The sequence below is a fragment of the Kitasatospora sp. NPDC086791 genome (genome assembly GCF_040685975.1).
Taxonomy (GTDB): Bacteria; Actinomycetota; Actinomycetes; order Streptomycetales; family Streptomycetaceae; genus Kitasatospora.
The window spans coordinates 1-457,365 of record NZ_JBFBOC010000003.1; the positions used below are offsets into that span (position 1 = coordinate 1).

General features: G+C 73.0%; 371 protein-coding genes, 4 tRNA genes, 2 pseudogenes and 3 riboswitches. Of the genes and pseudogenes, 156 read left to right on the plus strand and 221 right to left on the minus strand.

The window, feature by feature from the left end; genetic code table 11:
- Positions 1-89: 89 nt before the first annotated feature.
- The 7 genes from AB0Q99_RS07080 to AB0Q99_RS07110 form a co-directional block, all read right to left on the minus strand.
- On the minus strand, positions 90-1,139 hold the full coding sequence (locus AB0Q99_RS07080) for a dipeptide ABC transporter ATP-binding protein (protein ID WP_363569295.1): 1,050 nt from the start codon (positions 1,137-1,139) through the stop codon (positions 90-92).
- A 34-nt stretch (positions 1,140-1,173) separates the two neighbouring features.
- On the minus strand, positions 1,174-2,244 hold the full coding sequence (locus AB0Q99_RS07085) for an ABC transporter ATP-binding protein (RefSeq protein ID WP_363569296.1): 1,071 nt from the start codon (positions 2,242-2,244) through the stop codon (positions 1,174-1,176).
- Positions 2,241-3,251, minus strand: a complete 1,011-nt coding sequence (locus AB0Q99_RS07090; protein ID WP_363569297.1) for an ABC transporter permease — start codon at positions 3,249-3,251, stop codon at positions 2,241-2,243. The genes AB0Q99_RS07085 and AB0Q99_RS07090 overlap by 4 nt, the downstream gene beginning before the upstream one ends.
- A 99-nt stretch (positions 3,252-3,350) precedes the next feature.
- On the minus strand, positions 3,351-5,120 hold the full coding sequence (locus AB0Q99_RS07095; RefSeq protein ID WP_363569298.1) for an ABC transporter substrate-binding protein: 1,770 nt from the start codon (positions 5,118-5,120) through the stop codon (positions 3,351-3,353).
- A 52-nt stretch (positions 5,121-5,172) separates the two neighbouring features.
- Positions 5,173-6,162: an ABC transporter permease gene (locus AB0Q99_RS07100; RefSeq protein ID WP_363569299.1), complete on the minus strand. Its 990-nt coding sequence runs from the start codon at positions 6,160-6,162 to the stop codon at positions 5,173-5,175.
- A gap of 497 nt (positions 6,163-6,659) precedes the next feature.
- Positions 6,660-7,601 (minus strand): enhanced serine sensitivity protein SseB C-terminal domain-containing protein, encoded by a 942-nt coding sequence (locus tag AB0Q99_RS07105; protein ID WP_363569300.1) that lies wholly within the window; start codon positions 7,599-7,601, stop codon positions 6,660-6,662.
- A 117-nt stretch (positions 7,602-7,718) separates the two neighbouring features.
- Positions 7,719-8,519 carry an enhanced serine sensitivity protein SseB C-terminal domain-containing protein gene (locus AB0Q99_RS07110; RefSeq protein WP_363569301.1) on the minus strand — a complete coding sequence of 267 codons (801 nt, stop codon included), beginning with the start codon at positions 8,517-8,519 and terminating at the stop codon, positions 7,719-7,721.
- Between the two features lie 323 nt (positions 8,520-8,842).
- A riboswitch (glycine riboswitch) is annotated at positions 8,843-8,947 on the plus strand.
- Between the two features lie 229 nt (positions 8,948-9,176).
- Between AB0Q99_RS07110 and gcvT the strand changes: the two genes are divergently transcribed.
- From gcvT to AB0Q99_RS07130, 4 genes are all read left to right on the plus strand, one after another.
- Positions 9,177-10,298, plus strand: coding sequence for a glycine cleavage system aminomethyltransferase GcvT (gcvT, locus tag AB0Q99_RS07115; RefSeq protein ID WP_363569302.1), 1,122 nt, complete (start codon positions 9,177-9,179; stop codon positions 10,296-10,298).
- 101 nt (positions 10,299-10,399) lie between these two features.
- Entirely contained in the window at positions 10,400-10,774 is a 375-nt protein-coding gene (gene gcvH / locus AB0Q99_RS07120) for a glycine cleavage system protein GcvH (protein WP_363569303.1), read from the plus strand.
- 129 nt (positions 10,775-10,903) lie between these two features.
- Positions 10,904-12,184, plus strand: a complete 1,281-nt coding sequence (gene glyA, locus AB0Q99_RS07125) for a serine hydroxymethyltransferase (protein WP_363569304.1) — start codon at positions 10,904-10,906, stop codon at positions 12,182-12,184.
- A 190-nt stretch (positions 12,185-12,374) separates the two neighbouring features.
- The gene (locus AB0Q99_RS07130) at positions 12,375-13,742 is read left to right on the plus strand and encodes an L-serine ammonia-lyase (protein ID WP_363569305.1); all 1,368 of its coding nucleotides are present in this window, start codon (positions 12,375-12,377) and stop codon (positions 13,740-13,742) included.
- A gap of 176 nt (positions 13,743-13,918) precedes the next feature.
- Here AB0Q99_RS07130 and AB0Q99_RS07135 read toward each other — a convergent pair whose 3' ends face one another.
- The 4 genes from AB0Q99_RS07135 to AB0Q99_RS07150 form a co-directional block, all read right to left on the minus strand.
- Entirely contained in the window at positions 13,919-14,902 is a 984-nt protein-coding gene (locus tag AB0Q99_RS07135) for an EamA family transporter (RefSeq protein WP_363569306.1), read from the minus strand.
- A gap of 609 nt (positions 14,903-15,511) precedes the next feature.
- A complete protein-coding gene (locus tag AB0Q99_RS07140) occupies positions 15,512-16,057 on the minus strand; it encodes an ATP-binding protein (RefSeq protein ID WP_363569307.1) in 546 nt (181 codons plus the stop codon).
- 165 nt (positions 16,058-16,222) lie between these two features.
- On the minus strand, positions 16,223-17,437 hold the full coding sequence (locus AB0Q99_RS07145) for an Ig-like domain-containing protein (RefSeq protein WP_363569308.1): 1,215 nt from the start codon (positions 17,435-17,437) through the stop codon (positions 16,223-16,225).
- A gap of 258 nt (positions 17,438-17,695) precedes the next feature.
- Entirely contained in the window at positions 17,696-18,964 is a 1,269-nt protein-coding gene (locus AB0Q99_RS07150) for an Ig-like domain-containing protein (protein ID WP_363569309.1), read from the minus strand.
- A 408-nt stretch (positions 18,965-19,372) separates the two neighbouring features.
- On the opposite strand from AB0Q99_RS07150, the gene glgX reads away from it, so the two are divergent.
- The 3 genes from glgX to AB0Q99_RS07165 all read left to right on the plus strand — a co-directional run bounded on the left by glgX (position 19,373) and on the right by AB0Q99_RS07165 (position 25,590).
- Positions 19,373-21,622: a glycogen debranching protein GlgX gene (gene glgX, locus AB0Q99_RS07155; protein ID WP_363569310.1), complete on the plus strand. Its 2,250-nt coding sequence runs from the start codon at positions 19,373-19,375 to the stop codon at positions 21,620-21,622.
- A 237-nt stretch (positions 21,623-21,859) separates the two neighbouring features.
- Positions 21,860-23,746, plus strand: a complete 1,887-nt coding sequence (locus AB0Q99_RS07160; protein ID WP_363569311.1) for an ABC transporter ATP-binding protein — start codon at positions 21,860-21,862, stop codon at positions 23,744-23,746.
- A 53-nt stretch (positions 23,747-23,799) separates the two neighbouring features.
- Entirely contained in the window at positions 23,800-25,590 is a 1,791-nt protein-coding gene (locus AB0Q99_RS07165; RefSeq protein WP_363569628.1) for an ABC transporter ATP-binding protein, read from the plus strand.
- Between the two features lie 178 nt (positions 25,591-25,768).
- On the opposite strand, the gene glgP is transcribed toward AB0Q99_RS07165, so the two are convergent.
- Positions 25,769-28,438: an alpha-glucan family phosphorylase gene (gene glgP, locus AB0Q99_RS07170; protein WP_363569312.1), complete on the minus strand. Its 2,670-nt coding sequence runs from the start codon at positions 28,436-28,438 to the stop codon at positions 25,769-25,771.
- Between the two features lie 1,166 nt (positions 28,439-29,604).
- On the opposite strand from glgP, the gene AB0Q99_RS07175 reads away from it, so the two are divergent.
- The 7 genes from AB0Q99_RS07175 (at position 29,605) to pyk (ending at position 42,753) form a co-directional block, all read left to right on the plus strand.
- Complete coding sequence (locus tag AB0Q99_RS07175) at positions 29,605-31,560, plus strand: alpha-1,4-glucan--maltose-1-phosphate maltosyltransferase (RefSeq protein ID WP_363569629.1); 1,956 nt, start codon at positions 29,605-29,607, stop codon at positions 31,558-31,560.
- A complete protein-coding gene (gene treS, locus AB0Q99_RS07180; protein ID WP_363569313.1) occupies positions 31,557-33,281 on the plus strand; it encodes a maltose alpha-D-glucosyltransferase in 1,725 nt (574 codons plus the stop codon). The genes AB0Q99_RS07175 and treS overlap by 4 nt, the downstream gene beginning before the upstream one ends.
- Positions 33,282-33,533: 252 nt before the next feature.
- Positions 33,534-35,024 (plus strand): phosphotransferase, encoded by a 1,491-nt coding sequence (locus AB0Q99_RS07185; protein WP_363569314.1) that lies wholly within the window; start codon positions 33,534-33,536, stop codon positions 35,022-35,024.
- Positions 35,025-35,144: 120 nt separating this feature from the next.
- Entirely contained in the window at positions 35,145-37,592 is a 2,448-nt protein-coding gene (gene glgB, locus AB0Q99_RS07190) for a 1,4-alpha-glucan branching enzyme (RefSeq protein WP_363569315.1), read from the plus strand.
- Positions 37,593-37,852: 260 nt separating this feature from the next.
- Positions 37,853-40,012 (plus strand): phosphate acetyltransferase, encoded by a 2,160-nt coding sequence (pta, locus tag AB0Q99_RS07195; RefSeq protein WP_363569316.1) that lies wholly within the window; start codon positions 37,853-37,855, stop codon positions 40,010-40,012.
- Positions 40,009-41,232: an acetate kinase gene (locus AB0Q99_RS07200; RefSeq protein WP_363569317.1), complete on the plus strand. Its 1,224-nt coding sequence runs from the start codon at positions 40,009-40,011 to the stop codon at positions 41,230-41,232. Before pta ends, AB0Q99_RS07200 begins: the two co-directional genes overlap by 4 nt.
- Positions 41,233-41,325: 93 nt before the next feature.
- Positions 41,326-42,753, plus strand: coding sequence for a pyruvate kinase (pyk, locus tag AB0Q99_RS07205; protein ID WP_363569318.1), 1,428 nt, complete (start codon positions 41,326-41,328; stop codon positions 42,751-42,753).
- A gap of 113 nt (positions 42,754-42,866) precedes the next feature.
- On the opposite strand, the gene AB0Q99_RS07210 is transcribed toward pyk, so the two are convergent.
- The 4 genes from AB0Q99_RS07210 to AB0Q99_RS07225 form a co-directional block, all read right to left on the minus strand.
- Entirely contained in the window at positions 42,867-44,330 is a 1,464-nt protein-coding gene (locus tag AB0Q99_RS07210) for a hypothetical protein (RefSeq protein WP_363569319.1), read from the minus strand.
- On the minus strand, positions 44,327-45,016 hold the full coding sequence (locus AB0Q99_RS07215) for a DUF6114 domain-containing protein (RefSeq protein ID WP_363569320.1): 690 nt from the start codon (positions 45,014-45,016) through the stop codon (positions 44,327-44,329). The genes AB0Q99_RS07210 and AB0Q99_RS07215 overlap by 4 nt, the downstream gene beginning before the upstream one ends.
- A gap of 155 nt (positions 45,017-45,171) precedes the next feature.
- Complete coding sequence (locus AB0Q99_RS07220; protein ID WP_363569321.1) at positions 45,172-45,843, minus strand: DUF6230 family protein; 672 nt, start codon at positions 45,841-45,843, stop codon at positions 45,172-45,174.
- 699 nt (positions 45,844-46,542) lie between these two features.
- Complete coding sequence (locus tag AB0Q99_RS07225; protein WP_363569322.1) at positions 46,543-47,535, minus strand: tetratricopeptide repeat protein; 993 nt, start codon at positions 47,533-47,535, stop codon at positions 46,543-46,545.
- 411 nt (positions 47,536-47,946) lie between these two features.
- On the opposite strand from AB0Q99_RS07225, the gene AB0Q99_RS07230 reads away from it, so the two are divergent.
- Positions 47,947-48,588, plus strand: coding sequence for a TetR/AcrR family transcriptional regulator (locus tag AB0Q99_RS07230; RefSeq protein ID WP_363569630.1), 642 nt, complete (start codon positions 47,947-47,949; stop codon positions 48,586-48,588).
- Positions 48,589-48,673: 85 nt separating this feature from the next.
- Here AB0Q99_RS07230 and AB0Q99_RS07235 read toward each other — a convergent pair whose 3' ends face one another.
- The 3 genes from AB0Q99_RS07235 to AB0Q99_RS07245 form a co-directional block, all read right to left on the minus strand.
- Positions 48,674-50,359 (minus strand): methylmalonyl-CoA mutase family protein, encoded by a 1,686-nt coding sequence (locus AB0Q99_RS07235; protein WP_363569323.1) that lies wholly within the window; start codon positions 50,357-50,359, stop codon positions 48,674-48,676.
- A 168-nt stretch (positions 50,360-50,527) separates the two neighbouring features.
- Positions 50,528-50,869: a DUF3817 domain-containing protein gene (locus tag AB0Q99_RS07240; RefSeq protein WP_363569324.1), complete on the minus strand. Its 342-nt coding sequence runs from the start codon at positions 50,867-50,869 to the stop codon at positions 50,528-50,530.
- Positions 50,870-50,945: 76 nt separating this feature from the next.
- Positions 50,946-51,482, minus strand: coding sequence for a MarR family transcriptional regulator (locus AB0Q99_RS07245; RefSeq protein ID WP_363569325.1), 537 nt, complete (start codon positions 51,480-51,482; stop codon positions 50,946-50,948).
- A gap of 497 nt (positions 51,483-51,979) precedes the next feature.
- Here AB0Q99_RS07245 and AB0Q99_RS07250 point away from each other — a divergent pair, with 497 nt between their 5' ends.
- Together AB0Q99_RS07250 and AB0Q99_RS07255 are read left to right on the plus strand one after the other, a co-directional pair.
- Positions 51,980-53,599: a M4 family metallopeptidase gene (locus tag AB0Q99_RS07250; RefSeq protein ID WP_363569326.1), complete on the plus strand. Its 1,620-nt coding sequence runs from the start codon at positions 51,980-51,982 to the stop codon at positions 53,597-53,599.
- 439 nt (positions 53,600-54,038) lie between these two features.
- Positions 54,039-55,667, plus strand: a complete 1,629-nt coding sequence (locus AB0Q99_RS07255; RefSeq protein ID WP_363569327.1) for a M4 family metallopeptidase — start codon at positions 54,039-54,041, stop codon at positions 55,665-55,667.
- 162 nt (positions 55,668-55,829) lie between these two features.
- Here AB0Q99_RS07255 and AB0Q99_RS07260 read toward each other — a convergent pair whose 3' ends face one another.
- On the minus strand, positions 55,830-56,141 hold the full coding sequence (locus AB0Q99_RS07260; RefSeq protein ID WP_363569328.1) for a DUF3817 domain-containing protein: 312 nt from the start codon (positions 56,139-56,141) through the stop codon (positions 55,830-55,832).
- A gap of 343 nt (positions 56,142-56,484) precedes the next feature.
- Between AB0Q99_RS07260 and AB0Q99_RS07265 the strand changes: the two genes are divergently transcribed.
- The 5 genes from AB0Q99_RS07265 to AB0Q99_RS07285 all read left to right on the plus strand — a co-directional run bounded on the left by AB0Q99_RS07265 (position 56,485) and on the right by AB0Q99_RS07285 (position 60,277).
- Positions 56,485-57,282 carry a DUF2127 domain-containing protein gene (locus AB0Q99_RS07265; RefSeq protein ID WP_363569329.1) on the plus strand — a complete coding sequence of 266 codons (798 nt, stop codon included), beginning with the start codon at positions 56,485-56,487 and terminating at the stop codon, positions 57,280-57,282.
- An 80-nt stretch (positions 57,283-57,362) separates the two neighbouring features.
- Positions 57,363-58,001 carry an AIM24 family protein gene (locus AB0Q99_RS07270; RefSeq protein ID WP_363569330.1) on the plus strand — a complete coding sequence of 213 codons (639 nt, stop codon included), beginning with the start codon at positions 57,363-57,365 and terminating at the stop codon, positions 57,999-58,001.
- The gene (locus AB0Q99_RS07275; protein WP_363569331.1) at positions 58,001-58,651 is read left to right on the plus strand and encodes an AIM24 family protein; all 651 of its coding nucleotides are present in this window, start codon (positions 58,001-58,003) and stop codon (positions 58,649-58,651) included. Before AB0Q99_RS07270 ends, AB0Q99_RS07275 begins: the two co-directional genes overlap by 1 nt.
- A 260-nt stretch (positions 58,652-58,911) precedes the next feature.
- Positions 58,912-59,721 carry an AIM24 family protein gene (locus AB0Q99_RS07280; RefSeq protein ID WP_363569631.1) on the plus strand — a complete coding sequence of 270 codons (810 nt, stop codon included), beginning with the start codon at positions 58,912-58,914 and terminating at the stop codon, positions 59,719-59,721.
- 40 nt (positions 59,722-59,761) lie between these two features.
- A complete protein-coding gene (locus AB0Q99_RS07285) occupies positions 59,762-60,277 on the plus strand; it encodes a MarR family transcriptional regulator (protein WP_363569332.1) in 516 nt (171 codons plus the stop codon).
- Between the two features lie 276 nt (positions 60,278-60,553).
- Here AB0Q99_RS07285 and meaB read toward each other — a convergent pair whose 3' ends face one another.
- Positions 60,554-61,510: a methylmalonyl Co-A mutase-associated GTPase MeaB gene (gene meaB / locus AB0Q99_RS07290; protein WP_363569333.1), complete on the minus strand. Its 957-nt coding sequence runs from the start codon at positions 61,508-61,510 to the stop codon at positions 60,554-60,556.
- Between the two features lie 85 nt (positions 61,511-61,595).
- Positions 61,596-62,789, minus strand: coding sequence for an acetyl-CoA C-acetyltransferase (locus AB0Q99_RS07295; RefSeq protein ID WP_363569334.1), 1,194 nt, complete (start codon positions 62,787-62,789; stop codon positions 61,596-61,598).
- A 250-nt stretch (positions 62,790-63,039) separates the two neighbouring features.
- Here AB0Q99_RS07295 and mce point away from each other — a divergent pair, with 250 nt between their 5' ends.
- The 3 genes from mce (at position 63,040) to AB0Q99_RS07310 (ending at position 69,920) form a co-directional block, all read left to right on the plus strand.
- Positions 63,040-63,480 carry a methylmalonyl-CoA epimerase gene (gene mce / locus AB0Q99_RS07300; RefSeq protein ID WP_363569335.1) on the plus strand — a complete coding sequence of 147 codons (441 nt, stop codon included), beginning with the start codon at positions 63,040-63,042 and terminating at the stop codon, positions 63,478-63,480.
- A gap of 510 nt (positions 63,481-63,990) precedes the next feature.
- Positions 63,991-68,883, plus strand: coding sequence for a hypothetical protein (locus AB0Q99_RS07305; protein WP_363569336.1), 4,893 nt, complete (start codon positions 63,991-63,993; stop codon positions 68,881-68,883).
- Positions 68,884-68,990: 107 nt separating this feature from the next.
- Entirely contained in the window at positions 68,991-69,920 is a 930-nt protein-coding gene (locus AB0Q99_RS07310) for a cellulose-binding protein (protein WP_363569337.1), read from the plus strand.
- A gap of 102 nt (positions 69,921-70,022) precedes the next feature.
- Here the strand turns inward: AB0Q99_RS07310 and AB0Q99_RS07315 are convergent, their stop codons facing one another.
- Positions 70,023-70,334, minus strand: a complete 312-nt coding sequence (locus AB0Q99_RS07315) for a hypothetical protein (protein ID WP_360254036.1) — start codon at positions 70,332-70,334, stop codon at positions 70,023-70,025.
- Positions 70,331-71,128: an alpha/beta hydrolase gene (locus AB0Q99_RS07320; RefSeq protein WP_363569338.1), complete on the minus strand. Its 798-nt coding sequence runs from the start codon at positions 71,126-71,128 to the stop codon at positions 70,331-70,333. The genes AB0Q99_RS07315 and AB0Q99_RS07320 overlap by 4 nt, the downstream gene beginning before the upstream one ends.
- Positions 71,129-71,297: 169 nt before the next feature.
- On the opposite strand from AB0Q99_RS07320, the gene AB0Q99_RS07325 reads away from it, so the two are divergent.
- Positions 71,298-72,302 (plus strand): ABC transporter ATP-binding protein, encoded by a 1,005-nt coding sequence (locus tag AB0Q99_RS07325; RefSeq protein ID WP_363569339.1) that lies wholly within the window; start codon positions 71,298-71,300, stop codon positions 72,300-72,302.
- 1 nt (position 72,303) lies between these two features.
- A complete protein-coding gene (locus AB0Q99_RS07330; protein ID WP_363569340.1) occupies positions 72,304-73,071 on the plus strand; it encodes an ABC transporter permease subunit in 768 nt (255 codons plus the stop codon).
- Between the two features lie 50 nt (positions 73,072-73,121).
- Here the strand turns inward: AB0Q99_RS07330 and AB0Q99_RS07335 are convergent, their stop codons facing one another.
- A complete protein-coding gene (locus tag AB0Q99_RS07335; protein WP_363569341.1) occupies positions 73,122-73,445 on the minus strand; it encodes an ATP/GTP-binding protein in 324 nt (107 codons plus the stop codon).
- Positions 73,446-73,835: 390 nt separating this feature from the next.
- Here AB0Q99_RS07335 and AB0Q99_RS07340 point away from each other — a divergent pair, with 390 nt between their 5' ends.
- Entirely contained in the window at positions 73,836-75,032 is a 1,197-nt protein-coding gene (locus tag AB0Q99_RS07340) for an LLM class flavin-dependent oxidoreductase (RefSeq protein WP_363569632.1), read from the plus strand.
- An 82-nt stretch (positions 75,033-75,114) separates the two neighbouring features.
- On the opposite strand, the gene AB0Q99_RS07345 is transcribed toward AB0Q99_RS07340, so the two are convergent.
- Positions 75,115-75,507, minus strand: a complete 393-nt coding sequence (locus AB0Q99_RS07345) for an SCO5389 family protein (protein WP_363569342.1) — start codon at positions 75,505-75,507, stop codon at positions 75,115-75,117.
- 481 nt (positions 75,508-75,988) lie between these two features.
- Between AB0Q99_RS07345 and nucS the strand changes: the two genes are divergently transcribed.
- Positions 75,989-76,648: an endonuclease NucS gene (gene nucS, locus AB0Q99_RS07350; protein WP_363569343.1), complete on the plus strand. Its 660-nt coding sequence runs from the start codon at positions 75,989-75,991 to the stop codon at positions 76,646-76,648.
- Between the two features lie 4 nt (positions 76,649-76,652).
- Here the strand turns inward: nucS and AB0Q99_RS07355 are convergent, their stop codons facing one another.
- From AB0Q99_RS07355 to AB0Q99_RS07375, 5 genes are all read right to left on the minus strand, one after another.
- Entirely contained in the window at positions 76,653-78,911 is a 2,259-nt protein-coding gene (locus AB0Q99_RS07355) for an ATP-binding protein (protein WP_363569344.1), read from the minus strand.
- Positions 78,912-79,086: 175 nt separating this feature from the next.
- Entirely contained in the window at positions 79,087-79,410 is a 324-nt protein-coding gene (locus AB0Q99_RS07360) for an STAS domain-containing protein (RefSeq protein ID WP_363569345.1), read from the minus strand.
- A 349-nt stretch (positions 79,411-79,759) separates the two neighbouring features.
- Positions 79,760-80,629: a 3-hydroxyacyl-CoA dehydrogenase family protein gene (locus tag AB0Q99_RS07365; RefSeq protein WP_363569346.1), complete on the minus strand. Its 870-nt coding sequence runs from the start codon at positions 80,627-80,629 to the stop codon at positions 79,760-79,762.
- A 285-nt stretch (positions 80,630-80,914) separates the two neighbouring features.
- A complete protein-coding gene (locus AB0Q99_RS07370; protein WP_363569347.1) occupies positions 80,915-81,565 on the minus strand; it encodes a response regulator transcription factor in 651 nt (216 codons plus the stop codon).
- Positions 81,562-82,764 (minus strand): histidine kinase, encoded by a 1,203-nt coding sequence (locus tag AB0Q99_RS07375; protein ID WP_363569348.1) that lies wholly within the window; start codon positions 82,762-82,764, stop codon positions 81,562-81,564. Before AB0Q99_RS07375 ends, AB0Q99_RS07370 begins: the two co-directional genes overlap by 4 nt.
- A 156-nt stretch (positions 82,765-82,920) precedes the next feature.
- Here AB0Q99_RS07375 and AB0Q99_RS07380 point away from each other — a divergent pair, with 156 nt between their 5' ends.
- Entirely contained in the window at positions 82,921-83,529 is a 609-nt protein-coding gene (locus AB0Q99_RS07380) for a hypothetical protein (protein ID WP_363569349.1), read from the plus strand.
- Here the strand turns inward: AB0Q99_RS07380 and AB0Q99_RS07385 are convergent.
- The 27 genes from AB0Q99_RS07385 to AB0Q99_RS07515 all read right to left on the minus strand — a co-directional run bounded on the left by AB0Q99_RS07385 (position 83,526) and on the right by AB0Q99_RS07515 (position 111,573).
- Positions 83,526-84,098, minus strand: a complete 573-nt coding sequence (locus AB0Q99_RS07385) for a cob(I)yrinic acid a,c-diamide adenosyltransferase (protein WP_363569350.1) — start codon at positions 84,096-84,098, stop codon at positions 83,526-83,528. The genes AB0Q99_RS07380 and AB0Q99_RS07385 overlap by 4 nt on opposite strands.
- Before the next feature lie 152 nt (positions 84,099-84,250).
- The gene (locus AB0Q99_RS07390; protein ID WP_363569351.1) at positions 84,251-84,751 is read right to left on the minus strand and encodes a DUF2550 domain-containing protein; all 501 of its coding nucleotides are present in this window, start codon (positions 84,749-84,751) and stop codon (positions 84,251-84,253) included.
- A gap of 148 nt (positions 84,752-84,899) precedes the next feature.
- The gene (locus tag AB0Q99_RS07395; RefSeq protein WP_030282045.1) at positions 84,900-85,283 is read right to left on the minus strand and encodes a F0F1 ATP synthase subunit epsilon; all 384 of its coding nucleotides are present in this window, start codon (positions 85,281-85,283) and stop codon (positions 84,900-84,902) included.
- A 186-nt stretch (positions 85,284-85,469) separates the two neighbouring features.
- The gene (gene atpD, locus AB0Q99_RS07400; RefSeq protein ID WP_363569352.1) at positions 85,470-86,915 is read right to left on the minus strand and encodes a F0F1 ATP synthase subunit beta; all 1,446 of its coding nucleotides are present in this window, start codon (positions 86,913-86,915) and stop codon (positions 85,470-85,472) included.
- Between the two features lie 2 nt (positions 86,916-86,917).
- Positions 86,918-87,832: a F0F1 ATP synthase subunit gamma gene (locus tag AB0Q99_RS07405; RefSeq protein ID WP_363569353.1), complete on the minus strand. Its 915-nt coding sequence runs from the start codon at positions 87,830-87,832 to the stop codon at positions 86,918-86,920.
- 32 nt (positions 87,833-87,864) lie between these two features.
- Positions 87,865-89,439: a F0F1 ATP synthase subunit alpha gene (gene atpA / locus AB0Q99_RS07410; RefSeq protein WP_360254007.1), complete on the minus strand. Its 1,575-nt coding sequence runs from the start codon at positions 89,437-89,439 to the stop codon at positions 87,865-87,867.
- A gap of 156 nt (positions 89,440-89,595) precedes the next feature.
- Positions 89,596-90,411 (minus strand): F0F1 ATP synthase subunit delta, encoded by an 816-nt coding sequence (locus tag AB0Q99_RS07415; RefSeq protein WP_363569354.1) that lies wholly within the window; start codon positions 90,409-90,411, stop codon positions 89,596-89,598.
- The gene (locus AB0Q99_RS07420) at positions 90,408-90,965 is read right to left on the minus strand and encodes a F0F1 ATP synthase subunit B (protein ID WP_363569355.1); all 558 of its coding nucleotides are present in this window, start codon (positions 90,963-90,965) and stop codon (positions 90,408-90,410) included. Before AB0Q99_RS07420 ends, AB0Q99_RS07415 begins: the two co-directional genes overlap by 4 nt.
- Before the next feature lie 34 nt (positions 90,966-90,999).
- Entirely contained in the window at positions 91,000-91,236 is a 237-nt protein-coding gene (gene atpE, locus AB0Q99_RS07425; protein ID WP_030282059.1) for an ATP synthase F0 subunit C, read from the minus strand.
- 91 nt (positions 91,237-91,327) lie between these two features.
- Positions 91,328-92,140, minus strand: a complete 813-nt coding sequence (atpB, locus tag AB0Q99_RS07430) for a F0F1 ATP synthase subunit A (protein WP_363569356.1) — start codon at positions 92,138-92,140, stop codon at positions 91,328-91,330.
- A gap of 285 nt (positions 92,141-92,425) precedes the next feature.
- On the minus strand, positions 92,426-92,869 hold the full coding sequence (locus AB0Q99_RS07435; RefSeq protein ID WP_363569357.1) for a hypothetical protein: 444 nt from the start codon (positions 92,867-92,869) through the stop codon (positions 92,426-92,428).
- Between the two features lie 297 nt (positions 92,870-93,166).
- Entirely contained in the window at positions 93,167-94,444 is a 1,278-nt protein-coding gene (locus tag AB0Q99_RS07440) for an MraY family glycosyltransferase (RefSeq protein WP_363569358.1), read from the minus strand.
- A 173-nt stretch (positions 94,445-94,617) separates the two neighbouring features.
- A complete protein-coding gene (locus tag AB0Q99_RS07445; protein ID WP_363569359.1) occupies positions 94,618-95,898 on the minus strand; it encodes a serine hydroxymethyltransferase in 1,281 nt (426 codons plus the stop codon).
- A 115-nt stretch (positions 95,899-96,013) separates the two neighbouring features.
- Complete coding sequence (locus tag AB0Q99_RS07450; RefSeq protein WP_049658080.1) at positions 96,014-96,655, minus strand: low molecular weight phosphatase family protein; 642 nt, start codon at positions 96,653-96,655, stop codon at positions 96,014-96,016.
- A gap of 32 nt (positions 96,656-96,687) precedes the next feature.
- Positions 96,688-97,335 (minus strand): L-threonylcarbamoyladenylate synthase, encoded by a 648-nt coding sequence (locus AB0Q99_RS07455; RefSeq protein ID WP_363569360.1) that lies wholly within the window; start codon positions 97,333-97,335, stop codon positions 96,688-96,690.
- Between the two features lie 46 nt (positions 97,336-97,381).
- Positions 97,382-97,510, minus strand: coding sequence for a hypothetical protein (locus AB0Q99_RS07460; protein WP_363569361.1), 129 nt, complete (start codon positions 97,508-97,510; stop codon positions 97,382-97,384).
- Positions 97,507-98,373 carry a peptide chain release factor N(5)-glutamine methyltransferase gene (gene prmC / locus AB0Q99_RS07465; protein WP_360253989.1) on the minus strand — a complete coding sequence of 289 codons (867 nt, stop codon included), beginning with the start codon at positions 98,371-98,373 and terminating at the stop codon, positions 97,507-97,509. The genes AB0Q99_RS07460 and prmC overlap by 4 nt, the downstream gene beginning before the upstream one ends.
- Before the next feature lie 63 nt (positions 98,374-98,436).
- A complete protein-coding gene (gene prfA, locus AB0Q99_RS07470) occupies positions 98,437-99,513 on the minus strand; it encodes a peptide chain release factor 1 (protein ID WP_363569362.1) in 1,077 nt (358 codons plus the stop codon).
- A 163-nt stretch (positions 99,514-99,676) separates the two neighbouring features.
- On the minus strand, positions 99,677-99,898 hold the full coding sequence (gene rpmE / locus AB0Q99_RS07475; RefSeq protein ID WP_030057539.1) for a 50S ribosomal protein L31: 222 nt from the start codon (positions 99,896-99,898) through the stop codon (positions 99,677-99,679).
- A gap of 137 nt (positions 99,899-100,035) precedes the next feature.
- Positions 100,036-101,178: an LCP family protein gene (locus tag AB0Q99_RS07480; protein WP_363569363.1), complete on the minus strand. Its 1,143-nt coding sequence runs from the start codon at positions 101,176-101,178 to the stop codon at positions 100,036-100,038.
- 139 nt (positions 101,179-101,317) lie between these two features.
- Positions 101,318-103,405 (minus strand): transcription termination factor Rho, encoded by a 2,088-nt coding sequence (gene rho, locus AB0Q99_RS07485; RefSeq protein WP_363569364.1) that lies wholly within the window; start codon positions 103,403-103,405, stop codon positions 101,318-101,320.
- 586 nt (positions 103,406-103,991) lie between these two features.
- Positions 103,992-104,930, minus strand: coding sequence for a homoserine kinase (thrB, locus tag AB0Q99_RS07490; RefSeq protein ID WP_363569365.1), 939 nt, complete (start codon positions 104,928-104,930; stop codon positions 103,992-103,994).
- A 383-nt stretch (positions 104,931-105,313) separates the two neighbouring features.
- Positions 105,314-106,414 (minus strand): threonine synthase, encoded by a 1,101-nt coding sequence (thrC, locus tag AB0Q99_RS07495; RefSeq protein ID WP_363569366.1) that lies wholly within the window; start codon positions 106,412-106,414, stop codon positions 105,314-105,316.
- 9 nt (positions 106,415-106,423) lie between these two features.
- Positions 106,424-107,716: a homoserine dehydrogenase gene (locus tag AB0Q99_RS07500; protein ID WP_363569367.1), complete on the minus strand. Its 1,293-nt coding sequence runs from the start codon at positions 107,714-107,716 to the stop codon at positions 106,424-106,426.
- 136 nt (positions 107,717-107,852) lie between these two features.
- The gene (lysA, locus tag AB0Q99_RS07505; RefSeq protein WP_363569368.1) at positions 107,853-109,244 is read right to left on the minus strand and encodes a diaminopimelate decarboxylase; all 1,392 of its coding nucleotides are present in this window, start codon (positions 109,242-109,244) and stop codon (positions 107,853-107,855) included.
- A gap of 87 nt (positions 109,245-109,331) precedes the next feature.
- Positions 109,332-110,993 (minus strand): arginine--tRNA ligase, encoded by a 1,662-nt coding sequence (gene argS, locus AB0Q99_RS07510; protein ID WP_363569369.1) that lies wholly within the window; start codon positions 110,991-110,993, stop codon positions 109,332-109,334.
- Positions 110,994-111,087: 94 nt separating this feature from the next.
- Positions 111,088-111,573: a response regulator gene (locus AB0Q99_RS07515; RefSeq protein ID WP_363569370.1), complete on the minus strand. Its 486-nt coding sequence runs from the start codon at positions 111,571-111,573 to the stop codon at positions 111,088-111,090.
- A gap of 182 nt (positions 111,574-111,755) precedes the next feature.
- On the opposite strand from AB0Q99_RS07515, the gene AB0Q99_RS07520 reads away from it, so the two are divergent.
- A tRNA-Arg gene (locus AB0Q99_RS07520) sits at positions 111,756-111,827 on the plus strand.
- Between the two features lie 160 nt (positions 111,828-111,987).
- Here AB0Q99_RS07520 and AB0Q99_RS07525 read toward each other — a convergent pair.
- From AB0Q99_RS07525 to AB0Q99_RS07535, 3 genes are all read right to left on the minus strand, one after another.
- On the minus strand, positions 111,988-112,986 hold the full coding sequence (locus AB0Q99_RS07525; RefSeq protein ID WP_363569371.1) for a serine protease: 999 nt from the start codon (positions 112,984-112,986) through the stop codon (positions 111,988-111,990).
- Positions 112,987-113,210: 224 nt separating this feature from the next.
- Positions 113,211-114,860, minus strand: coding sequence for an MFS transporter (locus AB0Q99_RS07530; RefSeq protein ID WP_363569372.1), 1,650 nt, complete (start codon positions 114,858-114,860; stop codon positions 113,211-113,213).
- A 209-nt stretch (positions 114,861-115,069) separates the two neighbouring features.
- Positions 115,070-116,776 carry a DUF885 domain-containing protein gene (locus tag AB0Q99_RS07535; protein WP_363569373.1) on the minus strand — a complete coding sequence of 569 codons (1,707 nt, stop codon included), beginning with the start codon at positions 116,774-116,776 and terminating at the stop codon, positions 115,070-115,072.
- Between the two features lie 217 nt (positions 116,777-116,993).
- Between AB0Q99_RS07535 and AB0Q99_RS07540 the strand changes: the two genes are divergently transcribed.
- On the plus strand, positions 116,994-117,749 hold the full coding sequence (locus AB0Q99_RS07540; protein ID WP_363569374.1) for a helix-turn-helix domain-containing protein: 756 nt from the start codon (positions 116,994-116,996) through the stop codon (positions 117,747-117,749).
- Between the two features lie 195 nt (positions 117,750-117,944).
- Here the strand turns inward: AB0Q99_RS07540 and AB0Q99_RS07545 are convergent, their stop codons facing one another.
- The 7 genes from AB0Q99_RS07545 to AB0Q99_RS07575 form a co-directional block, all read right to left on the minus strand.
- Positions 117,945-119,165, minus strand: coding sequence for a serine/threonine-protein kinase (locus AB0Q99_RS07545; protein ID WP_363569375.1), 1,221 nt, complete (start codon positions 119,163-119,165; stop codon positions 117,945-117,947).
- Between the two features lie 112 nt (positions 119,166-119,277).
- Positions 119,278-120,267 carry an ABC transporter substrate-binding protein gene (locus AB0Q99_RS07550; protein ID WP_363569376.1) on the minus strand — a complete coding sequence of 330 codons (990 nt, stop codon included), beginning with the start codon at positions 120,265-120,267 and terminating at the stop codon, positions 119,278-119,280.
- An 83-nt stretch (positions 120,268-120,350) separates the two neighbouring features.
- A complete protein-coding gene (locus tag AB0Q99_RS07555; protein ID WP_363569633.1) occupies positions 120,351-121,103 on the minus strand; it encodes an amino acid ABC transporter ATP-binding protein in 753 nt (250 codons plus the stop codon).
- A 38-nt stretch (positions 121,104-121,141) separates the two neighbouring features.
- Positions 121,142-122,179, minus strand: coding sequence for an amino acid ABC transporter permease (locus tag AB0Q99_RS07560; RefSeq protein WP_363569377.1), 1,038 nt, complete (start codon positions 122,177-122,179; stop codon positions 121,142-121,144).
- A gap of 55 nt (positions 122,180-122,234) precedes the next feature.
- Positions 122,235-123,182, minus strand: a complete 948-nt coding sequence (locus tag AB0Q99_RS07565; RefSeq protein WP_363569378.1) for an ABC transporter substrate-binding protein — start codon at positions 123,180-123,182, stop codon at positions 122,235-122,237.
- A gap of 10 nt (positions 123,183-123,192) precedes the next feature.
- Positions 123,193-123,795: a GNAT family N-acetyltransferase gene (locus AB0Q99_RS07570; RefSeq protein WP_363569379.1), complete on the minus strand. Its 603-nt coding sequence runs from the start codon at positions 123,793-123,795 to the stop codon at positions 123,193-123,195.
- On the minus strand, positions 123,792-124,991 hold the full coding sequence (locus AB0Q99_RS07575) for an LLM class flavin-dependent oxidoreductase (protein ID WP_363569380.1): 1,200 nt from the start codon (positions 124,989-124,991) through the stop codon (positions 123,792-123,794). The genes AB0Q99_RS07570 and AB0Q99_RS07575 overlap by 4 nt, the downstream gene beginning before the upstream one ends.
- A gap of 735 nt (positions 124,992-125,726) precedes the next feature.
- Here AB0Q99_RS07575 and AB0Q99_RS07580 point away from each other — a divergent pair.
- Entirely contained in the window at positions 125,727-126,680 is a 954-nt protein-coding gene (locus tag AB0Q99_RS07580; RefSeq protein WP_363569381.1) for an amino acid ABC transporter permease, read from the plus strand.
- Entirely contained in the window at positions 126,677-128,602 is a 1,926-nt protein-coding gene (locus tag AB0Q99_RS07585) for an FAD/NAD(P)-binding protein (protein WP_363569382.1), read from the plus strand. The genes AB0Q99_RS07580 and AB0Q99_RS07585 overlap by 4 nt, the downstream gene beginning before the upstream one ends.
- 62 nt (positions 128,603-128,664) lie before the next feature.
- On the opposite strand, the gene AB0Q99_RS07590 is transcribed toward AB0Q99_RS07585, so the two are convergent.
- A complete protein-coding gene (locus AB0Q99_RS07590) occupies positions 128,665-130,572 on the minus strand; it encodes a serine/threonine-protein kinase (RefSeq protein ID WP_363569383.1) in 1,908 nt (635 codons plus the stop codon).
- Positions 130,573-130,733: 161 nt separating this feature from the next.
- On the opposite strand from AB0Q99_RS07590, the gene AB0Q99_RS07595 reads away from it, so the two are divergent.
- Positions 130,734-133,013, plus strand: coding sequence for an FdhF/YdeP family oxidoreductase (locus AB0Q99_RS07595; RefSeq protein WP_363569384.1), 2,280 nt, complete (start codon positions 130,734-130,736; stop codon positions 133,011-133,013).
- Positions 133,014-133,084: 71 nt separating this feature from the next.
- Here AB0Q99_RS07595 and AB0Q99_RS07600 read toward each other — a convergent pair whose 3' ends face one another.
- Complete coding sequence (locus AB0Q99_RS07600; protein ID WP_363569385.1) at positions 133,085-134,647, minus strand: NlpC/P60 family protein; 1,563 nt, start codon at positions 134,645-134,647, stop codon at positions 133,085-133,087.
- Positions 134,648-134,980: 333 nt separating this feature from the next.
- Between AB0Q99_RS07600 and AB0Q99_RS07605 the strand changes: the two genes are divergently transcribed.
- Positions 134,981-136,174 (plus strand): inorganic phosphate transporter, encoded by a 1,194-nt coding sequence (locus tag AB0Q99_RS07605; protein ID WP_363569386.1) that lies wholly within the window; start codon positions 134,981-134,983, stop codon positions 136,172-136,174.
- A gap of 26 nt (positions 136,175-136,200) precedes the next feature.
- Positions 136,201-136,452, plus strand: a complete 252-nt coding sequence (locus AB0Q99_RS07610) for a hypothetical protein (protein ID WP_363569387.1) — start codon at positions 136,201-136,203, stop codon at positions 136,450-136,452.
- Positions 136,453-136,569: 117 nt separating this feature from the next.
- On the opposite strand, the gene AB0Q99_RS07615 is transcribed toward AB0Q99_RS07610, so the two are convergent.
- Together AB0Q99_RS07615 and AB0Q99_RS07620 are read right to left on the minus strand one after the other, a co-directional pair.
- Positions 136,570-138,123 (minus strand): MDR family MFS transporter, encoded by a 1,554-nt coding sequence (locus AB0Q99_RS07615; protein ID WP_363569388.1) that lies wholly within the window; start codon positions 138,121-138,123, stop codon positions 136,570-136,572.
- Positions 138,124-138,312: 189 nt separating this feature from the next.
- On the minus strand, positions 138,313-138,762 hold the full coding sequence (locus AB0Q99_RS07620; protein ID WP_363569389.1) for a MarR family transcriptional regulator: 450 nt from the start codon (positions 138,760-138,762) through the stop codon (positions 138,313-138,315).
- 126 nt (positions 138,763-138,888) lie between these two features.
- On the opposite strand from AB0Q99_RS07620, the gene AB0Q99_RS07625 reads away from it, so the two are divergent.
- Complete coding sequence (locus AB0Q99_RS07625; protein WP_363569390.1) at positions 138,889-139,935, plus strand: ABC transporter permease; 1,047 nt, start codon at positions 138,889-138,891, stop codon at positions 139,933-139,935.
- Between the two features lie 95 nt (positions 139,936-140,030).
- Here the strand turns inward: AB0Q99_RS07625 and AB0Q99_RS07630 are convergent, their stop codons facing one another.
- The 4 genes from AB0Q99_RS07630 to AB0Q99_RS07645 all read right to left on the minus strand — a co-directional run bounded on the left by AB0Q99_RS07630 (position 140,031) and on the right by AB0Q99_RS07645 (position 145,230).
- Positions 140,031-141,245 carry an ROK family transcriptional regulator gene (locus AB0Q99_RS07630; protein ID WP_363569391.1) on the minus strand — a complete coding sequence of 405 codons (1,215 nt, stop codon included), beginning with the start codon at positions 141,243-141,245 and terminating at the stop codon, positions 140,031-140,033.
- A gap of 17 nt (positions 141,246-141,262) precedes the next feature.
- Positions 141,263-141,829: a GtrA family protein gene (locus AB0Q99_RS07635; RefSeq protein ID WP_363569392.1), complete on the minus strand. Its 567-nt coding sequence runs from the start codon at positions 141,827-141,829 to the stop codon at positions 141,263-141,265.
- A 48-nt stretch (positions 141,830-141,877) separates the two neighbouring features.
- Positions 141,878-144,271 carry an endopeptidase La gene (gene lon / locus AB0Q99_RS07640; protein WP_363569393.1) on the minus strand — a complete coding sequence of 798 codons (2,394 nt, stop codon included), beginning with the start codon at positions 144,269-144,271 and terminating at the stop codon, positions 141,878-141,880.
- A 179-nt stretch (positions 144,272-144,450) separates the two neighbouring features.
- Complete coding sequence (locus AB0Q99_RS07645; protein ID WP_363569394.1) at positions 144,451-145,230, minus strand: rhomboid-like protein; 780 nt, start codon at positions 145,228-145,230, stop codon at positions 144,451-144,453.
- A 561-nt stretch (positions 145,231-145,791) separates the two neighbouring features.
- On the opposite strand from AB0Q99_RS07645, the gene AB0Q99_RS07650 reads away from it, so the two are divergent.
- From AB0Q99_RS07650 to AB0Q99_RS07675, 6 genes are all read left to right on the plus strand, one after another.
- The gene (locus AB0Q99_RS07650; protein WP_360253917.1) at positions 145,792-146,529 is read left to right on the plus strand and encodes a response regulator transcription factor; all 738 of its coding nucleotides are present in this window, start codon (positions 145,792-145,794) and stop codon (positions 146,527-146,529) included.
- A 95-nt stretch (positions 146,530-146,624) separates the two neighbouring features.
- On the plus strand, positions 146,625-147,812 hold the full coding sequence (locus AB0Q99_RS07655; protein ID WP_363569395.1) for a HAMP domain-containing sensor histidine kinase: 1,188 nt from the start codon (positions 146,625-146,627) through the stop codon (positions 147,810-147,812).
- 233 nt (positions 147,813-148,045) lie between these two features.
- The gene (locus tag AB0Q99_RS07660; RefSeq protein ID WP_363569396.1) at positions 148,046-151,789 is read left to right on the plus strand and encodes a multifunctional oxoglutarate decarboxylase/oxoglutarate dehydrogenase thiamine pyrophosphate-binding subunit/dihydrolipoyllysine-residue succinyltransferase subunit; all 3,744 of its coding nucleotides are present in this window, start codon (positions 148,046-148,048) and stop codon (positions 151,787-151,789) included.
- A gap of 219 nt (positions 151,790-152,008) precedes the next feature.
- Positions 152,009-152,188, plus strand: a complete 180-nt coding sequence (locus AB0Q99_RS07665) for a DUF6104 family protein (RefSeq protein ID WP_363569397.1) — start codon at positions 152,009-152,011, stop codon at positions 152,186-152,188.
- 237 nt (positions 152,189-152,425) lie between these two features.
- On the plus strand, positions 152,426-153,328 hold the full coding sequence (locus AB0Q99_RS07670) for a DUF4097 family beta strand repeat-containing protein (protein ID WP_363569398.1): 903 nt from the start codon (positions 152,426-152,428) through the stop codon (positions 153,326-153,328).
- A gap of 1 nt (position 153,329) precedes the next feature.
- Entirely contained in the window at positions 153,330-154,355 is a 1,026-nt protein-coding gene (locus AB0Q99_RS07675; RefSeq protein ID WP_363569399.1) for a PadR family transcriptional regulator, read from the plus strand.
- A gap of 84 nt (positions 154,356-154,439) precedes the next feature.
- On the opposite strand, the gene AB0Q99_RS07680 is transcribed toward AB0Q99_RS07675, so the two are convergent.
- Both AB0Q99_RS07680 and AB0Q99_RS07685 read right to left on the minus strand, forming a co-directional pair.
- Entirely contained in the window at positions 154,440-155,402 is a 963-nt protein-coding gene (locus tag AB0Q99_RS07680) for a zinc-binding dehydrogenase (RefSeq protein WP_363569400.1), read from the minus strand.
- A 186-nt stretch (positions 155,403-155,588) separates the two neighbouring features.
- Positions 155,589-156,782: an NADP-dependent malic enzyme gene (locus tag AB0Q99_RS07685; RefSeq protein ID WP_363569401.1), complete on the minus strand. Its 1,194-nt coding sequence runs from the start codon at positions 156,780-156,782 to the stop codon at positions 155,589-155,591.
- A gap of 579 nt (positions 156,783-157,361) precedes the next feature.
- Between AB0Q99_RS07685 and AB0Q99_RS07690 the strand changes: the two genes are divergently transcribed.
- The 5 genes from AB0Q99_RS07690 to AB0Q99_RS07710 all read left to right on the plus strand — a co-directional run bounded on the left by AB0Q99_RS07690 (position 157,362) and on the right by AB0Q99_RS07710 (position 162,162).
- The gene (locus AB0Q99_RS07690) at positions 157,362-158,291 is read left to right on the plus strand and encodes an ABC transporter substrate-binding protein (RefSeq protein WP_363569402.1); all 930 of its coding nucleotides are present in this window, start codon (positions 157,362-157,364) and stop codon (positions 158,289-158,291) included.
- 412 nt (positions 158,292-158,703) lie between these two features.
- The gene (locus tag AB0Q99_RS07695) at positions 158,704-159,636 is read left to right on the plus strand and encodes an ABC transporter substrate-binding protein (protein WP_363569403.1); all 933 of its coding nucleotides are present in this window, start codon (positions 158,704-158,706) and stop codon (positions 159,634-159,636) included.
- A 35-nt stretch (positions 159,637-159,671) separates the two neighbouring features.
- Complete coding sequence (locus AB0Q99_RS07700; protein WP_363569404.1) at positions 159,672-160,646, plus strand: amino acid ABC transporter permease; 975 nt, start codon at positions 159,672-159,674, stop codon at positions 160,644-160,646.
- Positions 160,643-161,443, plus strand: coding sequence for an amino acid ABC transporter ATP-binding protein (locus AB0Q99_RS07705; protein WP_363569405.1), 801 nt, complete (start codon positions 160,643-160,645; stop codon positions 161,441-161,443). Before AB0Q99_RS07700 ends, AB0Q99_RS07705 begins: the two co-directional genes overlap by 4 nt.
- A 128-nt stretch (positions 161,444-161,571) precedes the next feature.
- Positions 161,572-162,162 (plus strand): CGNR zinc finger domain-containing protein, encoded by a 591-nt coding sequence (locus AB0Q99_RS07710; protein WP_363569406.1) that lies wholly within the window; start codon positions 161,572-161,574, stop codon positions 162,160-162,162.
- Here the strand turns inward: AB0Q99_RS07710 and sodX are convergent.
- Positions 162,159-162,602, minus strand: coding sequence for a nickel-type superoxide dismutase maturation protease (sodX, locus tag AB0Q99_RS07715; protein ID WP_363569407.1), 444 nt, complete (start codon positions 162,600-162,602; stop codon positions 162,159-162,161). The genes AB0Q99_RS07710 and sodX overlap by 4 nt on opposite strands.
- Positions 162,603-162,779: 177 nt before the next feature.
- On the opposite strand from sodX, the gene sodN reads away from it, so the two are divergent.
- The 8 genes from sodN to AB0Q99_RS07755 all read left to right on the plus strand — a co-directional run bounded on the left by sodN (position 162,780) and on the right by AB0Q99_RS07755 (position 169,218).
- Positions 162,780-163,175, plus strand: a complete 396-nt coding sequence (gene sodN / locus AB0Q99_RS07720) for a superoxide dismutase, Ni (protein ID WP_350628137.1) — start codon at positions 162,780-162,782, stop codon at positions 163,173-163,175.
- A gap of 101 nt (positions 163,176-163,276) precedes the next feature.
- Positions 163,277-163,425, plus strand: a riboswitch (cobalamin riboswitch).
- A gap of 92 nt (positions 163,426-163,517) precedes the next feature.
- The gene (locus tag AB0Q99_RS07725) at positions 163,518-164,597 is read left to right on the plus strand and encodes an iron ABC transporter permease (RefSeq protein WP_363569408.1); all 1,080 of its coding nucleotides are present in this window, start codon (positions 163,518-163,520) and stop codon (positions 164,595-164,597) included.
- Positions 164,594-165,433, plus strand: a complete 840-nt coding sequence (locus tag AB0Q99_RS07730) for an ABC transporter ATP-binding protein (RefSeq protein ID WP_363569409.1) — start codon at positions 164,594-164,596, stop codon at positions 165,431-165,433. Before AB0Q99_RS07725 ends, AB0Q99_RS07730 begins: the two co-directional genes overlap by 4 nt.
- Positions 165,434-165,451: 18 nt before the next feature.
- Complete coding sequence (locus AB0Q99_RS07735) at positions 165,452-166,444, plus strand: ABC transporter substrate-binding protein (RefSeq protein ID WP_363569410.1); 993 nt, start codon at positions 165,452-165,454, stop codon at positions 166,442-166,444.
- An 89-nt stretch (positions 166,445-166,533) separates the two neighbouring features.
- On the plus strand, positions 166,534-166,917 hold the full coding sequence (locus tag AB0Q99_RS07740; protein ID WP_363569411.1) for a nuclear transport factor 2 family protein: 384 nt from the start codon (positions 166,534-166,536) through the stop codon (positions 166,915-166,917).
- Positions 166,918-166,927: 10 nt separating this feature from the next.
- Positions 166,928-167,401, plus strand: a complete 474-nt coding sequence (locus AB0Q99_RS07745) for a GNAT family N-acetyltransferase (RefSeq protein ID WP_363569412.1) — start codon at positions 166,928-166,930, stop codon at positions 167,399-167,401.
- Between the two features lie 214 nt (positions 167,402-167,615).
- Positions 167,616-168,026, plus strand: coding sequence for an anti-sigma regulatory factor (locus AB0Q99_RS07750; RefSeq protein WP_030235635.1), 411 nt, complete (start codon positions 167,616-167,618; stop codon positions 168,024-168,026).
- 184 nt (positions 168,027-168,210) lie between these two features.
- Positions 168,211-169,218: an RNA polymerase sigma factor SigF gene (locus AB0Q99_RS07755; protein WP_363569413.1), complete on the plus strand. Its 1,008-nt coding sequence runs from the start codon at positions 168,211-168,213 to the stop codon at positions 169,216-169,218.
- A gap of 60 nt (positions 169,219-169,278) precedes the next feature.
- Here AB0Q99_RS07755 and AB0Q99_RS07760 read toward each other — a convergent pair whose 3' ends face one another.
- Complete coding sequence (locus AB0Q99_RS07760; protein WP_363569414.1) at positions 169,279-169,707, minus strand: hypothetical protein; 429 nt, start codon at positions 169,705-169,707, stop codon at positions 169,279-169,281.
- Positions 169,708-169,757: 50 nt separating this feature from the next.
- Between AB0Q99_RS07760 and AB0Q99_RS07765 the strand changes: the two genes are divergently transcribed.
- A complete protein-coding gene (locus AB0Q99_RS07765; protein ID WP_363569415.1) occupies positions 169,758-170,729 on the plus strand; it encodes a diacylglycerol kinase family protein in 972 nt (323 codons plus the stop codon).
- A gap of 369 nt (positions 170,730-171,098) precedes the next feature.
- Positions 171,099-171,350 (plus strand): WhiB family transcriptional regulator, encoded by a 252-nt coding sequence (locus AB0Q99_RS07770; protein WP_014138019.1) that lies wholly within the window; start codon positions 171,099-171,101, stop codon positions 171,348-171,350.
- 539 nt (positions 171,351-171,889) lie between these two features.
- On the opposite strand, the gene AB0Q99_RS07775 is transcribed toward AB0Q99_RS07770, so the two are convergent.
- From AB0Q99_RS07775 to AB0Q99_RS07805, 7 genes are all read right to left on the minus strand, one after another.
- On the minus strand, positions 171,890-173,410 hold the full coding sequence (locus tag AB0Q99_RS07775) for a PAS domain-containing sensor histidine kinase (protein WP_363569416.1): 1,521 nt from the start codon (positions 173,408-173,410) through the stop codon (positions 171,890-171,892).
- A 476-nt stretch (positions 173,411-173,886) separates the two neighbouring features.
- Positions 173,887-174,972, minus strand: coding sequence for an SIS domain-containing protein (locus AB0Q99_RS07780; RefSeq protein ID WP_363569417.1), 1,086 nt, complete (start codon positions 174,970-174,972; stop codon positions 173,887-173,889).
- A gap of 223 nt (positions 174,973-175,195) precedes the next feature.
- Complete coding sequence (locus tag AB0Q99_RS07785; RefSeq protein ID WP_363569634.1) at positions 175,196-176,473, minus strand: extracellular solute-binding protein; 1,278 nt, start codon at positions 176,471-176,473, stop codon at positions 175,196-175,198.
- 458 nt (positions 176,474-176,931) lie between these two features.
- Positions 176,932-178,485 carry a glycoside hydrolase family 3 protein gene (locus tag AB0Q99_RS07790; RefSeq protein WP_363569418.1) on the minus strand — a complete coding sequence of 518 codons (1,554 nt, stop codon included), beginning with the start codon at positions 178,483-178,485 and terminating at the stop codon, positions 176,932-176,934.
- Positions 178,486-178,491: 6 nt separating this feature from the next.
- Positions 178,492-179,322 (minus strand): carbohydrate ABC transporter permease, encoded by an 831-nt coding sequence (locus tag AB0Q99_RS07795; protein WP_363569419.1) that lies wholly within the window; start codon positions 179,320-179,322, stop codon positions 178,492-178,494.
- Positions 179,319-180,344, minus strand: a complete 1,026-nt coding sequence (locus AB0Q99_RS07800) for a sugar ABC transporter permease (protein ID WP_363569420.1) — start codon at positions 180,342-180,344, stop codon at positions 179,319-179,321. Before AB0Q99_RS07800 ends, AB0Q99_RS07795 begins: the two co-directional genes overlap by 4 nt.
- A 90-nt stretch (positions 180,345-180,434) precedes the next feature.
- Complete coding sequence (locus AB0Q99_RS07805; protein WP_363569421.1) at positions 180,435-181,715, minus strand: extracellular solute-binding protein; 1,281 nt, start codon at positions 181,713-181,715, stop codon at positions 180,435-180,437.
- Between the two features lie 337 nt (positions 181,716-182,052).
- Here AB0Q99_RS07805 and AB0Q99_RS07810 point away from each other — a divergent pair, with 337 nt between their 5' ends.
- The 4 genes from AB0Q99_RS07810 to AB0Q99_RS07825 all read left to right on the plus strand — a co-directional run bounded on the left by AB0Q99_RS07810 (position 182,053) and on the right by AB0Q99_RS07825 (position 186,123).
- Positions 182,053-182,844 (plus strand): GntR family transcriptional regulator, encoded by a 792-nt coding sequence (locus AB0Q99_RS07810; protein WP_363569422.1) that lies wholly within the window; start codon positions 182,053-182,055, stop codon positions 182,842-182,844.
- 444 nt (positions 182,845-183,288) lie between these two features.
- Positions 183,289-183,552: a DUF3311 domain-containing protein gene (locus AB0Q99_RS07815; RefSeq protein ID WP_363569423.1), complete on the plus strand. Its 264-nt coding sequence runs from the start codon at positions 183,289-183,291 to the stop codon at positions 183,550-183,552.
- Positions 183,549-185,159, plus strand: a complete 1,611-nt coding sequence (gene mctP / locus AB0Q99_RS07820; RefSeq protein ID WP_363569424.1) for a monocarboxylate uptake permease MctP — start codon at positions 183,549-183,551, stop codon at positions 185,157-185,159. The genes AB0Q99_RS07815 and mctP overlap by 4 nt, the downstream gene beginning before the upstream one ends.
- A 154-nt stretch (positions 185,160-185,313) precedes the next feature.
- A complete protein-coding gene (locus tag AB0Q99_RS07825; protein ID WP_363569425.1) occupies positions 185,314-186,123 on the plus strand; it encodes a histidine phosphatase family protein in 810 nt (269 codons plus the stop codon).
- Positions 186,124-186,178: 55 nt separating this feature from the next.
- On the opposite strand, the gene AB0Q99_RS07830 is transcribed toward AB0Q99_RS07825, so the two are convergent.
- Positions 186,179-187,135, minus strand: coding sequence for a helix-turn-helix domain-containing protein (locus tag AB0Q99_RS07830; protein WP_363569426.1), 957 nt, complete (start codon positions 187,133-187,135; stop codon positions 186,179-186,181).
- Positions 187,136-187,534: 399 nt separating this feature from the next.
- Between AB0Q99_RS07830 and AB0Q99_RS07835 the strand changes: the two genes are divergently transcribed.
- From AB0Q99_RS07835 to AB0Q99_RS07865, 7 genes are all read left to right on the plus strand, one after another.
- The gene (locus AB0Q99_RS07835; RefSeq protein ID WP_363569427.1) at positions 187,535-188,029 is read left to right on the plus strand and encodes an N-acetyltransferase; all 495 of its coding nucleotides are present in this window, start codon (positions 187,535-187,537) and stop codon (positions 188,027-188,029) included.
- A 74-nt stretch (positions 188,030-188,103) separates the two neighbouring features.
- Positions 188,104-189,168, plus strand: a complete 1,065-nt coding sequence (locus AB0Q99_RS07840) for a DUF2510 domain-containing protein (protein WP_363569428.1) — start codon at positions 188,104-188,106, stop codon at positions 189,166-189,168.
- A gap of 302 nt (positions 189,169-189,470) precedes the next feature.
- Positions 189,471-191,534 (plus strand): glycosyltransferase, encoded by a 2,064-nt coding sequence (locus AB0Q99_RS07845; RefSeq protein ID WP_363569429.1) that lies wholly within the window; start codon positions 189,471-189,473, stop codon positions 191,532-191,534.
- The gene (locus AB0Q99_RS07850; protein WP_363569430.1) at positions 191,534-192,874 is read left to right on the plus strand and encodes a glycosyl hydrolase; all 1,341 of its coding nucleotides are present in this window, start codon (positions 191,534-191,536) and stop codon (positions 192,872-192,874) included. The genes AB0Q99_RS07845 and AB0Q99_RS07850 overlap by 1 nt, the downstream gene beginning before the upstream one ends.
- 62 nt (positions 192,875-192,936) lie before the next feature.
- Complete coding sequence (locus AB0Q99_RS07855) at positions 192,937-194,193, plus strand: ricin-type beta-trefoil lectin domain protein (RefSeq protein WP_363569431.1); 1,257 nt, start codon at positions 192,937-192,939, stop codon at positions 194,191-194,193.
- 65 nt (positions 194,194-194,258) lie between these two features.
- A riboswitch (cobalamin riboswitch) is annotated at positions 194,259-194,402 on the plus strand.
- Positions 194,403-194,592: 190 nt separating this feature from the next.
- On the plus strand, positions 194,593-196,998 hold the full coding sequence (locus AB0Q99_RS07860; RefSeq protein ID WP_363569635.1) for a ribonucleoside-diphosphate reductase subunit alpha: 2,406 nt from the start codon (positions 194,593-194,595) through the stop codon (positions 196,996-196,998).
- Positions 196,998-198,014 carry a ribonucleotide-diphosphate reductase subunit beta gene (locus tag AB0Q99_RS07865; protein ID WP_363569432.1) on the plus strand — a complete coding sequence of 339 codons (1,017 nt, stop codon included), beginning with the start codon at positions 196,998-197,000 and terminating at the stop codon, positions 198,012-198,014. The genes AB0Q99_RS07860 and AB0Q99_RS07865 overlap by 1 nt, the downstream gene beginning before the upstream one ends.
- A 70-nt stretch (positions 198,015-198,084) precedes the next feature.
- On the opposite strand, the gene AB0Q99_RS07870 is transcribed toward AB0Q99_RS07865, so the two are convergent.
- A complete protein-coding gene (locus AB0Q99_RS07870) occupies positions 198,085-198,303 on the minus strand; it encodes a DUF397 domain-containing protein (RefSeq protein ID WP_363569433.1) in 219 nt (72 codons plus the stop codon).
- Between the two features lie 2 nt (positions 198,304-198,305).
- Positions 198,306-199,166: a helix-turn-helix transcriptional regulator gene (locus AB0Q99_RS07875; RefSeq protein ID WP_363569434.1), complete on the minus strand. Its 861-nt coding sequence runs from the start codon at positions 199,164-199,166 to the stop codon at positions 198,306-198,308.
- Positions 199,167-199,393: 227 nt separating this feature from the next.
- Here AB0Q99_RS07875 and AB0Q99_RS07880 point away from each other — a divergent pair, with 227 nt between their 5' ends.
- The 7 genes from AB0Q99_RS07880 (at position 199,394) to AB0Q99_RS07910 (ending at position 202,503) form a co-directional block, all read left to right on the plus strand.
- Positions 199,394-199,837: an ATP-binding protein gene (locus AB0Q99_RS07880; protein WP_363569435.1), complete on the plus strand. Its 444-nt coding sequence runs from the start codon at positions 199,394-199,396 to the stop codon at positions 199,835-199,837.
- Complete coding sequence (locus tag AB0Q99_RS07885) at positions 199,834-200,109, plus strand: hypothetical protein (RefSeq protein ID WP_363569436.1); 276 nt, start codon at positions 199,834-199,836, stop codon at positions 200,107-200,109. The genes AB0Q99_RS07880 and AB0Q99_RS07885 overlap by 4 nt, the downstream gene beginning before the upstream one ends.
- A 242-nt stretch (positions 200,110-200,351) precedes the next feature.
- Entirely contained in the window at positions 200,352-200,543 is a 192-nt protein-coding gene (locus AB0Q99_RS07890) for a hypothetical protein (protein WP_363569437.1), read from the plus strand.
- Complete coding sequence (locus tag AB0Q99_RS07895) at positions 200,527-201,054, plus strand: DUF6879 family protein (protein ID WP_363569438.1); 528 nt, start codon at positions 200,527-200,529, stop codon at positions 201,052-201,054. Before AB0Q99_RS07890 ends, AB0Q99_RS07895 begins: the two co-directional genes overlap by 17 nt.
- Positions 201,051-201,887 (plus strand): helix-turn-helix transcriptional regulator, encoded by an 837-nt coding sequence (locus AB0Q99_RS07900; RefSeq protein ID WP_363569439.1) that lies wholly within the window; start codon positions 201,051-201,053, stop codon positions 201,885-201,887. Before AB0Q99_RS07895 ends, AB0Q99_RS07900 begins: the two co-directional genes overlap by 4 nt.
- 59 nt (positions 201,888-201,946) lie before the next feature.
- Positions 201,947-202,183 (plus strand): hypothetical protein, encoded by a 237-nt coding sequence (locus AB0Q99_RS07905; protein WP_363569440.1) that lies wholly within the window; start codon positions 201,947-201,949, stop codon positions 202,181-202,183.
- A gap of 74 nt (positions 202,184-202,257) precedes the next feature.
- A complete protein-coding gene (locus AB0Q99_RS07910) occupies positions 202,258-202,503 on the plus strand; it encodes a DUF397 domain-containing protein (RefSeq protein ID WP_363569441.1) in 246 nt (81 codons plus the stop codon).
- A gap of 479 nt (positions 202,504-202,982) precedes the next feature.
- On the opposite strand, the gene AB0Q99_RS07915 is transcribed toward AB0Q99_RS07910, so the two are convergent.
- The 9 genes from AB0Q99_RS07915 to AB0Q99_RS07955 form a co-directional block, all read right to left on the minus strand.
- Positions 202,983-203,171, minus strand: a complete 189-nt coding sequence (locus tag AB0Q99_RS07915; RefSeq protein ID WP_363569442.1) for a hypothetical protein — start codon at positions 203,169-203,171, stop codon at positions 202,983-202,985.
- Positions 203,172-203,185: 14 nt separating this feature from the next.
- Positions 203,186-203,827 (minus strand): peptide deformylase, encoded by a 642-nt coding sequence (def, locus tag AB0Q99_RS07920; RefSeq protein ID WP_363569443.1) that lies wholly within the window; start codon positions 203,825-203,827, stop codon positions 203,186-203,188.
- Positions 203,828-203,869: 42 nt separating this feature from the next.
- On the minus strand, positions 203,870-204,862 hold the full coding sequence (locus AB0Q99_RS07925) for a hypothetical protein (RefSeq protein ID WP_363569444.1): 993 nt from the start codon (positions 204,860-204,862) through the stop codon (positions 203,870-203,872).
- A gap of 349 nt (positions 204,863-205,211) precedes the next feature.
- Complete coding sequence (locus tag AB0Q99_RS07930; RefSeq protein ID WP_363569445.1) at positions 205,212-206,540, minus strand: HD domain-containing protein; 1,329 nt, start codon at positions 206,538-206,540, stop codon at positions 205,212-205,214.
- 62 nt (positions 206,541-206,602) lie between these two features.
- Positions 206,603-208,033: an HD-GYP domain-containing protein gene (locus tag AB0Q99_RS07935; protein ID WP_363569446.1), complete on the minus strand. Its 1,431-nt coding sequence runs from the start codon at positions 208,031-208,033 to the stop codon at positions 206,603-206,605.
- Between the two features lie 367 nt (positions 208,034-208,400).
- A complete protein-coding gene (gene rsrA / locus AB0Q99_RS07940; RefSeq protein ID WP_363569447.1) occupies positions 208,401-208,814 on the minus strand; it encodes a mycothiol system anti-sigma-R factor in 414 nt (137 codons plus the stop codon).
- Positions 208,811-209,554: a sigma-70 family RNA polymerase sigma factor gene (locus AB0Q99_RS07945; RefSeq protein WP_363569448.1), complete on the minus strand. Its 744-nt coding sequence runs from the start codon at positions 209,552-209,554 to the stop codon at positions 208,811-208,813. The genes rsrA and AB0Q99_RS07945 overlap by 4 nt, the downstream gene beginning before the upstream one ends.
- Before the next feature lie 281 nt (positions 209,555-209,835).
- Entirely contained in the window at positions 209,836-210,495 is a 660-nt protein-coding gene (locus tag AB0Q99_RS07950) for an alpha/beta family hydrolase (RefSeq protein ID WP_363569449.1), read from the minus strand.
- Between the two features lie 51 nt (positions 210,496-210,546).
- The gene (locus AB0Q99_RS07955) at positions 210,547-211,299 is read right to left on the minus strand and encodes an SOS response-associated peptidase (RefSeq protein ID WP_363569450.1); all 753 of its coding nucleotides are present in this window, start codon (positions 211,297-211,299) and stop codon (positions 210,547-210,549) included.
- A 149-nt stretch (positions 211,300-211,448) separates the two neighbouring features.
- Between AB0Q99_RS07955 and AB0Q99_RS07960 the strand changes: the two genes are divergently transcribed.
- The 5 genes from AB0Q99_RS07960 to hisN all read left to right on the plus strand — a co-directional run bounded on the left by AB0Q99_RS07960 (position 211,449) and on the right by hisN (position 216,268).
- Positions 211,449-212,174, plus strand: coding sequence for a M50 family metallopeptidase (locus AB0Q99_RS07960; protein ID WP_363569451.1), 726 nt, complete (start codon positions 211,449-211,451; stop codon positions 212,172-212,174).
- 232 nt (positions 212,175-212,406) lie between these two features.
- Positions 212,407-213,774 (plus strand): 3-phosphoshikimate 1-carboxyvinyltransferase, encoded by a 1,368-nt coding sequence (aroA, locus tag AB0Q99_RS07965; RefSeq protein WP_363569452.1) that lies wholly within the window; start codon positions 212,407-212,409, stop codon positions 213,772-213,774.
- 15 nt (positions 213,775-213,789) lie between these two features.
- Positions 213,790-214,845, plus strand: coding sequence for a ribosome small subunit-dependent GTPase A (rsgA, locus tag AB0Q99_RS07970; protein WP_363569453.1), 1,056 nt, complete (start codon positions 213,790-213,792; stop codon positions 214,843-214,845).
- A 127-nt stretch (positions 214,846-214,972) separates the two neighbouring features.
- Positions 214,973-215,296, plus strand: a complete 324-nt coding sequence (locus AB0Q99_RS07975) for a multidrug efflux SMR transporter (protein WP_363569454.1) — start codon at positions 214,973-214,975, stop codon at positions 215,294-215,296.
- Between the two features lie 174 nt (positions 215,297-215,470).
- Entirely contained in the window at positions 215,471-216,268 is a 798-nt protein-coding gene (gene hisN / locus AB0Q99_RS07980; protein ID WP_363569455.1) for a histidinol-phosphatase, read from the plus strand.
- 142 nt (positions 216,269-216,410) lie between these two features.
- Here hisN and AB0Q99_RS07985 read toward each other — a convergent pair whose 3' ends face one another.
- On the minus strand, positions 216,411-217,886 hold the full coding sequence (locus AB0Q99_RS07985; RefSeq protein WP_363569456.1) for a catalase: 1,476 nt from the start codon (positions 217,884-217,886) through the stop codon (positions 216,411-216,413).
- Positions 217,887-217,991: 105 nt separating this feature from the next.
- Between AB0Q99_RS07985 and AB0Q99_RS07990 the strand changes: the two genes are divergently transcribed.
- Positions 217,992-218,417: a Fur family transcriptional regulator gene (locus AB0Q99_RS07990; protein WP_363569457.1), complete on the plus strand. Its 426-nt coding sequence runs from the start codon at positions 217,992-217,994 to the stop codon at positions 218,415-218,417.
- Positions 218,418-218,465: 48 nt separating this feature from the next.
- Here the strand turns inward: AB0Q99_RS07990 and AB0Q99_RS07995 are convergent, their stop codons facing one another.
- The 4 genes from AB0Q99_RS07995 to AB0Q99_RS08010 all read right to left on the minus strand — a co-directional run bounded on the left by AB0Q99_RS07995 (position 218,466) and on the right by AB0Q99_RS08010 (position 224,225).
- Complete coding sequence (locus AB0Q99_RS07995; RefSeq protein WP_363569458.1) at positions 218,466-220,439, minus strand: tetratricopeptide repeat protein; 1,974 nt, start codon at positions 220,437-220,439, stop codon at positions 218,466-218,468.
- Positions 220,440-220,805: 366 nt separating this feature from the next.
- Positions 220,806-220,879: transfer RNA gene (locus AB0Q99_RS08000), tRNA-Met, on the minus strand.
- Between the two features lie 184 nt (positions 220,880-221,063).
- Positions 221,064-221,137 (minus strand) — tRNA-Met (locus AB0Q99_RS08005).
- 91 nt (positions 221,138-221,228) lie between these two features.
- Positions 221,229-224,225, minus strand: a complete 2,997-nt coding sequence (locus AB0Q99_RS08010) for a UPF0182 family protein (protein ID WP_363569459.1) — start codon at positions 224,223-224,225, stop codon at positions 221,229-221,231.
- Positions 224,226-224,485: 260 nt separating this feature from the next.
- On the opposite strand from AB0Q99_RS08010, the gene AB0Q99_RS08015 reads away from it, so the two are divergent.
- On the plus strand, positions 224,486-225,058 hold the full coding sequence (locus AB0Q99_RS08015; RefSeq protein ID WP_363569460.1) for a PPA1309 family protein: 573 nt from the start codon (positions 224,486-224,488) through the stop codon (positions 225,056-225,058).
- A 92-nt stretch (positions 225,059-225,150) separates the two neighbouring features.
- Here AB0Q99_RS08015 and AB0Q99_RS08020 read toward each other — a convergent pair whose 3' ends face one another.
- The 4 genes from AB0Q99_RS08020 to AB0Q99_RS08035 all read right to left on the minus strand — a co-directional run bounded on the left by AB0Q99_RS08020 (position 225,151) and on the right by AB0Q99_RS08035 (position 228,352).
- Entirely contained in the window at positions 225,151-226,263 is a 1,113-nt protein-coding gene (locus AB0Q99_RS08020) for a PDZ domain-containing protein (RefSeq protein ID WP_363569461.1), read from the minus strand.
- 42 nt (positions 226,264-226,305) lie between these two features.
- Positions 226,306-226,497, minus strand: a complete 192-nt coding sequence (locus AB0Q99_RS08025; RefSeq protein ID WP_363569462.1) for a hypothetical protein — start codon at positions 226,495-226,497, stop codon at positions 226,306-226,308.
- Between the two features lie 211 nt (positions 226,498-226,708).
- A complete protein-coding gene (locus AB0Q99_RS08030; protein WP_363569463.1) occupies positions 226,709-227,149 on the minus strand; it encodes a molybdenum cofactor biosynthesis protein MoaE in 441 nt (146 codons plus the stop codon).
- Between the two features lie 153 nt (positions 227,150-227,302).
- Entirely contained in the window at positions 227,303-228,352 is a 1,050-nt protein-coding gene (locus AB0Q99_RS08035) for an NAD-dependent epimerase/dehydratase family protein (protein ID WP_363569636.1), read from the minus strand.
- 296 nt (positions 228,353-228,648) lie between these two features.
- Here AB0Q99_RS08035 and AB0Q99_RS08040 point away from each other — a divergent pair, with 296 nt between their 5' ends.
- Both AB0Q99_RS08040 and AB0Q99_RS08045 read left to right on the plus strand, forming a co-directional pair.
- Positions 228,649-230,175 carry a zinc-dependent metalloprotease gene (locus tag AB0Q99_RS08040; RefSeq protein ID WP_363569464.1) on the plus strand — a complete coding sequence of 509 codons (1,527 nt, stop codon included), beginning with the start codon at positions 228,649-228,651 and terminating at the stop codon, positions 230,173-230,175.
- Positions 230,172-230,759, plus strand: coding sequence for an NUDIX hydrolase (locus AB0Q99_RS08045; protein WP_363569465.1), 588 nt, complete (start codon positions 230,172-230,174; stop codon positions 230,757-230,759). The genes AB0Q99_RS08040 and AB0Q99_RS08045 overlap by 4 nt, the downstream gene beginning before the upstream one ends.
- Before the next feature lie 91 nt (positions 230,760-230,850).
- Here the strand turns inward: AB0Q99_RS08045 and AB0Q99_RS08050 are convergent.
- Positions 230,851-231,396 (minus strand): annotated as a pseudogene (locus AB0Q99_RS08050) (M48 family metallopeptidase); the annotation flags it as partial.
- 507 nt (positions 231,397-231,903) lie between these two features.
- Here AB0Q99_RS08050 and AB0Q99_RS08055 point away from each other — a divergent pair.
- Both AB0Q99_RS08055 and AB0Q99_RS08060 read left to right on the plus strand, forming a co-directional pair.
- On the plus strand, positions 231,904-232,992 hold the full coding sequence (locus tag AB0Q99_RS08055; RefSeq protein WP_363569466.1) for a TOMM precursor leader peptide-binding protein: 1,089 nt from the start codon (positions 231,904-231,906) through the stop codon (positions 232,990-232,992).
- A gap of 239 nt (positions 232,993-233,231) precedes the next feature.
- Positions 233,232-234,704, plus strand: coding sequence for an AarF/ABC1/UbiB kinase family protein (locus tag AB0Q99_RS08060; protein ID WP_363569467.1), 1,473 nt, complete (start codon positions 233,232-233,234; stop codon positions 234,702-234,704).
- A gap of 145 nt (positions 234,705-234,849) precedes the next feature.
- Here the strand turns inward: AB0Q99_RS08060 and AB0Q99_RS08065 are convergent, their stop codons facing one another.
- The 4 genes from AB0Q99_RS08065 to AB0Q99_RS08080 all read right to left on the minus strand — a co-directional run bounded on the left by AB0Q99_RS08065 (position 234,850) and on the right by AB0Q99_RS08080 (position 238,666).
- Entirely contained in the window at positions 234,850-235,245 is a 396-nt protein-coding gene (locus tag AB0Q99_RS08065; protein ID WP_363569468.1) for a hypothetical protein, read from the minus strand.
- The gene (locus tag AB0Q99_RS08070; protein WP_280676621.1) at positions 235,242-235,559 is read right to left on the minus strand and encodes a WhiB family transcriptional regulator; all 318 of its coding nucleotides are present in this window, start codon (positions 235,557-235,559) and stop codon (positions 235,242-235,244) included. Before AB0Q99_RS08070 ends, AB0Q99_RS08065 begins: the two co-directional genes overlap by 4 nt.
- A gap of 219 nt (positions 235,560-235,778) precedes the next feature.
- A complete protein-coding gene (locus AB0Q99_RS08075; protein WP_363569469.1) occupies positions 235,779-236,237 on the minus strand; it encodes a hypothetical protein in 459 nt (152 codons plus the stop codon).
- 260 nt (positions 236,238-236,497) lie between these two features.
- Positions 236,498-238,666 carry an ATP-dependent DNA helicase UvrD2 gene (locus AB0Q99_RS08080; RefSeq protein ID WP_363569637.1) on the minus strand — a complete coding sequence of 723 codons (2,169 nt, stop codon included), beginning with the start codon at positions 238,664-238,666 and terminating at the stop codon, positions 236,498-236,500.
- Between the two features lie 263 nt (positions 238,667-238,929).
- Here AB0Q99_RS08080 and AB0Q99_RS08085 point away from each other — a divergent pair, with 263 nt between their 5' ends.
- Positions 238,930-239,187: a mycoredoxin gene (locus AB0Q99_RS08085; protein WP_363569470.1), complete on the plus strand. Its 258-nt coding sequence runs from the start codon at positions 238,930-238,932 to the stop codon at positions 239,185-239,187.
- A 29-nt stretch (positions 239,188-239,216) separates the two neighbouring features.
- On the opposite strand, the gene AB0Q99_RS08090 is transcribed toward AB0Q99_RS08085, so the two are convergent.
- From AB0Q99_RS08090 to AB0Q99_RS08115, 6 genes are all read right to left on the minus strand, one after another.
- The gene (locus AB0Q99_RS08090) at positions 239,217-240,056 is read right to left on the minus strand and encodes a GntR family transcriptional regulator (protein WP_363569471.1); all 840 of its coding nucleotides are present in this window, start codon (positions 240,054-240,056) and stop codon (positions 239,217-239,219) included.
- Between the two features lie 255 nt (positions 240,057-240,311).
- Entirely contained in the window at positions 240,312-241,253 is a 942-nt protein-coding gene (nudC, locus tag AB0Q99_RS08095; protein ID WP_363569472.1) for an NAD(+) diphosphatase, read from the minus strand.
- A 69-nt stretch (positions 241,254-241,322) separates the two neighbouring features.
- Positions 241,323-242,726 carry a dipeptidase gene (locus AB0Q99_RS08100; protein ID WP_363569473.1) on the minus strand — a complete coding sequence of 468 codons (1,404 nt, stop codon included), beginning with the start codon at positions 242,724-242,726 and terminating at the stop codon, positions 241,323-241,325.
- Positions 242,727-242,874: 148 nt separating this feature from the next.
- A complete protein-coding gene (locus AB0Q99_RS08105; RefSeq protein WP_363569474.1) occupies positions 242,875-245,745 on the minus strand; it encodes an ABC transporter permease in 2,871 nt (956 codons plus the stop codon).
- Positions 245,742-246,506: an ABC transporter ATP-binding protein gene (locus tag AB0Q99_RS08110; protein ID WP_363569475.1), complete on the minus strand. Its 765-nt coding sequence runs from the start codon at positions 246,504-246,506 to the stop codon at positions 245,742-245,744. Before AB0Q99_RS08110 ends, AB0Q99_RS08105 begins: the two co-directional genes overlap by 4 nt.
- Positions 246,507-246,574: 68 nt before the next feature.
- On the minus strand, positions 246,575-247,201 hold the full coding sequence (locus AB0Q99_RS08115) for a PadR family transcriptional regulator (RefSeq protein WP_363569476.1): 627 nt from the start codon (positions 247,199-247,201) through the stop codon (positions 246,575-246,577).
- 79 nt (positions 247,202-247,280) lie between these two features.
- Here AB0Q99_RS08115 and AB0Q99_RS08120 point away from each other — a divergent pair, with 79 nt between their 5' ends.
- Complete coding sequence (locus tag AB0Q99_RS08120) at positions 247,281-248,252, plus strand: endonuclease/exonuclease/phosphatase family protein (RefSeq protein WP_363569477.1); 972 nt, start codon at positions 247,281-247,283, stop codon at positions 248,250-248,252.
- A 45-nt stretch (positions 248,253-248,297) separates the two neighbouring features.
- Here AB0Q99_RS08120 and AB0Q99_RS08125 read toward each other — a convergent pair whose 3' ends face one another.
- The 4 genes from AB0Q99_RS08125 to AB0Q99_RS08140 all read right to left on the minus strand — a co-directional run bounded on the left by AB0Q99_RS08125 (position 248,298) and on the right by AB0Q99_RS08140 (position 256,969).
- On the minus strand, positions 248,298-249,482 hold the full coding sequence (locus tag AB0Q99_RS08125; protein WP_363569478.1) for a PP2C family protein-serine/threonine phosphatase: 1,185 nt from the start codon (positions 249,480-249,482) through the stop codon (positions 248,298-248,300).
- A gap of 191 nt (positions 249,483-249,673) precedes the next feature.
- On the minus strand, positions 249,674-252,934 hold the full coding sequence (locus AB0Q99_RS08130) for an ATP-dependent DNA helicase (protein ID WP_363569479.1): 3,261 nt from the start codon (positions 252,932-252,934) through the stop codon (positions 249,674-249,676).
- A 155-nt stretch (positions 252,935-253,089) separates the two neighbouring features.
- The gene (locus tag AB0Q99_RS08135) at positions 253,090-256,440 is read right to left on the minus strand and encodes an ATP-dependent DNA helicase (RefSeq protein ID WP_363569480.1); all 3,351 of its coding nucleotides are present in this window, start codon (positions 256,438-256,440) and stop codon (positions 253,090-253,092) included.
- 160 nt (positions 256,441-256,600) lie between these two features.
- Positions 256,601-256,969: an MGMT family protein gene (locus AB0Q99_RS08140; protein WP_363569481.1), complete on the minus strand. Its 369-nt coding sequence runs from the start codon at positions 256,967-256,969 to the stop codon at positions 256,601-256,603.
- A 143-nt stretch (positions 256,970-257,112) separates the two neighbouring features.
- Between AB0Q99_RS08140 and AB0Q99_RS08145 the strand changes: the two genes are divergently transcribed.
- Entirely contained in the window at positions 257,113-259,935 is a 2,823-nt protein-coding gene (locus AB0Q99_RS08145) for a lysylphosphatidylglycerol synthase transmembrane domain-containing protein (RefSeq protein ID WP_363569482.1), read from the plus strand.
- 130 nt (positions 259,936-260,065) lie between these two features.
- On the opposite strand, the gene moeZ is transcribed toward AB0Q99_RS08145, so the two are convergent.
- The 5 genes from moeZ to AB0Q99_RS08170 all read right to left on the minus strand — a co-directional run bounded on the left by moeZ (position 260,066) and on the right by AB0Q99_RS08170 (position 266,795).
- Positions 260,066-261,244 carry an adenylyltransferase/sulfurtransferase MoeZ gene (gene moeZ / locus AB0Q99_RS08150; RefSeq protein ID WP_363569483.1) on the minus strand — a complete coding sequence of 393 codons (1,179 nt, stop codon included), beginning with the start codon at positions 261,242-261,244 and terminating at the stop codon, positions 260,066-260,068.
- A gap of 232 nt (positions 261,245-261,476) precedes the next feature.
- On the minus strand, positions 261,477-262,487 hold the full coding sequence (locus tag AB0Q99_RS08155) for an NAD-dependent epimerase/dehydratase family protein (protein WP_363569484.1): 1,011 nt from the start codon (positions 262,485-262,487) through the stop codon (positions 261,477-261,479).
- A 151-nt stretch (positions 262,488-262,638) separates the two neighbouring features.
- Positions 262,639-263,745 (minus strand): hypothetical protein, encoded by a 1,107-nt coding sequence (locus AB0Q99_RS08160; RefSeq protein ID WP_363569485.1) that lies wholly within the window; start codon positions 263,743-263,745, stop codon positions 262,639-262,641.
- Positions 263,745-265,370 carry a DUF3492 domain-containing protein gene (locus AB0Q99_RS08165; protein WP_363569486.1) on the minus strand — a complete coding sequence of 542 codons (1,626 nt, stop codon included), beginning with the start codon at positions 265,368-265,370 and terminating at the stop codon, positions 263,745-263,747. Before AB0Q99_RS08165 ends, AB0Q99_RS08160 begins: the two co-directional genes overlap by 1 nt.
- Positions 265,371-265,892: 522 nt before the next feature.
- Positions 265,893-266,795 carry an alpha/beta hydrolase gene (locus tag AB0Q99_RS08170; protein ID WP_363569487.1) on the minus strand — a complete coding sequence of 301 codons (903 nt, stop codon included), beginning with the start codon at positions 266,793-266,795 and terminating at the stop codon, positions 265,893-265,895.
- Positions 266,796-267,017: 222 nt separating this feature from the next.
- On the opposite strand from AB0Q99_RS08170, the gene AB0Q99_RS08175 reads away from it, so the two are divergent.
- The 3 genes from AB0Q99_RS08175 (at position 267,018) to AB0Q99_RS08185 (ending at position 268,500) form a co-directional block, all read left to right on the plus strand.
- The gene (locus AB0Q99_RS08175) at positions 267,018-267,677 is read left to right on the plus strand and encodes a TetR/AcrR family transcriptional regulator (protein ID WP_363569488.1); all 660 of its coding nucleotides are present in this window, start codon (positions 267,018-267,020) and stop codon (positions 267,675-267,677) included.
- A gap of 131 nt (positions 267,678-267,808) precedes the next feature.
- Entirely contained in the window at positions 267,809-268,036 is a 228-nt protein-coding gene (locus AB0Q99_RS08180) for a DUF3107 domain-containing protein (RefSeq protein ID WP_360259579.1), read from the plus strand.
- Positions 268,037-268,173: 137 nt separating this feature from the next.
- The gene (locus AB0Q99_RS08185; RefSeq protein WP_363569489.1) at positions 268,174-268,500 is read left to right on the plus strand and encodes a hypothetical protein; all 327 of its coding nucleotides are present in this window, start codon (positions 268,174-268,176) and stop codon (positions 268,498-268,500) included.
- Positions 268,501-268,536: 36 nt separating this feature from the next.
- Here AB0Q99_RS08185 and AB0Q99_RS08190 read toward each other — a convergent pair whose 3' ends face one another.
- Complete coding sequence (locus tag AB0Q99_RS08190; RefSeq protein WP_363569490.1) at positions 268,537-269,265, minus strand: ferritin-like fold-containing protein; 729 nt, start codon at positions 269,263-269,265, stop codon at positions 268,537-268,539.
- 595 nt (positions 269,266-269,860) lie between these two features.
- On the opposite strand from AB0Q99_RS08190, the gene AB0Q99_RS08195 reads away from it, so the two are divergent.
- The 5 genes from AB0Q99_RS08195 to AB0Q99_RS08215 all read left to right on the plus strand — a co-directional run bounded on the left by AB0Q99_RS08195 (position 269,861) and on the right by AB0Q99_RS08215 (position 275,570).
- Complete coding sequence (locus AB0Q99_RS08195; RefSeq protein ID WP_363569638.1) at positions 269,861-272,068, plus strand: DEAD/DEAH box helicase; 2,208 nt, start codon at positions 269,861-269,863, stop codon at positions 272,066-272,068.
- A 165-nt stretch (positions 272,069-272,233) separates the two neighbouring features.
- Positions 272,234-273,106 (plus strand): alpha/beta fold hydrolase, encoded by an 873-nt coding sequence (locus AB0Q99_RS08200; protein WP_363569491.1) that lies wholly within the window; start codon positions 272,234-272,236, stop codon positions 273,104-273,106.
- A gap of 424 nt (positions 273,107-273,530) precedes the next feature.
- Positions 273,531-273,689, plus strand: coding sequence for a hypothetical protein (locus tag AB0Q99_RS08205; protein ID WP_157849739.1), 159 nt, complete (start codon positions 273,531-273,533; stop codon positions 273,687-273,689).
- A 310-nt stretch (positions 273,690-273,999) separates the two neighbouring features.
- The gene (locus tag AB0Q99_RS08210) at positions 274,000-274,638 is read left to right on the plus strand and encodes a DUF6758 family protein (RefSeq protein ID WP_363569492.1); all 639 of its coding nucleotides are present in this window, start codon (positions 274,000-274,002) and stop codon (positions 274,636-274,638) included.
- 71 nt (positions 274,639-274,709) lie between these two features.
- Positions 274,710-275,570: a PHP domain-containing protein gene (locus tag AB0Q99_RS08215; RefSeq protein WP_363569493.1), complete on the plus strand. Its 861-nt coding sequence runs from the start codon at positions 274,710-274,712 to the stop codon at positions 275,568-275,570.
- A gap of 182 nt (positions 275,571-275,752) precedes the next feature.
- Here the strand turns inward: AB0Q99_RS08215 and AB0Q99_RS08220 are convergent, their stop codons facing one another.
- Complete coding sequence (locus AB0Q99_RS08220; protein ID WP_363569494.1) at positions 275,753-276,394, minus strand: suppressor of fused domain protein; 642 nt, start codon at positions 276,392-276,394, stop codon at positions 275,753-275,755.
- A gap of 432 nt (positions 276,395-276,826) precedes the next feature.
- On the opposite strand from AB0Q99_RS08220, the gene corA reads away from it, so the two are divergent.
- Complete coding sequence (corA, locus tag AB0Q99_RS08225) at positions 276,827-277,948, plus strand: magnesium/cobalt transporter CorA (RefSeq protein WP_363569495.1); 1,122 nt, start codon at positions 276,827-276,829, stop codon at positions 277,946-277,948.
- 17 nt (positions 277,949-277,965) lie between these two features.
- Here corA and AB0Q99_RS08230 read toward each other — a convergent pair whose 3' ends face one another.
- Positions 277,966-278,901 carry a DMT family transporter gene (locus AB0Q99_RS08230; RefSeq protein WP_363569496.1) on the minus strand — a complete coding sequence of 312 codons (936 nt, stop codon included), beginning with the start codon at positions 278,899-278,901 and terminating at the stop codon, positions 277,966-277,968.
- A 132-nt stretch (positions 278,902-279,033) separates the two neighbouring features.
- On the opposite strand from AB0Q99_RS08230, the gene AB0Q99_RS08235 reads away from it, so the two are divergent.
- The 4 genes from AB0Q99_RS08235 (at position 279,034) to AB0Q99_RS08250 (ending at position 282,879) form a co-directional block, all read left to right on the plus strand.
- Positions 279,034-279,573, plus strand: a complete 540-nt coding sequence (locus tag AB0Q99_RS08235; RefSeq protein WP_363569497.1) for a hypothetical protein — start codon at positions 279,034-279,036, stop codon at positions 279,571-279,573.
- Positions 279,574-279,741: 168 nt separating this feature from the next.
- Entirely contained in the window at positions 279,742-281,037 is a 1,296-nt protein-coding gene (locus AB0Q99_RS08240) for a CBS domain-containing protein (RefSeq protein ID WP_363569498.1), read from the plus strand.
- Between the two features lie 109 nt (positions 281,038-281,146).
- A complete protein-coding gene (locus AB0Q99_RS08245; protein WP_363569639.1) occupies positions 281,147-281,662 on the plus strand; it encodes a DUF1003 domain-containing protein in 516 nt (171 codons plus the stop codon).
- Positions 281,663-281,718: 56 nt separating this feature from the next.
- Positions 281,719-282,879, plus strand: coding sequence for an Mrp/NBP35 family ATP-binding protein (locus AB0Q99_RS08250; protein ID WP_363569499.1), 1,161 nt, complete (start codon positions 281,719-281,721; stop codon positions 282,877-282,879).
- Between the two features lie 170 nt (positions 282,880-283,049).
- On the opposite strand, the gene AB0Q99_RS08255 is transcribed toward AB0Q99_RS08250, so the two are convergent.
- The 4 genes from AB0Q99_RS08255 to sigE form a co-directional block, all read right to left on the minus strand.
- Positions 283,050-283,718, minus strand: coding sequence for a hypothetical protein (locus tag AB0Q99_RS08255; RefSeq protein ID WP_363569500.1), 669 nt, complete (start codon positions 283,716-283,718; stop codon positions 283,050-283,052).
- Positions 283,719-283,941: 223 nt separating this feature from the next.
- Positions 283,942-284,376, minus strand: coding sequence for a sec-independent translocase (locus AB0Q99_RS08260; protein ID WP_363569501.1), 435 nt, complete (start codon positions 284,374-284,376; stop codon positions 283,942-283,944).
- A gap of 168 nt (positions 284,377-284,544) precedes the next feature.
- Positions 284,545-285,453, minus strand: coding sequence for a zf-HC2 domain-containing protein (locus AB0Q99_RS08265; protein WP_363569502.1), 909 nt, complete (start codon positions 285,451-285,453; stop codon positions 284,545-284,547).
- 110 nt (positions 285,454-285,563) lie between these two features.
- On the minus strand, positions 285,564-286,409 hold the full coding sequence (gene sigE, locus AB0Q99_RS08270; protein ID WP_363569503.1) for an RNA polymerase sigma factor SigE: 846 nt from the start codon (positions 286,407-286,409) through the stop codon (positions 285,564-285,566).
- Between the two features lie 174 nt (positions 286,410-286,583).
- Between sigE and AB0Q99_RS08275 the strand changes: the two genes are divergently transcribed.
- Positions 286,584-287,216, plus strand: a complete 633-nt coding sequence (locus tag AB0Q99_RS08275) for an O-methyltransferase (RefSeq protein ID WP_207809516.1) — start codon at positions 286,584-286,586, stop codon at positions 287,214-287,216.
- A gap of 134 nt (positions 287,217-287,350) precedes the next feature.
- Here AB0Q99_RS08275 and AB0Q99_RS08280 read toward each other — a convergent pair whose 3' ends face one another.
- Entirely contained in the window at positions 287,351-287,518 is a 168-nt protein-coding gene (locus AB0Q99_RS08280; RefSeq protein ID WP_014137929.1) for a DUF3117 domain-containing protein, read from the minus strand.
- A gap of 300 nt (positions 287,519-287,818) precedes the next feature.
- On the opposite strand from AB0Q99_RS08280, the gene AB0Q99_RS08285 reads away from it, so the two are divergent.
- On the plus strand, positions 287,819-288,619 hold the full coding sequence (locus AB0Q99_RS08285; RefSeq protein WP_363569504.1) for an enoyl-CoA hydratase-related protein: 801 nt from the start codon (positions 287,819-287,821) through the stop codon (positions 288,617-288,619).
- Between the two features lie 10 nt (positions 288,620-288,629).
- On the opposite strand, the gene AB0Q99_RS08290 is transcribed toward AB0Q99_RS08285, so the two are convergent.
- Both AB0Q99_RS08290 and AB0Q99_RS08295 read right to left on the minus strand, forming a co-directional pair.
- Positions 288,630-289,223 carry a DNA-3-methyladenine glycosylase I gene (locus AB0Q99_RS08290; protein WP_363569505.1) on the minus strand — a complete coding sequence of 198 codons (594 nt, stop codon included), beginning with the start codon at positions 289,221-289,223 and terminating at the stop codon, positions 288,630-288,632.
- On the minus strand, positions 289,220-289,684 hold the full coding sequence (locus tag AB0Q99_RS08295) for a DivIVA domain-containing protein (protein ID WP_363569506.1): 465 nt from the start codon (positions 289,682-289,684) through the stop codon (positions 289,220-289,222). The genes AB0Q99_RS08290 and AB0Q99_RS08295 overlap by 4 nt, the downstream gene beginning before the upstream one ends.
- A gap of 181 nt (positions 289,685-289,865) precedes the next feature.
- On the opposite strand from AB0Q99_RS08295, the gene folP reads away from it, so the two are divergent.
- Positions 289,866-290,678 carry a dihydropteroate synthase gene (gene folP / locus AB0Q99_RS08300; RefSeq protein WP_363569640.1) on the plus strand — a complete coding sequence of 271 codons (813 nt, stop codon included), beginning with the start codon at positions 289,866-289,868 and terminating at the stop codon, positions 290,676-290,678.
- A 33-nt stretch (positions 290,679-290,711) separates the two neighbouring features.
- On the opposite strand, the gene AB0Q99_RS08305 is transcribed toward folP, so the two are convergent.
- Together AB0Q99_RS08305 and dapE are read right to left on the minus strand one after the other, a co-directional pair.
- Positions 290,712-291,521 carry a TIGR00730 family Rossman fold protein gene (locus tag AB0Q99_RS08305; RefSeq protein WP_363569507.1) on the minus strand — a complete coding sequence of 270 codons (810 nt, stop codon included), beginning with the start codon at positions 291,519-291,521 and terminating at the stop codon, positions 290,712-290,714.
- Positions 291,522-291,644: 123 nt separating this feature from the next.
- Complete coding sequence (dapE, locus tag AB0Q99_RS08310; RefSeq protein WP_363569508.1) at positions 291,645-292,721, minus strand: succinyl-diaminopimelate desuccinylase; 1,077 nt, start codon at positions 292,719-292,721, stop codon at positions 291,645-291,647.
- 144 nt (positions 292,722-292,865) lie between these two features.
- Between dapE and AB0Q99_RS08315 the strand changes: the two genes are divergently transcribed.
- Entirely contained in the window at positions 292,866-293,954 is a 1,089-nt protein-coding gene (locus tag AB0Q99_RS08315) for a hypothetical protein (protein WP_363569509.1), read from the plus strand.
- A 301-nt stretch (positions 293,955-294,255) separates the two neighbouring features.
- Entirely contained in the window at positions 294,256-295,059 is an 804-nt protein-coding gene (locus AB0Q99_RS08320) for a hypothetical protein (protein WP_363569645.1), read from the plus strand.
- 141 nt (positions 295,060-295,200) lie between these two features.
- Here AB0Q99_RS08320 and dapC read toward each other — a convergent pair whose 3' ends face one another.
- A complete protein-coding gene (gene dapC, locus AB0Q99_RS08325; RefSeq protein WP_363569510.1) occupies positions 295,201-296,349 on the minus strand; it encodes a succinyldiaminopimelate transaminase in 1,149 nt (382 codons plus the stop codon).
- Positions 296,350-296,369: 20 nt separating this feature from the next.
- Positions 296,370-296,696, minus strand: coding sequence for a ferredoxin (fdxA, locus tag AB0Q99_RS08330; protein ID WP_030061559.1), 327 nt, complete (start codon positions 296,694-296,696; stop codon positions 296,370-296,372).
- Between the two features lie 199 nt (positions 296,697-296,895).
- Between fdxA and AB0Q99_RS08335 the strand changes: the two genes are divergently transcribed.
- Together AB0Q99_RS08335 and AB0Q99_RS08340 are read left to right on the plus strand one after the other, a co-directional pair.
- A complete protein-coding gene (locus tag AB0Q99_RS08335) occupies positions 296,896-297,840 on the plus strand; it encodes a GNAT family N-acetyltransferase (RefSeq protein WP_363569511.1) in 945 nt (314 codons plus the stop codon).
- Between the two features lie 133 nt (positions 297,841-297,973).
- Positions 297,974-298,846 carry a transglutaminase-like domain-containing protein gene (locus AB0Q99_RS08340; RefSeq protein ID WP_363569512.1) on the plus strand — a complete coding sequence of 291 codons (873 nt, stop codon included), beginning with the start codon at positions 297,974-297,976 and terminating at the stop codon, positions 298,844-298,846.
- 12 nt (positions 298,847-298,858) lie between these two features.
- On the opposite strand, the gene AB0Q99_RS08345 is transcribed toward AB0Q99_RS08340, so the two are convergent.
- Positions 298,859-299,488, minus strand: a complete 630-nt coding sequence (locus AB0Q99_RS08345; protein ID WP_363569513.1) for a response regulator transcription factor — start codon at positions 299,486-299,488, stop codon at positions 298,859-298,861.
- A gap of 70 nt (positions 299,489-299,558) precedes the next feature.
- On the opposite strand from AB0Q99_RS08345, the gene AB0Q99_RS08350 reads away from it, so the two are divergent.
- Both AB0Q99_RS08350 and AB0Q99_RS08355 read left to right on the plus strand, forming a co-directional pair.
- The gene (locus AB0Q99_RS08350) at positions 299,559-300,512 is read left to right on the plus strand and encodes a MerR family transcriptional regulator (protein WP_363569514.1); all 954 of its coding nucleotides are present in this window, start codon (positions 299,559-299,561) and stop codon (positions 300,510-300,512) included.
- The gene (locus AB0Q99_RS08355; RefSeq protein ID WP_363569515.1) at positions 300,506-301,006 is read left to right on the plus strand and encodes a GNAT family N-acetyltransferase; all 501 of its coding nucleotides are present in this window, start codon (positions 300,506-300,508) and stop codon (positions 301,004-301,006) included. The genes AB0Q99_RS08350 and AB0Q99_RS08355 overlap by 7 nt, the downstream gene beginning before the upstream one ends.
- A gap of 48 nt (positions 301,007-301,054) precedes the next feature.
- On the opposite strand, the gene AB0Q99_RS08360 is transcribed toward AB0Q99_RS08355, so the two are convergent.
- Genes AB0Q99_RS08360 through murJ form a run of 3 tightly spaced genes read right to left on the minus strand, consistent with a single transcriptional unit; the run spans position 301,055 to position 303,422 of the window.
- Positions 301,055-301,405 (minus strand): hypothetical protein, encoded by a 351-nt coding sequence (locus tag AB0Q99_RS08360; protein WP_363569516.1) that lies wholly within the window; start codon positions 301,403-301,405, stop codon positions 301,055-301,057.
- A gap of 14 nt (positions 301,406-301,419) precedes the next feature.
- Positions 301,420-301,818: a hypothetical protein gene (locus tag AB0Q99_RS08365; protein WP_363569517.1), complete on the minus strand. Its 399-nt coding sequence runs from the start codon at positions 301,816-301,818 to the stop codon at positions 301,420-301,422.
- Complete coding sequence (murJ, locus tag AB0Q99_RS08370) at positions 301,815-303,422, minus strand: murein biosynthesis integral membrane protein MurJ (protein ID WP_363569518.1); 1,608 nt, start codon at positions 303,420-303,422, stop codon at positions 301,815-301,817. The genes AB0Q99_RS08365 and murJ overlap by 4 nt, the downstream gene beginning before the upstream one ends.
- Before the next feature lie 143 nt (positions 303,423-303,565).
- Here murJ and AB0Q99_RS08375 point away from each other — a divergent pair, with 143 nt between their 5' ends.
- The gene (locus tag AB0Q99_RS08375; protein ID WP_363569519.1) at positions 303,566-304,231 is read left to right on the plus strand and encodes a response regulator transcription factor; all 666 of its coding nucleotides are present in this window, start codon (positions 303,566-303,568) and stop codon (positions 304,229-304,231) included.
- Between the two features lie 2 nt (positions 304,232-304,233).
- Entirely contained in the window at positions 304,234-305,676 is a 1,443-nt protein-coding gene (locus AB0Q99_RS08380) for a HAMP domain-containing sensor histidine kinase (RefSeq protein WP_363569520.1), read from the plus strand.
- On the opposite strand, the gene AB0Q99_RS08385 is transcribed toward AB0Q99_RS08380, so the two are convergent.
- From AB0Q99_RS08385 to AB0Q99_RS08400, 4 genes are all read right to left on the minus strand, one after another.
- Positions 305,673-306,929 (minus strand): histidine kinase, encoded by a 1,257-nt coding sequence (locus AB0Q99_RS08385; RefSeq protein WP_363569521.1) that lies wholly within the window; start codon positions 306,927-306,929, stop codon positions 305,673-305,675. The genes AB0Q99_RS08380 and AB0Q99_RS08385 overlap by 4 nt on opposite strands.
- Before the next feature lie 8 nt (positions 306,930-306,937).
- Entirely contained in the window at positions 306,938-307,660 is a 723-nt protein-coding gene (locus AB0Q99_RS08390) for an ABC transporter permease (protein ID WP_363569522.1), read from the minus strand.
- A complete protein-coding gene (locus AB0Q99_RS08395) occupies positions 307,657-308,658 on the minus strand; it encodes an ABC transporter ATP-binding protein (RefSeq protein ID WP_363569523.1) in 1,002 nt (333 codons plus the stop codon). The genes AB0Q99_RS08390 and AB0Q99_RS08395 overlap by 4 nt, the downstream gene beginning before the upstream one ends.
- Positions 308,659-308,874: 216 nt before the next feature.
- Complete coding sequence (locus tag AB0Q99_RS08400; protein WP_363569524.1) at positions 308,875-311,055, minus strand: prolyl oligopeptidase family serine peptidase; 2,181 nt, start codon at positions 311,053-311,055, stop codon at positions 308,875-308,877.
- 314 nt (positions 311,056-311,369) lie between these two features.
- Between AB0Q99_RS08400 and AB0Q99_RS08405 the strand changes: the two genes are divergently transcribed.
- The 5 genes from AB0Q99_RS08405 to AB0Q99_RS08425 all read left to right on the plus strand — a co-directional run bounded on the left by AB0Q99_RS08405 (position 311,370) and on the right by AB0Q99_RS08425 (position 317,503).
- Complete coding sequence (locus AB0Q99_RS08405) at positions 311,370-311,564, plus strand: DUF2304 family protein (protein WP_188296382.1); 195 nt, start codon at positions 311,370-311,372, stop codon at positions 311,562-311,564.
- A gap of 31 nt (positions 311,565-311,595) precedes the next feature.
- The gene (mshB, locus tag AB0Q99_RS08410) at positions 311,596-312,531 is read left to right on the plus strand and encodes an N-acetyl-1-D-myo-inositol-2-amino-2-deoxy-alpha-D-glucopyranoside deacetylase (protein ID WP_363569525.1); all 936 of its coding nucleotides are present in this window, start codon (positions 311,596-311,598) and stop codon (positions 312,529-312,531) included.
- Complete coding sequence (locus AB0Q99_RS08415; protein WP_363569526.1) at positions 312,528-312,986, plus strand: DUF6113 family protein; 459 nt, start codon at positions 312,528-312,530, stop codon at positions 312,984-312,986. The genes mshB and AB0Q99_RS08415 overlap by 4 nt, the downstream gene beginning before the upstream one ends.
- Positions 312,987-313,229: 243 nt before the next feature.
- Positions 313,230-315,665 (plus strand): hypothetical protein, encoded by a 2,436-nt coding sequence (locus tag AB0Q99_RS08420; RefSeq protein WP_363569527.1) that lies wholly within the window; start codon positions 313,230-313,232, stop codon positions 315,663-315,665.
- A 119-nt stretch (positions 315,666-315,784) separates the two neighbouring features.
- Positions 315,785-317,503: an ABC transporter family substrate-binding protein gene (locus AB0Q99_RS08425; protein ID WP_363569528.1), complete on the plus strand. Its 1,719-nt coding sequence runs from the start codon at positions 315,785-315,787 to the stop codon at positions 317,501-317,503.
- Between the two features lie 22 nt (positions 317,504-317,525).
- Here AB0Q99_RS08425 and AB0Q99_RS08430 read toward each other — a convergent pair whose 3' ends face one another.
- The 19 genes from AB0Q99_RS08430 to AB0Q99_RS08520 form a co-directional block, all read right to left on the minus strand.
- Positions 317,526-318,575, minus strand: a complete 1,050-nt coding sequence (locus tag AB0Q99_RS08430; RefSeq protein WP_363569529.1) for an ABC transporter ATP-binding protein — start codon at positions 318,573-318,575, stop codon at positions 317,526-317,528.
- 157 nt (positions 318,576-318,732) lie between these two features.
- The gene (locus tag AB0Q99_RS08435) at positions 318,733-319,884 is read right to left on the minus strand and encodes a dipeptide ABC transporter ATP-binding protein (protein WP_363569530.1); all 1,152 of its coding nucleotides are present in this window, start codon (positions 319,882-319,884) and stop codon (positions 318,733-318,735) included.
- The gene (locus AB0Q99_RS08440; RefSeq protein ID WP_363569531.1) at positions 319,874-320,926 is read right to left on the minus strand and encodes an ABC transporter ATP-binding protein; all 1,053 of its coding nucleotides are present in this window, start codon (positions 320,924-320,926) and stop codon (positions 319,874-319,876) included. Before AB0Q99_RS08440 ends, AB0Q99_RS08435 begins: the two co-directional genes overlap by 11 nt.
- Before the next feature lie 16 nt (positions 320,927-320,942).
- A complete protein-coding gene (locus tag AB0Q99_RS08445) occupies positions 320,943-321,857 on the minus strand; it encodes an ABC transporter permease (protein WP_363569641.1) in 915 nt (304 codons plus the stop codon).
- A gap of 76 nt (positions 321,858-321,933) precedes the next feature.
- Complete coding sequence (locus tag AB0Q99_RS08450) at positions 321,934-322,860, minus strand: ABC transporter permease (RefSeq protein WP_363569532.1); 927 nt, start codon at positions 322,858-322,860, stop codon at positions 321,934-321,936.
- Positions 322,861-322,970: 110 nt separating this feature from the next.
- Complete coding sequence (locus AB0Q99_RS08455) at positions 322,971-324,599, minus strand: ABC transporter substrate-binding protein (protein ID WP_363569533.1); 1,629 nt, start codon at positions 324,597-324,599, stop codon at positions 322,971-322,973.
- Between the two features lie 185 nt (positions 324,600-324,784).
- Positions 324,785-325,801 (minus strand): dipeptide ABC transporter ATP-binding protein, encoded by a 1,017-nt coding sequence (locus AB0Q99_RS08460; protein ID WP_363569534.1) that lies wholly within the window; start codon positions 325,799-325,801, stop codon positions 324,785-324,787.
- On the minus strand, positions 325,794-326,843 hold the full coding sequence (locus AB0Q99_RS08465) for an ABC transporter ATP-binding protein (protein ID WP_363569535.1): 1,050 nt from the start codon (positions 326,841-326,843) through the stop codon (positions 325,794-325,796). The genes AB0Q99_RS08460 and AB0Q99_RS08465 overlap by 8 nt, the downstream gene beginning before the upstream one ends.
- A 19-nt stretch (positions 326,844-326,862) precedes the next feature.
- Complete coding sequence (locus AB0Q99_RS08470) at positions 326,863-327,804, minus strand: ABC transporter permease (protein WP_363569536.1); 942 nt, start codon at positions 327,802-327,804, stop codon at positions 326,863-326,865.
- Positions 327,797-328,723, minus strand: a complete 927-nt coding sequence (locus AB0Q99_RS08475; RefSeq protein ID WP_363569537.1) for an ABC transporter permease — start codon at positions 328,721-328,723, stop codon at positions 327,797-327,799. The genes AB0Q99_RS08470 and AB0Q99_RS08475 overlap by 8 nt, the downstream gene beginning before the upstream one ends.
- Before the next feature lie 140 nt (positions 328,724-328,863).
- Positions 328,864-330,504: an ABC transporter substrate-binding protein gene (locus AB0Q99_RS08480; RefSeq protein WP_363569538.1), complete on the minus strand. Its 1,641-nt coding sequence runs from the start codon at positions 330,502-330,504 to the stop codon at positions 328,864-328,866.
- 431 nt (positions 330,505-330,935) lie between these two features.
- Entirely contained in the window at positions 330,936-332,840 is a 1,905-nt protein-coding gene (typA, locus tag AB0Q99_RS08485; protein WP_363569539.1) for a translational GTPase TypA, read from the minus strand.
- A gap of 335 nt (positions 332,841-333,175) precedes the next feature.
- Positions 333,176-334,993 (minus strand): ABC transporter family substrate-binding protein, encoded by a 1,818-nt coding sequence (locus AB0Q99_RS08490; RefSeq protein WP_363569540.1) that lies wholly within the window; start codon positions 334,991-334,993, stop codon positions 333,176-333,178.
- 148 nt (positions 334,994-335,141) lie between these two features.
- Positions 335,142-337,574 (minus strand): SpoIIE family protein phosphatase, encoded by a 2,433-nt coding sequence (locus tag AB0Q99_RS08495; RefSeq protein WP_363569642.1) that lies wholly within the window; start codon positions 337,572-337,574, stop codon positions 335,142-335,144.
- Between the two features lie 416 nt (positions 337,575-337,990).
- On the minus strand, positions 337,991-340,735 hold the full coding sequence (locus AB0Q99_RS08500; protein WP_363569541.1) for a SpoIIE family protein phosphatase: 2,745 nt from the start codon (positions 340,733-340,735) through the stop codon (positions 337,991-337,993).
- Positions 340,736-340,874: 139 nt separating this feature from the next.
- The gene (locus tag AB0Q99_RS08505; RefSeq protein ID WP_363569542.1) at positions 340,875-341,405 is read right to left on the minus strand and encodes an NUDIX domain-containing protein; all 531 of its coding nucleotides are present in this window, start codon (positions 341,403-341,405) and stop codon (positions 340,875-340,877) included.
- 64 nt (positions 341,406-341,469) lie between these two features.
- A complete protein-coding gene (locus tag AB0Q99_RS08510; protein ID WP_363569543.1) occupies positions 341,470-341,679 on the minus strand; it encodes an SPOR domain-containing protein in 210 nt (69 codons plus the stop codon).
- 218 nt (positions 341,680-341,897) lie between these two features.
- Positions 341,898-343,202 (minus strand): DUF4190 domain-containing protein, encoded by a 1,305-nt coding sequence (locus AB0Q99_RS08515; RefSeq protein ID WP_363569544.1) that lies wholly within the window; start codon positions 343,200-343,202, stop codon positions 341,898-341,900.
- A 393-nt stretch (positions 343,203-343,595) separates the two neighbouring features.
- On the minus strand, positions 343,596-344,414 hold the full coding sequence (locus AB0Q99_RS08520) for a methyltransferase domain-containing protein (protein WP_363569545.1): 819 nt from the start codon (positions 344,412-344,414) through the stop codon (positions 343,596-343,598).
- Between the two features lie 165 nt (positions 344,415-344,579).
- Between AB0Q99_RS08520 and AB0Q99_RS08525 the strand changes: the two genes are divergently transcribed.
- Genes AB0Q99_RS08525 through AB0Q99_RS08535 form a run of 3 tightly spaced genes read left to right on the plus strand, consistent with a single transcriptional unit; the run spans position 344,580 to position 346,436 of the window.
- On the plus strand, positions 344,580-345,266 hold the full coding sequence (locus tag AB0Q99_RS08525; protein ID WP_363569546.1) for a RibD family protein: 687 nt from the start codon (positions 344,580-344,582) through the stop codon (positions 345,264-345,266).
- Entirely contained in the window at positions 345,263-345,721 is a 459-nt protein-coding gene (locus AB0Q99_RS08530; protein WP_363569547.1) for a deaminase, read from the plus strand. The genes AB0Q99_RS08525 and AB0Q99_RS08530 overlap by 4 nt, the downstream gene beginning before the upstream one ends.
- Before the next feature lie 55 nt (positions 345,722-345,776).
- Positions 345,777-346,436, plus strand: coding sequence for an HAD-IA family hydrolase (locus AB0Q99_RS08535; RefSeq protein ID WP_363569548.1), 660 nt, complete (start codon positions 345,777-345,779; stop codon positions 346,434-346,436).
- A gap of 76 nt (positions 346,437-346,512) precedes the next feature.
- Here the strand turns inward: AB0Q99_RS08535 and ychF are convergent, their stop codons facing one another.
- Positions 346,513-347,586 carry a redox-regulated ATPase YchF gene (gene ychF, locus AB0Q99_RS08540; protein ID WP_363569549.1) on the minus strand — a complete coding sequence of 358 codons (1,074 nt, stop codon included), beginning with the start codon at positions 347,584-347,586 and terminating at the stop codon, positions 346,513-346,515.
- A gap of 416 nt (positions 347,587-348,002) precedes the next feature.
- Between ychF and AB0Q99_RS08545 the strand changes: the two genes are divergently transcribed.
- Positions 348,003-348,518 (plus strand): DUF6542 domain-containing protein, encoded by a 516-nt coding sequence (locus AB0Q99_RS08545; protein ID WP_363569550.1) that lies wholly within the window; start codon positions 348,003-348,005, stop codon positions 348,516-348,518.
- Between the two features lie 33 nt (positions 348,519-348,551).
- Here the strand turns inward: AB0Q99_RS08545 and ppgK are convergent, their stop codons facing one another.
- Entirely contained in the window at positions 348,552-349,298 is a 747-nt protein-coding gene (ppgK, locus tag AB0Q99_RS08550; RefSeq protein ID WP_363569551.1) for a polyphosphate--glucose phosphotransferase, read from the minus strand.
- Between the two features lie 130 nt (positions 349,299-349,428).
- Positions 349,429-350,403 (minus strand): 4-hydroxy-3-methylbut-2-enyl diphosphate reductase, encoded by a 975-nt coding sequence (locus AB0Q99_RS08555; RefSeq protein WP_363569552.1) that lies wholly within the window; start codon positions 350,401-350,403, stop codon positions 349,429-349,431.
- 109 nt (positions 350,404-350,512) lie between these two features.
- Here AB0Q99_RS08555 and AB0Q99_RS08560 point away from each other — a divergent pair, with 109 nt between their 5' ends.
- From AB0Q99_RS08560 to AB0Q99_RS08575, 4 genes are all read left to right on the plus strand, one after another.
- Positions 350,513-351,868 (plus strand): APC family permease, encoded by a 1,356-nt coding sequence (locus AB0Q99_RS08560; protein WP_363569553.1) that lies wholly within the window; start codon positions 350,513-350,515, stop codon positions 351,866-351,868.
- Between the two features lie 10 nt (positions 351,869-351,878).
- On the plus strand, positions 351,879-353,171 hold the full coding sequence (gene xseA, locus AB0Q99_RS08565; protein WP_363569554.1) for an exodeoxyribonuclease VII large subunit: 1,293 nt from the start codon (positions 351,879-351,881) through the stop codon (positions 353,169-353,171).
- 32 nt (positions 353,172-353,203) lie between these two features.
- Positions 353,204-353,461, plus strand: a complete 258-nt coding sequence (locus AB0Q99_RS08570) for an exodeoxyribonuclease VII small subunit (protein WP_363569555.1) — start codon at positions 353,204-353,206, stop codon at positions 353,459-353,461.
- A gap of 187 nt (positions 353,462-353,648) precedes the next feature.
- Positions 353,649-354,251 carry a malonic semialdehyde reductase gene (locus AB0Q99_RS08575; RefSeq protein WP_363569556.1) on the plus strand — a complete coding sequence of 201 codons (603 nt, stop codon included), beginning with the start codon at positions 353,649-353,651 and terminating at the stop codon, positions 354,249-354,251.
- A 72-nt stretch (positions 354,252-354,323) separates the two neighbouring features.
- Here AB0Q99_RS08575 and AB0Q99_RS08580 read toward each other — a convergent pair whose 3' ends face one another.
- Entirely contained in the window at positions 354,324-354,860 is a 537-nt protein-coding gene (locus AB0Q99_RS08580) for a DUF4245 domain-containing protein (RefSeq protein ID WP_363569557.1), read from the minus strand.
- 215 nt (positions 354,861-355,075) lie between these two features.
- Here AB0Q99_RS08580 and glpX point away from each other — a divergent pair, with 215 nt between their 5' ends.
- Positions 355,076-356,116 carry a class II fructose-bisphosphatase gene (glpX, locus tag AB0Q99_RS08585; RefSeq protein WP_030055344.1) on the plus strand — a complete coding sequence of 347 codons (1,041 nt, stop codon included), beginning with the start codon at positions 355,076-355,078 and terminating at the stop codon, positions 356,114-356,116.
- 150 nt (positions 356,117-356,266) lie between these two features.
- Here the strand turns inward: glpX and AB0Q99_RS08590 are convergent, their stop codons facing one another.
- Both AB0Q99_RS08590 and AB0Q99_RS08595 read right to left on the minus strand, forming a co-directional pair.
- On the minus strand, positions 356,267-356,644 hold the full coding sequence (locus AB0Q99_RS08590; protein WP_363569643.1) for a WhiB family transcriptional regulator: 378 nt from the start codon (positions 356,642-356,644) through the stop codon (positions 356,267-356,269).
- A gap of 320 nt (positions 356,645-356,964) precedes the next feature.
- Positions 356,965-357,795, minus strand: a complete 831-nt coding sequence (locus AB0Q99_RS08595; RefSeq protein WP_363569558.1) for a DUF1707 domain-containing protein — start codon at positions 357,793-357,795, stop codon at positions 356,965-356,967.
- A gap of 146 nt (positions 357,796-357,941) precedes the next feature.
- On the opposite strand from AB0Q99_RS08595, the gene AB0Q99_RS08600 reads away from it, so the two are divergent.
- The 3 genes from AB0Q99_RS08600 (at position 357,942) to AB0Q99_RS08610 (ending at position 360,270) form a co-directional block, all read left to right on the plus strand.
- Complete coding sequence (locus AB0Q99_RS08600; protein WP_363569559.1) at positions 357,942-359,609, plus strand: fumarate hydratase; 1,668 nt, start codon at positions 357,942-357,944, stop codon at positions 359,607-359,609.
- Positions 359,610-359,740: 131 nt separating this feature from the next.
- Positions 359,741-360,013 (plus strand): type II toxin-antitoxin system prevent-host-death family antitoxin, encoded by a 273-nt coding sequence (locus tag AB0Q99_RS08605; RefSeq protein ID WP_363569560.1) that lies wholly within the window; start codon positions 359,741-359,743, stop codon positions 360,011-360,013.
- On the plus strand, positions 360,010-360,270 hold the full coding sequence (locus AB0Q99_RS08610; protein ID WP_363569561.1) for a Txe/YoeB family addiction module toxin: 261 nt from the start codon (positions 360,010-360,012) through the stop codon (positions 360,268-360,270). Before AB0Q99_RS08605 ends, AB0Q99_RS08610 begins: the two co-directional genes overlap by 4 nt.
- 14 nt (positions 360,271-360,284) lie before the next feature.
- Here AB0Q99_RS08610 and AB0Q99_RS08615 read toward each other — a convergent pair whose 3' ends face one another.
- Positions 360,285-361,043 (minus strand): GntR family transcriptional regulator, encoded by a 759-nt coding sequence (locus tag AB0Q99_RS08615; RefSeq protein ID WP_363569562.1) that lies wholly within the window; start codon positions 361,041-361,043, stop codon positions 360,285-360,287.
- Between the two features lie 137 nt (positions 361,044-361,180).
- Between AB0Q99_RS08615 and AB0Q99_RS08620 the strand changes: the two genes are divergently transcribed.
- A complete protein-coding gene (locus tag AB0Q99_RS08620; RefSeq protein WP_363569563.1) occupies positions 361,181-361,384 on the plus strand; it encodes a hypothetical protein in 204 nt (67 codons plus the stop codon).
- A 250-nt stretch (positions 361,385-361,634) separates the two neighbouring features.
- Here the strand turns inward: AB0Q99_RS08620 and AB0Q99_RS08625 are convergent, their stop codons facing one another.
- On the minus strand, positions 361,635-361,919 hold the full coding sequence (locus AB0Q99_RS08625; RefSeq protein ID WP_363569564.1) for a hypothetical protein: 285 nt from the start codon (positions 361,917-361,919) through the stop codon (positions 361,635-361,637).
- 214 nt (positions 361,920-362,133) lie between these two features.
- Between AB0Q99_RS08625 and AB0Q99_RS08630 the strand changes: the two genes are divergently transcribed.
- From AB0Q99_RS08630 to AB0Q99_RS08640, 3 genes are all read left to right on the plus strand, one after another.
- Positions 362,134-365,094 carry a BTAD domain-containing putative transcriptional regulator gene (locus tag AB0Q99_RS08630; RefSeq protein ID WP_363569565.1) on the plus strand — a complete coding sequence of 987 codons (2,961 nt, stop codon included), beginning with the start codon at positions 362,134-362,136 and terminating at the stop codon, positions 365,092-365,094.
- Positions 365,095-365,576: 482 nt separating this feature from the next.
- Complete coding sequence (locus AB0Q99_RS08635) at positions 365,577-366,341, plus strand: class I SAM-dependent methyltransferase (protein ID WP_363569566.1); 765 nt, start codon at positions 365,577-365,579, stop codon at positions 366,339-366,341.
- 54 nt (positions 366,342-366,395) lie between these two features.
- Positions 366,396-368,240 (plus strand): SpoIIE family protein phosphatase, encoded by a 1,845-nt coding sequence (locus AB0Q99_RS08640; RefSeq protein ID WP_363569567.1) that lies wholly within the window; start codon positions 366,396-366,398, stop codon positions 368,238-368,240.
- An 88-nt stretch (positions 368,241-368,328) separates the two neighbouring features.
- Here AB0Q99_RS08640 and AB0Q99_RS08645 read toward each other — a convergent pair whose 3' ends face one another.
- Positions 368,329-370,548, minus strand: a complete 2,220-nt coding sequence (locus AB0Q99_RS08645; protein ID WP_363569568.1) for an MMPL family transporter — start codon at positions 370,546-370,548, stop codon at positions 368,329-368,331.
- 138 nt (positions 370,549-370,686) lie between these two features.
- Between AB0Q99_RS08645 and AB0Q99_RS08650 the strand changes: the two genes are divergently transcribed.
- A complete protein-coding gene (locus tag AB0Q99_RS08650; RefSeq protein WP_363569569.1) occupies positions 370,687-371,310 on the plus strand; it encodes a TetR family transcriptional regulator in 624 nt (207 codons plus the stop codon).
- A 36-nt stretch (positions 371,311-371,346) separates the two neighbouring features.
- Here the strand turns inward: AB0Q99_RS08650 and AB0Q99_RS08655 are convergent, their stop codons facing one another.
- Complete coding sequence (locus AB0Q99_RS08655) at positions 371,347-372,318, minus strand: LysR substrate-binding domain-containing protein (RefSeq protein WP_363569570.1); 972 nt, start codon at positions 372,316-372,318, stop codon at positions 371,347-371,349.
- 191 nt (positions 372,319-372,509) lie between these two features.
- Here AB0Q99_RS08655 and AB0Q99_RS08660 point away from each other — a divergent pair, with 191 nt between their 5' ends.
- The gene (locus AB0Q99_RS08660) at positions 372,510-373,061 is read left to right on the plus strand and encodes a peroxiredoxin (protein ID WP_363569571.1); all 552 of its coding nucleotides are present in this window, start codon (positions 372,510-372,512) and stop codon (positions 373,059-373,061) included.
- A gap of 3 nt (positions 373,062-373,064) precedes the next feature.
- Entirely contained in the window at positions 373,065-373,607 is a 543-nt protein-coding gene (locus AB0Q99_RS08665; protein ID WP_360260906.1) for an alkyl hydroperoxide reductase, read from the plus strand.
- Between the two features lie 126 nt (positions 373,608-373,733).
- Here the strand turns inward: AB0Q99_RS08665 and AB0Q99_RS08670 are convergent, their stop codons facing one another.
- The 4 genes from AB0Q99_RS08670 to AB0Q99_RS08685 all read right to left on the minus strand — a co-directional run bounded on the left by AB0Q99_RS08670 (position 373,734) and on the right by AB0Q99_RS08685 (position 379,406).
- Entirely contained in the window at positions 373,734-375,296 is a 1,563-nt protein-coding gene (locus AB0Q99_RS08670; protein ID WP_363569572.1) for an AI-2E family transporter, read from the minus strand.
- 523 nt (positions 375,297-375,819) lie between these two features.
- Positions 375,820-376,560, minus strand: coding sequence for a transglycosylase SLT domain-containing protein (locus AB0Q99_RS08675; protein WP_363569573.1), 741 nt, complete (start codon positions 376,558-376,560; stop codon positions 375,820-375,822).
- Between the two features lie 449 nt (positions 376,561-377,009).
- Positions 377,010-378,344, minus strand: coding sequence for a PhoH family protein (locus AB0Q99_RS08680; RefSeq protein ID WP_363569574.1), 1,335 nt, complete (start codon positions 378,342-378,344; stop codon positions 377,010-377,012).
- A 267-nt stretch (positions 378,345-378,611) separates the two neighbouring features.
- Positions 378,612-379,406 carry an isoprenyl transferase gene (locus AB0Q99_RS08685; protein WP_363569575.1) on the minus strand — a complete coding sequence of 265 codons (795 nt, stop codon included), beginning with the start codon at positions 379,404-379,406 and terminating at the stop codon, positions 378,612-378,614.
- 411 nt (positions 379,407-379,817) lie between these two features.
- Between AB0Q99_RS08685 and AB0Q99_RS08690 the strand changes: the two genes are divergently transcribed.
- Positions 379,818-381,449, plus strand: coding sequence for a glycosyl hydrolase family 18 protein (locus AB0Q99_RS08690; RefSeq protein ID WP_363569576.1), 1,632 nt, complete (start codon positions 379,818-379,820; stop codon positions 381,447-381,449).
- 149 nt (positions 381,450-381,598) lie between these two features.
- On the opposite strand, the gene AB0Q99_RS08695 is transcribed toward AB0Q99_RS08690, so the two are convergent.
- A complete protein-coding gene (locus AB0Q99_RS08695; protein WP_363569577.1) occupies positions 381,599-382,309 on the minus strand; it encodes a prepilin peptidase in 711 nt (236 codons plus the stop codon).
- Between the two features lie 338 nt (positions 382,310-382,647).
- On the opposite strand from AB0Q99_RS08695, the gene AB0Q99_RS08700 reads away from it, so the two are divergent.
- Both AB0Q99_RS08700 and AB0Q99_RS08705 read left to right on the plus strand, forming a co-directional pair.
- Positions 382,648-383,862, plus strand: coding sequence for a pyridoxal phosphate-dependent aminotransferase (locus tag AB0Q99_RS08700; RefSeq protein WP_363569578.1), 1,215 nt, complete (start codon positions 382,648-382,650; stop codon positions 383,860-383,862).
- Between the two features lie 215 nt (positions 383,863-384,077).
- Positions 384,078-384,644 carry an RICIN domain-containing protein gene (locus AB0Q99_RS08705; RefSeq protein WP_363569579.1) on the plus strand — a complete coding sequence of 189 codons (567 nt, stop codon included), beginning with the start codon at positions 384,078-384,080 and terminating at the stop codon, positions 384,642-384,644.
- A 154-nt stretch (positions 384,645-384,798) separates the two neighbouring features.
- Here the strand turns inward: AB0Q99_RS08705 and AB0Q99_RS08710 are convergent, their stop codons facing one another.
- Complete coding sequence (locus AB0Q99_RS08710) at positions 384,799-386,640, minus strand: phosphoenolpyruvate carboxykinase (GTP) (RefSeq protein ID WP_363569580.1); 1,842 nt, start codon at positions 386,638-386,640, stop codon at positions 384,799-384,801.
- Positions 386,641-386,924: 284 nt separating this feature from the next.
- Here AB0Q99_RS08710 and AB0Q99_RS08715 point away from each other — a divergent pair, with 284 nt between their 5' ends.
- Positions 386,925-387,629 (plus strand): hemolysin III family protein, encoded by a 705-nt coding sequence (locus AB0Q99_RS08715; RefSeq protein ID WP_363569581.1) that lies wholly within the window; start codon positions 386,925-386,927, stop codon positions 387,627-387,629.
- Here AB0Q99_RS08715 and AB0Q99_RS08720 read toward each other — a convergent pair.
- The 3 genes from AB0Q99_RS08720 to AB0Q99_RS08730 all read right to left on the minus strand — a co-directional run bounded on the left by AB0Q99_RS08720 (position 387,600) and on the right by AB0Q99_RS08730 (position 390,199).
- A complete protein-coding gene (locus AB0Q99_RS08720; RefSeq protein ID WP_363569582.1) occupies positions 387,600-388,226 on the minus strand; it encodes a hypothetical protein in 627 nt (208 codons plus the stop codon). The genes AB0Q99_RS08715 and AB0Q99_RS08720 overlap by 30 nt on opposite strands.
- A 345-nt stretch (positions 388,227-388,571) precedes the next feature.
- Positions 388,572-389,501, minus strand: coding sequence for a hypothetical protein (locus AB0Q99_RS08725; protein ID WP_363569583.1), 930 nt, complete (start codon positions 389,499-389,501; stop codon positions 388,572-388,574).
- 8 nt (positions 389,502-389,509) lie between these two features.
- The gene (locus AB0Q99_RS08730) at positions 389,510-390,199 is read right to left on the minus strand and encodes a papain-like cysteine protease family protein (protein WP_363569584.1); all 690 of its coding nucleotides are present in this window, start codon (positions 390,197-390,199) and stop codon (positions 389,510-389,512) included.
- 313 nt (positions 390,200-390,512) lie between these two features.
- Between AB0Q99_RS08730 and AB0Q99_RS08735 the strand changes: the two genes are divergently transcribed.
- Positions 390,513-391,445, plus strand: a complete 933-nt coding sequence (locus AB0Q99_RS08735) for a hypothetical protein (RefSeq protein ID WP_363569644.1) — start codon at positions 390,513-390,515, stop codon at positions 391,443-391,445.
- 51 nt (positions 391,446-391,496) lie between these two features.
- On the opposite strand, the gene AB0Q99_RS08740 is transcribed toward AB0Q99_RS08735, so the two are convergent.
- The 20 genes from AB0Q99_RS08740 to AB0Q99_RS08835 form a co-directional block, all read right to left on the minus strand.
- Positions 391,497-392,360: a GNAT family N-acetyltransferase gene (locus AB0Q99_RS08740; RefSeq protein ID WP_363569585.1), complete on the minus strand. Its 864-nt coding sequence runs from the start codon at positions 392,358-392,360 to the stop codon at positions 391,497-391,499.
- A gap of 144 nt (positions 392,361-392,504) precedes the next feature.
- Positions 392,505-394,544, minus strand: coding sequence for a thioredoxin domain-containing protein (locus AB0Q99_RS08745; protein ID WP_363569586.1), 2,040 nt, complete (start codon positions 394,542-394,544; stop codon positions 392,505-392,507).
- A gap of 203 nt (positions 394,545-394,747) precedes the next feature.
- Positions 394,748-394,948 carry a hypothetical protein gene (locus AB0Q99_RS08750; protein WP_363569587.1) on the minus strand — a complete coding sequence of 67 codons (201 nt, stop codon included), beginning with the start codon at positions 394,946-394,948 and terminating at the stop codon, positions 394,748-394,750.
- 11 nt (positions 394,949-394,959) lie between these two features.
- On the minus strand, positions 394,960-396,579 hold the full coding sequence (locus tag AB0Q99_RS08755; protein WP_363569588.1) for a hypothetical protein: 1,620 nt from the start codon (positions 396,577-396,579) through the stop codon (positions 394,960-394,962).
- On the minus strand, positions 396,576-397,478 hold the full coding sequence (locus tag AB0Q99_RS08760) for an ABC transporter ATP-binding protein (protein WP_363569589.1): 903 nt from the start codon (positions 397,476-397,478) through the stop codon (positions 396,576-396,578). Before AB0Q99_RS08760 ends, AB0Q99_RS08755 begins: the two co-directional genes overlap by 4 nt.
- 32 nt (positions 397,479-397,510) lie before the next feature.
- Entirely contained in the window at positions 397,511-397,924 is a 414-nt protein-coding gene (locus AB0Q99_RS08765) for a hypothetical protein (RefSeq protein WP_363569590.1), read from the minus strand.
- Positions 397,925-398,042: 118 nt separating this feature from the next.
- Positions 398,043-399,221: an ATP-binding protein gene (locus AB0Q99_RS08770; RefSeq protein WP_363569591.1), complete on the minus strand. Its 1,179-nt coding sequence runs from the start codon at positions 399,219-399,221 to the stop codon at positions 398,043-398,045.
- Positions 399,222-399,358: 137 nt separating this feature from the next.
- Positions 399,359-400,522 (minus strand): acyltransferase, encoded by a 1,164-nt coding sequence (locus AB0Q99_RS08775; protein ID WP_363569592.1) that lies wholly within the window; start codon positions 400,520-400,522, stop codon positions 399,359-399,361.
- A 93-nt stretch (positions 400,523-400,615) separates the two neighbouring features.
- The gene (locus AB0Q99_RS08780; protein WP_363569593.1) at positions 400,616-401,278 is read right to left on the minus strand and encodes a response regulator transcription factor; all 663 of its coding nucleotides are present in this window, start codon (positions 401,276-401,278) and stop codon (positions 400,616-400,618) included.
- A gap of 69 nt (positions 401,279-401,347) precedes the next feature.
- On the minus strand, positions 401,348-401,560 hold the full coding sequence (locus AB0Q99_RS08785; RefSeq protein WP_363569594.1) for an MbtH family protein: 213 nt from the start codon (positions 401,558-401,560) through the stop codon (positions 401,348-401,350).
- A 12-nt stretch (positions 401,561-401,572) separates the two neighbouring features.
- The gene (locus AB0Q99_RS08790; RefSeq protein ID WP_363569595.1) at positions 401,573-402,475 is read right to left on the minus strand and encodes a winged helix-turn-helix domain-containing protein; all 903 of its coding nucleotides are present in this window, start codon (positions 402,473-402,475) and stop codon (positions 401,573-401,575) included.
- Positions 402,476-402,513: 38 nt separating this feature from the next.
- Complete coding sequence (mppR, locus tag AB0Q99_RS08795; protein ID WP_363569596.1) at positions 402,514-403,347, minus strand: enduracididine biosynthesis enzyme MppR; 834 nt, start codon at positions 403,345-403,347, stop codon at positions 402,514-402,516.
- 19 nt (positions 403,348-403,366) lie between these two features.
- On the minus strand, positions 403,367-404,593 hold the full coding sequence (locus AB0Q99_RS08800) for an aminotransferase class I/II-fold pyridoxal phosphate-dependent enzyme (RefSeq protein ID WP_363569597.1): 1,227 nt from the start codon (positions 404,591-404,593) through the stop codon (positions 403,367-403,369).
- Entirely contained in the window at positions 404,590-405,711 is a 1,122-nt protein-coding gene (mppP, locus tag AB0Q99_RS08805) for an enduracididine biosynthesis enzyme MppP (RefSeq protein ID WP_363569598.1), read from the minus strand. The genes AB0Q99_RS08800 and mppP overlap by 4 nt, the downstream gene beginning before the upstream one ends.
- Before the next feature lie 52 nt (positions 405,712-405,763).
- Positions 405,764-406,786 (minus strand): guanitoxin biosynthesis L-enduracididine beta-hydroxylase GntD, encoded by a 1,023-nt coding sequence (gene gntD, locus AB0Q99_RS08810; RefSeq protein WP_363569599.1) that lies wholly within the window; start codon positions 406,784-406,786, stop codon positions 405,764-405,766.
- 117 nt (positions 406,787-406,903) lie between these two features.
- Positions 406,904-408,229 carry an MFS transporter gene (locus AB0Q99_RS08815; protein ID WP_363569600.1) on the minus strand — a complete coding sequence of 442 codons (1,326 nt, stop codon included), beginning with the start codon at positions 408,227-408,229 and terminating at the stop codon, positions 406,904-406,906.
- Entirely contained in the window at positions 408,226-409,728 is a 1,503-nt protein-coding gene (locus AB0Q99_RS08820) for a serine hydrolase domain-containing protein (RefSeq protein ID WP_363569601.1), read from the minus strand. Before AB0Q99_RS08820 ends, AB0Q99_RS08815 begins: the two co-directional genes overlap by 4 nt.
- A 32-nt stretch (positions 409,729-409,760) precedes the next feature.
- Complete coding sequence (locus tag AB0Q99_RS08825; RefSeq protein WP_363569602.1) at positions 409,761-422,105, minus strand: amino acid adenylation domain-containing protein; 12,345 nt, start codon at positions 422,103-422,105, stop codon at positions 409,761-409,763.
- On the minus strand, positions 422,092-431,703 hold the full coding sequence (locus tag AB0Q99_RS08830) for an amino acid adenylation domain-containing protein (protein ID WP_363569603.1): 9,612 nt from the start codon (positions 431,701-431,703) through the stop codon (positions 422,092-422,094). The genes AB0Q99_RS08825 and AB0Q99_RS08830 overlap by 14 nt, the downstream gene beginning before the upstream one ends.
- Before the next feature lie 67 nt (positions 431,704-431,770).
- Entirely contained in the window at positions 431,771-433,312 is a 1,542-nt protein-coding gene (locus AB0Q99_RS08835; protein WP_363569604.1) for a glycosyltransferase family 39 protein, read from the minus strand.
- Positions 433,313-433,544: 232 nt separating this feature from the next.
- Between AB0Q99_RS08835 and AB0Q99_RS08840 the strand changes: the two genes are divergently transcribed.
- Positions 433,545-434,735 carry a sensor histidine kinase gene (locus AB0Q99_RS08840; RefSeq protein WP_363569605.1) on the plus strand — a complete coding sequence of 397 codons (1,191 nt, stop codon included), beginning with the start codon at positions 433,545-433,547 and terminating at the stop codon, positions 434,733-434,735.
- 94 nt (positions 434,736-434,829) lie between these two features.
- Here the strand turns inward: AB0Q99_RS08840 and AB0Q99_RS08845 are convergent.
- From AB0Q99_RS08845 to mca, 3 genes and pseudogenes are all read right to left on the minus strand, one after another.
- Positions 434,830-434,982 (minus strand): annotated as a pseudogene (locus tag AB0Q99_RS08845) (DUF255 domain-containing protein); the annotation flags it as partial.
- Positions 434,983-435,025: 43 nt separating this feature from the next.
- The gene (locus AB0Q99_RS08850; protein WP_363569606.1) at positions 435,026-435,217 is read right to left on the minus strand and encodes a hypothetical protein; all 192 of its coding nucleotides are present in this window, start codon (positions 435,215-435,217) and stop codon (positions 435,026-435,028) included.
- A gap of 49 nt (positions 435,218-435,266) precedes the next feature.
- A complete protein-coding gene (mca, locus tag AB0Q99_RS08855) occupies positions 435,267-436,172 on the minus strand; it encodes a mycothiol conjugate amidase Mca (RefSeq protein ID WP_363569607.1) in 906 nt (301 codons plus the stop codon).
- Positions 436,173-436,414: 242 nt separating this feature from the next.
- Between mca and AB0Q99_RS08860 the strand changes: the two genes are divergently transcribed.
- Positions 436,415-436,828 (plus strand): DUF4307 domain-containing protein, encoded by a 414-nt coding sequence (locus AB0Q99_RS08860; RefSeq protein WP_363569608.1) that lies wholly within the window; start codon positions 436,415-436,417, stop codon positions 436,826-436,828.
- Positions 436,829-437,123: 295 nt separating this feature from the next.
- Positions 437,124-437,624 (plus strand): transcription elongation factor GreA, encoded by a 501-nt coding sequence (greA, locus tag AB0Q99_RS08865; protein ID WP_363569609.1) that lies wholly within the window; start codon positions 437,124-437,126, stop codon positions 437,622-437,624.
- A gap of 93 nt (positions 437,625-437,717) precedes the next feature.
- Here greA and AB0Q99_RS08870 read toward each other — a convergent pair whose 3' ends face one another.
- From AB0Q99_RS08870 to ilvA, 3 genes are all read right to left on the minus strand, one after another.
- Entirely contained in the window at positions 437,718-438,575 is an 858-nt protein-coding gene (locus AB0Q99_RS08870) for an ABC transporter permease (RefSeq protein ID WP_363569610.1), read from the minus strand.
- 1 nt (position 438,576) lies between these two features.
- Positions 438,577-439,662, minus strand: coding sequence for an ATP-binding cassette domain-containing protein (locus AB0Q99_RS08875; RefSeq protein WP_363569611.1), 1,086 nt, complete (start codon positions 439,660-439,662; stop codon positions 438,577-438,579).
- A gap of 211 nt (positions 439,663-439,873) precedes the next feature.
- Positions 439,874-441,085, minus strand: a complete 1,212-nt coding sequence (gene ilvA, locus AB0Q99_RS08880) for a threonine ammonia-lyase (RefSeq protein ID WP_363569612.1) — start codon at positions 441,083-441,085, stop codon at positions 439,874-439,876.
- A 123-nt stretch (positions 441,086-441,208) separates the two neighbouring features.
- On the opposite strand from ilvA, the gene AB0Q99_RS08885 reads away from it, so the two are divergent.
- A complete protein-coding gene (locus AB0Q99_RS08885) occupies positions 441,209-441,691 on the plus strand; it encodes a MarR family transcriptional regulator (RefSeq protein ID WP_363569613.1) in 483 nt (160 codons plus the stop codon).
- 12 nt (positions 441,692-441,703) lie between these two features.
- Here AB0Q99_RS08885 and AB0Q99_RS08890 read toward each other — a convergent pair whose 3' ends face one another.
- On the minus strand, positions 441,704-442,858 hold the full coding sequence (locus tag AB0Q99_RS08890) for a cystathionine gamma-synthase (protein ID WP_363569614.1): 1,155 nt from the start codon (positions 442,856-442,858) through the stop codon (positions 441,704-441,706).
- 233 nt (positions 442,859-443,091) lie between these two features.
- Here AB0Q99_RS08890 and AB0Q99_RS08895 point away from each other — a divergent pair, with 233 nt between their 5' ends.
- From AB0Q99_RS08895 to AB0Q99_RS08910, 4 genes are all read left to right on the plus strand, one after another.
- The gene (locus tag AB0Q99_RS08895) at positions 443,092-444,720 is read left to right on the plus strand and encodes a M48 family metalloprotease (protein WP_363569615.1); all 1,629 of its coding nucleotides are present in this window, start codon (positions 443,092-443,094) and stop codon (positions 444,718-444,720) included.
- 72 nt (positions 444,721-444,792) lie between these two features.
- Positions 444,793-445,926, plus strand: a complete 1,134-nt coding sequence (locus AB0Q99_RS08900; RefSeq protein ID WP_363569616.1) for a hypothetical protein — start codon at positions 444,793-444,795, stop codon at positions 445,924-445,926.
- Between the two features lie 97 nt (positions 445,927-446,023).
- The gene (gene msrA, locus AB0Q99_RS08905) at positions 446,024-446,689 is read left to right on the plus strand and encodes a peptide-methionine (S)-S-oxide reductase MsrA (RefSeq protein ID WP_363569617.1); all 666 of its coding nucleotides are present in this window, start codon (positions 446,024-446,026) and stop codon (positions 446,687-446,689) included.
- Between the two features lie 155 nt (positions 446,690-446,844).
- Positions 446,845-447,207 carry a cupin domain-containing protein gene (locus tag AB0Q99_RS08910; RefSeq protein WP_363569618.1) on the plus strand — a complete coding sequence of 121 codons (363 nt, stop codon included), beginning with the start codon at positions 446,845-446,847 and terminating at the stop codon, positions 447,205-447,207.
- Between the two features lie 50 nt (positions 447,208-447,257).
- Here AB0Q99_RS08910 and AB0Q99_RS08915 read toward each other — a convergent pair whose 3' ends face one another.
- From AB0Q99_RS08915 to AB0Q99_RS08925, 3 genes are all read right to left on the minus strand, one after another.
- Entirely contained in the window at positions 447,258-448,553 is a 1,296-nt protein-coding gene (locus AB0Q99_RS08915; protein ID WP_363569619.1) for an Ig-like domain-containing protein, read from the minus strand.
- 185 nt (positions 448,554-448,738) lie between these two features.
- Positions 448,739-449,077: a hypothetical protein gene (locus AB0Q99_RS08920; RefSeq protein ID WP_363569620.1), complete on the minus strand. Its 339-nt coding sequence runs from the start codon at positions 449,075-449,077 to the stop codon at positions 448,739-448,741.
- Between the two features lie 498 nt (positions 449,078-449,575).
- The gene (locus AB0Q99_RS08925; protein WP_363569621.1) at positions 449,576-450,976 is read right to left on the minus strand and encodes a cystathionine beta-synthase; all 1,401 of its coding nucleotides are present in this window, start codon (positions 450,974-450,976) and stop codon (positions 449,576-449,578) included.
- 273 nt (positions 450,977-451,249) lie between these two features.
- On the opposite strand from AB0Q99_RS08925, the gene AB0Q99_RS08930 reads away from it, so the two are divergent.
- From AB0Q99_RS08930 to AB0Q99_RS08940, 3 genes are all read left to right on the plus strand, one after another.
- Complete coding sequence (locus AB0Q99_RS08930) at positions 451,250-452,452, plus strand: SGNH/GDSL hydrolase family protein (protein WP_363569622.1); 1,203 nt, start codon at positions 451,250-451,252, stop codon at positions 452,450-452,452.
- Between the two features lie 63 nt (positions 452,453-452,515).
- A complete protein-coding gene (locus AB0Q99_RS08935) occupies positions 452,516-453,784 on the plus strand; it encodes an acetyl-CoA C-acetyltransferase (protein WP_363569623.1) in 1,269 nt (422 codons plus the stop codon).
- Between the two features lie 290 nt (positions 453,785-454,074).
- Positions 454,075-455,016, plus strand: a complete 942-nt coding sequence (locus AB0Q99_RS08940; protein WP_363569624.1) for a hypothetical protein — start codon at positions 454,075-454,077, stop codon at positions 455,014-455,016.
- Between the two features lie 196 nt (positions 455,017-455,212).
- Here the strand turns inward: AB0Q99_RS08940 and AB0Q99_RS08945 are convergent, their stop codons facing one another.
- The 3 genes from AB0Q99_RS08945 to AB0Q99_RS08955 all read right to left on the minus strand — a co-directional run bounded on the left by AB0Q99_RS08945 (position 455,213) and on the right by AB0Q99_RS08955 (position 456,762).
- Positions 455,213-455,581, minus strand: coding sequence for a hypothetical protein (locus AB0Q99_RS08945; RefSeq protein WP_363569625.1), 369 nt, complete (start codon positions 455,579-455,581; stop codon positions 455,213-455,215).
- 86 nt (positions 455,582-455,667) lie between these two features.
- The gene (locus AB0Q99_RS08950; protein WP_363569626.1) at positions 455,668-456,540 is read right to left on the minus strand and encodes a Bax inhibitor-1/YccA family protein; all 873 of its coding nucleotides are present in this window, start codon (positions 456,538-456,540) and stop codon (positions 455,668-455,670) included.
- Positions 456,541-456,680: 140 nt separating this feature from the next.
- Positions 456,681-456,762: transfer RNA gene (locus tag AB0Q99_RS08955), tRNA-Leu, on the minus strand.
- Positions 456,763-457,063: 301 nt separating this feature from the next.
- Here AB0Q99_RS08955 and AB0Q99_RS08960 point away from each other — a divergent pair.
- On the plus strand, positions 457,064-457,365 hold a 302-nt coding region (locus AB0Q99_RS08960; protein WP_363569627.1), incomplete at its 3' end, for an ATP-binding cassette domain-containing protein.

Consider the following 457,365-nt stretch of genomic DNA (forward strand, 5'->3'; position numbering starts at 1 on the left):
GTTGAAGCACACCTGCTCGAACTCCTCGGCATCGACGAAACCCGACCCCGCTGGCTGGAAACCTGAAACCCCACGTGCGAAGTCACCGGCTAGTCGTTCCCTCCGGGCGCGTTCTCGGGGAAGTGGCACGCCACCTGGTGGCCGGTCTTCAGCGCCACCAGCGGCGGCTCCTGGGTGGAGCAGACGTCCTGGGCCTTCCAGCAACGGGTGCGGAAGCGGCAGCCGCTGGGCGGGTTGATCGGGGAGGGCACGTCGCCGGTGAGCAGGATCCGCTCGCGGCCGGCGCGCTGGCGGCGGCGCGGGTCGGGGACGGGCACGGCGGACATCAGCGCGTTGGTGTACGGGTGCATCGGACTCGCGTAGAGGGAGTCGCGGTCGGCGATCTCGACGATCTTGCCGAGGTACATGACCGCGACCCGGTCCGAGACGTGCCGGACCACCGAGAGGTCGTGCGCGATGATCAGGTAGGTCAGGCCGAGCTCCTGCTGGAGGTCGTCCAGCAGGTTGACCACCTGGGCCTGGATGGAGACGTCCAGGGCGGAGACCGGCTCGTCCGCGACGATCATCTTCGGCCGGAGCGCGAGCGCCCGGGCGATGCCGATGCGCTGGCGCTGGCCGCCGGAGAACTCGTGCGGGTAGCGGTTGTAGTGCTCGGGGCTGAGCCCGCACAGTTCCAGCAGCTCCTGGACGGCCTTCTTGGTGCCGCCCTCGGGCTCCACCTTCTGCAGCCGGAACGGCGCGCCGACGATGGTGCCGACGGTGTGCCGCGGGTTGAGCGAGGAGTACGGGTCCTGGAAGATCATCTGGATGTCGCGGCGCAGCGGCCGCATCGCGCCGACGCCCAGGTGGGTGATGTCGGTGCCCTCGAACTCGACCTTCCCGCCGGTCGGTTCGTCGAGCCGGGTGACCAGTCGGCCCATCGTCGACTTGCCGCAGCCGGACTCGCCGACGACGCCGAGCGTCTCGCCCGCGTTGACGGTGAAGTCGATGCCGTCGACGGCCCGCACCGCGCCGGTCTGGCGCCGCAGCAGCCCGCCGCGGATCGGGAAGTGCCGGGTCAGGCCGGTCACCTTCAGCAGCGGCTCGCGGTCGGAGGCGGGTGCCGGCGACGGGATCGCCGCCGCCTGAGTGTCCGTCATCGGTTCTCTCCAGAAAGGTGGTACGAGGCCGGGCTCACAGCCGGGGCGCGATCTCTTCGGCGAAGATGCGGTGCCGCTCGTCGGCCGGCAGGTGGCAGGCCGCGAGGTGTCCGGGAATGGCCTCGGCCAGCACCGGGACCTCGCTCGTGGAGCGCCCGTCGGTCAGCGCCGCGTACGGGCAGCGCGGGTGGAAGGCGCAGCCGGTCGGCACGTTGATCAGGCTGGGCGGGGTGCCCTTGACCGGGACGAGCCGGTCCTGCAGCTCCCGGTCGAGGCGCGGCATCGAGCCCAACAGTCCCCAGGTGTAGGGGTGTTCGGGCGCGTCGAAGAGGGTTTCGGCCGGTCCGCGCTCGACGCACTTGCCGCCGTACATGACCAGGATGTCGTCGGCCAGTTCGGCGACCACCCCGAGGTCGTGGGTGATGATGATGACGGCGGAGCCGAACTCCTCCTGGAGGTCGCGGATGAGGTCCAGGATCTGCGCCTGGACGGTGACGTCCAGGGCGGTGGTGGGCTCGTCGGCGATCAGCAGCGAGGGGTCGTTGACCAGGGCCATGGCGATCATCGCGCGCTGGCGCATGCCGCCGGAGAACTGGTGCGGGTAGTCGTCCACCCGGCGGTCGGGCTGCGGGATGCCGACGCGGTCGAGCATCTCGATCGCGCGGGCCCGGGCCTGCCTCTTGCTCGCCTCGGGGTGGTGCACCCGGTAGGCCTCGACGATCTGCTGCCCCACCGTGTAGTAGGGGTGCATCGCGGTCAGCGGGTCCTGGAAGATCATCGCCAGTTCGCGGCCGCGCAGTTGGCGCACCCGGTCCGGGCCGGCCGCGACCAGGTCCTCGCCGTTCAGCAGGATCTCGCCGCTGATCCGGGCCCGCTTGGAGCGGTGCAGGCCCATGATGCCGAGCGAGGTGACGGACTTGCCGGAGCCGGACTCGCCGACGATGCCGAGGGTCCGCCCCTTGTGCAGGTCGAAGCTGACCCCGTCCACCGAGCGGACCAGGCCGTCGTCGGTGTCGAAGTGGATCCGCAGGTCGCGCACGGAGAGGAAGGGGTCCCCGGGCCGGTCCTGCCCGGCGGCGGCCGTGGTCTTCTGGAGGTCGGTCACGAGAGCCTCACGCGGGGGTCGACGAGGGCGTACAGGAGGTCGACCACGAGGTTGCAGGCGACGATGAAGAAGGCGGCGAGCAGGGTGACGCCGAGGATCTTGGGCAGGTCGTTGTCGGAGATCGCCTGGACGGCGAAGGCGCCGACGCCCTGGAGCGAGAAGACCTGCTCGGTGATCAGGGCACCGCCGAGGAGAAGGCCGAGGTCCATGCCGAAGATGGTGATGACGGGCGTCAGCGCGGCGCGCAGGCCGTGCCGGGTGACGACCTTGCGCTCGGCCAGGCCCTTGGCCCGGGCGGTGCGGATGTAGTCCTCGCTCATGGTCTCCAGCATTCCGGCGCGGGTGAGCCGGGCGTAGAGCGCGGAGTAGAGGAAGGCCAGCGAGATCCACGGGAGGATCAGGTTGCGGGCCCACATCAGCGGGTCGTCGCTGAAGTCGACGTACTGGAGGTTGTCCAGGATCGGCCACTCGTAGCTGAAGACGGTCAGCAGCAGCGCACCGGTGAAGAAGACCGGCAGCGAGACGCCGGCGAGGGAGATGCCCATGGCGATCCGGTCGAAGACCGAGCGCGGCTTGAGCGCGGAGACGATGCCGGTGGCGACGCCGGAGACCAGCCAGAGCACGGCCGCGCCGACGGCGAGCGAGAGGGTGATCGGGACGCGCTTGGTCAGCTCGGGCCAGACCTCCAGGTGGTTCTTGAAGGAGTAGCCGAAGCACGGTACGTGGCAGGTGACCGGGTCCGGGCCGAACTTGTACTCGGCGCCGCTGACCAGGCCCTTGATGAAGTTCCAGTACTGGGTGTACAGCGGCTGGTCGAACCCGAGGTTCTTCTTGACCGCGGCGATCGCGTCGGGGGACGGGTTCTTCCCGACGTACTGCGCGGCCAGCTGGTCGGCGGTCTCGCCGGCGATGCGCGGGAGCAGGAAGAAGATCGCGAAGGTGACCGCGCTGACGACCAGCAGCAGAACCACCGCTGCGAAGATCCTGCGGATGATGTAGGCAAACACAGTTGGGCGGCTCCGGCGGCCCGCCGCCGTCCGGGATCCTCCGGACGGCGGCGGGCGCCGCTGCCTTCACCTGCCTTCAGGGATGCGGAGCCAGGCTCTTTACTTGGTGGTGCCGATGTTCAGGTAGTCGTACTCACCCGAGAAGCCCGAGGTGGACACCAGGTTGGTGGCGTTGTCCGGGCGGTACAGGAAGACCTTGAAGTAGGTCAGCGGGACGTAGACCGCCTGGTCCATGATCTTCTTGTCGATGTCGCCGTAGATCTTCTCCCGGGCCGACTGGTCGGGGTTGACGATGGCGTCGTCGAGCAGCTTGTTGACGGTCGGGTCGTTCAGCTGGGCCAGGTTGCTGTTGCCGGAGGCCTTGATGGCACGGCCGTCGGCGATCTGCTGCAGGAAGCCGTAGCCGGTCGGCCAGTCGGCGCTCCACTGCATCATCATCAGACCGATGTTGTGGTCCTGGGTGAACTGCGGGACACCGGCGGCGTCCGAGAAGTACTTGCCCTGCGCGTACTTCTGGATCTCGACGTTGATGTTGACCTTCTTCAGCGCCGCCTGGATCGCGGTCGCCGCCTGGACCTCCGGGTCGCGCTCGGTGCGGGCGGTGATCACCGTGCTGAAGCCGTCGGGCTTGCCGCAGGCCTTGAGGGCGTCCTTGGCCTTGGCCTCGTCACCCTTGTTGCCGGCGGTCTCCCAGGTGTTGAAGTCCTGGTGGCCCGCGACGTCCGGCGGGAGCACGGTGTTGGCGATCTGGCCGCGGATCGGGCCGCCGAGCGTGGTCTGCACCGAGACCTTGTCGATCGCGTACTGGACGGCCTTGCGGCACTCGACGTTGTCGAACGGCGCGACCTTGGAGTTGATCGCGAGGTAGGCCAGCCGGCCGCCGAAGGCGTTGTCGGTGTTCGCCTTGAGCTTCTGGTTCTGCAGGATCTGCGCCTGGGTCTGCGGGTCGACACCGCTGCCGACCAGGTCCACCTGGGCGTTGCCGGCGATCAGGTCCTTGTCGATGGTGGACTGCTCCATGCCCATCCGGACCACGATCTTGTCCGCGAGCTGCTTGCGGATCGGGTCGGTGCTCGGGTCCCAGTTGGTGTTCGGCACCAGCGTGAGCTGCTTGCCGTCCTCGTAGGACTCGAACTTGTAGGAGCCCGAGGCGGCCACGTGCTTCACGTAGCCGGCGCCGTCGTCCTTGGCCTGCGGGACCGGAACCGTCTGCGGGGCGCTGACCAGGTAGTCGAAGTCCGCGAACGGCTGCTTCAGGTGGAAGACGATGGTCTGGTCGTCCGGCGTCTCGATCGAGTTCAGGCCGCCGGTCTTGTCCTTGTACGGGCCCGCGTACGGCGTGGCGTTGTCGGCCAGCAGGTCGTGGAAGTAGGTCGGGCCGTTGGAGTTCACGTCCGGCGCGAAGTTGGAGCGCTCGACGGCGTACTTGACGTCCTTCGAGCTGATCGGGGTGCCGTCGTCGTACTTCAGGCCCGCGCGCAGCTTGTACGTCCAGGACAGGCCGTCCGCGCTGACCTTGCCCAGGCTCTCGGCGAGGTCCGGGACCAGCTTGTCGCCCTGCGCGCCGGGGCCCGGGGCGAAGGTCGTCAGCGGACGCCCGTACAGGCGCGAGAAGTTGTAGATGTAGGCGTAGTACGTGTTGCCCGGGTCGAAGGAGTCCGGGGTGCCCTTCATCTCGTAGGTGACCGTCCCGCCCTTCTTGTCCGAGACGTTGACGATGCCCTTGGTGGCGGCGTCGGCACCTCCGCCACCGGCACTGCCGCTGGCGGAGGAGGAGGCGGAGCCCTTGCTGCCGGACGAGCAGCCGGTCACGATCAGGACCGCGGCGGCGGCGGCCGCGGTCAGCGCGACGGTACGGGACCTACGCATGGGTGAGATCAACCCCTTGAGGATGTTGAGGGAGAAGGGTTCTGACGCGACGTCAGTTGTTCTTGGGATCGAGGGCGTCACGCAGCCCGTCGCCGAGCAGGTTGAAGGCGAGCACGGTGAGGAAGATCGCCAGTCCCGGAACCACCATGTACTGGGGGTCCACCTGGTAGTACTTGATCGCGTCCTGGAGGATTCCGCCCCAGGAGGCCTGCGGCGGCTGGATTCCGACGCCGAGGAAGCTGAGGCCGGCCTCGAAGAGGATGTTGGTCGGGATCAGCAGGGTCGAGTAGACCAGGATCGGACCGACCAGGTTCGGCAGCAGTTCCTTGAACAGGATGAACGGGCCGCGGGCGCCCAGGCTGCGGGCCGCGTGGACGAACTCCCGCTCGCGCAGCGACAGCGTCTGTCCGCGCACGATCCGGCCCATGTAGGGCCAGTTGAAGAAGCCGATCACGAAGATCAGCACCATGATGTGCAGCGGGAGGCCGTGCAGGCCGAACGCGCCGCCCTGCAGCGAGGTCGAGATCGCGATGGCGAAGAGCAGCAGCGGGAAGGCGAGGAAGACGTCCATGATGCGGCTGATCAGGGTGTCCACCCAGCCGCCGTAGTAACCGGCCATCACGCCGAGCACGGTGCCGATCGTGTTGGACAGCAGGGTCGCGCCGAAGGCGACCAGCAGCGAGACCCAGGAGCCCTCGATCACCCGGGCGAGCAGGTCGCGGCCCTGGAGCGGGTCGACGCCGAGCGGGTGGTCCCAGCTCATCCCGCCCCAGTCACCGAGCGGGATGCCGCCCAGGTTGGCGTCGAGCAGGTCCTGGTTCAGGGCGTCCGGGGCGAGGCCGAACACCGACTCGATCGGCTTGGCCAGCACGGCGAGCAGGATCAGCAGGATCACCACGACGCCGCCGGCGACGGCGGCCTTGTCCCGCTTGAAGCGGGTCCAGGCGATCTGACCGAGGGAGCGGCCCTCGATCTTCTTGGCCGGGCTCTCGGTGGCGGGTGCCTCCGGCTCGTGCCCGGCGGTGGTCACGGATGCGGTCATGGTCAGTTGGTCCCCTCGCCGACGGTGGCCGGCCCACGGGTGCCGGTCGCCGGCTTCGGCGGTGCGGCTGCGGACGTGCGAAAGGTGCTAGCAGGAGCGGGTGTTCGCGGCAGTGCGTCGTGCACAGGCACTGCCACACGCGGGATGGGCGTCGCGTGGACGAGCGGGTCGGCGTGCGCGCTCACCTTTGTGGGGTTCCAGTACGCGCGGTGCGTTGCGCAGAACTCTCTGCCATCCGAACTGGCTTACGCCAGACCTGACAACCGACAGATGCCCAACTGTGATCTGCAGGCATGCACCTCAACGGTCTGCGGCATATCCCTCTTCACCCGGCTGTAACAGGCATGCCAAGGCGCCCCGACACCGGGCTCGGAAATGCGCCCGGAAAGCATCGAAGCCGACTTGACGGACAATCAAGTCGGCTTCGCGGTGGAGATTTCGGCAAGAAAAGGCCGAGAAACGGTCGAGGAACGGCCGGGAAACGGCGGCGGCGGCAGTCAGCGCCCGGGGTAGCCCGGCCACGGCCGCTGGGGCTGCTGCTGCCAGGCCGGCGCGGACGGCTGCGCGCCGTACGCCCACCCCGGCGCCGCCTGCTGCCCGGGCATCGCCGGTCCCGGGTACCCGGGCGGTGGCACCGGCGGGTACGGGCCGGTCGCCGGACGGCCGGCCTCCCGGTCGAAGAACGGCCGCGCGTTGGCGCGCATCCACAGCGCCACCGGGTCGTACTCGTCCGACATCGCCACCGTGGACACCGCGAGCCCCTCCGGGGCCACCGCGATCGCCCGCTGCATCAGCGCGCGCACCGCCTCCACCGCCGGCGGCGAACTCTCGTACAGGTCCAGGCCGATCGCCAGGTACGGCTCCCCCACCGCCGGCTGCACCCAGGCCCGGCGCAGCGCCCGGACGGCGCGCACCTCGCCGGCCTGCCGCTCCAGCAGCGCGAAGAACTGCTGGGCGTTCAGCTGCGGCTCGCTCAGCTTCAGCGGCCCGGCCGGCAACCGCTCCAGGCCCGCGGCGATCCGCCGCAGGTCGGCCCAGGGCACGCCGACACCGCCGCCGGGCGCGTGCGGGTTGAGCCACAGGCCCCAGCGGGTGCGGTACAGCGAAGCGGCGATCTCCGGGCCGGAGATGACCTCGTGGGCCCGCGCCCAGCCGGAGGCGGCCAGCTGCTCGGGCGAGGTGACGGCCGGCGCGTAGCCGTGGCCGCTGATCTCCATGTTCCCGTACTGCGCGTCCGGGCTGCCCGGCGTGCCGTGCCAGAGCAGCATCCAGACCCGGCCGTCCGCCAGTGCGTGCAGCAGTCGCTCGTACGCGTCGTAACGCTCCGGCGCGACCTCGCGCAGGGCGCGCTCCAACACGCCGGGATCCGCTCCCGGGCGCCCGGCCGGTGCCTGGCCCCAGGGCCCCGGCACCCCGCCCGCTCCCGTTCCCGCACTCATGCGCCCACCTCGCCGCGCCTCTTTCCTCGAACCCGCCGGCCCGTCAGCCGTCTGCACGCACCCTATGGGGCGGCACCGGCCACCGCCACGGCGACGTGCCTTTGATACGAACCCCGCTCACATCCGTGTGTAGAAGGGCATGACCCGGGTGAGCAGCCACTCGACCACCGGGTCGTCGGCGAGGTCGAGCAGTACGAGGTGGACGCCGCCCGGCAGCGGCGCGGTTCCCAGCGCCCGGCCGAGCGCGTCGTTCACCGCGGCCGGGTCGGCCGGGGCCGCCGGATCCAGCTGGACGCCCACGAACATCACGGTCGGCTCGCCCTCGATGCTGGCCAGCGCCCTGCGGGCGGTCGACACCCCGGGCAGGAGCGACAGTTCGGCCCGGCAGGCGGCCAGGAAGTGCTCCGGGTCCTCACCCGGCACCGGCTCGCGCAGCGCGACCCGGCCGCCGGTCGGCGCCGGGTCCTCGGCGCCCTCCCAGCGGTCCTCGCGCGGACCGCGGCGCAGCTCGGCCACGCCCTGCGGCGGCACCGGGATGCCCACCGCCGCCTCCGGGTTGACCGCGATCCCCACGCCCAGCGGCAGTCCGCGGGCGAACTCCCAGACCGGCGCGATCGCGAAGGCCATCCCCGGCGCCTGCTGCAGGAACACCTCCTGCGAGGAGAACACCGGCACGTACGGGTCGCCGCCCAGCTCGATGGTCGGCAGGTCCAGCGACTGCCCCTGCGGGTCGGCCCCCGCGGGCAGCGGCACCCACACCTGGCTGCGGGCCAGCACCTCGATCACCCGCGGCGTCGCGCCCGGGTCGCCCAGGGCCGCGGTCAGCACCTGCTCCAGTTCGTTGGCCGGCCAGGTACCGCCCGCCGGCGCGCCCTCAGGACCGCCCCACCCCTGCTGCTGCTCCACCGGGTACCCCATGCGCCGCCGATTCCGCCCTCTGCCGGTCGGCCGCCCTCTGCTGCGCCGACGCGGAGCAGTCTAGGGCCCGCCGGTCACCCGGGCCCCGTGCCCGGCGGGGGCGGGACCGGGGCGCGGGTCCGGGCGGCTCCGGGCGACCGGTCCCCTCCACCGTGCGGGCCGACCGCCCGGCCCCGCCGCACGACCGGCCCCGCCCTCCCCGCACGACCGGATCCGTCCTCCCCGTGTGACCGGGTCCCCCCTCCCTTCCTCGCCCGGGACGTGCCATGATGTCCGCGTCCGACGGCATGCGCCGCGGGCCCCACAACTCCATACCGGCCGCTCGAACCCGCGCGGGAGAGCCCGGAGTGCCGCAGCAGCGGTACGGCCGGCGCCGAAGGAGCAAGTCCTCCCCGGAATCTCTCAGGCCCCCCTACCGCACGGGTTAGGCACATCTGGAAAGCGGCGCACGGCCCTGTCGTACGCCCACCCACGGTGCAAGCCGCCATGCTGTCCCGCAAGCTGGAAACAGCTGCGGGCCGGCGTGCGGTGAAGCTCTCAGGTTCGACGACAGATGGGGAGACCCACGCCGCCGCATGCCCGCGCGCAGGGTCGGTCCCGAGCGGGTCCGGTCCGGTGCGTGCACCCCTGAGTGCCCCGACCGAGGAGTTCCTGGCCATGTCGTCCCTCCGCCTGACCGCGCTCGACGCGCTGCACCGCGCCCTCGGCGCGACCATGACCGACTTCGCCGGCTGGGACATGCCGCTGCGCTACGGCAGCGAGCGCGAGGAGCACCTCGCCGTCCGCACCAAGGCCGGCCTGTTCGACCTCTCCCACATGGGCGAGATCACCGTCACCGGCCCGCAGGCCGGCGAGATGCTGGACCACGCGCTGGTCGGCTTCGTCTCCGCGCTGGGCGTGCTGCGCGCCCGCTACACCATGATCTGCGCCGAGGACGGCGGCATCCTGGACGACCTGATCGTCTACCGCCTGCGCGAGGACGCCTTCCTGGTCGTCGCCAACGCCTCCAACGCCCAGCTGGTCCTGGACGAGCTGATCGCCCGCGCCAAGGGCTTCGACGCCGTCGTCACCGACGACCGCGACACCTACGCCCTGATCGCCGTCCAGGGCCCGGAGTCCACCGCGATCCTGGCCGGGACCACCGACGCCGACCTGCCCGGCCTGAAGTACTACGCGATCCTCCCGGCCCGGGTGGCCGGCCGTGACGTGCTGCTGGCCCGCACCGGCTACACCGGCGAGGACGGCTTCGAGATCTTCTGCCACCCGGTCGACGCCGAGGGGATCTGGCAGGCGCTGACCACCGCCGGCGAGGGTCGCGGCCTGGTCCCGTGCGGCCTGTCCTGCCGCGACACGCTGCGCCTGGAGGCGGGCATGCCGCTGTACGGGCACGAGCTGTCCACCGACCTCACCCCGTTCGACGCGGGCCTGGGCCGGGTCGTCCGCTTCGACAAGACCACCAACGAGGGCGCCTTCACCGGCCGCAAGGCGCTGGAGCAGGCCGCCGCCGCGGCCGAGGCCAACCCGCCGCGGGTGCTGGTCGGCCTGGTCTCCGACGGCAAGCGCGTGCCGCGCGCCGAGTACACCGTGGTCTCCGCCGACGGCGACCCGATCGGCCGGATCACCTCCGGCGCGCCGTCCCCGACGCTGGGGCAGCCGATCGCGATGGCCTACGTCGACGCGGCCCACGCCACCCCCGGCAGCACCGTCGCGGTGGACGTGCGCGGCAAGCACGAGCCGGTCCGGGTCGTGGCGCTGCCGTTCTACAAGCGCGCCCGCTGAGCGCCCCCACCGCCCCCGCCTCCTCCCATACCCGCACGTCGAAGCCGTCCGTCCGGCGGCCCGCTTCGTCGTACCCGCTTCCCATCCTGGAGAATGACGCCATGAGCAACCCCGAGCACCTGAAGTACACCGAAGAGCACGAGTGGCTGACCGACGCCGAGGACGGTGTCTCCACCATCGGCATCACCCAGCACGCCGCCGACGCCCTCGGTGACATCGTCTACGTGCAGCTGCCCGAGGTCGGCGACGAGGTGACCGCCGGCGAGACCTGCGGCGAGCTGGAGTCCACCAAGTCGGTCAGCGACCTGTACTCCCCGGTGACCGGCGAGGTCACCGAGGTCAACCAGGACGTCCTGGACGACAACGGCCTGGTCAACAGCGCCCCGTTCGAGGGCGGCTGGCTGTTCAAGGTGCGCGTCGCGTCCACCGGCAAGCTGCTCACCGCGGACGAGTACAACGCCTTCATCAAGGCCTGACCCGCTCGTGACGGGCGGGCCGCGGCACTGCGGTCCGCCCCCGCCGCCCGCCCGTCGCCCGCCCCACCCTTCCGAGGGCGCGCTCCGCGCGGCACCCCTTGATCCTCCTCCACCAGGGAAGACCACACCATGACGGTTCTCAACCAGTCCCTGCACGCCCTCGACCCGGAGATCGCCGCCGCGGTCGACGCCGAGCTGCACCGCCAGCAGACCACCCTGGAGATGATCGCCTCCGAGAACTTCGCCCCGGTGGCGGTCATGGAGGCCCAGGGCTCGGTGCTCACCAACAAGTACGCCGAGGGCTACCCCGGCCGCCGCTACTACGGCGGCTGCGAGCACGTCGACGTGGTCGAGCAGATCGCGATCGACCGCATCAAGGCCCTGTTCGGCGCCGAGCACGCCAACGTCCAGCCGCACTCCGGCGCGCAGGCCAACGCCGCCGCGATGTTCGCGCTGATCCAGCCGGGCGACACCATCCTGGGCCTGAACCTGGCCCACGGCGGTCACCTGACCCACGGCATGAAGATCAACTTCTCCGGCAAGCTCTACAACGTGGTCGCGTACCACGTGGACGAGAAGACCGGCCAGGTCGACATGGCCGAGGTCGAGCGCCTCGCCAAGGAGCACCAGCCGAAGCTGATCATCGCGGGCTGGTCCGCCTACCCGCGCCAGCTGGACTTCGCCGAGTTCCGCCGGGTCGCCGACGAGGTCGGCGCGCTGCTCATGGTGGACATGGCGCACTTCGCCGGCCTGGTGGCCGCCGGGCTGCACCCGAACCCGGTGCCCTACGCGGACGTGGTCACCACCACCACCCACAAGACCCTGGGCGGCCCGCGCGGCGGCGTCATCCTGTCCAAGGCCGAGTACGCCAAGAAGATCAACTCCGCGGTCTTCCCCGGCCAGCAGGGCGGCCCGCTGGAGCACGTGATCGCCGGCAAGGCGGTCGCCTTCAAGATCGCGGCCTCGGAGGAGTTCAAGGAGCGCCAGCAGCGCACCCTGGAGGGCGCGCGGATCCTGGCCGAGCGCCTGCTGCAGGCCGACGTCGCCGAGGCCGGCGCGTCCGTCCTGTCCGGCGGCACCGACGTCCACCTGGTCCTGGTCGACCTGCGCAACAGCCAGCTCGACGGCCAGCAGGCCGAGGACCGGCTGCACGAGGTCGGCATCACCGTCAACCGCAACGCCATCCCGAACGACCCGCGCCCGCCGATGGTCACCTCGGGCCTGCGCATCGGCACCCCGGCCCTGGCCACCCGCGGCTTCGGCGCCGAGGACTTCCGCGAGGTCGCCGACATCATCGCCGAGGCGCTCAAGCCCGCCTTCGACGAGACCGTCGCCGGCGCGCTGAAGGCCCGCGTCACCGCGCTGGCCGAGAAGTACCCGCTGTACCCGAACCTGGCCAACCAGGAGTAGGTGCCCGGCGAGCAGGTGACCCGTCGGTAGAGCCACCAGCCGGTCAGTGACCGGCCGGCAGGTGATCGGGCTCACCCCTCCCGCGTACGTGGCGCCCCGGGGCACCCCGCACACTGGACAGTGCGGGGTGCCCCGTGCTGTGCCCCCCTGCCAGCAAGTCCTTCCACGAGACCAGACAAGGACGTCCCCCGTGGCCATCAGCGTCTTCGACCTCTTCTCCATCGGCATCGGCCCGTCGAGCTCCCACACCGTGGGCCCGATGCGCGCCGCCCGGATGTTCGCCCGCCGCCTGCGGACCGAAGGCCTGCTGACCCAGGTGACCGGCGTGCGCGCCGAGCTGTACGGCTCCCTGGGCGCCACCGGCCACGGCCACGGCACGCCCAAGGCCGTCCTGCTGGGTCTGGAGAACCACTCCCCGCGCACGGTCGACGTCGACCAGGCCGACAAGGACGTCGAGCGGATCACCGCCGAGAAGAAGATCAACCTGCTCGGCGAGCACACCATCGACTTCGACCCGGCCGACCAGCTGGTCCTGCACCGCCGCCGCTCGCTGCCGTACCACGCCAACGGCATGACCCTCTGGGCGTTCGCGGCGGACGGCTCCACGCTGCTGGAGAAGACCTACTACTCGGTCGGCGGCGGCTTCGTCGTCGACGAGGACGCGATCGGCGCCGACCGGGTCAAGCCCGACGACACCGCGCTGCGCTACCCCTTCCGCACCGGCGAGGAGCTGCTGCGGCTCACCCGCGAGACCGGGCTGTCCATCTCCGGCCTGATGCTGGAGAACGAGAAGGCCTGGCGCAGCGAGGAGGAGATCCGCACCGGGCTGCTGGAGATCTGGTCCGTGATGCAGGAGTGCGTGCGGGCCGGCATGACCCGCGAGGGCATCCTGCCGGGCGGCCTCAAGGTCCGCCGCCGGGCCGCCGCGGCGGCGCGGACGCTGCGCGCCGAGGGCATCGGCCCGGCCAACGCGATGGAGTGGGTGACCCTCTACGCGATGGCGGTCAACGAGGAGAACGCCTCCGGCCGCCGGGTGGTCACCGCCCCGACCAACGGCGCCGCGGGCATCATCCCGGCCGTACTGCACTACTACCTGAACTTCATCCCGGGCGCCGACGACGACGGCATCGTCCGCTTCCTGCTCGCGGCCGGCGCCATCGGCATGCTGTTCAAGGAGAACGCCTCCATCTCCGGCGCCGAGGTCGGCTGCCAGGGCGAGGTCGGCTCCGCCTGCTCGATGGCCGCGGGCGGCCTCGCCGAGGTCCTCGGCGGCACCCCCGAGCAGGTCGAGAACGCCGCCGAGATCGGCATCGAGCACAACCTCGGCCTCACCTGCGACCCGGTCGGCGGCCTGGTCCAGATCCCCTGCATCGAGCGCAACGGCATGGCGTCGGTCAAGGCCGTCACCGCGGCCCGGATGGCGCTGCGCGGCGACGGCCGGCACCACGTCTCGCTGGACAAGGCGATCAAGACGATGAAGGAGACCGGCGCCGACATGAAGATCAAGTACAAGGAGACCTCGCGCGGCGGCCTCGCCGTGAACGTCATCGAGTGCTGATCCGCGTACCGGTCCGCGGGCTGCTCGGGAGCTGATTCGAGCGCTCGGCGAGTACCGGACCCGCGGCGCGCCGACACCGCGCACCGGCCCCCGGCCCCCGGCCCCCGGCCCCCGGGCGGAGCCTTCCTCCGCCCGGGGGTCCGTGCGTCCCCGCAGGCTGACGAGCCGTCAACAGGTCATCGTTCCGGTCCGGTTGGCACACTCCGACGGCGGTCGGGCAGCGCGAGGCAGGCCAGTGCGCCCGCCAGGACGGCGAGGCCGCACCAGGAGACCGCGGGCAGCCGCTCCCCCAGCGCCACCACGCCCAGCACGGCGGCGACGGCGGGCTCGGCCAGGGTCAGCGTGGTGGCGGTCTGCGCGGTGGCGTGCCGCAGGCCGTGGCCGAACAGCCGGTACGCGAGGTAGGTGGTGACCACGGCGAGGTGCAGCACGACCCCGGCGCCGCGCACCGAGAGCAGCCGGCCCAGCGGGCCGAGGAGCAGCACCGGCAGCACCAGCAGCGCCGCTCCGCCGAACATCGCCCCCATCACCCCGGCGGACGGGCGCCCCGCCGCGATCAGCCGCCCGCCGATCAGCGAGTACCCGGCGTACGAGAGCCCGGAGAGCGCCGCCAGCAGCACCCCGAGGGCGTCCACCGACCGACCGCCGCCGGAGAGTTCGGGCCCCAGCACCAGCACCGCGCACCCGAGCACGGCCGACGCGGTGGCCACCGCCCACCGGCCGCTCGGCCGGCCCTGCCGGGTGAGCCACCCGAGCAGCCCGGTGAAGACCGGCGCGCTGCCCAGCGCGATCACCGTCGCCACCGCCACCCCGGTCCGGCCCACCGCCGGGTAGAAGGTGAGCGGGTAGCCCGTCACCGCGACCGCGCCGAGTGCGAGCAGCCGGCGCTCGCGCGGCCCGCAGATCCGGGGCAACTCCCGGGCGGAGCGGTCGGACAGGAACAGCAGCAGTCCGCCGAGCACCAGACCGGCGGCCCCGACCGCGGCCGCCGGGGTGCCCGCGGGCACCAGCGAAGCAGCGGTCCCGGTGGTGCCCCAGAGCAGCGCCGCCGCCAGGATCGGCACCGGCCCGCCGAGCGCGTGGGTGCGCCGGGCCGGGCGGTTCGGGCGGACCGGGGGGTTCGGGCGGGAGGAGCGGGTCGAGCGCGCAGGCTCGGACAAACGATTCGGCACAGTCGTGAACTTCCGTCGTCGAAGACCGTCAGGAGAACTGCTCCGAGAACGGGCGCACACCACCGCCCCGCGGCACCTCAGCGGGCCGGACCGGGGGGTTCAGGAATCAAGCCACCGACATGTGCGCCCGGTCAGGCGCTGAGGGGCGGCAGCACGACGTGCCAGTACGAATTCACGTCCCCGATGCTACCCGGACACCCCTCGGGCAATTCCGGGAAAGCCAGACAGGGCTCGCGATCATGAATATTCACAGGCCGCGACGTTAACCTATGCAAAATCCAAAGGTGGACTACGTTGCAAGCCTTGGATTCCCAGTCGCCCAGTTTGCCCACATGTTGAGATCCATGCGATAGTCGGTACTGCCCGACGGCGAGCGGAGAACACGCCGCCCCGGGCACGAGACTTCGGCGGGCCCGACCTGGCACTGCCGACGCCCATCGCGCGGCACGCACCCCCTTGGCCGGCGCGATGACTTGCAGGGGCCCCCATCCGCCGGACCACGGCGACTTCGGGGGCCCCGCGTGTTTTCCCGGGCCGGACGGCCGGAACAGCCCGCCCGGCGCCACTCGGTACGACTCGGCACGACTCACGTACCGCTCAGTGCCGCTCGCGCACCTTGAGCTCGAACCAGACCCCCTTGCCCCGCGGCAGCAGGTCCGCACCCCAGCGGTCGGAGAGGTCGTCGACCACCTTCAGCCCGCGCCCCCGCTCGTTCACCGGCCTGGGCTCGGCCAGGATCATGCAGGGCAGCGCCCGGGAGGAGTCGCGGACCTCGATCCGCAGCCAGCCCGGCTTGCGGCTGACGTGCAGACCGATGGTGCGCCCGGCGGCGTGCCGCACCGCGTTGGCCACCAGCTCGCTGGTGAGCAACTCGCCCGCCTCCAGGTGCTGGTGGAGCTCCCAGGACTCCAGGACGGAGAGCACCAGCCGACGGGCCACCGGGCCCGACTCCGGCCGGGACGGCAGCCGTACCTCGCTCGGCGCGGACTGATCGCACAGCCTGCCGGAATACATCTCCTCCAGCTCCTCGGAGCTGAGCCGTTCCAGCGCCGAGAGCGCCCCCTGGACGTCGATCCAGGATGCCTCGGCGACCGTGCCGACCCTTGGAACCGATGACTGATCTGTTTCGCCCCAACCCGCCATGCGGACCATCATTGCGGAACGCAAGCGGCCGCGTACGGACAATGAGCAAACGATCTCTCCCGAGTCGGCATATGCCGGATGCAAGCCGGGGCCGACTCGAACCGACGTCCGTCAAGCCCGAGTCGACCCCGACCCCGCCCTACCGGGCGCCCGCGCGACCGCCGACTACCAGGAGGCCCACGGCAGGTTCCAGCCACTCAGCCCGTTCGACGGGTCGAGCGTCTCCTTCTTGATCGAGTTCTTCACGACCACCACGTCCCCGACCATCGAGCCGGCGTAGAACGTGCCCATCGAGGTGGAGTCCCCGCCGCCCTTGACGTCCTTGAGCCCCACGCAGCCGTGGCTGACGTTGTCCTCGCCGAAGGAGTTGCTCCAGTAGTTGCCGTGCACGTACGTGCCGCTGTCGGTGAGCCGGATCGAGTGCGGCACCTGCAGGTCGTACGGGGCGCCGGTCATCCCGGGCAGGGTGCTGGACTGCATCCGCACCACGCCCTCCTTGGCCATCACGACCATCGTGCCGTTCCAGGTCGCGTGCTCGGGCGAGCCGGCGGTGATGTCGATGTCGCTCGACCGCCCGGCCGTGACGACCGTCATCCGGTGCTCGGCGGCGTCAACCGTCGAGATCTGGGATCGCCCGATCGTGAAGGGCTCGTCGCGGTCCCCGCCGTACACCCCGGGGGCGATCTCGACGCTCTTGAGGCGGTAGTGCACCACGACCTTGGTGCCGGGCGCCCAGTACTGCTCCGGACGGAAGTCCAGCCGGCGGTCCCCGAACCAGTGGCCCTTCACCACGGTGCCGTTGCTGGTCTCGAAGGTGATGCCCTTGGCGACCTCGTCCCGGTTCTTGACGTCCTTGCTGAAGTTCACCGAGACGATCATGCCGACGCCGTAGGTGGCGTTGTCGTCCACGTTGTCCGAGGCCTTGGCGAGCGCCGTCGGGGTCAGCGTGGTGAAGCTGCTGTCCGCCGTGGCGACCACGCCGTCGGCGTCCGCGGCCATCGCGCTGACCTGGTAGGCGGTGCCCACCGCCAGGGCGGCCGACGGCGTCCAGGAGGAGCCGTCGGCGGCGATGGTGCCGGGCACCTCCGTCCCGGTCCGGTCACTCACCTTGACGGTGGTGAGCTTGCCGCCGGTCGCGCCGATCCTCAGCGCGTTCGGCGCCACGTCCACCGAGCCGGCCTTGGGCTCGATGCTCACCGCGGCCTTCGAGACCTTCGGCGTCGAACCGGCCGACGCCGCCGCGGGCTTGGCGGCACCGGCACCGGCCCCCAGGTCGGCCTTGGCCGCGCTGCCACCCCCGGCGCCCCCGCCGCAGGCGGCCGTCAGCGCCATCGCCCCGCCGACCAGACCGGCGGCCACCACTGTGCGTATCGACCTCACTGTCGATTCCTCCCTCGGAAATCCCCGAACTCCCCGAACTCCCCGTACTCCGCGTACTCCCCGTACTTCCGTGGATCCGCGACGGACCTGCGACGGACCCGGCCGGGCGTACGCACCCGGCCATCGGAAAGGTTGCGCCATGCGCGGGGCGGTGCGCCCCGGAAACCGGAGCGGCCCGACCCCAACGGGTGAGGATCGGACCGCTCCTGAGAACTCGCAGGTGCGCCCGGAGTACCCGGGCGCACCTGCGGGTAGGGCCTACCAGGCGGCCCAGTCCACGTTCCAGCCGCCGAGCCCGTTGGAGGGCGAGACGGTCTTCTCCTTGGTGTTCACGATCTTGATGACGTCACCGACCATCGAGTCGTTGAAGAACTTGCCCGCCACCGAGGTGTCGCTGCCGCCCTTGACGTCCTGCATCGACACGCAGCCGTGACTGGCGTTGCTCTTGCCGAACGGGTTGGCCCAGTAGTTGCCGTGCACGAAGGTGCCGGAGGTGGTCAGCCGCATCGCGTGCGGCACGTCCTGGATGTCGTACTCGCCGCCGAGACCGACGGTCTGCGAGTTCATCCGGGTGACCTTCTCCTTGGACATGACCACCATGGTCCCGCCCCAGGACGGCGTGGCGTCCGCGCCCAGGGTGACCGGCACGGTGGTGCTCTGGCCGCCCCGCTCGATGGTCATCTGGTGCGACTTGGCGTCCGCGGTGGAGACCTGCGAGCGGCCGATGGTGAACGGCTCGTCCTTGTCCACGTCGCCGTAGACGCCCGGGGCGACCTCGACGTTCTTCAGCCGGTACTTGATGGTCACCTTGGTGTCCGGCGCCCAGTACTGCTCAGGGCGGAAGTCCACCCGCTTGTCGCCGAACCAGTGCCCCTTCACCACGGTGCCGTTGCTGGTCTCGAAGCTGATCCCCCGGACGACGGCGTCCTTGTTCTTGACCGGCTTGTTGAACTCCACCGAGACGATCATGCCGACGCCGTAGGTGGCGCCGTCGCTGATGTTGTCGTTGGTGGAGATCTTCTTGTCCGGCGTCAGGGTGGTGAACGAGGTGGTGGACGCGGCCACCAGGCCCTCGGCGTCCTTGGCCTGCGCGTTCACCTTGTACGCCATGCCGACGGTGAGCGCCGCCGACGGCTTCCAGCCGGCGCCGTCCGGCGTGATCGCCCCCGCGACCGGCTTGCCGTCCTTGTCGGTCACCTCGACCGTCGTGAGCTTGCCGTTGGAGACGGACACCTGCAGCCCGGACGGCTGGACGTCCTGGGCACCGTCCTTCGGCTCGACGGAGATCACCGCGGCCGAGGTCTTCGGCGTCCCCGAACCGCCCGAGCCCCCCGAACCACCCGCGTCCGCCGATGCCGACGCACCGGCGGCGGCGCCCCCGCCCGAGCCGCCGGAACCACTGCCCTTGTCGTCGTTGCAGGCCGCGGTGAGCAGCAGCACCCCACCCATGACCAACGCCATCGCCCCCCTGCGCCCGTAGCGGCTGGTGGTGCGTATCGCGGCGCCGGCCGTCTTACCCGTCTTCACGGTTGTCCCCTCCCGGTATCCACTCTCTTGACGCGTTGAGTGCCCCCATGAGTTGCACCGGGCGCCGATCTTTCGCGCCGGACTGCGGACGCGTCGGAGCAGGATAACCGGGCCGTTCGAACGGATTCGCGCGGGAGTCGAACGGAAGCGGGTGAAGCCGGGGTGAACCCGGCGCGAACGCGTGCCGTCCGCGCCGGGGCCGGCGGCCGCCGCCGACCGGGGGACCCACCGGGCGGCCCGCGACCCCGCGGCGGGGAGGCGCCCGACCGCACGGCGGACGGCCCTCCGTCGGCGCCCCCCTGCCCGCCATCCGCCGGTAAGCCCCCGTTCAGCGGCTTCCGATCTGCGCAATCCGGGAATGAGGAAGTGCACGGGGTCCGGGACACCCCGCCCAGGGAGGGTACGGCCATGGCGTCAGGTCAGGAGCTGGAAGCCGGGGTACGGCCGGACGGCGGCCCGCACACCGCCGAGCCACCGCGGCCCGGCAGCCGGCAGCCGCTCGGCGCCCGCTTCCACACCGACCGGACCGGCCTCCCGGGAACCAACTTCGCGCTCTGGGCGGCCGGCGCCGAGGCCGTCGAGCTGTGCCTCTTCGACGACGGCGACCGGGAGAGCCGGCACCGGCTCACCGAACAGGACTGCCAGGTCTGGCACGGCTTCCTGCCCGGGGTGCCCCCCGGCACCCGCTACGGGTTCCGCGTGCACGGCCGGTGGGACCCGTGGACCGGGGCCCGCTGGAATCCGGCCAAGCTGCTGCTGGACCCGTACGCCCGCGCCGTCGACGGCTGTTACACCTCGCACGACGCCGCCTGCGCCGCCGTCCGCAACTGGCCGGAGGCGGACGTCGCCGACACCGTCCGGGACAACCGCGACTCCGCCCCCTACGTGCCCAGAGCCGTGGTCGTGCACGACGACGACGACTGGTACGACGACCACCGCCCGAAGACCCCGTGGGCCGAGACGGTCCTCTACGAACTGCACGTGCGCGGTTTCACCATGCGTCACCCCGACATCCCCCCGCACCTGCGCGGCACCTACGCCGGCCTCGCCCACCCCGCCGCGATCGCCCACCTCACCCGCCTCGGGGTGACCGCCGTCGAGCTGCTGCCGGTCCACCAGCACGCCAGCGAGGACCACCTGCAGGCGCGCGGCCTGGTCAACTACTGGGGCTACAACACGGTCGGCTACTTCGCCCCGCACGCCGGCTACTCCGCCTCCGGCTCGCGCGGCGGCCAGGTCGGCGAGTTCAAGCGGATGGTCCGCGCCCTGCACGCCGCCGGGATCGAGGTGATCCTGGACGTGGTGTTCAACCACACCGCCGAGGGCGGCGCACTCGGCCCGACGCTCTCGCTGCGCGGCATCGACAACGCCGCCTACTACCGCCTCCCGCCGAACCACCCGCGCGGCTACGCCGACTACACCGGCTGCGGCAACACCCTGGACACCCGCCACCCGCAGGTGATCCGGCTGGTCACCGACTCGCTGCGCTACTGGGTGGCCGAGATGGGCGTGGACGGCTTCCGCTTCGACCTCGCCGCCGCCCTCGCCCGCGGCGGCCCCGGCGGCGACGGCGTGGACATGGACCACCCCTTCCTCGCCGCCGTCGCCCAGGACCCGCTGCTCAGCCGGGTGAAGCTGATCGCCGAGCCCTGGGACGTCGGCCCGGGCGGCTACCAGGTCGGCGGCTTCCCCCCGTTGTGGGCGGAGTGGAACGACAAGTACCGCGATGCCGTACGGGACTTCTGGCGCGGCGCCCGCCCGGACGTACGGGAGCTCGGCTACCGCCTGTCCGGCTCCTCCGACCTCTACCAGCGCGGCGGCCGCCGCCCGTACGCCTCGGTGAACTACGTGACCGCGCACGACGGTTTCACCCTGCGCGACCTGGTCTCCTACGACCGCAAGCACAACGAGGCCAACGGCGAGGCCAACCGGGACGGCACCGAGGACAACCGCTCCTGGAACCACGGCGCCGAGGGCGAGACCGCCGACCCTGCGGTCAACGCGCTGCGGCTGCGTCAACTGCGCAACCTGACGGCCACCCTGCTGCTCTCCGCCGGCGTCCCGATGCTCACCGCCGGGGACGAGATGGGCCGCACCCAGGGCGGCAACAACAACGCCTACTGCCAGGACAACGAGGTCAGTTGGCTGGACTGGTCACTGCTGGCGGAGCCCGGCTGGCGGGAGCTGTGCGAGCTGACCGCCCGGCTGGTCCGGCTGCGGCGCGCGCACCCGGTGCTGCGGCAGCGGGCGTTCTTCTCCGGCCGGGCCACCACCCCCGGCGGCCAGCCCGACCTGGCCTGGTTCACCCCGCTGGGCAAGGAGATGACCGAGGCCGACTGGTTCGCGCCGACCGCCTGCCTCGGCATGCTGCTGTCCGGCAGCGCGATGTCCGAACGGGACGACGCCGGGCGGCCGTTGCGGGACGACAGCTTCCTGCTGCTGCTCAACGCGGGCCACCGGGCGGTGGTGTTCACCCTGCCCGGTGAGCCCTGGGCGGCGCCGGAGGCCGCCTACCGGACGGTGCTCGACACGGCGGACCCGGGCACGGCCGTTGCGGGCACCGCCGGACCCGACCCCGGCGAGCCGCACCCGAGGGGCACCGTCGTCCTGGGCGGGCGCTCGCTGCAACTGCTGCGCTCGCCCGCCCCGCGCGCCTGACGCGGTGGCGCGGCAGCGCCGACAGCAGCCCCGAGCCCGACGTCCGCCAGGGCTCGCACCGGCGCGTTTCGGCCTGCCGGAGGCGCACGGCGCACTTATCCCTGCACGAATCGCCGCGCACGCCCCCACCGTTCACCCTGCGCGCCGCCCGCGGAGTGGCCGGTTCTCGCCGAGCGCCGCCGACCGCGGCGAAAAACCGGATGAGAAGTGACGGGCTCTCTGCCTACCCTCACCGCGATGGCCGAGAACCGACGTGACACCGACAACCCACCCGCCGGCGGGACCGACCGGGCCGGCGAACCCGGCGAACCCGACGGCCCCGACGTCACCACCGCGACCACCGGCGCAGCAGCGAGCGGACCGCAGCGTTCCACGGTCCGCTCGCTGCTGCGCCTGTGGCCGTACGCGCGTGCCGTCCGCGGCCGGCTGGCCGTCTCCGTGACGGCCGCCACGCTCGGCATGCTGAGCACCCTCGCCGTCCCGGTGCTCCTCGGCCGGATCGTGGACGGCCCGCTCGCCACGCACGACCTGACCGCGCTCTGGCCGCCGGTCGGCCTGCTGCTGTTCCTGGGCCTCTTCGAGTCCGGGCTCTTCTACACCCGCCGGGTGGTGCTGGCCCGCCCGCTGGCCGGGCTGGAGACGGCGATGCGCGGGGACCTCTTCGCCAAGCTCCAGCGGCTGCCGGTCTCCTTCCACGACCGCTGGGGCTCCGGCCAGCTGCTCTCCCGGGCGACCGCCGACATGTACACCATGCGGCTGTTCCTGGCCTTCCCGCTGGTCTTCCTGGTCGTCAACTCGGTGATGTTCCTGGCCGGCACGGTGGTGATGTTCACCCAGGACTGGCGGCTCGCGCTGATCGCCCTGCTGCCCGCCGTACCGCTGTTCCTGATCACCAGGACGTTCGAGTCCGGCTACTCCGGCGCCTCCCGCCTCGCCCAGGACCAGAACGGCGACCTCGCCACCGTGGTCGAGGAGTCCGTGCTCGGCATCCGGATCCTCAAGGCCTTCGGCCGCCACCGCTCGATGGCCGAGCGCTTCCGGGCCCGGTCCCAGGAGCTGCGCCGCACCGAGCTGCACAAGGCCCACCTGCTCGCCGGGCTCTGGGCCGTCATCATCGGCCTGCCGGAGATCGCCCTCGGCGGCGCCCTCGCCGCCGGCGCCTACCTGGTCGCCCACGACGAGCTGAGCGCCGGCACCCTGGTCGCCTTCCTCTCCACCGCGCTCGCGCTGCGCTGGCCGGTCGAGTCGCTCGGCTGGCTGCTCGCCTACGCCAACGAGGCCGCCACCGCCACCGACCGCTTCTTCGAGGTGCTGGACGAGCCGGACACCCCGGACCGGGGCACCGCCACCGGGCTCGCCGCCCCGGACGGCATCCGCTTCACCGGCGTCCGCTTCCGCTACCCCGACGCCCCCGCCGACAGCCCCGACCTGCTGGACGGCATCGACCTGCACGTCCGCAGCGGCGAGACGATGGCCCTGGTCGGCGCCACCGGCAGCGGCAAGACCACGCTGACCGCGCTGCTCCCCCGGCTGTACGAGACCACCGCCGGCACCATCACGCTGGACGGCCGGGACATCCGCGAGCTGCCCCGGGAGCGGCTGCGCGAACTCGTCGCGGTCGCCTTCGAGGAGCCCACCCTGTTCTCCGCGACCGTCCGGGAGAACGTCCTGATGGGCGCCCCGGGCGCGAGCGGGGAGCAGCTGCGCACCGCCCTCGCCACCGCCCAGGCCGGCTTCGTCGAGAAGCTCCCCGAGGGCGCGGACACCGAGGTCGGCGAGCAGGGCCTGAGCCTGTCCGGCGGCCAGCGCCAGCGCCTCGCGCTGGCCCGCGCGGTGGTCGGCGACCCGGCCTTCCTGGTGCTGGACGACCCGCTCTCCGCCCTGGACGTGCACACCGAGGCCCTGGTCGAGCGGGCACTGCGCGAGGTGCTCGGCTCCGCGACCGCCCTGGTGGTCGCCCACCGCCCCAGCACCGTGCTGCTCGCCGACCGGGTCGCGGTGCTGGCGGACGGCCGGATCGAGGCCGTCGGCACCCACCAGGAACTGCTGCGCGACTGCGCGCACTACCGCGAACTGATGTCCGGCGAGGCCGCCCGCGTGCCCGAAGGAAGTGCAGCCCCGTGACCACGACCGCCGAACCCACGGAGGCCGGGCCCGCCCGGTCCGCCGAGGAGGAGCTGCCCCCGCCCCCGGCCGACGAGGAGGACATCCCCGTCCCGCCGGGCGCGCCCCGGGCGCTGTTGCGCTCGCTGCTCGGCCCGCACCGGGCCCGGATCGCCGTCGCGATGGTGGTGATCCTGGTCCAGCAGGCCGCCCTGCAGTCCGGCCCGCTGCTGGTCGCGGTGGCGATGGACCGCGCCGTCCCGGCGCTGCGCGAGCACGACTCGGGCCCGCTGGTCGCGGTCGTCGCCGGGTACCTGTTCTGCGCGCTGCTCAGCCCGGTGCTGCAGTGGGTGTTCATCAAGGTCAGCGCCCGGATCAACCAGGACATCCTGCTGGAGCTGCGCGGCCGGATCTTCCGGCACGCCCAGCGGCTGAGCCTGGACTTCCACGAGCGCTACACCTCGGGCCGGATCATCTCCCGGGCCACCAGCGACATCGACGCGCTGCGCGAACTGCTCTCCGAGGGCCTGCAGGAGCTGCTGACGGTCTTCCTGTCGGTCTGCTACATCTCGGTGCTGCTGCTGGTGCTGGACTGGCGGCTCGGCCTGGTCTCGCTGGCGTCGGTCGTGCCGCTGGGGCTGATCGCCCGGTCCTTCCGCAACCGCTCGCGCCGGGTCTACCGCCGCTCCCGCACCTCGGCCGCCTCGCTGATCGTCCGGTTCACCGAGACCATGAACGGCATCCGCCCGGTGCAGGCCTTCCGCCGCGAGAAGGCCAACGACGCCGCCTTCGCCGTCGTCAACCGGCAGTCCGCCACCGCGACCGCGGACGGCCTGCTGGAGATCGCCCGCTACGTCGGCCTCTCCCGGGCCACCGCCAACGCGTGGATCACCGGCGTGGTGCTGTTCGGCGGGTACCTGGCCGTCGACGGCGCGCTGGAGCTGGGCGTGCTCACCGCCTTCGTGCTCTACCTGCGCCGGCTCTACGACCCGATCGACCAGCTGGCGATGTTCCTGAACAGCTACCAGTCGGCCGCCGCCGCCCTGGAGAAGATCGCCGGGCTGCTCGCCCACGAGCCGAGCGTCGCCGAGCCGGCCGAGCCGACCGAGCTGCCCCGGCCGGCCGGCCGGGGCCGGGAGGTGTCCTTCGAACGGGCCCGCTTCGCCTACCGCACCGGCAAGGAGGTGCTGCCGCCCTTCGACCTGCTGATCCCGGCCGGGCAGACGGTCGCGGTGGTCGGCGCGACCGGCGCGGGCAAGTCGACGGTCGCCAAGCTGCTGGCCCGCTTCTACGACCCGACCGACGGCCGGATCCGGCTGGACGGCGTGGACCTGCGCGAGCTGGCCACCCCCGAGCTGCGGCGCGGGGTGGTGATGGTGACCCAGGAGTCCTTCCTGTTCTCCGGCACCGTCGCCGAGAACATCGCGATCGGCCGCCCCGGCGCCACCCGCGAGGAGGTCGAACGGGCCGCCCGTGACATCGGCGCGTACGAGTTCGTCGCGGCGCTGCCGGACGGCTTCGACACCGACGTGCGCAAGCGCGGCGGCCGGATCTCGGCCGGGCAGCGCCAGCTGGTGGCCTTCGCCCGCGCCCTGCTGGCCGACCCGGCGGTGCTGATCCTGGACGAGGCGACCAGCTCGCTGGACGTTCCGGGCGAGCAGGCCGTCCAGCGGGCGATGCGCACGGTGCTGGCCGGCCGGACGGCGGTGATCATCGCGCACCGGCTCTCCACCGTGGAGATCGCCGACCGCGTCCTGGTGATGGACCAGGGCCGGATCGTGGAGGACGGCTCCCCGCGGGAGCTGATCGACGGCTCGGGCCGCTTCGCCGCCCTCCACCGGGCCTGGCGGGACAGCCTGGTCTAGCGGGCCGACCCGCCCGCCCCCGAATGTGCCCGTCCGGGTGCGCCGTTACGCACCCGGCCGGGCCGCCCTCCCGGCCCGCTGAGCCCTCTTCCGACCCGCAGGCCGGCCTTCCGAACCGCGGGGGGCACGCGGACGACCGCCGTCCGCGAGGGGCGCACGGCGGTCGTCCGGTGGGCCGTCAGCGCAGCAGCCCCGCGTCCATCCCGGCCGACTCGGCCGGCAGGGCGACCAGCCCCAGCTCGGCCGGGGAGGCCAGCCGCGGGTGCGCGGGCAGCACCCGGACGGTGTAGCCGAACGGGCCGGTCCGGCACAGCTCGAGCGCGCCCTCGTAGCGGGTGCGGCCGTCCAGGTCGGGCCCGCCGACCGCCTTGAGGGCGAGCAGGCAGGCGTCCGAGATGCCGTCCGACTCGTCCACCCGGCCGGAGACCACCTGGACCTCGACGTCGCCCGGCTCCAGCGTGCCGAGCGCGACCTGCACCCGAAGCGCCAGCGAGCTGCCCAGCTCCTGGGCCTCGGCCGGGCAGTCGGCCTCGACGTGCTCGACCCGGACGGCCGGCCAGACCTCCCGGACCTTCGCCTTCCAGACCGCCAGCTCCCGCGCCCCGCGGTCGCCCCCGACCGCCAGCTCCCGCTGGGCCAGCGCCGCCGGGGCGTACAGCCGCTCGACGTACTCGCGGACCATCCGGCCGGCGAGCACCTTGGGCCCGAGGGTGACCAGGGTGTGCCGGACCATGGCGATCCAGTGGTGCGGCAGCCCGTCCGCGTCACGGTCGTAGAACCGGGCGGCGACCTGCTCCTCGATCAGGTCGTAGAGCGCGGTCGCCTCGATGTCGTCGCGCCGCTCGGCCTCGCCGCTGTCCGGGTCGAGCACACCGCCGCTCTCGTCGGCGGTGGGGATCGCCCAGCCGTTGCGGCCGTCGTACCACTCGTCCCACCAGCCGTCCAGGACGGACAGGTTGAGGCAGCCGTTGAGCGCGGCCTTCATCCCGGAGGTGCCGCAGGCCTCCAGCGGGCGCAGCGGGTTGTTGAGCCAGACGTCGCAGCCCGGGTAGAGGTGCCGGGCCATCGCCATGTCGTAGTCCGGCAGGAAGACGATGCGGTGCCGGACGGCCGGGTCGTCGGCGAAGGCGACCATCTGCTGGATCAGCCGCTTGCCTCCGTCGTCGGCCGGGTGGGCCTTGCCGGCCACCACGATCTGCACCGGCCGGGTGGGGTGCAGCAGCAGGGCGCGCAGCCGCTCCGGGTCGCGCAGCATCAGGGTGAGCCGCTTGTACGAGGGCACCCGGCGGGCGAAGCCGATGGTGAGCACGTCGGGGTCGAGCACCGAGGAGACCCAGCCGAGCTCGGCCTCGCCGGCCCCGCGCTGGCGCCAGGAGGCGCGCAGCCGGCGGCGGGCCTCGTCCACCAGCTGGGCGCGCAGGACGCGGCGCAGGTCCCAGATCTCGGTGTTGCCGATCGCCTCCAGTCCGGTCCAGCGGGTGGCCTCGCCGGTGGTCATCGCCTCCTCGGCACGCTCGGCCCCGATCTCGGCGGCGCCGAGCCGGACCACCGCCGGGTCGATCCAGGTGGCGGCGTGCACGCCGTTGGTGACGGAGGTGATCGGCACCTCGGAGGGGTCGAAGCCGGGCCAGAGGCCGTTGAACATCGAGCGGCTGACCTCGCCGTGCAGGGTGGAGACCCCGTTGGCGCGCTGGGCCAGCCGCAGGCCCATCGCGGCCATGTTGAAGAGCTTCGGGTCCCCGCCGCGCCAGGTCTCGGCACCGAGCGCGAGCACCTGGTCGACCGGGACGCCGGGCAGCGCGGCGTCGCCGCCGAAGTGCCGGGCGACCAGGTCGCGGTCGAAGCGGTCGATGCCGGCCGGGACCGGCGTGTGGGTGGTGAACAGGGTGCCGGCGCGGACGGATTCCAGGGCGGCCGCGAAGTCGAGTCCGGCCACGTCCTCGGCGACGAGTTCGCGGATCCGTTCGACGCCGAGGAAGCCCGCGTGGCCCTCGTTGGTGTGGAAGACCTCGGGGGCGGGGTGCCCGGTGAGCCGGCAGTAGGCGCGCACCGCCCGTACCCCGCCGATGCCGAGCAGCATCTCCTGCAGCAGCCGGTGCTCGCTGCCGCCGCCGTACAGCCGGTCGGTGACTTCGCGTTCGGCGGGCGAGTTGGCCTCGATGTCGGAGTCGAGCAGCAGCAGCGGCACCCGCCCGACCTGGGCCTTCCAGATCCGGGCGGCCAGGGTGCGGCCGCCGGGCAGGGCGAGGTCGATCCGGCAGGGGGTGCCGTCCGCCTCCCGGAGCGGGCTGACCGCGAGCTCGTCCGGGTCGAGCAGCGGATAGCGCTCCTGCTGCCAGCCGTCCCGGCCGAGCGACTGCCGGAAGTAGCCGTGCCGGTAGAACAGCCCGACGCCGACGACCGGGACGCCGAGGTCGCTGGCGGCCTTGAGGTGGTCGCCGGCCAGGATGCCGAGCCCGCCGGAGTACTGCGGCAGCGCGGCGGCGATGCCGTACTCGGGCGAGAAGTAGGCGATCGCGGCGGGCAGCGGGGCGGCGCCGGACCCCTGCTGCTGGATCTGGTACCAGCGCGGGCCGGTCAGGTAGTCGCGCAGGTCGTCGGCGAGGTCGCCGAGTCTGCGCAGGAACCGCCGGTCGGCGGCGAGCGCGGCGAGCCGGGCGGCCGGGACCTCCCCGAGCAGCCGCACCGGGTCCTCGCCGGTCGCGGCCCAGACCTCCGGGTCCACGGACCGGAACAGGTCCCTGGTCTCGGGGTGCCAGGACCAGCGCAGGTTGAGGGCCAGCTCGTGCAGCGGCTGGAGTTGTTCGGGCAGGACGGTGCGGACGGTGAATCTGCGGATTGCCTTCACGGCGTGAAGCGTAGCCTCGGCGGTCGCCCCGACAGTGCGTCAAGTGGGCTATTGGGCATCCGTTCGGCCTATTGATGAGATCGCATTCGGCGCATTGGTCTGCACGGGGGGCGCGCGCGGCGCACATTTCGAGGGCCCGCGCTACCAATGCGTGAACTCTGCGGTACGGATCCATTTCCGGTGGCGCATCCGCTCGGGAGAAGGCCCGAAACTACTGTCGTACCGCTGCAAAAACCTTGTCGGCAGTGCGAGGATGACCGAAGGTCGTTGATGCTGTGGGGAGTGCGGCGACGGGTGGCGCCCTCCTCGAAGCAGCACGTCCGAATCCTTTTCACGTTGACCGTTCCCGTTCTTCTTAGCCCATTCGGCGCTCACCGCGCACCGACTCGTGTCCTCGCGCCCGGCCCGCTCGTTCACGGGTGGACCGGGCCGCCCTGGGGCGTGCCCCCGGAGGCGTGCGCCGGGACGCGCACGGGCTCCGGGGCGTTCCGCCACCGGCTCGGCGGGCGCCGGGCAGGTTGCCGGGGACAGCGACGCGGGCAGGCTCCGGTCGCGCGTCCTCCCCACCCAGCAGTCCTCCCGGTACTCCCCTGGCCCGACCCCGGCCCGCGGGAGCTGCCGCCGATCTCGGGCAGGAGTTTGGCATGCACGGCGACACGCGGGACCAGTCCACACCGGTGGCCGAAAGCCTCGACGCAGCGGTCGCGGAATCCGCCGGACGGATGGATTCTGACACTCGGACAGATCCCCCGATGCCTGCGCCCAGGGCGTCCGGGGCGGTCGGTGGCGGATCCTCCGAATCCCGACCCCCCGCAGCACAGCCCTCCCCGGCACAGCCGGCGCACTCCTCCGCGGCGGCCCGACAACCCGGGGCCGAGGAGGACCGGACCGCGGCACCCCGCAGGCGCACCACCACGCGTCGCACCACCGCCACCGCGTCGGCCACCACCCCGAAGGCCGACACCGGCACCGACGGCCCCGCGCCGCGCCGGACGGCCGCCGCGAAGAAGGCGGCCGCCCCGAAGGCACCCGCCGCGAAGGCCGTCGCGAAACCCGCGGCCAGGACCGCCGCCAAGTCCGCCGTCAGCAAGACCGCAGCCGCCAAGACCACCGTCAGCAAGACCGCAGCCGGCAAGACCGCCGCCCGCACGACAGAGAGCGACACCGTGATCGGCCGCATCCCCGTCCTGGACGTCAGCCCGCTCGTCGACTCCGGCCGCCGCCCCGCCAAGGCCGTCGTCGGCGAGACCTTCGCGGTCACCGCGACCGTCTTCCGCGAGGGCCACGACGCCGTCAACGCCAACGTGGTGCTGCGCGACCCGCGCGGCCGCAGCGGCCCGTGGACGCCGATGCGCGAGCTCGCCGAGGGCACCGACCGCTGGGGCGCGCACGTCACCCCGACCGCGCCCGGCCGCTGGTCGTACCTGGTGGAGGCGTGGAGCGACCCGATCGCCACCTGGCGCAGGACCGCCGCGGTGAAGCTGCCCGCCGGGATCGACACCGCGCTGGTCCTGGAGGAGGGCGCCCGGCTGTTCGAACAGGCCGCGGCCGGTGTGCCGAAGAAGGAGGGCCGCGCCGACGTCCTGGCCGCCGCCGACGCGCTGCGCGACCCGACCATGCCGCCGCTGTCCCGGCTGGCCGCCGCCCTCGCCCCCGAGGTGCTGGAGCTGCTGGCCCGCCACCCGCTGCGCGAACTGCTCAGCGCCTCCCGCCCGCTGCCGCTGCAGGTGGACCGCGAGCGCGCGCTGTTCGGCTCCTGGTACGAGTTCTTCCCCCGTTCGGAGGGCGCCGTGGTGGACCCGAGCGGCGTCGAGCCGCCGCGCCCGGGCGACCTGCGCAGCGCCGCCGAACGGCTGCCGGCGGTCGCCGCGATGGGCTTCGACGTGGTCTACCTGCCGCCGGTCCACCCGATCGGCCGAGCCTTCCGCAAGGGCCCGGACAACACCCTGACGGCCGGTCCGCACGACGTCGGCTCGCCCTGGGCGATCGGCTCCCCCGAGGGCGGCCACGACGCGGTCCACCCGGACCTCGGCACCATCGAGGACTTCGACCACTTCGTCACCGAGGCCCGGGAGCTGAACCTGGAGGTGGCGCTCGACTTCGCCCTCCAGTGCTCCCCGGACCACCCCTGGGTGAACAAGCACCCGGAATGGTTCAGCCACCGCGCGGACGGCACCATCGCCTATGCCGAGAACCCGCCCAAGAAGTACCAGGACATCTATCCGATCAACTTCGACCAGGACATGGACGGAATCGTCAAGGAAACCATCAGGATCCTGCGGTTCTGGATGTCCCACGGCGTACGGATCTTCCGGGTCGACAACCCGCACACCAAACCGGTGGTGTTCTGGGAGAAGGTGCTCGCCGACATCGCCCGCACCGACCCCGATGTCGTGTTCCTGGCGGAGGCCTTCACCCGCCCGGCGATGATGCACACCCTGGCGAAGATCGGTTTCCACCAGTCGTACACGTACTTCACCTGGCGCACCACCAAGCCGGAACTGACCGAGTACCTCACCGAACTCACCGGCGACGCGGCCGCCTACATGCGCCCCAACTTCTTCGCCAACACCCCGGACATCCTGCACGCCTACCTGCAGCACGGCGGCCGCGCCGCCTTCGCCGTCCGCGCGGTGCTCGCCGCCACCCTCTCGCCCAGCTACGGCGTCTACGCCGGCTACGAGCTGTACGAGAACGAGCCGGCCCACCCGGGCTCCGAGGAGTACCTGCACTCGGAGAAGTACGAGCTGCGCCCGCGCGACTGGAGCCGCACCGACACCCTCGCCCCGCTGCTGACCGTGCTGAACCGGCTGCGCCGGCGCCACCCCGCCCTGCAGCAGCTGCGCGACCTGCGCTTCCACCCCACCGACAACGACCAGGTGCTCGCCTACTCGAAGACCGCGACCACCCCCGAGGGCCTCACCGACCAGGTCATCACCGTGGTGAACCTCGACCCGCACCACGTCCAGGAGGCCACCGTGACGCTCGACGGCGACGGCCCGTACGCGGTGCACGACGAGCTCACCGGCGCCGTCTACACCTGGGGCCGGCACAACTACGTCCGGCTCGATCCCTCAGCCGAGCCGGCTCACCTCCTCACGGTTCGGAGGAACCCAGCGTGACAGTGAACGAGCCCGTCCCCGACACCTTCCCCGAGACCTCGAAGAAGAACCTGGACCCCGAGTGGTTCAAGCGTGCGGTCTTCTACGAGGTGCTGGTGCGGTCCTTCCAGGACAGCAACGGCGACGGGGTCGGGGACCTCAAGGGGCTCACGGCCAAGCTCGACTACCTCCAGTGGCTCGGGGTCGACTGCCTCTGGCTCCCCCCGTTCTTCGCCTCGCCGCTGCGCGACGGCGGCTACGACGTCTCCGACTACACCTCGGTGCTGCCGGAGTTCGGCGACCTCGCCGACTTCATGGCGTTCACCGATGCCGCGCACGCCCGCGGCATGCGGGTGATCATCGACTTCGTCATGAACCACACCAGCGACCAGCACCCGTGGTTCCAGGCCTCCCGGACGGACCCGGACGGGCCCTACGGCGACTTCTACATGTGGGCCGACGACGACAAGCAGTACCCGGACGCCCGGATCATCTTCGTCGACACCGAGACCTCCAACTGGACCTACGACCCGGTCCGCAAGCAGTACTACTGGCACCGCTTCTTCTCGCACCAGCCGGACCTCAACTACGACAACCCCCGGGTCCAGGACGAGATGATCGCCGGGCTGCGGTTCTGGCTCGACCTCGGCATCGACGGCTTCCGGCTGGACGCGGTGCCGTACCTGTTCGCCCGCGAGGGCACCAACTGCGAGAACCTGCCGGAGACCCACGAGTTCCTCAAGCGGGTCCGCAAGGAGATCGACGCCGACTACCCCGACACCGTGCTGCTCGCCGAGGCCAACCAGTGGCCGGAGGACGTCGTCGACTACTTCGGCGACTTCACCTCGGGCGGCGACGAGTGCCACATGGCGTTCCACTTCCCGGTGATGCCGCGGATCTTCATGGCGGTGCGCCGCGAGTCCCGCTACCCGGTGTCCGAGATCCTCGCCAAGACCCCGCACATCCCCAACGGCTGCCAGTGGGGCATCTTCCTGCGCAACCACGACGAGCTGACCCTGGAGATGGTCACCGACGAGGAGCGCGACTACATGTACGCGGAGTACGCCAAGGACCCCCGGATGCGCGCCAACGTGGGCATCCGCCGGCGGCTCGCCCCGCTGCTGGAGAACGACCGCAACCAGATCGAGCTGTTCACCGCCCTGCTGTTCTCCCTGCCCGGCTCGCCGGTCCTCTACTACGGGGACGAGATCGGCATGGGCGACAACATCTGGCTCGGCGACCGGGACGGCGTGCGCACGCCGATGCAGTGGACCCCGGACCGCAACGCGGGTTTCTCCTCCGCCGACCCGGGCAGGCTCAGTCTGCCGCCCATCATGGATCCGGTGTACGGCTATCAGGTGACCAACGTCGAGGCGCAGCAGAGCAGTTCGAGTTCGCTGCTGCACTGGACGCGTCGCATGATCGAGATCCGCAAGCTCAATCCGGCGTTCGGCCTCGGCAGCTACGCCGAACTGCCGTCCAGCAACCCCGCCGTGCTGGCCTTCGTGCGCGAGTACGAGGGGGACCTGGTCATGTGCGTGAACAACTTCTCGCGGTTCGCGCAGCCGACCGAGCTGGACCTGCGGCAGTACGGCGGACGGTACCCGGTCGAGCTGATCGGCGGGGTGCGCTTCCCGTCGATCGGCGAGTGGCCCTACCTGCTCACCCTGGCCGGGCACGGCTTCTACTGGTTCCAGCTCCGGCAGCCCCCGCGCCTGAGCGGGACCAGGCGGTCGAAGTAACGATCCGCCGCGCCCCGCCGCACCCGCCACGGGCGCACCACCAGACCCTCCGGGGGCGCCAGTTGGACCACAGCGCCCCCGGAGTTCTCTGCACCACCGCGTACGGAGAACAGCCCAACGGCCACTTACACGAAGGCGTGACACCTGAGCCACGCTCGCGTGCCGCGACCGCCGCGCCGCCGAAATCCGGAAGACTGACGGACCCGGCCATGACCCGTCGGGCCGTCCGCGTGCTTCCGGGGAAAGGGAGTCATGTCCGAAACCTCCCGTTCTCAAGCCCATGTGCAGCACGACGCCCCGGCCGGCTCCACCGCGCCGACCGGCGCGCGGGGCTCCGGGCTCCGGAGAACAGCCCTGGGGGTCAGCGAACTCGTCCAGGCGGCGCTGCCGCTGATCGCCGGGTGGCTGCCCACCCAGCGCTGGTACGCCGGGAAGGGGCGGCCGATCACCGGCCTCACCCCGGTGGTCGGCACCCCGCTACAGGTCGGCGACCCGGCCCTGCTGCACCTGCTGCTGCGGGTCGAGCACGCCACCACGGCCGGCGCCCCGCACGGCGACATCTACCAGCTGCTGCTCGGCATCCGCTCGCAGGGGCTCGGGGACATCGGACCCGGCGCGGTGCTCGGCCGGCTCAGCCAGGGCCCGTACGACGGCGCGACCCTCTACGACGCGGTGCACGACCCCGAACTCACCGGGCGCCTGCTGGAACACCTGGCCACCGGCGACCGCTTCGGCTCGCTGTCCTTCCGCCGCACCCCCGGCTCCGGACTGCCCGCCAACCTCCCCGGCCGCGCCTCCACCGCCGAGCAGTCCAACAGCTCGGTCATCTACGGCACCTCGTACATCCTCAAGCTGTTCCGCCGCATCCACCCCGGCACCAACCCCGACCTCGAACTCTCGCTCGCCCTCTCCCGGGCCGGCTCCACCCGGATCCCCCGGGTCGCCGCCTGGTTCGAGAGCCGGATGGAGCGCGCCGAACCCGCCACCCTCGGCCTGCTCCAGCGCTACCTGCCGGACGCCGAGGACGGCTGGGAGCTCGCCCTCGACCAGGTCGGCCGGCTCAAGGGCGACCGCTCCCCCGGCAACTTCGCCATCGAGGCGCACCGGCTCGGCCGGGCCACCGCCGAGGTGCACCGGGTCCTGGCCCGGTCGATGCCGGTCGCCCGGCTCGACCGCACCCAGACCGGGCGGCTGGCCACCGCGATGGCCGACCGGCTGGACAGTGCCGTCGCCGCCGTCCCGGGGCTGCTGCGCTTCCGGGCCGCGCTGCGCACCGCCTTCCAGCAGCTCGCCGACGCCCACCCGGACGGCCTGCCGGTCCAGCGCATCCACGGCGACCTCCACCTCGGGCAGGCGATGCGGACCCCGCACGGCTGGGTGCTGCTGGACTTCGAGGGCGAGCCGGCCAAGTCGGTCAGCGAGCGGCGCGAACCGCAGCCCGCCCTGCGCGACGTCGCCGCGATGCTCCGCTCCTTCGACTACGCGGCCGCCCACCTGCTGGCCGGCGGCCCGGTCGACCCGGAACTCGCCCACCTCGCCGCCGCCTGGGCCCAGCGCAACCGCACCGCCTTCTGCGCCGGCTACACCGCCGGGGGCGGCGCCGATCCGGCGGCCTCGCCGGAGCTGATGCGGGCGCTGGAGATCGACAAGGCGGTGTACGAGGTGGTGTACGAGGCCCGGCACCGGCCGAGCTGGCTGCCGATCCCGCTGGCAGCGATCAACCGGCTCGCCCTGCCCGTCTGACGCCCGACCCCGCCCGACCCCGTTCCGCCCCGCTCGCCCGCCCCCGTCCACCCGACGCACCGCCGCTTCCCGTACCGCCCGCAGGAGTTCGCCAACCCCCCGCCGCAGGAGGACCACGCCGTGACGCCGCTCGACCCGACCGGCCGCCCCAACCGCCCAGTTCCGGCCACCTTCCTGGCCCGGACGGGCACGTCCCCGGCCGGGGACCAGGAGGCCCCCCCGCCCGGGGCCGAGGCCCCGGCGGCGAGCGGACCGGTCACCGCGCCGCCCGCCGCCCCGCCCACCGCGACGTCCGGGACGCCGTCCGGGGCGTCCGGGGCGTCGTCCGGGGCGTCCGGGGCGTCGTCCGGGGCGCCCACCGCGTCGTCCGGGGCGCTGCGCCTGCCCGAGGCGCCGCTGCCGCCGTCCGAGGTGGACCGGCTGGTGAGCGGGCGGCACCACGACCCGCACGCGCTGCTCGGCGCGCACCCGGTGCACGGCGGCACGGCGATCCGGGTGCTGCGCCCGTTCGCCGAGCGGGTGATCGTGGAGACCCCGCAGGGCCCGGCCGAACTCACCCACCAGCAGAGCGGGTTGTTCACCGGGCTGGTGGCCGGTGGCGAACCGTCCGACTACTCCCTGCTGGTGACCTACCCGGGCGGCGAGCCACTGCGCCAGCACGACGGCTACCGCACCCCGCCCACCCTCGGCGACCTCGACCTGCACCTGATCTCCGAGGGCCGGCACGAGCAGCTGTGGCGGGCGCTCGGCTCGCACGTGCGCACCGTCGGTGGCGTGGCCGGCACCGCGTTCGCGGTCTGGGCGCCGAACGCGGTCGGGGTGCGGCTGATCGGCGACTTCAACCACTGGGACGGCACCGGGCACCCGATGCGCTCGCTCGGCTCGTCCGGGATCTGGGAGCTGTTCGTCCCGGGCCTGGCCGAGGGCGCCACGTACAAGTACGAGGTGCACACCCGGCAGGGCTGGGTGCTCGACAAGGCCGACCCGCTGGCCCGGGCCGCCCAGTGCCCGCCCGGCACCGCCTCGGTGGTCACCTCCTCCGCCTACGCCTGGCAGGACGGCGAGTGGATGGCCCGCCGGGCCCGCGCCACGCACCACCGGGCGCCGATGTCGGTGTACGAGCTGCACCTGCCCTCCTGGCGCCCCGACCTCACCAGCTACCGCGCCATCGCCGAGGAACTCCCCGGCTACCTGGCGGAGTTGAACTTCACCCACGTGGAGTTCATGCCGGTGATGGAGCACCCCTTCGGCGGCTCCTGGGGCTACCAGGTGTCCGGCTACTACGCCCCCACCGCCCGGCTCGGCGGCCCGGACGACTTCCGGTACCTGGTCGACACCCTGCACCGGCACGGCATCGGCGTGATCGTCGACTGGGTGCCCGCGCACTTCCCCAAGGACGACTTCGCGCTCGCCCGCTTCGACGGCGAGCCGCTGTACGAGCCCGCCGACCCGCTGCGCGCCGAGCACCCCGACTGGGGGACGCTGGAGTTCGACTACGGCCGCAAGGAGGTGCGCAACTTCCTGGTCGCCAACGCCGTCTACTGGTGCGAGGAGTTCCACATCGACGGCCTGCGGGTGGACGCCGTCGCCTCGATGCTCTACCTCGACTACTCCCGCGAGGGCGGCGACTGGACGCCCAACCGGTTCGGCGGCCGGGAGAACCTGGACGCGGCCTCCTTCCTGCAGGAGATGAACGCCACCGTCTACCGGCGCTGCCCCGGCGTGATCACCATCGCCGAGGAGTCCACCGCCTGGGACGGCGTCACCCGCCCCACCGACGCCGGCGGCCTCGGCTTCGGGCTGAAGTGGAACATGGGCTGGATGCACGACTCGCTGGTCTACATGTCCAAGGAGCCGGTGCACCGCAAGTACCACCACAACGAGATCACCTTCTCGATGGTGTACGCCTACTCGGAGAACTACGTCCTGCCGATCTCGCACGACGAGGTCGTCCACGGCAAGCAGGCCCTGGTCTCCAAGATGCCCGGCGACTGGTGGCAGCAGCGCGCCAACCACCGCGCCTTCCTGGGCTTCATGTGGTCCCACCCGGGCAAGCAACTGCTGTACATGGGGCAGGAGTTCGCCCAGGGCGCGGAGTGGGACCACGAGCAGGGCCCGCAGTGGTGGGTGCTCGACGAGCAGTGGCCGGCCCACCGGGACCACCTCGGCGTGCGGCGTCTGGTCCGCGACCTCAACCGGTGCTACCTCGACAGCCCCGCCCTGTGGGAGCTGGACACCACCCCGGACGGCTTCCGCTGGCTCGACGGCGGGGCCGCCGACGACAACCTGCTCTCCTACGTCCGCTACGCGGCCGACGGCAGCCCGCTGGTCGCGGTCTGCAACTTCTCGCCGGTCGTCCGGCACGGCCGCCGGGTCGGCCTGCCCCGCCTGGCCGGCCGGGACCAGCTGTGGGAGGAGGTGCTGAACACCGACGCCGAGGAGTACGGCGGCGGCGGCGTCGGCAACTCCCACCCGGTCAAGGCCGACCCGGTGGAGTGGGACGGCCAGCCCCGCTCCGCCGAACTGATCCTCCCCCCGCTCGCCACCCTCTGGCTCCGCCCGGCCTGAGCCCGCGGGCCCCCCGCCCACGGACGGTCCCCGGCGGGCGGGGGGGCTCGCTCGGCGAGCGGGCGGGGCTCGGACAGCCGGCGGACGGGGGCTCGCAGGGGCGGCCCGAGCCGCCGGCACCCGGCCCGACCTCCGACACCTCCCGGCAGGACCTTCGTCCCTTGCCCGCCCCTTCCGGCTCTGCTCGCGGACGGTCGTCCGGGGTGCGAAGGTATGGTCGATATGACCACCCACCGAGGCGACGGGACGGAGAAACCCACGTGGCGCGCAGCGTGTACGTGACCGGCATCGACCGGGGGGACGGCCGGCAGGCGGTCGAACTCGGGGTCATGGAACTGCTCACCCGCCAGGTGGACCGGGTCGGGGTGTTCCGGCCACTGGTGCACGCCGACGCACCCGGGCAGCCGGGATCGGACCACGTGGTCGAACTGCTGCGCGGCCGCTACCGGATCGACCTGCCGAGCACCGAGTTGTACGGCCTCACCTACGAGGAGGCCGCCGCGCTGCAGGCCGCCCAGGGACAGGACGAGCTGGTCTCCGTCCTGGTCGACCGGTTCCGCGCGATGGAACGGCGCTGCCAGGCGGTGCTGGTGCTCGGCACCGACTTCGCCGACACCAACATCCCGGACGAACTGGCCTTCAACGCCCGCCTCGCCAACGAGTTCGGCGCCGCCGTGCTGCCGGTGGTCGGCGGGCACGCCGGGGACCCGGAGGCCGTGATCGCCGAGGTGCGCAACGCCCACCGGGCGTACACCGACCTCGGCTGCGAGACCCTGGCGATGATCGCCAACCGGGTCCCCCCGGGCGGCAAGCAGCGGATCCAGCGCAAGCTCACCGAGAAGCTGCCGATCCCCGCCTACGTCATCCCGGAGGAGCCGGCGCTGGCCGCGCCGACCGTCGCCCAGCTCGTCGAGGCCACCGGCGCCGAGGTCCTGCTCGGGGACGCGGCCGGCCTGGCCCGGGACGTGCGCGGCTACGTCTTCGGCGGCGCGATGCTGCCGACCTTCCTGGACGCGCTGACCGAGGGCGCGCTGGTCGTCACCCCCGGGGACCGCGCCGACCTGGTGATCGGCTCGCTGGCCGCGCACGCCGCCGGCGCCCCACCGATCGCCGGCGTGCTGCTGACGCTCGGCCAGCACCCCGGCCCGAACGTGATGGCGCTGGCCGCCCGGCTCGCCCCGGGCACCCCGGTCGCGGTCGTCCCCGAGGGCAGCTGGCCGACCGCCGCCACCCTGACCCACCTGGAGGGCAAGCTCACCGCGGCCAGCCCGCGGAAGGCCGAGATCGCCCTCGGCCTGTTCGAACTGCACGTCGACACCGCCGAGTTGACCAACCTGATCGAGGTCGGCCGGTCCGAGCGGGTCACCCCGATGATGTTCGAGCACGAGCTGCTGGAGCGCGCCCGGGCCGGCCGCCGGCACGTGGTGCTGCCCGAGGGCACCGAGGAGCGGGTGTTGCGCGCGGCCGAGATCCTGCTGCGCCGCAACATCTGCGACCTCACCCTGCTCGGAGAGCCGGACGCGGTGCGCCGCAAGGCCGCCGGCCTCGGCATCGAGCTGCCGCCGGTGGGGGCGCCTCCCGGCCCCCGGGCCGGGGGAGAGCCGGGCACCGACCGCGCGCAGGTGCGGATCGTCGACCCGACCACCAGCCCGCTGCGCCGCCAGTTCGCCGAGCTGTACGCGCGGATGCGGGCCCACAAGGGGATGACCGTCGAGCTGGCCCTGGACGTGGTCACCGACGTCTCGTACTTCGGCACCCTGATGGTCCAGGAGGGCATCGCGGACGGCATGGTGTCCGGCGCGGTGCACTCCACCGCGGCCACCATCCGGCCCGCCTTCGAGGTGATCAAGACCTCGCCGGGCGCCTCGATCGTCTCGTCCGTCTTCTTCATGTGCCTGGCCGACCGGGTGCTGGTGTACGGCGACTGCGCGGTCAACCCCGACCCGGACGCCCAGCAGTTGGCCGACATCGCGATCCAGGCCGCCGCCACCGCCGCCCAGTTCGGGGTGGAGCCGCGGGTCGCGATGCTCTCCTACTCGACCGGCACCTCGGGCTCCGGCGCGGACGTGGACAAGGTGCGCAAGGCCACCGAGCTCGTCCGCGAGCTGCGGCCGGACATCCTGGTGGAGGGCCCGATCCAGTACGACGCGGCGGTGGACGAGCACGTCGCGGCCACCAAGCTGCCGGGCTCGCCGGTCGCCGGGCGGGCCACCGTGCTGATCTTCCCGGACCTCAACACCGGCAACAACACCTACAAGGCCGTCCAGCGCTCGGCCGGCGCGGTCGCGGTCGGCCCGGTGCTGCAGGGGCTGCGCAAGCCCGTCAACGACCTGTCGCGCGGGGCGTTGGTGCAGGACATCGTCAACACGGTCGCGATCACCGCGATCCAGTCCCAGGAGCGCAAGGGAGCCGAACAGTGAGCGAGGGAACGCGCGTCCTGGTGCTGAACGCCGGCTCCTCGTCGGTGAAGTACCAGCTGATCGACATGCTGGACGGCGCCCGACTGGCCTCCGGGCTGGTGGAGCGGATCGGCGAGGCCGGCGGCCGGCTGGTGCACACCCCGCCCGGGGGCGGGCGGCGCGAGGCCTCGCAGGTCTTCCCGGACCACACCGCCGCGCTGAAGGCCGTCGCCGAGGAGCTGGCCGCCGACGGCCTCGGGCTGGACTCCCCCGAACTGGCCGCGATCGGCCACCGGGTGGTGCACGGCGGCATGCGGTTCACCGAACCGACCGTCATCACCGACGAGGTGCTCGCGGAGATCCGCCGGCTGATCCCGGTCGCCCCGCTGCACAACCCGGCCAACATCACCGGCATCGAGGTGGCCCGGGCGCTGCGCCCCGACCTCCCCCAGGTGGCCGTCTTCGACACCGCCTTCCACGCCTCGATGCCGGAGTCCGCGGCCCGGTACGCGATCGACAAGGACGTCGCCGACGAGCACCGGGTGCGCCGCTACGGCTTCCACGGCACCTCGCACCAGTACGTCTCGCGGGCCACCGCCCGGCTGCTCGGCAAGGACCCGGCCGAGGTCAACGTGATCGTGCTGCACCTGGGCAACGGCGCCTCCGCCTCGGCGGTCAGCGGCGGCCGCTGCGTGGACACCTCGATGGGCCTGACCCCGCTGGAGGGCCTGGTCATGGGCACCCGCTCGGGCGACATCGACGCCGGCGTGGTGTTCCACCTGCACCGGGTCGGCGGGCTGTCGATCGACGAGATCGACGACCTGCTCAACCGCCGCAGCGGCCTGCGCGGCCTGTGCGGCGAGAACGACATGCGCGAGATCCTGCGCCGCGCGGACGAGGGGGACGCCGACGCGGCGCTCGCCTTCGACACGTACATCCACCGGCTGCGCAAGTACATCGGCGGCTACTACGCGGTGCTCGGCCGGGTGGACGCGATCGCCTTCACCGCGGGGGTCGGGGAGAACGCGGCGCCGGTGCGCGCGGCGGCCACCGCGGGGCTGGACGAACTGGGCATCGCGGTGGATCCGGAGCTGAACTCGGTGCGCTCGGGCGAGGCCCGGATCATCTCGCCCGCGTACGCCCGGGTGGCGGTCGCGGTGGTGCCCACCGACGAGGAGCTGGAGATCGCCCGGCAGGCCTTCGCGCTGGTGCACCGGGAGCACCAGAAGTCCGAGGAATGACAGAAATCGTCTCGCTTCTCGGAATCATTCGTCGGCGATTCCTCCCGGTCCGTGCCGAATGCACCCATAACACGAACGGATAGACTGACCCATATGCGCCGAGCGAAAATTGTCTGCACCCTGGGTCCGGCGACGGACTCCTACGAACAGCTGAAGGCCATCGTCGAGGCGGGCATGAACGTCGCCCGACTGAACATGAGCCACGGCAACCACGCGGACCACGAAGAGCGGTACCGCAAGGTCCGCCAGGTCTCGGAGGACACCGGCAAGGCCATCGGCGTCCTGGCCGACCTCCAGGGTCCCAAGATCCGTCTGGCGACCTTCGCCAACGGCCCGGTGACCGTCGACAACGGCGACGAGTTCACCATCACCACCGAAGACGTCCCCGGTGACCAGCACATCTGCGGCACCACCTACAAGGGCCTGCCCGGCGACGTGAAGCCCGGCGACCCGATCCTGATCAACGACGGCGTCATCGCCCTGGAGGTCGTCAGCGTCGACGGCCCGCGGGTGAGGACCGTGGTGGTCGAGGGCGGCGTGCTCTCGAACAACAAGGGCATCAACCTGCCCGGCGCGGCCGTGAACGTGCCCGCCCTGTCCGAGAAGGACAAGGACGACCTGCGCTTCGCGCTGCGCCTGGGCGTCGACATGATCGCCCTGTCCTTCGTCCGCAACGCGGACGACATCAAGGACGTCCACGAGGTCATGGACGAGGTCGGCATCCGGGTGCCGGTCATCGCCAAGATCGAGAAGCCGCAGGCCGTCGAGGCCATGGAGGAGATCGTCCTCGCCTTCGACGCCATCATGGTCGCCCGCGGCGACCTCGCCGTGGAGTACCCGCTGGAGCGGGTGCCGCTGGTCCAGAAGCAGCTGATCACGCTGGCCCGCCGCAACGCCAAGCCGGTCATCGTCGCCACCCAGATGATGGAGTCGATGATCCACGCCTCGCGCCCGACCCGCGCCGAGGTCTCCGACGTCGCCAACGCGATCCTGGACGGTGCCGACGCGGTCATGCTCTCCGCCGAGTCCAGCGTCGGCAAGTACCCGATCGAGACCGTCCGCACCATGAGCCGGATCTGCGAGAAGGCCGAGGAGGAGCTCGTCTCCCAGGGCCTGCAGCCGCTCAACCCGGGCCGCAAGCCGCGCACCCAGGGCGGCTCGGTCGCCCGCGCCGCGTGCGAGCTGGGCGACTTCCTCGACGGGAAGGCGCTGGTCGCGTTCACCAAGTCCGGCGACACCGCGCGCCGGCTGTCCCGCTACCGCTCGCCGATCCCGGTGATCGCGTTCACCCCGGACAGCGCGACCCGCAACCAGCTCTCGCTGAGCTGGGGCGTCGAGGCGTACGTCACCGAGCAGGTGGCCACCACCGACGCCATGGTCGCCCAGGTCGACCGCGAGCTGCTGCGGCTGGGCCGGCTGGCCGAGGGCGAGACCGTCATCGTCACCGCCGGTGTCCCGGTCGGCATCCCCGGCACCACCAACATGGTGCAGGTGCACCACCTGGGCACCCGGGGCGAGTGAGCCCCCGCCCGCCAGAACGCCCGTGGGGCGGTCCTCCCGTCCGGAGGGCCGCCCCACGGGCGTCACGGCGTCCGCGGCTCCTTGTCGTGCCTACGTGGTCGTTGTAGGGCGCGTCACTTGTCGCTGTAGGGCGCGTCGTCGTTGAACAGGTGCATCCCCGGGATGTGCAGGGTGCCGCCGAACTGGCCGGCCTGCTTGGCGGTGACGCCGGTCAGCTCCAGGTCCAGCGGGATCGGGATGGAGCCGATCAGGTCGTACAGCCAGCGCGGCAGGGTGTCCGGGGTGAGGGTGATCTCGCCCAGGTCGATCGGGATCGGCAGGCCCAGCACCTTGGAGAGGTGGCCGGACAGCCGCTCCACGTACATGGTGACCGGGCCGTTGCGCATGGTCGAGGTGGAACCCTTGGCGCCCTGGACGTGGAAGGTCACGCCGTTGCCCTGCAGGGTCGACATGTCGAGGTTGTCGATGTCCACGCTGTCGACCACGAACTTCAGCACCCGCTTGCTGCCGGTCGGGGTCTTCACGTCGTAGACGCCGTGGAAGGTCGCGCCGTGCAGGGCGAGCCGACTGGTCTGGAGCGTCCAGTTCTGCTCCGGGACGACGTGCCCGGAGGCGGCCGCGCCGGCCGTCAGACTCCGGGCGTCCACCGCGCAGTTGGGGTTGTCGGTCGGGGTGGCGGACGGGGTGCCGGTGGCGCCCGCGGTGGGCGAGGCCGTACCGGAGGCACCCGCGGAGGGCGTCGCCTTGGGGCTCGCCTTGCCGCTCGGCGTCGCGGCGGGCGAGGGCGCGCCGGGGGACGGCCGGGCCGCGGTCGGCGTGGCGGCCGGGGTGGCGGCCGCGGCCTGCGGTTGGGCGGGCGACTGGGCCGGGGTGGTCGCCGGGGTGGTGGCCGGCGCGGTCGTAGCCGGTCCGGGGGCCGGGGTCCGGGTCTGGGTCGGGCTCGGCGAGGCGGTGGGGTTCAGCAGGTGGTTGATGCCGCCGACGATGTCGTCGATCAGCCCGGCCTGGGTCGCCATGCCCGGACCGCTGCCGGCGCCCGGCTGGACCGCGCCCGACGCGACCGCGTCGTCGCCGGTGGCGGCCGAACGGGCGGCGGGCACTTGGGTGGTGGGCGCCACGGCGGCGGGCGTCCCGGCGGACGTCCCGGCCGGCGGCGGCTTCACCGGCGAGGTGGGCTGCTCGGCGGTCGGGGCGGTCGGGGCCTGGGTCGGCGCCTGCGTCGGCACCGCGGTCGGGCCGGTCGAGGGCCCGGCGGTGGGCCCCGCGGTCGGCGCCCCGGTCGGCACGGGGGACGGGCCCGGCGGCGGCTCGGGCAGCTCGCTCTTCGGGACGGGCGTCTCGATCGGCGCGACGTCCGGCACGGCGACCGGCGCGTTGCCGCAGGGCTTGCCCGCCGCGGACTCGGCGACCGCCGGGTTGGGCGTGTAGGCGGCGGCCATCAGCAGGGCGGTCGGCACCGCGGCCATCGCCAGCGCGCGGCCTCTCAGCCGGACCCGTACCGGCGTGCGCGGGGCCGCGTGTCGGCCGCGCTGCGCCGGGACGGCCGTACCGTCGGTTTGCTCGGCCGACCCGCTCACCGGGCACCCTCCGGATCGACGGCGGCGGCCGGCTTCGAGGCGACGGCCTCGGCGGCCGGCTCCTGCGGCGCGCCCTGGGCGGGCAGTTGGGCGGTGGGCGCCTCGACGGCGGGCGCCACCGCGGCCTCGGCGGCCGGCTCGGTGGCGGCCTCCGGCTCGGTGGCGACGCTCTGCGCCACGGCCGTTCCGGCCACGGCGTCACCGGAGGCACCGACCGCCGCGTCGGCGCGCTCGGCCCCGCGGCGGCGCCGGCCCTTGGCCGTCGACCCGGCCTTCGGCTCCGGCAGCGCCGCCCAGGAGACCATCAGCCCGCCGCCGATCAGGCCGGGCAGCAGCGCCAGCCCGAAGCCCCCCAGGTTGGAGACCGGGATCGAGACCAGGGTCAGCAGGATGGTGGCGATGCCGCCGAAGACCCGCACCGCGGGCTGGAACCAGGCGGTCAGACCGAGGATGATCATCAGGACCCCGATGATCAGCGACCCGGCGCCGGCCGTGGTCGACATCGCGATGGTCAGGCCGCCGAACGACAGGTGCGCGTAAGGGAAGTAGAGGATCGGGACGCCGGCGATCATGGCCAGCAGGCCGCCCCAGAAGGGCCTGGTGCGGCGGAAATCACGGAAGTGCCGCCAGAGCCACCCGATCGGGTTCTGGTGGGCGGTCCGGGGTTCGACCGTTGCGCTGGACATGGTGCAGCTCCTCGATGTCGCTACGAGGGGAGAACAATGGGGGTGGGCCGGGGCGGCGGTGGTCCGCCGCTCCCGGCCCCGGGTGGACCCGTCGTCCGGGCACGCCGCCCGGCGCGCCGTCAGGCGGGCCGACCGGTCGTACCGTCAGGCGCGGCTCAGAAGCACTCGTTGCCCGCGCCGTCGCCGCTCTTCAGCGCGAGGTTCAGGCCGTTCAGCTTGAACGTTCCGGCCGAGGTGGCCCGGGCGGTCTGCTGAACGCCGCTCAGGTCGGCCTTCTTGGCGGCCTGGGCGAAACCGGTCGGGCCGGAGGGCAGACCGGCGCCGCCGCCGGCCTTGGTGACGCCCGGGTGCGGGGTCCAGCCCTGGGTGGCCGAGCCCGAGAGGGTGGAGGCGTCCTGGCCGATGTTGATGTCGGTGAAGGTCGCGTCCGCCTTCAGCTGCTCCAGGTCGATCAGCAGGTTGTCGGCCTGGACCGGCTTGCCCGCCTCGGTACCGGCGTGCAGCTGGAGGGTGATCTTGCCCAGACCGAAACCGGTCAGGTCCGTCACCACCGACTGGCACAGGTTGGTGATGTCGGCGTGGTCGAAGGCCGAGACCGCGACCGGGTGCGGCTTGCCGTTCGCCTCGATGTCGACCGAGCCGAACTGGGCGAAGTTGGTGCCGTGCAGCTGGTCGGTGCTGACCTTGAACTGCTGGCCGGAAATGCTGAACGAGGCGGCGAGCGCACTGTTGGCGATCGAGACGCCGACCATCGCGGTGGCCGCGACGCTCGGCACCATCACCAGGGCGAAGCGCTTCCAGCGGGTCTTGCCGTAGGTCTTGGACATGCGAGTCCTCCTTCTAGGACGTACATCTCCGGCTCCCCGGCGGCGCTTCCCGCGCCGGTGGGGGCCTGGGATGGGAGAGAGCTACGTCCTCGGTAGCGGAGAGCGCCTTGGGCGTCGTCGGACCCGGGAGCGGCCCGCGTACAGCGGTCCTCCCGGCCGAGCACCGGCCGACCTTGTGGGGCGGCGGGCAGGACCGACGACATCGGCGATCACCCCCGAGCGACAACCAGCGACCGCGCAGGGCCGCGCGGCCGGTCGAAGGACAGGAACCGCCGTGGGACCGCGGATACCCCCCTGCCCTCCCTACCGCCGACCGGGGTCGGCGGAGCGCCCGGTGGGGATCCCGCGCTCCGCGTGGCCGACGTGCTGTCGGGGTGTGGAGCCCGGGACCGGGCGACGCCGATGCTGCTTGAATCCCGGGCGAAGCACAAGGGGTTCCTTACTGACGGGTAATGCAACATCCGGTGGCGTCGATCATGGAATCGGCGCGACCTGCACCCTGCGTGACGCCTTGAAGGAAGGGTGACGACGAAATCCGCCGGAAACACCAGCGAAACACCCGTGGGCGGTCACGTATGGTGACCGCCCACGGGTGAAATCAAGATTTGGTAAACCTCTGTCCGGTTGACCGGATTGTCGCCAAATCACCTGGCGACACCGCAGGTCATCCGCTGTGCCAGCCGGTGGACCGAACGGGCCTCAGAACAGCACGCGCGCCAGCGCCGTACGGGCCGCGGCGACCCGCGGGTCCTCCGCCCCGATCACCTCGAACAGCTCCAGCAGGCGCAGCCGGGCGGTGTCCCGGTCCTCGCCGGCCGTCCGCCCGACGGTGTCCACCAGGCGCCCGAAGGCGTCCTCCACGTGGCCGCCGACCAGGTCCAGGTCGGCCGCCTGGAGCTGGATCCCGACGTCCTTCGGGTCGGCCGCGGCGGCCGCCCGGACGGCCTGCAGGTCCAGCCCCTCGATCCGCTGCAGCAGTTCGGCCTGGGCCAGGCCCAGCTTGGCCTCGGTGTTGCCCGGCTGGTCGACCAGCACGTTCCGGTACGCCTGGACGGCGCCGCCCAGGTCACCGGCATCCAGCGCGTCGTGCGCGGCGGCCAGCGCCGGGTCCTCGGGGCGCTGCGGGGCGGCGGCCGGGGCCTCGCCCGGGGCGGCCGCGCCGCCGGCCACGCCGAAGCGCTGCTCAGCGACCAGGATCAGCTGGTCCAGCACCTTGCGGATGTTGGCGGCGCTCTCCGCGCCCTGGAACAGCGGGACCAGCTGGCCGGCCACCACGGCCATCACGGCCGGGATGCCCTGGATGCCGAACTGCTGGGCGAGCAGCTGGTTGGAGTCCACGTCGATCTTGGCGAGCACGAAGCGGCCGGCGTACTCCTCGACCAGCCCCTCCAGGACCGGGCTGAGCTGCTTGCAGGGGCCGCACCACTCGGCCCAGAAGTCGATGACGACCGGCACCTCGGTGGAGCGCTGGACGACCTCGACCTCGAAGGTGTCCTCGGTGACGTCGATGACGAGCTGGTGGGCGGACCCGGCGGGGACGGTCCCGGCCGCTTCGGCGGCCGCCGTCTGACGGGCCCGCTCGGCCCGGGCCTGCTCGGCCTTCTGGGCGGCCTCGCCGGCCGCCTTCACTGCGGCGAGGTCGACCGCGCCGCGCAGGGCGGAGCTGTTGAGACGCGAATTCCGTGGCTGCATGGCACCATCCTCCCCCGTTCGCGCCGCTCCCGGGCACCAACCTCGGGAAAGTCGCCCCGCGCGGGCCGCGCGGCGCGGGCTCCCGGGTGTGCCGCACCCCGCCCTCGGTAGCGTGGACCGTCCGGCGCGGATCCCCACCCGCGCCCGCGCCGCTCCCGTCCCACGGGCGCGGCGCCTGGTTGTCGCTGCTTTCGCTACGAGTCGTAGCGTAACTGGAGGCGGACCCCCGGCCGCAAGCCCCTCCGGCGGTTCGGGGACGTGACCTGCCCCACTTTCCCCGACCGCCCGGCTGCCCGAATCGGCGAACAGTCGCTACCGTTACCAGCCCCACCCAAGTTACTTACCAGTACAGCGCAAGGAGGCCCGGTGCCGGCCGCCCAGCCCCCCGCGAGCCCGGAGCGCACCCGCCCGGTGTGCCCGACCCCGGCGAGCCCGGCCCCGGAGGCCGTCAACTCCGCCCGCGGCAAGGGCCGTCCGCGCAGCGCCGCCGCCGACCGGGCGATCCTCGACGCCACCCGCGAGGCCCTCTCCGAACTCGGCTGGGGCGGGCTGACCATGGGCCACGTGGCGAGCCGGGCCGGGGTCGCCAAGACCACCCTCTACCGCCGCTGGCCCTCCAAGAACGAGCTCGTGGTCGACGCCGTCGCCACCCTCTTCGACGACCTGGTGATGCCCGACCTCGGCAGCCTGCGGGCCGACATCGAGGCCGTGGTCGCCCAGTTCGCCGGCCTGCTGGCCCGCCCCGAGACCCAGGCCGCGCTGCTCGCGCTGTTCGCCGAGGGCATCCGCGACCGCCAGCTGCACCGCCGGATCCGCGAGGCCATCGTGGACCCGCAGAAGCGGCTGGTCCGCCAGGGCCGGGCGGCCGCCCAGGCGCGCGGCGAGCTGGAGGCGGACCTCGACACCGAGTCCGCCCACGAGGAGGTCGACATCATCTTCGACACCATCGCGGGCACGGTGGAGCACCGCGTCCTGGTCAGCGGCGAGCCGATCACCCCCGAGTGGACCCGCCGCTTCACCGACCTGCTGCTGGGGCCGCTCACCACCTGCTGAGGGCACGACGGAGCCGCCCGCACGGAATCCCGTACGGGCGGCTGCCCACGTGCCCGCGCACCCGCGCGGGCGGGCGGCGGCGCGGTCAGAACGTCGCGTTCTCCTGGTACGTCCCCCACTCCTGCCGCAGCGCGTTGCAGATCTCGCCCAGCGTCGCCTCGGCGCGCACCGCGTCCAGCATCGGCGGGATCATCGACTCGCCCGAGCGCGCCGCCGCCAGCATGGCGTCCAGCCCGGCCCGCACCGCCGCGTCGTCCCGCGCCGCCTTGCGCTCGCCCAGCACCCGCACCTGCTCGCGCTCGACCTCGTGGCTGACCCGCAGGATCTCCAGCTCCGGGGTGACGCTGCGCGGGTGGCAGTTGACGCCGACCACGCGCTTGTCGCCCTTCTCCACCGACTGCTGGTACTGGAAGGCCGCCTCGGCGATCTCCCCGGTGAACCAGCCCTCCTCGATGCCGCGCAGGATGCCGGAGGTGATCGGGCCGATCTCGTGGTCCTCGCGGCCCTTGTCCAGGATCCGCTGGAAGATCGCCTCGGCCTGCTGCTCGATCCGGTCGGTCAGCGCCTCGACGTACCAGGAACCGCCCAGCGGGTCGGCCACGTTGGCGACGCCGGTCTCCTCCATCAGCACCTGCTGGGTGCGCAGGGCGATCTCGGCGGCCTGCTCGGAGGGCAGCGCCAGGGTCTCGTCCAGGGCGTTGGTGTGCAGCGAGTTGGTGCCGCCGAGCACCGCGGCCAGCGCCTCGACGGCGGTGCGGACCACGTTGTTGTACGGCTGCTGCGCGGTGAGCGAGACGCCGGCGGTCTGGGTGTGGAAGCGCAGCCACTGCGCCTTGTCGGTCTTGGCGCCGAAGCGGTCGCGCATCCAGCGGGCCCAGATCCGGCGCGCGGCGCGGAACTTGGCGATCTCCTCGAAGAAGTCCAGGTGCGCGTCGAAGAAGAAGGACAGGCCGGGTGCGAAGACGTCCACGTCCAGGCCCCGGGACAGGCCCAGCTCGACGTAGCCGAAGCCGTCCGCGAGGGTGTACGCCAGCTCCTGCGCGGCCGTCGCCCCGGCCTCGCGGATGTGGTAGCCGGAGACGGACAGCGGCTTGTACGCGGGGATGCCCTCGGCGCAGTAGGCCATCAGGTCGCCGATCAGGCGCAGGTGCGGCTCGGGAGCGAAGAGCCACTCCTTCTGCGCGATGTACTCCTTGAAGATGTCCGTCTGCAGGGTGCCGTTGAGCACCGCCGGGTCGACGCCCTGGCGCTCGGCGGCGACCAGGTACATGCAGAAGACCGGGACGGCCGGGCCGCTGATCGTCATCGAGGTGGTGACCTCGCCGAGCGGGATGCCGGCGAACAGCACCTCCATGTCGGCGGCCGAGTCGATGGCCACGCCGCAGTGGCCGACCTCGCCGAGCGACTTGGCGTCGTCCGAGTCGTAGCCCATCAGGGTGGGCATGTCGAAGGCGACCGAGAGGCCGCCGCCGCCCGCGTCCAGGATCATCCGGTAGCGCTCGTTGGTCTGCTGCGCGTTGCCGAAGCCGGCGAACTGGCGGATGGTCCAGGTCCGGCCCCGGTAGCCGGTCGCGTGGAGGCCCCGGGTGTACGGGTACTCGCCCGGCCAGCCGATCCGCTCGAAACCCTCGGTGGCCTGCCCGGCGGGCGGGCCGTAGACCGGCTCGACCTCGTCGCCGGAGAGGGTGGTGAAGTCCGCGTCCCGCTTGCGGGCCTTGTCGTACCGCTGCTGCCAGCGCTGCCGTCCGCGCTCGATCTCCTCGGCGTCCATGACCCCGAACTCCGCTCCGTACGGCCGCCACGGCGACGGGCGGCACAGCTATTAGGACGTCCTACTAATTTACTCGGACGTCCTAGTACTTGTCGACGGGAACCCGCGGACAAACACGGAGGGCCCCTCCCCCGGGACGGGGAAGGGGCCCTCGCGCGGACGCCCGGCTCAGACGCCGGCCGGCTGGCGGGCGCCGGTGCCCGCCGGCAGCTGCTCGGCGGCCTCGCGGGCCACCTTGCGCTCGAAGACGAAGGACAGGAACGGGATGCAGCCCGCCGCCAGGGTCAGCACCAGGCGGCCGATCGGCCACTTCAGCTTCTGCCCGAGCAGGAAGGTCACCACGAAGTACCCGATGTACAGGTAGCCGTGCAGCATCGCGACGTACGTGGTCACGTCCTCGGCCGTACCGAAGCCGTACTTCGCGACCATGAAGCCGCAGAACACCAGCAGTGCCACACCGGTCGCAATGGCCAGGCCCCGGTACCAGCCCAGCAGGGGGGTCGCCTTCATACTCTTCCTCGCCTCGCTCGGCAGTTTCGGCGGGTACGCCCGGATCCGCGCACCGCTCCCACGAGGGTAGCCGTCCTCACGCCTCCCCCTTCGCAGCCCCCTCGTCCGGCTCGGAGAAGTCGCCGGCCGCGATCCGCAGCGGCTTGAGCAACTCGAACACCTGGCGGCACTGCTCGGGGCCGTACTCCTCCAGCCCGAACTCCATCGCCATCAGGTCCCGGGTGGCCTCCTCCACCGCCTCGCGGCCGCGCCCGGTGATCGCGGCCAGCACGCCGCGGCCGTCCAGCGGGTTGGGGCGGCGGGCGACCAGGCCGGCCCGCTCCAGGCGGTCGACGGTGTTGGTCACGCTGGTCGGGTGGACCATGAGCCGCTCGCCGATCTTGGAGAGCGAAAGCTCACCGGTCCGGCTGAAGGTCAGCAGCACCAGCGCCTCGTAGCGGGCGAAGGTCAGCCCGTACGGCTTGAGCACCGCGTCCACCCGGGACAGCAGGATCTGGTGGGCGCGCATGATCGAGGTGATCGCCGCCATCGAGGGGACTCCGCCCCAACGGCGGGTCCACAGCTCGTCGGCGCGGGCGATCGGGTCGAAGTCGAGAGCGAGGGGCTTGGCCACCTCCTTACCGTACCGGCGGCCGGGACAGGTGCTACCAGCCGTCCTGATGGTGGACAAGCGCCACGCGTGGCGGGATCCCGCCAATCGGACGGCCAGGTCCATACCTGGACATTGCGCCGGCATGAACGGAACGCAACACGCCTGCGGCGCGGCGGGGTTGACCGCCGATCGGGCCAACACCGGTCCAGCGGGCCCAGGTTCGGACCGCGACCGACCGGGATCCGGGGCGATTGATCCCTTTCGTCACCCCGTTCACAGTGTTTCCTCCTGGCGGGACTTGGCCAATTCATGAGGAAGACCTGTCATTTGATTTGCTCGATTGTCATGCTTTCCGCCAACCCCGTCCGGCGGCCACCACCCCCACCCACCGGTGGCCAGCCGCTCGACCGCTCGGGGCCCCTGCACGTCAGCGCCCGTCCCGCCCCTCAGGTGCCGACCCCGGCCCCCGGGACGCGGCGCGACCGCGCCCACACGCGGTTTCCCGGAAGGACTCGTCCGTGAAGCGAAAGCTCGCCGCAGTCGCCGTACTCTCCGCCACCGCACTGCTCACCGGCGTCGTCCAGGTCGGCAGCGTGGCCGTCGCGGACCCGGCCCCGCACTCGCGGGCCGCCGACCTGATCGCCCTGGCCAACAGCCAGGCGGGCAAGGTGGCGCACGCCCTCGCCCTGGGCGGTCAGCAGCAGCTCGTCGCCAAGGATGCCCTGGTGGACGCCGACGGCACCCGCCACTTCCGCTACGAGCGCACCTTCGCCGGGCTCCCGGTCCTGGGCGGCGACCTCGTGGTGCACCAGAAGGCGGACGGCTCGACCACCTCCGTGGACAAGGCCACCGGCGCGACGATCGCCCTGCCGAGCCTCACCCCGCAGATCCCCGCGGACAAGGCCGCCGACCAGGCGACCGGCGCCGTGCGGTCCACCGTCGGCATCACCGCCGACCGGGACGAGGCCCCGCTGACGGCGGTGCACCGGACCGGCACGGCCGAGCTGGTGGTCTGGGCCACCGACGGCAACCCGCGCCTGGCGTACCGCACCACCGTCGAGGGCGAGCGCGCCGACGGCACCCCGAGCCGTCAGCTGCTGGTCACCGACGCGGCCAGCGGCCAGGTGCTCTCCACCCACGAGGAGGTGCAGACCGCCGCCGGCACCGGCAAGGGCGTCTTCGTCGGCACCGTCCCGCTGACCACGACCCAGAGCGGCTCGACCTACTCGCTGAAAGACGCGAGCCGCGGCGGCCAGGCCACCTACACCCTGAAGGGCAAGACCTCCGGCTCCGGCACGCTGGTCGCCAACTCGACCGACAGCTTCGGCAACGGCCTGTCCTCCAACGCGGAGTCCGCCGCCGTGGACGCCCAGTTCGGCGCCGCCGCCACCTGGGACTTCTACAAGAACACCTTCGGCCGCAACGGCATCAAGAACAACGGCGTCGGCGCCGCGAGCCGGGTCCACTACGGGCGCAACTACGTCAACGCGTTCTGGGACGACTCCTGCTTCTGCATGACGTACGGCGACGGCTCCGGCAACACCCACCCGCTGACCGAACTGGACGTGGCCGGTCACGAGATGAGCCACGGCGTCACCTCCGCCACCGCCGGTCTGAACTACTCGGGCGAGTCCGGCGGCCTCAACGAGGCCACCTCGGACATCTTCGGCACCATGGTCGAGTTCTACGCCAACCTGCCCGCCGACAAGCCGGACTACCTGATCGGCGAGCTGATCAACATCAACGGCGACGGCAAGCCGCTGCGTTACATGGACCAGCCCTCCAAGGACGGCTCCTCGGCCGACTACTGGTCCTCCTCGGTCGGCAACCTGGACGTGCACTACTCCTCCGGTGTCGCCAACCACTTCTTCTACCTGCTGGCCGAGGGCAGCGGTGCCAAGACCATCAACGGCGTCAGCTACAACAGCCCGACCTACAACGGCTCGACCCTCGCCGGCATCGGCCGGGACAAGGCCGCCCAGGTCTGGTACAAGGCGCTGACCACCTACATGACCTCGACCACCGACTACGCGGGCGCCCGCACGGCGACCCTGAAGGCCGCCGGCGACCTGTACGGCACGACCAGCGCCGAGTACAAGGCGGTCGCCGCGACCTGGACCGCCGTCAACGTCAACTGACGTACGGCGCACGTGATCCGGACGCCCGGGGCCCGTCGGGAGGGCAGGCCCCGGGCGTCCGCCCGCTCTCCGGGGCCGCCGGGTCCGTCGGGTCCGTCGGGCCGCCCGCCCGGGCTGTCAAGGCCGCCCTGCTGGCGGAGTTCCGCCAGCGGGACGAACCACCCGAACCGGACAACCGGCAGCAGTCGAACCACCCGCACCCCGGACTGGCGATTCCTGGCCAATCCCCGGACGCGGCCTGTCCATTCCTGCCAGTGATTGTCATGCTTCTGACCAAGCCCCGTCCGACCCCCGCCACCCCCACCCGATCCGGCGGAGCGTCAGGAACCGCACGGGAGCAGCACGTCCGCGCCCTACCGCCCCACGGCGTCACCTCCGGCGCCCCGGTACGCGGCGCACCCGCACGCACCCGCGGGTCTCGTGGAAGGAACCCCCGTCCGTGAAGCGAAAGCTGACTGTCGGAGCCGTACTCTCCGCCACCGCCCTGCTGGCCGGCGTCGTCCAGATGGCCGCCGTCCCCGCCGCCCAGGCCGCCGCCCCCGCGCCGGAGCAGCAGCAGTCCGCGCTCCTCGCGCTGGCCGCCGGACAGAGCGCCCCGGTGGCGCAGGCCCTCGCCCTCGGCGGCCAGGAGAAGCTGGTCCCCAAGGACGTCGTGGTGGACCGGGACGGCACCCGGCACCTCCGGTACGAGCGGACCTACGCCGGCCTGCCGGTGATCGGCGGCGACCTGGTCGTCCACCAGAAGGCCGACGGCTCGGTGGGCTCGGTCGACCGCGCCTTCGCCGGCCGCCTCTCCGTGTCCAGCCTGATCCCGGGCCTCGCCGCGGGCCAGGCCGCCGAGCGGGCCACCGCCGCGGTTCGCGCGACGGTCGGCATCGCCGCCGACGAGGACGAGGCCGCGCTCAGCCGGGTCGACGGCGCCGGCGCGACCGAGCTGGTCGTCTGGGCGGCCGACGGCGCCCCGCGACTGGCCCACCGCACGGTGGTCACCGGCGAGCGCGCGGACGGCACCCCGAGCCGCCAGGAGGTCGTCACCGACGCGGCCACCGGCCAGGTGCTCTCCAGCCAGGAGCACATCCAGACCGCGACCGGCACCGGCAAGGGCGTCAACGTCGGCACCGTCACGCTGACCACCACCCAGAGCGGCTCGGCCTACCAGCTCAAGGACGCCACCCGGGGCAACCAGTCGACCACCGACCTCAAGGGCGGCACCTCGGGCAGCGGCACGCTGTTCAGCAACACCACCAACTCCTGGGGCAACGGCTCGCCGTCCAACCGCGAGTCCGCCGCCGTGGACGCCCAGTTCGGCGCCGCGGCGACCTGGGACTACTACAAGAACACCTTCGGCCGCAACGGCATCAAGAACAACGGCGTCGGCGCCGCGAGCCGGGTCCACTACAGCACCAACTACGTCAACGCGTTCTGGGACGACTCCTGCTTCTGCATGACGTACGGCGACGGCTCCGGCAACACCCACCCGCTGACCGCCATCGACGTCTCCGGCCACGAGATGAGCCACGGCGTCACCTCCGCCACCGCCGGCCTGATCTACTCGGGCGAGTCCGGCGGCCTCAACGAGGCCACCTCGGACATCTTCGGCACCATGGTCGAGTGGTCGGCCAACCTGCCCGCCGACCCGCCGGACTACCTGATCGGCGAGAAGCTCAACATCAACGGCAACGGCACGCCGCTGCGCTACATGGACAAGCCCTCCAAGGACGGCGCCTCGGCCGACTACTGGTCCTCCACCGTCGGCAACAAGGACGTCCACTACTCCTCGGGCGTCGCCAACCACTTCTTCTACCTGCTGTCCGAGGGCAGCGGCGCGAAGGTGATCAACGGGGTCAGCTACAACAGCCCGACCTCCAACGGCTCGACGCTCACCGGCATCGGCCGGAACAAGGCGGCGGCGATCTGGTACCGCGCGCTGACCGTCTACATGACCTCCACCACCAACTACAAGGCCGCCCGTACGGCGACCCTGAAGGCCGCCGGCGACCTGTACGGCACGACCAGCACCGAGTACAAGGCGGTCGCGGCGGCCTGGAGCGGCGTGAACGTCAACTAGCCGCACCGGCCGCACCCGGCCACACCCGGCGCACGCCCGCCCCCGGTGCGGAGCACGCCACCCCGGTAGGAAACGAGCCACCCCGGTAAGAAACGGCGACAGGCTGCCGCGGCCCTTTGGGAGAGGAGGCCGTGGCAGCCTGTCGACCGTCCGCGGAGCGGGTCAGGCGGTGGCGGGCCGCAGCTCGCCGCGCTCCTCGCGACCGAGCATCCGCTCGGCGAAGAAGCCGCCGGTGGGCACCACGGCGAGGACGAACAGCAGGATGCCGCGCTTGGCGTCCCACTTCTGCGCCTGCCAGGCCTGGATCCAGAAGACCACGTACAGGATGAACAGGATCCCGTGGACCATGCCCATCACCGGCACGGCGTCGAAGGAGGTGGTCCGCTTCAGCACCGAGCAGATCAGCAGCAGGATGAACGAGACCCCTTCGGGGCCGGAGACCAGGCGCAGGCGGTGGACGGCGCTGCTGTTCACGTTGGATACCTCAATACGGGGGTCGGAGGCGCTGGCGCGCTTGTGAAGCGACTCACAAGCCTTTCGGCCATTATCACCGAGCACCTGTCCGAGTCCCCGGCCGGGGGGCGGCTCCGTGCCCGATCTCACAGCCCCGGCCGCGGCCGCCCCGCCATCACCGCCCCGCCACCACGGCCCGCGACCACCGCCCGCCACCGCCATCACCGCGCCCGCCCGCGATGTCACAGCTGTGTGCCGGAACGCGAACGAGCGCGACCACCCGTCACCGGGACCCCCTATCCTGCTGCCCGCGCGTCCACCGATCCGGGCGCCGGAAGCACCACGCCACGGGGGTAGCCACCACATGTTCAAGCGCGACTGGGACCGCCGCACCTGCGCCAAGCGCGGCCACATCACCTACGCGCCGGCCGAGCCCGAGCTGGCCTCCCGGCTGCACGCCACCACCGCCCTCGGCGACGCCTGGCGCTGCCTGCGCTGCGGCGACTTCGCCCTGGGCGCCCCGCACGGTTCCGGCCCCGCCGCGGACGCGCCGCTGGTGCCGCGCGGCAAGGCGCTGCGGGACCTCTTCATCCTGCGCTTCCTCGCCGTCGAGCGGGTGCTGCGCGGGCTGCTGATCATCGTGATCGCCTGGGCCGTGTGGAAGTTCTCCAACAGCCAGGACGCGGTGCACCGGGTCTTCGACGAGAACCTGACGGTCTTCCGGCCGGTCACCGACCACTTCCACTGGGACCTCGAGCACGCCCCGATCGTCGAGACGATCCGCAAGACCTTCGACTTCAGGAAGAGCACCCTGCTGTTCGTCGCGGGCGCGCTGCTGGCCTACGCCGTGATCGAGATCGTCGAGGCGGTCGGCCTCTGGCTGAACAAGCGCTGGGCCGAGTACCTGACGGTGGTCGCCACCGCGGCCTTCCTGCCGCTGGAGGGCTACGAGCTGAGCCACCACGTCAGCGCCGTGAAGATCTGCACCCTGGTGCTGAACATCGCGGCGGTCCTCTGGATCATGCTCTCCAAGCGCCTGTTCGGACTGCGCGGCGGTGTGGTGGCCTTCGAGGCGGAGCGCCACTCGGCCTCGCTGCTGGAGGTCGAGCAGGCCGCCGGCACGGTTCGGCACCCCGGACACGGGGCGCACGCGCGGAGCTGACCGGCGCGTTTGTCCCAGCCCGGTACCAGTTGGGCCCCGCACCCTCCCCGGGCCACGGCCGCAGCGGCTAGATTGCGGCCGTGGCACAGTTCAGACTCCAGGGATCGCGGGTGCTCGCCGTCGAATTGGGCGGGGACGCCGTCAAGGCCCGACACGGCTCCATGGTCGCCTACACCGGGCAGATGACCTTCAAGAAGCTGACCGGCGGCGGTGACGGCCTGCGCGGCATGGTCGCCCGCCGGCTGACCGGCGAGAAGATGACGGTGATGGAGGTGAAGGGCCAGGGCACCTGCTACTTCGCCGACAAGGCCACCGAGATCAATCTGGTCCGGCTGAACGGCGAGGCGCTGTACGTCGAGGCGGACAACCTGCTCTGCACGGAGTCCACCCTGCACACCGGCACCAGCTTCACCGGCCTCAACGGCATGTCCTCCGGCAACGGCCTCTTCACCACCAAGGTGGAGGGCCACGGCTGGGCCGCCCTCACCTCCAACGGGCCCGCCGTCATCCTGCGGGTCGACAAGAGCATGCCGCTGCGCGTCGACCCGGGCGCGTACGTGGCGCACACCGGCAACCTGCACCGCAGCCTGAAGTCGGGCGCGGGCTGGACCACGGTGATCGGCGAGGGCGGCGGCGAGGCCGTCCAGGTCGAGTTCACCGGCGACGGCCTGGTGTACGTGCAGCCCTCCGAGAAGGTCACCATCGGGGGTGACGTCTGATGGGCTTCACGAAGATCAACGGCAAGATGGTCGAGGCCCAGGTGGTGCCCGGGCAGCGGCTGTTCAGCCAGCGCGGCGCGATGCTCGCGTACAGCGGCGACGTCCGCTTCACGCCGAACATCACCGGCGGCCAGGGCGGCGTGATGTCGATGATCGGCCGCCGGGTGGCCAACGAGGACACCCCGCTGATGACCGTCGAGGGCCAGGGCCGGGTGATGTTCGGCCACGGCGGCCACCACGTCCACGTGATCGACCTGTTCGGCGACACCCTGTACGTCGAGGCGGACCGGCTGCTCGCCTTCGAGGGCACGCTGCGGCAGTCCACCATGTTCATGGGCTCGCAGGGCGGCGTGATGGGCATGGTCCGCGGCCAGGTCACCGGGCAGGGTTTGTTCACCACCAAGCTGGAGGGCCACGGCTCGGTCGCGGTGATGGCCCACGGCGGCGTCTTCGAGCTGCCGATCGTCCCCGGCCAGGAGGTGCACGTCGACCCGCAGGCGTACGTGGCGCACCGCGGCGACGTGCGCAACAAGCTGTCCACCGCGCTCGGCTGGCGCGACATGATCGGCCGCGGTTCGGGCGAGGCGTTCCAGCTGGAGCTGTCCGGACAGGGCGCGGTGTACGTCCAGGCGAGCGAGGAGAAGCTCTGATGTCCTACCCGCCGCAGCCCCCGTACGGCTCGCCGCACGACCAGCCGACCCAGCCGGGCTTCGTCGTCCCGCCGCCCCCGCCGAACCACGGCCCGCAGCCGGGGTACCCGCAGCAGGGCGGCTACCCCTCGCAGGGCGGTTACCCCCAGCAAGGCGGTTACCCCCAGCAGGGCGGCTATCAGACGCCCCCGCCGCACCAGCCCCCGCCGCCGCCCCACCAGGCCTACGCCCAGGAGCAGTTCGGCGGCCCGATCGCCCCGCTGCCGACCGCCCAGGGCGGCGACGGCCCGGTGGTGCACGACGTCCACAGCCTGCCGGTCAACGACAACGTCAACCCGTACGCCTTCTCGGTTGAGCTGAACGGGTCCTACTTCCTGCAGAAGGGCAAGATGGTCGCCTACTACGGCGACATCACCTTCAAGGGCGTCGGCGCCGGGATGGTCGACCGGATGCTCGGGCAGCACTTCAACTCGCCGATGCACGCCTCGGACTGGGTGGTCGCCGAGGGGCGCGGCAAGCTGCTGCTGGCCGACCGGGCGTTCGACCTCAATTCGTACGACCTGGAGGACGGCAACCTGACCGTCCGCTCGGGCAACCTGCTCGCCTTCGACCCGACGTTGCGGCTCAAGCAGTCGATCATCCCGGGCTTCCTGACCCTGATCGGCACCGGCCGCTTCGTCGCCGCCTCCAACGGGCCGGTGCACTTCGTCGAGCCGCCGATCCGGGTGGACCCGCAGGCGCTGGTCGGCTGGGCGGACTGCCCGGCGCCGTGCCACCACTACGACCACGACTACATGCACGGGCTGATCGGCGGCATCCGGCGGCTGACCGGCCTCGGCGGCGCCTCCGGGGAGGAGCACCAGTTCGAGTTCATCGGTGCCGGGCAGGTGCTGCTGCAGTCCAGCGAGAAGCTCATGGCCGAGCGGTCGGTCGGGGTGGTGGGCGCCGAGGCGGGTGTCCCGATGGGCGGAGTGCCGTCCCAGCCGGGCTCGGCCGGGCACGGCGGCGGCAACCCCAATCTGCCGGGGCTCGGTAACCTGGGCGACCTCGGCCGACGTTTCGGCCTGTAAATTTGTACAAGATTGAACTAAATCGGTTATGCTGGATCCCATGGATACGCACACGATCGACACTGCGGACAACCCTCCGTCGCAGCCCGAGGAGGAGACTCCCTGGCTGACCGCCAGGGAGCAGCGGATGTGGCGCGCCCATCTGGAGGTCGCCAAGCTGCTGGACTACCAGCTCAGCCGCGAGCTCCAGCCCCACAACCTGGCGATCAACGACTACGAGATCCTGGTCGTGCTCTCCGAGGCCCCCGACCGCCGGATGCGGATGACCGACCTCGCGACCGCCACGCTGCAGTCCAAGAGCCGGCTGTCGCACCAGATCACCCGGATGGAGACCGCCGGCCTGGTGCTCCGCCAGGAGTGTCCCGGCGACCGCCGCGGCCTCTACGCCCACCTCACCGAGCAGGGCTGGGAGACCATGCAGCGGGTCGCCCCGGACCACGTGCGCAGCGTCCGGGCCCACTTCATCGACCGCTTCACCCCGGAACAGCTGGACGCCATGTTCGAGGCCCTCGCCCCGATCGCCGAACACCTGCGCGGCCTCCGCGGCAAGCCGTAGCCCCGGCGCCACCCACCAACCGCCCCGCCGCGACCACCCTCGCGGCGGGGCGGCCCGCATCCCGGGGCAACCGCCCTCGGCCTCTGCGCAGGACGTCGACCAGACCGACTTCCTGCGCAGAGCAGCGAGGGGCAAGGCCACTCAGCCTTGGTGACGGCGGCCCCGGCCGAACTCGGCCGGGGCCGCCGTTGCGTCGCGCTTCCTGGAAAGGGCGGACGGGTGCGAACACGGGCCCGCCCCCCGTTCTCCGCAGGGGGTGACGGAGCGGCGGGCGTCTCAGCTCGTGGTGAGGCCGGCGACGAGTTCGTCGGCCGCGCCGTACGGGTCCAGCTCGCCCGCGGCCACCCGTTCGGCCAGGGCCACCAGGTGCCGGTCGCCGCGCAGGTCGCCGATCCGGGCCCGCAGCTCGGCCAGCGCGATCGCCTCGATCTCCTCGGCGGCCCGGCGGCGGCGGCGCAGCGCGAGTTCGCCGTGCTCCTCCAGCCAGGCGCGGTGCTTCTCCAGCGCCTCGACCACCTCGTCCACGCCCTCGCCGCGGGCCGCGACGGTCTTCACGATGGGCGGCCGCCAGTCCCCCGCCTCGCGGGCCTCGCCGAGGCCGAGCATGTGGTTGAGCTCCCGGGCGGTGGCATCGGCGCCGTCCCGGTCGGCCTTGTTGACCACGAAGACGTCGCCGATCTCCAGGATCCCGGCCTTGGCGGCCTGGATGCCGTCGCCCATCCCGGGGGCCAGCAGCACCACGGTGGTGTCGGCCTGGGCGGCGATCTCGACCTCGGACTGGCCCACGCCGACGGTCTCGACCAGGATCACCTCGCAGCCGGCCGCGTCCAGCACCCGCAGCGCCTGCGGCGCCGTCCAGGAGAGTCCGCCGAGGTGGCCGCGGGTGGCCATCGAGCGGATGAACACCTCGGGGTCGGTCGCGTGGTCCTGCATCCGGACCCGGTCGCCCAGCAGCGCGCCGCCGGAGAACGGCGAGGACGGGTCGACGGCCAGCACCCCGACCCGCTTGCCGAGCCGCCGGTAGGCGGAGACCAGCGCCGAGGTGGAGGTGGACTTGCCGACCCCGGGCGAGCCGGTCAGCCCGATGGTGTACGCCCGCCCGGTGTACGGCGCGAGCGCGGCCATCACCTCCCGCAGCTGCGGTGCGGCGTTCTCGACCAGCGTGATCAGCCGGGCGACGGCCCGCGGCCTGCCCTCCCGGGCCTGCTCGACCAGCGTGGCGACATCGATCATCAGGAGCTCCTCGCACGGGTGCGTACGCCGAAGGGGCTGCGGACCGCTTGTGGCGGTCCGCAGCCCCGAAGATCAGATCAGCTGATCAGGCCTTCGGGACGCGCACGATGAGCGCGTCACCCTGGCCACCGCCGCCGCACAGCGCGGCCGCGCCGATCCCGCCGCCGCGGCGCTGCAGCTCCAGCGCGAGGGCCAGCACCACGCGGGCGCCGGACATGCCGATCGGGTGGCCGAGCGCGATCGCGCCGCCGTTGACGTTGACGATGTCCGAGGAGACGCCCAGGTCCTTCGTCGACTGGTACGCGACCGCCGCGAAGGCCTCGTTGATCTCGATCAGGTCGAGGTCGGCGACCTCCAGGCCCTCCTTGGCCAGCGCGTGCTTGATCGCGTTGGACGGCTGCGACTGCAGCGAGTTGTCCGGGCCGGCCACGTTGCCGTGCGCGCCGATCTCGGCGATCCAGGTCAGGCCCAGCTCCTCGGCCTTGGCCTTGCTCATCACGACCACCGCGGCGGCGCCGTCGGAGATCTGCGAGGAGGTGCCGGCGGTGATCGTGCCGTCCTTGGTGAAGGCCGGGCGCAGCTTGGCCAGGCCCTCGACGGTGGTGTCCGCGCGGATGCCCTCGTCCTGGCTGAACAGGACCGGCTCGCCCTTGCGCTGCGGGATGGCGACCGGGACGATCTCGGCGTCGAAGACGCCGTCGGCCTGCGCCTTGGCGGCCCGCTGGTGCGAGGCGGCGGCGATCTCGTCCTGCACCTCGCGCGGGATGCCCAGGCGGGTGTTGTGCTTCTCCGTGGACTCGCCCATCGGGATGTTCTCGTAGGCGTCGGTGAGGCCGTCGTGCGCCATGGCGTCCAGCATCCCGATCGCGCCGTACTTGAAGCCCTCGCGGGACTTCGGCAGCAGGTGCGGGGCGTTGGTCATCGACTCCTGGCCGCCGGCCACGACGATGTCGAACTCGCCGGCACGGATCAGCTGGTCGGCCAGCGCGATGGCGTCCAGGCCGGAGAGGCAGACCTTGTTGATGGTCAGCGCCGGCACGCTCATCGGGATGCCGGCCTTGACGGCGGCCTGGCGGGCCGGAATCTGGCCGGCGCCGGCCTGCAGCACCTGGCCCATGATCACGTACTGGACCTGGTCACCCGTGATGCCGGACCGCTCCAGGGCGGCCTTGATGGCGACACCGCCGAGGTCGGCACCGGAGAATCCCTTGAGGGAGCCGAGCAGGCGACCCATCGGGGTCCGCGCACCGGCAACGATCACAGAGGTGGTGTTGGTCATGGGACGGGCCCCTTCGCACGTCGTGGCCAGGTGAGGATGCGCTCAATGTACTGACCTGTTACCCGCCCGTCACCGGAGCGACGGTGTGATCGAGCGCACTGGCACCCTCCAGTCAACACCGTGCCGGAGCGGTCCGGGTGAACCCCGCCGCGTGTGAGCAGGCTCGCACGTCCGGCACTGGCGTCCGTCACGGGCCATGCGCTGCACTTGGTGCCACCCCTGTCCCCTCCCCTACTCCCCGGAGGTCGCCGTGCTGACCCGGATCGACCACATCGGCATCGCCTGCCGAGACCTCGACAAGACCGTCGAGTTCTACCGCGCCACCTACGGCTTCGAGGTCTTCCACTCGGAGGTCAACGAGGAGCAGGGCGTCCGCGAGGCCATGCTCAGGATCAACGGGACCGACGACGGCGGCGCCTCCTTCCTCCAGTTGCTGGAGCCCACCCGGCCCGACTCCACCGTCGCCAAGTGGCTGGAGAAGAACGGCGAGGGTGTGCACCACATCGCCTTCGGCACCGCCGACGTGGACGGCGACGCCGCGGCCATCGGCGCCAAGGGCGTCCGGGTCCTCTACCAGGAGCCGCGGACCGGCTCGATGGGTTCGCGGATCACCTTCCTGCACCCGAAGGACTGCGGCGGCGTGCTGACCGAGCTGGTCACCTCCGCGCCGGGCGCCCACGAGGAGCACTGATCGTCCACGGACCGCCCCCGGGGGTGTCGCCCGTTCCGGCGGCACCCGACGGTCCGTCGGTCATGACCCGTCAGTAACCTGGACGGGAGGGCCGGAAAACCCCCATGCGGCCATTCCCCCGTGCTGCGCTCCCACTACAATGCCCAGGTGCGCGAAGACTCCGGACGACGGAGGCGACGGGCACGGCCGAAGACAGGCCCGTCCGCCCGCCGGCGGTCGGCCCGTCGCAAGGGGAGTCCAGTACGCGGGCACGGCTGAACAGTCGCAAGACGGATCTGTCACCATTCTCCACAAGGCAAGAGTTCGCCCAGGAGTCCACTCGGACGGGGGAACGCGGTACCCCCGCGCTCCCGCGCCCCGGACTCCGACGACCGCGGCGGGCGGCCCCGGATTGGCGAGGGGTCGTCCACCTGCTGCGGATGCAAGGACCAGTCGGACCGGCGCCCGGGAAACGGGAGCCCGGAACCGGCCGGGTCGAGGACGCGACCAGGAGATGGATGGGACCGCGGAGTGCGGGGCAACGACCGCTACGAGGCTGACGATCACCTCTCCCAGTTCGAGGCCGAGATGGGTCGGACTCGGAAGGAGCGGGACAAGGCAGTCGAGCATGCCGAAGACCTCGCCTACCAGGTGGAGGTACTGCGGGCGAAGCTGCACGAGTCCCGCCGCATGCTCGCCCAGCCGCGCGCCTTCGACGCCGTCTCCGGCCAGGCCGAGCAGATGCTCCGCACCGCCGAGATGCAGGCCCAGCAGCTGCGGGCCGACGCCGAGCGCCAGCTCCGGGACTCCCAGGCCGCCACCCAGCGGATCATGGCCGAGGCCGCCGAGCGCACCGCTCGCCTGGAGGCCGAGCTCGCCGCCCGCCGCCGCCAGCTGGAGGACGAGCTCACCGAGCTGCGCCGCTCCGCCGAGCAGCACGTCAACGGCTGGGCCGAGCAGAGCCGGGCCGGCTCCGAGCAGGAGGCCCAGCGCCTGCTCCAGGAGGCCCGCGCCGAGGCCGAGCGAATGGTCGCCGCCGCCCGCGCGGAGGCCGTCGCCCTCTCCGACCAGGCCCGCGCCCAGACCGCCGCCGACGTGGACGCCGCCCGCGGCGAGGCCCAGGCCGCCGCCGAGGCCGCCCTCCAGCGCGCCCAGAGCGACGCCGAGCGCCTGCTGCGCGCCGCCTCCGAGCAGGCCCAGCAGGCCGGTGCCCAGGCCGCCGCCGACGTGGACGCCGCCCGGGGCGAGGCCCAGCAGCAGCTGGCCGCCGCCCACGCCGCCGCCGAGCACCAGCTGGCCGCCGCGCAGGCCGAGATCGGCCGGCTCAAGGCGCAGGCCGCCGCCGAGCAGACCCGGGCCGAGCAGCAGCTCTCCGCCGCCAAGGCCGAGATAGAGCGGCTGCGCGCCGAGGCCATCGCCGAGGCGGAGCGCACCCGTCACGAGGCCGCCGCACTGCGTGCCCAGGCCGAGCAGGCCGCCGAACAGCTCCAGGCCGACGCCGAGGCCGCGGCCGAACGCAAGGTCGCCGACGGCGAGGCCGCCAACGAGCAGCGCTCGCAGACCGCCCGGGCCGAGGTCGCCCGGATGGTGGCCCAGGCCACCAAGGAAGCCGACGCGATCCGCGCCGAGGCCGAGGCCGTCCGGACCGCGGCCGCCACCCGGCAGGCCGAGGCCGACGCCGCCAAGGCCGCCGCCGCCGAGGAGAGCGAGCGGCTTCGGGCCACCGCCGAGTCGGTCGCCGCCGAGCTGCGCGGCGAGGCCGAGGCCGCGATCGCCGACCTGCGCGCCCGGGCCGAACGGGACGTGGCCGAGCTGCGGGCCCACGCCGCCGCCGAGGCCCAGCGGCTGCGCAGCGAGGCCGAGGAGGAGGGCCGGGCCGCCGGCGCCAGGGACGCCACCGTCCACCTCGCCAAGGCCGCCAAGACCGCCGAGGAGGTGCTCGACCGGGCCGACCGGGACGCCGAGACCGCCCGGAGCGAGGCCGCAGCCGAGGCCGAACGGATCCGCGCCGAGGCCGCCGCCGAGGCGCAGCGCCTGCGCGAGCAGGCCCAGGCCGCCGTCGAGCAGGCCCAGAACGCCGCCCTGGACGACGCCGCCGCGATCCGCGAGCGGATCGAGCAGATGCAGGACGAGGCGGCCCGACTGCGCGCCGAGGCCGAGGAGTTGCGCGCCCAGGCCGCCGCCGAGGCCGACCGGGTCCGCGGCGAGGCCCGCCGCCAGGCGGTGCTGCAGATCGAGGAGTCGGCGAAGAACGCCGAGGAATTGCTGACCAAGGCCAAGGCCGACGCGGACGAGCTGCGCGCGGGCGCCGCGGAGGAGATCGACCGGCTGCGCGAGCAGGCTCAGCAGCAGGCCGCCGAAACCCAGGGCCGGGCCGAGCAGACCCTGGCCCGGGCCCGTACCGAGGCCGCCAAGATCACCGCCACCGCCGAGCAGCAGGGCCAGGACGCGCTCTCCGCCGCCAAGGCGGCCGCCGCCGAGAACCGCACCGCCGCCGAGCGTGAGACCGCCGAACTCCGCCGCGAGGCAACCGAGTTCGACCAGCGGGTACGAGCCGAGGCGAGCGCCGCCGCGGAGTCCCTGACCGCCGAGGCGCAGGCCGCGGCGAGCGCGGTGCGCGACGCCGCCGCGGCCGACGCCGAGCGGGTGCGCACCGGGGCCGACACCGAGGCCGCCCGCACCCGGGCCGAGGCCGAGGCCGAGGCCGCCGCGCTGCGCGAGGAGAGCCGCCGCGAGCGCCAGGAGGCGTCCGCCGGGCTGCTCCGCGAGCGCGAGGAGACCGCCGACCAGCTGGCCGCCGCCAAGGCCGCCCGGCTGCAGGCCGAGCAGGCCGCCGCCGAACTCCGCAGCACCGCCGACGCGCACGCCGCCGAGGTGCGGGCCGAGGCCGAGCAGGCCGCCGGGGAACTGCGCGCCCTCGCCCAGCGCGAGACCACCCAGCAGCGCGAGAACGCCGAGGCCTACGCCGACCGCGTCCGCACCGAGGCCGAACAGCACGCCGCCGACCTCACCGAACGCACCGCCACCGAAACCGCCGAACTCCGCGCCACCGCCGACACCTACGCCGCCGAGCAGCGCGAAGCCGCCGACACCTACGCCGCCGAGCAGCACGAGGCCGCGGACACCTACGCCGCCGAGGTGCGGGCCGAGGCCGAGCAGGCCGCCGGGGAACTGCGCGCCCTCGCCCAGCGCGAGACCACCCAGCAGCGCGAAAGCGCCGAGGCCTACGCCGCCGAGCAGCGCGAAGCCGCGGACACCTACGCCGCCGAGGTGCGGGCCGAGGCCGAGCAGGCCGCCGGGGAACTGCGCGAAGCCGCGGACACGTACGCCGCCGAGCAGCACGAGGCCGCCGACGAGCTGCTGCGGCGCGCCGAGGCCACCGCCGAGCAGCGCCGGGCGGACGCCGTCAAGGACGCCAAGGCCACCCGCGAGAAGGCCGCCGCCGAACTGGCGCTGGCGAACGAGCAGGCCTCGACCGTCCGGGCCGAGGCCGGCCGCGAGCTGTCCGAGGCCCGGTCCACCGCCGACGGCATCCGCGCCGAGGCCGAGGCCGAGCTGGAACAGGCCAAGGCCGACCGCGCGGAGCTGATCGCCGCCGCGAAGGCCGAGGGCGCCGAGCTGATCGCCACCGCCGAGGAGGAGGCCGCCGAGGTCCGCCAGTCGGTGGCCGGCATGTACGAGGCCGCCGCCGAGCAGATCGCCACGCTCAAGGCCGCCGCCGGGCAGGAGGCCGCCGAGATCCGCGAGGCCGCCGAGCAGGACGCGGCCGAGCTGCGCGAACTGGCCGAGCGCGAGACCACCGAACTGCGCGAGCTCGCCGCCCGCGAGACCGCCGAGCAGCGCGAACTGGCCGCCCGGGAGAGCGCCGAACAGCGCGCCGCCGCCGACGCGTACGCCGCCGAGGTCCGCGAGCTCGCCGCCCGCGAGACCACCGAGCAGCGCGAGCTCGCCGCCCGCGAGACCGCCGAACTGCGGGCCCGCACCGAGGCCGAGACCACCGCGCTGCGCGAGCGGACCGAGCTGGAGCTGGCCGCCGACCGCGAGGCCGCCGAGGCCGAGCTCGGCCGGCAGCGCGCCGAGGCCCAGGCCTACGACGAGCAGCTGCGCGCGGACGCCGAGGCCGAGCTGCGCGCCGCCCAGGAGGCCGCCGAGCAACTGCGCGCCGACGCCGAGGCACAGGCCGCCCGGACCGTGGCCGAGGCCGAGGCCCAGGGCGCCCGCGCGATCGCCGACGCCGAGGAGCTGTCCGCCGGACTGCACGCCGAGGCCGAGGAGTACGCCCTCGCCACCCGCACCCTGGCCGACGAGTACGACGCCGCCACCCGCACCCGCGCCGACGCCTACGACGCCCAGACCCGGGAGGCCGCCGAGCAGTTCGACCGGAGCACCCGCGACCACGCCACGTCCGTCCTGGAGAAGGCCTTCGCCGACGCCGAGGCGCTCGGCGAGGACGCCCAGACCACCGCGCTGGCCACCACCGCCGCCGCCGAGGAACAGGCGGACGCGATGGTCGCCGCTGCCCGCAAGGAGGCCGACCGGCTGGTCGCGGCCGGCGAGGCGGCCGGCCAGCGCGAGGTCGAGAAGGGCCGGTCCGACGCCGACGCGCTGCTCGCCGAGGCCCGCCGGGACGCCACCGCGATCCGCGAGCGCGCCGAGGAGCTGCGCGAGCGCACCGATGCCGAGGTGGAGGCGCTGCACGAGCGCGCCCGCAAGGAGAACGCGGCGGCCATGAAGTCGGCCGGCGAGCGGGTGGACGCGCTGGTGACGGCCGCCCAGGAGCAGCTGACCGAGGCCGAGGAGCAGGCGGTGGCCACCGTCGCCGAGGCCGAGGACCGCGCCGCGGCCCTGGTCGCCGCCGCCGAGGACCGCGCGAACGAGCTCACCTCGGAGGCGTCCGCCGAGGCCAGCAAGGTCCGCCTGTCGGCGGTCCGCAAGGCCGAGGGCCTGCTCAAGGAGGCGGAGACCAAGCTCTCCACCTCCACCGACCGCGCCGAGGCGCTCATCGAGAAGGCCGAGGCGAAGCTGCGGTCGGCCGAGACCGAGGCCGAGGAGCGGCTGGACCGGGCGGCGACCGAGGCGGAGAAGCGCCTGCGGGACGCCGACCAGGCCGCGGACGAGCAGGTCGAGCTGGCGAAGGCGGAGGCCGAACGGCTGCTCGCCGAGGCGAAGGCCGAGGCCAAGCGGGTCACCGACGAGGGCCGGCGCGAGCTGGACGAGCTGGTGCGCCGCCGCAAGGACATCAACACCGAGATCTCCAGGGTGCAGGACGTGCTGTCCGCCCTGGAGGCATTCGAGGCACCGTCACCGGTCGCCCAGGCCAACGGGGGAAGCAGCACCAAGAAGGACGGGGGCGCCAAGGCCGGTGCCGGAGTCGGCTCCCCCCGGTCGGGTGGCAATCGCTCCAAGAACGCACCACCCGATTGAGCGGACATTGTCCGCGAGACAACGGCATTTCGCCGTCGACACTCCGGTACCGTGTCAGGATTCCCTCAACCACCTCAGCGGTTTGACGACAGGAAGCCCAGAACCCCATGAGCGACAGTCACTCCCCTCACGGCTTCGACCTGGTGCGCCGTGGGTACGAGCGCGCCCAGGTCGACGAGCGGATCACCAAGCTGGTGGCCGACCGTGACAGTGCCTTGACCCGGATCAGTGCGCTGGAGAAGCGCATCGAGGAGCTCCACCTGGAGACCCAGACCGCCCAGGCGGCGGTGGTCGAGCAGGAGCCCTCGTACGCCGGTCTCGGAGCCCGCGTTGAGAAGATCCTGCGGCTCGCCGAGGAGGAGGCCAAGGATCTGCGCGAGGAGGCGCACCGCGCCGCCGAGCAGCACCGCGAGCTCGCCGAGGCCGCCGCCCAGCAGGTCCGCACCGAGGCCGAGAACTACGCCAAGGACCGCAAGGCCAAGGCCGAGGACGAGGGTCTGCGGATCGTCGACAAGGCCAAGAGCGACGCCGCCCAGCTGCGCGCCGAGGCCAACAAGGACGCCCAGAACAAGCGCGAGGAGGCGGACGCCCTCTTCGAGGAGACCCGCACCAAGGCCGCCCAGGCCGCGCTGGAGTTCGAGACGAACCTGGCCAAGCGCCGCGAGCAGTCCGAGCGCGACCTGGCCGCCCGTCAGGCCAAGGCCGAGAAGCGCCTGGCCGAGATCGAGCACCGGGCCGAGCAGCTGCGCCTGGAGGCCGAGAAGCTGCGCACCGACGCCGAGCGCCGGGCCCGCCAGACCGTCGAGACGGCCCAGCGCCAGTCCGAGGACATCGTGGCGGACGCCAACGCCAAGGCCGACCGCATCCGCAGCGAATCCGAGCGCGAGCTGGCGGCGCTCACCAACCGCCGCGACAGCATCAACGCCCAGCTGACCAACGTCCGCGAGATGCTGGCGACGCTGACCGGTGCGGCCGTGGCCGCCGCCTCGCTGCCGAACGACGACACCATGGGCGTGCCCGCCCAGCAGTCGCGCTGACGCAGCTCCGCGGCCCGGTCCGCCCCGCGGTCGTCCGACAGGCCCTCACCCGCCCGGGTGAGGGCCTGTCGGCTGTCGTGGCGTCATCACCGCGGGCGGTTCCTACCGGGGGTAGGCCCCGTCCGGCCGCTGGTACCCGCTGCTGAGCTGGTTGCCGTCGTCGTCGGAGACGGTGCCGAACCAGGAGGTGCACCAGACCGACACCGAGTCGGGCCAGTACTGCACCTCGAAGGGGTGGCCGGAGCCGTAGTCGCCGTACGAGGTGACGATGAAGGTCTCCCCCGGGCGCATCCAGTAGTCCTCGCCGAGCGGTTCCAGGGTCAGTTCCACCAGCCCCTCGCCACGGTTGGTCACGGGCATCCGGCCGGTCACCTCCAGCGCCGAGAAGTCCCAGGCGGCCGCGTCCTCGCTCATCCGGCGGCCACCCGGCGCAGCAGGGCACGGACGGCGGCGTCGAAGGCCTCGGGCGCCTCCAGGGCGCTCAGGTGGCCCACGCCGGGGATGACGGTCAGCTCGGCGTCCGGGCGGGCCCGGAGCATCGCTCCGGCCTCCTCCGGCGCCACCAGGGGGTCCTGGGCGCCCGTCACCACCGCCACCGGCACCCGCAGGCCCGCCAGCACGTCCAGGGCCTCCGGACGGGCCGCCATGGCCCGCTGGGCCCAGGCGACGGCGGCCGGCGGGGCGGCCGCGATCATCGCCTGCACCCGCTCCAGGAGGTGCTGCGAGTCGGGTCCGAGCTGCCCGGCCGCGACCTGCTCGTCCAGCAGCAGCTGCACGCTGTCCCGCGCGGTGACGGCGGCCGCGATCCGCTCCCGGTTGGCCCGGACGGCGTCGGTGTCGGCGGTGGCGCGGGTGTTGGCCAGCAGCAGGCCGGACAGCCGCCCGGGGTGGCGGCGGGCGAAGGCCAGCGCCACGTAGCCGCCCATGGAGAGGCCGCCGACCACCGCGCGCTCGATCCCGGCCGCGTCCAGCAGCAGGGCCAGGTCGTCCGCGACCCGGTCCAGCGAGGGCTCGTCGGTGCCCAGTTCGGTGCCGCCGAACCCCCGCTGGTCGGGGGCGAGCACCCGGGCTCCGTCCCCCGTCAGGCCGGGCAGCGTGTCCAGCTGGGCCGACCACATCGAGGCGTTCAACGGGAAGGCGTGCAGCAGCACGAGGGGGGTTCCGGTGCCGCTCTCGCGGACGGACACGGCCGAGGGGAGCCCGCTCACGCCCCCACCTCGCTCCGCCCGGCGGGGGCGTTCCCCCACGCGCACCTCTCGATCATTCGCTCGCTTCGCTCGCTCATGGGCCCACCGTATTCCGGTGCGCTCGGCGGGCCCACTCAGCGGGCCGTGATATCCGCTTTGTCCTAGCCTGACAGAGAGTAAGGGAGCGCGAATGATCGAGTTGCACGAGCTGACGAAACGTTACGGCAAGACGCTCGCGGTGGACCGGCTCAGCTTCACCGTCCCCCGGGGCGTGGTGACCGGCTTCCTCGGCCCGAACGGCGCGGGCAAGTCCACCACGATGCGCATGATCCTCGACCTCGACCGCCCGACCGGCGGCCGGGTCACCATCGACGGCAAGCACTACGGGCAGCTCAGCGAGCCGCTCAAGTACATCGGCGCGCTGCTGGAGGCCAAGGCCGTCCACCCCGGCCGCACCGCCCGCGACCACCTGCTCTGGCTCGCCCAGAGCAACCGCATCCCGGAGCGCCGGGTGGACGAGGTGCTCGCCCTGGTCGGCCTCACCCCGGTCGCCCGCAAGCGGGCCCGCGGCTTCTCGCTCGGCATGGGCCAGCGCCTGGGCATCGCCTCCGCGCTGCTCGGCGACCCGGAGATCGTCATGTTCGACGAGCCGGTCAACGGCCTGGACCCGGAGGGCATCCTCTGGATCCGCAACCTGATGAAGCGCCTCGCCACCGAGGGCCGGACGGTCTTCGTCTCCTCCCACCTGATGAGCGAGATGGCCGTCACCGCCGACCACCTGGTGGTCATCGGCCGGGGCCGGCTGCTCGCCGACCTGCCGATGCCGGAGTTCATCCGGCGCAACTCCCGCTCCGCCGTACGGCTGCGCAGCCCCGAGCCCGAGCGCCTGCTCGACCTGCTGTCCGGCGCCGGCCTGCGGCCCGAGCCGGGCCCGGAGGGCTCCTGCGAGGTGGTCGACGGCGACCTCGCCCGGCTCGGCGAACTGGCCGCGGCGCACGGCCTGGTGCTGCACGAACTCAGCCCGCAGCAGGCCTCACTGGAGGAGGCGTTCATGCAGATGACGGCCGACTCGGTGGAGTACCACGCGGGCGCCGGATCCGGCCGGGACGCGGCCGGCGCACCCGGCGCCTGGGGCGCCGGCTGGAAGGCGGACGGCGCCCGGCCGGCCGCCGCGGCACGGCAGGAGGAGAACTGAGATGGCGTCCTACCCCGCGATCCTGCGCTCCGAGTGGACGAAGATCCGCAGCGTCCGCTCGACGGTCTGGACGCTCGCGCTGACCTTCGTCGTCACGGTCGGCGTCGGCGCGCTGCTGTCCCTGCTCACCAACAACAACTTCACCGAGTTCCGGCGCAACGAGCAGACCCCGTTCGACGCCACCGGGACGGCGTTCGCCGGCATCATGCTCGGCGAGCTGGCCATCATCGTCTTCGGCGTGCTGGCGATCGGCAACGAGTACAGCAGCGGCATGATCCGGGTCACCCTGGCCGCCGTCCCGCAGCGCGCCACCCTGCTCGGCGGCAAGACCGCGGTGCTCGGCGCGCTCGCCCTCGCGGTCTCGCTGGTGACGGCCTTCGTCACCTTCTTCGTCGGCCAGTCGCTGCTCGGCCCGCACTCCACCACGCTCGCCGAACCGCACGTGCTGCGCGCGGTGTTCGGCGCCGCGCTGTACCTGACGATGCTCTGCCTGTTCTCGGCGGGCGTCACCACGATGCTGCACAACCAGACGCTCGCGCTCGGCGTGCTGGTGCCGTTCTTCTTCCTGCTCTCGCCGATCCTCTCGGCCGTGCCGAAGGTCAAGACCCTGGCCCACTACTTCCCGGACTACGCGGGCTCGCGGATGCTGCTGGTGTACGAGCAGCACGGCCAGCCGTACGGGCCGTGGGTCGGCTTCGCCGTCTGCCTCGCCTGGACGGCGGCGGCCCTGCTCGGCGGCCTGCTGGTGCTCAAGAAGCGCGACGCCTGAGCCGGTCCGCGACGCCTGAGCCGGTCCGGCACCGGCCCCGCCCGGGGCCCTCAGTACCGCGGAGCGCCGCGCCCCCGCAGGACGTTGGAGGCCCGGCGCTCCCGCGCTCCCCAGCACGCGCGGTGCCAGTGCCGCCGGTCGTCCACCCCCGCGCCGTGCATCGGCCAGGCCACCACGTGGCCCATCCCCGGCGGGATCTCCTGGTCGCAGCCCGGGCAGCGGTAGGACCTCCCGGCCGTCCCGGCGACCGTCTGGACCACCCAGTCGTCGCCCTGGTAGCTCTCGGTGCGGCGCAGCGCTCCGCCGAGCGGGGCGGTCGGCTCGGCGCTCTCGCGGGGGGCGGCGCTCTTGATCCGGTTGCGGCGCGGCGACACGGCGGACTGCCTCTCTTCCGGGGCTGTGGGCCGTTCCAGCCTACGGCCGGTCGGCCCTCCGGACGGCCACTATCACGGGCCCGCCCGGTGCCCCGGCGTTTTTGCCGAGATCCACCCGATCATCAGGGAAATTCGAGGTTCCGCGTGCCATTGGCACATGACATCGGATACCCACGAGGGGAACAGGCGGGGCTCGCAGACCCTGCGCGCACCCCAGGAGGCCCAAGGATGACCAAGACCGGCGCCCGTGCCGAGACCTGCCGACCCGCCGCGGTCCGGCCGCCCGCCCCCGGCCCGGCACTGACCTCCGTCCCCCCGGTGACGGCCGTCGCGGGCGAGCCGTTGCCCGCGGCGCAGCGCGCGGGGGCGCTGCCGGCGGACACCGCGCCGGTGCGGGTCGGCCTGTTCCTGCTGTCCGCCCAGTTCCCCGGGCAGAGCCACGGCGAGGCGCTGGAGCGCACCGTCCGCTCCGCCGTCGAGGCCGAACGGGCGGGCTTGGACAGCGTCTGGCTGGCCGAGCACCACTTCGTCCCGTACGGGGTCTGTCCGGACGCCGCGACGCTGGCCGCGCTGCTGCTCGGCCGCACCCGCCGGATCGGCGTCGGCACCGCGGTGAGCGTGCTGTCCACCCGCCACCCGGTGGCGCTCGGCGAGCAGGCCGCGCTGCTGCACCTCACCTCCGGCGGGCGTTTCACGCTCGGGGTCGGCCGCGGCGGGCCGTGGATCGACCTGGAGGTGTTCGGCGACGGCCTGGGAGCCTTCGAGCACGGCTTCCCGGAGCGGCTGGACCTGCTGCTGCGCTGGCTGCGCGGCTCCCGGGTGGGTGCGGACGGCCCGCAGTTCAGCTTCCCGGAGGTGGCGGTGGTGCCGCGGGCGGGCGAACCGGTGCGCCGGCCCGCGCTGAGCAGTTGGCTCGGCTTCGGCGAGCAGTCCGGCCCGGTGCGCTTCCCGCGCCAGCGCCAGGACGAGGAGGGCCCGGGCGAGGGCTTCGTCGAGGGCTTCGTCGAGAGCCAGGGCGAGGGGTTCGGCGAGGAGCTCACCCGGACCGGGCGGCCGGTGGCCGGTCCGCCGGTGGTGGTCGCCTGCACCTCGCCGGCCGGGGTGAAGCTGGCCGCCGAGCGCGGTCTGCCGATGTTGCTCGGCATGCACTCCGGGGACGACGACAAGCTGCGGATGCTGGAGCTGTACCGCACCGCCTGGCTGGCCGCCGGGCGCGGCGAGGAGCAGCTGCGCCGGGTCGCCCGCCGGCACGTCGCGGCCGGGGTGGCCCAGGTCGACGACCGCGCCGCGGCGGCCCGGTCCACGCTGCTGAACGCGATGCCCGGCTGGTTCGAGTACGGGCTCGGCGCCCACCGCACCGTGGACGGCCGCGAGCGCCGGATGCGCGACCCGCGCGAGTACACCGAACTCCTCTGCGACCTGCACGCGGTGGGCACCCCGCGGCAGTGCGCCGACCGGCTGCTGGCCACCGCCGAGCGGACCGGCATCCGTCGGTTCGCCCTGCTCGCCGAGGGCAGCGGCGACCACGAGGCGACCCTGCACAACATCGCCCGGCTGGGCTCCGAGGTCCTGCCGCAGCTGGGCTGACCGACGTGCCCCGGGCCCGGGCCGCCGCCCCTCCCCCCGCACCGGGGGACGGGGGCGGCCGGCGTCGCGGCGGTGCCGCCGCTCAGCAGTCCCGCAGTTCCTCGGACTGGTTGAGCAGTTGCTCCCGGACGGAGGTGAAGCGCGTCCACCGGGTCTCGTTGGCCTCCGACGGCAGGAACACCGCCACCCGGTGACAGTTCTGGAAGGCCAGCCGCACGCCGAAGTGGCGCTGCAGCGCGCCCCGGATGGCATCGCTGGCCAGGGCGCGCAGCAGTTGGCCACGGGCCTGCTCGCTGGGCGGCGGTACCTGGTTGTCGGCGAAGTCGGTGCCGTCGACCTTCGCCTGGGCGACCAGCGAGCTGATCAGGTCCCAGGCGTACGGCAGGGAGACGCGGACGCAGTCGACGAATTCCCGCTCGTCGACCTCGCCCCGCTCGGCCTTCTCCAGCAGGGCCGGTGAGACGTCGAGCGACATGGATTCTCCTCTCACGGTCCACCCGCGCGGCGCCCGGGTGGTCATGCGTAGTCCAAGCTCAGGTGAGGGTGGGCGAAATCGCGTGTGATGTCCGGAACACCGTGGGACGGGGGTTGCCGGCACCTTCGCGACCAGCGGCGGCGACACGGGACGTGACGTCCCGAACACCGAACGCGCTCAGAACAGCGTGGCAGTCAACGGCGGAGCAGGCCGGTCATTCCTGGGGATTGCTTGGGAAATACGCCGTGGTGCACCAGATTGGCCGGATCCTGTCGGATCGTTCATCTGAAGTCTCCGTCCCCGTTGACAGCGGTCCCGCAAGCGTGCCGTCACACACCGTAGCGACCTGAGGGGACGGGCGCCAGAGCGCGACGAGCGGGAACGGGACCGCCGGACCTCAATGTTCGCGGGGTTCGCGCTTTCTTCACCCCGCCGTCGCGGAATCGCATCAACTGGCCCCGGTGGGCTAGCGTGGTCGACCGTGCGTCTCGTAATTGCCCGCTGCTCAGTCGACTATGCCGGTCGGCTCTCCGCCCATCTGCCCTCCGCCACCAGGCTCATCCTGGTCAAGGCCGACGGCAGCGTCAGCATCCACGCCGACGACCGCGCCTACAAGCCGCTCAACTGGATGTCCCCGCCGTGCGCCGTCAAGGAGGCCGACGGGGTCTGGACGGTGGAGAACAAGGCCGGCGAGAAGCTCATCATCACGCTGGAGGAGGTGCTGCACGACTCGTCCCACGAGCTCGGGGTCGACCCGGGCCTGATCAAGGACGGCGTCGAGGCGCACCTCCAGGAGCTGCTCGCGGACCGGATGGAGGTGCTCGGCGCCGGCTGGTCGCTGATCCGCCGCGAGTACCCGACCGCGATCGGCCCGGTCGACATCCTCTGCCGCGACTCCGACGGCGCCACGGTGGCCGTCGAGATCAAGCGCCGGGGCGAGATCGACGGTGTCGAGCAGCTCACCCGCTACCTCGAACTCCTCAACCGGGACCCGCTGTTGGCCCCGGTCAAGGGCGTCTTCGCCGCGCAGGAGATCAAGCCGCAGGCCCGCGTGCTGGCCACCGACCGCGGCATCGGCTGCGTGGTGCTGGACTACGACGAGCTGCGCGGCATCGACGACGACAAGCTCAAGCTGTTCTGACCCGTCACGACGTCCCGGGCACCGCCGGACCGGCCGTCGCGCCCGGCGTCGTCGGCGACCCGGACGAGGTCGCCGTCGGGCTGGGCGGGGGTGTCACCGGGGGCGTCGTGGGGCTGGTCGGCACCGGCTTCGTCGACGGCTGCCCGGTCGGCTGGGGCTGCGGCGCCGGCGGCTGGGACGGCCCCGGTGCGGACGGCTGCGGCTGCTGCGGGGACGGCGACCCGGTCGCCCCCGGCGAGGAGCTGGGCCGCCGCGACGGCGTCGCGCTCGGCGAGCGCGACGCGCTGCCGCTCGCGGTCGGTTCCGGGCTGCCGCTCTGCCCCGTCGGGCTGCCCGACGCCGTGGCGGCCGGGCCCGGGGAGGTACTGGCGGAGGGCTGCGGGAACGGCGCGTCCTGGCTGCCGCCCTCGTCCAGCCGGCCGCTGTGCGGGTCCTTCGGCCTGGGCTCGTCCGGCCCGGTGAGGCTCATCGCCACCGCCGTACCCAGCACCCCCATGGTCAGCACGACCGTGGAGACCACGGCGATGCGCCGCCGCCTGCTGGACTTCAGCCGGGCCGGCACCCGGGCCGCGATCTTGCGGATGACCGGCGCCCGGCTGGGCGGCGCGGACGCGGCGGGCAGCTGCCGCCCGTCGGTGCGCAGCAGGCCGAGCATCCGGCGCGCCGAGGCGACCCCGCGCTGCTCCCCCGCGGCCGCCCGCAGGGTGAGCGCGGTCTCCAGCTCCGCGACGGCCCGGGACGACTGCCGGAGGCAGATCGCGTGCACGCCCGACTCGTGGTGGAACCAGGCCTGGTCGCTCTCCGAGCCGGTCCGGCGGGCCGCCTCCAGGCCGAGCTCCAGCACCCGCTCCCAGGCGCCCCAGCGCAGCGCCAGCGCCAGCGCGGGCGCCGCCGCCCGGGCGAGCCGGACCACCGCCTCGTGCCGGCCGGCGGTCCGGTCGGCGAGCAGGACGCCGATCACCACCTCGGCCTCGGCGGCGATCTGTTCCAGCGTCACCGAGCTGTGCCCGACCCACCAGGCGAAGTGCTGGGCGGCGCCGTCCGCGCAGCCGAGGGCGGGCCAGTGCGGGACGAGCAGGTCGAGCGCGCCGGCGGTCAGCCGGTGGTGCCCGCCGATGGACACCATCAGTCCGGCGTCGGCGAGTTCGGCGAGGGCGGCCTCGCCGAGGCCGACGTCGATCAGCGCGGGCAGGTGCGGCGCGGCGGGGCACTCCCCGCCGAGCGCGACGGCCAGCCGCAGCACGGCCTGCGCGGGCTCGCTCAGGCCCTCGGCGAGCCGGACGGCGGGCGAGGCGGTCGCGGCGACCGAGGGCAGCGGGACGGTGCGGCGCAGCGCGTTCTCGCGGACCGCCGGGTCGGGGTCGTGGACGGGCCCGTCGACCGCGCCGAAGACGTCCATCCGGTCGTCCTCGGCGGCGACCAGCGCGTCCACCGCGACGTCCCGCTGGCGCAGCAGCGCGGCGGCCTGGACGAAGCGCAGCGGCAGTCCCTCGGACTCGAACCAGAGGTCCACCGCCCAGGCCTTCTCGGCGACGTCCAGCGGCCGCCCGGCCAGCCGGGCGGTGAGGGCGAGGCAGGCGGAGCGGGAGAGCCCGGCGACGAGGTGGTCCTGCATCCGGGAGCCGGGCGACAGCGGCGGGCTGTCCGGGGCGACCGAGACCAGGAAGGCGCATCCGGGGGCGGCGGCGAGCAGCCGCTCCAGTTCGACGTCGGACAGCTCGGCCGCGTCGACCACCACGACCGCGCCGACCTCGGCGAGGTGGCCGGCCAGTTGCCCGGGATCCGGGCGGTAGCCGGGGGCCTGGTGGGTGGCCGCGAAGAGGTCCTGGAGCAGGTCGTCGACGGTGCGGCGGTGGCCGCAGAGCTGGACGACACCGCCGGGGGCGAGGTCGGCGGAGGCCTCGGCGACGGCCGACAGCAGCGCGCTGCGACCGGAGCCGGCCTGGCCGACCAGGCGTATCGAGCGGCCCTCGGCGAGCAGGCCGAGCAGTTCGGCGATGTCCGACTCGCGGTCCAGCAGCGGCAGGTCGGCGGGTCCGGCGCCGAGCGCGAGCGGGCCGACCGCGCGGCCGACGCCGCCGACCGGGCCGCGGGCGGGCTCGCTGCGCTCGATCCGGCGCGGGCGGGGCCGCCACTCGTCGGGGCAGGGCCGGGCCTCGGAGCCGTCCGGGGCGCCGACGCCCACCAGCAGGCCGCCGGAGACCAGTTCGCCGCCGCGGGTGCGGACGGCCTCCTGCCGGAACTCCCCGGATGGCTGTGCCACGTTCTGCTCCGCATCGTGCTCGGCCGCCGGCGCCCGCGCCGACCGGCTGACGTCCCGGTCGCGGCCTCGGGCGGTCCCAGGGCCGTCTTCTGACGGGCAGACTCTTGCACATCCGGGGCCGCCCGTGCAGGGCGGTCCGGGGCCGGGGGCCGTTCGGGAGCGCTGACCAGGCGCGTTACAGCACGATGCCGTGCGGCTCGACGACGACGCCGTCGACGGCCAGGATGCGGTGCAGCTTGGTGGCCACCAGCAGCCGCTGCAGCTGGGCCGGGACGGAGCGCAGCACCAGGCGGCGGCCGATCCGGCCGGCCCGCCGGTGGGTCCCCATGATCACGCCGAGGCCGGTGGCGTCCCAGAACTCCAGTCGGGCGAGGTCGAGCACGAGGTCGCCGAGGCCGCCGTCCACGGCCTGGTGCAGCAGGGCGCGCGCGTCGGCGGCGGTGCGCACGTCGAGGCGGCCTTCGATGGCCAGCGCCGTGTGGTCGCCGGTGATGCGCATGCTCTCCTCCTTCGCCTGGACGGCCTGGTGCGGGGTGGGGTCGCCCCGGCCGGACCGGGTGCGGGAGCGGGGTGGGTGTCCGGACGGGCCGAGGCCCCACGCCCGGACCCGGTCGGAATGCCGGGTTCCCTCATCTGACGGCGAAGCCGCTCCGCAGGTTGCTGCTTCCGGCCGGATCTGAAGCAACTTCACTCGTCCGAGGGAATATACGCAGGAAGTCTCCACACCTACGCTCGATTACCGCCCAAATCACCCGTCTGCGGCACCCGGCGTGAGGAAACTCACCCGGCCCGGCGGGGCGTGCGATGCTCCGATCGCACGCCCCGCCGGGCCGTTCGTCCCGGTCGGCTCACTTGCCTTCGTACGGGTAGAAGCCGCGGCCGCTCTTGCGGCCGAGGTCACCGGCGGTGACCATCCGGGCCATGATCTCCGGGGCGGCGAACTTCTCGTCCTTGGTCTCGGTGTAGATGTTGTGGGCGGCGTGCAGCAGGATGTCCACGCCGGTCAGGTCGGCGGTCTGCAGCGGGCCCATCGCGTGGCCGAAGCCCAGGCGGCAGGCGGTGTCGATGTCCTCGGCGGTGGCGACGCCCGACTCGTACAGCTTGGCGGCCTCGACGACCAGTGCGGTGATCAGGCGGGTGGTGACGAAACCGGCCACGTCGCGGTTGACCACCACGACCTCCTTGCCGACGCCCTCGGCGTAGGCGCGGACGGCGGCCAGCGTCTCGTCGCTGGTCTTGTAGCCGCGGACCAGCTCGACCAGCTTCATCATCGGGACCGGCGAGAAGAAGTGGACGCCGACGACCGACTCCGGGCGCTCGGTGGCGGCGGCGATCCGGGTGATCGGGATCGCGGAGGTGTTGGAGGCGAGGACTGCGCCGTCCTTGGCGAGCTTGTCCAACTCGCGGAACACGCCCTCCTTGACCTCCAACTGCTCGAACACGGCCTCGACCACGATGTCGGCCTCGGCGACGGCGCCCAGGTCGGTGGTGGTGGTGATCCGGCCCAGCGCGGCCTCGGCGTCCTCGGCGCTCAGCTTGCCCTTGGCGACGAACTTCTCGTACGAGGCGCGGATGCCCGCGAGGCCGCGCTGCAGCGCCTCCTCGGTGACGTCCCGCAGCACCACCGGGTGGCCGGCCTGCGCGGACACCTGGGCGATGCCGGCGCCCATCAGGCCGGCACCGATCACGGCGATCTGCTTGCTGGACGCATTGCTCATGGCTGGGTCTCCCGATGCCGTCGCCGCCCCGCGGGCGGGCCCTGAAGGCGACTCAGGCAGGGGTGACCGCCGTTGAGCCGCATCGCTCGATTCTCCTGCCGCGCTCGCGCCCGGCAGTCACTTCCGCGAAGCGCGCAGTTCCATGGTCCACTCGCTCCGCTCGCTCACGCGGACTCTAATGCCCAAGTGCTTCGCGCAATAGCAATCGAGAGTGTGATCTGCAACCGACCTGGTCAGCCGCCCAAGTAGCCGGTCGGAGGGTCGGACGGTCACATGGTCGGGCGGTCACATGGTCAGGCCGAGGTCCTGGGCCAGGATCGCCGCCTGCACCCGGCTGCGCAGCCGCAGCTTCGCCAGGATCCGGCTGACGTGCGTCTTGGTGGTCGCCTCCGCCATCGCCAGCCGGACCGCGATCTCGCTGTTGGACAGCCCCGCCCCGATGCAGGCCAGCACCTCCCGCTCACGGGCGGTCAGCCCGGCCACCGCCTCCCGTGCCTCCGGCCCGACCTGCCGCTCCGCACGGGCGAAGGCCCCGATCAGCCGCCTGGTCACCGAGGGCGCCAGCATGCCGTCCCCGCGCGCCACCGTCCGGATGCCCTCGACCAGGGTGTCCGCCTCCAGGTCCTTGAGCAGGAACCCGGCCGCCCCGGCCCGCATCGCGCCGTACACGTACTCGTCCAGGTCGAAGGTGGTCAGCACGAGCACCTGACCGGCCCCCGCCGCGACCACCTCGCGGGTCGCGGAGACGCCGTCCAGCCGGGGCATCTGCACGTCCATCAGCACCACGTCCGGCCGCAGCTCCAGCGCCAGCCGGACCGCCTCCTCGCCGTCGGCGGCCTGCCCGACCACCTCGAACCCCGGCTCGGCGCGCAGGATCATCACCAGCGCCGCCCGTACCGCAGCCTGGTCCTCCGCCACCAGCACCCGTATCGTCATGCCCGCCCCTCGCTTCCCCGCGCGTGCGGCAGCACCGCGCGCACGCTCCAGTACCCGTCCGCCGGTCCGGCCTCGAAGCTGCCGCCGAGCAGCCCGGCCCGCTCCGCCATGCCCACCAGGCCGGCCCGGGCGCCGGGTAGTCCGCGGCCCGGCCCGCCGCGGTACGGGCTGTCGACGGCGATCCGCAGCTCCCCCGGCCCGAACTCCAGCCGCAGCCGCACCAGTCCGGGCCCGGCGTGCTTGAGCGCGTTGGTCAGCGACTCCTGGACGATCCGGTACGCGGCCAGCCCGACCGGCACCGGGACGTCCCCCCGCTCGCCGTGCTCGGCCAGCTCGAAGTCCAGTCCGACGTCCCGGCCGGCCGCCCGGGCCTTGGTCAGCAGGGCGTCCACCGCGGCCAGGTCGGGCGCCGCGTACGACTCGTCGACCTCTCCGCCGCCGCTGTCCCGAAGCAGTCCGATCATCCGACGCATTTCGGCCAATCCCTGGACGCTGTTCTCCCGGATCACCGCCAACACCTCCACCAGCGGGTCGTCCGCGGGCAGGCTCCGGCGCTTGGCGACGGACTGCGCGCCGGTGGCGTGGATCGCGATCGCCGACAGGTGGTTGGCCACCACGTCGTGCAACTCCCGTGCCATCCGAGCCCGTTCCGCGCCGACCGCCTCGCGCCGGTCCATCTCCGAGAGCAGCGCGGTCTGTTCGGCCCGCAGCCGCTCGGTCTCCGCCTCCCGCCGGTGCTTGCGCACCACGTCACCGGTCCACATCGGCGCCAGGAAGACCAGCGAACTGACCACCGCGACCAGCAGCCCGGCCGCGGTGCCGCCGGCGTACCAGGCCAGGCAGGAGAGCACCAGCACGATCGACCCGCCGGTCAGGTGCAGCATCCGCGACATCCGGCCGCTGCCGTAGATCACCGCCGCGTACAGCAGATCGGTGTACATGATCAGGGTCGCCAGCAGGCTGCCGGCGAACAGGCTGGCCGCGAAGGCCAGCCCGCCGACCGACACCGCGAGCACCGGCCTGGTGCGCCGGCACAGCTCCAGCCCCGCCATCACCAGCATCGGCGGCACCACCGCCCACACCGGCACCCGGTCGGCGTTCTGGTACGCCCGGAAGACGATCAGCACGGTGCCGCCGAGCAGCCCGCACAGGGCGATCAGCCGGTCGAGCCGGCGCGGGGAGAGGGACGGAACGGGCACACCCCCATCCCACCATCCCCGGCGGCCCGTCCGGCTCCGGTCCGCGGAGGAGCCCGCTACATCGAAAGATGCAGACCCGGACGGCACCGCACGACGACGACACCGGCGCACCCGCGCACCAGGCTGGACCCACCGCCGAACGTCCTGGAGCAGAACGTGATCGTCACCCTCATCGTCGCGGCCGAGACCTCCTGGTGGATCGTGCTCGGTCTGGCCCTCTCCGCCCGCTACCTGCTGCGGTGGCGCCGCACCGGCACCGTGCTGCTGTTCGGCCTCCCGGCCGTCGACCTCGCCCTGTACGCGCTCGCCGTGCTCGACCTGCGCGGCGGCGCCGCGGCGGGCTGGACGCACGCGCTCGCCGCGAGCTACACCGGCTTCTCGGTCGGGTACGGCCCCTCGCTGGTCCGCTGGGCCGACGCGCACTTCCTGCACCGCTTCGGCGGCGGCCCCAAGCCGCTGCCGGCGCCGAAGTACGGCCCGGAGCGCACCCGGCACGAGTGGCGGATCGCCGGCCGCACCGTCGTCTCCGCCGCGATCACGCTCGCCCTGATCACCCTGCTCGTGCCGCTCTCCGCGGGCTCAGCGCACTACGGCACGTTCCTGCAGTGGTACCTCAAGCTGGGCGCCGCCGCCGTGATCAACGTGATCGTGGCCGGCTGCTACTCGCTGTGGCCCAAGGAGCCGCCGGCCGGCGTGCGGGTCGAGGACGGCCGGGTCGTCGAGCAGCGGGAACCCCTGGGTTCCCGGCCCACGGAGCGGGCCTAGCGGTTCTCGCCGGGCACCCAGAGCACGTCGCCGCGCTCCTTGTTGGCCACCCGGGCCAGGATGAACAGCAGGTCGGAGAGCCGGTTGAGGTACTTCGCGGTCAGCGGGTTGACGGTGTCCCCGTGCTCCGCGATCGCCGCCCAGGTCGAGCGCTCGGCCCGCCGCACCACCGTGCAGGCCAGGTGCAGGTGGGCCGCGCCGGGCGTGCCACCGGGCAGGATGAAGCTGCGCAGCTTCTCGACCTGCTCCAGGTAGTGGTCGCAGTCCCCCTCCAGCCGGTCGACGTAGGACTGCAGCACCCGCAGCGGCGGGTACTTCGGGTCCTCGACCACCGGGGTGGACAGGTCGGCGCCGACGTCGAACAGGTCGTTCTGCACCCGGACCAGCACCGCCGCCACGTCCTCGGACAGCTGCCCGACCGCGAGGGCCACCCCGATCGCCGCGTTCGCCTCGTTGGCGTCGGCGTAGGCGATCAGCCGCGGGTCGGTCTTGGTGGTCCGGCTCATGTCGCCGAGCGCGGTGGTGCCGTCGTCGCCGGTACGGGTGTAGATGCGCGTCAGATTGACCATGCGGCCACCCTAGCCCGCGACGTTAGGCGCCGTTAACCCCGCACAGTCGCTACGCGACGTTGACCTCCCCCACCCCGAGGGTCTCGTCGCTACGCGACGTTGACCTCCCCCAGCCTCCGGCCGGGGGTACCCCCACCCCGAGGGTCTCGTCGCTACGCGACGTTGACCCTCTGCCCGGGCGGGGCAGCCTCCAGCCAGGCCAGGAAGCCGGTCAGCGCGTCCTCGCTCATCGCCAGCTCCAGCGGCGCGCCGTTGTGCAGGCAGCGCAGCACCACCGAGCCGGAGAGCAGTGCCAGCTCCTCCTGGCCCTCCGGGTAGCGCCGGCCGAGCACCTCGATCTCCCGGCGCGGCAGCACCTTGCGCGGACGCGGGGCGTACGAGAAGACCCGGAACCACTCGATCGAGTCACCGCTGTACCGGCCGATACCAAAAACCCACCCCTTGCCGTCGGTCGGAGGGACCGGGGCCGAGGTGGGTTTGCCGTTCTCGTCGAGGTCGGGCTGCGTCGAGGCGTCGGCGGGCATTTTGAGCCGGTAACTGCAGTCGAACGTGCCGCCGACCCGCTGGATCAGGCGGCGACGGACGGCGAAGGCCATCAGGCCGATCACACCCAGCGCCACGACCACCGCACACACCACAAGCGCGAGGACCATGCTCACCTACCTCCTCGCTACCCGCGTTCCCCGTAGCGGTCGTATCAAGCGACCGCGCTGACCTACCAACTACGACGACAGTCCCGGGGTCACGCTCGCGCGTCCCCGGGACCGTCGGTCGACCCCGCTAAGCCGGGGTCCGGCACACTCAGGCGTGGGCCTTGAGGCCGCGCGCCGCGAACAGACGGACCTCGGCACGCCGCTCGGCGTGCGCGTCCAGGTCCGACTTGGCCTGCTCCAGTGCGCGCTCGGCACGCGCGACGTCGATCTCGTCCGCCAGCTCGGCGATCTCCGCGAGCAGAGACAGCTTGTTGTCGGCGAAGGAGATGAAGCCGCCGTGCACCGCGGCGATCACGGTGCCGCCGTCCACCGTGCGGATGGTGACCGGACCGGTCTCCAGCACGCTCAGCACCGGGGTGTGGCCCGGCATGATGCCGGTGTCACCGGAGGCCGTACGGGCGACGACGATGGTGGCCGCACCGGACCACACCTTGCGGTCGGCTGCGACCAGCTCGACGTGCAGCTCAGCCAACGTGGGCTCCTAGGCTCATGCAACGCCCGATTACTCGGGAGTTTCGGTAAGAATAACGGGCCCGCGCCTCCGGCATGAAACCGGCGGCACGGATTTGACCGGAATCACAGCCGATGCGACGCGAGGGGTGGGCCCCAGACTCGGGGGCCACCCCTCACGGTCACGATCGGCTGCTACCGGCCGCGATTACTTCTTCGCCAGCTCGGCGGCGTTCTTCTCGAGGTCCTCGATGCCACCGCACATGAAGAAGGCCTGCTCCGGGACGGAGTCGTACTTGCCGTCCGCGATCGAGTTGAAGGCCTCGATGGTCTCCGACAGCGGCACGGTCGAACCCTCGACACCGGTGAACTGCTTCGCCACGTAGGTGTTCTGCGAGAGGAAGCGCTCGATGCGACGGGCGCGGTGCACCGTGATCTTGTCCTCTTCGGACAGCTCGTCCATACCGAGGATGGCGATGATGTCCTGGAGGTCCTTGTACTTCTGCAGGATCCCCTTGATACGGACGGCCGTGTCGTAGTGGGTCTGCGCGATGTACCGCGGGTCGAGGATGCGGGACGTGGAGTCCAGCGGGTCGACGGCCGGGTAGATGCCCTTCTCCGAGATCGGGCGCGACAGAACGGTGGTCGCGTCCAGGTGGGCGAAGGTGGTGGCCGGGGCCGGGTCGGTCAGGTCGTCCGCGGGGACGTAGATCGCCTGCATCGAGGTGATCGAGTGACCGCGGGTCGAGGTGATGCGCTCCTGCAGGAGGCCCATCTCGTCGGCCAGGTTCGGCTGGTAGCCCACCGCGGAGGGCATGCGGCCGAGCAGGGTCGACACCTCGGAACCGGCCTGGGTGAACCGGAAGATGTTGTCGATGAAGAGGAGCACGTCCTGCTTCTCGACGTCACGGAAGTACTCCGCCATGGTCAGCGCGGACAGCGCGACGCGCAGACGGGTGCCCGGCGGCTCGTCCATCTGGCCGAAGACCAGCGCGGTCTTGTCCAGAACGCCCGAGTCGACCATCTCGTCGATGAGGTCGTTGCCCTCACGGGTGCGCTCGCCGACGCCGGCGAACACCGACACACCACCGAAGTTCTCGGCGACGCGGTAGATCATCTCCTGGATCAGAACGGTCTTGCCGACACCGGCACCACCGAACAGACCGATCTTGCCACCCTGGACGTACGGGGTGAGCAGGTCGATGACCTTGATGCCGGTCTCGAACATCTCGGTCTTGGACTCGAGGTCCTTGAACGCGGGGGCCTTGCGGTGGATCGGCCAGCGGACCTCGACCTGGGAGTCGAACTCCGCCTGGTCGACGTTCAGCACGTCACCGAGGGCGTTGAAGACCTTGCCCTTGGTGATCTGGCCGACCGGCACGGAGATCGCGGCACCGGTGTCGGTGACCTGCGAACCGCGGACCAGACCGTCGGTCGGCTGCATCGAGATGCCGCGGACCAGGCCATCGCCGAGGTGCTGGGCGACCTCCAGGGTCAGGGTCTTCTTGCCGGTGCCGTCGGGGTTGTCCACCTCGACGTGCAGGGCGTTGTACATGTTCGGAATCGCGTCGACGGGGAACTCCACGTCGACGACCGGGCCGATGACCCGCGCGACGCGGCCCGTCGCCGTGGTCGGCTCAACAGTGGTGGTCATACTCATTCGCTCCCGCGGCTCGCGTCAGCGAGCGCGTTGGCGCCACCGACGATCTCGCTGATTTCCTGGGTGATCTCGGCCTGGCGGGCCGAGTTGGCAAGCCGCGTGAGCGACTTGATGAGCTCGCCGGCGTTGTCCGTCGCGCTCTTCATCGCGCGGCGGCGGGCGGCGTGCTCGGAAGCGGCCGACTGCAGCAGCGCGTTGTAGATCCGGCTCTCGACGTACCGCGGCAGGAGCGCGTCCAGGACGCCCTCCGCCGACGGCTCGAAGTCGTACAGCGGGAAGATCTCCGACTTGGCCGGCGTCTGGTCGCTGAGCTGGACCTCGTCCAGCTTCAGCGGCAGCAGCCGCGCGTCCTTCGCGTCCTGCGTCAGCATGGACACGAACTCGGTCGAGACCACGTGGAGTTCGTCCACGCCACCGGTCTCGGCCGTGAAGGCCTCGATCAGCTCGGCCGCCACCGTCTTCGCGTCACCGTAGGTCGGCTTGTCCGAGAAGCCCGTCCACGAGTTCCCCACCGACAGGTTGCGGAAGGTGTAGTACGACAGACCCTTCCGACCGACGATGTAGCTCACGACGTCCTTGCCCTCGCCGCGCAGGCGCTCGGTGAGCGTCAGCGAGGCCTTGATGGCGTTGGACGAGTAACCGCCGGCCAGGCCGCGGTCCGCCGTGATCAGCAGGACGGCCGCGCGCTTGGCGTTCGGGTTCTCGGTGGTGAGCGGGTGCTTGGCGTTGGACCGGGTGGCCACCGCCGTCACCGCCCGGGTGAGCTCATCGGCGTACGGAGCGGAGGCCGCCACCGCGCGCTGCGCCTTGCCGATGCGCGCCGCGGAGATCATCTCCATCGCCTTGGTGATCTTCTTCGTCGCGGTGACAGAGCGGATCCGGCGCTTGTAGACCCGAAGCTGTGCTCCCATGGGTCGTTACGTCCTTTCCCTCGCTACCGGACTCAGGCCTGCTCGGAGAGCAGCTTGCCGTCGGCGGTCTGGTAACCCTGCTTGAAGGCCTCGATCGCGCCGGTCAGGGCGTCGACGGTGCCGTCGGCCAGCAGACCGGTCTCGACGATGCCCGCCAGCAGGTCCTTGTGCTGCAGGCGGACGTGGTCCAGGAACTCGCGCTCGAAGCGGCGGATCTCGGCGACCGGGACGTCGTCCAGCTTGCCGGTGGTGCCGGCCCAGATGGAGACGACCTGCTCCTCGACCGGGAACGGCTGGTACTGGCCCTGCTTCAGCAGCTCGACCATGCGCGCACCGCGCTCCAGCTGGGCCTTGGAGGCCGCGTCCAGGTCGGAACCGAAGCCGGCGAAGGCCTCCAGCTCACGGTACTGGGCGAGGTCCAGACGCAGACGGCCGGCGACCGAGCGCATGGCCTTGATCTGGGCGGAGCCACCGACGCGGGAGACCGAGATACCGACGTTCACGGCCGGGCGGATGCCGGCGTTGAACAGGTCGGACTCCAGGAAGCACTGGCCGTCGGTGATGGAGATGACGTTGGTCGGGATGTACGCCGAGACGTCGTTGGCCTTGGTCTCGATGATCGGCAGACCGGTCATCGAGCCGCCGCCGAGGGCGTCGTTCAGCTTGGCGCAGCGCTCCAGCAGGCGGGAGTGCAGGTAGAAGACGTCACCCGGGTAGGCCTCACGGCCCGGCGGGCGGCGCAGCAGCAGGGAGACGGAGCGGTAGGCCTCGGCCTGCTTCGACAGGTCGTCGAAGATGATCAGGACGTGCTTGCCGTCGTACATCCACTCCTGGCCGATGGCCGAACCGGTGTACGGGGCGAGGTACTTGAAGCCGGCCGGGTCGGAGGCGGGAGCAGCCACGATGGTGGTGTACTCCAGCGCGCCGGCCTCCTCCAGGGCGCCGCGGACGGACGCGATGGTGGAGCCCTTCTGGCCCACGGCGACGTAGATGCAGCGGACCTGCTTCTCCGGGTCGCCCGAGCGCCAGTTGTCGCGCTGGTTGATGATCGTGTCGACGGCCACCGCGGTCTTGCCGGTCTGGCGGTCACCGATGATCAGCTGGCGCTGGCCGCGGCCGATCGGGGTCATCGCGTCGATGGCCTTGATGCCGGTCTGCAGCGGCTGCTTGACCGACTTGCGGGCCATGACGCCGGGGGCCTGCAGCTCCAGGGCGCGGCGACCGCTGGCGGCGATGTCGCCGAGGCCGTCGATCGGGTTGCCCAGCGGGTCCACGACGCGGCCGAGGTAGCCGTCGCCGACCGGAACCGAGAGGACCTCGCCGGTGCGGCGCACGGTCTGGCCCTCTTCGATGCCGCCGAACTCACCGAGGACGACGACACCGATCTCGCGGGTGTCGAGGTTCAGCGCGAGGCCGAGCGTGCCGTCCTCGAACTTCAGCAGCTCGTTCGCCATGACCGAGGGCAGGCCCTCGACATGCGCGATACCGTCCGCCGCGTCAGTGACCGTGCCGACCTCTTCCACAGAAGCGGCGTCCGGCTGGTACGACTGGACAAAGTCGGCCAGCGCGTCCCGGATCTCCTCCGGACGGATCGTAAGCTCCGCCATCAGGCTTCCCTGCTCTCCTAGTTTGCGATCCTCGGCCCGCCATTGAGGGCCGCAAGTATTCGACTCTCGGCCGGGTCTTCCGAACCGGCCGTACGATGTGCCGGCTCCTTGGGGAGCCGGTTTCCCGACCGAGGGTCGGATGTGCTGCTTCGGTGCTCAGCCTTCGAGCGACTGGCGAGCGCCCTCCAGGCGGCTCGACACGGTGCCGTTGATGATCTCGTCGCCGATCTGCACCCGGACTCCGCCGACGACCTCGGGGTCGACGTCGATGTTCAGGTGGACCTGGCGGCCGTACATCCGGGCCAGAGCACCGGACAGGCGCTCCTTCTGGACGTCCGACAGCGGCACCGCGGTGGTGACCAGGGCCACCACGCGGCCACGACGCGCGGCGGCGAGCTTCGAGTAGGACTCGAGGCCCTGCTCCAGGCTACGGCCACGCGGCGCGTTGACGAGGGCGGTGACCAGCCGGACGGTGCCGGCGTTGGCGCGGCCGCCGAGCAGCTTCTTGATCAGCTCGGCCTTCGCGACGGCACCGGCCTTCGGCTCGGTCAGCGCGGCGCGCAGCTCGTGCGAGCCGCTCACCACCCGGCCGAAGCGGAAGAGCTCGTCCTCGACGTCGTCCAGGGCGCCCGTCCGGTCCGCGGCGATGATCTCGGCGTACGCGGCGAGCTGCTCGGTCGCGTCCACCAGGTCGCGCGCGCCCGACCAGCGGGAGCGGACCAGCCCGGAGACCAGGTCGACGGCCTCGCCGGAGACCTGGCCGGTCAGCAGCGAGGCGACCAGCTGGGCCTTGTCCTGGCCCGACCGGGACGGGTCGGTCAGGACTCGGCGCAGCGACACCTCACGGTCCAGCACGGCCGTGACGGCGGTGAGCTCCCCGGCCAGCTTGGCCGCGTCCACCGAGGTGGAGTCGGTCAGGCTCTCCAGGTTCTCCCGGCCGGCGGCGAGCGCCTCGCGGCTGGCGCCGATCACTTGGCCGCGCCCTGAGCAACGGCGGCCTTGGCCTCCAGCTCATCCAGGAAGCGGTCGATCACACCGCTCTGCCGGGCGTGGTCCTCCAGGGACTCACCCACGATGCGGGACGCCAGCTGGGTGGCCAGCGAGCCCACGTCCTGGCGCAGGGCGGCAGTCGCCTGCTTCTTGTCAGCCTCGATCTGGGCGTGACCGGCGGCGACGATGGCCTCGCGCTGACGCTGGCCCTCCTCGCGCATCTCCGCGAGCTGGGCGGCACCCTGCTCACGAGCCTGCTCGACGATGCGAGCGGCCTCGTGGCGCGCCTCGGCAAGCTCGGCACGGTACTGCTCAAGTACGGCCTGGGCCTCGGCCTGAGTGGCCTCGGCGCGCTCCATGCCGCCCTCGATGGCGTCCCGGCGCTCCGACAGCACCTTCTCGATGCTGGGAAGAAGCTTCTTGCCGAGCAGACCGAAGACGATGAAGAAGCAGAGCAGGCCGATGATGATCTCGGGCCAGTTGGGGAGGAGAGGGTTCATCTTCTCCTCGGCCGCGAGCTGAGCCACGATGCTCATATCTGGACCTTCCTCGAAAGGGTCTGCGGCAGGATTACTTGTTGCCGAAGACGAACGGCATGACGATGCCGATGAGGGCGAGCGCCTCGGTCAGCGCGAAACCGATGAACATGTTGGAACGGATGAGGCCGGCAGCCTCGGGCTGACGGGCCATCGCCTGGACACCGTTGCCGAAGATCAGGCCGACGCCGATGCCGGGGCCGATGGCGGCGAGGCCGTAGCCGATGGAGGCGACGGAACCGTAGACAGTGCCCTCAGCGAGGATGCTCATTGACGTTGTCCTTTGCAGGGTGGTGAACCGGTGGTGATTGGCCACCGGGCGATCCGGGAGGTTGGTTCAGGTGGGGCCGAGGCCCCCTGGCTCAGTGCGACTCTTCGAGGGCACCGGCGATGTAGCTGCTGGCCAGCATCACGAAGATGTAGGCCTGCAGGAACTGGACCAGCAGCTCGAAGGCGGTCAGCGCGACGGCGACGACGAACGAGGCCGAGCCGTACAGCGCGCCCAGGGTCGGGCTGAGCAGGTACCAGGAGGCGATGGAGAACATCACGATCAGCAGGTGGCCGGCGAACATGTTCGCGAAGGCTCGGACCGCGAGCGTGAAGGGGCGCACGAAGATGTTCGAGAAGAACTCGATCGGCACCAGGATGAACATGACCCAGCCGGGGATGCCCGAGGGCCAGCAGAGGTTCTTGAAGCCGCCGACGAAGCCGTGCTTCTTGAAGGTCAGCGTCATGTAGGTGACCCACACGACCGCCGCGAGGCCGGCCGGGAAGGCGATCGCCGCCGTCACCGGGAACTGCGCGAACGGAATGACCGACATGATGTTCATCAACCAGATGAAGAAGAACATCGAGACCAGCATCGGGACGTACTTCTCGCCCTTCTTGCCGATCGTCTCCAGCACGATGGAGCGCTTGACGAAGTCGTAGCCGATCTCACCGACCAGCTGCAGCTTGCCGGGGACCAGGCGCGGCTTGGCGAAGGCGGCCCAGAAGAAGACGACCACCAGCACCGCGACGACCATCGACAGCAGCATCGGCTTGTTGAAGTAGAAGCTGCCGATGGTGAAGATCGGCTTGAAGTCGAATTCGTTCAGACCCGGGGCCGGGAAGCCGCAGCCAGCGTCCCCGAAGTGGCAACTGCCTGAGGCGAGGGACGTGAGTTCAGCACTCACCACGGACTCCTTCGTCGTGACGCATGGATACGGCAACCTCGGTGTGTCGGCGTGGCCTGCGGCCACGGAGCGGCACTGGAACTTGATGGGTTTCTCGCCGACCCCGCACGACGGCGCGCTGCGCTACCGCGGGATCATCGAAGACTGCGCGAGTCCGGGGGGCGATCCGTCCGCTGTCCGGACAGACCTGGCCTCTTCCCGTACTCCGTTGTTGCGACGGACGATAGCAGGCCGTCAGTGCGGCATAAACACCGCCCCCCTCGTTGGGGGGACAGTCGGGCCTCGTCACTGTTGACGTCCCGAGTCGGAGGGCTTGTCGCCCTTCTTTTCCGAGGCGTCGGGGTCGACGTAGAAGGTTTTGGCCTTGAGCGCACCGCGCACCTGGAAGCCCGTCCAGATCAGGGCGCAGCCGAGCAGGGTGAAGGCGAACGCCTGCCGATTGAACAGCTCGGTGTTCTTGAAGACGGCCAGGACGATGCCGACCAGCAGGATCTGCGTGGTGTACACCAGCAGCGCCGCGGCCATCATGATGTGCGGGTTCGACCTGGTCAGCCGGTCGAGCGCGATCTGCCCGGAGCTGAAGAACGCCATCACGAGCAGCACGCCGAACAGGGCGCCGAGCAGGCCCTTCCCACCGGCGACGGCGAACGAGATCGCCATGGCGATGATCCCGGCGACCGCAGTGGGAATCGCGGCGCCTCGGAGGATCCGGGCGTCGGTGGACGGCATGTCGGCAGCTCCGGCGGCATGTCGAGTGGCGGGGGGACGGGCACAGACGGTGGTGAGTGACACCGACCGAGGCATCGCCGTCGGGCCGCCCGCTGGAACGGCGGGCCCGTCGAGGGAGACCGACAGGGACGGAAGTCATCCACCTGTCAGGTCTTTCGGCGTGTTCTCGGTACTCGTGAACGGTATCACAAACTATTTGATGAGAGCTTTACCATGAATGTGTGGCACCTGTCACACCGACGGCGCAACGAATCCACCGTACGGGTGAGGCCATTTGGCGGAACGTCAACTCCCTTGTCAACGGCGGCCGCTGGCCGGTCCGTGGTCGGCCCGCTCGGCGGAGTCCCGGCCGGCTTCACCGAGAAGTTGCTTGTCCTTCGCCGACAGTTCGGCCATCGGACCGGCCGGACGGCGGCGGTACCGCGGCGGGACGAAGGACTGCACCGCCCGCGGGGCGCGCGGCCGGAACCGCGGGGTGAGCAGCACCACCAGGCCGAGCAGGCAGAGCCCGGCGAGCGTCAGGACCACGGCGCGGCCGGTGTTGGTGACCGAGAAGGCGACCGAGCCGAAGGCGATCAGCGCGGCCCAGAAGTACATGATCAGCACGGCCCGGCTGTGCGAGTGCCCGACCTGCAGCAGCCGGTGGTGCAGGTGGCGCTTGTCCGCGGCGAACGGCGACTGGCCGGCCCAGGTGCGGCGCACGACCGCGAGCAGCAGGTCGGCCAGCGGCAGCGCGATGACCGTCAGCGGCAGCAGCAGCGGGATGTAGATCGGCACCAGGGCGTGCACGGTCGCGGTCTGCGAACCGGTCTCGTTGTTGATCAGGTCCGGGTCGACCCGGCCGGTGATGGAGATCGCGGCGACGGCGAGCATCAGGCCCAGCATCATCGAACCGGAGTCGCCCATGAAGATCCGCGCGGGGTGCATGTTGTGCGCCAGGAAGCCCAGGCACATGCCGATCAGCAGCACGCTGAACAGCACGGCGGGGGCCGCATCGGTGATCGCGTAGCCGTACCAGAGCCGGTAGCTGTACAGGAAGAACGCCATCGCGGCGATGCAGACCATGCCGCCGGCCAGGCCGTCCAGGCCGTCGATGAAGTTCACCGCGTTGACCATGACGACGACCAGGGTGACCGAGATGACCATGCCCTGGGTCGGGCTCACCGCGACCGCGCCGACGCCGGGCACCGGGAGGGTGATCACCGTGACGCCCTGCCAGACCATCACACCGGCGGCGATCATCTGACCGCCGAGCTTCACCAGCGCGTCCACGCCCCACTTGTCGTCGAGCACGCCGAGCAGCCACATGATCCCGGCGCCGGACAGCAGCGCGCGGATGTCGGTGCCCTGGTTGAACACCTTGCTCAGGTTGTCGAGTTGCGAGGCGACCAGGATGCCCGCGCAGAGCCCGCCGAACATCGCGATGCCGCCGAGCCGCGGCGTGGGCTCGCGGTGCACGTCGCGGGCGCGCACCGGCGGCATCGCGCCGGCCGCGATGGCGAACTTCCGGACCGGGCCGGTGAGCAGGTAGGTGACGGCGGCGGTGCAGAACAGCACCAGCAGATACTCACGCACCACTGGCCTCCTGCATCACTGTCGAACGGGGAGGTACCGAAGGTACTCCCCTCTCTTCCCGGGGTTCGAGGTGCGTCGCCACGGCACCCACCTTATTGAGTCGGACGCCGGGTACGTGCATCGCGGTTCGCTCTCCCGGGTAGGAGATTCCGATGCCCGTGCACCGATCCGGTTCAGACCCGGTCGGCGAAGGCCAGCGCGAGCTCCCGGACGCGCGCCGAGACCGGCGCGACCGCGCCCCCGGCGAGCACCCGCGCGATCAGCCCGGCGATCTCGGACAGCTCCGCCTCGCCCATCCCCTGGCTGGTCACCGTGCCCGTCCCGAGCCGGATCCCGGAGGTCTCGGCGGGCGGCGCGGGGTCGAAGGGCAGTGCGCACTTGCCGAGCAGCAGCCCGGCGGCCGCGCAGCGCCGCTCGGCCTCCGCGCCGGTCACGCCGAGCGGGCTCACGTCGGCCGTCACCAGGTGGGTGTCGGTACCGCCCGTCAGAGGGCGCGCACCGGCCTCTGCGAGCCCCGCGGCCAGCGCCCGCGCCCCGGACACCGTCCGCGCCGCGTACGCCCGGTAGGCGGGCGTCGAGGCCTCCGCGAGGGCAACCGCCTTGCCGGCCACCTCGTTCATCGCCGCACCGCCCTGGCTGAACGGGAACACCGCGCGGTCGATCCGCTCGGCCAGCTCCGCGGTGCACAGCAGCAGCCCGCCGCGCGGGCCGCGCAGCAGCTTGTGGGTGGCCGCCACGGTGACGTCCGCGTACGGCACCGGGGAGGGCGCCACCCCGGCCGCGACCAGGCCGGTGACCTGCGCGGCGGAGGCGATCAGGTAGGCGTCCACCTCGTCGGCGATCTCCCGGAAGGCCGCCCAGTCCGGGTGCCGCGGGTAGGAGATCGAGCCCGCCACGATCGCCTTGGGGCGGTGCTCCCGGGCCAGTTCGCGAACCTGGTCGAGGTCGATCAGCCCGTCCTCCTCGCGCACGCCGTAGCCGGTGAAGGCGAACCAGCGGCCGGAGAAGTTGGCGCGCGAGCCGCAGCTGAGGTGGCCGCCGTGCTCCAGCGACATCGCCAGCACCCCGTCACCGGGCCGCAGCAGCGCCGCGTACGCCGCCAGCATCGCCGAAGTCGCCGACCGGGGCTGGACGTTGGCGTGCGGGGCGGCGAACAGCTCGCGGGCCCGGTCGATCGCCAGCAGCTCGGCGGCGTCCGCCAGCGCGCAGCCGGTGTGGTGCCGACGGCCCGGGTAGCCCTCGGCGTACTTGTCGATCAGCGGGCCGGTGAGCGCCGCCAGGACGGCGGGGGTGGTGAGGTTCTCCCCCGCCAGCAGCTGGATCGTCTCGGCCCGCCGCTCGGCCTCCGCGGCCAGCAGGTCCGCCAGCTGCGGATCCGCCCGGTGCAGGGCCTCGGACGCCGGTGGGCGCCCCTTCGTCGCGGTCGGGCCGGTCGCGGCATCGGTGACGGTCATCGCGGGACTCCCGGGCGCTGCGGGGTGGGGGGACCTCCGGCCGGCGACGGGGGAGGTGGATCCAGCGTAGGACCGCCACCGCCGCCCGGCCCGCCGGAACGGGGCCGTTCGGCCGTCAGCGCGGCGCCGGCACGCCCGTGAGCGCGGTGACCACCGGGTCGACCGCGTGGAATATCTCCTCGCCGCAGTTGCGGAACATGCCGATCGGCGCCCCGTACGGGTCGTCCACCTCGTCCGACTCCGGAGTGGCGGCCAGCAGCCAGCCGCGCAGCGCGGCGGCGGCCCGGACCAGCGCCCGGGCCCGCTCGGTGACGTCGGCGCCGCGCCGGGGGTCGGGCAGCGTGCCCGGGTCTATCGTCCGCACCAGGCGGGTGAACTCCTTCAGCGTGAAGGTGCGCAGCCCCGCCTCGTGGCCCATCGAGATCACCTGGGCGCGGTGGTCCAGGGTCGCGGTCAGCACCAGGTCGGCCTCGACCACGTGCTCGTCCAGCAGCTCCCGGCCGGTGAAGCCGCCGCTGTCGGCGCCGTACTCGTCGAGCACGGTCGCGGCGTGGTCCTCCATCGGCGCGCCCTCGTGGCCCCAGGTGCCGGCGCTCTCGACCAGGATCCGCCCGGCCACCCGGGGGCTCAGCCGGGTGTCCAGCTCACGCCGGGTGAGCCGCTCGGCGATCGGCGAGCGGCAGATGTTCCCGGTGCAGACGAACAGGATCCGGAAGTGGTCCAGCGGCCTGGGGCCCACGCTCAGGTACGGCGCTATGCCGGGCCCGGAGTGGAGCGAGGCGGTGGGCGTCAACTGCCGGCCTCCAGGTCGGGGACGACCTCCCTCAGCTGCTCGACGCTGATCGCGCCGGCCCGCAGCAGGACCGGGACCTTGCCGGTGACGTCGACGATGGACGAGGCGGCGGAGTGGTCGGCCGACCCGCCGTCCAGGTAGACCGAGATCGCGTCGCCGAGCTGGGCCTGCGCCTCGTCGCAGGTCAGCGGGGACGCGCCGCCGATCCGGTTGGCGCTGGAGACGGCCATCGGGCCGGTGGCGTTCAGCAGCTCGATGGCGACCGGGTGCAGCGGCATCCGGACCGCGACGGTGCCGCGGGTCTCGCCGAGGTCCCAGCGCAGCGAGGGCTGGTGCCGGGCGACCAGGGTCAGCCCGCCGGGCCAGAAGGCGTCGACCAGCTCCCAGGCCTGCTCGGAGAAGTCGGTGACCAGGCCGTGCAGGGTGGTCGGCGAGCCGACCAGCACCGGCGAGGGCGTGGTGCGACCGCGGCCCCTGGCGGCCATCAGCTCGCCGACGGCCTCCGGCGAGAAGGCGTCCGCGCCGACCCCGTACAGGGTGTCGGTGGGCAGCACGACGAGTTCGCCGCGGCGGACGGCCGAGGCGGCCTCACGCAGGCCGGTGGCACGGTCCCCGGCATCGGCACAGTCGTAGCGGCGGCTCATCGGTGCGGTCCCCTTCCGGAGTGGCTCATGGCGGTCACCACGGCCGTCACAGCGCGGCCGTGCGGGCGGTGGTGCCGTGCTCGGTGGTCACGACCCCACCCTTCGGGCGGTCGTCCTGTGCTCGATGCTTCACGACCCCACCCTTCGGGCGGTCGTCCTGTGCTCGATGCTTCACGACCCCACCCTTCGGGCGGTCGTGAAGCGCGGCCGGTTGTTCAGGTCGCGGTGGTCGGCGGTGTCCGTCCAGCCGCGTTCCTCGTTGAAGATCCACGGCACCTGCCCGCCCTGCTGGTCGGCGTGCTCGATCACCACCGCGCCGCCCGGGCGCAGCAGCCGGGCGGCCACCCGCTCGATGCCGCGGATGGTGTCCAGGCCGTCCTCGCCGGAGAACAGCGACATCTGCGGGTCGTGGTCGCGGGCCTCCGGTGCGACGTACTCCCACTCGGTGAGCGGGATGTACGGCGGGTTGGAGATCACCAGGTCGAAGCGGCCGTCCCAGGAGCGGTCGTCCTCGAAGGCCTTGGTGGCGTCCCCGGCGTGCAGGGTGACCCGGGCGCGGTCCGGGCTGGCCTCGATGTTGCGCCGGGTGTACTCCAGCGCTCCCTCGTCCAGCTCGAAGGCGTGCACGGTCGAGCGCGGCAGCTCCTGGGCCAGGGCCAGGGCGATCGCGCCGGAGCCGGAGCACAGGTCCACCACCAGCGGCTCGGCGACGTCCATGTCGCGCACCGCGTCTATGGCCCACTCGACGACCGTCTCGGTCTCCGGCCGGGGCACGAACACCCCGGGGCCGACCGCCAGTTCGAGGTAGCGGAAGAACGCCCGCCCGGTGATGTGCTGCAGCGGTTCGCGCGCCTCGCGGCGCGAGACGGCCTCCCAGTAGCGGGCGTCGAAGTCGGCGTCCTTCACGGTGTGCAGCTGGCTGCGCTTGACGTTGTGGACGTGGGCGGCGAGCTCCTCCGCGTCGAAGCGCGGCGACGGCACGCCGGCCGCGGCCAGCCGCTGGGTGGCCTGGGCCACCTCGGCGAGCAGCAGGTTCATCCGTACGACCTCTTTTTCTGCGCTCCGGCTCTCGGACTGCGCGTGGGCCGGGGCGCGCCGGTCTCAGTTCTCTTGGGCCGCGGCGAGCTTGGCCGCCGCGTCCTTGTCGACGCAGGACTGGATCACCGCGGTCAGCTCGCCGTCCAGGACCTGGTCCAGGTTGTACGACTTGAACCCCGTGCGGTGGTCCGAGATGCGGTTCTCGGGGTAGTTGTACGTCCGGATCCGCTCGGAGCGGTCCACCGTGCGGACCTGGCTGCGGCGCGCGTCCGAGGCCTCGCGCTCGGCCTCCTCCTGCGCGGCGGCCAGCAGCCGCGAACGCAGGATGCGCATCGCCTGCTCCTTGTTCTGCAGCTGGCTCTTCTCGTTCTGGCAGGACGCCACGATACCGGTCGGCAGGTGGGTGATCCGGACCGCGGAGTCGGTGGTGTTGACCGACTGGCCGCCGGGGCCCGAGGAGCGGTAGACGTCGATCCGCAGGTCGTTGGCGAGGATCTCGACCTCGACCTCCTCCGCCTCGGGGGTGACCAGCACGCCCGCCGCGGAGGTGTGGATGCGGCCCTGGGACTCGGTGGCGGGGACGCGCTGCACGCGGTGCACGCCGCCCTCGTACTTCAGCCGGGCCCAGACGCCCTGGCCGGGCTGGGTGTTGCCCTTGGTCTTCACGGCCACCGAGACGTCCTTGTAGCCGCCGAGGTCGGACTCGTTGGAGTCGATGATCTCGGTCTTCCAGCCGACCCGCTCCGCGTAGCGCAGGTACATCCGGAGCAGGTCGCCGGCGAACAGCGCGGACTCCTCGCCGCCCTCACCCGCCTTGATCTCCAGGATGACGTCCTTGTCGTCGCTCGGGTCGCGCGGCACCAGCAGCAGCCGCAGCTCCTCGGTGAGCTCGTCGCGGCGCGCCTCGGAGTCCTTCACCTCGGCGATGAAGTCCGGGTCCTCGGCGGCGAGTTCGCGCGCGGCCTCGATGTCCTCGCCGGCCTGCCGCCACTGCCGGTAGACCCGGGTGATCGGGGTCAGCTCGGCGTACCGCTTGGCCAGCTTGCGGGCGTTCGCCTGGTCGGCGTGGACGGACGGATCGGCCAGCCTCGTTTCGAGGTCGGCGTGCTCGACGAGGAGCTCTTCGACTGCCTCGAACATGGGGTGGCCTTCTTCCCGGGGGATCGGAACGTGTTTGGGGGTTCGGAACGGGTGGAACTCGGAGCGGGCGGGGCCCGGAACGCGCGGGGGACGCGAACGGCGCCGGCCCCCAGCGCCCCCGACAACGAGTACGGGGGCACCGGGAACCGGCGCCGAGGGAGCGCTAGGCCTTCGCGCTGTGCTGCTTGCCGAAGCGGGCCTCGAAGCGGGCCACGCGGCCACCGGTGTCGAGGATCTTCTGCTTGCCGGTGTAGAACGGGTGGCACTGCGAGCAGACCTCGGCGCGGATCTCGCCACTGGTCTCGGTCGAGCGGGTGGTGAACTCGGCACCGCAGGTGCAGGTCACGCGGGTGACCACGTACTCGGGGTGAACGTTGGGCTTCAAGGGGTTCTCCTAGGTTTCGGGAGGGCACCGGGTCGGCGGCTGGGGCGCCGCACGTGAACCGGGACCGACGGACCAGTCTGCCAGGACCGGCCGCATCTTCCCAAACCGGGTCGCGTTCCGGGATATTCCGGGCCCGGTCAGCGCGCCGCAGTGGCCTTCGTGGTCGGCCTCCCCGCGGTCCGCGCGGACGGCGACACGGCGGCCGTGGGGGCCGTGGGGGCCGTGGGGGCCGCCTGGGCGGGGTTCTCCGGCTGGGCGGAGACGACCTCCGGCGGGAACTCCCGGTCCGCCTTGAGGGCCGCCCAGACCCGGTCGGCCTGCGGCTGCTGCTCGACCACCCGGTTCGGGTCGCCCGGGGCGGCCGCCACCGGCAGGGTCACCATGCCCAGCTGGTCCGGCCCGATCCCCTTGAGCTCCCGGACGAGCCCCACCAGGGAGTTCACCGAGCCGAGCGCGGAGTCGGTGGTGATGCTCCTGGTCACGGTGTCGCCGAGCGACCACAGCTTGACCGGGTCGGTGAACAGCCCGGCCCCACCGGCCTGCCGGAGCAGCGACTTCACCATCTGTTTCTGCAGCTCGATCCGGCCGAGGTCGCTGCCGTCGCCGACGCCGTGCCGGGTGCGGACGAAGGCCAGCGCCTGCTTCCCGTCCAGGTGGTGCTGCCCGGCCGGCAGGTCGAGCCCGCTGTCCTTGTCGTGAATGGCCACCGTGGTGGTCACGGTGGCCCCGCCCATCGCGTCCACGACCCGGGCGAAGCCGGCGAAGTCGATCTGCAGGTAGTGGTCCATCCGCAGCCCGGTGAGCTGTTCGGTGGTCTTGACCGCGCAGGCCGCGCCGCCGCTCTCGAAGGCGCTGTTGTACATCGCGCGCCTGGCCCCGGCGACGGTCCGGCCGCTCGCGTCGGTGCAATCGGGGCGGGTGACCAGGGTGTCGCGCGGTATCGAGACGAGCTGCGCGCGCGAGTGGTCCTGGTTGACGTGCAGCACCATCGCGGTGTCCGAGCGGGCGGTGTCCCCGGTGTCCCCGCCGGCCAGGTCGCCGTTCTCGCCGCTGCGCGAGTCGGAGCCCAGCACCAGGACGTTGAACGAGCCGTCGGTGGCGGCCGGCGGCCGGGCGTCGCCGAGGCGGCCGTCGATGTCGACGCTCTTGATGTTGCCGTTGAGCCTCACGTACGCGTAGACGGCGGCGCCGGCGCCGAGGACGACGAGCGCGACGAACGCACAGGCGGCCGTCCGCAGGACCGTGCGGCGGCGGCTCGGGACCCTCTTGTGCTCGGCCATACGGCCCAGAATAAATCGGACAACATGATCCAAAGCGGCCGAGTTGTCCCAACTCTGGAACAACCCGGCACGAACGCACGGAACCCCGGACCGCTCGCGCGATCCGGGGTTCCGTGCTTCGACAGCCGTCCGACTACGGTCAGTCGGCGGAGCCGGGGGTGGTCTTGGCGATCTGCATCAGGAACTCGGCGTTGCTCTTGGTCTGCTTCATCTTGTCCAGGAGCAGCTCGATCGCCTGCTGCGAGTCGAGCGCGTGCAGCACCCGGCGGAGCTTCCAGACGATGGCCAACTCCTCGGCACCCAGCAGGATCTCCTCCTTGCGGGTGCTGGAGGCGTCCACGTCGACGGCCGGGAAGATGCGCTTGTCCGAGAGCTTCCGGTCGAGCTTGAGCTCCATGTTGCCGGTGCCCTTGAACTCCTCGAAGATCACCTCGTCCATCCGCGAGCCGGTCTCGACCAGCGCGGTGGCCAGGATGGTCAGCGAGCCGCCGTTCTCGATGTTGCGCGCGGCGCCGAAGAACTTCTTCGGCGGGTAGAGCGCGGTCGAGTCGACACCACCGGACAGGATGCGGCCGGAGGCCGGCGCCGCCAGGTTGTAGGCGCGGCCCAGGCGGGTGATCGAGTCCAGCAGGATGACCACGTCGTGGCCCAGCTCCACCAGGCGCTTGGCGCGCTCGATGGCCAGCTCGGCGACGGTGGTGTGGTCCTCCGCCGGGCGGTCGAAGGTCGAGGAGATGACCTCGCCCTTCACCGACCGCTGCATGTCGGTGACCTCTTCCGGACGCTCGTCGACCAGGACGACCATCAGGTGGCACTCGGGGTTGTTGTGGGTGATCGCGTTGGCGACCGCCTGCAGCACCATCGTCTTGCCGGTCTTCGGCGGCGCGACGATCAGACCGCGCTGGCCCTTGCCGATCGGCGACACGAGGTCGATGATCCGGGTGGTCAGCACACCCGGGTCGGTCTCCAGGCGCAGCCGCTCCTGCGGGTAGAGCGGGGTGAGCTTGTTGAACTCGGGGCGGCCGCGGCCGCTCTCCGGGTCCATGCCGTTGACGGAGTCCAGGCGCACCATGGCGTTGAACTTCTCGCGGCGCTCGCCGTCGCGCGGCTGGCGCACCGCACCGGTGATGGCGTCACCCTTGCGCAGGCCGTTCTTGCGGACCTGGGCGAGCGAGACGTAGACGTCGTTCTGGCCCGGCAGGTAGCCGGAGGTGCGCACGAACGCGTAGTTGTCGAGGATGTCGAGGATGCCCGCGACCGGGATCAGGACGTCGTCCTCGCCGATCTGCGGCTCGACCGGACCGGCCTCGAAGCCGTCGCGGCCACGACGGCCCCGGCGGTCGCGGTACCGGCCGCGACGGCCGCGCCGGCCCTCGCCGAACTCGTCGTCGTCGTACCCGCCCTGCTGGACCGGCGGCTGCTGCTGGGTCTGCTGGCCCTGGCGGCCCTGCTGGTCGCCCTGGCCGGTGCCCTGCGGCTGGCCCTGCTGGCCCTGGCGGTCGGTGCGCTCGCGGCGGTTGCGCCGGTCGCGGCGCGACTCGCGCCCGTCGCCGTCCTGGCCCTCGCCGCCCTCGGCGCGCTCGGTCCGCTCGGTGCGCTCGCCGGTGTCGCGGCGCTCACGGCGCTCGCGGCGGTCCCGACGGCTCTCACGGCCGTCCTCGCGGCCCTCGAAGCCACGGGTCTCGGCCTGCTTCGACTCGGCGACCGCGACGGTGGCCTCGGCGGCGGCGTCCGCGGCCGGAGCGGCGGCGGGGGCCGTGGGGGCGCCGGCGGCCGAGGTGGCCCGGCGGCGGGTGCGCTCGGCACGGGCCGGCGCGGCGGTCTCGGCGGCGGCCTGGACCGGGATCTCGATCTGGGCCTGCGGCTCGGCGGCGGCCGGGGCCTCGGCCTCCGCCTTGGCGGCGGCGGCCTTGGTGCGGCGGGCCGGCTTCTCGGCCGGGGCCTCGGCGTCCGCCTTGGCGGCGGTGCGCTTGGCGGCCGGGGCGCCACCGGCGGCGAGCAGCGGGTCCCCGCCGCTCTTCTCCTTGATGGTCTCGATCAGCTGGCTCTTGCGCATGCGGCCGGTACCGGTGATGCCAAGGTCCGCGGCGAGCTTCTGCAGCTCGGCCAGGACCATGCCGTCCAGGCCCGCGGCGGCGCTGCGGCGGCGCCGCGCCGGGGCAGCGGGGGCCGCGTCCGACGCCTCGGCGTCCGGGCGCGCGCCCATCAGATCGGTGGAGTCGCTCACTAAGGGTCCTTCCCTGGAGCGGACGTCGGCCTGTCTGGCTCGGCGACCGGTTGTGCTGTCCTGACCGACGCTCGACTGCGTCGGTCCGAGGCGGTGATCCCTCGAATGGCGGGAGCCCGTCGAGGGAGAGCTGCGAGGTGCGGTGCTTGACGCACGGTGGTGCTGAGTGGCGTGGGCCGGTCGTGTGTCGACCTCCCCTGAGGGCGTAACCCCCACGCTGCCTGCGAATCCCGGGCCCCCGTCGCGTGACGGTGGCCCGCGCTCCGCCCGTCCTGGCCTCTAGGTGGGAGGCCGCGGGTGGGAGTCAGGTGCCGTCACGGCTTCGGGATGCGGCCGCATGTCGCGCAGGCAGGCTGCGTACGCGCTGCGGTGGGCTCCCGGAGAATCGTCGCCCCGTGCATCGCCGGGACTCCACGGCAGTGGAGTGCTGGGATCGGGACGCGGCGCACCGAGCCCCGGAGGGCACCTGGTGCAGCAATGAGGTTAACACTACCGACCCCCTCAGACATTCCCCAGCCTTGTGCTTGCCAATCGTGTCCGGCCCGGCCCGCTCGACGCGGGCCGGTGCCGGGCCCGTACGGGCTGCTCAGACGTCCAGCGGGAGCACGACGGCCCCGGTGCGGTCGACGTCCAGCCGGTGCGCGGCGAACGCCGGGTCGCCGCCGTGGCCGTGGTGCCCGGCGAAGGAGAGCACCTTGTCGGCACCCGCCTCGTCGGTCAGCGCCAGGACGGTCGGGCCGGCCCCGGAGATGACCGCGGGGACGCCCTCCGCGCGCAGCGCGCCGACCAGTGCGGCGCTGTCCGGCATGGCGGAGGCGCGGTAGTCCTGGTGCAGGCGGTCCTCGGTGGCGGCGAACAGCAGCTCGGGGCGCCTGGTCAGTGCCTCGACCAGCAGCGCGGAGCGGCCGGCGTTGACCGCGGCGTCGGCCAGCGGGACGGTCTTCGGCAGCAGGCCGCGGGCGGTCTCGGTGAGCACCTCGCCGCCCGGGACGAACACCACCGGGACGACCTGCTCGGCGGGCTCCAGGGCGACCGCCTTGGCGGACTCCTCGTCGGTCCAGGCGATGGTGAAGTTGCCCCGCAGGCACGCCGCGACGTTGTCCGGGTGGCCCTCCAGCTCGGAGGCGAGGGCGAGCAGCGCGTCGTCGTCCAGCGCGGACGGACCGCCGATGGTGACCGCGCGGGCGGCCACGATGCCGGCGCAGATGGCGGCGGAGGAGGAACCGAGGCCCCGGCCGTGCGGTATCCGGTTGGCGCAGACCACTTCGAGGCCGCGCGGCTGGCCGCCGAGCCGGTCGAAGGCGGCGCGCATCGAGCGGACCAGCAGGTGGCGCTCGTCGCGCGGCAGCGTCTCGGCGCCCTCGCCGGCGATGTCGACGGAGAGGCCGGAGTCGGCGACCCGGACGACCACGTCGTCGTACAGGCCCAGCGCGAGCCCGAAGGCGTCGAAGCCCGGGCCGAGGTTGGCGCTGGTCGCGGGAACCCGGACCCGGACGGCGGCGGCACGGAACGCAGGACCGGCCATGCGGTGGACTCTCCTGGGGAAATCGGGCGGCGCGGAGCGCGTCGTCGTTGCGAGGGTGGGGGAAAGGGCTGCGGGCCCTTTCGGGGCGGGCGGCCACAGTCGTCGGCGCGGCCCGGACGGCGCCGGGCCCGGGGCATGTGCCACACGGCCGAAGCCAGACTATCGAAGAGAGGTTCCCGAGCGGTACACCCCGTGAGCCTTCGATCTGGTGTGTTGCCGGTTCTGGCCGGAATGCACACCCCTCTCGCCGGCAAAGAGAGGGTTGGAATCGGATCGGAATGCGCAGCGGAATTGACACAAAAGTGTCAGTGGAGAACGTCGACGGGCCGACCCCCGAAAGGGTCGGCCCGTCGAGGTGTCGGGCCCTCGAAGTGCCGGGCCCGTTACCGGTCGAGCAGGCCGAGTTGCCGGGCCGCGGCCTCCGGGTCGACCGGGACGACCTGCGGCTGCGGCGCGCCGGCCACCGCCCAGTCCGGGTCCTTGAGGCCGTTGCCGGTCACGGTGCAGACGATCCGCTGGCCCGGATCGACCAGGCCGGCCTCCGCCTTGGCCAGCAGGCCGGCCACCGAGGCGGCCGAGGCGGGCTCCACGAAGACGCCCTCCTGCGAGGCCAACAGCCGGTAGGCGGACAGGATCTGACGGTCCGTCACCTTGTCGATGAGGCCGCCGGACTCGTCCCGCGCGGCGAGCGCGAAGTCCCAGGAGGCCGGGTTGCCGATCCGGATCGCGGTGGCGATGGTCTGCGGCTTGAGCACCGGAGCGCCGTCCACGATCGGGGCCGAACCGGCGGCCTGGAAGCCCCACATCCGCGGGTTGTGCGAGGAGAGGCCGTCCCCCGAGTATTCGCGGTAACCCTTCCAGTACGCGGTGATGTTGCCCGCGTTGCCGACCGGCAGGACGTGGATGTCCGGGGCGTCGCCCAGCATGTCCACGATCTCGAAGGCCGCGGTCTTCTGGCCCTCGATGCGCACCGGGTTCACCGAGTTGACCAGGGCCACCGGGTACTTCTCGGACAGTTCGCGCGCGAGGGTGAGGCAGTCGTCGAAGTTCCCGTCGACCTGCAGGATCCGGGCGCCGTGCACCAGCGCCTGGCCCATCTTGCCCAGGGCGATCTTGCCCTGCGGGACGAGCACCGCGGACACCATCCCGGCCCGCACCGCGTACGCGGCGGCGGAGGCCGAGGTGTTGCCGGTCGACGCGCAGATGACCGCCTGCGCGCCCTCCTCCTTGGCCTTGGAGATGGCCATCGTCATCCCGCGGTCCTTGAAGGAACCGGTCGGGTTGGCGCCCTCGACCTTGAGGTAGACCTCGCAGCCGGTGCGCTCGGAGAGCACCTGGGCGGGGACCAGGGGCGTGCCGCCCTCCAGCAGGGTGACCACCGGGGTGGCCGCGGTGACCGGCAGGCGGTCCCGGTACTCCTCGATCAGGCCGCGCCACTGGTGGGTGTGCGCGCCTCGGACGACGTTCTCGGCAACGGCGTTCATGGCTGTTCCTTATTCCCCTTCGACCCGCATGATGCTGGCCACGTCCCGCACGCTGTCCAGCGCGCGGAGCTTGTCGACCGTCGCCGACAGCGCGGCGTCGGTGGCACGGTGGGTGACCACGACGAGCGAGGCGTCGCCGTCGCGGCCCTGCTGGCGCACGGTGTCGATGGAGACGCCGTGCTCGGCGAAGACGGACGCCACCTGGGCGAGCACACCCGCGCGGTCGTCCACGTCCAGGCTGACGTGGTAGCGGGTGACCACCTCGTCCATCGGCTTGGCGGGCAGCTGGGTGTACACCGAGTCACCGGGACCGGTGGCGCCGGCCAGCTTGTTGCGGCAGACCGCGACCAGGTCGCCGAGCACCGCCGAGGCGGTCGGGGAGCCGCCCGCGCCCGGGCCGTAGAACATCAGCCGGCCGGCCGCCTCGGCCTCGACGAACACCGCGTTGTACGCCTCCCGGACCGAGGCCAGCGGGTGCGAGAGCGGGATCATGGCCGGGTGCACCCGGGCGGTGACGGACTCGCCGTCGGCCGCCCGCTCGCAGATCGCGAGCAGCTTGACCACGCAGCCCATCTCCTTCGCGGAGGCGATGTCGGCCGCGGTCACCTCGGTGATGCCCTCGCGGTAGACGTCCGCCGCGGTCACCTCGGTGTGGAAGGCGATGCCGGCCAGGATCGCGGCCTTGGCGGCGGCGTCGAAGCCCTCGACGTCGGCCGTCGGGTCGGCCTCGGCGTAGCCCAGCGCGGTGGCCTCCTCCAGCGCCTCCGAGTAGCCCGCGCCGGTGGTGTCCATCTTGTCGAGGATGAAGTTGGTGGTGCCGTTGACGATGCCCAGCACCCGGTTCACCTTGTCGCCCGCGAGGGACTCGCGCAGCGGGCGCAGCAGCGGGATCGCGCCCGCCACCGCGGCCTCGTAGTACAGGTCCACCCCGGCCCGGGCGGCCGCCGCGTGCAGCTCGGTGCCGTCCTTGGCGAGCAGCGCCTTGTTGGCGCTGACCACCGAGGCACCCTGCGCGAAGGCGGACAGGATCAGGGATTTGGACGGCTCGATGCCGCCCACGACCTCGACCACCACGTCGATGTCGCCCCGGCCGACCAGGGCCTCGGCGTCGGTGGTGATCAGGTGCTCGGGAACGCCCGGGCGCACCCGGCCGGCCCGGCGGACCGCGATCCCGGCCAGCTCCACCGGGGCACCGATGCGAGCGGCGAGGTCGTCGGCCGTCGTCGTCATGATGCGCGCCACCTCGGAGCCCACCACACCACAACCCAGCAACGCCACCTTCAGCGGGCGCGTACGCATCATCCGACTCCGCTCTGCATTCATCTGCTTCGGTATTTCCGGCGGTTTTCCGGGTCCGCCGGGAACTTCGGTCCGTACCAGTCTCCGGGACTTTCCGTACGGATCTACGGTCGTTCCATGATCTGAGACAAGGATTTCGTCATCCGATATCGAGACGCAGGAGATCCTCCTCCGTCTCGCGCCGGACGATCACCCGCGCCGCGCCGTCCCTGACGGCGAGCACGGGGGGCTTGAGGGCGTGGTTGTAGTTGCTCGCCATCGAGCGGCAGTAGGCGCCGGTGGCGGGCACCGCGATCAGGTCGCCCGGGGCCAGGTCGGCCGGCAGGAAGGCGTCCCGCACGACGATGTCGCCGGACTCGCAGTGCTTGCCGACCACCCTGACGAGCATCGGCTCGGCGTCGCTGGTGCGCGACACCAGGGCCACCGAGTACTCGGCGTCGTACAGTGCGGTGCGGATGTTGTCGGACATCCCGCCGTCCACGCTGACGTAGGTGCGCAGGCCCTCCAGCGGCTTGACGGTGCCGACCTCGTACAGCGTGAACGCCGTCGGGCCGACGATCGCCCGGCCCGGCTCCACGCTCAGCCGGGGGGCGTTCAGGTTCGCGGCGGCGCACTCGCGGCGGACGATGTCGGCCAGCGCGGCCGCGATCTCGGCCGGCTCGCGCGGGTCGTCGTCGCTGGTGTACGCGATGCCGAGGCCGCCGCCGAGGTCGATCTCGGGCAGCTCGACGCCGTGCTCGTCGCGGACCTGCGCCAGCAGGCCGACCACCCGGCGGGCGGCCACCTCGAAGCCGGCCGTGTCGAAGATCTGCGAGCCGATGTGCGAGTGGATGCCGCGCAGCTCCAGGCTGTCGTGGCCGAGCACCCGGCGCACCGCCTCGGCGGCCGAGCCGCCGCTGAGCGAGAGTCCGAACTTCTGGTCCTCGTGCGCGGTGGCGATGAACTCGTGGGTGTGCGCCTCGACGCCGACGGTGACCCGGATCAGCACCTGCTGGCGCACGCCCTGGCGGGCGGCGATCGCGGCGAGCCCTTCGATCTCCTGGTAGGAGTCGACCACGATGTGCCCGACCCCGGTCTTCACCGCGTGTTCCAGCTCGTCCACCGACTTGTTGTTGCCGTGCAGCGCGATCCGGGCCGGCGGCATCCCGGCGGCCAGCGCGACGGCCAACTCGCCCGCGCTGCACACGTCCAGGTTGAGGCCCTCCTCGTGCAGCCAGCGCACGACCGCCTTGGAGAGGAACGCCTTGCCGGCGTAGTAGACGTCCGCGTCGGTGCCGAAGGCGTCCCGCCAGGCGCGCGCCCGGGACCGGAAGTCCTCCTCGTCCAGCACGTACGCCGGGGTGCCGAACTCGGCCGCCAGCCGCTTGACGTCGATCCCGCCGACGGTGGCCACGCCCTCGGCGTCGCGCGCCACGGTGCACGACCAGACCTTGGGATCCAGCGCGTTCAGGTCGGCGGGCGGGGCCTGGTAGTGGCCCTCGGGCAGGACGTCACCGTGGCGGGGGCCTGCGGGGTGTGCGGAGCGACTCATGCTCTAAGTCCTTCGAGACCTATGGCGAGGGGCGGCGACGGTCCTCGTTGACCGTCAGCCGCCCCCGCTGTGCGCTTGGGGGTGGTGCTACATCCGCTCGGGCGCCGTCACGCCCAGGAGCGTGAGGCCGTTGGCCATGACCGTGCGCGTGGCCTCGACCAGCCAGAGCCGGGCACGGTGCGTGTCGTTGAGTTCCTCGTCGCCCTTGGGCAGGAACATGCAGTTCTCGTACAGCCGGTGGTACTTGCTCGCGAGCTTCTCCAGGTACACCGCGACCCGGTGCGGCTCGCGCAGCTCGCCGGCCGCGGCCAGCACGCGCGGGAACTCGCCGAGGTGGCCGAGCACGTCGGACTCCCACTCGGTGGCGAGCAGCTCGGGTTTGAACTGCTCGGCCGTGCCCTTGTCCACGCCCAGCTCGGCGGCCTTGCGCGCCACGCCGCACATCCGGGTGTGCGCGTACTGCACGTAGAACACCGGGTTCTCGTTGGTCTGGCTGGTGAGGACGTCGATGTCCAGCGTGATCGTCGAGTCCGTCGAGGAGCGCGCCAGGGTGTAGCGGGCGGCGTCCACGCCGATCCACTCGACCACGTCGTCGATCGTGATGATGTTGCCCGCGCGCTTGGACATGCGGACCTCTTCGCCGTCGCGAAGCATCTTCACGAACTGGCCGATCTTCACCTCGATGTTGTGGTTCATGTCGTCGCCCGCGCAGGCCGAGATGGCCTTCAGGCGGTTGACGTAGCCGTGGTGGTCGGCGCCCAGCATGTAGAGCGCGACCTCGGCGCCGCGGTCCCGCTTGGACAGGTAGTACGCGGCGTCGGCGGCGAAGTAGGTCTTGTCGCCGTCGGCCTTGACCAGGACGCGGTCCTTGTCGTCGCCGAAGTCGGTGGTGCGCAGGAAGACCGCGCCGTCCTGCTCGAAGACGTGGCCCTGGTCGCGCAGCCGGTCGATGGCCTTCTCGACGGCGCCGGAGTCGTGCAGCGTCTTCTCCGAGAACCACACGTCGAAGTGGGTGCCGAACTCGTCCATCGAGCGCTTGATCTCGGACACCATGAGCTTGAGGCCCTCGGTGCGGAAGACCTGCAGCTGCTCGTCCTCGGGCAGGTCGAGCACGCCCGGGACCGCGTCGGTGAGCGCCTTGGCGATGTCGACGATGTACTCGCCGACGTACCCGCCCTCGGGCACCTCGCGGCCGTTCGCGGCGGCCTGCAGCGAGGCGGCGAACTTGGTGATCTGCACACCGGCGTCGTTGAGGTAGTACTCGGTGGTGACGTCGGCGCCGGAGGCCCGCAGCACGCGCGCCAGCGAGTCGCCGACGGCGGCCCAGCGGACGCCGCCGATGTGGATCGGGCCGGTCGGGTTCGCGGAGACGAACTCCAGGTTGATCCTCAGGCCCTTGAGCGCCTCGTTGCGGCCGTAGGCCTCGCCCGCCTCGACCACGGTGCGCGCCAGCGCGCCGGCGGTGGCGGTGTCCAGGGTGATGTTCAGGAAGCCCGGACCGGCGATGTCGACCTCGGCGACGCCGGTGATCCCGCGCAGGCGCTCGGCCAGGACCTCGGCAACGGCTCGCGGCGGCTTGCCGGCCGCCTTGGCGAGCTGGAGGGCCACGTTGGTCGCGTAGTCGCCGTGGTCCCTGTTCTTGGGCCGCTCGACCGTCACGTGCTCGGGCACGGCGACGGCCAGTTCGCCCGCCTCGACGGCGGTGCTCACTGCGGCCTGGATTGCCTGGGAAAGGTCTGCGGGGGTCACGACGCCAAGCGTAGGCGAGACGGGGTGCCCGCCCGCCACCCGGTTTACCGGTTGAGACGCCCGGAGGCGCCGACGCGCCGTCCGCTCCGGGGTCTCAGCCGCGATCGGTGCGATCTGTTCGCTCAGGGCGAAACCCGCGGGGGCGTCCGCCGAGCCGCCCGCCGGGCCGGCCGCCGGCTCCCCCGTCGATCCCTCCGCCCGCTCCGTCGAGCAGCATCAGACGCCGGACCAGGGCCACCAGGTCGGCCGGGTCGAAGGGCTTGCCGAGGTAGCCGTCCACCCCGACCGTGTCCCCCAGGTCCAGGTCCGCCGGGGTGCAGGCGCTCACGATCGCGATCGGCAGCCGGCTGGTGTCCGGCGTCGCGCGCAGCCGGGCCGCCGTGCGCAGCCCGTCCAACCGCGGCATCACCACGTCCAGCGTGACCACGTCGGGCTTCACCCGGCGGATGACCTCCAGGCACTCGGCGCCGTCGGCGGCGGTCACCACCTCGAAGCCTTCGAGCTCCAGGTTGACCCTGATCAGCTGGCGGATCACCTCGCTGTCGTCCACCACGAGGACCCGCCCGGACACTCCCGACACCTCACCGAGGGTATCCGCGGCCCCGCCGCCCCGTCCGGCCTTTGGGGACTTCCGCTCCCCCGGCCTCCGCGGCCCCCTCCGCCGCCGCCCCGACGATCTTCCGGGAAACCCGTGCACGGACCGTGGCCCGGGCCTGGTAGTGTTCTCCACGTCGGAAGCGCGAGCCGCCGACAGGCCGACAGGCCCCCGTAGCTCAGGGGATAGAGCACCGCCCTCCGGAGGCGGGTGCGTAGGTTCGAATCCTACCGGGGGCACTTCGCAGCAAGTGCAACAGAGGCCCAGATCAGTGGAGTTGATCCACGGATCTGGGCCTTCGTCGTGTTGTGGCCCCAGTGGCCCGGCACCCCCGCCGTACGGCGCCCGGGGCCCGCCGTTCCGGCCGGCCCGGGTGGTGCGCGGGCCGGCCGGGCCGGGTCAGGAGGCGGCGGCCTCGGCCTGGTTGTAGAGGGCCGCGATGGTGTGGTCGAAATAGGCGCTGTAGGAGACGTCGTCGGTGTCGCCGCCCTGCTGGTAACCGCCTATGGCGCCGACCACCTCGCCGGTGGCCACGTCGATCCAGGGGCCGCCGCTGGTGCCGGCCGGGTAGGCCGGGCACTGGATGACCCGCTGGTAGCTGCTCTGCCGGTCGGTGCCGTTGGTGCAGAGGTTGGGTGCCTCGGAGTCGGCGGGGTAACCGTAGAGGCGGACGGCGGCGTTGAACGGCTCGTCGGTGCCCAGGCGGTTGCCGCCGACCACGTCCTCGACCTTGCGGCCGTTGCTGGGGGCGGTCTCCAGGATCGCGAAGTCCTCGTCCACGTCGCCCTTCTGCGACCACCCGGTGGTGGTGTGGATCGCGGTCACCCGCCAGGTGCCGTACGGGGCCGTGCCGTCGCGGTAGGCGGGGGCGAAGGTGACGCCGTCGGTGCTGGTGAGGCAGTGCGCGGCGGTCAGCAGCAGGTTGCCGGTGGGGCTGTGCAGCACGCTGGCGGTGCAGAAGTGGTTGCCGGCCGCCACCGAACCGCTGAACAGCGCGCCGACGGTGGCGGTTTCCCGGACGTCGGCGGGGGCGGCGGCGGTGGTGCCGCGGACGACACCGCGGGTGTCGGGGGTGGCCGTCGCGGTGGCCGTCGCGGTGTCGGTGGGGGCCGGCGCGGACGCCGGCGGGTCGGTCGGGGTCGGACTGTCGCTCGGGGTCGGGCTGTCGGTCGGCTCGGGGGCCGCGACCGGGGCGGGTGCGGTGGCCGCGGGGGTCGGGGCGGGCGCGACCGCGGCGCGGGTGCTGCGGGCGGCCTTCCCGGCGGCCGTCGCGTCGGACAGGTCCAGCACGTGCGTCCCGGTCACCACGACGGCCACCACGACGGCGGACAGCGCGGTGAACAGGGACGGGGCCAGCAGCCGTCGGCGACCGGACCTCGGACGGCTGTGCTGACCCATGCCTGACTCTCCTGCCGGGTTCGGTGGCGGTGTTCGGTCAACGACTATGACGCCTCCGGCTGGAAAGGTCGTTATCGACGCCTTGGAGGTCGATGAGAAATCCGTCGGCGCGCGCTCTCCCGGCACCCGGAGCCGGGCAGCCCGGCGGCGCCCGCCCGGTTCATGGACGGTGGCCAGGGGTCGGACGGGCGCCGGAGCGTGACTGCGGGACCTCGCGGTGCGGGTCAATCGGTCGGTGGCCGCTCCGCCCTGGCCTCCGTCCGGGCCTCGCCCGCACGGACGTTGGCCTTGACATCGGCCATCGCCGCCTCCCGGGGGCTCGGCCGCCCGTCCACGGCCCGTCCGGCGGAGGCCGCCGCGGCCGCTTCGGCACCGCCCTCGACGGCCGCGGCCGCTTCGGCGCCACCCTCGACGACGGTGGCCTCGGCGGGCGCCGGCCGGTGGTCGATCATCAGGAAGGCGACCAGCGCGGCCAGCAGCAGGACGCCCATCGCCACCCAGGTCGCGACCACGTAGCCGTGCACCGCGCCCTGGGCCTGGACCGCCGGGTCGGTGGCGATCCTGGTCGCCAGGAAGGTCGCGGTGGCACTGGCCGCGATGGTGTTCAGCAGCGCCGTACCGAAGGAACCGCCCACCTGCTGGGCCGAGTTGATGGTGGCCGAAGCCGCTCCGGCCTCGTGCGGGGCGACCCCGAGGGTGGCCAGGCTCATCGACGGCATGAACACCAGGCCCATGCCGAAACCGAGCAGCAGCTCGGCGGGCAGCACCATGCCGGCCCACGGGCTGTCCACCTTCATCTGGGTCAGCCAGGCCATGCCGGCCCCGGCGAGCAGCAGCCCCGGTGCGATCAGGTTCCGGGACGGCACCCTGGTCATCAGCCGGGCCGCGATGCCGGTCGAACTGATCACGATGGCGGCCGTCATGGGCAGGAAGGACAGCCCGGACACGATCGGCGAGAAGTGCTTGATGGCCTGCAGGTAGTAGGTCAGGAACAGGAACAGGCCGAACATGCCGACCATGGCCAGGCCGACCGAGAGCGCGCCGCCGCCGCGGTTGCGGTCCGCGACGATGTGCACCGGCAGCAGCGGGTGCGCGGTGCGCCGCTCGACCAGGACGAACACCGCGAGCAGCGCCACGCCCAGGAACAGCGAGCCGAGCACCAGGCCGTCGGCCCAGCCCCGGGTCACGGCCTCGGAGGTGCCGAAGACGATCGCCAGCAGGCCGCCGCAGCCGAGCAGGGCCCCGGGCAGGTCCAGCCGGACCCGGTTCCCCTTGCCGACGTGGTCGCGCTGGAGCACCGAGAACGCGGCGAAGGCGGTGGCGATGGCGATCGGGGTGTTGACGAACAGGCACCAGCGCCAGTTCAGGTACTCGGTGAGCAGGCCGCCGGCGATGAAGCCGATCGCGGCGCCGCCGCCGGCGATCGCGCCGAAGATGCCGAAGGCCGTACTGCGTTCCTTCGGATCGGAGAAGGTGGTGGAGAGCAGCCCCAGCGCGGAGGGGGCGAGCAGGGCGCCGAACGCGCCCTGGAGGGCACGGGCGCCGAAGAGCATCGTCGGGTCGACCGCCGCGCCGCCGAGGGCGGAGGCGAGGGCGAAGCCCAGCAGGCCGATGGTGAAGACGCGCTTGCGGCCGTAGAGGTCGCCCAGCCGTCCGCCGAGCAGCAGCAGGCCGCCGAAGGCCAGCGTGTAGGCGGTGATCACCCACTGCCGGTCGGCGTCGGAGATGCCCAGGTCCCGCTGGGCGGACGGCAGTGCGATGTTCACGATGGTGATGTCGAGGACGATCATGAGCTGGGCGACGGCTATCACGGCCAGCGCCCACCAGCGCCGGCTGTCCGCTCGCTCATGACCGGTGGCGGTTTGCGCAGTCACTGGTCGAGCCTTCCGGAGTGGGTCGGAGAGGTCACGTAGTCGCCTTCCAGCCAATACCCGGGCCCGGCCGAAGGGCAAGGAAAAACCTCGCCAAATCGGACTTTTGGGACAAAAGAACCAGGGTCCTGGGACTTCGGGACGAGCCTCCCAGGACCCCGGTTCCGTGCCGTGGCCTCCGTACCGCCTCAGTACCGCCTCAGCACGGTCGGCTACAGCGCCGAGAGCTCCTCGACCAGGTCGTCCAGCCCCAGCGAGCCCTGCGAGAGCGCCGCCATGTGCCAGGCCTTGAGGTCGAACTCCTCGCCGCGCGCCTCGTGCGCCGCCCGCGCCGCCGCCCGGCCGCGCAGCCAGGCCCGCTCGCCGAGCTTGTAGCCGATCGCCTGGCCGGGCATGCCCAGGTAGCGGACCAGCTCGCTGTCCAGGAAGTCGTCGGACAGGCCGCAGTACCGCCCGAAGAACTCGCGGGCGTGCTCCGGGCTGACCGGCTCGCCCGGCTTGTACGGGGAGTCGGCCGGGAAGTCCAGGCCCGCGTGCATGCCGATGTCGACGATGACCCGCAGCGCGCGCATCATCTGCGCGTTGAGGTAGCCGAGGCGCTGGCCCGGGTCGGTGAGGTAGCCGAGCTCGTCCATCAGGCGCTCGGCGTACAGCGCCCAGCCCTCCAGGTTGGCGCTGACCCCGCCGAGGCTCACCTGGTAGGTGGAGAGCCGGTCGGCGACGTGGTTCCACTGCGCGAGCTGCAGGTGGTGGCCCGGGACGCCCTCGTGGTACCAGATCGACACCAGGTCCCAGAGCGGGAAGCGCTCCCGGCCGAGCAGCGGCAGCCAGGTCCGCCCGGGACGGCTGAAGTCCAGCGACGGCGGGGTGTAGTACGGCGCGGCGGCGCTGCCGGCCGGGGCGATCCTGGACTCGACCCGGGTGATCGGCTCGGCCAGGTCGAAGTGGGTGCCCTGGAGGTCCCGGACCGCCTGGTCCATCAGGCCCTGCAGGTACTCGCGGATGCCCTCGGCACCCTCGACGGCCGGGCCGTCGGTGCCCAGCCAGGCCATCGCCGCCATCGGGTCGGAGCCGGGACGGACCTTCTCGGCCTCGGCGCGCATCTGGGCGAGCAGGTCGTGGAACTCGGTCCAGGCCCAGGCGTACGCCTCGTCCAGGTCCAGGTCGGCGCCGGCCCAGTAGCGGACCCACCGGCGGTAGCGCTCGCGGCCCACCGCGTCCGGGGTGTCCGCGGCGGCCGGGCCGTAGACGTCGCGCAGCCAGTCGCGCAGCGCGGCCAGCCCCTCGGAGGCGGCCACCGCGTGCCCGGACAGCTCGGCGCGCAGGCCCTCCGGCGCGTCCTGGACGAACTGCCCGAACCAGCCGCCGGGCACCTCGCCCTCCAGCCACTCGCCGATCTGCCCGACCACCGTGGTCACCTGGCGCGGGCCGGACAGCAGGCCGCGCTCGATGCCCGCGACCAGGGTCTGCCGGTACTGCTCCAGCGCGACCGGGACCTTCGCCAGCCGGCGGCCGACGACCTGCCACTCGGCCTCGGTGCCGGTGGCCATCAGCGTGAAGGCCTCCCGCAGGTCGTGCAGCGGGGAGGCCAGGTTGCGCACCGCGCGGAGGTCCTCCCCCGCGTCGTGGACGGCGAGTTCGGCGGTCAGCCGCTCGCGCAGCAGCCGGGCGCAGCGGCGCTCGGCCTCGTCCTCGGCGGCGCCGGCCCGTTCGGCCTCGTCGAGCTGGGCCAGGGTGCGGCGGCCGAGGTCGGCGATCGCCTCGCGGCCGGCCGGGGAGAGGTCGGGCAGGCGCTCGTCCTCGGGGTTGAGACCGAGGTAGACCGCGGTCAGCGGGTCGAGCTCGGCCAGGGCACGGACGTACCCGTCCGCGATGCGGCGCGGGGTGGTGCCGTCGGCGGTGATCAGTTCTTCAACCATCCGGACATCATTTCGTGGCGCGGCCCGTTTGCAACCCCTTTGCCACCGAGGTCCGTGGCCCGATCCGCGGACCGGTCCCGGGTCGGTCCCGGACCGGTCCGCGGGCCGATCCCGGGCCGATCCGGGGCGGATCCTGGGCCGATCCCCGGACCGACCCGCGAAAATCCGTTCGGCCCGACCGGATCCGATCCGTCCGGCGCCGATTACGCTGACCGCCATGGAAGCCCGCCCCACCTCGGCATCCGACCAGGTGCCCGCCCCGGCCGTACCCGACCTGCGCCCGCGCCGCACCGGCTACCGGCGGCTGCCGGTCCAGCAACGGCGCGAGCAGTTGATCGCGGTCGCCCTGGAGCTGTTCGCCACCCGGCCGCCCGAGGAGGTGAGCCTGGACGACGTCGCCGAGGCCGCCGAGGCCTCCCGCCCGCTGGTCTACCGCTACTTCGCGGGCGGCAAGCAGCAGTTGTACGAGGCCGCGCTGCGCACCGCGGCCGACGAGCTGACCAGCCGCTTCGCCGTGCGGCTGGCCGGGACGCCGTCCGAGCAGCTGTCGGCCGTGCTGGACGGCTACTTCGCCTTCGTGGCCGAGCACGACGCGGGCTACTCGGCGCTGCTGCGCGGCGGTTCGGTGGTGGAGACGGCCCGCACCTCGGCGATCGTGGACGACGTCCGGCGGGCCGCGCTGCGGCGCACGCTGCGCCACCTGGGCGTGCGGGAGGCCGGACCGCGGCTGACGCTGCTGGTGCGCTCGTGGATCGCGGTGGTCGAGGGCGCGTCGCTGAGCTGGCTGGACGAGGGACGCGAGCTGCCGGTCGCCGAGCTGCGCGACTGGCTGGTGGACCAGTTCACCGCGATGGCGGCGGCGACGGCGCTGCACGATCCGCAGACGGCGGAGGTGCTGGCGGGGGTGCTCGCGCTGGAGGGGCCGCGGGCGGAACGGGCGGAGCGGCTGCGCGAGGTCCTGCGCCGGCCGTGAGGCGGACGGCTCGGACGGCGCGGACGGTGACGCACCGTACGGCGGCCCCGACCCCGGGCCAGGGGGTCGGGCCCGGCCTCGGCCGCGTGGTCACGGGCAGTTGAGCCCGGCGGCCCGGGCGCCCGCCCGCACGCCCCGACGGAACCAGGCGGAACCGGGCGGAGCGGGCGTGGCGGCCCGCTCGGCGAGGACGCCTCAGCCGGCCTGCGCGCCGCCGCCGAGCAGCACCCCGAGGCTCAGCGCGCGCGGCCGGCCCGGGCCGAGCCGGGCGACCTCCCGCTGCCAGTGCGCGAGGTCGCGCCGCGCGTCGGCCCGGGCCTCCGGGTCGGCGCCCGACACCTGGGTCAGCTCGTCCAGCAGGGTGACCGCGGCGCCCGGGCTGCCGTCCCGGGCCAGCCAGAAGGCCAGGTCGTGGCAGGTGCGCAGGGTGCGCGGGTCGGCCGGGCCGCAGATCCGGGCGAAGTCGGGGACGAGCGCGGTGAGGATCTCCACCGCCTCGGCCGGCTCGCCCGCCGCGCCGTGCTGCCAGGCCCGGTCGGCCCGCCGGCGCAGCTGCTCCGGGCTGGGGTCGTCCGGGCGCAGCATCCCCGGCCGGACCGCGCGCAGCCGCTCCAGCACCTCGGCGGCACCGGACGGCCGGTCCCCGGGCGGCTTGGCGAGCAGTTGGGCGATCAGCTCGGCCAGCGCCGGGTCCGTGCTGCGCACCCGGGGCGGCACCTCGTGCAGGTGCTTGTACACGAACTCGGCTGGCTGGACGGCGCGGAACGGCCGTCCGCCGGTGCAGACCTCGTACAGCATGACGCCGAGCGCGTAGAGGTCGGCCCGGCCGTCCACCACGCCGCCGGACCAGCACTCGGGCGCGAGGTACGGGACGGTGCCGATCACTTCGCCGGTGATGGTGATCTGGACGGTCTGGGTGACGAGCCGGGCGATGCCGAAGTCCAGGACCTTGGCCCGATCCTTGCCGTCGTCCTGCTGCGTGATCATCACGTTCGCGGGCTTGATGTCCCGGTGGATCACGCCCGAGCGGTGCGCGGCGTCCAGCGCCTTGCAGACGTGCCGGATCCAGCGCAGCGCCTTCGCGTGGTCCGGCAGACCGTCCTTGAGCACGTCGGACAGCGCCCGGCCGCGGACCAGCTCCATCACCAGGTAGGGGATCTTCCCGGAGCCGGTCTCGGTCCAGCCGTAGTCGTACACGGTCACGATGTGCGGGTTGTTGAGGCCGCCGGCCGTCTTGGCCTCGCGGACGAACCGGCTGACCGCCTCCCGGTCGGTGGCGTGCTCGGCGAGCAGCACCTTGACCGCGACCTCCCGGTCGATGGTCGTGTCGGTCGCCCGCCAGACCACGCCGAAGCCACCCCTGCCCAGTTGCTCCTCCAGCCGGAACCGGCCGCCGAGCACGTCGCCCTTCTCCATGTCCTCCCCCAACTCGACCGCGCCCGCCCGGCGTTCGCCGTCGGAGGGGTCACCTTAGCGGCGGGCGGGGACGAGTGGGTGAACGGACCCGGGCCGGCGCCGCGGGATGCCGCTACGGCTTCGGCTTGGGCAGGCCGGCCGGGTTGATCTCGGAGGACTGCACGGCCTCGTTGTCCAGGCCCCAGCGCTTGAGCACCTGCCCGTAGGTGCCGTTCCTGATCGTCTCCTCGATCGCCGCGTTGAGCGCCTTGACCAGGCCGTTGTCCTTCTTCGTGGTCGCCGCGATCTTGCCGAGGACGTCGGCGCCGCCGCCCGAGTAGGTGCCGGCGATCTCGGTCTCGCCGGTCTGCACCGCGTGGAAGGCCAGGCTGGGGTTGGGGCCGGTGTAGACCTCGATCCGGTCGGAGGAGAGCGCCAGGTAGTAGTCGTTGCCCTGGAAGTACGTGATGTCGATCGGCTTGAGGCCGGCCCGGACGTTCTCCTCGCTCCAGGCGACCAGCAGCTTCTCCTGGTTGGTGCCGGTGGCGACGCCGACCGACTTGCCCGCGAGGTCCTTGGGGCCGGTGACCTTGAGGCCGCTGCCCTTCTTCGCCTCGAAGCCCAGGATGTCCAGCCGGTAGGTGGCGAAGTCGTACTTCTCCTTGCGCGCCTCGGTGACGGTGATGTTGGACAGGCCCACGTCGTACTTGCCGCTGTCCAGGCCGACGAAGATGTTCTCCCAGGAGACCGGGTTGAACTCGACCTTGAGGCCGAGCACTCCGCCGATCAGGGTGGCGATGTCCGGTTCGACGCCGATGATGGTCTTGTCGTCGTTGGCGTAGAAGTCCAGCGGCGGGGTGGAGCCGATCGAGTCGACGACGGTCAGCGTCCCCTTCTTTCTGATCTCCTCCGGAACCAGCGCAGCGATCGCGTCGACTTTCGGCGTCGTCACCCGGTTCTGGTTCGGCGACAGGTTCACCACCGTGCCGTCGGGCGCGGTGCTGCCCTTGGCCGGGGCGAGTTCCGCGGAGGCCCCCGTGGCGCCACTGCCGCAGCCGGCCAGGACGAGGGCGGCGGCGAGGGAGGCGGCCGAGGTCACCAGGGCGCGACGGGGTAGGGACATGGTGGAACTCCTGCTCGGTGAAAGGGACTTGAAAGTGGGGGCGGTAAGGAGGAGAGGGTCTCGGGAGGGGGAGACCGGGGTGCTCAGAGGACCTTGGCGAGGAAGGCCCGGGTGCGGTCCTGCCGGGGCCGGTCCAGCACCTCGGCCGGCGGGCCCTGCTCGACCACCACGCCGCCGTCCATGAAGACCACGGTGTCGGCGACCTCGCGGGCGAAGCCGATCTCGTGGGTGACCACGATCATCGTGGTGCCGCTGCGGGCCAGGTCCCGGATGACGTCCAGCACCTCGCCGACCAGCTCCGGGTCGAGTGCCGAGGTCGGCTCGTCGAACAGCAGCACCTTCGGCTCCAGCGCCAGTGCCCGGGCGATCGCCACCCGCTGCTGCTGCCCGCCGGACAGCTGCCGGGGGTAGGCGGCGGCCTTGTCGGCCAGTCCGACCCGCTCCAGTAGCGCCAGCGCCGTCGCCCTGGCCTCGGCCCGGGGCCGGCGCAGCGCGGCGACCGGCGCCTCGACCAGGTTCTCCAGCACGGTGAGGTGCGGGAACAGGTTGAAGTTCTGGAACACGAAGCCGATGCCGGTGCGCTGGCGCAGCACCTCGCGCTCCTTGAGCTCGTACAGCCGGTCCCCGGAGCGCCGGTAGCCGATCAGTTCGCCGTCGATCGCGACGTGGCCGCGGTCCAGCTTCTCCAGGTGGTTGATCGCGCGCAGCAGGGTGGACTTGCCGGAGCCGGACGGGCCGAGCACCACGGTCACCGAACCGGCCGGGACGTCCAGGTCGACCCCGCGCAGCACCTCCAGCCGGCCGAAGCTCTTGTGCAGGCCGCGCACCTGCACCATCGGGGCGGCCGCGGTCGGTCCGGCCTCGGTCAGGGTGGTCACGGCTGTCCTCCGGAGGTGCGGGCGGCGGGCTGGGTGCGGTCCGGCAGGCTCCGGACGAAGGCCCGGACGCGTTGCAGCGGGGTCGGCGGCGGAGTGCGCTGCGCGCCGCGGGCGAAGTGGCGTTCGACGTAGTACTGGCCGATCGACAGCACGGTGGTCAGCAGCACGTACCAGACGGTGGCGACCATCAGCAGCGGTACCACGCGGCCGGTCCGGCCGTAGATGACCTGGGTCTGGTAGAAGAGCTCGCCGATGGCCATCACGTAGACCACCGAGGTGCCCTTGAGCAGCGAGATCACCTCGTTGGCGGCGGCCGGCAGGATGCCCCGCATGGCCTGCGGCAGCACGATCCGCCAGGCCTGCCGCCCGCGGGGGATGCCGAGCGCGGCGGCGGCCTCCCGCTGGCCGGCGTCCACCGCGATGATGCCGCCGCGGATGATCTCGGCGGCGAACGCGGCCTGGTGCAGCCCGAGGCCGAGCACCGCGGCCCCGAGCGCGCCGAGCACGCCGACGGTCTCGACGTCGCCGAAGGTCGGGCCGAAGGGGATGCCGAACCCGAACCGCTTGTACAGGTAGGAGAGGTTGAACCAGAACACCAGCTGGACGATCAGCGGGATCGAGCGGAACACCCAGACGTACGCCCAGGCGATGGAGCGCAGGATCGCGCTGCGGGACAGCCGCATCGCGGCCACCCCGGCGCCCAGCAGGAAGCCCAGCAGCGTTCCGTAGGCGGTGAGTTCGAGGGTCCGGCCGATCGCCCGGAGGATCGTGTCGGCGGTGAAGTAGACCCGGAAGGTGGCCCAGTCCCAGCCGGGGTTGGTGGCCAGGCCGTGGGTGAACTGGGCGAGGACGACCAGTGCGGCGGCCCCGGCCGCCCAGCGCCAGGGGTGCCGGGCGGGGACGGTCCGCAGGCCGTCCAGGCCGTCGAGGTCGACGGCCGCCGTGGCCGTGGCCGTGGCTGTGGCCGTGGCCGTGGCCGCGTTCGCGGGTCTGCGGCGGGACGGCGCCGCGGGGGTCTCGGTGGTGACGGTCATCGGAGGCTCCTTGGGCCTGTGATCGAAGGGCCGGTCGTCGGCCCCGGGCCCGCGCTCACGCGTGCTCGGGCGGGCTGATCTGCGATTCCTTGATCGCCGAGTCGGTGACGCCCCACTTGCGCAGGATCCGCTCGTACGTCCCGTCCTTGATCAGCTGGTTGACCGCCGCCTGGAAGGCCGGGGTGAGCTTCGAGCCCTTCTTGAAGGCGAAGCCGACGTCGAGGCGGTGGAACTCACCGAGGAAGCGCAGCCCGGAGTCCTCCTGCGCGGCCTGGTGGCGCAGGCCGTTGATGGTGGACATCTCGATGTCCACCCGGCCCTGCTGGAGGCTGGTCAGCAACGCCCCGCTCTCGCTGAACGCCTTGACCTCGTACGGCTTCTTCCCGGCATCGGTGCAGACGTTCCTGCGGCTGTTGAGGGTGGTCTCGAAGGTGGTGCCGGCGCCGGTGCCGACGGTCAGCCCGCACAGCTGGACCAGGTCGGTGACCGGCTGGATCGCGGTGTTGTCCTTCTTCACCGCGAAGCCCTGGCCGTCGTCGATGTACGTGACGAAGTCGATGGTCTTCAGCCGAGCCGTGGTGACCCCGAAGTTGCCGGTGCCGACGTCGAACTTCCCGCTGTCCAGAGCGGGGAGGATGGTCTCGAACGCGGCGTCCTGCCGGTCCACGGTCAGGCCGAGCACCTTGGCCACCGCGTCGGTGAAGTCCACGTCGATCCCGGCGGGCTTCTTGCTCACCTGGTCGACGTAGAAGGCGGTGGGCGCCGAGCCGAAGGAGGAGCCGAACCTGAGCGTGCCGGCCTTGCGGACTTCCTCGGGCAGCAGCGCGGCCGCGGCCTCCGACCTGGCCAGGCCGGAGACGACGTCCTCGGTGGCGGAGGCGGCCGGGCCGCCCGCCCCCGCCGCGCCCGCGATCTTCGGGTCCGAGCCGCAGGCGGCCAGCGCCAGGACCGGCAGCAGGGCGGTGGCCGCGAGCAGGCGGCGGCGGACGGTGGTGGTTCTCACGGGGGGCCTTTCAGGGAGTGCGGGCGGGGTGCGGGGAGGGGAGGGGCGTCCCGGCGGACGGGCCGGACGGGGACCTCAGGGACTTCGAGGACTTCGAGGACTTCGAGGGCTTCGAGGACTTCAGGGGCTTCAGGGCCTTCAGGGCCTTCTCGAAGGGCAGCGGGCCGATGGTCAGCGGGTCGGCGGTGAGGTCGAACAGCGGGGTGTAGCCGGCCGCCAGGTAGAGGCCCCTGGCCTCCGGCTGACGCGGGCCGGTGGTGAGGTGGAACCGGGTGTAGCCGGCCGCGGCGGCCGTCCGCTCCAGCTCGGCCAGCACCCGGCGGGCCAGGCCGCGGCGACGGTGCGCGGAGTGCGTCCACATCCGCTTCACCTCGGCGGTGTGCTCGTCGTGGCGCTTGTACGCGCCGCCGGCCACCGGCTCGCCGTCCTCCAGCAGGAGCAGGAGCACCCCGTGCGGCTCGGCGAAGGCCTCGCCCGGGTAGCGGCTCATCTCCTGGTGCGCCTCGGGGCCGTACCGGGTGACGTACTCGTGGGTGAGTTCCCGCAGCAGCGGCTCGACCAGCGGGTCGTCGACGGCGACCCGGCGGAACTCGGCCACCGGTGCGGTGCTCACGCCTGCGCCGCGATCAGCTGGTGGCGGTCGCGCTCGGCCCGCTCGGCCTGGGCCGCCTGCTCCGCCGCGGCCTTGGCGGCGTCCCGCTTGGCGACCTCCTCGCGGACGATCGGGATGACGTACCGGCCGAAGTCGACGGCGTCGTCCAGCAGGTCGTAGCCACGGGCGGAGAGGATGTCCACGCCGAGGTCGTAGTAGTCCAGCAGCGCCTGGGCGACCGTCTCCGGGGTGCCGACCAGCGCGTTGGAGTTGCCCGCCCCGCCGGTGGCCGCGGCGGTCGGGGTCCAGAGCGCGCGGTCGTAGCGCTCGCCGGCCTCGGCGATCTCGATCAGTCGCTGCGAGCCGACGTTCTCGGGTGTCACGACCTCCGGCGCCGCGGCCCCGGGCCCGGCCGTCCCCGCCGTCCCCACCGCCCGCGGCCGGTCGGCGGACCGGCGGGCCCGGATCGCGGCGACCGTCCGGTGCGCCTTCTCCCAGGCCAGTTCCTCGGTCGGCGCGATGATCGGCCGGAACGCCACCTGGATCCGCGGCAGCTCGGTCCGCCCGGCCGCCCGCGCCGCCTCCGCCACCCGCTCGATCTGCTCGGCGGTTCGGGCCAGCGGCTCGCCCCAGAGGCAGTAGATGTCCGCCTCGGCGCCGCCGGCCGCGTAGGCCGCGTCCGAGGAGCCGCCGAAGGAGACCGCCGGGCGCGGCTGCTGCACCGGGAAGACGTCCGAGACGAAGTCCTCGAAGCGGTAGTGCGGGCCCTCGTGGTCGAAGGGCTCCCGGCTGGTCCACGCCTTCTTCACGATGCCGATGTACTCGCGGGTGCGCTCGTAACGCTGGTCCTTGGTGAGGAAGTCGCCCTCGCGCCGCTGCTCGTGGTCGTTGCCGCCGGTGATGAAGTGCACGGTCAGCCGGCCGTCGCTGATCCGGTCCAGGGTCGCGAAGGTCTTGGCGGCGAAGGTCGGGTAGGAGACGTTGGGCCGGTGCGCCAGCAGGATCTGCAGCCGGTCGAGGTGCGAGGCGAGGAAGGCCGCCGCGGCCGCCGGCTCCGGGGCGCCGGCCCCGTAGGCGAAGAGCACCCGGTCCCAGCCGTGGTCCTCGTGCGCCCGGGCCAGCCGCAGGGTGTAGTCGCGGTCGAAGGCGGCGGTGGTGCGCGGGGTGGTCTCCGAACCGTCGCCGGTGGCGGCGATGCCGAGGAATTCGACGGGCATGGCGGAACCTTTCGGGTGAGCGGGGATCCGGTGGACCGCGGGTGGGCGGACCGGAGGCGGCCGCGGCGGGGCGGCCGTCGAGCACGTGACGGTGAAGCGGGCAGGCTGAAGCGCAGGGCGAAGGACGGGGAGAAGGGCAGGCCGAAGGGCAGGGCGACGGGGCCGGACGGAACGGGAGGACTGCCGGAGCGCAGTGCGAAGTCGGCCAAGACGGCTGATGCCTGAGGTGCCGTCGGACGGGGACGGCGGCTCCCGGCCCGCGGCGGGGCACACCGAGGGAGGACTCCCCGAAGGAAGCGGGGCCGAGGGGATCAGGGCCGCGGGAGGTCAGGGCCGAGGGGATCAGGGCCGAGGGGATCAGGGCCGGACGGGCGGCCGCTGTCGGGTCAGCCGCGACACGCCGCGGACCACACCCGACCGAAGTCGATGTGGTCGCGGGTGACCAGGGGCTGCTCGGCGTTCATGGCGTCAAGTTGAACAGCCGCCCGGGCCTGCGTCAACCGTCCATCATTGCCGCACTGTTGCGATCTCCTGTCACTTCTCCGACGGCGGTCGAAGAACCGTTTCCACCCCGCGGGCCACCCTTGACAGCCCTCGTTCGCGCCTGCGTACGATCACGGCGGAGTGCAGTGCAACCGTGCCGGACGCGTTGAGGGACGCGGCCCGGCGCCCAGGCCGTTCGTACGTGACCGCCGCCGTACCCGCCCGCCCGCACTCCCGCCAGGAGCCTTCGCCATGGCCACCCCGCAGGACGTCCTGCCCGCCCCCTCCACACCCGCCCACCCCGCCCCGCCGCCCGCCCCCGAGGCCCGGATCGTCGCCCGCCGCAAGCCCGGTCAGTGGGTCGCCGCCGCCGTCGCGCTGCTGCTGGCGGCGATGGCGGTCACCTCGGTGATCCGCAACGACGCCTTCCAGTGGGGCGTGGTCGCGGACTGGTTCACCGCCCGCTCCGTGCTGGACGGCCTCACCCTGACCCTCTGGCTGACCGCCGTCACCCTCGCCCTCGGCTTCGTGTTCGGCACCGTCCTCGCCACCATGCGGCTCTCCACCAACCCGGTGCTGCGCACGCTCAGTTGGGGCTACATCTGGATCTTCCGCTCCACCCCGCCGCTGGTGCAGCTGCTGTTCTTCTTCAACATCGGCGCGCTCTACCCGACGCTCGGCCTCGGCATCCCGTTCGGCCCCGAGTTCGTCACGGTCAGGACGGTCGACCTGATCGGCCCCACCCTGACCGCCGTCATCGGCCTCACCCTGCTGGAGACCGCCTACGCCGCCGAGGTGATCCGCGGCGGCATCCTCTCCGTGGACCGCGGCCAGCTGGAGGCGGCCGCCGCGCTCGGCCTCGGCCGCGGACGGGTGCTGCGCCGGATCGTCGTGCCGCAGGCGATGCGGGCGATCGTGCCGACCGCCGGCAACATGCTGATCGGCGCGCTCAAGGGCACCAGCATCGTCAGCGTGCTGGCCGTCTCGGACCTGCTCTACTCGGTGCAACTGGTCTACCTGCAGTCGTACCGGGTCATCCCGATGCTGATGGTCGCCACCCTCTGGTACCTGGCGATCACCACCCTGCTGTCCATCGGCCAGTACTACGTGGAGCGGCACTTCGCCAAGGGCGCCACCCGCGACGGCCTGCCGCCCACTCCGCTGCAGCGGGCCCGCGCGACCCTCCGCCGGGTGGTGGCGTCATGAGCACGCTCGTCATCGTCGGGGCCGGCCCGCGCGGCACCGGCCTGCTGGAGCGGATCGCCGCCAACGCCGCCGAACTCCTGCCCGCCGACCGGCCGTTGGAGATCCACCTGGTCGACCCGTACCCGCCCGGCGCGGGCCGGATCTGGCGCCACGACCAGTCCCCGCTGCTGCGGATGAACTCGATGGCCGAGGACGTCACCATGTTCACCGACGAGCGCTCCACCCTCGAAGGGCCGGTCCGCCCCGGCCCCTCGCTCGCCGAATGGGCGCTCCGGCAGGAGGAGTTCGCGCCCTACCGGCAGGTCGCCGACCCGGCCGTCCGGGCCGAGCTGGACACCCTCGCCCCCACCGCCTTCCCCACCCGCCGGGCCCAGAGCGCCTACCTGGACTGGGTGTTCCGCCGCGCCGTCGCCGACCTGCCGCCGCACATCGGCGTCACCGTCCACCGGGACACCGTCCGGCGGATCGAGGGCCCGGCCGACGGCCCGCAGACCGTCCACCTCGGCGACCGGACGCTCACCGCCGACCACGTCGCCCTCACCCTCGGCCACCTCGACTCGGCCCCGCACCCGCGGCACGCCGCCGACGCCGACTTCGCCGCCCGGCACGGCCGCTTCCACCTCCCGCCCGCCTACTCCGCCGACGTGGCCGCCGAGTTGGCGGCCATCGCCCCCGGCGAGCAGGTGGTGCTGCGCGGCCTCGGCCTGGCCGCCGTCGACCTGGTCTCGCTGCTCACCGAAGGCCGCGGCGGCCACTTCGAGCCCACCGGCCGCGGCGACGCGCTGCGCTACCGCCCGTCCGGCCGCGAACCGGTGCTCCACCTCGGCTCCCGGCGCGGCGTCCCGTACCACTCCAAGACCGGCTACCGCCTGCAAGGGCCGCCCGCCCCGCTCCCCCGGTACTTCGACGCGGCCGCCGTCGACGCCGTGCTCGCCACCGAGGGACCGCTGCGGCTGCGGCGCGACTTCTGGCCGGCGATGGCCAAGGAGATCGCCTTCGGGCACTTCCACGAGCTGTTCCACGCCCACCCGGAACGCACCGCGCTGCCCTGGCCCGAGTTCCTGGCCCGGTACGACCGACACGGCTGGTACACCTCCGAACTCGCCGCCCTGGTCGCCGAGGCCGTCCCCGACCCCGCCGACCGGATCGACTTCGAACGGCTCGACCACCCGCTGGCCGGCCTCGTACTCGGCTCCGCCGAGGAGCTCCAGGCCCACCTGCGCGGATACGTCACCGCCGACGCCGACCGCCGCGCCGACCCCGCGCACAGCGCCGACCTCGGCGCCTTCCTCGCCCTGCTGTCGCTGTTCGGCCAGCTCCAGCGGGTCCTCACGAGCGGCCGGCTGACCGCCCGTTCGATCGCCGAGGACGTGGACGAGTGGTTCTTCGGCTACTTCAGCTTCCTCGCCTCCGGCCCGCCCGGCTTCCGGCTGCGCCAGCTGCTCGCGCTCTCCGAGGCCGGGGTGGTGCGCTTCCTCGGCGCGGGCGTACGGGTCGACCGGGACGAGACCACCGGAACCTGGCGCGCCCGGGGCACCACCGTGCCCGGCCACACCGTCCACGCGACGGCGCTCGTCGAGGCGTACCTGCCCAAGCACGCGCTGGCCCGCACCCGCGACCCCGTCCTGCGCGAACTGCACCGCGCCGGGCGGATCGTGGAGGAGGTGGTGCGCGACCCGGACTACACCCACCACTCCGGCCTGGTCACCATCGCCCCCGCCGACAGCCGGCTGCTCGACCCGGCCCTGGGCGGCGCCCCGCACCCGCGCCGCACCGCGCTCGGCCCGCACACCAGCCTGCGCTCGGCCGCCGCCTTCGCCCGGCCGCGTACCGACGCCCCGGGCTTCCGGCAGAACGACGCGGCCGCCCGGGCGCTGCTGCGGGCGCTGGCGGCGCTCCCGACGGCGGCACTGGCGGCGTGAGCGGTCGCGGCGGGGGGCCGAGATATCCGAGGGGCCTCAGGATCCGAGCGGCTTGAGGGCCCTCAGGGACCGAAGATCTCCTCCACCAGGTCCTCGTCCGACACGTGGTCCGGAGCCTCGAACACCACGTCCGTGACGCCCTTCAGGCCGGTCCCGCGTTCCAGCGCGTCCATGCAGGCCCGGGCCTCCTGGTCGGTGGCGAAGTCCCAGACCCGCAGCCGGCGCACCAGCACCAGCGCCTCCATCGGGCTCATCCGCGGCGGCCGGCGCCGGTGCGGACCGCCCGTGCCCCGACGGCCCGCCCGGGCGAGCCGCTGCTGGTAGCCGGCCAGGTCCTGCCAGGCCTGCGCGGTGCTCGGGTGGTGCTCGCCGAGCACCCGGGCGAGGTCGGGCAGCAGCCCGTGCAGGTCGAGCACGGCGCCCTGCAGGTCGTCCCGGTTGGCCCGGTGCACCGCGAGGTCGTGCCGGGCCTTCAGGACGCGGCTGTCCTGCGGGCCCCAGACGGCGTACAGATCGGGCAGCAGCTCGCTCAGCAGCCGGATCGCGGTGACCGCCGCGCCGCTCTCGCCGATGCACCACACCAGGTGGTAGCGGGCGCCGAGGGTGTCCGGGTCGAGCGGGCCGAACGCCGAGCGCATGTCGTCCACGACGCTCGTCAGCAGCCGGATCGCGCCCTCCAGGTCCCCGGCCCGGCTGAGGTACCAGGTGAAGTCCCGCCAGGCGCACAGGGTGTCCCGGTCGCCCGCGCCGAGCGCGGCCACGCACTCCTGGGCGACCGCCTGCAGCTGGATCGCCGACTCCCCGGCCGTCGCCGCCCGGTACGCGGCCGACCGCCGCTCGCGCAGCGCGGCCCGTACGGCCTCGGCCGGCGGCGGGGCGAGCACCGGCGGCGTGGTCAGCGGCGACAGCACCGACGGGGCCGCGCTCGGCACGGCGGGCGGCACGGCGGGCGGAGCGGCAGGCACCGCGGGCGGAGCGGCAGGCACCGCGGGCGGAGCGGCAGGCACGGCCGGTACGAGAGGTACGACGGGTGGCACGGCCGGCACCGGAGGCACCACCGGCCCCACCGGCCCCGCCACGGGCACCCCCCGGTCCACCACCGTCGGCACCGCCGCGACCGCGCCCGCCCCGCCGCCCGGCGCCGCCGCCAGCTCCGCGAGCCGCCGCTCGACCGTCCGGGCGTCCGCCGGCCGGTCCGCCGGGTCCTTCGCCAGCAGCTCCGCGACCAGCCCGGCCACCTGCGGCGGCAGCCCGAACTGCGCCGGGTCCAGCGCCGGGGGCGCCTCGTTGAGGTGCTGGTACATCAGCACCGGCGTCGAGTCCCCGCCGAACGGCCTCGCCCCGGTGAAGAGTTCGACCAGCACGCAGCCGAGCGCGTACAGGTCCGCCCGGCCGTCCACCCGGCCGCCGGTCCACCGCTCGGGCGCCATGTAGGCGGGGCTGCCGACGATCGTCCCGGTGGTGGTCAGCCCGCCCGCGCCGGTGTCCAGCTGGGCGATGCCGAAGTCCAGCACCTTCAGGTGCCCGGCGTCGGTGATCATCACGTTGTCGGGTTTGATGTCCCGGTGCACCATGCCCGCGTCGTGCGCGGCCGCCAGCGCGTCGCTGATCTGCCGCCCCCAGCGCAGGCTGAGCGCGGGCTCGGGCAGCCCCTCGCCCAGCACCTCGGTCAGGGTGCGGCCGGTGAGCAGCTCCATCACCAGGAAGGTGACCTCCCGGTCGCCGACCTCACACTGCCCGAGGTCGTGCACGGTGACGATGTGCGGGTGCGACAGGTTGCCGGCCGCGCACGCCTCCCGGACGAACCGCAGCGCCGCCTTCGCCTGGTCGCCGCCGTGGTGCCCGATGACCTTGACCGCCACCGGCCGCCGCATCCGGGTGTCCCGGGCCCGCCACACCACCCCGAACCCGCCCTGTCCGAGCTTCTCCGCCAGCTCGTACCGGCCGTCCAGGACGTCACCGACTCGCACGCGCCCCTCCCCCATCCGCCATGACGGAGAGGACTCTACCGACGCCGCCCACCGCCCCTCCCCCCGCCCACGGCCAGGTGGGAGGATGGGCACCGAGCCCCGCGACGGAGCGGCGGCCCCCGGCGGTACGGCCGGATCGAGCAGAGCCGAGGAGAGCGGTCATGGCCAAGCAGGCCCCGCAGAGCGACCCGGCGCAGGACGCCCCCGAGGTGTCCGCGCCCCAGCACGCGGCCGCCGGACTGCCCGCCGTCGGCCACAGCCTCCGGATGGCCGCCGAGCAGATGGGCGCCCGCCGCACCCTCGCCACCCTGCGCAAGGTGAACCAGCCGGACGGCTTCGACTGCCCCGGCTGCGCCTGGCCCGAGCCGGACCGGACGCACACCGCCGAGTTCTGCGAGAACGGCGCCAAGGCCGTCGCCGAGGAGGCCACCGAGCGCCGGATCCGGGCCGAGTTCTTCGCCGCCCACCCGATCGCCGACCTCGCCGAGCGCTCGGGCTACTGGCTCGGCCAGCAGGGCCGGCTCACCCAGCCGATGCTGCTCGACGAGGGCGCCACCCACTACACGCCGGTCTCCTGGGACGACGCCTTCGCGCTGATCGCCGAGGAGCTGCGCGCCCTGGACACCCCGGACGGCGCCGCCTTCTACACCTCCGGCCGCACCAGCAACGAGGCCGCCTTCGCGTACCAGCTGTTCGCCCGCCGGCTCGGCACCAACAACCTGCCGGACTGCTCCAACATGTGCCACGAGTCCTCCGGCTCGGCGCTGACCGAGACGCTCGGCGTCGGCAAGGGCAGCGTCAGCCTCAAGGACCTCTACCAGGCCGACCTGATCATCGTGGCCGGCCAGAACCCGGGCACCAACCACCCCCGGATGCTCTCCGCCCTGGAGCGCGCCAAGCGGGCCGGCGCCACCATCGTCAGCGTGAACCCGCTGCCGGAGGCCGGCCTGGAGCGGTTCAAGAACCCGCAGCACGCCCGCGGCCTGGCCGGCCACGGCACCAAGCTGACCGACCTCTTCCTGCAGATCCGCCTCGGCGGCGACCTCGCGCTGTTCCGCGCGCTCAACCGGATCATCCTGGAGCAGGACGGCGTCGACCACGCCTTCATCGCCGAACACTGCCACGGCTTCGAGGAGTTCGAGGCCCAGGCCCGGAAGGCCGACCACGACGAGGTGCTCGCCGCGACCGGTCTGCCCTGGGAGCAGATCGAGGAGCTCGGCCGCCTGGTGCTGGGCTCGAAGAAGATCATCGTCTGCTGGGCGATGGGCCTCACCCAGCACAAGCACGCCGTCCCCACCATCCGCGAGGTGGTCAACTTCCTGCTGCTGCGCGGCAACGTCGGCCGCCCCGGCGCCGGCGTCTGCCCGGTGCGCGGGCACAGCAACGTCCAGGGCGACCGGACGATGGGCATCTTCGAGCGCCCCGCCAAGGCCTTCCTCGACGCGCTGGAGAACGAGTTCGGCTTCGAGCCGCCGCGCGAGCACGGCCTCGACTCGGTGGACACCATCCGGGCGATGCGCGACGGCAGGGTCAAGGTCTTCTTCGCGATGGGCGGCAACTTCGTCGCGGCCACCCCGGACACCGAGGTCACCGAGGCCGCGATGCGCCGCTGCCGGCTGACCGTCCACGTCTCCACCAAGCTCAACCGCTCGCACGTGGTCACCGGCGCCCGCGCCCTGATCCTGCCCACGCTCGGCCGCACCGACCGGGACGTCACCGGCGCCGGTGCCCAGTTCGTCACCGTCGAGGACTCGATGGGCCAGGTGCACGCCTCCCGCGGCGGCCTGCGTCCGCCGGCACCCGACCTGCTCTCCGAGACGGCGATCGTCTGCCGCCTCGCCCGCGCCGTCCTCGGCCCGCGGGACACCGTGCCGTGGGAGGACTTCGCCACCGACTACGACACCCTGCGCGACCGGATCGCCCGCGTCGTCCCGGGCTTCGCGGACTTCAACGAGAAGGTCCGCCGCCCCGGCGGCTTCACCCTCCCGCACGGGCCCCGCGACTCCCGCACCTTCCCCACCGCGACCGGCCGGGCCAACTTCACCGTCAACCCGCTCACCGCGCCCGAGGTCCCGCCGGGCCGCCTGCTGCTGCAGACCCTGCGCTCCCACGACCAGTACAACACCACCGTCTACGGCCTGGACGACCGCTACCGCGGCATCAAGGGCGGCCGCCGCGTGGTCCTGGTCAACCCCGCCGACGCGGCCGAACTGGGGCTCACCGACGGCCGGTACGTCGACCTGGTCAGCGAGTGGAAGGACGGCGTCGAACGCCGCGCCCCGCACTTCCGCGTCGTCCACTACCCCGTCGCCCGCGGTGGGGCCGCGGCCTACTACCCGGAGACCAACGTCCTGGTCCCGCTGGACTCCACCGCCGACATCAGCAACACCCCCACCTCCAAGGCCGTGGTCATCCGCTTCGCCGACGACACCGGCGCCTAGGCCCCCGTCCGCACGCGAAGGCCGCCCCCGTCCGGTGACGTGGGGCGGCCTTCGCGTTTCGGACGGGCCGGTCAGTGCGTGGGCGTCCCCAGCGGCCGGGTCGCCGTGGCGCTGCCCGTGGCGGACGCGGTGGCCGAGCCGGAGGCGGTGGCGGAGCCGGTCCCGCTCGGGGTGCCGGCCGGCGTCCCCGTCCCGGTCGGGGTGGGCGTGCCGGGAGTGCCGGTCGGCGTGCTCGGGGTGGTCGGCGTGCCGGTCGGGGTCTGCGTCGGAGCCGGCACACCGGTGCCCGGCGGCGTGCCCGGGTCGGTCGGGGTGCCCGGGTCGGCCGGGGTGCCGGTCCCGCCGGGGGTGGTCGGTGTGCCGGTGGGCTGGCCGGGGGAGGTCGGCGGCGTCGTGGGCGGAGCGGTCGGCGGCGTCGGCTTGGTGGGGCTCGGCGCGATCGGGGTCACGGTGTTCCAGCCGGCCGGCAGGTCGGGCACCTTCCAGGCGCCGCCCGCGTCGTCGGCCGCGCCGGACGGGTCGGGCCGGACGGCTCCGAGGATCGGCATCGAGCCGATCGGCGACACCTTGATGAACGCGCCCGGCCGCGGCGCCTGCACGATCAGCCCGCCGCCGACGTACATCCCGACGTGCGAGGCGTCCTGGAAGTAGATCACCAGGTCACCGGGCCGGAGCTGGTTGAGCGCCACGTGCGGCAGCTGCGCCCACTGCTCCTGGCTGGTGCGCGGGATCGGATTCCCGGCGTGCAGCCAGGCCTGCGAGGTGAGGCCGGAGCAGTCGTAGGCCTCCGGTCCGGTACCGCCCCACAGGTAGGGCTTGCCGACCTGCGCCAGCGCGAAGGCCACCGCCCCGCGCCCCTGCTGCGAGGGGGTGCGCTCGCCCTTGCCGAGCGCCCCGGAGGCGAGGAAGGCGAGCTGCGCCTCGTCGGCCTTGGCCTTCTCCAGCTCCTCCAGCTCGGTCCGCTGGGCGCCCGTCAGCGAGGAGACGACCTGCTCGACCGAGGCGAGGTCGGCGGCCACCTTGGCCTTCGCGGCCTCCTGCTGGGCGACCAGGCCCTGGGAGGCCTTCAGCGCCTCCTCGGTCTGCCTCTTCAGGTCGTCGAGCGCGTTCCGGTCGCTCTTCAGCCGGTCCAGGAACTCCGACTGGGAGCGGCTGGCCGTGGCGAGGAGCTCGGCGATGGTGACGGCCTCGTACGGGTCCTTGGAGAGCAGCAGATCGGCGTACGCGGAGGCGGCGCCGTTGCGGTACTGCGCGGCGGCGAGCTGCGAGGCGATGTCGGTGCCGGCGTCGACCTCCTTCTGCTGGCGGTCCTGCCGGTCCTGGAGGTCGGTGAGCGCGGCCTGCTGCTCGGCCACCTTGGCGACCGTGCCGTTGTACTGCTCGGTGGCGGCCTCGGCGCTCTGGTAGAGCGTGTGCAGCTGGTCCAGCAGCGGGCCGAGGGTGGCTTTGGCGGCGGCGAGCGGGTCGGTGCCGGTGACGACGGCGCCGACGCCCGGGTCGGGGGCGGCCCAGGCGGCTCCGGCGGCGGCCGGCAGCGCGAGTGCGGCGGCCGCGAGGACGGCTCCGCAGCGCAGCGCCGCCCGTACCCAGGGGCGTACGCCTGCCGTCTCCGTACGTTGTGCAGCCCCGCCCATGGGTTGGTCCTCCCCGCCCCGCGCCCTGTCCCGGCCTCCCGGATCCCGCAGATCCTCCCATGGGTTACTCGCCGGAAACAGGGCGCACGCGGACTGGGAGGTTAATTCTCGATTGAAGTGTGAGACAGCTCTCAGCAAACCCGGTCGAACCCGGGCGTACTTCGCCGATGTCCAGCCCAGCACGGCCCGGGACACCCTGGCGAAAGCTCCCGGTTACCATCAGTCAACCAACGGAACCACGATTCCCGGCTCAGTTCACCTTCCGTTTACCAAGCCGACCTACGGTCGCGACGTCATCAACGTCCGTGCGACAACTACGACGATTGTTTGGGTATGGAACACATCTCGTTCCTGGTAGCCGTTGTGATCATCACGGCGCTGGCCTTCGACTTCACCAACGGGTTCCACGACACCGCCAACGCGGCCGCCACCGCGATCGCGACCGGGGCCCTTCGTCCGAAGGTCGCGGTCACCATCGCGGCCGTCCTCAACTTCGCGGGCGCGTTCCTGTCCGTGAAGGTCGCCACCACCATCTCCGGCGGCATCGTCAACGAGAAGGCCGGGGTCCACCCCCAGATCATCTTCGCCGCACTGGCCGGAGCGATCCTCTGGAACCTGCTGACCTGGCTGCGCGGCCTGCCGTCCAGCTCCTCGCACGCGCTGTACGGCGGCCTGATCGGCGCCACGATCGTCGGCGTCGGCATGAACGGCGTCAACTTCGACACCGTGGTCACCAAGATCATCATCCCGGCGGTCGCCTCGCCGTTCGTCGCCGGCCTGGCCTCCTGGGGGGCCACCAAGCTGGCCTACGCGATCACCCGCAAGGGCAACGCCGCGGCCACCGAGAAGGGCTTCAAGACCGGCCAGGTCTTCTCGTCCTCGCTGATCTCGCTCGCGCACGGCACCAACGACGCCCAGAAGACGATGGGCATCATCACCCTGACCCTGGTCTCGGTCGGCGCCCTGCCGCACGGCGCGCTGCCCCCCACCTGGGTGATCGTCTCCGCGGGTGCCGCGATCGCGCTCGGCACCTACATGGGCGGCTGGCGGATCATCCGCTCGATGGGCAAGGGCCTGGCCGACATCCGGCCGCCGCAGGGCTTCGCCTCCGAGTCGGCCGCCGCGACCGTCATCCTGACCTCCTCGCACATGGGCTTCGGCCTCTCCACCACCCAGGTCTGCTCCGGCGGCATCATGGGCGCGGGCCTCGGCGGCCCCAAGGGCGAGCTGCGCTGGAGCCTGGTCCGCCGCATGGTCTACACCTGGGGCCTGACCCTCCCGGCCGCCGCCCTGGTCTCCGGCGCCGCGGCGCTGCTGGCCGAGCAGGGCAGCTGGGGCGTCGCCCTGGTCGGCGCCGCGCTGGTGGCCGGTTCGGGCGCGATGTGGCTGCTCTCCCGCCGTCAGCCGGTCGGCGCGGACAACGTCAACGACGTCAACATCGGTGACGTCACCACGGTCGAGGTCGAGGTCGCACCGACCGCCGCCGCGAACGCCCCCACCCCCGCCTCGACCACGGTCGCGGCCTGAGCACCGCCGGCTGAGGAGCACTCACCATGCACATCAAGTGGACCGCCCTGGCCCAGACCGCCGGTTTCAGTTTCGGCATCACCGTCGCCGTGGTCGCCGTCTTCGCCCTGGGCATCCTGGCCCTGTCCCGCCGCGAGGCCTCGCTGAGCGCCGCCCGCGAGGGCGGGAACACCCCGGCCGCGGGCGGCGGCACGCTGGCCCTGGCCGGCGCGTACGCCTGCTTCGCGGTCTGCGCCGCGGCCGTCGGCTACGGACTGACGCTGATCGCCGGCCACTGACCGCGGCCGGGCGGAGCCCGACGCAACGGGCCGGGGAGTGCCTGCGCACTCCCCGGCCCGTTCGCGTATCCCGGCTCCTTCACGTGTCCCCGGCCCGCCGGTCCTCCCGGGCGGCCGTCAGCTCTCCTGGGTGGTCCTCAGCACCGTCTCCCGGATGAACAGCACCGTGACGAAGGCCAGCCCCGCGAAGGGCGTGGCCCACAGGAAGACCGTGCCGACGCCGCGGCCGAAGGCGTCGGTCACCAGCGGGACGATCGGGGCCGGCAGCTTGTGCAGGTCCGGGATGCCGCCACCGGCCGCCGCGGGCCCGGCCGGGACGTGCGCGGCGGCCAGGTTCTCCGCCAGGTAGCGGCCGACCTTGTCGGTCATCAGCGCGCCGAGCGCGGAGACGCCCATCGCACCGCCCATGGTGCGGAAGAAGGTGACCACCGAGCTGGCCGCGCCGAGCTCGTGCCGCGGCACCGTGTTCTGCACCGCGAGCACCAGGTTCTGGCTGGTCAGGCCGAGGCCGATGCCGGTGATCGCCATGTAGACCGAGAGCAGCCCGTAGTCGGTCTCGGCCCGGGCGGTGCCGAGCAGGCCGAAGCCGACCGCGAGCAGCGCGGTGCCGGCGACCAGGTAGGCCTTCCACTTGCCGTACTTGGTGATCAGCCGGCCGGCCACCGCGGAGGAGACCGCCAGGCCGAGGATCATCGGCAGGGTCATCAGACCGGCCGTGGTCGGGGACTCGGCCCGGGCCAGCTGGAAGTACTGGCTGAGGAAGGTGGTCGCGCCGTACATCCCGACGCCGACCAGCACGCTGGCGAGGGCGGCCAGGGTGACGGTGCGGTGCTTGAAGAGGTCCGGCGGGATGATCGGCTCGGCGGCGCGGCGCTCGACCACGACGGCCAGCGCGCCCAGCAGCAGTCCGCCGCCGACCATGGCCGCGGTCTGCCAGGACAGCCAGGCGTAGTTCTTGCCGGCCAGCGTGATCCAGATCATCAGCAGGCTGACCGAGGCGGTGATGACCAGCGCGCCCAGGTAGTCGATCTTCGCCTCGCGCTTCACCACCGGCAGTTCGAGGGTCCGCTGGACCACCGCGATCGCGAGCAGGGCGAACGGGATGCCGACGTAGAAGCACCAGCGCCAGCCCAGCCAGGAGGTGTCCACGATGACGCCGCCGATCAGCGGGCCGCCGATGGTGGCGAGCGCGAAGACCGCGCCGAAGTAGCCGCTGTACCGGCCGCGCTCGCGCGGCGGCACCATCGCGGCCAGGCAGATCTGGCCGAGCGCGACCACACCGCCGGCGCCGATGCCCTGCAGCGCGCGGCAGGCGATCAGCTCACCGGTGTTCTGCGAGAGCCCGGCCAGCGCGGAGGTCGCGATGTAGATCAGCAGCGCGATCTGCAGCAGCAGCTTCTTGCTGGCGAGGTCGGAGAGCTTGCCCCAGATCGGGGTGGAGGCGGTGAGGGTGAGCAGGGCCGCGGTGATCACCCAGGTGTAGGCGGACTGGCCGCCGTGCAGGTCGGCCAGGATGTGCGGCAGGGCGTTGGAGACGACGGTCGAGGAGAGCACGGCCACGAAGAGGCCGAGCAGCAGGCCGGAGAGCGCCTCCATCACCTGCCGGTGGGTCATCCGTTGGTTGTCGACGGCGGCGGCGCTGCCGCTCGCGGCCTCGGTGGTCACGGTCATCTGGGTCCTTCGGCGCAGGCGTGGCGGGGTACGCGCATCATGAAAGTTCGTTGCCTTAGGCAACCATAAGGCGAGATGGTTGAATTAGGCAACTTTCTTCAAGGCCGGGTAAAGAGCCGGGCGACGAGCCGGGGCGGCGCGCCGCACCACGGGCCCCGGCGACCCCACCGGGACTCCCCGGTCACCCGGTCACTCGGCCGTCGGCTCCCCGAGGACGTCGTTGAAGCGGTGCAGCAGCTCCGCGAAGCGGACCACGTCGTCCGGCGACCAGCCGCCCATCACCTCGCGCACCCGCCGCATCCGGACGTCCCGGGCGGACAGGTAGCGCCGCCGCCCGTCCTCGGTCAGCGACACCAGCGCGGCCCGGCGGTCCAGCGGGTCGGTCTCCCGGGCCACCAGGCCGAGCTCCTCCAGCGCCCGGATCTGCCGGCTCACCGTCGCCTTGCCCACCGCGAAGTGCACGCCGACGTCGGTCACCCGGACCCGCCCGGCCTGCTCGATGTAGCCGAGCATGCTGTACGCCATGCCCTCCAGTCCGGGGTGCACCCGGCGTGAGAGTTCCGCCACTCTGGCCCGGCCCCGCCGGAACATCAGCGCGACCTCGCGCTCCACCGCCACCAGGGCTTCCTCGTCGCTCACCGCGTCAGTATCGCGCAGCGACACCGGCCCGGACCCAGCGCGGGAGGTACGACAACCCAACTACTTCATGGTATGAAGTATCGGTTCCGGAAGGACCGTTTTCCCCCGATACGCAAGGAGATGTGGATGGCAGCCCCTGGGCAGGGTTTCGTCGCCGAACTGAAGAGCGCGGTGACCCCGCGCGCGGCACTGCTCGTGATCGGAGTGCTGCTCCTCCAGCTCGGCTTCATCACCTCCTACATCGGGGCGCTGCACAAGCCCGCCCCGCACAACCTCTCCATCGCGGTGGTCGCCCCGCCGCAGGTCGCCCCCAAGCTGATCGGCGCGCTGGAGGCGGTCCCGAACCACGCCGTCAAGGCCGTCACCGCGCCGGACGCCGAGACCGCGACCGCGCAGATCAAGGACCAGAAGATCTACGCCGCCTGGGTCATGAACCCGACCGGCACCGAGGACACCCTGCTGGTCGGCGGCGCCCGCGGCCCGTCCGCCGCCAAGGCCGCCGAGACCGTCACCACCGCGATCGACCAGTCCCAGGGCCGGACGGTCAAGGTCCAGGACGTCGTGCCGCTCGCCAAGGGCGACACCAACGGCCTCTCCTCCTTCTACCTGGTGATCGGCTGGTGCGTCGGCGGCTACCTGGTCGCCTCGATCCTCGGCATCAGCGCCGGCTCCAAGCCGGCCAACGCCCACCGCCTGCTGATCCGCCTGGGCGTCCTGGCGCTCTACTCGGTCGCGGCCGGCGTCGGCGGCACGATCATCGCCGGGCCGGTCCTGGACGCGCTGCCCGGCTCGATCCTCGCCCTGTCCGCCGTCGGTGCCCTGGTGGTCTTCTCGGTCGGCGCGTTCACCATGGCGCTGCAGTGCCTGTTCGGGATCATCGGCATCGGCATCGCGGTGCTGGTCTTCGTCGTCCTGGGCAACCCGAGCGCGGGCGGGGTCTACCCGGCGCCGATGATGCCGCCGTTCTGGCGGGCCATCGGCTCGGTGATCCCGAACGGCGCGGGCACCGCCGCCACCAAGTCGATCGCCTACTTCGGCTCGACCAACCTGGGGATGCCGCTCCTGGTCCTGGTGATCTGGGCGCTGGTCGGCATCGGCGTCGCCTTCCTGGCCGTGCTGCGCAACCCCCGCGCCGAGGAGCGCGAGCCCGAGCCCACCGCCGTCGAGGTCTGATCCTCCCCGTCGCACCCGAGCCCCCGCCGTACCCGGGCCCCCGGCCCCACGGTCGGGGGCCCGGGCCGTTCCGGGCCGGGGTTCCGCACCGGGGGTCAGCCCCCGGCGAGCAACCCCGGGTCGGCGACGATGGCCCGGACGACGCGCACCGCCGCGCCCAGCAGCGGGCCGCGGCGGCCCAGCCGGGAGACGGTCAGCCGGTCCTCGGCCCACGGCCGGACGGTGACCCGGGCGGCCAGCTCGCCGCGCATGGCGGGGAGCAGCCAGGGCGCCAGCCGGGCGTAGCCGCCGCCCAGCACCACCTCGGCAGGGTCCAGCAGGTTGACCGCGCCGGCGGCCGCGATGCCGAGTGCCGACCCGGCTCCGGCCAGCGCCGCCCGGGCCCGCTCCTGCCCGGCCCCGGCGCGGTCGGCGAGCAGCGCCACCCAGTCGCCCCGGACGCCGGTCAGGCCGGCCGCCCGCAGCACCGCCGCCTCGCCCGCGTACTGCTCCAGGCAGCCGCGCGCCCCGCAGGCGCAGCGGGGCCCGTCGGGGTGGACCGGCACGTGGCCGAACTCGCCCGCGTGGCCGCGGGCTCCGCGCAGCAGGCGCCCGCCGACCACGATCGCCGCGCCGACCCCGGCCTCGGCGGAGACGTACAGGAAGTCCTCCGCCCCGTCGCCCAGCCAGCGCTCGGCCAGTCCGCCGAGGTTGGCCTCGTTGTCGGCCTCGACCGGGAGCTCGGCCAGGCCGTCCGCGGCCGGCCGCAGCGCCGCGCGCAGTTCGGCGGCCAGCGGGACGTCCTGCCAGCCGAGGTTGGCGGCCCGTTGCAGCACCGCGCCGGAGTCGCCGACCAGCCCGGGCACGGCCAGGGTGAGTCCGGCCGGGCGCAGGCCCGCCTCGGCGACGGCCGCGCGCAGCAGCCGGGCCAGGTCGGCCATGACGGCGGCGGGCTCCCGGCCGCGGTTGGAGATCTCCTGGCGCCGCCAGGCGCGGACCTCCCCGCGCAGGTCGACCACGCAGGCGCCCAGGTGCCGGACGCCGATCTCGGCGCCGAGGCCGCCGGGCCCGAGCGGGTTGAGTCCGAGCGCGGTGCCGGGGCGGCCGACCTTGCCGCTGGGCGCGGCGGGGCCCTCCTCGACCACCAGGCCGCCGGCGATCAGCTGTTCGGCGAGCGAGGAGACCGCGGCCCTGGTCAGCCCGGTCTCGGCGGCGACCTCGGCGCGCGAGCGCGGGCCGCTCGCGATCACCGTGAGCACCAGGGCCAGGTTGGCCCGGCGCATGCCCTGCTGGCTGGCGGGCCCGCTCCGGACACCGTCCGGCTCGTGCATCAGGCTCACCTCGCCCCTTACGGCACATCCCGTGGCATATCGGGTGCAGCGTAGCCGGGTTCCGGGGTCCCCGTCCGCACCAGGACGGGTGCGGCCGCGGGCCGGTCGGCGAGCCGGGTGAAGACCCACCGCTGCATCGCCCAGAAGCGGAACAGCATCGCCACGAAGGTGCCGACCACCATCCCGCTGAGGAAGTCCGCGACCTCCTGGACGAAGGGACTGACGAACGGCTCGCGCAGGTCCAGGAGGTACCGGGAGATCGCCAGCGGTACGTCGTTGACGCCGATCGCCACCACGCTCACCAGGACGAACAGCAGGACCTCACGCTGTCGGCCGCCGGCCCGGAAGGCCCAGCGACGGTTCAGCACGTACGAGACGACGGTGGCGATCACGGTCGCGACGGTCAGCGCGACCACCGGCTTGTCCTGCAGCACGGTGAACTTGAGTTCGAGGTTGACCACCGTGGTGAGCACGAAGCAGGTGCCCCCGACCATCAGGAACTTCACCAGCCGGCGGTGGCGCACCAGGAAGGGGCGCAGCCGGTCCGGCACCCGGGCCAGGGCGCGCTGCGTGGGGGACGGCATCTCCGCAGTCTCGCACGCGGGGATGCCGTCGGCCCCTCGGACCGCTGATCAGGCGGCGACCAGCACCTCGGCCGGCTCCAGCGCCAGCGTCAGCACCTCCCGGACGTCCCCCACCGGGTGGACGGTGAGCCGCTCCAGCACCTCGGCCGGGACGTCGTCCAGGTCGGCCTCGTTGCGCTTGGGGATGATCACCGTGGTGACGCCGGCCCGGTCGGCGGCGAGCAGCTTCTGCTTCACCCCGCCGATCGGCAGCACCCGCCCGGTCAGCGACACCTCGCCGGTCATCGCCACGTCGGTGCGCACCTTGCGGCCGGAGAGCAGCGAGGCCAGCGCCGTGGTCATGGTGATGCCGGCGCTCGGCCCGTCCTTGGGGACGGCCCCGGCCGGGACGTGCAGGTGCACGCCGCGGTCGCGCAGCGAGGTGACCGGCAGCTCCAGCTCGGCGCCGCGCGAGCGCAGGAAGGAGAGCGCGATGTGCGCGGACTCCTTCATCACGTCGCCCAGCTGCCCGGTGAGGGTCAGCCCGGTGCCGCCGGTCTCGGCGTCGGCGAGCGAGGCCTCGATGTAGAGGACGTCGCCGCCGGCGCCGGTCACCGCGAGGCCGGTGGCCACGCCGGGGACGGCGGTGCGGCGCTCGGCCGGCTCCTGGGCGGACTCCGGCACGTGGTGCGGACGGCCGATCAGGGCGCGCAGGTCCTCCGGGCCGATCGCGGCGGGCAGCTCGCGCTCGCCCAGCTCGGCCTGGGCGGCGACCTTGCGCAGCACCCGGGCGATCGAGCGCTCCAGGTTGCGGACGCCCGCCTCGCGGGTGTACTCGCCGGCGAGCCGGCGCAGCGCGGCCTCGTCCACACTGACCTGCTCACCCCCGAGGCCGGCCTTCTCGCGCTGGCGCGGGAGCAGGTGGTCGCGGGCGATGACGACCTTCTCGTCCTCGGTGTAGCCGTCCAGCCGGACCAGCTCCATCCGGTCGAGCAGCGGCTCGGGGATGGCCTCCAGCACGTTGGCGGTGGCCAGGAAGACGACGTCGGAGAGGTCGAGCTCGACCTCCAGGTAGTGGTCCCGGAAGGTGTGGTTCTGGGCCGGGTCCAGCACCTCCAGCAGGGCGGCGGCCGGGTCTCCCCGGTAGTCGGAGCCGACCTTGTCGATCTCGTCGAGCAGGACGACCGGGTTCATCGAGCCGGCCTCCTTGATCGCCCGCACGAGCCGGCCGGGCAGCGCGCCGACGTAGGTGCGCCGGTGGCCGCGGATCTCGGCCTCGTCCCGGACGCCGCCGAGCGCGACCCGGACGAACTTCCGGCCCATGGCGCGGGCCACCGACTCGCCGAGCGAGGTCTTGCCGACGCCGGGCGGGCCGACCAGGGCCAGCACCGCGCCGCCCCGGCGGCCGCCGACCAGGCCGAGCCCCTGGTCGGCCCGGCGCTTGCGGACGGCGAGGTACTCGACGATGCGCTCCTTCACGTCGGCCAGGCCGGCGTGGTCGCCGTCCAGCACCGCGCGGGCGCCGGCGATGTCGTAGGCGTCCTCGGTGCGCTCGTTCCAGGGGAGCTCCAGGACGGTGTCCAGCCAGGTGCGGATCCACGAGCCCTCGGGCGACTGGTCGGAACTGCGCTCCAGCTTGTCGACCTCCTTGAGGGCGGCCTCGCGGACGCCCGCCGGCAGGTCGGCGGCCTCGACCCGGGCGCGGTAGTCGCCCTCCTCGTCGACCGCGTCCCCGTTCAGCTCGGCCAGCTCCTTGCGGACGGCCTCCAGCTGGCGGCGGAGCAGGAACTCCTTCTGCTGCTTGGCCACGCCCTCCTCGACGTCCTTGCGGATGGTGTCGTTGACCTCCTCCTCGGCGAGGTGGTCGCGCAGCAGGGTCAGCGCGTACTCCAGACGGGCGACCTGGTCGGCCTCCAGCAGCACCTTGAGCTTCTGCTCGGCGGTGACGAAGGGCGCGTAGCCGATGTTGTCGGCGAGCTCGCCGACGCCCTCGATCTGGGCGACCCGGTCCACGATCTGCCAGGCGCCGCGCCGGCGCAGCCACTGGGTGGACAGCGCCTTGTACTCCTTGACCAGCTCGGCGGCCCGGCCGGCCACCGGGGTGCCGACCGAGGACTCCCGGAACGGCGTGGTCTCCACCCAGAGGGCGGCGCCCGGGCCGGTGGTGCCGACGCCGATCCGGACCCGGCGCACGGCGCGCACCAGCGCGGCCGGCTCCCCGTCGGCCAGCCGGCCGACCTGCTCCACGGCGGCCAGCGTGCCGGCCGCCGCGTACGAGCCGTCCACCCGCGGAACCAGCAGGACCTGCGGCTTGCCGCCGCCGGCGGCCGCGGCGCGGGCGGCCTCGACCGCGGCGCGCACCTCGGTGTCCTTGAGGTCCAGCGGGACGACCATGCCCGGCAGGACGACCTCGTCGTCGAGCGGCAGTACGGGCAGGGTGAGCGGTGTGGACGTCGATGCCATGATCTCTCCCCGGTCAGTGAAGTTGAGTCGACCTGACTAAGGCTCGGCGGACGTCGGATGTTCCCGGCACTCGGTTCGCCGTGAGCGAACACGATCCGGGCGGGGAAGCCCGGCGGCCGGGTCGCGGCCGGGCCGTCAAAAGCACGCCGGCGGAGCAGCGGGCGCGCCGGGGAGGATCGTCAGCGCGCGGTCCACACGCGCGCCCCGCCGCGCGCCGGTGCGGCACCGCCGACCGCCGCCACCGCCGGACGCGGCCGGGGCGGGCGCCGCTCGGCCCGGCGCAGCCAGCGCCACAGCGCCACCCCGGCGAGCACCGCCGCCGGGTGCCCGACCGCGGTGACCACGTCCTTGTCGGAAGCGATCTGCTCGGCGATCATCAGCCCGGCCCCGCCCAGCGCGAGCAGCCGCCCGCGCCAGGAGAGCAGCCCGGCCAGCGCCCCCAGACAGGCGAGCACGCCGTAGCTGACGCCGATGTCCAGGTGGTCCATCATCTCGGGCGCCAGCCGCCCGGTCTCCACCGCGGTGATCACCACACCCTGGGAGAGCAGCGTGGCCGCGACGTGGCCGATCGCGAAGACCACCGCCGCCCTGGCCGGGCCGACCTTGCGCTCCAGCGGTGCGAGGGTGAACGCGAATCCCCACAGGTAGGGCATCCAGACTTCGCCGGCCACCCAGCATCCACTCAGGACCAGGGCCCGCAGCGGGTGCTGCAGCAGGTTGTGCCCGTCCGAGCTGGAGGCCTCCTGCAGCCGCTGCACGAGCCCGGGATCGGCGAACCGCGCGAAGGTCGTGGTGGCGCCCACCACGGCGAGGTACCCGAGCGTGAAGGGGTTGCGCCGGGGCGTCGGCACCCGGTCCAGCAGCCATCGCGTGACGCCGGTGCGCAGCCCGTGGCGGAGCATCCCGTACGGCGCTCCCGCGGGCGCCCGCCCGTCGACGACCCGCCGCAGTCCCGCCATGCCGCCTCCGCTCCACGCCGCGGCCGACGGCTCCCGCCCGGTGCGAACGCACCGGCGCGCACCGCGGGTTCGGCCCGGTCGGGTGTTGTCGTGGCCACGGTACGTCGAGGTTCTGAGAGGCAGCTGGGAAAAGCCGGTGAGGACCGCCGACGCGGCGGACCGCCGAATTCCCGATATTGGTCCAGACCTTCTTTCGATTGACGCGTCAGTAGGCCCTCTGACCGGCGACTTGACGTCAACTCCACTGCATACGCACCGTTACGCGGTGAAAAATCGCCGGGTAAGGTATCGGCCCGTGCCCACTCGCGCAGTGGGTCCGCGGGCGGCCCGAACAGCCGGCCCGAGGGCCGGAAACGTCCGGTCCACCTGCCGGAAAGCATCCGCTGTCCGTACGCTGCGAAGTGCGCGGGAGAAGTGGGCGGCCGACGAATCCGTCCTCGCCTCCCGATCGCACGACGGGACGGCGGACCCGGCACAGTCCACGACGGAACAAGACTACGAGCGGAGCCCCGCCATCCCCACAGGTGGCCGGCCCGCAGCCCTGGGGGCGGTGGCGTGACCGTGACAGAAATTCAGCAGGAGAACCACAACACCGGCGGCGCGGTGAGCAGCCAACGCAGAGTGCTGGTGGTGGAGGACGAGCCGACGATCGCCGAGTCGATCGCGGCCCGACTGGGCGCGGAGGGCTTCAAGGTCGCCGTGGCCCACGACGGCCCCGGCGCGGTCGACGGCTTCCACACCTGGCAGCCCGACCTCGTCGTCCTCGACATCATGCTGCCCGGCTTCGACGGCCTGGAGGTGTGCCGCCGGATCCAGGCCCAACGCCCGGTCCCGGTCCTGATGCTGACCGCGCGCGACGACGAGACGGACCTGCTGGTCGGCCTCGGCGTGGGCGCGGACGACTACATGACCAAGCCGTTCTCGATGCGCGAACTGGCCGCCCGGGTCAACGTGCTGCTGCGCCGCGTCGAGCGCGCCCAGCAGGCCGCCCGGACGCCCGCGCTCGGCAGCCTGCGCTTCGGCGAACTGGAGATCGACCACGTGCAGCGCCGGGTCCGGCTGTCCTCGGGCGACGTCCACCTGACGCCGACCGAGTTCGACCTGCTCGCCTGCCTGGCCGCCCAGCCGCGCGCGGTGCTCACCCGCGAGCAGCTGCTGGCCGAGGTCTGGGACTGGACCGACGCCTCCGGCACGCGCACCGTGGACAGCCACGTCAAGGCGCTGCGCCGGAAGATCGGCGCCAGCTGGATCCGCACCGTGCACGGTGTCGGGTACGCACTGGAGGCCCCGCTGTCCTGACGGCGGACCTCTCGGGCGACGGGCCTCCGGGGGGCCCGTGTCCCGAACGACGCCGTGCCACCACGCGGGGGACACACGCGGGACCACAGGGATCAATGACCTTTCCACAGCAACGCAACGGGGAATCCGACGGCGCGCGGCCGCAGACACTGGCCGCCCGCGCCGCCCACCGGGTCTGGACCGACATCCGGCCGCTCGACCCGGTCCGCTCGATCAAGGGCAAACTCGCCCTGCTGGTGATCGTCTCCGTGTTCCTGGCCACCGGGATGGTGGTCGTGGCGATCCGGTCCGAGACCCAGATCCGGATCATCATGGTCTTCTCCATGATCGCCTCGCTGCTCTTCATGCAGTTCCTCGCGCACGGGCTGACCGCCCCCCTGCGCGAGATGACGGCCGCCGCCCGCGCGATGGCCTCCGGCGACTACAGCCGCCGGGTCGAGGTGAGCTCCCGCGACGAGATCGGCGAACTGGCGGCCGCCTTCAACGCCATGGCCGCCGACCTGGAGGCCGCCGACCAGCACCGCCGCGAGCTGGTCGCCAACGTCTCGCACGAGCTGCGCACGCCGATCGCCGCACTGCGCGCCGTCCTGGAGAACGTGGTCGACGGCGTCGTCCAGCCCAACCCGGCGACCCTGGGGGCGGCCCTGGAGCAGACCGAGCGGCTCGGCCGCCTGGTCACCCACCTGCTCGACCTCTCCAAGATCGACGACGGCGTGGTCGACCTGGACGCCCGCCCCTTCGAGGTGCGCGAGTTCCTGGACGGCGTGCTGCGCGGGGTCACCGTGGACGGCGCGACGGCCGGCGGGGCCTTCTCCCGGCGGGGGGACGTCCGGCTGGCCCTGGAGGTCAGTCCGGCCGGCCTGACCGGCGTGGCGGACCCGGAGCGCCTCCACCAGGTGGTCGCCAACCTGGTCGACAACGCCTGCAAGCACTCCCCGCCCGGCGGCACCGTGACGGTGCGCGCCCGGCCCGACGGCAGCGCCGGCGGCCTGCTGCTGGAGGTCCAGGACGAGGGCCCGGGCATCCCCCCGGCCGACCGCGGCCGGGTCTTCGAGCGGTTCAGCCGCAGCGGCACCGCGACCGCCGCCGGGCCGGGCGCGGACGGCGGCACCGGCCTGGGCCTGGCCATCGCCCGCTGGGCGGTGGACCTGCACGGCGGACGGATCGCGGTGGCCGAGTCGCCGCGCGGCTGCCGGATCGAGGTCCGGCTGCCGGGGCGGCGCCAGGACGACGGCCGGGACATTTGTCACAGGTCCGACACAGACGCATACGAAGATCGTTAGAGGATTTCCGCAGGGGTTTGTCCGGTTTCCTCCGGCTATTGACCTTGTTCGGCGCCGATCGGTTCCCCTCAGATGCGGCTTTCTAACGCACTTTTTCAGCCAAACTGCAGGTCAGGACTGTGATCTGGACGACGCCTGGCCCCCGGGGACTGCGCGATCACTGGTCAGGGGCGTAGCCTTAATCCCCGCTGTCCAAACATCCCAAAAGGAAGCGGAAGAGGGCGGTTGCCGCCGTGTCGCCACAGTCCCCTGAAACCCCCAACAGCTCGGCAAGCTCCACTGGCTTCGGCCCCAATGAGTGGCTCGTCGACGAGATCTACCAGCAGTACCTCCAGGACCCGAACTCGGTCGACCGAGCCTGGTGGGACTTTTTCGCCGACTACAAGCCCGGTACCGAGGTGACCCCAGTGACCCAGGCCGCGACCCAGGCCGGCCCCGCGCCGACCCCTGCCGCTGCCCCCGCGCCCGCCGCAGCTGCTCCGGCCGCGCCCGCCCCCGCCGCACCGGCCGCCCCGGCCGCTCCGGCCCCGGCTGCCGCCCCGCTCGCCGCCGCGCCCGCCGCGCCCCCGGCTCCGAAGGCCGCCGCCCCGGCCCCGGCCGCACCCGCCGCCGCCGGCCCCGAGCTGGTCCAGCTGCGCGGCCCGGCGAAGGCCGTCGCCACCAACATGGACGCCTCGCTGGAGGTGCCGACCGCGACCTCGGTCCGCGCCGTGCCGGCGAAGCTGTTGATCGACAACCGCATCGTCATCAACAACCACCTGCAGCGCGCCCGCGGCGGCAAGGTCTCCTTCACCCACCTGATCGGTTACGCCCTGGTCCAGGCCATCAAGGCCGCCCCGGGCATGAACCACAGCTACAAGGTGGAGGACGGCAAGACCTTCCTGGTCAAGCCGGAGCACGTCAACCTCGGCCTGGCCATCGACCTGGTCAAGCCCAACGGCGACCGCCAGCTCGTCGTCGCGGCCATCAAGAAGGCCGAGACGCTCGACTTCTTCGGCTTCTGGCAGGCCTACGAGGACATCGTCCGCCGGGCCCGCGCCAACAAGCTGACCATGGACGACTTCACCGGCGTCACGGTCTCGCTGACCAACCCCGGCGGCATCGGCACCGTGCACTCCGTGCCGCGTCTGATGCAGAACCAGGGCACCATCGTCGGCGTCGGCGCCATGGAGTACCCGGCCGAGTTCCAGGGCTCCGCCCCGGAGACCCTGTCCCGCCTGGGCGTCTCCAAGATCATGACGCTGACCTCGACCTACGACCACCGCGTCATCCAGGGCGCGGCGTCCGGCGAGTTCCTGCGCGAGATCCACCGCCTGCTGCTCGGCGAGAACGGCTTCTACGACGAGATCTTCGAGTCGCTGCGGATCCCGTACGAGCCGGTCCGCTGGGCCACCGACGTCGCCACCACCCACGACGACGAGGTCAACAAGACCGCGCGCGTCATGGAGCTGATCCACTCCTACCGGGTCCGCGGCCACCTGATGGCCGACACCGACCCGCTGGAGTACAAGCAGCGCAAGCACCCCGACCTGGACGTCACCACCCACGGCCTCACCCTGTGGGACCTGGAGCGCGAGTTCGCGGTCGGCGGCTTCGGCGGCCAGCGGATGATGAAGCTCCGCGACATCCTCGGCCTGCTGCGCAACACCTACTGCCGCACCGTCGGCATCGAGTACATGCACATCCAGGACCCGAAGCAGCGCAAGTGGCTGCAGGAGCGCCTGGAGAAGCCGTACTCGAAGCCGGAGCGCGAGGAGCAGCTGCGGATCCTGCGCCGGCTGAACTCGGCCGAGGCCTTCGAGACCTTCCTCCAGACCAAGTACGTCGGCCAGAAGCGCTTCTCGCTGGAGGGCGGTGAGTCGCTGATCGCGCTGCTGGACGCGACCATCGACGCCGCCGCCGAGCACCGCCTGGACGAGGCCGTCATCGGCATGGCCCACCGCGGCCGCCTGAACGTGCTGGCCAACATCGTCGGCAAGCCGTACGGCAAGATCTTCGGCGAGTTCGAGGGCAACCTCGACCCGAAGTCGATGCACGGCTCCGGCGACGTCAAGTACCACCTGGGCGCCGAGGGCACCTTCACCGGCCTTGACGGCGAGACCATCAAGGTCTCGCTCGCCGCGAACCCCTCCCACCTGGAGGCCGTGGACCCGGTCGTCGAGGGCATCGCCCGCGCCAAGCAGGACATCCTGGACCAGGGCGGCACCACCTTCCCGGTGCTGCCGATCCAGATCCACGGCGACGCGGCCTTCGCCGGCCAGGGCGTCGTCGCGGAGACCCTGAACATGTCGCAGCTGCGCGGCTACCGCACCGGCGGCACCGTGCACGTCGTGGTGAACAACCAGGTCGGCTTCACCGCCGCCCCGGCGTCCTCGCGCTCCTCGATGTACTGCACCGACGTGGCCCGCATGATCGAGGCCCCGATCTTCCACGTGAACGGCGACGACCCGGAGGCCGTGGTCCGCGTCGCGCGGCTCGCCTTCGAGTTCCGCCAGGAGTTCCACAAGGACGTGGTGATCGACCTCATCTGCTACCGCCGCCGCGGTCACAACGAGGCCGACAACCCGTCGTTCACCCAGCCGCTGATGTACGACCTGATCGACAAGAAGCGCTCGGTGCGCAAGCTGTACACCGAGGGCCTGATCGGTCGCGGCGACATCACCATGGAAGAGGCGGAGCAGGCGCTCCAGGACTTCCAGGGCCAGCTGGAGAAGGTCTTCGCCGAGGTCCGCGACGCGGCCCAGGCGCCGGCCGGCGCCACCGCGGGCAAGCCGGTCGCCGACTTCCCGGTCTCCATCCAGACCGGCATCTCCCAGGAGATGGTCAAGCGGATCGCCGCCTCCCAGGTGAACCACCCGGACTGGCTGACCGTCCACCCGCGCCTGCTGCCGCAGCTGCAGCGCCGGGCCGGCTCGGTCGAGGACAACACCATCGACTGGGCGATGGGCGAGACCCTCGCCATCGGCTCGCTGCTCATGGAGGGCCACCCGGTCCGTCTGGCCGGCCAGGACAGCCGCCGCGGCACCTTCGGCCAGCGGCACGCCGTCCTGATCGACCGCAAGACCGGCGAGGACTACACCCCGCTGCAGTACCTCACCGAGGACCAGGCCCGCTACACCGTCTACGACAGCCTGCTGTCGGAGTACGCGGCCATGGGCTTCGAGTACGGCTACTCGCTGACCCGCCCGAACGCGCTGGTCATGTGGGAGGCGCAGTTCGGCGACTTCGTCAACGGCGCGCAGACCATGGTGGACGAGTACATCGCCTCCGCCGAGCAGAAGTGGGGCCAGCACTCCGGCGTCACCCTGCTGCTGCCGCACGGCTACGAGGGCCAGGGCCCGGACCACTCGTCCGCCCGCCCGGAGCGCTTCCTCCAGCTGTGCGCGCAGAACAACATGACGGTCGCCATGCCGACCCTGCCGTCGAACTACTTCCACCTGCTGCGCTGGCAGGCGCACAACCCGCACCACAAGCCGCTGGTCGTCTTCACCCCGAAGTCGATGCTGCGCCTGAAGGCCGCGGCGAGTGCGACCGAGGAGTTCCTGTCCGGCTCGTTCCGCCCGGTCATCGGCGACACCACCGTCGACCCGGCGCAGGTCCGCAAGGTGGTCATCACCGCCGGCAAGTTCTACTACGACCTGGAGGCGGCCCGCACCGAGCGCGGCGTCACCGACACCGCGATCGTCCGGGTCGAGCGGCTCTACCCGCTGCCGGTGGCCGAGCTCCAGGAGGAGCTGGCCCGCTACGGCGACAACGTCCAGTTCGTCTGGGCGCAGGAGGAGCCGGACAACCAGGGTGCCTGGCCGTTCATCGCGATGAACCTGGTCGACCACCTGCAGGTCGTCATCGGCCGCAGCGCCGGCGACTCCCGCCTGCGCCGCGTCGCCCGCACGACGGCCTCGTCCCCGGCGGTCGGCTCGGCCAAGCGGCACGCCGCCGAGCAGCAGGCGCTGATCGAAGAGGTCTACTCGCTCTGACGCCCCGCGGCTCCCGCGCCTGAGGGCTCACCGGCCCCCGTCCTCCCCCACCCGGGAGGGCGGGGGCCGCGTCGTTCGCGGGAGGCGGCGGGAGGCGGCGGGCGACGGGAGGCGGGGCGGCGGGAGGCGGGGCGGCGGGAGGCGGGCGGACCACGCCACGACGGCCGACCCGGCCGGTCTATCCTGACCAGGTCAATCCCCACCGGACCGGAGCGAACCGTGTACTTCACCGACCGAGGCATCGAGGAGCTGGCGAACCGGCGCGGCGAGGAGGAGGTCACCCTCGACTGGCTGGCCGAGCGCCTGCGCGAGTTCGTCGACCTCAACCCGGACTTCGAGATCCCGGTCGAGCGGCTGGCCACCTGGCTGGCCCGGCTCGACGACGAGGACGACGAGTGACCGGGTGACGGCCGCCGAGAGGCCCGGGAGGCAACCGCCTCCCGGGCCTCTCGCGTACCTGCGGACGGGCCTCGGGGGGGGGCGGGTCGGGGACGGCTCGGGGACGGCTCGGGGGCGGATCGGGGTCCGCTCGGGGTCGGGATCCGGGTCCGGCAGGCTTGACTCTCCCAGCACGCGATATATCGTCTTTAGCAGAGAACGCGATACATCGCGATCGACGAACGGGAGGCGGCAGAGATGAGCCAGTGGACGATCGACGGGCCCGAGAGGATCACCATCGACGAGGCGGTCCGCGCGCTGCACGTGCGGATCATCGACGGCACGGTGAACGTGGTGGCCGCCGAGGGCCCCACCCGCCTGGAGGTCACCGAGCTCCGGGGCGAGCCGCTGCTCGTGACCCTGGTGGACGGCGTCCTGACGGTCACCTACAAGGACATCAACAGCTGGGGCGACTTCGGCGACTCGCTCAAGTCGATCAACTCGGTCAAGAGCTTCATCGCCTCGATCAAGCACAAGCGGGTCGCCGGCATCACCGTGACCGTCCCGGCCGACGCCGAGGTCAAGGTCGGCACCGTCTCCGCGGACGCCACCGTCTCCGGCACCGCCGGACACGTCTCGGTGCAGAGCGCCAGCGGCGACACCACCCTGGTCGGGCTGACCGGCCGCACCGACGCCAACAGCGTCACCGGCGACGTGGACGCCCAGTCGGTCGGCGGGCAGCTCCGGGTCAACACCGTCTCCGGGCAGCTCACCGTGGTCGCCGGCACCGCCGACCGGGTCCAGGCCAACACCGTCACCGGTGCCGTCACCCTGGACCTCGACGTCGACGGCGACGCCGACGTCAAGGTCACCACCGTCAGCGGCCCGGTCGCGGTCCGCATCCCGTCCCGCACCGACGCCCGGGTCGAGGCCGGATCCACCAGCGGCGACATCTCCAGCAGCTTCGACCAGCTCAAGCTGAGCGGCACCTGGGGCGCCAAGAAGCTGTCCGGCCAGCTCGGCGAGGGCCGCGGCAGCCTCAACGTCACCACCGTCTCCGGCGCGGTCACCGTGCTGAGCCGCCCCGAGCCCGAGGACGAGGGCCCGGTCAAGGAGCTGCCGGCCGCTCCCGGCAAGCCCGACCTCACCAAGGAGGCCTGAGATGACCCCCGTGTTCGGCCACGGCCGGCTCCGGCTCTACCTGCTGAAGCTGCTCGACGAGGCCCCGCGGCACGGCTACGAGGTGATCCGCCTGCTGGAGGAGCGGTTCCAGGGCCTGTACGCCCCCTCGGCCGGGACGGTCTACCCGCGACTGGCCAAGCTGGAGCAGGAGGGCCTGGTCAGCCACAGCACCGAGGGCGGCCGCAAGGTCTACCGGCTGACCGACGCCGGTCGCGCCGAACTGGAAGCCCGGCAGGGCGAGTTGGACGAGCTGGAGCTGGAGATCCGGGACTCGGTGGCACAGCTCGCCGGGGCGATCCGCGAGGACGTCCGGGACAGCGCCAAGGACCTGCGCGAGGAGCTGTGGAAGGCCGCCAAGCAGGCCCCCCGGCCGGGCCGCGCCGGGCAGGAGGGCGACCCGTGGGCCGGCCCCTGGGGTGACAACGACTCCTGGCAGCGCGCCAAGGAGGAGTTCAACCAGTTCAAGCGGCAGGCCAAGGAGCAGGCCAAGCGCGCCCGGGAGCAGGAGAAGGCGGCCAAGGCCAAGGCGAAGGCCGCCGAGGACGAGGCCCGCCGGCTGCGCGAACAGGCCAAGGCCTCGCGCACCGCCGCCCAGCAGGAGGCGCTGCGGATCAAGCGCCGGGTCGAGCAGCAGGTGCGCGAGCACGCCGCGAAGGGCGACTGGCCGACCGGGCTGGCCGAGGGCCTGGCCGAGCTGACCAAGGGCCTGTCCGGCCTGGCCGACGCGGCCCGCTGGGGCCACCCGTCGGACGAGCCCGCGCCGTCGGACGAGCGGATCACCGTGACCCGGATCGACCTGGACGAGGACGGGCCGGCCGACCTGCCCTCCTGGGCGCGCACCGACCCGGCCGGGGACCCGGCCCGCGAGCTGGAGCGCCTGCTCGACCGCTTCCGCGACCAGGTCCGCGACGCGGCCCGGGACGGCGTGGTGAGCGCGGACGCGCTGGCCGAGGCCCGCACGGTGCTGGGCGCCGCGGGCGAGCGGCTGAAGCGGCTGCTCGGCTGACGGACGCACGACCGAGGGACAGGCCGCCGTGGCACGGCGGATCCGGGCCCGGTGCTCCCGCGCGGAGCACCGGGCCCCCACGCGTCAGGGGTTGAGGACGATCTTGCCGAAGACCTCGCCCTTGGCGAGCCGGGCGAAGCCGTCCCGGGCCTCGCCCAGCGGCAGCACCGAGTCGATCACCGGGCGGACGCCGGTGTTGGCGCAGAGCGCGAGCAGCCCGGCCAGCTCCTCCTTGGTGCCCATGGTCGAGCCGACCACCCTGAGCTCCAGGAAGAAGATCCGGTTCAGTTCGGCGGCGCTCGGGTTGGGGCCCGAGGTGGCACCCGAGATGACGATGGTGCCGCCCGGGCGCAGCGACTTCACCGAGTGCGACCAGGTCGCGGCGCCGACCGTCTCCATCACCGCGTCCACCCGCGCGGGCAGCCGGGCACCGCTCTCGAAGGCCGCGTCGGCGCCGAGCTCCACCGCCCGGCGGCGCTTGGACTCGTCCCGGCCGGTGACCCAGACCCGCAGGCCGGCCGCCTTGCCGAGGACGACCAGCGCGGTCGACACGCCGCCGCCCGCCCCCTGCACCAGGACGGTGTCACCCGGCTTGACCCCGGCGTTGGTGAACAGCATCCGGTAGGCCGTCAGCCAGGCGGTGGGCAGGCAGGCGGCCTCCTCGAAGCTCAGCTCGGCGGGCTTGGGCAGCAGGTTCCAGGTGGGCACCGCCACCTGCTGGGCGAAGGTGCCCTGGTAGCGCTCGGTCAGGATGGAGCGCGGCTCCTTCGGGCCCACCCCGTGGCCGGTCTGGCCGATGACCGAGTGGATGACCACCTCGTCGCCGTTCTCGTCGACGCCCGCCGCGTCGCACCCGAGGATCATCGGCAGCTTCTCGGCCGGCAGGCCGACCCCGCGCAGCGACCACAGGTCGTGGTGGTTGAGGCTGGCGGCCTTGACCGTGACCACGCTCCACCCGGGGCGGGCCTGCGGCTCGGGGAGTTCGCCCAACTCCAGTCCGCTGAGCGGGTCGTCGGCATCGATACGTGCGGCGTAGGCAGCAAACATGATCCGGACGATAGCGGCGACGGCCGAGGCCGGGAACCACGCGTGGGTGTGACGCGCGTCCCGGCCTCGGGCCGTTTGCCGGAGGTCCGGCCGGATCGTCGGACCGTACGACCGGACAGGCGGACCGGACGACCGAGCGGGTCCGAACCGGACGGACGGAACCGTCGGATCCGGACGGCCGGACCGTCAGATCCGGGCCACGCCCTCCGCCCGGGCGGCCTCGGCGACGGCCTTGGTGACGGCCGGGGCGACCCGCTCGTCGAACGGCGAGGGGATGACCTTCTGCGGCGTCAGCTCGTCGGCCACCACGCCGGCCAGCGCCTTGGCGGCGGCCAGCTTCATGCCCTCGGTGATCCGGCTGGCCCGGACCTGCAGCGCCCCGGCGAAGATGCCCGGGAAGGCCAGCACGTTGTTGATCTGGTTCGGGAAGTCGCTGCGGCCGGTGGCCACCACCGCCGCGTACTTGTGCGCGACCTCGGGGTGGATCTCCGGGGTGGGGTTGGCCATCGCGAAGACGAACGCGCCCTCGGCCATGGTCGCGACGACCTCCTCCGGCACGGTGCCGCCGGAGACGCCGATGAACACGTCGGCGCCGGCCAGCGCCTCGGCCAGCGAACCCTTGACGCCCGAGCGGTTGGTCAGCGCGGCGATCTCGGCCTTGACGTCGGTGAGGTCGCCGCGGCCCTCGTACACCACGCCCTTGCGGTCGCAGACCGCCACGTCGCCGATGCCGGCCGCCACCAGCATCTTGGCGATGGCGATGCCGGCCGCGCCGGCGCCGGAGATGACGGCCCGCAGCGAACCGATCTCACGGCCGGTCACCTTGGCCGCGTTCCACAGGGCGGCGGTGGTGACGATCGCGGTGCCGTGCTGGTCGTCGTGGAAGACCGGGATGTCCAGGGCCTCCTGGAGCCGGCGCTCGATCTCGAAGCAGCGGGGGGCGGAGATGTCCTCCAGGTTGACGCCGCCGAAGGAGGGCGCCAGCCGGACCACGGTCTCGACGATCTCGTCGACCCCGGTGCAGGCGAGCGCGATCGGCACCGCGTCCACGCCGCCGAACTGCTTGAACAGGATGGCCTTGCCCTCCATCACGGGCAGCGAGGCCTCGGGGCCGATGTCACCGAGGCCCAGCACCGCGGTGCCGTCGGTGACCACCGCGACGGTGTTGGACTTCCAGGTGTAGTCGTCGACCAGCTCCGGCTGCTCGGCGATGGCCGTGCAGACCCGGGCGACACCGGGGGTGTAGGCGAGGGACAGGTCGTCCGCGTCGCGCACCGGGACGGTCGCCCGGATCTCCATCTTGCCGCCGCGGTGGAGCGCGAAAACCGCGTCGACCGGATCGTCGGTGTCCTGGGTGCTGCTGATGATCTCCGCTGCCACGATGACCTCTTCGTCATTGTCCGGCGAGGACGCGCGACCGACGGGCAGGACGACCCGCCCGGACGCCGGAAACCGGGTACGCCGAAGCGGACCCGGGGGCAGGGTCGGGGCGCTGCCGTCGGGCGGCGCCCTCGGATGAGGGTTTTATGGGGTCTTGTGTTGTCCGCAGTGCTGCCGGGCCGAGCCTAGGTGGGACAAAGGCATCGCACCTATGCCTTTTCGTCCTCGTCACGTACGGTTCATCGCCGCGCTGTCACCTCACAGGGGCCCGGCATCGGAAGCACCGGGCTCCGGCGGCAACGGCATGAGCGCACGCACACCCGCAGGAGTGAACGCAGACGCACGGGGAGTTCGGCACTCCGGATACGGAGCCACGTGAGGACTTCCGTTCCCGAGCACCCCGAGCCTGTCGGGGCTCGGCGGTCTGGTTCGAGCGTTCGGGGGTCACCCGGTACCGAATTCTGACACACCCGCCGCCGGGCCCGGCAGGCCGGGATGGCAGGATCGCTTGTCCGCCATTTCGCGTACACCACCGCGACACCGTGGCGACCGCACGTCCCTCCCACAGGAGCAGCCCTCATGCCTCACCCTCTCCCCCTCCCCCGCCCCGCCCTGGCCGGCGCCGTCCTGGCCACTGCCGGTGCCCTGCTGCTCACCGGGTGTGGAGGTGGCGGCGGGCAGGCCGCCGCGGACGACCCGGTCAAGGACATCCGCGGCAAGCTGCCGAAGGCCCAGCGCGCGGCCGGAGTGCTCCGCATCGGCATGGACGTCAACTACGCCCCGGTGGAGTTCCGCGGCCAGGACGGCAAGCCGGCCGGCCTGGACCCGGACCTCGCCACCGCCCTGGGCAAGATCCTCGACGTGCGGGTCGAGTTCGTGGACACCACGTTCGACAAGCTGATACCGAACCTGCAGGGCAAGCAGTACGACGTGGCGATGTCGGCGCTCAGCGACACCCGCGGGCGCCGCGACGGCCTGGACGACAACGGCAAGCAGGCCAACCCCGGCGTGGACTTCGTGGACTACTTCATCGCCGGCACCTCGATCGTCGTCCCGAAGGGCAACCCCAAGGGGATCAAGACCCTGGACGACCTGTGCGGCAAGACCATCGCGGTCCAGCAGGGCACCACCCAGGACGAGATCGCCACCCGCCAGGTGGCGGTCTGCACCCGTGCCGGCCGCCCGCTGACCGCGCACCGGATGGACAGCGACGCCAAGGCGCTGGCCGAGGTCGCCTCCGGCGCCGCCGCGGCCGGGCTGAACGACTACCCGGTGGCCGCGTTCGCGGCGAAGGGCCCCGACGGCGCCGGCCGTTTCGAGCTGACCGGCGCGCAGTCCACCTCCAACCCGTACGGCATCGCGGTGCGCAAGACCGACACCGAGCTGCGCGACGTGCTGGCCAAGGCGGTCGACCAGCTGATCCGCAGCGGCGACTACGACAAGATCCTCACCAAGTGGAACGTCAGCGCCGGCGCGGCACAGAACGCCGTGGTCAACGGGGGCATCTGAGCAGGCGGGCGGCGGGCCTCCGGGCGGAGCACAGAGGGATCTGGATACTTATGCGCAGGGTGACAGGGGCCCGGGATCAGTTCGAATAACGGACAGTGTGACCCCTCGTTATCCGATTTTGATCTGGATCAGGGCCACCTGACCGTCCTCAGATGGCAGGATTCCCCACATCTCGGATCGAGCCGGCCACTGGTCGAGGCGGTTCGGTCGACGTCCACCTCGGCGGAGGGTGGCGGCAGCAGCACCTCGTACGACCCTGGGCGGTCCCAGCGCCCAGGCACTGCAGAACCCGGCCTGCCCGTACGACGACGTACGACGGCACACCCGTACGGCGCCGTACGGCTCGCACCCCCGGTGCGCCGCTCCCGCGGCGCGTCCGCCCGACCTTCTCTCCCAGGAGGAGATCCCCCTCATGACCGCCCGTACCAAGCGCAACCGGCTCATCACGGCCGGTGTGGTCGCCGCTTCCGTCTCCCTCGTGCTGACCGGTTGCGGCAGCAGCAAGTCGTCGTCCGGTTCCTCGACCGGTGCCAACCCGAGCGCGTCGGTCCCCGCGGTGACCGCCGACCCGGCGCTGGCCGCCCTGGTCCCCGCCGACGTGAAGTCCGCCGGCAAGGTCGTCGTCGCCACCGACGCCTCCTACGCGCCCAACGAGTTCAAGGACGACAAGAGCGCCATCGTGGGCATGGACGTCGACATGGCCAACGCCATCGCCAAGAAGCTCGGGCTGACCGCCGACGTGCAGAACGCCACCTTCGACGCGATCATCCCCGGCATCGCCGGGAACAAGTACACGATGAGCCTGAGCTCCTTCACCGACACGAAGGAGCGCGAGGCGTCGGTCGACATGGTGACCTACTTCAGCGCGGGCACCAGCGCGGCGGTCAAGAAGGGCAACCCGGACAAGATCGACCCGAACGACCTCTGCGGCAAGAAGGTCGCCGTGCAGACCGGCACCACGCAGGCCAAGGAGATCACCGACACCATCAACCCGGCCTGCGTGAAGGCGGGCAAGCCGCCGGTGCCGAACGACGGCGACAAGTTCGACCTGCAGACGGACGTCACCCAGGCGCTGGTCTCCGGCCGCGACCAGGTCATGCTGGCCGACTCCCCGGTCGTCGACTACGCCATCAAGCAGACCAACGGCCAGCTGGAGAAGGTCGGCACCGTGACCGACACCGCTCCCTACGGCGTCGTGCTGCAGAAGGACTCGCCGCTGTCCAAGGCCGTCCAGGGCGCCGTGCAGTCCCTGATGGCGGATGGCACGTACAAGGCCATCCTGGAGAAGTGGGGCGTTCAGGCGGGCGCGATCGACACGTCCGTCGTCAACGGCGCCACCAGCTGAATCCGCGGTCTGAATCCAACCCCTGAGGCCACACAGTGAACTCTTCCGACCAGGGGTCGGCGCACCCGGGACGGCCCGAAACCCTCAAGGCCGTCCCGGTCCGCCACCCCGGACGCTGGGTCGGGGCAGCAGTCGTCGCGGTCCTCGCGGCGATGCTGATCCACGCCCTCACCACGAATCCCCAGTTCCAGTGGGACGTCGTCGGCCAGTACCTCTTCGATTCCTCGATCCTGCACGGCCTCGGCGTCACCCTCGAACTGACGTTCCTCTCCATGCTGATCGGCGTCGCGGGCGGCATCACGCTCGCGATCATGCGCCTGTCGCCGAACCCGGTGCTCTCCAGCACCGCCTGGTTCTACATCTGGGTCTTCCGCGGCACCCCCGTGCTGGTGCAGCTGCTGTTCTGGAACTTCCTCGGCTCGCTCTGGGTCGAGATCTCGATCGGCATCCCGTTCGGCCCCGCCTTCTGGTCCGAGCCGACCAACGAGGCGATCCCGCTGTTCGTCGCCGCCCTGCTGGGCCTCGGCCTCAACGAGGCCGCCTACATGGCGGAGATCGTCCGCGGCGGCATCCAGTCCGTGCCGCTCGGCCAGACCGAGGCCGCGCACGCGCTCGGCATGAGCCAGTTCAACACCATGCGGCGGATCATCCTGCCGCAGGCCATGCGGGTGATCATCCCGCCGACCGGCAACGAGACCATCTCGATGCTGAAGACCACCTCGCTGGTCTCGGCGATCTCGCTGGAGGAGCTGCTCCGGGCGGGCCAGAACATCTACTCGCGCACCTTCCAGACCATCCCGCTGCTGCTCGTCGTCAGCATCTGGTACCTGCTGCTGACCTCGATCCTCACCGTGGTCCAGTACTACATCGAGCGGCACTACGCGCGCGGCGCCAACCGGGTGCTCCCGCCCACGCCGCTGCAGCGACTGCGCCGGCTGTTCGCCGGCAAGCCCGTGCCGAAGGCCAAGGACGACGTGGTCACGGGCGCCGAAGGAGGTGGCCACGTATGACCGACCTGACCAAGCCGCAGCCCCAGGACTCGGCGGCCGCGCTGATGGTCGAGGCCCAGGGCGTGCGCAAGTCCTACGGTCTGGTGGAGGTGCTCAAGGGCATCGACCTCGAAGTCCGCCGGGGCGAGGTGTTCGTCCTCGTCGGCCCCTCCGGCTCCGGCAAGTCGACCTTCCTGCGGTGCATCAACCACCTGGAGAAGATCAACGGCGGGCTGCTCTCGGTGGACGGCGAGCTGGTCGGTTACCGGATGAAGGGCGACCGGCTGCACGAGCTCCGGGACCGCGAGGTCGCGGAGAAGCGCCGGGACATCGGCATGGTGTTCCAGCACTTCAACCTCTTCCCGCACATGACCGCGCTGGACAACGTCATCGAGGCGCCGGTGCAGGTCCGCAAGGAGAGCAGGGCCGACGCCCGCGAGCGCGGGATGGCCCTGCTGGAGCGGGTCGGCCTCTCCGACAAGGCGAAGAACTACCCCTCCCAGCTCTCCGGCGGCCAGCAGCAGCGCGTCGCGATCGCCCGCGCGCTGGCCATGAAGCCGAAGCTGATGCTCTTCGACGAGCCCACCTCGGCGCTCGACCCGGAGCTGGTCGGCGACGTCCTCGACGTCATGCGCGGCCTCGCCGAGGAGGGCATGACCATGGTGGTCGTCACCCACGAGATGGGCTTCGCCCGCGAGGTCGGTGACGCACTGGTGTTCATGGACGGCGGTGTGGTGGTCGAATCCGGCACCCCCCGCGACGTCCTCACCGACCCGCAGCACGAACGCACCAGGGCCTTCCTCTCCAAGGTCCTCTGATATCCCCACCGTTGATATCCCCACCGTCGGCGCCCGGCAGGCAGCTCCTGCCGGGCGCCGACGTTTTCCCCGCTCGGGTAATAGGCTGGAAGCAGTCAGCCCGTTACCGATTTTCTGGAAGGACCGCCGTGGAGCTCGCCTCGTACGCCGATCTCGCCGTTCGGCTGGTGAACACCGAGGAGCCCGAGCGCGGCACCGACACGCTGACCTCCGTGGACGCGGTGCGCGCCCTGTTCTCCGACTCGTCGCGGGCCGCCGCGCTCGCCGACGAGTCCGATCTGCCCCGGCTGCGGGCGGTGCGGACCCGGCTGCGCGGGGTCTTCGAGGCCGCCGCCGAAGGGGACGAGGTCCGGGGGGTCGACCTGCTGAACAGTCTGCTGATGGAGTACCCCGTCAGCCCGCTGATCTCCGGGCACGACTACCTGGACGACGCCGGACGGCCGCGCTGGCACCTGCACCTGGCCGACAACTCGGCGACCGCCACCGCGCACTTCAGCGCGGTCGCCTGCATGGGCCTGGCCGTCCACCTGACCGAGCTGGGCGCCGACCGGCTGGGCATCTGCCAGGCCGCGCCCTGCCGCAACGCCTACCTGGACACCTCGACCAACCGCTCCCGCCGCTACTGCTCGGACCGCTGCGCGACCCGGGCCAACGTCGCCGCCTACCGGGCCCGCAAGCGCCAGGAGGCGGAGGCGGCGCTCAACGCCGGAACCGGCTAGAGCTCCTCGACCCGGACGCCGAGGCGGCGGGCCAGGCCCGGCACCCGGGCCAGCCGCGGGGTGAGCAGCAGCCGCTCCAGCCGGCGCCCCGGCGCCAGCCAGGCCGGGCTCGGGCGCAGCCGCAGCAGCGCCCGGCCGAGCACCAGCTCGTCCGGGACCGCGCCGTAGCTGCGGCTGTCGCTGTCCACCGGGCGGTTGTCGGACAGCAGCCACCAGCCGCCGGGCCTCCGCTCGACGGCCCGCTTCAGCACCAGCAGGTCCTGCTGGAAGGGGTGCCGGAAGAGCACCACGGCCCCCGGTCGGATCGGCGCGCCGTAGCGGACCAGCAGCCGGTCGCCCTCGTACAGGGTCGGGACCATCGACCGGCCCGCCACGTCGACCAGCCCGAACGGCAGCACGCCGCTCCGGGCCCGGCCCTCCGGTTCCGCGCTCCGCGCCACGACTCCTCCTCCCGCACCGCCGGCCCCCAGTCTGCCGTACGGGCCGCCACCTGCCCGATGCCCGGATTACCCCGGTTCCGGGTCCGTCTTTTGCCCTAGGCCCACCGCCCGATCGCGAAACCGCGCGGGCGGAAGGGTAATCTCGGGCGCGGGAAGACGATCTAAGGAAGGACTCCCATGTTCTCTCGTCTGTTTGCACCGCGTGCCACCGCTCACGCCCACTGTGACCTGCCCTGTGGCGTGTACGACCCGGCGCAGGCCCGGATCGAGGCCGAGTCCGTCAAGGCCACCCAGGAGAAGTACCAGGCCAACGAGGACCCGCACTTCCGCGCCCGCGCCGTCATCATCAAGGAGCAGCGCGCCGAGGCCGTCAAGCACCACATCTCGGTGCTGTGGAGCGACTACTTCAAGGCCCCGCACTTCGAGAAGTACCCGCAGCTGCACCAGCTGATCAACGACACCCTGAAGGCCGCCTCGGCCGCCAAGGCGTCCACCGACCCGGCCACCGGCCAGGCCCTGCTGGACCTGATCGCCGAGGTCGACAAGATCTTCTGGGAGACCAAGCAGGCCTGAGCCTGACGCGTCGCCACCCGACCGCCCCCGTCCGCACCGCCGGACGGGGGCGGTCGTGCGTTCGCGTCCGGAGCGAACGTGCGGGGTGAGACCGGTAAGGGTTGCCTGCCCTGAGTGGCTGTTATGCTGCCAGGGCGTCCGAGGGGGAAGTCCGGTGTGAATCCGGCGCTGACCCGCAACGGTGAGCACGGCCCGTCCCAGCGGTGCGGCCGCGCCAGCCCGATCGCCCCCGGCCGCTGACCTCCCGACAACTCGCCGCGGACTGCGAGGGGAACGGCGCCCCGGCACGCCTCCGGCCCGCGCCCGCCCCGGCGCACCCGCGGCCCGAGGCAAGGCGCACCCGTGAACCGCGCACCCGCGAACGGCGCGGTCGGCCCGCCCGACCGCCGCATACCCGCGCTCCCGCTCGCCGTCGGCCTCGCCGCCGCCCTGTTGCTCTCCCTGGTCTGCGGGGTCGCCTTCGGCTTCTCCGGGATCGGGCTCCCCCGCGTGCTGCGGCTGCTGGGCGCCGGGCTGACGGGCGGTCGGCTGGAGGCGGACGAGGCGGCCGCGTACGCCATCGTCTGGGAGATCCGGCTGCCCCGCACCGTGCTGGCCGCCGTGGTCGGCGCCGGGCTCGCCGCCACCGGGGTCGCCGTGCAGGCGCTGGTGCGCAACGCGCTCGCCGACCCCTTCGTCCTCGGCATCTCCTCCGGCGCGGCCGTCGGCGCCAACGCCGTCCTGCTGTTCGGCGCCTTCGCCTCGCTCGGGGTCTGGGCGGTCTCCGCCTCCGCCTTCGGCTCCGCGCTGGTCGCGATGGCGCTGGTCTACCTCGCCGCCCGCACCGCGTACGGGCTCACCCCGCTGCGGCTGGTGCTCACCGGCACCGCCCTCTCCCACGGCTTCGCCGCCACCACCACCCTGATGGTCTTCGCCGCCGACCGCGGCGAGGCCGCCCGGAGCGCCATGATGTGGCTGCTCGGCAGCCTCGGCGGCGCCACCTGGGGCTCGGTGCCGATCGCCGCCGGCACCGTGCTGGCCGGCCTGGCCCACCTCGGCTGCGCCGCCGGACGGCTGGACGGGCTCGCCATGGGGGACGAGACCTCCGCCGCGCTCGGCGTGGACCCGGACCGGCTGCGCCGGGAGCTGTTCGTGGTGACCGCCGCCGTCACCGGCACGGTGGTCGCGGTCAGCGGGGCGATCGGGTTCGTCGGGCTGCTGGTGCCGCACCTGGCCCGGATGCTGGTCGGCGCCGCGCACCGCCGGGTGCTGCTGGTCGCGCCGCTCGCCGGGGCGCTGCTGCTGGTCTGGGTGGACATCGCCTCCCGCACCCTGCTGGCGCCCGCCGAACTGCCCGTGGGGGTGTTCACCGCCGTGCTCGGGGTGCCCGTCTTCCTGCTGATGATGCGCCGGCGCGGCCACGCCTTCGGAGGCCGATCGTGACCGGACCGAGCGGCCCCGCCGACCCTACGGCGGCCCAGGACCTCGACGTCGACACCGTCTCGGTGGAGCTGGCCGGCGCCCGGCTGGTCCACGAGGTGAGCCTGGCGGCGGCCGCCGGGCAGGTGGTCGGACTCGTCGGGCCGAACGGCAGCGGCAAGTCGACCCTGCTGCGCTGCGTCTACCGGGTGCTGAAGCCGGCCGGCGGCGCCGTCCGGCTGGCCGGCGACGACCTGCACGCGCTCTCCGCCCGCGCGAGCGCCCGCCGGGTGGCCGCGCTGACCCAGGAGCACTCCGCCGAGTTCGACTTCACGGTGGCCGAGGTGGTCGCGATGGGCCGGCTGCCGCACCGGCGCGGGTTCGGCGCCCCGGCCGACGGGGACCGGGAGCGCTGCGCCGAGGCGCTGCGCAAGGTCCGGGCCGGCCACCTCGCCGAACGGGGCTTCCTGAGCCTGTCCGGGGGCGAGAAGCAGCGGGTGCTGTTCGCCCGCGCGCTGGTCCAGGAACCGCGCCTGCTGGTGCTCGACGAACCCACCAACCACCTGGACATCGCCCACCAGTTGGAGGTCCTGGCGCTGGCCCGCGAGGCCGGTCCGACGGTGCTCACCGCGCTGCACGACCTCAACCTGGCGGCGGGCCACTGCGACCTGCTGTACGTGCTGCGGGCCGGCCGGATCGTCGCCTCCGGGCCGCCCCGCGAGGTGCTCCGGCCCGCCCTGCTGGCCGAGGTGTTCGGCGTCCGGGCCACCCCGGTCCGGCACCCGGGGACCGGCGCCGTCCAGTTGCTGTTCGACCGCCTCGACCCTTCCGCCCCGCTCGACCGCTCCCCCGGAGCCTGAACCACCGAAGGAACCACCGTGCGCACCAAGGCCGTTGCCACCACCGCCCTGCTCGCCCTCGGGCTCACCGCCTGCGGTGCGGAGATCGCCCCGAAGGAGACCGCCGGCGGCTCCGCCCACTACCCGGTGACCGTCGAGAACTGCGGCGACCGGCTGACCTTCGCGCGGAAGCCCGCCCGGGTGGTCACCAACGACGTCAACATCACCGAGCTGATGCTCTCGCTCGGTCTCGCCGACCGGATGGCCGGCTACGTCATGCCCGACGACAAGGGCAAGGTCGACCAGGTGCCGTGGAAGGACGGCTACCAGCAGACCGCCTGGCTCTCCAAGAAGGCACTCACCAAGGAGATCGCGCTGGACGCCCGGGCCGACCTGGTCCTGGCGGGCTGGCACTACGGCTTCGACGAGGGCAGCGGCGTCACCCCGCAGGCCTTCAAGGCCCTCGGCCTCGACTCCTACGTGCTCAGCGAGTCCTGCCGCAGCGGCAGGGGCGGCGAGCGCGGCGTGATGGACCCGCTGGACGCGCTCTACACCGACCTGGCCAACCTCGGCGAGATCTTCGACGTCAAGGACCGCGCCGACCGGCTGATCGCCGACTCCAGGGCCCGGATCGCCGCCGTCCCGCAGCCCGGGCGCCGCCCGTCCGTCTTCCTGTACGACAGCGGGCAGGACAAGCCGTACACCGCCGGGAAGTTCGCCGCCGCGCACCAGATCATCGCCAAAGCCGGCGGGACCAACATCATGGGCGACCTCGCCGACACCTGGGTCACCGCCGGCTGGGAGAGCGTGGTGGAGCGCGACCCCGAGGTGATCGTGATCAACGACTACGCGACCCCGGACGCCGAGGAGAAGCGGAGGTTCCTCACGTCCTTCCCGCCGCTGGCCGGCGTCTCCGCGATCAGGAACGGCCGGATCTTCGTGCTGGACTACGTCGACCTGGTGGAGAGCCCGCGCAACCCGGCCGCGATCGGCGCCCTGGCCGAGTACCTGCGCACCGTGCCGGCCCGCTGACCGGCCCGGACCGACCGCTCCTCCGGCCGACGGCGCCGGGCGTACGCTCGGAGTACGAACCGACGGACCCCGACCGGAGGAGCGAACTCATGACCACCATGGCGGCCCCCGCCGCCTTCGACACCCGCGCGCTGCGCGAGGGCATCGAGCGCTGCGACGCCGAGGCCCTGCTGTCGCTCTACGCCGAGGACGCCGAACTGCGCATGGTCGACCGCAAGACCCAGCCCAGCCACCCCCTGGTGATGCACGGGCGGGAGGAGATCGGCGCCATGCTGGGCGACATCTACGGCCGCGAGATGACCCACAAGCTGGAGCAGGTGGTCGTCCAGGGCGACCACGTCGCCTTCATGGAGTCCTGCCGCTACCCGGACGGCGTCCGGGTGCTGATGACCTCGATGGCCGACCTGCGGGACGGGCGGATCGTCGACCAGACCTCCATCCAGGCCTGGGACGAGACGGGGCCCGAGCAGTAGGCTCGCAGACATGATCCGCACCGCCGTCGCCAGCGACGTTCCCGTCATCCACGCCATGATCCGCGAGCTCGCGGAGTACGAGAAGGCCGCGCACGAGGCGGTGGCCACCGAGGAGCAGCTGCACGAGGTGCTGTTCGGCGCCGATCCCGCGGTGTTCGGCCTGATCGCCGAGGACGGGACCGGCGAGCCGGTCGGCTTCGCGCTCTGGTTCCGCAACTTCTCGACCTGGCGCGGCACCCACGGGATCTACCTGGAGGACCTGTACGTCCGCCCGGAGGCCCGCGGCGGCGGCCACGGCAAGGCGCTGCTGCTGGAGCTGGCCCGGATCGCCGTGGAGCGCGGCTACTCCCGGGTGGAGTGGTCGGTGCTGGACTGGAACCAGCCCTCGATCGACTTCTACAAGTCGATCGGCGCGGTCTCGATGGACGAGTGGACCGTGTACCGGCTCACCGACGAGGCGCTCGCCGCCGCCGGCCGGCGCTGAACGGACCGGGCGCTCCGGAAAGCGGACTGGACGAGTCCGGAAAAGGGTCTGCCACCCTGCGTCGCAATGCCTTACCATCAGTAACTCCCGAGCAGGGATGCGGTAGGGCGGAGCGATGGCGGATCCGCAATCCCGGCGCCTCCTTTGAGGGGCGGCAAGCAGGGGTAACAAGCGGGGTACCAAGCAAGCAAGGCGCGTCACCCAGGAGGCAAGGGTGTCCCAGATCGACGGCGATCTCGGTGTTCAGGATTTCGTGGAGGTCCGGCTCCCCGCGGCGGGGGCCTACCTCTCCGTGCTGCGAACAGCGACGGCCGGGTTGGCCGCCCGGCTGGACTTCACCCTCGACGAGATCGAGGACCTGCGGATCGCGGTCGACGAGGCCTGCGCCATCCTGCTCCAGCAGGCGGTGCCGGGCTCCGTCCTCTCCTGCGAGTTCCGCCTGGTCGGCGACTCGCTGAAGGTGACCGTCGCCGCCCCGACCACCGACGGCAAGGCCCCCGAGCGGGACACCTTCGCCTGGACCGTGCTCTCCGCGCTGGCCGGCGAGGTCGACTCCTCGGTCGCCGAGGACAAGACCGTGTCGATCAGCCTGCACAAGAAGCGCGGCGGGTCCGCCGCCCACTAGCCGGGCCCCGGACCGCACCGCGCAGACCGAGCAGCACCGAGCAGCACCCGCGCAAGGGCCGTCCGCCGCACCCCGTCCGGGGCCGGCGGGCGGCTCCCGGTACCGCCCCCGGGGCGGTACGACCAACGAGACGATTCCGGGGCCATCCGCCCCGGTGCTCCCGGAACGGAACGGGGGAATGGCCGTGAGTGATCTGGACCGTACCGGCCTCGCGACGGCGGGACCTGCCGTACCGACCCAGGCGAGCGTTCCCGGCCTCGCCGCCAACGACGAAGCGCACCCGAAGGACGCCCACCGGATGAGCCACCCGACCGAGCCGACGTCCGAGCCGACGCCCGACTCCGTACCCCCGCCGGACCGGGCGGACCGGGCGGAGGAGACGGCCGAGGCGGAGCTGCACGGCGCCGTGCCCGCCCAGGGCGCGCACCGCACCGGCGCCCCGGACCGGGAGGCCGCCCGCGCGCTGTTCGTCCGCCTGTCGGCGCTGCCCGAGGGCTCGCCGGAGCGGGTCGAGCTGCGCAACCAGCTGGTGCGGATGCACATCCCGCTGGTCGAGCACCTGGCCCGGCGCTTCCGCAACCGGGGCGAGCCGCTGGACGACCTCACCCAGGTCGCCACCATCGGCCTGATCAAGTCGGTGGACCGCTTCGACCACGAGCGCGGGGTCGAGTTCTCCACCTACGCGACGCCGACCATCGTCGGGGAGATCAAGCGGCACTTCCGGGACAAGGGCTGGGCGGTGCGCGTCCCGCGCCGCCTGCAGGAGCTGCGGCTGTCGCTCACCACGGCGACCAGCGAGCTCTCCCAGCGGCACGGCCGCTCCCCCACGGTGCACGAGCTGGCCGAGCACCTGGGGATCTCCGAGGAGGACGTGCTGGAGGGCCTGGAGTCCGCCAACGCGTACTCCACGCTGTCCCTGGACGTGCCGGACAGCGACGACGAGTCGCCGGCCGTCGCGGACACCCTGGGCGCCACCGACGAGGCGCTGGAGGGCGTCGAGTACCGCGAGTCGCTCAAGCCGCTGCTGGCCCAACTGCCGCCCCGGGAGCAGAAGATCCTGGTGCTGCGGTTCTTCCGGAACATGACCCAGTCGCAGATCGCCGCCGAGGTGGGGATCTCCCAGATGCACGTGTCCCGGCTGCTCGCCCGGACCTTGGCCCAGCTGCGGGAGAAGCTCCTGGTGGAGGAGTAGGACTGACGGCCGCTCAGCTCGACTGCGCGGCCGTCCGGACGACCCGGCGGCCCTGCGCGCTCAGTCCTCGGACGGGGCGTACAGGGCCGCCGTCGACTTCGGGTTCAGCAGCGAGCCGATGCCCACCAGCCCGAGCAGGCCGACCAGCACGCCGACGGCGATCATCACCCCGCCGCTCCGGACCATGTAGTAGGCGACCGGCAGGCAGATCGAGTTGGTCAGCACCGCCGGACTGCGGCCCCAGCGGCGCTCCTTCAGCAGCGCGCCGGCGGCCAGCACCGGCAACACGCCGAGCAGCACGATGACCGCGCCGCCGAACTCGTTCAGGGCGAGCTGCTTGGACTGGCCGGACAGCGCGGCCACCATGTCCCAGACGCCGACGACGGCCAGCGCGGCGCCCTCCAGGGCGGTGAGGGCGGCGCCCAGGGTCAGGGACGCCGGACGGCCGGAGCCGGCCGAGGGTGCGGGTGCGGAGGTTTCTGCGGTCACTCCTGCAGGGTAGCCGCCGGTCGGCCCGTACCGACCCGTAGGCTTTCCCCATGCGTGCTCTCCTGGTCGTGAACCACAAGGCCACCACCACCAGTGGCCGGACCAGGGACGTCCTGATCCACGCCCTGCGCAGCGATCTCAAGCTCGACGTCGCCGAGACGCAGTACCGGGGCCACGCACGCGACCTGGCCCGTGAGGCGACCGAGGACGGCACGGTCGACCTGGTGGTCGCACTGGGCGGCGACGGCACCGTCAACGAGGTGGTGAACGGGCTGCTGGCGCACGGCCCGGGCGAGAAGGTCCCGCGACTGGCCGTGGTGCCGGGCGGTTCGACCAATGTGTTCGCCCGCGCGCTGGGCCTGCCCAACGACCCGGTGGAGGCCACCGGCGCCCTGCTGCACGCACTGGAGCACAAGCAGGAGCGCCCGATCGGGCTCGGCAAGGCGATGACCGACGGAGTGCCGGACCGCTGGTTCACCTTCACCGCCGGCCTCGGCTTCGACGCCGGGGTGGTCGGCCGGGTCGAGGAGCAGCGCCGGGCCGGGCGCAGGTCCACCCACGCGCTCTACGTCCGGGAGGCGGTCCGGCACTACTTCACCCAGCGTGAGCAGCGCCGCTCGGGCCCGGTCTCCCTTGAACTTCCGGGCCGGGAGGCCGTGCCGGGGCTGGTGCTGTCGATAGTCAGCAACACCTCGCCGTGGACGTTCCTGGGCAGCCGCCCGGTCTATCCCTCACCTCTCGCCTCCTTCGACACGGACCTGGACGTCTTCGGGATCACCCGGATGACGGCGTTCGGTACGGCTCGAACGATCCGTCAGATCCTGCGGTCGCACGGGCCTTCGAGTGATGGCGCACCACCGGTCGGGCCGTCCGGGAGGCACGTCGTCTCCTATCACGACGTCAGACACTTCACCTTGGTTTCAGAGGAACCGGCACCGTTCCAGGTCGACGGCGACCATCTTGGAGACAGGAGTCGCGTCAGTTTCACAGGCGTACGGCGGGCACTGCGTGTGATTGTGTGACCGGAAGGGGGGTTCGCCCTTCTTCTCGAACGCACAAGCCCCCTTCACTCCATAGAAGTACTGGCTGTGAGCTAGGCGACACCGAAGAATCAAAAATTCCTCCCCGAAGGGGGTTGTATCCGAGCCCGAGGTTTGCGAACCTCTACATGGCGATCGGGACGCATCGCAGCGACGGCAACTCCGGAACCACGGAGCGCCGACCGCGGGGCGCCCCTCGAATCGCCGAATCCCCCCCCAGCACAGACCACCCGGGCCCGGTAGGCCTTTGGTCTCTTTTGCTGTTGCGGGATTCGTGAAAGCGTTCACATTCACAAAGCCATCGATTGTGCCGTCGGGCCACCCCCGGTCGGCAGGAGGAGTTGGACGACCATGGACTGGCGCCACCGCGCTGTCTGCCGCGAAGAGGACCCGGAGCTGTTCTTCCCGATCGGGAACACCGGTCCTGCTCTGCTGCAGATCGAGGAAGCCAAGGCCGTGTGCCGCCGTTGTCCGGTCATGGAGCAGTGCCTCCAGTGGGCTCTGGAGACCGGCCAGGACGCCGGCGTCTGGGGCGGCATGAGCGAGGACGAGCGTCGCGCGATGAAGCGCCGTGCCGCCCGCAACCGCGCCCGCACCGCCTGATCGCGCTGATCACACGGCGTAGCACCGGCAGTGACCGCAGTATCGATCAAAAAACGATCAACACATGATCAAAGGCTTCCCTGCACCTCCTGGTGAAGCCTTCCGCACAAAGGGCCTTGCTCGACTCGGTCCCGCGACACCGAACGACACCCAACCCGCCCAGCCACTTGATACTGTTCACTGAGAGCAATATCGTGGAGCTGAGGCGCTCACCGTGTGCAACGCACCGGCGAGGTGTCGCTCCACCCAGAGCCCCCGTTCCGGCCGACTCCCCCCGACGGCCGGAACGGGTTGAGAGGCCCTGTCGACCCACCCCCCCCGGTCGACAGGGCCTCGTTTCTGTTTCCGCGCCAGGCCGGCTTCCCCGGCGCTTCGGCCGCCGCTTCCCCGCCGCTTCCCCGTTCGGCCGCGGGCACGTCGGGCGGGCGGAGTGTTCACCCGGCGCATCCGCCGAGCGCGCGCCCCTGCCGAGCGCCCTCGCGCGACGAATTCTCAGCAGAATCTCAGCCGCCCCGGAACCCCGGCCCGGGGGCGGGACTTCAGCGGACCGGGATCTCCAGGATCACCTTCGTACCGCCGTTCGGACCGGCCACCATGTCGAAGGTGCCGCCCAGCTCCCCGGTGGCCAGCGTCCGGACGATCTGCAGCCCGAGGTTCCCCGCCGTCTTCGGGTCGAACCCCTCCGGCATGCCGCGGCCGTCGTCCTGCACCGTGATCAGCAGGTACTCCTCCGGGCGGGCGCCGCCGTTCCAGCTGTCCGACCAGCCCATCCCGGTCGCCGGGGCCCGGCCGCGCAGCGCGCTGACCTCCAGGTTCCCGGAGGCCGTCGGACCGAAGGCGTGCTCCAGCGCGTTCTGCAGCAGCTCGGTCAGCACCATCGACAGCGGGGTGGCCACCTCCGCGGACAGGATGCCGAAGCTGCCGCTGCGACGGGTCGCCACCCGGCCGTCCTGGGACAGCTCCATCGCCATCGCCAGCACCCGGTCGGCGATCTCGTCGAAGGCCACCTGCTCGTCCAGCGCCTGGGAGAGCGTCTCGTGCACGATCGCGATCGAGCCGACCCGGCGCACCGCCTCGTCCAGCGCGGCCCGCCCGGACTCCGACTCCATCCGGCGGGACTGCAGCCGCAGCAGGGCCGCGACGGTCTGCAGGTTGTTCTTCACCCGGTGGTGGATCTCCCGGATGGTGGCGTCCTTGGTCATCAGCTCGCGGTCGCGGCGGCGCAGCTCGGTGACGTCGCGGCAGAGCACCAGCGAGCCGGTCAGGGTGCCCTTGGGCTTGAGCGGGATCGCCCGCAGGGTGACCACTCCCCCCTGCGCCTCCACCTCGGTCTGCCGGGGCGCCCAGCCGCTGGCGACCTTCACCAGCGCCTCGTGCACGGCCCCCCGGGACGGCGGGGCGAGGTCGGCGGTGGCGCGGCCGAGGTGGCTGCCGACCAGGTCGGCGGTGAGGCCGAGGCGGTGGTAGGCGGAGAGCGCGTTGGGGCTGGCGTAGGTGACGATGCCGTCCGCGTCCAGGCGGATCAGGCCGTCGCCGACGCGGGGGGCGGCGTCCATGTCGACCTGCTCGATGCCGGGGTACGGGAAGCTGCCGGCCGCGATCATCTGGGCCAGGTCCGAGGCGCTCTGCAGGTAGGTGAGCTCCAGCCGGCTGGGGGTGCGGACGGTGAGCAGGTTGGTGTTGCGGGCGATCACCCCGAGCACCTTGCCCTCGCGCCGGACCGGGATCGACTCGACCCGGACCGGGACCTCCTCGCGCCACTCCGGGTCGCCCTCGCGCACGATCCGGCCCTCGTCGAAGGCGGCGTCCAGCAGCGGGCGGCGGCCGCGCGGGACGAGGTGGCCGACCATGTCGTCCTGGTAGGAGGTCGGTCCGGTGTTCGGCCGCATCTGGGCCACCGAGACGTAGCGGATGCCGTCCCAGGTGGGGATCCAGAGCACCAGGTCGGCGAAGGAGAGGTCGGAGAGCAGCTGCCACTCCGAGACCAGCATGTGGAGCCATTCCACGTCGGCCCCGGTGAGGGTGGTGTGGCGGCGGACGAGTTCGTTCAACGAGGGCACATGGCGAGGGTATCGCCGCCGGTCGGGGCGGGGCGCGGCGGACCGACGGGCGGACCGGTGGGGCTGCTCGGGGCCGTTCGGGGCCGGGCCGGGATCCGCGCGAGTTGTTTAGACCAATTTTTCGAGAGGCCTGGACAACCGAGATTGGTCTAGTCCACAATGAAAGGGCACCAAGGAGAGGCCCCCGCGCAACTGCCCTGACCGCGCGCGGCCTTTCCTCGGTCGGACACCGCCGAACGAGGACCCCGCACAGTCCTTGATCGTCCCGGTGCCCGACGACAGCTCCGGGCTGCGGTGCCGCATGGGTTGAGGGTCCCGTGTCGGCGCCGTGGCCCGTAGTGCTTTCCGGCCTCCCCGGCCCCCGGACCATCGTGCGCCGCTCACCGGACCGGCCCCGTCCACAGCCTGTGGACGGGGCCGGTCCGCGTCCGGGCGGACGCACGTCCGAACCGGGCGCGGGCGGGTTCGCGGGCGGGCTACCGCGTCTCGGTGACCTTGGCCAGGGCGCGCGGGGCGTCCGGGTCCTGGCCGCGGGCGATGGTGACCTCGTACGCCAGCAGCTGCAGCGGCAGGATCTCCAGGATCGGCTGCACCTCCTCGGGCACCCCGGCCGGCAGCGCGAAGCCCGCCGAAGCGGCGTCCACCTGCGGCTGCTGGCCGATCACCATCAGGTCCGCGCCGCGGCCGCGCAGCCGGTCCAGGACGGGCTGCAGGGCCTCGCCGCCCTTGCCGTCCGGGACGATCGCGATGACCGGCGAGACGTTGTCCACCATGGCCAGCGGACCGTGCAGCAGGTCCGCGCCGGAGAACGGGCTGGCCGGGATGTAGGTGGTCTCCATCAGCTTCAGCGCCGCCTCGCGGGCGGTCGGGTAGCCGTAGCCGCGCGAGGTGATGACCAAGCGCTGGGCGAAGCGGTAGCGCTCGGCCAGCGCCCGCACCTCGGCCTGCCGGGACAGCACGCCGGCGGCCAGGGCCGGCAGCCCCTCGGCGGCCGAGCCACCCCCGGCCTTCGGCCGGGCGTACCCCCACGCCTCCGCGAGACCCTCGACCAACAGGTAGAGCGCCAGCAGCTCGGCGGTGTAGGTCTTGGTGGCGGGCAGCGCCTTCTCCGGGCCGGCCAGCACGTCGATGTGGAACTCGGAGACCTCGGCCAGCGGCGAGGCGGCGTTGTTGGTGACCGCGAGGGTGATGGCGCCGGCCTCGCGGGCGGCCTTGGTGGAGGCCACCAGGTCCGGCGAACCGCCGGACTGGCTGACGGTGATGACCAGGACGTCGGTGAGGTCGGGTTTGGCGCCGTACGCGGTCGTGGTGGACATCGAGGTCAGGCCGGCCGGCTTGCCGAGCAGGATCTCGACCAGGTACTTGGCGTACAGCGCGGCGTTGTCGGACGTGCCGCGCGCGGTGAGCAGGACGAAGCGGGGACCGCGGGCGGCGATCCCGGCCGCGATCTCGCGGATCTTCGGGGCCCCCTCGTCGAGGATGCGCTGGAGGACGGCCGGCTGCTCGGCCATCTCCGCCGCCATGATCCGGCCGGGGACGGAAACAGTCTGCGGGTCGGACATCTGGGTCTGCCTCCGATGAGATGGTTCGACCCCGCCCGGGCGGCTGCCCGGCGGGGACCTCTACGGCGGCGAGTCCGCACACTCGCTGCGGTTCTTCGTGCCCGGCAATCCTACGGGCGCGCCCGGGCCGGAGCACCTCCGTCCGCCGCTCCCCGGAGCCGGGAGCGGCGGACGGCCGCGGACGGCCCGCAGCGGACGGTGCCGGTACGAATGCCGGTGCCGGTCAGGACGCCTTGTTGATCAGCTGGTCGATCGCGGCGTCGGCCTCCTTGGTGGCCTGGTCCACCGACTTGCCCTTGAGGATCGCGGTCAGCATGTCGGGGATGATCTTCTGCTTCTCGATCGCGCCCCAGCCGGGCGCCAGCGGGGTGAACCAGGCGTCCGGGACGGCGTTGGCCGCGGCGGCGGTGGAGGGCTTGTTCTTCAGCTGGTTCAGCTGGGTGAGGTTGTTCGGCAGGATGTCCTTGTCGGCCAGCGCCTGCTCGGACTTGGTGCTGGTGAACATCCGGATCCAGTCCGTCGCCAGCGCCGCCGACGGGGACTTGGCGGTGACGGCGAGGTCGGAGCCGCCGATGAAGGTCGGCAGCGGCTTGCCGTCCGGGCCGGGCATGGTGGCCACCTTCACCGCGTCCTTCAGGCTCGGGTCGCCGGTGACCGGCGCGGTGACGCTGCTCGCCTCGTAGCCGTTGCCGTAGAAGGACGCGGCGTGCCCGCGGGCCATCGACTCGAACTGGTTCTGCTCGTTCAGCGTCAGGTCGCCCTTGTTGTACTTGCGCACCAGGTCGGCGAAGTGGCCGATGCCCTCCTGGGACTTGGGGTCGTGCAGGGTGCCGTGCCAGTTTCCCGAGCTGTCGAACTTGGCGATGCTGCCGCCGTACGCGGCCACGTAGCTCATCGCCGCGTACCAGTACGGGCCGGGCAGGTAGAGCGGGGAGAAGGTCTTGTCCGCCTTGTTCTTGTCCGCGACCTTGTCGAGGGCGGCCAGCAGCTCGGTCTCGGTCTTCGGGAACTCGGCGTTGCCGGTGGCCTGCTGGAAGACCGCGGAGTTGTAGATGGCGACCCGGGAGCCGGCGTAGTAGGGCACGCACCAGAGCTTGTCCTGGTAGGTACAGGTGTTGGCGAGCGCCTTGATCCAGCTGTCGGAGTTGTCGAAGGTGCTGCGTTCCACCGGGGCCAGCGCGCCGGACAGCACGTACTTCATGGTCTCGGTGTTGCCCAGCTCGACCACGTCGGGGGCGCTGCCCTCGGCGAGGGCCTTGTCCAGCTTGCTGACCTTGTCCGCCCAGCCCTGGTACGAGAGCTTGAGGGTGACGTTCGGGTACTTCTGCGCGAACTCGTCGTTGACCCGCTGGACCAGGTCGGGCCAGTTCTTCTGGGCGTCGTCCATCAGCCAGACGGTGACGGCGCCGGTGGCCGCCTTCGGGTCGGCGGCGGCGCCCTTTCCGTCGCCCGACGAGGAGCCCGACGAGGAACAGGCCGTCAGGCCCGCCGTCAGTGCCATGATCCCGAGCGCCGAAATGAGCTGACGCTTCTTCACGCCGTCCTCCGAGGGTGTTCTAGAGCCGTGATGCCCGCCGGCAGCGTGATTGGCGCCCGCAGCGGAGAGTCCGGACAGGGGGCGGCGAAGAGCTTCGGGGTGGGCCGATACCACATCCGGCGAGGTTGAAATTCGAACCGGATGACTGGACTCTGGCCTAGACCAAAGGTGGTGTCAACGGTCAAAAGCCCTTGTGTCGAAGGCCGTTGCAGAGCTGTTGTACCCCGTGGCGATCAGTTGCCGACCCGTCACCGTTAGTAGAACTTAAGCTGGATTTAAGACTGGCTTGAGGGAACACCGTCACTCGGGGAATCCGCAGGTCGACGCCGGGAGAACGGAACGGGCCCGCCATGCGACATGCGCATGACGGGCCCGTCGGCCGACGCCTCCCGGACAGGTCCGGTGACGTTCTGTCGGTCGGTTCAGCAGACCGCTCCCGGCTGCCCGGTGAGCACCTCCACGGCCGCCAGCCCGCAGACCCGGGCGGCGCCGTGGGTGGCGATGTAGAGCGCGCCGACCGGCTCGGACTGGGGCAGCCCCATCTCGACCACGGCGGCGTCCGGACGGGCCGCCACCAGGCGGCCCAGCGCGGCGGACATCCACGGGTAGCGGTGGGCGTCCCGGACCACCAGCACCAGGCGGCGGCCCTCGGCGCCGGTCACCAGCTCGTCGACCAGGCCGTCCAGCAGCTCCGGGGCCGCCTCGGCGGCCGACACCGAGCGGGTGCGGGTGCCGGGGAAGCGGTCGGCCAGCATGTCGGCCACGCCCCACGGGGTGACGCCGCCGACGGCGACGTTCGGCTCGTCCGAGAACGAGGCCACGTACGGGCGCTCGCTCACCGGGGAGGTCGCCCGGCCCGGCGCCCGGACCACCTTCAGCGCCCGGCGCGCGGCCCGCAGACCGACCGCCAGGTCCGGCTCCGGCCGCTCGCCCTGGGCCGAGATCCGGCCCCAGCTGCCCAGCGCCCGGACCCGGGCGGCGGCGTCCGCCAGCCGCTCCTCGTCGAGCTTCCCGGCCCGCACGCCCGCCACGATGGCGTCGCGCAGCATCAGCACGGTCTCCTCGTCGGCCAGCCCGCCGCCGACGCAGATCGCGTCCGCGCCGGCCGCCAGGGCCAGCACGGTGCCCTCGCCCATCCCGAAGGTGTCGGCGATGGCCCCCATCTCGATCGCGTCGCTGACGATCAGGCCCTGGTAGCCGAGGCCGCCGTCGGCCGGGGCCGCGCGCAGCAGGTCGCGCAGCACGGCCGGGCTCAGGGTGGCCGGCAGCTTCGGGTCCAGCGCCGGGATCATGATGTGGGCGGTCATCACGGCCTTGGTGCCGGCCGCGATCGCCGCCTGGAACGGGATCAGGTCGCGGGCCCGCAGCACGTCCAGGTCGACGTCGATGACCGGCAGGCCGTGGTGCGAGTCCACCGCGGTGTCGCCGTGGCCGGGGAAGTGCTTGGAGCAGGCGGCCACGCCGGCCGACTGCAGGCCCTCGACCCAGGCGGCGGTGTGCCGGGCGCACAGCTCGGGGTCGGCGCCGAAGGAGCGGACGCCGATGACCGGGTTGCGCGGGTTGGAGTTGACGTCCGCGGTCGGCGCCCAGTTGTAGTTGACGCCGGCCGCGGCCAGCGCACGACCGAGCTCGCGGGCGACGTCCCGGGTCAGCGCCGGGTCGTCGATCGCGCCGAGCGCGAGGTTGCCGGGCCAGGACGAACCGGAGCCAGCCTCCAGCCGGGTGACGTCGCCGCTCTCCTCGTCGATGGCGATCAGGAGGTCGGGGTTCTCGGCGCGCAGCGCCCGGGTGAGCGCCGAGAGCTGGTCGAGGTCGACCACGTTGCGGTCGAACAGCGCGACCGAGCCGAGGCCGGCGGCGAGGTGGCGGCGCAGCCACGACGGCGGCTCGGCGCCGACGAAGCCGGGCTGCAGGACGGTCAGGGCGTCGCGGTGCAGCTGGTCGCTGTCCAAGGCGGTGGGAACGAGGATGCTCACGGTGTCTCAGCCCTTCACGGCGCCGTCGGTCAGCCCGCTGACCGCCTTGCGCTGCAGGAAGATGAACAGGATCAGGATCGGCAGGGCGAAGAGCGTGGACGCGGCCATGGTGGCGCCCCAGTCGGTCCCGAAGTTGGTCTGGAACGAGGACAGCCAGAGCGGCAGGGTCTGGCTCTCGGGCTTCTTGTTCAGCCACAGCACGAGCGGGAACTCGTTCCACGCGGTGATGAAGCCGAACAGCGAGGTCGACATCAGACCGGGGGCCAGCAGCGGGAAGATCACCTTCACGAAGGCCTGGGTGCGGGTGCAGCCGTCCACCATGGCCGACTCCTCCAGCTCCTTCGGCACCGCGGCGATGAAGCCGCGCAGCGTCCAGATGGTGAAGGGCAGCACCATCATCATGTAGAAGGCCGTGAGCGGGACGAGGCTGTTCAGCAGGTCGTTGTCGCGGGAGATCATGTAGGCGCCGATGGTCATGACCTCCCACGGCGCCATCTGGGCCACCATGATGACCAGCACGAAGGACTTGCGGCCGCGGAACTTCATCCGGGCGACGGCGAAGGCCGCCAGGGTCGCGATGACCAGCGAGATGAGCACGGCGCCGACGGTCACCGTGAAGCTGTTGCCGACGTACGTCCAGAAGTTCTCCGCGTGGACCGCCTTGTCGAAGTGGGCGAAGGTCGCGTCCAGCGGGAGGAAGACCGGGGTCCGGCTGATGATGTCGTTGTCCTGCTTGAAGGACGTGGAGATCATCCAGTAGACGGGGAAGATGAAGAAGACGAAGAGGACGACCGCGATCACGTTCGGCCAGGTACGTCCGATGAGCGAGCGCCTCACAGCTCGTCCTCCTGCTTCAGGATGATGCGGAAGTAGTACGCCATCAGGGCGGCCAGCATCAGGATGGTGAGCACCGCGATGGCGGACCCGGCACCGAAGCGCTGGGCGCCGATGCCTTCGAGGAAGGCGTGGACCGGCAGCGTCCGGGTGAGCCCGTCCGGCCCGCCGTGGTTGATCAGGTAGACCTGGGTGAAGGCCTTGAAGACCCAGATGACTTCGAGGAAGGTCGTGGCCAGGAAGAAGGGCTTCAGACTGGGGTAGACCACCGCGGTGAAGATCTTGACGGGGCCGGCGCCGTCCATCCGGGCCGCCTCGTAGAGCTCCTTGGGGATGGTGGTCAGCGCCGCGTACATGTTGAACGCGACGAAGGGGATCGAGCCCCAGACGATCAGCAGCACGATCACGAAGAAGGTCGAGTACTCGCCGCTGTACCAGTTGAAGTGGGCCATCGAGTGCCAGCCCAGCTGGTCCAGGAACCAGTTGACGACGCCGAAGTTCTGGTCGAAGAGCCAGGTGTAGACGGTGGTCGCGGCGACCACCGGCATCGCCCAGGCGAGGACCAGGGCCAGCGAGAGCAGCAGCCGCATCGTCTTGCCGAGGCGGTTGAGCAGCAGGCCCACCAGGGTGCCGCCGACCATGATCAGCACGACGTTGACCACGGTGAAGCCGACCGTCCGGCCGGTGACCGCCCAGAACTCCGAGTCGGTCAGCTGGTCCCGGTAGTTGTCGAAGCCGTTCCACTCGGTCAGGTGCTGGATGAACTGACGCTTGTTGAGGTTCTGGAACGACAGCAGGACCGTCTTGAACAGCGGCCAGCCGAGCAGGCCGAGGGTGGCCGCGATGGCGGGCAACAGCAGCAGGTACGGGGCGACCCGGGCCCCGAGGCTCGGCCCGCCCGCGGCTCTGCCGGTCTTCTTCGGGGTGCCGCCGGCGCCGTCGCCGGCGATCACGTCGGTCCTGGCCACCGCAGCCTCCCCCTGGTCCGGGGACTGTGTCTGCACCCGCTCCGAATGCACAGCCATCGTTCTCTCTTCCTCACAACCCGACCACGACGGACAGGCGCCGCCCACCGGCCCCCCGCCGGGAGCCGGTGAGCGACGCCGCTCGACTGCTTACTGCTTGGTGTTGAGACGCTTCGCGATCTCGTCGTCGGCCTTCTTGGCCGCGGCGGCGTAGTCGCCGGTCAGCGCCGAGGTCAGGAAGTCCTTGATCGGGTTCGGCTCGTTCTCGACGTTGGTCCAGGTCGGAACGTTCGGGGTGATCGCGCCGTTGGCGGACGCCGGGAGGGCGGCCTTGGCGAACTCGCCGGTGACCTGGCTGTTGAGCGCGGTCTTGTTCGGGATGGAGCCGGAGGCGGCGACCAGGCCCTCGTTCTTGGCGTTCAGGGCGATCTTCAGGAAGCCCTTGGCCAGCTCGGGGTTCTTGCTCTGCTGGGCGATCGCCAGGTTCGAGCCGCCGAGGAAGACGCTCGACGGCTTGTCGGCGGTCTTGCCGGGGAGCGGGAAGAAGCCGATCTTCTCGGCGGCCAGCTCCTCGGGCTTGGGCAGCTCCCAGCCGAGGCCGATGATGGTGCCGATGTCGCCCTTGGCGAAGACGTCCTTCTGCTGCGGGGTCGCCTCGTCCTTGTCCTTCGGACCGGTGACCGAGTAGCTCTGCAGCTTCTTGTAGGTGTCGAAGGCCTTCTGCGCCTCGGGGGTCGACAGGCCGCCGACCCACTTGTCGCCGTCCTTCTTGGCGAGCTTGCCGCCCTCGCTGGTCAGCAGACCGAAGTAGGTGTACCACTCCTGGCCGGGCATGTAGAGCGGGTCGGTGACGCCCGCGACGGCCTTGACCTTGTCCAGGTCGGTGTAGAGCTCGTCCAGGGTCTTCGGCGGGGTGGTGATGCCGGCCTTGGTCCAGATGTCCTTGTTGTAGGTCACCACGCGGTTGGTGAAGTACCACGGGGCGGCGTACTGCTTGCCGTCCAGGACCGCGGACTCGTTCAGGTTGGCGGCCCAGTCCGCACCGCCCAGGTCGGCCTTGTCCTTGGTGATGTCGAGCAGACCGCCGGTGGCCGCGTAGCCCGCCGTCTGGGTGTTGCCGATCTCCAGGACGTCGGCCGAACCCTCGGAGAGGGCGGCGGTGACCTTCTGGCCGATGCCGTTCCACTTCTGGGTCTGGATGTCGAGCTTGGCACCCGGGTACGCCGCGGCGAAGTCGGCCTTGACACTGTCCGTCCAGCCCTTGGGGGCCGAGCCGTCCATCAACCACACGGTCAGGGTCTTGCCGTCGAAGTTCTTGGCAGCCGAGGACGAACCGCCCTTGGCGTCCTCGCTCTTGCCGCTGGAGCCACAAGCCGCCAGGCCGACGACCATTGCTGCGACGCCGACCGCCGCGATGAGCTGACGCTTCACGCCATCCTCCTGAGGGATGCCTGGGTTACCCCCGTCGGGCGGCAGCGGCAGACCCACACAAAGCGGGGGAATTGGTGCCGCGGACCCCTTCGAACGGGTGGGGGGATTCGTAGGAACCGGCCTAGTGGTGTAGACCAGATGCCTGGAGCTTGGCCTAGACCAATGGGCCTGTCAACGGCTGTTCGACCGATCTCGACCACCCGTTATCAAGCCGACACCGCACATCGTTCATCGCGTGATGAGGTATTCGTTCCGTAGCCATACATGCAACGATGTGAGCCGTTAACGATGTGGCGGGGCCTGTGAAGGCCTTGCGAGAAGCGGGAGAACAGGTCCGATGAGCAGCGACGGGGGAACCACCGCCCAGGCCGACGACCCCGAGGTGAAGAACCTCCCGACGCAGACCGGCACCGACCCGACCGCCCGCGTCCCCAAGTACTACGGCCTCAAGCGCCACCTCCTCCAGCTCACCGAGACCCAGCCCGCCGGCACCCCGGTCCCGCCGGAGCGCGCGCTGGCCGCCCAGTTCGACACCTCGCGGACCACCGTCCGCCAGGCCCTGCAGGAACTGGTCGTCGAGGGCCGGCTGGAGCGCATCCAGGGCAAGGGCACCTTCGTCGCCAAGCCCAAGGTCGCCCAGGCGCTGCAGCTCACCTCCTACACCGAGGACATGCGGGCCCAGGGCCTGGAGCCCGCCTCCCGGCTGATCGAGATCGGCTACATCACCGCCGACGACCGGCTCGCCCCGCTGCTCGACATCAAGCCCGGCGGCCGCGTGCTGCGGATCGAGCGGCTGCGGCTGGCCAACGGCGACCCGATGGCCATCGAGGTCGCCCACCTGTCCGCCAAGCGCTTCCCCGCCCTGCGGCGCAACCTGGCCAAGCACAACTCGCTGTACGCGGCGCTGCGCGAGGTGTACGGGGTCACCGTGGCCGAGGCCGAGGAGACCATCGAGACCACGCTGGCCAACCCGCGCGAGGCCGGGCTGCTCGGCTCCGACCTCGGCCTGCCGATGCTGCAGCTGTCCCGGCACTCCTTCGACGCCGAGGGCAACCCGGTCGAGTGGGTCCGCTCCCTCTACCGGGGCGACCGCTACAAGTTCATCACCCGTCTGAAGCGTCCGGAGTAGGCGACGGCTCCGGGAGGGGCGCCCGGGCCGGGCGCACTCCCCCGTCACGCCACGGGCACCGGCGCGCGCGGCCTGCGCGCCGGTGCCCTTCGCGTCCCGTGACCGTGTTTCCCGCGCACCCGTGACGGCGCTTCCCGCGCATCATGACGGCGCGCTTCCCGCGCACAGCGGCCCTGGCTCCCCCGGTCCGTGACGGCGCCTCACGCGCTCCGCCGCGGCGGGATCGGCCGGTTGCGCCCGACCGGTGGGAAGTTCCGTCGTTTCCGGTGACATGGATCACTCCATGCTCTAGATTGCGCAGCCGTACTGACTGTCGATCACCGATGGTGCTGCTCGGCGGGCTCGCGGGGGCGTGCGACGCCGCCCGGGCTGCGGCGCCGACGTGGAGAGTCCTCCGGAGCGGAGCCGAAGATGCCGTCTGATCCCGATACCGTCGAAGATGTCATGCCCGAGCCAGCCGGGGCCGCCGTCCCCGCGGTGACCCCCGAGCGGGTGCTGGCCGCTCTCGCCCTGCTCGTGCCGATCGTCGCGATGCTGTGGGTGTCCTCGTACGACAAGAACGACCCGGCGGTGGCCGGGGTGCCCTTCTTCTACTGGTACCAGCTGCTCTGGGTGCCGGCGTCCGCCGTCTTCACCGTCGCCGCCTACCTGCTGATCAACCGGGACGAGAAGGCCCGCAAGGCGGCCCGGAAGGGCGGTGCGCGATGAAGGACGTCAACGTGCCGGCCCTCGTGGTCTTCGTGCTGTTCTTCGCCCTGGTCACCGTGCTGGGCTTCCTCGCCTCCCGCTGGCGGCGGGCCGACGACGCGGCGCACCTGGACGAGTGGGGCCTGGGCGGCCGCAGCTTCGGCACCTGGGTGACCTGGTTCCTGCTCGGCGGCGACCTCTACACCGCGTACACCTTCGTCGCCGTCCCGGCCGCGGTGTACGCGAGCGGCGCGGCCGGCTTCTTCGCGGTGCCGTACACGATCATCGCCTATCCGCTGGTCTTCCTCTTCCTGCCCCGGCTCTGGTCGGTCTCCCGGGTGCGCGGCTACGTGACCCCGGCCGACTTCGTGCGCGGCCGGTACGGCTCGCGGCCGCTGTCGCTGGTGGTCGCGCTGACCGGGATCCTGGCCACCATGCCGTACATCGCCCTGCAGCTCGTCGGCATCCAGGCGGTGCTGGACGTGCTGGGGGTCGGCGGCGGGGACAACGCGAGCTGGTTCGTCAAGGACCTGCCGCTGTTCATCGCCTTCGGCGTGCTGGCCGCCTACACCTACTCCTCCGGGTTGCGCGCCCCGGCGCTGATCGCCTTCGTCAAGGACGCCCTGGTCTACGTGGTGATCATCGTCGCGGTGATCTACATCCCGATCCGGCTGGGCGGTTACGGGCACGTCTTCGACGCGGCCGCGCAGCACTTCAAGGAGACCGGGACCGGGTCGATGACCGTCCCGGAGCACAAGCAGTGGACGTACGCCACGCTCGGGCTCGGCTCGGCGATGGCGCTGTTCATGTACCCGCACTCGGTGACCGGCGTGCTGGCCTCGAAGTCCCGCAACACCGTGCGCCGCAACATGGCGATCATGCCCGCGTACTCGCTGATGCTGGGGCTGCTGGCGCTGCTCGGGTTCATGGCGATCGCGGCGGGCGTGGGCAAGGGCGTCAAGGGCTTCAACGCCCAGCTCTCGGTGCCCCGGCTGTTCGCGGACATGTTCCCGGACTGGTTCACCGGCGTCGCCTTCGCCGCGATCGGGATCGGCGCGCTGGTGCCGGCCGCCATCATGTCCATCGCGGCGGCCAACCTCTTCACCCGCAACGTCTACAAGGACTGGATCAGGCCCGCCGCCACCCCCGCCGACGAGACCCGGGTCGCCAAGGCGGTCTCGCTACTGGTGAAGGTCGGCGCGCTGGTCTTCGTCCTCGGCATGGACCGGCAGGCCGCGATCAACCTCCAGCTGCTGGGCGGCCTGTGGATCCTGCAGACCTTCGTGGCCATCGTCGGCGGCCTGTTCACCCGCTGGTTCCACCACTGGGCGCTGTTCGTCGGCTGGGCGGCCGGCATGGTCTACGGCACCTGGAAGGCGTACGGGATCGCCAGCCCGGCCACCAAGCACTTCGGCGGCAACGCGGCCGAGATCCCCGGCATCGGCGAGCTCGGCTACATCGGCCTGACCGCCTTCGCGCTGAACCTGGTCGTCGCGGTGGCGCTCACCCTGCTGCTGCGGGCCGTGAAGGCGCCGGAGGGCCCGGACGAGACCAGACCGTCCGACTACGGCGCCGAGACCGGCGACGACGAGCTGGAGAACGCGCCGGAGCCCGTAGCGGCGCACTGATTCGCGCGGTACGCGCCCTGTGATCGCGCCGCCTTCTCCGTGAACACTGGAGAAGGCGGCGCGATCATATGTATGAACAGGCGTGCACGCCGGGCACCACCAGACCGGACCGGCAACCGGCCGGAACCTGATCGACCACGGGGAGCTCGCGGCCATGGCAGAACTCGGCACCACCCTCAACGGCCAGCACCAGTCCACCCAGCACCAGTCCACCCAGAGCCAGCACCACCAGGTCACCGCGCACCGCCCGGCGGCGGCCACCCGGCTGCCGTCCGTCCTGGTCGCGACCCGGCACGGCGAGTCCACCGCCAACGTCGAGTTCCAGCTGGCCGAGGCCGTCGGCGCGCTCAGCGTCCCGATCAGCTGCCGCGACGCCGACATCCCGCTGTCGCTGCACGGCCGGCAGCAGGCCCAGGCGCTCGGCCGGTGGTGGGCCGCCCTGCCCAGCGCCGACCGCCCGCGCAGCGTCTGGTGCTCGCCGTACGTACGCACCGCCGAGACCGCCAGAATCGCGCTCGCCCAGGCCGCCGGACTCGGCGCCGTCCCCGTCTCGCTGGCCGTCCGCTACGACGAGCGACTGCGCGACCGCGAGCTCGGCATCCTGGAGATGCTGCCGAAGGCCGCCATCGAGGCCAAGCACCCCGAGGAGGCGGCCCGGCGGCGCAAGATGGGCGAGCTGTACTACCGCCCGCCCGGCGGCGAGTCCTGGGCCGACGTCGCACTGCGGGTGCGCAGCGTGCTGCGGGACCTCTGCGAGGAGGAGGCCGGGCGGCCCGTCCTGCTGGTCGCGCACGACTGCACGGTGCTCATGCTGCGCTACGCGCTGGACCGGCTCACCGAGGAGCAGCTCGTCGCGCTCGGGCCGGTGCACAACTGCTCCACCAGCCTCTGGCGGGCCCAGGAGGGGCGGCTGCGGCCGGACCGCTGGAACGGCGTCGACCACCTGACGGCGGAGCCGAACTGACGTACCGTCACCTCGGCCTCGGGTCGGCTCGGCTCCGGATCGGCTCAGCAGCGGGTCAGCTGGGCACCGGATCGGCGAAGCACCGCCGGTAGGCCAGCGGCGTGGTGCCCAGCCGACGGCCGAAGTGGTGCCGCAGGGCGGCCGCGTTGCCGAAGCCGCAGCGGGCGGCGATCGCGTCCACCGACTCCGTGGTGGACTCCAGCAGCCGCTGGGCGAGCAGCACCCGCTGCCCGACCAGCCAGCGGTGCGGAGTGGTGCCGGTCTCCTGCTGGAAGCGGCGGGCGAAGGTGCGCGGCGACATGTGCGCCCGGGCGGCCAGCTGCTCGACGGTGGCCTCCTCGGCCAGGTGGTGGCGCATCCAGTCGAGCAGCGGGGCCAGCGAGTCGCCGTCGCCCTCGGGCAGCGGGCGGTTCACGAACTGGGCCTGCCCGCCCTCCCGGTGCGGCGCCACCACCATCCGGCGGGCGATCTCCCGGGCCACCTCCGCGCCCTGCACCTTGCGCACCAGGTGCAGGCAGGCGTCGATGCCGGCCGCCGTCCCGGCGGAGGTGATCACCGGGTCGTCGTCCACGTACAGCACGTCCTGCTCGACGGTGGTCAGCGGGAAGCGGGCTGCCAGTTCCTCGCTGTGCCGCCAGTGGGTCGCCGAGCGGCGACCGTCCAGCAGCCCGGCGGCGCCCAGCACGAAGGCGCCGCTGCAGATGGAGAGCACCCGGCCGCCGTCCGCCACCACCCCGCGCAGCGCCGCCAGCAGCGGCTCGGGGTAGTCGCGCCGGATCCTCGCCGCGGTGACCACCGCGAGGTCGGCCCCGGCCAACCGCTCGGGGCCGTACGGGACGTCCACCGCGAACCCGGCGTGGGTGGCGTGCGGGCCCGGGCGGGCGCCGGCGATCGCGAAGTCGTAGCCGGGCAGGCCGTCGGCGGTGCGGTCGAGGCCGAACACCTCGCAGGCCACGCCCAGTTCGAAGGGGTGGATCTCCTCCAGCACCACCGCGACCACGTTCCTCAGCATGCCGTCCAGGATGCCCCGGCCCCCCGCCGCGGCGGAAGGTGCCCAGTGGCAGGATTTCGAGGTGATCGGTCATTCCTGCCACTCGTGGCCGCCGTCCCGCCCGGCCAGAGTGGAGCCCATGGACAGCGACACCCTCGCCAGCGCACTGGCCTTGGCCGGAATCGTCGGCGGCTTCGGCCTGCTCGGCGTCCTGATCGGCCGCGAGGTCTCCCGCGGCCCGGCGGCCGGCCGCGACAACCACCACCGCGCGGGCGGCTACCCGGCCGACCCGGCCCGCCCCGAGCGGCTGTACGGCACGATGCCCGCCGCCTCGCTGCGCCCCTCCGCCGATCCGGCCACCCTCCCGGTCCGTTCGACCCCGGAGCTCCGCACCCCGCACGGCTCCGGCACACTGGCCGCATGGACTACCTCATCCGTCCGGCCCTTCCGGAGGACCTCGAAGACGCCGGCCGCATCACCGTCGACGCCTTCGTCGGCGGCGGCTTCACCTCGCCCGGCAGCACCTACGTCGAGCTCCTGCGCGACGCCGACCGCCGGGCCCGGGAGGCCGACCTCCTGGTCGCGGTCGACCCGGCCGCAGGACGGGTCCTCGGCTGCGTGACCTTCGCGGTCGGCGGCACCGAGTGGGCGGACATCGCCACCGCGCGCGAGGGCGAGATCCGGATGCTCGCCACCGACCCCGCCTGCCGCGGCCGCGGCGTCGGCGAGGCACTGGTGCGCGCCGCCCTCGCCCGCAGCCTCGACCTCGGCCTGGCCGGCATGGCCTTCTCCACCCGCCCGGAGATGACCGCCGCCCACCGCGTCTACGAACGGGTCGGCTTCCGGCGCACCCCCGAACGCGACTGGTCGCCGTACCCGGGGATGGACCTGATGGTCTACAGCCTGGCTTTCTGAGTACCCGTCTGCGGCCTTGCGAGCCTGTTGACTTGAAATGACCATCGGATCGGCTCGCTGCTAGGATCCGCCGCATGACGACGGGGAGTGCGCCTAGCGGCTGGTACGAGGACCCTTCCGGGCAGCCCGACACACTGCGCTGGTGGGACGGTTCGACCTGGACCGACAAGGTTCAGGCCAAGCCCGGGGGCGGCGGCACACCCGCGAGCCCCTTCCCCGGCCACGTCGCGCAGAACGCCGCCGCGCCGGCGGCCGCCGCCCCGACGGTGCCGGCCCCGCAACCCGCGCCCCCGGTGGCACCCGCGCCGACGCCGCCCGCCGTACCGGCCCAGGGCGGCGTACCGGCTCCGCCGCCCGCGCCCGGCGCGCTGCTCCCCAAGCCGGTCCCCACCTCGGTGGTGTTCGAGACCGTCGAGCCGGACCGCACCAAGCGCCGGGTGCTGCTGGCCGTCGGCGCCGTGGTGCTGTCGGTCGTCATGGCGGGCGGCGGCTACGTGGTCGGCCACCGGAGCGCCGAGCCCGGCGCGGCGAAGGCCGATCCGACCGCGACCGCGGCAGCCGCCGACCCCAAGAGCCCGAACGGCTTCATGGGCACGGCCCTGACCGGCGGCCAACAGCTCCAGGGCGGGCGGCAGATCACCGGCCAGGACTCGAAGATGAACTTCATGCTGCCGCCGGACTGGCAGGTCCAGGTCGACGCCAAGGCCCCGAACGAGGTCCGCTACGCGGTCAACCCGTACGCCTGCGTGGGCCACGGCAACGGAGCCTGCACCCGGGGCCTGGCCATCCAGAACCTCCGCGTCTTCAACGGCGGTTGGTCCGACCCGAAGTCCCTGGTCCTCGGCATGGGCCAGTTGCTCTACAACACCCGCTACGGATCCGACGCACCGACGCCGCCCGAGCCGGTGAAGCAGTCGGCCGTCAAGATCCAGGGCATGGACGGCTACCTCGCTCTGTGGCACGTCCCGATGTCCAGCGGTTCCTCCACGCCGGACGGCTACTGCGGCGTCCTCGAAGTCACCCCCGCGGCCGGGGCCACCACCGTCCCGGTGCTCCAGATCTGCCTGGACCAGGCCGCGGAGGCGCCGCCGCTGGCGCTGATGGACCAGATCGCGAACTCCGTCAAGATCACGCCCTGACGCTCCGTCGCACCCGTGGGCCCGCCCTTCCGCGTGGCCTGCGGGGTCCCGGCGCGCCCGGACGCCGCCCCCGGGCCGGGGACGGGCCGACCCCAGGCCGGGGACGGGCCGACCCCGGGCCGGGTACGGACGAACACGGCCCGTATGCTGACCGATCGAAAAGACCATCAGCCGAGCCCATGAATGGCACCGACGCGCCGCGTCGCCGTCGACCCGACGGCCGGGTGTCCGGCGCCGGCGGGCGGTGACAGCGCAGGGAACCAGCGCCCCGGCACGACGGGGCGCTGTACGGGGGTTGACCGGTGGATTCCACCAACGAGCAGGCAGCGAAACGCCGCAGCCGGGTACGCGGACGCCACGGGCGCGTCCTGCCCAGGCCCCGGCACGAGCGACGCATCGTCCGCCGCGAGGTGCGCAACTCCTCGGCCCGGCGCGCCTACCTCGCGTGCGCCGGGACCACCGGCCCGCTGACCCCCGGTCAGGACGGTGCCACCGTCCGCTACCGCTCGGTGTCCTCACGCGGCGTCATGTCCGTCACGACCCTCCTGGTGACCGTCAACGCGCTCGCCGGCCTCGCCTTCGTCGGCTGGCTGCTCCTTCCCGAACACATCCCCGGATCCGGTGTGGGCTGGTCCCCGGACTGGCGGATCAACCTCGCCCGAATCTGCTTCTGTGCTGTTATCACGGTGGAAGTGATCCGGTTGGTTCAGAACCTCGCCGTCTGGGTCTTCGCGTTCCGCGCCAAGGACCCGGTGCCGGTCACCCCGCCGTCCGGTCTGCGGGTCGCCGTGCTCACCACGATCGTGCCGTCCAAGGAGCCGATCGAGATCGTCGAGCGCACGCTCGCCGCGATGCTGCGGATCGAGTACGACGGCCGGGTCGACGTCTGGATCCTCGACGAGGGCGACGACGACCGGGTGAAGGAGATGGCCGCCCGGCTCGGCGTCCACCACTTCAGCCGCAAGGGGCGCCCGGAGTACAACCAGGCCGAGGGCGAGTTCCGGGCCAGGACGAAGTCCGGCAACCACAACTCCTGGCGGGCCGAGCACGAGCACGGCTACGACGTGGTGGCCCAGATGGACCCGGACCACGTCCCGCTGCCCTGCTTCCTGGAGCGCACCCTCGGCTACTTCCGCGACCCCGACATCGCCTTCGTGGTCGCTCCCCAGGTGTACGGCAACATGTACGACAACTGGGTCGCCCACGGCGCCTCCGTGCAGCAGTACCTGTTCTCCGGCCTGGTCGAGCGCGGCGGCAACGGCATGGACGCGCCGCTGCTGATCGGCACCAACCACCTGTACCGGCCCACCGCCTGGCAGCAGATCGGCGGCTACCAGGACTCGATCATCGAGGACCACCTCACCAGCATGCGGATCCAGTCCTCCGTCAACCCGGCGACCGGCCACCGCTGGAAGGGCGTCTACACCCCCGACGTCCTGGCCGTCGGCGAGGGACCGACCTCCTGGACCGACTACTTCAACCAGCAGAAGCGCTGGGCGTACGGCATCTGGGAGATCCTGCTCAAGAGCCGGCTGCGCTCGGGCATCAAGCTGCGGCTGCGCCAGCGGGTGCTCTACGGCCTGGTCCAGTTCTACTACCCGAGCGTGGCGCTCAACACCGTCCTCGGCAGCCTCGCCACCTCCGTCTACCTGGCCCTCGGCATCACCTCCATCCACCTCAACAGCACGCACTGGATGGCCCTGTGGGGCGCGAGCATGGGCAGCTGGCTGGTGCTGTGGCTCTGGCTGCGTCGCTTCAACCTGGCCGCGCACGAGCGGCGCGAGATCGGCATGGCCGGCATGGGGCTGGCCCTGTTCGCCGGCCCGGTCTACGTCGCCGCCGCGATCGCGGCCCTGCTGCGCCGTCCGCTCGCCTACGCCGTCACCGCCAAGGGCGACCTGCGCAGCGCCGAGTCGCTGTCGACCTTCCGGCTGCACCTGGTGTGGGCGGCGGTCGCGGGCGGGCTGCTCGGCGCGAGCTTCCGGCTGCACCACGACATCTGGATCCTGCGGTTCTGGGCCGGGGTCAGCCTGTTCACCGGCCTCGCGCCGCTGGTGATCTCCTTCGTCGGCGCGCGCCGCGAGGCCCGGGCCCAGCGGGCCGCCGAGGCCAAGGCCGTCGAGGCCGCGGAGGTGATCGAGGCGGTCGAGGTGATCGAGGCCGTCGAGGTGATCGAGGCCGTCGACGCCCCGGCCACCGGGCGGCTGCCCGGGCAGCGCACCGAGAAGCCGGCCGGAGCGCGCACCGAACAGCCCGCCGGAGAACTCGGCGAGGAGCCCACCGAAGAGCTCACCGCCGAGGAGGAGTTCGAGGAACTGCTGGAGCCGGCCCCGGCCGGCCGCCGGAGCGAGCGGGGGGCCCGCTGATGCTGCGGATCACCGTCCCCCGGGTCGCCGCCCTGGTCGCCCTCGCCCTGATGGTCGGCTACACCTTCGTGCTCGCACCCCGGCTCTCCCGCGCCCAGCACGACCAGGACCCGTACAGCTTCGCCGGCGCGGCCCCGACCGCGATGCCGAGCTGGCTGACCACCGCCCTGGCCGCACCGCCGACCGTCTCCGCCGTCCCGGCCGGACCGGCCACCCCGGCCGCCCCGGAGGCGACCGCGCCCCCGGCGCCCGCCCCGACGCCCCAGCCGCCGCAGTTCCCGCCCGCCGGCTCGACGTTCACCGGCATCATGACCAAGCCCGGCCCCTACGACCTAGGCCCGCTCGACGAGTTCGCCGCCGCCGTCAAGCACCAGCCGAACGTGCTGGAGTTCTCGGTCGGCTGGTGGGACCGGAAGTTCGACCGCCGGGTGTTCGACACGGTCGCCGAGCGCGGCATCATGCCGATGGTCGCCTGGGAGCCCTGGGACTACCGCAAGGAGGCGAAGGAGGACAAGCTCCGCGGCGAACAGCCGGAATACGCCCTCTCCACCATCATCGACGGCAAGTTCGACGACTACATCAGGACCTGGGCCGAGGGCGTCAAGGGCCTCGGCTACCCCGTCGCCCTGCGCTTCGCCCACGAGATGAACGGCTACTGGTACCCCTGGGCCGAGCAGGCGAACGGCAACCAGCGGGGCCAGTACGTCCAGGCCTGGCGGCACGTCCACGACATCTTCAAGCAGGTCGGCGCCACCCGGGTCACCTGGGTGTGGAGCCCCAACGTCGACTACGAGAACGCCACCAGCCTGAGCAGCCTCTACCCCGGCGACGACTACGTCGACTGGATCGGCCTGTCCGGCTACTACGGCACCACCGGCGTCGAGAAGTACAAGTCGTTCGAGCAGATCTTCCAGCCGACCATCGACCAGATCCGGGCGTTCAGCCGCAAGCCCGTGGTGATCACCGAGACCGGGGCGACCGACACCTCGGGGCTCAAGGCGCAGTGGATCACCGAGATGTTCGCGCAGCTCCCCCAGCACCCGGACATCATCGGCGTGATCTGGTACGAGTCGCGCAAGGAGGTCGACTGGCGGGTCGCCGCGTCCCCCGCCGCCTCCGAGGCGTTCGCCGCCGGGGTCGCCGCGCCCCGCTACAACACGCCCTGGACCGTCCACTCCGAGCCCGCGCTGACCGTCGCGCCGCCGGCCCCACCGCCCGCCCCGGCACCCGGCCCCTCGGCCGACCCCGGCCCGACGGCCACCGGCACCGCGAAGCCCCCCGCCAGGAAGCCGACCCCCACCGCGACCCGGCCCCGGTCGGGCTCCACCCCCGCCGGGTGAAGCCGCCACCGCCCCGGCCCCCGTACCGACCCACCACACCGCAGCAGGGAGGCGCGAGCCCGATGACCCACCCCGTCGCGCCCGGAAGCGGGCGGCGCGGCCCGCACCCGTGGTGGTGGCTCGCGCCGACCGTCGCGGTCGTGCTCGCCCTGTGCGCGGTGCTGGTCCCGCAGGACCGGAAGGCGCCCGCCCGGGCCACCCCGCCCGTCACCCCGCTGCCGGCCGCCACCGCCGGTGAGCTCTGCTCCACCGCGGAGAACCGCTACCCCTCCCAGCCCGTCGACTCCGGCCGCTACCTGATCAACCCCAACGAGTGGAACGCCACCGGGGGCCTCTGCATCAGCGGCAGCGACAGCGGCACGGGCTTCCGGGTGACCCGCAGCAGCATCAGCCCCGCGAGCCTCACCGACCCGGACCGCGGCCCCGGCGCCTACCCGCACATCAGCACCCAGCTCCAGCCCGGCTCCGGCCCGCTGCCCATCGCGGTCGACAACCTGCGGTACGCGACCAGCAGTTGGCACACCACCCAGGTCGACGGCGGCGTCTACAACGCGTCGTACGACGTCTGGTACAGCACCAACCGGACCAGCTGCTCGTTCACCGAGAGCGCCGAGCTGATGATCTGGCTGCGCGGCAACGGCAAGACACCGTTCGGCCGGCGGGCCGGCGACCTCCAGGTCGGCGGCACCTCTTACCACGTGTACGAAGCGCCGAAGAAGGGCAGCCACACCCTGATCACCTACGAGACGGCCGCCGGCACGACCTCGGTGACCGACCTGGACCTGCGGGCCTTCACCCGGGACGCCGCCCAGCGCGGCTACGTCCCGGCCGGCTCGTACCTGTGCGCCGTCCAGGCCGGGTTCGAGATCTGGGACGGCGGCGCCGGGCTCGGCAGCGACTCCTTCTCGTTCCAGGCCGCCGCCGGGCAGCCGAGCGGCGCGATCACCTCGGCCCTGCCCGGCCTCTGCCTGGACAGCCGGGTGGCGGGCGATCCGGCCGCGATCGGCACCGGCACCTGCGACGGCTCGCCCGCGCAGAGCTGGACCATGGGGGACGACGGCTCGATCGGGCAGAGCGGGCGCTGCGTCGAGGACCCGGACCTCGGTTTCCCCGTTCTCACCGGCTGCACGGCCCGCCCCGACCAGCGCTGGCGGGTGACCCCGACGGGGCAGCTCGCGAACCAGGACACGGGGCGCTGCGTGGAGAACCCGGGCGCCCCCGCGGGCACCGTTCCGGGCGGGGCCGCGGGCGGAGCCGCCCAGGTGCGGATGCGCCCCTGTGAGGCCCGTACGGGCCAGGAATGGCACCCCCCGGCCTGAGCAGTTTATCGCACACAGAGTCGAACAATTGTGCTGCGCGACACTACATGTGGGGCTGCATCGGACGCACGGCACTAGATGTATGCTCGTCCCTGCTGTCGATGCAGGGGAACCCGGTGGGAATCCGGGACTGCCCCGCAGCGGTGTGCGGGCGGCTCCACGAGCCGTGCCCGCGAGTCCGAGTACCTGCCGACGGCGTGCCACAGGCCCTCCCGCAGAGGCCGGCAGCACGAGCAGTCACCTTCCGGGCCTCGCGGGCGGGCCGGGGATGTCACCGTCGCGCGGACGCCGCTTGCGCCCGCGCGCGTGCTCCCCTGCCCCGATCGGTCCGGTACCCCCGATCACCGCCGCCGATCGCCGCCAGGAGAGAGCGCCTTGACCACCGCTGCCTCAGCCACCCTGCCCGCCCAGGGCTCCGGTACCGCCTTCACCGACCCGACGGTCTCCGACCCCGGCGGCGCCCTGCTGCGGCTGCTCACCGACCGCAGTGCCGACCTCCCCGAGGTCGACCCCGGCCATGTCGCCGCCGCCGCGCTGCGCGGCCGTCACGCCGGCTCGGACTTCGCCGAGCTGCGCGGGCTGGCCGTGGACGCCGCCGCGTCGATGATCGCCGAGGACCCGCAGTACTCGAAGCTCGCCGCCCGCCTGCTCGCCCTCGAAATCGTCGACGAGGCGAACAGCCAGGGCGCCACGTCCTTCTCCGCCTCGATCGCCGTCGGCCACGCCGAGGGCCTGATCGGCGACACCACCGCCGCCTTCGTCGCCAAGCACGCCGCCGCCCTGGACGCGCTGATCGACACCACCGGCGACGACCGCTTCGAGTACTTCGGCCTGCGCACCGTGCAGTCCCGCTACCTGCTGCGCCACCCGATCACCCGCAAGGTGGTCGAGACCCCGCAGCACTTCCTGCTCCGCGTCGCGTGTGGCCTGGCGGTCGGCGACAGCGAGCAGTCCGTGCGCGAGGTGTCCGAGCTGTACGGCCTGATGAGCCGCCTGGAGTACCTGACCTCCTCGCCGACGCTCTTCAACTCCGGCACCCGGCACCCGCAGATGTCGAGCTGCTACCTGCTCGACTCCCCGCTGGACAACCTGGACTCGATCTACAACCGCTACGCGCAGATCGCCCGGCTGTCCAAGCACGCCGGCGGCATCGGCCTGTCCTACTCGCGCATCCGCTCGCGCGGCAGCCTGATCCGCGGCACCAACGGCAAGTCCAACGGCATCGTGCCGTTCCTGCGCACCCTCGATTCCTCGGTCGCCGCCGTCAACCAGGGCGGCCGCCGCAAGGGCGCCGCCTGCGTCTACCTGGAGACCTGGCACGCCGACATCGAGGAGTTCCTGGAGCTCCGCGACAACACCGGCGAGGAGGCCCGCCGGACCCACAACCTCAACCTGGCGCACTGGATCCCGGACGAGTTCATGCGCCGGGTCAACGCCAACGCGGACTGGTCACTGTTCTCCCCGGCCGACGTGCCCGAGCTGGTCGACCTCTGGGGCGCCGACTTCGACGAGGCGTACCGCAAGGCCGAGCTGGCCGGCAAGGCCGTCCGCACGATCCCCGCGCAGACCCTGTACGCCCGCATGATGCGCACCCTGGCGCAGACCGGCAACGGCTGGATGACCTTCAAGGACGCCTCCAACCGCGCCGCCAACCAGACCGCGCTGCCGGGCCGCACGGTGCACTCCTCCAACCTGTGCACCGAGATCCTGGAGGTCACGGACGACTCCGAGACCGCCGTCTGCAACCTCGGCTCGGTCAACCTCGGTGCCCACGTGGCCGCCGGTGCCTCCGCCGACGACCTGGTCAACGCCATGGACTGGGAGCGGCTGGACGCCACCGTGCGCACCGCCGTCACCTTCCTCGACCGCGTGGTGGACATCAACTTCTACCCGACCGTCGAGGCCGGCGCCTCCAACTCCCGCTGGCGCCCGGTGGGCCTCGGCGTGATGGGCCTGCAGGACGTCTTCTTCAAGCTGCGGCTCGACTTCGACTCGGCCGAGGCCGCCCGGCTGTCCACGCTGATCGCCGAGCGCATCATGCTCACCGCGTACGAGCGTTCCGCCGACCTGGCCGAGCAGCTGGGCCGCCACGAGGCGTACGGCGAGACCCGCGCCGCCCGCGGCGAGCTGCACATCGACCACTTCCCGACGGCCGCCCCGCAGTGGGCCGACCGCTGGGCGGCGCTGCGCGCCCGCATCGCCGAGACCGGCCTGCGCAACTCGCTGCTGCTGGCCATCGCGCCGACCGCGACCATCGCCTCCATCGCCGGCGTGTACGAGTGCATCGAGCCGCAGGTGTCCAACCTGTTCAAGCGCGAGACGCTGAGCGGCGAGTTCCTGCAGGTCAACCCGTACCTGGTGCGCGAGCTCAAGGAACTCGGCGTCTGGGACCAGCAGACCCGCGACTCGCTGCGCGACGCCAACGGCTCGGTGCAGGAGCTGAACTGGCTGCCGGCCGAGGTCCGTTCGCTGTACCGCACCGCGTGGGAGCTGCCGCAGCGCGCGCTGATCGACCTGGCCGCGGCGCGCATGCCGTACCTGGACCAGAGCCAGTCGCTGAACCTGTTCATGGCGGCGCCGACCATCGGCAAGCTCAGCTCGATGTACGCCTACGCGTGGAAGGTCGGCCTGAAGACCACCTACTACCTGCGTTCGCGCCCGGCGACCCGGATCGCCCAGGCCGCCTCCGGTGCCGCCCGCGCCGCCGCGCCGGTGCCGGTGAACACCCCGACCCTCACGCCCGAGGAAGAGGCCGCGCTGGCCTGCTCCCTGGAGAACCCCGAGTCCTGCGAGGCCTGCCAGTGATGTCCGACGACCGCGAGAAGATGCTGCTCGACCCCGGGTTCGAGCTGACCCTGCGTCCGATGCGCTACCCGTCGTTCTACGACCGGTACCGGGACGCGATCAAGAACACCTGGACGGTCGAGGAGGTGGACCTGCACTCGGACGTCGCCGACCTGGCGAAGCTCAGCGAGGGCGAGCGCCACATGATCGGCCGGCTGGTGGCGTTCTTCGCGACGGGTGACTCGATCGTCGCGAACAACGTGGTGCTGAGCCTCTACAAGCACATCAACTCCCCGGAGGCGCGGCTCTACCTGAGCCGTCAGCTGTTCGAGGAGGCCGTGCACGTCCAGTTCTACCTGACGCTGCTCGACACCTACCTTCCGGACCCGGAGGACCGCAACGCGGCCTTCGCCGCGGTGGAGAACATCCCCTCCATCCACCAGAAGGCCCAGTTCTGCTTCACGTACATGAACGCGGTCGACCACATCGACTCGCTGCAGACGAAGGAGGACAGGCGGGCGTTCCTGCTCAACCTGATCTGCTTCGCGGCGTGTGTGGAGGGCCTGTTCTTCTACGGCGCGTTCGCCTACGTGTACTGGTTCCGGAGCCGGGGCCTGCTGCACGGCCTGGCGACCGGCACCAACTGGGTGTTCCGCGACGAGTCCATGCACATGGACTTCGCGTTCTCGGTGGTGGACACCGTGCGCGAGGAGGAGCCGGACCTCTTCGACGAGGAGATGGCCAAGCAGGTCACGGAGATGCTGGAGGAGGCCGTCGAGGCCGAGCTCCAGTTCGCCCAGGACCTGTGCGGCGACGGTCTGCCCGGCATGAACACCGCCTCGATGCGCGAGTACCTGCAGGCCGTGGCGGACCAGCGGCTGGCGCGGCTCGGGATGCCGATCCGGTACGGGTCCAGCAACCCGTTCGGCTTCATGGAGCTCCAGAACGTGCAGGAGCTGACCAACTTCTTCGAGCGCCGGGTGTCGGCGTACCAGGTCGCCGTCGAGGGCTCGGTCTCCTTCGACGACGACTTCTAAAGAGGCGGACAGCCGGACAGACATAGAGGTGCCCCGCACGGCCACACCCGTGCGGGGCACCTCTGTTGCGTCAGACGGTCGGAAACTCGCCGGACTTGACCCCGGCGAGGAACGAGGACCAGGCATCGGCCGCGAACAGCAGAGCCGGCCCGTCGGGGTCCTTGGAGTCACGTACCGGCACGGCACCGGGCAGACCAACAGCAAACTCGATGCACTCACTCTGCGCACCCGAGAACGAGGACTTGCGCCACTCAAGCCCTGCGACACCATCCGGTGAGAACTCGCTCATCTTCAGACCTTCTCACTCGCGATGCGCTCGATGAGCGCGATCGATTCGTTGCGGGGCAGCGACTCCGACAGCGCGCGGCGGAACAGATTCGTGTACTTGAAGACTTCGTCCGGCTCCTCAAGGTACAGAGTGCTGAGGAGGCTGTCGACGTAGACCACATCGGTCTCGGCCGTCTCCGGAAAGCTGAGGATGGTGACCGGCCCGAAGAGCGCCGCGTGCACCTCGGATGCCTCAGGCAGAACCTGGACGTTGATGTTCGGACTCTCCGCCGAGGCCGCCAGGGACAGAAGCTGCTCACGCATGACCGGCGGGCCACCGACCTGGTGCCTGAGCGCGGACTCCGAGATCACGGCCCACACCCGCAAGGGCGTGTCTCCCGTCAGGACTGAACGGCGCTCCTGACGAACCTTCGTCAGGGTCTCGACCTGTCCAGGCGTCGCATCCTCTATCTGCGCCCTCACAACTGCTCTGGTGTAGTCCTCGGTCTGCAAGATCCCGGGCACCAGAAGAGTCTGGATGCTGTACATGTCCGACGCATCGGACTCCAGCGCGATGTAGTCGGCATAGTGCGGCGACAGAGTGTCGGAGTAGCGATCCCACCATCCGCGAAGGCGACCCTCACGGGACAGGATTTCCAACTGGCCTCTGGTCTCCAGGTCCGTCACTCCGTACAGGTCAAGCAGCAGCCGGAGGTCCACGAGTCGGATGCCCGACTGCGCGGCCTCGATGCGGCTGATCTTGCTCTCGGCGCATGCCAGTTGCCGGGCCGACTGGGCCATCGTCAGATTCGCACCGGTCCGTAGCTCCTTGAGCGTTCGGGCCAACCGCCGCTGCCGAACTGTCGGATTCCTGTTCACAGGCACGGTCGCGACCTCCCCTCTTCCGTGATCTGCCAGTCTGCCCCCACCCCGCCGCCGACAACAATCTTGCCCAGCTTCCAAAGTGAGGACTTGCAACATGGAAGCTTTCGAGAGGATGCTACTCAACGTAGTCCACCACTCGACACAATGTGATCATGGCGGGCTTTCACCGGGCATCCCCATGCCTTCTCCAGCCGCTCTCACCTGCACACTCCAGAGGTGGCCCCGCCATGCCTGAAACCGACTCCCCCTCCCCCGCCCCCACCGAGCAGACCTGTCTGCTGCCCCGGCGCCGGACCTCCCCCCGAACCGCCCGGCACAAGCTCCGCGACTTCCTCACCCCCTTCCCGGTCGGCGAACTCCTCCTCCCGGCCGGCGAGTTGATCGTCACGGAGCTGGTCACCAACTCCCTCCAGCACGCTCGCGTCCCGCGTGACCGCCACATCCTCGCCCGGTTCCACCTCTCCCCGGACGACACCCTCCGCATCGAGGTGCACGACGCCGACCGCGAGAAGCCCACCGTCCACCCGGGCCCGGTCCCCGCCCACTCCGAAACCGGCCGAGGCCTGTTCCTCGTCCAGGAGTTGGCCACCCAGTGGGGCTGCTGCCCGCGCGAGGGCGGCATCGGGAAGTTCGTCTGGTGCCACATCTCCGCCGAGGCGGCCGCCGCGTGAACCGCGTCCAGGCCGAGATCGCCGGCATCATGCTCCCCACCGACTTCCCCAGCGTCGACCACGCCCTCCCCGTTCTCTGGGAGCACGTCCGTGAGCTCCCCATCCGGGAGGCCCACCGCGACTACATCCGGTTCTGCATCGGCCCGGGCGGCGGCGAAGGCGTCACCCGCTGCCTCGCCCGCGGCAACTCCTGGAGCACCACCCTCTACGTCGGCGAGATGACCGACCCGACCGCCCCCGCCTACCCGATCGTCATCTCCCCCCACCCCTGAACTCCATTGTCCCTGGCCAGCGTTCGCACCCCGCAGGGACGACCGACGCCTTCCGGCACTCGAAACGCGTTCCGGCGGGCCCTTGCTCCTCGCAAGGGCCCGCCGGGAAGAAGCGTCATGGCTACCGAACTCCTGAGCGCCTGAACCGGGTTGGACCGGTTTCCAGTACTGGAAACACGAATCTCTTGCCTACGCCCGACTCAACTCGGGAGCATCGTAGGAAGACCGAGCAAGGAGGAAGCGTGGAGCTGACACGGCTTGTGGGTTCCTGCGAAGACGGCGACTGTCCGACGCTCTACCTGACGGACCGGGGAACCCTGGCCGTTCAAGGCGAGCATCTCACCGAGCACGAGCTGCAGGTCCCGGGGCACGAGACCCTCGTCGAAATTCCCATCGAACTCGTTCGGAAGGCCATCCGTGACAACCTCATCTAGGACCCTCGGAGACTGGTTCTCAGAGTTCGACCGAGAGGCGTTCCGGCTGGAAACGCTGGACGACTACAGTCGGTCTGGCGGAGTGGCCGCCTATCACGCCTTCCTCGCAGGCGAGGGACAGCCGGAAAGCTTCAAGACCGCGGCTTGGGTCGACACCGTGGCCAATGCCACTCGGTCCGGTAGGCGCATGTATCGGGTGCACGTCCTCTCGCGCCCGCTCACGGAATACCTCCGGTTCGAACTCGCATGGGGCTACCACCGGAACATGGCAGCCGGCGAGGAGTTCTTCATCCTTGACATCACGGGTCGCGAGAACCCCGTCGCCGAGGCCCCGGACTTCTGGCTCTTCGATGACGAGACGGTTGCCGAGATGAGCTACGACGGCAACGGGAAGTACCTGGGAGCCGAGTTCCTCGCCGGTGACGTGCTCGACCGGTTCAAGGCGTACCGTGACATCGCGATGGCGAACTCCGTTCCGTTCACGGAATGGTGGACCGAGCACGGCGAATGAACAGAACACGGCTCGGGACAGCGCTGCGGGAACTTCGGCAGGCTTCTGGCAAGGAAGCCAAAGCCGTGGCCCGCGGCGCTGTCATGTCTCCGAGCAAGTTGAGCAAGATCGAGACGGGCAAGGTGTCGCCCACTGTCGTGGACGTGGAACGCATCCTTGAGGCGATCGGCGTTTCCGATGAGGTCAAGGTCGAGTACATGGCCGTCGCGAGAATCGATGCCACCGAGGCAACGGCCTGGCGCCTGGTGCGACGTCTGGGATACCACCGCAAGCAGCAGCAGATCAAGGCGTTGGACGACTCGACCACGCTTCTTCGGCTGTTCCAGCCGTCTCTCGTCCCCGGGCTGCTCCAGACCCCGGAATACGTGCGAGCCGTATTCGAGGGGAAGGACCTCGGCGAGGATCAGTTGTCTCGGACGATTTCAGCGCGGCTGGCGAGACAACAGTGCCTCTACGACACCACCAAGACACTGCAGTTCGTCATCACCGAGTCTGTTCTTCGTTGGCGCCTTGTTCCCTCCGCGATGATGGCCGGACAGCTGGACCGCATCATCTCCGTTTCCCGCCTCGGCCATGTCGACATCAGAGTCGTTCCACTGGCCGCGCCACAGTCCGACGTCCCGTCGCACTCATTTGTGATCCGCAATGACCGCATGGTCACGGTCGAGACCGTGCATGCCGAACTTTCGGTCACCGACCCGCGCGACGTCGACCTGTACGTGCGAAAGTTCAACAGGTTCTCCGAAAATGCTCTTTCCGGAGAAGAGATGCGGCGTGTGCTCGAAAGAATCCGGGACGAGTTCTTGCGGGAACGGGAAATCGTGCAGGACTAGCCTCCAATTCCCCGTAACGTGGGCTCACCGAAACGACCCGCGAGTAACGGGAGCCTTCCATGCCCGCTGCCGGTTCCACGCAGCTGTCCACGCCCAAGCCCTGCCGCACGCACGCGGAACTCATGGAGCAGATCGACAACAACCCGATCCGGAAGGACCTCACCACCGGCGGCCTGGTCGAGATCGTCGGCGCCGAGAACGGCCGGGCCCTGGTCCGACCGTTGTTCGAACCGGACGCCCCGCCCCGGCAGGTGCCGGTCGACCGGCTCACCAACCGCATCAGCCTGTGGGGCTGACCTCTCATCACACTTCCGCCCGAATCCTGGGCGGGGCGGTTCCGTGTCCCGAATCGACACCGGAAGGTGCAGCGATGACCCATCACGACCTGTACGAACTGGACCTCTCCCAGGTCGCCTTCAACCGCGCGTGCGGTGGCAACCAGGGCGGAGGTGACGACGGCACCGAAACCTGCGTGACCCTCGGTACCGTGCCCGACGCCCCGGGTGTCTTCGCCCTCGGCGACAGCAAGCGGCCCGACCGTGAACCGCTGCTGTTCACGGCCGAGGAGCTGGCGGAGGCCGGGATCGACCCGGCGCGCTTCGGCCTGTCCGTCTGACGTTCTCTGACAGCCCCGGCCGCCCGCGGTCCCGAGCGGGCGGCCGGGGCACCGACTCCTCAGAGGAGAAGCGAAGTTGCACTTCCACGGCTACGAGTGGGCAGGTGACGGCCGAATGCTGGCGCGGGAGTCGGAGCGCCGACCGGTCGAGGCCACTCGTTTCAGCCTTTCGGAGCTGCCGCCGATGATGACGGGCTGGTGGCTGCTGCGGCCCTCCTCCCAGGTCCGAGCCACCTGGAGGCACCCGGCAGACGCGGTCGACTGGCTCGCGAAGCGCTACGAGCAGCACACGCCCGGCGGTGACCCATGGCTCCCGATCACAGCACGCCGGAGGAACGCCCAGGACCAACTGGCCCGGGCCTCCGACGTGGCCTGGTCCCGCTGGGTGTCCGACACCCGGTGGTCGGGCCACTACGTGATCGTGTGCCCCAGCAGGCTCTGGCCGACCGCCCCCTGCCCGATGCGGCCCGGCTCCATCCTCAGCCGTCCTCTTGCCAGTCCTCGACGCGGAAGCGGGCCCCGCTGAGCAGGGTGTCCCCGACTCCCGTGGCCCGGACGTAGATGCCGGTCCCGTCCGGTCCCTGGTCCCCGGCGCAGGTCAGGCGCAGGCCCAGGTCCCCGGGAACGCCGAAGGCCGGCGCGGACGGGTCCGCGCCGGCCTTCGGCAACCACCGCTCCGCGGTTACGCGTTCGGCACCGTCGCGTACTTCGGGGTGCCCTCGGCCATCTGCTTCAGGGCGTCCTTGCGGTCCCGCTTCGACAGCTTGTCGATGTAGAGGGTGCCGTACAGGTGGTCGGTCTCGTGCTGCAGGCAGCGGGCGAAGAAGCCGGTGCCCTCGACCCGGATCGGTTTGCCGTCCTTGTCGACGCCGGTCACCGCGGCGAAGTCCGGGCGCGGCAGCTCGGCGTACGCGGTCGGGACGGACAGGCAGCCCTCGTTGCCGTCGTCGAGCACCCGCCGGCGGTCGGCCGGGTACTCCTCCAGCTTCGGGTTGATCACGTGGCCGATGTGGCGCACGCCCTCGTCGTCCGGGCAGTCGTAGACGAAGACCTTGAGGTCCACGCCGATCTGGTTGGCGGCGAGGCCGACGCCCTCGGCGGCGTACATGGACTGGAACATGTCGTCGATCAGCGCGGAGAGCTCGCCGTCGAAGGCGGTGACGTCCTTGACCTCCCGGTGCAGGACGGGGTTGCCGACAACGGTGATCGGACGGGCCGTGCCCTTGGTGAGGTCGGGCTCCTCACCGACCACCTTGACGGGAGCCTCGGGCGCCGCCCCCTCCACGTCGTGCTCGTGCTCGTGCTGCTCGGCCTGCTCCGCCATGTCTTCCGCTCCCATAGGTCTACGCGTACCTCACCAGGGTACTCAGCAGACTTCTTCGAGATCCCGGTAAGCCCGGGTTCCCGGGGAGGCCGTGACCCAGCGGTCCAGCAGGGTGCGCACCAGGTGGGCGGGGGCGGCGATCCCGCACTCGCGCTCGACCAGCCAGGACATCCCGGCCGCGCCGCCCTGGCTGAGGTGGCTGAGGTGGCCGGGGTGGGCGGCGTCGCCGTCGTCGTGCGGGTCGTGGTGGGCGGCGATGCCGTCGTCGGAGGCCATCCGGCTCTCCGAGCAGGCTCTGCAGAGCAGCCGCACCGAGGAGGTCCAGTCCTCGGCCGCGTAGCCGGCGTCGGCGACCAGCCGTTCCAGCGCGTCCCGGTCCCCGGCGGTGGCCGCCTGCAGCAGCACCACGTAGGTCGGCACCGGGGAGGGCGCCCAAAGCTCGATCTCGTCGAAGACGGGGTAAGCGACGCCGTCGGTGACCCGCTCGCCGTGCGGGGCGCCGTCGTGCAGCACCACCTCGCCCCAGCGGCGGCCGGAGGAGGGCAGCGGGATGGAGAGGACCTCGATCCGGGCCGGGTCCAGGCGGCGGCCCCAGACCACCTCGGACTCGCCGTCCGGGGAGAGCCGCACGGGGGTGGTTCCGAGGTCGAGGCTGACCGGACCGTCGGGCTGCCCGCCCGGGCCGCCGGGCAGCTTGAGGCCGTACGCCTGCCAGGCGCGGCGGGCCAGCGGCCAGTCCTGCAGCGCGGTGGCGGTGATGCCGAGGTTCCACCAATCGGGGGCGCCCTGTTCGCGGTCCAGCAGGGCGACGGCGCGCAGGCCGGCCGAGCGGGCCTGTTCCCAGTCGCGGCGGAACTTGTGCAGGAGCGCGAGGTTGAACCAGGAGTCGGAGAGCCACGGCTCCAGGTCGGCGGCCATCACCAGCAGCGCGCCGGCGTCCTCGTAGCGGCCGTCGCCGATCAGCGTGAAGGCCCGGTCGGTCGTCTGCCGCCAGGTGGCGGACGGCCGGTGCCGTGCCCGGTGGAAGATCCTCACGTTCGTCCCTGCCGTCGTCGTCCGCTCAAGTCCCGTGCCACCGCGCCCGGACCGTCCCGGGTGGCGTACGGGGCCCGCTGTCCCGGGTCGGTGTTCCACGCTACGACCGCATCCAACCACGCCCGCCCCCGCCCGCGCTCCCCACCGCCGAGGTTGGGGTCCGCCCCTCCCCAGCCTGCCCGCCCGATCGCGCCCTCTCAACCCCTGGCGGGGCGGAGCCCGGCGGGCGGACCGGAAAACCCGGCCGTCGGCCGCTCCCCGCCCCGCCTCCGCCGACCGACCCCACCCCGTTCCCGGGCCGCAACCCCGGGCCTCGGCCCCGGACCTCACCGCCCTACCGCGCCGGACCTCAGCCGCGGGCCTGTCCGCCGACCCGGGCCAGGGCGTCCACCACCCGGGCGTCGTAGACCCGGCCGCGGCCCAGCCGGATCACCTCCAGCGCCTCCAGCCGCCCGACCGCCTCGCCGAGGCCCCGGCCGCGGGCGGCGGTGAGCAGGTCGTCATGGGCGTTGGCGACCCGGATGATCCGGGCCGCCAACGGCACCGGGCCCTCGCCGCCGGCCGGGCCGGTGCACGGGTCGGCCAGCCGGGCGACCTGCTCGGCGACCTGCCGGGGCACCCCGGTGCGGCTGATCACCTCGCTGCCCAGCCGGGCGATCCGCTGCTGTTCGGCGCAGGGCAGCACCGCGGTGGCGCCGTCCGGCACCGGTTCGACCAGGGACAGCTGGCCGACGTCGTGCATCAGCGCGGCGTACTCCAACAGGGCGAGCTCACGGGTGCCCAGACCCAGCTCGCGGCCCAGGGCGCACGCCGTGTCCGCGACCCTGCGCGCGTGCCCGTGCGGGGTGTAGCCGGCCACCTCGGTGGCACGGGCGAGGCTGGCGATGGTCTGCCCGGTGGTGGCCCGCACCGCGGCGGCGCGCCGGAAGGACACCTGGGCGAGCAGCAGCGGGGTGCAGAACAGCGGCAGCGCCCAGAGCCCGACCTCGCCGGCCGCGAGGCTGACCAGCATGCCGGTGGCGACGATCGCCGAACCGATGCCGAACAGCGAGCGCAGTTCGTCCTCCAGCGCCGCGGGGAACCGCAGCCCGCCCTCGGAGCGGCGCAGCAGCGCCGCCAGGGTCGCGTCGCACAGCGCGGCGAGCGCGGCGACGGCGGTCAGGAACGCCCCGTACGCCGGGCCCTCGGGGGAGAAGCGGTCGACCAGGCCGCCGTTGTACAGCGGCTGGAAGACGGCGGCCGCGAAGCCGACGGCGAGCAGTCGGCGGGCGGCGCCGTCGCGGCGGGCCGGGTCGGCCCAGGCCGGGCGGCGGACCGGGCGGTCGGTCCGGCCCGAGCGGTCCGGGCGGCCCGGTCGGTGCGGCAGGGCGAGCCCGGGCAGCCAGGCCAGCAGCAGTCCGGCCCCGGTCACCGCGACCACCTGCAGCGTCCCGTGCGCGGTCGGCACTCCCCGCAACGGCCCCAGCAGGGCGTACGCCAGCGCGCCGGCCGCGCCGATGGGCGCCTGTTCGCGATCGCCCGGAAGGGTGATCCGGACGCATTCGCCGAGCGCGATCAACCCGGTGAACGCCAGCGCGACCCTGGGCTCCGCGACCCCGCGCACCGCGACCGTGCCCAGCGCGAGCGCCAGCAGCGCGGCGGCGGCCGCGTGCACCGCGCGGGCGGTGGGCCCGCACACCGTACGGCCGTGGGGCGTCCGACCGCGGGCGGTACGCCCGGGGGCCGCGCGCCCGGGCGCCGTCACGGCTGCCCGGCCGCGGGGGTGGCGCCCTGCGCGGGCACCCGGCCGGGGGCCGCCCGGGCCGGTTCGGGCACCCCGAGCGGGATGTCCGGCACGGCCCGCACGTAGTCCTCGGAGTGCACCACCGGCTGCCAGTCGTGCACGGCCAGCGCGTCGATCAGCGCCCGCACCATGACCGGGTCGAACTGGCTGCCCGAGCAGCGCTCCAGCTCGGCCACCGCCTCGGTGACCGGGCGGCCGCGCCGGTAGGAGCGGGTGGAGGTCATCGAGTCGAAGGCGTCGGCGACCGAGATGATCCGGGCGAACTCGGGGATCTGCGCACCGGCCAGTCCGCTCGGGTAGCCGCGGCCGTCCATCCGCTCGTGGTGGTGCAGGATCCCGGCGTGCGCCTCGCCGAGGAAGTCGATCCCGCGCACCAGCTCGTACCCGTACACCGGGTGGATCTCCACCGTCCGGCGCTCCGCCTCGTCCAGGGGACCGTTCCTCCGCAGCAGCTCGGTGGGCACCCCGAGCTTGCCGACGTCGTGCAGGACGCCGGCGAAGCGCAGCGTGCGCAGCCGCTCGGCCTCCATGCCGAGCTGAGCGGCGATCAGCACCGAGGCCCGGCCGACCCGTTCGCTGTGGCCGCGGGTGTAGGCGTCCTTGATCTCCACGGCCTGCACCAGCGACCGCACGGTCGCCTGGTGGGCGTCCTGCTCGCGCTGGCCCTGGGCGAACACCCAGGCGGAGATGGACAGCGGCAGCAGGGCCAGCAGCGCGGCGAAGGCGCCGTACGGGCCCTGCCAGAGCACCGCGACCATCAGTCCGCCGGCCGCGTGCACCAGCACCGGCAGTCCGCACACCGAGCAGGCCCCGCGCAGCAGCACCCCGGCCCCGCGGCCCTCGCTGAGCATCACCATCACACCCACCACCACCCCGTTGACCAGGCAGAACACGGCGACGGAGGCGAACCCGGGCAGCAACGCGGCCGGGAAGCGGGAGCCCAGCAGCAGCTGCGGGCCGCGCAGCAGGTGGAAGACGACCGAGGAGGCCACGGCGCACAGCGCGAGCTGGGCGCCGTTGAACAGTTGACGTCGGCGGCAGCCGGGCCCGCTCGGGCCGCCGAGCAGCGCGGCCGGGGCGGCGACGAGGGCTGCGGCGGACGGAGGGAGCATCAGGACCCCGGCGAACAGCACCGGGAAGAAGGCGTTCGCCCCCGGCCGGGCGGGCACCCGCTCAGGCAGCGCCGGGCGGCGCAGCAGTCGGCGCAGCAGCACCAGGCAGGGCGTCGGCAGACCCTGGGCCAGCGACTCCCAGCAGCCGTGCAGGAAGGCCAGCAGCCCGACCTTGGGCCAGTCCACCGGCTCGCCGAGCCAGCGCGGCACCCCCGGGGTGGCCGCGGCGGGCAGCAGCGGCACCAGGCAGCAGAGCGCCGCCACCGGGACGACCACCAGGTAGCGCGCCGCCCCCGGTGGCAGGATCGCGGCTCCACTGTCGGTAGCGATCTCGACCTCCCCGCCGTCCGGGCCCGGTGTTGCCTCAGCACGCCGGGCGAACCGACGGTGAGCGTCCGTCAGGAGGATAGGCCGCCGTCCGGGCGCGGGGACGCATGATCGCGCAATGGCGCAGTTGGCGCACCGCCAACTCACTCGAACGAGTGACGGCGCACGCAAGCAGAACGGGAGCGGCCCCGGGAGCACACGCTCCCGGGGCCGCTGAACTCCCTGCCCGGACCGCCCTGGTGAGCGAGCGGACCGGCGTACGACGGTGGACGGCTGACGGACCGCTAGGAACAGCCGGTCCGGCCGACCCGGCCGGTCACTCCGCCGGGGCGCCGGCCTCGACCGGCGCGCCGGGGCGCTCGACCGGCTCCCCGCCCGCCCCGGCCTTCGCCGGCTTCGGCGCCGGCCTGGCGTTCTCGGCGTGCAGCTCGACGGAGGCCTCCACCGAGACCACCACCTGCTCGCCCGAGCGCTGCCCGGCCCGGATCGAGTCGATCCTGGCCAGCACCTTGCTGCGCAGGTCGGCCGGGGTGTCGTCGCACCCGCAGGAGCGCTTGATCAGCGCCTTGATCGCCTGCTCCAGGCCGTACTGCTTCAGGCAGGGCGAGCACTCCTCGAAGTGCACGCGCAATTTCGCGCAGTCGCCCTCGGCCATCTCGTTGTCGAGGAATTCATAGAGGTGGTCGAGGACCTCGCCACACTCGGTTTCGTGCGGATCGCCGCAGCTCATGAGCCCGAGCCCTTCGCTTCCTGCCCTGCCCCGCTGCCGGCCGGGACGAGCCCGCGCTCACGGGCGTAATCCTCCAGCATGCCGCGCAGCTGACGGCGGCCGCGGTGCAGCCGGGACATCACCGTACCGATGGGAGTACCCATGATGTCCGCGATCTCCTTGTACGCAAAGCCTTCTACGTCCGCGAGATAGACGGCGATCCGGAATTCCTCCGGGATGGCCTGGAGCGCGTCCTTCACATCGCTGTCGGGGAGGTGGTCGAGCGCCTGGGTCTCGGCCGAGCGCAGACCGGTCGACATGTGCGACTCGGCCCTGGCCAGCTGCCAGTCCTCGATCTCCTCCGCCGCGGTGCGCTGGGGCTCCCGCTGCTTCTTGCGGTACGAGTTGATGAACGTGTTGGTGAGGATGCGGTACAGCCAGGCCTTGAGGTTCGTGCCCTCGCGGAACTGGTGGAAGGACGCGTACGCCTTGGCGAACGCCTCCTGGAGCAGGTCCTCCGCGTCGGCCGGGTTGCGCGTCATGCGCAGCGCCGCCGAGTACATCGGATCCAGGTAGCCCAGGGCGTCGCGCTCGAAGCGCTCCCGCCGGGCCTCCTCGCTCTCCTGCGCCGACACCCGGTAGGTTTCCTCACCGATCGCGTCGGCCAGCTCCTCACCGGTGAGCGCCTCGCCCGCAGGCCGGACCTCGTCCGGGCCACGGCCGGGCTCGGCCTCGTGCTCGGTCCCGACGACCGGACCCACCTCCTCGGCGTGACGGGCACGGCCCACGGCGGGCCGCCCAGAAATGGAGGATATCGGGCTGACGGGCTTCTCGCCCGCGTCAATCCACTCCGGCCAGGAGGGGACGAACGCCGTGGCGGCCTCGCGCTCCTCAGGCCGTTCGGGGCACGCGATCGAACCCATCTGCCCTGCCTCTCACCGGTGGTTCGTGCTGACGAGGGTGTCAACCACTCCGACCCCGTCCGCATTCCCGCCCCCACGCACCGTTCACTCGCACGAGTGAGCGAGCGGGGACTGCCCGCTCACCGCGGCCGCAGCAGCCGCAGCACCCAGTCCCCCACCGACGCGCAGATCAGGTCCAGCACCTCGGCTTCCCCCATCGGCGCCCGCTTGGGCACCGCGAAGCCGTGGCTGCCGTACGGCACCGCCACCAGCTCGTGCCCCGCCGGCAGCTCCGGGAACTCCTCCGGCCCGCCGAACGGGTCCTGCGCGCCCTGCACCACCAGCGTCGGCAGCCCCGACTCCAGCAGCTCCTCCGCCCGGCTCTTCTCCGGCTTGCCCGGCGGGTGCAACGGGAACGCCAGCGCCACCACCCCCACCGCCCCGGTGGCCGCGCCCGTCCGGCAGGCCACCCGCGCGCCGGCACTGCGCCCGCCCACCACCAGCGGCAGCCCCGCCCCGGCCAGCCGCTCGGCGACCGGCCGCCAGCCGAGGTCCAGCGTCCTCGGCGCCGGGCCCAGCTTCTTGCCCGCCACCCGCCAGGGCTGCTCGACCAGCGCCACGGTGATCCCCCGGGGCGGCAGCTGCCCGGCCAGCGCCACCAGGTCCCGGGCCTCGATCCCGCCGCCCGCACCGTGCCCGAGGGCCAGGACGGCCTTCGGCGCGGCCGCCCGGTGGTAGGTGATCCGGGCCTCCCCGGCCTCGGTGGGGACCGGTTCGGTGGGGACCGGTTCGGTGGTCATCTCTGCACACTCCCGAGCGCTTCGGAACAGCGGTTCAGAACAGCGGTTCAGTCAGAACAGGGTGGTCTCGTACTCGACCTCGGTCCACGGCTCCTTGAGCTCCGGACCGTTGTTGCGGATGCTGCCGACCGCCGGTGACACCGGGGTGGCCAGCAGCGCGCCGGGCGCCGGGGGTATCAGGAGTCGGCGCAGCGCGTCCGGGTCGGTCAGCCGCGGGTCCAGCCACTCGTCCCAGTCCCGCGGGTCGAGGAAGAGCGGCATCCGCTCGTGGATCGGCGCCAGCGACTCCTCGGCGTCCGTGGTGACGACGGTGAACGTCACCAGCCAGGCCTCCGGGTGCCCGGGCGGCACCGCCCGGTTGCGCCAGAACTCGTACAGGCCGGCCAGCGCCAGCGGGGTGCCGTCCGCCCGGGAGACGAAGTACGGCTTCTTGCGCGCCTTGCCCCGGTCGCCCGGCACGGTCTGCCACTCGTAGTAGCCGTCCACCGGCAGGACGCACCGGCGCGCGGCGAAGGCCTGCCGGTACGAGGGCTTCTCGTGCACCGTGTCCGACCGGGCGTTGATCATCTTCACCGCCGTCTCCGCGGTGTTCGACCACTGCGGCACCAGCCCCCAGCGCAGCACCCGCAACTGCCGCACCGGCCGCGGCCGCTCCCGGCCCATCCGCTCCAGCACGACGAAGGCGCTGTTGGTCGGCGCGACGTTCCAGTTCGGGTCCAGGGTCTCCTCGGGGTCCCACTGCTCGACGTCGAACAGCTCGACGATGGACTCGGGCTTGCTGCTGGCTGCGAACCGACCGCACATGCGGGCCAGCTTGCCATGCCGCCCGTCCCCACCACTTCCTCACGGCTTCCTCATCCGCGGACCAGAACCGCCCGCTCCCGCCCACCCGTCCCCGCATGGGAGGCTGCTCCGAACGGCCCAGCGCAGCGCAAGGAGGCGGGGAAGACCAGATGAGCACCGACGACCAGACCCTGAGCGCCCTGTGGGACCAGGTCACCGGCACCCAGTCCGCCCCGCCCGGCTGGCTGGTGCTGGCCACCGGCGCGGCCGCCCTGCTCGCCGTCCTCGCCCGCCCGCTCTGGCACGTCGCCCGCAACGCGGTCACCATCGCCCACGAGGGCGGCCACGGCCTGGCGGCGCTGGTCACCGGCCGCAAGCTGGCCGGCATCCGGCTGCACTCCGACACCTCGGGCCTCACCCTCTCCTACGGCCGCCCCACCGGCCCCGGCATGGTCCTCACCGCCGCCGCCGGCTACACCGCCCCCGCCCTGCTCGGGCTCGGCTGCGCGGCCCTGCTCGCCGCCGACCGGATCACCCTGCTGCTCTGGCTGGCGATCGTCCTGCTGCTCGCCCTGCTCCTGCGCATCCGCAACGCCTTCGGCCTGTTCACCGTCCTGGTCGCCGGCGGCGCGTTCTTCCTGGTCTCCTGGTTCGGCAGCGCCGAGGTCCAGGCCGGCTTCGCCTACCTCGGCTGCTGGTTCCTGCTCTTCGGCGCCGTCCGGCCGGTCCTGGAGCTGCAGCACCAGCGCCGCACCGGCTGGGCCCGCGACTCCGACCCCGACCAGCTCGCCCGGCTCACCCACGTCCCCGCCCTCGCCTGGGTGACGGTCTTCCTGCTCACCTCCCTCGCCTGCCTCGCCCTCGGCGCGAGCTGGCTGCTCCAGCCGCTGCACTGACCCGCCGGCCCGGGGGCGAGCGGGCGGCGGCGAGCGCCCGGAGGTGAGCGGGCGAGCCCCGCCCCGAGCCGAAGGGCGCGCCGGTACCGAAAGGGAGAAGCGAGGAGGCCCGAGGGACGAGGGCATCGGAGCGCCGACCGTCGGCACCGGGTCCGAGCGCCCGGAGGCGAGCGGGCGAGTAGCGACGCGGGCGAATAACCGTCCGTTCCGGTACGGCCCCTAGACTTGCCACATGACCGAGACCCCGTGGCCCGCCCCCGTCGCCACCAGCCCCGTCGACGCCACCGTCACCATCCCCGGCTCCAAGTCGGTCACCAACCGGGCCCTGGTGCTGGCGGCACTCGCCGAGCGGCCGGGCTGGGTGCGCCGCCCGCTGCGCAGCCGCGACTCCCAGCTGATGGCCGACGGCCTGCGCGCCCTCGGGGTCACCATCGAGGAGACGGTCAACAACGACGCCGGCGGCACCGGCGGCGGCGAGGCCTGGCGGGTCATCCCCGCCCCCGCGCTGCGCGGCCCCGCCTCCGTCGACGTCGGCAACGCCGGCACGGTCATGCGCTTCCTGCCCCCGCTCGCCGTCCTGGCCGACGGCCCGGTGCACTTCGACGGCGACCCGCGCTGCTACGAGCGCCCCCAGCACGGCGTGATCAACGCCCTGCGCGCGCTCGGCGCCCGGATCGACGACGGCGGCCGCGGCGCCTTCCCGCTCACCGTCCACGGCACCGGCTCGCTCGACGGCGGCCCGGTCGAGCTGGACGCTTCCTCCTCGTCCCAGTTCGTCTCGGCCCTGCTGCTGTCCGGCGCCCGCTACAACCAGGGCATCGAGGTCCGGCACGTCGGCGGCCCGGTGCCGTCGCTGCCGCACATCCGGATGACCGTCGAGATGCTCCGCCTGGCCGGGGCCCAGGTCGACGCCCCCGAGGACGGCGGCGAGAAGGACGTCTGGCGGGTCACCCCCGGCGCCCTGATCGGCCGCGATCTGGTGGTCGAGCCCGACCTGTCCAACGCCGCGCCGTTCTTCGCCGCCGCCCTGGTCACCGGCGGCCGCGTCACCGTGCGGGACTGGCCCAAGCACACCACCCAGCCCGGCGACCAGCTGCGCGAGATCTACACCCGGATGGGTGGCGCCTGCGAGTTCACCGACGAGGGCCTGCAGTTCACCGGCACCGGCCGGATCCACGGCATCGAGGCCGACCTGCACGACGTCGGCGAGCTGACCCCGGTGATCGCCGCCGTCGCCGCGCTCGCCGACTCCGAGTCCCACCTGTACGGCATCGCCCACCTGCGCCTGCACGAGACCGACCGGCTCGCCGCGCTCGCCAAGGAGATCAACGACCTCGGCGGCGACGTCACGGAGACCGAGGACGGCCTGCGGATCCGCCCGCGTGCGCTGCGCGGCGGCGTCTTCCGCACCTACGAGGACCACCGCCTGGCCACCGCCGCCGCGGTGCTCGGCCTCGCCGTGCCCGGCATCGGGGTGGAGAACGTCGCCACCACCGCCAAGACCCTGCCCGACTTCCCGGGGATGTGGGCCGAGCTGCTCGGGACATCGGACGGGGCGGACGGAGCCGGCGGAGCGGACGAAACGACGGCGGACGTCTGAGCGGGGACTGAGCACATGCGCCGCTACGGCAAGGACGCCGACGAGGACGACATCCGCAACCGCCCCGCCCGCCGGGGATCCCGGCCGCGGACCAGGATCCGGCCCAAGCACGAGGACGCCGCCGAGGCGATGGTGCTGACCGTCGACCGGGGCAGGCTCACCTGCCTGGTCGACCCGGGCACCAAGCAGGAGCGCGAGGTCCTCGCCATGAAGGCCCGCGAGCTGGGCCGCAAGGGCGTCGTCGTCGGCGACGTGGTCAACCTGGTCGGCGACCTCTCCGGGGACGCCGACACCCTCGCCCGGATCGTCCGGGTCGAGGAGCGCAGCTCGGTGCTGCGGCGCACCGCGGACGACGACGACCCGTACGAGCGGATCGTGGTCGCCAACGCCGAGCAGCTGGCCATCGTCACCGCCCTGGCCGACCCGGAGCCGCGCCCCCGGCTGATCGACCGCTGTCTGGTGGCCGCCTACGACGCGGGCATGGAGCCGCTGCTGGTGCTCACCAAGTCGGACCTCGCCCCGGCCTCGACGCTGCTGGACTCCTACGCCACGCTCGGCATCCAGTACGTGGTCACCCGCCGCGACGAGCTGGGGACGACCGGCGCCGAAGCCGTCCGGGAGTACCTGCGCGGGCGTTCCACGGTGTTCATCGGCCACTCCGGCGTCGGCAAGACCACCCTGGTCAACGCCCTCGTCCCGGACCACCAGCGGCAGACCGGCCACGTCAACGCCGTCACCGGCCGCGGCCGGCACACCACCGTCTCCGCCCTCGCGCTGCGGCTGCCCCCGCCGCCCGGCGTCAAGCCGGGCTCCAAGAAGGCGCTGGACCCGGGCTGGGTGATCGACACCCCGGGCTTCCGCTCCTTCGGCCTCTCGCACATCGACCCGTCCCGGGTCATCCTCGCCTTCCCCGACCTGGAGCCCGGCACCGCCGACTGCCCGCGCGCGTGCAGTCACGACGAGCCGGACTGCGCGCTGGACGCCTGGGTCGCCGACGGCCACGCCGAGGCCGCCCGGCTCTACTCGCTGCGCCGCCTGCTGGCCAGCAGGGAGGCCCGCGAGGGCGACTGAGCCCGGACGGCTCCGCCGCGACCCGGGGTTCGTGACCCGTTCGAGGTGTCGGAGCGCGCCCGCCTGGTGATCATAGGAAAGTCGGGCCGGGTGCGGTCCGACCGTCGACCGACTGGGAGGGCACGCGATGGCATGGGCCCTGGTGGTCCTGGCCGGCCTGCTGGAGACCGGCTTCGCGATCAACCTCAAGCTCAGCGAGGGATTCACCAAGCTCTGGCCCACCGTCAGCTTCTGCGTGTTCGCCCTCGGCAGCTTCGGCCTGCTCACCCTCTCCCTGAAGAGCCTGCCGGTCGGCCCCGCCTACGCGGTGTGGACGGGCATCGGCGCGGCCGGCACCGCCGTCTACGGCATGGTCTTCCTGGACGAGACCACCTCGGTGCTCAAGCTGGTCTCGATCTCCCTGGTGATCGCCGGCGTCATCGGCCTCCAGCTCAGCGGCACCGCGCACTGACCCGCCGCGCACTGACCCCCACCACGCACTGACCCGCACCGGGCCGTCCCGACCTCCCGCCGGCCCCCGCGCCGCCGGGGAGCCGCCCCTTCGGCCCGGCCGGCGCGATCCGGCTCCGTCCCGCTCCGCGAGCCCGGCTGTGTCGATCGGGGCCGGATCGCTAGGGTTTCGGGCATGGCCGACTACCACGACGATCTCCGACTCGCCCACGTCCTCGCCGACTCGGCCGACTCGGTGACCCTGGAGCGCTTCCGCGCCCTCGACCTGAAGATCGAGACCAAGCCCGACCTCACCCCGGTGAGCGACGCCGACAAGGCCGCCGAGGAACTCGTGCGCAGTGTGCTCCAGCGCGCCCGCCCGCGCGACGCGGTCCTGGGCGAGGAGTTCGGCCTGCAGGGCTCCGGCCCGCGCCGCTGGGTGATCGACCCGATCGACGGCACCAAGAACTACATCCGCGGCGTCCCGGTCTGGGCCACCCTGATCGCGCTGCTGGAGGACGGCCCGGACGGCGTCGAGCGCCCGGTGGTCGGCATCGTCTCCGCCCCCGCGCTGCAGCGCCGCTGGTGGGCGGCCAAGGGCCTCGGTGCCTTCGCGGGCCGCAGCCTGACGAAGGCCTCCCGGATCCACGTGTCCGGCGTCTCCCGGATGGAGGACGCGTCCTTCTCCTACTCCTCGCTCAGCGGCTGGGAGGAACGCGGCCGCCTCGACCCGTTCCTGGACCTCACCCGCGCCTGCTGGCGCACCCGTGCGTACGGCGACTTCTGGTCCTACATGATGGTCGCCGAGGGCGCCGTGGACATCGCCGCCGAGCCCGAGCTGTCGCTGTGGGACATGGCGGCCAACTGCGTCATCGTCGAGGAGGCCGGCGGCCGCTTCACCGGTCTGGACGGCGTCGCGGGCCCCGGCGGCGCCGACGCCGTCGCCTCCAACGGCCTGCTGCACGAGGAGACGCTGCGGCGGCTGAGCGTCTGACGCCGCGCCGAGGTGGTCGCGGCCCCCTCGACCGATGGGAGCCGGTCGAGGGGGCCGCCGCTTCGTCCGGCCCGGCGCCACCGGGTCGGGGGCACCGGGCCGGGGGGGGGTGATCGGGCCGAGGGGTGATCGGGCCGGGGGGCTACTGCTTGCGCAGCTCCCGGACCGCCGCGTCCAGCCGCTGCCCGAAGTCGGCGTCGGCCTTGCGGAAGTTGTCGACCGCCCGCTCCACGATGTCCTCGCGGTCGGCCGAGACCTTGGCGATGGCGCCGGCCAGGTTGGCGATCAGCCGCTGCTTCTCGTCCTCCGAGAACAGCCGGTACAGGGTGCCGGCCTGCCCGAAGTCGTCGTCCTCGGCGTGCGCGGGCGCCACGTGGGTGCCGGTGAGTCCGTCGACGGCGGTGGCGGCCCAGAGCGGACGGCCGGTCTGCACCGGGCCGCCGAAGCTGTTCGGCTCGTAGTTCTTCTGCCGCCCGTGGCGCCCGTCGTACAGGTGGCCGTCGCGGCCGTTGGTCCGGGCCTCGGTGGCGTGCGGACGGTTCACCGGCAGGTGGTCGGCGTTGATGCCGACCCGGTAGCGGTGGGCGTCGGCGTACGCGAACAGGCGGCCCTGGAGCATCTTGTCCGGGGACGGGCCGATGCCGGGCACGAAGTGCGACGGGGAGAAGACCGACTGCTCGACCTCGGCGAAGACGTTGTCGGGGTTGCGGTTCAGCTCCAGCCGGCCGATCTCGATCGGCGGGTAGTCGGCGTGCGGCCAGACCTTGGTCAGGTCGAAGGGGTTGAACCGGTAGGCCGCCGCGTCCGCCGCCGGCATGATCTGGACCTGCACCGTCCAGCTGGGGAACTCGCCGCGCTCGATCGACTCGCGCAGGTCGCGCTGGTGGCTGTCCGGGTCCTCGCCGGCGAGGGTGTTGGCCTCGGCCTGGGTGAGGTTGCGGATGCCCTGGTCGGTCTTGAAGTGGTACTTGACCCAGAAGTGCTCGCCGGCCTCGTTCTGCCACTGGTAGGTGTGCGAGCCGTAGCCGTTCATGTGCCGGTAGGAGGCCGGGATGCCGCGGTCGCCGAACAGCCAGGTGACCTGGTGGGTGGCCTCGGGCGACAGGCCCCAGAAGTCCCAGACGTTGTCGGCCTCCTGCGAGCCGGTGTACGGGTCGCGCTTCTGGGTGTGGATGAAGTCGGGGAACTTGATGGCGTCCTTGATGAAGAACACCGGGGTGTTGTTGCCGACGAGGTCGTAGTTGCCCTCCTCGGTGTAGAACTTCAGCGCGAAGCCGCGCGGGTCGCGCACCGCGTCGGCCGCGCCGAGGTTGCCGGCCACGGTGGAGAAGCGCAGGAAGACCTCGGTCTGCTTGCCGACGCCGGACAGGAACGCCGCCCTGGTCCAGGGCGTGACGTCGGCGGTGACCGTGAAGGTGCCGTACGCGCCGGCGCCGCGGGCGTGCACCACGCGCTCCGGGATCCGCTCGCGGTTGAAGTGCGCGAGCTTCTCGAACAGCAGCTGGTCCTGGATCAGGGCCGGGCCGCCGGTGCCCGCGGTCTCGGTGTTCTGGTTGTCGGCGACGGGGGCACCCGCCTCCGTGGTGAGGGTCGGGCGAAGCTCGTCCTGCGCGGTCATAACGGGTGCCTCCACGGGGTCCGGTCGTGATGACACGATCCTAACTTGGACTTTGTCCAAGTCAACACTGGAATCAACCCCGGACTCCGCCTTAATCTGGTGGACATGAACGACCTGCTGGAGAGACTGCGCGAACGCGGCTGGCGGCTGACCTCGCAGCGCCGGGTCGTGGCCGAGGTCCTCGGCGGCGAGCACGTCCACCTCACCGCCGAGGAGGTGCACACGCGCGCGACGGCCCGGCTGCCCGAGATCAGCCGCGCCACCGTCTACCACACGCTCGGAGAACTGGTCACCCTCGGCGAGGTCCTGGAGGTCGCCACCGACGGCCGCGCCCGGCGCTACGACCCCAACGCGCACCGCGCCCACCAGCACCTGGTCTGCTCCGGCTGCGGCGCGATCCGCGACGTCCACCCGCACGGCGACCCGCTCGCCGCGCTGCCGGACGCCGAGCGTTTCGGCTTCACGGTCACCGCCGCCGAGGTCACCTACCGCGGCCTGTGCCCCGACTGCCGCCCCCGGCAAGGCGGTTGAGCCGCCGTTCGGGAGTGCCCCCACCGGCGGAACGACGAACGGGCGCCGCTACGCGCTCAGCTCGGCGTGCAGCGCGCCCAGCAGCCGCCCGGCCCGCTCCGCCACCTCGGCCGGCCCGTAGTCCATCGCCCGCCGGCACCAGTTCTCCGCCTGCACCGGCTCGCCCCGGCGCAGCGCCAGCAGCGCGAGGCGCAGCGCCGCCCGCCCGTGCCCGGCGTCGGCGGCCCGGGTGTACCAGAGCATCGCCTCGGCCTCGCTGTCCTGCCGGGCCAGCAGCAGCCCCAGGTTGAACGCGGCGCTGCGGCTGCCGGCCTCGGCGGCCCGCCGGTACCAGCTCTCGGCGATCTCCAGCGCCCCGCGGTCGGCCGCCCGCACGCCCATCCGCACCTGCGCCCGCCGGTGCCCGGCGTCGGCCGCCAGCGCGTACCAGTGCTCGGCCTCGGCGTCCGCGTCCCCGCGCCGGTCCAGCAGCGAGGCCAGCCGGAACGCGCCCTCCGCCGAGCCGCCCGCCGCCGCCTGCCGGTAGCGCTCCAGCGCCCCGGACAGGTTGCCGCGCTGCTCCTGGACGACGGCGAGTTGCAGCGCCGCCTCGCCGTGCCCCTCGGCGGCGGCCCGGGCGTACCACTCCTGGGCCTGCCGCTGCTCACCGCGCCCGGCGTGCAGCACGCCCAGGTTGAAGGCGCCGTCCACGCTGCCGGCCTCCGCCGCCTTGGAGAACCACGGCTCGGCGCCGGACTCGTCACCGCGCTGCAGCAGCACCACGGCCAGCGCGTTGCAGGCCTCCCGGTGCCCGGCGTACGCGGCCCGGCGGTACCACTGCTCGGCCTGCTGCTCGCGGCCGGTGCCGGCGCAGAGCAGGCCGAGGTTGAAGGCACCGTTCTGGTCGCCCGCGTCCAGCGCGGCGCGGTACCAGCGCTCGGCCTCCTTGGCCTCGCCGCGGCTCGCGTGCACCGCGCCCAGCGCGTTGGCGGCGTTGCCGTCCCCGGCCTCGGCGGCCTCCTGCCACCACTCGGCGGCGGCCGCGACGTCCCCGGAGTCGCGCAGCAGGAAGCCCAGCGCGCAGGCCGCGCGCGGCTCCCCGTTCTGCGCGGCCTGCCGGTACCAGCGGGCCGCCTCGTCCAGCAGCGACCGGTCGGTGCGGGCGCGCTCCTCCAGCAGCACGCCCAGGCGCAGCGCGGCACGGGGGTGGCTGCGGGCGGCGGCGGTGCGGTACCAGGCCTCGGCGGTGTCCTTGTCCCCGGCGGCCTCGCGCATCCGGGCCAGCCGGTAGGCGGCCTCCCGGTGCCCGGCGTCGGCGGAGACCTTGAACCAGCGCTCGGCCCGGACGTCCCGCCGGTGCTCCATCAGGTCGCCCAGCGCGTAGGCGCCGAGCGGGTGCCCGTGGTCGGCGGCGAAGTGCAGCCAGTACTCGGCGGCCTCCTCCTCGCCCTGGTCGCGCAGCTGCAGCCCGAGCGCGTGCGCGGCCGGGGCGCTGCCAGCGACGGCGGCCTGGCGCCACCACTGGCCGGCCTCGGCCCGGTGGCCCTGCTGGTGCAGCAGCACGCCGAGGTTGTTGGCGGCGGAGCGCACCCCGGCCGCGGCGGCGGCGCGCAGGTACGGTTCGGCGTCCTCCAGATCGCCGCGGCGCAGCAGCAGAGTGCCGAGCCGGGTCGCGGCGTCCGGGTCCCCGCCGTCGGCGGCCTGCCGGTGCCGGGCCTCCAGGGCGGCGGACTCGCGGGCGGCGAGCGCGGTCTCGAAGCTGGTCGGGTCCAGGCCCGCCGGGTCGAGCGCGGCGCCGGAGGGCGGCTCCGCGCCGGGCCGTTCCGCGTACGCGCCGACGGCGGCGGCGAACTGGCGGGTGGGCACGTGGACCAGGCTGTCGGGGCCGTAGCCCGGGGTGGGGCGTTCGGACAGTCCGCTGGTGCGCTGGGCCGGCAGGGCTCCGGGACGGCTCTCGGGGTTCTCGGGGCTCTCCGCCCAGGCGTCGGTGTCCGCCTCGGGTGCCGCCGCGGACCTGGCGCCCGCCTTGCCGATAAGCCTCATGCCGACTCCCGCTCCCCCAGAGTGTCGCGGCATCGTGCCCCGGCCTGCGGCCGGGGGGACTCCCAGGAGAGGCGCCGGACCCGACGGCTGATCAGCAGCCGTGCACCGTCCCCCGTGTGTCCCATCGTCGCATCACCTGCTACCCGCGTACACCTGCCCCGGCCGAATTCGAGCGGGGCGACCCGAAGCCGACGAAATTGCTTCGGCGCTTTGTCGATTTCCCGACACTTCCACCTCACAAACCCCGCTGCCGTCCTCCTTGGCGACGGTCGATAGTACCGGAGCGGTTCCCACCGCTTCCGGATGAGAACGTTCCGGGAAACACCAGAGGCCCGGAGGAAGGATCCTCCGGGCCTCTGGCCTTTGTAGCGGGGACAGGATTTGAACCTGCGACCTCTGGGTTATGAGCCCAGCGAGCTACCGAGCTGCTCCACCCCGCGTCGGTGATTAAACCATAGCACGGAAACGACGGGGGTCCGTTCGAGTGATCGTCCGGGGGCCCGCGCACGTCCGGACGGGAACGCCCGGCCCCGAGGGGAACACCGGGGAGGCCCCGGGACGCACCGGAAGCCCCGGGAAACACCAGAGGCCCGGAGGAAGGATCCTCCGGGCCTCTGGCCTTTGTAGCGGGGACAGGATTTGAACCTGCGACCTCTGGGTTATGAGCCCAGCGAGCTACCGAGCTGCTCCACCCCGCGTCGGTGGTTGAACCATAGCACCGATGCGGGGCGGAACGGAAAACGGGTTACCGCAGCTCGGCGGGCCACCCTCGGGGCGGCCCGCCGGGCGCTACGGCTGGGGGCTCGGCGAGCCGCTGCCGGTGGCCCCCGGCGCGGGCGTGCCGCTCGGGGCCGGCGCCGGGCCGGCGCCGCGGGCCGCGTCGGCCGCCTTCAGCGCGTCGCCGAGCGCCTTCTGGGCGTTGCCGTAGGCCACCCAGTCGCCGTTCTTGAACGCGGCCTGGCTGTCGTTGTAGGCCTTGGCCGCGTCCGTCAGCGCCTTCTGCAGCTCCGGCGAGATCGTCCCGCCGGGGGCCGGCGCGGTCGGCGCGGGCGTGGGCGTCCCCGGGGAGGTCGGGGTCGTCGGGGAGGTCGGCGCGGTCGGGGCCGTCCCGCTGCCCGGCGAGGAGGGCGCGACCGGCGTGGCCGGCGGGGCCTGCCCGGCGAACAGCTTCTTCAGCGCCGCCTCCAGGGTGTCCTCGAACGCCACGTTGTCGTCCCCGTACACCGCCAGGACCTTCTGCAGCGTCGGGTACTTGGCGCCGCGACCGCGCACGTACACCGGCTCGACGTTGAGCAGTCCGCCGCCGACCGGCAGGGTCAGCAGGTTGCCGTACTCCAGCTCGGTGTCACCGCCGGTCTTCAGTGCGTAGATCTGCGAGGCCACCTCCTGGCGGGAGTTGAACTTCGACTGCACCAGGCCCGGGCCGGGGGCGCCGGACTCGCCCGTCATCTTCAGGACGCGGATCTTCCCGTAGTCGTCGCCCGGGTCCGCGTTGACGGCCATGAACGCCGCCAGGTTCGGCCGGCCGTTGGGCACGAAGGTGCTGGTCAGCGAGAAGCTCGCGGTGGCGGCGTCCGGCGTCCGCACCGTCACGTAGTACGGCGGCTGGACCTGCTTGGTGTCGCTGGTCGGGTCCACCGGGACCTGCCAGATGTCACTGCCGTTGAAGAAGGAGTTGGAGTCGGTCACGTGGTACTGGCCGAGCAGGTCGCGCTGCACCTTGAACATGTCCTGCGGGTAGCGCAGGTGCGGCAGCAGCGACTGCGGGATGTCGGCCTTCGGCTCGACGGTGCCCGGGAAGGCCTTCATCCAGGTCTTCAGCACCGGGTCCTTCTCGTCCCACTGGTAGAGCTTCACCTCGCCGGTGTAGGCGTCCACCGTGGCCTTGACCGAGTTGCGGATGTAGTTGACCTGGTTGGCGACGGTCAGCAGCTCACCGCGCTGGTTGGTCAGCGAGTCCTTGGTGGCGGTGCCCAGCGTCGTCTTCGAGGAGAACGGGAAGCCGTCCGAGGTGGTGTAGCCGTCCACCACCCACACCACGCGGCCGTCCTGCACCACCGGGTACGGGTCGGCGTCGATCGACAGCCACGGCGCGACCTTCTCCACCCGCTCCTTCGGCGTGCGGTTGTAGATCACCTTGGCGCCGTCGGTGATCGCCCCCGCGTACAGGATCTGCGGCTCGGCGAAGCGCACCGCGTACGCGGCCCGGGTGACCGGGTTGTCCAGCGAGACACCGCTGGCACCGGCGTACGTGTACTCCACGTTCTGGCCGGTCTTGGTGTCGGTGTAGTCGATCTCCTTGTTCGAGCCGCCGACGATCGAGTACGTCGTCGTCTTCTCGCCGTAGTAGATCCGCTGCTGGTAGTCGCCGAGCGCGCCGGTGGCCGGCAGGCCGGACTCGGTGAAGACCGGGCCGCCCTTGTCGTCGACCTGGTTGCCCTTGGCGACCGCCGCGCCGTAGCCGTGGGTGTACTTGAAGTGGTCGTTGATCCAGTTGCGCTGCACGCCGTTGAGGTCCAGCTCGCGCAGGCCGATCACGGTGTCCTGCTTGGTCGCGCCGCTGCCGTAGCGGTCCACGTCCAGCGTGCTCGGGAAGGCGTAGTAGTTGCGCTGCTGCTCCAGCGACTGGAAGGTCTGCGACACGATGTTCGGGTCCAGCAGCCGCACGTCCGCGATGGTCTGCGCGTCCGGCTTGAGCGCGTCACCGGTGGTCGACCCCTGCGGGCTGTACGGCGTGGTCTGCGCGTCGGCGATCCCGTACGCCTGCCGCGTCGCGTCGATGTTCTTCTGGATGTACGGCGTCTCCTTGGCCTGCTCGTTCGGCTTGACCTGGAACTGCTGCACGATCGCCGGGTACAGGCCGCCGATCAGCACCGCCGACAGCACCATCAGGCCCAGGCCGATCAGGGCCGGCGCCCAGGTGCGGCGGACCGGGGTCAGGAAGAACAGCACCGCGCAGATGATCGCGACGAAGAACAGGATGGTCTTGGCCGGCAGGAACGCGTTGGCGTCCACGTAGCGCAGGCCGGTCCAGCCCGAGACCCCCTTGTACGAACCGGTCTTGACCGCCAGCGCGTACCGGTCCAGCCAGTAGGCGGCGGCCTTCAGCAGCACGAACACGCCCAGCAGCACCGCCAGGTGCCCCTGCGCGCCCGCGCTCGCCCGCCGGCCCGGGCCCTGCAGCCGCAGGCCCCCGTACAGGTAGTGCACCAGCGCCGAGGTCAGCAGCGAGACGATCACCGCGCTGAACGCGAAGCCCAGCACGAACTCGTAGAACGGCAGGTCGAAGGCGTAGAAGGAGACGTCCATGCCGAACTGGGCGTCCTTCTCCCCGAAGGACGTCGAGTTGGTCCACATCAGCCAGGTCCGCCACTGGCCGGACGCCGCGGCGCCCGCCACCAGGCCGATTACCAGCGAGACGCCGATCAGCGCCCAGCGCTTGAACGGCGCCAGGCCCGCCCGGTAGCGGTCCAGGCTCTGCTGCTCCACCGACATCGCCGACAGCGGCGGCCGCAGCCGGTGCGCCAGCCAGATGTTGAAGCCGACGATCACCGCCATCAGCAGGCCGAACACCGCGAACAGCCCGATCTTCGTCCACAGCTGGGTGGTGAACACCGAGGAGTAGTGGACCGACCTGAACCACAGCCAGTCCGTCCAGAAGCCCGCGAACATGACGAACAGCAGGAACAGCACCGCGAGTACGCCCAGGGTCAGCAGGGCCACCCGCGCCCGCCGGGAGGGCGGGCCCACCCTTCGCCGGAAACCCGGCCCTGAGCGTTCCGGCATCTGGAATACCACGGTGGCACCTCAGCTGTGTCGTCTGGATGGGTCAGTCGTCAGAGCAACTAAACCAGGCTTCGACCGAGTTCCCACCGTTAGCAGACGGTTACGACGACGCCCGGGGCCCGGCCGTCTCCCCCCTGCCCGCAGCCGGGACGGCCCACATCACCCCGCCCGCACCCCGCCCGCACCACCCCGCTCCCGCCCGGCCACCCGCGCCGGGCCACCCGGCGAGCGCGCCCCGCCCGGCGTGTGAGGATTGAGGCATGTCCGACGCGCCTGATCTGAACAACTCCCCCGACGACGTCTCCAAGCTCCCGGCCGCCTCCCCGCTGACCCGGGCCGCGCTGGAGATCGACGAGTACGCCGCCACCCTCGGCTGGGACCTCCCGGCCCGACTGTTCGCCCTGGTGGACAGCGCCGCCCTGCGCAAGGCCGATCCCCGGATCGCCAAGCAGCTCGGCCTCGCCGACGGCGACGAGCCCGGCCTCACCCCGGTCGAGCAGGACGAGCTGCCGGCCGGCATGGAGCTCGACAAGTTCCTCGGCACCATCGCCTGGCCCGACGCGGTGGCCGGCTGCGCCCTGGTCGTCGAGCGCCTGATGCTGCCCCCGGGCGCCGAGCAGTCCCGCCCGCGGGGTGCCTCCGACGCCCAGCTCGCCGAGTGGGTGGCCAACCACCCCAAGCGGGAGGAGGTCCGGATCACCGCCGCCGTACTGCGCGACGGCCGGAAGGAGATCGCCCTGCGGCTGCGTTCGAAGGACGTCGCCCGCGAGGTGCTGACCGGCCCGGACCTGGTGCCCGGGCTGACCGAGGCGCTGCTCGCGACCTTCGCGTAAGCGGCACTTCGCGTAGGCGGCCCTTCGCGCAAGCCGGTCGCCGCGGGCCCTGCCCCGCAGGTCCTGCCCCGTCGCGGGTCCTGCCCCGCGGGCTACTTGGCGCAGGACGGCAGCGCGGAGGTCTGCCCGGAGCGGATCTGCTCCAGCGACTTCAGCGCGCCGTCCAGCGTGTCCGTCTTGATCAGCCGCAGCCCGGCCGGGGTGTTCTTGGTGGCCTCGGCGCAGTTCGAGGACGGGGTGAAGAAGTACTCGGCCCCGGCGTCCCGGGCGGCGATCAGCTTCATCGATATCCCGCCGATCGGGCCGACCTTGCCGTCGTCGTCGATGGTGCCGGTGCCCGCGACGAACGTGCCCCCGGTGAGGTCGCCGCCGGGGGTGAGCTTGTCGATGATGCCGAGCGAGAACATCAGGCCGGCACTCGGGCCGCCGACGTCCTGCAGGCCGATGTCGATCTGGAACGGGTAGGTGTGCCGGATCCCGGTGCCGATGCCGACCACCGCGAGCTCGGCCCGCTCGGCCGGGGCCTTCGGGTCGAGGTCCTTGGCCCGGACGGTCGGGACCGCGACGTCCGTCCGGCTGCCCGGGTCGGCGGCGCCGTTGCCGCCGGCGTCCTTGACCCGCGGCACGACGGTGAAGACCGCCGACTCGCCCGGCTTGTGCCGGGTGACCCCCGCGACCACCTGGTCGACCGTGCTGACCGGGGTGCCGTCGACGGCGACGATCTGGTCGCCCGCGTGCAGCTTGCCCTCGGCCGGCGCTCCGGCGGTGACCGACTTGACGATCAGCTCGCTGCCGACCGGGACGCCCAGCTGCTTGAGCGCCGCGGTACGGGCGCTGTCCTCGGAGGAGGCGAACTCCTCGGCGTTCTGCTTCTTCGCGTCCGCGTCCGACTGCCCCTTCGGGTAGACGTTGTCGTGCGGCACCACCAGCACGTCGTCGCGCAGCCAGCCGACCACCGCGTTGACCAGGCTGGGCTCGTACTTGGCCCCGGTGACCTGGACGGTCGTCATGTTGAGGTGCCCGGTGGTCGGGTAGGAGTCGTGCCCGGCGATGCTGATCACCGGCTTGCCGCCCTGGTTGCCGAGCGTGTTGTACGTCGGCCCCGGGCTCATCTCCGTGTACGGCACCTTCATCAGCACCGAGACGCAGAGCAGCGCTATGAGCAGCAGGGTGGCAGCGAGCATCGTCGCGGAGCGGCGTGGCATGCCTCGACAGTACGGGACTCGGGTGACGCGGCGCCCGGCGGGCTACCGGCCGGAGCGCTCACCGGGGGCGGCCGCGCCGGCGGTGGTGCGTTCCATCGCGGCCATGAAGCGCCGGTGTTCGGCGAGCGACGCAGGGTCCCCGGTGGCCCGCGGGGCCCGCTGGGCCCAACCCGCCCAGAGGGTCGCGGCGAGGACGGCGACAACCGGAATGATCAGCCAGGCGAGCGCACCCATGTCAGTACTCCCAGCTCGTCGTGTCTATGAGCAGATTAACCACTCCGGCGGACAACGCGGCCGGCGCCGTCCGGGTTACGGGACGGCCGATCGGCTCACTTCCAGGGAGTATTCGGGGCAGCGCCGCGAACCCGTTCGAGTGAGACCCCGGCGCGCCTGACCCGACAGACGTGCGGGACGTGCGGGCGGTTGCAGGGTATGCGGACCGGCTTCAGCAGCCGTCGGCGCCGACCCACTCCTCCGCGCCGTCGGCGAAGACCTGGTGCTTCCAGATCGGCGCCTCGCGCTTGAGGTCGTCGATCAGCCGGCGGGCGGCCGCGAAGGACTCGCCGCGGTGGGCGCAGGAGACGGCGACGATCACGGCCTTGTCGGTGATCCCGAGCCGGCCGACCCGGTGGACCGCGGCGAGCGCCCGGACCGGGAAGTCCGCGACGATCTTCTCGGCGATCCGGCGCATCTCCGCCTCGGCGGTGGGGTGGCAGCTGTACTCCAGCGCGGCGACCGACTTGCCGCCGTCGTGGTCACGGACCGTCCCGACGAAGACGGTGGTGCCGCCGGCCGCGTCGTCGCCGACCGCCTGGTACACCTCGTCCAGCGAGAGCGGGGTGCCGCGGATGGCGAGCAGGCGGATGGGGTCGTGAATCTCGGGCATGCTCCCATGATTCCCCATCCGGTCCGGTCGGAGGCAAGTGCCTTCCGCATCACGATGTAGGGGTTTCGCATCGTGAGAAACGGCGCCGATCGGTCGACCGGCGCCGCCTCGGAACCGCCGCCTCAGAGCCACCGCCGTCCCGGAACCGCCGCCTCAGAACCGCCGCCGCTTGCGGGCCCGGCGCACCAGCGCCGCCGTACCGACCAGCGCCACCGTCGCCCCGGCCGCGCCCAGGCTGGTCGCGGCCTCCTTCCCGCCCAGCCGGCGCCCGGCCACCGCGTGCTTGCCGGACACCTGGGCCAGCAGCTCGGCCAGCACCTGCTCGTTGGTGTGCGCCGGACGCCAGCCCGCCTCGTGCAGCCGGCTGCCGGAGACCACCCACGGGTACATCGTGTACGCCAGGTCCCCGGCCGGCGCCGGGGTCAGGCCCAGCCGGTGCAGCCGCGCCGCCGTCCCGAGCGCCAGCGCGGCGGGCAGCTCCATCCGCCGGATCCCGGACAGCCGCTCCACGTCCTCCTGCTCCAGCCAGCCGTCGCAGCCGACCGTCACCTCGCCCTCGACCAGGCCCAGCGCCGCGTACTCCAGCGCCGCCGTCAGGTCGTCCACGTGGCAGAACTGCCAGCACGGGCGGGAGCCGGCCACCACCAGCAGCCGGGGCGCCTCGAAGTGCCGGGTCAGCACGGTGTCCACCCCGGGGCCCACCACCACGGCCGGGCGCAGCACCGTCACCTGCAGCCCGGGGTGGGCGCGCGGCGCGCGGCGGGCCAGCCGCTCGATCTCCAGCAGGTCCCCGACCAGCGAGGCCTCCTCGGTCGCCCGCAGCTCGGAGTCCTCGGCCAGCGGCACCTCGTTGTCGGCCAGCGCGCCGTAGACCATCGCCGAGGTGCACAGCACCACGCGGTGCACACCGGCGGCCGCGGCCGCGGTCAGCACCGTCTGGGCGCCGCGCACGTTGTAGGCGCTGCGGGCGCGCGGGTCGGACTCCATCCCGAAGTCCATCGCCAGGTGCACCACCACGTCGACCCCGGCCAGCCGCTCGGCCACCGCCGGGTCCCGGACGTCCAGCACCCGCCACTGCACGCCCGGAACCTCGCCGCGCCGGTCGTCGACCGCGAGGACCTTCCGTACGTGCGGGGAGGCGACCAGCCGCGTCGCGACCCGCTCCCCGAGAACGCCCGCGGCACCCGTCACCGCCACGGTCAGCGGCCGTCCGCCGTAGGCTGGAGGCGGCGACGCCGTGGTGTCCGACGCGTCCTCTCCTCCGGTCAGCCCAGAGCGAACGTCCGAAGGCGGGGAACTCACCGGACATCCTCCACGGTTAGCTTATGTGCGTACGGACGTGTGTCACGTACGTCCATCCTGCCCGAGGCGAAGGCCCGGCGGTGCACCCGGCGCGGGCCTGCCGCGGCGGAGCCGCCCCCGAGTCCCCACTCCGCCACCGCCCCGGGCGCTGACTTCCCCGCCACACCCGCATGACGGCCGACCGGATCGAGGACCCCGTGAGCGACCTTCCCTTCGGATTCGGCGTTCCGCCCGAGGAGCCCGAGGACGGCAAGGCCAAGCCCGACGACGCGCAGAGGAAGAAGGACCAGGACCCGGCCGCCGGCAACCCGCAGTCCTTCGGCTTCGGGGGCGGCAACCCCTTCGGCGCGATGTTCGGCATGCCCGGTGCCCCGGGCGGCCCCGGCGGTGCCGGTGCCGACAACCCCTTCGCCGCGATGTTCGGCGGCATGAACCCCGGCGACCTCGGCGCCGCCTTCCAGCAGCTCGGGCAGATGCTCTCGTTCGAGGGCGGCCCGGTGAACTGGGAGCTCGCGCAGAACATCGCCCGCCAGAGCGTCGTCGCCGAGCCCGCCGAGGGCAAGAGCAAGGACCGCTCGGTCAGCGCCGCCGAGCGCTCCGCCGTCGCCGAGGCCGTCCGGCTGGCCGACCTGTGGCTCGACGGTGTCACCGAGTTCCCCTCCGGCGCCGGCACCGCCGTCGCCTGGAGCCGCGCCGAGTGGATCGAGGCCACCCTCCCGGTCTGGAAGGACCTGGTCGACCCGGTCGCCGAGCGCGTCGGCAACGCCATGGGCGGGATCCTGCCCGAGGAGATGCAGGCCATGGCCGGCCCGCTGATGGGCATGATGCGCTCCATGGGCGGCGCCATGTTCGGCACCCAGATCGGCCAGGCACTCGGCGCCCTCGCCGCCGAGGTGGTCGGCTCCGCCGACGTCGGCCTGCCGCTCGCCCCGGCCGGCAAGGCCGCGCTGCTGCCGCAGAACGTCGCCGAGTTCGGCGAGGGCCTGAGCGTGCCCGCCGACGAGGTCCGCCTCTACCTCGCCCTGCGCGAGGCCGCCCACCAGCGGCTCTTCGCCCACGTGCCGTGGCTGCGGGCCCACCTGCTGGGCGCCGTCGAGGCCTACGCGCGCGGGATCAAGGTCGACACCTCCCGGATGGAGGAGCTCGTCGGCCAGCTCGACCCGAGCAACCCCGAGGCGCTCCAGGAGGCGCTGGCCGGCGGCCTGCTCCAGCCCGAGGACACCCCCGAGCAGAAGGCCGCGCTCGCCCGCCTGGAGACCGCGCTCGCGCTGGTCGAGGGCTGGGTCGACGCCGTCGTGCACGCCGCCGCCGAACCGCACCTGCCGCAGGCCGGCGCGCTGCGCGAGACCGTCCGCCGCCGCCGCGCGGCCGGCGGACCCGCCGAGCAGACCTTCGCCACCCTGGTCGGCCTGGAGCTGCGCCCGCGCCGCCTGCGCGACGCCTCCCGGCTGTGGGCGCTGCTCGCCGACGCCCGGGGCATCGAGGGCCGCGACGCGCTCTGGGGACACCCGGACATGCTGCCCACGGCCGCCGACCTGGACGACCCGGACGCCTTCGTGCACCGGGGCACCGGGGACGACCTGGAGGGCGGGATCGACTTCGACGCGATCGACAAGCTGCTCGGCGAGGCCGCGGCCGGCAAGCCCGACCTCAGCAAGGGCGGCACCGAGCCGAAGACCGACGGCACCGACGGCACCGACGGGAAGGGCGAGCCCACCGCATGACGGACACCCACACGTCCGCGTCCACCCTGCACGCGGACGCCGTCCGCACGCTGTCCGGGTGGCGCCCCGCCGACGAGGACCAGGAACGGCTGCGGCTGGACTACCTGGAGCACCTGGCCGCGCAGCCCGAGGGCCTGTTCCGGTCCTGCCTGCCCGCGCACATCACCGCGAGCGCGGCGGTCGTCGACCCGGAGGCCGGCCGGGTGCTGCTCACCCTGCACCCCAAGGTCGGCATGTGGCTGCAGATGGGCGGGCACTGCGAGCCCGGCGACCGCGACCTCGCCTCGGCCGCGCTGCGCGAGGCCGTCGAGGAGTCCGGCATCCCCGACCTGGTGCTGCTGGAGGCGGACGGCGTCCCGGTCCCGGCCAAGCTGGACCGCCACCTGGTCCGCTGCGCGGGCAAGGACCGGCCGGAGAACACCCACCTGGACGTCCAGTACATCGCGGTGGCCCCGGCCGGCGCGCAGGCGCTGATCAGCGAGGAGTCGCTGGACCTGCGCTGGTTCGACTACGAGCGGCTGCCGGAGCTCACCGACCACTCGGTGCGCGACCTGGTGGCCCGGGCGCGGCGGCTGACCGGCTGAGGTGCGACATCGGAAGGGGGCGCGGGCCGAGGTGGCCCGCGCCCCCTTTCCGTCGTCCTCCGGTCGACTCCCGCCGCCCCTGCGGCCGGCCTCAGTCGCAGGAGGAGGCCGGGTCCGGGCGCTGGTCGGCGTGCCGGGCCCCGGGGATGTGCGGCAGCCGGGCCGCCGAGACCACGCCCTCCAGGTAGCCGCGGGCCCGCTCCGTCCGGGGGTAGGCCTCCAGCAGGGCCCAGAACGCCGGGCCGTGGTCCGGCACCAGCAGGTGCGCCAGCTCGTGCAGCAGCACGTAGTCCAGCACGTACTCCGGCATGCCCTGGAGCCGGTGGGAGAGGCGGATCGTGCCCTCGCTCGGGGTGCAGGAGCCCCAGCGCGAGTTCTGGTTGGTGACCCAGCGGACCGTGCTGGGGTGGGCACGGTCGCCCAGGTAGGCGGCGGACAGCTCACGGGCCCGGGCCATCAGGGCCTCGTCCCCGGGGACCCGCCGGGACTCCTGGGCGGCGAGCTTCTCCAGCATCTGCGCGACCCAGCGCTGTTCCTCGGCGTGCGACATCCGGGCCGGGATCAGCACGACGGTGCGGTCGCCCTCGCGGTAGGCGGAGACCGTACGACTGCGGCGGGCGCTGCGCCGCACCTCGACCCGGGCCCGGTCGTGCGCCTCCGGGGGGAGTGCCCCGACGGGCGGGTACGGGGACGGCGCCGACCTCGACTGCTGCTCCGGATACTGCGGCTCCGGGCGGTTCCGGTCCGGGCGGTTCTGTTCGGGGTGGTTCTGGTCCGGGTGGTTCTGGTCCGGGCGCCCGCGTGTGTTCGGCGTCGCGATCTGTGACCCGGACGCTGCACGGGCACGCCGTCGCGACGCCGGTGGATGGGAGTCCCGCTCGGCTGCCATGGCACACGACGTTACCCGCTACCACGGACAGAAGTCCGCTGCCGTGGCCGGAATCTTTCATGGAGTGATCGGGAACGAAAAGTCGACGGCGGGTGTCCGGAAACCGACGCCGGAGAGGATGGCCGGTTATCCACAGGGTGCGCGAACCGCTCGTCCGATCATGTGTACGGCCCTGTGGACAACCGCGGGCACACCGTCGGCCCGATGGGGCAAGCTGCGGTCGACCGTCCGGAAACGATCGGAAGGGAGATCGCCGTGCGCCTCGCGCTGAAGCCCGCGCTGTCCCGCAGCTGGCGGGACTCCGAGACCCTGCAGTTCGGCACCGTCACCCGCCACGCGGGGCTGCTCGGCAACGCCGACCGGACCCTGTGCGAGTTCCTCGGGCTGCTCGACGGCACCCGCGACCGGCTCGAGCTGGTGGCGGCCGGCGAGCGGATCGGGCTCGGCCGCGAGCCGGCCGACACGCTGCTGACCGAGCTGGCCGAGACCGGGCTGCTGGACGACGCGGAGGCGGCCGACCGGGCGCTGGCCCGCTTCCCCCAGCCACACCGCGAGCTGCTCGGGCCCGACCTCGCCTCGCTCTCGCTGGTCCACTCCGGCCCGGGCGCCGCGCCCGCCGTGCTGGCCCGCCGGGCCGACGCCCGGATCGAGGTGCGCGGCGCTGGCCGGGTCGGCGCCGCCGTGGCGGCGGTGCTCGCCGCCGGCGGAGCTGGCACGGTCACCGTCGCGGACGGCGGCCGGGTGAGGCCGGGCGACTGCTCCCCCGCGGGGCTGCCGCCCGGGGACGTCGGCCGGCTGCGCGCGACGGCGGCGCGGGAGGCGGTGCAGCGCGCGACCGGCCGCCCGCCGGCTCCGCCGCCGCGCCGCGGGCCCGGCGGGCCGCCGCCGGACTTCGTGGTCCTCGCGCCCCGGGACGGCAGCGCCGCCTTCGCGGGCGGGACGTACGAGGCCCGGCTGCTGCTCCGGGCCGGGGTGCCGCACCTCTACGTGGGCGTGGTCGAGGAGTTCGGCGTCGTCGGGCCGCTGGTGGTCCCGGGGATGTCGGCGTGCGGGCACTGCCTGGTGCTGCGGCGGGAGGACGAGGACGCGGCCTGGCCGCGGGTCCTGGCCCAGCTGGCCCAGGAGGGCCCGGGGCGTGCCCGTACGCCGGCCTGCGACACGGCCCTGGCGACGGCGGTCGCCGGGCTGGCCGCGCTGCACGCGCAGGTGTACCTGGACGGCGGTCGGCCGCCGAGCGTGGACGGCTGGTGCGAGGTGTCGGCGGGCGACGGCACGTCCCGGCGCCTGCGGCTGCGGGGGCACCCGGACTGCGGGTGCCTGTGGCAGCCGCTGCCGCCTGGGTGAGGGGCACGGCGGCGGCGTCGCGGGCCCGGACCGGGCCGGGGTCGCGACGCCGGGGTCGCGACGCCGCGTTCGGCCACGACCCGGCGGCGGTGCGGACCAAGCCGCCCAACTCCCCGCAAAGGGACGGCGCCCGCCGCCCCGCCCCACGGAATTCCGACGGGCTTGGGGCGGGGAGCGGGCACAATGGCGTAGTGATGGTCGGCCGTCCGGTGTCGGGGGGCCAGGGATTGGAGGCCCGGGTGAGCGATCTTCCGCGCAAGGCAGTGACCCGCACGGCACGGCTCGCCGCCCTGCCGCTGGGGATAGCCGGCCGCGCCACGCTCGGCCTGGGCCGGCGGATCGGCGGCCGCTCCGCCGAGGTGGTCACCGCCGAGCTCCAACAGGCCACCGCCGACCAGCTGTTCAAGGTGCTCGGCGAACTCAAGGGCGGGGCGATGAAGTTCGGGCAGGTGCTGTCCGTCTTCGAGGCCGCGCTGCCCGAGGAGGTCGCCGGTCCGTACCGGGCGGCGCTCACCAAGCTGCAGGACGCCGCTCCCCCGATGCCCGCCGCCACGGTGCACACCGCACTCACCCAGCGGCTCGGGGACGACTGGCGCGAGCTGTTCCTGGAGTTCGACGACCGCCCCGCGGCCGCGGCCTCGATCGGGCAGGTGCACCGGGCGGTCTGGCACGACGGCCGCCGGGTCGCGGTCAAGGTGCAGTACCCGGGCGCGGGCGACGCGCTGCTCGCCGACCTCTCGCAGCTGAGCCGGGTGGCCTGGCTGCTGGGCCCGCTGATCCCCGGGCTGGACATCAAGCCGCTGATCGCCGAACTGCGCGAGCGGGTCTCGGAGGAGCTGGACTACGAGCTGGAGTCGCAGGCCCAGCGCCGGCACGCCGAGGAGTTCGCCGACGACCCCGACATCGCGGTGCCGGGCGTGGTGGCGCAGGCCGACCAGGTGCTGGTCACCGAGTGGATGGACGGCACCCCGCTGGCCGAGGTGATCGTGCGCGGCACCCAGGAGGAGCGCGACCGCGCCGGGCAGCTGCTGGCCCGGTTCCTGTTCGCCGGCCCGTCCCGGACCGGCCTGCTGCACGCGGACCCGCACCCGGGCAACTTCCGGCTGCTGAAGGACGACGGCCCGGTGTCCGGCTGGCGGCTGGGCGTGCTGGACTTCGGCACGGTGGACCGCCTGCCGGGCGGGCTGCCCGCGCCGATCGGGGCGTCGCTGCGGATGGCGCTGGCCGGGAACGCCGGGGGCGTGCTGCAGATGCTGCGCGAGGAGGGCTTCGTGAAGCCCTCGATCCAGCTGGATCCGGACGCGGTACTGGACTACCTGCTGCCGATCATCGAGCCGGCCGCGGTGGAGAACTTCCACTTCACCCGGGCCTGGATGCGCGCCCAGGCGGCCCGGATCGCCGACCCGCGCTCGCCCGCCTACAACCTGGGCAAGCAGCTCAACCTGCCGCCCGCGTACCTGCTGATCCACCGGGTGACGCTGAGCACCATCGGCGTGCTCTGCCAGCTCGGCGCCAAGGCCCCGTTCCGCACGGAGATGCTGGAGTGGTTGCCGGAGTTCGCCGACCGGACGCACCGGGCGCACCGGGCGCAGCGGGCGGACGGGTCACGGCGGACGCGACCGCCGGAGCAGGCCACCGAGCCCGAGCGGCCGGCGCCGGGGCAGCCGAAGGCCCGCAAGGGCAGCGGCCCCGCCCGCACCGCGAAGGGCTGACGACGCCGCCGGGCGCCGGCGGAAGGCCCCGGCAGAAGGCACCGGCCCGCCACCGGACCCAACGGCCGCAGGCCGCTCCCCACCGACGGGGGAGCGGCCTGCGGCACGACGGGGGTCGGACGACGGGCCCGAGGGCCCGCGGGTGCTACATCAGCGCCACGGCGAGCGCCTTGCGGGCCCGCATCGAGGCCCGCTCGGCCCGCTGCCGGAGCTTGCGGGCCCGGATGACCCGGCTGACGAGCCGTTGGTTCTCGGCCTCGTGGAGCCTGTCTTGCATATGGGCCCGGGCCAGGGATTCGTGGAGGAGTTGCATTTCGAGGATCCTGTTCTGGGTCTGGAGTTCTGCGGCCTGCTCGGCGCGGGCGGTGGGGTCGACGACGGGGTTCATGTGGTGGTCCTGCTCGTGGTGCGTGCTCGGGAACGGGATACGGGCTGCGGCGTCGGCCTTGGCGGCCGCGATCCGCACGGAACGGCGAAGGGCGCTGTCCAGCGGGGGCTGCTCTCCCCGGCGGACGACCCTGGCCCGGTCGGCGGGGTTCACGCCATGACCTCGGTCTTGCGCGGACGGCCGCGGGGGCGCTTGCGGGCCACCACGACGCCCTGGACGAACAGCTCGCCACCCCAGACGCCCCACGGCTCGCGCCGCTCCAGGGCGCCGGTCAGACAGGCGTCCTTGACCGGGCAGGTGCCGCAGAGGGACTTCGCGTACTCGACGTCGGCGGGCGTCTCGGCGAAGAAGACCTCGGGGTCGAACGCGCGGCAGGGGATGGGGAGACCGAGAGCCTCGGCCTGCTCGATCGAGCTGATCTGCATGGAAGGAACCTCCGGGGGGTCGGCCTGGTCGGCCTTGGTGATCTGGCTTGTCGGCGGTACGGACGGGGTGGGCGGCGTGATGACCGTGGACACTGTGGCGTCTTCCTCGTCTTCTCAGTGGTTCCGGCCCAGGGGACTGGTGGTGCTGGGCCGGAGGCCCCGGAGGGCCTGGGTTGGTCTTGCGTACCGGACAAAACAGAAGGGCCGCGGATCCCGGTGTGACGGGTTCCGCGGCCCTGGAGGTGCCGACCTGAGGCTGACTCAGGTTCGTTCTCTCCAGGGTTCAGGCCCGCGGAAGGCCCGCATCCGGACGGCCTTGGCGCCGTTGAAGGCGGCCACGGCCTGGTTAATCTGCTGCTCGTTCTGCTTCTGGGGGTTTCCGGCACCGATGACCCGCGCATAGCCGCCATGCGTGGCGGCGGCTACGGCCGCCTTCGGTGCCCGGGTCGGTCGCTCGTCGCGCAGGGAGCGCGGCGTGCCGAACGACGCCCAGCCACGGGACAGACCGGTCTCGACGGAGGTGCCTTCGACGCTGCCGCTGCCCGTGAAGCACAGATCAGTGTGTCCGAGACCACTGACAACGGAGACGACGGAGACACCAGTGGTGTCGAGACCCAGACCGGTACCACCGAGCTCGGCGAGCGCCCGCAGTCGGGCGGCACGCAGGGAGGCAGGGACAACGGTCTGGCCAGTCATTTTGGTGATCATGATGGTTCCCACTGTCTTCGCCTCCTCTCGGCGTCTCGCGGAGCCAGGTTTCCCCGGCTCCGAATGTTCGGATGTCTGTCTCGGTGAAGCTGTCGGGTGAGGGGGATTCGGCACAGGTGTCACCCCGTGCGATCGCGTCCCCTTGACCGCCCCGGCAGGCTATTGCGCTCCCGGTACGCCGCGCAAACTATTTTTCGCGGTGAGTTCCACGGCGCGCTCCGCAGCCGGTTCGGAAGTCCCCGAGCAGTCCCCTGGACCGCGCCCGCGCCGGCTCACGCCGGATCGACCGGACCGTCGTCCTCGACGCCGTCCGGATCCTCCTCGGGCTCCTCCCCCGCACACAACGAGAGCACGGCGGCCCCGTACTTGTCCAGCTTCATCGCGCCGACCCCGGAGATCGAGGCCAGGTCCTGGCGGTTGGCGGGCACGTCCTCGGCGATCGCCATCAGCGTCGCGTCGGTGAACACCACGTAGGCCGGGGCGCCCTGCTTCCTGGCCTGCCGGGCCCGCCACTCGCGCAGCCGCTCGTAGAGCCCCTCGTCCATCGTGGACGGGCAGCTCTCGCAGCGGCGCAGCTTGCGCTCGACGGCCTCGGTGAGCGCCTTGTCGCAGACCCGGCACTTGACCGGTCCGCGGACCCGCCGGGCGGCGGAGCGCTCGCCGGGCTCGACGCCCCCGCGGCCGCCGCGCGCGCCGCTCCGCGCGCCGGGTGCGGAGGAGCCGGGGCGCAGCCCGTCGAGGAAGCGGCTGGGCTTGCGGCTCGCGCGGCCGCCCGGGGAGCGGGAGAGCGCCCAGGAGAGGGAGAGGTGCTTGCGGGCGCGGGTGACCCCGACGTAGAGCAGGCGGCGCTCCTCCTCGACCTGCTCGTCGGTCTTCGCGTAGATGATCGGCAGGGTGCCCTCGGTGAGGCCGACGAGGAAGACGGCGTCCCATTCGAGGCCCTTGGCGGCGTGCAGGGAGGCGAGGGTGACGCCCTCGACGGCGGGGGCGTGCTGGGCCGCTGCGCGGGCGTCGAGCTCGGCGACGTAGGCGGCGAGGTCGGTGTCCCGCCCCTCGGCCGCGCGGGTGCGCTCGAACTCCTCGGCGAGGCGGACGAGGGCGGCCAGGGACTCCCAGCGGTCCCGGACGGCGCCCGAACCGGCCGGGGGCTCGGCGGTGAAGCCGCGGGTGGCGAGGACCGCGCGGACCTGGCCGGCCAGGTCGGGGGCGTCGGCGGTGAGCGGGTCGGAGGCGGCGCGGGCGGCGCCGCGCAGCAGGACGCCGGCGTCGCGGACCTCGGGGCGCTCGAAGAACCGCTCGGCGCCCTTGAGCTGGTAGGGGACGCCGAGGTCGGCGAGGGCCTGCTCGTAGACCTCGGACTGGCCGTTGGTGCGGAACAGGACGGCGATCTCGCTGGCGCGCACGCCGGCGGCGAGGAGGTCCTTGATCCGGCGGGCGGTGGTCTCGGCCTCGGTGGGTTCGTCCTCGTACTCGGTGTAGACCGGCTCGGGGCCGGCCTCGCGCTGGGAGACGAGTTCGAGGCGGTGGCGGGCGGCCTCGCCGCGGGCCTGGGAGAGCAGTCCGTTGGCGAGGTGGACGACCTGGGGGGTGGAGCGGTAGTCCCGGACCAGCTTGACGACGGTGGCCCCGGGGTGGCGGCCGCGGAAGTTCAGCAGGTAGTCGGGGGTGGCACCGGTGAAGGAGTAGATGGTCTGGCTGGCGTCGCCGACGACGCAGAGGCTGGCGCCGCCGCCGGGGCCGGTCCACTGGTCGAGCAGGCGCTGCTGGAGCGGGGAGACGTCCTGGTACTCGTCGACGGTGAAGTGCCGGTACTGGGAGCGGACCTGGTCGGCGATGTCCGGGCGGTCCTCCAGGATCGCGGCGGTGAGCAGCAGCACGTCCTCGAAGTCGATGGTGCCGCGGCGGCTCTTGGTCTCCTCGTACACCCGGTAGACCTGGGCGGTCTCGGCCGGGTCGCGGGGGGCCTCGCGGCCTGACTTGGCGACGGCCGCGGGGTAGTCCTCGGGGGCGGTCTGGGTGACCTTGGCCCACTCGATCTCGGCGGTGAGGTCGCGCAGTTCGGTGCGCTGGACGCGCAGGCCGCAGCGGCCGGCGGCCTCGGCGACCAGCTGGACCTTGCGCTCCAGGAGCTGGGGCACGGGGCCGCCGACGGCGCGGGGCCAGAAGTACTGGAGCTGGCGCAGGGCGGCGGCGTGGAAGGTGCGGGCCTGGACGCCGTCGGCGCCGAGCTGGCGCAGCCGGCCGCGCATCTCGCCGGCGGCGCGGGCGGTGAAGGTGACGGCGAGCACCTGCTGGGGGTGGTAGACGCCGCTGCGCACGCCGTAGGCGATGCGGTGGGTGATGGCGCGCGTCTTTCCGGTGCCGGCACCGGCGAGGACGCAGACCGGGCCGTGCAGGGCGGTGGCGACGGCGCGCTGTTCGGGGTCGAGCCCGGCGAGCACGGCGTCGGGGCCCGTGGCGGCGCCGGGATCGGCCCAGGGGGAGCCGTGGGAGGCGTCGTAGGGGCTGCCGCTCAAGAGGTCTTCCTGCATGCGTTCCATCCTCTCAGCCCGGGGGGACAACGGGGGCGGGGTTGTCCACAGGCCCGGTGTGATCGCAGGATGATCGCTCCGCAGTGCGGTCGATGGCGGGCCGGAATGCCCGCCGTCCGGCGGACGTTCCTCCCGGAGACCGTACGCACCCCTCTTCCGAAGGAGCCCCCTCGATGTCCGGCACCGTGACGATGTACAGCACGACCTGGTGTGGTTACTGCAACCGGCTCAAGAGCCAGCTGGACCGTGAAGGCATCGGCTACACCGAGATCAACATCGAGGAGGACCCGGCGTCGGCGTCCTTCGTCGAGTCGGTGAACGACGGCAACCAGACGGTGCCGACGGTGCTGGTGACGCCGGTGGGCGGCGGCGAGCGGGTCGTCATGACCAACCCGAGCCTGCTGCAGGTCAAGAAGGCCCTGGCGGCCTGATCCGGCCGGGCCGTCCGGGCCGCCGCGCGTCACGTCGCGTCGGCCCGGGCGGGGTCGACCGGCGCGGCGGGCGCGGGCAGGCTGGTGCGCGCGCCGAGGTCGCCGACGCCGTAGACGAGCCGGCTGCGGTCGGCCGAGTAGCGGGTCTCGATGACCCGGACGGGCCCGCGCCGGTCGTAGGTGACGCGGGTCTGCACCACGAGCGGCACGCCGGGGCCGCCCTGGAACCACTGGGCCTCCTCGGGGCCGGGCATCCGGGCGACGAGGTGGTCGACGGCGCCGACCTCGGTGCGGCCGAGAGTGGCGAGCACGGCCTCGTCCCCGCCCTCGACGGGGTCGGGTTCCATCAGCGGGGTGCCCGCGGCGAGACCGGCCCGGTAGTGGCTCTCCTCGATGGAGTACGGCTCGCGGTCGAGCAGCCGCAACTGACGACGGACCACGATGGCCTCGCCGGGGCGCAGTCCGAGGCGCTCGGCGATGTCGACCCGGGCCCGGACGATCATCATCTCGAAGTCGGTGCTGAGTTCGCGCCCGGCTTCGGCGGCCTCGCCGAGGTAGACGGCGGAGGGCGCGGCCAGGCAGTCGCGCGGCGCGGGGGTCGGGGTCGGGCCGAAGGCGCGGTGGTCCAGGACCGGGTGTTCGCGCAGGTAGGTGCCCTTGCCCTGGAGGCGGACCAGGCGGCCCTCGTTGACCAGGACGTCGACGGCGAGGCGGACGGTGTTGCGGGCGACGCCGTACTGGCGCTCCAGTTCGCTCTCGACCGGCAGGGCGGCGTCGGCGGTGAACTCGCCCTCGGCGATCCGACGGCGCAGGTCGGCGGCGAGGCGCTGGTATTTGGGGGATTGGGCGGTGCCCCGGGGGATTGTCACCCGAGTGAATGTAGCGAGCACGGCGACGCGGTTTCAGCCGTTTCCGGCAATGTCGTCCGTGCGGGGTGACGACGGCGCTCCCGGGGCCTCCCACGGTAGCAGAACTGGCCCGTCCGAATACGAACAGTGGGTGGTGCGGAATTCGGGAAGGGATCGGAAAGGAGAAAGGGGGCGCACGGCATTCACCGCACGCCCCCTTTCCCCGGGAGCCCCCGATCGACCGGAGTCCCCGCCGGCGGGAGCCCCCGCGCGGAATTACCAGCGCGCCGCCGAGGGCAGCGGCTCGCCGTACCAGAGCTCGACCAGGTGCCGCGCGATCGAGATGCCCGACGGCGGCAGGATCTCGCCCGCCGCCATCCCGGCCCGCAGCTCCTCGCGGGAGAACCAGCGCGCCTCGGCCAGCTCCTCGCCGTCCACGGTGATCTCGGTGCCGCCCGGCACCGCCTTGCCCGCGAAGCCGAGCATCAGGCTGGACGGGAACGGCCAGGGCTGGCTGGCGACGTAGCGCACCTCGCCGACGCGCACACCCGCCTCCTCGTGCACCTCGCGGGCCACCGCCTGCTCGACGGACTCCCCCGGCTCGACGAAGCCGGCCAGGGTCGACCAGCGGCCCTCCGGCCACAGCGCCTGGCGGCCGAGCAGGCAGCGGTCCTGCTCGTCGGTGATCACCATGATCACCGCCGGGTCGGTGCGCGGGTAGTGCTCGGCCGCGCACGAGGTGCAGCGCCGCACGTGCCCGGCGCCGGCCTTCTCGGTCGGGTGCCCGCAGCGCGAGCAGAAGCTGTGCAGCCGGTGCCAGTGCTCCAGCGCGACGGCGTGCACCAGCAGCCCGGCGTCCCGGTCGGACAGCAGCCCGCCGACCTCGCGCAGCCCGGCCGGGCGGGCGTCGCCGTCCAGCCGCCCGGGCAGGCTCTCGCCGGCCAGCGCGAAGTACGAGACGCCGTCCTGGTCGGTGCCGAGGAAGTACCGGTCGCCGGTCTGCGGCGCCTCGAAGGAGGGCAGCAGGACGAGTTCGGTGCCCTTCGCGGTGTCGACCACGAATGCCTCGCCGCCGGCGATCGGCAGCACCCGGGTGGCCGGGTGGCTCCAGGCCGCCGCCAGCCAGGGCTCGTCGAACCGGTGCTGGGCCGCCCGGTCCACCCCGGCCCGGGCCAGTGCCAGGTGCAGCGGACGCTCGGTCTCAGGCACGGTGCTCACGTCGTTCCATCCCCAGGTGGTGAATCATCCGGATGAGTGATCTGACTGCCTCGGCGTGCGGAGCGTCGGTCACGCGCCGGGCCGGAAGTTCTCGGCCAGGTCGCCCCACAGGTACGCGGCCGTCTCCACGCCCTTCGCCAGCAGGTCGAGTTCGACCTTCTCGTTGACCGAGTGCCAGCCGTCCGAGGGCACCGAGATGCCGAGGAACAGTACCGGCGCGCCCAGCACGTCCTGCAGGTCGGCCGCGGGGCCGGAGCCGCCCTCACGGGTGAAGAGGATCTTCTGCCCGAAGGCCCGGCCCATCGCGCGGACGGTGGACCGCAGCGCCGGGTGGTCCAGCGGGGTCAGGCAGGGCCGGGTCGCGCCCGGGAAGACCAGCTCGTACCGGACGCCCGCGGGCACCCGCTCGGCGACCCAGGCCCGCACCGCCTCGCGGACCTTCTCCACCTCCTGCCCGGCGACCAGCCGGAAGGAGAGCTTGAGGTGCGCCGACGCGGGGACGATGGTCTTGCCGCCGGGGCCGGTGTAGCCGCCCCAGATGCCGTTGACCTCCGCGGTCGGGCGGGCCCAGATCCGCTCCAGGGTGGAGTAGCCGGCCTCGCCGCGGGTGCCGTACGACTTGGCGACCTTCAGCCACTGCTCCTCGTCGAAGGGCAGCTCGGCGAACAGCTCGCGCTCGCGGTCGGTCAGCTCGACCACGCCGTCGTAGAAGCCCGGCACCGCCACGCGGTGGTCGGCGTCGTGCAGCGCGGCGGCCAGCTCGGCCGCGACCTGGGCCGGGTTGGGGACGGCGCCGCCGAAGGAGCCGGAGTGGATGTCGGTGTCCGGCCCGTACAGGTCGATCTGGGCGTCGGCGAGGCCGCGCATGCCGGTGCAGACGGTCGGCGTGGTGGCGGACCACATGCCGGTGTCGGAGATGACGACCACGTCGGCGGCCAGCCGGTCGGCCTCGCGGCGGACCAGGTCGGCGAAGTTCGGCGAGCCGGACTCCTCCTCGCCCTCGATCAGCAGCTTGAGGTTGACGGCCGGCGCGGTGCGGCCGGTCGCGTCCAGGTGGGCGCGCACGCCCAGGGTGTGGAAGAACACCTGGCCCTTGTCGTCGGCGGCGCCGCGCGCGTACAGCCGGCCGTCGACCACGGTCGGGGTGAACGGCTCGGTGTCCCAGCCGTCCTCCTTCACCGCGGGCTGCACGTCGTGGTGCCCGTAGACCAGGACGGTGGGCGCGGACGGGTCCCCGGAGTGCCACTCGGCGAACACCGCCGGCAGCCCGTCGGTCTCCCACACCTCGGCGACCGGGAAGCCGGTCTCGCGCAGCTTGGCCGCCAGCCACTCGGCCGAGCGCCGCACGTCGCCGGCGCGCTCCGGGTCGGCGGAGACCGAGGGGATGGCCAGCCACTCGGCGAGGTCGGCGAGGAAGGCGCTCTGGTGCCGGTCGATGTAGGAGCGGACGACGCTGTCCGGGGTTCTCGTCATACCGACGACTGTAGTTCGCCCGTGCGGGTGCCCGCCCCGGCCGCCCGGGTGCCGGGCCCTCCCGGGACTGTAACCTCCGTCACCCCCGCCGCGCACGGACGCGGACGGGGGTGACGGGACGGCGGTGCCGGAGGCGGGGGTGCCGGCCTCAGCCCGAGCGGCGCAGCATGGTGATCCGCGAGCGGGTGAGCACCGCCGCCAGGGCGGCCGCGAGCAGCGGGAGCAGCACGACGGTGGCGGCGATGGTGGGCCACGGGAGGACCACGATCGCCTTGCCGGCCAGCTCCTCGGGGCTGATGCCGGGGTAGTTGCCCGCCGCGCCCTCGACCTTGCGCAGCGCCACGCCCGGCACGATGCCGCAGACCACGCCGAGCAGGGCGCCCATGGCGGCGATCACGCCGCACTGGAAGCCGGACAGCGAGCGCCGGATCCGGGGCTCGGCGCCGACCGCCGCGAGGGTGGTCAGGTCGCGCTGGGAGTCCGCGGCGGCCAGTCCGGTGGCGATCCCGGCCGCGCCGAGGGCGACCAGGCCGGCGAAGACGGTCAGCCCGAGGGTGACGAGACCGGCCGGGGACTGGTAGCCGCGCTCGACGGTGAGGAGCCCGCGGTCGGTGATCCGGGCGAGCGCGCCGTCGGCCTTCTGCTGGGAGCCGTCCGAGGGCGCCGCGTCCGGGAGCCAGACCGAGCCGGCCGTCGCGGTGGTGAACCCCAGCCTGGCAGCGGTGTCCGGGCTGATCACGGCCTGCCCGGGGGCGGGCATCACGGCCGCCGCGAGGACCGCGTCGACGGCGACCTCGTGGCGGACGGGCTTGCGGCCGGCCGTGCCGCTCGCGCTGAAGTCGATCGGCTCGTCGTAGTTCAGGGCGAGCTTGCCGTCCTTCAGGTACCGGGCGTCGAAGACCACGGCCTTGCCCGCGGCGAGGGCCCGGCCGGCGGCCGGGTCGGTGACGCCGTAGAGGTTGTGCAGCAGGGTCGCGTCGCCGGCCATCAGCGGGCCGAAGGAGCTGCCGCGGCGACGATCGCCCTGGCAGCGCTTGTCGGTCGACAGGATCTGCTCGGCCTCTCCGGGCCCGAGCTCGCGGTCGTTGTCGAGGACCGGGCAGCGGTCCTCCTTGGGCAGGTCGACGCTGATGTAGCCGCACGGCGCGCCGTCCGAGCAGTCGCCCTTGTAGTGCACGTTCCGGACGTCGGCGCGCGGGCCGAGGTCCGGGATGCTGCGCTCGACGGCCTCGCGCATCTGCGGCAGCAGCTTGCCGTCGGTGTCGGACAGCCAGCCGCTGCCCAGCAGGACGGCGCCCGAGGGGCCGTGGGCGACGTACTCGCGCCGGTACTGCTCGTCGAAGCTGGCGGTGTAGACGCCGACCGCGACCGAGCCCGCGACGGCGGCCATCACGGCGGCGACGGCGGGCGCGGTGCGGCCGCGGTGGCGCACGGAGTCGCGCAGGGCGAGCCGGGGGCCGAGCGAGAGCCAGCGGCCGAGCCGGCCGAAGAGGCCGACCAGGTAGGGCGTGAGTGCGACCATGCCGAGTTCGGCCACGGCCGAACCACCGAGCACGGCGAGGCTGCGGTTGCCGACCCCGCTGGTGGCACCGAACAGGGCGAGGGCCGCGCCGCCGGCGAGCATCAGCAGGCCGAGCACGGCGAGCTTGCGGCTCGGCGGCTTGAGCGAGTCGCGGCCGGTGAGCGCGGAGACCACGTCCTGGCGGGAGGCCTGGACGGCGGGGACGACGGCGGCGAGCAGCCCGGTGACCAGGCCGACCAGGAGCACGCCGGTCAGGTCGAGCGGCTGGAGGGCGAAGTGGCCGAAGCGGCGGCCGGAGTACTCCTCGGCCTGGGTGCGCAGCAGGGCGACCAGGCCGACGCCGAGGGCGAGGCCGATCGCGGCGCCGGTGACGCCGAGGACGATGCCGCCGCCGAGCACGACGGCCCGGACGTTGGCGCGGTCACCGCCGGCGGCGGCGAGCAGGCCGAGCTGCCGCCGGGAGCGCCGGGCCCCGACGGCGAAGGCGGGGCCCGCGAGGAGGACGATCTCCAGCAGGGCCATGCCGACGACGGTCGCGAGGATGACGACGCCGGTCTTGTCGAAGTAGGAGGTCACCCGGGTCGAGTGCCGGTCCTCCTCGACGTAGAAGGGGACGTCGGCGCGGGCCGGGGGGTCGGTCAGGACGGCCCGGGAGGTGACGGTGAAGCCGTGGTCGTTGAGTCGGGTGACCTCGGGCCAGTCCAGGCCGGCGCCCGCCGGGAGCTTGACCAGCCAGCGGGTCGGCTCGCCGGTGCCGGAGCCCGGGCCGCGGGCGGCGCCCTGGGTCCCGGCGAGCCGGTCGATCACGGCGCCGGGCCTGGCGAAGAGCTCGGTGGCGGCGAGTTCGCCGGGGTACTCGTAGACGCCGGTGATGGTGAACGGGGTGGCTTCCAGGCCGCGGACGGCCGTCCGATCGCCGATCCTGAGGCCGGAGCGCTTGAGGAAGTCCGGGGTGACGGCGGTCTCGTGGTCGTTCGCCGGGGCGCGGCCCTTGACCAGGTTCACGCGGCCGTTCCAGACCGGGTCGTTCAGGTCGGCCTCGGTGACCCGGGTGGCGAGCAGGCCGTCGGTGCTGCTCGCGGCGGTGTACGGGCCCTGCCGCTCGGGCACCAGGGTGGCGCCGGCCGGGAGCAACTGCCGGGCCAGTTCGGCGGGTTCGGTGTCGAGGGAGCGCTGCTGCGCGGGGGTGTACCGGGGCTCGGCGCCGTCCTTGGCCTTGTCCTTGGGGTTCTCGATGCTGAACCCCTGCTCCGGGTCGGGCGCCTGCTTGACGGTGGAGCCGCGTTCGGCCAGCTCCAGTTCGGCGGCGGCCTGCCCCATGACCCGTACGGCGTGTTCGGCGGGCGAGAGCGCGGCACTGCGGAACACCACGTCGGCGCCGGTGACGCCGAGGACGGGCAGGGCGACCATCGCGACGACGAGAGCGCTGCGGCCCTTGGCGCGCAGGGCGTCGCGGCGGGCGATGCGCAGGGCGAGCCGCCAGGCGCTGAGCTTCACTCGTCCACCTTCATGCTGTTGGTGGCGGCGCTGACGAGCAGGCTGGCGGCGTCCTGGCTGACCGACTCGTCGACCATGCGGCCGTCGCGCAGGAAGACCACGCGGTCGGCCCAGGCGGCGTGCCGGGCCTCGTGGGTGACCATCATGGCGGCGGCGCCGGCGTCGCAGCGGGCCCGCAGGACGGCGAGGACGGCCTCGCCGGTGGTGGAGTCGAGGGCGCCGGTGGGCTCGTCGGCGAGGACCAGGCGGCGGTCGCCGATCAGGGCGCGGGCGATGGCCACGCGCTGCTGCTGGCCGCCGGACATGTCGTCGGGGAAGCGGTCGGCGAGCTCGGGGATGCCGAGTTCCTCCAGCGCGGCGAGCGCCTCGCGCCGGGCGGCGCGGGCGGACAGGCCGTCGAGTTCGCGCGGCAGCGAGATGTTCTCGGCGGCGGTGAGGGCCGGGATCAGGTTGTAGTCCTGGAAGACGTAGCCGACGGAGCGGCGGCGGACCTGGGCGAGCCGCTTGCGGCTGAGGTCGCCGAGGGCGACGCCCTCGACCAGGACCCGGCCGCCGCTCGGGGTGTCGAGGCCGCCGGCCAGGGTGAGCAGGGTCGACTTGCCGGAGCCGGAGGGGCCCATCACGGCGACGAACTCGCCGGGGTGGACCTTGAGGTCGACGCCGCGCAGGGCCTGGACCTCGGCTGCGCCGTGGCCGTGGACGCGGGTGACGTTCTCCAGGTGCAGCACCGGCGTCTGCCGGGACTCTCGGGTGTGGGACACGATTCCCCCCTTGTGCTGGGTGTGGGCCCGGGGCCGAGGGCCGGGGCCGGTGGTTCGGGGCCGGGCGCTCAGGCGCGCAGGCGGCGGCCGCGCTTGGCGGGCGCGCCGCCGTCGCGGGCGGCCTCGGCGGTACGGGTCTGCAGGAGTTCGGCCTGCTGGGCGAGCCGGGTCTCGCAGTGGTCGAGCCAGCGGATCTCGGCCTCGGTCTGGAAGATCAGCTGGTCCAGGACGAGCAGCCAGGCGAGGTCGTTGCTCGCCGAGGGCACCACGCCGGGCCGGGCCTCCCCGGCCAGGGCGCGACCCTTGAGCCGGGTGTAGTCCTGGAGCGCCTTGATGCTGTGCCGGCGCTGGCCCTGGACGACGGCGGAGACGTCCACCCCGGGGACGGTGACCGCCATCGCGAGCTTGATGGCCAGTTCGTCGCGCGGGGGGTTGGTCCGGGGCACCGGGGTGTCGAACCAGGCCCGCAGCTCGGCGCGGCCGGCGTCGGTGACGGCGTAGAACTGGTGGCCCTCGTCGTCCTCCCCGGCCGCCTCGACCAGGCCGTCCCGCTCCAGCCGGGACAGCGTGGTGTAGACCTGCCCGACGTTGAGCGGCCAGGTGGCGCCGGTGCGCGCCTCGAACTCGGTGCGCAGCTGGTAGCCGTAGCGCGGGCCCTGGTCGAGCAGGGCGAGCAGACCGTGACGGATGGACATACCGAGTATGTATACCCGGTATGCCCCACCGCCTCAAGCCGCACCCCCCTCCCCCGGCGACCGGGTACCGTCGTGCGGTGTGAGCCAGTTGCGCATCGCCACCTTCAACCTGTTGCACGGTCAGCCGCTCGCCCCGGACGGCGCGCCGCGGCCCTACCCCGCCGAGGCCGGGGAGCCCTTGGCCGAGGCGGTGGCCGCGCTGGACGCCGACGTGCTGGCGCTGCAGGAGGTGGACCGGTACCAGGCGCGCTCCGGCGGCACCGACCAGGCGGCGGTGGCGGCCGCCGCGATGGGCGCCAAGGACTGGCGCTTCGCCGCCGCGCTGCACGGCCGCCCGGCGCCGGTGGCGGGCTGGGTGCCGGACCCGTCCGGGCCGAACGGCCTGCGGGTGTACGGGCCGGACGAGGTGGGCGACGGCGCCCCGCCCTCGTACGGGACGGCCCTGCTGACCCGGCTGCCGGTGCGGCACTGGCGGGCCCGGCGCTTCGCCGCGGCGCCGTTCGGGCTGCCGCTGCGGGTCGCCGGGCGGCGCGGGCTGACCCAGGTACCGGACGAGCCGCGGGCCGCGCTGGCGGCGGTGCTGGAGGGCGAGCGCGGGCCGTTCACCGTGGTGGCGGCGCACCTGTCCTTCGTGCCGGGCTGGAACATGGCGCAGCTGGCGGGCATCCGGCGGTGGATCGCCGACCTGCCGCAGCCCTACCTGGTGCTGGGCGACTTCAACCTGGTGGGTGCGGTGCCGCGCACGGTGCTCGGCGGGGCGACGGCGCTGGAGCGCGGCTCGCCGCGGACGCGGGTGCGGGAGCTGCGGGCCGCCCGACGGGCCCGGCCGCTGTCGGCCGAGCCGCGTCGGCGGCGGGTGCGCGAGCCGCGGCCCCGGCTGCAGGGCTGGTACGACCTGGCGCGCACGCCGACGTACCCCTCGCACCGGCCGGCGGTGCAGTTCGACCACGTGCTGGCGGTCGGCGTGCCGCGCACGGCGGTGGGCCCGGCGGCCGCGCCGCGCGCGGCGGTGTCGGACCACCGGCCGCTGCTGGTCGAGGTGTCGCTGTAGGGCCGCCGCCGGCCCGGGAGCCGCCGCGAGGACCTGTGCGACGGCCTAGTGCCGGGTCAGCACCCCGGCCTGCTGCGGCACGTGGACGCCGGGCGTCGGCGGCGGTTCGTACTGCAGGAGCAGCATCGCCGCGTCGTCGCCGAGCTGGCGCCCGACGTGCCGCACCACGTCCTCGTGCAGGCGCCGCAGGACCTCGGCGGGGTGGCCGTCGGCGCAGCGCGGGAACCGCTCGGCGAGCGGGTAGAAGGCACCCGCGCGGTCCCGGGCCTCGATCACCCCGTCGGTGAACAGCAGCACCCGGTCCTCGCCCCGGAGCGGCACCCGGTGGACCGGCGGGCGGACGTCGGCCGGGTCGAGGACGCCCAGCGGCGGTACGGTCTCCGCGAGTTCGAGCGGCCGGACCTCCCCGCCGCGCAGCAGCAGCGGCGCGGGGTGGCCGCAGTTGACGATCTCGGCGGTGCCGTCGGGCCCGACGCCGATCAGCACCAGCGTGACGAACTCCTCCTCCACGCCCGGGTGGTCGTTCTCGTGCAGGGCGCGGTCGAGGCTGTCGGCCAGCCAGCCGGCCACCCGGTCCAGCGCGGACTCCTGGTGCGCGGCCTCGCGGAAGGCGCCGAGCACGGCGGCGGCCGTCTCGACCGCGCCGAGGCCCTTTCCGCGCACGTCGCCGACCACGGCCCGCACGCCGTGCCGGGTGTTGACCACCTCGTAGAGGTCGCCGCCGATCCGGGCGTGCGCGGCGGCGGCCTCGTAGTGGACGGCGGCCCGGACGGTGCCGACCCGCTCGGGGACGGGCCGCAGCAGGACCCGGCGGGCGATCGAGGCGACCAGCTGGGCGTCGGCCAACGCCCGTTCCTGGCGCAGTCGCAGGGTCGCGCTGACCCAGCCGATCGTGGCGACGAGCAGGACGGCGATGACGCTGGCGGCGTGCACGGACGAGCCGAGCGTGTCGCTGCGGAAGGCCATCAGGAAGGCCGCCGCCTCGGTGCACAGCCCGATGACGAACGGGTACCAGGTGCGCCGGCTGACCACGGCGGCCAGCGCGGGCACGGCGGTGAGGGCGGGTTCGACCGTCACCCCGGTGCCGCTGAGGTAGTCGAGGACGACGATCAGCGCCATGCCGATGAACGGCAGCGCCAGTGCCGTCCTCGGCCAGGTGCCGGTCGCGCCCGGAGCGGGCCCCGGGGTCGGCCCGGTGAACCGCTCTCTGATCCATCCGGTCGCGCTCAACGTCGGTTTCTCCAGCAGAAGGCGCCGATGCCCGGGGGCACCTGCGGTGATGACTGAGGGTTAGGGAATACGGGCCTCGCTGGCGGCCGGAGCACGGGGGTTGACCGGTTACCGACCCCACAATAGGCGCGAAACGTGCACGACGCACAGGTTTCGGGCACTGGCGTGATGACTTGGATGCTCTGCGTGACTCATTTATCACTGTTCCCGATCAGGAGCCGTTCCAACTCTTTTCGGTCGGGAAGTCCTGCCGGACGGACGATCCGCCCGCTGCGGACGTACAGGAACGACGCCGTGACCTGCTCGGGATCGACGCCGGCCTGCTCGGCCCAGGCCAGCCGGTAGACCGCGAGCTGCAGCGGGTCCGCGGTCTCCTCGCGGTGCGTCTTCCAGTCCACCACTTCGTAGCGTGACGCACCACCGGATCCTGACAACCCGTCATCGTCGCGGTAGACCGCGTCGATCCGGCCGCGCACCACCCGTCCCGCCAGCACCAGGTGGAACGGCGCCTCGACCCGGTGGGGCTTGCGCCGCGCGTACGGGGTGCGCAGGAACGCCTCCTTGAGCCGCTCCAGGTCCTGCTCGTCCTCGATGCCGTCGTCGTCGGCCCCGGGCAGCGCGCCGGGCTCGACCAGCAGCAGCGGCTCGATCCGGGACTGCACCCAGGCGTGGAAGCGGGTGCCGCGCCGGGCGGCCGGCTGCGGCGGGCGTGGCATCGGCCGGGCCAGGTCGCGCGCGAAACCGTCCGGGTCGGCGGCCAGCCGCAGCAGCTGGGTGGCGGACAGCGCGGCGGGCAGCGGCACCTCGCGCGCGGTGCGCCGGGAGCGCTCCAACTCGCCCAGCAGTGCGGTCAGATCGCGGTCCCAGGAGGCCAGCTGGCGCTGGTCCTCGGGGGCCATCGGCTCCGGCTCGGGCGCGGGCGCGCCGGCGAGACGGGCGCGCACCACCTCGGCGACCCGGCGGCGGGCGTGCTGCGCGGCCGGGTCCAGCGGCAGCGGCCAGGGGCGCTCGACGGGGGCGGCCAGCGCCGGGTTCTCGGCGCCCTGCTCCGGCTGCTCGGCCCAGTGTTCGACCTCGCCCGCACCGGGCCGCTCGCAGTGCTCGCGCAGCCCCTCCAGGAAGGCGGACGGGCCGCGGACGGCCTTCTGGCTCGGCCCCCACCAGTGCCCGGAGGCCAGCAGCAGCGCGCGGGGGCGGGTGAACGCGACGTAGCCGAGGCGCAGTTCCTCGACGGCGGTGTGCGCGGCCAGCTCCTTCTTGAAGGCGGTCATCGCCTTGCCGGTCCAGCCGCCGCGCACGTCCGGCAGGGTGGCCGCGTCACCGCGCAGGGCGTGCGGGAGCACGCGCTTGGCGCTGGTCCAGCGCTCGCGCGGGGTGCCGGAGGGGAACGCGCCCCGCACCAGGCCGGGGACGGCGACCACGTCCCACTCCAGGCCCTTGGACTTGTGCGCGGTGAGCACCTTCACGGTGTCCTCGCCGCCGGGCAGGCTGCTGTCCAGGCCGCGCTCGTACTCCTGCGCGGCGCGCAGGAAGCCGAGGAAGGCGGCCAGGCCCGGGTCGCCGTCGAGGTCGGCGAAGGAGGCGGCGACGTCCAGGAAGGCGTGCAGGGTCTCCCGCCGCCGGGCGGCCAGGGCCTGCGGGGAGGCGGCGAGTTCGACCTCCAGGCCGGTGACCGCCAGCACCCGGTGCAGCACGTCCATCAGCGGGTCGGCCAGCGAGCGGCGCAGGTCGCGCAGCTCCTGGGCGAGGCGGGCGAAGCGCACCCGCGCCTCGGGGGAGAACGGCAGGTCGTCGGGCGTGCCCTCGTCGCCGAACGGGGAGTCCAGGAAGCTCTCCACCGCGTCGGCCAGCGACACCACCTCGGTCGGATCGGCCTCGGCGACGGCCGCGGCCAGCGCCTCGACGCCCTCCGGCCGGTCGGTGCGGACCAGCTCGGCGGCCCGGCGGCCGAGCAGCGCGAGGTCGCGCGGGCCGATCCGCCAGCGCGGGCCGATCAGCAGCCGCACCAGCGCGGCGTTGGCGGTCGGGTCCTGCAGCACCTCGCAGACCGCCACCAGGTCGGCCACCTCGGGCAGTTGCAGCAGCCCGCCGAGGCCGACCACCTCGACCGGCACCTCGCGGGCGACCAGCGCCGCGTGGATGTCCGGGAAGGCGGCGCCGCCGCGGCACAGCACGGCGATCCGGCCGGGCGCGGTGCCGGTGCGCACCAGGTGGGCGATCGAGTCGGCGAGCCAGTCGACCTCCTCGGCGTGGGTGGGCAGCAGCGCCGTCCGGACGAAGCCGTCGTGCTCGGCGCCGGGGGCCGGGCGCAGCGCCTCGACGCCCTCGTGCATCTCCCGCAGCGGTGCGGCGAGTTCGTTGGCGAAGGCGAGCAGGCGCCCGCCGCTGCGGCGGTTCTCGCTGAGCGCGTAGCGCTCGGCCGGGCGGCCGCCGGCCCTGGGGAAGTGCCGGGGGAACTCGTCCAGGTTGGCGACGGAGGCCCCGCGCCAGCCGTAGATCGCCTGGCAGGGGTCGCCGACGGCGGTCACCGGGTGGCCGCCGCCCGCGCCGTCGGGGCCGGCGCCGAAGAGCCCGGCGAGCATCAGGCGCTGGGCGACCGAGGTGTCCTGGTACTCGTCCAGCAGCACGACCCGGAACCGGTCGCGCAGCAGTTCGCCGACCTCGGGGCGCTGCTGGGCGAGCCGGGCGGCGGCGGCGATCTGGTCGCCGAAGTCCATCAGCCCGGCGGAGCGCTTGCGGCGCCGGTACTCCTCCACCAGGCGCAGCAGCTCCAGCCGGGCCCGGGCGGTGGCCGGGACGGCCCGCAGGTCGTCGTTGGTCAGCTTGACGGTGGCGAGGGTGTCCAGCAGGTCCTGGTCGAACTCGCGCAGGGTCTGCGGCTCGACCAGGTGCTCGGCGAGTTCGCCGTCCAGCGCGGTCAGGTCGGCGACCAGGTTGGCGAAGGTGCCGGTGAGCGCCGGGAACGGGCCGCGGGCGGTGCGCAGGACCTTGGCGGCGAGCTGGAAGCGGGTGGCGTCGGCGAGCAGCCGCACGTCCGGCTCGATGCCGATCCGCAGACCGTGCTCCTTGAGGAGGCGGCCGGCGAAGGCGTGGTAGGTGGAGATCTCCGGGTCGCCGAGCGGTTCGGCGGCGTCCCGGTCGGCCGCGCTCCCCCAGCCTTCGGCCTGGGGGACCCCCAGCCCGCAGACCCGCAGGGCGGCCCGGACGCGTTCGGCGAGCTCGCCGGCGGCCTTGTTGGTGAAGGTGAGGCCGAGCACCTCCTCGGGCCGCACGGCGCCGGAGCCGACCAGCCAGACGACCCGGGCGGCCATCACGGTGGTCTTGCCGGAGCCTGCGCCGGCCACGATCACGGCCGGCTCCAGGGGCGCGCCGATGGCCGCCATCTGCTCCCGGTTGAACGGGATCCCCAGCAGCTCCTTGAGCTGGTCGGGATGGCTGAGCACGGCGGTCACCCCGCAACCGTAACCGGAGCGACGGACAAGCCTTACCTCGCCGGGTCCGGACCGGGTCCGGACCGCCAGCCCGACCGCAGCCCGACCGCAGCCCGACCGGGGCCCGACCGGGGCCGCCGGGCGGCAACCGGGGCGCAGCCGGCCCGCCGGGTCCGCTACTCGACCAGCTGGGCCCCGTCCCGCTGGGCCGAGCAGCTGCGGCGGAAGGCGCAGCGGTCGCAGCCGCCGCCGGTCCGCGGGACGAAGCGCTCGGCGAGGACCTTCCCGGCCGCCTCGGCGAGCAGGCCCTCGATCCACGGCTCGCCCTCCGGCGGCTCCTGCCGCTGCACCTTGGGCGCGTCCTGGGCGGCCTTGGCGGCGGGCTCGCGCAGGTGGACCAGCTCGGCGCCGCCGGTGGCCGGGGGCCGCTCGGCGAAGCCGGGCAGCTCGTTGAGGGCGCCGGCCCGGACGGCGAGCTGGTACACCGCGAGCTGCTTGTGCTCGGGCATGGACCTGTCACTGGGGATCTGCTTGCCGGTCTTGAAGTCGACCACGTAGGCGCGCCCGGCCCGGTCCTGCTCGACCCGGTCCATCGAGCCGCGGATGCGCACCGAGACGCCGCCGACGTCCAGGGTGACGTCGAAGCCGTGCTCGGTGGCGACCACGTCCCGGCCGCGTTCCAGCACGTGCCAGTTGAGGAAGCGCTCCAGGGCGGCGCGGGCCTCGGTCTTCTCCTGGTGGGACTTCCAGGGCGCGTCGAAGGCCAGCGCGTCCCAGACGGTGTCCAGGCGCTCCATGAGGACGGCGAGGTCGGCGGGGGTCCGGCCGGAGCCGACCTCGTCGGCGAGCGCGTGCACCACGTTGCCGAAGCCCTGCGCGGCCGAGCCGGCGGTGCGCGCCTTGACCTCCTTGTCCAGGAACCACTGCAGCGAGCAGCTCTCCAGCTGCTCCAGGCCGCTGCCGGACAGCCGCACCGGCAGGTCGGCGCTGCGCAGCGGCTCGGGGGCGGCGGTCGGGTCGTCCAGGCCCCACCAGCGCTCCGGGTGGGCGGCGGGCACCAGCGGCAGCCCGTCCTCGTCGGTGGCGGCGGCCAGGGTGGCGAGCCGTTCGGCGGCGGCGCGGCGCAGCTCGGGCGTGCGGGCGGGGTCGACGGTGACCGCGCGCAGTTCGGCGACCAGCGCGGCGACGGACAGCGGGCGGCGCGGGCGGTGGGTGACGTCCTCGACGGTGACCGGCGGGGTGCGGCGCACCACCTTCCCGGTCCGCGGGTCGACGTCCTCGCGGTAGAGCTCGCGCAGGAAGCGGGAGGGCTCGTCGCCGTCGTCGGCGGGGGCCTTGACGGCGGTGACGATCAGCCGCTCCCTGGCCCGGGTCGCGGCGACGTAGAAGAGGCGGCGCTCCTCGCCGAGCAGGGCGGCCGGGGAGAGCGGTTCGGCGAGGCCGTCGCGGCCGATCCGGTCGGCCTCCAGCAGGGAGCCGCGGCGGCGCAGGTCGGGCCAGAGGCCGTCCTGGACGCCGGCCACCACGACCAGGCGCCACTCCAGGCCCTTGGAGCGGTGGGCGGTCATCAGCCGGACGGCCTCGGGGCGCACGGCCCGGACGGTGAGGGTGTCGGCGGCGATGTCCTGGGCTTCGAGTTCGGCGAGCAGGTCGAGGGCGCTGCGGTGGCCGGTGACCTGTTCCTCGGCCCGGGCGGCGGTCTCGAACAGGGCGCACAGCGCGTCCAGGTCGCGGTCGGCGTTGCGGCCGGCCGCGCCGCCGCGCAGGGCGGCCCGCTCCAGCCGCTCGCGCCAGCGGCGGCTGCCGTCCCACAGCTCCCAGAGCGCCTCCTCGGCGGTGCAGCCGCCGGCCAGCAGTTCGCGGACCTTGCGCAGCAGGGTGCCGAGGTCGCGGGCGCGGCGGGCGTGCGCGGGGTCGAGGGCGACCAGCCGCTCGGGTTCGGCCAGGGCCTCGCGGATCAGCTCGTCGGCCGGGCGCGGGGCGGCGGCGGGACGGCCTTCGGCCCGCAGTGCGGCGCGTTCCTCCTCGCGCAGGGCGCGGCCCAGGCGCCGCAGGTCGGAGCCGTCGAGGCCGCCGAGCGGGCCGGTGAGCAGGGCGTGCGCCAGTTCGGTGGTGAGCGGGTCGGGGGTGTCGGCGGCGTCGGTGTCCTCGTCCTCGCCGTGCCGGTCGCGGGCGGTCCGCCACGCCGCCTGCAGCGCGCAGACCCGCAGGGCGAGCAGCAGCTGGGCGACGGCCGGTTCCTCGCGCAGCGGCAGGTCGTCGCCGTCGATCTCCAGCGGGACGCCGGCCGCGCCGAGCGCCCGCCGCACGCCCGGTATGGACCGGGCGCCGGCCCGGACCAGCACGGCCATCTCGCCCCAGGGCACGCCGTCCTCCAGGTGGGCCCGGCGCAGCAGGTCGGCGATCGAGTCGAGCTCGGCGCCGGGGGTCGGGTAGGTGTAGACCTCCACCCGGCCGCCCTCGCGGGAGGGCAGCAGGGCGCGGTGCTGGGCGAGCTTGTCGGCGGGCAGCCGGCCCATCGGCATCCGCCGGGCGATCTCCCGGGAGGCCGCGAGCAGCAGCGCGCCGGAACGGCGGGAGACCCGCAGCACCTTGACCTCGGCCGGTCCGCCGTCCGCGCGGCGGAAGGTCTGCGGGAAGTCGAGGATGCCGTTGATGTCGGCGCCGCGGAAGGCGTAGATCGACTGGTCGGGGTCGCCGACCGCGACCAGGTCGCGTCCGCCGCCCGCGAGCCGGCGCAGCAGCCGGACCTGGGAGGGGTCGGTGTCCTGGTACTCGTCGACGAAGACGACGTCGTAGCGCCGGCGCAGCTCCTCCTCGACCTCGGGGCGCTCGGCGAGCAGGACGGCGCGGTGGACGAGTTCGGCGTAGTCCAGGACGCCGCGCAGGTCGAGCACGTCGAGGTAGTCGGCCAGGAAGTGCGCGGCGGCGGCCCAGTCGGGGCGCTGGACGCCCTGGGCGAAGCGCTCCAGCTCGGCCTCGCCGAGGCCGAGCTCGCGGCTGCGGGCGAGGACGGCGCGGACCTCGTCGGCGAAGCCGCGGGTGGTCAGGCAGGCCCGCAGGTCCAGCGGCCAGGCGATCCGGGAGCTGCCGAGGCGGGCGTCCTCGGCGCCGCCGGCCAGCAGTTCGCGGACCATGACGTCCTGCTCGGGGCCGGAGAGCAGCCGCAGCGGCTCGGCGTAGTCCCGCGGGTCCTGGTGGGCGCGCAGCAGGGCGTAGCAGAAGGAGTGGAAGGTGGTGGCCTGCGGGGCGGCGGCGGAGCTGCCGAGCCTGCCGGACATCCGGTCGCGCAGTTCCATCGCAGCCTTGCGGCTGAAGGTGAGGACGAGGATCCGCTCGGGGTCGGTGCCGTCCTGGATCCGCCGGGCGACCGCCTCGACCAAGGTGGTGGTCTTGCCCGTGCCGGGCCCGGCCAGCACCAGCAGCGGCCCGTCCCCGTGCTCGACCACGGCGCGCTGGTAGGCGTCCAGCACCGGCGGGTCGGGCTGGACGAGCGGGCTGCGCACGAGCCGGTAGGGCGAGCTCATGCCCCCGCCTCGCCGCGCTCGACGGGGGCATCCGCCCGCGTGCGCCTGTTGATGGCTCGCTCGCTTCGCTCGCTCACGTACTGGTCCCGGGGTCGAACTGGGGCATGGCCGGGCGGGCCCCGCCGGGGCCCGCCCGCATCGAGCCTACGGTCCTCCCCCGTCAATCCCGTCCGTGCGGGAAGTCCGGGGACATCTCCCGGCCGTCCCAGCGGGCCCGCCGGAGGTCGACCCGGGGCGGATCGGTGAGCTCGCGCAGCGGGGTGCCCTCCTCGCCGTAGTGGGCGAGGGCGCGGTGCTCGTGCCCGGGCAGGAAGCGGCCGTCCGCGCGGATCACCCGCCACCAGGGCACCGAGCCGCCGTACCGGGCCATCACCCGGCCGACCTGCCGGGGGCCGCCCTGGCCGAGGTACTCGGCGACGTCGCCGTAGGTCATCACCCTGCCGGGTGGAATCCGCTCGGTCAGGTCGAGCACCAGTTCGGCGAAGGGCGGTAGGGCGTCCGGGAGGCCGTCGTCTGTTACGTCCGTCACCTGGGGCATTCTTCCTCACAGGGGCGCACCCGCGGTCCGGTGCGAACGGAACGCCGCGCCCTATCCGGCCCCTGTCCAGCACGGGGCGCCGGAGCATGCCACCATCTTCGGGGCGGTGAGTGGTGATACGAGGACAAGACCAGATGACCGGGACGGCTGACGTGGGCGTGGACAAGGACTCCGACGAGTCCGCCGCCGCCGTGCCTCCGGCGCCCGGCGGCGGGACCGAGGGCCGGCCCGAACCCGGGCCGACGCCGGAGGTCTCCCTGGTCAAGGACCTGACGGTCAGGCCCCCGGTACCCGCGCCCGCCCCCGAGCAGCCCGGCCGGCCCGCCCCGCCGGAGGCCCCGGAGCAGGACGCCCCCAAGCCGGTGGTCCCGGCGCCGACCGTCCCGGAGGCACCGGCCGCCCCGGAACCGCCGCCCGGCGGCCAGAAGCCGCCGGACGACACCCCGCACCCGTCTGACGACAGCGGGGACCAGCCGGACGACGCCCCGCACCTGGACGTCGACGAGCCGCTGCTCGCCGCCCGCGCGCACCGCCCGTCCGACCTGATCCGCTTCCTGGCCGGCGTCTTCGGCATCGTCATGGTGTTCGTGTTGGCCGGCATCGCCACCTCGACCACCACCGGTATCGAACAGGACATCGCCACCAACGCGCCGCACTTCTCCGCGGTGCTCTCCACCATCACCGGCCTGATCTCCAGCGTCGCGGTGCTCGCCGTGCCGCTGGCCTTCGCCGTCGAGCGGCTGATCAAACGCGACGGCCTGCGGGTCGCCGACGGCGTGCTCGCCTCGGTGCTCGCGTACGGCGTCTCGCTCGGCATCGACTGGTGGGTGGCCGAGGGCGCCTCCGAGCACATCCGCGACGCGCTGACCAGGCTGCCGCTGGACAGCAACGGCACCCTCACCGACCCGGTGCACGGCTACCTCGCCCCGGTGATCGCCTACATGACCGCCGTCGGCATGTCGAGCAGACCGCGCTGGCGGGTCGCCCTCTGGGTGGTGGTCGTCTTCAGCGGCATCACCGAGCTCCTCGGCGGCTACACCACCCCGCTGTCACTGATGCTCACCGTGCTGATCGGCTGGTCCGTCGCCTACGGCACGCTGTACGCGATCGGCTCCCCCAACATCCGCCCGACCGGCCAGCACCTGCTGATCGGCCTGCGCAAGGTCGGCTTCACCCCGAACGGCGCCCACCGCGCCCCCGACGCCCCCGGCGGCACCCGCCGCTACTCCGTCACCCAGCAGGGCGGCCCGCCCCTGGACGTCCACATCATCGACCGCGAGCAGCAGGCCTCCGGCTTCTTCTACCGGGCCTGGCGACGGCTGCGGCTGCGCTCGGTCGCGGTGCGCCGCAGCCCGCAGTCGCTGCGCCAGGCGCTGGAGCAGGAGGCCCTGATCGCGTACGCGGCGGCCGCCTCGGGCGCCCGCGCGCCGCAGCTGGTCGCCACCTCCGAGCTCGGCCCGGACGCCGCGATCCTGGTGTACGAGAACGTCGAGGGCCGCACCCTCGACGAGCTGGCCGACGAGGAGGTCACCGATCAGGTGATGGCCTCGATCTGGCAGTCGGTGGGCGCCCTGCACGAACGCCGGATCGCCCACCGCCGGCTGACCGGCGAGTCCCTGCTGGTGGTGGACGACCGGAACGGCTGCCTGGTCAACCTCTCCGGCGGCGACATCGCCGCCACCGACCTGACCCTGCGCATCGACGTCGCCCAGCTGCTCACCACCTTCGCGCTGCGGATCGGCCCGGAGCGGGCCGTCGCCACCGCCAACGCGGTGCTCGGCGCCGAGCGGGTCGCCCAGGCGCTGCCGCTGCTCCAGCCGGTCGGGATGAGCCGCTCCACCAGGGTCGACCTCGCCAAGCTCAGCAAGGAGCGCAAGGCCACCGCCCGGGCCAAGGCCCTGGCGCAGGTCGCGGCCGGCGAGCGCACCCAGCAGCAGGCCGAGGAGGACATCGCGGCGGCCGGCGAGGACCTGCTCAGCCGCATCCGCGGCCAGATCCTGCAGATCGCCCCCGAGGCGCCGATGGAGCCGGCCAAGCTGGAACGGCTGAAGCCGAAGACGCTGATCATGCTGATCGCGCTCACCTTCGCCGCCTACCTGGCCCTGACCACCATCAAGCCGGCCCAGCTCAAGCTCTCCCAGATGAACTGGGCCTGGGCCGCCGCCGCCCTGCTCGCGGCCGCCTTCAGCTACGTCGCCGCCGCGATGAGCCTGACCGGCTTCGTCCCCGAGCGGCTGCCGTTCCGGCGCACCGTCGCCGCCCAGCTGGCCGGCTCCTTCGTCAAGCTGGTCGCCCCCGCCGCGATCGGCGGCATCGCGCTCAACACCCGCTACCTGCAGAAGGCCGGCATCCGCTCCGGCCAGGCGGTCGCCTCGGTCGGCGCCTCCCAGCTGGCGGGCCTGGCCGGGCACCTGCTGCTGCTGTTCAGCTTCGGCCTGATCACCGGCAGCCAGACCAACGGCGACCTCTCCGCCTCCCGTGCGGTGATCATCGGCGTGCTGAGCGCCGCCGTGCTCGCCCTGGTGGTGGCCGCCGTCGCCCCGCTGCGCCGGTTCGTGCTGGGCCGGCTGCGCTCGCTGTTCTTCGGCGTGGTGCCGCGGATGCTCGACCTGATGCAGACGCCCAGCAAGCTGGTCACCGGCTTCGGCGGCATCCTGCTGCTGACCCTCTCCTTCACCGCCTGCCTGGACTTCTCGGTGCAGGCCTTCGGCGGCAACGTCAGCTTCTCGGCGGTCGCGGTGGTCTTCCTGACCGCCAACGCGGCCGGCTCTGCGATCCCCACCCCGGGCGGCATCGGCCCGGTCGAGGTCGCCCTGATCGGCGCCCTGACCGTCGCGGACGTGTCCCCGGCGGTCGCCACCCCGGCGGTCTTCCTCTACCGGGCGCTGACCTTCTGGCTGCCGGTCCTGCCGGGCTGGATCGCCTACAACGTGCTGCAGCGCAGGAACGCGCTCTGAACCGTCGCCGGAACACGGCGGAGGGCCCCACCGGTCGTCCGGTGGGGCCCTCCGCCGTCCACGCGGGCCGCGCGTTCTCCGCGGGCTGCGTGCTCTGCGTGCTCTGCGCGTGCTGCGTGTTCCGCGCGTCCTAGTAGACCGGCTTGTGCGGCTCGATCTGGTTCACCCAGCCGAGCACGCCGCCGCCGAGGTGGACGGCGTTGGCGAAGCCCGCCGCCTTCACCACGGCCAGCACCTCGGCCGAGCGCACGCCCGACTTGCAGTGCAGCACGATCTTCCGGTCCTGCGGCAGCTTCTCCAGCGCGTCGCCCATCAGGAACTCGTTCTTGGGGATCAGCACCGCGCCGGGGATGTTGACGATCTCGTACTCGCCGGGCTCGCGGACGTCGATGAGGTAGATGTCCTCCCCGTCGTCCTGCCACTGCTTCAGCTGGTGCGAGGTGACGGTCGAACCGGCGGCGGCGGCCTGCGCCTCGTCCGACACGACGCCGCAGAAGGCCTCGTAGTCGATCAGCTCGGTGACCGTCGGGTTCTCGCCGCAGACCGCGCAGTTCGGGTCCTTGCGGACCTTCACCTGGCGGTAGTTCATCTCCAGGGCGTCGTAGATCATCAGTCGGCCGACCAGCGGGTCACCGATGCCCGCCAGCAGCTTGATCGCCTCGTTGACCTGGATCGAGCCGATGGACGCGCACAGCACGCCCAGCACGCCGCCCTCGGCGCAGGAGGGAACCATGCCCGGCGGCGGGGCCTCCGGGTACAGGCAGCGGTAGCAGGGGCCGTGCTCGGCCCAGAAGACGCTGGCCTGGCCGTCGAAGCGGTAGATCGAGCCCCACACGTACGGCTTGCCGAGCAGCACCGCGGCGTCGTTCACCAGGTACCGGGTGGCGAAGTTGTCGGTGCCGTCCACGATCAGGTCGTAGCCGGAGAAGATCTCCAGGACGTTGGAGTTGTCGAGGCGCTCCTCGTGCAGCACCACGTCGACGTAGGGGTTGATCTCCTTGACCGAGTCCCGCGCCGACTCCGCCTTGGAGCGGCCGACGTCCGACTGGCCGTGGATGATCTGGCGCTGCAGGTTGGACTCGTCCACCACGTCGAACTCGACGATGCCCAGCGTGCCGACACCGGCCGCGGCCAGGTAGAGCAGGGCGGGCGAGCCGAGACCGCCGGCGCCGACGCAGAGCACCTTGGCGTTCTTCAGCCGCTTCTGCCCGGCCATGCCCACGTCGGGGATGATCAGGTGGCGGGAGTACCGGTGGACCTCATCGACGGTGAGCTCGTCGGCCGGCTCGACCAGGGGTGGCAACGACACGGGGACTCCGATGGGTGTCTTGTTCGGGTGGCCAGGGCCAGCCGCGGTGTGGGGTTGTTGCGCCGCCACTCGGGTGGCTGTCTAGGCCAACAGTGTCACGCCCCACCGGTATTCCGAGACAGCTCGTCCGGTGGGCGAGACGGGCCGCGTCGGATCGTGGGACCGGCCACCGGACCCCCCGCAGCCGCTCCGAGCCTGGGTTTCACGGGCCCGGAGCGGCTGCGGAGCACCCTCAGACCCGACAGGCCGTCTCCAGCCAGACGTCCCCCAGCGACTCCTCCAGCGGCACCTGTGTCCGCCATCCGAGACGGTCCCGGGCGGTCCGGACGTCCGCCTGCCGCCACGGCACCGGCTCGCCCGGCACCGCCCGGCCCTCCGGCCGGTGTCCCTCCGACCGGTGGCCCGGCAGGTAGGGGCCGGGCAGGTGGTGGTGGCCGGGCAGGTGGTGGTCGCCGCCCGTCCCGACGGCCTGCGCGGGCAGCAGGACCTGCCGGTTCTCCTCGACGATCGACCCCTCGAAGCCGGAGGCCCGCACCAGCAGCTGGGCCGCGTCCCGGGCCCGGACGGCGTGCCCGCTGCCGATGTTGACCACCCCGGTCGCGGCCGACACCGCGGCCGCCTGGATGGCCCGCGCGACGTCCCGCACGTCGACGAAATCCCGGTATCCGGACAGGTCCGGCATCCGCACCTGGTTCTCGTCCCGCTCCAGCGCCCGCCGCAGCCCCTCGGCCAGCCGGCCGAACAGCGAGGCGGTCGGCGCCCCGGGCCCCACCACGTCGAACACCCGCAGCACCGCCGCGTCCAGCCCGGAGGCCAGCACCAGCTCCGTCCCGGCCAGCTTGGACACCCCGTACGGACCGACCGGCCGCGGCTCGGCCTGCTCGGACACCGGCACCCCGCCGGGCACCGGCCCGTACTCGGCGGCCGAGCCGACGTGCACCAGCCGGGCCGGCTCCCGGCTGCGCCGGATCGCCTCGCAGACCGTCGCGACGGCCAGCGTGTTCGACCGGATCAGGGTGCGCGAGCTGCCGTAGGTGGCGCCCGCGCAGTTGATCACCACCTGCGGCGCGACCGCGTCCAGGAAACGGGCCAGCGCGCCCGGGCTCCCGGTGGTCAGGTCGAAGCGGATGTCGGCCGAGTCGCGCCGGCCGAGCACCGTCACCTGCAACTCCTGGTCCATCAGCAGACGGTCGGTGACCCGGCGGCCGATGAAGCCGTCGGCGCCCAGCAGCAGCACCCTCATCGGGGGTGTCCTTCCACGAAGCGAGGTCGGGGGACGACCTGGCGGACTGAAATCAACGAACGGACGAAACGCGGATCGGGGAACGCGGGCCGGGCAGCCGGGTCGGGGACCCGGGTCCGGACCCGGTCGGGGACCGGGGCCACCCGGCGGATCAGCGGTGCGAGCCGGCCCGGCCGAGCACCGCCCCGGCGTACGCGAGCAGCGCCGCCGCGACGGCACCGCCGCCGAGCAGGAGGGCCGACGACAGGGAGCGGCCCAGGGCGAGCAGCCCGAGCGTCGCGGCGGGCCCGGCCAGCGCGCCCGCCGCGGCCGCCGTCGGCCGGCCGCAGCGCGCCAGCAGCGCGGGCAGTACCAGCAGCAGGCCCAGCACGCCCTGCGCCGCCCACGGCGCGGGGCCGGCCCGCTCGGCGGCCAGGTGCAGCAGCCCGCCGCCGTGGCCGGGGCCCGGGCGCGGTGCGAGCACCGAAAGCACGGCCAGCGCGGCGAAGGTCAGCACCGCGAGCACCGCCAGGTGCAGGGCGACCGCGACCGGCAGCACCGGCCGCATCCGGGACCGGAACTCGGCCAGGGTCCCCGCCGCGCCGAGGTGGCCGCGGCCGACCTGCCGGTACCAGCGGGCCGCCCGCTCGGCCGACCCGGCCGACACCGCCGCCGCCAGCACCAGCGCGGCGGCCAGCGGCCGGTCACCGCCCGGTACGGCCAGCGGGAGCAGCAGCAGCCCGGCCAGTCCCAGCCCGTACCCGAGCACAGCCGGTCGCGGGCGAAAACCGGCGGACCGGCGCACCCCTGGCTCCGGCCGCGGCCCGAGCGGGTCCGCCGGGCGGACCGGCCCGGTGAACGGCGAGCCTGGCTCGTGCCACGGCGGCACGGCCGACGCGGCCAGCGTGGGCAGCAGCACCAGCGGCACGGCGGCGGGCAGCAGCACCGGCCAGCGGGCGCCGAGCGCGGCCGCCCCCGCGCAGGGCAGCGCGGCCAGCGCGGCGGCGGTCAGCGCCGCCCGGGCCGCGGCCCCGCGCCGCCGCGGCCGGACCGGCCCGGGCTCCGGCGGGCGGCGGGGCACCCGGGCGTACAGCTCGTCGGCGAGCGAGAACAGGTCGGCGTGCCGACAGCGGGCGGCGGCGTCCGGGCCGAACCCGGCCTCCTCCAGCCCGGCGGCGATCTCCAGCGGGTCGACGGCGCGCTCGCACAGCGCCCGGTGTGCCGTCATGACCTCGCGCACCGGGTCCGCGCTGCCGCCGGGCGTCGCGGGGCCGGACATCAGACGGCCTCCGCGAGCACCGCGGGCTCCGCGAGCACCGCAGGCTCCCGCTCGGCCGGCTCCCGCGCACCGGCGCCCCCGCCGTCCTCGGGGGCGCCCACCCGGCCGTCCGCGAGCCAGTACTCGGCGGGGCGGGCGAACGGGCGCGGCACCGGAGCACCCTCGCCGCCGCCCCCGCCGCCGGGGAAGGCCGGGTACTGCGAGACCAGCTCCAGGTAGATCTCCCGGAAGGCGGCTATGACCGGTTCGACGGCGAAGCGTTCCTGCGCCCGCAGCCGCCCGGCCAGCCCGAGCCGGGCCCGCCGCTCCTCGTCGCGCAGCAGCGCCAGGCAGGCGCCGGCCAGGGCGCGCGGATCGCGGGCGGGCACCAGCAGCCCGGTCGGCCCGACCACCTCGCGGGCCACCCCGACATCGGTGGACACCACCGCCCGGCCGCTGAGCATCGCGTCCGCGAGCAGCCGGGGGCCGCGCTGGGAGAGCGCCGAGAAGACGACCACCGTGCCGGACTCCCAGGCCCGCGCGAGCGACTCCGGCCGCCCGGCGAAGTCCACCGCGGCGGCCACCCCCAGCCGCTCGGCCACCGCCGCGCAGTGCGCCCGGTAGCCGGGCGCCGCCTCCTCGCCGTACAGCACCAGCCGGGCACCGGGCAGTTCCTCGCGGACCCGGGCCAGGGCGTGCAGCGCCAGCTCCGGGTCCCGCCCGGGCTCCAGCGCGCCCGCCCACACCAGGGTCGGCGCGGCCGGCTCCGCCCCGGCGGCCGGGCGGTCCACCGCCGGCGTCCCCTCGTACACCACCCGGGTGCGCGCCGGGTCGGCCCCGCAGCGGCGCTGCCACTGCCGGTCGTGGGCGCTGCCGGGGGTCAGCACGGCCGCCTGCCGGTAGGTCTCCTCGGTGAGCGCCCGGAAGAAGGACAGCAGCAGCGCCCGCACCGGCCAGCGGTAGGGCGCCTCGCGGTAGCCGAGGTACTGCTCGCGCAGGTGCAGCCCGTGCTCGGTGACGACGAACGGCACCCCGTGCAGGTGCCGGGCCACCAGGGCGGGCAGCGCGGCGAGGCCGCCGCCGACCACGTGGCACAGGTCGGCCGCACCGAGGCCGCCCGGGCCGGTGCCGTACCAGGGCGCGGACAGCGGCCGCAGGCACTGCTCCAGCAGGTCGGCCGCGACCAGCACGTCGCACACCAGCGGCCGGCCGGCCGAGGTGTCCGCGCCGGGCAGCCGCCAGGTCCGCTCCAGGATCCGGCGGGCGTGCCCGGAGGCCAGGAAGGCGGGCAGCGTGCCGTCCGCCCGGGCCAGCACCGCCAGCCGGTACAGCCCGGGGCCGAACCCGGCCCGCTCCCCCGGCAGCACCAGGGCCCGCACCAGCTCCTCGTACGCCCCGGCGTACCGGCGTCTGCGCAGCGCGCCCGGCGCCCGCCCGCCCGGCCGGGGCCCCCACAGCGCCAGGTCACGGGTGTCGTGCCGGGCCGTCGGCGACGGCCGCTCGACGGCGCCCGGGCCCCGCGGTCCGGTGAGCAGGTACAGCGCGAAGTCGTGCTCCGGCAGACCCCGGACCAGCCGGTCGCACCAGCCTCCGGCACCACGCCGGGCATACGGACGGGCACCCTCGGTGAGCAGGGCAACGCGCACGGGAGACCTCCAGGACAGAGCGGATCCGCGGGCGGATCACGGGCGGCGGATCGACGGACGGATCGACGGACGGATCGACGGACGGCCGAGCGGCCCGGGCAGTGGCCGGGGCGCCCCCGCACGGCGGCGGGGACGGCCGGGGAGCGGTCGGCCGGGCCGGCGGCCGCGGCACCCCGGGCGGCGGTCCGTCGGCCCGGCCTCGGCCGCACCGCGTTCCGTTCCCCCGGGCGCCCGACCGCTCCGGCCGGCGGGCCCGACCCGCCGCGACCCCGGCCGCGGCCGGACCCCGGTTCCTCCGGCGGCCGCGCCTCCCCCACACCTGTTCGGTCCGACAGCAGAAAGGTAGGACCGGCCCCGGGCAATCCATCGGTCACATGCCTGGCTGCCACCTGAACGAGTGAAACGCCGTGACCTCGACCCGAACCGGGCCGTTACCGGGCGGTGTACGCGGCCACCCGTGGCATCCGTACCGCCCGCACCCGTACCGCCCGCGCCCGGGCGGTCCGTACCCGCGGCACCCGCTCAGCCCCCGGCGTGCGCGATCAGCTCCCGGACGGCGCGGGCGACCGCGTCGGGGTGCTCCAGCATCGCCACGTGCCCCGACTCCGGCAGCACCAGCAGCCGGGCGTCCGCGAAGGCCGCGCAGGCGCGGCGGGCCGAGCGGTAGGAGACCAGCTTGTCGCGCAGCCCGTACACCAGCAGCACCGGCACCGTCACCTGCTCGACCTGCCGCCACAGTGCCTGCTCGCCGCGCTCGGTGTACGCCGAGACGATCCCGCGGGCCGACCCGATCAGCGCCGGCATCGCGTGCGGCACCTCAAGCCGGCGCCGGTACTCGGCGACCGCCTCGGCCCGGGCGGCCGGGCTCAGGCTGCCCGGGTCGCCGTAGACCAACCGCAGCAGGTCCTCGGTGGCCGCCTCGACGTCGCGCCGGTTCGCGGCCAGCCGGCGCAGCACCGCGGGCACCCCGGGCACCGCGAGCAGGCCGGTCGGCCAGGCGGAGCGCTGCGGGGGCAGCTCGGGCAGGGCCGGCGAGACCAGGGTGAGGCTGCGCACCAGGTCCGGCCGGAGCGCCGCGAGCCGGACGGCGACCGCGCCGCCGAGGGAGTTGCCGAACAGGTGGACGGGGCCGCGGTCGGCGGCCTCCAGGCAGCCGATCACCGCGCGGACGTGACCGGAGACGGTGAGGTTGCCGTCGGTGGGCGGGTGGGAGCGGCCGAAGCCGGGCAGGTCCACGGCCTCGCCGTCGACCAGACCGGAGAGCCGGTCCATCAGGGCCGTCCAATTGGCGGCCGAGCCGCCGAGCCCGTGCACGAAGAGGCCGGGCGCGCGCCCGTCGGTGAGGCCGTCGGCGGCGGGGCGGTGCACCGCGAGCACCGCGCCGGGAACCTCGACCGTACGTACCTGCTGCTCAGCGCTGCTCATGGTGGACGATGGTAGTGAGCCGCGGGCCGGAGCACCCGGGACGGTCCGGCCGTTCCTTCCCCCCGCCGCACCACTGCCGAGGCCGAGGTCAGCGCCGTATTGTGGGCTCCTGACAACCAGGCCGACCGACTTTTCTCGCCGCCGCCGAACGCGGGCGCGGTTACCGAAAAGTAGAATCGGCCATCTTGCCAGCCCCGAACAGACCCGAAGTGAAGGAGCGCCGTGACGGCCATCCAGGAGGCGCAGGAGCGCCCGCGCGGTGCCCGCCTGCCGCGAAGCGCCCGCCGTGAACAACTGCTCGGTGCCGCCCAGGAGGTGTTCGTCGCGCAGGGCTACCACGCGGCCGCCATGGACGACATCGCCGACCGCGCCGGGGTCAGCAAGCCGGTGCTCTACCAGCACTTCCCCGGGAAGCTGGACCTCTACCTGGCGCTGTTGGACAAGCACTGCGACGCCCTGGTCGAGTCGACCCGCCACGCGCTGTCGACGACCACCGACAACAAGCAGCGCGTGGCCAACACCATGGAGGCGTACTTCAACTACGTCTCCAGCGAGTCGGGTGCCTTCCGCCTGGTCTTCGAGTCGGACCTGACCAACGAGCCGGCCGTGCGCGAGCGCGTCGAGCGGGCCTCCGAGGCGAGCGCGACGCTGGTCAGCAAGGTGATCCAGGAGGACACCGACCTGCCGGAGGCGGAGTCCAAGCTGCTCGCCGCCGGGGTCTGCGGCCTGGCCCAGATCACCGCCCGGTACTGGCTGTCGCAGGGCCTGGAGATCCCCCGCGACGAGGCGGTGCGGCTGGTCGCCAGCCTGTCCTGGCGCGGTCTGAAGGGCTTCCCGATGCACCCGGGCGACCAGCCCGGCGAGGCTGCCCACCAGGGGTGATCCGGCGACCTTCGCCGGGGCGGTGATCCGGTGCTCTATGGTGAAGCCGTACGGCGCGGTCGCCGCGAACGCTTGTTCCAGGCGGTCAGGTGCCCGCGCGTGGAGGCTGCAACCCCGGAGGGACGGAAGCCGTGGAGGTCAAGATCGGCGTGCAGAACGCGCCGCGCGAGATCGTGATCGAGAGCTCGCAGACTGCCGATGAGGTCCAGAGCGCGGTCGCGAAGGCGCTGGAGGGCCCGGAGAAGCTCCTCACGCTGACCGACGAGCACGGCCGTCGCGTCATCGTCCCGGCCGAGCGCCTGGCGTACGTGGAGATCGGCGAGCAGGCCGTCCGCAAGGTCGGCTTCGGCACCCTCTGAGGCGCCGTCCGAGCACTCGTTTCCGGTGCCCCGTTCCCGCGAGGGAGCGGGGCACCGCTGCGTGTACGGCCGGGTGGGGCGGGGTACGGCGACAGGTGCGGCAACGGTGCCGCGCAGGCGTCCCCCGGGAGGCAGTCTTGCTGGTCGAGTCGGTCGTCTTCGCCCTCGTCGGCCTGGCCACGGGCGGCGCCGCGCTGCTGGCGCTGCCCTCCTACTTCCGGGCCGCCCGCGCACTGACGGTCGGCACCGCGCTGGCGGCGGCCCTGGTCGGCGGGCTGGTGGCGCGCTTCTGCCTGGACGGGCGTCACCCGGCGGTGTCCGTGGTGGCCTCGGCGCTGGCCGCGGGCGTGCTCACCTCGGTGCTGGCCCGGCCGGACCTGGCCGCCGGGCGGGCCCCGGCGCACCGGCACCACCCGCACCGGACCGCTGCCCACCGCGCGCCGCGGCGGCACCGGCCGGCGTAGCGCCGTCGATCGGCCGGTGCCGAGCGGCCGGGCCGATCAGCTGGCCAGGCCCAGGGCGGCCATCCGCTTGGTGTGCGCCTCGGTGATCCGGTTGAACATCTTGCCGACCTCGACCAGGTCGAAGCCCTGCACCTGGACGCCGCCGACCAGCAGGTTGGACAGCGCGTCGCGCTCGGCGACCACCCGCTGGGCCTGGCTGAGCGCCTCGCCCATCAGCCGCCGGCCCCACAGCGCGAGCCGGCCGCCGGCCCGCGGGTCGGCCTCGATCGCCTCGCGCACCTTGTCGACGGCGAACTGGGCGTGGCCGGTGTCGGACATCACGCCGAGCACCAGGTCGCGGGTGTCGGTGTCCAGCCGGACGGCCACCTCGCGGTAGAAGTCGGTCGCGATGGCGTCGCCGACGTAGGCCTTGACCAGGCCCTCCAGCCAGTCCGAGGGCGCCGTCATCCGGTGGAACAGCTCCAGCGGCTCGACGAACGGCCGCATCGCCTCCTGCGGGTCGGCGCCGATCTCGGCGAGCCGGTCGTGCAGCCGCTGGTAGTGCTGGAACTCGGCGGAAGCCATCCGGGCCAGGGCCGCCTTGTCGGCGAGGTCCGGCGCCAGCTTGGCGTCCTCGGCGAGCCGCTCGAAGGCGCTCAGTTCGCCGTAGGCGAGCGCGCCGAGCAGATCCAGCACCGCCGCCCGGTAGCCGGGGTCGGCCGAGCACGCGGCCCAGTCGCCGATCGGGCCGGCCGCGGTGTCCTGCGTCTCACCATGGGTCTCCATGACCTGTCACCCTAAGGCCTGTCCCGGGTCCCGCACGCCCGGCTCCCCGACCACCCGCCGCACCCGGGTGACCGGCCGGATCGCCTGATCACGCGGCGGTCGCCGGGGGCAATGTCGGGCGCATCACGTGTTCGAGTCGTCGCCTGACTGTATGGTGGTACGGAGCCCCGTCGTGCTCGCACGGTGTGACCGCCGTCTCGGTAACCCGCGCAAGCCCGCTCCCAAGCGACACCGTCCAGCCGGACGTGTCCGCATCGGAGGCACGGGTACTCACGTACGCGGATGCCCGGTCGGAGAGCCGATCGGCTCCGACCATGGCTTGGACCTCAAGCCTTGGCACCGCATCAGTGGCCGAGCGAGGGCCGCCGAGACCACGCCCCCTGGCGGAGGTCCCGCGCAGGTCCCTCACGGGAATCCTCCCCGACGCCGCCGGCGACGCGCCCCGCACCGGGGCAGCGCGCACCGGCCGGCCGCAGGGACCGGCGCGGTTGTGCGTCCGCGCAGCTGTATTCGGGGCCGCACAGGCCCGTACGCAGCCGCGCGGCTGCCCGCCCGCCGCTCGCTCTCGGCCCCTCCACACGGAAGAGGCAGCACCCTGTCCACCACCGCTGAACCCATCAAGACGACCTTCCGGGACCTGGGGATCCTCCCGGAGACCGCCGAGGCACTCGAGTCCGTCGGCATCGTCCACCCCTTCCCCATCCAGGAGATGACCCTCCCGGTCGCGCTGACCGGCCACGACGTCATCGGCCAGGCCAAGACCGGCACCGGCAAGACGCTCGGTTTCGGCCTCCCGCTGATCGAGCGGGTCATCGTGCGCGCCGACGTGGACGCCGGCCGGGCCACCGAGGAGCAGCTCTCCGACTTCCCGCAGGCGCTGATCGTCGTCCCGACCCGCGAGCTCTGCACCCAGGTCACCAACGACCTGCAGACCGCCGGCAAGGTCCGCGACGTGCGTGTCCTCGCCGTCTACGGCGGCCGGGCGTACGAACCGCAGGTCGAGGCGCTCACCAAGGGCGTCGACATCGTGGTCGGCACCCCGGGCCGACTGCTGGACCTGGCCGGGCAGAAGAAGCTGAACCTGTCCAAGGTCCGCTCGCTGGTCCTGGACGAGGCCGACGAGATGCTCGACCTCGGCTTCCTGCCGGACGTCGAGAAGATCATCACCATGCTGCCGGCCAAGCGGCAGACCCTGCTGTTCTCGGCCACCATGCCGGGCCAGGTCATCAGCCTCGCCCGCCGGTACATGAGCCAGCCGACCCACATCCGGGCCACCGCCCCGGACGACACCGGCGCCACCGTCGCCAACACCGAGCAGCACATCTTCCGCGCGCACTCGCTGGACAAGGTCGAGATGGTCTCGCGCATCCTGCAGGCCGACGGCCGCGGGCTCGCGATGATCTTCTGCCGCACCAAGCGCACCGCCGCCGACGTCTCCGACCAGCTGACCCAGCGCGGCTTCGCGGCCGGCGCGGTCCACGGCGACCTCGGCCAGGGCGCCCGCGAGCAGGCCCTGCGGGCCTTCCGCAACGGCAAGGTGGACGTGCTGGTCTGCACCGACGTCGCCGCCCGCGGCATCGACGTCGAGGGCGTCACGCACGTCATCAACTACCAGTGCCCCGAGGACGAGAAGACCTACCTGCACCGGATCGGCCGCACCGGCCGGGCCGGCGCCTCCGGCACCGCCGTCACCCTGGTCGACTGGGACGACATCCCGCGCTGGCAGCTGATCAACAAGGCGCTGGACCTGTCGTTCAACGACCCGGAGGAGACCTACTCCACCTCGCCGCACCTGTACGAGCTGCTGAAGATCGCGCCGGGCACCAAGGGTGTCCTGCCGCGCTCGGAGCGGACCCGGGCGGGGCTCAACGCGGAGGAGGTCGAGGACCTCGGCGAGACCGGCGGACGCGGCGGCCGCGCCGGCCGGTCCGGCCGCGCTCGCGGCGCGCAGGGCGGCCCCGGCCGTCCGGCCGCCGCCCCGACCGAGGCCGCGGCGGAGGAGCAGAAGCCGCGCCGCACCCGTGAGCGCCGCCGCACCCGTCGGGGCTCGGCGGTCGGCGAGGGCGAGGCGGCGCTCGCCGTGACCGAGGCCGCCGAGGCTCCGGCCCCGGCCGTCGAGGGCACCGAGGGCACCGAGGGCACCGAGGGCACCGAGGGCGAGGCCGCTCCGCGCCGTCGCCGTCGCCGCTCGCGCGGTGGCGCCGCCGCGGGCGAGGCCGCGACCGCGGCCGTCGAGGTCGTGGCGGCCGCCGAGGCGGTCGTCGCCGAAGCCGCCGAGGCCGTCGTCGCCGAGGCGGTCGTCACCGAGGCTCCGGCCGAGGAGAAGCCCGCCGCGCGCAAGCGCACCCGCAAGCCGAAGGCGGAGGCCGCCGAGGCGGTCGTCGCCGAGGCCGTGGTCACCGAGGCTCCGGCCGAGGAGAAGCCCGCCGCGCGCAAGCGCACCCGCAAGCCGAAGGCGGAGGCCGCCGAGGCGGTCGTCGCCGAAGCCACCGAGGCCGTGGTCACCGAGGCCGCCGGGACCGCCGTCGAGGCGCCGGTGGCGGAGAAGCCCGCCACCCGGGCCCGGACCCGCAAGCCGAAGGCGACCGTCGAGGCCGCTGCCGAGACCGCCGTCGAGGCCGCCGTCGCCGAGGCTCCGGCCGAGGAGAAGCCCGCCCCGCGCAAGCGCACCCGCAAGGCCGTGGCCACCGCCGCGACCGCCCCGGAGGCCCCGGCCGCCGAGGCCGCCGAGGTCCCGGCCCCGCACAAGCGCACCCGCGCCCGCAAGGCCGCCGCGCCCGTCGAGGCGACCCCGGAGGGCTGACCCGCAGCGTCCCGCCCGAGGGGGCGGGCCAGGCCACCCGGCCCGGCCCGCCCCCTCGGGCGTTCCCGCCGCGCCGCCGACGGCGTGGGCGCCGGTCGGCGGCGGGTACGGCCTAAGCTCGGGGACGTCGGGCAGTCGCAGGTAGCAGAACAGGGAGACCACGCCATGAGCACGCCGCCGTTCCTCAGGTTGCCCGGGTGCGCGCGGGCCGAGCGGGTGGTGACCGGACGCGGGGAGTTCGCGGCGCTGCGGGCCGAGCCGGCCGGGGCGGTGCGCGGGTCCGCGCTGCTGGTGCCGGGGTTCACCGGCAGCAAGGAGGACTTCATCGGGCTGCTCGAACCGCTGGCCGCGGCCGGGTACCGGGTGACCGCCGTGGACCAGCGCGGGCAGTACGAGACCGGCGGGCCGGAGGACCCGGGGGCGTACGCCGTCGGGGAGCTGGGCGCGGACGTACGGGCGCTCACCGAGGCGCTGGCGGCGGACGGCGGGCCCCTGCACCTGCTGGGGCACTCCTTCGGCGGCCAGGTGGTGCGGGAGGCGGTGCTCGCCGCCGCGACGGGCCCGCTGCCGTGGCGGTCGCTGACCCTGATGTCCACCGGCCCCGGCGCGATCGACCCGGCCGAGGCGGCCCGCACCAAGCTGCTGCTGGACGCGCTGCAGGTGATGGGCCTGGAGGAGATCTGGCAGATCATGCGGCAGATGGAGGCGGACAGCGGTCAGCCGCAGCCGGGCCCGGCCCCGGCCGTCGCCGAGTTCCTGCACCGCCGCTGGCTGGCCAACGTGCCACTGGCGCTGTCCGTCACCGGCGGCCACCTGGTCGCCGCACCGGACCGGGTGGACGAGCTGGCCGCCGCCACCACCGGGCTGCCGGTGCTGGTGCTGTCCGGGGTGCGGGACTACGCCTGGCCCGTCCCGGAGCAGACCGGAATGGCCGAGCGTCTGGGCGCCCACCGGGTCGTGGTCGCGGACGCGGGCCACTCCCCCAACGCCGAGCAGCCGGCCGCGACCGCCGGGGCGCTCGCCTCCTTCTGGGCCTGACCGGCCTCCGTTCCCGGGCCCGACCGGCCCCCGCCCCACCCCGACCGACTCCCGTCACGCCACTTGTTCCGGAAGTGGTCTCTACCACTTTCGGAACTTCGGCGGACTTCCGCACGGGACAAAAGTCGTTAGTTACGGTAATCTTTGATTCTGTCCGGGAATCATCGTCGGCCCCGACGCCGACGCACTTCATCCGAAACCTGGACTTCACGGACGGGCAACGGCCCGGTAGCACCGCCACGACATCGTGGTTCACGAGGCACTGGACGCACCAGGCAAGCAGGGGGAGCCCTTGCCGCAGCAGACCGCCGCACGCACGACCCGCCCGGTCCGGCCGATCCGCCGGACCCGCGACATCCCGAAAGGGCTGATACCCACTCAGCCGCTATCGCCCCGCCCCGCGGGGCAAGGAAAGGAGACGCCCATGACGAAGACCATGCGCTTCGAGATCGTCCGACTGGACGACGCCAACGGCTCCGCCACCGACCGTCTGATCGCCGACGCCGCCACCGTGCGCGAACACGTCCAGGCCGCCGCCCGCACCGGCGAACGCCTGCTCATCCGGCCGTGCCCGACCGTCTGACCCCGCGCGGCGCCTCCGACCGGGAGCCCTCACCCGCCGCAGACGAGCCGGGAGCGTCCGATCCGGACGTTCCGATACCCGACTGACGCCCCGTCACCGCGATCGCCGATGACGGGGCGTCAGTGCGTCCGGGGTCGGAGCCCGGGACGTTTGCCGCCGCTCCTGACGGGACATCCCCCAACGGGAACCGTCCGCGAACGCGCCCACTCCGCGCCGACCGGGCATCCGCGACCGCGACAGGTGCCGCCGAGCCCTCCGTACGGGTGATCGTCCTTGACGCGGCGGTCCGGAGGGAGGAGCGTTGTCGGCTATGAGGGGCGAGCCAAGCTGCCCGAGGTGCGCCGGTCGGGTCCGCGCCCCCGGTCTGTTCTCAGACACCTGGCAGTGCGACCGGCACGGAGCCGTGCACCCGATGCAGCCCGTGCTGCCCCCGAGTGTCGAGGCCCTCGGCGTCGCCGTCGTCCGTTCACAAGTCCCCGTCTGGCTGCCCTGGCCGCTCCCGGTCGGCTGGCTCTACACCGGCATCGCCCACGTCGGCGACGACGTCTCCGGCGCCCGGGCCACCGCCGTCGCCTGCTCCGGCCCGGCGCCGCTCGGCGGTTTCGGCGAGCTGGTGCTGGTGGCCGAGGAACTGGGCGTCGGGCTCGGCGCCCGCTACGCCGGCCTGCCCGGGCCCGACCCGGGCGACTCCGTCGGCCTCTACAAGCCCGCCGACGCCAAGCTGATGGCCGCCGGCCGGCCCACCCCGATGTTCCACGTCCCGGACGCCCCGGTCGACCGCGCGGTGTTCGTCGGCGAGGCCCGCGGGCTCTGGCTCTGGGCGATCGCCTGGCCCGAGCAGTCCGCCCTGGTGATGTACGACGAGCTGGTGCTCACCGACCTGCGGGAGGCCGGCGCCGAGCTGGACCTGCTGCCCTGCGGGGCGCTCTCCCCCCGGCTGTTCGGCTGACCCGGGCCCGGGCCGGGGCGCCCGGACGGCCTATCCTGGGCGGCACCCACGAGCCTCCAGGAGCCAGCCCCGTGCGCATCGACCTGCACGCCCACAGCAACGCCTCCGACGGCACCGACAGCCCGGCCGAGCTGGTCGCGGCGGCCGTCGCCGCGGGCCTCGACGTCGTCGCGCTCACCGACCACGACACCGTGGCCGGCCACGCCGAGGCCGCCGAGGCGGTGCACGCGCTGCCGGACGGCGCCCGGCTGACCGTCGTGCCGGGCGCGGAGCTGTCCTGCGTCGTGGACGGCATCAGCCTGCACCTGCTGGCGTACCTGTTCGACCCCGAGGAGCCGCGGTTCGCGCGCGAGCGGGAGCTGGTGCGCACCGACCGGTTCCGGCGCGGGCGGGCGATCGTCGAGCGCTGCCGGGAGCTCGGCGCGGACATCAGCTGGGAGCAGGTGAGGCGGATCGCGGGCGCCGGCTCGGTCGGGCGGCCGCACATCGCCAGCGCGCTGGTCGAGGCGGGCGTGGTGGCCACCGTCTCGGACGCGTTCACCCCCGAGTGGCTGTCCAACAGCGGCCGGGCGGACGTCCGCAAACACGAGACCGACCCGGTCGAGGCGGTCCGGCTGGTCCGGGCGGCCGGCGGGGTGCCGGTCTTCGCCCACCCGGGCGCGGTCAAGCGCGGCCGGACCGTCTCGGACGGGGTGATCGCCGACCTCGCGGCGGCCGGGCTGGCCGCGCTGGAGGTCGACCACACCGACCACGACGAGGAGACCAGGGCCCGGCTGCGCGGCCTGGCCGGCGACCTCGGCCTGCTGGTCACCGGGTCCAGCGACTACCACGGCGCCCGCAAGACCGTCCGGCTCGGCGAGCACACCACGGACCCGGCGGTGTACGAGGCGCTGCTGGCGCAGGCGACCGGCGCGAAGCCGTTCGAGCGCTGAACCGGGCCCCGAAGGTGCGCGCCGGCGCGCCCCGGCGGGCGGGGCACGGCAGGAGCGTACGGGCGAGGCCGGGGCGTACGGGCACGGCGCGCACGCCCTGCCCGACCACCGCCCGACCACGGCCCGCGCCCCTGTACGAGCCCCCGTACGATCCCCCGCACGAGCCACCGCCTGAGCGGTCGTCAGTCCAGCCGGACGCCGCGGCGGTCCGGGTCGCGCAGGTCGGCGCCCTGGTTCAGCCAGCGCTCCTGGAGCGCCGCCGCGCCGTGCACCCGCTTCCAGCCCGCCTCGTTGGGCGTCATCGGCAGCAGCGGCAGGAAGCGGACCGGCTCGGCCGGCTCGGCCAGCTCCAGGTCCTCGACCAGCCCGCCCGGCTCGGCGGCCAGCACCGAGGTGAAGGGCGCGCCCTCCCACAGCGGGGCGCCGAGGTCCAGCGAGCCGCCCGGGGCCACCACCAGACCCTCCACCTGCGGCGTCGCGGCGAAGGTGGCCAGGCTGCGCAGCACGCTGTCCTGCCCGCCGCGGACGGTCAGCAGCAGTTCGACCCGCGGGCCGCGCACCTGGTCGGCGACCGGCGAGGTGGGGTCGGCCATCGGCGCGGCGGACATCCCGAGCGTCGCGTAGCGCACCAGGCCCTCGGCGTCGGGGCCGAAGCGCAGCACCTCGATCCGGTCGGTGCCGAGGAAGGTGACCGCGGCGCGGCCGCCCGGTTCGCCGAAGGTGGCGATCAGCCGGGCCTCGACGGCGGCCAGCACCGCCTCCCGGGAGAGCTCCGGGGAGCTGCCGCCGTGGGGGTCGCCGAAGAGCGGGAAGTCGTGGGCCATGCCGGTGAGCGTAACCCGCTGGTGCGCGCGGCCCCCGTGCGGGCGGCGCGCAGGTGCCGCCTCGTCAAGGGCCCGTAAAGCCTGGGGAACCCCCCGGCGCCGGTGGCCGGTCGGATGTTAGGGTGAGCGACTGGCCACCGGGATGCTTCCGTCCCGGGGCGGCGGCGCGAAGGAGGTGGTTGCGGTGGATACCGGCCGACCATGCAGTACCGGCAGCTCTACCCGGCCCCGACTTCCCCGTAACCCGCGCCCCGCGGGCCCGATCGGCTGATCCAGCCGCGGTAGCCCCGGGCACAGGCCCCACGGCGGACGGACCGGCCGGGAGAGCACCTTCATCCCCCCTTTCACCGGTGTTCTTCGCCGTCGTACCGCGGCCGAACGTTTCTGCTTCCACGCCGCCGCGCGACGGCTCCCCGCCCCTGGGAGCCTGCCATGTCGATGATCAACAGCCTGCGCGCCGCCGTCCGCACCAACCGCCGCCGTGGCGCGGCCGGGGTGTACGACGTCCTGTCCGAGGACGCCTCTTCGGCGATCGTGGACTGCGCGGTCTACCAGCACGGCAAGCGCAAGGGCGAGACCTGCAGCCCGCGCGAGGCCGCCCGCCGGGTCAAGGCCGAGCAGCAACTCCCCGAGGGCAAGGGCTCGTTCAGCTGGATCGGGCTGCACGAGCCGACCGAGGAGGAGTTCGAGGGGATCGCCCAGCGCTTCGGCCTGCACCCGCTCGCGGTCGAGGACGCGGTGCACGCCCACCAGCGCCCCAAGGTCGAGCGCTACGACGACGTGCTGTTCGCCGTCTTCAAGACCATCCGCTACGTCGAGCACGACCAGCTCACGCCCACCAGCGAGGTGGTGGACACCGGCGAGCTGATGGTCTTCGCCGGGCGGGACTTCGTGATCACCGTCCGGCACGGCGGCCACGGTTCGCTGCAGGAGCTGCGCCACCGCCTGGAGGCCGACGCGGACGAGGCCGGGCTGCTCGCCAAGGGCCCGTCGGCGGTGCTGCACGCGATCGCCGACCACGTCGTGGACAACTACCTGCTGGTCGCCGAGCGGCTGCAGAACGACGTGGACGAGATCGAGTACGGCGTCTTCTCGGCCAAGGGCGGCCGCAGCGCCGACGTCGGCCGGGTCTACCAACTCAAGCGCGAGGTACTGGAGTTCAAGCGTGCCGTGGTGCCGTTGCTGCGCCCGATGCAGCAGCTGTCCGAACCGCTGCAGCGCCTGGTGGACCCGGACATCCAGAAGTACTTCCGGGACGTCGCCGACCACCTGGCCCGGGTCGCCGAGCAGGTGCACGGCTTCGACGAGCTGCTGAACTCGCTGCTGCAGGCGAACCTGGCCCAGGTGTCGGTGGCGCAGAACGAGGACATGCGCAAGATCACCGCCTGGGCGGCGATCTTCGCGGTCCCCACCATGATCACCGGCGTCTACGGCATGAACTTCGAGTACATGCCCGAGCTGCACCACAAGTACGGCTACCCGACGGTGCTCGGGGCGATCGTGCTGATCTGCGTCGGGATGTACCGGGGCTTCCGCCGCAACGGCTGGCTCTGAACGGCTGGCTCTGAGCGTCAGCGCCGCCCGCCGCGGGCGACCAGGACCAGCCCCAGCAGGATCAGCACCACCGCCGGATAGGCGGCCGCCGGGGGCCACTGGCCCAGCCAGAGCGCGGCGATCAGCGCCGCCCCCGGGGTCTCCAGCAGGATCGCGGTGGAGGTGACCGACGGGCCGAGGCTGCGCACCACGCGGTTGCTCAGCGAGTGGCCGAGCAGCTGGGCGGCGACCATCAGCAGCACGATCTGCCACCACACCCCGGCCGGCCACCCGGCCAGCGGGGACCCGGCGACCAGGCAGATCCCGAGCAGGACCACCGATGTGGTGGCGTAGCAGACCAGGGTGTACCCGGTGGTGCTGACCGTCTTGCGGACCTCGGCGCCCAGCAGCACGTACCCGGCCGCGGCCAGTCCGGCGGCGAGGGCGAGCCCGTCGCCGAGCAGCGCGCGCGGGGAGAGCGAGAGGTCGACCCCGGTCAGCACCAGCACGCCGGCGAAGGCCACCACCGTGCCGAGCCAGACCGTCCGGGGCGCCCGGACGCCCATCAGCCGCATCAGCAGGATGGTCCACAGCGGGGTGGTGGTGACCAGGGCGGTGGCGGAGGCCACCGAGGTCATCCGCAGGCTGGGCATCCACAGCGCGAAGTGGACGGCGAGCAGCGCCCCGGCCGCGATCGCGAGCAGCAGCGCCCGTCGGCCGATCCCGCGCAGCTCGGCCCGGTGGCGCAGCAGCGCGTACGGGCCGAGGACGCCGACCGACATGACGTTGCGCCAGAAGGCGATCGCCAGCGCGGGCGCGGCGGTGGCGCTGATCAGCGGGCCGGACAGCGAGATGCCGCCGATCGAGAGGGCGAGCAGCAGCAGGTCGAGGGTGGGGAGCGGATGCGTCGGCCCCGGCTCGGCGGCGGGCGCGGAGGCGGGGGCTGGGGCGGTCGCGGGCCGGGCGGCGGGCACGGCGCTCCTCTGCTGGTCGCGGCGGGTGGTGCGCTCATACGGTAAGGCCCGTGGCGCGGCAACGGAACTGTCGCCCGGAGGCTGAGACGTCCCGCGGACGGAACCGGACGGGAAAGCCGTACGCTGTCAGCCATGGACCGTACGCCCGCCGCCGCGACCGCCGACGCCTTCCTCGACCAGGCACTGCTGGAGGAGGCCGCGAAGAAGTCCGGTCTGCTCTGGGTGCGCGCGGACGGGCAGGAGCAGGCCCGGCCGCTGTGGCACGCCTGGCACGACGGCGCGGTCGTGGTGGTCGGCGGGGGCGGCGAGCAGCCGCTGCACGGCCTGGCCCACGGCGCCGGGGCCGTGGTCACCGTCCGCAGCAAGGACAAGGGCGGCCGGCTCACCGGCTGGAGCGCCCGGGTGGTCGAACTCGCGCCGGGCGGCGAGGCCTGGCTGGGCGCGGTCGAGGAGCTCAAGGGCAAGCGGCTCAACGCGCCCGACACCGACGCCATCGCCGAGCGCTGGGCCCGCGAGTGCCGGGTGCTGCGACTGGAGCCCGCCGGCCCGCTCACCGAGCGCCCGGGCGCGATGCCGGACGACTCGCACGCCGCCCGGCCGATGCCCACCCCGGCCACCACCCGCCGCCCGATCCCGGCCGGCCTGCCCAAACTGCTGTTCAAGCGCCGCTGAGGGTTCACCCCGCGGACTCCTCCCGCCGTTACCCTGCCTCGTCGGGCCGGGCCCCGCACGCCCGGGTAGATTTGGCCCCGGGTGCGCCTCGGCGCACCGGGTAGGGCGCACCGCGTACGGCGCACGACGTCGGGCGGGTACCGCGAGTCGAGGGAGTCGAGGGAGTTCATGGCAGGGCCAGGCACCCGGGTCTTCATCTCCCATCTGTCCGCCATCGCGGTCTTCGACCCCAACGGCGACCAGGTCGGCCGGGTCCGGGACGTGGTCGTCTCGCTGCGCCTCGGCGGGCGGCCGCCGCGGGTGCTCGGCCTGGTGGTCGAGGTGGTCGGCCGGCGCCGGATCTTCCTCCCGATGACCCGGGTGACCAGCCTGGAGTCCGGCCAGGTGCTCACCACCGGCGTGATCAACCTGCGCCGCTTCGAGCAGCGCCCGTCCGAGACCCTGGTGCTCGCCGAGCTGCTGGACCGCACCGTCACCTGGTCCAAGACCGGCGAGGACGTCACCGTGCTGGACGTCGGCATGGTGCAGAGCCGGCTGCGCGAGTGGGAGATCAGCAAGGTCTTCGTCCAGCTCGGCCGGGCCGGCCGGCTGCGCAAGGCCAAGGGCGAGCGGCTCACCCTGGACTGGCAGGACGTCACCGGCTTCGCGCTGCCCGAGCAGGACCAGGGCGCCGCCAACCTGCTCGCCACCTTCGAACAGCTGCGCCCCGCCGACCTCGCCAGCGTGATGCACCACCTGTCCGCCAAGCGCCGCGCCGAGGTGGCCGCCGCGCTGGACGACGAGCGGCTCGCCGACGTCCTGGAGGAGCTGCCCGAGGACGACCAGGTCGAGATCATCGGCAAGCTCCAGGAGGAGCGCGCCGCCGACGTCCTGGAGGCGATGGACCCGGACGACGCCGCCGACCTGCTCTCCGAGCTGCCCGGCGACGAGGCCGAACGGCTGCTCCAGCTGATGGAGCCGGACGAGGCCGCGCCGGTGCGCCGCCTGCTGACCTACGAGGAGGACACCGCCGGCGGTCTGATGACCACCGAGCCGGTCGTCCTGGAGCCGGACGCGACGGTCGCCGAGGCGCTGGCCCGGGTCCGGATCAGCGACCACAAGCCCGCCCTCGCCGCGCAGGTCTTCGTCTGCCGCCCGCCGAACGAGACCCCGACCGGCCGCTACCTGGGCACCGTGCACTTCCAGCGGCTGCTGCGCGAGCCCCCGTACGTCCTGGTCGGCTCACTGGTCGACGACGACCTGGACCCGCTGCCGCCGGACACCCCGCTGTCGCTGATCACCAGCTACCTGGCGACCTACAACCTGGTCGCCGCCCCGGTCGTGGACGAGGCGGACCACCTGCTCGGCGCGGTGACCGTCGACGACGTGCTCGACCACCTGCTGCCGGACGACTGGCGCGACGCCGCGCCGCACGCCGACGACGCCCGGCACGACGACAGGGAAGGGGTGACCGGTGGACAGTGACCGCAACGGCCGGCCGGACGACTCCGCACGCCGCCGTCTGAAGGGCGAGCTGCGCCAGCTGCGCCAGCTGCGCGAACTGCGCACCCGCGAGGGCAGCCGGGAGCGGCGGGTGGAGACCACCCCGATCACCGGCACCGGCCGCACCCGGCTCGACCAGCCGCGCACCGCCCGGCCCGGCCTGCTCTCCCTGCCCTCCTACGACCCGGAGGCGTTCGGCGTCCTGTCCGAGCGGATCGCCCGCTTCCTCGGCACCGGGCGGTTCATCGTCTGGATGACCGTGGTGGTGGTCGTCTGGATAGCCTGGAACACCCTGCTGCCGGCCAGCGTGCGCTTCGACGAGTACCCGTTCATCTTCCTGACCCTGGCCCTGTCGCTGCAGGCCTCCTACGCGGCCCCGCTGATCCTGCTGGCGCAGAACCGCCAGGACAACCGGGACCGGGTCAACATGGAGCAGGACCGGGCCCGCAGCGACCGCAACATCGCGGACACCGAGTACCTGACCCGCGAGGTCGCGGCCCTGCGGCACGGGCTCGGCGAGGTCGCCACCAGAGACTTCATCCGCTCCGAACTACAGTCCCTGCTCAGGGAGATCGAGGAGCGCCGGGACGTCGCCGAACCGCTGTGACCGGCGGCACGCTACCGGCGAGTCAAGCGGTTCGTCCGGCGCCGTACCATCAAGGCATGGCCAACGAGACAGAGGTCGCGGCCGGCGTCACGGAGGAGTCCGTACGCCAGGCGCTGGCGACCGTCAACGACCCGGAGATCAACCGCCCGATCACCGAGATCGGCATGGTGAAATCGGTCGGGATCGCCGAGGGTGGCGCGGTGCGCGTCGCGGTCTACCTGACGGTCTCCGGCTGCCCGATGCGCGACACCATCGTCACCCGGGTCCGCGAGGCGGTCGGGAAGGTCCCCGGGGTGACCGGCGTCGAGGTCGAGCTCGACGTGATGAGCGACGAGCAGCGCAAGGAGCTCTCCCAGTTGCTGCGCGGCGGCGCCCCCGAGCGGGAGATCCCGTTCGCCAAGCCGGGCACGCTGACCCGCGTGTACGCCGTCGCCTCCGGCAAGGGCGGCGTCGGCAAGTCCTCGGTGACGGTCAACCTGGCGGCCGCGATGGCCGCGGACGGCCTGAAGGTCGCCGTCGTGGACGCCGACATCTACGGCCACAGCGTGCCGCGCATGCTGGGCGTCGAGGGCCGGCCGACCCAGGTCCAGGACATGATCATGCCGCCGCAGGCGAACGGCGTGAAGGTCATCTCGATCGGCATGTTCACCCCGGGCAACGCCCCGGTGGTCTGGCGCGGCCCGATGCTGCACCGCGCGCTCCAGCAGTTCCTCGCCGACGTGTGGTGGGGCGACCTGGACGTGCTGCTGCTGGACCTCCCGCCCGGCACCGGCGACATCGCGATCTCGGTGGCCCAGCTGGTCCCCAACGCGGAGATCCTGATCGTCACCACCCCGCAGATGGCCGCCGCCGAGGTGGCCGAGCGGGCCGGCACCATCGCGGTGCAGACCCACCAGAAGATCGTCGGCGTGATCGAGAACATGTCCGGCATGCCGTGCCCGCACTGCGACGAGATGATCGACGTCTTCGGCACCGGCGGAGGCCAGACCGTCGCGGACGCGCTCACCCGCACGGTCGGCGCGACCGTTCCGGTGCTCGGCTCGATCCCGATCGACGTGCGGCTGCGCGAGGGCGGCGACGACGGCCGCCCGGTCGTGCTCGCCGCGCCCGACTCCCCGGCCGGCGCCGCCCTGCGCGCGGTGGCCGGCAAGCTCGGCGGCCGCCAGCGCGGCCTGTCCGGGATGTCGCTCGGGCTGACACCCAAGAACAAGTTCTGAGCCGGTGGGCGCACCGCTCCCCGGTTCGGAAGCGAGCCGGGGAGCGGCGGCAGGGGCCGGGTGGTGCCGTGCGCACCACCCGGCCCCTTCGTCGTCGGCGCGGACCCCCACGGTCGTGGCCGCGGGCCCGCGGTCGCGGCCGCCGGGCCCACGGGCGGGCGTGGGCGGCCCTACGGGCGGGTGTAGGAGGCCAGGTCCGGGACGGTGGAGAAGCCCACGCCGTAGGCGCTGACGCCGCGGCCGAAGGCGCCGAGCAGGACGCCGGGAGCCTCGCCCGCCAGGACCCAGCCGTACTCGGACTCCCGGTAGCGGAAGGGCTGCGGCAGGCCGTTCACCGGCAGGCTGAGGGTGGACCAGCCGGGGCCCGCCAGGTCGTCGGCGAGGTCCCAGGCGAGGCTGCTCTGCTGGTCCAGCCAGTCCTGGCGCAGCGCCCGGTCCAGCTGGCCGGGCCAGGTCGCGGCGAGCAGGCCTGAGCCGGCCAGCCAGGCGGCGGAGGAGGCGGACGTCGCCTCCAGCGTGCCGGTGTTGTCGGCGCTGCGGCGGCTGTCCCGGCGGGCGACGGTGACCACGGCGGCGAACTTCCGCATGTCGCGCGGCTCGTACTGCTTGGCGGGCTCGTCGCCGTGGCCGAGCGAGCCGTAGTCGACGCTGCCGGCGGCGCGGATGCCGGCGCCGGCCTGCATCAGGTAGCGGCGGCCGGTCCAGCCCTCGTCCAGCCCGTACCAGGGGAAGTCGGCGGACAGGTAGGGCACCAACGGGTCCGCCGGGCCGGCCTGTCCGCCGACCACCGGGCCGCCGGCCGTGGCCGTCGCCCCTCCCGCCTGACTCGTCGCGTCCATCCCCGGGCCTCCTCAAACGCACGTTTGCCTGCCGTGGCGCGCTCCCATGGTGGCGTACCGCGGCGTTCCCGGGGGCCGTTCCTGGTCCGCGACCACGCGGAATGTGACGGACGGCTCAGCGGGAACAATCAGCACAATAGCGGCGCACGCGCCACCGCCCCGCTCAGCGGGGCAGCCGGGCGGGGCGGTGGCGTGCGGTCGGGGTGCCGTCGCCGAGTGCGCGTCAGGTGGCGTCGGGGTCGAACGGGGGCCGCTCACCGGGGGCCAGCGGGGCGCCGGCGGAGGCGGGTGCCGGGGCGGACTTCTCGAAGCTGACGCTGCCGCTGCGGCCGTTCACCGGCGCGGCGGGCTTGTCGTCCAGGACGGACCGGATGTCCAGCGAGTCCTTCATCTCCTTGAGGCCCAGCGGGTCCTCCTGGCCGCCCATGAGCTGCTTGCGGACGAAGTTCTTGGGGTTGAGGTCCTCGAACTCGAAGTCCTGGAACTCGGGGCCGAGCTCGCTGCGGATGTCGTCCTTCGCGTTGTCGGCGAAGGAACGGACCTTCCGGATGAAGCCCATGGTGTCCTGGATCAACTTGGGCAGCTTGTCCGGACCGAAGATGATGATCGCCATCACGACCAGGGTCAGGAGCTCCAGCCCGCCTACGTCGCTGAACACCTTTGCTCCCTAGCTCGTCGGACGACGGTCCCTACAGGGTAATGGCCACCGGCGAGTCCCGGGCCCACGCTGCGATGAAGCCGTGGTAAAGACCTGCCGGTGGCCCGGCGCGTCGTCGTCGGACGCCGGGGTCCGTCCGGGGCGCTCCGGCGGCTCCGCCGGTGCGTGCTAGCGGGTCTGCTGGCGCAGGGCGGCGACGCCGCCGCCGGGGTTGCGCTCCGGGGAGGACGACGGGGACGCGTCCCGGGTCGCCGCGACCGGACGGCCCGGGAAGTCCACCGGGATCTGGGCGGTCATCGGGACGAGGCCGCCGCGACCGGTGCCGGTGTTGCCGCCGGGCGGGCTGACGGTCGTGCCCTGGCGGTCCTCGCCCTGCGGGGTGAGCCCGCCGACGCCGCCGAGCGTGACCGCGGCGACGGAGAAGGCGCCCGCGGCGGCGAACACCAGCCGGCGCCCGCGCGCGGAGGAGCGGACGGCGGCCGCGGACGGCTGCGACCGGGCGGTGCGGTCCGGTGCGGCGGCGGTCTCGGGACGGACGGAGCGCCGGCCCATCAGCGGACGCAGTACCGCGCCGCGCCCGAAGGCCCGCGGGTCGACCCCGGGCACCGGGCTGTCGGCGCCGAGCGCGCCCGCGCCGAAGGAGGCTCCGGCACCGCGGCCGAAGGTGCCGCCGGTGAGCCGGCTGCCACCGAACGTGCCGGTGCCCGCGACCCCGCCACCGGGCAGGTCGTCGTCATCGTGGCGCCCGCGTCCGGGCGGCCAGTCGCCGTCCGCCGGACCGTCCTCGGGGAGGTTGCCGACGGCCATCAGCCGGGCCATCAGGGCGGAGGACGGGCCGGGCGTGCCGGTGCGGGTCAGCAGGTGCTTCACCGAGCGGCCCTCGTCGGCCTCGGCGAGGCACTGCGGACAGGTCGCCAGGTGCGCCTGGACCCGCTCGCGCGAGTCGTGGCCGAGTTCGCCGTCCAGGAAGGCGGAGAGGCGGTCGCCGAGGTGGTGCTCCTCGGCGGCCGGTTCGGCGGGCCGTACGGGCAGCGCGCGCAGCGCCGTGTCGGCGGGCAGCGTCAGCGCGGGCAGCACGGGCTCACCGGGTTCGTCGGTACCCCGACGGCCCGGGAGGCCCCAGCTCCGCCGGTTCAGGGGCCGGCCGGACGTGTCCGACCGGTCCGAGCCGGACCGGCTGGTTCCGCTCACGATCGCCTCCGTCCGCGCCCACCGGGCGCGACCGCGGCCTCGACCGTCCCGACGCCGACCGGCACCGGCTCCTCCGAGCCACCGCGGCGCTCACGGCCGGGGGCCGAGCCGGGGGCGCGGTGCTTGAGCGCGGCGCGCAGGTGCGAGCGGCCGCGGTGGATGCGGCTGCGGACGGTGCCGAGCTTGACGCCCAGCGTGGCGGCGATCTCCTCGTACGACAGGCCCTCGATGTCGCAGAGCACCACGGCCGCGCGGAACTCCGGCGCGAGGGTGTCCAGGGCCTGCTGCACGTCGGCGTCGAAGTGGGTGTCGCTGAAGTGCTGGGCCGGGCTGGGCTCGCGGGAGGCGAGCCGCTCGGCCGCGTCCTCGCCGAGCGCGTCGAAGCGGATGCGCTGACGGCGGCGGACCATGTCCAGGAACAGGTTGGTGGTGATCCGGTGCAGCCAGCCCTCGAACGTGCCGGGGGTGTAGGTGGACAGCGAACGGAACACCCGGACGAAGACCTCCTGGGTGAGGTCCTCGGCGTCGTGCTGATTGCCCGTCAAACGGTAGGCGAGCCGGTAGACGCGGGCGCTGTGCGCCTCGACGATCTCCTCCCAGGAGGGCGGAGTCCAGGTCTGCGCGTCGGGGCCCTCGGCGAACGTGGCGAGGGCGGGGGCCTCGGTGGTACCGGCGGCCGGCGTCGCGGCGGCGGGCTGGTCCAGGTCGGAGTGCGCAGGCTGGTTCATCACGGGCTTCGGCGTACGGACTGACGCGGTGCCGCGGGAGTGCCGCCGCACGGGGACGTCGCCCTCGGCCACACCTCCTCGGTCGGCTCTTCTGCCCAGCAGGGCCACCACCATATCCACCTCACCCGTCAAGCCCGGATAAAAGTGCCCGGGAGGTCTCCCGCACCCGGTCCGTCATGACAACGGCCCGCCGCCGTACGCGGTTCCCGGGCGGCCAGTAATCTGTGGCAGGAAATATCGACATCCCCCGGCACCGGGCCGCCACCCGGGGCTCCGAAAGAGGCAGCCATCAGCGAGTTCGGGCCCGCGCGCGCGGCCCTCGCCGACACCTACGTGGGCGAGGACGCGGTCCTGACCTATGCCCGGGCGCAGTCCGCGCGAACCGGCATACGCGCGATCGGGCCGAGCGGCGGGGCGTGCCTGCGGCTGCTGGCGGCCGCGCTGGACGCCAAGGCGGTGGCCGAGATCGGCACCGGCACCGGGGTCTCCGGGGTCTACCTGCTGCGCGGGATGCGGCCGGACGGCGTGCTCACCACGGTGGACTCGGAGCCGGTGCGCCAGCAACTGGCCCGCGAGGCGTACCAGGCGGCCGGGTTCGCGGCCAACCGCTCCCGGTTCATACCGGGCCGGGCGCTGGAGGTGCTGCCCCGGCTCGCCGACGGCCAGTACGACCTGGTGTTCTGCGACGGCGATCCGGCCGAGTCCCGGGAGTACCTGCTGGAGTCGCTGCGGCTGCTGCGGCCAGGCGGGATGGTCTGCTTCGAGGGGGTCTTCCAGGAGGGCCGGCTGGCCGAGCCGGAGCTGCAGGACCCGCAGACCGGCGCGGTGCGGGACCTGGTCCGGGACGTCCGGGAGAGCGAGGCCCTGCTGCCGGCGCTGCTGCCGGTCTCGGACGGGCTGCTCTGCGCCGTCAAGCGCTAGGAACGACCCCGGACGCCGACCGGCGGACGGCGGACGGCGGGAGCCCGCGGGGAAAACGCGCGGGCCCGGGCCGACATGACGTCGTACCCGGGCCCGGCAGTGCATCTCCAGGAGATGGCGAGCACCCGCTGCGGTCAGCCGCAGGCCTTCTTCAGGGCCTCGCCGAGGGCGTCGGCCTCGTCAGGCGTGAGCTCCACCACAAGGCGTCCGCCGCCTTCGAGCGGAACGCGCATGATGATGCCCCGCCCCTCTTTGGTGACTTCGAGCGGGCCGTCACCCGTCCGCGGCTTCATGGCCGCCATGCTCGTTCCCCTTCCTGCAACCGCTCAGCTACGCACCGGCAGTCCGTCCACCGCCGGTATCGAACGCATTGATCGGAAGCCATTATCCCGCATGCCACGGGCTGATGACCAACATCACTCTCGGTGCAACCTCGACCGGACCGCCCCCAACCGCCGCAATTCACGTCATAAGCCCCGGCGTGGCGACGGCACGGACGCCACCGGAAGGTGCGATACCTCACACTCCCCAGGCCACCGCGTGCTCCGGCATCCTGGCACACGACACCGACACCACGACGATCACCCGGGGAGCCCTCGCCCATGTCCGATTCCGTGCTGTACGAGCTGGACGGCGGCCTGGCCGTCATCACCATCAACCGTCCGGAGGCGATGAACGCCCTCGACGTCGCCACCAAGGTCGCGCTGCGCGACACCGTGGTCGCCGCGGCCGAGGACCCGGCGGTGCGGGCCGTGCTGCTGACCGGGGCGGGCGAGCGCGCGTTCTGCGTCGGGCAGGACCTGAACGAGCACCTGGCGATGCTGAAGCGGGCCGAGGAGACCGGCGAGGGCGCGCTGCGGACCGTCGCCGAGCACTACAACCCGCTGACCCGGGCGCTGGCCGGGATGCGCAAGCCGACCGTCGCCGCGGTCGGCGGGGTGGCGGCCGGCGCGGGCGCCTCGCTCGCCTTCGCCTGCGACTTCCGGATCCTGTCCGACCGGGCCGGCTTCAACACCGCCTTCGCCGGGATCGGCCTGACCGCCGACTCGGGCGCGTCCTGGACGCTGCCCCGCCTGGTCGGGCACGCCAAGGCGACCGAGCTGCTGATGCTGCCCCGGACGGTGAAGGCCGCCGAGGCGATGGAGCTGGGCCTGGCCACCAAGGTGGTGCCGGCCGACGAACTCGCCGCCACCGCACGGGTCTTCGCCCGGGAGCTGGCCGAGGGCCCGACGGTCGCGTTCGGCGCCATCAAGGCGTCGCTCGCGTACGGTGCTTCGCACTCGCTGGACGAACTCCTCGACAAGGAGGACGAGCTGCAGACGCTGGCCGGCGACAGCGAGGACCACCGGATCGCGGTGCGCGCCTTCGTCGCCAAGGAGAAGCCGACGTACGTCGGGCGCTGAGCCCGTCCGGTCAGCCCTCGGCCCCGGTGCGGACGTGGCAGTCCGCCAGGTGGTCGTCCACCAGGCCGCAGGCCTGCATCAGGGCGTAGGCGGTGGTCGGGCCGACGAAGCGGAAGCCCGCCTTCTTCAGCGCCTTCGCCAGCGCCGTCGACTCCGGCGTGACGGCCGGCACCTCGCTCATCCGGCGGGGGGCCGGCCGGCCCGGCTCCGGGGCGAACCCCCAGATCAGCGCGTCGAGACCGCCCTCCAGGTCGCGGGCGACCCGCGCGTTGGCGATCGCCGCCCGGATCTTGGCCCGGTTGCGGATGATGCCGGTGTCGGCGAGCAGTCGCTCCTCGTCGGCCTCGCCGAACGCGGCGACCGCGCCGATCTCGAAGCCTGCGAACGCGGCCCGGAAGCCCTCGCGGCGGCGCAGGATGGTCAGCCAGGACAGGCCGGACTGGAAGGCCTCCAGGCAGACCCGCTCGAACAGCGCGTCGTCGCCGTGCACCGGGCGGCCCCACTCGGTGTCGTGGTAGACGCGGTAGTCGTCGGTGGAGTCGCCCCAGGCGCAGCGGCGCAGCCCGTCCGGACCGAGCACCGCGCCGTCGGCCGGGGAGGTCACTGGTCCTTCACCGGTTTCGCGTCCTCGGGCGCCGGGGTCTGGGCCTGGGCCGGCGCCGGTGCCTCGGCCGCCGGCTTGGTGAGGGCGACGGCCGGCTCGACGACCCGGGCGAACTGCTCCAGGCCGGGCAGCGGTTCGGCCGCCGGGTCGGGGCCGTTGGTCGCCTCGACCGCGCCGCGCAGGTGGGCGGCGGCCTCCAGCTCGGCGATCCGCGCGTCGCGGTAGGCGAGTTCCGCGCCGAGGCGGTCCAGGACGTCGTCCACCTCGTCCATCCGGTAGCCGCGCAGCGCCATCGGCAGGCGCAGTTCGTCCACGTCCGCCTTGCCCAGCGGGCGGTCCTGCGGGAGCCGTGCGGAGACGCGGTCCGGTACCGCCTCCGGCATCGAGCCGCCCCCGCCGAGCGCCACCAGGGCGGCGCCGCCGACCACCACGGCCATGGCGACCACGATCACCCAGAACACGAGCTGTCCTCCCGAACTCCCGGTCGGCCTTCGTCGAGGTGCCAGGGAACCAGACTGATCATGACAGCATGGTCCCTTAGTGAGGCCGGGGGCCATCATCGCACCCGCAGGAGCTCTGGAGGAGACATCGGTGGCACTGCGCCTGGGACCGCGGGAATTCGGTGACGACGAACTGGTGATCATGGCGATCGTCAACCGGACGCCGGACTCGTTCTTCGACAAGGGCGCCACCTTCGCCGACCCGGCCGCGTTCGCCGCCGCCGACCGCGCGATGGCCGAGGGCGCGGCGATCCTGGACATCGGCGGGGTCAAGGCCGGGCCGGGCGACGAGGTCACGGTCGAGGAGGAGCTGCGGCGGACCGTGCCCTTCGTGGCCGAGCTGCGCAAGCGCCACCCCGACGCGGTGATCAGCGTGGACACCTGGCGGCACGAGGTCGGCGAGGCGGTCTGCGAGGCGGGCGCGGACCTGCTGAACGACGCCTGGGGCGGGGTGGACCCGAAGCTCGCCGAGGTGGCCGCCCGCCACGACGTCGGACTGGTCTGCACCCACGCGGGCGGCGCCGAGCCGCGCACCCGTCCGCACCGGACCGGGTACGAGGACGTGATGGCGGACATCCTGCGGGTGACCGTGGGGCTGGCCGAGCGCGCGGTGGAGCTCGGCGTGCGGCGGGACGCGGTGATCATCGACCCGGGGCACGACTTCGGCAAGAACACCCGGCACTCGCTGGAGGCCACCCGGCGGCTGCCGGAGATGACCGCGACCGGCTTCCCGGTGCTGGTCTCGCTCTCCAACAAGGACTTCGTCGGCGAGACGCTGGACAAGCCGGTGGACGAGCGGCTGCTCGGCACCCTGGCGACCACGGCGGTCTCGGCCTGGCTGGGGGCGCGGGTCTACCGGGTGCACCAGGTCGCGGAGACCCGCCAGGTGCTGGACATGGTCGCCTCGATCCGGGGCACCCGCCCCCCGGCGGTCGCCCGCCGGGGGCTGGCCTAGGGGCCGCCGCGGGACGGCGACGCCCGGCCCGCGCTAGATCTCGTTCACCGGCCGGCGGGCGTCGGCGAGGATCTTCATGACCTCGTCGACCTCGTCGGTGATGTGGAACAGCTCCAGGTCGTGCGGGGCCGCCTTGCCCTGCGCGACCAGGGTGTCCTTCAGCCACTCGAAGAGGCCGCCCCAGTACGCGGTGCCGTAGAGGATCACCGGGAAGCGGGTGACCTTCTTCGTCTGCACCAGGGTGAGCGCCTCGAACAGCTCGTCCAGGGTGCCGAGGCCGCCGGGCAGGACGACGAAGCCCTGCGCGTACTTCACGAACATCGTCTTGCGGACGAAGAAGTAACGGAAGTTCAGCCCGAGGTCGACGAACTCGTTGAGGCCCTGCTCGAAGGGCAGCTCGATGCCGAGCCCGACGCTGAGGCCGCCGGCCTCGGACGCGCCGCGGTTGGCGGCCTCCATCGCGCCCGGGCCGCCGCCGGTGATCACCGCGTAGCCGGCCTCGGCGAGGGCCCGGCCGATGGCCCTCCCGGCCTCGTACTCGGGTGAGTCGGCCGGGGTCCGGGCGGAGCCGAAGACGCTGATCGCGGGCGGGAGTTCGGCGAGGGCGCCGAAGCCCTCGACGAATTCGGAGGTGATCCGCAGCACCCGCCACGGGTCGGTGTGCAGCCAGTCGGTGGGGCCGGTGGTGTCCAGCAGGCGCTGGTCCGTGGTGCTCGTACCGACCTGGTCCCGGCGCACCAGCACCGGGCCCTTCTGCTTCTCGGGCCAGGCCTTCTTCTTCCGCGGCACGCCGACCTGCTCGGGTCCGTGCCCGTACTGCTTCTCGTCTCCTGTGCCTGTCATGACGAAACCCTACGCCGACCTTCCCCGGTTTTCAGGCAACGGGGGAAGGTCGGTTGGGCAACCGGAAGGTGGCGTTCGACCGTTGATCGGATCAGCCGTCCGGCGGTTTCCGCGGGCGGGGGCTCAGCTGGTCAGCCAGGCGCGCAGCCGCGCCTCGGTCTCGGCGATGGCGCTCAGCGAGCAGTGCTCCTCCCGCTTGTGCGCGAGGTTCGGGTCGCCGGGGCCGTAGTTGACCGCCGGGACGCCCAGCGCGCTGAACCGGGCGACGTCCGTCCAGCCGAACTTGGCCCGGGCCTGGCCGCCGGTGGCCGCCAGGAAGGCCTGCGCGGCCGGCTGGGAGAGCCCGGGCAGGGCGCCCGGGGCGAAGTCGGTGACGGTCAGCTCGAAGCCGTCGAAGACCTCGCGCACGTGCTTCTCCGCGTCCGCCTCGCTGCGGTCCGGCGCGTAGCGGAAGTTGACGGTGACGACGCACTCGTCCGGGATGACGTTGCCGGCCACGCCGCCGTCGATCCGGACCGCGTTCAGGCCCTCGCGGTACTCCAGGCCGTCGATCTCCACCCGGCGCGGCCGGTAGTCCGCGAGCCGGGTGAGCACCTCGGCGGCGTGGTGGATGGCGTTGTCGCCGAGCCAGCTGCGGGCCGCGTGGGCGCGCACGCCGGTGAGCCGGACCTGCGCCCGCAGGGTGCCCTGGCAGCCGCCCTCGACCATCGCGCCGCTGGGCTCCATCAGCACCGCGAAGTCGGCGGCCAGCCACTCCGGGCGCTCCTTGGCGAGGTGGCCGAGGCCGTTGCGGTGGGCCTCCACCTCCTCGCAGTCGTAGAACACGAAGGTGAGGTCGCGGTTGGGCTCGGTCAGGGTGGCCGCGAGCCGCAGCTGGACGGCCACGCCGGACTTCATGTCCGAGGTGCCGCAGCCGTAGAGCAGGTCGCCCTCGACGTAGGAGGGCAGGTTGTCGGCGATCGGCACGGTGTCCAGGTGGCCGGCCAGGACGACCCGCTCGGCGCGGCCCAGGTTCGTGCGGGCGACCACGTTGTTGCCGTACCGGTCCACGGTGAGGTGCGGGTAGCCGCGCAGGGCGGCCTCCACGGCGTCGGCGAGCGCCTGCTCGTCGCCGCTCACCGAGGGGAAGTCGACGAGCCGGGCGGTCAGCGCGCCACCGTCGAGAGTGAGGTCCAGGGGCGTCGGGTTCGGGCTGCTCATGGCGCCAGCCTAGTGCGCGCCGCAGGTGCCCTGTGTGGTCGCCCGGTGACACGGAATAGCGTGGATCGGGCAACCGGGGGGCGCCGCACATCCGTCCGAGTGGGTACGGTGTCGGATCAAGGAGCAGGTGCGAGAGGGGCGACGGTGGCCAGGAGAAGGAGCAGCGAGGAGCTGGGCGACGAAACGGCGCCCGCCCGCCGCCGCGGGCCGTTGCGCGCGCTGCTGATGGTGATCGTCGGGCTGCTCGGCCTCGCGCTGGTCGCGGGCCTGGGCGTGGTCGGCATCTGGTGGTTCGGCTTCAGGCAGGGCGAGTCCGAGGGCTGCACGGTGAAGACCGCGGCCGGCAACGGCACCCTGGAGCTGCCGCAGGCCGCCAACGCCGCGACGATCGCCGCGGTGGCGCGCTCGCGCGGGCTGCCGGACCGGGCCGCCACGATCTCGCTGGCGACCGCCATGCAGGAGTCCAAGCTGCGCAACCTCGCGGGCGGCGACCGGGATTCGATCGGCCTGTTCCAGCAGCGGCCCTCGATGGGCTGGGGCACCCCGGCGCAGATCGCGGACCCGGTGTACGCGACCAACAAGTTCCTGGACGGCCTGGTCAAGGTCCCCGGCTACACCCGGCTGCCGCTGACCGACGCCGCGCAGGCGGTGCAGAAGAGCGGCTACCCGCAGGCCTACGCCAAGCACGAGACCAAGGCGACCCTGCTCACCTCGGCGCTGGCCGGCCGGGAGCCCGCCTCGTTCTCCTGCATCGTGCACGACTACGCCAAGCCGGACCCGGAGGACTCCTCCTCCCCCACGGCGACCCCCGCGGCGACCGCCACGGCGGGCGCCACCGCGACCGCCACCCCGGCCGCGGCGCCGGACCGCGCCCAGGTGCTGTCCGACCGGGTCCGCCGGGAGTTCGGCCGCACGGTCACCCCGGCGCTCGGTTACACCTCGACCATCAAGGGCGCCGAGAACGCGGTGTCGCTGACCCCGGACCCGGCCACCGCCGCGCTGACCTCCGCCGCGGACGGCGGCACCGACGGCGGGGTGAGCGCCGAGCGGGCCAGCGGCTGGGAGGTGGCCCACTGGGCGGTCGCCCAGGCCCAGCAGCTGGGCATCGCGACGGTCGCCTACGACGGGAAGATCTGGCGCAAGACCTCCTCGGAGGACGGCTGGCAGACGCAGCCCTCGGGCACCTCGACCAAGCTCGTGCAGGTGACCCTGGCACCGCCCGACAAGGGCTGACGAACAGACGTGCGGGTTGCCGCCGGACGGGTGATTCCGGTCAACTCCGGTGGACCGGCCCCCGGTTCCGGCGACCCCGGACGGAGAACCGTCACTTCCCTTGGCCGGGCCGGTTCGGCGAGGTCCGGCGGGACCCTGCGGGGCCCGGTGGGCGCCAGCGCTGCGGTCGTACGATCCGATGGTCGGTCAGACACTTTCCTTGCACCGGCCGAAACCTTCTGGCTTCTCAAACGGTAACAACGTCGTCCGCCCGGTCGTCCACGGGCGGACGGGACGGAACCGAACCCCTTCGAGGAGCCCCATGTCTCACCCCCTCACGCGCCGGATCGCTCAGGCCGCGCTCGTCGTGGCCGCCGGAGCGACCCCGCTGGTCGCGGCCGGCTCGGCGTCCGCCCTGGGCGGGGACGCCCTGCTGCCCAAGAGCGACCTCGCGGCGCCACTGGGCCAGCTGACCAACACCGACACCGGCTCCACCCTGCAGCACACCACCCACCAGCTGGGCCAGGCCGCCGGCACCACCGGCGCGGCCACCGTCGCCGCGGGCGTACCGGCCTCGGCCGACGCCGCGGGGAACATCGTCGCCCACCAGCTCCCCGAGGCGAACGAGAAGGCCGGCTCGCTGACCGCGCCGGTCGACCAGACGGCCGCCACCGCCGGCCAGCTCTCCGCCGTCACCCCGAAGGTCGCCTCGGCCCTGGCCGGCAAGCTCGGCGAGGCCGTCACCGGCAAGGGCTCGGCCACCCGCAGCGCCGACGCCGGTGCCGGCCCGGTCGGCGGGCTCGCCCAGGCGGGCTCGGTCGCCCAGGCCCTGCCGGGCGCCGACAAGCTCTCCGGCGCCGTCCCCGGCACCAACGCCGTGACCGACGCGCTCCCGCTCGGCTCGGTGGGGCGCGCGCTGCCGCTGGGCTCGGTCGAGCACACCCTGCCGGCCGGCCTGCCCGGCGCCGACGTCCTCGGCCTGGCCGAGCACGGTTCGGCCAACCGCCTCGGCGGCGCCGACCTGGGGCCGAACAACCCGCTGTCCGGCCTCACCGGCGCGCTCGGCCCGATCGGCGGGCTGCTGGGCGGCGTGAACGGCGGCAGCATCAGCGGCCTGCCGCTGTAGGCCGCGTGCCACGTGGCGTGATCCGCGTGGCGTGGTCCGCGAGCCGTGAGCCGTGATCCGCGAGCGGTGGTCGGCAGGCGGCAGCCCCCGTACCGAAGGGCCGGCGTTCCGAGCGGGGAACGCCGGCCCTTCGACGTGCGGTCAGCGCGCCGCTGCCAGCCGCTCCACGGCCGCGGCGACCCGCTCGTCGGTCGCGGTGAAGGCGACCCGCACGAAGCGCTCGCCGGCCGGCCCGTAGAAGTCGCCGGGCGCCACCAGGATGCCCAGCCCGGCCAGTTCGGCCACGGTCTCCCAGCACGGCCGGTCCTGGGTCGCCCACAGGTAGAGGCTCGCCTCGGAGTGCTCGATCCGGAAGCCGTACGCCTCCAGCGCGGCCCGCAGCGCCGAGCGCCGGGCGGCGTACCGCTCGCGCTGCTCGGTCACGTGCGCGTCGTCCGCGAGCGCGGCGACGGTCGCGGCCTGGACCGGGGCGGGCACGATCATGCCGCCGTGCTTGCGCACCTCCAGCAGCTCGCGGACCACCACCGGGTCGCCCGCGACGAAGGAGGCGCGGTAGCCGGCCAGGTTGGAGCGCTTGGAGAGCGAGTGGACGGCCAGCAGGCCCTCGTGGCCGTCGCCGCACACCTCCGGGTGCAGGACGGAGACCGGGTCGGCCTCCCAGCCCAGCTCCAGGTAGCACTCGTCGCTGACCAGCAGCGCCCGGTGCTCACGGGCCCACGCGACGGCGCGGCGCAGTTCCGCCGCGCCCAGCACCCGGCCGGTCGGGTTGGACGGCGAGTTCACCCAGATCAGGCGCACCCGGGAGCCGTCCAGCTCGTCCACCGAGTCGTACGCGACCGGCTCGGCGCCGCACAGCAGCGCGCCCACCTCGTACGTCGGGTAGGCCAGCCGTGGGTAGGCGACCTGGTCGCCGGGGCCGAGGCCGAGCTGGGTCGGCAGCCAGGCCACCAGCTCCTTGGAGCCGACGGTCGGCAGGACGGCCTGCGGGCCGATCCCGGCGCCGAGACGGCGGTGCAGCCAGCCGGCGATCGCCTCGCGCAGCTCCAGCGGGCCCCAGACGGTCGGGTAGCCGGGGGTGTCGGTGTGCGCGGCCAGGGCCTTCTGGATCACCTCGGGGACCGGGTCCACCGGGGTGCCGACGGAGAAGTCGCAGAGGCCGCCCGGGTGGGCGAGGGCGGTCGCCTTGTACGGCTCCAGCTTGTCCCAGGGGAAGACCGGCAGGAGGTCGGAAACGCGGCGCGCCGCCCCCGGGTGGCCCGGGAACGGCGCGCGCGTGCTGTCGTTGCTCACAGCTTCGATGCCACCGATCGTCAGTGGTCGGCGTTCTGCGGCGGCAGAGCGGCGATGAACGGGTGGTCGCGCTCGATCAGGCCCAGCTTCGAGGCGCCACCGGGCGAACCAAGGTCGTCGAAGAACTCGACGTTCGCCTTGTAGTAGTCCTTCCACTCCTCGGGAGTGTCGTCCTCGTAGAAGATCGCCTCGACCGGGCAGACCGGCTCGCACGCGCCACAGTCGACACACTCATCCGGGTGGATGTAGAGCGATCGCTCGCCCTCGTAGATGCAGTCAACCGGGCACTCTTCGATGCACGCCTTGTCCTTCACGTCGACACAAGGCTGCGCGATGACGTAGGTCACGCTGTCGTTCCTCCTAGGAAGGGCCTGGCGGCCCGTTCTGTTCTGCTCGCGTGCGCGGTGAGCGCGGCGTCGTCGATGCCCGCCCCTAGTATCGCGGGTCGGAGACCGCAAATGCACAGGAGGTGGCCACATGGCGACGGGCAACCCGGTCGGTGACCGTCCGGAGGTCCGGATAGACCGCTCTGACGTGGGACGACGCGTGTCCGTCCGGCGCCTGTCCGAGTTCGTGGACGACCGGCCGGTGTTCCGGGATTCGATCGGCGTGCTCACATCGTGGGACGACCACGGATTGACGATCGTGCCGCGGACCGGGGATCCGGTCCTCCTGCCGGAGGAGCTGCTGGTCGCGGGCAAGGTCGTGCCGCCGTTCCCCGCCCGGCGTGCTCCGCTGCCGGTCACCGCGCCGGTCGAACTGCAGCGGATCGCGGGCCGCGGCTGGCCGGCCGTCGAGCAGGAGCCGCTCGGCGAGTGGACGCTGCGCGCCTCGGCCGGCTTCACCCGGCGGGCCAACTCCGTCCAGGCGCTCGGCGACCCCGGGCTGCCGCTGCCGCGGGCCCTGGCGGCCGTCCGGGCCTGGTACGCGGAGCGCGGGCTGCCCGCGTACGTCGAGGTGATCAGCCCGGGGTCGCCGGAGGCGCTGCGCACCGAACTCGACCGGCTCGGCGCCGGGTACGCGCGCACGCTGGTCCGCACCGCCCCGCTGGCCGGGCTCGCGCGGGCGGGCAGCGGGCAGGACCGGGTGCGGCTGTCGCGGACGGCGGACGCGGCGTGGCTGTCGCTCTACCGGCGGGTGACCGGGGACCCGGCGGTCGAGGAGGCGGCGCTGCGGGTGCTGCACGGCGGACCGTCGGTCTGGTTCGCCGCGGTGCCGGGAGCGCCCGGGCAGCCGCCGCTGGCGATCGGACGCTGCGTCATCGAGGGGCCGTGGGCCTGCTTCGGCGCGATCGAGGTCCAGCCGTACGCGCGGCGGGCCGGGCTGGCGACGGCGGTCATGGCGGTGCTCGCCTCGCGGGCGGCCGAGGAGGGGGCGAGCGGCGGCTACCTGCAGGTCGAGGCGGAGAACGCGGGGGCGATCGCGCTCTATGACGAACTCGGCTTCACGACCAGTCACACTTACCACTACGCGCTTCTTCCCCAGGGGTAGCGGCGGGTCGTTCCGTCCGTGCACCGGTCGGTCGCCCGGCCCGTTCCCCCGCCCGGTCCGTCCGCCACCCGATCAGCCGCCCGACCCGTCCGTCGCCTTGTCCGTCCGCCGTACGAAAGCCGTCGTCGTCACCGTGACCGAGCAGAGCAGAGACCGCTTCCGGACCGCCGCCCGCGCGGAGCAGCCCGACCCGGTGCTGCTCTGCCTGCTCGCCGCCGCCGAACACGGCCCGGCGCTCGACCCCGGCGATCCCGGCGATCCGCCGGGGGTGGACGCCCTGCTCGCCGCCTGCGAGGCCGCGCTGGAGCGGCACGCGGCCGCCGTCCGGCTGGCCGTCGCCGAGCGCGCGCCCGCCGGGCCGGAGGAGACCGCCGCCCTGCTCGCGGCCGTCCTCGGCGGGCGGGAGCGCTTCCACGGGCAGCCGGCCGACTACCGGCGGCTGGAGTCCTCGCTGCTGCCCGAGGTGCTGCGGCGGCGGCGCGGGCTGCCGATCATGCTCTCGCTGGTGTGGATGGCGGTCGGACGGCGGGCCGGACTCACCGTCCACGGCGTCGCGCTGCCCGGGCACTTCATCGTCGCCGTGGGCGGGCCGGGCGGCGGTGACGACTACGTCCTGGCCGACCCGTTCCACGGCGGACGACTGCTCGACCCCGGGGACGTCGAGGACCTGGTCGCCGCCGCCGGACAGGAGTTCACGCCCTCGCTGCTCACCCCGGCCCAGCCGCTGGACATCGTGCTGCGGGTGCTCGGCAACATCCGCGCCTGGGCCTCCGACCGTCCCGAGCACGCGCGCACCCAACTGTGGGCCACCGAACTCGCCCTGCTGCTGCCCCGCCACCCGGCCCAGCTCCGCCTGGAGCGGGCCGAACTCCTCGTCCGCACCGGCGACTTCCTCGGCGGCTCGGCGGAGATGGACGCGTACGCGCAGATCCTGGACGCCTTCGACCCGGACGGCGCCGCCAAGGTCCGGCAGGAGGCACGCGCGGCCCGCCACCGGCTGAACTGATCCGCGCCGGGGCTACAGCCAGCCCTTCTCGCGGGCGATCCGGACCGCCTCGGTGCGGTTGCGGGCCTCGGTCTTCTGGATCGCCATCGACAGGTAGTTGCGGACCGTCCCCTCGGACAGGTGCAGCCGCCTGGCGATGTCGGCGTTCACCGCGCCGTCGGCGGCCGCGCCCAGCACGTCCCGCTCGCGCGGGGTCAGCGGGTTGGCGCCCTCGGCCAGCGCGGCGGCCGCCAGCACCGGGTCGATCACCCGCTCGCCGCGCAGCACCCGGCGGATCGCCTCGGCCAGCTCGGAGGCGGGCGCGTCCTTCACCAGGAACGCGTCCGCGCCCGATTCCATGGCCCGGCGCAGGTAGCCGGGGCGCCCGAAGGTCGTCGCGATGACCACCTTGGTGCGCGGCGCCTGCCGGCGCAGTTCGGCGGCCGCCTCGATGCCCGTCATCCCCGGCATCTCGATGTCCAGCACGGCGACCTGCACCTCGTTCGCCAGCACCGCCGCCGCCACCTCGTCCCCGCGCCCGACCTGCGCGACGACGTCGATGTCCCCCTCCAGCCCGAGCAGCGCGGCCAGCGCCTCCCGGACCATCCCCTGGTCCTCGGCGAGCAGCACGCGGATCGAGGCCCCGTTGTCAGTGTCGTCCATGGCCATGACCTTAGAGGGCGGACACAACGGGCTTGAGTCTCCGGTAGGGGGAGAGTCCACAGTGGTGCCCATGGACGGCAGCACTGCGGACGACATCCGGTACTCGATCGGCGACCTCGCCCGGCGCACCGGGCTCACGGTCAAGACCATCCGGTTCTACGCCGACACCGGGCTCGTCCCGCCCACCGACCGCACCCCGGCCGGCTACCGGCTGTACGACGTGCACGCGCTCGCCCGGCTGGACCTCGTCCGCACCCTGCGCGAGCTCGGGCTCGACCTGCCCGCGATCCGCCGGGTGCTGGAGCGGCAGTCCCCGCTGCAGGAGGTCGCCGCCGCACACGCCGAGGCGCTGGAGGTGCAGATCCGCACCCTGCGGCTGCGCCGGGCGGTGCTGCTCGCCGTCGCCCAACACGGTTCCACCCCAGAGGAGATGAGACTGATGCACCAACTCGCCAAGCTCTCCGACGCCGAACGCCGGCGTCTCGTCCACGACTTCATCGACGAGACCTTCGGCGGCCTGGACGCCAACCCCGAGTTCGTCGCCATGATGCGCTCGGCGATGCCGGAACTGCCCGACGAGCCGCGGCCGGAGCAGGTCGAGGCCTGGGTCGAGCTGGGCGAACTCGTCCAGGACCGGGACTTCCGTGCGGCCGTGCGCAAGATGGCCGAGCACCAGGCCGCCGAGCGGGCGGACGGGGACCGCAGCGGCCTGCACATCGCGCTGACCGGGACCGTGACGTCCCGGGTCCGTGCCGCGCTGGCCGCCGGGATCGCCCCCACCTCCCCCGACGCCGACCCCGTCGTCGCGGCCCTGACCGCCGCCTACGCCGAGGCCTTCGGGCGCCCGGACGACGAGCAGCTGCGGCAATGGCTGTTCGACCGCCTCGGGACGGCGAACGACCCCCGCGCTGAGCGCTACTGGCAACTGATGGCGGTCATCAACGGCTGGCCGGTCCAGGAGAGCCTGCGGGACGTGTTCGAGTGGTTCACCGCGGCCCTGCGGGCCAGACTGGTGGGATGCTGAGCCTGGAACCACTCCGCCCCGACCACGCCGGCGCCCTGCTCGCCTTCGAACTCGCCAACCGCGCGTACTTCGCCCGCAGCGTGCCGGACCGCGGGGACGCCTACTTCTCCGAGTTCCCGGCCCGGCACTCCGCGCTCCTCGCCGAGCAATCCGGGGGGACCTGCCTGTTCCACGTCGTCCGGGACGCGGACGGCGAGCTCGTCGGCCGGGTCAACCTGGTCGACATCGCCGACGGCGGAGCCGAACTCGGTTACCGCGTCGCCGAGTCCGCCGGCGGCCGCGGGATCGCCACCGCCGCCGTCGCCGAGGTCTGCCGGCTCGCGGCCGACCTGTACGGCCTGCGCTTCCTGACCGCGGCCACCACCGTCGACAACGCCGCCTCGCGGGCCGTGCTCGCCCGCAACGGCTTCCGGTTCCGGCAGGAGGTCCTGCTCTCCGGCCGCCCGGCCCTCTCCTACCGCCGCGACCTGACCGGCCCGCGCCCGACGCGGTAGCCGGGGCGGGGCGGCCGTCCCCGACCCCGGCCCGGCCCGGGCCGGCCGTCAGAGCCAGCGCTGGACGGCTTCGACGCTGTCCGCGCCGCTGGTGTTGAAGGCGATGGCGGCCTGCGGCGCGTGCCGGCGGACCAGGTTGACGACGAGTTCGAAGAACGGGAGGGCCGGCTCGGGCTTGCGGATGCCGCCGCCGATGACGACCACGTCCCACCCGCGGCCGTCGAGCGCCGCGACGATCGCGGGCTCGGCGGTGTCGTCGGGGGCGACCAGCGTCATCGCGGCGTCGATGCCGTGGTCGGCGAAACGGGCGAGTTCGGCGTCGAGGACGGCCCGCACGCCGTCGCCGTCCATGCCGGGGACGGTGTGCGGGTCGAAGCCGAGAACGAGAACGGTGGGCATGTCGGGAAGGACGATCAGCGGGGGTCGAGGGGTTCCCCGCGCAAGAAGCGGTCGGCTTCGGCGAGGGTGAGCTTGGGGTCGGTCCAGGAGCACACCTCCAGCCAGGACAGCCGCCCGGCCTCGGCGAACAGCAGTACCTCGCCGTCGTCCCCGAGGCCCGCCTCGGCGACGATCTCCGCGCGCGGGGCGGTGCCGGGGCCGGTGAAGTGGACGGTGCAGCCGCAGGCGCAGCGGGACTCGATGCGCAGGTGCGGGAGTTGGGCGCGCAGCGGATGGCCCGAACGGAGCAGGGCGTCGAGGGTGCGCCGGACGTCGGCGGGCAGCTGGGTCACGGGGATCATCGGTTCCATCGCCTTCGTCGGCTTCATCGTCTTCATCGGCTTCGTCGGCTTCATCGGCTTCATCGGGTTCATCGGCGGCGCGATCGCGAGGTGAGGGCGGTCAGTTCTTCGACGCGCAGGAGGTGGGCGAGCAGCAGGTAGCCGGCGGCGAGGGCCGCGCCGGCGGGCAGCAGGCCGTAGCGGGTGGTCCACCAGGCGGCGGCCGTGGCCGGGAGCGCGGCGGCGAGCAGTCGGAGGTGCGCGCCCAGCACGGGCAGCGGGCCGAGGCGGCGGCGCAGCAGCAGGTGGGCGGCCGCGCAGGTGAGCAGGAAGGAGCCGCCGTAGCAGCCGGCCATCCCGGTGACGGCCCAGCGCAGCGGCAGCAGCCGGTGGCAGAGCAGGGCGCCCAGTGCGGTGGCGGCGACGGGCAGCAGGTTGAGCAGGAAGGGCGTCCGGCTGTCGCCGAGCGCGTAGAAGGCGCGGGTCAGCGCGTACGAGGCCGAGTAGAGGACCAGCCCGGGCGCGAAGGCGGTCAGCATGCCCGCGATGGCCCGGACGTCGGCGGCGCCGGTACGGCCGTGGCCGAAGGCGAGGGCGCACAGCTGCGGCGCGAGGACGGCGAGCGCGCAGGCCGCCGGGACGGTGACCACCCCGATCCTGCGGACGGTCCGGGCGAGCATCCGGCGGACGGCGTGCGGGGTGTCGGCGGCCGCGCTGAGCGCGGGGACGACGGCGGTCACCAGGGACACCGTGATCACGCCGTGCGGCACGATCCACAGCAGGTACGCGCTGCTGTACGCCGTGTACCCGACGCCGGGCAGCCCGGCCGCGGCGGCCCGTGCGCCGTCGAGCGTGGAGAGCCTGGTCACCACCCAGTAGCTCACCTGGTCGCTGAGCACGAGCAGCAGTGTCCACCCGGCGGCCCGCAGCGGCTCGCCGAGCCCGGCCCGCCGCCAGTCCCAGCGCGGGCGCAGCCGCACCCCGGCGGCCCGCAGGCACGGCAGCAGCACCAGGCTCTGCGCGACCACGCCCGCCGTGGTGCCGGCCCCGAGCACGGTCAAGTCGGCGGCGGAGAGGGACCGTTGTCCGACGTACCCGCCGAAGACCGCGATCACGACCACGTTGTTGAGCACCGGAGCCCACGCCATCGGGGCGAACCTCTCCCGGGCATTGAGGAGTTGGCCCAGCACGGTGAACAGCCCGTAGCAGAACACCTGCGGCAGGCACAGGTACGCCAGCAGCACCGTGCGGTCCAACTGCGCACCGTCGTACGAGGTGTAGGCCCGTACGACGAGCGGTGCGGCCGGCACCACCACCGCCGTCAGCACCAGCAGGGCCGTCACCAGCACCGTCACCAGCCGGTCGACGTGGGCGGCCCCGCCGTCCGCCGATTCCTTGGCGGCGCGCACCAGATGGGGCACCAGCGCGGTGTTCAGCGCGCCGCCGATCAGCAGCACGAACAGGATGTTGGGCACCGTGTTCGCCACGTTGTACCCGTCCGCGAGCACCCCCGAGCCGAGGACGGCCACCAGGACCGCCGAGCGGACGAAGCCGGTGGCCCGGGACACCACCGTCCCCGCCGCCATCACCAGGCCGGGCGGAACGGCGCGCCGCGGCCTGCGGTGGCGGGCGGACGCCGACTCCGCCGGCCGCGGCCCGAACTCACGGGCCCCGACGGCCTCCTGGAGAACGGTCATCCGCCAGCCCCTCTCGCTCCGGGCACCGACCCGAACAGGCCGGCGAAAACGGCGAGAGCATGCGTCAAACCCCCTGAAGCGACGCTGAGAAAGCTGAAGACCGCTTAAGGAGCGGATCCGGCGCCGGTGGCATCCTGATCCGCATGGAGATTCTGGTGGTGGAGGACGACGCCCAGGTCGCCGCGGCCGTCCGGCGCGGCCTGGAGGCCGAGGGCTACACCGTCGACCTCGCCCCGGACGGCCTCACCGGCCTGCGGCTGGCCCGACGGCACGCCTACCGGGCGATCGTGCTCGACATCATGCTGCCCGGCCTGAACGGCTACAAGGTGTGCGAGGCGCTGCGCGCCGACGGCGTGACCACCCCGATCCTGATGCTGACCGCCAAGGACGGCGAGTACGACGAGGCCGAGGGCCTGGACACCGGCGCCGACGACTACCTCACCAAGCCGTTCTCCTACCTGGTCTTCCTGGCCCGCCTGCGCGCCCTGATCCGCCGCAGCCAGACCCCCGGCCCGCTGCTGCGGGCGGGCGACCTCTGGCTGGACCCGGCGGGCCGCCGCTGCGGCCGGGGCAGCGCCGAGATCACCCTCACCGAGCGCGAGTTCGCCGTGCTGCGCTGCCTGGTCGAGCACCCCGGCGAGGTGCTGTCCAAGCGCCGGATCGTCGACGAGGTGTGGGACATCGCCTTCGACGGCGAGGAGTCCATCGTCGAGGTGTACGTCAGCATGCTGCGCCGCAAGGTGGACACCCCGTTCGGGGTCCGCTCGATCACCACCGTGCGCGGTGCCGGCTACCGAATGGAGTCCTGACCGTGCTGAGCCGCCTCTCCACCCGTCTGCGCACCTCGACGGCGGCCGGCCTGGCGGCGCTGCTGCTGCTCGGCGGCGGCGCCTGGTGGCTGCGCGGCCACATGTACGACGCCCAGCTGGCGGCCGCCGACACGGAGGCGAAGGCGCAGGCCCGGGAGATCAGCAACGGCTTCAAGTACGGCCAGCAGCTGACGAACAGCTGGCAGCTGCCGTACGTGGTGCTGGGCAGCGACGGCCAAGTGCTGATCATGGGCGGCCCGTTGACCACCCAGCACCTGGCCGGGCCGCTGCCGGCCGCCGTACCGCAGCTGGCGCCGGACGACTGGCAGACGGTCCAGCGGATCACCATCGGCCCCGCGGGCGAGGCCGCCGCCAACCGCTACTCGGGGCGCGCCTTCACCGCGATGGGCAGCTGGAGCCCGCTGCTGCGCAAGGACGGCGCCCAGGTGAAGCCGACGGTCGGCCCGTTCACGGTGTACGTGCTGGCGACCCCGTTCGCCGCCGAGGCCTCGCTGCGCACCATCGACCCGGCGCTCCGGGTCGGGGTGCCCGCCGCCGCCCTGCTGGTCGCGCTGACGGCCTGGATCGCCACCAGCCGGGCGCTGCGCCCGGTGGACGCGATCCGCGCCGAGCTGGCCGAGATCGGCGAGCACCGGCTGGACCGCCGCGTCCCGGTGCCGCGCTCCGGCGACGAGATCACCCGGATGGCCCGGACCACCAACGCCACCCTGGACCGGCTGGAGCGCTCGGCCGCCCAGCAGCAGCGCTTCGTCGCGGACGCCTCGCACGAGCTGCGCAGCCCGATCGCGGCCCTGCGCACCAACCTGGAGGTCTCGCTCGCGCACCCCGAGCGCACCGACTGGCCCGCCGCCACCCTGGAGGCGCTCACCTCGGTCGAGCGCCTGCAACAGCTCACCGAGGACCTGCTGTTCCTGGCCCGGGGCACGCACCCGGCGACGGCCGGCCGGCTCAGCACCGTCGATCTGTCCGCCGTGCTGCGCGAGCTCGCCGACCAGTACCGGCCGGTCCTCGGCGCGCGGCTCGCCCTGCGGGTGGACGCGACCGAGGAGGTGCCGGTGCACGGCAACCGGATCCGGCTGCACCGGTTGGTGCGCAACCTGCTGGACAACGCCCAGCGGCACGCGGCCACCGAGGTGGCGATGTCCGCGCGGCAGAGCGCGTACGGCTGCGTCCTGGAGGTCCGGGACGACGGCCCGGGCGTGCCGCCGGAGGACCGCGAGCGGATCTTCGAGCCGTTCACCCGGCTGGACGAGGCCCGCAGCCGGGACGCCGGCGGCAGCGGTCTGGGCCTGGCCATCGCGGCGGACGTCGCCACCCGGCACGGCGGCACCCTGCGCGTCGCCCACGCCCCGCGCGGCGCCCGCTTCGTGCTGGAGCTGCCGTCCGCCGAGCGGGCCTGCCGGGCCCCGTCCCCGAATTCCTAACCGGTCGGCGAGGACCCGGGCGCGACGGAGACCGTCCGCAGCGGCACCGAGGCCCGCAGCCGGAAGCCCTTCCCCCGCTCCCCCGGCCCGGTCTCCAGCCGTCCGCCGACCAGCGCCAGTCGCTCCCGCAGCCCGGACAGCCCGTTCCCCGGCTGGGACTTGCCCGGCCCGCGCCCGTTGTCGGCGATCTCCAGCACGGCGTGGCTCCCGCCGTCCGCCTCCCAGCTCCGGTCGGTCGTCACCGTGCAGACGGTGGCGCCCTCGCCGTGCCGGACGATGTTGGTGACGGCCTCGCGCAGCGCCCAGGCCAGCGCGCCCGCCTCCTCGTCGGCCAGCCCCGGCCAGCTGTCCACCAGCTCCGGCGCGGCCTCCAGCCGGACCTGGGCGGCGGCCAACGCGGTGCGGGCGGCGGCGAGTTCGACCGGCAGGGTCGGGCGGCGGAAGCCGGTCACCGCCTCCCGGACGTCGATCAGCGACTGCCGGGCGACCTGCTCGATGTCGGCGACCTGCGCCCGCGCCGCCTCGTCCTTGCCGGCGTCCATGAACCGCCCGGCCAGCTCGCTCTTCAGGGTGATCAGCGAGAGCGAGTGCCCGAGCAGGTCGTGCAGGTCGCGGGCGAGCCGCAGCCGCTCCTCGGAGGCGGCCAGGTGCGCGACGGCGGCCCGGGCCTCGCGCAGTTCCTTCATGGTGGCGACCAGCCGCTGCAGGCCGGTCATCGCGATGCCGGAGAGGAAGGCGCTGATCGCGAAGGTGGCGGTGTCGCCGGTGTCGGAGTGGCTCAGCAGGCCGACCGCGGCGGCGAGCCCGGCCATGCCGCCGAGAGCGGGCAGCGCGTAGGCCGCCGGTGTGATGATCGCGACGCACACCGAGGCGTAGATGAAGAGGGTCAGGAAGGCGTCGCCGAGGACGAAGGGCGCGGTGACGGCGAGCACGGTCATCGTCGCGACGATCACCTGGCAGGCCCGCGGCCGCATCCCGCCCTGCGAGCGGAAGATCACCAGCAGGACGTACGCCACCACGAACCCGGCCAGGCAGCACCAGCCGAACACCCTGGCCGGTCCGCCGTGGGCCCCGTTCACCAGGTCGCCCGCCGGGTAGGCCAGATAGGTCATCCACAGCAGCATCCAGGCGACCTTGACCAGCAGCTGCCGCCTGGTCTCCACCGGGGAGCCGGGCACGTTCATGAACGACGTGCGCGCCGCACCCGCCTCCGGCGACTCGTCGGGGCGGTGGGTGCGGCGCGCATCGCTCATGTGGATCATCATGCCTGTCGGGTGTCGCGCCGGTACAGGGCCGCCGCGGCGACGACGAACACCACCAGGAACCCGGCCAGCCCGGCGACCGCGACGGTGTCCAGGGAGTGCCCGGGCTGGGTGAAGGTCGCCAGGTGGTTGTACAGGTACACCGGGTTGAACCGGGCGAACTTCTCCAGCGAGCCGCTGACCGGGAACCAGGTCCCGCCGAGCAGCGCCATCGCCATGTAGGTGATCATCACGATCGGCTGCACCGCGTCCGGCGCCGCCGCGTACCCGAGCGCCACGCCGAGCGCCGCGAAGACGAAACTGCCCAGCCACAGCGCGACGCCCAGCCCGATCCACTGCGGCACGGTGAGCGAGACGCCCTGGACCACGCCGACCGCGAAGACCGCCAGGATCGCCGGCAGCGTGGTGACCGCGCTCGCCGCGATCTTGCCGACGGTGTACGCCCGGCCGGGCAGCGCGGTCAGCCGCAGCTGGCGGGTCCAGCCGCTCTTGCGCTCCAGCGAGATCCGCTGCGCGCTGCCGGTCAGCACCGCGCCGACCGCGCCGAAGGTGGCCATCGAGACCATGAAGTAGGTCTTCACCGGCAGTCCGCCGGCCTGGTTGGCGGCGCCGTAGGCGTGGATGAAGAAGACGTACATCAGGGCCGGGTAGAGCACGGTGAAGAACAGGTAGCGCCGGTTGCGGAGGCTCCGCAGGATCTCCAGCTGGATCAGGGTGGTCATCGCACGCTCTCCTTGTCGGCGTTCCGGGTGCTCTCGGCGTTCTCGGCGCCTTCTTCGCGGGCGCTGCCGGGCCCGTCCTCGCGGTCCAGCTCGCCGGTGATGGTCAGGAAGGCCTGCTCCAGGCCCACGCCGGTGACCTCCAGCCCGCGCGGGTACAGCCCCGCCCGGTAGAGCCCGGCGACGCTCGCGTCGGCGTCCGCGGTCCGGATCCGCACCGTCCGCACCCCCGGGACCCGGGCGGTGACGTCCAGCGACCGCACGCCCGGCAGGGTGCGCAGCAGGCGCTCGTCGGCCTGCCCGTCGCCGTCGTGGAGCTCGAAGGCGACCCTGCGGACACCGGCCCGCGCCTTGATCTCGGCGGAGCTGCCGTCGGCGATCAGCCGGCCCCGGTGCAGCACCAGGACGCGGTCGGCGATCGAGTCGGCCTCCTCCAGGTAGTGGGTGGCGAACAGCACCGTGCGCCCGGCGTCGGCCTGCGCCCGCATGCTCGCCCAGAACGACTGCCGGACCCCGACGTCCATGCCGGTGGTGGGCTCGTCCAGCACGATCAGGTCGTTGTCGCCCGCGATCGCCAGGGCGAAGCGGACCCGCTGCTCCTGGCCTCCGGACAGCTTGTCGACCCGGCGCTCCGCCAGCTCGGTGATCCCCGCGTCGGCCAGCACCCCCGTGACCGACCGACCGCGGGGGTGCACGTCGCAGGCGAGGCGGACCAGCTCGCGCACCTTGACGTCGGACATCAGCCCGCCGCTCTGCAGCATCGCGCCGACCCGGCCGGCCGCGATCGCCGCCCGCGGGGTGCCGCCGAAGAGCGTCACGCTGCCCTGGTCGGGCTCGCGCAGCCCCAGCAGCAGGTCCAGGCTGGTGGACTTCCCGGCGCCGTTCGGGCCGAGCAGGGCGACGGTCTCGCCCGGCCGCAGCACGAGGTCCAGTCCGTCCACGGCGCGCACCCGCCCGTAGCTCTTGCCCACGCCGCGGAAGGCGGCCACCTCGGTGTCCATCGCCCGGCTCCTCTTTCCTGGTGGTGTCGTGTCCGGTGCTGTTCGCACCACCTCAGAGTCCCGCGCGGGCGGGGGCCGGCGGCAGTGTCCGCCGTCGTGCCTCCGGTATGACGGATGTCATGCCGGCGGCCGGTACCCGCGTCACGGGTACCGGCCGCGAAAGGGCAGGTCAGGGGTGGTTCCGGGCCTCGTCACCCACCGCCGGGCCCGACGGCGTCACGCCTCCAGCGCGCGCTTCACGAAGTCGACCTGGAGCAGCAGCAGGTTCTCCGCGACCTCCTCCTGCGGGGTCATGTGCGTGACGCCGGACAGCGGCAGCACGGTGTGCGGGCGCCCGGCGGCGAGCAGCGCCGAGGAGAGCCGCAGGGTGTGCGCGGCCACCACGTTGTCGTCGGCCAGCCCGTGGATGAGCATCAGCGGGCGCTCCAGCCCGGCCGCGTACCCGGTCAGCGAGTTGGCGGCGTACACCTCGGGCCGCTCGGCCGGGTCGCCCAGGTAGCGCTCGGTGTAGTGGGTGTCGTACAGCGCCCAGTCGGTCACCGGCGCGCCGGACACCGCCGCGTGGAAGACGTCCGGACGGCGCAGCACGGCGAGCGCGGAGAGGTAGCCGCCGTACGACCAGCCGCGGATGGCGACCCGGCCGAGGTCCAGCGGGAACTCCCCGGCGAGCGCCTGCACCGCCTCGACCTGGTCGTCCAGGGTGGCCCCGACGAAGTCGAAGGCGATCGACTTCTCCCAGGCCGGCCCGCGCCCGGGGGTGCCGCGTCCGTCGGCGACGACCACCGCGAAGCCCTGGTCCGCGAACCACTGCGAGTTGAGGTGCGGGTTGTGCGCCTGGACGACGCGCTGGCCGTGCGGGCCGCCGTACGGGTCCATCAGGACGGGCAGCAGGCCGTCGCGCTCGCGGTCGTAGCCGGTGGGCAGGAAGACGGCGGCCGGGATGCGGCGCTCGCCGGCGAAGCGGAAGACCGGGCGGGCGGTGATGACCGGGGTCTCGGCGTACGAGGCGATGGTGGCGACGTCGTCGACCACCACGCCCTCGGGCAGGTCGCGGGCGACCGTGACGAGGGTGCCGGGCAGGTCGGGCTCGGCGGTGGCCCGCACGGTGATCCCGCCGCCGTGCACGGCACTGGTGACGGAGGTGAACGGCCGCCCGTTGGCGGACTCCCAGCCGAGCCGCTTGCCGTCGTGGCTGATCCGGCCGACGGCGATCCAGCCGGGCTCGGGGTCGGTCTCGGCGGCGCCGCCGGAGGCGGTGAAGAACACCTCGTCCTCGGTGACCGTGACGACCGACCTGACGTGGAGGTCGGCCCCGGTGACGGTCTGGTCGCCGATCACCAGCGCCCGGACCCCGCCCTGGTCGGAGATCCGCACCAGCTTGCCGTCCGGGGTCCACGCGGGGACGCCCCCGAACAGCTCCAGCCAGACGGCGTCCTCCTCCGCGTGCAGCACCTCGGTGGCGCCGGTGGCCACGTCCAGGCCGAGGATCCGCTGGCTGCGCTGGTCGCGGGACTGCACCTGCAGCAGCGGCACGCCGCCCTTCGACCAGTGCACCCGGCCGAGGTACGGGAAGGCCGTGCGGTCCCAGACCACCTCGGTGCGCCCGCCGTCCAGGCCGAGCACCCAGAGGCCGACCTCGGCGTTGGCCGTGCCGGCCGCCGGGTAGGCGACCTCGGCGGGCTCGCGGTCCGGGTTGGCCGGGTCGGCGATCCACCAGCGGCGCACCGGGCTGTCGTCGGCGCGCTCGACCAGCAGCCGGTCGCCCTCCGGGGACCACCAGAAGCCGCGGTCCCGGTCCATCTCCTCCTGGGCGATGAACTCGGCCTGCCCCCAGGTGACGTTCGGGCCGTCCGGCTCGGCGAGCACCCGGTCGCCGCTGCCGTCGGTGCGGGTCAGCCGCAGCTCGCCGGCCGTGTTGGCGTACGCGACGGAGCCGCCGTCCGGGGACAGTCGCGGGTCCAACAGCGGCCCCCGGGCGGGCAGTTCGGCGGTGGTTCCGGCGACCAGGTCGGCGGTGAAGAGGCGACCGGAGAGGGCGAAGGCGGCCCGTGCGCCGGCCGCGTCCAGGGCGTAGCCGACGATGCCGGCCGAACCCTCGCGGCTGCGCTCGCGGCGGGCCTTCTCGGCCGGCGAGAGGTCCTCCTCGCCGCCGCCGAGCAGGACCGCCGGGTCCGCGGCGATCCGCTCCTCGCCGGTGGCGGTGTCGAGGGTCCAGAGCAGGTTGGCCCGGCCGCTGCCCGTGGGGGTCCCCCCGGCCGGAGGCTGGGGGAGCGAGCGGAGGAAGACGACCCGCGAGCCGTCCGGTGCGACGGAGAACGAGCGGGGCGCGCCGACGGTGTAGCGCAGGGTCCGCGCGTACTGCCGGGGGAAGGTGTCCGCAGGGGTGTGGGAGGTCATGACACCAGACCCTACGACGCCGAACTGCCGTTGCCGGGAGGCTGGTGATCACTCGTTCGGAGCATCGTCCCCGAGCGCGCCCCAAAGGCCCCCGAACCCCCTCCGACCGGCCCGTGCGCCCCGTCGGCGCCACGCCGCCCGGCACGCGGGGACTCACCGAACGTAACGCTCCCCTCACCCATCGGGTATGACTTGTCGGGCGAGTGATCGTCGGCCCCGCCCCGGGCCCCGGCCCCTCGCAGCCCCAGTTCCGCACCGTCCCACCGCCGCCCTCCTCCAGGGGGCGGCGCGCCCGAGAAGGAGTGTGAGCCGACATGGCCATGAACATCTCCGCCGCCGTGCTGATGCTGGTCATCGTGGTGGTGCTGATCCGCCGCTCCGGCCTGAAGCTGGCGCACGCGATCGTCTGCGCGCTGCTCGGCTTCTACCTGGCCTCCAGCTCGATCGCCCCGTCGATCAGCCAGGTCACCAGCAACCTCGCCGGGATGATCAACGGCCTGCGGCTCTAGCCCCACCCGGCCGGTGGTTAGGCTTCCTCCCATGACCGCGACTACCGGCCGCCGACTCCTCCTGGTGCACGCGCACCCCGACGACGAGTCGATCGGCAACGGCGCCACCATGGCCCGGTACGCCGCCGAGGGCGCCCGGGTCACGCTGGTGACCTGCACCCTCGGCGAAGGCGGCGAGGTGATCCCGCGCGACCCCGCCGATCTGACGGGCGGTCGAGAGGGGTACCCGCGGCCGGAGGCCGGGGGAGACGCCCTCGGCGCGTACCGGATCGGCGAGCTCACCGAGGCGACGCGCGCCCTGGGCGTCACCGACGTCCGCTTCCTCGGCGGTCCCGGGCGCTACCGCGATTCCGGGATGATGGGCGTGCCCGACAACGACGTGCCCGGCTGCTTCTGGCGCGCGGACGTGGACGAGGCGGCCGGCCACCTGGTCGCGGTGATCCGCGAGGTGCGGCCGCAGGTCCTGGTCACCTACGACGAGAACGGCGGCTACGGGCACCCGGACCACATCCAGGCGCACCGCGTCGCGATGCGCGCGCACGAGCTGGCCGCCGACCCGGCGCACCGCCCCGAGCTGGGCCCGGCCTGGCGGATCGCCAAGGTGTACTGGAACCGGATGCCCCGCTCGGTGATCGAGGCCGGGCTCGCCGAGACCGCCGCCAAGGCGCCCTTCCCGGGCGTGGCCCGGCCGTCCGACGTCCCCGGCGTGGTCGCCGACGAGATGGTCACCACCGTGCTGGACGGCGCCGCGCACGCCGGCCGCAAGGCCGCCGCGATGGCCGCGCACGCCACCCAGATCACCGTGGACGGCGCCTTCTTCGCGCTCTCCAACGACCTCGGCCAGCCGCTGCTCGCCACCGAGTACTACCAGTTGGTGCGCGGCCAGGCCGGACCGGGCGAGCCGGAGGACGACCTGTTCGCGGGCCTCGCCGACGCCGCCGTGGACGCCGAGGAGGGCGTGCGATGACCAAGCCCGTTGCCCCGCCGCCGCGCCGCTCGATCCCGGCGGCCGTCCTCGGCACCCGCGAGGAGCGGCTGGCCGAGCCCCAACCCCCGCGCGCCGCCCGGATCGCGGTGTATGTCCTGTTCTTCCTGCTGGGCATCGCGGTGTCGGTCTGCGGATCCTTTGTGCAGGCCCTGTGGCCGCCCGTGGGAATCCTGCTGGCGCTCGCCGCGACCGCCGCCACCTTCTACGCCGGCCTGCGGATCACCGGCACCCGGCTCGGCGCGGGAGCGCCCGCGGCCGGCTGGTTCCTGGCGATGCTGCTGCTGATCGTGCCCCGGCCGGAGGGCGACAACGTCCTGTGGTCCAACGCGACCTCGCTGGCCTGGCTGTTCGCCGGTTCGGTGCTGGGCGTGATCTGCGCCACCCTGCCGACCCGCACCAGCTGGTTCCCCGGTGTGCCCGGCCCACCTCGCTGACCTCGACCGGGCGCGGCGTACGGTACCGCGTACGACGCGCAGTCAGGAGCACACGGCCTCGGTCTCATACAGGAGGAACCGGACGTATCAGGATCTGTCCGAAGCCGTTCACCGCTCGGTCCTTCCCAGTATGGTGGTCCCGCAGAACGCCGTAACCGACCGCCGCCCGCCCCAGCCGGGCCCGGCGACCACGAACCGCGGTCGCGCCGCACGGCCCGCCCGCGAACCCGGAGCACAGCAGCATTGAGCAGCCGCGAATCTGACAACGCCCACCCGACGCCACGGCGTACGGGTCCGGACGCCTACCCGTCGGGCACCCCGCCCTACGGCACGCCCGGGCTCCCCGGCGGCGACCGCGCCGCGGCCGGCTCAGGCCAGGGCGGCGAGGACGACGGCCCGAAGACCGAGACCACCCTGACCACCCGGGTCCGGATCAACATCCCCGGCTCGCGCCCGATCCCGCCGGTCGTCGTCCGCAGCACCGTCAAGAACGAGGACGGGCCCGCCGAGGAGGCCGCGGCCGCCGCCGAGCAGGGCGGTGCGCGACACCGCTCCGCGCCGGCCTCCCCCGTCCTCGGCGTGATGGACGGCGGCAGCGGCGCGGCCGCGCCGAACCTGCCGCCGGAGTGGGAGATCCCGCCGATCCCGCCGGCGACCTCGGAGTCCGAGTCCACCGGCGCCTGGTTCCGGCCGCGTCAGAAGAAGGCCCCGGCCGCCGAGGCCGCTCCGGCCGCGGTGCCGACCGGCGCCCCGGCGGCCCAGTCCGCGCCCGGCGCCGCCGCCGAGCCCCGGCCGCAGGGCGCCCGCCCGGCCGGGGGCGCTGCCGCCCGCGCCAACGGCGCGCCGAACGGCCGCCCGGTGCCCGCCCAGGGCAAGGCCCGGAACCCCGGTGCCCCGACGGCCCCCGCCGCGCGCAACCGCGCCGAGGCCCCGGCGGAGGAGCCCGGCGTCTACGAGGCCGCCGACCCCTTCGCGCCCGTCGCCGACCCGTTCGGCCCGACCCCCGGGCCCGACGCCGGCACCCGCGGCCCGCGCGGCGGCCGGCCCCAGCAGAACGGCGCGCAGCAGAACGGCGCCCCGCAGAACCGGCCCCAGCAGAACGGCGCCCGGCCGAACGGGGCCCGCCAGAACGGCCCCCGCCAGGGTGGCCCGCAGCAGAACGGGATGCCGCAGGGCGGAATGCCCCAGGGCGGCCCGCAGAACGGCTTCCAGCCGAACGGTCACCCGAACGGCCCGCTCCCGCAGGGTGCGCCGGCCGGCCGGCCGGACCCGGAGGACACCTCGGTCGACGGCTTCAAGCCGATCCGCGAGAACACCCCGCCGCCCGCCGCGATATCCGGTCTCCCGCACAACGGCGCCCCGCGCGCTGGCGACGAGCGTCCGCAGCCGGGCCTGTTCGCCTCCGCGCCGACCGGCGCCGACCCGTTCGCCATCCAGCGCCCGGCCGCCCCCGGCCAGGACGGCCCGGGCGCCCCGGCGGCCGCCAACGGGCTCTTCCCGGGCGCACCCGGCGCGGGCCCGCAGCCCGGCCGCGCGCAGCAGCCCCCCGGCCGCTCCCCGCAGCCCGGCCGCGACCCCGAGGCCACCGAGGTCACGCCGCTGCCCGGTCCCGGCCCCCGGCCCCCGGCCGCCCAGGGTCCCCACGGCACGCCCCCGCCCGCTCCGGCCCCGGCTCCCGCCAAGGCCGGGTCCGCGCCCGCCAAGGGCAAGGGCGGCAAGGCCAAGGGCGGCGGCAAGAAGCTGGTCAAGCTGGGTGTCTACGGCATCGGCGGTGTGCTGTTCCTCGGCGCCGCCGCGTACGGCACCGGCCTGATGCTCAACCAGTCCGACGTCCCCAAGGGCACCGTGGTGCTCGGCACCGACATCGGCGGCAACAGCCGTGACCAGGCGATCCACTCGCTGGACGCCTCGGTCGGCAAGGCCGGGCAGCAGCCGCTCAAGCTGAAGATCGGCGACCAGACCGTGGACCTCGACCCGACGGTCGCCGGGCTGAGCTTCGACACCACCGCCACGGTGGACGACCTGGCCCAGCACAGCTACAACCCGGTCGACGTCATCAAGTCCCTCCAGGGCGGCAGCAAGGCCGTCGCGCCGGACGTCAAGGTCGACCGGGCCAAGCTCAAGGCCGCCCTCGACTCGCTCACGGCCGGCTCGGGCCAGGGCCTGCAGGAGGGTTACGTCAAGTTCGGCGAGCCCAACGGCGAGCCGATCGTCGTCCCCGGCCGGGCCGGTCAGGCGGTGGACTCGGCGAACGCCCTGGACACGGTCGTGCAGGCCTACCGCGACCGCGCCGACGGCAAGCCCGACCAGCCGGTCGCCCTGGCCGTCACGGCCGCCCAGCCGAAGGTCTCCACCCAGGCCCTCCAGGCCGCCGCCGACAGCCTCGGCAAGCAGGTGGCCGCCGGCAAGGTGCACGTCGTGGCGGGTACCAAGTCCTGGGACTTCGGCGGCAAAACGGCTGCCAAGGCGCTCACCCTCGTCCCGGACGCCTCCGGCAAGATCGTGCCCAAGTGGGACCTCGACGCGCTCTCCCAGCAGCTGGGCGGCGTGTTCGACAAGGTGAAGATCAAGAAGAACGGTCAGGTCGTCACGATCACCCCGCAGGACGTCGCCGACGGCATCGCCTCGGTCTTCGACAAGACCGGCGACAAGGACCGCACCTTCAAGTTCGTCGTCTGACCCGCCGCCTCCCGTCGGGGCGGGGCCGCATCCGGCCCCGCCCCTCGACAACTCCCCCTCCCGATCAGCAAGATGTGACGCCACACCTTCCGCCACATCCACCCCGGGGAGCACGCCGAATGAGCCGCCGCCTCCAGCACCACGGGACGGCTCTGCTCGCAGGCCTCACCGCCCTCACCCTCTCGCTCGCGCTCTGCTCCTGCAGCTCCGGCCAGGGCGAGGCCGGCGCCGACGCGCTGCCGTCCGCCCCCGCGACGCCCAAGCTCACGTCGGTCGACATCAACCCCCACGACCGCGGACAGCTACGCCAGGGCGGCACCCTGAACCTGGCGATCGCCCAGTTCTCCCACCAGTGGTCGCCGATCCACACCGACGGCAGCGAGTCCTCGACCATCGCCGTCACCAAGCCGCTGCTGCCGACCTTCTTCCGCTCGGACGCCGCCGGCACCCAGACGGTCAACCCCGCCTACCTGCAGGAAGCCCACGCCGAGCTCAAGGACGGCCGGCAGGTGGTCACCTGGACGCTCAACCCGAAGGCCCACTGGTCCGACGGCACCCCGATCACCTGGCGCGACATCGAGGCCAACTGGCGCGCCCTGAACGGCAAGGACCCGGCCTACAAGCCGGCCGGCAGCACCGGCTTCGAGCTGGTCTCCTCGGTCGAGCGCGGCAAGGACGACTTCCAGGCCGTGATGACCTTCGACCGGCCGTTCTCGGAGTGGCAGTCGATGTTCAACGGCGCCGGCAACGCGCCGCTGCTGCCGGCCGGCCGGATCTCCACCCCGGAGCTGTTCAACACCGCCTACCTGGACGCGATCCCGGTCACCGCGGGCCCGTTCAAGGTCGAGCAGCTCGACCGCGCCGCGCAGACCGTCACCCTGGTCGCCGACCCCGCGTGGTGGGGCGACAAGCCGATGCTGGACCGGATCGTCTTCCACGCGATGCTCCCCGACGGGATGCCCGCCGCCTTCGCCAAGGGCGCGCTCGACCTCGTCAACAACGGCCCGGACGTGGCCGGTTACCAGATCATCCGGAGCACCAAGGGCGCCGTCGTGCGCCGGGCCGGCGGTCCGGACTTCCGCCAGATCACCCTGAACGCCCGCACCCCCGCGCTGAGCGACGCGACCGTGCGCCAGGCCGTGTTCCAGGCCCTCAACCGGGACGCCTTGATCCGCTCCGACCTCAACGGCCTGGACTGGCCCGCCGTCCCGCTCAACAACCACCTGCTGGTCGCCAACCAGAACGGCTACCGCGACAACTCGCTCGGCCTGGCCCGCTACGACCCCGCCGAGGCCGCCCGCAAGCTGGACTCGGCCGGCTGGAAGCTCGACGGCGACGTGCGCAAGAAGGACGGCCGCGAGCTGAACCTGCGGATGGTCATCCCGGCCGGTGTCACCCAGGCCCAGAACGAGGCCGCGAACACCACCAAGATGCTCAAGGACGTCGGGATCAAGGTCAGCACCGTGACCGCCCCCGCCAACGAGTTCTTCGACCGGTACATCAATCGCAACGACTTCGACCTGACCGCCTACTCGCTGCTCGGCACCCCGTTCCCGGCCAGCGGCAACCGGGCCAACTTCGCCCAGAACGGCGGCACCAACCACGTCGGCGCGGGCAGCCCGGCGGTCGACGCCGCCCTCGACCGGGCCGCCGGCGCGGCCGACGCGGCCGCCACCTCCGAGGCGATCAACCAGGCCGACGGCGAGCTCTGGAAGGTGGCCGGCGTCCTGCCGCTCTACCAGCGCCCGCAGCTGTACGGCGCCCGCGCCGACCTCGCCAACATCGGCGCGCAGGGCCTGTCCGACATCGTCTGGGAGAACGTCGGCTTCCTGAAGTAGCCGCGGCGGCCGCCGGGCGGGCTCAGCCGTGCAGCGTCTCGCGCCAGTAGTGGCAGGCGCTGCGGCGGCCCGCCAGCTCCTCCCCGTGTTCGCCCACCACCGGGACCAGCGGCGGGAGTTCGCTCCGGCAGCGGTCCCGCACCCGGTCGCAGCGGGGGTTGAAGGCGCAGCCCTCCGGGATCCGCAGCAGGCTCGGCGGCAGGCCCTTGATGGCGTGCAGGTCCTGGCCCTTCTGGTCCAGCCGCGGGATGGAGTCCAGCAGGCCCCGGGTGTACGGGTGCGCCGGCCGCGCGTACAGCTCGTGCACCGGCGCCGTCTCGACGATCCGGCCCGCGTACATCACCGCGATCCGGTCGGCGACGTCGGCGACCACGCCGAGGTCGTGGGTGATCAGGATCAGGCCCATGTGGAACTCGCGCTGCAGGTCGGCCAGCAGGTCCATCACCTGGGCCTGCACGGTCACGTCCAGCGCCGTGGTGGGCTCGTCCGCGATGATCAGGTCCGGCTCCAGGGCCAGCGCCATCGCGATCATGATCCGCTGGCGCATGCCGCCCGAGAACTGGTGCGGGAAGTCGCCGACGCGCTGCCGGGCCGCGGGGATGCGCACCCGCTCCATCAGCTCGACGGCCTTCTCCCGGGCCTCCTTGCGGGTGACACCATGGTGCACCCGGAACATCTCGCCCAGCTGGTAGCCGACGCTGAGCACCGGGTTGAGGGCGGACAGCGCGTCCTGGAAGATCATCGCGATCCGCCGGCCCCGGACGGCCCGCCGGGCGTTGGCGCTCATGGTCAGCAGGTCCTCGCCGCGGAACAGGATCCGTCCGGAGGTGATCCGCCCCGGCGGCATGTCCAGGATCCCCATGACCGCCTGCGCCGTCACCGACTTGCCCGAACCGGACTCCCCCAGCACCGCCAGCGTCTCGCCGGCCGACACCGCGTAGCTCACCCCGTTGACGGCCTTCGCGACGCCGTCCCGGGTGTGGAACTCCACGTGCAGGTCGTCGACCTCCAGCAGCGGGGTCCCGGGCACCAGGCCCTCCCGGTCGCCGCCGGTCACCTCCACCACGTCCATGTGAGCAGCCCTCCCCAGCGCAGCAGCGACCACCGATAGGCGCAGAGCAACTATCAAGGACCGGGCCGCACTTGGCGAGCCTGCGGCAGATCTCGTTTCCATCACGGGCCAGGGCGCGCCCCCGACCGAGGGCGCGCCCTGGCACAACGCCGGCCCGCTACTCCGGACCGCCCCGCCCCTCCTCGCGCTCCGCCGCGCTCTGCCCGATCTCGCGCTCCGCCGCGCTCTGCCCGATCTCGCGCTCCGCCGCGAAGTGACACGCCGAGGCGTGGACCGCCGCCCCCTGCAGCCAGGACGGCGAGACCAGCAGCGGGATCTCCTCGGCGCAGCGGTCCTGCGCCTTCCAGCAGCGGGTGCGGAAGCGGCAGCCGGACGGCGGGTTGGCCGGCGAGGGCACGTCCCCGGTGAGCACGATCCGGTCCCGGGACTCGCGCGCCGTCGGGTCCGGCACCGGCACCGCGGAGAGCAGCGCCTGGGTGTACGGGTGGGTCGCGTGGTCGTAGATCTCCGCGTCGCTGCCGACCTCGACCATCTTGCCCAGGTACATCACCCCGACCCGGTCCGAGATGTGCCGGACGATCGAGAGGTCGTGCGCGATGAACATGTACGACAGGTTGAACTCGCCCTGCAGCTGCTCCAGCAGGTTGACCACCTGCGCCTGCACCGACACGTCCAGCGCCGACACCGGCTCGTCACAGATGATGACCTCCGGCTTGAGCGCGAGACCGCGGGCGATGCCGATGCGCTGGCGCTGGCCGCCGGAGAACTGGTGCGGGTACCGGTTGATGTACTCCGGGTTGAGCCCGACCACGTCCAGCAGGTCCTGGACGGCTTTGCGGCGGCCGCCCTTCGGTGCCACCTCGGGATGGATCTCGAACGGCTCACCGATGATGTCGCCGACCGTCATGCGCGGGTTGAGCGAGGTGTACGGATCCTGGAACACCATCTGGATGTTCCGGCGGACGGCCTTCAGCGCCGCGCCGGAGAGCCGGGAGATCTCCTCCCCCTTGTACCGGACCGAGCCCCCGGTGGCCGGCTCCAGGTTCATCAGCACCTTGGCCAGCGTGGACTTCCCGCAGCCGGACTCGCCGACGATGCCGAGCGTCTCGCCCTGCATCAGGTCGAAGCTGACCCCGTCGACCGCCTTGACCGCGCCGACCTGCTTCCGGAACAGCACGCCCTGGGTCAGCGGGAAGTGCTTGACCAGGTCCCGGACTTCGAGGATCGGCTCGCCGCGCGGCACCTCCTGCGCGAAGCCGACCTCCTCCGGCACCGCCGCGCCCGGTGCACCGGCCCCGTCAACGGCCATGGAGGGTCTCCTTCCAGAAGAAGCAGGCGCTGCCGCGCCCCTCCACCGGCGTTCCGTCGTCCTCGGCGACCGGGAACAGCTCCGGCACCTCGGCCCGGCAGACGTCCTGCGCGCGCGGGCAGCGGGGGTTGAAGGCGCAGCCCTTGGGGATCCGCATCAGGTTGGGCGGCAGCCCCTTGATGGCGTACAGCTCCTGGCCCTTCTGGTCCAGCCGCGGGATGGAGTCCAGCAGGCCCCGGGTGTACGGGTGCGCCGGCCGCGCGTACAGCTCGTGCACCGGCGCCGTCTCGACGATCCGGCCCGCGTACATCACCGCGATCTTGTCCGCGACGTCGGCGACCACGCCGAGGTCGTGGGTGATCAGGATCAGCCCCATGTGGAACTCGGCCTGGAGGTCGGCCAGCAGGTCCATCACCTGGGCCTGCACGGTCACGTCCAGCGCCGTGGTGGGCTCGTCCGCGATGATCAGGTCCGGTTCCAGGGCCAGCGCCATCGCGATCATGATGCGCTGGCGCATGCCGCCCGAGAACTGGTGCGGGTAGTCGTTCACCCGCTCCCCGGCCGCCGGGATGCGCACCCGCTCCATCAGCTCGACGGCCTTGGCCTTGGCCACCGCCCGGGAGACCCCCCGGTGGGCCCGGAACATCTCGCCGAGCTGGAAGCCCACCGACAGCACCGGGTTGAGGGAGGACAGCGCGTCCTGGAAGATCATCGCGATCCGCCCGCCGCGGATCCTCCGCCGCTCCTCCTTGCTCATCGTGAGCATGTCCCGGCCCCGGAAGCGGATCTCGCCGCGCGGGATCCGGGCCGGCGGCATGTCCAGGATGCCCATGATCGCCTGCGCGGTCACCGACTTGCCGGAGCCCGACTCGCCCAGCACGGCCAGCGTCTCGCCGGCCGACACCGCGTAGCTCACCCCGTTGACGGCCTTCGCGACGCCGTCCCGGGTGACGAACTCGACGTGCAGGTCCCGCACGTCGAGCAGTGGTCCCTCGTACGGTGTGCCCCGATCGCGCTCGGTGGTCTCCGCCGCTGTACTCACGATGTGCTCCCCTCGCTCAGCGAAGCTTCGGATCGAGGGCGTCGCGCACCGCGTCGCCCATCATGATGAAGGCCAGCACGGTGATGGAGAGTGCCGCGGCCGGGAAGAACATCACGTACGGGGCGGTCCGGATCACCTTCTGGGCGGAGGAGATGTCGATGCCCCAGGAGATGGTCGGCTCCTGCAGGCCGATGCCGAGGAAGCTCAGCGTCGCCTCGGTGGCGATGTAGCCGCCGAGCGCGATGGTCGCCACCACGATCACCGGCGCGACCGCGTTCGGCAGGATGTGCCGGAACATCAGCCGCCCGGTCCCGGCACCGAGCGCCCGGCCAGCCATCACGTAGTCGGACTGTTTGACGGTCAGCACCGCACCGCGCATGACACGGGCGATCTGGGTCCAGCCGAGGACGACCAGCGCGAAGACCACGGCCCACACCGTACGGCTGGCGAAACCGTTCAGCAGCACCAGGGCGCCGAGCAGCAGCGGGATGCCGAAGAAGATGTCGATGATCCGGGAGATCACCGCGTCGACGGCCCCGCCGAAGTACCCGGCGACCATGCCGGTCAGCCCGCCGAGCAGGGTGACCCCGGCGGTCACGACGATGCCGACGGTGATCGAGGCGCGGGCGCCGTAGACCACCCGGGCGTAGATGGACCGGCCCTGGGCGTCGTAGCCGAACCAGCCCGCGCCGAAGAAGTCCGTCCAGTCCGGCCGCTTGAGGTAGTCGTGCACCAGGTCGGCCTTGCGCGGATTGGCGTCGGTGAAGGCCCAGGGGAAGATCGCCATCAGCACCAGCAACACGATCAGCAGCACCGAGATCAGGAAGATCGGCCGCCGCCGCAGGTCCCGCCAGGCGTCGCCCCAGAGGCTGCGGGCCTCCTCCCGCTTCTCCACGTCGGCCTCGACCAGGGTCTCCTGCTCGACCGCCATGCCCTGTTCCCCGGCGTAGTCGAGGCGCGCGACGCCCGGCTTCGGGTGCGGTTCGTACGAGTCCTCGTCGTGGATGTCAGGCATAGCGGATCCTCGGGTCCAGGACCGCGTAGAGCAGGTCGACGAGCAGGCTGGCGACCAGGTAGATGATCACCAGGACGGTCACGATGCCGACCACGGTCGGGCCTTCCTTCTGGTTGATCGCCCGGTACAGGACGTTGCCGATGCCCTGCACGTTGAAGATGCCCTCGGTGACGATCGCCCCGCCCATCAGCGCGCCGAGGTCGGTGCCGAGGAAGGTGACCACCGGGATCAGCGAGTTGCGCAGCAGGTGGCGGGAGATGATGGTCCGCCGGGGCAGGCCCTTGGCGGTCGCGGTGCGGATGTAGTCGGCCCGCAGGTTCTCGCCGATGGAGGTCCGGGTGAGCCGGGCGACGAACGCGAGCGAGAGCGAGGCCAGGACGATCGCCGGCAGGATCAGCTGGGTGAGGTCGTAGCTGTCCTGCACCGTGGGCGTGACCCAGCCCAGGTTGGTGGCGAACACGGTCTGGGCGATGTAGGCGAGCACGAAGACCGGGATCGAGATCACCACCAGGGTCAGGACCAGCACCAGGGTGTCCGCGATGCTGCCGCGCTTCAGGCCGGAGAGCACACCGAGGGCGAGGCCCGCGACCAGCTCGAAGGTGAAGGCCAGCAGCGCCAGCCTGATGGTGACCGGGAAGGCGTCCGCCATGATGTCGGCGACCGGGCGGCCGGTGAAGCTGGTGCCGAAGTCCCCCTGGAAGAGGTTCCCCATGTAGTGCAGGTACTGCTTCCAGAGCGGCTGGTCCAGGTAGTACGTGTGCTTGATGCTGGCGACCACGGTCGGGTCGGCGGCCTTCTCGCCGAACAACGCCACCACCGGGTCGCCCGGCAGCGTGTAGACCATCACGAAGATCAGGAACGTGGTGCCGAAGAACACCGGGATCATCTGCAGCACCCGCCGCAGCACGTAACTGCCCATCCGAGCCTCCTTCCTAGGTACCCGACCGGCCGGGCCGGTCGGCCGGGAGGCCGGGCCCCGCCCCCCGTGCGGGGAGGGCGGGGCCGGCGCGGGGGATCAGGGTCCCGGGATCAGCCCTTGACCTCGACCTGCGTCCAGGCCGGGTTGCCGAAGGAGTCGAACGTGACGTTCTGCACGTTGGTCGAGTAGCCCGAGTTGGTGCGGTAGTACCAGAGCGGGATGGTGGGCATCCCGCTCGCCAGCACCGCCTCGGCCTGCTGGTAGCCGGTCACCGTGTCGGCCACGCTGGGGGCCGCGTCGGCCTGCGTGGACAGCTGGTCGAACTGCGGGTTGCTGTACCCGGTGTCGTTGGAGGCGGCTCCGGTGCGGTAGACGTCCGCCAGGAAGTTGGCGTTCAGCGGGTAGTCCTGCACCCAGCCGGTGCGGAAGGCGCCGTTGAGCTGGTGCGAGGTGATGGCCTGGCGGGCGGTCTTGAAGTCGGGCTTCGGATCGCCCAGGCAGTCGACGCCGGTGTTCTGCCGGATCGAGTTGCAGACCGCGTCGACCCACTCCTTGTGGCCGCCGTCCGCGTTGTAGGTGACCAGCACCTTGTTGCCGGGGACGCCGCCGCCCTGCTGGATCAACTGCTTGGCCTTGGCCGGGTCGAAGGTGCAGAAGTCCCCGCAGGTACCGGCCTTGTAGCCCTCGACGCCCTCGGCCACCCAGGCGCTGGCCGGCGCCCGGGAACCCTGCAGCACCGTCTTGGTGATGGTCGGGCGGTCGATCGCCATCGACAGGCCCTGGCGCACCTGGGCCTTCTCCGGCGCCGCCCAGTCGGCCTGGTAGAGCGTGAAGCCGATGTTCTGGATGGCGCCCTGCGGGGAGTCCACCGCCCGGTCCCCGAGGTCGCTCTTGTACGTCGCCAGCGCGGACGGCGGCACCTGGTCCATCACGTCCAGGTTGTTGGACTGCAGGTCCGCGTAGGCGGCCTCGGACGTGGTGTACATCTTGAAGACGATGCCGCCGTTCTTCGGCTTGTCCACGCCCTGGTAGTCCGGGTAGGTCTTGGTGACCACCTGGCTGTTGTGCGCCCAGCTGACGAACTGGTACGGGCCGTTGCCGACCGGCTTCTGCCCGTACCCGGCCGGGTCGTTGAAGAAGGCGTCCGGCAGCGGCGAGAAGGCGATGTAGCCGAGCTTGTACTCGAAGTACGAGACCTTGTGGTTCAGCTTGATGGTGAAGTGCAGGTCGTCCGTGACGGTCAGACCGGACAGCTTGTCGGTGGTCGGGCTGCCGGTGGCCGGGTGGACGTCCTGGTAGCCCTCGATGTCCGAGAACCAGGAGCTGTTGATCTGGTTGTTCGCCGGGTTGGCGGCCCAGTTCCAGGCGTCGACGAAGTTCTTGGCGTGCACCGGGGTGCCGTCGTGGAACTTCCAGCCGTCCTTCATCGTGACGGTGAAGGTCTGGGAGTCGGTGGTGTCGATCGCGCTCGCGACCTGCATCCGGATCTTGGCGTTGCTGGGGTCGTAGTCGACCAGCCCCTTGAAGAGGTTCTGGATGATGCGACCACCGCCGACCTCGTTCGCGTTGGCGGGTTGCAGCGGGTTCTGCGGCTCGTTGCTCTGGTAGCTGAAGGTCTTGCTGGCGTCCGACGAGCTGCTGCTGCTGCCTCCCCCACCGCTGCTGCTGCACCCGGTGGCCACCAGAGCCACGGACGTCGCAGCGGCGAGGACCCAGCGAGCACGGGCGGCTACGGGCATGAAGGTCCCTCCTCAAGGTGTGTGTCGCATCACACCCCATGAGAAGCGCGCCCCGCCGACGGCGCGAGCCGGGTGCACCCGGATGGGTGCCGTGACCGGCTGCGGAGTTGACGCGGCGCCGAATCGCCAGAACGACGGAAGGGCCCGTGGCGGGAAGCCACGGGCCCTTCCGGGGAGAGCGGGGATCAGGCCGCGGCCTGCTCCCGGACCTCGGGGAAGTGGCAGGCCGAGTCGTGCGCGGCCGCGCCCTTCAGCACCGAGGGCACCGCGAGCAGCGGGATCTCCTCGGCGCAGCGGTCCTGCGCCTTCCAGCAGCGGGTGCGGAAGCGGCAGCCGGACGGCGGGTTGGCCGGCGAGGGGATGTCACCGCTCAGGATGATCCGCTCGCGGGACTCGCGCGCCGTCGGGTCCGGCACCGGCACCGCGGAGAGCAGCGCCTGGGTGTACGGGTGGGTGGCGTTCTCGTAGATCTGCTCGTCGGTGCCGATCTCGACCATCTTGCCCAGGTACATCACGCCGACGCGGTCGGAGATGTGCCGGACGATGGAGAGGTCGTGCGCGATGAACATGTACGACAGGCCGAACTCGCCCTGCAGCTGCTCCAGCAGGTTGATCACCTGCGCCTGGACGGACACGTCCAGGGCGGAGACCGGCTCGTCGCAGATGATGATCTCGGGCTTGAGCGCGAGACCGCGGGCGATGCCGATGCGCTGGCGCTGGCCGCCGGAGAACTGGTGCGGGTACCGGTTGATGTACTCCGGGTTCAGACCCACGACGTCCAGCAGGTCCTGGACGGCCTTGCGGCGGTCGCCCTTGGGCGCCACCTCGGGGTGGATCTCGAACGGCTCGCCGATGATGTCGCCGACCGTCATGCGCGGGTTGAGCGAGGTGTACGGGTCCTGGAACACCATCTGGATGTTCCGGCGGACGGCCTTGAGGGCCTGGCCGGACAGCTTGGAGATGTCCTCACCCTTGAACAGCACCTGGCCTGAGGTGGCCCGCTCCAGGTTCATCAGCACCTTGGCCAGCGTGGACTTGCCACAGCCGGACTCGCCGACGATGCCGAGCGTCTCACCCTTCCTCAGGTCGAAGGAGATGCCGTCGACCGCCTTGACGGCGCCGACCTGCTTCTTGAACAGGATGCCCTGGGTCAGCGGGTAGTGCTTGACCAGGTCCTTGACCTCCAGGATGTTCTCAGCCATGGAGGGTCTCCTTCCAGAGGTGGCACGCGCTGCGGCGGCCGGTGAGCTCCTTGCCGTCCTTGTCGGTCACGTGGTGCAGCGCCGGGATCTCGGTGCGGCACAGGTCGGTGGCGACGTCGCAGCGGGGGTTGAACGCGCAGCCGGCCGGAACCTTGAGCAGGTTCGGGGGCAGGCCCTTGATCGCGTACAGGTCCTGGCCCTTCTGGTCCAGGCGCGGGATCGACCGGAGCAGGCCCTTGGTGTACGGGTGCGCCGGGTTGGCGTACAGGTCGTGCACCGGGGCGGTCTCGACGATGCGGCCGGCGTACATGACCGCGATCTTGTCCGCGACGTCGGCGACCACGCCGAGGTCGTGGGTGATCAGGATCAGGCCCATGTTGTACTCGGCCTGGAGCTCCGCGAGCAGGTCCATCACCTGGGCCTGGACGGTCACGTCCAGGGCGGTGGTGGGCTCGTCCGCGATGATCAGGTCGGGCTGCAGGGAGAGCGCCATGGCGATCATGATGCGCTGGCGCATGCCGCCGGAGAACTGGTGCGGGTAGTCGTTCACCCGCTGCCGGGCGGCGGGGATGCGCACCCGGTCCATCAGCTCGATGGCCTTCTCCTTCGCCTCCTTCTTGGAGGCGCCCTGGTGCACCCGGAACATCTCGCCGAGCTGGTAGCCGACGCTGAGCACGGGGTTGAGGGCGGAGAGCGCGTCCTGGAAGATCATCGCGATCTTCTGGCCGCGGATCTTGCGCCGATCCTCGTTGCTCATCGTGAGCATGTCCTGGCCGCGGAACAGGATCTCGCCCTGGGTCACCTTGCCGGGCGGCATGTCCAGGATGCCCATGATGGTCTGCGCCGTCACGGACTTGCCGGAGCCTGACTCCCCGAGCACGGCGAGGGTCTCGCCGGCCGCCACGGAGTAGTTGACGCCGTTCACGGCCTTGGCGACGCCGTCCCGGGTGTGGAACTCCACGTGGAGGTCCTTGACCTCCAGGAGCGGGGTTCCGACTTCGAGACGGTCGTTCTTCTGGTTGTTCTCGATCACGGTGGTCATCGCGTCGTCACCTCTTCTCTCAGCGGAGCTTCGGGTCGAGGGCGTCGCGCACCGCGTCGCCGAGCATGATGAAGGCCAGCACGGTCAGGCTCAGCATGCCGGCGGGGAAGAACAGGGCGAACGGCGCCGTACGGATCACCTTCTGGGCCGAGTTGATGTCGATGCCCCAGGAGATGGTCGGGTCCTGCAGACCGATGCCGAGGAAGCTCAGCGTCGCCTCGGTCGCGATGTAGCCGCCGAGGGAGATCGTCGCGACGACGATCACCGGGGCGATCGCGTTCGGCAGGATGTGCTTGAACAGGATCCGGCCGGTGCCGGCACCGAGCGCCTTGGCGGCGGTCACGAAGTCGGCCTGCTTGACCGTGATCACCGAACCGCGCATGACGCGGGTCATCTGGGTCCAGCCGAGGGCGACCAGGGCGAAGACCACGCTCCAGACGGTGCGCGAGGTGAAGGCGTTCAGGATCACCAGGGCGCCGAGCAGCAGCGGGATGCCGAAGAAGATGTCGGTGACGCGCGAGATGATGGTGTCGGCCCAGCCGCCGAAGTAGCCGGCGAGCATACCGGTCAGGCCGCCGACGATGGTCACACCGGCGGTGACGCAGATGCCGACCACGACCGAGGCGCGGGCGCCGTAGATGACGCGGGCGTAGATGCTGCGGCCCTGGAGGTCGTAGCCGAACCAGTCCGCCTGGAAGAAGTGGCTGTAGTTCGGCTTCGTCAGGTAGTGCAGGCGCAGGTCACCGGCGCGCGGGTCCACCGAGGTGAACAGGCCCGGGGCGATGGCGATGACGACCAGCAGCAGGATCAGCAGCGCGGAGATCACGAAGATCGGCTTGCGGCGCAGGTCGTGCCAGGCGTCGGAGCCGAGGCTGCGGGCCTTCTCCGGCTTGGCGGCCGCGGGGGCGGTGCGCTGGGCCGGGATCTCCTCGGCCGTCTTCTTGTCGGTCAGGTCAGGCATAACGGATCCTCGGGTCCAGGACCGCGTAAAGCAGGTCGACGATCAGTCCGGCGGCCAGGTACACGAGCACCAGGAAGGCCACGAAGCCGGAGACCGTCGCGCCCTCCTTCATGTTGATCGCGTGGAAGAGCGCGTTGCCGACACCCTTGACGTTGAAGATGCCCTCGGTGACGATCGCGCCGCCCATCAGGGCGCCGAGGTCGGTACCGAGGAAGGTGACCACCGGGATCATCGAGTTGCGGAGCAGGTGGGTGCCGATCACCTTCCGGCGCGGCAGGCCCTTGGCCACCGCGGTGCGGACGTAGTCGGCCTTGATGTTCTCGGCTATGGAGGTACGGGTGAGGCGCGCGACGTAGGCCAGCGACAGTGAGCCGAGCACCAGGGCCGGCAGCACCAGCTGGGTGATGTCGTTGCTGTCCTGGACGGTCGGGGTGACCCACTTCAGGTTCTGCCCGAAGACCGTCTGGAAGACGAAGCCCAGCACCGGGACCGGGATCGAGATCAGCAGCAGGGTGAAGACCAGGGTGCCCTTGTCGAAGGCCTTGCCGCGGCGGAGACCGCTGAAGAGGCCGATGGTGACGCCCAGGACGATCTCGATGACGAACGCGAACAGCGCCAGCCGGATGGTGACCGGCAGCGCCTCGGTGATCTTGTCGATCACCGGTCGGCCGTCCAGGGCCGTGCCGAAGTCGCCGGTGAACAGCTTCCCCATGTAGTCGAGGTACTGCTGGACAAGCGGCTTGTCGAAGCCCTGCTGGTGCCTCAGCGCGGCGAGCTGCACCGGGTCCGGCGCCTTGTCGCCCCACAGCGCTGCCAGCGGATCACCGGGCAGCAAATGCACCATGAAAAAGATGAGCGCGGTCGTTCCGAGAAACACCGGGATCATCTGGAGCAGTCGCCTCGCGACAAAGCGCCCCATCGTGCCTCCATGTATGACTCTGCCGGGCCCGTCAACCCGGCCAGAGATAAGTCGGCGTGCCAACGGCCGGTGCCAGTCCTGCCCTTGTGGGGATGGGACGGGCACCGGCCGTTGTCACCGGGTCAGGCGGTGCCGACCGATTACTTCTTCTTGACCTCGACGTCGGTGTAAACCGGGTTGCCGAAGGAGTCGAACTTCACGTTCTGGACGTTGTTCGAGTAGCCGGAGTTGGTCTTGTAGTACCAGAGCGGGATCGCCGGCATGTCCTTGGCCAGGACGGCCTCGGCCTGCTGGTACAGGTCCGCGGTCTTCTCGACCGAGGTGGCGGCGTCGGCCTGCTTCGACAGGTTGTCGAACTCCGGGTTGGAGTAGCCGGCGTCGTTCGCGGCGGCACCGGTGCCGTAGACGTCACGGAGGAAGTTGGCGTTCAGCGGGTAGTCCTGCACCCAGCCGGTACGCATCATGCTCGGGACGGTCTTCTTGGTGATGATGTCGCGCGAGGTCTTGAAGTCCGGCTTCGGGTCACCGAGGCACTCGACGCCGGTCGCCTGGCGGATCGAGTTGCAGACCGCGTCCACCCACTCCTTGTGACCACCGTCGGAGTTGTACAGGATGGTGATCTTGCCGCCCGGGACGCCGCCACCCTCCTGGATGAGCTGCTTGGCCTTCTCCGGGTTGTACTTGCAGGCGTCGCCGCAGGAGCCGGCCTTGTAGCCCATGACGCCGGGCGCCACGAACGAGTCGGCGGGCTGACGGCTGCTGTTCAGCACGGTCTTGGTGATGGTGTCACGGTCGATGGCCATCGACAGGCCCTGGCGGACCTTGGCCTTCTCCGGGGCGCTCCAGTCCGCGTTGTACAGCGCGAACGAGATGTTCTGGATGGCGCCCTGCGCCTGGTCGACCGCGCGCTTGCCCAGGTCGTCCTTGTACTTCGGGAGGTCGGTCGAGTCGACCTGGTCCAGGACGTCCAGCGTGTCGGACATCAGGTCCTTGTACGCAGCTTCACCGGAGGTGTAGTTGCGGAAGACGATGCCGCCGTTCTTCGCCTTGTTGGTGCCCGTGTACTTGTCGTACGCGGCCAGCGTGATGGCCTTGTTGTGCTCCCACGAGACGAACTTGTAGGGGCCGTTGCCGACCGGCTTCTCGCCGTAGCCCTTCGGGTCCGCGAAGAAGCCCTCGGGCAGCGGGTAGAAGGCGGAGTAGCCGAGCTTGTACGTGAAGTACGAGACCGGGCTGCTCAGCTGGATGGTGAAGTGGGTGTCGTCGACGACCTTGAGACCGGACATCTCGGTGGCGGTCGGGGCGCCCTTGTCCTTGTCCGGGTGGACGGCGTCGTAGCCGGCGATGTCCGAGAACCAGTCCGAGTTGATCTGGTTGTTGGCCGGGTTGGCCGACCAGTTCCAGGACTTGACGAAGGACTGGGCGGTGACCGGCGTACCGTCGTGGAAGGTCCAGCCGGACTTCAGCGTGACGGTGTAGTTCTGGGCGTCGGTGGTCTCGATCTTGTCGGCCACCTGGTTGCGCAGGGCACCGGTCGCGGGGTCGTAGTCGACGAGGCCCATGAAGAGCTGCTTGACGATACGGCCGCCCTGGTTCTCCATGGCGTTCGCCGGCTGCAGCGGACGCTGCGGCTCGCCGCTCTGGTAGCTGAAGACGCCCTGGGCGTTGACCGCACCATCGGAGCTGCCCCCGCTGGAGGAGTTGCTGCTGCTACAAGCAGTCGCGGCAAGGGCGACCGCAACAGCTGCGACAACCCACTTGGCCTGGCTCCCACCACGCATCGGTGTGCCTCCTGAATTCGACGTTGCAACGAGGAGAGCACTGCGGAACGGTTGTCACCGGACCCGCCGTGCCGTCCGCGCTCGTGGTTTCGGCGCGCACCCCTGCGCGTTCACCCTTGACCCGAGCCTGACTGCACCCACTATCCGTCACGCACGGACACGAAAGTGACCAGTGACGATCTCAATTAGGTCACATGAACAGTCGGTAAGTTTCGAAAACCGGACATTTGAGACATAGCCAGACAGGTACCAAACGGACAGTCGTCATGCATGACGAACCGTCGTGTCCGCTCAGCGGACACCCCGATGTGATGAGCGCTATTCCGTTAATAGCGGCCCCGACAACTTGGAGTAGTTGAAAAAGTTCGCCCCCCTCTCCATCGGAAAGGGGGGCGAATCATTCCGGCCAATGGCCGTTCAGTGCGTCCGGATCACGCCTTCTTGGCGCGCGAGGCAGTGCGTCCGCGGTCCTTCTGGTCCAGGACGACCTTACGGATGCGAACCGTCTCCGGGGTCACCTCGATGCACTCGTCCTCGCGGCAGAACTCCAGCGACTGCTCCAGCGAGAGCTTGCGCGGCGGGACGATCGACTCGGCCACGTCAGCGTTCGAGGAACGCATGTTGGTGAGCTTCTTCTCCTTGGTGATGTTGACGTCCATGTCGTCGGCGCGCGAGTTCTCGCCGACGATCATGCCCTCGTACACCTCGGTGCCCGGCTCGCAGAAGAGCACGCCGCGCTCCTGCAGGTTGGTCATCGCGAAGGCGGTCACCACGCCGGCCCGGTCGGCGACCAGGGAGCCGTTGTTGCGGGTGGTCAGCTGGCCGAACCACGGCTCGTGGCCTTCGTGGATCGAGTGCGCGATGCCGGTGCCGCGGGTGTTGGTCAGGAACTCGGTCCGGAAGCCGATCAGGCCGCGGGACGGCACGACGAACTCCATCCGGACCCAGCCCGAGCCGTGGTTGGACATGTTGTCCATCCGGCCCTTGCGGATGCCCATGAGCTGCGTGACCGCGCCCATGTGCTCCTCCGGCACGTCCACGGTGAGGCGCTCGACCGGCTCGTGGGTCTTGCCGTTGACCTCCTTGGTGACCACCTGCGGCTTGCCGACGGTCAGCTCGAAGCCCTCGCGGCGCATGGTCTCGATCAGGATGGCCAGCGCCAGCTCACCGCGGCCCTGCACCTCCCAGGCGTCCGGACGCTCGGTGTCCAGGACGCGCAGCGAGACGTTACCGATCAGCTCGCGGTCCAGGCGGTCCTTCACCTGGCGGGCGGTGACCTTGCGGTCCACCTTGGCGCCGGACTTCGCGTCCGCGCCCTTGCCGCTGCCGCCACGACCGACCAGCGGCGAGGTGTTGGTGCCGATGGTCATCGAGATGGCCGGCTCGTCCACCGTGATCAGCGGCAGCGCGACCGGGTTCTCCGGGTCGGCGAGGGTCTCACCGATCATGATCTCGGAGATGCCGGCGACGGCGCAGATGTCGCCCGGGCCCGCCACCTCGGCCGGCTTGCGGGTGAGCGCCTCGGTCATCAGCAGCTCGGAGATGCGGACGTTCGAGATGGAGCCGTCGCGCTTGATCCAGGCCACGGTCTGGCCCTTGCGCAGCTCGCCCTGCTCGACGCGCAGCAGCGCGATGCGGCCGAGGAAGTTGTCGGCGTCCAGGTTGGTGACGTGGGCCTGGAGCGGCGCGTCCGCGTCGTAGCTCGGGGCCGGGACGTGCTCCAGCAGGGTGGAGAAGAACGGCTCCAGGCTGGTGCTGTCGGCCGGGACGGTGCCGTTCTCCGGCTTGGTCAGCGAGGCGACGCCGTCACGGGCACAGGCGTAGACGATCGGGAACTCGATCTGGTCCTCGTCCGCGTCCAGGTCCAGGAACAGGTCGTAGGTCTCGTTGATGACCTCGTCGATCCGGGAGTCCGGGCGGTCCGTCTTGTTGATGCAGAGGATGACGGGCAGCCGCGCGGTGAGCGCCTTGCGCAGCACGAAGCGGGTCTGCGGCAGCGGGCCCTCGGAGGCGTCGACCAGCAGGACGACGGCGTCCACCATCGACAGACCGCGCTCGACCTCGCCACCGAAGTCGGCGTGGCCCGGGGTGTCGATGATGTTGATGGTGATCGGCGCGCCACCGTCCTTCGGGTGGTACTTGACCGCGGTGTTCTTCGCGAGAATGGTGATGCCCTTCTCGCGCTCCAGGTCGTTCGAGTCCATCATGCGGTCGTCGAGCTGCTGGTGGGCGGCGAAGGCGCCGGCCTGCTTCAGCATGGCGTCGACCAGCGTGGTCTTGCCGTGGTCGACGTGGGCGACGATGGCGACGTTACGGATGTCGTTGCGCGTGGGCATGCCTTGCGGATTCTCCCGGAATCGTGGGTTGCGGCGCCCGGCTGCGTGACGCGCACTTGCGATCCCTGTCGATCGCCGCCGCCCGTTCCGCCTGCTACTACCGGTCCACCCGCCGGGCAAAGGACATGCCTCGGCTTCCTCCTATCGTACGGGGAAGGGCCCAGGTGGGCGGAAACGAGCAGGTCGGGCGGGATCAAGATCACAGCTCGGCCACACGCTCTTCACCCGACGTTCCACTGGTTCCCGCTCCCCCACCGGCTCCCGGGTGCCCGGATCGCCGGCGTGGAACGCCTGCCGGCGCCCGGGTGCCGGCGGCCGTGCTCAGGGGGCCGTGCTCAGGAGGGCCGGGTCCGTCCCACGTCCTGGAAGCGGGGCCAGCCGAAGCCGAAGGCTCCCGCGCCCGCGATGTCCGAGCGGACTCCGACCAGCTCCGGGCGCTGGTAGAGCGGCACCGAGTGCCCGAGCTGCCAGATCCGTACGTCCGCCTCCTGGAGCAGGTCCAGCCGGGCCGCCGGGTCCAGTTCGGAGGAGGCCCGGTCGAACAGCCGGTCGATCTCCTCGGTGCCGCTGCGGCCGTAGTTGGTGCCGGCGGCGAGCGCGCCGTCGGGGTCGGGCCGGGGCTTGGCGTAGGCGGGGCGCTGTTCGCTCGCCGGGCTGGGGCCGGCCGGCCAGGAGAAGAGCGCGAGGTCGTAGTCCCCGGGGGCCAGGTGGTCCCGGACGAAGGTCTCGGCGGGCGCGGTCACCGGTTTCAGCGCGATCCCGGACTCCGCGAGATCGGCGGTGAGCGCGTCGGCGGTGCGCCTGGCGGTCGCCGAACCGGCCGGGACGAGCAGGGTGAGGGCGAGCTCCTTCCCGTCCTTGGTCCGGGTGCCCCGGCCTCCGGGCCGCTTCCAGCCCGCCCCGTCCAGCAGCCGGGCCGCGTCCGCCGGGCCGGCCGCCGCGCTGTTGTCCCGGTAGCCCTCCTGGTCCCCGGCGAGGAGGTGGCTGCCGAGCGGCGCTGCGGGCAGGCCGAGCGGGGTGAGCGCGGCGTCGGCGATCCTCCGCCGGTCGACGGCCCGGCCGAGGGCGCGCCGCACGGCCTGGTCGGTGAGCGGGCCGCGGGCGGCGTTGACGGTGAGCTGGGTGAGCGAGGCCGCGGCCGCCCGGTGCACGGTGACGCCGGGCAGCGACGCGGCCCGGCGCAGCGCCAGTGCCGCCGCCTCGGGTGCCGCGGTCTCGGGTGCGGCCGCCGGGGGTGCGGCCGCGGGCGGCGCCGTCGTCGAGGTGGCCGCCGGGGCCGCCGGCACCGCCCGGTCCACCGCCGCGGTGAGCGGGGCGATGTCCAGCCGGTCCTGGTCGAGCGCGTCCAGCCGCTGCTCGGGCGGCACGGCGAGGAAGTCGATCCGGTCGGTCTTCGGCACGTCGCCCCACCAGAGCGGGTTGCGGGTCAGGGTGACCAGTCCGCCCGCGGCGTCGTAGCGGGCGAGGGTGTACGGCCCGGCGCTCGGGCGGCCGCCGGTCAGCGCCCGGTCGAAGGCGGTCGGCGTGCCCGTCTCGGCCGCCGGGTAGAGCGGCCCGAACAGCGAGCGCCACTCGGCGTACGGCTGCCGGAAGGTGACCCGCACCTCGTGCGGGTCGGTGCCCTGGGCCACCGAGTCGACCGCGTCGTACCCGGCCGGGTGCCCGCCCCGGTAGGCCGGGTCCAGACCGGAGAGGGCGGCCCGCTGGGCGGCGAGGTCCGCGGCCGACAGCGGGGTGCCGTCGCTCCAGACGGCGTGCGGGTTGAGCCGGTAGGTGACCACCTGCGGCAGCTGCCCCGGCGGGGTGGACTCCGCGCCCTCCAGGTAGTCCGGGTCGGGCACGAGCCGGCCGTGTTCGTCGGGCCGGAACAGCGAGGGGTACAGCGCGTGGGCGAGCAGCGCCGAGTCGGCGGTCGCCGCGCCCTGGTAGACGTTCAGCGTGGCCGGGACGCCGTCCACCGCCCAGCGCAGTGTGCCGCCGTCCCGGACGGCGGTGCGGTCCGCGGGCCGGACGTCCCCGGTGGCCGTGGTGGGGTCGGCCGAGGCGGGCGCGGGGGCGGGGGTGCGAACGGGGGCGGGGTCGTCGGAACAGCCGCCGAGACCGGCGGCGAGCAGCAGCGCGGCGGCTGCGGCGGGGAGCTGGCGGACGCGCATGGCGGCCATCGAACGCCGCCCGCGCGGCCCGGCCGGCGCCGACACGGCGGGCCGGGGGCGACTGCACCCTTTCGGACCAGTCCGGTACGGATCGGCCCCGTTCGGACCGCCCCCTGCGGCCCTGCCGGGCCCGGCCCGGCGCGATCGGCTACAGCGCCAGCTCGAACCAGACGATCTTGCCCTTCGGCGTGCGCCGGCTGCCCCAGCGCTCCGCCAGCAGGCTGACCAGCTGCAGGCCGCGCCCGCCCTCGTCGGTCTCCTGGGCGCGCCGCTGGCGGGGCTGGGCGTAGCCGTCGTCCCAGACCTCGCAGACCAGGCCGCGTTCGCGCAGCAGCCGCAGCCGGATCTCACCGCGTCCGTGCTTGAGCGCGTTGGTGACCAGCTCGCTGACCAGCAGCTCGGTGGTGTCGACCAGCTCGTCCAGCCCGCGGGCCAGCAGCCAGCTGCAGGCCAGCTCGCGGGCCTTGGCGACGGAGGTGGGCTCGGGCGGCAGGAACCAGTTGCCCACGGCGTCCTCGGGGAAGGCGTGCACCTTCGCCATCAGCAGCGCGATGTCGTCCTCGCCGTGGTGCGGGTTGAGCTCGCCGAGCACGTGGTCGCAGAGGTCCTCCAGGGCCTTGCCCTCGACCGAGAGCGCCGCGCGGAAGGCCCGCAGTCCCTCGTCCAGCTGGTGCTTGCGGCTCTCCACCAGGCCGTCGGTGTAGAGGCCGAGCACGGCGCCGTCCGGGAGGTCGAACTCGACCTCCTCGAAGGGTTCGCCGCCGACGCCGAGCGGCAGGCCGGGCGGCACGTCCAGCATCCGGGAGCCCTCACCGGGGCTGAGCAGCACCGGCGGGAGGTGGCCGGCGTTGGCGATCAGGCAGCGGCGGGTGACGGCGTCGTAGACCGCGTAGACGCAGGTGGCCAGGTAGACCTCGCGGGCCTCCTCGTCGGCCGTCGAGGTGAGCCGCCCGTACGGGGTGGGCGGGCCGGCCGGCACGGAGTCGTCGCCGAGGCCGCGGGCGATCTCGTCGAGGGCGGTGAGCACCTCGGCGGGGTCGAGGTCGAGCATGGCCAGGGTGCGGACGGCGGTGCGCAGTTGGCCCATGGCGACGGCGGCGCGCAGGCCGCGGCCCATCACATCGCCGATGACCAGCGCGGTGCGGTTGCCGGGCAGCGGGATGACGTCGAACCAGTCGCCGCCGACCTCGGTGTTGTTGTTGCTGGGCAGGTAGCGGCAGGCGATCTCCAGGCCGCTGGCGGCCGGGTTGCCCGGGGGCAGCAGGCTGCGCTGGAGGATCAGCGCGCGCTCGTGCTCGCGGCGGTAGAGCCGGGCGTTGTCGATGCAGACGGCGGCCCGGGCGACGAGTTCCTCGGCGATCGCGACGTCGCGGGCGTCGAACGGCTCGCTGCCGATGGCGCGGGAGAGCTGGACGAGGCCGAGCACCTGGTCGCGGGCGACCAGCGGGACGATCAGGGTGGAGCGCAGCAGTGGGTCGCGGCCGGGCTCAGGGACGACGCTGCGGCCGGTGCGCAGCGCCCGGGCGTGCGGGGAGCGGCGCGGGTAGCAGAGGGTGCCGCCGGCCTCGGCGATCGGCAGGCCGGTGACCGAGCCGAGCACCGAGGAGGCGCCGCCGATGACGCTGGAGACGGCGACCCGGCGCAGTTCGCCACTGCCGTCGGTGAGCACGGTGTCGCCGAGCCGGCCGGCGCTGGGGACGGTCTCGCCGGAGAGCAGCGCGGTGTAGAGGTCGACGGTGGCGAGGTCGCAGAACGGCGGGACGACGACGTCCAGCAGTTCCTTGGCGGTGGTCTCCAGGTCGAGCGTGGAGCCGATGTGCGCGCTGGCCTCGTTGAGCAGGGCGAGGTTGCGGCGCACGCCGTCGGCCTCGCGCTCGGCCACGTGCCGGCTGGTGACGTCGGAGACCTGCCCGGCCACGCCCATCGGCTGCCCGACGACGCCGTTCAGGCGGTACAGCGAGACGGCCCAGAGCCGGTTGCCCTCGCGGGTCGGGACGGCGCCGTGGAAGCGGAGGTCGAAGACGGGCTCGCCGGTGGCGAGCACCTTGCGCAGGGCCGCGGAGAGCCGGTCGGCCTCGGACGGCGGGAAGAGGTCGTGCGGGGTGAGGCCCTCCAGGTCGGTGGGGACCAGGCCCATGCCGGAGGCGAAGGCGTCGTTGACCCGCTGCAGGCGCAGCCGGTCGTCGAACAGCACGAAGCCGGTGGGGGTCTGCCCGAAGACGGCCTCGGAGGCGGCGAGGTCGGTCTCGATCCGGCGCAGCCGCCCGAGGTCGACGGCCAGACAGGTGGCGCCCGCGGTGGGCAGGGCGCTGTCGGGCATCAGGTAGAGCTCGGCGAGGCCCTCGCCGCCGTCGGCGTCCCGGTAGGGGGTGGTGCCGACCCACTCCTCGCCGGCCAGCGTGCGCTCCAGCCGGGCGCGGCCGCGCTGCCAGAGCTCGCGGGGGACGAAGGTGGTGATCGGGTCGGAGCCGACCGCCTCGACGGCCGGGATGCCGAAGAACTCGGCGGCGCGCTCGCTCCATTGGCTGATCCGCCCGTCCGGGCCGATCGCGAAGGTCGCGACCCGGATGTAGTCGTAGATCGTGCCGGGGTCGCCGGCGCCCCAGGGGCGGGCTTCGGCGACGGGGTGGGCGCCGCGGCTCGCGAGGTCTCCGCCCGGCGGGGCCGCCGGTACTGGCAGGTGCCACGAGCCGGCCTGCCCGGGCACAGCGGCATGACCGCTGCTGCTCGGCGCGTTCCGCGCCGGAGTGCTGTTCAACGGACCGACCCCTCCAACCCGCGACCGTCCGGATGTCGAGAAGACCGAGTATTCATCATCGAGGGGTACGTTCACACGCCCTCAACATCACAACATCAGATCGGGCGAAGGTTTTTGTCCTACCGCCCGCGCAACCACAATGCCACGCTCGCGCCCCCTTCCGGGGCGCGCGCTCCCCCCGGGCTCCCGATGGCATATGCGGCACCGCTCCCTGGCGTTCGTTCCGGTGTTCGATCGAGTCACGACTCGTCGGGCTCATTACCCGGCAGCGCCTGCTCGAACCAGACCACCTTGCCGATGCCCTCGGCCCGGGCACCCCAGTGCAGCGCCAGTCGGCGGACCAGCTCCAGGCCCCGGCCGCCCTCGTCGGCCTCGGCCGCGTGCCGTTCCCGGGGCGGGTCGGGCAGCGGGTCGGAGATCTCCACCAGCAGCGTCTCGCCGAGCGTGAGCCGTACCCCGATGGGGGCGCTGGCGTACCGGACGGCGTTCGTGACCAGCTCGCTGACCAGCAGCTCGACGGTGTCGGTGAGCGCCTCGACGCCCCACTCGGCGAGCGCGGAGCGGACCAGCCGGCGGGCCCGGGAGACGGCGGTGGGCTCGGCCGGCAGGGTCCAGCCGGCCGTCGGGGTGCCGGCCTGGCCGTGCCCCAGCCGGGCCAGCAGCAGGGCGACGTCATCCGGCTCGCGGCCCTGCTCCATGGTGTCGAGGACCGCCTCGCAGGCGGCCTGGATGGAGGCGTACGGCTCCTGGAGGACGGTGATCAGCCGGCCGAGGCCGACGTCCAGGTCCTTGTCCCGGGACTCCACCAGGCCGTCGGTGCACAGCGCGAGGAGGCTGCCCTCGGGGATCTTCAGTTCGACCGATTCGAACGGGACTCCGCCCACGCCCAGCGGGGCGCCGGAGGGCAGGTCGAGGATCCGGCCGGCACCGCCCGGCAGCGGGCCGCCGGTGCGGGTCGGCTCCTCGGTCTCCCGGCCCGGCACCACCAGCACCGGCGGGATGTGCCCGGCCTTGGCGACGGTCAGCCGGGCCGTCGCCGGGTCGAAGACCGCGTAGACGCAGGTGGCGAGCAGCGCCTCGTCCGGGCCCTGGGCGAGGTCGTCGGCCAGTTCGTGGACGTGCCGCAGCAGGACGTCCGGTGGCAGGTCGAGGGCCGCCAGCACCCGGACGGCGGTGCGCAGCCGGCCCATGGTGGCGGCGGCCCGCAGGCCGTGGCCCATCACGTCGCCGACCACCAGCGCGGTGCGGTCGCCGGGCAGCGGGATGACGTCGAACCAGTCGCCGCCGACCTCGGTGCCGCTGCTGCCGGGCACGTACCGGTAGGCGACCTCGACGCCGGTGGGCTGGGGGACCTGCTGCGGGAGCAGGGTGCGCTGGAGGGTGAGCGCGGCGGTGCGCTCGCGGGCGTAGAGGCGGGCGTTGTCCAGTGAGCTGCCGGCCCGGTCGGCGAGCTCGACGGTGAAGGCCAGGTCGTCCCGGTCGAAGCCCTCGCGGTAGCCGGCCCGGCTGACCAGCAGCAGGCCGATCACGATGCCGCGGGCGCGCAGCGGGACGACCAGCATCGAGTGCACACCGAGGTCCCGGCCGGCCTGCATCTTCGGGTCGCCGGGGTAGGTGACGTCGTCCAGCTGGTCGGCGCCGGAGAGCAGTTCGGGCACGCCGGTGCGCAGCACCCGGCCGCAGGCGGAGTCCTCGGCGAAGGTGATCCGGGCGCCGCGGCGCAGCATCACGTCGACCTCGGGGCCGTCCTGGACGGAGGCGGTGCCGAGCTGGAGCAGCGAGGTGCGCCGGTCGTGGCCGTGCCGGGGCAGGTCGTCACCGTGCGCGACGGCCTGGAGCAGGATCACCGCCGAGTGGTCGGTCAGCCGCGGGACCACCGCGCCGGCCAGCTCCTGGGCGATCCGGGAGGCGTCCAGCAGGTCACCGACCCGGGAGCCGAACTCGTTGAGCAGCGAGAGCCGGCGCCGGGCGTGCTCGACCTTGGCGACCGCCCGGTAACGCTCGGTCACGTCCATCACGGTGCCGGAGATGCCGAGCACCCGGCCGGAGCGGTCGGTCATCCGGCTGTAGGAGATCGAGCGGTAGCCGGCCCGGGTGGTGACCGGGGAGGCCAGGGTCACGTCGATGACCGGCTCGCCGGTGGCCAGCACCTGGCGCTGGATGGCGGTGATCTCGTCGGCGGCCCGCTCGGGCAGGGTCTCGCCGGTGGTCCGGCCGACGTGGTCCTCCAGGACGATGCCGTTCATCTCGGCGAGGGTCTGGTTGACGGCGGTGTAGCGCAGGTCGGTGTCCAGGATGGCGATGCCCAGCGGGGACTGCTCGAACAGCGCGTCACGCACCGCGAGATCCCGCTCGACGGCCCGTACCGCGGCCGCCTCCGCCATGCTGACCTGCAGGAACGGGGTGCCGTCGCCGTCCACCAGGAGGGAGATCCGGACCTCCACGGCGACCGGCGCGCCGTCGCGGTCGCGCAGCTCCGCGTAGCCGGCCCAACGGCCGTGCCGCAGGGTGTCCTGGATCGCGGCCCGGATCCGGACGACCTGCTCCTGGTCGGGGATCAGCTCGTCGATCCGGCGGCCGACCAGCAGCTCGTTCGGCCAGCCGAGCAGTTCCTCGGCGGCGGGGCTCCAGAGCACCACCCGGCCCGCGGTGTCGAGGATCGCGATGGCGACCTTGAGCATGTCGAGCAGGCCGCCCTCGGACGGCGCGCCGAGGCTCCTCGGAGCGTCGCCCGGACCGCCGGGGAACGGCCGGCCGGGGCGGCTGCGCAGTCCGGACCGGTCCCCGGGCTCGGGGAGGGCCAGGGTCGGCGCCGGCTCGGCGGGCCGCTCGGCGTCGGGCGCGGTGACGGTGCCGCGGCGGCGGCCGCCCGACGGCTGGGGCGCGGTCGGACGGGCGGCGCGACGCAGTCGGGCGCGGGCGGCGGCGCTGCCTGCGGCTCCTGCCCGCCACTCTCCCCCGCCACCGTTCCCGGTACTCGACACCGACGGGGCCTCCGGCTCTGGTCGGGATCGGCGTCGCCGGCTGGGAGCGGCTCACCGATGGTGACGAATAGTGCCGAAAAGCGACATACCCAGCAGAACCCAGGCTATCCCGGCCGCCGGGTCGTCTTGTCCGATTGACCTACCCGGCGGACTGCGCGTCGCCCGCCGCGCCCGTCCCGGCCTCCGCCCGCGTCCCCGTCCCCGTCTCTGTCCCTGTCCCTGTCCCCGTCCCGGTGAGCAGCCGGGCGACGTACGGCAGCACGTCCCGGTCGTGATCGATCCAGTCGACCGCGTCCAGCTCGTCCGGGCCCAGCCAGCGCAGCGCGTCGTGGTCCTGCAGGGCGCGCGGTTCGCCGGACAGCAGCTCGGCGGCCCAGAAGCGCAGCTCCAGGCCGGGGCGCACGGCCCACGCGCCGGGCAGCCGGGTGAGCGCCCGCGCCCGGACGCCCAGTTCCTCCAGCAACTCGCGCTCCAGCGCCTGCGCCTCGGTCTCGCCGGGCTCGGCCTTCCCGCCGGGGAACTCCCAGCGGCCGGCCACCGCCTCGGGCGCGCTGCGCCGGGCCGCCAGCACCCGGCCGTCGTGGACCAGCGCGCCGCCGACCACGATCCGGGGTTCGGCGGGGCCGTCGGCGGGCCGGTCCGTGGGGTGTGCGGCGTGCGTGACGTCCATGGGCCCGACCCTACGGCCTCGGGCACTTGGGGTGCGCCGTTCCGGCCCTCGGGCGCTGGGGTGCCTATGGCGCTTCGGGCGCCTCCGCTACTTCGGACGGCGCCGACGCTCCGGCGGCTCCGGCGGCTTCGGCGGCTTCGACCCAGTACAGCTGCTTGTGGCCGCGGGCCTCGAACTCGGCGGCCAGCCGCTGCGCCTCGGCGCCGTCCAGGTCCTTGGCGACCAGGAAGCGGTTGCCGTTGTCGTCCTGTCGCATCACCCGATAGGTGCCCATGGCGGGAGGGTATCCGGGGCACCCCGGGCGTCGGGACTCCGGGCGCCCGGCCGGGGCCGCGCCGCCAGGGTCTGCCCGAGCGGGGCCGCGCGGCCGGACGCCGTCGTGCCTCCGGCTCGCGTGGGGGTCGGGCCGGGGGCACACCCGCGAGGCTACGTGCCGTTCGCTACCAGCAGGTACGGACGTCGTTAACGGCGGGTAACCGGCGGCGCGGCGGATCAGACCCGCAGGTCGGGCGCCTGTTCGCCGGTGGACAGGCCCAGCGCGCGCCGGACGTCCACGGTGACCGGCGCCGTCTTGGCCACCAGCGCCCGGGCCCGGCGGATGCCGCCCGCCGGGTCGTCGCCGGAGGCCGCGGCGTCCCAGGCGGCGGCCGCCTGCGACTGGGCCTCGACCAGCTTGGCGATCTTCGGCTGGACGTCGGCCGGCCAGTTCGCCGTCGGCGCGCCCAGCGCGGCGGCCTCGGCCCGGGAGGCGGCGGCCATCCGGCGGGCCCAGTCCCGGTCGTCGGCCCCGGCGTCGGAGGCGCCCTTCTTCGGCGGGTCCAGGTAGACGTCGTCGAAGGCCCGGACCGCGTCCAGGTAGACCAGCTGAGGCGCGGTCAGGCTGTTCCGGTCGGTGTGGACCGTGCCCCGGTGCGCGTCCTCGCGGTCCTCGAAGGCACAGGTGACGTACCGTTCGCCGGCCGCCCAGTTGCTCGCGGTCGGGTAGAGGTAGACGTCGTCCATGCCGTCCGGGACGGCCCACTGGTCGAGCGCGTAGTCGTCCAGCACCTTGCGGCACAGCCGGGCGGCCGACTCGCGGACCTCGCTCTCGCCCGGGTAGGGCCCGTTGCCCGCGGGGATCTTGGCGGTGCCGGCCACCTCGCCGTGGTGCGCGTCGGCGCAGGCCACCCGGCGTACCCAGTACACCGTCTCGTCGCCGCTGCCGTCGGTCACCGATCCCCCCGCGGGGGAGCTGTAGCAGTCGCCCGCCTTGAGGGCGGACCAGCGGACGGAACCCGCCGGAGCCTTCGGGACCTGGGCGAACCGGCCGTCGTGCGCGGCGGTGAAGACCCCCACGACCAGCAGCAGCGGGAGCAGCAGCGTGCCGATCGCACCGAGCACCACGCCGGTCACCGCCATGCCGAAGCCGCGGTCCCTGGTGCGGTTGATCTGGACCAGCGCCACGATGCCGAACACCAGGGCCAGCGGCGCCATCAGGATCAGACCGGTCACCAGGGCGGCGACCGCGAAGCCGTTGGTGGGGGCGGGGCCGACGGGCAACGGGTACGGGTGGCCGGCCTGGAAGCCGGGCGGGAGGGCGGGCTGGAGGTTCGGCTGGAAGCCGGCCTGGGCGGAGGGGGTGACGGAGGCCCAGCCGCCGGCGGGCAGCGGGTGCGGCGGCGGGGGCGGGGCGGCCGACGGCACGGCGGCGGTGGGCGGGGGCGCGGCGGTGAAGTCGGGCGCGGCCCAGGGGTCGGCGGGGGCCGCAGGGACCGACGGCTGCGCGGCGTCCGGGACCGGCGCGGGATCGGTCGACACGGGCTCAGCCGGTGCAGCCGGTGCGGCCGGCACGGGATCGTGTGCGGCAGGCGCGGCCGCGGGTGCGTCGACCTCCTTGCGGAAGTCCACCCGCGGGTCCTGACCCGTCGCCGGAGCGGCCCCGGCCTTGTCGGTGTCCACCCCCGGGTTCGCCCCCGGGTCCGTCCCCGGGTCCGTCCCGGTCCGCGCGGGGGGCTCCGACCCCGGGGCGGGCAGCTCGGACTCAGGCTTGGACACGTGGACTCCCCCAACCCGCCCGAGCGGGCATCGGCTCGGCATTCGGCACTCGGCACCGCGGCTCGGACCCGAACGGGCCCGATGTGAACGGTCGCGCGACTGTACCCGATCTTTTCGAACGCTTGCCCGCCCAGGTCGGCGCCCCCGCCCGACCGCTCAGCCGCGGGCCAGCACCTCGCCGTGCAGCATCGAGAACCAGCCGTCCCCGGCGGCACTCCACTCCCGCCAGCCGGCCGCGATCCGCTCCACCTCCTCCCGCTCCGCGTAGCCCCGCTCGACCACCGTCCGGCCCAGCGCGGTGCCGGTGAGCCGGTCCGCCCACATCCCGCCCCACCGGGCGCGCTGCTCGGGCGTCGCGAACGTCCAGGTGGTGGCGCTCGCGGTGACCTCGGCGAAGCCGGCCGCGCGGGCCCAGGACAGCAGCCGCCGCCCGGCGTCCGGCTCGCCGCCGTTGGCGCGGGCGGTCCGGCGGTACAGCTCCAGCCACCGCTCCAGCTCCGGCAGTTCGGGGAACCAGGTCATCGAGGCGTAGTCGACGTCCCGGGCCGCGACCACGCCGCCGGGGGCCGTCACCCGCCGCATCTCGCGCAGCGCGGCCACCGGGTCGGCCACGTGCTGCAGCACCTGGTGGGCGTGCACGACGTCGAACTCGCCGTCCCGGTAGGGCAGTCGGTGCACGTCGGCGCGCTCGAACACGACGTTGGACAGTCCGCGCCCGGCCACGTACCCGGCGGCCTGCTCCAGCACCTCGGCGGAGGTGTCCACGGCCACCACCCGGCCGTCCGGGCCGACCAGCTCGGCCAGGTCGGCGGTGATCGTGCCCGGCCCGCAGCCGATGTCCAACAGGGCCTGCCCGGGCCGCAGTTCGGGCAGCAGGTAGGCGGCCGAGTCGGCGGCGGTACGGGAGCGGTGCGAGCGCAGCACGGCCTCCTGGTGGCCGTGGGTGTAGACGGCGGAGGGCTGTGGTCCGGACATGGGATGTCCCCCTGGACGTGGTCGGCGTTCCGTTCTCCCGGACGCCCGACGCTACTCCGCATTCCGAATGCCGAGAACAACCGTCTCACATGTCGGCCCTCCGATGTCACGACCGCACCCCGCCGCCGTACCGTGGAGGCCCCCGACAGAACGGTCCCCCCGCCCATGCCCGGCCAGCGCCCCTTCGTCCTGCTGAGCGCCGCCGTGTCGCTCGACGGCCACCTCGACGACGCCTCGCCCGACCGGTTGCTGCTCTCCAACGCCGCGGACTTCGACCGGGTGGACGAGGAGCGCGCCGCCGCCGACGCGATCCTGGTCGGCGGCAACACCCTGCGCGCCGACAACCCGCGCCTGCTGGTCAACGACACCGCCCGCCGGGCCGCCCGTCTGGCGGCCGGCCGACCCGAGTACCCGCTGAAGGTGACCCTCAGCGCGAGCGGCGACCTCGCCGCCGACCTGCGGTTCTGGCACACCGGCGGCGGGAAGCTCGCCTACACCACGGACGCCGGGGCGGCGGTGCTGCGCCCCCGGCTGGACGGACTGGCCGAGGTGGTCCCGCTCGGCGGCGCGGTGGACCTCGGCGCGGTGCTGGACGACCTGGGCGCGCGCGGGGTGCGCCGGCTGATGGTCGAGGGCGGCGGGGGCGTGCACACCCAGTTCCTGGCCCGGGGGCTCGCGGACGAACTGCAGCTGGCCGTCGCCCCGCTGCTGGTCGGTCAGGCCGAGGCGCCCCGGTTCGTCCGCCCGGCCGCCTTCCCGGGCGGCCCGGCCCGGCGGATGCGGCTGCTGGAGGCACGTACCGTGGGCGACGTCGTCCTGCTCAGGTACGCCCCGAAGGAGCCCGCGCCGTGAACCGCCCCGCGACCACCGACCTCGACCACCTGCGCCGGGCCGTCGAGCTCTCCCGCCGCTGCCCGCCGTCCGAAACGGCCTTCTCGGTCGGCGCGGTGATCGTCGGCGCGGACGGCCGGGTGCTGGCGGAGGGGTACAGCCGGGAGGCGGACGACCACGACCACGCCGAGGAGGCGGCCCTGGCCAAGCTCCCGGCCGGCGACCCCCGGCTGCGCGGGGCGACGGTCTACAGCTCGCTGGAGCCCTGCGGGCAGCGCGCCTCGCGGCCGGTGCCGTGCGCCCGGCTGCTCATCGCGGCGGGCGTGCCGCGGGTGGTGGTCGCCTGGCGCGAGCCGGACCTGTTCGTCGCCGACTGCCAGGGCACGGCCCTGCTGGAGGCGGCCGGGGTCGAGGTGGTGGAGCTGCCGGAGCTGGTCGAGGAGGCCCGCGCGGTCAACGCCCACCTGCTGGGCTGATGTTTTGTATCATCAGGGAACAAAAAGCCCGCCGCCCCGCCTCCCGAGGAGCCCCATGCCTGCCCCCATCCGGCTGATCGCCCGCGCCCTCCTGCTGGACATGGACGGCACCCTGGTCAACTCCGACGCCGTGGTCGAACGCTGCTGGAGCCGCTGGGCCGAGCGGAACGGCCTGGACCCGGCCGAGGTGCTCGCCGTCGCCCACGGCCGCCAGGGCCACGCCACCATGGCCGCCCTGCTGCCCGACCGCCCGGTCGAGGTCAACCTCGCCGACAACGCGCGGATGCTCGACGAGGAGCGCGCCGACACCGAGGGCGTCGTCCCGGTCCCCGGCGCCACGGCCTTCCTCGCCGCACTGACCGGCCTCCCGCACGCCCTGGTCACCTCCGCGGACCAGCCGCTCGCCCGGGTGCGGATGGACGCCGCCGGCCTGCCGCTGCCGCCCGTCCTGATCACCGCCGAGTCCGTCGGCGCCAGCAAGCCGGACCCCGAGGGCTTCCTCAAGGGCGCCGCCGCCGTCGGCTTCACCCCCGCCGACTGCCTCGCCTTCGAGGACTCCGGCGCCGGCATCGCGGCCGCCCGGGCAGCCGGCATCCGCGTCGTCGGCATCGGCCCCCGCGCCACCGCCCACCACCCGGACGCCCACGCCGACGACCTCACCACCGTCACCATCACCCCCACCCCCGACGGCCTGCTCACCGTCACCATCGCCTGACCGCCCCCCAGCACACCGGAACCGCCCGGCCCCGTACGGAAACGGGGGCCGGGCGGTTCCGGTCGGTCAGCAGGCGTCAGACGTTGAAGCGGAACTCCACCACGTCGCCGTCCTGCATGACGTACTCCTTGCCCTCGATGCGGGCCTTGCCCTTGGCGCGGGCCTCGGCGATGGAGCCGGTCTCGACCAGGTCGGCGAAGGAGATCACCTCGGCCTTGATGAAGCCCTTCTGGAAGTCGGTGTGGATGACACCGGCGGCCTCGGGAGCGGTGGCGCCCTTCTTGATGGTCCAGGCCCGGGTCTCCTTCGGGCCGGCCGTCAGGTAGGTCTGCAGGCCGAGGGTGGCGAAGCCGACCCGGGCGAGGGTCGCCAGGCCGGGCTCCTCCTGGCCCATCGACTGGAGCAGCTCCAGGGCCTCGGCGTCGTCCAGCTCGATCAGCTCGGACTCGATCTTGGCGTTGAGGAAGATCGCCTCGGCCGGGGCGACCAGCTCGCGCTGGGCGTTCTTGAAGTCCTCGTCGGCCAGCTCGTCCTCGTCCACGTTGAAGACGTAGAGGAAGGGCTTGGCGGTCAGCAGGTGGAGCTCGCGGATCGGGGCGGTGTCGAAGCCGGCCTCGAAGAGGGTCTTGCCGGTCTCCAGGATCGCCTGCGCGGCCTCGGCGGCGGCCAGCACCGGGGCGGTGTCCTTCTTGAGGCGCGCCTCCTTCTGCAGCCGCGGCAGGACCTTCTCGATGGTCTGGAGGTCGGCCAGGATCAGCTCGGTGTGGATGGTCTCGATGTCGTCCTTGGGCGACACCTTGCCGTCCACGTGCACCACGTCCGGGTCGGTGAAGGCGCGCACGACCTGGCAGATCGCGTCCGACTCGCGGATGTTGGCGAGGAACTTGTTGCCCAGTCCCTCGCCCTCGCTGGCGCCGCGCACGATGCCCGCGATGTCGACGAAGTCGACGGTCGCCGGGAGGATGCGCTGCGAGCCGAAGATCTCGGCGAGCTTGGCCAGCCGCTCGTCCGGGACGCCGACCACGCCGACGTTCGGCTCGATGGTGGCGAACGGGTAGTTGGCCGCCAGCACGTCGTTCTTGGTCAGGGCGTTGAACAGGGTCGACTTGCCGACGTTCGGCAGACCGACGATTCCGATCGTGAGCGACATGAAGCGCAGTCCCGGGGGCTTGGAGGAGTTGGGTCGGCACCGTACGGGCCGACCCCCAAGTCTACGGGCAGCGCCCGGACCGCCTCACGCCTCGGTCTCCGCCGCCCGGAACGCCGGGAACGCGGGGAACTCCGGTCGGTTGCCCGGCCGGCCCGTCGGCTCGGCCGAGCAGGTCAGCTCGCCCGAACGACGATCACATGACTACGCCGTCCGGGGACACGGGCCAAGACCTGAACGGTCCATTACACAGTGTGGCGATGATCGGACCGTACGTTGGGCAGGTGGAGCAGAGCATCCGAACCCAGCCGCCAGGGCCCAGACGTCGTCCGCCGAAGGGCGCGACCGCAGCCTCCGTCCCCGGTCCAGGCCGGGCTCCCGAGTCCGCCGGGTCCGCCCCCGCCTCCCGGCTGCGCCCGGTGGCCGACCGGTCCGGTACCGCCCGCCCGCCCGGTACCGGCGGCGCCGCCGGTACCGCCCGCCCGCCCGGGCCACGGCTGCGCCTGCCGCTGCGCGGACGCGGCGACGAACAGCTGTACGGGCGCCGCCGGACCGGTCGGCCGACCCGGCTGACCGCCATCGGCACCGGCGTGCTCGCCGTCCTGGCCACCCTCGCGGTGGCGGGCCTGGACCGGCTGCTCTTCGGCGGCCTGGGCTGGCTGTTCGGCCTCGGCTACCTGGTGGTCTGCTTCCAGCTGGCCGTCCGGGTCCGCTACGCCGACCTGCTGGCCGCGCCGATCAGCGGGCCGATCGCCTTCGCCGCGGCGCTGCTGCTGCTCGCGCCGGTCGGCTCCCCGGGCGTCACCGCCCAGGTGGTCTCGCTGGCGACCGGGCTGGCGCTGCGGGCCGGCTGGCTGTTCTCCGGCACCGGGCTCGCCGCGCTGATCGTGCTCGCCCGCTTCGTCGCCCAGCGCCGGATCCACCGCTCCCGCTGAGAGCGCTCCGCCGCCGGGCGGGGCCGGGCGGGCTCAGACCACCGCCCCGGCCGCCGCCATGGCCGCCCCGACGATGCCCGCGTCGTTGCGCAGCTCCGCCGGCACCACCCGCGCCTCGCGGTCCTTCAGCAGCGGCAGGAACTTCTCGTGCTTGCGGCTCACCCCGCCGCCGATCACGACCAGCTGCGGCGAGAACAGCATCTCCACCAGGTCCAGGTACTCGTCGACCCGCCCGGCCCACTGCTCCCAGCTCAGCCCGTGCCGCTCCTTGGCGGCCGAGGAGGCCCGGCGCTCGGCGTCCTTGCCGCGCAGCTCCAGGTGCCCCAGCTCGGTGTTGGGCACCAGCACGCCGTCCACGAAGAGCGCGCTGCCGATGCCGGTGCCGAAGGTGAGCAGCAGGACGACCCCCGACTGCCCCCGGCCCGCGCCGTGCGTCAGCTCGGCGAGCCCGGCCGCGTCCGCGTCGTTGAGCACGGTCGCGGGCAGGTCCAGCGCCTCGCGGAACAGGCCCTCGGCGTCCAGGCCGATCCAGCCCTTGTCCACATTGGCCGCGGTCCTGGTCCGGCCGCCGACCACCACGCCGGGGAAGGTCAGCCCGACCGGACCCCGGTGGTCGAAGTGGCGGACCACCTCGCGCACGGCGGCGACCACGGCCTCGGGCGCGGACGGCTGCGGGGTGAGCACCTTGTGCCGCTCCTCGGTGAGCACGCCCCGGGCGAGGTCGACCGGTGCGCCCTTGATGCCCGAGCCGCCGATGTCCACGCCGAATACCGCCGTCATCACGTCCGCCCTCCGCCGTGACCGGGACCCGTTCGTCCACAGCCTGTGAACAAAACTACGAGAGCGCGCACGGGCCCGCACAGCAGAGGACCCGGCACCCCGCGAGGGGGTACCGGGTCCTCCGGAGGCGTCAGAGCTTGCCCGCGGCCTCGGCGCGCAGGTCGCGGCGCAGTTCCTTGGGCAGCGAGAAGGTCAGGTGCTCCTCGGCGGTCTTGACCGTCTCGACCGTGTCGTAACCGCGCGCGGCCAGGAACTCCAGCACGCCCTCGACCAGGATCTCCGGGACCGAGGCGCCGCTGGTGAGGCCGACGGTGCCGACGCCCTCCAGCCACTCCTCGCGGATCTCCTCGGCGAAGTCCACCAGGTGGGCGGCCTTGGCGCCGTACTCCAGGCCGACCTCGACCAGGCGGACCGAGTTGGAGGAGTTCTTGGAGCCGACCACGATCAGCAGGTCGGTCTCGGGGGCCATCTGCTTGACCGCGACCTGGCGGTTCTGGGTCGCGTAGCAGATGTCGTCGCTGGGCGGGCTGACCAGCGCCGGGAAGCGGTTCTTCAGCTCGCCGACGGTGGCCATGGTCTCGTCCACCGACAGGGTGGTCTGGGACAGCCAGACGACCCGGGACTCGTCCCGGACCCGCACGTTGGCGACGTCCTCGGCGCCGTCCACCAGGTGGATCCGGTCCGGGGCCTCGCCCATGGTGCCGATGACCTCCTCGTGGCCCTCGTGGCCCACCAGCAGGATGTCGTAGCCCTCGTCGGCGAAGCGGACTGCCTCCTTGTGCACCTTGGTGACCAGCGGGCAGGTGGCGTCGATGGTGGCGAGCCTGCCGGCCCGCGCCTCGTCGTGGACGGACGGGGCGACGCCGTGCGCGGAGAAGACCACGATCGAGCCCTCGGGCACCTCCTCCGTCTCGTCGACGAAGATCGCGCCCTTCTTCTCCAGGGTCTGCACCACGTACTTGTTGTGGACGATCTGCTTGCGGACGTAGATGGGGGCCCCGTACTGCTCCAGGGCCTTCTCCACGGCGATCACGGCGCGGTCGACACCCGCGCAGTAGCCCCGGGGGGCGGCGAGCAGGACACGGCGCGGCGCGGTGTTGGACATGGCTCCATCGTACGGGCGGCGGCGGGCGGCGCCGCCCGCACCGGGGAGCCGCGCCGACGGCGGGCACTTTCCGTACGGACCCGGTCACCGGTGTTCAAATCTGGTGTCTATGAGCGCTGTGAGCGAGCGGTCGGCCCCGAGCGGCCTGCGCCGCAGTCTGGGCGTCCGCGATCTGCTGGTCTACGGACTGCTGTTCATCGCCCCGATGGCCCCGGTCGGCGTGTTCGGCGTGCTGGACGCCAAGAGCCACGGTGCCGTCGCCACGGTGTACCTGGCCGCCACGGTGGCGATGGGCCTCACCGCCTTCTCGTACGCCCAGATGGTGCGCGCGGTGCCGCGGACCGGCTCGGTGTTCGCCTACGCGACGGCCGGACTGGGCGAGGGGGCGGGGTTCATCGCGGGGTGGATGGCGATGCTCGACTACCTGCTGATCCCGGCGGTGGCCTACCTGTTCTCCGGGATCGCGCTGCACTCGCTGGTGCCGGGCGTCTCGCGCTGGCTGTGGACGGCGGTCGCGGTCGTGGTGACCACCGCGCTCAACCTGATCGGGGTGCGGACGGCGGCGGTGGTCGGCTTCGCGGTGCTCGCGATGGAGCTCGCGGTGCTGGCGGTGTTCGTGGCGGCGGCCGTGGTGGCGCTGGTCCAGGACGGCGCCCGGCGCGGCTGGGACACCCCGTTCACCGGCGTCGGCGGCTTCTCGGCGACCGCCGTGATCTCGGCGGTGTCCGTCGCGGTGCTCTCCTACCTGGGCTTCGACGCGATCGCGACCTTCGTGGAGGAGGCGGTCGGCGCCTCGGCGGCGGTCGCCCGGGCGGTGCTCTGGTGCCTGGCGCTGGCCGGCGCGCTGTTCGTCGTGCAGACCTACCTGGCGGCGCTGCTGGAGCCGATGGGTCCGCGGCGGCTGGCGGCCGACCCGGTGGCGCAGGGCTCGGCCTTCTACGACACCGTGGAGATCGGCGTCGGGCACTGGCTGCACGTGCTGGTGGCGGCCGGCAAGGCGATCGGCGCGGCCTTCGCGGCCCTGGCCGGACAGGCGGCGGCCGGGCGGCTGGTCTTCGCGATGGCGCGGGAGGGGCGGCTGCCGCGCCGTCTCGGCTCGGTCGACCCGGGCAGCGCGGTGCCGCGCCGGGCGCTGCTGACGGCCGCGGTGATCACGATGGCGGCGGCGGTCTGGGCGGCGAACCGGGACGACGGGCTGGACCAGCTGACCTCGGTGGTGAACGTGGGCGCGCTGACCGCCTTCGCGCTGCTGCACGCCTCGGTGATCGGCTGGTACACGGTGCGGCACGGCTCCCGGGACCGGCTGCGGCACCTGGTCGCCCCCGCGCTGGGGATCGCGGTGATCGCCGCGGTGGTCTACGCGGCCGCGCCCACCGCGCAGCTGGTCGGGCTGGTCTGGCTGGCGGCCGGTCTGGTGGTGCTCGGCGTGCAGGGTTCCCCGGGATCTGTCGGCGGACGCCGCTAGCCTCGTACGCATGGCCAACACCAGCTCCCCCGAAGCCCCGCTCCCGGTCGGCAAGGTCTCCGCGCTGATCGGCGGCTGGATCGACCGGCTCGGCGCGGTGTGGGTGGAGGGGCAGATCACCCAGCTCAGCCGCCGGCCCGGGGCGGGCGTGGTGTTCCTGACCCTGCGCGACCCGCAGGCGGACGTGTCGCTCACGGTGACCTGCTTCCGCTCGGTGTTCGACCAGGTCGCGGACGTCGTGCAGGAGGGCGCGCGGGTCGTCGTGCACGCCAAGCCGGAGTGGTACGCGGCGCGCGGGCAGCTGTCGCTGCGCGCCTCGGAGATCCGGCCGGTGGGGCTGGGCGAGCTGCTGGCCCGGCTGGAGCAGCTGAAGCGGCGGCTCGCCGGGGAGGGCCTGTTCGCGGCCGAGCGCAAGAGGCCGCTGCCCTTCCTGCCGCAGTGCGTCGGGCTGGTCACCGGGCGCGGCTCGGCGGCCGAGCGGGACGTGCTGGAGAACGCCCGGCGGCGCTGGCCGGCCGTCCGCTTCGAGGTGCGCAACGTCCCGGTGCAGGGGGTCAGCGCGGTGGAGCGGGTGAGCGCCGCGGTGCGGGAGCTGGACGAGCACCCCGAGGTGGACGTGATCATCGTGGCCCGCGGCGGCGGCAGCGTGGAGGACCTGCTGCCGTTCTCGGACGAGGGACTGGTGCGACTGGTCGCGGCCGCCCGGACGCCGGTGGTCAGCGCGATCGGGCACGAGCCGGACCAGCCGCTGCTGGACTTCGTCGCGGACCTGCGCGCCTCGACGCCGACCGATGCCGCCAAACGGGTGGTTCCGGACGTCGGCGAGGAGCTGGCCAAGGTCCGCCAGCTGCGCGACCGCGCCCGCCGGCACGTGCTGTCCCGGGTCGAGCGCGAGCAGCACGGGCTGGACGGGCTGCGCAGCCGCCCGTCGCTGGCCGCCCCGCAGCGGATGCTGGACGGTCGCGGCCAGGAGGTGGAGGGCCTGCTGGAGCGGGCCCGGCGCACCCTGCGGCACCGGCTGGACCACGCGCAGAGCGACCTCGGGCACACCCTGGCCCGGGTGGTCGCGCTCTCGCCTGCGGCCACCCTGGAGCGCGGCTACGCGGTCCTCCAGCGGGCGGACGGCACGGTGGTGACCGACCCGGCTCAGGTCACGCCCGGCGAGGGACTGCACGCCCGGGTGGCGGGCGGCGGCTTCGGGGTCACCGCGGTCGGGAGCACCGAGGCCGGGAGCACCGAGGCCGGGAACACGGCGGCCGATGCCGCCACGACCGGGGTCACCGCCGCCGCCGACGGGGACTGACGCTGTCGGTCCGAGCCCCTACGCTGGCACGCATGGCAGAGCAGCAGGAGCAGCAGGACGCGGCGGCACCGACCCCGGACGACGCGCTGGGCTACGAGCACGCCCGGGACGCGCTGCTGGACGTCGTCCGGCAGCTGGAGAACGGCGGGACGTCGCTGGAGGAGTCGCTGGCCCTGTGGGAGCGCGGCGAGCAGCTGGCCAAGGTGTGCCAGCGCTGGCTGGACGGCGCCCGGGCCCGGCTGGACGCCGCGCTGGCCGCCGAGGAGGGCGGGGCCCCGGGCGACCGGTGAAGCCAGGCCCCCGGTGAGCCGGGTCCCTGGTGAGCCGGGCCGCGGCGGCAAGGGCGGGGCGAGCCGCCCGGAAGTGAGGCGGCTCACATCCGCTTGGGGAATCGTTGAAGATTCACCTATGTTGGAGGAAGTGATCGGCCCCGGCCGGTCGCGCCCACGAACCCCCTCCCGCATGAGGTACAGAAGCATGACCACCGACGCCCTGGTACTCGACGCCGCCGCTCAGGACCTGCTGTTCCGCGAGGCCCGCACCGCGAACACCTTCACCGACGAGCCGGTCTCCGAGGAGCAGGTCCAGGCCATCTACGACCTGGTCAAGTTCGGCCCGACCGCCTTCAACCAGCAGCCGCTGCGCGTCGTCCTGGTCCGCTCGGCCGAGGGCCGCGAGCGCCTCGTCCAGCACCTGGCCGACGGCAACAAGGCCAAGACCTCCGCCGCCCCGCTGGTCGCCATCCTGGCCGCGGACAACGAGTTCCACGAGGAGCTGCCGACCCAGTTCCCGCACTTCCCGCAGGCGAAGGACGTGTTCTTCTCGGAGCGCAGCGTCCGTGAGCGGTCCGCCACGCTGAACGGCGCCCTGCAGGCCGCCTACTTCATCATCGGCGTGCGCGCCGCCGGCCTGGCCGCCGGCCCGATGACCGGCTACGACGCCGAGGGCATCAACAAGGAGTTCTTCGGCGACGGCGAGCACTCGGTGCTGGCCGTGGTCAACATCGGCAAGCCGGGCGACGACGCCTGGTTCCCGCGTTCGCCGCGCCTGGCCTACGACGAGGTCGTCACCACCGTCTGACGCGCCCCGTGCGCAAGGGCCCCGCACCGGTTCGTCCGGTGCGGGGCCCTTCGGCGTTCCTGCGGGCCGGCGCTACTTGAGCGCCTGCGCCAGCTCGGCCAGCTCCTCGTAGGAGGCGGTGCCGGCGAGCACGGTGGTCCCGGAGCCGGTCTGCGCGGTCAGCGCGCGGGCCTTCTCGCCCTGGACCCGGTCCCAGGTGCGGCCGGCCACGTCGGCGGCACCGTCCGGCTTGCCGCCCGCGACCTTGTCGGCGAGCAGCGAGTCGCGCGGCGCGTCGCTCTGCTCGACCGCCGCGTACTGGCCGGAGGGCGTCACGAAGCCCAGGTGCCAGGAGTTGCCCTTGCCGTTGCTCTGGTCGGCCGAGCGGTAGCTGACCGAGGTGGCCCGCCACTTGTCGGACAGGCTGTCCGGGGAGAGCAGCGGGTACGGCGCGGCACGCTTGGCGGTGGCCGCGGCCACCTTGTACTCGACCACGTGCACCGGGTCGCTGTTGGCGTCGTGCGGGAGGAACAGGTACCCGATCCAGACGACGAAACCGACCGCCAGCATCGACAGGACCATGTCCCGTACGGTCTGGCGGCCCCTCATGCCCTTGCTCTCTGCAGCCACCCCCACATGGTGACTCATGCACGTCCCGGCAGTGCCACCCGGGGTGTCCACGAACGGGTGAACCGGGACGAACCGGTGGTTTCCGCCGGTGCACGGCGACCCGCGCCACAGACAGTCATCTCGTGGGCAGATACGATCGCAGAACCCTCACCACGGCGTTCGACCAGGCAGTAGTCGGGCGCTCACTGGCCGTCGCGTACAGAGAGGTAACGACGATGACCACGCAGTACCCGCACCACCTTCCCAGTGCCCTGGAGGTCGCGCCCGAGGCTCCGGACCGGAACCTCGCGCTCGAACTCGTCCGGGTCACCGAGGCAGCCGCCATGGCGGCCGGCCGGTGGGTCGGACGTGGCGACAAGAACGGCGCGGACGGTGCCGCCGTGAAGGCGATGCGCACCCTCGTCTCGACCGTCTCGATGAACGGCGTCGTCGTCATCGGCGAGGGCGAGAAGGACGAAGCCCCGATGCTCTACAACGGCGAGCGGGTCGGCGACGGCACCGGCGCCGAGTGCGACGTCGCGGTGGACCCGGTGGACGGCACCACCCTCACCGCCAAGGGCATGAACAACGCCGTGGCCGTGCTGGCCGTGGCCGACCGCGGCACCATGTTCGACCCCAGCGCCGTGTTCTACATGGACAAGCTGGTGGCCGGGCCGGAGGCCGCCGAGTTCGTCGACATCACCGCCCCCGCGGCGGTCAACATCCGCCGGGTCGCCAAGGCCAAGGGCAGCGCCGTCGAGGACGTCACCGTCGTCGTGCTCGACCGCCCGCGCCACGACGGCCTGGTCCGGGAGATCCGCGAGGCGGGCGCCCGGATCAAGTTCATCTCCGACGGCGACGTGGCCGGCGCCATCATGGCCGCCCGCGAGGGCACCGGCGTCGACCTGCTGATGGGTATCGGCGGCACCCCGGAGGGCATCATCGCCGCCTGCGCGATGAAGTGCATGGGCGGCGTGATCCAGGGCCGACTGTGGCCCAAGGACGACGCCGAGCGGCAGAAGGCGCTGGACGCCGGCCACGACCTGGACCGGGTGCTCACCACCGACGACCTGGTCAGCGGCGAGAACGTGTTCTTCGTCGCCACCGGCATCACCGACGGCGAGCTGCTGCGCGGCGTGCACTACCGCTCGGAGACCGCCACCACCAGCTCGCTGGTGATGCGCTCCAAGAGCGGCACGATCCGCGAGATCAACTCCACCCACAAGCTCTCGAAGCTGCGGGCCTACAGCGCGATCGACTTCGACCGCGCCAACTGACGCCCGGCCCGGCACCCGGACCGACACCCGGCGAACGGCGCGTCCTGCGGACAGCAGGCAGCGGCCCCGGCGGAATCCCCCTCCGCCGGGGCCGCGGCGCGTCCGGCCCCGGGCCCGCGGCCCCCCGGCCCCCGGGTCTTCGGCCCGCCGTCACCCGGCTATCCGGCTCCGCGCGGCCGCCGTCACCCGGGCCGCCTCGCGCAGCTCCGCGTCCCGGCGGCGGCGCCGGGCCAGCACCACCCGCCGCTCGGCGGCCGTCAGCCCGCCCCAGACCCCGTACGGCTCCGGCTGGGCCAGCGCGTGCTCGCGGCACTCCAGCAGCACCGGGCACCGGGCACAGACCTGCTTGGCCTGCTCCTCCCGGGACAGCCGGGCCGCCGTCGGCTCCTTGGAGGGAGCGAAGAACAGCCCCGCCTCGTCCCGCCGACACGCCGCACCGGTGTGCCAGGGGTTGTCCTCGCCCGCCGGGGCGCCGGCCGGACCGCCCGGGGGCTGCGGCTGTGGGCGGACGTCGCGGCGGCGTTCCAGCAGCTGCGCGGCGGCGACTGGCGAGGTGGTGCGGGACTCGATCGGATGCAGCACGGCCGTACTCCTGACGAGGCTCTCGGACACGGGGAACCCCGCTCCCCTGCCCGGCTGCGAGCCCCCGCTGTCCAACCCCCCGGAACGGCCGCTGGGCCGCCTCCGGTGCGCAGCCGTACAAGAAGCGATGTGCGGAAGGAACTACCCCGCCCGCCCGCGATTCATGCACACTGCACGCAATCGACTACGGAGTGCACCCGGCTGCAAAGCCGAACGCCCGACCGGGAGTTGATCCACGGCCGGGCGCTACGCAAGGTCAACGGGTTTTACTCGGCGCCGAGTTGGCGGCGTGCCCATTCCTTGAGCTTCTTGCCCCGGCGCGGCTTGGCGGTGCAACCGCCGAACAGCGCAAGGCCCTTGACCCGGACGATCGGAGCGTACGGATCCGCGGCGGTCTGCTCGCGGACGTCGAAACCGCCGAACAGGCCGACCCCGCTTCCCTCCAGGCTGACGTTCTCCGGCACCCGGACATCGACCCCGCCGAACATCGCCATGACCACGATCTCCACCTCGGGAGACTCGAAGACGGCGTCGCTCAGGTCGATCTCCACCCCGCCGAACACGGCGAAGGCCCTCAGGTGCGACCCCACCCGCCAACGGCCCTTGCGGGCCGCGCCGCCGAAGACCGCCACCACGGCGGGCGACTCCTGGCGCGCGGGCGGCTGGGGCGTCGCGACCGCCGAACCCAGCGGCGGCTTCTCGAAGGACAGCGGCCGGGCCGGCAGGTCCCGGGTCAGCGGCACCAGGTCGCCGAAGGTCTTGGCGGCGTACGCGGCCTCGATGCGCTCCGCGTGCTCGTCCGCGTCCAGGCGGCCCTCGGCGTAGGCGTCCCGCAGCAGTTCCGCGACCTTCTCGCGGTCGGCGTCCGAGGCGCGCATCTCCAGGTCCGCCACCGGCGCGGGCGGCTGTCGCGGCTGGAGCGGCTGGGCTTCGGGCTTGAGCTCGGGCTTGAGCTCGGGCTTGAGTTCCGGCGTGAACCCGGGCGTGACCTCGGGTTCTGCCTGGGCCTTTGCCTCCGGCCCGAGTTCGGACTTGGTCATCGGTACGGGCGCCGGCACCGGCTGCCCCGGATCGTCGTGCGACGGCGAGTTGTCCACGGGGCCAGCCTAGTCGCTCGCACTGGTGCCCGAGTGAGCCCGGTCACGCAAGGCTGACCTGTCCGCGTCCCGCCTCCGGCCGGGTCCTACCCTGGATGGTGCTTCGCCGACGCAGCCGGACCACTGGACACCTAAGGACCGCCCCGATGGCTCCCACGCCAGACTTCGAGTACAGCGACCTGCTCCCCCTGGGCGCTGACCCGACCCCGTACCGCAAGCTCACCTCCGAGGGTGTCTCCACCTTCGAGGCGGGCGGTCGCACCTTCCTCCAGGTCGAGCCCGAGGCGCTGCGGCTGCTGACGGCCGAGGCGATGCACGACATCTCGCACTACCTGCGCCCGGCCCACCTCGCCCAGCTGCGCCGCATCCTGGACGACCCGGAGGCCAGCCCCAACGACCGCTTCGTCGCGCTCGACCTGCTGAAGAACGTCAACATCTCGGCCGGCGGCATCCTCCCGATGTGCCAGGACACCGGCACCGCGATCGTCATGGGCAAGCGCGGCCAGAACGTGCTGACCTCCGGCGCCGACGAGTCCGCCATCGCGCGCGGCGTGTACGACGCGTACACCAAGCTCAACCTGCGGTACTCCCAGATGGCCCCGGTGACCACCTGGGACGAGAAGAACACCGGCAACAACCTGCCGGCCCAGATCGAGCTGTACGCCACCGACGGCGACGCGTACAAGTTCCTCTTCATGGCCAAGGGCGGCGGCTCCGCCAACAAGTCGTACCTGTACCAGGAGACCAAGGCCATCCTGAACGAGGCGAGCATGCTCTCGTTCCTCGAGCAGAAGATCCGCTCCCTCGGCACCGCGGCCTGCCCCCCGTACCACCTGGCCATCGTGATCGGCGGCACCAGCGCCGAGTTCGCGCTGAAGACCGCCAAGTACGCCTCGGCGCACTACCTGGACAACCTGCCGACCTCGGGCAACGCCAAGACCGGCCACGGCTTCCGCGACCTGGAGCTGGAGGCCAAGGTCACCGAGCTGACCCAGAAGATCGGCATCGGCGCCCAGTTCGGCGGCAAGTACTTCTGCCACGACGTGCGCGTGGTGCGCCTGCCCCGGCACGGCGCCTCGCTGCCGGTCGCCATGGCCGTCTCCTGCTCCGCCGACCGCCAGGCGCTGGGCAAGATCACCGCCGAGGGCGTCTTCCTGGAGCAGCTGGAGACCGACCCGGCGAAGTACCTGCCGGACACCACCGACGAGCACCTCGACGAGGACGTGGTGCGCATCGACCTCGACCAGCCGATGTCCGCGATCCGCGCCGAGCTCTCCAAGTACCCGGTGAAGACCCGTCTCTCGCTCACCGGCACCCTGGTCGTCGCCCGCGACATCGCCCACGCCAAGATCAAGGAGCGCCTGGACGCCGGCGAGGGCATGCCCAAGTACCTCCAGGACCACCCGGTCTACTACGCGGGCCCGGCCAAGACCCCCGAGGGCTACGCCTCCGGCTCCTTCGGCCCGACCACGGCCGGCCGGATGGACTCCTACGTCGACCAGTTCCAGGCGGCCGGCGGCTCGATGGTCATGCTGGCCAAGGGCAACCGCAGCAAGCAGGTCACCGACGCCTGCGCCGCGCACGGCGGCTTCTACCTCGGCTCGATCGGCGGCCCGGCGGCCCGCCTCGCCCAGGACTGCATCAAGAAGGTCGAGGTGCTGGAGTACGCCGAGCTCGGCATGGAGGCCGTCTGGCGCATCGAGGTCGAGGACTTCCCGGCGTTCATCGTGGTGGACGACAAGGGCAACGACTTCTTCCGCGAGACCACCGAGGGCCCGCTGATCACCAACCTGCGGGTCCGCTCCAAGGAGTAGCCGCGCACCCCGCACGCCCCCTCACCGCCCCGGCCGCCCCCCGCGACCGGGGCGGTTCTTTCATGGCATGTGGTACGGAAATCCCGTACCATCACAGTACGGCTTTTCAGTACTGACATGGAGGCACGTCGATGGCGATCAGCGCGAGCGAGGCCCGCACCCAGCTCTTCCCGTTGATCAAGAAGGTCAACGACGATCACGCGCCCGTGAGAATCACCTCGAAGAGCGGCGACGCGGTCCTCATGTCCGCCGAGGACTACGACTCCTGGCAGGAGACGATCCACCTCCTGCGCTCCCCCGCGAACGCCCGGCGGCTCATGGAGGCCGTCGCCCGCGACCGGGCGGGACACCCGGGCGTCACCAGGACCGTGGAGGAACTGGACGCCCTGGCGGGTGAGGTGTGAGGAGCGTTCATTTCGACCCGGACGCCTGGGAGGACTTCCTGTTCTGGCTCGGATCGAACCGGAAGGTGGCTCAGCGGATCACCCGCCTGATCGGCGAGATCCAGCGCGATCCGTTCAGCGGGATCGGGAAGCCCGAGCCCCTGAAGGGCGATCTGGCCGGCTACTGGTCACGCCGGATCGACGACGAGCACCGGCTGGTGTACCGAGCCGACGAGAAGGAAGTGAAGGTTCTCAAGGCCCGCTACCACTACCAGTAGCAACCGCCCGGCGGTCAGGCGTCGAAGTCGTACTCCAGGACGTACGAGGCGGCGTCCAGGATCATCTCGTTGAGCTCGACCACCTGGCCCTCGTCGGCGAAGGCGGTGCGGCAGATCAGGATCACCGGGGTGCCGGCGGACAGCTCCAGGCGGGTGGCCTCCTCCCCGCCGGGCATCCGGGAGCGGACCTCCTCGCGGAAGTGCACGGGCTTGGCGCCGATCTCGGCCAGCCGGGCGTAGGTGCCGCCCGGGCCGGTGTCCTCGCGGGTGATGGCGGTGCCGGCGACCAGGACGGCGGGCAGGTAGGAGGTGGAGAGCAGCACCGGCTTGCCGTCCAGGACGAAGCGGCGGTGCCGTACGCACATCGGGGCGCCCGGGTCCACCCCGAGCACCCGGGCCACGTGCTCGGGCGCGCCCTGCTCGGTGACGGACACCTGGTCGACCACCAGGCTGCGGTTGTCGATGTCCGCCGACCATATCGACCGGCCGGACCCCCACTGCCCCTGCGCCAGCCGCTGGATGCCGCGCCGGCGCAGCGGCCGGAAGTCCCGCACGAACACCCCGGCGCCGCGGCGCGCCTCGGCGATGCCCTCGCTCTGCAGCACGCCCAGCGCCTGGCGGGCCGTCATCCGGGCCACGCCGTACTCGTCCATGAGGTCGTTCTCGCCGGGCAGGCGGTCACCGGCGCGGTAGCGGCCGGCGTCGATGGCCGCCTTCAGCGCCTCGGCGATCCGCTGGTACTTGGGCTGCTTGTCGCCACTGCTGCCGGTCATCGCCGCTCCCTCTGCCTCGGACAAATCGTAGGCGCGCCCGCGGCCGCCAGTAAGCAGATACGACCGTTGACATCTCTAGAGATTTTAGCTTCTCTAGAGATGCTGGCCAGTCGCCTACCAGAGCGAGGAGCAGCACGGTGAGCACTCGACAGCACGACGCCCGGGCCTACCTGCCACAGGTGGGCGAACTCGTCCTCGACCGCAGGGCCGGACGCACCGGCATCTACATGGGCACCATCGGCGGCGAGCACTACCTGCGCCCCGAGGGCGGCGGCCGGGAATGGACCGCCGAACCGCACCACGTCTCACCCGTTCCCGGGCCCCGCGATTCGGCGGAATGAGATCAGCACAGGAAATTGCGGAAGAATCCACGCGAAAACCTACATTTCGGACCCGCAATCCCCCGATGAATCCGGAATTCCGGAACGCCCCCGGATCGACCGTCGGGCACGTTACGGATATCTCCCGTCACCATGCGTGCACCGGGGGCGGGAATCGGCCACCGACACACCGGCGCACGAACCGGCGTGCCCATAACCGGGAGTGCCCCCGCGCCCGGACGGGGGCACGGGGGCACTCGGGCGGCGCGACTTACGGGTGGCCGCCGACGACGCTCTCCGGAACGTACTTCTTGCCCGGGTCGCCGGTGGCCGGCGCGGTGGGCTCCACCACGTGCTCGGCCTCGTCACCGAAGAGGTCACCCTCGATCTCGGTCTTCTGGGCGTCCGACGGCGCGGCGTACTCGGTCGGGTCGGAGGACGCGGCGACCGCGCCCTCGACCGCCTTGCCCGCCTCCACAGCGGCGGCCGGGGCCTCGGTCTTCGCCACGTTCTCGGGCATCGACGCCACCGGGGTCTCGCTCTGGTCGTTGGCCATGGGGCGGCCACCTTTCGATCATCAAATGTGTCCAGCCCGGCCTCCGTGGCGCGGGCGCGGGGACAGTATCGTAGGTTTGATTAAATGTCCGATAAACATCGTGTGGCTTGCGCTGCCGTCCGGCAGAGTCGGGCGTCCGCCTAAGCTGAAGCACCGCGGCGGACCGCCGAGCGCCCATTCACGGAATCGACACCACAGGCCATCGGGGGACTTCATGGAATTTCGGGAGACGACGCAGACCTCTGCGCTGCGCTTCCAAGTCCTCGGTCCGGTCCAGGCCTGGCTCGACGGCAAACCCCTCTCCCTCGGCTCCCCCCAGCAGCAGGCCGTCCTGACCGCCCTTCTGCTGCATTCCGGACGCCCGGTCACCACGCAGGACCTGGTCGACGCGCTCTGGGGCGAACGGCCTCCGGCCCAGGCCGTGGCCGCGCTCCGCACCTACGTCTCCCGTCTGCGCTCCGTCATCGAGCCGCGGCGGGAGGTGCGTCGGCCCGCCGAACTGCTGGTCTCGGTCGCCGACGGCTACGCGCTGCGCATCCCGGGCGAATCCCTCGACCTGGCGGTCTTCGAGCGGCTCTCGGCCGAGGCCGCGGCCGCCCGGACCGCCGGCGACAAGCGCGAGGCGCACCGGCTGCTGGCGCAGGCGCTGGACCTGTTCAGCGGCCGTCCGCTCACCGGCATCCCCGGCCCCTACGCCGAAGCCCAGCGGGTGCGGCTGGCCGAGCGCCAGGCCGCCGCCGCCGAGGAGCTGTGCGCCGCCGCGCTCGACGTCGGCCTGCACGCCGAGATCGTCGGGGAGCTCAACAGCCTGACGGCCGAGCACCCGCTGCGCGAGCGCCTGCGCGAACTGCTGATGCTGGCGCTGTACCGCTGCGGACGCCAGGCCGAGGCGCTCGGCGTCTACTCCGACACCCGCAAGCTGCTGATCGAGGAGCTCGGGGTCGAGCCCGGCACCGGCCTGTCCACGATGCACACCCGCATCCTGGCGGCCGATCCCACGCTCGCGGTCCCGGCGGCCCCCGCTTCCGCCGCCCGCGAGGACGGCCCGGCCGGAACCCCCGCCCCCGCCCAACTCCCCGCCGACGTCTCGGACTTCAGCGGCCGCACCGAGCTGGTGGGCGACCTCTCGACGGTCCTGATGAACGCCACCGGCCAGGCCGTGGTGGTCACCTCGCTGGCCGGTATCGGCGGTGTCGGGAAGACCACCCTGGCCGTCCACGTCGCCCACCGCGTCCGTGCCGAGTTCCCGGACGGGCAGCTGTACGTCGACCTGCGCGGAGCCGGTGCCTCCCCGGCCGACCCGGTGGTCGTCCTGGGCGACTTCCTGCACGCGCTCGGCGTCACCGAGAACCCGGACTCGCTCGAACAGCGGGCCGCTCTCTACCGCTCGCTGCTCGCCAACCGGCGGATGCTCATCCTGCTCGACAACGCGCGCGACGCCGAGCAGATCCGGCCGCTCATCCCGGGCGTCTCCGGCTGCGCCGTGCTCGCCACCAGCCGGTCCCGGCTGGCCGGCATCCCGGGCGCGCAGCTGTTCGACGTCGAGGAACTGACCCCGTCCGAGGCGCTGGCGCTGTTCTCGGCCATCGTCGGGGAGCAGCGGGTCGCCGCCGAGCCGGAAGCCGCCATGCAGGTGGTCACCGCCTGCGGCTTCCTGCCGCTGGCCGTCCGGATCGCCGCCGCCCGGCTGGCCAGCCGGCCGCGCTGGAGCGTCTCCGACCTGGCCAGTCGGTTAGCCGACCAGCGACGGCGGCTGGACGAACTCCAGCTCGGCAACCTCGCCGTGGAGACCACCATCGGCCTCGGCTACGGGCAGCTGTCCGTGGACGAGGCCCGCGCCTTTCGGCTCCTCGCCCTGATCGACTCCCCCGACATCCCGCTGGCCGCCGCCGCGGCGCTGCTCGGCGTGGACGAGTACACCGCCGAGGACCTCGCCGAGGCGCTGGTCGAGGCGAACATGCTGGAGTGCTTCACCCCGGGCCGCTACCGCTACCACGACCTGCTCCGGCTCTACGCCCAGCGGCAGAACGAGCGGATCGGGGACGCCGGGGAGCAGGAGCGGGCGGTACTGCGGCTGCTCCACCTGCTGATCCCGACCGTGCGCAACGCGGCCCAGGTCATCGAGCCGGACGATCCGCTGCCGGAGTTGCTGACCACGCTCACCTCGCCGGGTCTCGACCTGCCGACGCCCCAGACCGCCCGGGACTGGCTCGGTACCGAAGGGGCCCTGCTGCTCAGCGCCGTCGAGGCCGCCGCGAGCGGCCCCGGCACCCTCCAGCACGCGGCCGTCGACCTGCTGAACTACCTGTTCAGCATCGACCCGGACCCGACCCGCGGCCCACGCGCGCTCCGGGTCCTCCAGGCCATCGGCGAGGACGCTCAGCAGCGCGACGACTCGGCCGGGATCGCCCGGGCGTACTTCGCCCTCGGCACCCTGCAGTCCGTCACCAGCGACTTCCAGGGGTCCGAACAGTCCTTCCGCCGGAGCCTGGAACACCAGTTGCCGGACGAGCCGACCGTCATGTTCCTGGCCACGGCCAACATGCTGGGTGTGATCCTGAGCGTGGGCAACCGCCCGGCCGAGGCCCTGCCGTTCCTGGAGCAGGCCCTGGCCACCAGCCAGGCCGTCGGTGCGCCGATCCTCGAAGCGCGGGTCGTCAGCAACATAGCCCGGGTGCAGCACCGCCTCGGCATGACCGAGACGGCGATCCGCTCCGCCGGGGACGGCGTCTCCGCCGCACGAACGTCCAAGAACGGCCCGCTGCTCGCCCAGACCCTCTACCAGCTGGGCGTGGTGCTCTCCGGCATCGAGGCCGTCCCCCATCTGCGCGAGGCCCACCGGCTCTACCAGTCCCAGCGGAACCCCCTCTGGGAGGGCTACACCCTGGCCCGGCTCGCCTCCGCCCTGCTCGTCTCCGAGCAGCACACCGAGGCCGCCGAGGCGGCCGGCGAATCGCTGGCGATCGGGCAGGAGATGGGCTCCGCCTTCTGCCAGGGCCTGGCCAACGCCGCGCTGGGCGAGGCACTGCTGGCCCTCGCCCAGCCCGCACGCGGACTCGCGTGCCTCCAGGAGGCGCACGCGATCTTCACGCGGCTCGGTGTGCCAGAGGCCTCCCCCGTGGCGGACCTCATCGCCAAGCAGCACACCGAGCCCCTCTCTCCCCCCGCGCCGTGAGGCCTCCGTCCCCCCACGGAGAACCTCCCCCGTTCCGCGCGTCGGCGCTCCCGCAGCCCCCCGGCTGCGGGAGCGCCCTCAACGCTTCCCCGGCGCTGGACTCCACTGTGCACCCCGCCGATTGACGTTCGATAAACGCCCGATAGTCAGTCTGCGGATCAACGAAACCGCAGGTCGACGACGCCACCCCAGCGCGCCGTACGGAGTGCGGGGCCTCGCGCACCACCCCGGCCCGCACCGTCGTGCTCCCGCAACCCCGGCCACATCGACCCAAGTGCGACGAGTTGGCCGGAAAGGGACCCCATGACGCAGTGATCACGCATATTCTCGGATTCCAGTACGCACACGAGTGTCTGCCGGGAAGGCGCCGGGGCGCAGTCCGTCCGTGTGCTGCGGGGAGCGTGACACACCGCCACCGGTAGCGGCTCGCGAGGCCGCCGCGGAGCCGGCCGGGGGCCACGGGTGGAAGGGTGCCTCTCAACGTGACGACCGGACAGATATCCGACGCGTTCGGCGTCGGCGAGGACGCGGGGGACGACGAGCCCGAGGTACGGCGGCGCCGGGCGGCCCGGGCCCTGCAGGCGGTCGCCTTCGACACCATCGGCGCGGGGTACGGCGAGGCCTTTCCCGCCAAGGACGGACAGCTGGCCTGCGGCCTGCGGCTGCTGGCCGGGCTCGAACCCGGGGCCCGGGTGCTGGACGTGGGCTGCGGCACCGGTGAGCCGACCGTCCGCCAGCTGACCGGGGCCGGCCTGCGGGTGACCGGCGTGGACCTCTCCGACGTGATGCTCGCCCTCGCCCGGCAGGCGGCCTTCCCCGGCGCATTCCCGCCGGTGTTCCATCGGATCGACCTGTACGATCTGGCCACCGAGCGCGCCGGCCGGGTCTGGAACGCCCCCGGGCTCGGCCCGGACGGCCACGGCGGTTTCGCCGCCGTCACCGCGTTCTTCTCGCTGATCCTGCTGCCGCAGGACGAGATCCCGACCGTGCTCCGGCGGCTGCGCGAGCTCCTCCGGCCGGGCGGACTGCTGGCACTCGGTATGGTCGAGGCGGACCTGGATCACGTTCCGCTTCCGTTCCTTGGCAGAGAGCTGCGGATCAGTGGGTATCTGAGGGAGGATCTGGAGCGGGTCCTGGTCGCGGCCGGCTTCGCCGTCGAGGAGTGCTCGGGGCATCCGTACGCGCCGGCCAGTACCTCGCTGCCGCCGGAGGAACAGCTGTTCCTGTGCTGTCGACGCGTCGGCTGATCGACCGACCGACCGGAAAACCCACCGACCACACCGAATCCAGGACAGGCAGCCGTGCGCGACCAGCTCAAGACCGAGGCGGAGCAACCGTCCGCCGTCCCGGGCCAGCGCCGCCAGGTCCCGGTCCGGGCGCAGGCTCCGGCGAAGCCGCCGGCCGCGCGGCCGGAACGCGCCGAGGTGGCGGACCGCCTCGCCTACCTCGACTCGGCGACCCGGCGGATCAACAGCGCCCTCGACCTGGGCGCGACGCTGCGCAACATCGGCCGGGTGCTGGTCCCGACGCTGGCCGACGCCGCCGTGGTCCACCTGCGCGACCCGCTGCCCAATGTGGAACGCGAGCCCGGTTTCCCGGAGGAGCTGCGGATCCACCACAGCACCGGCACCCGGATCGGCCGCCGCGGCCGGCCCAGCGGCTTCGACGACCGGCGCCGCTCCCGCTACGGCGGCCGCTCGACCGCCGACAGCGGGCCGGCCACCCCGGTGACCCGCGGCGGGGCGCTCGCGCACGCCCTGCTGAGCCGCCGCCCCGCCGAAGCGGCCGTCCTCGGCACGCCCGGCGCCGAGCGCACCGAGGCGCTGCTGCGCGAGCTGTACGGCACCCGCGGGGTGGCCCGGCTGGCCGCGGGCACCTCCGTCCTCGCCCTTCCGCTGCGCGGCCGCAAGGCCGTCCTCGGGCTGCTGGTGCTGATCCGCCGCCCCCCTGAACGCACCGGCCGCCCCGCCTTCGACCCCGCGGACACCGCGACCGCCGCACACCTCGCCACCCAGGCCGGGCTGGCCGTGGACACCGCCCTGCGGTACGCCCGCGAGTGGGAGATAGCCAACGAACTGCAGCGCAGCATGCTGCCGTTGCGGCTGCCGCAGCCGCACGGCGTCCGGCTCGCCCAGCGCTACCTGCCCGGCGAGCGCGGCGCGCAGGTCGGCGGCGACTGGTACGACGCCGTCCCGCTGCCCGGCAACCGGGTCGCCCTGATCGTCGGCGACGTGATGGGCCACTCGCTCACCTCGGCCGCCATCATGGGCCAACTGCGCACCAGCGCACAGACCTTGGCCGCCCTCGACCTGCCGCCGCACGAGGTGCTCTACCACCTGGACGAGCAGGCCCAGCGGCTCGGCCGCGAACAGCACCTGGCCACCTGCGTGTACGCGGTCTACGACCCGATCGCCAACCGGGTGGTCATGGCCAACGCCGGGCACGTCCCGCCGGTGCTGGTCCGCCCGGACGGCACGGCCGAACTGGTGGAGCTGGACTCCGGGGCCCCGATCGGGGTCGGCGGGGTGGACTTCAACTCGGTCGAACTGCCCGCGCCGCCCGGCTCGGCACTGCTGCTGTTCACCGACGGCCTGGTGGAGACCCGCAGCCGCCCGATCAGCGACGGCCTGGAGGTGCTGCGCGCCCGGATCGCCGCCGCCCGCTGGCAGTCCCCCGAACAGCTGTGCCAGGAGGCGCTGCGGATCCTGCCGCCCGGCGACCGCGGCGACGACATCGCGCTGCTCGGCGCCTGCTTCGACGGCATCCCGGCCGGGGACGTCGCGCACTGGTACCTGCAGCCGCGCAACGAGACGCCGGGCCGGGCCCGCCGACTGGCCGTCCACACCCTGCGCCGCTGGGGGCTGGAGGAGCTCAGCGCGGCGACCGAGCTGATGGTCAGCGAGCTGGTGACCAACGCCGTCCAGCACGCGACCCGGCCGGTCACCCTGAGCCTGGTGCGCACCACCCGGCTGCGCTGCGAGGTCGGCGACGACAGCCCGCTGCTGCCGCGCCCGCGCCGGACCGGCGCGGAGGACGAACGCGGGCGCGGGCTGCAGATCGTGGCCCGGTGCGCGGACCGCTGGGGCGCGACCCGGCTGGGCACCGGCAAGGTGGTCTGGTTCGAGCAGCGGCTGCCGCAGCCGTAAGCGGCTACGGGGCCGCACGGCGCCGGAACCCGACCGGGCGCCCGGCGGGGGATCCCACCGGACGCCCGCACAGGGGTGTCGGACCGGGTCAGACCCCCGCCGACTCCTTCGCCCGCGTCTTCTCCGGCCCCTGCCCCGGCTCCTCCGCAGGCTGCTCCGCCAGCCGCGCGATCAGCTGCTCACCCTCCATGTCCACCTTCGGCACGACCTTCTCCAGCGGCTTCGGGAACCACCAGGCGGCCCGGCCGAACAGCGCCATCGCGGCCGGGACCAGCGCCATCCGCACCACGAAGGCGTCCACCAGCACGCCCACCGCGAGGGCGAAGCCGATCGGCTGGACGATCGGGTCGTGGCCGAAGACGAAGGCGCCGAACACCGAGACCATGATCAGCGCGGCTGCCGTCACCACCCGGGCGCCGCCCTTGACCCCGCCCACGACCGCCTCGCGCGGCGCCTTGCCGTGGACGTGCTGCTCCTTCATCCCCGAGACCAGGAACAGCTCGTAGTCCATCGCCAGCCCGAACAGCACGCCGATCAGCAGGATCGGCACGAAGCTGACCACCGGGCCGACCTTCGGCACGTCGATCAGGCCGTCCAGCCAGCCCCACTGGTAGACCGCGACCACCGCGCCGAGCGAGGCCCCGATGCTGAGCAGGAAGCCCAGCACCGCCTTGAGCGGCACGAGCACCGAGCGGAAGGCCAGCGCGAGCAGCACCAGCGCGATGCCGACGATCACCGCGACGAACGGCGGCAGGGCCTGGCCCAGCTTGGTGGAGACGTCGATGTTGGCGGCGGTGGTGCCGGTGACGGCGATGTCCGCGCCGGTCGCCGCCTTCAACTCCCCGCGCCGGTCACGGATCTCGTTGACCAGCGCCTTGGTGTCCCCGTGGTCCGGGCCGGTCCGCGGGATGACCGGGACGAGCGCGGTCCGGCCGTCCTCGGCGACCTGCGGCGGCAGCAGCGTCCGGACGCCCTTCAGGGTCTGCAGCTCGGCCGCCACGCCCTGCACCGCCTGCTCGGGCCGCGACGCGCCGTGGGCGTCCACGACCACCACCAGCGGCGCGTTGAAGCCCGGCCCGAAGCTGCCGCTGACCAGGTCGTACGCCTTGCGCGCGTCCGTCCCGACGGCCTGCGAGCCGCCGCCCGGCAGACCGAGGTCCAGGCTCGCCGCGGGCACCGCCATGACGCCGAGCCCGGCCAGTCCGACGAGTAGGACGGGCAGCGGGCGGCGGACCACGAAGCGGGCCCAGCGCTCGCCCACGGTGACCCGGCCGCCGGTGCGCAGCGCCCGCTTCCAGACCGGCAGCCGGTCGATGGCGCGGCCGACGAGGCCCAGCACCGCGGGCAGCAGCGTGATCGCGACCAGGACGGCCACCACGACGGCGGCGGAGGCGGCCAGGCCCATCACGGTGAGGAACGGGACGCCCGCGACGGCCAGCCCGGCGAGCGCGACGACCACGGTCAGCCCGGCGAAGACGACGGCGCTGCCGGCGGTCGCGGTGGCCCGGGCTGCGGCCTCCTCCGGTTCCAGGCCCTCGTCCAGGTGGCGACGGTGGCGGAACAGGATGAACAGCGCGTAGTCGATGCCGACCGCGAGGCCGACCATCAGGGCCAGCACCGGCGCGGTGGTGATGATCCGGAACGAGCCGGTGAGCGCCAGCAGTCCGGCCATCGCCACACCGACGCCGACCAACGCGGTCAGCAGCGGCAGCCCGGCCGCGACCAGCGTCCCCAGGGTGATCACCAGCACCACCCCGGCCACCACCAGGCCGATCGACTCGGAGCCGCCTTCGATCTGGGCGAGCTTGTTGTACGCGTCGCCGCCGAAGGCCACGTCCAGTCCGGCCGCGCGGGCCGGTTCGGCGGCCGCCCTGACCGCGTCGCGCTGCTGGTCGGTGACGTCGGCGAGCTTGCGGTCGAAGGAGACCAGGGCGATCGCGACCCGCTGGTCCGGTGAGACGGCGCCGGTGGCGTACGGGTCGGGCACCGCGGCCACTCCGGGGACCTGGGCGATCCGGGCGACGGCCCGGCCGACCGCCTCGGCCGCCCCGGGCGCGGTGGCGCCGCCGGGTGCCGGGGCGGCGAAGACGACCTGGGCGGAGCCGTGGCCCTGCGCCGGGAAGGTGTCCTTGATCCGGTCCAGCGTGCTCTGCGCCTCGGTGCCGGGCACCGTGAACTCGTCGCTGGTCTTGCCGGCGAAGGCGCCCGCGGCCCCGCCGATCGCGATCAGCACGGCGATCCAGACGGCCAGGACGGCGCGCCGCCGCCGGAAGCAGAAGCGGCCCAGTCGGTACAGGTACGTGGCCATGGGCGGTCCCTCGGGGTCGGTCAGGGCAGGTCGGCTCCCACCGTACGCGCAAGTTTGTCGCGTGACCAAGTCGACCGACAGGTGCGAATGACAGGATCACTCGACGCAGTTGCCCGCCCGTGGCGATACCCTGGCTGAATGGCTCATGTCCCCGCCTCCGAACGCCGCCCGCAGCTGGTCCAGGCCGCCATCGACCTGATGGCCCGGGAGGGGATCGCGGCCGGCAGCACCCGGGCGATCGCGGCCGAGCTGGGTGTGGCACAGGCGACGGTGCACTACACCTTCGGCACCAAGAAGGACCTCTACCGGGCCGTGGTCGAGCAGCTGACCGCCGAGTTCATCGGCCACGTCCGCGACGCCTACCCCGGCGACGGCTCCTTCGCCGAGCAGGTCAGGACACTGGTCCACGCGCTCTGGGAGAGTTCGACCGGCCCGGACGGGCGCTGCGTGCTGCTCACCGAGTTCTCGGCACTGGCGATGCGCGACCCGGAGCTGCAGGAGATCATGCGGGCCCTCCAGCAGGAGACCGAGGGCACCGCGACCGAGATGATCACCGCCCTCGCCGACGCGCACGGCCTGCGGCTCGCCGCGCCCGCCGAGGAGATCGCGGTCCACTTCCTGACCGGCTTCAACGGCCTGACCGACCGTTACCTGTCGCTGCGCGCCCCCGGCGAGCAGCCCGGCCCGGACACCCTGCGGGCCCTGGACGTGCTGGTGGCCTCGGCGGTCGGGCTCTGCCTGGGCACGCCCGCCGCCCTCTGACCGACAGACCCGCCGACCCCCCGAACCCCCGAACCGCTAGGAGGCGGCGGCCCCCGCGGGGCCCACGATCCGGACCGGCAGCTCGACCAGCACCTCGCGCAGCGCCGCCGCGAAGCGCTCGTACTCGGCACCGCGGGCCGAGCCCGGACGGACCGCCAGCCCGATCCGGCGGCCGGGCGCCGGGGCGGCGAAGCGGACGGCGGCCAACCGGTCGGTGCGCCCGGCCTCGACGTCCAGTGCGGTGGCGGGCAGCAGGGTCACCCCGAGGCCGCCGGCGACCAGCTGGACCAGGGTGGACAGGCCGGCCGCACGGGTGGTCGAGCCCCCCGGGTCGGCGCCGACCTCGCGACAGATGTCCAGCGCCTGGTCGCGCAGGCAGTGGCCCTCCTCCAGCAGCAGCACCTCCAGGTCGAGCAGCACGTCGCGCGGGACGTCGATCCGCCCGGCGAGCGGGTGGCCGGGCGGGGTGACCAGGACGAAGTCCTCGTCGAACAGCGGGATGTCCAGGGTCGGCGAGGTCCCGCCGGCCGGGAGCGCGAGCAGCAGCACGTCCAGCCGCCCGGCCGCCAGCCCCTCCAGCAGCGAGGGGGTGCGCTCCTCGTGGACGTGCAGCTCCAGCTCCGGGAAGCGGTCGCGGACCAGCCGCAGCACGGTGGGCAGCAGGTAGGGCGCGACGGTCGGGATGACACCCAGGTGCAGCGGCCCGGTGAACGGACGGCGGGCGGCCTCGACCTCCTCGGTGAGGGCCTGCAGCGAGGCGAGCACCCGGCGGGCATGGGCGTGCACGCGTTCCCCCAGCGGCGTGACGATCACCTTGCGCGTCGTACGCTCTACCAGCTGCGCGCCCAGCGACTCCTCCAGTGCCGCGACCGCCCCGGACAGCGCCGGCTGGCTGGTCCCGGTGGCGGCGGCGGCCTCCCGGAAGTGCCGGTGCTCGGCCACCGCGACGAAGGCCCGCAGCTGGGCGACGGTCGGGGTGCGCGGGCTGCGCGCTGTGGTGCTCGACACAGTCGGGTCGCCCTTGGGGGCGGCGCCCCGCCGGGATCCCGGCCGCGACGTGGGGGATTCGATACTGATAACAATCTCCGATCAGACACATCCAGTGTAGCTATTTCCCTGATCAGTCCACGATGTGGAATCGTGAAGCGTGTCCGGAATCCGGACAAAGCTCCCCTCATCTCACTTCAGGAGAAGCGAACGTGCTCACGATCGGTGACAAGTTCCCCGAGTTCGACCTCAAGGCCTGTGTCGACCTGGACGCCGCGAACGCCTTCGCCGACATCAACCACAAGTCCTACGAGGGCAAGTGGAAGGTCGTCTTCTTCTGGCCGATGGACTTCACCTTCGTCTGTCCGACCGAGATCGCCGCGTTCGGCAAGCTGAACGACGAGTTCGCCGACCGCGACGCCCAGATCCTCGGCGTCTCCGGCGACTCCGAGTTCGTGCACCACGCCTGGCGCAAGGACCACAAGGACCTGCGCGACCTGCCCTTCCCGATGCTGGCCGACGTCAAGCACGACCTGATGCGCGACTGCGGCGTCGAGGGCGCGGACGGCACCGCCCAGCGCGCCGTCTTCATCGTCGACCCGAACAACGAGATCCAGTTCGTCATGGTGACCGCCGGCTCCGTCGGCCGTAACCCCAAGGAGGTCCTGCGGGTGCTGGACGCCCTGCAGACCGACGAGCTGTGCCCGTGCAACTGGACCAAGGGCGAGGACACCCTCGACGCCCAGGCCCTGCTGGCGGGCTGACCCATGGCCCTCGACGACCTGAAGGCCGCCCTCCCGGACTACGCCAAGGACCTCAAGCTCAACCTGGGCTCGGTCATCGGCAACTCCGACCTCCCCGCCCAGCAGCTCTGGGGCACCGTGCTGTCCTGCGCGATGGCCACCCGCAGCCCCGGTCTGCTGCGCGAGCTGGAGCCCGAGGCGAAGGCGAACCTCTCCCCCGAGGCGTACACCGCCGCCAAGGGCGCGGCCGCGATCATGGGGATGAACAACGTCTACTACCGGACGCTGCACCTGCTCTCCGACAAGGAGTACAGCACGATGCGGGCCGGTCTGCGGATGAACATCATCGGCACCCCGGGCGTCGAGAAGGTCGACTTCGAGCTCTGGTGCTTCGCGGTCTCGGCCATCAACGGCTGCGGCCAGTGCCTCGACTCGCACGAGGCCGTCCTGCGCAAGGCCGGCGTCGACCGCGAGGTCGTCCAGGCCTCGATGAAGATCGCCGCCGTCCTGCAGGCCGTGGCCGGCGTCCTCGACTCCGAGGCCGCCCTCGCCGCCGTCACCGCCTGACGCACCCGGCACCGCGAGCGGGCCCCTCCCGGACACCACGTCCGGAAGGGGCCCGCCGCCGTTTCCGGCCCCGGTGCGGTGCACCGGCGGCGGGTCGGCCCCCGTGACGGGTCGGCCCGTGACGGTTCAGTCCGTGACGGGTCGGGCCGGATGCGCCGCCGGGCCGGGATGGGCGGCGGGGTGGGTGGCCGCGGTGCGTTCGGCGGCTTCGCGGGCGGCTTCGAGGGCGGTGAAGACGGCCTGGCCGGCCTCGTTGCGGCGGCGCAGGTGGCTGATCACGGTGTTGGTGACGGCGATCAGCGGAACGGCCACGACCGCACCGCCGATGCCGCCGATGATGCCGCCGGCCGCGACGCCGAGGACCACGCCCAGCGGGTGCACCCGGACGGCCCGGCCCAGGATCAGCGGCTGCAGGATGTGGCTCTCGACCTGCATCACCGCGATCAGCACCACCAGCACCATCAGCGCCGTCCACACCCCCTGGGTGACCAGGGCGATCAGCACCGCGACGGTGCCGGTGACCAGCGCGCCGACCAGCGGGACGAAGGCGCCCAGGAAGATGATCACCGCCAGCGGCATCGCCAGCGGCACGCCCAGCAGGTCGATGCCGATCCCGATGCAGACCGCGTCGATGAAGGCCACGCAGACCGTGCCGCGCACGTAGGCGGTGAGCGTCGCCCACGCCTTCGGGCCGGCGCCGGCCATCGCGAAGCGGGACTGCCGGGGCAGGCCGCGCAGCGCCCAGGACCAGATCCGCTCGCCGTCGTAGAGGAAGAAGAAGGTGGTGAAGAAGGTCATCAGCAGCGCGGTCAGCACCTCGACGGCGATCTGCGCACCGGTGATCGAGGCCGAGGTGAGCTGATCGGTGTTGGTGGTGATCGCCTTGGTGATCTGGTCGGCGAAGTCCTTGATCTGCTGCTGGGTCAGGTGCAGCGGCCCGGTGATCAGCCAGTCCCGCAGCTGGTTGACGCCGTCCTTGACCTGGGTGGTGACGTCCGGCAGGTTGGTGCTCACCTGCCAGACCACGAACCAGCCGACCAGCCCGATCCCGGCCAGACCGCTCATGAACACCACGCCGGCCGCCAGCGAGCGCGGTGCCCCCCGCCTGCGCAGCCAGGACACCGAGGGTTCCAGCAGGGCGGCGATCAGCAGCGAGGCCAGCACCGAGAAGGCGACCAGCCGCAGCATGTCGACCACGTAGAAGACGACGTAGAGCGCGGCTCCGAGCAGCAGCAGCCGCCAGGTCGACTCGGCGGCCACCCGCAGCCCCCACGGCACCGCCTCGGCGGGGGTGGCGGGCCGGCCGGGGTGGTACTCGCGGCCGAGCCCGGCGTGCGCGGTGGGGGCGGCCGGGGCGGCGGCGGGCGCGGCGGCCTCGGCGACCGCCGCATCCGCCGGCACAGCCGGTGCCGGGGCGGAGTCGGTCCGGGGAACCGGCACCGGGCCGGGTGCCTCCACCACGGCCGACCCCGGCCCCTCGGCCAGGGCGCGCGTCCCGGCCAGGGCGTGCGCGTCGGTCAGGGCGTTCGCCTCGGCGAGCGCGCGTTCCTCGGAGAGCCCGGGGACGGCGAGTTCGTGCGGGTCGGCCGCCATCGCGGCGCGGCGGCGCCGTTCGATCACGGCGACCGCGCTCGCCACCACGGCCATGCCCTTGGCCACGGCCTTGAAGGCCTTTCCGCCCCGCGCCATCCTCGCTACCACCGCTCCCCTGCCCGGTCCGCCGTACACGGCGGTACGCCGCGGGTCCCGCCGCGGCCGTCAGGGATGACGCTACCCGGCGAGGGCGCGGCGAGTCCGGCCACCGGCGGGTTCGATGGGAACGCTCCGCCCCGAGATACCGGATGAATCACCATGTTTCAGATGGTTTCGGACGCACTTCGCTGGGGAGGAGTCGGGACGAGACCCCGGAGGCCGCCCCTCCGGGAGCACCGGGAGCCAACCGCCGGCGGACCGGCCGGTGCGGGAAGCCACCAGGACCCCTTCCCGCACCCCGCGTCCGCACCCAGGACCGCACCGCCCGAGAGCGCACTGGTCAGCGCAGCCCGGGCGGCGCGGTTCGCTTCTTCCCTCCCCCGGCCCCCGGCCACCCCTTCCCCTTCCCCACCCGCACCCGACCGTGCCCGGGAACGGCGACGGCCCCCGGGCCGCCCGCCCGGGAAGGGTGAGCGGCCCGGGGGCCGTACGGAGTGCGCCGCCGGGGCGGCAGCCGCTCCTAGTACCAGTTGTGCGCCTGCCAGAACGACCAGGCACCACAGGGGCTGCCGTAGCGGCTGTTCATGTAGCTGAGGCCCCACTTGATCTGGGTGGCCGGGTTGGTGCGCCAGTCGGCACCGGCCGAGGCCATCTTGGTGCCGGGCAGCGCCTGGACCAGACCGTACGCGCCGGAGCTCTTGTTGGTCGCGGTGTAGTCCCAGCCGCTCTCGCGCTTCACGATCTGGCTGAAGCACTGGAACTGGGCGTCGTCGCCGACGATCTGCCGCGCCAGGTCCTGGACCGAGCCGGGGCTGACCGAGACCGGGGGGGCACTGTCGTCGACGGCGGTCATCGCCGAGCGGGCCTTCGACCGGTTGGCGGCCTCGGCGGCAGCCTTGCGCTGGTCGTCGGCCGCCTTGGCGGCCTTGTCCGCGTCGGCCTTGGCCTGAGCGTCGGCCTTCGCCTGGGCGTCCGCGGCGGCCTTCTGGCGCGCGGCCTCCTCGGCGGCCTTCTGCTCCGCTGCGGCCTTGGCCGCGGCGTCGGCGGATGCCTGCTGGGCGGATGCCTGCTGGCCGATGTTGTCACTGATGGTCTGCGCCTGGGCGCCAGAGGGGACTTCGGCAAGCAGGGTCGCGCCGGCGACATCGACCGTCTGCGTCGTCTTGCCCTCGCTGCCCGAGGCCATGCCCACGACGGCACCGACAGCGGTGACGGCGGTGGCGGAGGCCACAGCGACTCCCCGGACCGAGATCCGAGTCACATGGATTCCTTCCAGCATCGCCCACGCGTGACCGTGCGGGCGCAACATGCCCCTTGGCACGGACCTCCGCAGGTGCTCTGGTCACGGGAGGTGCTGGCCCGGCGTCCGGACGAGTTGAGGCGACCGGGCGTTGGAATCGGGCGGCGTACGGCTTTTCGGTCTTCAATTGTGCGTCCACCGACCGGAGTTGGTGGACCTTCCGGGGCCTGACTCCCGGCGTCCGGAAGCCCTGCCGCGCCGTACGCGGGGCCTGACAGAACCCTCACCATGCCGCACCGGACACGGTCGACGCAATTCCCGCTCGCGTGGCGCATGTCACATTCACCGCCCGGGAGTTTCCCGGACGGAAAGCACTCGATGTGATGAAACGGATGGGGCCCGCTCCATCAGGAGCGGGCCCCAGGGCACGAATTGACCCTATTGTCCTACTATGCCCCGGTCGGGGCGGATCACGGCTGGATGTCCTCCAGCATCTCCGTGACCAGCGCCGCGATCGGCGAACGCTCCGAGCGGGTGAGCGTGATGTGGGCGAAGAGCGGATGCCCCTTCAGCTTCTCCACCACCGCCACCACGCCGTCGTACCGGCCCACCCGGAGGTTGTCCCGCTGCGCCACGTCGTGGGTGAGCACCACCCGCGAACCCTGGCCGATCCGGGACAGCACCGTCAGCAGGACGTTCCGCTCCAGCGACTGCGCCTCGTCCACGATCACGAAGGCGTCGTGCAGCGAGCGCCCCCGGATGTGGGTCAGCGGCAGGACCTCCAGCATCCCGCGGGAGAGGACCTCCTCGATCACGTCCGGGGTGGTGACGGCGGAGAGGGTGTCGAAGACCGCCTGCGCCCAGGGGCCCATCTTCTCCGCCTCGGAGCCCGGCAGGTAGCCGAGCTCCTGGCCGCCGACCGCGTACAGCGGCCGGAAGACCATCACCTTGCGGTGCTGCCTCCGCTCCAGCACCGCCTCCAGACCGGCGCACAGCGCCAGCGCCGACTTTCCGGTACCGGCCCGGCCGCCCATCGACACGATGCCGATGTCCGGGTCGAGCAGCAGGTCCAGCGCCACCCGCTGCTCGGCGCTGCGCCCGCGCAGCCCGAACGCCTCGCGCTCCCCGCGCACCAGCCGGACCCGGCCGTCGCCGGTGACCCGGCCGAGCGCGCGGCCGCGCTCCGAGGTGAGCACCAGCCCGGTGTGGACGGGCAGTTCGTCGGCCCCGTCGAGGTCCACCGCGACGTCGTGGCCGGCCGCGAACAGCGCGTCCACCTGGTCGGCGGGGACGTGCAGTTCGGACATGCCCGTCCAGCCGGACGTGATCGCCAGCTCGGCCCGGTACTCCTCGGCGAGCAGGCCCACCGAGCTGGCCTTGATCCGCAGCGGCAGGTCCTTGGAGACGACGGTGACGTCGTAGCCCTCGGCCTGCAGGTTGCGGGCGACCGCCAGGATCCGGGTGTCCGCCTCGCCGCCGCCGGCCCGGTAGCCGGCCGGCAGTATCGACACGTCGGAGTGGTTGAGCTCGACCCGGATGGTGCCGCCGAGCTCGCCGACCGGGATCGGCTCGTCGAGCCGGCCGTGGCGGATGCGGTAGTCGTCGAGCAGCCGCAGCGCCTGGCGGGCGAAGTAGCCCAGCTCCGGGTGGTGCCGTTTGGCCTCCAGCTCGGTGACGACCACCACCGGGAGGACGACCTCGTGCTCCTCGAAGCGGGTCATGGCGAGGGGGTCCGCCAGGAGCACGCTGGTGTCGAGAACGTACGTGCGCCGGTCTGGTGTCCGGCGGCTCTTGGAACTGACCACTAGGCCTCCAGAGCGGATGACCCTGCGTCATCCGCGGCAAGCCGGCCCCCGCTGCCCCGGTGGCCTCGGGACCGGACTGACTGGAGTATTCCCAGGCGGGGGGCGGTGCATTCGCGCCCCCGGAGAACTGACGGATCATTGCCGGTGAACGTTTGGCCTCGCCCCGGCGCCGGGTACGCCAGCCCTACGGCGGTCACTTCACCGCGGACCGGCCCGCGGGGCCCCGGGACCGCGGTCCCGCGGTCCCGCGGTCCCGGGCGGTCGGGGCTAGAGGCCCAGCCGCCGGTGGCGCTGCTCGAACGCGCGCAGGGCGCGCAGGAAGTCGACCTTGCGGAAGGCCGGCCAGTACGCCTCGCAGAAGTAGAACTCGCTGTGCGCGCTCTGCCAGAGCAGGAAGCCGGACAGCCGCTGCTCGCCCGAGGTGCGGATGATCAGGTCCGGGTCGGGCTGGTTCCGGGTGTAGAGGTGCTCGGAGATGTGCTCGACGGTCAGGATCTCGGCCAGTTGCTCGATCGAGGTGCCGCGGCCGGCCTGCTCCTGGAGCAGCGAGCGGACGGCGTCGGCGATCTCGTGCCGGCCGCCGTAGCCGACCGCGACGTTGACCGTGATGCCGTCGATGTCGGCGGTCTCCTCGGCGGCGCGCTTGAGCACGTCGGCGGTGTGCTGCGGGAGCAGGTCCAGCGCGCCGACCGGGTGGACCCGCCAGCGGCGGGCGGCGGCCAGGCCGGTGACGGCGTCCTCGATGATGCCGAGCAGCGGGACCAGCTCGTCGGCCGGGCGGTCCAGGTTGTCGGTGGAGAGCATCCAGAGCGTGACGACCTTGACGTGGGTCTCGTCGCACCAGCCGAGGAACTCGCTGATCTTGTCGGCGCCGCGCTGGTGTCCGTACGCGGTGGAGCCGCCGGCGGCCTTGGCCCAGCGGCGGTTGCCGTCCAGGATCACGCCGATGTGGTGCGGGGTGCGGGCCAGGTGGACCTCGACCCGGCGACCGTAGAGCCCGTACATCCCGCCCAGCAGGGTGCGCAGCCCCGGCGTCCGTTCGACGACATCGCGCAGACCCATGGTTCCCGGACCCCTCCGTGCTCGTTCAGCTGGTGCGTCACCGCCCCGGCGCAGCCTACTCCGGCGCACAGGCACACGGTAAAGCCGCAGGTAGCGGTCTGGTCACGGTCCTGTACGAAGTCCGTCCCGACGGGCGTGCCGGAGGTGACGGAGGGCTCGTCCGGGGGCCGGCCGGGGGCCGCCCGGGGGCGTCGGCGGTGCGGACACGGAACGGTCTCCGAATCCTTAACGGAACCGTAAGCCGTCGGTTCCCTGCTTGACGACCCGCAATGGTCTAGTCCAGCTTTTGATCCAGACGGAACAACCCTCCACCTCCGTCTCCCCCAGGCTCATCCCGGACCTCCCCTCCCCCACACGCGGCCGCCGCGCCCCCCACCGCGGCGGCCGCTCCTCCCCCAGGAGCGTCACCACATGGCCCGTACGCTGAACCAGCCCGCCCACAAGCGCCGGCGCAGCCCCCTCCCGGCCGTCGCGGCCGGCGCCACCGCCCTCGCCCTGGCCGGCAGCGGCCTCGCCCTCTTCGCCGGCGGTGCCAGCGCGGCGGTCGGCAACCTGGTCACCAACGGCGGCTTCGACGGCGGTCTCGGCGGCTGGAGCTGCGCCGGCACGGCGACCACCGTCACCTCGCCGGTCCACTCCGGCGCCGGCGCGCTGCAGGCCACCCCGGGCGCGGGCGACACCGCCGAGTGCACCCAGACCATCAGCGTGCTGCCCAACACCAGCTACACGCTGAGCGCCTGGGTCCAGGGACCGTACGTCTACCTCGGCGCGCGCGGCACCGGCGGCACCGACCCGTCCACCTGGTCGAACCAGAACAGCTGGAACCAGCTGTCCACCACCTTCACCACCGGGGCGAACGCCACCAGCGTCACCGTCTACCTGCACGGCTGGTACGGCCAGAGCGCCTACCTCGCCGACGACGTCGCGCTGATCGGCCCCGGCGGCACCGGCACCCCGTCGCCGACCGCGACCCCCACCCCCACCCCCACGCCGACCGCGACGGCCACCGCCTCCCCCACGGCCACCGCCACGCCGACCCGGACGGCGACCCCGACCCCCACCGTGACGCCCACCCAGACCGCGACGCCGACGCCCACCGCCACCCCGACGGCCACCCCGACCGGCACCACCCCGCCGGCCACCGGCCTGCCGGCGCACGCCGTCACCGGCTACTGGCAGAACTTCGACAACAACTCGACCCCGCAGCGGCTGAGCGACGTCCAGAGCGCGTACGACATCATCGCGGTCTCCTTCGCCGACGCCGTGCCGACCCAGGCCGGCGCGATCAGCTTCACCCTGGACCCGGGCCTGTCCAAGGCGCTCGGCGGCTACACCGACGCCCAGTTCCGCGCCGACATCAAGGCCAAGCAGGCGGCCGGCAAGAAGGTCATCCTCTCCATCGGCGGCCAGAACGGCGCGATCACCGTCGGGGACGCCACCGCCGGCGCCAACTTCGCCAACAGCGCCTACGCGATCATCAAGGACTACGGCTTCGACGGCATCGACGTCGACCTGGAGAACGGCGTCCAGGCCGGCCCGCTCGGCGACGCGCTGCACGCCCTGCAGGCCAAGGTCGGGCCCGGCTTCGTCCTCACCATGGCGCCCGAGACCATCGGGATGTACAGCACCGCCGGCGCCTACTTCCAGCTGGCGCTGCAGACCAAGGACATCCTGACCGTCGTCAACACCCAGTTCTACAACTCGGGCGGCATGAACGGCTGCGACGGCAAGGTCTACAACCAGGGCACCATCGACTTCATCACCTCGCAGATCTGCACCCACATCCAGGGCGGCCTGCGGCCGGACCAGGTCGGCATCGGCGTCCCGGCCTCCGGCAAGGCGGCGGGCGGCGGCTACGTCTCGCCGACCGTGGTGAACAACGCGCTGGACTGCCTGGCCACCGGCAACAACTGCGGCAGCTTCGTGCCGCCGGCCAAGTGGCCCACCATCCGCGGCGCGATGACCTGGTCGACCAACTGGGACGCCAACAACGGCAACGCGTTCTCCAACGCGGTGGGCCCGTTCGTCCACAAGATGCCGTAAGGACTCACCTTCCCCCGGCGCGCCGCTCCTTGAGGGTGGGGCCTGCGCACCGGCGGCGGGGCCCGCCGTACCGCTCCGGTACGGCGGGCCCTTCCGTGTTCCGCGCGGCCGCGGCGCGCCCTACCGGGCCGGCACCGCCGGCTCGCCCGCTACCTGGCCAGCACCGCCGTGAGCGCGCCGAGCAGCAGGAACGGGCCGACCGGGACGTCGAGTCCGCGCACCGGGCGGCGGCGGAGCAGGGCGGCGGCGGCCCGCAGCACCGCCCAGAGACCGGCCAGCACCACCGCGGCGAACAGCCCGCCGAGCGCCACCGACCAGCCGTACCAGCCGAGCAGTCCGCCCAGCGCCAGCCCGAGCGGGGAGTCCCCGGGCCCCAACGCGCGGGCCCAGACCGCGAGTTCGAGCACCGCGCCGACCGCGAGCGCGACCAGCAGGCAGCGCACCAGCACCCCGGGGCGCCCCTCGGCCAGCGCCGCCACCGTCAGCAGCGCGACCACCCCGCCGAGCAGCGGCAGGGTCAGCCGGTACGGCAGTCGGCGCACCCGGGCGTCGACGAAGCCGAGCGCCACCCCGAGCGCGGCCGCCCAGCCCAGCGCCGCGACCGCCGGCCCGTCCGCCGCGAACGCCACCGCGACGGCGACCGCCACCGCGACCGACTCCACCGACCACGCGCCCGCGCCCAACCGCCCCCGGCAGCCCGGGCAGCACCCGGTCGGCGGCAGCAGGCGCACCTCGCGCCCGCACGACGGACAGGCGTCGCACCAGGCTTCGCCCTCCGGCACGGAGAACCGGGCGACCAGCCCGCGCAGTGGCGGAGCCGCCAGGAGACCGACCAGCACCGCCGCGACCACGACCGGCATCACCGGCGCACCCCCTCCTCGATCGACGCACCGGCCCCATCCTGCCGCGCCGGGCGGGGCGCCGTCCGGCACACCGGGAAGCGGCGGGGGCGCGGCAGGACTCGGCAGGACGTCGTGGGAGGCGACAGGATGCGGCGTGCGGTGTGCCGTCCGTCTCGTTCCGGACCGCGACCGGCCCGCGTTCCTCGCATACGCGAGCATTCCGGACAGCAGGCTCCCCCTTTGGAAGGCCCGTCAACGCCCCCGCCTGCCGATCCAAGGAGGCCCCTCCGAGCCCCGCGGACCACTCTCCCGGAGACCCACCGAAGGGGTCGTCCGTACCCCTAGAGTAGGCAAGCATGCAGGTCATCCAGTCCAGCAAGCTCGCCAACGTCTGCTACGACATCCGCGGCCCGGTGCTCGACGAGGCGATGCGGCTGGAGGAACAGGGCCACCGCATCCTCAAGCTCAACACCGGCAACCCGGCCACGTTCGGCTTCGAGGCGCCCCCGGAGATCCTCCAGGACATCCTGCGCAACCTCGCGAACGCGCACGGGTACGGCGACTCCAAGGGCCTGCTCTCCGCCCGCCGCGCGGTGGTCATGCACTACGAGGACCGCGGGCTGCACGGCCTCTCCGTCGACGACGTCTTCCTCGGCAACGGCGTCTCCGAGCTGATCCAGCTGGCCATGACCGCCCTGCTGGACGACGGCGACGAGGTGCTCGTCCCGGCCCCGGACTACCCGCTGTGGACCGCCTCGGTCTCACTGGCCGGCGGCACCGCGGTGCACTACCGCTGCGACGAGCAGTCCGAGTGGTACCCGGACCTCGCCGACATCGAGGCCAAGGTCACCGACCGGACCAGGGCCATCGTGGTGATCAACCCGAACAACCCGACCGGCGCGGTCTACCCGCGCGAGGTGCTGGAGGGCATCGTCGAGATCGCCCGCCGGCACGACCTGGTGGTCTACGCCGACGAGATCTACGACAAGATCCTCTACGACGACGCCGAGCACGTCCCGCTGGCCACCCTGGCCCCGGACCTCTTCTGCGTCACCTTCAACGGGCTGTCCAAGGCGTACCGCGTCGCGGGCTTCCGCTCCGGCTGGATGGTGCTCTCCGGCGACCGGACCCGGGCCCGCAGCTACATCGAGGGCCTCACCGTGCTCGCCTCGATGCGGCTGTGCGCCAACATGCCCGCCCAGCACGCGGTGGCCGCCGCGCTCGGCGGCCGGCAGTCGATCCGCGACCTGGTGCTCCCCGGCGGACGCCTGCTCGCCTCGCGCGACGCCGCGTACCGGCTGCTGAACGACATCCCGGGCGTCAGCTGCGTCAAGCCCAAGGGCGCCCTGTACGCCTTCCCGCGGCTGGACCCGAAGGTCTACAAGATCAAGGACGACGCCCGGATGGTGCTCGACCTGCTGCGCTCCCAGCGCATCCTGCTGGTCCAGGGCACCGGCTTCAACTGGCCCGAGCCGGACCACTTCCGGCTGGTGACCCTGCCCCGCCCCGAGGAGATCACCGACGCCGTGACCCGGATCGGCGACTTCCTGGCCGGCTACGCCCAACCCTGACCACGCCCAACCTTGACCTCTCCTTTAACCACGAACCACCGGCCGGACCGTAGGATTCCCGCGCGTCGGCGGCCCGGGTTCCTCTCCGGGCCGTAGGGGGGACGGGCCGGTCGGCGGTGTGCCGGAGGCCCGGGCCGACGCGGACACCGGGTCGCTCGACGGCCCGGGAGGCTCCGCTCCCCTGCCCCCACTCCTCCGCAAGGGACCGGCCCGTCTTGACCATCCGCCTTCCGCTCACCCCTGCCCGCGCCGCCGCGGCCGTCGCCGGCGCCGCCGTCGCGCTGACCGCCGTCCTGCCGGCCACGCCCGCCTCCGCCTACAACGGCGGTTTCCGCATCCCGACGTCGAGCACCGTCGTGAACCTCAACTCCGGGAAGTGCCTGGAGATCGCGGACTGGCGCACCGACGACGGCGCCCCCGCCCGCCAGTGGGACTGCACCGGCGGCGCCAACCAGCGCTGGGACTTCAAGCTGGCCAACGGCATCATGATGCTGGTCAACCACAACTCCGGGAAGTGCCTGGAGATCGCGGACTGGCGCACCGACGACGGCGCCCCCGCCCGCCAGTGGGACTGCACCGGCGGCTGGAACCAGGGCTGGCTGTACCGGGGCGACATAGGCCCCGGCAAGGCGATGGGCCTGTCCAACCTCAACTCCGCGGCGCTGCTGGAGATCGCGGACTGGCGCACCGACGACGGCGCCCCGGCCCGCCAGTGGCACGACTCCACGGTCGGCGTGGCCCCGGCGAACAAGGCCTGGATCACGAACATCACGCTGCTCTGAGCCCGTTCGGGAAAGCACTACGGCCGGAGTCCCGGTCCGGACGATCTCCTTGGTCGGGGAAAGATCGTCCGGCGGAACTCCGGCCGTCCTGTCACGTCGGCGGGTCGCCCGGTTCGTGCCGCGCGGCCGCCTCTCGCTCGGTTGAGGCTCAGGCTCAGCCGAGGCGCGCGACGAGGTTCCGGTACTCGTCCCACAGCTCCTTCGGGGTGTGGTCGCCGAAGGTCTCCAGGTGGGCCGGCACGAGGGCGGCCTCCTGGCGCCAGATGTCGGCGTCCACGGTGAAGAGCAGGTCGAGGTCCTCCTGGGACAGCTTCAGGTCGCCGAGGTCGAAGCCGTCGACGGTCGGCAGCACGCCGATCGGGGTCTCGACGCCCTCGCCGGTGCCCTCCAGGCGCTCGACGATCCACTTGAGCACGCGGCTGTTCTCGCCGTAGCCGGGCCAGACGAACTTGCCCTCGGCGTTCTTGCGGAACCAGTTGACGTAGTAGATCTTCGGCAGCTTGGTGGCGTCCGCCTGGGCACCGACCTTCAGCCAGTGGGCGAAGTAGTCGCCCATGTTGTAGCCGCAGAACGGCAGCATCGCGAACGGGTCGCGACGCAGCTCGCCGACGGTGCCCTCGGCGGCGGCGGTCTTCTCGGAGGCGATGTTGGCGCCGAGGAAGACGCCGTGCTGCCAGTCGAAGGACTCGGTCACCAGCGGGACGGCGGTGGCGCGGCGGCCGCCGAACAGGATCGCCGAGATCGGCACGCCCGCCGGGTCCTCCCACTCGGGGGCGATGGTCGGGCACTGCGCGGCCGGGACGGCGAAGCGGGCGTTCGGGTGGGCGGCCGGGGTGCCGGACTCGGGGGTCCAGTCGTTGCCGCGCCAGTCGGTCAGGTGCGCCGGGGGCTCCTCGGTGAGGCCCTCCCACCACACGTCGCCGTCGTCGGTGAGGGCGACGTTGGTGAAGACGGTGTTGCCCCAGAGGGTCTGGATGGCGTTGGCGTTGGTGTCCACGCCGGTGCCGGGGGCGACGCCGAAGAAGCCGGCCTCGGGGTTGATGGCGTACAGACGGCCGTCGGCGCCGAAGCGCATCCAGGCGATGTCGTCGCCGATCGTCTCGACCTTCCAGCCCGGGACGGTCGGCTGGAGCATGGCCAGGTTGGTCTTGCCGCAGGCCGACGGGAAGGCGGCCGCGACGTACCTGGGCTCCGCCTCGCCGGTGGCGCCGGCCGGCGGGGTGAGCTTCAGGATGAGCATGTGCTCGGCCAGCCAGCCCTCGTCGCGGGCCATGGTCGAGGCGATGCGCAGCGCGTAGCACTTCTTGCCGAGCAGGGCGTTGCCGCCGTAGCCCGAGCCGAAGGACCAGATCTCCTTGGTCTCCGGGAAGTGCGAGATGTACTTGGTGGTGTTGCACGGCCACGCCACGTCCGCCTCGCCCTCGGCGAGCGGGGCGCCGACGGTGTGCACGGCCTTGACGAAGTCGCCGTCCTCGCCCAGCTGGTCCAGCACGGCCTGACCCATCCGGGTCATCACGCGCATCGACACGGCGACGTAGGCGGAGTCGGTGATCTCGACGCCGTACGCGGCCAGCGGGGAGCCGACCGGGCCCATCGAGAAGGGCACGACGTACATCGTGCGGCCCTTCATCGCGCCGCGGAAGAGTCCCTGCTCGCCCTGGAAGACCTCCCGCATCTCGGCGGGGGCCTTCCAGTTGTTGGTCGGTCCGGCGTCCTTCTCCTGCTCGGAGCAGATGTAGGTGCGGTCCTCCACGCGCGCCACGTCGGTCGGGTCCGAGGCGGCGTAGTAGGAGTTGGGGCGCTTGTCCTCGTCGAGCTTCTTGAAGGTGCCCTGAGCCACCAGCAGGTCCGCGAGGCGGTGGTACTCCGCCTCGGAACCGTCGCACCACTCGATGCGGTCCGGCTGGGTGAGCTCGGCGATCTCGCTCACCCAAGCGAGCAGCTGCTTGTGGCGGGTGGGCGCGGATGCGCTGAGAGCAGAGATCTCGTACGACACGATCGCTCCGTTTCACGCCATCTCGGCGAAGAGACGGCGTTGCGGGGGTCTGAGGGTGCTTGCAGCGTAGCTCCGGCCTCAAGCCTCCAGCGCCCCGAAGCGTCGAAATTGACGCATCTTTTACTACAGTAAGTATGATTACTGGCCGGTAACAGGTCGCTCACGTCCGGGACGGAGTGCGCCGGGCCACACTTCAAATACTCCAAAACGTCCAAGAGTGATGATCGCCACTTCCTACGCGTCGGTAACCTACGGATCCGTAGGTAACGGGTAAAATGCTGCGCATGACTGCTGCTGCGCTCGCTGAGAGCCTCGCGGAGGACCCTGCGGAGAACCCTGCGGAGAGCGGGGAGAGCAAGCCGAAGTGGCGTGGCTGGCTGCACGCCGGGATGTTCCCCGCCACGGTGGCCGCCGGGATCGTGCTGATCTGCCTGGCCGACTCGACGCCCGCCACGATCGCCTGCACGATCTACTCGGTCAGCGCGTGGCTGCTGTTCGGGGTCAGCGCGGTGTACCACCGCTTCGACTGGGGCCCGCGCGGCGACGCCGTCCTGCGCCGGCTGGACCACGCGAACATCTTCCTGATCATCGCGGGCACCTACACGCCGTTCACCATGCTGCTGCTCAAGGGCGCGGACCAGCAGCTGCTGCTCTGGGCGGTCTGGGGCGGCGCGCTCGCCGGCATCGCGTTCCGGGTGTTCTGGGTCGGCGCGCCGCGCTGGCTGTACACGCCGGTGTACCTCGCGCTGGGCTGGGCGGCCGCGTTCTTCCTGCCGGACTTCCTGCACACCGGCGGCGTCGCCGTGCTGGTGCTGATGATCGTCGGCGGGGTGCTCTACAGCATCGGCGGCGTGGTGTACGGACTCAAGCGGCCGAACCCCTCACCGCGCTGGTTCGGCTTCCACGAGGTGTTCCACGCCTTCACCCTCGGGGCGTTCATCGTGCAGTACGTCGGCGTCTCACTGGTGGCGTACAGCACGGCCGGCTGAACCCGGCGCACCACGACGGGCGGTCGAACGGTCCACGGACCGGGCGGCCGCCCGTTCCGCCGTCCAGGGCCGCTCGTACGGCGCACGGATCTGCGGGCGGCGCGGGTACGCCGGGTGGTCGCCGGCGCCGGACTCCGACTGCGCGGCGGAGTCCGGGTACTGCTCGCGCCCCTGGTGCGCCCCGTCCTCCCCGTGCGCGTCGTGCTCCGGGTACGCCTCGTGCTCCTGGTACGACCGGTGCCCCGCGTGCGACAGCGCCTCCGGCCGCGCCGACGACTCCGGCCGCACCGCACCGGCGGAGCGCCCGCGCGCCTGCCGCGCGTCCAGCGCCTCCCGGGCCCGGCGGCAGCGCTCGCAGTGCGCGGCGTCCGGGATGCCCCGGCGCGGACGGTGCCGGACCGGGGCGGGCCGGCCGTGCAGGGCGCGCCAGCGCCGACCGACGTAGACCATGAGCAGCACGGTCTCGACCCCGGCGACCGCCAGGACCAGCAGGGCGCCGTTGATCAGATAGGCCGCCACCACGGCCAGCGCGGAGGCCACCACCACCGCCGCACCCCACACCTGGGCACTCGCCCGCTTGTCGTCCGTGTCGGCCACTTCGGCTCCCCTTTCCCGGTGCCGGGCTCGTGGTCGGCTCCTGCCGCCCCACCCCTTCTCCGCTCTCGGCACGCGTCGGCCAGCACTGACCGATTGCCACATGGTATCTACCGACAGTCACTCCTCACTGCCATCGGGCGGCGAACGACAGATCAACGTTGCGTCAATTCCTTGTGCGGAAGGAGCACTTCCACGACACATCACCGAACGTGACGGACCGATGACAGCGGCATCACAGCACGCGACGGCACCCGGAGCTCCGGAGCTCCGTCGCGTGCGGGTTGGTGGGGGTAAGAGGGGAGAAGGCAGCGGGGCCCGGTCCGCTCGGCCGGGCCCCGCTCCCCCTCACCCGCGGCGGATGCCCGTCCTCCGCCGTAGGGCCGCGGCGGCACCCACCAGCGCCGTGGCGCCCAGGGCCGCGGCCGCCGTCGCGGCGGGCAGCGCCGCACCGCCGGGCGCCGTCGGCTGCGCGGCAGTGGCTGCGGCGCCCGTGGAGTCGGTGGCGTCCGAGGTGTCCGTGGCGGCCGTCGCGTCCGGCCGGTAGCCGCCGCCCTTGCCCGCCCGGTCGTACGCCGATCCGGGCAGCTTGTCCCCGTACCGCTGGTGCACCAGCCGCTGGTAGGCGGCCAGCGTCACGCCGTCCGCGCCGACCGAGAGCCGGGCCTCGTCGTCCAGTGGCAGCACCCGCCCGTCGCGCAGCGCGTACCAGGCGTTGACCTGCGGCTCGCGGAAGGCGGTGCCGCCACCGCCGGCCGCCGCCTTCGCCGCGTAGTCGCTCTCGTCGCCGCCCGAGGCGATGTTCACCACGCGCCACGACCCGCCCTGCCGGACCGTCCAGACCGAGGCGGTCTGTCCGTCCGCCGCGACCACCTTGCTGGCGGTGAACTCGGCCTTCGCCACCGGTGCGCCCGGGGTCCCGGACACGAAGCCGGCGTCCAGGACGTAGACCGGCACGGTGTCGCCGGCCAGCCGGGGCGCGGCCGCGTTCGCCGCCCGGGCCTCCTCGGCGGCGCCGATGGTGAGCTGCTGGGTCGGCGGGACGCCCTTGCGGGCGAAGAAGTGGCCGACCCTGTCGAGGACGGCCGGGTCCTGGACCGCGCTTCGGGCCTGGGCCAGCTCGGCGGCGGACACCGGGGCGGGGGCCTGGGCGGCGGCCTGGGCCTGGGCGGCCGGCCCGGGTGCGGCGGCGTGCGCGGCCGGGGCGAGCGCCAGCGCGAGGCCGGTGGTGAGCAGGGCGCCGGCGGCGGCCCGACGGAGGCTGCGGTTCTCGGTCATGGTCGCCCTCACGCGCCGATCCGGTACAGGGAGTGGGTCCACGAGAACGTGTCGTTGTCCACGTAGTACCAGTAATCCGCCCAGTTGTAGCGGTAATTGGACGGCCACGGGTCGCCCCAGTAGACCCAGTCGTTCCCGGTGTCGTAGCCGTAGAGGACGTGCATGTGCCCGCCGCCCGAACTCCACTGGATGCGGGTCTCGACCGGACGATCGGCGTCCACCTCGGCCTGCACGGTGCCGTAGCGCAGGTAGCCGGTCACGTACGAGCCCGGGTTGATGCCGATCCGGTCGAGCCCGTTCTGCACGTCGGCCAGCGTGGCCTGGCTGTTGGGGCAGCTGGAGTCGGCGGCGCGGCCGAACGCGGCGTTGCAGAACTGGTTCTGGCTGTAGCCGTAGCCGAACCAGGTGGCGATGGTGTTCCCGCTCGCCGCCCAGCACCAGTTGGTCTGCTGTTGCTGCTGCATGGTGATGTTGAGCTTCTTGTACGTGCCGGCCTGATCGGCCGTGCTGCCGGGCGCGGCGGCCTGGCGGACCTGGTGCGGGGCGGGGGCTGTTGCCGTGGGGGCGGCGGCCGTGGGGGTGGCAGCCGTGGGGGCGGCGATCGCGGGCGCGGCCACCGCGGCGGTGAGCGCCGGGCCGAGCACGCCGAGGGCGAGCAGGGCGACCGCTCTGCGCAGCCCTGTCCGTGGAACTGGCATGGGGGGATGCCTCCTTGCGCGAATGGAGCGAGGTGCTGTGGGGGCGCGGTCCGGATCGCGCCCCGAGCATCGCGCCTCGCCGGAGGCGGGTCAACGGCCTTCCGGCGGGCCCGGGTCGGGGTGTGAACGGGCGGGCCCGGGTGTGAACACCGCCCGCGGAACCCCCGCGCAGCAGGCGCGGACCGGTGACAAACCGCCGCACCGATGTGAATATTCACGGTCAAACGCCGGTCCGCCAGCCCGTCCGCCAGCCCGTCCGCCAGCCGGGTCCGCCCGCCCAACCGCCCGCCCAACCGCCCGCCAGGAGGCCGTCATCCACCGGAGCGACCCAGCCGACCTCGCCGCCGCCCTGCGCACCGGCCCGTTCCACCTCGCCCTGCGCACCGCCATCGCCGTCCGGGGTCTCACGCTGCACCGGATCCGCCGCCACCTCGCGCTGCGCGGCGTGAACGTCGGCCTCACCAGCCTCAGTTACTGGCAGCAGGGCCACCGCCGACCCGAACGCCCCGAGTCGCTGCGCGCCGTCGCCGCCCTGGAGGACGTCCTCGACCTGCCCGCGCACTCCCTCACCCGGCTGCTCGGCCCCCGCCGCGCCACCGGCACCGCGCCGGCCGGCCCGCCCGTACGGCCCTACCGCGACCTCATCTCCCCCGCCACCGCCGTCGACGCCCTGCTCACCGCCCTCGCCGGCCCGCGCGACACCGGCCTGCACACCGTCACCCACATCGAACGCATCCGGGTCGGCCCCGACCGCCGGCTCGCCCGCCGCGACTCCCAGCACGCGCTGCGCGCCCACCGCGACGGCATCGACCGCTACCTCGCCCTCTACCAGGGCGACCCGGGCAGCGACATCACCCGGGTCGGCGTCCGGGCCGAGGAGAACTGCCGCCCCGGCCGGATCCGCCGCGACCGGGCCCACCACCTGCTCGCCGCCGAACTGCTCCTCGACCGCCGGCTACGCGCCGGCGACACCCACCTGCTCGGCTACGGCTTCGACGACGCGCCCTCCCCGGACCCCAGCTGCGAGTACGTCCGCGGCTTCCACTCCGGCGCGGGCCAGTACGTCCTCCAGATCACCTTCCACCCCGCCGCCCTCCCCGTCCGCTGCCACCGCTTCGCCCTGCACTCCCCGGGCGAAGCCCCTTACGAGACGGAGGAGTTGACCCTGGACGGTCGCCGCTGCGTGCATCTCGTCGGCACCGCGCTGCGGCCGTGCATCCTGGGGATCCGCTGGGACTGGGAGTGACGCCGCCGGCGCGCTCCGGGCGGCGGACGCGCCCGGCATCCGTCAACTCCGCTACCGCGCCCGGAAGTCCACGACCAGGCAGTCCTCCACCGGCCGGTACCCGATCTGCTGGTAGATCGAGTTGCTGGTCGGGTTCGCCAGGTTCGTGTACAGCAGTACCTCGGTGGCGCCGCAGGTCAGCACGTGGGCCGAGGCAGCGGCCGTGACGGCACTGCCGTAGCCGCGGCCGCGGTGCTCGACGGGCGTGTAGACCGGGCCGATCCGGGACATCCCGACGAGCACCGGACTGGTGCCGGCCAGCGCGACCGGCTCACCCCCGTCCTCCCAGAGGTGCAGCCCGCCGGCTGCCGTCTTCTCGTCCACCGCCCGCGGAACGTCCGGCAGTTCGACCCCCGCCTCGGCCATGAACTCCCGGTACCAGCGGATCACCAGCTCGCGGTCGGCCGGCCCGGCCAGCCGGTGCCGGCCCGCAGGCGGGCGCGGCGGATCGGTCAACCGGCCGAGCCGGTAGAGCCGTTCCTCGAAGCGGACGGTCTGCTCGGTGCCGGTGGCCGCCGTCCACGCCGCGGCGAAGGCCCGGACCGCGCCGTCGGCTCCACCGACCCCGTTCACCGTCGTGAACCCCGCTCCGGCGGCGGCCAGTTCGACCGCCAGCTCGGCGGCCGCCGGCTCCGGCAGGAAGGAGAGCCGGGGGTCGAACGGCGGCGTCTGCAGGAAGGCGCCCTCGACCGGGCCGCCCTCCTCGGCCCGCCACCAGCCGAAGACCGGCGGGGTGCTGCCGAACACGTCCAGCCCGGACTCGGCCAGCCGGTGCGTGATGGTGAGCAGGACGGTGTTCTGGGCGGGGCGGGCGGCGAGGGCGGCACCCGCCTGGGCACGGAAATCGTCGAGGGAGGTGCTGAAAGTCCAGGTCATGGCCCATGTTCGCCCCGACCCGTCCGCTCCCGCCAACGATTATCCGGCCCGCCGCGCCCGGCCCGCCGCACGCCGCCCGACCGCGACCGCGACCGCGACCGCGACCGCGACGGTGACCGCCCACCCGCAACCGCCCACCCGCCGCTACCCGACCACCGTGCCCAGTCGCTCCGCCAGCGCCACCGGATCGGTGGTCGGCGCATCGCAGGCGAAGTGCCGGCACACGTACGCCGCCGGCGCCCCGTCGACCAGCGGCCGCTCCGCGAGCAGCGGCACCTCGCGGTCCTCCGGCGTGCCCACCGCGACCACCGCGCCCGGCGCCGTCCCGAGCAGCGCCGTCCGCCGGAGCGCGGCCGTCGCCGGGTGTCCGGCCGGGCCGACCACGGCGACCTCGCGCGGCCCGTCGAGCAGCGCCTCCGCCACGGCGAGGCCCCAGCCGATGAACCGCGGCGCCCGCCCGGCGAGCGCGCCGACCACGCCGAGGGCCCGCTCGGCGGCCGTCCGGTGCCGGTCGGAGCCGGTGTACGCGGCATAGGTGAGCAGGGCGCCGGCGGCGGCCGTCCAGCCGGACGGGGTGGCGTTGTCGGTCGGGTCCTGCGGGCGGCGGATCAGCTCCTCGGCGTCGTCGGCGGTGTCGTAGAGCGCGCCGGAGGACTCGTCGGCGAAGTGCTTGAGGACGGTGTCGAGCAGGCCGCCCGCCAGCTGCAGCCACTCCGCCTCCCCGGTGACGGCGTACAGCGCGAGGAAGCCCTCGGCGGTGCACGCGTAGTCCTCCAGCACGCCCGCGTTGGCGCCCGCCCGGCCGTCCCGGGAGGTGCGCAGCAGCCGGCCGTCGGGGGTGAGGTGGACGGCGAGCAGCAGGTCGCCGGCCTGCTCGGCGGCCTCGACCAGGTCGGGCCGCTCCAGCAGCGCGCCGGTCTCGGCGAGCGCGGCGATGGCGAGGCCGTTCCAGGCGGCGACCACCTTGTCGTACCGGGCCGGCGCGGGCCGCGCCGCACGCGCCGCGAGCAGCCGGGCGCGGATCGCCTCGTACTCGGCGAAGTCCTCGGGATCGGCGAGGAGTTGGAGGACGGAGGTGCCGTGCTCGAAGGTGCCCTCGGCGGTGACGGTGAACAGCCGGGCGGCGGTGGCCGCGTCGGCGGGGCCGAGCAGGTCGACCAACTGGCCCGGCTCCCACACGTAGTAGGCGCCCTCGGCGGACTGCCCGGTCTCCTCGTCCAGGCTGTCCGCGTCCAGCGCGGAGGCGAACGCGCCCTCGGGGGTGCGGAGTTCGCGCAGCAGGAAGTCCGCCGTGGACAGCGCGACCCGCCGCGCGAGCGCGGACCCGGTGGCCCGCCACAGGTGCAGGTAGGCGCGCAGCAACAGGGCGTTGTCGTACAGCATCTTCTCGAAGTGCGGCACCACCCAGCCGGCGTCCACCGCGTACCGGGCGAAGCCGCCGCCGAGCTGGTCGTGGATGCCGCCGCGGGCCATCGCCTCGCCGGTGCGGACGGCCATCTCCAGCGCCGCTTCCGAACCGGTGCGCGCGTGGTGGCGCAGCAGGAACTCGACCACCATGGCCGGCGGGAACTTGGGCGCGCCGCCGAAACCGCCGCGCGCCTGGTCGAAGTCCCGACTGAGGGTCACCAGCGCCTGGTGCAGGTCCGCCTCACCGGGCGGGTTGTGGGCGCCGGCCGAGTAGACGGCGGCCCGCTCGGCCAGGTCGGCCCGGATCCGCCCGGCCACCTCGCCGACCTCCTGCCGCCGGTCCCGCCAGGCGGCGTCCACCCCCTCCAGCACCTGCCGGAAGGACGGCATCCCGTGCCGGGGCTCCGGCGGGAAGTACGTGCCGAAGTAGAACGGCTCCTGGTCGGGCGTGAGGAAGACCGTCATCGGCCACCCGCCCTGTCCGGTCGCGGCCTGGACCGCCTCCATGTACACGGCGTCGACGTCCGGGCGCTCCTCCCGGTCCACCTTGACCGCGACGAACCGCTCGTTCAGGTACCCGGCGAGGCCGGCGTCCTCGAAACTCTCGTGCGCCATCACGTGGCACCAGTGACACGCGGCGTAGCCGACGGAGAGCAGCACCGGCACTCCGCGTCGGCGGGCCTCCGCGAAGGCCTCCACCCCCCACGGCCACCAGTCGACCGGGTTCTCGGCATGCTGCAGCAGGTACGGCGAGGTGGCATCGGCCAGGCGGTTCATACCCGCATCGTCGCACGCCCCGGATCGTCCAGCCCAGCACTCGGCCGCTCGGCGCTGCGGCCCGGACGGGTGCCGGTCCCGTCACCGTCCAGCGGGAGGTCGCCGCTGGCAGAACGGCCGTCGCCCTCGCGCGGGGGTTCGCGAGGGCGACGGCCTGACCGGTCGGAACGGTGTCGACCCGACCGGTGGATCGTGATGGCCTGTCAGCCTGGACCGTCGCCTCGGGAGGGGCGGGCCCGGCCGGACCGGTCGGACGGCCGGCAGCCGCAGGGCCGGTCGGCGAGGAACTCGGCGACCTGCCTGAGCAGGTCGTTGGCCGAGCTGAGCTCCTCGACCTCGGACTCCAGCCGGGCGATGCGTCGGGCCTGGGCCTCGCACACGCCGTCCTCCTCCGAATCGGACATCGCTGCCCCGGTCATCCCTTGACGTTGCGCCGGGCCGAACCCGTCAGGAACATCACGGCGAGCATCGCCGCGGACAGCGCCGTGACCAGCAGCGGGCTGGGGCCGGTCGGCTCGCCGTTCACCCGGACCGCGCCCATGAAGTCGAGGGCCGCGACGTTGTTGACGAGGATGTACCAGATCGGCAGGTAGATCGCCTGGAAGACCCGGTGGGTGCGGCTCACCACGCCCAGCGACATGGCGAGCGAGGGGATGAACAGCATGCCCCCAAGCCAGTGCGCCGCCCCGGGGCCATCACCGGCCACCAGCATCCGCACCAGCGGGGCCACGCCCATCGCCGCGGTCAGCACCAGCCCTGACGCCCACTCCGCCAGCATCCTGCGCCGGGCCGTCGGGTAGGCGCCGAGCAGCACCTCCAGGCCGTTCTCGACCTGCTGGCTGCCCAGCCGCGACCAGATCAACACCGGCCAGAGCCAGACGGCGGGGAGCAGCATGCCGGTCACGGTGTCCATCGGCAGGGCGAAGCCGGCCACCGTGAGCGCACCGGCGACCGCCCACCACCAGGGCGAGACCCCTTGGAGCAGGATCCGGACCTCGCCGGCCAGCAAGCGGCCGAAGGCGCCGGCCTGGATCGGCTCCGTCCTCGGCAGCGCGCCCGGGGCGGTGGACCAGGGGGACGCCGGGGCGGGCGCCAGCGGATCGACGGCGGCCGGTCCGGCCGCCGCAGCGGTCGCCGCCTCCTCCGCCGCCTTGGCCGGTGCCGCGGAGCCGGCGGCGCGGGCCGGGTCGAACCGACCGAACCAGAGCGTCGGCAGCAGGGCGACGGCGCAGGCCAGCAGGACCAGCACCACCCGGCCGAGGACGAAGCCGCCGGACGGGTCGAAGCCGTCCCAGAGGAACGTGCCCAGCGGCTTGCTCACCTTGGTCAGGCCGAGGCTGAACCCGCCCTCGCCGGCCTCCAGGTGCTGGTTGCCCATCGCCGCGTTCATCGACTGGGCGACCTGGTGCACGCCGAGGCCGCCGAACGGGGCGGAGCCGGACTGGCCGCCGATCGAGATCACCAGGGCCAGCACGAACCAGACCACGTTCCCGAAGCCGGCCCGCAGCAACGGCACCGTTTCGAAGAGGATCGCGGCCGCGGCGGTCAGGGCCATCAGTGGCAGCGAGAGCAGCAGGAACGGCTCGATCAGGGCGACCGGGTCGACCGAGCGGTTCTCGCCGCGGGCCAGCTGCATCACCAGCGCGGTGACCGCCAGCACACCGGTCATCGAGGCGAGCACCAGCAGGTTGCTCAGGAACTTGGCGAACAGGTAGTTCGACGTCCGCAGCGGGGTGGCGGCGAGGATCTGGCCGACCCGGCTGGTCTCGTCCCGGGCGATGCCGCTGCGCACCACGTAGAAGCCGCCGAAGGTGAGCCAGAGCGCTCCGGCGAGGGCCGTGACCGCGCCGACGTAGGCACTGTTGTAGATGCCCCGGTTGCCGCCGACGTCCATGATCACCCAGGTGCTGTTCACGTTCGGGACGGCCAGGTAGCCGAGTCCGATGGCGGCCAGCAGGGTCACCGCGTACGCCGGTCGACGCACCCGGTCGCGGAAGTCGCCGACCGCCAGCCCGGCGAGCACGCGCACGTTCACCACCGCACCGCCTGCTGCTCGGCTGGGGTCCGCTCGGCGGGCCGGTGGATGATGCCCAGGTAGGCGTCTTCGAGGTCGGGCGATACGCGGACCGCGTCGCGGGTCGGCGCAGCGGGAGCGAGCAGCCGCAGCCGCACCCCCTGCGCGGTCCGCACCATGCGGCTGACCACGTGCCGGGCCTGCACGGTCGGCACCTCGGCGGGGGCGACCAGGACCTCCCAGACCTGCCCGTCGATCTCCCGGAGCAGTTCGTCGGGGGCGCCGCGGCGCAGCAGACGGCCCTGGGCGACCACGGCGATGTCGGAGGCGACCGACTCGACGTCGGAGACGATGTGGGTGGAGAGCATCACCACCCGGTCGGCAGCGAGGTCGCTGAGCAGGTTGCGGAAGCGCACTCGCTCCTCCGGGTCGAGGCCCGCCGTCGGCTCGTCGACCACGATCACCTTGGGGTCGGCCAGCAGAGCCTGGGCGATGCCGACCCGGCGGAGCATGCCACCGGAGTACTTGCTGAGCGGGCGTTTCACCGCCTCGGTGAGGTTCACCAACTGGATCAGCTCGTCGATCCGGGCCCGGGCGGAGCGCGCGGAAAGGCCCTTGGCAGCCGCCAGGTAGGACAGGAACTCCCGCGAGGTCAGGTTCGGGTAGACACCGAAGTCCTGCGGCAGGTAGCCGAGTTCGCGGCGCAACCGGTCCGGGTTGGCCACCACGTCCGTCCCCTCGTAGCGGACCTGGCCGCTCGTGGGCCTGGTGACCGTGGACACGATCCGCATCAGCGAGGACTTGCCGGCACCGTTGGGCCCCAGCAGGCCCAGCATGCCCGGGTTCAGGTGCATCGTCATGCCGTCGACGGCGCGCTTGCCGCCCTTGTACACCTTGGTGATGTCGATCAGTTCCAGCATCGTCTTCTTCTTCCCCGTCGGACCGATCCGTCTCAGCCCTTCAGATCCGTCTCTTTGCCGTCGCGCGTCACGGCGACGCCGCGCGGGACCTCCACCCGGAACTTGGCGTCGCAGTTGGCCAAGCCGGTGCACCGCGCCTGGAGTTCGAGCGTTCCGTTCTCCAGCTTCCAGGCCTCCTTGGCGTCTCCGACCTTGGATCCCTTGTCGAACCACCGGGTGACCTTGACGTCCTTGCGGTCGGCCGCGACGAGGTCGGTCGGGATGCCGTGCGACCTGACGTTCAGGCTGGTGCCGCTGAACTCGAAGGTCTTGTCCTCGGGCGTGGCGTCCATGGCCTTGGCGCAGCCGGTCAGCGGAACGATGGCGGCTACGGCCAGGACGAGCAGGGCGGGTACGGCTTTGTTGCGTGAGACCACCGGTTCCTCCGGAAGGCTGGGGCTGGGCACGTTGACAGCGTCGTCGACCCGCGCCCGGCCGGCATCTGCCGTTCGGCAGATATTGCCGCTCCGATCGGACCGGCCGGCCCTGCCGATCGGCAGGGGGACCGCCGGTCGCCACAGCCGGTCAGGCCCGGCTGGCCGGGGGGCGCAGGGGCAGCACTCCGCGGACGCGCCAGCCCTGGCCGTGCGGGCCGGCGGACAGGTCTCCGCCGAGCGCGGTGATCCGCTCCGCCACGGCGGCCAGGCCGGTGCCGCCGTCACCGGTGCGGCGGATTCCGAGGCCCCCGGGGCCACCCCGGCGCCCGCTGTCCGTGACGGTGACCCGCAGGGCGGGGCCGTCGGCGCGGACCACCTCCACCTCCAGCCGGCCGACGCCCGGGGCGTGCCGGCGGACGTTGGTCAGTGCCTCCAGGACCACCCGGTACGCCGCGTCCTCGATCTCCCGCGGCGCCGACCCGGCCAGGCCGGGCTCCAGTTCGAGGGCGCCGTCGACCGGACCGGAGGCCAGGAAGCGGTCGACCAACTCCGGGAGGTCGATGAGCCCGTGCACCCGGGTCGGCGGCGTTTCGGCGGCGGCCGGCGCGTCCGGGTCGCGCAGCGTCTGCAGCGTGTGGTCCATCGAGTCCAGCGCCCGCAGGCCGGCTTCCTCCAGCCGGACCAACAACTCCTCAACCTGGGACCGGTCGAGCTCGCCGACCTGGGCCGCCTGCACCTCCAGCAGGATGCCGGTCACCTCGTGGGCGACGAAGTCGTGGAGGTCCCGGGCCACTTCGAGCCGCTGTTCCCGGCGGGCGCGCTGGACCGCACGGACCCGGCGGTCGTCGTTCGCCCGCAGGTAGAGCCCGACGCCCACGGCACACGCCGCCGGGAACATGGCCATCGCGACGGCCACCACGGAGGGCCCGAGCACCGTCTGCGGCAGCCGGAGGGTGAACCGCAGCGGCAGCGCCATCAGCGCCAGCGTCAGCGTCGAGCCGACCACCGCCGCGCGGCGGACGTTCGCCCGCCGGATCACCCGCCCGACCAGCACCAGCATGGACGCGAACTCGAACGGGAACCACGGCAGCACGAGCCCCTCCCGCCCGAGGTAGCCGATGTCGGCGGCGACCGACAGCACCGCCACCAGGCCGGCCGCCACGACCGGGGAGACCGTGCCCAGCGGTCGGCGCAGGATCGCGACCGCCATCGCCAAGACAGCGACGAGGGCCACGATCCACGCACTCGGTGGGGCGATCGCCGCCGGAGCCGCGACCAGGAACACGGCCGTCGCACACACCACGCGGCGGCGATGCGAGTCAGGCATCAGTTCGGTCTGCACCGGGCCGAGCCTACGCAGGGCGCGGCAGCGGTGTGCCCCCCAACAGATGGCCGTCGATCAGACATCTGCCGTTCGGCAGATCTTTCGCGGCCGCGGGGACGGCACAATGGCCGGACGAGCGGTCACGCCGTCCCCCCGACCGGGGTCGGTGCCGGACGCGGTACGGGCCGGGGCCGGGACCAGCGACGCATGGCCGGCCGCTCCACCAGGACGTTCATCACCCAGGCCAGCAGCAGCGACAGCAGGAAGGCGGCGACGATGAGCGCGATGCCCGCCGGCATGCCGTAGCTGGGGCCGACCAGGTCCCCGTCCTTCTCCACGGCCCCCAGGGCCAGGTGACCGTACTTGAGCACCAGGTTGTGCAACAGATAGAAGGCGAAGGAGAGTTCGCCGAGGCGGACGACGATGCGGTGGTTCAGCACGGTGCGCCGGCCGGCCATGTCGGCGACGGCGAGGGAGGCGGTGAGCAGACCGATCGGGATCACGGTGGCGGCGCTCGTCCGGTACAGGTAGGGCAGGTGCTGGCCGACCCAGTACGCGACCACCACGAGCGGAGCGGCCACGTAGGGCCGCATCCAGGTGATCCAGCGGCCGGTCAGGACGATCCGCGCCAGCAGCATGCCGAGCAGGCACTCCGCCATGCGGGCCAGCGGGAAGAAGTACACCAGCCAGTACTGGTCGATCGAGACCCCGAAGAGCGGCATCGGCCGGTCGTCGTGGACGAAGTTCTGGGCCACAGCCGGCACCAGGACGGTGACCAGCACGCAGGCGCCGGCCACAAACCAGAGCAGATCCGCCCGGATGCGCTCGACGAGCCGGTACAGCAGCGGGAAGAGCGCGTAGACGGCCAGGTCCACCGAGAGCGACCAGGTGACGGAGTTGCCGATGTCGAAGTAGGCCGGATCGGGTATCCAGGCCTGGAGCAGCAGGGCCTGGGCGCCGAGCCCCTTCCAGTCGGGCAGGTCGGCGTAGCGGCTGATCAGCACGATCGCCGCCGCCAGGGCGACCAGGTGGTTGGGGAAGATTCTGAAGAGCCGTCGGCGCCAGAATCTCCCGGTCCCGTCGGCCTGGCGGTACGACCAGGTGAGCACGAAGCCGCTGAGGACGAAGAAGTACGAGACCGCGATGTGTCCGGAGGTGCCGACGCCGTTCAGGAAGTCCCAGTCCGCCTGGGTGTCGCTGAAGATTCCCTCCAGTGAGCTGTGGAAGAGGAAGACCGGAATCATCGCGAGGAACCGGAGACCGGTCAGTGAATCCAGTCGGCTTTCGCTTTGCCGAGTGAGCATGGGATGCCTTTCGCCGTTTCGGTGCGGTGTGCACACCGGACCGGCCACCCCTGATCCACGAGTTCTTCGAAACCCGTCGGCCGCAGGAATTCCTCAGTCAGCCAATCGACCGGTCGCATATCCCATCTCGAAAGCCCGCACGGCGATTCCGACCCGGTTCCTGACGCCCAGCTTCCGCTGAATGCTGGCCACATGGGTCTTCACCGTGCCGGCCGAGATGAACAGTTCGCCGGCGATGTCGGAATTGGTCTTCCCCTCGGCCACCTTCCCGGCGATCTCCACCTCCCGATCGGTGAGCGACTCGACCATGGCCGGGCCGCCCGGCCGGCCGCCGGTGACGTGCTTGAGCAGCCGGACCGTGATGGACGGACTGATCAGGCTGTCGCCCGCCACCGCGGCCCGGACCGCCTCGACCAACAGCGTCGGGCCCGAGCGTTTGAGCAGGAATCCGGAGGCGCCGTGGCGCAGCGCCGGGTACACGTATTCGTCGAGATCGAAGGTGGTGACGACGACGACCTTGATCGGCGGCGCCGCCGAGGGGCCGGCGAGCAGACGGACGACCTCCAGACCGTCCATGCGCGGCATCCGGATGTCCACCAGCGCCACGTCAGGCCGGAGTTGACGCGCCGCTTGCACAGCGGCGACGCCGTCCTCAGCTTCGCCGACCACCTCCATGTCCGGCTGGTTCTCAAGGATCCGCCGCATGCCGCGGCGGACCATCTCCTGGTCGTCTGCGAGCAGTAATCGAATGGTCACAGCCAGGAATTCTGTCATACACCGGCAGAACCGGATGGTCCGGTCCGCCCGGTGGAGACCGGAGCCCGGTCAGCCCTGCTGGGCCACCAGGCTCGCCGGCCGCATGTCCGTCCAGTTGGCGTCGACGTAGGCGATCGCGGACTCCCGGTCGGCGTCGGCCAGGACCGTGCGCCAGCCGGCCGGCACCTCCGCGAAGGCCGGCCACAGGGAGTGCTGGCCCTCGTCGTTCACCAGGACGTGGAAGGAGCCGTCGGGGTCGTCGAACGGGTTGGGGGTGCTCATGGTTGCGCCTCCTCAGGCCGGGATCTCGGTTCGTTCGTGACTGTGGGACGACGCCGGCGCGAGCGCGCGGCTCTGCAACAGGGCCATGCCGAGCGAGGTGAGGGTGTGCAGTGCGGTGTTCCGGTTGCGCGCGGTGGCGATCAGGCCCGCCCTGCGCAGGACCGCCGCGTGCTTGCTGGCTCCGGCCAGTGATATGCCCAGCCGTCCGGCGAGTTCGCCGGTGGTGCAGCTGTCGGTGAGCGCCTGGAGCGCCGCAGCCCGGGTGTGGCCGACCAGGGCCCCGAGCGCCTGCTCGTCCGACTCCCACGTCTCCCAGAGCCCGGGCTTGGCCGCCGAGCCGATCGGGAAGGCCACGGCGGGCCCGCCGGCCTCACGGTCGTCGTCGATGAACACGCAGGACGGGTCGTTGAGGAAGAACGAGGGGCTCAGGACCAGCCCCCGGCCGTTGAGGTGGACGTCGCGGTCCGGCCCGCCGCGTACTTCGAGGACCGGCGCGGTCCAGTGCAGCCTCGGATGGATGGCACTCAGCAGGCGTTCCGCGCCCTGGGCGATCGCGATCCGGCCACGGGTGTCCCGCACCCGCTCCAGCTGCGGCCTGATGTCGGTCCAGTACGGGAGGACCGCGACCTGAGTGAACGTGCTCAGCAGCGCCGCCGAAGGAGTCTGGCCCTCGCCGTACCCGGGCGGCCCCAGCAGTTCGACCAAGTCCGTTAAGGTCGGAGCCTGCTGGGCGAGTAACTCCAGTTCGGCGACGCGCGTGCCCAGGGCGGCGCGCACCCGCATGCGCCAGGGGTGGAACTGCACGCTGCCGCTGTTGCTGAACCGGTGGAGGGCGAAGACGCCCTCGGTCAGTGGCCCCAGCCCCGCGACCATGCGCAGGCGGGCCAGATCCTCGACAGTGAAATGGATTCTCAACACAAGCATTCCCCCGTGATCGCTGTGTCGTCGGCTGTTCAGTCCTTGCCGTTCATCAGGACCCGCCCCCCGTGCAATGTCTCGGCGTAGGAGAACACGTGACCGGCTCCGATCTCGATCGGAGCGAGCCCCGCGAAGTCCGCACCCAGTACATCGAGGAATCCCATCTCGGCGGTACCCGACCACACTTCGGAGAACTCCACACCGGACACCTGGGACGCTACGAGATCCGGCCTGCTGGGATTGGCCGTCGTCCAGTCCGGAAAGTGCAAAGTATGCGCCAAGGGTACCATGTGCAACGCAGGTGGCTCAGGGGCAATTCCCTTGAGTGTCACGGTTGCTTCGACTGCCCTCCGACCGCGGACGGACAAAGTTCCGGTGAACGTTCCACCGGCTTCCAACCGGGATGCGGCCCGGCCCACGGTGGCCGCCCGGGTCTGGTGGACCGACCCGAACTGCTTGGGCATGCCCTGCAGCCACCCTCGCATCATCGGCACGGGCTGGTCGACCCAGGCGAACGGGCAGCGGGCCATCGGCTCGCCCTCGAACTCGCAGGCGAGCAGCACCAGGAACTCGGAGAAGCGGTTGTGGCCGGGCTCGGCCAGCTCCTCCTCCGACTCCGAGCACCACTGCCACTCGGCAAAGACCGCCGCCGCGGCGCCGGCATCCCGGCCCGGCGTCAGTCCGGGGGGCAGGAAGGCCGCCGCGGCATCGGGGTCGACGCGGTAGTCCACCATCACCACCTCGCCCGTGAAGTGCCACGGGGGCGCGGTGATCATCGACGACCGGCCGGACGGGGAGAGCGGCAGGCTGTACCCGCGCAGGCCGCCCACGACGGCGGGCATCCCCTCATCGGTCACGGACACGGACACGTTCGGCTCCTGTCGGTAGCTAGGGCGTCGACGGGTGAGGCGTCGACGGGTGGGGGAGGGTGCGCCATGCGGCGGCCAGCCGTCCGGCGGCCAGCGCCAGCCGCTCGGGCGAGTTGAAGCTGAAGGCCAGCCGGAACGAGTGCGTGCCGTCGGGGCCGAACCGCGAACCGGCGGCGATCCGCACGCCGGCCCGCGCGGCCGACCGGAGCAGCTCCGTCTCCGGTCGGCCGGCCACCGGCTCCAGCCAGAGGAAGTAGCCGCCGGAGGGCACCAGGAAGCGGACCGGCTCCGGCCGGTCCACCGCCCGCAGACCCGCCGTCAGGGCGTCCCGCCTCAACCTCAACTGCTCCCGGAGGAAGGTCACATGTCGATCGTAGGCACCGTTGCCGAGCATGACGGCGGCGGCCAGCGAAGCGACGTGGTTGAGCGAACCGCCGCTGACGAACAGGCCGTGCGAGGCCAGCCGGGCGACCAGCGCGGGATCGCCGAGCAACCAGCCGAGACGCAGTCCGGGGGCCAGCGTCTTGGCGAACGTTCCCAGGCGGAGCACACCGCGATGCCCGGCCAGTGCGGCGAGCGACGGCGGCGGCTCCGCCGCCGGGTCGAGCGCCAGACCGGCGTACGCGTCGTCCTCGACGACCAGCAGCCCATGGTCTGCCGCCACGGCGAGCAGCTCCCGCCGCCGGGGAGTCCCCAGCGTCCGGCCGGTCGGGTTGTGGAACGTCGGGTTCAGGTACAGGAAGGCGGGGCGAACGCCCTCCCGCTCCAGGCTCCGGAGGGTCTCCCGCAGCCCCTCCGGCGACGTGCCCGCGGCATCCGCCGGCACCCGCCTCAGGGTCAGGCGGCAGTCGGTGAAGAGCTTCTGCGCCAGGTCGTAGCAGAGGCCGTCGACCACCACCGCGTCGCCCGGAGAGGCCAACGCGGTGGAGATCAGGTACAGCGCCTGCGAGGTGCCCGAGGTCACCAGGACGTTCTCCGGCGCACACGGGTGCCCGTCCGCACGGGCGGTCCGCTCGGCGAGCGCCTCCCGCAGGAGCGTCGCGCCGGCGTTGGTCCCGTACGCCAGCGCCGCGGCACCGAACTCGACCAGGGCCGCCGCCTGTGCCTCCCGCAGCAACTCCACCGGGAGCAGAGTGGGTTCGAGGTAACCGGGCCCGAGGTCGATCACCCCGGTCTCGGCCGTCTCCTGCACCAGCCCGCGCTGCCAGCGCCGGGTGTGGCGGGCGGCATCCGCCGCCAGGGTCACCGGCTCTCCAGGACGGCCGCGAGCAGGCGGACCGACTCGGTGAGCGGCTCGCGCGAGCGGGCCAGTGCGATGCGCAGCATCCGGTCGCCCTCGGCCGGGTCGGCCCAGTGGAACTGCCGGCAGGGCAGGGCGAAGACGTTGTGCTCCTGCAGCGCCTCCCACACCTCGGTGCCGGTCCGGCCGGAGAAGCGGACCCGCTCCACGCTGGTCCGGCTGTCCGGGTCCGGGAAGTCCACGCCCGGGAGGTCGGCCAGCGCGGCGCGGACCACGGCCCGGTTGCCCGCGATGAACTCGTGCAGCTCGGCCAGGCCGCCGGACGCCGCGTCCTCGGCGAAGCGGCGGATCAGCGCCAGGATCAGCGGCGAGACGCCCAGCAGGATGTCGGAGTAGATCTTCTCCACCGGCAGCCCGAGGTGCTCGGAGCCGACCAGCAGGCCGGCCTTCAGGTCGAGCGTCGGCCAGAGCTTGCCGGTATCCTCGATCACCGCCCAGCGGCAGCCGCTGGCGTCCAGCACCGCGTAGTGGTCGTAGTGGGCGCGCGGGTCGAAGCCGCGGAAGGACGTGTCCAGGGCCAGGATGATGTCGTGCTCGGCGCACTGCTCGGCCAGCCGGCGCAGCCGGTCCTCGCCGAGCACCCGGCCGGTGGGGTTGTTGGGGGTGGTCACGAAGACGCAGCCCACCGAGGCCAGCAGCTCCCGCGGGAGGTCCTCGCCGTGCAGCGGGTCCTCGGCCACCGGGAGCAGCCGGAGGCCGTTGCCGCGCAGCAGGTCGGCGATGTTGTCGAAGGTGGGGTGGACCAGGGCGACCGTCTCCACCTCGGCCGCCAGCGCCCGGGAGAGGATCTCCATCGCGACGGACGAGGAGTAGCAGCTCATCACCCGGCCGTGCTCGGCCGGGTAGCTGTGCTGGCCGAGCAGGGTGAAGTAGGCCTCGTGCGCCTCCTGCTCGATCTGCTCGACGGGACGGCGCTCGCCCTCGGCGAAGAGCAGCGGAAGCTCGTCCACGATCTTGGTCTGGCCCGGGCTCAGCGCCTGCCGGGCGTGTCCGTCCGCGATGTTCAGCTCGCTGTTGAGGGCCAGGAACTCCCATTGGGTCAGATTGCCCTTGCTCTGCAGCATTCCGGTCACGGTTAACCTCGCGTGAGAGAAGTGGGGGGTTCGTCGGTGACGGTCAGTAGATGACCCGGGATTCGGCACTGAGCCGGTACTCCCGGGACTTGCGCAGGTCACGGGCGATGTTGAGGCGGCGCAGCCAGCGGTCCGTCCCGTCGTAGCGGGCGCGGAACGGCTTGCGGCCGTGCACCACCCGGTAGTTGTCGAGGAAGACGATGTCGCCGGGCTCCAGCACGATGCCGGTGAGCGCGCGGTCGATGGCGGCGCCGGCGGCGTCGAGCGCCCGCTGCTCCTCGTCGCCGTGGACTCCCTGCATGTAGTAGGGGTCGATGACCAGGTAGGGGTCATCGGGGTCGCCGAACAGGACGGCCAGCGGGTCGGGCTGCTTCAGCGCCCGCTCGACCCGGTCCAGGGCCCGCCGGCGCAACCGCTCCTCGCGGTCCGCCTCCCCGACGGGCCGGGCGCCACCGCGGTGCGCGTCGTCGGGCAGGATGCGGAAGCGCGGCTCGCTGAGTGCGGCCCGGGTCCTCTCGTCCAGCTCGACGTCGGCGATGTCCGCGACGGTGGTCTCGACGCCGTCCGGGTTCCGCAGGCACATCAGACCGAGGTAGTCGGTGCGCAGCGGGTGGAAGGCATCCTCGGTGTGCCAGCTCAGGGTCTCGGCGCTGCCCCAGCCGATCTGGTCGTTCTCGTGCGCCTGGACCGGGTAGACGTCGTGCATGATCAGGCCGTCCTGCTGGGTGGCCCAGCCGATCGGATCGCCGAGGACGCTCCCGATCAGGAAAAAGGCGATGTCCTGGCGGAGCGAGGGGGACGGCGCCGGCTTGCTGCGGCGCTCGGCCGGGGTCGCGCCGAGCGCCCCGTCCTCGACCCGGAGGCCGGAGACCACGATGGTCCCGAACTTCTCGGCCAGCCGGAACTCGTTGAGTTCCGCGCGGAGCTGGCGGGGCAGCTCCTGGGCGTAGGTGCGGCTCTCGCGCTGGAACGCCGGCGACTCCACGGTGTCATACCGCTGGGCGAGTTCTTCGGCGATCTCCTCGACGGCCGAGACCTCGTCGCCGGTGAGTCGGACACGGGTCACGAGGTTCCTCCTTGACGGGGCTGCGGCGGAAGCGCCACTCGGAGCCTCACCGATGTCCGCCCGGGGTTTCCAGTCACTTGAATCGAGAGTGAAATTGCCGTTCCACCGTCACGGTGGTTACTCGTGGGTCTGACCGGAGGACCTCGGGAAGCGGCGCAGCACGGGGCTGGCGGTCGTCCCGACGGCGATCAGCGCTAACGCCGCGCCGCAGGCCAGCACGGCATCCGTACCGCCCCCCGATCTGGCGACCAGCACCCCGCCCACCAGCGGCCCCAACGCCCCGGCGCCCCCGGCGCACAGCGCGCTGATGGAGCTCACCCGGCCCCGCATGCCGTCCGGGGTGACCAGGAGTTGGTGCGTCATCACCGTGGTGTTGGCCACGGGCGCGAACAGGGCGGCCAGGCCAAGCAGCGCTCCGAGCGGCACCCCGCCCGAGACGGCGGCCATCAGGCTGGTCGCGACGGCGGCCAGCCAAGCGAAGCCCAACACGATGACCGGCGCCGGCAGCCGCCGGTGAAGCCAGGAGGCCAGGGCGGCCCCGAGCAGGCCGCCTGCGCCGAGACAGGCCATCATCAGGCCGATCTCGCCGGGGGCCGTCTGGTCCTCGTGGGACAGCGCGAGGATGATCACCAACAGGGCGTTGAAGACCAGGTTGGTGCCCATCATCCAGAGCAGCGTGGTCCGCAGCACCCGGTTGCGTAGGACCCAGCGGAACCCGGCGGCCATCTCGCCGCCCATCCCGCCGCCCGTCTCCTCGGTGTCCGAGCGGGCCGCCGGGGGTAGTCGGAGCAGGGTCATCGCACCGGCCGAGAGGGCCAGCATGCCGGCCGTCACCGTGAAGGGGTCGGTCGGGTGCACGCTGAACAGGAACCCGGCGACGGACGGCCCCAGCAGGGTCGCCACGTACGGGCGGGCGGCGTTGCGGGCCACCGCGGTGGAGAGCTGGGACTCCGGGACCACCTGCGGCAGGGCCGCGTGCTCGGCCGGTTCGAAGACCGAGCCGAGCACCCCCTCCAGCACCACGACGGCCAGCAGGTGCCAGTAGCTGTAGCGGTCCAGGGCCAGCGCGGCGGCGAGGCTCCCCATGCTGACGGCCCGCAGTCCCTGGCAGGTGAGCATCACGGTGCGCCGGTTCCAGCGGTCCGCGATCGCGCCGGCCGGGACGGCGGCCAGCATCCGGACGGCGGCGAGCACCGAGGAGGCGACGCCCATCTGGAGGGCCGATCCGGTGTGCGCGAGGATCAGCAGCGGGACGGCCACCATCGCGACCTCGAAGGCGAGTTCGGAGAGGAGCTGGCCGGTCCAGAGGATGTTGTAGTTGCGGTTGCGGGACAGCGGTCGCGGTGCCGCCAGCGGGCCGCTCGGCTCACCGCCCGTCGGCCCGCCGACCGGCTGGTCGGTCGACTCGTCCGTCGGCTCGCTGGTCGGGCGTGCGACTGTCATCGGCTCACCGTTCCTCGGGTCACCCCGCGGCGCGCGAGCCGACCGGACACCTGGAGGTACTCGACCCGGCCGGTGCCGGGATCGCGGAGGAAGCGCCCGGCGAAGGCGGGCCCGCCGGACGGATCGCCGCCCGCCTCACGCATGGTGAAGCGCAGGTCGCCGGTACAGCTCAGTTCGTACTGCGGCGGGCCGCCGAGGCCGAGCAGCAGCCCGGGCCCGCACCGGGAGACCGTGTACCGCAGGTCCCCGTTGGCGTAGTCGCCCAGGCAGTCCTCGGGTGCCGGGCCCGGGTCGTCGTCCGGCTCCCCGACGCCGGGGCCGGGGCCCGGGACGGCGAATCCGACCGCCCGGAGGCACCCGACCAGGTCGGCCCAGAGGCTCTGGCCGGTGTTGGCGTTGGTGGTGAGGACCACCACGGTGCCCTCGGCCGGTTCGAACCTGAGGTGGCAGGAGATCCCGTCGCCGGTGCCGTCGTGGCCGTACCAGTCCGGGCCGCCGTCGCGGTAGCGGGCCCAGCCAAGCCCCCAGCCGTCGGCCATCCCGTACGGTCCGAAGGGGACGCCGGCGAGCTGGTCCCGGCGCATCTCGGCGACCGTCTCCGCGGCCAGCAGCGGGCCCGGCCGGGCCAGGAACTGGCGGGCGAACAGGGCGGTCTCCTCGGCACTGAGCGCGAGCGCCCCGACCGGCGCCTCGACCACCGACACGCCTTGCTCGGCGACCGGGAGCGTCCGCCGCCCCGAGCCGCGCACCACGTGGCCGCCGGCCGAGGAGCGGCCCCGCGGGTCACGGACGTCCCCGACGAAGGCCGGGGTGAGGTCGAGCGGGGAGAGCAGGATCGCGTCCAGCGCCTCCGACCAGTCCATGCCGGTCATCTCCTCGACCACCAGGCCGGCCAGGGCGTACCCCACGTTGGAGTACGAGAACGCCGTTCCCGGCGCGGCCACCGGAGCCTGCCGGTTGGCGTGCCGGGCCGCCCAGCGGCGGGCGCTGCCCGTCCGCGCGGCGTCCTCGGGCAGCGCTGCCGGCAGGCCGGAGGTGTGGCTGAGTATCTGCCGGACCGTCCCGGCGATGTCCGGCCCGGCTCCCGGGAGGTGGTGGGTCACGAGGTCGTCCAACGCGACCTCACCGTCCGCGACCAGGGTCATCACCAGCGCCGCGGTGAACGGCTTGGTGAGCGAGGCCAGCGGGAACGCGGTGTCCCCGCGGACCGGCCGGCCACCGCCGAGGACCTGCTCCCCGAAGGCCACCGAGACGGTGCGGCCGCCGTGGTGAACGACCAGTTGAGCGCCGGGGATCCGGTGCGCACGAGCCAGGCGTTCCAGCATCGAGGAGAGGGTCGGTGGGTCGATCCGGTGCCGGCCCTCCACGGACAGCCGGTCCGTCACGGCCACCTGGTCGTTCGCGGCGTGCCGGTCCTTGACGGCCACCCGGTCCTTCACAGCGCGCCGGTCCTCCACGGGCACCTGGTCGTTCACGGCCACCTGATCCTTCACGGTCACCCGCTCGTTCCTCGTCATCTCGTCGTCCATGCTCACCGCCCCGCCGCGTGCCGGGCCGCCGAGCGCAGCTCGGCCAGCAGGCACTCGGCCAGCCGCTCGACCGTCGCCCGGTGGTGCACGTTGCGGGAGTAGTACCAGCTGAGCCGCAGACCGCCCCCGCTCACCGCCCCGACCACCTCCAGCAGGTGGCCGACCTCGGCCTCGGGGCTACGGTCCCGGCCGATGGAGGGGTGGAAGGCGTGGTAGAGCACGCCGTCGCCGTCCCCGCCCACCGGGTCCGCCTGGCCGTGGTAGTTGAACACCACCTGCGCGGTGGCGGCAGCCGGGCCGACCGGCTCCTTCAGGTACCGCAGCGCGCCGTGGCCCAGGCCGTTGCCGGGCACCCCGCGCAGCTGGCGCCGGACCGACCGGGCGAGCGACGGCCAGTCGGCGTCCGGCTCGGGCAGCTCCAGGGCGACCGGGTAGAGCGTGGTGAACCAGCCGACGGTGCGGGAGAGGTCGAGGTCGTCGAAGATCTCCTCACGGCCGTGCCCTTCGAGGTCGATCAGCACCAGCCGTTCGCCCGTCCAGCCGCCGAGGGTACGGGCCAGCGCGGCGAGCAGCAGGTCGCGGGCGGAGGTGCGCAGCCGTCCGACCGCGCGCAGGAACCGAACGGTCTCCTCCGGCTCCAGGCCCACCGTCACGACGTCCACCGAGCCCGCCAGGTTCGGCCCATCGCCGTCCCGGGGCAGCTCGGTGACCGGCCCGAAGCTCTCCCAGTACGGCGCCTCACGGTCGAAGCCGCCCTCCCGGGTGTGCCGCCGTAGCCGCTCGGCCCAGCGGCGGAAGGAAGCACTGCGCAGCGGGGGCGCGGCCGGCTCACCGCTGCGCCGGGCCTGGTAGGCGGTCTGCAGGTCGTCCAGCAGGATGCGCCAGGAGACCGCGTCGACCACCAGGTGGTGCGCGGTGAGGAAGAGCCGGGGCCGCCGACCGGTCCCCAGGTCGAAGAGCAGGGCGCGCAGCAGCGGGCCCGCCTGCAGGTCCAGGGCGGAGTCCGCGTCGGCGGCCAGCCGGTCCATCTCCGCAGCCCGGTCCGGCTCGGGGTGCTCCGACAGGTCGTGCCGCCGCAGCACGTCGACCGCTCCGGCAGCGACCTCGTACTGCTGCCAGCCCTCGTCGGTGCGCCGGTAGCGAAGACGCAACGCGTCGTGCCGGGCGGGCAGTTCGGCCAGGGCGGCGCGCAGGGCCGGCTCGTCCACGTCGTCGACCAACTCGATCAGCACCGACTGGGTGAAGTGGTGCGGTGCCACCGGGTCGGCGCCCAGGAAGGCGGCCTGGATCGGGGTCAAGGGCAGCTCACCGGTCGTCGGCTCGTCCCGCTCCGGCTCTGCGGCCGTCTCGGGGGTGACCACTTCGGCCAGTCGGGCGATGGTCGGGTGCAGGAAGAGGTCCCTGGAGACCACCCGCAGGCCGGCCCGTCGGATTCGGTGGACCAGCTGGATGCTCAGGATGGAATCGCCGCCCGACTCGAAGAAGTCGTCGGTCACGCCCACCCGTTCGAGGCCGAGGACGTCCGCCCAGAGGTCCGCGAGGAGCCGTTCGGTTTCGGTGCGCGGCGCCGTGTACGTGCCCACCGCGCCCTCGACCGGCCCGGGTGCGGGCAGGGCTCGCCGGTCCACCTTGCCGCTGGGGGTGAGCGGTAGCGCGTCCAGCACCATGACGGCCACGGGGACCATGTAGGGCGGCAGCGCCCGGCGGGCAAACGCGCGCAGCTCCCCGGGATCGGGCACATCGGCCGCCGCCGGAGTCACGTAGGCCACCAGCTGCGGCGGGCCGGCCGGTCCGGGCCGTACCGCCGCGGCGGCGTCGGCCACCATCGGGTGGCCCCGCAACGCGGCCTCGACCTCTCCAAGTTCGATCCGGTAGCCGCGCAGCTTGACCTGGTCGTCGAGTCGGCCGAGGAACTCCACCGTGCCGTCCGCCCGCCGCCGGACGAGGTCGCCGGTGCGGTACATCCGGTCGCCGGCGGCGCCGAAGGGGTCGGCGACGAAGCGCTCGGCGGTGAGCGCGGCCCGGTTGAGGTAGCCCCGGGCCAGCTGTCGGCCCGCCAGGTAGAGCTCGCCCGGCACCCCGACCGGGACCGGCCGCAAGTAGCGGTCGAGCAGGTACGCGCCGGTGTCGGCGCCGGGCCGCCCGAGGGTGGGACGGTGGGCGGCGAGGATCGGGCCGTGCAGGCTGTCCACCGTGCACTCGGTGGGGCCGTAGCAGTTGTGCGCCGCGACGCCGTCGGCTTCTGCCAGGCGCTGCCAGAGGCGGTCGCCGACCGCCTCCCCGCCGAGCAGGACCAGCCGAGGACGGTGCTCCGGGGCCTCCAACAGACCCGCCGCGACGAGCTGTTCGGCGAAGGTCGGGGTGAGTTCCAGGTGGTCGATCCGGTGCTCGGTGACGTAACCGACCAGGGCCTCGGGGTCCCGTCGGACGGCCTCGTCCACCACGTGCAGTTCACCGCCGCAGGCCAGCAGGATCAGCCCGACCAGCGAACTGTCGAAGGAGAAGGTCGTGGTGAGCGCGGACCTCAGTCCGACGGTCGGACCGAACAGCCGCTCCCGGTGGTCGCCCAGGAGATTGGCCAGGTTGCGGTGCTCGACCACCACGCCCTTCGGTCGGCCGGTGGAGCCGGAGGTGAAGATGACGTAGGCCGGGTGCTCGGGGCGCAGCGGCTCGGTGCGGTCGGCGTCGGTGGGGTTCCCCACCGGGCCGTCCGGCACGGCGGGGTCGAGCGCGGGCACGTCCTCGGCCGCGCCGGAGAGTTCGCCGATGACCAGTGCGGGCTCGGCGTCGGCCAGCATGGACCTGATGCGCTCGGTCGGCAGTTCGGGGTCGACGGGGAGGTACCCGGCGCCGGCCTTCAGCACCGCCAGTACCGCCACGACGGTGCTCGTGGCCCGGGTGCCGACCACCCCGACCAGCCGCTCCGGGCCGATGCCCCGGGCGATCAGCCGGTGCGCCAGCCGGTTCGCCCGGGTGTTGGCCTCGGCGTAGGTCAGCGTGCCGTCCGGGCCGACCAGCGCGGTCAGTTCGGGGGTCTCGGCAGCCTGCCGTTCGAAGCTCTCGACGAAACCCGCTGCGGCGGAGGCCAGTTCGGGCCCGGTGATCCTCACCTCCCCGGTCGGGTCGAGCAGCGGGAGGTCCGCCAGGCGGCGGTGGCCGGTGACCGCGCCGTCCAGCAGGGCCCGCAACTGCTCGACCAGCGCCGCGACGGTACCGCGGTCGAACAGGGCGGTGCTGTAGCCGATCACCCCCTTCAACCGCCCCTGCTGCTCGTAGAAGTTGAAGCTCAGGTCGTGGCTGATCTCGGAGCTGACCAGGGGGGTCGGCTCGACCCGGCCTCCGGGCAGCCGAATCTCGCCGGAGCGGTCGGTCTCCAGGCCCACCATGACCTCGACCAGGGCGTTGCGGCTGGGGTCGCGGTCCGGTCGGAGCGCCTCGACCAGCCGGTCGAACGGCGTCTCCTCGTGGACGAAGGCCTCCAGGACGGTCTCCCGCACCCGGCCGAGCAGTTCCGGGAAGGTCAGCGACTCGTCGACGATGGTGCGCAGCACCATCGTGTTGACGAAGAAGCCGACCACGTCCTCCAGTTCCGGGCGGCCCCGGCCGGAGGTCGAGGTGCCGACGGCGAGGTCCGACTGTCCCGATGCCCGGGACAGCACCACCTGGACGGCGGTGACCAGGACCATGAACAGGGTGGCGTCCTGCTGCCGGGCGAGCGCCCGGAGCCGGTCCGCCAGCGACGCGGGCAGGTCGAAAGCGAGCATCGCCCCCGCCGTCTCCCGGACCGCCGGGCGCGGCCGGTCGGTGGGCAGCTCCAGCGGGGCCAGCCCGGCCAGCCGCTCCCGCCAGTACGCCAGGTGGCGGTGCTGTTCAGGGGTGTCCAGCCGCTCGCGCTGCCAGATGGCGTAGTCGGCGTACTGGACCGGCAGCGGCGGGAGGACGGCCGCGGTTCCCTCCAGGGCAGCCGTGTAGCAGGCGCCGAGGTCGCGGGCCAGCAGGTCCATCGACCAGCCGTCGGTGGCGATGTGGTGGATGACCAGCGCGAGGATGTGCCGGTCCGGGCCGGTGCGGGCCAGCGCGGCCCGCAGCACCGGGCCGTTGCGCAGGTCGAAGGGCTGCCCGATCCGCTCGCGGAGCCACTCTCGCGCCGCGTCCCCGGCGTGACCCGCGACCGCCGGGTCCGGCTCGAACAGCAGCAGCTCGGGCTGTTCGGCGGGCCGGACCAGCTGGACGCCGCGGCCGTCCACGGTGTGGTAGACGGTACGCAGCGGCTCGTGCCGGGCGACCAGGGCGCCGAGCGCCGTGCGGAGCGCGTCGACGTCCAGCGGCCCCTCCCACCGCAGGCCGAGCACGGTGTTGTACTCGGTGCCCCCGGGCGCGAAGTCGTGCAGGAACCAGAGGCGCTGTTGGGCGGAGGAGAGCGGGAGCGGGCCGTTCCGGTCGACCGGCACCAGCCCGGCCGTCTCGGCGGCGCCCTGCCCGTCGAGCCAGGCGGCCAGCCCGGCCACGGTGGGCGTGTCGAACAGCTGCCGGGGGGAGACCGCGAGCCCGAGGGCGGCGCGGATCCGGGAGATCACCCGGATGCTCAGGATCGAGTCCCCGCCGAGGTCGAAGAAGCCGTCCTCGGCACCGACCCGGGCGACACCGAGCACCTCGGCCCAGATCCCGGCCAGCAGTTCCTCGGTGCCGGTGCGCGGGGCGGTGTACGGGAGGTCGGCGGTGTCCGGAGCGGCCGGGACAGGCAACGCCCGCCGGTCGACCGTGCCGCTGGGCGTCATCGGCAGGGCGTCCAACACGACGTAGGCGGTGGGCACGGCCGCGGCCGGCAGGCTCTCGGCCAGGAAGGACCGGAAGTCGGCGGGCTCGGGTACCGGGCCGGCCGCGACCACGTACCCGACCAGCCGGCTCGGGCCGGTCTCGTCCTTGCGGACGGCCGCGGCGGCCGAGTGCACGGCGGGGTGGCGGGCCAGCGCGGCCTCGACCTCGCCGAGCTCCACCCGGAAACCGCCGATCTTCACCTGGTCGTCGGCCCGGCCGAGGCACTCCAGGTTGCCGTCCGCCCGCCAGCGGGCGAGGTCGCCGGTGCGGTACATCCGGGCACCCCGCGTCGTGACGAAGGGGTCGGGCCGGAAGCGCTCGTCGGTCAGCTCGGGCCGGTTGAGGTAGCCCCGTGAGACGCCGTCGCCGGCGATCCAGCATTCGCCCGTCACCCCGGTCGGCACCGGCCGCAGATCGCGGTCCAGCACGTAGATCCGGGTGTTGGCGAGCGGACGGCCGATCGGCACGAAGGCCGCGTCGCCCAGCGGGTCGCCGCCGAGCTGGAACACCGTGGAGTCGACCGTGGTCTCGGTGGAACCGTAGGCGTTGACCAGCACGGTGCCGGGGGCGAGCCCGGCCAGCACCTCGGCGGCCGTGTCGGCGGGCCAGCCCTCGGATCCGACCATCAGCACCTTCAGCGACTCCGGCGTGACGCCGCGCCAGCCGAGTTCGGCGACCATGGCGCGGGCCAGCGTCGGCACCGTGATCATCAGCTCGGACCGGTCGGCCAGCAGCAGGTCGACCAGGGCGACCGGGTCGCTCACCGACTTCGCCGGGCAGATCGTCATGGTGCCGCCGAACAGGGCGGCCAGCAGGAAGTCGGCGAAGAAGAGGTCCACCGAGAGGCTGGAGACCGAGAGCACCCGGGGCCGCAGCGTGGTGAGGCCGTAGCGGGCGTCCCAGCCGTTGACCATGTGGTAGACGTGCCGGTGCTCGACCATGACCCCCTTGGGCCGGCCCGTGGTGCCGGACGTGTAGATCACGTAGGCGAGGTCGTCCGGGGTCGCACCGCCCTCCGGCGCGGTCGCCGGCAGGGCCGCCAGCAGCTGCCGGTCGCGGTCCGGGCAAACGGTCCTGGCCCGGTGTCCGGCGATCCGGTCGAGCAGCCCCTCCTCGGTGACCACCACCGGGACGTCGGCGTCCGACAGCATCTGCCGCAGCCGCTGAGCCGGGTACTCCGGGTCCAGCGGAACGAAGGCGCCGCCGGCCTTCTGCACCGCGAGCAGGGCGACCACCGCGTTCGCGCCGCGCGCGGCGCAGACGCCCACCAGCACCCCGGGCGCCACCCCGAGGCCCTTCAGGTGGTGCGCCAGGCGGTTGGCCCGCTCGTCCAGCCGGCGGTACGTCACCTCCTCCTCGCCGTCCCGCACCACGATCCCGTCCGGGGTACGGGCGGCCTGCTCGGCGAACAGCTCGGTCACGGTGCGCGCTCGCGGCAGGCGGGTCGCGGTGTCGTTCCACTCCACCAGCAGCCGGTGCCGCTCGGCCTCGGTGAGCACGGGCAGCTCGCCCACCGGGGTGTGCGGCGCCGCGGCGATCGCGTCCAGCAGAGTGGTGAGGTGCCCGGACATCCGGGTGACGGTCTCCGGGTCGAAGAGCGCCGGATCGTAGCCGATCGCCAGCCGCAACTCCTCGCCCGCGTGGGCGGTGAGGGTGAGCGCGTAGTTGGTGTGCTCGTCACCCCGGTACTCGCCGACCCGCAGGCCCGACCGGGCTGCCTCCGCCTCGTCGTACGGGTAGTTCTCGAAGACCACGATGCTGTCGAAGAGGCCGCTCTGGCCGCCGCTCCAACGCTGGATCCGGGTCAGGTCCACGTGCTCGTACTGGCGCGCCTCCACCTGGGCCGCCTGCAGGCCGCGCAGCCACTCGGCGGCCTCGGCGGCGGTGTCGACCGCGACCCGGACCGGCACGGTGTTGATGAACAGACCGACCATGTGCTCCGCACCGGGCAGGGTCGCCGGGCGGCCGGAGACGGTGGCACCGAAGCACACCTCGGGCTCGCCGCTGTAACGCGCGAGCAGCACCGCCCAGGCGCCCTGGACCAGGGTGTTCACGGTCAGCCGGGCGGCCCGGGCCGCCTCGTACAGCCGACCTGAGCGCTCCGGGCCGAGGCCCACCCGCTCCTCGTGGGAGGACCGGGTGCCGTGCGCCCGCACGGGCTGCCGGTCGAAGGGCAGCGGGGTGGGCACGGAGAAGCCGTCCAGCACCCCGCGCCAGTACCGCTCGGCCTCGGCGTCGTCCTGTCCGGCCAGCCACCGCACGTAGTCGCGGTACGGGCGGCGCGTGGGGGCGGGACCGGCCGGCCCCCCGGTGAGCAGCGCGTACTCCCGGAAGACGTCGGACAGCACTCCGGCGAAGCTCCAGCCGTCCAGCATCATGTGGTGGGTCGACCAGAACACCGCCACCGCGTCGTCCGCGAGCCGGACGATGCCCACCCGGATCAGCGGGGCGGTGGCGAGGTCAAGGCTCTGCCCGGTCCGCTCGGCCCAGAGCCGCTCCAGCTCGGCCTCCCGCTCGGGCTCGGGCACCGCGCGCAGATCGAGGTGCTCGACCGGTACCCGGACGCCCGTGTGCACCACCTGCAGCGGCTCGGGCACGTCCTGCCAGACCACGGCGGTGCGCAGCACCGGGGTGCGGTCCACGGTCCGCTGCCAGGCCTCGGCGAGCGCGGCGACGTCCTCGACACCGTCCAGCCGGACCCCGAAGTGGCCGGTGTACATGTCCCGCCCGCTCTCGGCGAGGGCGTGGAAGAGCATACCGCTCTGGGTCGCGGTGAGCGGGTAGACGTCCTCGACGGAACGACCGTCGCCGACCAACCGGTCCACGGTGGCCTGGTCGAGCGCGGCGAGCGGGAAGTCAGAGGGAGTGCAGCCGCGCGCGCCCGGGGTGGCGCAGTGCTCGACGATTTCCCAGAGCGCGGTCAGGAAGGCCTCGGCCACCTGCCGCACCGTGGACTCCTCGTGCAGTTCGCCGGAGTACACCCAGTGGAACTCCAACTGCCCGTCCGCGACCCAGCCGTTGACCTCCAGCAGCTGGTGCCGGGCCTGGCCGGCGCCCCGCTCGTGCCCCTCGACCGGCACCCGGCCGAGGAACAGCTCGGACTGCGCGGCCCCCGCGTCCAGCCGACCGAGGTAGTTGAAGCCGATCCCGGGCTCGGCGGCGGCCCCACCGCCCTGCGTCCCGTCCAGCCGGCGCAGCGCGCCGTAGCCGAGGCCGTTGGACGGAACGGCCCGCAGCTGCTCCTTGACGGTCCTGAGCACCTCGCCCCAACCGGCGCCGACCGGGGCGGCCAGCACGACCGGGAACAGAGTGGTGAACCAGCCGACCGTGCGGGAGAGGTCGACGTCGGCGAACAGGTCCTCGCGGCCGTGGCCCTCCAGGGCGACCGCCACGGCGCCCTCCCCGGTCCAGCCGGAGACCGCGCGCCACAGCGCGCTGAGCAACACGTCGTTGACCTGGGTCCGGTAGACGGCCGGCACCTGGCGCAGCAGCGCGTCGGTGCGGTCGGCGTCCAGCCGGACCGAGACGGTGCGGGCCGAGCCCGCGGTGTTCGCCCCGGCGCGGTCCACGGGCAGCGGGGAGGCCGCCGCCACAACCGCCTCCACCTCGTCCCAGTAGGCCAGTTGGCCAGCGAAACCGCCGGACCGGGTGTGCTCGCCGAGCCGGGTGGCCCACTCCTGGTAGGAGGTGCTCCGAGGCGGCAGGACGATCGACTCGCCCTGCCGGGCCTGCCGGTAGCCGGTCTCCAGGTCGGCGAGCAGGATCTGCCAGGACAGCGCGTCCACCACCAGGTGGTGGGCGACCAACAGGAGACGCAGCCGCTGCTCCCCGTCCGCGCCGGACAGGAGCAGCCGGGCGCGCAGCAGCGGCCCGTCCGCCAGGGGGAAGCCGCTCTGGGTCCGTTCCACCAGCTCCCGAACGGCGGCCTCCCGGCGCTCCGGGTCGAGGCCGGCGAGGTCAATCCGCTCGAAGTCGGCGGCGCCGTCGGCAGGGTGGTGCAGCCGCCACCGCCCGTCGGTGTGCTCGGCGCGCAGCCGGAGCGCGTCGTGGTGCCCGACCAGCGCGTCGAGCGCGGCCCGCAGTGCGGCCTCGTCAGCGCCCTCGGCGGACAGTTCGAGGCACACCGCCTGGTTGAACCGGTCGAGGCTGTCGGTGAGCCGCTCGAAGAACCAGTGGTGGATCGGGGTCAGCGGCACCTCGCCGGTGGCCGGGCCGCGCTCGGCGGCGGCTGCGGCCCCTGCCGCCCGCGCGGCCTCGGCGGCCTCGGCGGCGAGCTCGGCGACGGTCTGCCGCAGGAAGGTCTGCCGGGCGGTGATCGACAGGCCCGCCTCGCGGGCCCGCGCGACCACCTGGAGGCTGAGGATGGAGTCGCCGCCGAGGTCGAAGAAGTTGTCCTCGACGCCGACGTCCTCGACGCCCAGCAGCTCCTGCCAGATCCGCGCGAGGGTCTCCTCGACCGGGTTGCGGGGCGCGACCCGGGCGGCGGCCGGGTCGCGGCGCAGGTCCGGGTCGGGCAGGGCGCGCCGGTCGACCTTGCCGTTGGCGTTCAGCGGCAGCCGGTCCAGCAGCACGAACGCCGCCGGAACCATGTACTCGGGCAGCTTCTCGCGGGCGTGGGCCCGCAGCAGGCCCACGCCCGGGCCGTCGGCCTCCACCACGAGGTAGGCGACCAGTCGGCGGGTGCCGCGCCCGTCCTGCTTGACGGCCACGGCGGCGGAGGTTACGGCGGGGTGCCGGGTGAGCACGGACTCGATCTCGCCGAGCTCGATCCGGAAGCCCCTCAGCTTGACCTGGTAGTCGGTCCGGCCGAGGTAGTCGAGGGTGCCGTCCGCCAGCCACCGCGCGCGGTCGCCGGTGCGGTACATCCGGGTGCCCGGCGCGCCGTACGGGTCCGCGACAAAGCGCTCGGCGGTCAGGTCGGGCCGGCCCAGGTAGCCACGGGCCAGGGCCTGGCCGCAGAGGTAGACCTCGCCCGGGACACCGGCGGGCACCGGGCGGAGCCGGCCGTCCAGCACCCGCACCCGGACCCCGGGCAGCGGGCGGCCGATCGGGACCGGGCCGTCGCCGACGGCTGCCGGGTCGAGCGGTGCGCTCACCGTCGCGCAGACCGTCGACTCGGTCGGTCCGTACGCGTTGATCATCCGGCGGCCGGCCGACCAGGCCCTGGCCGACGCCGGCGGGCAGGCCTCGCCGGCCACGACCAGGGTGAGACCGGCGGGCACCCGCTCCGCCGGGAGCGCGGTCAGGGCACTCGGCGGCAGGGTGACGTGGGTGACCCGGTGCCGGGTGAGCAGGGCGGCCAGCGGCTCGCCGGGCACCAGCTCGTCCTTGCCAGCGACCACCAGGGTGCCGCCGGAGAGCAGGGCCATGCCGATCTCGGAGAAGGCGGCGTCGAAGGAGAGCGAGGCGAACTGCAGCACCCGGGTGTCCGGTCCGGTGCCGAAGTGGGCGGACTGGCCGGCCACCAGGCCGTGGATGCCGGCGTGGGTGACGATCACACCCTTGGGGCGCCCAGTCGATCCCGAGGTGTAGATGACGTAGGCGGGGTGCGCCGGGAACAGGGCGGCGTTCGGCTCGGGCGCGGTGTCCGGGAGCGCGGCAAGCTCGGCGACGGTCTGCGGTGCGTCCAGGACGATCGGCTCCGCGGCGCAGGAGAGCCGCTCGGCGGTGGCCGCCCCGGTCACCAGCAGGATGGGCGCGGCGTCGTCGAGCACCAGCCGGAGCCGCTCCTGCGGGTGGTCGAGGTCCAGGGGCAGGTACGCGGCGCCGCTCTTCAGCACGGCCAGCACCGCGACCACCGCCGCCACCGACTTCGGCAGGCCGATCGCGACCAGTTGCTCCGGCCCGGCGCCCCGGGCGATCAGCAGGCGCGCCAGACGGTTGGCCCGCCGGTCGAGCTCGGCGTAGCTGAGGGTCTCCTCCGCGGAGACCAGGGCGGGCGCGGACGGGTCGCGGGCGAGCTGCGCCGCGAAGAGCTCCGGTACGGTCCGCGGCTCCTGCCCCTGCTCCCCCGCGCCGCTCCACTCCTCGACCAGCCGGCGCCACTCGTCCGGGCCGAGCATCGACAGGCCGGCGACCGGTTCGCCGGGCGCCCGGGCGACCTGCCCGAGCAGGCCCACCAGGTGGTCGGCCAGCCTCGCCACGGTCCGCGGCGTGAACAGGTCGGTGCTGTAGCCGAGGTAGCCGGCCAGCTCTCCCTCCCGCTCGAAGAAGTCGAACGAGAGGTCCGTGCTGCTGGTGACCACCGGCGGCGGGACCTCCTCGACCCGCAGGCCGGCCGGTGCAGCAGCGCTTCCGGGAGTGTTGTGCAGGTTGACCGCCACCTCGGCCAGCGCCGGCCGGCTGGAGTCGCGCTCCGGCCGGAGCGCCTCAACCACCTGCTGGAACGGGACTTCCTGGTGGGCGAGGGCCGCCAGCACGGTGGACCGGACCGAGTCCAGCAGCTCGCCGAACGACCGGGACTCGTCGATCCGGCTGCGCAGCACCAGGTTGTTGACGAAGAACCCGACCAGGTACTCGGTCTCGGTCCGGCTCCGGCCGGACACCGCGGTCGCCACCGCGACGTCGCTCCGGCCCGCCCAGCGGGACAGCAGCAGTTGCACCCCGGCGACCAGGGTCATGAACAGGGTGGCGTTGCCGTCGCGCGCCAGGTCGCGCAGTCGGTCGGCCAGTTCGGCGGGCACCCGGAACTCGTGCAGTCCGCCTGCGCCGCTGCGAACCGGCGGCCGGGGCAGGTCGGTCGGCAGGTCGAGCGGGGCGAGGCCGGCCAGCCGCTCCCGCCAGTGGTCCAGCTGCCCGCGCAGCGCCTCACCGGCCACCCGGTCCCGCTGCCAGGCGGCGAAGTCGGTGTACTGGACGGCCAGTTCGGGCAGCTCGGCGGCCCGGCCGGCGGTTTCGGCGGAGTACAGATCGGCCAGGTCGCCGACCAGGACGCCGAGCGACCAGCCATCCGTGACGATGTGGTGCATGCCCAGCACCAGGACGTGCTCGCGCTCGGCCAGCCGTAGCAGCCCGGCCCGGAACACCGGGCCGGTCCGGAGGTCGAAGGGCAGCCGGGCCTCCGCCAGCAGCGCGGCCCGAACGGCGGCCTCCCGCTCGGATTCCGGCAGTCGGGACAGGTCGACGACCGGAAGCGGGACCGCCTCGGCCGGCCGGACGTGCTGCAGACCGATCCCGTCCACCGCGTCGAAGACCGTTCGCAGCGACTCGTGCCGGGCCACCAACAGGTCCAGCGCGGTCCGCAGCGCCGCCAGGTCGAGCACGCCGCTCAGCCGGACCGCCCGCAGGGTGTTGTACTCGATGCTCTCCGGGTCGATCTCGTGCAGGTACCAGAGCCGCTGCTGGGCCGAGGAGATCGGGGAGCCGCCGTCCCGGGAGACCCGGGTGATCCGGTCCTGCTCCCAGTCGTCCAGCGCCTTGCCCATCAGCCGGCTGCGCAGCAGTTCCTGAAGGTGTGCCGGCAGCGCGGCGATCCGGGCTCGCCTCGAAGCGGAGTCGTCCACGGTGTCCTTCCCGTCATGCCCTGCCATGCGTACCGCCCCCTACCGCTGCTTCCAGACTGCTCAGGATCTTTTCCTCCAGGACTTCCGCGAGGGCGGCCACCGTCGGCCGGTCGAAGAAGTCCGCCGGGGAGAGTTCGACACCGAACGTCCCCGCCATCCGCGCCATCAGCCGCAGGCTCGTGATGGAGTCCCCGCCGAGGTCGAAGAAGTTGTCCTCGGCCCCGATCCGCTCGGTGTCGAGCACCTCGGCCCAGATCCGGGCCAATGCCTCCTCGGTCGGTGTCCGGGGCGCCAGGTAGCCGTCCGCCACGGTGTCCCGGCGGGTCGGCGCGGGCAGCGCCTTGCGGTCGACCTTGCCGGTGGGGTTCAGCGGCAGGGCCGCCAGCACCACGAAGGCCGAGGGCACCAGGTGGCCCGGCAGGACGTCGGCGGCCGCCCGGCGCAGCACGGCGGAGTCGAGCGCCGCGCCGTCGGGCGCGGGCACCAGGTAGGCGACCAGGCGCTTGTGCCCAGACTCCTCTTCCCGGGCGACCACGACCGCCTCGCCGACCCCGTCCAGCCCGAGCAGCGCGTTCTCCACCTCGGCAGGCTCGACCCGGAAGCCGCGGATCTTCACCTGCTGGTCGGCCCGGCCGGCGAACTCCAGGTGCCCGTCGACGTTCCAGCGCACCAGGTCGCCGGTGCGGTACAGCCGGGAGCCGGGCGGCCCGAAGGGGTCGGCGACGAACCGGCCCGCGGTCAGCCCGGGCTGGCCGAAGTAGCCCCGGGCCAGCCCGACGCCGCCGATGTACAGCTCGCCGGTGACGCCCACCGGGACCAGTGCGAGGGCCGGATCCAGGACGTGCACCCGGATGTTCGGCGCGGACCTGCCGAGCGGCACCGTGCGGTACCCGGCGCCCGGTTCGACCAGGAACATGGAGACCGCCATCGCGGTCTCGGTCGGGCCGTAGACGTTGAACAGGCGCCGGCCGTGCGACCACTCCTCGGCCAGCTCCGGCGGCAGCACGTCGCCGGCCACGCCGAGCACGGCCAGGTCCGGCAGCGCGCCCGGGTCCAGCACGGGCAGCAAGGCGGGCGGCACGGTCAGGGCGCCGATCCGGTCCTCGCGCAGCTGCCGCTGCAGCAGCTCGGGGCTCTGCACCACGTCGGGCCGGGCGAGCACCAGGGTGGCGCCTGCCACCAGGGTCTTGAAGACGTCCCACACGCCTCCGTCGAAGCTGAGCGTGTAGAACTGCAGCACCCGGCTGCCCGGGCCCAGCCCGTAGGCCCGGCCGGCCATGAGCACGATGTTGTACAGCGAGCGGTGCTCGATCATCACGCCCTTGGGGCTACCGGTGGAGCCCGAGGTGAACATCAGGTAGGCGAGGTCGCGCGGGCCCGCGCCGGTGTCCGGCGCGGTGGACGGCCGGGCGGCGATCGCCGCCGCCTCCTCGTCGAGGAAGACCACGGCGGTGTCCTTCAGGACGAACCGGTCGGCCAGCTCCCGCCGGGTCAGCAACACCGACGGCCGGACCTCGGCCAGCATGCCGTTCAGCCGCTCCGCCGGGAAGCCGGGGTCGAGCGGCAGGTAGCCGGCCCCGGCCTTGAGCACGCCGAGGATGGCCGGCACGACCTCCGGGCCACGCTCCAGCGCGATCCCGACCACATCGCCCCGGCCGACGCCCAACGCCGCCAGGTGGTGGCCGAGCCGGTTGGCCCGCCGGTCGAGTTCGGCGTAGCTGACCACGGTGTCGCCCGAGACCAGCGCGGCGACGTCGGGCTGTCGCTCAGCCAGCTCGGCGATCACCTGTTCCACCCGGCGGTCGACGACGTCCGAGGTGACGGTGCCGCTCCATTCCTGTCCGAGGACATGCCGCTCCGCCCCGGTCAGCACCGGCAGCCGGCCGAGCGGCCGGTGCGGGTGCTCGGCGACCGCCGTGAGGAGCACCTCCAGGTGTCCGGCCATCCGCTCGACCGTGGCGGCATCGAAGCACCCGGGGTCGTAGTGCAACAGCAGCGAGAGCCGTCCCTCGGCGTAGGCGACCAGGTTCAGCGGGAAGTTGGTGCCGCTGCGCGCCTTGATGCCGACCAGCTCCAGGCCGAAGTCGGCCGCGAGCCGGTCGTCCACCGGGTAGTTCTCGAAGATCACCACACTGTCGAACAACTCGGCGTCGGCCTGCGGGGGCACCCACTGCTTCAGCCGGGTCAACGGCACCTGCTCGTACTGCCGCGCCTGGGCCTGGTCATCCTGCAACCGCCGGAGCCAGTCGACCAGTTCGGCGCCCGGGTCGACCTCGACCCGGACCGGCAGGGTGTTGATGAACAGGCCGATCATGTCGGCGACGCCCTCCAGCTCCGCCGACCGGCCGGAGACCGTGGCACCGAAGCAGACCCGCGACTCACCGGAGTAGCGCGCCAGCAGCAGTGCCCAGACGCCCTGCAGCACCGTGTTCAGCGTCACCCGCGCCTCGCACGCCACTGCGTTCAGCCGCTCGGACAGCTCCGCCGACAGTTCCAGCGCCACCTCCGCCGAGGACGCGCTCCGGCGGCCCGCCGCCGGAGGCCGGTCGTACGGCAGCGGGGTCGGCGACTCCCAGCCCTCCAGCACACCGCGCCAGTAGTCCTCGCCGGCGTCGGGGTCCTGCTCGCGCAGCCAGGCCACGTGGTCCCGGAACGGGCGCCGCTTAGGGGCGCGGCCACGGCCGGCGCCCTGCCCGCCCGCCTCCGGGCGCTCCCGGTCCGAGGCCAGGGCGGTGTACTCGGCGAGCACCTCCGCCAGCAGCCGGGCCGCACTCCAGCCGTCCAGCAGCACGTGGTGGAAGGTCCAGAACACCTGGACCCGGTTGTCGTCGAGGGTGGCGACCGCGATCCGCATCAGCGGCGCGGTGGCGAAGTCGAGCCCGCGCTCCCGGTCCTCGTGCAGGAACCGCGCGACCGCCGCCCGGTGGCCGGCCGCGTCCAGCCCCGCCCAGTCCAGCCGGGTCACCTCCAGCGCGGCCTCGGTCCGAACCACCTGCAGCGGCTCCGGCAGACCGTCCCATCGCAGCGCGGTGCGCAGCACCGGCGTGCGGTCCACCACCCGCTGCCAGGCCTCGCCGAGCAGCTCCGGGTGCCGGACGCCGGACAGCTCGAAGTGGTTCTGCTCCAGGTACAGCCCGCGCCGTCGGTCCACCAGGCTGTGGAAGAGCATGCCGCTCTGCATCGGGGTGAGCGAGTAGACGTCCGCGACCTGCCGGCCGTCGCCGACCAGCCGGTCCAGCGTCTCCTGGTCCAGCCCCGCCAGCGGGTAGTCGGACGGGGTACGGCCGCCGGCCGTCGGCTCGGCGCAGTGCGCGACCAGCGCGGCGAGCTCGTCGAGGTACTCGTGGGCGAGCCGTTCGACGGTCTCCCGGCGGTGCACCTGCCGGCCGTACTGCCAGCTGAACTCCAGCCGCCCGTCCCGGATCGCGCCGACCACGTCGATCAGGTGCAGCCGGGTGCCCCCGCCGTCCTGGTACAGGCCGATCCCGGAGACCGTCCGATACAGCCCGCCGGGCGCGGCACCGCCGAAGCGGCCCAGGTAGTTGAAGCCGAACTGCGGCAGCGGGTCGGCGGCCAGCTCCGGCGTCCGGGCGGTGCGGCGCAGCGCGCCGTAACCGAGGCCGCGACCGGGCACCGCCCGCAGCTGCTCCTTGACCGACTTCAGCAGGCCGCCGGAGCCGGCCGCGGCGTCCGCGCCGTCCAGCACCACCGGGAAGTACGAGGTGAACCAGCCGACCGTGCGGGAGAGGTCCAGGTCGTCGAAGAGCTCCTCGCGGCCGTGCCCTTCCAGGGCGATCACCGTGCGCGTCCGGCAGGTCCAGCGGGCCAGCACCGGGGCGAGGGCGGCCAGCAGGACGTCGTTCACCTCGGTGCGGTAGACCTCGGGAACCTCCCGCAGCAGCGCCTCGGTGGTGGCCGCGTCCAGCCGGACCCGCACCTCCCCGGTCGCGGCGACCGGGTTGGGGCCGTCGGCGTCCCGCGGCAGCAAGTGCTCCGCGTGCGCGAACACCCGCTGCCAGTAGTCGAGTTCGCCGTCGAAGTGACCCTCGGCGGTCAACGCGGTGAAGCGGCGCGCCCAGTCCCGCACCGAACCGCCGCGCGCGCCGAGCTCGACCGGGCCGCCGGCCAGGGCCTGCCGGTAGGCCGTCTCCAGGTCCTCCAGCAGAATCCGCCAGGACACTCCGTCCACCACCAGGTGGTGGACGGTCAGCAGCAGTCTGGCCGCGCCGCCCTCCTCGACGAACAGGACGGCGCGCAGCAGCGGGCCCTCGACCGGGTCCAGGGCGTGCTGGGCCTCCTCGGTCGCCGCGGCGGTCATGGCTTCCGCGTCCGGGAGCCCGGCGAGGCGGTCCACCACCCGCAGCAGCTCGGCTCCGGTGCCGACGGCGCCCTCCGCGGCCCGCTGCTGCGACCAGCGGCCACCGGCCCGGGCGAAGCGCATCCGCAGGGCGTCGTGCTGGTCGAGCAGGGCCGCCAGGGCGGTGCGCAGCGCCGACTCGTCTGGGGCCACGGCGAGTTCGACGGTGACGAACTGGTTGAAGGCCGTCGTGCCGTCAGCGTGGACGTGCTCGAAGTAGAGGTGCTGGATCGGCGTCAGCGGCGCCGCCGCCGACGACGCCCGGTCGGTCCCGGACGGCAGCGGGGCAGGCTGCCCGGGTTCCAGCCCGTGCGCCAACTCGGCGACGGTCGGCCGGCGGAACAGGTCCTTGGAGGTGAGCCGCAGGCCGGCCCGACGGGCCCGGGCGACCACCTGCAGGCTGAGGATGGAGTCGCCGCCGAGGGCGAAGAAGTTGTCCCGCACGCCGATCCGCTCGACGCCGAGCACCTCGGCCCAGATCCCCGCCAGGGTGCGCTCGGTCTCGGTGACCGGCTCGGCCGGCCCCGCCTCCGACGCCGGGACGGACTCCGGGAGGGGCAGCGCCCGCCGGTCGACCTTCCCGTTCGGGGTCAGCGGCATCCGGTCGAGGACGGTGAGGACATCCGGCACCATGTAACCGGGCAGCACCTCCCGCAGGCGGGCGGTGAGCGTCTCCGTCCGCAGCTCGGCGCCCGGCTCGGGGGTGACGTACCCGAGCAGCCGGCGGCCGTCGGCGGTCGGCGTGACGGCACACTGCACGACCTGGGGCAGGGCACCCAGTCGGCTCTCGATCTCGCCCAGCTCGATCCGGAACCCGCGCATCTTGACCTGGGTGTCCACCCGGCCGAGGTAGTCGAGCGTCCCGTCAGGGCGGCGGCGCACCAGGTCGCCGGTGCGGTACATCCGCGACCCGGGCGGGCCGAACGGGCAGGCGATGAACCGCTCGGCGGTCAGGCCCGGCCGCTTGAGGTAACCACGGGCCAACCCGTCCCCCGCCAGGTGGAGTTCGCCGGGCACGCCGACCGGGACGGGCTGCCCGTACGGGTCGAGGACGTAGGCGGCGGTGTTGTCGACCGGCGCGCCGATGCCGGGCGGCCGGCCGTGGGAGTCTCCGGGGGCCACCTCCCCGGCCGTGGCGACCACGGTGACCTCGGTCGGCCCGTAGTTGTTGACCAGCCGGAACGGCAGACCGGGCGCGGGGCGGCGGTGCAGAACGTCGCCGCCGGTGAGAACGGTGCGCAGGGCGGTGTCCGCCAGGCCCGGCTGGTCCAGCAGGACTTCGGCCAGCGGGGTGGGCAGGAAGCAGACCGTCGTCCCGGCCCGGGCGAACCACTCCACCAGGGCGGCCGGGTCTTCCAGGACCTCCGGCTCCGGCAGGTCGACCCGGGCCCCTGCGGTCAGGTACGGCCAGAGCTCCCACTGCGCCGCGTCGAAGCCGAGCCCGGCCAGCTGGCCGGCCCGGTCCCCGGGCCCGATCCGGTACGCCCGGTGGTGCCAGGCGCAGAGGTCGGCGAGCGAGCGGTGCGAGACCATCACGCCCTTGGGCACCCCGGTGGAGCCGGAGGTGTAGATGACGTACGCCAGGTCCTGGGGCGCCACCCGGACCTCCGGTTCGACGGCCGGTCGGCGCTCGATCTCCGGCCAGGCACGGTCGAGTTCGACCACCGTCGCGCCGGTGGCCGGCAGCCGTCCGGCGGTGGCGGAGGTGGTGAGCAGCACCGGCGCCCCGGTGTCCTCGGCCACCAGGCGAACCCGCTCGGCCGGCAGGTCGGGGGCCAGCGGTACGTACGCCCCGCCCGCCTTCAGCACGGCCAGCATCGCCACCGGCAGCAGCGGGCCCCGCTCCATCGCCAGCACCACCAGCGCGCCCGGGTCCACGCCGAGCGCTACCAGGTGGTGGGCCAGGCGGTTGGCCCGCTCGTCCAGTTCGGCGTAGGAGAGCTGCCGCTGCGCGGCGCCGACGGCGACCGCGGCCGGGGAGCGCCGGGCCTGCTCGGCGAAGAGCCGGTGCACGGGCGGCGCGGTGTCGTGGTCGACGGCGGTGTCGTTCCAGCCCGTCAGCAGCTGCTCGCGCTCCGGGTCGGTGAGCAGCGGGAGTTCGGCGATCCGCCGGTGCGGGTCGGTGCCGAGCTCGGCGAGCAGCACCCGCAGCCGGTCGGCCATGACCTCGATGGTCCCCGCGTCGAACAGGTCGGCGTTGTACTCGACCGCGACGTCGAGCGCGCCGTCCCGCTCAGTGAACTCCAGGGTGACGTCGAGCACCGCCGAGCGACGCGGCAGGGCGTGCCCTTCGCTGCGGACCCCCGCGAGGTCGAGCGCCCCGGCCGGGGCGTTCTGCAGCACCACCATGGCCTGCACCAGCGGGACGAGGCTCGGGTCGCGCTCCTCGCAGAGCTCGTCCACCAGGTGCTCGAACGGGACTTCCTGGTGGGCGAAGGCACCGAGCACGGTCTCCCGCACCTGGGCCAGCAGCTCGGGGAAGGTGGCTCGTCCGTCCACCTCGGAGCGCAGCACCACCGTGTTGATGAACGATCCGACCAACTGCTCCAGCTCGTGCCGGTCACGGCCGGAGACGGCCGTGCCGACCGCGATGTCCGACTGGCCGGAGAGCCGGGCCAGCAGCACCTGGGCGGCTGCCACCAGGGTCATGAACAGGGTGGCACCGTTGGCCCCGCCCAGCGCCTTCAGCCCGGTCACCACGTTGTGGTCGATCCCGAAGCGGTGGACCGCGCCGGTCGAGGTGCGGACGGCCGGGCGCGGCCGGTCCAGCGGCAGCTCCAGCGGGGCCAGGCCCGCCAACCGGTCTCGCCAGTAGTCGAGTTGCCCGGTCACCGCCGCTCCGGCGGCGCGCTCGCGCTGCCAGGCCGCGTAGTCGGGGTAGCCGATGCGCAGCGGCTCCAGCGCGGCGGGGCGCCCCTCGTCGGCGGCGGTGTAGAGCGCGCCCAGCTCATCGGCGATCAGGCCCATCGACCAGCCGTCGGTGGCCAGGTGGTGGACACCGACGGCGAGGACGTGGTCGCGCTCGGCCAGGCGGACCAGCAGCGCCCGCAGCACCGGGCCGGTGCGCAGGTCGAAGGGCCGCTCGGCCTCCTCGGCGAGCACCCGCTCCAGCGCTGCGGCGCGCTCCTGCGCGGGCACCGCCGAAAGGTCGGTCACGGTGAGCGGCACGTCCGCTCCCGACGCGGGCAGGACCACCTGGTACGGCTGACCGTCATCGGTGACGATCACGGTCCGCAGCGGCTCGTGCCGCTCGATCAGCCCGGCCAGGGCCGCGCGCAGCGCGTCCTCGCGCAGGGCTCCGCGCAGCCGGTGGCCCACGTGCACGTTGTACGCCGCGCTGTCCGGGTCGAACTCGTAGAAGAACCAGAAGCGCTGCTGGGTCGAGGAGAGCGACAGCCGGCCGTCGCGGTCCACCGGCTCGATCGGCGCCTCGGCGGCCGACTCGGTCCGCCCGTTCGCCAGTCGGGCGACGGTCCGGGCCTCGAACAGCGCCCGGACGCTCAGGTCCCAGCCGAGCTCCGTCCGGATGCGGGAGATCGCCCGCACCGCGGAGAGCGAGTCGCCGCCGAGCTCGAAGAAGTCGTCGGCGACCCCGACCTCGGCCAGGCCCAGCACCTCGCGCCAGACCCTTGCCAGTGTCTCCTCGACGGCGTCGCGGGGCGCGACGGACTCCGCCTCCACACTGTCCTGCCGGGTCGGCGCCGGAAGCCTGCGGCGGTCCAGCTTGCCGTTGGTGGTGAGCGGGAACCGCTCCATCACGTGGAAGGCGGAGGGGATCATGTAGCCGGGCAGGCGGTCGGTCAACAGCTCGCGCAGCCGTGACGGCGGCGGCACGACCGCATCCGACCGTGCGTCGGTCGGCTCGGCGGGCACCAGGTAGGCGACCAGCCGGCGGTCCCCGGGACGGTCCTCCCGGACCAGCACCGCGGCTGCACCGATCGACGGCTCGCGCTTCAACGCCGCCTCGATCTCGCCGAGTTCGATCCGGAAGCCGCGCAGCTTCACCTGGTCGTCGCTGCGCCGCAGGTACTCCAGGGAGCCGTCGGCGCGCAGCCGCACCAGGTCGCCCGAGCGGTACATTCGCTCGCCGGGCGCGCCGAACGGGCAGGCCACGAACCGCGCGGCGGTCAGGTCGGGCCGGTTGGCGTAGTTGCGGGCGAGCCCGGGTCCGGACACGTACAACTCGCCGACGGCGCCCGGCGCCACCGGCCGCAGACCGGCGTCCAGCACGTGGAAGTCCAGGTCCGGGATGGCCGTGCCGATGTCGCTGCCGACGGCCGCGGCCGCCCCGGCCCGGTCGAGCGCGACGAAAGAGGCGTGCACGGTGGTTTCGGTGATCCCGTACATGTTGACCAGGGTCGGGGCGGTGTCGCTGTGCCGCTCGTACCACTCCCCCAGTCGCCCGAGGTCCAGCGCCTCCCCGGCGAAGACGACCCAGCGCAGGGCCAGCCGGGCGCTCAGCTCCGGCTCGGCGCGGTCGGCGGGCATCAACTGGTAGAAGGCGGAGGGGGTCTGGTTCAGCACCGTGACCTGCTCGTCGGCCAGCAGTCGCAGGAAGTCGGCCGGCGAGCGGGTCACCGCCTGCGGCACCACCACCAGTCGGCCGCCGTGCAGCAGGGCGCCCCAGATCTCCCACACCGAGACGTCGAAGGCGAAGGAGTGGAAGAGCGGCCACACGTCGTGCTCGCCGAAGCCGTACCAGTGCGCGGTCGAGCCGAAGAGCCGCACCACGTTGCCGTGCGGGATCACCACGCCCTTGGGCCTGCCGGTGGATCCCGAGGTGTAGATGACGTACGCGGGGTCCTGCGGGCTGCGCCCGGCCGTGGGCAGGGCCGTCGCCGCGGCCGCGGCCACCGCCTCGGCCGTACCCGGGTCGTCCAGGGCCAGCCAGCGGGCGTCCGCCCGGACCTCGGCGAGCGCCCCGGCCACCTCGGTGGTGGTCAGGGTGAGCACCGGCCGGGCGTCCGCCAGGACGTAGGCGATCCGCTCGGCCGGGTACTCGGGATCGATCGGCACGTAGCCCGCACCGGACTTGAGCACCGCCAGGATCGCCACCAGCATGTCGGTCGACCTCGGCAGCACCAGCGCGACGAACCGCTCCGGGCCAGCTCCTCCCGCGACCAGTAGTCGGGCCAACTCGTCGGACCTGGCGTCCAGTTCCGCGTAGCTGAGCGACTCGTCACGGTGCGTCAGCGCGATCCTGTTCGGCGTCCGGGCCGCCTGCTCGGCGAACAGCTGGTCCAGGCAACGCTCCTGCGACACACCCATCGGAACTACTCCTCCTCGGCCTTCGACCTGCTCTGCTGGGCTGCTACTCACGGGTGTCCACGGTCCGTCACTCGTACGCGCCGAGATGGCGGTACGCGGGCCAAAGGGTCTTCCACGGCGCGCGCGGCCCCCGGCAGACCGAGATCTGCCGGCCCTGCTCCGGATTGTCGATGTCCAGCCCGTTGTCGAGCTTCGCGGCGGCCGTGCACCGCTCGAAGTCGGCGGTGAGCCGGGCCTGGTCGACCCCCACGGTGACCACCACGTCCGCGGAGGCGGGCGGCGGTCCCCAGTTGTGGAGCTCGTTGTGCCCGCTGTAGACCTCGGGCAGGTGGTACTTCCCGCCGAAGCGGTCCAGCGCGCCGGCCTCGCCAAAGTTCCCCGCCAGCAGCACCGCGCGGGCCTTCTCGTCGGCTGGCAGCCCGTCGTACACCGCCGCCACCTGGGCCACCGTGGTCGGCCAGCCGACCGTCTCCAGGGCCATGCTGTTGACCGCGGCCCGGTGCAGCGACTTCTCCGGGATCACCGGCAGCGCCAGCAGCAGCTGGAGCAGCGAGGTCAGCACCAGCCCGACCGCCACCACCGGCAGCCGCCACCGGCCGCGGGCGATCCAGCGATCGGCCCGGATCGCCCCGATCGCGAACAGCGCGATCAGGAACCCGCCGGTGTAGTCGGGCCGGCCGCCCTCGATCATCAGCGCGGCGACCGTCGCCAGCAGGTAGCCGACCGCCACCGCCCGCACCGGGCGCCACTCCCGCTTGCGGAACAACCCGATCAGGCCCGCGATCCAGAACACCGCCAGGCCCGGACCGAGTAGGAGCAGCAGGTTGGAGACGAACAGCGAACGGTTCGCCGAACCGTCGCTGGCGCCCAGCGCGTGCGCCATCTGAATCTGCGGGAAGTCGTGGGTGACCTGGTAGATCAGGTTCGGCGCCCCGATCACCAGCGCCGACGCGATCCCCAGGTGGAGCCGCCGGTCGCAGAAGACCTGCCGAGGCCCGACCAGGGCCAGACCGAGCAGCAGCGAGACCGGCAGCAGCAGCACCATGTACTTGGCGTACAGCGCCACACCGCACACCACACCGGCCCGGATCCACCACCGGCCGTCCTGCCGCAGCAGCGCCCGGAGCACGAACAGCATCACCAGGCACCAGGCCACCGCATCCAGGCTGCTGGTCAGGATCCAGTGACCGACGCTCAGCACCATCACCGAGCTGCCGAGCCCAAGCGCCGTCATCAGCTGCGCCCGCCGCGAGGCTCCGAACTCGACCGCGATCAGCGAACCGAGCACCACCACCGCCGCCGCGCACAGCACGGCCGGGACGCGGATCGCCCAGAGGCTGTCCCCCAGGAGTAGCGTGGCCGCCCGGACCACCATCGGCAGCGCCGGCGGCTGGTCCACGTAACCCCAGGCCGGCCCGCGCTCACCGAGCATCCGGAAGTACAACTCGTCCGCGTCATAGCCGTATTCGTTGATGAAGAGCAGCAGTACGAGCGCCGTCCCCGCCGCCACCGCGGCCACCGGTCGCCAAGCCGGCACCGCCGCCGGCGGGGTGACCTCGGTCTCCCGTGGTTCGGCGAGCCGTGTCTCGTCTGTTCCAGTGGTAGCCATCACAACCCTCACGTACCGGTAGGTCTGCCGACACTTGGGCAGGCCGGACGCCGGGCGTCACGACCCGCTTCGGATCTTCGTGGAACTACCGATCGAGGCTCCACGTGTTTGACTCGTCCGCTAAACAGGTCTCTCGAACGCCCCTTGACGAGTTCATCTCCACCATGCGACTGATGCCGCATCAGACTTCCGGGGGACCTGGGCGCCGGACGCGGCTGCCTAGCCTGAGGGTGTGCATCGACTCAATGGCCGGCCGCGCACCCACCCGACGACGGTCGACGCCGCTTGGGCAGGGCTGCTGTTGGTAATCGGCCTGCTGCACGCGTCACAGTTCGTCGGCCCGCTACTGGCCTGGCGGGCGGCTTCGACCGTGCTGCTGGCCGCACTGCTCGTCGTCCGGCGCCGAGCCCCCGGCCCGGCCGCGGTCGGCGGTGTCCTGCTTGGGGCCAGCCAGGTCGTCCTCGACGTCGCTGCAGGCCCGGCCGGCGCCGGCTACCTCGTCCTGGCATACACGGCCGCCGCGTACGGCCCGGTCTGGGCCTCCCGACTCGCGCTGGCCGGCGGCGCGCTGGCCGGCCCGCTGGCAGTCTGGCGCTTCGATCCCGGCGGGCCGACGGACGGACGGCTGCGGGCTGCCGTGCTCTCCGGGGTCCTGGCCACCCCGTTCATCCTGTGCTGGGCCTGGGGCCGGCTGACCCGGGTCCGCCGCGCCTACCTGACCGAACTGGAGGACCGCGCCGCCCGGCTGGAGCGCGAACGGGACGCCCAGGCCAAAGTGGCGGTCGCCGCCGAACGCGCCCGGATCGCCCGCGAACTGCACGACATGGTCGCACACAACGTCTCGGTGATGATCGTCCAGGCCGACGGCGCCGCGTACGTCCTCGACAACTCCCCCCAGCAGGCCAAGGAGGCGCTCGGCACCATCGCCTCCACCGGCCGCCAGGCACTGGTCGAGATGCGCCGCCTGCTCGGCGTGCTGCGCACCTCCGACACCACCGAGGAGTACGCCCCCCAGCCCGGCATCGAGGAATTGCCGGACCTGCTGGAACGGGCCCGCGCGGCCGGGTTGACGGTGGACTACACCGTCTCGGGCCACCCCCGCGAAGTCTCCCTCGGCGTCGGGCTCACGGCCTATCGAATCGTCCAGGAGGCGCTGACCAACATCCGCAAGCACGGCGGCCCCGACGTCCACGCCCGGGTTGCCGTCGACTTCGGCGGCCGCGAACTCGCGGTCCTGGTCGAGGATGACGGCCGCGGCAGCACCGAGAAACAGCTCGCCACCGGCGGCCTCGGCCACGGCCTCATCGGCATGCGCGAACGCGTCGGCATGGTCAGCGGCGACCTCGACATCGGCCCCCGCCCCGGCGGAGGATTCCGCGTCCGCGCCACACTTCCCCTCAAGGCCGCAGGCGCCCCGGTCTGAGCCCGGGCAGGTGCGTGCCGGCCTCAGTGACTCGGTGAACACTGGCTTCGCGGAAGAGGACTACCTGGATCTACACATTCACCTCTGGCCACCCATGGCAGGCGGCGTAGCCGACGGAGAGCAGCACCGGCACTCCGCGTCGGCGGGCCTCCTCGAAGGCCTCCACCCCCCACGGCCACCAGTCGACCGGGTTCTCGGCATGCTGCAGCAGGTACGGCGAGGTCGCGTCCGCGAGACGGTTCGGCATGGCCCCCATCCTCGCGCATCGGCGGGTGGCGGGGGCCGGGGACTCACTCCTTCGGAGCCTCCGGCTCCTCCGCGAAGTCGACCTTCTTGAACTGGCGGTTCATCGACTTGGCCAGGAACCAGGTCGCGACGCCGAGGGCGGCGAAGACGACGAAGCCGAGGAGGCCGGGGGTGACCTTGGCGTCGTCGACGGCGAGGTCAGCGGCGAGGTGGAGGAGGTTCACGGAGGCACTCATATCTCTATGGTGGCCCGGCTCACGGGGAGCCGGGCCACCGGGGGGTGGTTCAGTCGCGCGTGTCGGCGGCCTCGGCCGCCAGGGTGGGGGTGCGCAGGCCGGCGAACAGGTCGCCTTCCGGCAGGTCCACATCCACCAGGGTACGGGCGAGCTCGTAGTCCTCGGTGGGCCAGACCTCGCGCTGGACGTCCAGCGGCACGCGGAACCACGGGCCGTCCGGGTCGATCTGGGTGGCGTGGGCGATCAGGGCGCGGTCGCGGGTCTCGAACCAGTCGTCGCAGCGGACCCGGGTGGTGATCTCGCGCTCCTTGCGGCCGCTCTTCTCCCAGCCCGCGATCCACTCGCCGTAGGGCGACTCGTGGCCGTGGTCGGTGAGGTACTGGTGCAGGGCGCGGATGCGGCCCATCGGGAAGCCGTGGTTGTAGTAGAGCTTGAGCGGCTGCCAGGGCTCGCCGGCCTCGGGGTAGGCGTCCGGGTCGCCCGCGGCGTCGAAGGCCAGCATGGTGATCTTGTGGGTCATGATGTGGTCCGGGTGCGGGTACCCGCCGTTCTCGTCGTAGGTCGTGATGACCTGCGGCTTGAACTCGCGGATCAGCCGGACCAGCGGCTCGGCCGCCTCCTTGACGTCCTGCAGGGCGAAGCAGCCCTCCGGCAGCGGGGGCAGCGGGTCACCCTCCGGCAGTCCGGAGTCCACGAAGCCCAGCCAGGCCTGGCCGACGCCGAGGATCGCCCGCGCCTCGTCCATCTCCTTGCGCCGCACCTCGTGGATGTTCTCCTCGATGTACGGGTCCCCCTGGAGCTTGGGGTTGAGTACCGACCCGCGCTCGCCCCCCGTGCAGGTGGCCACCAGCACGTCCACACCCTGCTCGACGTACATGGCCATGGTGGCCGCGCCCTTGCTGGACTCGTCGTCCGGGTGGGCGTGCACCGCCATCAGTCGCAACTGCTCAGTCAACGCCTTGCGTTCCTTCCACATCGTCGGGCGTTCCGCGAAGTCCGGGTCTGCCCACCGTACGAACCGCTCACTCCGGGACCGCGTCGCCGCGGGGCCGGCCTGCGGAAGTCGCCGACCCGGCCGAGCCCTGCCCCCGCCGGACCGGCTGCGGGCGTGCCCCTCCTATAGTGACGGACTGGAGGTCCGTCGCATTCCCCCGCATCACCCCGCGCGGCCCCGCCCTCAGGAGAGGACAGAGTCCGATGACCGCAGAGACCACCGCCACCCGGCCGCCCGAGGGGCGCTACGGACGCGGCGGCGACCGCGACTCGGACCGTCGCCTGAAGGTGGTCGGCGCGGTCTGCGGCGTCCTGGGCCTGGCACTGATCGCCTGGCTGGGCGGTTCCTACCTGCTGCGCGAGACGAAGATCAACGGCTCGGTGCCGACCTTCCAGGTGGTCTCCGACTCCGAGGTCCAGCTGCACCTCACCGTCAGCAAGAGCGACGGCCAGGCCGGCACCTGCACGGTCCGTTCGCAGGGCGACGACCACGCGGTGGTCGGGGTGGCCGACTTCCCGGTCCCGGCGGCGGGCTCCAGCTACGACGCGGTGGTCACCCTGCGCACCACGGCCCGCGGCACCACCGCCGAGCTGCTGGGGTGCACGCCCGCCAAGTAGGGCGCATATCCGATCGGGCGAGCGGGCATCCGTAAGAGGTCCCTCCAGAGGTCCCGCCAGAGGTCCCGCGAGAGCTCCCGCTCTCCGTCCTGTACACCGCGGCGTAACGCCACCGTCAATGGCGCGCCAACGCCACTCCCGCTCGTCGGCAGGACTTGTTACGCTCGTGGTTTCGCCCCTTCCGCACCGGATGGTACGGGAGCGGGCGTTGCTTTGTAGTTGAGACCGATATCACCACCGACCCTGCTGACGACTCACACCCTCAGCCCAGCCCCAGCACCTACGAGGAGCACCCGTGACCCAGACCAGCGAGAACGTGACCTGGCTCACTCAGGCCGGCTACGACCAGCTCAAGGCCGAGCTGGATCACCTGACCGGGCCCTGGCGCATCGAGATCGCCCAGAAGATCGAGGCGGCGCGCGAGGAGGGCGACCTCAAGGAGAACGCCGGCTACCACGCGGCGAAGGAGGAGCAGGGCAAGTACGAGCTCCGCATCCGCCAGCTGACCCAGCTGCTGGAGCGCGCCAAGGTCGGCGAGGCCCCGGCCGACTCGGGCGTGGTGGCCCCGGGCATGGTCGTCACGGTCGCGTTCGACGGTGACGAGGACGACCTGATGGAGTTCCTGCTCGCCTCCCGCGAGGTGGCCGGCTCCGACAACCTGGACGTCTACTCCCCGCAGTCGCCGCTGGGCCGCGCGATCGACGGCAAGCAGATCGGCGACGAGGCCACCTACGAGCTGCCGAACGGCAAGCCGGCCATGGTGAAGATCGTCAAGGTCGTGCCGTACGCCGGCTGATCCGGTTCCACGACGCCGAGGGCGGCCGCGGAGTCAGGGACTCCGCGGCCGCCCTTCCGCGTTCTGCACGACAGTTGATCGGACCGCGGCGGATCAGGCGGTGGCCGAACGGTACTTGCGCACCGAGAGCCACGAGAACACGGCCGTGATGAGCACCGACCACATCACCGACACCAGCGCCGCGTGCTGCATCGGCCAGGCGCTGTCCACCGGCCCGACCTGGTTGCCGAACAGCACCCGGCAGGCCTGCACGGTGGCGCTGAACGGGTTCCAGTACGCGACCCCCTGCAGCCAGTCCGGCATCGAGGAGACCGGCACGAAGGCGTTGGACACGAAGGTCAGCGGGAACAGCCAGATCAGCCCGGCCGAGGTGGCCGCCTCCGGGCTGCGCACCGACAGGCCGATCAGCGCGCCGATCCAGGAGAAGGCGTAGCCGAACAGGAGCAGCAGGCCGAAGGCGGCGAGGGCGTTGAGCACCCCGTCGTGGATCCGCCAGCCGACCAGCAGCGCGACCAGTCCCAGCACGATCACGATGAACCCGGTCTGCACGAGGTCCGCCAGGGTGCGGCCGACCAGCACCGCCGAGCGGGCCATCGGCAGCGAGCGGAAGCGGTCCACCAGGCCCTTGGTCATGTCCTCCGCGATGCCGGCCGAGGCGCCGGCGGTGGCGAAGGTGACGGTCTGGGCGAAGATGCCGGCCATCAGGAACTGGATGTAGGTGTGGGAGCTGGAGTCCGCCCCCGGGATCTTGATCGCCCCGCCCATGACGTACGAGAACAGCAGCACGAACATGACCGGCTGCATCAGGCCGAAGACGACGATCTCCGGGATGCGGGTCATCCGGCGCAGGTTGCGCTTGGCGACCACCCAGGAGTCGTGCAGGGTGGCGGACAGCCCCCGGCGCTGCCGGGGGACCGCCGCGCCGATGGCGTGCTCGGTGGCGGTGCTCATCTCAGCGCTCCTTTCCGGCCGCGACGGCCTGCTTGTCCGGCGCCCGGCCCTCGACGTGGTCCGCGCCGCCGGGCCTGTCCTTGCCCCGGCCGCCCCGACCGCCCCGGCCGCGCGCCTCGGGGCCGCCGCCGCCCTCCTCGGTCTCCTCCTCGGCGACGTGGCCGGTGAGGGTGAGGAAGACGTCGTCCAGGGTCGGGCGGCGCAGCCCGATGTCGTCGATCTCGATCCCGCGGGCGTCCAGTTCGCGGATCGCGTCGGCGAGCACCCGGGCGCCGCCGCTGATCGGCAGGGTGATCCGGCGGGTGTTGCGCTCCACCGTCGGCTCGCTCAGCGCGTAGCCGGACATCGCCGCGACCGCGTCGGCGACCAGGCCGGGCTCGTGCACCACGACCTCGATCCGCTCGCCGCCGATCTGGGCCTTGAGCTGGTCGGCGGTGCCGCGCGCGATCACCCGGCCGCGGTCGACCACCGCGATGTCGTGGGCGAGCCGGTCGGCCTCCTCCAGGTACTGGGTGGTGAGCAGCAGCGTGGTGCCCTGCTCGACCAGGGTCTCGATGACCTCCCAGAGCGCGATCCGGTTGCGCGGGTCGAGGCCGGTGGTCGGCTCGTCCAGGAACATCACCGGCGGGCGGACGACCAGCGCGGCGGCGAGGTCCAGACGCCGCCGCATGCCGCCGGAGTAGGTCTTGGCGGTGCGGTCCTTGGCCTCGGCGAGGTTGAACCACTCCAGCAGCTCCAGCGCGCGGGCCTTCGCGTCGCGGGTGCTCATCTGGTAGAGCTCGCCGACCATGGTGAGGTTCTCGAAGCCGGTCAGGTACTCGTCGACCGCCGCGTACTGTCCGGACAGGCCGATCAGACTGCGGACCCGGTTGGGGTGCTTGAGCACGTCGACGCCGGCGACCACCGCGCGGCCGGAGTCGGGGCGGAGCAGGGTGGTGAGGACCCGCACGGTGGTGGTCTTCCCGGCGCCGTTCGGGCCGAGCAGCCCGAGCACCGTGCCCTCGGGGACGTCGAGGCTGACGCCGTCCAGGGCTCGTACGTCGCCGAAGGTCTTCACCAGGTTCTCGGCTTGGATGGCTGGCGCCATGGCCTGCCTCATCTCCTCGGACGTGTGGAGCGATCTGTCCCACTCTGCCCCTTCTTCGGGCACGCGGGCGACTCGATTCTCGACCCGCAGGACTCGAACGCGATGTATCGCGAGTCTGGCAGTACGCGATATATCGCGTCAAGGGACACGGCTCCGCCGTCGTTCCGGGGGGATCTTCGGGGGAAGTTCCGGGCGGAGCTCCCCCGGCCGGCTACGTGGAGACGACGTACCCCGAGTCCCGCAGCTCGCCGATGACCGCCGCGCAGTGCTCCGGCCCCTTGGTCTCCAGGTGCAGGTCCACCTCGACCTCGGTCAGCCCCAGCCGCGGGTCGATCCGGACGTGCGCCACGTCCAGCACGTTGGCGTCCACCCTGGTCAGCGCGCCCAGCAGGTCCGCCAGCGAGCCCGGCTTGTCCGCCAGCCGCACCCGCAGCGACAGGTAGCGCCCGGCCGCCGCCAGCCCGTGCCGCAGCACCCGCTGCATCAGCTGCGGGTCGATGTTGCCGCCGGACAGCACCGCCACGACCGGGCCCTCGAAGGAGTCCGGCCGCTCCAGCAGCGCCGCGATCGGGGCCGCCCCGGCCGGCTCGACCACCAGCTTCAGCCGCTCCAGGCCCAGCAGCAGCGCCCGCGACAGCGCGTCCTCGGAGACCGTGCGGATGCCGTCCGCCAGCGTGTTGACCACCTCGAACGGAATGTCCCCCGGGCGGCCGACCATGATCCCGTCGGCCATGGTGGCGAAGTGCTCCAGCGACACCGGCCGCCCGGCCGCCAGCGAGGGCGGGTACGCGGCCGCGCCCGCCGCCTGCACCCCGACCACCCGGACGTCCGGCCGCAGCGGCTTGACCGCCGCCGCGATCCCGGCCAGCAGCCCGCCGCCGCCCACCGCGACCAGGATGGTGCGCACCTCGGGGCACTGCTCCAGGATCTCCAGCCCGACGGTCGCCTGGCCGGTGACCACGTCCCAGTGGTCGAAGGGGTGGATGAACACCGCGCCGGTCGCCTCCGCGTACCGCTGCGCGGCCTGCAGCGCCTCGTCCACGGTGGCCCCGTGCAGCCGCACGTCGGCGCCGTACTCGCGGGTGGCCGCGACCTTCGGCAGCGGCGCCGCGACCGGCATGAACACGGTCGAGCGCACCCCCAGCAACGCGGCCGCCAGCGCCACCCCCTGGGCGTGGTTCCCGGCGCTCGCCGCCACCACCCCGCCGGCCCGCTGCACCGGCGAGAGTCCCGCGATCCGCACGTACGCCCCGCGCAGCTTGAAGGAACCGGTGCGCTGGAGGTTCTCGCACTTCAGGTGGACCGGCGCCCCGATCAGCCCGGACAGGTGCCGGCTGCCCTCCATCGGGGTCACCCGGGCGATCCCGGCGAGCATCTTCTGGGCGCCGCGGACGTCGTCGAGGGTGATCGGCCAGGTGTGCATGCCGCCAAGGTTAGAGGTCCGGACGGCCGCAATCCGGCACGCCGGGCCTGTTCCCGGGTCCGCCGTGCCCGCGTACGCTGCTGCTTCTGAGCCTCACTCACCGCACGACGATCGTGAGCCGCGATGACGACGACCTCGCCCCAGGCCACCGACCGCACCGACCCCGTGCACACCCAACTCCAGTACCAGCTCGCGGTGTTCGCCCGCCGCATGGAACAGGTCCGGACCTCCGGCGGCGGGGTCGGAGCGCTGGACCGGGCCGCCTACCTGCTGCTCGACCGACTGGAACGGCACGGGCCCGCCAACGTCAAGGCACTGGCCGAATCGCTCGGCGTGGACTCCTCCACGGTGACCCGCCAGGTCGCCCCGCTGGTCGCGGCCGGGCTGGTCGGCCGGGTGCAGGACCCGGCCGACCGGCGCGCCGTCCGGCTCGCGCTGACCACCCACGGCGCCGGCCGCCTGGACGAAGTCCGGGACGGCCGGGCCGAGTTGACCCGCCGCCTGGTGGCCGACTGGCCGCCGGAGGAGCAGCGGGCGTTCTGCGCCCTGCTGGCCCGCTTCAACCACGCGATGGAGTCCTACACGGCGGACCAGCAGGGGCAGTGAGCCCCGACGGCCTTAACCCAGCGCCTGCGTGAGGTCGGCCAGCAGGTCGTCGATCGACTCGATGCCGACCGAGACGCGCACCAGGTCGGACGGCACCTCCAGCGCCGAACCGACCACCGAGGCGTGGGTCATCCGACCCGGGTGCTCGATCAGCGACTCGACGCCGCCCAGCGACTCGCCGAGGGTGAACAACTGCGCGCGGTTGCAGACCTCGACGGCCGCCTCCTCGCCGCCCGCGACCCGGAACGAGACCATGCCGCCGAAGGCCTTCATCTGCTTGGCGGCGATGTCGTGGCCGGGGTGCTCGGGCAGGCCCGGGTACAGCACCTGGCTGACCTTGGGGTGGCTCGCCAGCAGCTCGGCGACCTTCTCCGCGTTGGCGCTGTGCCGGTCCATCCGGACGCCCAGCGTCTTGATGCCGCGCAGCACCAGCCAGGCGTCGAACGGGCCGGAGACCGCGCCCATCGCGTTCTGGTGGTACGCGACCTCCTCGCCGAGGGCCGCGTCGGCCAGCACCAGCGCACCGCCGACCACGTCCGAGTGGCCGCCCATGTACTTGGTGGTGGAGTGCACGACCGCGTCCGCGCCGAGCGCGATCGGCTGCTGCAGGTACGGGCTCGCGAAGGTGTTGTCGACCACCAGCAGCGCGCCGGCGCCGTGCGCGATCTCGGCGAGCGCGGCCAGGTCGGTGATGCCCAGCAGCGGGTTGGACGGGGTCTCCACCCACACCGCGCGGGTGTTGGGGCGGATCGCCTCGCGGACGGTGGCCAGGTCCTGGGTGTTGGCCACGGAGAACTCGACGCCCCAGCGGGTCAGCACCTTGGCGAACAGCCGGAAGGTGCCGCCGTAGGCGTCGTTGGGGATCACGATGTGGTCGCCCGGCTTGAGAACGGTGCGCAGCAGGGTGTCCTCGGCCGCCAGGCCGGAGGCGAAGGCGAGGCCGCGGGCGCCGCCCTCCAGCGCCGCGAGGCACTCCTCCAGCGCGGTACGGGTCGGGTTGGCGCTACGGCTGTACTCGTAGCCGCCCCGCAGGCCGCCCACCCCGTCCTGCTTGTAGGTGGACACCTGGTAGATCGGCGTGACGACGGCCCCGGTCTGGGGGTCTGCTTCCTGACCCGCGTGGATGGCGAGGGTCTCGAAGCCCTGGGGAAGCTGGTGCTCGGTCATGGCTCCGAGCCTAGTGGCCGAATACCGTCAAGCCCGCACGAATCGGAATCCGGGACGAACCCGCAGGTGGGAGCGGGGGTACGGCGAGTATCAACCCTGGTGCACCGGTCACCGGAGGCCGCTACGATCTCCACCTGCCGTACACCCGTTCACCACACGACAACCGCGCGCCGCCCTGCCGTCGCGCCCCGGGGGAGGATCACCGCATGGGCGCGCCCCAGCGTTCCACTGGCATGAGCACATCCACACGAGCCGTCACCGCCGTGGCCCTGCTCGCCGGCTTCTACCTGCTCGCCCTCGGCATCCTCGTGGGCCTGCTCGCCCTCGACGTCGCCCTCTACCAGGCATCCGGCCAGTTGCGCCCGGGGCTGGCCAAGATCTGGGCGCTGTCGGCCGCGATCGGCTACCCGGTGGTCCGGGTGGTGTTCCTGACCCGCCGGCGCAAGGACGACGGCGAGCTGCCCGGTGTGCGCCTCACCCGTGAGCAGCAGCCCGCCCTCTGGGCCATGGTCGACCGGATCGCCGAGCGGACGGGCGTCCGCGGACCGGCCGAGATCCGGCTCGTGCCGGAGGTCAACGCCGGTGTGCTGGAGGAGACCAGGCTGCTCGGCCTGGTCCCCGGCAAGCGGCACCTGGTGATCGGCGCCCCGCTGCTGATCGGCCTCACCGAGGGCGAGCTGGAGTCCGTCCTGGCGCACGAGTTCGGCCACTACAGCAACCGGGACGTCCGGCTGGCCGCCCTCACCGTGGCCGGCCGCCGCGCCGTCCTCCACACCGTCGGCGGGCTCCACCACCGCGCCGACCGGCACCAGGCCGGCGAGGCCGCCAAGCTGGCCGCCAAGGCCGAGAAGCGGCTGGCCAAGGGCCGCAAGCCCTCCGATCAGGAGGCCACCGGCGGCGTCGACCGGGTCCTCGCCGGGCTCTTCACCCTCTACGCCAAGCTCTACTTCCGGGTCTCCGAGGCGGTCGGCCGCCGCCAGGAGTACGCCGCCGACCTGGTCGCCGCCCAGCTGGCGGGCCGGGACGCCACGGCCGCGGCACTCCGCAAGATGCCGGTGCTGGATTCCGCCCAGGACTTCTACCTCAGCCGCTACGCCACCATCGGCTGGGACGCGGGCCTGCTCCCGCCGCCCGGCCAGGTCTACGGCGGTCTGCTCGACCTGCTGAGCGACCCGAAGCGCCGGCAGGAGCTCGCCGACCACGCGCTCGACCTGCCCGAGCGCGAGCCCGACCCGTACGACTCGCACCCGCCGATCGGCCTCCGGGTCGCCGCGATCGAGGCGTTGCCCGACGACGGACGCGGCCCCGGGGCCGACACGCCCGCCCTCGCGCTGCTGCACGACGCCGAGCGGGTGCTGACCGAGCTGGAGGTCGTCTCGCTGATCCCCGAGGCGGCCGGGAAGCAGCGGGTCGAGTGGCCCGAACTGGTCCGCCGGGCGATGCTGGCGCACGCCCGCGAGGCGGCCGCCCCGGCCGGCCGGGCGCTGACGGCGCTGGGCCTGCCGGCCACCGTCCACGGCCTGCTCGACGCCGTCGACGCCGGCCGGGCCTGGGAGTTCACCGACCGGATGCCGAAGAGCGAGCAGGCCGCCGCCGCCACCGGCCGGGCCGCCCGCGAGTTCGCCCGCCCGGTGCTGCGCGAGGAGTTGGGACACGCGGCCGTCGTCGCGCTGGCCGAGGCCGGCCTGGCCGGCTGGGAGCTCTCCTGGTCCGGGCCGGCCGAACTCCACCTGCCGGACGGCTTCGAGGATGCCTTCGACGCCGCCCTCGACGCCGCCTGCGCGGACACCGCGGACACCGCGCCGCTGCGGGCGCTGCTCACCGGGGCCGGCCTCCCCTCGCCCGCCGCCCGGACCGTCTGAGCCACCCGCCCGTCCGACCCCGACCGCCGCACCCGCACCGCACCCGCACCCGCACCCCGGAAAGGAGCTCCCTTGATCGGCATCATCGTGTTCGCCGTCGTCGGCCTCGTCCTGCTGTTCCCGGTCGTCATGACCCGGCTGGCCAAGCGCAAGCTGGCCCAGCTGGAGCGGGCCAAGGCCACCATCGCCCGCCACGAGGACCGGCTCGCCGAGGAGGAGCGGGCGAAGAACACCATCGTCCCGGCCGACCACGGGCTGCTGCTCGGCAAGGACCTGGTCCTGGACGGCGCGCCCGAGCCAGAGGAGGCGGCCGCGCTCGAAGCCGCGAAGGCCGGCGACTGGCGGCCGGCCGCCGCCTACCTCGCCGTGGACGCCTCCGCCGACGTCCGCTGCCGGCGGCAGCGCGCGCTGGCCCTGCTGGCGGCCGAGGACGACACCTGGCTGCGCGCCTGGCGCACGGAGCGGCCGGAGGACCCGACCGCCGCACTGGTGCACACGGACGCCCTGGTCTTCCTGGCCTGGAACATCCGCTCCTCGGCCGGCGCCGACCAGGTCAGCGCCGAGCAGTTCCGGGGCTTCCACCGGGTCCTGCTGGAGGCCGAGGAGGCCGCCGCCGAGGCCGTCGCGCTCGCCCCCGAGGACGACCCCAACCCGTGGGTCGACCAGATCTCCATCGCCATGGGCCTCAACTGGTCCAACGACCGCTTCCGGCAGCTCTGGGCGGAGGTGACCGCGCGCGATCCGCACCACTGGGCGGCGCACAACCGGGCGCTGCAGTACTGGTGCGCGAAGTGGCACGGCAGCCACGAGCTGATGCACCGGTTCATCGACGAGGCGATCGCCGCCGCTCCGGCCGGCAGCCTGCTCGCGCCGATGAAGCTGGAGGCGTACTACGAGCAGTTCCGCCGGGACGGCGAGAAGCTCACCGCCTGGGAGCGTCCGGAGGTGGGCGCCGCCCTGGACGCCGCGCTCGCCGACCTCGCCGCCGCCGATCCGGAGCACCCGCGCATCCGCTACGCCCGCGGCTGGCTCGCCTTCGCCCTGACCCGGGCCGAACGGCCGACCGAGGCGCTGGAGCAGTACCAGGCCCTGGGCCGGTACATCCCGCAGCCGTTCACCAACTACAACGACCCCCGGCAGTTCTTCGTCGACCTGCGGATCGCGGCGGTCCAGGGCGCGGTCGCGGCGGCCCGGCAGAACGCCTGACCGCACCCGCGCACGCCCCGGCGGCCGCTCCCGGAATCCGGGGGCGGCCGCGTGCGTTGAATCCGGGGCAACCCTCCCTACCCCGCAGGAGCAGGCCGTGCTGTTCAACCGCCACAAGACCTCGCTCGTCCCCGCCGACCAGGCGCTGCCCGGCCGGGCGGCCCCGTCCTTCGAGCTGCGGAGCCCGCACACCGTGCTCGGCCACCCGCTGTCCGGCCCGTACCCGGAGGGGCTGGAGGTGGCCGACTTCGGGCTGGGCTGCTTCTGGGGCGCCGAGCGGACGTTCTGGCGGCTGCCCGGCGTCTGGACGACGCTGGTCGGCTACCAGGGCGGCCACACCCCGAACCCGACGTACGAGGAGGTGTGCAGCGGGCTGACCGGGCACACCGAGGCGGTCCGGGTGGTGTACGACCCGGCGGTGGTGTCGTACGAGCGTCTGCTGAAGACCTTCTGGGAGGCGCACGACCCGACGCAGGGCAACCGCCAGGGCAACGACGTGGGCACCCAGTACCGCTCCGCGGTCTACACGCACTCCCCCGCCCAGGCGGAGGCCGCGGCGGCCTCCCGGGACGCCTTCCAGCCGGCCCTGACCGCGCTCGGCTACGGTCCGATCACCACCGAGATCGCCCCGGCCGGCCCGTTCTTCCCGGCCGAGCCGTACCACCAGCAGTACCTGTCGGAGGCCAAGAACCCCAACGGATACTGCGGTCTGGGCGGCACCGGCGCCTCCTGCCCGATCGGCGTGGCCCGCACCCAGGACTGACCGCCGGGCCGGGCCGACCACGCCGGGGCTCCCCGGGGAGCGGCCACCCCATGTGACCGCTCCCCGATCCGGGCGCAGACTGGAAGGGCCAGCAGGGGCGGCGCGGCCAGCCGCCGGCGGCCGCGCCGTCCTCCCTCCGGGGAGAGGAGTGCGCCATGTCCGGTCTGGTCCGCAAGAGCTTCGAGGATCCCGAGGAAGTCCGCCCCTTCGAGGAGGGCACGGGCGAGCTGCGCCTGGTCAACCTGGACGCCGGCCCGGTGGGCCGGGCCGTGTTCGAGCCGGGGTGGCAGTGGTCCAAGCACGTGAAGCCGATCGCCAAGACCGACAGCTGCCAGGCGGCCCACATGGGGTACGTGGTCTCCGGCCGGATGAAGATCGTCATGGACGACGGTCAGCAGGAGGAGTTCGGCCCCGGCGACTACATGATCTGCCCGCCCGGGCACGACGCCTGGATCCTGGGCGACGAGCCGTGCGTGATCGTCGACTGGCAGGGGTTCGCGGACTACGCGAAGCGCTGACCAGGGGGTGCACCGGGCGGACCGGCGGGATCCGGTCCGCCCGAAGGTGCTCAGGCGGCGCTGCCGGCCTTCCAGTCGGCCCAGCTCAGGTTCCAGCCGTTCAGGCCGTTGTCCGGGGCGACCGTCTTGTCGCCGGAGTTCACGACCTCGACCACGTCGCCGACCATCGAGGACTTGTAGAACTTGTAGCCGTCCGTGCCGGCGTCCTGCGCGCCCTTGGCGTCCTGCAGGCCGACGCAGCCGTGGCTGGTGTTCTGGCTGCCGAAGATCGACGTCGGGGACCAGTAGTTGCCGTGGATGAAGGTGCCCGAGGTGGTCAGGCGCTGGGCGTGCGGCACGTCGGCGATGTCGTACTCGCTGCCCAGGTTGACGGTCTGCGAGTTCATCCGGGTCTGCGTGTACTGCTCGGAGATGACCATCTTGCCGCCCCAGGTGGTGTGCTCGGGCGCGCCGCCGGAGATCTTGTAGACGGCGCTGACCTGGCCGTCGGTGGTGACGGTGAGCTTCTTGGTGGCGAGGTCGGCGACGCTGGTCTGGGCGCGGCCGACGGTGAAGGCGATGTCCTTGGACTGGGTGCCGTAGACGCCCTTGGCGCCCTCGACGTCCTTGAGCCGGAGCTTGAGGGTGACCTTGGTGCCCTTGGCCCAGTACTCCTGCGGCCGGAAGTCGAGGCGGGTGCTGGAGAACCAGTGCCCGACGATCTCGACGCCCGGCTCGGCTATCACGGTGATCGCCTGCTGGACGGCCTTGCGGTCGGTGATCGGCTTGCTGAAGTTGATCGAGACGGGCATGCCGACGCCGACCGTCGAGCCGTCCTCGGGGGTGAAGTAGCCGACGAAGGTGTTGGCCGGGGTGGCCGTGGTGAACACGGCGTTGGAGTCCGCCTCCAGCTTGTCCTTGTCCACGGCGACGGCGGCCACGGTGTACTTGGTACCGCTGGCCGGGGCGGCGGCCGAGGTCCAGCTCGCGTTGTCGGCGGAGAGCTGACCGGCCAGCTCCTTGCCGGTGGAGTCGGTGACCTTGACGCTGCTCAGGGTGCCGTTGCTCACCGTGACCTTGACCGGGTCGCTGAAGCTGGCCGCGGTGGCCCCGTCGGCGGGGGTGACGGTGATCACGGCGGTCGAGGTCTTCGGAGCGCTGCTGCTCCCGCCGCCGGCGCCCGGGGCGCCGCTCGCGCCGCCACCGCCGGCGCCGTTACCGGCCGCGGCGTTGCCGCCGCTGCCGCCGCCGCTGTTGTCGTTGCAGGCCGCCAGCAGGAGAACGGGCGCCCCGATCAGTCCCGCGAGCACACCGCGTCGGCTCCAGCTTCCTCCGGCCGCCCGCCCCTGCCCGTCCCGTGCCGTCACGTCGCGTCTCCCTGCTGATCATCCCGGGCATTTACGGATACAGAAACGCAATCCGCCCGTTCACGGTTCCACCACCGAAGGGTAAGCGATCGTATGAGATGACCCAACTTGCCTTCGAACAGGGACAAAACGCCCGGCCTGCCGTGGCAGACCGGGCGTTCCCGAGCGGTGACGGCACGCCGTCGTTACTCGGCGGACTCGTCCACCGCGTACTCGTCCCACTCCTCGTTGTCCGGGTCGAACTCGGTCTGCGCCGACTCCCAGGTCGCCGAGGCGAGTTCCACCCCGGGGACGTCGCCGAGCAGCGCGACGGGGTCGATGAAGTGGGCGAGCGAACCCGACGGGTCCACCTCGATGGCCTCGACGGACTGGGCGCGCTCCTCGTCGTCGAGGTACTCGTCCTCGGTCACCGCCTGCAGGGCCGCCGCCTTCAGGGCGCCCTCGTCGGTGATCTCCGCGATGAGCTCGATCTTGACCCGGACGTAGCGCGGGGCGTCCTGGTCGGTCGTTTCAGTGCTGGTCATGCGTGCGAGCGTACGGGAACGGCGGGCCGTCGGCGCACGGCGCGGGAGCCGTGGGCGGACGAACCGCCCCGGGGCGGGCGGACGGACCGGGACAAACGGAAGGAGCCGGCCCCTCGGAGAAGGACCGGCCCCACCGTTTCCCCGCCTGGGCTCCCCCACCCGGGAGCCGCGGGGACGCGCCGTACGGCGCGGTTGCGGCCGCGGGAGCCGCCACACCCTGCGACCGGCCGGAGCCGGGCAGGGGCGGGACGACGGCGCCTCCCGCGAGGGAGGACACAGCGGTCGGGTCAGGACCGCCCGATGTGTCCGGAGTCGACCGCGGTCGCCGGGGAGCCGCTCCCGGACGGTTGCCGTCGCCTCGTTCGGCGTCGTGCCGTTGACCACCACGATGCCGGAGCCTTGTTAACCGCGTGCTGCGGGCAGGTGACGCCGGTGTACCACTTCGCCCGTGGACGAATCCTCCGGATCGGTCCACGGGCGGGCGGTGGTGACGCCGGGTCAGTGCGCGGCGCGGCCGGTCAGGAAGCCCAGCAGGTCCTGGCGGGTGACGATGCCCTGCGGCTTGCCCTCGACCAGCACGACGGCCGCGTCGGCCTTCTCCAGCACGGTCATCAGATTGGTGACGGTCTCGCCCGAACCGACCACCGGCAGCGGCTTGGACATCACCTTGTCCAGCGTGTCGGTCAGCTCGATCTCCTTGGCGAAGATGCCCTCCAGCAGCAGCTTCTCCACCACCGAGCCGATCACCTCGCCGGCCATGATGTCCGGGTGCCCGGCGCCCGGGGAGACCACCGGCATCTGCGAGACGCCGTACTCGCGCAGCACCCGGACCGCCTCGGCGACCGTCTCGTTGGGGTGCATGTGGACGAACTGCGGGATGCCGCCCTGCTCGATGGCCTCCTTGCGGCCCAGCACCTCGCCGATGTGCGCCTCGTCGGTGGACGAGGGCAGGAAGCCGTAGTCGGCCATCCAGTCGTCGTTGAAGATCTTCGACAGGTAGCCGCGGCCGCCGTCCGGCAGCAGCACGACCACGACGTCGTCCGGCCCGAGCCCGCGGGCCACCTCCAGCGCGGCCACCACGGCCATGCCGCAGGAGCCGCCGACCAGCAGGCCCTCCTCCTTGGCCAGGCGGCGGGTCATCTGGAACGAGTCCTTGTCGGAGACCGCGACGATGGCGTCCGCGACGTCGCGGTCGTAGGCGGTCGGCCAGAAGTCCTCACCGACGCCCTCGACCAGGTACGGCCGGCCGGTGCCGCCCGAGTAGACCGAGCCCTCGGGGTCGGCGCCGATCACCTTGACCTTGCCGCCGGAGACCTCCTTCAGGTAGTTGCCGGTGCCGGAGATGGTGCCGCCGGTGCCGACGCCCGCCACGAAGTGGGTGATCTTCCCGTCGGTCTGCTCCCACAGCTCCGGGCCGGTGGAGTGGTAGTGCGAGGCCGGGTTCTCCGGGTTCGAGTACTGGTCCGGCTTCCAGGCGTTCGGGGTCTCCCGGACCAGGCGGTCGGAGACGTTGTAGTAGGAGTCCGGGTGCTCCGGGGCGACGGCGGTCGGGCAGACGACCACCTCGGCGCCGTACGCGCGCAGGGTGTTGATCTTGTCGGTCGAGACCTTGTCGGGACAGACGAAGATGCACTTGTAGCCCTTCTGCTGGGCCACGATCGCCAGACCGACACCGGTGTTCCCGGAGGTCGGCTCGACGATGGTGCCGCCCGGCTTGAGGGCGCCCGAGGCCTCGGCGGCCTCGATCATGCGCATCGCGATGCGGTCCTTCACCGAGCCGCCGGGGTTGAAGTACTCGACCTTCGCCAGCACTGTCGCGCTGATGCCCTCGGTGACCTTGTTCAGCTTGACCAGCGGCGTGTTGCCGACCAGGTCGATGATCGAGTTGTGGTACCGCACGGGGGTCCTCCCGGTCTATGGGCATGCGAGTGCTTTCGGTACTGCAAAGCCTAGGGCGTGGCACGCACCCCAGCGCCCCCGCTCGTCCGCCTCCTCCGAGGAGCCGCCCGGGCACTCCCCCGGCCCCTCCCTCCCCACCCGCCCCTCCCGGAGCCCCGCGCGACGGCCGCGCCTCCCCCAATGGCCCACCTCCACCGGTACTCCCGCCCTCCGCGCGGGTAGGAGGGGTGTACGGCCCCGCCGGGGCGGCGCGAGGACGCGAAGGGGGTCCGGATGCCTGGCGCACACGACTCGCGGGCCCGGGTGGCCCGGCGGATCGCCACCGCGGCGGCGTACGGCGGCGGCGGGCTGGGGCTGCTCGGCGTGGGCCTGGTGGGCGTGCTGCTGACCGAGAGCAAACTCGCGATCCAGGCCATCGGCGTCCTGGAGACCCACCCGCCCAAGGCCGACGGCGTCTACGGCGAGGCCTTCGCCGACCGTGCCGCCGCCCCGCAGCCGCCGCTGGTGCTGGCCGTCCTCGGCGACTCCACCGGCGCCGGCCTCGGCGTGGCGCGGGGCCGGGAGACCCCCGGCGCCCTGCTCGCCGCCGGCCTGGCCTCGGTCGCCGAGCGCCCGGTCCGGCTGGTCAACGCGGCCCGCTCCGGCGGCCGCTCCGCCGACCTCTCCGGCCAGCTGGAGCAGGCGCTGCGGCACCGCCCCGACATCGCGGTGATCATGGTCGGCGCCAACGACGTGACCCGGCACAGCCCGGCCCAGCTGGCCGTCCGCCAGCTCGGTGAGGCCGTCGCCGCGCTGCGCGCCAACGGCTGCGAGGTGGTCGTCGGGACCTGCCCGGACCTCGGCACGATCAAGCCGGTGCGCCCGCCGCTGCGCTGGGTGGCCCGCCGGCTGAGCCGGCAGCTGGCCGCCGCGCAGACCATCGCGGTGCTGGAGGCGGGCGGCCGGACGGTCTCGCTGGGCTCGCTGCTGGGGCCGGAGTTCGCCGCCCGCCCGGAGATGTTCTCCGCCGACCGCTACCACCCCTCGGCCCAGGGCTACGCGACCGCGGCGATGGCCGTGCTGCCCTCGGTCTGCGCCGCGCTCGGGCTGTGGCCGGAGGAGGAACGCCCGACCGCGCCGGTGCCCGGCGAAGCGGTGCTGCCGGTCGCGGTGGCCGCCGCGGCGGCGGCCGACCGGGCGGGCACCGAGGTGGCGGCGGTGGAGACGGAGGGCGCGGGCCACCGCTGGGCGCTGCTGCGCCGACGGCTGCGGATCGTGCTGCCCGGCTCGGTCACGGCCGGGGCGTCCCAGCCGGACCAGGACTCGGAACACGGCCCGGACCAGGACTCGGAGCACGGCCCGGCGCACGGCCCGGACCAGGACTCGGAGCACGGCCCGGCGCACGGCCCGGACCAGGACTCGGAGCACGGCCCGGACGCCCCCGGGGGCCCGGGGAATACGTCGGCCAGCTCACACGCTGGGGCCGATGACGCTTGACCTACCAAGCGGTAACTTTCCTCCCGGACGTCAGGTCCGCCGTCACCCAGCGAGGAGCCCGTCATGCCCGAAGCCGTCATCGTCAGCGCCGCCCGTTCGCCGATCGGCCGGGCCTTCAAGGGTTCGCTGAAGGACGTCCGCCCGGACGACCTGACCGCCCACATCATCCAGGCCGCGCTGGCCAAGATCCCGCAGCTCGACCCGCGCGAGATCGAGGACCTGATGCTCGGCTGCGGCCTGCCCGGCGGCGAGCAGGGCCACAACCTGGCCCGCATCGTGGCCGTCCAGATGGGCATGGACCACCTTCCCGGCGCCACCATCACCCGCTACTGCTCCTCCTCGCTGCAGACCACGCGGATGGCACTGCACGCGATCAAGGCGGGCGAGGGCGACGTCTTCATCTCGGCCGGCGTGGAGACCGTCTCGCGCAGCATTCACGGCACCTCGGACGGCATGCCGGGCACCACGAACCCGCTCTTCGACGAGGCTCAGGCCCGCACTGCCAAGCGTGCGGAGGAGGGCACCTGGGGGGCGGCGCGCAGCGCCTCGACCGAGGGTGGTGGCGGGCGTCGGGAGGGCTGGCACGACCCGCGCGAGGACGGCCTGCTGCCGGACGCCTACATCGCGATGGGCCAGACCGCCGAGAACCTGGCCGCGCTCAAGGGCATCACCCGCGCCGAGCAGGACGAGTTCGGCGTCCGCTCGCAGAACCTCGCCGAGGCCGCCATCAAGGCCGGCTTCTGGGAGCGCGAGATCACCCCGGTGACGCTCCCGGACGGCACCGTGGTCAGCAAGGACGACGGCCCGCGCGCCGGCGTCAACCTGGAGGGCGTCTCCGGCCTGAAGCCGGTGTTCCGCCCGGACGGCACCGTGACCGCCGGTAACTGCTGCCCGCTGAACGACGGTGCGGCCGCGCTGGTCGTCATGTCCGACACCAAGGCCCGCGAGCTCGGCATCACCCCGCTCGCCCGGGTGGTCTCCACCGGCGTCAGTGCGCTCTCCCCCGAGATCATGGGCTACGGCCCGGTCGAGGCCTCCAAGCAGGCGCTCAAGCGGGCCGGCCTGACCATCGACGACATCGACCTGGTCGAGATCAACGAGGCCTTCGCCGCCCAGGTGATCCCGTCCTACCGCGACCTCGGCGTCGACCTGGACAAGCTGAACGTCAACGGCGGTGCCATCGCGGTCGGCCACCCCTTCGGCATGACCGGCGCCCGGATCACCACCACGCTGATCAACTCCCTGCAGTGGCACGACAAGCAGTTCGGCCTGGAGACCATGTGCGTCGGCGGCGGCCAGGGCATGGCGATGGTCATCGAGCGCCTCAGCTGACCCTCCCCGCATCCTCCGAAGGGTCTGGACCACCCATTTGGAGTGACGCAGCGTAATTGAGGGCCGGATCACACCGCGAGGTCGATCCGGCCCTCTTTCCGTTCGTTTCCGGACCGGAAATCGACACTGCGGAGCGGATCAACTGCACTGCGTAGAACGGTGTTACCTAACAATTTGGGGACAAGGAGGAAAGTCCGGGACGAATTAGACATTCGCCACTGCGGTAACACCCCCGGATGCGGCAGTGTGGAGACGTAACCCCGTTCCGCTCCTCGCAAGGAGTACGTTCCGTGAGCGCCGTCTACACCATCCTGCTGCTGATCCTGATCACCGTGTCGACCGCCGTGCTGCTCCGTCTCCGGGCCATCTCCCGCCGACTGGACGCCCAGGCAGCCGCCCGGGCCGTACCCGCACCGGTGGACGAGGCCGCGATACGCCGGGCCGTCGCCGAGGCGCTCGCCGCCGACCGCGAGCGGGAGATCATCGAGGCCCGGGCGTTCTGGGCCGAGCAGGAGGCCCGCGCGGCCGAGGACGCGCCGCTGTTCGACTCCCCGTTCACCGGAGTGTTCTCCGGCACCGACGAGTGGCCGCTCTTCTTCCCCCGCCCCACCGGCCCGCAGGACGCCGCCGACAACGCCGGGACGATGGACCCGGAGTTCGGCGAGGCGCTGCGCTCCGCGCTGGAGGACCTGATCAACGAGGGCGGCACCGGCCCGACCGAGACCGGCACCGACGGCGGCGCGCCGCTGCGCCCCGGCCACCCGGTGGGCGAGCCCGCGAAGGACGCCCGGGCCCGCCGCGAGGCCGACCTGATGGCCACCGGCCTGGAGTCCGGGCTGCTGGACACCGACCCGGTGGTCGAGGAGGCCCCGGCCGCCGCGCCCGACCCGCGCCGCCACCCCTCGCACCCCGACTTCGTGCCGAGCCAGGCACCGTCCCGCGAGTGGACCGACAGCCGGCTGGCCACCCTCGCCGAGGAGGCCGTCGCCCTGATCGACGTCCGCCCGGGCCCGCTGGGCACCCTGGACGTGTACGCCTTCGCCGACGGCACCACCCTCTGCGTGGCCCCGGGCGACCGGGAGGCCGCCTACCGGCTGATCGACGCGGTCCGGGCCGGCGAGCACGTCCGACTGCTCGGCGGCTCGCGCTTCTCCGGCTCGTACTCGCTGACCTTCTCCACCGACGAGGACGCCGTCTACGTGCTCGCCGACCGGGTGGTCGCCAGCATCTGACGCCGGATCATGACGCCGGATCACCGGCACGCACCGACGCTTCGCACCGAAGGCCGCCCGGGTCACGGGGTTACCGACCCGGGCGGCCTTCGGCACGTCCGGCTCCGGTCGGCTCCGGTCGGCCCCGGCCGGCCCCGGTCGGCCCCGGCAGGAAGCTCAGGTCGGCTCAGGTCGGCTCAGGTCGGCCCCGGCCGGCTCAGGCGCAGAGCGCCGCCGTCCCGCGCACCGCCGCGACCGCCCCGGCCAGCACCTCGCCCACCGCGGCCGGCCCGTCCGGCAGCGCCACCTCCGCCCCCTCGGGCAGCGCCGCGAGCGCGGCCACCAGATCGTGCCCGGCGACGGCCAGTTGGTCCCCCACCGCGAAGGCCCCGGCGTCCGGGAAGTCCCGCTCGGCCCCGCCCTCCACCGTCAGCGCCAGCGCGGCCAGCCGCCGGGCCAGCTCCAGCGCGGCCGCCGCCCGCGAGGGGTGGCCGGGCACGGCGCCCAGCAGCTTGCTCTGCGGCAGCGAGCGGAAACGATCCGCCAGGGACTCGACGGCTTCGGCCAGGGGTTCCACGTCATGCATGCCAGCGAGCCTAGGCGAAAAGCCGCCGGGCCCCGGAGCGGGTGGCTCCGGGGCCCGGCGGCAGTGGTTCACCACGGGAGACCGTGTCAGTCGTCGCCGCGCAGGATGGCGATCAGTCGCAGCATCTCCATGTAGATCCAGACCAGCGACAGCGTCAGCCCGAAGGCGGCCCGCCAGGACTCGCGCTGCGGGGCCCCCTGGGCGATGGCCGTCTCGATCTCCGCGAAGTCCAGCGACAGGAAGAAGGCGCCCAGGCCGATGCCGACCAGGCCGACCACGACGCCCAGCGGGCCGGAGCGCAGGCCCATGTCGGCGCCGGCCAGGGACGCGACCAGGTTGACCAGCATCAGCAGCACGAAGCCCATGGCGACCGCGATGCCGATCCGGGCGTAGCGCGCGGTGACCCGGATCCTGCCGCTCTTGTAGGCGAACAGCATCGCCGCGAAGACCGCCGCCGTCCCCAGCACCGCCTGGATCACGATGCCGTTCAGGATGGTGTTCAGCGCGTGCGACCAGGCGCCCATCGCGAAGCCCTGGAGGGCCGCGTACGTCAGGATCAGCGGCGGGCTGACGCTGCGCTTGAAGGAGGCGACCAGGCCGACGACCATCGCCACCACGCTGGCGGCGATCGCGAAGCCGTAGTTCTCGAACGGCAGCGCGAACCAGGCCACCGCGCCCGCGGTGACCAGTGTCAGCAGCGTCATGGCGGTGCGGGCGACCACGTCGTCCAGCGTCATCCGCCCGGTGGCCGTCGGACCGGCCGACGGGCCGTTGTACATCTGGTACAGCTGCTCGTCGGTCAGCGGGGCCTGACCCTGCGGCTGCTGGGCGTACTGCGTCCCCGCGTAGGGGTTGCCGCCGTACGGGCTCCCGGCCTGCGGGCCGGTGCCGAACCCCGCGTAGCCGGAGTCGCGGGTGAAGGACCCCTCCCGCGAGAAGACCGGGTTGCTGCTTCTCATTGCTCATTCCCTCCGTGGCGGCACTGCACCGCCCAGGCACAAGGGTAATGGCTTGGCAAAAATTCCGGGATACGCCGCGAGGAGGATCCGGTGAACGACGCCCGGCGGGGGAGCAGTCGGCGCCCCCGCCGGTCGACCGGTGCCCGGAGCCGGACTCGAACCGGCACGGCCTCGCGGCCAAGCAGTTTTAAGCTGCCCGTGTCTGCGTTCCACCATCCGGGCGTCCATGCGAAACCACCCTGAGCCTAGTCGCCCGGCTCACCCTTTCGCATGTTCCCGGCCCCGGAAGTTGTCATGTTTCCTTGCGATCTGACGAACTGTCCGGGATTCGGCCACGAAGGATGGTGCTTCCGGCCACCGACCGGCCGGCCCCTCCCTCAGGGTTCCCGTCATACCGCAGGAGGACGAATCCGTTCTCCCGTACGCCCAGCGATGGTCGGGCCAACCGTCCGGCGGAGCGACGCCAGACCATGATCACGCGGCGGAGCATGGAGGTACAAGCCCACGAGCACTAGGAGTCCCCGTGACCACGTCGACCGCAACCGCCGTCCGCACCGGCCGGGCGGCCGCCCGCGCCACCGGCCTGAACAAGGTCTACGGGGAGGGGGAGACCCGCGTCGTCGCCCTCGACGACGTCAGCATCGACTTCCCCGAGGGCGAGTTCACCGCCATCATGGGCCCCTCCGGCTCCGGCAAGTCCACCCTCATGCACTGCATGGCCGGCCTCGATACCGTCACCTCCGGCTCCTCCACCATCGGCGACACCGAACTCGTCGGCCTCAAGGACAAGCAGCTCACCCAACTGCGCCGCGACCACATCGGCTT

Coding starts and splice junctions, on each gene's coding strand:
- AB0Q99_RS07800 (WP_363569420.1), bottom strand. CDS start 180,344: ATGGCTGTGCATTCGGAGCGGGTGCAGACACAGTCCCCGGACCAGGGG.
- AB0Q99_RS08770 (WP_363569591.1), bottom strand. CDS start 399,221: ATGCCTGACTCGCATCGCCGCCGCGTGGTGTGTGCGACGGCCGTGTTC.
- AB0Q99_RS07985 (WP_363569456.1), bottom strand. CDS start 217,886: ATGACCGCGCAGGACGAGCTTCGCCCGACCCTCACCACGGAGGCGGGT.
- AB0Q99_RS08505 (WP_363569542.1), bottom strand. CDS start 341,405: ATGGACGTCACGCACGCCGCACACCCCACGGACCGGCCCGCCGACGGC.
- AB0Q99_RS07100 (WP_363569299.1), bottom strand. CDS start 6,162: ATGACCGCATCCGTGACCACCGCCGGGCACGAGCCGGAGGCACCCGCC.
- AB0Q99_RS07870 (WP_363569433.1), bottom strand. CDS start 198,303: ATGAGCGAGTTCTCACCGGATGGTGTCGCAGGGCTTGAGTGGCGCAAG.
- AB0Q99_RS08385 (WP_363569521.1), bottom strand. CDS start 306,929: ATGAGCGATGCGCGCCGCACCCACCGCCCCGACGAGTCGCCGGAGGCG.
- AB0Q99_RS08945 (WP_363569625.1), bottom strand. CDS start 455,581: ATGCATGACGTGGAACCCCTGGCCGAAGCCGTCGAGTCCCTGGCGGAT.
- AB0Q99_RS08690 (WP_363569576.1), top strand. CDS start 379,818: ATGGCCCGTACGCTGAACCAGCCCGCCCACAAGCGCCGGCGCAGCCCC.
- AB0Q99_RS08745 (WP_363569586.1), bottom strand. CDS start 394,544: ATGAACCGCCTGGCCGATGCCACCTCGCCGTACCTGCTGCAGCATGCC.
- lon (WP_363569393.1), bottom strand. CDS start 144,271: ATGGCATCGACGTCCACACCGCTCACCCTGCCCGTACTGCCGCTCGAC.
- AB0Q99_RS07580 (WP_363569381.1), top strand. CDS start 125,727: ATGGCCACCCCGCAGGACGTCCTGCCCGCCCCCTCCACACCCGCCCAC.
- AB0Q99_RS07555 (WP_363569633.1), bottom strand. CDS start 121,103: ATGGTGCAGGTGCGCGGCCTGCACAAGAGCTTCGGCCGGCTGGAGGTG.
- AB0Q99_RS07310 (WP_363569337.1), top strand. CDS start 68,991: ATGAGCGACAGTCACTCCCCTCACGGCTTCGACCTGGTGCGCCGTGGG.
- typA (WP_363569539.1), bottom strand. CDS start 332,840: ATGCCCACGCGCAACGACATCCGTAACGTCGCCATCGTCGCCCACGTC.
- AB0Q99_RS08155 (WP_363569484.1), bottom strand. CDS start 262,487: ATGAGGGTGCTGCTGCTGGGCGCCGACGGCTTCATCGGCCGCCGGGTC.
- AB0Q99_RS07765 (WP_363569415.1), top strand. CDS start 169,758: ATGCGTGCTCTCCTGGTCGTGAACCACAAGGCCACCACCACCAGTGGC.
- mppP (WP_363569598.1), bottom strand. CDS start 405,711: ATGCTGCAGAGCAAGGGCAATCTGACCCAATGGGAGTTCCTGGCCCTC.
- glyA (WP_363569304.1), top strand. CDS start 10,904: ATGACGGTTCTCAACCAGTCCCTGCACGCCCTCGACCCGGAGATCGCC.
- AB0Q99_RS07605 (WP_363569386.1), top strand. CDS start 134,981: ATGGAACACATCTCGTTCCTGGTAGCCGTTGTGATCATCACGGCGCTG.
- AB0Q99_RS08935 (WP_363569623.1), top strand. CDS start 452,516: ATGCCCGAAGCCGTCATCGTCAGCGCCGCCCGTTCGCCGATCGGCCGG.
- AB0Q99_RS07655 (WP_363569395.1), top strand. CDS start 146,625: ATGACCTTTCCACAGCAACGCAACGGGGAATCCGACGGCGCGCGGCCG.
- AB0Q99_RS08490 (WP_363569540.1), bottom strand. CDS start 334,993: ATGCGCGTCCGCCAGCTCCCCGCCGCAGCCGCCGCGCTGCTGCTCGCC.
- AB0Q99_RS07995 (WP_363569458.1), bottom strand. CDS start 220,439: ATGAGGCTTATCGGCAAGGCGGGCGCCAGGTCCGCGGCGGCACCCGAG.
- AB0Q99_RS07780 (WP_363569417.1), bottom strand. CDS start 174,972: ATGTCCGACCCGCAGACTGTTTCCGTCCCCGGCCGGATCATGGCGGCG.
- AB0Q99_RS07855 (WP_363569431.1), top strand. CDS start 192,937: ATGACCCACCCCGTCGCGCCCGGAAGCGGGCGGCGCGGCCCGCACCCG.
- AB0Q99_RS08475 (WP_363569537.1), bottom strand. CDS start 328,723: ATGGGGCGCTTTGTCGCGAGGCGACTGCTCCAGATGATCCCGGTGTTT.
- sodN (WP_350628137.1), top strand. CDS start 162,780: ATGTTCTCTCGTCTGTTTGCACCGCGTGCCACCGCTCACGCCCACTGT.
- AB0Q99_RS08280 (WP_014137929.1), bottom strand. CDS start 287,518: ATGGCGGCCATGAAGCCGCGGACGGGTGACGGCCCGCTCGAAGTCACC.
- AB0Q99_RS08600 (WP_363569559.1), top strand. CDS start 357,942: ATGGCTCCCACGCCAGACTTCGAGTACAGCGACCTGCTCCCCCTGGGC.
- AB0Q99_RS07225 (WP_363569322.1), bottom strand. CDS start 47,535: ATGCAGCCACGGAATTCGCGTCTCAACAGCTCCGCCCTGCGCGGCGCG.
- AB0Q99_RS07865 (WP_363569432.1), top strand. CDS start 196,998: ATGTCCGACGACCGCGAGAAGATGCTGCTCGACCCCGGGTTCGAGCTG.
- AB0Q99_RS07185 (WP_363569314.1), top strand. CDS start 33,534: ATGTCCGAAACCTCCCGTTCTCAAGCCCATGTGCAGCACGACGCCCCG.
- AB0Q99_RS08365 (WP_363569517.1), bottom strand. CDS start 301,818: ATGAACCCGATGAAGCCGATGAAGCCGACGAAGCCGATGAAGACGATG.
- AB0Q99_RS08870 (WP_363569610.1), bottom strand. CDS start 438,575: ATGAGCACCGCCACCGAGCACGCCATCGGCGCGGCGGTCCCCCGGCAG.
- AB0Q99_RS08685 (WP_363569575.1), bottom strand. CDS start 379,406: ATGGGTCTGCGCGATGTCGTCGAACGGACGCCGGGGCTGCGCACCCTG.
- AB0Q99_RS07625 (WP_363569390.1), top strand. CDS start 138,889: ATGGCAGCCCCTGGGCAGGGTTTCGTCGCCGAACTGAAGAGCGCGGTG.
- AB0Q99_RS08020 (WP_363569461.1), bottom strand. CDS start 226,263: ATGCCACGCCGCTCCGCGACGATGCTCGCTGCCACCCTGCTGCTCATA.
- AB0Q99_RS07095 (WP_363569298.1), bottom strand. CDS start 5,120: ATGCGTAGGTCCCGTACCGTCGCGCTGACCGCGGCCGCCGCCGCCGCG.
- AB0Q99_RS07815 (WP_363569423.1), top strand. CDS start 183,289: ATGCCCGAGCCAGCCGGGGCCGCCGTCCCCGCGGTGACCCCCGAGCGG.
- AB0Q99_RS08850 (WP_363569606.1), bottom strand. CDS start 435,217: ATGAGTGCCTCCGTGAACCTCCTCCACCTCGCCGCTGACCTCGCCGTC.
- AB0Q99_RS08605 (WP_363569560.1), top strand. CDS start 359,741: ATGGCGATCAGCGCGAGCGAGGCCCGCACCCAGCTCTTCCCGTTGATC.
- AB0Q99_RS07785 (WP_363569634.1), bottom strand. CDS start 176,473: ATGGCACTGACGGCGGGCCTGACGGCCTGTTCCTCGTCGGGCTCCTCG.
- AB0Q99_RS07810 (WP_363569422.1), top strand. CDS start 182,053: ATGAGCAGCGACGGGGGAACCACCGCCCAGGCCGACGACCCCGAGGTG.
- def (WP_363569443.1), bottom strand. CDS start 203,827: ATGGCGGAGCAGGCCGAGCAGCACGAGCACGAGCACGACGTGGAGGGG.
- AB0Q99_RS08445 (WP_363569641.1), bottom strand. CDS start 321,857: ATGGCGGTCGAGCAGGAGACCCTGGTCGAGGCCGACGTGGAGAAGCGG.
- AB0Q99_RS08695 (WP_363569577.1), bottom strand. CDS start 382,309: ATGCCGGTCGTGGTCGCGGCGGTGCTGGTCGGTCTCCTGGCGGCTCCG.
- AB0Q99_RS08350 (WP_363569514.1), top strand. CDS start 299,559: ATGGACGGCAGCACTGCGGACGACATCCGGTACTCGATCGGCGACCTC.
- AB0Q99_RS08615 (WP_363569562.1), bottom strand. CDS start 361,043: ATGACCGGCAGCAGTGGCGACAAGCAGCCCAAGTACCAGCGGATCGCC.
- AB0Q99_RS07385 (WP_363569350.1), bottom strand. CDS start 84,098: ATGGTCAATCTGACGCGCATCTACACCCGTACCGGCGACGACGGCACC.
- AB0Q99_RS07360 (WP_363569345.1), bottom strand. CDS start 79,410: ATGCGCATCACCGGCGACCACACGGCGCTGGCCATCGAAGGCCGCCTC.
- AB0Q99_RS07435 (WP_363569357.1), bottom strand. CDS start 92,869: ATGCCGTCCACCGACGCCCGGATCCTCCGAGGCGCCGCGATTCCCACT.
- AB0Q99_RS07295 (WP_363569334.1), bottom strand. CDS start 62,789: ATGACCAACACCACCTCTGTGATCGTTGCCGGTGCGCGGACCCCGATG.
- AB0Q99_RS07600 (WP_363569385.1), bottom strand. CDS start 134,647: ATGGGCGGGGCTGCACAACGTACGGAGACGGCAGGCGTACGCCCCTGG.
- AB0Q99_RS08250 (WP_363569499.1), top strand. CDS start 281,719: ATGGCCAACGAGACAGAGGTCGCGGCCGGCGTCACGGAGGAGTCCGTA.
- AB0Q99_RS07445 (WP_363569359.1), bottom strand. CDS start 95,898: ATGACCGTCACCGATGCCGCGACCGGCCCGACCGCGACGAAGGGGCGC.
- dapE (WP_363569508.1), bottom strand. CDS start 292,721: ATGAGCAGCCCGAACCCGACGCCCCTGGACCTCACTCTCGACGGTGGC.
- AB0Q99_RS08825 (WP_363569602.1), bottom strand. CDS start 422,105: ATGGCAGGGCATGACGGGAAGGACACCGTGGACGACTCCGCTTCGAGG.
- AB0Q99_RS08670 (WP_363569572.1), bottom strand. CDS start 375,296: ATGGCGCGGGGCGGAAAGGCCTTCAAGGCCGTGGCCAAGGGCATGGCC.
- AB0Q99_RS08860 (WP_363569608.1), top strand. CDS start 436,415: ATGACCGCAGAGACCACCGCCACCCGGCCGCCCGAGGGGCGCTACGGA.
- AB0Q99_RS08025 (WP_363569462.1), bottom strand. CDS start 226,497: ATGGGTGCGCTCGCCTGGCTGATCATTCCGGTTGTCGCCGTCCTCGCC.
- AB0Q99_RS07235 (WP_363569323.1), bottom strand. CDS start 50,359: ATGGACGCCGAGGAGATCGAGCGCGGACGGCAGCGCTGGCAGCAGCGG.
- lysA (WP_363569368.1), bottom strand. CDS start 109,244: ATGAGTCGCTCCGCACACCCCGCAGGCCCCCGCCACGGTGACGTCCTG.
- sigE (WP_363569503.1), bottom strand. CDS start 286,409: ATGGTGGTGGCCCTGCTGGGCAGAAGAGCCGACCGAGGAGGTGTGGCC.
- AB0Q99_RS08375 (WP_363569519.1), top strand. CDS start 303,566: ATGGAGATTCTGGTGGTGGAGGACGACGCCCAGGTCGCCGCGGCCGTC.
- AB0Q99_RS08575 (WP_363569556.1), top strand. CDS start 353,649: ATGACCACCGACGCCCTGGTACTCGACGCCGCCGCTCAGGACCTGCTG.
- AB0Q99_RS07325 (WP_363569339.1), top strand. CDS start 71,298: ATGATCGAGTTGCACGAGCTGACGAAACGTTACGGCAAGACGCTCGCG.
- AB0Q99_RS08430 (WP_363569529.1), bottom strand. CDS start 318,575: ATGGACGTGGTGGAGGTGACCGGCGGCGACCGGGAGGGCCTGGTGCCC.
- AB0Q99_RS08760 (WP_363569589.1), bottom strand. CDS start 397,478: ATGCTGGAACTGATCGACATCACCAAGGTGTACAAGGGCGGCAAGCGC.
- AB0Q99_RS08450 (WP_363569532.1), bottom strand. CDS start 322,860: ATGGGCAGTTACGTGCTGCGGCGGGTGCTGCAGATGATCCCGGTGTTC.
- AB0Q99_RS07635 (WP_363569392.1), bottom strand. CDS start 141,829: ATGCCGTCCCCCACGCAGCGCGCCCTGGCCCGGGTGCCGGACCGGCTG.
- AB0Q99_RS07615 (WP_363569388.1), bottom strand. CDS start 138,123: ATGACCGTGACCACCGAGGCCGCGAGCGGCAGCGCCGCCGCCGTCGAC.
- AB0Q99_RS07560 (WP_363569377.1), bottom strand. CDS start 122,179: ATGACCGTCACCACCGAGACCCCCGCGGCGCCGTCCCGCCGCAGACCC.
- AB0Q99_RS07535 (WP_363569373.1), bottom strand. CDS start 116,776: ATGGTTGAAGAACTGATCACCGCCGACGGCACCACCCCGCGCCGCATC.
- AB0Q99_RS07910 (WP_363569441.1), top strand. CDS start 202,258: ATGACCCATCACGACCTGTACGAACTGGACCTCTCCCAGGTCGCCTTC.
- AB0Q99_RS08665 (WP_360260906.1), top strand. CDS start 373,065: ATGGCCCTCGACGACCTGAAGGCCGCCCTCCCGGACTACGCCAAGGAC.
- AB0Q99_RS07080 (WP_363569295.1), bottom strand. CDS start 1,139: ATGACGGACACTCAGGCGGCGGCGATCCCGTCGCCGGCACCCGCCTCC.
- AB0Q99_RS08415 (WP_363569526.1), top strand. CDS start 312,528: ATGACCAAGCCCGTTGCCCCGCCGCCGCGCCGCTCGATCCCGGCGGCC.
- AB0Q99_RS07975 (WP_363569454.1), top strand. CDS start 214,973: ATGGCATGGGCCCTGGTGGTCCTGGCCGGCCTGCTGGAGACCGGCTTC.
- AB0Q99_RS08555 (WP_363569552.1), bottom strand. CDS start 350,403: ATGTCCAACACCGCGCCGCGCCGTGTCCTGCTCGCCGCCCCCCGGGGC.
- AB0Q99_RS08210 (WP_363569492.1), top strand. CDS start 274,000: ATGAGGGGCGAGCCAAGCTGCCCGAGGTGCGCCGGTCGGGTCCGCGCC.
- AB0Q99_RS07240 (WP_363569324.1), bottom strand. CDS start 50,869: ATGAAGGCGACCCCCCTGCTGGGCTGGTACCGGGGCCTGGCCATTGCG.
- AB0Q99_RS08950 (WP_363569626.1), bottom strand. CDS start 456,540: ATGAGAAGCAGCAACCCGGTCTTCTCGCGGGAGGGGTCCTTCACCCGC.
- AB0Q99_RS08435 (WP_363569530.1), bottom strand. CDS start 319,884: ATGGCCGTTGACGGGGCCGGTGCACCGGGCGCGGCGGTGCCGGAGGAG.
- AB0Q99_RS07695 (WP_363569403.1), top strand. CDS start 158,704: ATGACCGCCCGTACCAAGCGCAACCGGCTCATCACGGCCGGTGTGGTC.
- AB0Q99_RS08920 (WP_363569620.1), bottom strand. CDS start 449,077: ATGACCAGCACTGAAACGACCGACCAGGACGCCCCGCGCTACGTCCGG.
- AB0Q99_RS08715 (WP_363569581.1), top strand. CDS start 386,925: ATGACTGCTGCTGCGCTCGCTGAGAGCCTCGCGGAGGACCCTGCGGAG.
- AB0Q99_RS07365 (WP_363569346.1), bottom strand. CDS start 80,629: ATGAGCAATGCGTCCAGCAAGCAGATCGCCGTGATCGGTGCCGGCCTG.
- AB0Q99_RS07880 (WP_363569435.1), top strand. CDS start 199,394: ATGCCTGAAACCGACTCCCCCTCCCCCGCCCCCACCGAGCAGACCTGT.
- AB0Q99_RS07690 (WP_363569402.1), top strand. CDS start 157,362: ATGCCTCACCCTCTCCCCCTCCCCCGCCCCGCCCTGGCCGGCGCCGTC.
- AB0Q99_RS08305 (WP_363569507.1), bottom strand. CDS start 291,521: ATGACAGGCACAGGAGACGAGAAGCAGTACGGGCACGGACCCGAGCAG.
- AB0Q99_RS08895 (WP_363569615.1), top strand. CDS start 443,092: ATGAGCACATCCACACGAGCCGTCACCGCCGTGGCCCTGCTCGCCGGC.
- AB0Q99_RS07315 (WP_360254036.1), bottom strand. CDS start 70,334: ATGAGCGAGGACGCGGCCGCCTGGGACTTCTCGGCGCTGGAGGTGACC.
- AB0Q99_RS07545 (WP_363569375.1), bottom strand. CDS start 119,165: ATGGAGAAGGGCGACGTGCTCGGCGGCCGGTTCCGGCTGGAGGAGCAA.
- atpE (WP_030282059.1), bottom strand. CDS start 91,236: ATGAGCATCCTCGCTGAGGGCACTGTCTACGGTTCCGTCGCCTCCATC.
- AB0Q99_RS08700 (WP_363569578.1), top strand. CDS start 382,648: ATGCAGGTCATCCAGTCCAGCAAGCTCGCCAACGTCTGCTACGACATC.
- glgX (WP_363569310.1), top strand. CDS start 19,373: ATGGCGTCAGGTCAGGAGCTGGAAGCCGGGGTACGGCCGGACGGCGGC.
- murJ (WP_363569518.1), bottom strand. CDS start 303,422: ATGACCGTTCTCCAGGAGGCCGTCGGGGCCCGTGAGTTCGGGCCGCGG.
- AB0Q99_RS07550 (WP_363569376.1), bottom strand. CDS start 120,267: ATGTCCCTACCCCGTCGCGCCCTGGTGACCTCGGCCGCCTCCCTCGCC.
- AB0Q99_RS07670 (WP_363569398.1), top strand. CDS start 152,426: ATGAGCCAGTGGACGATCGACGGGCCCGAGAGGATCACCATCGACGAG.
- AB0Q99_RS08100 (WP_363569473.1), bottom strand. CDS start 242,726: ATGACGAGAACCCCGGACAGCGTCGTCCGCTCCTACATCGACCGGCAC.
- AB0Q99_RS08630 (WP_363569565.1), top strand. CDS start 362,134: ATGGAATTTCGGGAGACGACGCAGACCTCTGCGCTGCGCTTCCAAGTC.
- AB0Q99_RS08285 (WP_363569504.1), top strand. CDS start 287,819: ATGTCCGATTCCGTGCTGTACGAGCTGGACGGCGGCCTGGCCGTCATC.
- prmC (WP_360253989.1), bottom strand. CDS start 98,373: ATGAACCTGCTGCTCGCCGAGGTGGCCCAGGCCACCCAGCGGCTGGCC.
- AB0Q99_RS08320 (WP_363569645.1), top strand. CDS start 294,256: ATGTCTCACCCCCTCACGCGCCGGATCGCTCAGGCCGCGCTCGTCGTG.
- AB0Q99_RS08470 (WP_363569536.1), bottom strand. CDS start 327,804: ATGCCTGACCTGACCGACAAGAAGACGGCCGAGGAGATCCCGGCCCAG.
- AB0Q99_RS08015 (WP_363569460.1), top strand. CDS start 224,486: ATGTCCGACGCGCCTGATCTGAACAACTCCCCCGACGACGTCTCCAAG.
- AB0Q99_RS08730 (WP_363569584.1), bottom strand. CDS start 390,199: ATGCCAGTTCCACGGACAGGGCTGCGCAGAGCGGTCGCCCTGCTCGCC.
- AB0Q99_RS08830 (WP_363569603.1), bottom strand. CDS start 431,703: ATGGGTGTGTCGCAGGAGCGTTGCCTGGACCAGCTGTTCGCCGAGCAG.
- AB0Q99_RS07330 (WP_363569340.1), top strand. CDS start 72,304: ATGGCGTCCTACCCCGCGATCCTGCGCTCCGAGTGGACGAAGATCCGC.
- AB0Q99_RS07960 (WP_363569451.1), top strand. CDS start 211,449: ATGAGCACCGACGACCAGACCCTGAGCGCCCTGTGGGACCAGGTCACC.
- AB0Q99_RS07905 (WP_363569440.1), top strand. CDS start 201,947: ATGCCCGCTGCCGGTTCCACGCAGCTGTCCACGCCCAAGCCCTGCCGC.
- AB0Q99_RS07345 (WP_363569342.1), bottom strand. CDS start 75,507: ATGTCGCTCGACGTCTCACCGGCCCTGCTGGAGAAGGCCGAGCGGGGC.
- AB0Q99_RS07645 (WP_363569394.1), bottom strand. CDS start 145,230: ATGGCGGGACTGCGGCGGGTCGTCGACGGGCGGGCGCCCGCGGGAGCG.
- AB0Q99_RS07275 (WP_363569331.1), top strand. CDS start 58,001: ATGGGCTTCACGAAGATCAACGGCAAGATGGTCGAGGCCCAGGTGGTG.
- atpD (WP_363569352.1), bottom strand. CDS start 86,915: ATGACCACCACTGTTGAGCCGACCACGGCGACGGGCCGCGTCGCGCGG.
- AB0Q99_RS08910 (WP_363569618.1), top strand. CDS start 446,845: ATGTCCGGTCTGGTCCGCAAGAGCTTCGAGGATCCCGAGGAAGTCCGC.
- AB0Q99_RS07630 (WP_363569391.1), bottom strand. CDS start 141,245: ATGCACGAGCCGGACGGTGTCCGGAGCGGGCCCGCCAGCCAGCAGGGC.
- glpX (WP_030055344.1), top strand. CDS start 355,076: ATGACCACGCAGTACCCGCACCACCTTCCCAGTGCCCTGGAGGTCGCG.
- AB0Q99_RS08390 (WP_363569522.1), bottom strand. CDS start 307,660: ATGACCACCCTGATCCAGCTGGAGATCCTGCGGAGCCTCCGCAACCGG.
- AB0Q99_RS07745 (WP_363569412.1), top strand. CDS start 166,928: ATGATCCGCACCGCCGTCGCCAGCGACGTTCCCGTCATCCACGCCATG.
- AB0Q99_RS07595 (WP_363569384.1), top strand. CDS start 130,734: ATGGCCAAGCAGGCCCCGCAGAGCGACCCGGCGCAGGACGCCCCCGAG.
- AB0Q99_RS08360 (WP_363569516.1), bottom strand. CDS start 301,405: ATGCCCACCGTTCTCGTTCTCGGCTTCGACCCGCACACCGTCCCCGGC.
- AB0Q99_RS07675 (WP_363569399.1), top strand. CDS start 153,330: ATGACCCCCGTGTTCGGCCACGGCCGGCTCCGGCTCTACCTGCTGAAG.
- AB0Q99_RS08425 (WP_363569528.1), top strand. CDS start 315,785: ATGAGCCGCCGCCTCCAGCACCACGGGACGGCTCTGCTCGCAGGCCTC.
- pyk (WP_363569318.1), top strand. CDS start 41,326: ATGCGCCGAGCGAAAATTGTCTGCACCCTGGGTCCGGCGACGGACTCC.
- AB0Q99_RS08785 (WP_363569594.1), bottom strand. CDS start 401,560: ATGAGCACCCCCAACCCGTTCGACGACCCCGACGGCTCCTTCCACGTC.
- AB0Q99_RS07990 (WP_363569457.1), top strand. CDS start 217,992: ATGAACGACCTGCTGGAGAGACTGCGCGAACGCGGCTGGCGGCTGACC.
- AB0Q99_RS08535 (WP_363569548.1), top strand. CDS start 345,777: ATGCCTGCCCCCATCCGGCTGATCGCCCGCGCCCTCCTGCTGGACATG.
- AB0Q99_RS07705 (WP_363569405.1), top strand. CDS start 160,643: ATGACCGACCTGACCAAGCCGCAGCCCCAGGACTCGGCGGCCGCGCTG.
- AB0Q99_RS07455 (WP_363569360.1), bottom strand. CDS start 97,335: ATGAGCCGCCGCTACGACTGTGCCGATGCCGGGGACCGTGCCACCGGC.
- AB0Q99_RS07825 (WP_363569425.1), top strand. CDS start 185,314: ATGGCAGAACTCGGCACCACCCTCAACGGCCAGCACCAGTCCACCCAG.
- meaB (WP_363569333.1), bottom strand. CDS start 61,510: ATGATCGATGTCGCCACGCTGGTCGAGCAGGCCCGGGAGGGCAGGCCG.
- AB0Q99_RS07215 (WP_363569320.1), bottom strand. CDS start 45,016: ATGTCCAGCGCAACGGTCGAACCCCGGACCGCCCACCAGAACCCGATC.
- AB0Q99_RS07850 (WP_363569430.1), top strand. CDS start 191,534: ATGCTGCGGATCACCGTCCCCCGGGTCGCCGCCCTGGTCGCCCTCGCC.
- AB0Q99_RS08625 (WP_363569564.1), bottom strand. CDS start 361,919: ATGGCCAACGACCAGAGCGAGACCCCGGTGGCGTCGATGCCCGAGAAC.
- AB0Q99_RS08205 (WP_157849739.1), top strand. CDS start 273,531: ATGACGAAGACCATGCGCTTCGAGATCGTCCGACTGGACGACGCCAAC.
- AB0Q99_RS07500 (WP_363569367.1), bottom strand. CDS start 107,716: ATGATGCGTACGCGCCCGCTGAAGGTGGCGTTGCTGGGTTGTGGTGTG.
- AB0Q99_RS08645 (WP_363569568.1), bottom strand. CDS start 370,548: ATGGCCACGTACCTGTACCGACTGGGCCGCTTCTGCTTCCGGCGGCGG.
- ychF (WP_363569549.1), bottom strand. CDS start 347,586: ATGTCGCTCACGATCGGAATCGTCGGTCTGCCGAACGTCGGCAAGTCG.
- AB0Q99_RS07420 (WP_363569355.1), bottom strand. CDS start 90,965: ATGAGCATCGTGGCTCAGCTCGCGGCCGAGGAGAAGATGAACCCTCTC.
- AB0Q99_RS08355 (WP_363569515.1), top strand. CDS start 300,506: ATGCTGAGCCTGGAACCACTCCGCCCCGACCACGCCGGCGCCCTGCTC.
- AB0Q99_RS07575 (WP_363569380.1), bottom strand. CDS start 124,991: ATGCCCGTCGAATTCCTCGGCATCGCCGCCACCGGCGACGGTTCGGAG.
- AB0Q99_RS07390 (WP_363569351.1), bottom strand. CDS start 84,751: ATGGTCCTCGCGCTTGTGGTGTGTGCGGTGGTCGTGGCGCTGGGTGTG.
- aroA (WP_363569452.1), top strand. CDS start 212,407: ATGACCGAGACCCCGTGGCCCGCCCCCGTCGCCACCAGCCCCGTCGAC.
- AB0Q99_RS08240 (WP_363569498.1), top strand. CDS start 279,742: ATGGCAGGGCCAGGCACCCGGGTCTTCATCTCCCATCTGTCCGCCATC.
- AB0Q99_RS08570 (WP_363569555.1), top strand. CDS start 353,204: ATGGCAGAGCAGCAGGAGCAGCAGGACGCGGCGGCACCGACCCCGGAC.
- AB0Q99_RS08345 (WP_363569513.1), bottom strand. CDS start 299,488: ATGGACGACACTGACAACGGGGCCTCGATCCGCGTGCTGCTCGCCGAG.
- AB0Q99_RS08750 (WP_363569587.1), bottom strand. CDS start 394,948: ATGTCCGATTCGGAGGAGGACGGCGTGTGCGAGGCCCAGGCCCGACGC.
- thrC (WP_363569366.1), bottom strand. CDS start 106,414: ATGAACGCCGTTGCCGAGAACGTCGTCCGAGGCGCGCACACCCACCAG.
- AB0Q99_RS08875 (WP_363569611.1), bottom strand. CDS start 439,662: ATGGCGCCAGCCATCCAAGCCGAGAACCTGGTGAAGACCTTCGGCGAC.
- AB0Q99_RS08775 (WP_363569592.1), bottom strand. CDS start 400,522: ATGCTCACTCGGCAAAGCGAAAGCCGACTGGATTCACTGACCGGTCTC.
- AB0Q99_RS07830 (WP_363569426.1), bottom strand. CDS start 187,135: ATGCTGAGGAACGTGGTCGCGGTGGTGCTGGAGGAGATCCACCCCTTC.
- ilvA (WP_363569612.1), bottom strand. CDS start 441,085: ATGCACACCTGGCCGATCACCCTCGACGACGTCCGCGGCGCCCAGAAG.
- AB0Q99_RS07285 (WP_363569332.1), top strand. CDS start 59,762: ATGGATACGCACACGATCGACACTGCGGACAACCCTCCGTCGCAGCCC.
- AB0Q99_RS07525 (WP_363569371.1), bottom strand. CDS start 112,986: ATGGGTCAGCACAGCCGTCCGAGGTCCGGTCGCCGACGGCTGCTGGCC.
- AB0Q99_RS07680 (WP_363569400.1), bottom strand. CDS start 155,402: ATGTTTGCTGCCTACGCCGCACGTATCGATGCCGACGACCCGCTCAGC.
- AB0Q99_RS08135 (WP_363569480.1), bottom strand. CDS start 256,440: ATGAGCTCGCCCTACCGGCTCGTGCGCAGCCCGCTCGTCCAGCCCGAC.
- AB0Q99_RS07480 (WP_363569363.1), bottom strand. CDS start 101,178: ATGGCCGAGCACAAGAGGGTCCCGAGCCGCCGCCGCACGGTCCTGCGG.
- AB0Q99_RS07900 (WP_363569439.1), top strand. CDS start 201,051: ATGAACAGAACACGGCTCGGGACAGCGCTGCGGGAACTTCGGCAGGCT.
- AB0Q99_RS08235 (WP_363569497.1), top strand. CDS start 279,034: ATGGACCGTACGCCCGCCGCCGCGACCGCCGACGCCTTCCTCGACCAG.
- AB0Q99_RS08045 (WP_363569465.1), top strand. CDS start 230,172: ATGACGGACACCCACACGTCCGCGTCCACCCTGCACGCGGACGCCGTC.
- AB0Q99_RS07835 (WP_363569427.1), top strand. CDS start 187,535: ATGGACTACCTCATCCGTCCGGCCCTTCCGGAGGACCTCGAAGACGCC.
- AB0Q99_RS08560 (WP_363569553.1), top strand. CDS start 350,513: ATGAGCGCTGTGAGCGAGCGGTCGGCCCCGAGCGGCCTGCGCCGCAGT.
- AB0Q99_RS08395 (WP_363569523.1), bottom strand. CDS start 308,658: ATGGACACCGAGGTGGCCGCCTTCCGCGGCGTGGGCAAGAGCTACGGG.
- AB0Q99_RS07585 (WP_363569382.1), top strand. CDS start 126,677: ATGAGCACGCTCGTCATCGTCGGGGCCGGCCCGCGCGGCACCGGCCTG.
- gcvT (WP_363569302.1), top strand. CDS start 9,177: ATGTCGTCCCTCCGCCTGACCGCGCTCGACGCGCTGCACCGCGCCCTC.
- hisN (WP_363569455.1), top strand. CDS start 215,471: ATGGCCGACTACCACGACGATCTCCGACTCGCCCACGTCCTCGCCGAC.
- ppgK (WP_363569551.1), bottom strand. CDS start 349,298: ATGACGGCGGTATTCGGCGTGGACATCGGCGGCTCGGGCATCAAGGGC.
- xseA (WP_363569554.1), top strand. CDS start 351,879: ATGGCCAACACCAGCTCCCCCGAAGCCCCGCTCCCGGTCGGCAAGGTC.
- AB0Q99_RS07140 (WP_363569307.1), bottom strand. CDS start 16,057: ATGGCGGGTTGGGGCGAAACAGATCAGTCATCGGTTCCAAGGGTCGGC.
- AB0Q99_RS08740 (WP_363569585.1), bottom strand. CDS start 392,360: ATGACCTGGACTTTCAGCACCTCCCTCGACGATTTCCGTGCCCAGGCG.
- prfA (WP_363569362.1), bottom strand. CDS start 99,513: ATGTTCGAGGCAGTCGAAGAGCTCCTCGTCGAGCACGCCGACCTCGAA.
- AB0Q99_RS08455 (WP_363569533.1), bottom strand. CDS start 324,599: ATGCCCGTAGCCGCCCGTGCTCGCTGGGTCCTCGCCGCTGCGACGTCC.
- folP (WP_363569640.1), top strand. CDS start 289,866: ATGGCGATCGTCAACCGGACGCCGGACTCGTTCTTCGACAAGGGCGCC.
- AB0Q99_RS08510 (WP_363569543.1), bottom strand. CDS start 341,679: ATGGGCACCTATCGGGTGATGCGACAGGACGACAACGGCAACCGCTTC.
- AB0Q99_RS08030 (WP_363569463.1), bottom strand. CDS start 227,149: ATGCCCGAGATTCACGACCCCATCCGCCTGCTCGCCATCCGCGGCACC.
- AB0Q99_RS07610 (WP_363569387.1), top strand. CDS start 136,201: ATGCACATCAAGTGGACCGCCCTGGCCCAGACCGCCGGTTTCAGTTTC.
- AB0Q99_RS07405 (WP_363569353.1), bottom strand. CDS start 87,832: ATGGGAGCACAGCTTCGGGTCTACAAGCGCCGGATCCGCTCTGTCACC.
- AB0Q99_RS08160 (WP_363569485.1), bottom strand. CDS start 263,745: ATGTCCGGCCCCGCGACGCCCGGCGGCAGCGCGGACCCGGTGCGCGAG.
- AB0Q99_RS08200 (WP_363569491.1), top strand. CDS start 272,234: ATGAGCACGCCGCCGTTCCTCAGGTTGCCCGGGTGCGCGCGGGCCGAG.
- AB0Q99_RS07955 (WP_363569450.1), bottom strand. CDS start 211,299: ATGTGCGGTCGGTTCGCAGCCAGCAGCAAGCCCGAGTCCATCGTCGAG.
- thrB (WP_363569365.1), bottom strand. CDS start 104,930: ATGGCCGGTCCTGCGTTCCGTGCCGCCGCCGTCCGGGTCCGGGTTCCC.
- mctP (WP_363569424.1), top strand. CDS start 183,549: ATGAAGGACGTCAACGTGCCGGCCCTCGTGGTCTTCGTGCTGTTCTTC.
- AB0Q99_RS08465 (WP_363569535.1), bottom strand. CDS start 326,843: ATGACCACCGTGATCGAGAACAACCAGAAGAACGACCGTCTCGAAGTC.
- AB0Q99_RS08725 (WP_363569583.1), bottom strand. CDS start 389,501: ATGACCGAGAACCGCAGCCTCCGTCGGGCCGCCGCCGGCGCCCTGCTC.
- AB0Q99_RS07540 (WP_363569374.1), top strand. CDS start 116,994: ATGGAAGCCCGCCCCACCTCGGCATCCGACCAGGTGCCCGCCCCGGCC.
- AB0Q99_RS08085 (WP_363569470.1), top strand. CDS start 238,930: ATGTCCGGCACCGTGACGATGTACAGCACGACCTGGTGTGGTTACTGC.
- AB0Q99_RS08885 (WP_363569613.1), top strand. CDS start 441,209: ATGACGACGACCTCGCCCCAGGCCACCGACCGCACCGACCCCGTGCAC.
- AB0Q99_RS08255 (WP_363569500.1), bottom strand. CDS start 283,718: ATGGACGCGACGAGTCAGGCGGGAGGGGCGACGGCCACGGCCGGCGGC.
- rsgA (WP_363569453.1), top strand. CDS start 213,790: ATGCGCCGCTACGGCAAGGACGCCGACGAGGACGACATCCGCAACCGC.
- gcvH (WP_363569303.1), top strand. CDS start 10,400: ATGAGCAACCCCGAGCACCTGAAGTACACCGAAGAGCACGAGTGGCTG.
- AB0Q99_RS07265 (WP_363569329.1), top strand. CDS start 56,485: ATGTTCAAGCGCGACTGGGACCGCCGCACCTGCGCCAAGCGCGGCCAC.
- AB0Q99_RS08930 (WP_363569622.1), top strand. CDS start 451,250: ATGCCTGGCGCACACGACTCGCGGGCCCGGGTGGCCCGGCGGATCGCC.
- AB0Q99_RS08650 (WP_363569569.1), top strand. CDS start 370,687: ATGGCTCATGTCCCCGCCTCCGAACGCCGCCCGCAGCTGGTCCAGGCC.
- AB0Q99_RS07950 (WP_363569449.1), bottom strand. CDS start 210,495: ATGACCACCGAACCGGTCCCCACCGAACCGGTCCCCACCGAGGCCGGG.
- AB0Q99_RS07840 (WP_363569428.1), top strand. CDS start 188,104: ATGACGACGGGGAGTGCGCCTAGCGGCTGGTACGAGGACCCTTCCGGG.
- AB0Q99_RS08815 (WP_363569600.1), bottom strand. CDS start 408,229: ATGACAGTCGCACGCCCGACCAGCGAGCCGACGGACGAGTCGACCGAC.
- AB0Q99_RS08835 (WP_363569604.1), bottom strand. CDS start 433,312: ATGGCTACCACTGGAACAGACGAGACACGGCTCGCCGAACCACGGGAG.
- AB0Q99_RS08525 (WP_363569546.1), top strand. CDS start 344,580: ATGCCCGGCCAGCGCCCCTTCGTCCTGCTGAGCGCCGCCGTGTCGCTC.
- AB0Q99_RS07160 (WP_363569311.1), top strand. CDS start 21,860: ATGGCCGAGAACCGACGTGACACCGACAACCCACCCGCCGGCGGGACC.
- mshB (WP_363569525.1), top strand. CDS start 311,596: ATGACCGCGACTACCGGCCGCCGACTCCTCCTGGTGCACGCGCACCCC.
- AB0Q99_RS08890 (WP_363569614.1), bottom strand. CDS start 442,858: ATGACCGAGCACCAGCTTCCCCAGGGCTTCGAGACCCTCGCCATCCAC.
- AB0Q99_RS07220 (WP_363569321.1), bottom strand. CDS start 45,843: ATGTCCAAGACCTACGGCAAGACCCGCTGGAAGCGCTTCGCCCTGGTG.
- AB0Q99_RS07770 (WP_014138019.1), top strand. CDS start 171,099: ATGGACTGGCGCCACCGCGCTGTCTGCCGCGAAGAGGACCCGGAGCTG.
- AB0Q99_RS08460 (WP_363569534.1), bottom strand. CDS start 325,801: ATGGCTGAGAACATCCTGGAGGTCAAGGACCTGGTCAAGCACTACCCG.
- AB0Q99_RS08520 (WP_363569545.1), bottom strand. CDS start 344,414: ATGTCCGGACCACAGCCCTCCGCCGTCTACACCCACGGCCACCAGGAG.
- AB0Q99_RS08480 (WP_363569538.1), bottom strand. CDS start 330,504: ATGCGTGGTGGGAGCCAGGCCAAGTGGGTTGTCGCAGCTGTTGCGGTC.
- AB0Q99_RS08400 (WP_363569524.1), bottom strand. CDS start 311,055: ATGACCTCCCACACCCCTGCGGACACCTTCCCCCGGCAGTACGCGCGG.
- atpA (WP_360254007.1), bottom strand. CDS start 89,439: ATGGCGGAGCTTACGATCCGTCCGGAGGAGATCCGGGACGCGCTGGCC.
- AB0Q99_RS07370 (WP_363569347.1), bottom strand. CDS start 81,565: ATGACGATACGGGTGCTGGTGGCGGAGGACCAGGCTGCGGTACGGGCG.
- AB0Q99_RS08145 (WP_363569482.1), top strand. CDS start 257,113: ATGACCGGGACGGCTGACGTGGGCGTGGACAAGGACTCCGACGAGTCC.
- rsrA (WP_363569447.1), bottom strand. CDS start 208,814: ATGAGCTGCGGCGATCCGCACGAAACCGAGTGTGGCGAGGTCCTCGAC.
- AB0Q99_RS08220 (WP_363569494.1), bottom strand. CDS start 276,394: ATGGCCCACGACTTCCCGCTCTTCGGCGACCCCCACGGCGGCAGCTCC.
- AB0Q99_RS07110 (WP_363569301.1), bottom strand. CDS start 8,519: ATGGGGTACCCGGTGGAGCAGCAGCAGGGGTGGGGCGGTCCTGAGGGC.
- AB0Q99_RS08405 (WP_188296382.1), top strand. CDS start 311,370: ATGGCCATGAACATCTCCGCCGCCGTGCTGATGCTGGTCATCGTGGTG.
- AB0Q99_RS08010 (WP_363569459.1), bottom strand. CDS start 224,225: ATGCCGGAACGCTCAGGGCCGGGTTTCCGGCGAAGGGTGGGCCCGCCC.
- AB0Q99_RS08190 (WP_363569490.1), bottom strand. CDS start 269,265: ATGGAGACCCATGGTGAGACGCAGGACACCGCGGCCGGCCCGATCGGC.
- AB0Q99_RS07105 (WP_363569300.1), bottom strand. CDS start 7,601: ATGAGTGCGGGAACGGGAGCGGGCGGGGTGCCGGGGCCCTGGGGCCAG.
- AB0Q99_RS08170 (WP_363569487.1), bottom strand. CDS start 266,795: ATGAGCAGCGCTGAGCAGCAGGTACGTACGGTCGAGGTTCCCGGCGCG.
- AB0Q99_RS07740 (WP_363569411.1), top strand. CDS start 166,534: ATGACCACCATGGCGGCCCCCGCCGCCTTCGACACCCGCGCGCTGCGC.
- AB0Q99_RS08115 (WP_363569476.1), bottom strand. CDS start 247,201: ATGTCCATCCGTCACGGTCTGCTCGCCCTGCTCGACCAGGGCCCGCGC.
- corA (WP_363569495.1), top strand. CDS start 276,827: ATGTCGATGATCAACAGCCTGCGCGCCGCCGTCCGCACCAACCGCCGC.